The sequence below is a fragment of the Nocardioides sp. W7 genome, from assembly GCF_022919075.1.
In the GTDB taxonomy this organism is placed as follows: Bacteria; Actinomycetota; Actinomycetes; order Propionibacteriales; family Nocardioidaceae; genus Nocardioides.
Genome location: NZ_CP095078.1, coordinates 2,209,984 through 2,661,682, shown reverse-complemented (window position 1 = coordinate 2,661,682; position 451,699 = coordinate 2,209,984). Strand labels below are relative to the sequence as shown.

Below are 451,699 nucleotides of genomic sequence, written 5' to 3'. Positions count from 1 at the left end.
CACCACCAGGCCGGCGACGGTCACCATGAGGGCGACCCCGACCAGCGCGACGATCAGGACGAGGAGGGCGACGGCATCCATGCCCACATCCAATCAGGCGTGCTTCGGCGAGCGACTATCGGTGGAAGTCCATCGACCGCTCCTCGGTCTCCTCCGGCTCCACGGTGGGCATCGCGTCGGCCGCCCGCGTCATCGCGTTTCCGAGCCAGGGCAACACCGGGATGTTCTCGCCGCGATGCGGATACGCGGCGTAGAGCACCACCACGCCCGAGATCACCAGGATCACGAGCATGGTGACGATGAGGTAGAGCACGAGACGTCCTCCCGAGAGTTGTGCAGCCGTCGAGGCCCGATACCCCGGCCCCCACCGTCGCACACGACGCTCGCGCGTCCTCGTTCAGCCGCGCAGGAGGGGCTCGACTGCGGCCCGGATCACGTCGGGCAGGGGGGCGACGGGCCGAGCCGGGTCGGTGTTGTCGACGTACACGTGCACGAACCGGCCCTCGGCGGCCGCCTCGTCGCCGTCGCCCTGGAACAGCCCGATCCGGTAGATGACGCTCGACCGGCCGACCCGGTCGACCACCAGGCCCGTCTCGATGGGCTCGGGGAAGCCGAGCTCGCGGAAGTAGCGGCAGCTCGTCTCCGCGACCACCCCGATCTGCGGGAGGTGCCGCACGTTCGTGCCGGTGGCCTCGAACAGGAAGGCGTTCACGGCGGTGTCGAAGAGCTCGTAGTACGTCGCGTTGTTGAGGTGGCCGTACGCGTCGTCGTCGCGCCACCGGGTCGTCACCGTCCGCCAGGCGACGTAGTCGGCGCGGGTGGGCCGCGTGGTCATGCCGGCTCGACCTCGCGCAGCCGCTGGCTGATCACCGCGGAGACCCCGTCGCCGCGCATCGTCACGCCGTACAGCGCGTCGCCGACCTCCATGGTCCGCTTCTGGTGGGTGATGACGAGCAGCTGGGAGTTCTCGCGCAGCTCCTCGTAGATCTCCAGCAACCGGCCCAGGTTGGTGTCGTCGAGCGCCGCCTCGACCTCGTCGAGGATGTAGAACGGCGAGGGCCGGGCCTTGAACAGCGCGACCAGGAAGCAGACCGCGACCAGCGAGCGCTCACCGCCCGACAGCAGCGAGAGCCGCTTGACCTTCTTGCCGGCCGGCCGCGCCTCGACCTCGATGCCGGTCGTGAGCATGTTGCCGGGATCGGTGAGGACCAGCCGACCCTCGCCGCCCGGGAAGAGCCGGCCGAAGGTCGCGTCGAAGGCGCGCTCCACGTCGGCGTACGCCTCGGTGAAGACCTGCTCGACCCGGCTGTCGACCTCGCGCACGATGTCGAGCAGGTCCTTGCGGGTCTTGCGGAGGTCCTCCAGCTGCTCGGTGAGGAACTTGTGCCGCTCCTCCATCGCCGAGAACTCCTCGAGCGCGAGCGGGTTGACCTTGCCGAGCATCGACAGCGCCCGCTCGGCGCTCCGCAGTCGCTTCTGCTGCTCCTCGCGGAGGTACGGCGCGGGCGGCGGCGGCTCCTCGCCGCTCTCGACCTGCTCCGGGGTGAGCTCGGGTGCGGGCACCGGCTGGTCCGGGCCGTAGTCGGCGACCAGACCGTCGGGGTCCAGGCCGAGCTCGTCGAGCGCACGCTCCTCGAGCTGCTCGATCCGCATCCGCTGCTGGGCACGGGCCATCTCGTCGCGGTGCACCGAGCTGACCAGGTCGTCGTGCTCCTTGCCGAGCTCGCGCAGCCGGGCGCGGACGGTCAGCAGCTCCTGCTCGCGGCCGCTGCGGGCCTGCTCGACTGCCGTGCGGGCCTCGGCGGCGCGGTGCACGGAGACCTCGAGGCGGGCGAGGACCACGGCGACGGCCGTCCCCACCGCCTCGGCGGCGCGGCCCTCGCGGAGCAGCCGCTCGCGGCGCTCGCGGGCGCGGGCCCGGGCCTCGCGCTCGGCCGTGGCCGCGCGGCGCAGCGAGTCGGCCCGGCCGTGCAGGGCCCGGGCCCGCTCCTCGGCGGTGCGCAGCGCGAGCCGGGCGTCCATCTCGGCCTGGCGGGCGGTGCGGGCGGCCTCGACGAGTTGCTCGCGCTCGGTCGTGTCGGGCTCCTCCTCCGGAGCCTCCTCCGCGCTGGTGAGCCGGGCCTCGAGCTCGGCCAGGCCCGCGACGGCCTGCTCGCGGGCCTCCTCGGCCTTCGCGATCGCCTGGGTGAGCCGCTCGGCCTCGCCGCGGGCGGCGCGGGCCTGGGAGCCGTACTGACCCAACTCCTCAGCCACTGCCGCCAGCGTGGCGTCGGACTCGTGCAGTTTGGCCAGCGCGACGTCGGCCCGCTTCTGCGCCTCCAGCCGCTCCGCCTCCAGCCGGCTGATGTCGAAGCCCAGGCGCTCCCCCGTGGCCGTGGCCTCGGTCAGCATGGCCGTGGCCTCGTCGACGGCGGCCTGGATCTCGATCAGGCTCGGCTGGTCGGAGGAGCCGCCCGAGGCGAAGTGGGTGCCGATGACGTCGCCCTCGCGGGTGACCGCGGTCAGGTCCGACGACTCGCGGACCAGGGCGCGGGCGGCGTCGAGGTCGTCGACGACGGCGACCTTGAACAGCAGCCGCGCGAGCGCCGGGCGCAGCGGCTCGGGGCACTCCACGACGTCGACGGCGTACGCCGCGCTCGTGGGCAGTCCTGGCCAGTCCCGGTCGTCGAGCAGCCCGTCCGCCGGACCGCCGCCGAGCAGCATCCCGGCGCGCCCGAGGGCGTCGCCCTTGAGGTGGCCGATAGCGGCGACCGCCGCGTCCGGGCCGGTGACGGCGACGGCGTCCGCCGCCGATCCGAGAGCGGCGGCGACCGCGGTCTCGTAGCCGCTGCGCACGCTCAGCAGGGCGGCCACCGAGCCGAGCAGGCCGGAGATCTCGTCGGTGGCGGCCAGCAGCGCCCCGGCGCCGTCCTTGCGGGCGAGGCCCATCTCCAGCGCGTCCTTGCGGGCGGCCAGGGTCGAGCGGGCGCGGTCGGCCTGCTGGGCCTCGTCGCGGGCCTTGGCCAGCCGCTCCTCGATGTCGTCGAGCAGGCCGACGGCGGCCTCGTGCTCGGCGTCGAGACCCTCCTCGCCGGCGTCGAGCCCGGCGACCTTGGTCTCCAGGGAGGTGAAGTCGCGCTGGGCCCGGTCGGCGCGGGCGACCGCCTCCTCGCGCGCCAGGCCGAGCCGGCCGACCTCCTCGTCCGCGGCGGCCGCGCGGGAGCGCAGGGCGTTGACCTGGCCGTGCAGCCGGGCCAGCCCCTCGCGCCGGTCGGCGGCCGCACGTTGCAGGCCCGCGACCCGGCGCTCCTCCTCGGCCGCCGCGTCCTCGGCGGCCTTGCGCGCCGTGACCGCCTGCTCCAGGCCGGTCCGCTGGGCGTCCACCTCGGCGCCGATCCGCTGCTCCTGGGCCTGGACCTGTTCGGCCTGGGCGTCCAGCTCGTCGGGGTCGCGTCCCGAGGAGACGTCGGCGTCCGCCGTGCCGGCGGCGTTGCGGACCCGTTCGGCGGCCAGCGACTGGGTCCCGCGGAGCCGTTCGCGCAGGCCCGACAGCGCGAACCAGGTGTCCTGCGCACTCGAGAGGGCGGGCAGGTCCTCGCGCAGGGCCGCCTCGAGGGCGCTCTCCCGCTCCCGGGTCTGCTGGGTCTCGGACTCCACGTGCTCGCGCCGCTGGAGCAGGAGCGACTCGTCGGCCATCTCCTGGTCCAGGGCGGTCCGGGCGGTGACCAGGTCGTCGGCGAGCAGCCGGGCCCGCGCGTCGCGGACGTCGGCCTGGACCGTGGCGGCCCGGCGGGCGACCTCGGCCTGCCGGCCGAGGGGCTTGAGTTGGCGCCGGATCTCGGTGAGCAGGTCGCTGAGCCGGGTCAGGTTGCCCTCGGTGGAGTCCAGCTTGCGCAGCGCCTTCTCCTTGCGCTTGCGGTGCTTGAGGACGCCCGCCGCCTCCTCGATGAAGCCGCGCCGGTCCTCGGGCGTGGCGTGCAGGATCTGGTCGAGCTGGCCCTGGCCGACGATGACGTGCATCTCCCGGCCGATGCCGGAGTCCGACAGCAGCTCCTGGACGTCGAGGAGTCGGCAGGTCTGGCCGTTGATGGCGTACTCGGAGCCGCCGCTGCGGAACATCGTGCGGGTGATCGTCACCTCGGCGTACTCGATGGGCAGTGCGCCGTCGGAGTTGTCGATGGTCAGCACCACCTCGGCGCGACCCAGCGGCGGCCGGCCGGAGGTGCCGGCGAAGATGACGTCCTCCATCTTGTCGCCGCGCAGTGACTTGGCCCCCTGCTCGCCCATCACCCAGGCGAGCGCGTCGACGACGTTGGACTTGCCGGAGCCGTTGGGACCGACGATGCAGGTGATGCCGGGCTCGAGCTGGAGCGTCGTCGCGGAGGCGAAGGACTTGAACCCCTTCAGGGTCAGGCTCTTCAGGTACAACGTCGGGCTCCCTCGCCGTGGGCGGTCGGTCGGACACGGAGCGTCGCAACGTCGCAGCGCTGCGCGGGGGAAGCTCAGCGGGCTCACTCTAACGCGCGGGCCCGCCACCACCCGGGAACGGTTTGCCGACCGGCCGCCCGGGTACGCCACGTGCACCCGACGAAGGAGAACCGATGCTGCGCACGATCCTGACCACGTCCGTCTGCGGACTCGCCCTGCTCGCCCCCGGCGCCCTCGTGTCGACCGCCTCCGCGACCGCCGACCAGCCCGCAGCCCGGGCCGCGTCATCGATCACCGGCACCTGGAAGGGCAAGGTCGTCGGCGACGCCGGCTCGGCCGGCGCGTACCCCGCCAAGGTCAAGATCACCAGGAAGAATGGGAAGCTCCGCGCGACGATCGTCTACCCGGGCCACTGCCGGGGCGCCTGGAAGCTGACCGGCAAGAAGCAGGGCTGGACGACGTTCCGCGAGACCATCCGCACCGGACCGTGTGTCGACCCGGTGCAGGTCAAGGTCAAGCGCAGCGGGGCACGACTGAAGGTCGTCTGGCGCGAGCCGCTCACCGGCGACCAGGCGACGATGCTGGCGAAGCGGAAGTAGCCGCCCCCGACCCGAGCGCGACCCGTCACTTTCTCGGCATTTCTTACGGCGTGTCGAAGCAGCATTGACGGTTCGGTCAGCGCCGTACGGCGTCCGCTCAGCGACCCGTCAATCCAGCCGCGACACACCGAGAAAAGGCCCGAGAAAGTGACGGGTCGGCGAGGAAGGGGATGGTGCCGGCGACAGTGACGATGCGCCCGCGCTCAGGCGGGCTGCATCTCCTGCAGTGCCGACGACGTCTCGATCTCCAGCAGGTCGGCGGCGCGGGCCGCGACGAGCTTGTCGTTCTCCTCCGAGAGCTTGAGGACGAGTGCCTCGAGCTCCCCCACACGCGCCCGCAGGCGGGCGTTGTCGGCGCCGAGCCGGGTGGGGGTTCGCAGGTCGCTGTTCAGGTAGCCGATCAGCGCCTTGGCCATGGACTAGCCTTCCGGGTCTGAGGGTGCGGCACGCTCTGGCGGGCCGTCTTCAAGAGTCCCACCACCGGCCGCCTGGGTCAATCTGGGAGCGCGGCGCCTGAGCCTGCGATGGCGACAGCGACGATCAGTGACCAGGTTGAGGAGGCTCGGCTCGGACCGGAGCTTGAGACTGACCGAGCGAGCCGTCTCGAAACCTAGACGGGCACCGAGCGGACCGGTGTCCGCCGCTGCCGCGGGACCGGCTGGCAGACCGGGCAGAAGTACGACGAGCGGTTCATGAACGCCACCCGCCGGATGGGAGCACCGCACCGGTCACAGGGCTCGTTCTCGCGCCCGTAGGCGTGCAGCGACCGATCGAAGTAGCCGGACTCGCCGTTGACGTTGACGTAGAGCGCGTCGAAGGACGTGCCGCCCTGCCCGAGCGCGTCGGCCATCACCTCGCGGGCGTGGTCGAGGAGCTCGCGGACCTGCGCCGCGGTCAGCCGGTCCCCCGGCCGCTCTCCGTGCAGCCGGGCCCGCCAGAGTGCCTCGTCGGCGTAGATGTTGCCGACGCCGGAGACGAGGTTCTGGTCGAGCAGCTGGCGCTTGACCCCGGACTGCCGGCGGCGGACCTTCGCCACGAACGCGTCGTCGTCGAACTCCGGGTCCAGTGGGTCGCGGGCGATGTGGGCGATCTCCGGCGGCAGGTCCGCTCCCCCGGTCGAGACCGACAGCCCGCCGAACATCCGCTGGTCGACGAAGCGCAGCTCCCGCCCTTCGGCCGCCCCGTCGAGGGCGAGGCGGACCCGGAGGTGCCGCTCGTCGGCGGCGCCGGGCGGCTGGACCAGCAGCTGGCCGCTCATGCCGAGGTGGCCGAGCAGGGCGTCGCCGTTGTCCAGCGGCAGCCAGAGGTACTTCCCGCGGCGGCGGGCGGCCTCGATCCGGCGGCCCGCGAGGGCGGCCGCGAAACCGGCGGGCCCGCGCGGATCGCGGCGGACCGGCCGCTCGTGCAGGACGTCGACGCGGGTGATCCTCGCGCCGAGGACGTGGCGCTCGAGGCCCGCCCGCACGACCTCGACCTCGGGGAGCTCAGGCACGGGGCGCCCGGGCCGTCAGTCGGTGGGGGTCGAGGCGGCGGCGCTCTCCGCCGCGCCCTGGGCCGGGTCGGTCACGCCGAGGGACGCGGCGATCTCGCCGTACGCCGTCTCGGCAGCGGCCTGCTCGGCCTCCTTCTTCGACCGGCCCACACCATTGCCGTAGAGCCGGTCGGCGACCCGCACCTGCGCGGTGAAGGTCTTCATGTGGTCGGGCCCCGCGTCCTCGATGACGTACTCGGGGACGCCGAGGGAGTGCTCGGCCGCCAGCTCCTGGAGCGAGGTCTTCCAGTCCAGGCCGGCACCCATCGCGGACGCGGCCTCGATGAGCGGGTCGAAGAGCCGGTGCACGACCTCGGCGGAGACCTCGAAGCCACCACTGAGGTGGACCGCACCGATCACGGCCTCGACGGTGTCGGAGAGGATCGACGCCTTCAACCGGCCGCCGGTCGACTCCTCGCCCCGTCCGAGCTTGACCTGCTCGCCGAGGCCGATCGCCCGCCCCACCCCCGCCAGCGCGCGGGCGTTGACGACCGCGGCCCGCAGCTTCGCGAGCCGGCCCTCGGAGAGGTCGGGGTGGGTGCGGTAGAGCGTCTCGGTCACGACGACGCCGAGCACCGAGTCGCCCAGGAACTCCAGGCGCTCGTTGGTCGGCAGGCCGCCGTTCTCGTAGGCGTACGAGCGGTGGGTGAGAGCACGCTCCAGCAGCTCGGGATCCAGGATCGGATCACCGAGCGCGCTACGGAGCTCTGCGTAGGTGGTCAGCGGATCGGACCGGACGCGTCGGCGGTACTCAGAGGACCTGACGACGGTCGGCGCGCGCGCCGTACTGGCCACACGTGCTGCACGCGCGGTGCGGCAGGTGCTTGGCACCGCAGGCGGGGTTCGCGCAGGTCACCAGCGTCGGGGCGACGGCCTTCCAGGCCGAACGACGGTGACGGGTGTTGCTGCGCGACATCTTCCGCTTCGGGACAGCCACTGTTCTCTCCTCATCCGGGGCCGAGTGTCGGCCCAGTTGCACTACTCGTCGTCGTTCTTCAGTGCTGCCAGTCCGGCCCATCGAGGGTCGACCGGTGCGTCGTGCGTGTGATCGGGATCGTCCGCGAGCCGGGCACCACACTCGATGCACAGTCCGGGACAGTCGTCCTCGCACAGGGGCTGGAACGGCAGTGCAAGCACCACCGCGTCCCGCAGTTGCAGCTCCAGGTCGACCAGGTCGTCCTGCAGCTGGCTGACGTCGTCGTCCTCGTCGTGCGGGGTCTGGTGCTCGGGATAGACGTACAGCTCCTGGAACGTGACCTCGACATCGTCGGAGATCGGCTCCAGGCACCGCACGCACTCACCCTCGAGCCCGGCTCGCGCCGTGCCCGTGATCAGGACCCCTTCCATGACCGCCTCGAGGCGCAGGTCCAACTCGACCGGCGCACCCTCGGGGACATGAAGGACTTCGATGCCTAGATCTGCTGGTGCCGGAACCGTCCGCGTCACCTCACGCTGGGACCCCGGGCGGCGGCCGAGCTCGCGGGTGTCGAGCACGAGCGGCGCTCTCGGGTCCAGGCTGGTCAGGGGATCACTTCCGGGTCCGGGCACATAACAGAACTCAGGAATGCTATCCGGCCGACGGACCACCGACCAAACCAGCGCCGGCCGGTCACTCGCACCGTCACTCCCCCTGCCGCTCGGCCAGCCGGGCCGTGAGCCGGGTGTGGACGAATCCCGGCAGCAGCGACGAGACGTCGCCACCGAAGGAGGCGACCTCCTTGACCAGGCTGGAGGCCAGGAAGGAGTACTCCGGGCTGGTCGGCACGAACACCGTCTCGACATCGGTCAGCGAGGCGTTCATCTGCGCCATCTGCAGCTCGTAGTCGAAGTCGGAGACCGCCCGCAGGCCCTTGACGATGGCGTGGATGTCGCGCTCCTCGCAGAACGTCGTGAGCAGGCCGCCGAAGCCCGCGACGCTGACGTTGGCGAAGCCTGCGCAGGCCTGCTCCAGCATCTCGATGCGCTCCTCGGCGGAGAACAGCCGCCGCTTGGAGGCGTTCACACCGACCGCGACCACGACCTCGTCGAAGAGGGTCGCAGCACGCTCGATGATGTCGAGGTGCCCGTTGGTGACCGGGTCGAAGGACCCGGGGCAGACGGCTCGGCGCACTACGTCACTCCTGCTCGTCGTTCGGGTCACCGGACGGGTCGTCCGGCTGGGCGGCGTGACCGTACCAAAGCACGGTCTCCCCGTAGGCGCGCCGGCGGTCCAGTGCGACGCCGTCCGGCCAGGCCGGCTCGGGGCTGCGCACGGACCGCTCGACGACGACCAGCGCCCCCGGCACCAGCCAGTCGTGGTCCACCAGCGCGGTGAGGTCGGCCGCGACGCTCGCGTCGTCGAGGGGGTACGGCGGGTCGAGGAAGACCACGTCGTACGGGGCGGACGGGCGGCGACCGAGCGCGCTCGCCACGGACGCGGCCACCACCTCGGCGCGCGCGAAGCCCAGGGACCTGGCATTGGCGCTCACCAGGGCCGCCGTGCGGCGGTCGGACTCGACCAGCGTGACCACGCCGGCCCCGCGGGACCACGCCTCCAGGCCGACCGCCCCCGAGCCGGCGTACAGGTCGAGGAAGCGCAGGCCGTCGAGGGTGCCGCACCACGACTCGACCGAGGAGAAGAGGGCCTCGCGGACCCGGTCGCTCGTGGGGCGGGTCGAGGCGCCACTGGGTGTCTGGAGCCGGCGGCCGCCGGCCTGGCCGCCGATGATGCGGGTCATACCCGGAACCTCACGACAGCGCACCTCATGACTTGTCCAGGAACTCGGAGCGGGCGGATGCCTCGAGCCGCGCGACCTCGGCGGCGAGCAGCGGCGCCCCGGCCAGGTCGGGGTCGTCGTCGAGGAGTGCGTTGGCGGCCTCGCGGGCGGCCAGGATGGTCTTCTCGTCGCGCAGCACCCGCAGGCTCTGCAGGCTGGAGCGGAAGCCGGACTGCGAGGCACCCAGGACGTCGCCCTCGCGACGCTGCTCGAGGTCGACGCGGCTCAGCTCGAAGCCGTCGGTGGTCGCGGCGACGGCGTCGAGCCGCTCCCGGGCGGGGGTGCCCGCGTCGGCGCGGCTGACGAGCAGGCAGAGTCCGGGCAGTCCGCCTCGCCCGACCCGCCCGCGGAGCTGGTGGAGCTGGGAGACGCCGAACCGGTCGGCGTCGAGGAGGACCATCGCGGTGGCGTTGGCGACGTCGACGCCGACCTCGATCACGGTCGTGGAGACCAGCACGTCGATCTCGCCCGCGGCGAAGGCGCGCATCGTCTGGTCCTTGACGTCGGCCGCGAGCCGACCATGCAGCACCGCGATCCGCAGACCCTGCAGCGCACCGTCGGCGAGATCGCTCGCCATCTCCTCGACCGCGGCGAGTGCACCCGGCACCACCTTGGCCTTGCCGTCCGCGTCGAGGTCCCCGTCCGACGACTGAGCGTCGCGCTCGCCCGCCTCCTGCTCGTCACCGCTGATCCGCGGGCAGACGACGTAGGCCTGGTGACCCTTGGCGACCTCCTCGCGGACCCGCTCCCAGACCCGGTTGACCCAGGACGGGTGCTCGGCGAGCGGGACGACGTTGGACTGGATCGGGGCCCGCCCGGCCGGCAGCTCGGTGAGCACCGACGTCTCCAGGTCGCCGAAGACGGTCATCGCGACGGTGCGCGGGATCGGGGTCGCGGTCATCACGAGCACGTGCGGCGGGCTGCCGGCCTTGTCGGTGAGCGCGGCCCGCTGCTCGACGCCGAAGCGGTGCTGCTCGTCGACGACCACCAGGCCGAGGTCGGCGAACTGCACCTTGTCCTCGAGGAGCGCGTGGGTGCCGATCACGATGCCGGCCTCGCCGCTCGCGAGCCGGCTCATGGGGGCGGTGCGCTGGGTCTTGGTCATCGAGCCGGTGAGCAGCTCGACCGCCGTCGCCTCCGCGGCGCCGCCCAGCATCCCGCCGGACGCGAGGTCGCCGAGCATCGCCGTGATGGAGCGGTGGTGCTGCTGGGCGAGCACCTCGGTCGGTGCCAGCAGCGCGGCCTGGCCGCCGGAGTCGACGACCCGCAGCATCGCGCGCAGCGCCACCAGGGTCTTGCCGGAGCCGACCTCGCCCTGCAGCAGCCGGTTCATCGGGTGGGCCTGCGCGAGGTCGGCCTCGATCTCGGCCCCCACCACCCGCTGCCCCGCGGTCAGCTCGAACGGCAGCCGCTCGTCGAACGCGGCCAGCAGCCCCCCGCCGCCGGTGCGGGCCTGGGCGCCCTGGGCCCGCAGCGCCCGGCGCCGGCGGCCGAGCACCACCTGGGTGACCAGCGCCTCCTCGAAGCGGTAGCGCCGCTGTGCCGCGCCCACCTGGCCGTAGTCGTCGGGGGCGTGGACCCAGTTCAGGGCGGTGCGGGCCTCGATGAGCTCGTAGCGCTCCCGGACCTCGAGCGGCAGCAGGTCGGGCACGTCGTCGATGACGGTGCGGGCGAAGGTGATCGCGCGCTGGAGGTCCCAGGACTCCACCCCCTTGGTGAGCGGGTAGACCGGGAACAGGGCGGGGATGTCGATCTCGGTCTCGTCCTCGGTGCCGTCCTCGTCGACTCCGAACAGCGTCAGCTGGGGATTGGTGAGCTGCCAGTTGCCCTGGAAGGAGCCGACCTGGCCGACGAAGATCCCCCGCCGCCCGACCGGGAGCCGCTTGGCGTGCCAGCCGGCCGTGCCCTTGTTCTTGGCGAAGAACGACATCCGCAGTGACGGTCCGTCGGTGCTCAGCACGGCGTCGAGGCGGTACGCCGTCTGGCCGGTGCGCCGGTCGCGGTAGGTGTTGATGTCGCTCTTGACGATCTGGCCGACGACGGTGAGCACCTGGCCGACCTCCAGGTCGTCGACCTGGGTCAGCTCGCCCGTCTTCACGTAGCGCCGCGGGAAGTGCCGCAGCAGATCGCCGACCGTCTCCAGGTGCAGGCCCTTGATGACCAGGTCGCGCCTCTTGGTCTCGGCGCCGAAGACGGTGGCGATCGGCGAGTCGAGCGCGATCACTCGACCGACACCAGCAGCGGGTAGCGCTCCTGCCCGCCGTCGTAGACGACCACGTCGACCGCGGGGTGGTGCTCCTCGACGTAGCCAGCGACCCGGGTGGCCAGCGAGCCCTCCGCGTCCTCCTCGCCGGCGACCAGCGTCACCAGCTCGCCGCCGCCGCCGAGCAGCCGGTCGATGACGTCGGTCGCGACGGCGTACTGCTCGGAGCCGACCACCGCGAAGTCACCGGCGACCACGCCGAGGACGTCGCCGACCTCGCAGGGCCCGGCCATCGTCATCGCCTGGCGGGCCGCCACGGTGACCGCGCCGTGACGCGCGTGGCGGGCCGTGGCCGTCATCTCCAGGACGTCGGAGTCGAAGCCGCGGCCCGGCTCGTGGACCGCCATCGCCGCCAGCCCCTGGACCTGCGCCTGGGTCGGGATGACCGCCACCCGCAGGCCGCCGTCGGCGTCGGCCTCGGCGGTCGAGGCGGCGATCTGTGCGACCCGGACGGAGTCGTGGTCGTTGGGCAGCAGCACCACCTCGCTGGCCCCGCAGCCGGTGACCGCCTCCAGGATCTGGCCGGTCGAGGGCCGTCGGCCCGGACCACCGGGCACCACGACCGCCCCGGCCGCCTCGAAGAGACGGGCCAGGCCGGGACCCGCCGCGACCGCGACGATCCGGCGCCCGGCCCTGGTCTCGGGACGAGCGCGCGCCTCGGCGACCTGCTCGGCGAAGTGGGTGACCCGCACCCGGTGCGGGCGACCGGCCTCGATCCCGGCCTCGATCGCGGCGCCCACGTCGTCGACGTGGACGTGGACGTTCCACAGGCCCTCGTCCCCGACCACCACGAGCGAGTCGCCGAGCGCGGCCAGCCGGCTGCGCAGCACGGCCACCTGGTCGTCGTCGGCGTCGAGGAGGTACATCACCTCGTAGGCGGGACCGTCCGGGCTGAGATCGGGCCCCGCGCCCAGCGGCACCGGGATCGTGTGGCGGCCGATGGGGCCGGTCACCGGCACCGGCCGGCGGCCGGTCAGCACGGTCTCGGCGGCGTCGAGGACGACGCTCAGCCCACGACCGCCCGCGTCGACCACCCCGGCCTCGGCCAGCACCGGCAGCTGCTCGGGAGTGCGGGCGAGCGCCTCGCGGGCGGCCTGCGCCGCCGCGGCGAACACGTCGCGGGCCCGCGCCCCGGTGTCCTGGGCGATCGCCGTGGCCGCGTCGGACGCGGCCCGGGAGACCGTCAGGATGGTGCCCTCCACCGGGGTGCCGACCGCGGCGTAGCTGGCGTCGGTGGCCTGCTGGAGCGCCTCGGCCACCACCACGGCGTTGCGCTCGTCGGGTCGGGCCCGGGCCAGGCGGCGCGCGATCGCGCCGAGCATCTCGCTCAGGATCACCCCGGAGTTGCCGCGGGCGCCGAGCAGCGCGCCCCGGCTGAGCCGGGCCAGCGCCGCGGCGAGGTCGGTGCCGGGGTCGGTGTCGGCGACCTCCCGGATCGCGTCCCGGGCGGCGGAGACGGTGAGGTACATGTTCGTGCCGGTGTCGCCGTCGGGCACGGGGTAGACGTTGAGCGCGTCGATCTCCTCGCGCGCACTCGCCAGTGCGTCCGTCGCGATGTCGACGAACCGCAGCACCACCGAGAGCTGCACACCGCCACTGCCGGGGACCTCCATCCGCCGTCCTCTCCTGGCTCGCCTGCCCTGACGGTCGGCACCGCCGACCGGGTGAAGGTTAGTCTCCGACACCGACAGGCGCCGGGGACCGTCGGCTCGATTTTCCCCCGACCCGCGCCGTCGGATACGCTGGCTCGGTTGCCCGCTCGCCGGGCCCCTCATGCTCAAGTCCAATGAGTCCCAACCTCGATCCATCAGGAGTTCACGGTGGCTGCCGTCTGCGACATCTGCGCCAAGAAGCCGGGCTTCGGCAACAACCGACCCTGGTCGCGCAAGATCACGAAGCGTCGCTTCGACCCCAACATCCAGCGCGTTCGGGCGACCGTCAACGGCACGCCCAAGCGCCTCAACGTGTGCACCGGTTGCCTGAAGGCGGGCAAGGTCACCCGCTGACCTCAAGCTTCACCAGAGAGGCCCCCGACCGCACCGGTCGGGGGCCTTTGTGCGTCCAGGGAACTCGTTGGTCGAGTAGCGAGCGCCGGCGGGCGTATCGCGACCCTGGTCCGGGTCTCGATACGCCCGTCGCGTCCTCCTTCGTCGGACGCGGGGCTACTCGACCTGGCGCGTGCCTCCTCGCCCTCGCAGGCTCGGGCGAGGCGCGCTCAGAAGTGCGTCCACCCGGTCGGCCCGTCGTACGCCGCGCCGTCGACGGTGACGCCCTCCCCCACCGAGACGGCACCGATCACCGTCCAGCCGTCGGGGACCGCGCTCCGGTCGGGGAACGTCGCGAGCAGGGCGTGGTCGTCGCCCCCGCCGAGGATGAAGCTCATCGGGTCCGCACCGACCGCCGCGCCGACCGCCTGGAGCGGCTCGGCGATCTCGAACGAGGACGTGTCGACGTCGATCGCCACCCCCGAGTCGGCCGCGAGGTGCCCGGCCTCCGCCAGCAGACCGTCCGAGATGTCGATCATCGACGTCGCCCCGGCCTCGGCCGCCAGCGCGCCCTCCAGGTACGGCGGCGCCGGCCGGCGGTACGCCTCGACCAGCGCGCGCGGCGAGCGGAACCCCCTCCCCAGGACGGCGAGGCCACCGGCGGCCCAGCCCTGGCGGCCCGCCAGGGCGAGCACGTCGCCCGGCCGCGCCCCGGACCGCAACACCGGGGCCTGGGTGCACGCGCCGAGCACGGTGACCGCGATCACCACCTGGTCGGCGCGGGTCAGGTCGCCGCCGACCACGCTCGCGCCCACCAGGCCGCACTCCTCGGCGAAGCCGGCCGCGAAGTCCAGCGCCCACTGCACGGGCAGGTCGGCCGGCGCGGCCAGCCCGACGGTGAGCGAGGCCGCCGTACCGCCCATCGCGTTGATGTCGGAGATGTTCTGGGCCGCCGCCCGGTGGCCCACGTCGGCGGCGCTCGCCCAGTCGCGCCGGAAGTGCCGACCCTCGACCATCAGGTCCGTGGAGACGACCACGTGACCGGTGCGCACGCGCAGCACGGCCGCGTCGTCACCGGGCCCCACGAGCACGTGCTCGCCCTGCGGGAAGAGTCGGACGAACTCGCCGATGAGCCCGAACTCACCGGCGTCGGCCAGGGTCGCGTCGCTGGGGAAAGCCATGTCCCCATCCCACCAGACCACCGTCAGTGGCCGGCTATGGACACCCATGCGGGACCGGGTAGGTTGAGCAGCGGTTAACAGCCCGTCACATGCGGGCGACCCCCGCTCACCCAGGGAGAAGCACGATGGTCGTCCAGGCGTACATCCTGATCCAGACCGATGTCGGCAAGGCTGCCGAGGTCGCGAAGGCGATCGCCCAGGTCAAGGGCGTCACCCTCGCCGAGGACGTCACCGGCCCGTACGACGTGATCGTGCGCGCCGAGGCCCGCAACGTCGACGAGCTCGGCAAGCTGGTGGTCGCGAAGGTGCAGACCCTCGACGGCATCACCCGCACCCTGACCTGCCCGGTCGTCCACATCTGAGTGCCTTCCCAGATGTGACACAGCGCGCCGCACTCCGACGCCCCTGGTCCCGCCGGACCGGGGGCGTCGTCGCGTGCGCGGCGCTGGTGGTCGCGCTGGCGACCGGCTGCGGGCCGGTCGAGCTGGCGACCCCCGACCTCGACGAGGCCGACGCCGCCACCTGCGCCGCGCTCGTCGCCGACCTGCCCGACACCCTCGCGGGCGAGTCGGTCGTCGAGACGGAGCCCGAGGGCGCGCCGGGAGCGGCGTACGGCGACCCGGCGATCGTCGTCTCGTGCGGGGCACCCGAGCCCGAGGACTTCCGCGAGACGGCGGACTGCCTCCTGGTCAACGACGTCGGCTGGTTCGTCCCGCCGGAGCAGGACGCGGACAACGACGCCGACCTGGTGCTGACCTCCGCGGGCTACTCGCCGCGACTGCGGGTCGACGTACCCGCCGAGTACCGGCCCGAGGGCAGTGCCGCCGTACTGGCCGAGCTCGCGTCCGTCGTGTCCGAGCATCTCGAGCTCGTCGAGCGCTGCATCTGAGGTCGGGGTGATGTGGGATCCTCGTCCCATGACCACCTCCAGCCGCACCGAGGAGTTCGCCGGGCCCGTGGCCGTCATCGCCGGAGGCCTCAGCCACGAGCGCGACGTGTCCCTGGCCAGCGGCCGCAATCTGATGCGCGAGCTGCGTGCCCGCGGGGTCGAGGCGCACGTCTACGACTTCGACCGGCAGCTGCTCCACAGCCTCGAGCGGGACAAGGTCGTCGCCGCGTTCCCGGCGCTGCACGGCCAGTTCGGCGAGGACGGCGAGATCCAGACCCTGCTGGAGCTGATCGACCTGCCGTACGTCGGGTCCAGCAGCCGGGCCTGCAAGGTCGCCTGGGACAAGGGCGCCGCCCGCGAGCTGCTGCACCGCGCCGGCATCCCGGTCCCCGACAGCGTGGGGCTGTCCGCGACGACCTTCCGCGACATCGGCGCGACCGCGCTGATGGAGCACGTCATGCACCGCCTCGGCCACCGCGTGGTGGTCAAGCCGGCCCGGGGCGGCAGCGCGCTCGGCGTCACCGGCGTCGACGGGCTCGGCGCCCTGCCGTCAGCGCTGGTGGAGACCTACGCCTACTGCGAGGACGCGCTGGTCGAGCGCTTCTACGACGGCATCGACGTCAGCGTCGTGTGCTACGAGACCGCCGACGGGCTCACCTCGCTGACGCCGATCGCGATCGAGTACGAGAAGGGTCACGAGTTCGACTTCAGCGCCCGCTACACCGCCGAGTTCGTCTCCCTGCTGGCGCCCGACCTGCCCGACGAGCTGATGACCCGGCTCGGGGAGGTCGCCCGGGACGCGCACCGGGTGCTGGGGCTCTCCGACCTGTCCCGGTCCGACTTCATCGTCTCCCCGGACGGCACCTTCGTGCTGCTGGAGACCGCGATCACCCCCGGCACGACCGAGACCTCGGTGCTCCCGTTCGCCTGCACCGCCAGCGGCACCTCGCTCGGCGAGGTCGCCCACGACCTGCTGCTCGCGACGGTCCGGCCCAGCTGAGCGCCGGCGGAAACGGAGACTGAGATGACCGAGCTCATCGACCGCGTCGTCGGAGTGCTGCAGGGCCTGGAGTGGCGGGTCGAGCTCGACGCGGAGCACCCCGGCGGCATGCTCCTGGAGCCCGCGGACGGCGAGGCCCTGTGGCCGTTCGTGGCCCAGGTCGAGCCCGAGGACCAGCAGATCGCCTTCTACAGCCTGCTGCCCGACGAGGTGCCACCGGACCGCCGCGAGGCGGTGGCCACCGTGCTCACGCACGCGAACTACGGGCTCACGATCGGCTCGTTCGAGATCGACGTGACCGACGGCGACGTCCGGTTCCGGACCTCGCTCGACCTGGGGGCGGCCGAGGTCGACGACACCGTCCTCGCTGCCCTGGTCTCGCCCCTGGTCGTCCACAACCTGGCGGCGATGGACCTGTGGATCGACGGCCTGCAGGCCGTGGCCGACGGGGCGGACCCCGACGACCTGCTCGCCTGACGGAGCCCGGGTCAGCGCAGGCCGGTGGGCCGCTCCAGGGCGAGCTGGATCAGCTCGTCGATGAGCTCGGGGTAGGACAGCCCGGTCGCCTCCCACATCTTGGGGTACATCGAGATCGGCGTGAAACCGGGCATGGTGTTGATCTCGTTGACGACGACCTCGCCGTCGGGCGTCACGAAGACGTCGACGCGTGAGAGGCCCTCGGCGCCGATCGCCTCGAAGGCCCGGACCGCGAGGTCGCGCACCGTCGCGCTGACGTCGTCGGGCAGGTCGGCCGGTGCCTCGGTGCGGGCCTGGGAGTCGCTGAGGTACTTGGCGTCGAAGTCGTAGAAGTCCACGGCGTCGTGGTCGACGACGATCTCCCCGGGGACCGAGGCGCGCGGCGCCGCGCCGCGGCGACCGCCGAGGACCGAGCACTCGATCTCGCGCCCCTCGATGCCCTGCTCCACGAGCACCTTGGGGTCGTGGAAGCGGGCCTCCTCGATGGCGTCGACCAGCCCGCTCACGTCGTCCACCCGGGTGATGCCGAGGGACGAGCCCCCACGAGCCGGCTTCACGAACACGGGGAACCGCAGCTCCTGCGCCACCCGGGCGACGACCTCGGCCTGGCGCTGCTCCCAGTCCCGCGGGGGCACGACCACGTAGGGCCCGACGGGGAGGCCGTGGCCGGCGAAGACCAGCTTCATGTAGTGCTTGTCCATCCCGACGGCGGAGGCGAGCACCCCGGCGCCGACGTAGCGCACCCCGGCCAGTTCGAGCAGGCCCTGGACCGTGCCGTCCTCCCCGAAGGGGCCGTGGAGCAGCGGGAACACGACGTCGACCTCGCCCAGGTCGGGCAGGCCGGCGACCTCCTGGCCGGCGTCCGAGGTGACCTCGGCCAGTCCTCCGGAGGTGAGGTCCCACCGGGCGGCGTCGCCGGAGGCGAGGACCCACTGCCCGTCGCGGGTGATGCCGACGGGCAGGACGTCGTACTTGTCCCGGTCGAGGGCCTTCAGCACACCGGCCGCGGTCGCGGTGGAGACACCGTGCTCACCGGATCGGCCGCCGAAGAGGAGGGCGACCCGGATCTTCCGGCTCGGAGGGGCGATCGGGTCGGGAGATGCTTCAGCCACTCGCCCGACCTTACTGAAGAGCGGCCGCCACCTCGTCGAGGCGCGCCCCCCGCGACGCCTTGAGCAGTACGGCGTCGCCGGCGCCGAGGTGGTCGCGGAGCCACGCGACGGCGTCGTCGTTGTCGGCGACGAAGGTGGTCGCGGTGCCGTCTCGACCCTCGGCGCCACGGTGGATGCCGCGCGCGGGCTCGCCGATGACCAGCAGCTGGTCGATGCCCAGCCCGGCGGCGTACTCGCCGACGGCAACGTGCTCGGTCTCGCTGGTCTCCCCCAGCTCCCGCATCTCGCCGAGCACGGCGATCGTGCGCTGCACCGACGCATCGGCACCGATGGCCGCCAGGGCGTCCAGCGCGGCCCGCATGGAGTCGGGGTTGGCGTTGTAGGAGTCGTTGAGGACCGTCACGCCGTTGGCGAGCTCGTGCAGCTCCATCCGCCACTGCGACAGCGTCGTGACGGCGGCCAGCGCCTCGCCGACCTGCGTGGGGGTGAGCCCGAGCGTGAGGGCGGCGGCCGCCGCCGCGGCGGCGTTGAGGGCCTGGTGGGCGCCGACCAGCTGCAGCGTGACGGGCACCGGGCCCTGCGGCGTGGTCAGGACGAACGACGCCCGTCCGAGTCGGTCCAGCCGCAGCTCCTCGACCCGTACGTCGGCCGGCTGGTCCCGGCCGAAGGTGACGACGCGTCCCCGGGTGCGCGACGCCATGGCCGCGACCCGGACGTCGTCCGCGTTGAGGACCGCCGTACCGCCCTCGGCCAGGCTCTCGACGAGCTCTCCCTTGGCGGCCGCGATCGCCTCCCGCGAGCCGAACTCGCCCAGGTGCGCCTGGCCGACGTTGAGGACGACGCCGACGTCGGGGGTCACGAGTCGCGTCAGCTCGGCGATGTGGCCGCGCCCGCGGGCGCCGAGCTCGAGCACCAGGAACCGGGTGTCGGCGCCGATGCCCAGGGCGGTCAGCGGCATCCCCAGCTCGTTGTTGAACGAGCCCCGGGTCACCACGGTGGGACCGACGTGACCGAGCAGGGCACCGAGCAGGTCCTTGGTCGAGGTCTTGCCCTGGGAGCCGGTGATCCCCACGACGGTGAGGTGCCCGGACCGCCGTACCTGCGCGACGGTGTACGCCGCGAGCTGCTGGAGCGCGCGGCGCGGGTCGTCCACCAGCACCGTCGGGAGCTCGGTCGGCCGGCTCCCGAGCACCGCGACGGCGCCGAGCTCGGCCGCCTGGCCCGTGTGCTCGTGACCGTCGGCGTGCTCGCCGACGAACGCGGCGAAGAGGCTGCCGGGCCCGGCCTCGCGGCTGTCGATGACGACCGGCCCGGTGACCGCGACCTCGGCGTCCTCCGGAACCATCCGGCCGTCCACGACGGCGGCGATCTCGGCCAGGGTCAGGACGATCATGGACCCCGACCCTAGTCTGTGGACCATGGTCGACCACCCCAAGCCCTCCACCGTCGCCGTCCACGCCGGCCGGCCGCCCCACGAGGCCGACGAGCCCCTCAACACGCCGATCACGATGGCCTCGACCTTCGTCGGCGGCGGTGAGCGCGAGTACGGCCGGTGGGGCAATCCCACGTGGCAGGCCTTCGAGACCGCCCTGGGCGCACTGGAGGGCGGCCGGGCCCTGGCGTTCTCCTCCGGCCTGGCCGCGGTGTCCGTGGTCCTCGACCTGGTCGGCCAGGGCGCGAAGGTCGTCGCCCCCGCGCACTCCTACAACGGCACGATCGTCCAGCTGGGCGATCTCGAGGCGCGCGGCCGGATCACCACCGAGCTCGTCGACGTGACCGACACGGCCGCCTGCGTGGCCGCGTGCGAGGACGCGGCCCTCGTCGTCCTCGAGTCGCCGACCAACCCCGCCCTGGAGATCGCCGACATCGAGACCATCGCCGCCGCCGCCCACGAGGCCGGCGCGTACGTCGTCGTCGACAACACCTTCGCCACTCCGCTGCTGCAGAAGCCGCTCGAGCTCGGCGCCGACATCGTCGTGCACTCGGCGACCAAGTACCTCTCCGGCCACAGCGACGTGCTGATGGGCGCCCTGGTGACCAACGACGACGACCTGTACGGCGTACTGAAGGGCCGGCGCGACCTGCTCGGCGCCGTACCCGGCACCTTGGAGGCCTGGCTCGCCCTGCGCGGGATGCGCACCCTGCACCTACGGGTCGAGCGGGCGCAGAGCAACGCCACCGAGCTGGCCATCCGGCTCGAGGCCCACCCGGCGGTCTCGCAGGTGCGCTACCCCGGCTTCGGAGGCATCGTCTCCATCGTGATCGCCGGCGGCGCGATGGCCGCCGACCTGCTCACCCACTCCACGGAGCTGTGGGTCTACACGACCAGCCTGGGCGGCGTGGAGTCGACCTTCGAGCGCCGGCGCCGCTGGAAGTCCGAGCCCGTCACCATCCCCGACGCGCTGGTCCGGCTCTCCGTCGGCATCGAGGACGTCGAGGACCTCTGGGCCGATCTCCAGCAGGCACTGGACCGCCTCCCCTGACCACCCTTCCTCGCCGAGTCAGCACGAATGGTGGGCCGAGTCAGCACTACTGGTGCTGACTCGGCGATCAGTCAGTCTCGGCCTTGGTGTCGCGGGCGATGAAGGCGTCCATCATCTCGTTGGCGGTCAGCCGGCCGGCGACGACGTCGTCGACGTGCTGGGCGATCGGGGCGTCGATGCCGGACTGCTCGGCGAGAGCACGCAGCGAGGAGCAGGACTTGGCGCCCTCGGCGACCTGCCGGGTCGAGGCGTAGATGTCCGCCGAGGTCATCCCCTGGCCGAGCTTCTCTCCGAAGGTGCGGTTGCGCGACAGCGGCGAGGAGCAGGTGGCGACCAGGTCGCCCAGGCCGGCGAGGCCCATCAGGGTCAGCGGGTTGGCGCCGAGCTTCATGGCGAGCCGGGCCGTCTCGGCCAGGCCGCGGGTGATGACCGACGCGGTCGTGTTGTCGCCGAAGCCGAGCCCGACCGCCATCCCGACGGCTAGTCCGACGACGTTCTTGTAGGCGCCGCCCAGCTCGCAGCCGAGCACGTCGACCGAGGTGTAGGGGCGGAAGGCCGGCGAGTGGCACCGGGCCTGGAGCATCCGGGCCACGTCCTCGTCCTCGCACGCGACCACCGACGCGGCGGGCTCGCGGCGGGCGATCTCCTTGGCCAGGTTGGGGCCGCTGATGACCGAGATCCGGTCCGGTCCCGCGCCGGTGACCTCGGCGATCACCTCGCTCATCCGCTTCAGGGTGCCGAGCTCGACACCCTTCATCAGCGAGACCATCACCGCGTCGTCGGAGAGGTACGGCGCCCACTCGGTGAGGTTGGCCCGCAGTGACTGTGACGGCACGGCGAGCACGACCACGTCGGCACCCGCGAGCGCCTTCTCCGGGTCGTGGGTGGCCGACACCGTCGGCGGCAGCTGGACCCCGGGCAGGTAGTCGGCGTTCTCGTGCTGGTCGTTGATCGCCGCGCACACCTCTTCGCGGCGGCCCCACATGGTGACCTCGTTGCCACCGTCGGCGAGCACGATCGAGAAGGCGGTGCCCCACGACCCTGCGCCGAGTACGGCGACCTTGCCGGTGCTGGAGAGCGGACTCATGCCGGGGCCCCCGCGGATGCGCGAGCGCGGCGAGTGGTTTCGTGGGGAGAGCTCATCTCGGGTCCTTCCCCGGCTCGGGTGGCTGCGGGCGGTCCGGTTTGCCGATCTCGCGCACCCCGGCCTTGCGCATGTCGAAACGCTCAGTCGGCGCGGTCGCGCCACGGATCTGCTCGACCAGCGAAACCACGGCCGCCATGATCCGCTCGGTCGCCTGCTGGACGACCGGCGGGGTGACCTCGACCGCCAGCAGGTCCTGGAGGTCCACCGGGTCGCCGACGATCATCCGGATCTTCTTGCGCGGGAACAGGTCGGGCTTCTTGGCGTACGGCGCCAGCAGCTCCTGGGCCCCCCACTGACCGATCGGGATCACCGGGCAGCCGGTCGCGAGCGCGATCCGCGCCGCACCGGACTTGCCGGCCATCGGCCAGCCGCCGGGGTCGCGGGTGATGGTGCCCTCGGGGTAGACCACGACGCACTCACCCGCCTGCACGGCGGCGACGGCCGCGTCGTACGCACCGACGGCGTTGACGCTGAGGCGCTCGACGGGGATCTGCCCCGCGGCCTTCATGAAGTAGCGGAGCGCCCGGTTGCGGAAGAGCCCCGACTTGGCGAGGTAGCGCGGCAGCCGGCCGTGGTCCCACACGATGTGGCCGGCGGTGAACGGGTCGACGTGCGAGATGTGGTTCAGCACCAGGATGCAGCCGCCCGAGGCGGGGATCTTCTCGCCACCGATCCACTCGTGCGTGGTGGTGGCCAGCAGTGCGGGCTTGACGATGAGAACGGCCAGCTGCCATGCCCAGCCACGCTTCTGCTGAAGCTTGCGTACCTTCACGTGCCCCCTCGTCCTCTCCACCGGCCCGTCACCGTGACGCACCGCACGCCCGAACGCAGGCTACTCGGTCGGTACCGCACGATCCGGCATCACGACCTGACAGGATCGTCTCGATGTCCCGTCCCTCTTCCGAGCCGACCGTCGAGCACCGCCGGTTCGCGCTGCTCGTGCCCGTGAAGCCCCCGGCCCGCGGGAAGTCCCGGCTGGTCGGCCTGCCGGACGCCGTACGCCGCGACCTCGCCGCCGCGTTCGCGCTCGACACGGTCGCCGCCGCCCTCGCCAGCGCACGCGTCGGCGCAGTGCTGGTCGCGACCGACGACGCGTCCTTCTCGGCGCAGCTCGCCGCCCTCGGCTGCCCGGCGATCCCGGACGGCGTCACCGGTGACCTGAACGCCAGCCTGCGGCAGGCCGCCGCGGAGGCCCGGCGCCGGTGGCCGGACCTGCAACCGGCGGCGCTCTGCGCGGACCTGCCTGCCCTGCGCCCGGCCGACCTCGATGCCGCCCTCGCCCAGGTCGGCGACGAGCCGGCCTTCGTCCCCGACGCGGCCGGGATCGGCACCACCCTCTACACCGCAGCGTGGGACCGCTTCGACCCGCGCTTCGGGCCGGGCTCGCGCGACCTGCACCACGAGCAGGCCTTCGCGATCGCGCTCGACGCGACCACGCTGCGCTGCGACGTCGACGACCTCGACGACCTGCGCGACGCCGTCGCCCTCGGCGTCGGGCCGCGGACCCGCGTCCTCACCGCCCACCTGTGAGGCACGCGGACGGGGCCGCCTCCGGATGGAGGCGGCCCCGTCGGCGTGCGTGGGTCAGGCCTTCTTCGCGGCCGTCTTCTTGGCGGCCGGCGACTTCTTCGCTGCCGAGGACTTCTTCGCTGCGGGTGCCTTCTTGGCCGCCGATGCCTTGCTCAGCGATGCCTTGGTCGGCGGGGACTTCTTGGCCGCCGGTGCCTTCTTCGTGGCTGCCGCCTTCTTGGCCGGCGCGGTGGTCGTCTTCCTCGCCGTCGTGGTCGTGGCTGCGGTGGTCTTGGCCGCGGTCTTCTTGGCCGGGGCCGCCTTCTTCGTCGTGGCCGCCTTCTTCGCGGTGGTGGCCTTCTTCGCGGTGGCCGCCTTCTTCGCCGCGGGCGCGGCCTTCTTGGCGGCCGCCGACTTCTTCGCCGGGGCAGCGGTCTTCGCCGATGCAGCCTTCGTCGGAGTGGTCGCCTTCTTGGCCGCCGCCGCCGGCGCCGCCTTGGCCACGGCCAGGGTCAGCTTCGGCAGCTTCTTGGCGCCCGACACGACCCCCTTCAGCTCGGCGCCGGCCGTGAACTTCGGCACCGCCTTCTTCTTCGCCTTGATCCTCTCGCCGGTCTGCGGGTTTCGGACCCAGCGGGCCTCGCGGACCCTCTTCTCGAACGAGCCGAAGCCGGTGATCGCGACCTTCTCGCCCTTCGCCACCTCGCGGGTGATCGTGTCCAGAACGGACTCGAGCGCGTGGGCCGCGGCCTTCTTGTTCCCTTCGTAACGCGCCGCCAGCGCGTCGATGAGCTGTGACTTGTTCACGGTCTTCCCTTCGGAGGAACTCCTCGAAGCCGAGCCCGTGCTCGACCTTCTCCTTGGCACGCTAGGTATTTGTGGCCTTCCTCACAATCACCACGCCGCCTGTGGACGCAACTTTCTTGCGCGCGCCGCCGACCTCGGCGTCGCACGCGGCGACGAATTCGCTACCGGCGCCTGGGATTCCGACCTAGGTTCGGCCTCATGGACGCCTCGACGGCCGCCTCGCTCGATCGCTGGTGGGCCGAGCTGTTCGGCCTCGAGCCGGACGAGATGTGGGACAGCGTGACCGTCACCCCGCACGGTCGTCTCCAGGGCTATCCCGGGTGGTACGTCGCGTGGCGTGCCGCCGGCGTACACGTCTCGGCGCCCGGTCCGAGCGCCGCCGAGGAGGTGGCCTCGTTCACCGAGCTCTCGCCGCACGAGCTCCAGGACGTGGCGTTCTGGGACGCGTTCGCCCACCAGCACGGGCTCGTCCTGGTCGGCCCCTCGACGCACGCGTACCTCGACCGTGACCCCGGCCCCGACCTCAGTGCTGAGCTGGTGGACGGCCACGGCGTCGCCCTTGTCGGACCTGCCGCCCTCGCCGACCTGCGCGCGCAGGTCACCGAGGAGGAGTGGAGCGAGGCGGGCTTCGACGAGGAGCCCGAGACCTGCTTCGGGCTGCGCCAGGGCGGGGCGCTCGTCGCGGCGGCGAACCTGACCGACTGGGACGGAACCCCGCGCGACGTCGGGGTCCTGGTGAGCCCTGCGGCGCGCGGGCGGGGGCTCGCCGAGGTCGTCGGCCGGCACGCCGCGTCGTGGTCGGTACGACGCCACGGTCTGGCTCGGTGGACGGCCCGCACCACCAACATCGCCTCGGTGCGCACCGCCGAGCGGCTGGGCTTCACGCCGTACGTGACGCAGCTCGCCCTCAGCCCCGTCGGGGACTGAGGGCGAGCTGTTCGAGATGTCGAGCCGGTCTCAGGAGACCGTCGTGACCGGCTTCCAGCTCGGCCGGGTCGCTTCGTACGACGCGATGTCGGCCTCGTTCCCGAGCGTGATGCCGATGTCGTCGAGACCCTCCAGCAGCCGCCAGCGGGTGTAGTCGTCGATGTCGAACGACTCCTCGATCGCATCGATGCCCTCGCCGGCCCGCACGGTGCGCGACTCCAGGTCGACGGTGATCGCGCCACCCGGGTTGTCGTCGAGGAAGTCCCAGAGCTGCTGGACGACCTTCTCGTCGACCTTGGCCGCCACCAGCCCGGCCTTGCCGGAGTTGCCGCGGAAGATGTCGCCGAAGCGCGCCGAGATGACGACCTTGAAGCCGTAGTTCTGCAGCGCCCAGACCGCGTGCTCGCGCGAGGACCCGGTGCCGAAGTCGGGGCCGGCGACGAGCACCGAGCAGCCGTCGTACACCGGGTTGTTGAGCACGAAGGTCGGGTCGTTGCGCCAGGCGGAGAAGAGACCGTCCTCGAAGCCGGTGCGGGTCACCCGCTTGAGGTAGACGGCCGGGATGATCTGGTCGGTGTCGACGTTGCTGCGCTTCAGCGGGACGCCGACGCCGGTGTGGGTCGTGAACTTGTCCATGTCAGCTCCCGTTCAGTTCGTCGCCGCGGCCGGCACGAGGTCGGCCGGCGAGGAGAGGGTGCCGCGGACGGCGGTCGCCGCCGCGACGGGGACGGAGACCAGGTGGGTGCGCCCACCCTTGCCCTGACGGCCCTCGAAGTTGCGGTTGGAGGTCGACGCGCTGCGCTCACCGGGCGCGAGCGTGTCGGGGTTCATGCCGAGGCACATCGAGCAGCCCGCGCCACGCCACTCGGCGCCCGCCTCCTTGAAGATCACGTCGAGGCCCTCGCCCTCGGCCTGCAGCCGCACCCGCGCCGAGCCGGGAACGACGAGCAGGCGGGTGCCCTCGGCGACCTTGTGGCCCTTGATGACCTCGGCCGCGAGGCGCAGGTCCTCGAGACGGCCGTTGGTGCAGGAGCCGATGAAGACGGTGTCGACCCGGACCTCGCGCAGCGGCGTGCCGGCCTTGAGGTCCATGTACTCGAGGGCCCGCTCGGCGGCGATCTGCTCCTGCTCGTCCTCGAAGTCGGAGGGCGCGGGCACGTCGGCGCCGAGGGGTGCACCCTGGCCGGGGTTGGTGCCCCAGGTGACGAAGGGCGTCATCGTCGAGGCGTCGAGCACGATCTCCTCGTCGAAGACGGCGTCCTCGTCGGTGACCAGGGTCTTCCAGTGCGCGACGGCGGCGTCCCAGTCGGCGCCCTTCGGCGCGTGCGGGCGGCCCTCGATGTAGTCGAAGGTCTTCTGGTCGGGCGCGACCATGCCGGCCTTGGCACCCCACTCGATGCTGAGGTTGCACAGCGTCATCCGGCCCTCCATCGAGAGCTCCTCGACGGCCTGGCCGCGGTACTCGACGATGTAGCCCTGGCCGCCGCCGGTGCCGGCGTGGGTGATCAGGGTGAGCGCCATGTCCTTGGCGGTGACGCCCGCCGGCAGGCTGCCGTTGATGGTCACGGCCATCGTCTTGGGCTTGGCCTGCATCAGGGTCTGGGTCGCGAGCACGTGCTCGACCTCGGAGGTGCCGATGCCGTGCGCGATCGAGCCGAAGGCGCCGTGGGTGCTGGTGTGGCTGTCACCGCAGACGATCGTCATGCCCGGCTGGGTCAGGCCGAGCTGGGGACCGATGATGTGCACGATGCCCTGGTCGGCGTCGCCGAGGCGGTGCAGCGGTACGCCGAACTCCGTGGCGTTCTTGCGCAGCGCCTCGATCTGGGTGCGCGATACGGGGTCCGCGATCGGCTTGTCCCAGTCCAGCGTCGGGACGTTGTGGTCCTCGGTCGCGAGCGTGAGCTCGGGATGACGCACCGGCCGCCCGGCGAGCCGGAGGCCGTCGAACGCCTGCGGCGAGGTCACCTCGTGGACGAGGTGGAGGTCGATGTAGAGCAGGTCCGGCTCTCCCGGGGCCGACCGCACGACGTGCTCGTCCCACACCTTCTCCGACAGGGTCCTGCCCATGATCACTCCCTCGTGACGTACCGCTTCCGATGGTGGAAGAGTACGCCGCCAATCCCATGATCTGAGACGTCAATCTCGACATTCGAGACGAAGGTTCGCCGCCCCGGTGCCGGTGCGGGACGCGTCACACCTCTTGCATCCCATGATCCGAGACGGGAGTATTGGCATATGGACAACTCCAGCGGTGTGGGCGTGCTCGACAAGGCAGCACTGGTGCTGACCGCACTCGAGTCCGGGCCGGCCACCCTCGCCGGCCTGGTGGCCGCGACCGGCCTGGCCCGTCCGACCGCGCATCGCCTCGCCGTTGCGCTCGAGCACCACCGGCTGGTCGCCCGCGACATGCAGGGTCGCTTCGTCCTCGGCCCCCGGCTCGCCGAGCTCTCCGCCGCCGCCGGCGAGGACCGACTGCTCGCTACCGCGGGCCCGGTGCTGGCCCGGCTGCGCGACATCACCGGGGAGTCCGCCCAGCTCTGGCGCCGCCAGGGCGAGCACCGCGTGTGCGTCGCCGCGGCCGAGCGCCCCAGCGGACTGCGCGACACCATCCCGGTCGGCTCGCAGCTCACCATGCGCGCCGGCTCGGCCGCGCAGGTGCTGCTGGCCTGGGAGGACCCCGAGCGCATGCACCGCGGCCTGCAGAACGCCGCGTTCTCGGCGGCCGCACTCTCCGGCATCCGCCGCCGCGGCTGGGCCCAGTCCGTCGGCGAGCGCGAGCAGGGCGTCGCCTCGGTGTCGGCACCCGTCCGCTCCCCCAGCGGCAAGATCATCGCCGCGGTCTCGGTCTCCGGCCCGTTGGAGCGGCTGTCCCGGCAGCCCGGGCGGATGCACGCTCCCGCCGTGCTCGCCGCCGCGGAGCGGCTCTCCGAGTCGCTGCGCCGCGCCGCTGCGGAGTAGTCCCCGGACGGAGCCAGCTCAGCCGATCCGGCCCAGCGCGAGGCCGGCCAGCATCAGGCACGAGACCGTCTCGCTGTCGTGGATGGCTCCCGTGCGCACCATGCCCAGGACGTCGTCCCAGGGCACGGTGAGCACCTCGGAGATCCCCTCCTCCGCCTGGCTGCCCCCGCCCTCGTCGGCGAGGCCCTGGGCCAGGAACACCTCGGCCCGGGCGTCCGCGACGCCGTTGAGGGAGAAGACCCGACCGAGGTGGGTCCAGGTGGCCGCCGTACGCCCGGTCTCCTCGCGCAGCTCCCGCCGGGCCGCGACCAGCGGCTCCTGCCCGTCCGAGCCGCCGGCCGGCACCTCGAGCGAGTCCCGGCCGATCGGGTAGCGGAACAGCCGGATGAGCAGCACCTCACCCTCTTCGGTCACCGGGACGATGAACACGGCCGGGTGGCGCACCTCGGTCACGCCGTATACGCCGGTGCTGCCGTCGGGCCGCGTGACCTCGTCCTCGCGCACCCGGATCCAGGCGTTCTCGTAGGCCGTCCGGGTCGCGTGCGTCTGCCAGCCGCTCATGGGCACAGCGTGACAGCCACCCGATCGGCCGACGTCAGAACAGCGCGTCCTGCTCCAGCTCCAGGAGCAGCTGCTTGCGCTCCAGGCCGCCGGCGTACCCGGTGAGGGTGCCGTTGGCGCCGATCACCCGGTGGCACGGGATCACGATCGGGATCGGGTTGCGGCCGTTGGCCAGGCCCACCGCACGCGAGGCGGCGTTGGTCATGCCGAGCCGGTGGGCGACCTGGCCGTACGACGCGGTTTCGCCGTACCCGATCGCGACGAGCTCGGCCCAGACCCGCCGCTGGAAGTCGCTGCCCACGGGCGCGAGCGGGAGGTCGAACTCCTTGAGGTCACGGTCGAAGTAGGCGCGCAGCTGGCGCGCGGTCTCGACCAGCATCGGGTGCGCGTCGTCGCGGTCGCCGCGGACCCGGCCGTCGCCGTCGCGGAAGGGCGAGAACTCGATGGCGGTGATCGCGTCGTGGCGCTCGACGAGCCGGAGCTCGCCGATCGGTGAGTCGATGACGGTCCACATGGTCAGCTCTCCTGAAGGGTGGCGGGGACGGGCGGCATGAGGGTGTTCCACAGGTGCATCAGGGCGTAGGAGCGCCAGGGTCGCCAGCGCTCGCTCGCGGCGACGACCGCGCCCGGGTCGTGGCCCAGCCCGGTCAGGGCGTTGCGCACGCCGACATCGGTCGGCAGGAAGACGTCGGGGTGGGCGAGCGCCCGCATCGCGACGTAGTCGGCCGTCCATGGCCCGACGCCGGGCAGCTCCAGCAGCCGGCGGCGTACGACGTCGCGGTCGGGTCCGCGGTCGAGGGCGACGGCACCGGACGCGAGCGCCGCGCACAGCCCGACCAGGGCCCGACCGCGGGACCGCGGCATGGGCAGGGTCGCCGGGTCGAGCGCGGCCAGGGTGGCGGCGGACGGGAAGAGATGGGTCAGCCCGGGGATGCCGGTGTCGACCGGGGTGCCGTGCTCGGCGACCAGCCGGCCGGTGACGGTGCAGGCGCCGGCCACGCTGACCTGCTGACCGATCACGGTGCGGACCGCGACCTCGTCGCCGTCGACCTGACCAGGGACCCGCAGGCCGGGCGTGGCCCGGGCGAGCGGGCCGACCACCGGGTCGCCGGCGAAGTGGTCGCCTACCGCCACCGGGTCGCAGTCGGCGTCGACCAGGCGGCGCGCGCGCTCCACGGCGGCCGTCGTGTCCCGCAGGTCGGTGAGCGCGAAGGTCGCCGCGACGAAGGCCGTCTCGCCGCTGGTCGTGGCGTCGTCGACGTCGAGTCGGACCGTGCCGGGTCCGTGCGGGAGGTCCAGGGTGCGGGCGTACCAGCCCGGGCCCGCGGCCTCCACGCCCGGGATCAGGTGGTGCGCCAGGAAGTCGAGCAGCGCCCGGCCCGCGAAGGGGGTGCGGACCGCGAGCCGCATCGAGACGGTGCCGGTCGTCGCCCGGGCGCTCCCCCGGCGACCGCGCAGCTCGGTCGGGCTGGCGGAGTAGACCTCGCGGATCGTGTCGTTGAACTGGCGCACGCTGGAGAACCCCGCCGCGAACGCGACATCGGTGTGCGACAGCGCGGTGGTCTCGATCAGGACCCGGGCGGTCTGGGCACGCCGGGCCCGGGCCAGGGCGAGCGGACCCGCGCCGAGCTCGGCGGTGAGGATCCGGCTCAGGTGGCGCGGGGTGTAGCCGACCCGGCCCGCCAACCCGTCCACGCCCTCCCGGTCGACGACGCCGTCGGCGATCAGCCGCATCGCGCGGCCGGCCGCGGTCGCGGAGACGTCCCAGTCGGGGCTGCCGGGCGTCGCGTCCGGGAGGCAGCGCTTGCAGGCGCGGTAGCCGGCCGCCTGGGCCGCGGCCGCGCTCGGGTGGAAGGTCACGTTGGCGTACCCCGGGGTGCGTGCGGGGCAGCTGGGTCGGCAGTAGATGCCGGTCGTGCGGACCGCGGTGTAGAAGACGCCGTCGAAGCGACGGTCGCGCGACTTCACCGCGCGGTAGCACGACTCGGGGTCGAGGTGCCCCGCCGGTGTCGTCCCGCTCGTCGTCATGGCCTCATCCTCCCTCATCCCACCGACACCTTCTGGCGGAAATCGGACACGGGGACCACCGGCCGAGCGGCTCGCCTGTCGCCTGAGAGATTGTCAAGAATGTGTGACGTCGGTGCCGATCCGGCCGATATCCGGGCGGCCGGATGCCACGATGACCCCGTGGCCGACGACGAGCAGCCGCCGGCCGCGCCGGCACCCGCGACCCAGTCCCTCCGGACTCGCCGGCGTCGCCTCTCCCCCGTGCTGACGGTCATTCTCGTCACCCAGCTCGTCGTCGCGATCCTGACGGCCGGCACCGTGTACGTCGTCGTCCGCCAGCTCGACGACGAGCTCGGGCCGGGGCTGGCGATCCCGCACTCGGGGGACGACAAGCCCGAGGCGGACGGCCCGAAGGAGCCGCTGAACATCCTGGTGATGGGCTCCGACGACCGGAGCTGTGCGGGCTGCGGGATCGACGGCGAGAGCGGCGGGGGCGGGTCCGACGTGACGATGCTGCTGCACGTCTCCGCGGACCGGCAGGAGGCGTACGGCGTGAGCCTGCCGCGCGACGCCATCGTCGACCGCCCCGACTGCGTGGACCACGAGGGCGAGGAGATCCCCGGCGAGGACGCGGTCCTGTTCAACACGGCGTTCGCCGTGGGCGGCCCGCTGTGCACCGTCCAGCTGGTGGAGACGCTGACGGGCGTCTTCGTCGACCACTTCATCGTGCTCGACTTCCGGGGCTTCAAGGAGATGGTCGACGCGGTCGACGGGGTGCAGGTGTGCATCCCGAAGGAGGTGCGCGACGAGAAGCACGACATCTTCCTCGACGCGGGCACCCAGGAGCTCACCGGCGCGCAGGCGCTCGACTACGTGCGCGAGCGCTACACCCTGTCCGTCACCGGTGACATCGGCCGGATGAAGCGGCAGCAGGCCTTCGTGGCGTCGATGATCAACAAGCTGCTCTCGGCCAACACGCTGAGCCAGCCCACCAAGGTCCGCAACTTCCTCCAGGCCGTCGTCGGCTCGATCCAGGTCGACGACGAGCTCGACCGGGTCAAGGACCTCGCCGACCTGGCGATGCAGTTCCGCGAGACCGGCCTGAGCGACATCAAGTTCATCACCGTGCCGATCGAGGACTACGCCCTCGACGCGAACCGGCTGCAGTGGACCGCCGACGCCGACCGGCTGTGGCAGCGGATCATCGCCGACGCCCCCTTGGGTCGCGGCTTCAGCGACAGCTCCATCAGCGCCGCGAAGCCGCCCTCCAGCCAGTCGCCCACGCCGACCGCCGGAGCCACCGCCTCGGTCGAGCAGGAGCAGGAGAGGGCCGACGCCCAGGCCGCCGGCCTCTGCGCCTGAGCGCCTGAGGGGAAATGCCGCAGGGCCCTGACCAGCATCTCTGCTGCTCAGGGCCCTGCGGACGGTGTACCCCCGACCGGATTCGAACCGGCGCTAACGCCGTGAGAGGGCGCCGTGCTAGGCCGCTACACAACGGGGGCATGTCGTCTGGATCGGCCCCTAAGAGCCCCTCCGAACGACCTGCGAAACTCTAACCGAGGCTGTCGTTTCGCTCAAAATCGCGGTGTTTCCGACTTCGGAACTGCCGCGATCTCGCTGGGATACTAGGACTCGAACCTAGAATAACTGGACCAGAACCAGTCGTGTTGCCAATTACACCATATCCCAATGGCGCACCTTTTCCGGTGCCGTACGGCTCGTCTCGAACCGAGAAGAAACACTACACGCGAGGTCGCGGCGCCTCCAAAACGGGCGCCTCCGAGCGGGTCCGCAGGCCCGTCGCCCGGGCCACCAGCAGGGTCAGGCCGAGGAACGACAGCGACTGCGTGAGCGTGACGGGGAGGCTCCACCAGGTGCCGCCCGTGGGGTTCAGCACCGTCGCCATCTCGCCGAACGCCAGCGCCACCCCGAAGGCCAGGAAGTTGTTCAGCACGTGCATCGCGATGCCCGCCTCCAGGCCGCCGGTCCAGACGACGAGGAGACCGGCGACCACCCCGAAGGCGAAGCGGTCGAAGAAGACCGGCGGGTCCTGCGCACCGTGGGCGAGCGCGAACAGCAGCGCCGGGCCCAGCACCGCGAGCCAGGGCGAGCGCACCAGCCCGCCGAACGCCTGGGTGAGGTAGCCCCGGAAGACGTACTCCTCCCCCGCGGCCTGCAGCGGGGTCAGCAGCACGATGACGAGCAGGAAGTCGCGGGTCGTGCTGGTGAAGTCGTTGAGGCTCCCGCTGAGCTCGGTGCCGTCGGTCTGGGCCGGCAGCAGCGCGCTGACGACCACGGTCATCAGCAGCGAGACCACGGCGAGGCCGAAGCAGGCCAGCAGCCAGCCCCACCGGATCCGGGGCAGGACCGAGGCCAGCCAGCGCGGCCGCAGGCCGTGCAGCGACCGCATCAGCAGCCAGGTGACCGGGATCATCGCCGCGATCGCGACATTCAGGTACGCCAGCGCCAGCGGGGTGACCTTGTCGGTGTCGAGCATCCGATCCACCGTCGAGGTGACGTCGGCGCCGGAGGCCGCGATGCCGACGGTGAACGTCGCCAGCACTCCGAACGGCACGACCACCACGAAGGCGGCGAGCAGGCCCAGCACCCCCACCACCGGTCGCCACCAGGCCCACGGTCCGAGCCGCTGCAGCCGGTGGTACTCCAGCCGCCCGCCCTCCATCAGCTCGGCTCTCAACTCACCGCGGAGCGCAGCCGCGCGAGGCTCCGCTCGCGACCGAGCAGCTCCATCGACTCGAACAGCGGCGGCGAGATCCGCTTGCCCGTGACGGCCACCCGGACCGGACCGTAGGCGTTGCGCGGCTTGAAGCCGAGCTCGTCGACCAGCTTGGCCTGCAGCGCCTCCTGGAGGGACGCGGTGGACCACTGGGTGAGCGGCTCCACGGCGTCGTACGCCGCCTGCACGACCCGTCGGCCGTCCTCGGTGAGGACCTTGGCGACGTCGGTCTCGTCACGGACGAAGTCGTCCTCGGCGACGAAGAGGAAGCCGAGCATGTCGACGGCCTCGGTGAGCTTGTTGATCCGCTCGCCGACCAGGGGCATGGCCAGCTCGAGCAGCTGGGCGTCGGCGTCGCCGACGGGGTCGCCGACCACGCCCGCCGCCTTCAGGTGCGGGAGCACCCGGTGGGTCAGCTCGTCGAGCGGGAGCAGCCGCAGGTGCGAGGCGTTGATCGCCTCGGCCTTCTTGAGATCGAAGCGCGCCGGGTTGGGGTTGACGTCGCCGATGTCGAAGGCCTCGACCATCTCCGCCAGCGAGAAGACGTCGCGGTCGGCGGCGATCGACCAGCCCAGCAGGGCCAGGTAGTTCAGCAGCCCCTCGGGCAGGAAGCCCTGGTCGCGGTAGGCGAGCGCGTGCGCCTCCGGGTCGCGCTTGGAGAGCTTCTTGTTGCCCTCGCCCAGCACGTAGGGCAGGTGGCCGAACTGCGGCGTCTGCTGGGCGATCCCGAGCTCGGTGAGGGCGGCGTACAGCGCGAGCTGGCGGGGCGTGCTGGAGAGCAGGTCCTCGCCCCGGAGCACGTGGGTGATCTCCATCAGCGCGTCGTCGACCGGGTTGACCAGCGTGTAGAGCGGGTCGCCGTTCGCGCGGCACAGCGCGTAGTCGGGGACGAACTGGGTCTCGAACGTGACCTCGCCGCGGACCAGGTCGGTCCAGGTGATCGACCCGTCGGGCATCCGGAACCGGACGACCGGCTTGCGTCCGTCCGCCACGAACGCGGCGACCTGCTCGTCGGTGAGCTCGCGGCAGAAGCCGTCGTACCCCATCACCTTGGAGCCGGAGGCCTTGCGGCGCGCGTCGACCTCCTCGGTGGTGCAGTAGCAGTCGTAGGTGAACCGCGACTCGCGCAGCCGGGCCAGGGCGTCGGCGTACAACTCACCGCGCTCGCTCTGGAAGTACGGAGCGTGCGGGCCGCCGACCTCGGGGCCCTCGTCCCAGTCCAGGCCGAGCCAGCGCATCAGGTCGATGATCGAGTCGTAGGACTCCTGGGTGGAGCGGGCCTTGTCGGTGTCCTCGATCCGGACCACGAAGGTGCCGCCGTGGTGGCGGGCGAAGGCCCAGTTGAACAGGGCGGTGCGCACGAGGCCGACGTGCGGGCTGCCCGTCGGGGACGGGGCCATGCGGACGCGGACGGTCGGGGCGGTCGGGGCAGTCATGGGGGTCGCTTCTACCTTGCTTTCACGGTGTTCGTGAGGGTGCCGAGGCCGGCGATCGAGATCTCGACCTCGTCGCCGACGTTCATGGGACCGACGCCCTCGGGGGTACCGGTCAGGATGACGTCGCCCGGGAGCAGCGTCATGATGCTCGAGACGTGGGCGACGAGCGCGGGGATGTCGAAGACCATGTCGGCGGTGCTGCCGTCCTGCACGGTCTCGCCGTTGAGGTGGGTCTGGATCCGGACGCCGTCCTTGAAGGTCTGCGGGTCCAGGTCGGTCTCGATCCAGGGACCGAGCGGGCAGAACGAGTCGAAGCCCTTCGCCCGGGTGAAGTGGCCGTCGCGGCGCTGCAGGTCGCGGGCGGTCACGTCGTTGGCGATGGTGTAGCCGTGGATGACGTCGGTGGCCTTCTCGACCGGGACGTCGCGGCAGATCCGGCCGATGACGACCGCCAGCTCGCCCTCGTAGTGCACCTCGCTGCTCTGCGGCGGGTAGAACACCGGGTCGCCCGGGCCGACGACGCTGGTGTTCGGCTTCAGGAACATGATCGGCTCGGACGGGACCTCGTTGCCGAGCTCGGCGGCGTGGGCGGCGTAGTTGCGGCCGATGCCGACGACCTTGCTGCGCGGCAGCACCGGCGCGAGCAGCCGGACGTCCTCGAGCCGGTGCTCGGTGTCGAGCAGCTTGACGCCGACGTACAACGGGTCGCCGGCGAGCGCGACGATGACGCTGTCCTCGCTGGGCTGGCCGTACTCGTCGACCTCCCCGGTCACGACGCCGTACTGGGGGTCCTCACCTGTGGTGAACCTCGCGATGCGCACCCTGTGACCCTAGCGACCTAGGCTCGAGCCTCGTGGAGGTGCTGGAGGAGTCGACCTGGCGCGCGTGCGTCAGCGCACACGCGGAGCGGGTCGACGCGTTCGTCGGACCCCACCTGGCCCGCCGTGGGTCGGGGGTCAAGCACCCGGTGCACGACTTCCTGTTCACCTACTACTCGCAGCGGCCGGCCCAGCTGCGGCGGTGGCACCCGGGGTACGGCGTGCAGCTCGCCGGCGACCCCTCGTCGTACGACGGACTGAAGGGCTATGGGGTCTCGACCGGTCCGACAGGCTCGACCGTGGGAGTCACCTCGTCCCACGTCGTGGCGCAGCGGCCGGTGCTCGAGTCGCTGCACCGACTGCTGAGCGCGACCGCGGCGCGGCCGGCCAACTTCGGCTGCTTCGGGCTGCACGAGTGGGCGATGGTGCACCGGCTCGCCGACGACGAGACCAGGCACGCCGACTGGCCGCTGCGCCTCGGCGGCACCGGCACCGACGAGGTCGTCGAGTCGCACCGGATCGCCTGCTCGCACTTCGACGCCTTCCGGTTCTTCACGCCGTCGGCGGTGTCCCTCAACACGCTCCGCCCGACCGCTGCGGACCGGCCGGAGTTCGAGCAGCCGGCCTGCCTGCACGCCGGGATGGACCTCTACAAGCACGCGTTCCGGCTGACGCCGATGATCTGCTCCGACCTGGTCGCGGACTGCTTCGAGCTGGCCCGCGACATCCGGGTGCTCGACATGCGCGCCTCGCCGTACGACCTGGCCGACCTGGGCTTCGAGCCGATCCCGATCGAGACGGCCGCCGGCAAGGCGACGTACGCCGAGGCGCAGCGCGGCTTCGCCGCGCGGGGTGCGCCGCTGCGGGCCCGGCTGGTCGCGGAGTGCGAGCGACTGCTCGCGGTCTGATCGGCCGGCCGAGCCCCCGAGCAGTGGGGCCTTCGCCCCTCACGACGCGAGGAGGCCGCGCCTAGCGTCGAGGCATGGGACACCCGTGCCGCAGTGCCTGATCCGGCTCGGTGAGCCGTGATCGCTGTGCGAGCCGGGGGCGACCGGCGATTGGGCCGACTCGAAAGGATGGCGCGAACCGATCGAGCATTGGTTCGCGACCGTGGCATCCGCGGTGTTCAAGGCTGTCCCGTTCGTGCACGCCGTCACCGACGACGAGGTGTCGGACTCCGAACCGTCCGAGGTCGAGCAGGGACTGCAAGGACTGTTCAGGCGCAGCCCCGAGGGCGGTCTGGAGGTCGAGCCAGTCCAGACCTGGTCCTGATGGTCGAGATCCTCCGGGAATCCTGGCTCCCCTCCGCGGTCGTGGGTCAATGTCGAGTCGTTTCAGCGCGAAGCCCTCGTCAGACACCGGTGCACAAGAACTCGGGTTCGCCGAGGACGTGCCAGGACTCCACGTCGTCGAGCCCCGAGGTCCCGCCGGGCGTGGTGTCGAACAGCTGGATCCCTAATCTGTACGGCTTGGCGAGGGATCCACCGCCAGATCGTCACGGTCACGGGCTTGGAGACGACGACCCGGTTCCCCCTCTGGTAGGCGACCGCCCCCCGGTACCGCTGGCTGTTCTCGCCCGTGGCGACCTCCTTGCAGGCGACCTTCTTCCTGCCTCGGACCCTGAGCGACTTCACCGGATCCCAGGACGGGTCACCGAAGAGGGTGAGCCGGAACTTCAGCAACGTCACGCGAGTCGCCCGGGCGGGCGACCTGATGGTCGCCGTCAGGGTCAAGCGGTCCCCCTCGTCGACCTGCTTCGCCGACACCTTCAGCACCGGACGCGAGCGCCCGTCTCACGCAGATCTACCGGCGACGGCGAGCCAGCCAGGCGGCGCGCGCGGCGCGCTCGTCGCCGTTCATGCGGGCGAATACTCGCAGGTCGACGCCGGGTGGGCAGTAGCCGACTCGTCGACGTTCCAGGGCCAGGACGTACCACCAAGGAGGGCGCAGGTTCGACTTCCGACGGTTGTGCCCGCGACAGAGAGCCTGGCCTTTGCTCGCGACGGTGGGTCCGCCCTTCGACCAGGGATAGATGTGGTCGACCTCGTTCGCCTCCTTCCGACAGCGTCCCGCCACCAGGAAGATCGGCCCCTCGCATCGGCCGCCGGCGCGGCTCAGGACCGTCTGGCGAGCGGCGAAGCGGAACCCCCGCCAGGGGTCACGACGCTGGAACGGGCGGGGACCTCGACCCGGCAGCGGAGAGGCCGCAGCACGTCCAGGAGCGCGGGCAAGTGTCCGTCACGGGAAGGAGTGTCGCCGCAACGCCCTTGTTGTCGCGGCCGAATCGCAGGAAGAACTCCGGCGGGCGTCAGTCATCGAGACGAGTCGTGCCACCTCGGAAGTACCGCCGGTCTACGTCCGCCGGTGGAACCGCACGCCGCCATCGGCGAGTCGTTCGGTGGAGTAGCTCGGGTCGTGGGCTCGATGGTGGTGGTGGGAGCAGAGCAGCATCCCGTCGGCCAGGTCTGTGCGGCCGCCGGCGGCCCAGGGGGTGCCGGCGTGGTGGGCCTCGCACCAGGGGGCCGGGATCTGGCAGCCCTCGGCGCGGCATTCGCGGTCGGTGAGGGCGAGGGCGCGGCGTTGGGCGCGGGTGAAGAGGCGTTGGGAGCGGCCGAGGTCGAGTACCTCGCCCTTCCCGCCGAGGACGGCGGGGACGATCTGGGCGGTGCAGGCAAGGCGGCGGGCCTCCTCGGCGGTGATCCGGTCGACCGAGTCGCCGGGGGCCGGGTTGCCGAGGGTGGCGGTGCCGAGCTCCGCGCGGAGCGAGTCGAGGCTCATGGTGATGACGAGGGTGGTGGCGTCGCCGCCGTGGATGGGCAGCCGTGTGGGGTCGAGGGTCTCCAGGAGCTGGCAGAACGCGGCCGCGGCCTTGCGTCCGTATGGGACGGGGCGGGCGGTCGGCTCGCCGGATTTCGAGACGGGCCTTCGTCCCTCCTCGACCGGCGTCGGGTCGACGGCGTCGTCGCGGCGGGGGTTGGTGAAGGCGTGCAGGTAGGTCGCGAGCCGGGCGGCGGAGGCGTCCGGGATCAGGCCACTGATCCGCGTGATCCCATCGCCCTGGGCCCGGAGGCCCAACCGCATCCGTTGGTGGGCGGATGCCTCCAGGTTGGCGAGGTGGCGGGCCTCGGCGGCCTCGGCGAGGTCGGGGGCGATGACGTCGAGGATCCGGCGACCCAGGCGGCGCAGCTCGATGGGATCGAAGCGCGCGGCGTAGGCCACCAGCGCGGCCTCGGCCTGGTCGACCACGCAGGCGTCGACCTCGGGCGGGAGCTCGGCGAGGGACGCCGCGATCGCGTGTGCTTGGTCGAGGTTCACCCCACCTTCTCGGACCGCCGCAGCCAGGACCGGGCGGTCGGCCAGTGCCAGGGCGAGGCGGAGGTCGGCGGCGCAGTCACCACGGCGTCGCCTGGTAGAGGCGGCGGCCCAGGCGCCGACGTCCCGGGCGCCCGTGTCCTCGGCCACGTCGCTCGCGTCGGCGGTAACCCGGAGCCGCAGCTCGCCCACCCGGTCCTCGATCGCGGCCAGCTCGACCAGAGCGGCGGCCTTGTCGGGGGTGGTCATGAACGCCGGGTTCACATCGGCCACCGACTTCAGCACATGGTCCAGCTCGCGGGTGGCGACCCGGATCGGGTGGTTCATGCGAGCCTCCGAGAGCTCTCCACAAACGTGCGGGATGATGCGTCCAATTCTAGTCGAACGCACGTTCGATCGCTTGGATCTTCCACAGGCCCTCGCACGTGTCATGTCTCAGGACGTCGGTGACAGTTCTGAATCAAGACATCGGTGACGCTTCTGGTGGTCTTGGTGGTGACACTTCTGCCCTGCAGTGGCCTAATGACGCGCCCCGCGGCGCGATCTCGACGTGCTGCTCCGAGCACGAAATCTCCTCCGAGTCGTTCTAGCGCTACCCAGGCTCGCGAAGGCCGACGGGCCAGCCGCGGTGCTCGCGCCCCGATCGGGCTGGACCACGGGCCGATCAGCGTGCACGACAGGATGCGCGCGCTGGGCCTCGATCTGGCCCGGGCACCGAGGCGATCACCGGCAAGCCGTACCTGCCGACCACCCAGGTCAAGAACGAACGCCCCACCAAACGGTCCCCGACCGGGTCCACCCCGGGCGCGGGGGTGGGAGGCCACGGCAACAGCCCGAGGCGCGACCTCCTGAACACCGTCGGCACCACCGCCCCCACGTACCCTCCTCCCGTGACGCACGAGGGGCACCCGGGGCACGCCGTGCTGCAGCTGCCCGTGCCGGCGCTCGAGCCGTTCGTCCGGGGCCGGCACGAGTTCTACGACCCCGGGTTCGTCTCGGCCGACCCGGCGTTCGTGCACGCGCACATCACCGCGCTCGGGCCGTTCCTGCCCGAGCCGACCCCAGCCGACCGGCACCGGGTGGCGCGGGTGGTGGCGAGCACCCCGCCGTTCGACTTCGTGCTGGGGCAGGTTGCGACCTTCCCCAACGGGATCATCCACCTGGTGCCGGACCCGCTGCGGCCGTTCCAGGAGCTGACGATGCGGCTCTTCGAGGCCTTCCCCGCGTGCCCGCCGTACGCCGGGAGGTACGACGAGGTGCTCCCCCACCTCACCCTCGACCTGCGCTCGGAGGCGGTCAGCGAGGACTCGACCCGGGCGGCGCTTCAGCACCTGCTGCCGGTGCGCTGCCGCGCGGAGCGGCTCGACCTGGCCTGGTGGGAGGACGGCGGCTGCCGGGTGCTGGATTCCTGGCCGCTCGGCGACTCTGTGTGAGGGTGGATCCATGCGACTGCTCTCGGCCCTGCTGGCGCTGCCCCTGCTGCTCGTCCTCTCCCCGGTCGCGCCGGCCGGCGCCGCGCCCGACCCGCGCTGGGAGTTCTTCACCTCCGACCGGACCCGCTACACGTCGCCGTGGTTCGCCGGCTCGCACCGGATCATGATCCCGTTCGGCTGCACACGGGCGCCGTACTACTCACCCGACTCGCGCTGCCGGGACGGGCGCGGCTTCCACCACGGCCTCGACCTCGCGATGCCGTGCGGCACCCGGCTGTTCGCCCGGACCCGACTGCGGGTGGTCGACAACGGCTCGCTGGGGCCGGCATACGGGGCGAACCCGCTCCTGCTGCGCAGCCGCAGCAAGGGCTTCGACGTCGTCATCGGCCATACCCGGCGGGTCCACGTGAAGCGCGGCGACGTCGTACGACGCGGACAGCTGATCGCCCGCGCCTCCGACGACGGCGCTCCCGACGGCTGCCACCTGCACTTCGAGCGGCGGGCGGTCGGAGGCGGGCTGTCGACCGCCGTCGGGCCGAGGGAGCTGCTCGCGCTGGCGCCTCGCCGCTGAGAACGTCAGGCGTTGCCCGAGAGCCCCTGAGTGACGCGGGCCCGGATGCCGTCGACCACGATCCCCAGCCCGAGCGCGAAGTCGGAGGACTCCCGCGGGGCGTCGGCGATCGCGCCGGCGCTGCCGGCCTGCAGGTGGGTCTGCTCGTCGGAGACATGGCCGAAGACGAAGTGCAGCAGGGTGCGCGCGGCGACCGGCACCAGGTCGGCGGGCAGGTCGCCGGAGGCGAGGGCGGCGCTCAGGGCGTCGTACGGCGCCCGCGCACCGAGGCCGAAGGAGTGCACCGTCGCCACCAGCTCGGCGCCGTCGCGGTAGGCCAGCATCGCGTCGCGCAGCCCGCCGCAGACGGCGACGACCTGGACGTCCCACGAGCCGCCACCCGCCGGTCGGACGCCGCGCGCGAGCAGCTCGTCGGCGACGGCCGCGAGCAGCAGCTGCTTGTTGGCGAAGTGGTGGTAGAGCGCGCTCGGCTGCACGCCCAGCTCGGCGCCGAGGCGGCGCATCGACAGGTCGGCCAGGCCGTAGGCGTCGAGGACGGCGATCGCCCGGTCCACGACGTCCCCGCGACTGTTGCGCACGCCACACTCCGTTCCGCGGCCGTTGACGACCGACGGCCCCGACCCTAACCTGAACGCCGTTCACCTGACCACTGTTCAGGTCCGTACGACGAAGGATCTCCGATGACCATGACCGACACCACCGCGCCGGCCGCGACCCGCGCCCGCCTCTCCGCGACCGACCTCGCCCTCGTCGCGGCGTTCGCCGCACTGATCGCCGCCTGCACCCTCGTCGGCGGCATCCCCGTCGGCGGCGCCGGCGTCGAGATCACCCTGCAGACCTTCGCGATCACCCTCACCGGGGCACTTCTCGGAGCCGTGCGCGGCACCCTCACGGTCGCCCTGTACCTCGCCCTCGGTGCCGCGGGGCTGCCGGTCTTCTCGGGGCACTCCGCCGGGCTCGGCGTCTTCACCGGGATCACCGCGGGCTACCTGTGGTCGTTCCTGGCGGTCGCGTTCGTCACCGGGTTGCTGGTCCGGTACGTCGCGCGCGGCCGGCGTACCTCCGCCCTGGTCGTCTTTCTCTGCTGCCTGCCGGGCGTCGCCCTGAACCACCTGTTCGGCACCCTCGGCATGGCCGCCTTCTCCGACGTCCCGTTCCGCACCGCGGCCGCCTGGGACGCGCCGTTCTGGCTGGGCGACATCCTGAAGGCCGCCGTCGTCGGCCTGGTCGCCGCCGAGGTGCACCGCGCCTTCCCACGGCTGCTCGAGCGCCGCTGAGCGTGCCGACCCTCGAGCTCGCCGGAGCCGGCGTCACCGTCCCGACGGTCGCCGGCGACCGGGTCGTCCTCGCCCCGACCACCCTCACGCTGAGCGAGCGACGCATCGGCGTGGTCGGCGCCAACGGATCCGGCAAGTCCACCCTGGCCCGACTGCTCAACGGGCTCGTCACCCCGACCGTCGGCCGGGTCCTGGTCGACGGTCTCGACGTGGCGCGGAAGGGCGCGGAGGTACGCCGTCGCGTGGGTTTCGCGTTCACCGACCCCGCGGCGCAGCTGGTGATGCCCACCTGCGTCGAGGACGTCGAGCTGTCGCTGCGCCGCCACGAGCGGAACGGCGAACGCCGGCGGGAGCTCGCGCTCGCGGTGCTGGAGAGGTACGGCCTGGCCGGCCACGCGCACGACAGCGTGCACAGCCTCTCGGGCGGGCAGAAGCAGCTGCTGGCCCTGGCCGGCGTGCTCGCCTCCGAGCCCGCCGTGCTGGTCGCCGACGAGCCGACCACCCTGCTCGACCTGGCCAACACCCGGCGGGTCGGCGACCTGCTCCTCGGGCTCGACCAGCAGGTCGTGCTGGTCACCCACGACCTGGAGCTGGCCCGCCGCTGCGACCGGGTGCTGGTGGTCGCCGACGGGGCGGTGCGCTTCGACGGTCACCCCGACGCGGCGATCGGCGACTACGTGCGGTCGGCGCTCGCATGAGCAGCAACCTGCTCCTCATCGGCATCCACCAGCCGGGCGACACCGTGCTGCACCGGCTGCCCGTCGGCGTGAAGATGACCGCGCTGGCGGCGTACAGCCTCACCGTCGTGCTGGTGCGCAGCCCGACCTGGTCGTGGGCGTTCCTGGCGCTCGCACTGACCGCCGCCCTGGTCGGCCGGATCCGGATCGGCACCCTCGTCCGCGCGGCCCGGTCGGTGCTGGTGATCGCGACCGTGGTCGCCGGGCTGCAGTGGTGGCTCTACGGCCTGCCCAAGGCGGTCGAGACCTTCGTCGACCTGCTCGCCCTCGCGCTCGCCGCCGTGGTGCTGACCGCGACCACGGCCGTCAACGCGATCCTCGACGCGATCGTGCGCTGGCTCGGTCCGTTCCGGCGGTTCGGGGTCAGCCCCGAGCGGGTCGCGCTCACCTTCAGCCTCGCCCTCCAGGCCCTCCCGGGGACGCTCGCACTCGCCCTCGAGACCCGGGACGCCGCCCGGGCCCGCGGTCTCGGCCGGCACCCGCGCGCGTTCCTCACCCCGTTCGTGATCCGGGTCGTCGCGCGCGCCCACGAGACCGGCGACGCGCTGCAGGCGCGCGGTCTCGGCGACTGACCTCGGCTCTCCGGCTCGCCGGGACGGCGGGACGGCGGGACGGCGGGACGGCGGCTCGCCGAGCCGGCGGTGAGCGATCCACCGTCCGCGGGGCCCGGACGGTGGCTGGCTCACCTCCCCCATGGCGCGTCGTGCGGACACGCCCGGCCGGCGGTGCAGGGTCCACGGTCGGTAGGCGCGAAAAGGTGGACCGGGCACCGCTCACTGGCGACCACCGCGACAGCTACCGCCGCGCCGGGCACACTGGACCAGTGGCCGTCGTCGCATTCATCGCCCTGGTCGGCGGCGCGCTGCTCGCCCTGGTGACCCTGACCGTCACGGGCGCCCGTCGGCGCGGCTCGCACCTGCTCGTGGCCGTCGTCGCCGGGTTGTTCTTCCCGTTCACCTGGGTCGTCTGGCACGTCCACGACCGGGACCGCTACCAGACGTCGCCGTCCCGGTAGTCGCAGGCGATCGGGGCGTCCCGGTCGACGTCCTGTCCGCCGAGCACGTAGACCGAGCCGTCCTCGTCCGGCGTGGGCTCCGGACCGGACGGGCCGAGCACGGACGTCGGGCCGCGCCACGGCTGCCAGCCCCGCGCCTCGTAGAGCGGCACCCCCTCGTCGGACGCGCCGAGCGCGAGCAGGTCGTACGCCGGCGCCAGCGCCTCCAGCGCCGCCATCACCTGGCCGGCGAGCCCGCGGCGGCGCCGGTCGGACCGGACCGCCACCGACTCGACGTACCCGGTCCGCAGTGAGCGGCCGCCCACCAGCATCCGCCGTTGGACCAGCGAACCGTGGGCGACGAGCAGCCCGTCCTCGCGGACCAGGGCGTGCTGACCGCCCAGTCCGTGGTCCCAGTCGTGGTCGTCGAAGTCCACGAAGACGGCGTCGAGCAGCGCCCGGATCTCGGTGAGCTCGTCGGCGCTCAGCTCGGCGGTGTGCCGGGTGCTCACCATCCGGGTGGCCTCCGGTCCGCCCAGGGCGCGGCCGCCTCGACCTGGGCCGAGAGGGAGAGCAGCAGCTCCTCCTCCGCGGGGCGCGCCGCGAGCATCACCCCGACGGGCAGGCCGGCCGGCGTCTGGTGGAGGGGCAGCGAGACGGCCGGCATGCCGGTGACGTTCCAGGCCGAGGTGTACGGCGTGAACCGCTTCTGCGCCTCGAAGTCCGCGGCCGGGTCGGCGTCGTCACGGATCGCGCCGACCGGCAGGGGCGGCGCGGCGAGGGTCGGGGTGAGGACGGCGTCGTACGGCGCGAGCGCGACGAGCGCGTCGGCGGCGAAGCGGCGCATCGCCCCGATCGCCAGACCGAAGTCCGGGGCGCTGACCGCCCGGCCGCGCTCCGAGAGCCACCGGGTGAGCGGGCGGAGCAGGTGCTCGCGCTCGGGCGGGACGACCGACAGCGCGGTCAGCACCGCCCAGCAGGTCTCGAAGACCGGCACCGCCTCGCGCGGCAGCGGTACGGCGACGTCGACGACCTCGTGGCCGAGCGACTCTAGCAGCCGGGAGGCGTCCTCCCAGGCCCGCCGGCACTCCGGGTCGAGCGGGCTGTCGGTGATGACGGGTTCACTGAAGCGAGCGATCCGCAGTCGTCCAGGATCGCGGTCGCAGGCGGCCAGGAAGGTCGTCGAAGGAGGTGGCGCCCAGGCAGGATCCCCCACCCGACGACCGGCGAGTGCGTCCAGCATCGCCGCCGCGTCGCGCACGGTCCGGGCGATCGACCCGGCCGTCGCCAAACCCACCGGGTCCCCGTACATCGGGAACCCCGAGATCCGGCCGCGGCTCGGCTTGAGACCGACCAGCCCGCAGCACGACGCCGGGATCCGGATCGAGCCGCCACCGTCCGACCCCTGGGCCACCGGCACCAGCCCCGCGGCAACGGCCGCTGCGGCGCCGCCCGAGGAGCCGCCGGCCATCCGGGTGCGGTCCCACGGCGTGACCGCGGGCGGCCGACCCTCGGGCTCGGTGTAGCAGGGCGAGCCGAACTCCGGCGTGCTCGTCTTGCCGAGGCTCACCAGGCCCGCTGCCTCGAGGGCCAGGGTGACCCCGTCGCTGAGCTCCGGCACGTGGTCGGCGAAGGCCGCGGAGCCGAACGCCGTGGGCACGCCCGCGGTCAGGTTGAGGTCCTTGATCGCGGTCGGGACACCGTGCAGCGGACTCGCTCCCTCGGGAGCCGGCGCCAGGGCCGCGGCGCGCTCGCGGGCGCGCTCGGCCGTGAGCGTGACGAACGCGCCGACCGAGTCGAGTCGGTCGGCGCGTTCGAGGTAGTGCTCGACGAGCTCGGTCGGCGACACCTCGCGGCGCCGCACCAGCTCGCCCTGCTCCAGCGCGGTCAGGTCGTGGAGATCGCTCACGACCTCGAACCTAGCGGGAGATGACGCTCGGATCAGGCAGCGCTGGAGGGAGCCGCGTCGTAGTCGACGAGCGAGCGCAGCGCGGCCTGCAGCTTGGCCTGCACCTCGGCATCGGCGAGCACGTCGACCTCGACGCCGGGCTGCGAGACGGTGACGTCCTCGAGGACGACGGCGCCGGCGATGTTGGCCGAGCGGTTGGCGTCGGCGTGCGCCCAGCGGCCGCCGTACGGGGTCGGGGTGGTGCCGATGACGGCGAGCGGCTTGGCGACCAGCGCGCCGGCGCCGTACGGGCGGGAGAGCCAGTCGATGGCGTTGTTGAGCACGGCCGGCATGGTGCCGTTGTACTCGGGCGTGACGACGAGGACGCGGTCCGCGCCGGCGACCTGCGCACGGACGCGGGTGGCGGCCTCGGGGGCCTGGCCGCTGTCGAGCTCCTCGTTGTAGAACGGCAGCTGCTCCAGGCCCTCGACGATCTCGAGGACGACGCCCTCGGGCGCGTCGGCGGCGAGCTTCTCGGCCAGCTTGCGGTTCACGGAGTCGGCACGGAGACTGCCGACGAGGACGGCGACGCGGGTATCGGACATGGGTGCTCCTGGTTCTGGTACGGAACGGTCACCAGGCGAAACGGACCGTAGTCCGCTTTCTATTCCCGGTCTAGCCCACCGAAATGGTTCAGCCGCGCGCGGCGCCGCTCCCTAGAGTGGGCCGCGCCATGTTCGAGCCCCGTCTGCTGCCGCTTCTCGACGCTCCTCCGACCGAGCGTCGCGATGCCGCGCGCAACCGCGAGGCGCTGATGTGCGCCGCCGCGGAGCTCGTCGCCCTACACGGGGCGCACGCGGTGACGATGGACGCCGTCGCGGCTCGCGCCGGGGTCGGCAAGGGCACCGTGTTCCGTCGCTTCGAGTCCCGCGAGGGGCTGATGGGCGCACTGCTCGACCAGTCCGAGACCGACTGGCAGGCCTCGGTGATCTCCGGGCCGCCGCCGCTCGGCCCGGGCGCACCCCCGCACGAGCGGCTACTGGCCTTCGGCCGGTCACGGATCGAGATCACGCTCCGGCACGCCGACCTGATCCGGGAGGCCGGCTGGGTCGGCCCACGGTCATACGCGGCGTACTCCTTCACCGCCATGCACGTGCGCTACCTGCTCGCCGAGCTCGGCGTCACCGGCGACCTGCCGCTGCTCGCCACCGCGATCCTGGCGCCGCTGGAGGTGCCGATCCTCGACCAGCAGGTGCGGATCGAGGAGTTCCCGGTCGACCGGGTGTACAACGGCTGGGTCGACCTGGTCGACCGGATCGCCCGCCCGAGTCACCCGGCCTGAGTCACCTCCTCTGAGTCACCCGGCCTCCGTCACTCCCTGGCGCCGCAGGCCGAAGGTCAGCCCGTCCACGAGGGCACCCCAGGACGCCTCGATGACGTTGTGGCCGACCCCGACGGTCACCCACGACGACTCGCCGTCGGTGGTCTCGATCAGCACCCGGGTGATCGCGTCGGTGCCGTGGCCCTGGTCGAGGATCCGGACCTTGTAGTCGATCAGCTCGAACTTCGCGACCTGCGGGAAGGCCTGGCCGATGGCGCCGCGCAGCGCCTGGTCGAGCGCATTGACCGGGCCGTTGCCCTCACCGGTCACGACGTAGCGCACGCCCGCCGCCGTCAGCTTCACCGTGGCCTCGGAGACCGCCTCCTCCCCCGGACCGGCGTGGTTCAGCGTCTCGGTGATCACCCGCCACGACTCGACCTCGAAGTACGACGGCCGCGCGCCCTCGACCTCCTCGACGAGCAGCAGCTCGAACGACGCGTCGGCCGCCTCGAAGGTGTACCCGCGCGACTCCAGCACCTTGACCCGGTCGGTGATCCGGGTGACCAGCTCCCGGTCGCCGGACAGGTCGAAGCCGAGCTCGCGGCCCTTCAGCTCGATCGACGCGCGGCCGGCCATGTCGGAGACCAGCAGCCGCATGTCGTTGCCGACGGCGAGCGGGTCGAGGTGCTGGTAGAGGAACGGGTCGACCTTGATCGCGCTCGCGTGCAGGCCGGCCTTGTGGGCGAACGCCGAGGTGCCGACGTACGGCTGACGACTCGCCGGCGGCACGTTGGTGACCTCGGCGACGGCGTGCGCGATCCGGGTCGACTCGCGCAGCAGGCCCGCGGGGAGCACCTGACGGTCCAGCTTCAGCTCCAGGTTGGCGACGACGGTGACGAGGTCGGCGTTGCCGGTGCGCTCGCCGTACCCGTTGATGCAGCCCTGGACGTGCGAGGCGCCGGCGTCGACCGCGGCGAGCGAGTTGGCGACGGCGCAGCCGCTGTCGTTGTGGGCGTGGATGCCCACCCGGCCGCCGGTCGAGGAGACGACGTCGTGGACGACGTCGGCGACCCACGCCGGCAGCATCCCGCCGTTGGTGTCGCACAGGGCGACGACCTCGGCACCGGCGTCGTGCGCCGTGCGCAGCACCTCGAGGGCGTAGTCGCGGTTGGCGCGGTAGCCGTCGAAGAAGTGCTCGGCGTCGAGGAACACCTGCTGACCCTCGGCCCGCAGGTGGGAGACGGTGTCGCGGACCATCGCGAGGTTCTCCGCGAGCGTGGTCCGCAGGGCGAGCTCGACGTGCCGGTCGTGCGACTTCGCCACCAGCGTCACGACCCCCGCGCCGCTGTCGCGCAGGGCGGCGACCTGCGGGTCGTCGGCCGCGCGTACGCCGGCGCGCCGAGTGGCGCCGAACGCCGCGAGGCGGGCGTGCCGGAGGTCGAGCTCGACCGCGGCGCGGCGGAAGAACTCGGTGTCCTTGGGGTTCGCGCCGGGCCAGCCGCCCTCGATGTAGCCCACCCCCAGGCCGTCGAGCTGCCGGGCGATCGCCAGCTTGTCGGCGACGGAGAGGTTGAGCCCCTCCTGCTGCGCGCCGTCGCGCAGCGTGGTGTCGTAGACGTGGAACGAGCCGTGCAGGTCCATCGTGTGATCTCTCTCGGTGCGGGTGACTCAGCGGATCCGGGCACAAAAAAACCTCTCGGGGTGCGAGAGGTCGGCGCGTCGAGGGTCTCGACGCGCTAGGGAATGATCTCGATACGGTCGCTGCGCGACCTACTCGATCCAAGGACGATGCTGCCGTGCTGCATGGCGCTCATCGTGCCACGACGACGCCGCCTCGGACAGACCGTCTTCGCATCCGGTCGGGCCGCCGGCAGGTCAGCGCAGGTCACCGCAGGTCACGACAGGTCACGGCAGCGGGTTGGTCCAGCCGGCGGGATCGCCCGACGGGCCCCACGCGGTGCCGTCGCCCGCGACCAGGGCGAGCCCGGCCGCGACCAGGCCGACCACCACCAGCGCGACCGCCCAGCGGCGTACGTCGGCGGCGAGCGGGTGCACGACCCGGGCGAGCGGCGAGCGCACCCGCGAGCCACCGGGGCCGGACCACAGCGAGACCGCGAGCACGGTGCCGCAGACGAAGAGGCCCACCGGAACGGTCGCCGCGACCGCGTAGCAGATCAGCCCGCCCGCGACCGCCAGCCCGGCGCTCCACAGCACCAGCATGAGCGTGCCGGGGATCGAGCGGACCAGGTCCCAGGGTGCACCGATCAGGAACTGTGCACCGTCGTACCACCGGCGACCGCGGAGGCGGCGCCGGTTGCCCGCCTTGCTGGCCGCGAGCGAGCCGCTGCGCAGCACCCAGACCAGGAGCAGGACGAGGGTGGTGGCCCACCAGGGGTACGCCGCGGTGCCGGCTCCGACGGCCAGCGCCGTGATCGCGAGCAGCGTGGCCCGCCGGGCGCGCTCGCCGAACGAGGTGGTCGGCTCCAGCTCCGGCTCCCACGGTCGGCCCTGCAGGTCCGGCCGCCAGGCCTCCCCCTGCGGCGATCCGAGCGTCGGCAGCGCCTGGGTGACGTGCTCGGTCTCGCGGCGGGTCGCGGGGGGAAGGTCGTGGTCGTACCCGGGGTCGGCGTCGGGCCACCGGTCGGTCGGGTCGTCGGCGGTCGCCGAGGCCGAGGCGATCGCGAGGGGCAGCGTGAAGACGTCCTCGGCCACCGGCGCCGGGGGCACCGGGCCGCGCGCGCCCGCGCGGGTCGACTGCGGGCGCAGCCAGGCCAGCAGCTGGCCGAGCCGCGGCCGCCGGGTCGGGTCCGGGTCGAGGGCCGACTCGACCACGCCGCGCAGGCCCTCGGGGAGGCCGGTGAGGTCGTGCTCGCCGCGCCGGACCCGGTCCATGATGGCCATCGACGGGCCCCGTCCGAACGGTGCGCGGCCGGTGCCGGCGTACGCGACCGTCGCGGCCCACGAGTGGACGTCGGAGGCGGCTGAGGCGTCCTGGCCGTACAGGATCTCCGGGGCCAGGTAGCCGGGCGTGCCGAGCAGCCAGCCGGTGTGGGTGAGCTTGGGGTCGTCGGCCACCCGGGCCAGGCCGAAGTCGATCAGGATCGGGGTGCGCCCCTCCATCAGCACGTTCGACGGCTTCACGTCGCGGTGCAGCACCCCGACCCCGTGCACCGAGGCCAGGCCCTCCGCCAGGCAGCCGGCGAACCAGAGCAGGTCGCGGCCCTCGATGGGCCCCTCCTCGAGCACGTAGTCGTGCAGCGACAGGCCGGGGACGTAGCGGGTGGCGACGTACGGGACCGGCGCCCACGGGTCGGCGTCGACGATCTCGGCGACCCAGCGGCTGCGGATCCGCTCCAGCGAGGACACCTCGCGGGCCAGCCGCGCCCGGGCCTCGTCGTCGCCGACGATGTGCGGACGGAGCACCTTCAGCGCGACCCGCTCGCCGCCGGGCTTGCGGGCCAGGTGGACGACGCCCATGCCGCCCTCGCCGATCTTGGCCATCAGCGTGTAGTCGCCCACCGACATCCGGGGACCACCGGGGGCCTCGGGGCGCGGCATGCTCGTCACGCAGGCAGGCTACCCGCGCCCGACTCCACTTCGCGGTACGACGAGCGGGCCAGCCGCGATCGAAACCAAGTGGTAAGGCTAGCCTTACCCCTCGTGACCAGCACCGTCTCACCTCCCGCGGCACCGCGGACGTCGTCCCGCGTGCGCCGGGGGTCGGTGCCGGGGCTGCTCGTGCTGCTCGTGCTGCTGGTGCTCGCCGCGCTGCTGAGCCTGGCGATCGGCAGCCGCAGCATCCCGTTCGGCACCGTGGTGGACGTGCTCTTCGACCGGGACGGCTCGGACGCGTCGACGATCGTGCACGGTCTCCGCGTCCCCCGCACGGTCCTCGCCCTCTCGGTCGGCCTGTGCCTCGGCATCGCCGGCGCCCTGATGCAGGGCCACACCCGCAACCCGCTGGCCGAGCCCGGCCTGCTCGGCGTCTCGGCCGGCGCGGCGTTCGCGGTCGTGCTCGGCATCCACGTCTTCTCGGTCGACGACCTCTCCGGCTACGCCTGGTTCTCCCTCGCCGGGGCCGGCATCGCCGCGGCCGCCGTGTTCGCGATCGGGTCCACCCGCGGCGGCCCGAACCCGGTCTCCCTGGTGCTCGCCGGCGCGGCCGTCTCCGCCCTGCTGGCCGCCGGCACCCAGACCATCGTGCTGCGCGACCTGGACACTCTCGACTCCTACCGGTTCTGGGTGGTCGGCTCGGTCGCTGGCCGCGACCTCGACGTGTTCTGGCAGGTGCTGCCGTTCATGCTCGTCGGGCTGCTGCTGGCCGCGATCAGCGCGCCCAGCCTCAACCTGCTCCAGCTCGGCGACGACGTCGCCCGCTCCCTCGGCATGAACCCCTGGGTGCACAAGGTGATGGGGGTCGCTGCGGTGATGCTGCTGGCCGGGGCCGCCACGGCCGCCTGCGGACCGATCGCGTTCCTCGGCCTGGTCGTCCCGCACGTCGCCCGGTACTTCGCCGGCGTCGACTACCGCTGGGTGGTGCCGTACTCCGGCCTGATCGGCGGGCTGTTCCTGCTGCTGGCCGACATCGTCGGCCGCGTCGTCGTACGCCCCGGCGAGCTCCAGGTCGGCATCGTCATGGCTCTCGTGGGCGGTCCGGTCTTCGTGCTGCTGGTCCGGCGGATGCGGCTGGTGCGGCTGTGACGTCGCTGTCCGCGCCGCTCCGCGTCGGCCCACTCTCCTGGCTGGTGCCGGTGCGCGCCGCCGCCGTCACCCTGGTCGGCCTGGCCCTGCTCGGCGTGCTCGTCGTGCTCGACATCTCGATGGGCGACTTCGAGATCCCGCTGGGCGACGTCGTCGCGACGCTGCTCGGCGGCGGCGACGCCGGCCAGCAGTTCATCGTCCGCGAGCTGCGGCTCCCGCAGACCCTGGTCGCGGTCCTGGTCGGCGCGGCGCTCGGGCTGTCCGGCGCGCTCACCCAGACCTTCGCCCGCAACCCGCTGGCCAGCCCCGACATCCTCGGCGTCACCGAGGGGGCGGCGTTCGGCGCCGTCGCCGTGATCGTGCTCTCCGGCACCACCGGGTACGGCGCCGGCCTGGTCACCGGCACCCTCCAGCACCTCGGCCTCCCCGTGGCGGCGTTTCTGGGCGGGCTGCTCACCGCCGCGGTCCTCTACGTGTTCTCCTGGCGCCGCGGGATCGACGGGCAGCGGCTGGTGCTGGTCGGCATCGGCCTCGGCGCCGCCCTCTCCGCCGGCACGTCCTGGCTGCTGGTCCGGGCGCGGATCGAGGACGCGGCCAGCGCCCAGGTCTGGTTGAACGGCTCGCTCAACGGCCGCGGCTGGGACCAGGCCTGGCCGATGATCTGGACCCTCGTGGTCCTGGTGCCGGTCTCGCTGCTCCTGGTCCGGGCGCTGAACACGATGATGCTGGGCGACGACAGCGCCCGCGGCCTCGGCGTACGCCTCCAGGTCACGCAGCTGCTCACGCTGGTCGCGGCCGTCGGCCTGGCGGCGGTGGCCGTCTCCGCGGTCGGCCCGCTGGAGTTCGTCGCGTTCGTCGTCCCGCAGATCGCGCTGCGGCTCACCGGCGGCAGCCGCCCGCCCATGCTCGCCTCGATGGTGCTCGGCGGCTGCCTCGTCGTCGGTGCCGACCTGCTCACCCGCGTGGTGATCCCCTTCGCCATCCCGGCCGGCATCGTGACGGCCGCCATCGGCGCGCCGTACCTCATCTGGCTCCTGCTCCGCGGCAACCGAAAGGTCTCGGCATGACCTCCCCCACCGCCAGCTCCCCGGCCAGCCTGCGTGCCGAGGCCGTCACCGTCGGGTACGGCGAGGCGCCGGTCGTCAGCGACCTCACCCTGGAGATCCCCGACGGCCGGGTCACGACGATCATCGGCCCCAACGGCTGCGGGAAGTCGACGCTGCTGCGGACCCTGGCCCGGCTGCTGAAGCCGACCAGCGGCACGGTGCTGCTCGGCGACCGGCCGATCGGTACGCTGCCGACCCGCGAGATCGCCCGCCGGCTGGCGCTGCTCCCTCAGACCCCGATCGCCCCCGAGGGGCTCCTCGTGCGCGACCTGGTCGGCCGGGGCCGGCACCCCCACCAGCGCTGGTTCAGCCAGTGGTCGCCCGAGGACGAGGCGGTCGTCGAGGCCGCGCTGGAGATGACCGACACCGCGGACCTCCGCGACCGCCCGCTCGAGCAGCTCTCCGGCGGCCAGCGGCAGCGCGCCTGGATCGCGATGACGCTGGCCCAGGACACCGAGCTGCTGCTGCTCGACGAGCCCACGACGTACCTCGACCTCGCCCACCAGGTCGAGGTCCTCGACCTGGTCACCCGTCTCAACCGCGAGCGCGGCCGGACCGTCGCGATGGTGCTGCACGACCTGAACCTCGCCGCCCGCTACAGCGACCACATGCTCGTGATGAAGGACGGCGCGATCGTCGGCCAGGGTCCGCCCGCCGAGCTGATCACCGTCGAGCTGCTGAGCCTCGTCTTCGGCCTCGATGCCGACGTCCTCGCCGACCCCCGCACCGGGCTGCCGATCATCGTGCCGCGCTCGAGCGCGGCGAACGCGGCGGAGCGCACTCCGGCCGCAGACGCCACGCCGCTGCCCTGAGCCCGGCCTCGGTCAGGACGGGAACTCGCGCGGCGCCTCGCCCGTGACGGCGGCCTCGAGCATCGGCGTGAGGTGCTCCAGGACGTAGAGCAGGCTGAGCGGGGTGTCGAAGTAGATCGCGCCGGCGAGCACGTCGTCGGTGTAGACCGCGCGGTTCTCCGCGACCGCGGGCAGGTTGGCGACCGTGCCGAAGCCCAGCAGCTCCTCGAGCTGCTCGGCGGTCTCGGTGCCCCAGACGACCACGTCGGCCTCGAGCAGGTCGACGTTCTCGGCGGAGATCTCGGCCTGCGACCCCACGTCGGGCGCGAACTCCTGCAGTCCGGGCGTGATCGTGAACCCGAGGTCGGTGAGGAAGTCGGTGCTCAGCCCCTCGGGGTAGACGTAGAGCTCCCCGTCGTACGGCGCGCCCTGGGAGAATGTCGCCGTCCTCCCGGCCCACTCGGGATGGGCCGCGGCCACCTCGGCGTACGCGCCCGTGACCTCGTCGACGAGCGCCTGCCCGTCGGCCTCGCGGCCGAGCGCGCGGGAGATCTGGAGCGTCTGGTCCTGCCAGGAGGAGAAGTACTGCGTCGAGCCCTCGACGCTGGGGATCGTCGGCGCGATCTTCGAGAACAGCGCGTAGTCCTTCTTGGTCAGGCCGGCGTTGGTGCCGATGATCAGGTCGGGCTCGAGCGCGGCGACCTTCTCGTACTCGAAGCCGTCGGCGGTGCTGAGCACCTCCGGCTCGACATCGCCGAGCAGGTCGGTGGCCCACGGCCAGGTGGCGTGCGGCTGCTCGCCGTACCACTCGGTCACCGCGACCGGCGTCACCCCGAGCTGGAGCAGGACGTCCTGCTCGGAGACCCCGACGCTCACCACGCGCTGTGGCTCCTCGGCGACGGTGGTCTCGCCGAACTTGTGGGGTACGACGGCGGGGAAGACACCCTGTTCGGCGGCCGGCGGCTCGGACGTGGACGGCTCGGAGGTCGACGGCTCGGCGGCCTGCTCCTCGGTGGAGTCGTTCTCGCTGCCGCACGCGGCGAGGGTGGCGGCCAGCAACAGGCCGAGCACGGGAGCGGCGAGGGACGGGCGACGATGCATGAGGCTACCTCCTATTAGGTAAGCCTCACCTTATCTAATCTCGCCCGTCCCTGGCGGGAGGCTAGACCAGGCGCCGCAGCCAACAGAAGGTGTCCTCGGACCGGCCGAACTGGAGGTCGACCAGCTCCTGGCGGATCCGCTTCCACAGCTCGCCACCGCCCTCGGGGACACCGATCTCGCCGCCGTCCCACTTCAGCGAACCGACCGGCGTCACGACCGCCGCGGTGCCGCAGGCGAAGATCTCGGTGATCTCGCCCGAGGCCACGCCGTCCTTCCACTCCTGGATGGAGAACTTCCGCTCCTCCACGGCATGGCCCATCTTGCCGGCCAGCTCGATGATCGAGGAGCGAGTGATGCCCTCCAGGATGGTGCCGGTCTCGGGCGTGACGATGTGGCCGTCGGCGTACACGAAGTACATGTTCATGCCGCCGAGCTCCTCGACGTACGTGCCCTCCTGGGCGTCGAGGAAGACGACCTGGTCGCAGCCCTGGGCAGTGGCCTGCTGCTGCGCGACCAGCGAGCTGGCGTAGTTGCCGCCGGTCTTCGCGGCACCCATGCCGCCGCGGCCGGCGCGGGTGTAGTCCTCGGTCAGCCACAACGAGACGGGCTTGAGCCCGCCCTTGAAATAGGACCCGGCCGGGCTGGCGATCACCATGAAGGTGACGTGCTGGGACGGACGCACCCCGAGGAACGTCTCCGAGGCGAACATGAACGGCCGCAGGTACAGGCTCTTCTCGCCCTCCGCGTCCGGCACCCAGCGCTGGTCGATCTCGACGAGCGCCTGCACGGCCTGGACGAAGTCCTCGACCTCGAGCACCGGGAGCGCGAGCCGGTGGCTGGAGCGCTCCATCCGGGCGGCGTTCTCCTCGGGCCGGAAGGACCAGATCGAGCCGTCGGCGTGCCGGTAGGCCTTCATCCCCTCGAAGGTCTCCTGCGCATAGTGCAGGACGGCCGTCGCCGGGTCGAGCGAGAGCGGACCGTAGGGCTCGATCCGGGCGTCGTGCCACCCGGCGTCCGGCGTCCACTCGACGGTGAACATGTGGTCGGTGAAGTGCTGCCCGAAGCCGGGGTCGGCCAGGATCTCGCCCAGGCGCTCGTCGCTGACGGGGGCGCTCGAGCGCGTGGTCTGGATCTGCATGGACATCAAATTATCTCTTCCGTCTGAGAAATGGCGAGGAGGCCCGGCGCACTGACGCGCACCGGGCCTCCTGGACGTCGGGGTGCGCGTCAGCCAGTTACTCGAGCGGCGATCGCGTCGCCGATCTCGGAGGTACGACGGGTCGCGCCCGACTCGCGCGCGGCGAGGTCGGCGATGACGGCAGCCTCGATGACGGCGGCGGCCTCGGGGTGGCCGAGGTGGTCGAGCAGCAACGACGTCGACAGGATCGCGGCGGTCGGGTCGGCCTTCTGCTGGCCGGCGATGTCCGGCGCGGAGCCGTGCACGGGCTCGAACATGCTCGGCGCGGTCCGGTCGGGGTTGACGTTGCCGGACGCGGCGAGCCCGATGCCGCCGGTGATGGCGGCGGCGAGGTCGGTGATGATGTCGCCGAAGAGGTTGTCGGTGACGATCACGTCGAAGCGGGCCGGGTCGGTCGTCATGAAGATCATGGCCGCGTCGATGTGCATGTAGTCGGTCGTCACGTCGGGGTACTCCGCGGCGACCTCCTGGAACAGCCGCCACCACACGGAGCCGGCGTTCACGAGGACGTTGGTCTTGTGGACCAGGGTGAGCTTCTTGCGCGGTCGGCGCTGGGCCCGGGCGAAGGCGTCGCGGACGACCCGCTCCACCCCGAAGGCGGTGTTGACGGAGACCTCGGTGGCCACCTCGGCCGGCGTACCGACGCGCAGCGCGCCGCCGTTGCCGGTGTAGGGACCCTCGGTGCCCTCGCGGACGACGACGAAGTCGACCTCGCCCGGGTTCGCCAGGGGGCCGGGGACGCCGGGGAAGATCCGGGACGGGCGCAGGTTGACGTAGTGGTCGAGCTCGAAGCGCAGCTTCAGCAGCAGGCCGCGCTCGAGGATGCCCGGGGGCAGGTTCGGGTCGTTGGGCTTGCCGCCAACCGCCCCGAGCAGGATGACGTCGTGCTCGCGGATCTCGCCGAGCACCGAGTCGGGCAGCACCTCGCCGGTCGCGAGGTAGCGCTCCGCGCCGAGGTCGTAGCGGGTGGGCTCGAACTTCACGCCGGCGGGAGCCGCGACCTCGAGGACCTTGAGGGCCTCCGCGGTCACCTCCTGGCCGATGCCGTCGCCGGGGATGACGGCCAGGTTCACAGTGCCGGTGCTGGTGTTCGAGTCGCTCATGGGGTCAACGCTAGTTGTCGTCGGGACGCTGGCCGCCGTTGTCCCGCAGGTCGAGCGAGCGCTGCAGCGCGGCGGTGACGTTCTCGTGGCTGTGCGGGTTGTCCGGGTGGTGCTGAGCGGGGCCCCAGTCGGGGTACATGTCGTACATCGTGCTGCTCCGTTTCCGTGGGTACGTGCCGGGTTCGTCGTTCCGGCACGCCCGGAACGAAGACACTCCGGGCGGAGCCCCGGCTCGTGGATCGCACGAGAGCGGGTGAACCATGCGGGTGCGGGTCGCGGACGCTGATGGCGTCCACCGCGGAGGAGTCTTCGATCGAGGCGTGCCGGGAACCGGCAACTTCAAGAGGATCGAGAGGCCCGCAACGCCGAACACCGCGGCGAGGTGGCCTCTCTGATTCAGGCCTCGCCGCGGCAGTCGATAAGTACGAAGACGCTCCGCATGGTGAACGAACCCTAACCCTGCTCAGCGGACGTCCGCCACCGCTTTCCGGATTGTGTCCGCGATCCGGGACGGCACTCCCGGAATGAAAGACTCGCGGCCATGAGCGCACCGCCCGAGCTGCCCGATGTCGTGTCCCGAGCGTTCTCCGTCTCCCGCAAGGCGGGCTACGTCTCGTTCTGCCGCAACGAGACCGGACGGCTGCTCGCGACCCTCGCCGCCACCCGCGGGGGGACGATGGCGGAGTTCGGCACCGGTTGCGGCGTCGGCACCGCCTGGCTGCGTTCCGGCGTCCGCGGGGACGGCGCCCGGATCGTCACCGCGGAGCTGGACAGCCAGCTCGCCAGGGCCGCCACCCAGATCTTCGCCGACGACCCGCTGGTCGAGGTGCTCGCCGCCGACTGGTCGACGCTGCTCGACAAGGGCCCGTTCTCCCTGCTGTTCCTCGACTCCGGCGAGCCCACCGAGGTCGGCGTCGACGCGATCGCGGGCCTGGTCGAGCCGGGCGGCATCGTCGTACTCGACGACTTCACGCCGTGCGAGGTCTGGCCCCCGATCGCCTACGGCCGCGTCGACACGCTGCGCGAGCAGTGGCTCACCGACGAGCGCTTCACCGCCGTCGAGGTGCTGGTCGCCTCCGACGCCTCCGCGATCATCGCCACCAAGCGTTGACGCACCTGCGGTGCACACGTTCGGTGCGGAGAGGCCAGGAGCTCGCTTCGCTCGCCGTACTTTCTGTTCCGGTGAACCAGGCTCGCTTCGCTCGCGGTTCACCGGGCTGCTGACGCAGCCCGTCGCCGCAGACCCGGTAGCGACCGCGAGTCAACACCAGTACGCCCGACTCGACGGCCAGTACGCCCGACTCAACCGCCACGAGCCCCGACTCAACCGCCAGGAGCCCCGACTCAACGCAGCGACGGTGACCCCCCACGGCTGCGCGAGCAGCCCGGTGAAACGCGAGCGAAGCGAGCCTGTTTCACCGGAACGGCAAGACAGCGCGAGCGAAGCGAGCTCCTAGCCTCTCCCCGCGCGAGGTGCGAGCGCGCGAAGCGCGCTCACACCTCGCCGGGCGTGGCCCGACGGACCACGACCCGGGTCCAGGCGCCGAGGTAGACCCGCTCGTCGGGCATGACCTCCTGCTTCTGGCCGACCGGCACGGGTGCGGTCGGGAGGCCGCCGACGGCGTCGCCGACGTACGTGCCGTTCGAGGAGCCGAGGTCCTCGACGAACCAGCGGGTGCCGTCGGTGGTCAGCTGGGCGTGCCGGCGGCTGATGCCGTTGTCGGACGACAGGTCGATGTCGGGGTTGATGTTGCGGCTGCGCGAGGCCCGGCCGATCAGGATCGACGTGGTGCGCAGCGGGACGACCAGGGGCAGGCCCGGCGAGGGCAACGGGTCGGTGGACTTCTGGTCGGCGTACCAGTCCGGGTCGATCCAGACCTCGGCCACCCACTCGTCCGCGAGCGGCGGGGCGGTGCTCGTCGAAGCCGCCGCGACGGGCGATACGACGGGGGCGGCGATCGTCGCCGCGGGGTCCTCGGCGGGCGGCGTCAGCGGACGCGGCATCGACCCGGTGGTGAAGTCGTAGCCGCAGGCCTCGCAGAACAGGGCGTTGGCCGGGTTGGCCGCACCGCAGCTCGGGCAGGCACCGTCGGCGGGGTCCGCAGCGCCCGCGGGCGCGTCGACGGACGCCGGCGCCGCGCCCATCGCGAGCCCGCAGACGTCGCAGTAGTCGGTGGCGGCCGACTCGTGGCCGGCGGGGCAGATCACTTCTTGATCCGGGTGGTCTTGGTGGAGGCGGTGTCGAGGGCCATCTCGTCGGCCTTGTCCACGGCGCGCTTGAGCCGGACGGTGCCCTCCTTCTCGTCGTCGATGTCGACGACCTTGCGCAGCTTGGAGGTGGCCTCGCCGTTGCCGGTCTCGGCCGCGAGCTGGACCGCCCGGCCCAGCTTCGTGGTGGCCGTGGCCTCGTCGCCGCTCGCCTTGGCCGCGAGGCCCTCCTGGATCATCGACGCCAGCTCGGTCTGACCCGTGTAGTGGGCGACTTGCTGGTCGATGCGGGCGGTCAGGCCGGAGTCGCCGGACCAGGTCGCCTTGACCAGACCCTGCGCCACCACCTGGTCACCCACGGCCAGCTGGACCCGCGCGGCGAGCTGCTCCTGCCCGATCGCCTTGGCCGCGACCCGGACGGCGACGTGGTAGTCGCGCGACTCGTCGGACCAGGCGCCCGTGGGGTACGCGCCGGTGAGCGGGTTGACCTCGCTGCGCCGGGCGGTGAGGTCCTCGACCGAGGGCGACACCTGCCGCACGAAGAGGACCTGCGAGCCCTGCGGAGCCCAGATCCGCAGCTGCGCGTCGGTGACGCCGCGCGACATGGCGGCGCGCATGATCTCCTCGAACTGCGCCTGCATCTGGTCGGGCTTGGGGATGATGTCGACCGTGCCGAGCAGCGCCTGGGCGATCTGGCGGATCTCCTCGACCTGCCAGTCGGTGCCGGCACCGCGGCAGTCGCACTGGAAGTAGCCGGTGGCGCGCTTGATGGCCGCGGCCAGGGAGCCCGGCTGCTCGCGGTTCTCACCGTCGGTCAGCAGCAGGGCGTGCCGCTGGGTGACCTCCGGGACCGAGGCGAAGATGGTGCCGGCGAGGTCGAGCCAGGTGCTGATGGCCGTGCCGCCCGAGCCGTGGAAGTTCGAGATCGCCTGGCTCGCGGCGGCGCGGGTGCGGGCGTCCATCGGCACCATCCCCGGCCCGGAGGCGACCTGCGGGTAGGCCAGCATCGCGCGGTCGGAGCCGGCGATGACCGCGAAGTAGGTGCCGTCGACGATCTCGGCGAGCGCCGCCTGGGCGGCCTGCTTGGCCGCGGCCATCGTCTGCGGGCCCATCGAGCCGGAGGTGTCGACGATGATGATCTCGCCCGCGGAGCCGCCGCCGGTCTGACCGGCGGTGCCGGCGCCGGAGCAGGTCACCGTGACGATGGCGTTCACGTCCGTGCCGCCGTCGGGAAGGAACTCGTTCTGGTAGACGGCGGCGGTGAACTCAGCCATGGGACTCCCCTTGCTCAGTGGTGTCGTGAGATGTGGTGTCGTGGGTCGGTACGTCGATCGCGTCGCTGGCATTCTCCCCCGGCGCCGGTTCGAACCGCGCCAGGGTTGCGGTGATGTTGTCCTGCCCGCCCCGGGCGTTCGCGAACGCGACCAGGCCGAGCGCGATCTCGTCCGGTGGGGCGCCCCGGTCGCCGCCCGCGGCCGCGAGCTGCGCGGCGAGCGCGTCCGGCTCGGAGGCGTAGTTCCACAGCCCGTCGGAGCAGACCAGCACCCAACCGGGGGTGTCCAGCTCCAGCGTCCCGAGCCGCGGTGCGATCTCGGGGGCGTCCCGGCCCAGCCAGCGGGTGATCGCGTGGGCCTGCGGGCCGCTCTCCGCCTCGGCGCGCGACATCCCGGCCTCGATCTGCATCTGGGCCGCGGAGTCGTCGATGCTGAGCTGGCGTCCCGGGCCGCCGTCGGGCAGCCAGTAGACCCGCGAGTCGCCGATGTTGGCGTGGGCCAGCATGCTGCCCTCGAGCACCGCCACGGCGTACGTCGCCGACGCGGGGTTGGTCGAGGACGGGTCGGTCGTGGCGATCACGGCGGCGTTCGCGGCGACGGCAGCCTCGGTCAGCACCTTCATGACGGCGGCGCTCCGGCTCTCGGGCGTGCCCATCCCCCGCGGGAGGGGCGTGCGCAGCACCTCGCGAGCCGCCCGCGCCCCGGCGAGCGAGCCCACGTCGGAGTCGATGGAGTTGGAGACCCCGTCGAGGACGACGAGCACGGCCCGCTCCCCCGGCGTCTGCGAGGCAAGCAGCGCCATCGCGTCCTCGTTGCGGTGGTGGCGGATGCCGCGATCGCACACCCCCGCCACCCAGGACGCCGGCGCCTCGCGGAAGTGGTCGCGTTCGCTGGGCGCCTTGGTGCCGCACACCTCGCAGTAGCCGTCCGGTCCGACCTTCCCCGCACACGACAGGCAGGTGCGGACCGGGGTCGGCGGCGGCGCTGCCGGGGTGCGGTACGTCGGCGCGCTGATCGGCGCCAGCGCGTCGATCTCGGCCGCGGTCGGTGCCGCGGGCGCCGTACCGCCGAGCGGGGTGCCGCAGCCCTCGCAGAACCGCGCGTCCTCGGCGACAGTGGTCCCGCAGGTGGGACAGGTGGTGGTGCTCACGTCAGCGTCCAGCTCCTTACGGCGTTCGCCTGGTTGACCAGGGTGACCCGGTCCTGGAGCAGTGGCGCCTCGCGCGCCAGCGCCCGGTAGGCCTTCTCCAGGCCGGCCCGCAGGCCGGCCTCGTTGGCGACGTGCTCGCCGACCTTGACCCCGGCCCGGGTGGTGGCTTGCCCGCTCGTCACGACCGAGAGCGCCTCGGTGAGGATCCGCACCGTGTAGCGCTGGCGCGCGGTCGGGTCCATCGAGACCGACTCGATGCTGCGCATCGCCTGGTCGAGCACGGCCAGGTCGGAGCCGCTGCCCGCGAGCAGCACCTCGGCACGCAGCTGCCGGCTCTCGGGGTAGCCGCGGCTGGTCTTCGGGACCATGTCGAGCGCCGCCACCGCACCGGCGGTGTCGCCGCGCTCGGCGCGGACCCGCGACATCCCGAAGGCCGCGGGAGCGACGTACGTCGCATCGGTGGCGGCACAGGTGGCGTAGAGACCCTCGGCGACGTCCGGCAACCCGCCCCGCTCGCAGGCGACCGCCAGCGCGAGCTTGGGCGCGAGCTCACCCGGCACCTGCTGGTAGACCGCGCTGAACGCGGACTGCGCGGCCTGCCAGTCCTCCTGCTGGAGGTAGGCCAGGCCGTCCAGCCACAGCGCGCGCCAGTCCCACGGGTCGGCCGCCAGCAGCGCGGCGGCGTGACCGTGAGCGGCTGCGCCGTCCGCCAGGTCGAGGGCCGCGTGGGCCCGGGCGAGCAGCACCTCGGCGGAGTCCTCGGGAGCCTGCGCCAGGTTGGCCAGCCGCTCGGCCGGGTCACTCGCCCCGATGCTGGCGAGCCAGCCGTGCTGGGAGTCGGTGGTGTCGGGGCGCAGGTCGGGCAGCGCGGTCCAGGACAACGTCGAGGTCGCCGTGGCCGGCGACTCGAAGAGCACCGAGGCGGCCGAGGTGAGCGCGGTGCCCCGGGTGCGGGCGGCGACCACCTCACGGAGCACCCCGATCAGCTGGGCCCGCAGCTCGTCGGCGGAGGCGAACCGGTCGGCCGGGTCGGGCGCGCAGCACTTGGCGATCAGCCAGTAGAGCGAGTCGTGCTGCTGGAACAGCGGCGTCGTCTCCGGCGGCGGCAGCGTGTGCAGGTAGGTGCCCTGGTAGCCCCGGAACTCCATGCACAGCACGACCAGCGTCCGGCCGATCGTGTAGATGTCGGACGCCACGCTCGGCCCGACCTCGGCCACCTCTGGCGCCTGGTAGCCGACGGTGCCGTAGATGGCGGAGTCCTCGTCGTCGATGCGTCGCACGCCGCCGAGGTCGATCAGCTTCACCGCGTCGCCGACCTGGATCAGGTTGTCGGGCTTGAAGTCGCAGTAGACGAGCCCGAGGTCGTGGAGGTACTGGAACGCCGGCAGCACCTCCAGCAGGTAGGCCAGCGCCTGGTCGACCGGCAGCGCGTCGTACACGCCGTTGTGGGCGACCATCCGGGCCTTGAGGATCTGCTTGAGCGACTTGCCGCCGACGTACTCCATGACGATGTAGCCGGCACCCTCGTGGGTGACGAAGTTGTAGATCTCGACGATCAGCGGGTGCTCGACCTGCGCGAGGAACTGCTGCTCGGCGATCGCCGCCGCCAGCGCGTCGGGGTCGCCGGAGTTGAGCAAGCCCTTGAGGACCACCCACCGGTCGGAGACGTTCTTGTCGCGGGCGAGGTAGATCCAGCCGAGACCGCCGTGGGCGATCGCGCCGACGACCTCGTACTGGCCCGCGACCAGGTCGCCCGGGTGCAGCTTCGGGGTGAAGGAGAACTGCTGGCCGCACTGCGGGCAGAACCCCTCGGTGCGACCCGGTCGGCCGTCGACGGTGCGCCCGATCGCGGTGCCGCACTTGGAGCAGGTGCGCTTGTCCTCGGGCACCTGCGGGTCGGGCTGGATCGCCTTGCTCGCGTCGACCGCGGGGGCGGGGGGTACGACGGTGAGGCCCGCGCCCAGCCGGGCCGCCCGCATCCGCTGGGAGCCGGTGCGGGTACGCCGGGTGCTCGACGTGCCGGACGTCTGCGCCAGCCGGGACCCGATCGCCGCCGAGCGGACGCTGGAGGCGGCGGTGGCGACCGACACCTCGCCGCCACCCATCGGCGCGACCTCGCCGGCGACGGCAGGTGCGGTCCCGACCGAGGCCGGCGGCGACCCGCAGACGTCGCAGTAGCCGTCGAGGATCTTGCCCGTGCACCCGGGCTGGGTGCAGGGCGTGCCGTCGGCGGTGGCCGCGACCGACGCGGCCGGCGCTGCGGGCGCGGCCGGCGCAGCGGCGGGCGCCGGGGTCGCGGTGGACGCTCCCCCGGAGTCGGCGGCCATGCCGCACACGTCGCAGTAGCCGTCGAGGATGCTGCCGGTGCAACCCGGCTGCGAGCAGGTCGTGGTGCTCATGCGTTCTCCTTGGTGAGGAGCTGGTCGAGCCAGGTGGAGTAGGTGCCGACGAGCGAGCGGGCGACCGCCATCGGGACCGGCTCGCGGGTCAGGACGTCGCGGGCCTGCCGCTCGCTGGCGGCGAGGTCGGGATGGTCGGCGAGCCCGTGGGCCGCGGCCTTGGCCCGCAGGCCGTCGAGCAGGTCGCCCAGCTGGGTGAGGTCGGCGAGCGCGCCGGCGTACTTCTCCTCGACGAGGGCGAAGGCCTGCTCGACGCGGCGCAGCCTGGCGCCGTGGGCCTCGATCCGCTCGAGGGTGTTGGGGACCGGGCCGAGGGCGGAGACGTCGGGTACGGCGTAGCGGGGGGCCGGGTCGACCTTGCGCACGCACCGGTCGGCCAGGGTGCGCAACGCCGTCTCGCGGGACTCGAGGTCGGCCTGCAGCTCGCGGGTGTCCTCGAGCAGGTCGCGGGCCTCCCGGCGCTTGGCGTTGCCGACGATCAGGTCGCGCTCGAAGGTGGCCGCCTCCTGCTCGAGCGGGCCGAGCAGGCCGCCGACGTCGGCGCCCCGCTGGGCCCGGGCGGTGACGTCCTGGAGCCGGGCCATCAGTCCGGCCAGCCGGTCGACGGAGGCGTCGCGGCCGAGCGCCGGCTCGAGACCGACCTGGTCGCGGAGCCGCTCGAGCTGGGCGCGCACCTCCTTGATCCGGGCCGCGGCGGCGTCGGCCCCGGGCGCGAGCGACAGCGCCGCGCGGAGCTGGCTGACCAGCGCGTCGGATAGCCGGCAGGCCTCGGGCAGGGAGGTGCCGCCGCCCCGAAGACCGGCACTGCCGCCGACGGTCGAGTCGAGCCGACCCCAGACCAGCGCGGTGATCCGTTCGCGCTCCGGCTGGCCGACCCGGCCGCCGTCCCAGGTCGCCCACATCAGCTGCCAGCGGTCCGCGACGGCCTTCCACATCGCCAGCGCGAGCGCCATGTCGGAGGCCACCTCCGCCCCGCGCTGGCCGGCCAGCGCGGCCGCGTCGAGCTCGTCGAGCTCGACCTTCCGGCCGCGCACCCACTCGTCGAGGTCGCTCAGGTACGCCTGCAGCGCCGCCGGCTCCGGTGCGGAGCCGAGCGGGCCGGGTGGGGTGGGGGCGGTGCTCATGCGCGCCTCAGCCGCGCCCGTACAACGGCTGGGGCTGGCTGCCCTTGCCGAGCGCCGGGGCGAGCCACCGGTCGTAGCTGGCCTGCCAGGAGCCGTCCGTGCGCATCCGCTCCAGCACGTCGTTGACGAAGCGGACCAGGTCGACGTTGTCGGCGTTGACCCCGATGCCGTACGGCTCGTCGGTGATCTTCTCCTGCTGCGGGACCACGGCGTACGGGTCCTGGGCGGCCAGCCCGGCGAGCACCGTGTCGTCGCCGGTGATGGCGTCGACCTCGCCGTTCTGGAAGAGCACCAGGCAGCCGGTGTGGTTGATCGCCGCGACCGGCACCACCTCGGGCACCTTCTCGACGATGTTGGTGATCGACGTCGAGCCGGCCGGTGCGCAGACCCGCTGGCCCGCCAGGCTCGCCGGACCGGAGTACGACGCCTCGTCGTCCTTGGCCACCAGCACCTTCTGGCTGGCCGCGTAGTACTGGGCCGAGAACGCGATCTCCTCCCAGCGGTCGCAGTTCATCGTCATGTTGCGCGCGACGATGTCGACGGTGTCGTCCTTGAGGTAGTCGACCCGCTGACCCGCGGTGATCACCTTCAGCTCGATCCGCGTGGGGTCGCCGAACAGCTCCTCGGCGATCCGGGTGGCGATGTCGATGTCGAAGCCCTCGATCGGCTGGCCGGCCTTCAGCGGGTCGCGCGCGCCGAGCAGCCGGGTGTCGCCGGAGACGCCGACGATCAGCCGGCCGCGGTCGCGGATGGCGTCGAGCGCCGGGGTCCGGTCGTCGCCGTCCGGGGCGTAGGAGTCCAGGTAGTCGGTGCACGCCTGCGGCGCGGCCTCGACCAGCTTGACCTCGGGACTCGGCGCGGGCGCCACCTCGGTGGCGTCGTACCCGCAGGCGGCGAGGGCGAGGGCGAGGACGAGGACGGCGCCGACCGCCGACCGGCGGATGGTCCGGGTCGTCATGCGAACTCCCTGCGTCGCTGGGCGATGCCCCAGGTGGCGGCCCCCCAGGCGGCGAGGCCGCCGAGCAGGGTGAGGACGATCAGGATCAGGCCGACCGGGCGGCTGGCGCGCAGGTCGTCGGCGGTGGTGGCGGCCGCGTCGGCGACCACGTCGCTGGAGGCGGCGTCGAAGGCGTCGATGGCGGTGCCGGCGCCGCCCTCGGTGGCCAGCTCGACCGCCGCGGCCCAGTCACCCGCGTCGTCGAGGTCCACCAGCTCCTCGTGCAGGCCGGCGTAGTCGTCCCAGAGCGGCAGGGTGACCTCGTCGGCGCTGTCGGCGACCACCGCGGCCGCGGCCGCCCAGGCGTCGTCGGCGCCCTCACCGGAGCTGCGGGCGATCAGCCGGCGTGCCTCGGCAGCCTTGGCCTGACTGCCGGCGGACCGGGACCCGGCCTCGTCGAAGGCACGCTGGAAGCTGTTGTCGCGGATCTCCTCGTGCCGGCCGTTGACCCAGGCCGAGTAGCCGGCCGTCACCACGGTCAGCGCGGCCACCACGGCCGCGGCGACGACCAGGCCGACGTTGTAGCGGCGGTGGAAGCGGCGCGCGAGCTGCCGGTTGACCCACCACAGCGCCCCGAGCGCCAGCAGGCCGGTGAGCAGGATCGGCAGGGTGTTCTGCCCGTCCATCTCGTCCTCGGCCCGCTCGGTGTTGGCCGTGACCAGGGCGTCGAGCGGGCGGGCCAGGTCACCGTCCGCGGCCAGCGCGGCGCCGGCCAGGCGGAGGTACTCCGCGCCCACCTGGTCGCCCTCGCGGTTGGCCGCGCGGGCCTGGGTGACGTCGTCGGCGTACGCCGAGATCGCGGTGTTCAGCTCGCCCAGGGCCGCCCGGTCGGCCGGCTGGGCCTCGGCGGCGTCGGCCACCAGGACCAGGGCCCGGTCCACGGCGGCGTCGTACGACGCCCGCGAGTCGGGGCTCTCCAGCCCGCCGACGAGGTAGGCGGTCGAGGCCAGCGCGTCGGCGCGGAAGAGCGAGGAGCGGATCTCCTGGACCCGCACCAGCTGCTCGCTCTCGTCGGCGGCCCGGCCGGCCGCCTGCCAGGCCAGCAGCTGCCAGAGCGCGGCGAGCAGGCCGAACAGCACCCCGGCCGCGACCGCGACCAGCAGCCACCGGTTGAGCAGCTTCGGGGTGTCCTCGGCCGGGCTCGGCACGGCGGCCGGCGGGGACGTCGTCACCGCCGGGGCGACGGCGGTCGCGGGGGTCGCGGGTGCGACCTGGACCTGGCTCACGGTGCCTCCTCGGGGGCGGGCGGGGTGCCTGGGTCGGCGGCCGGCCAGTCGACGGGCCCGGTCGGGACCTCCGGGTCCGGCTCGGGCTCGGGCTCGGGCTCGGCGTCGGGGTCGGTGTCGGACTGGAGGTCCTCGACCACCAGCGTCCGCAGCTGCTCCAGGGTCGGCTGCTCGATCTCGCGCAGCCGCCAGGCGTGCCGCCCGATCGCCGCCTCCAGCACGTTGCGGACGTAGCGCGCGTTGCCGAAGGTCGGGCCGCGCTCGACGCCGGCCAGGATCTCGCGGAGCCGGGTCAGGACGGCGTCGTCGACGTCGTACTCGGCGGAGCGGGCCATCACGCCGAAGATGTCGGCGAGCTCGTCGTCGGCGTAGTCGGCGAAGTCGATGGTGGTGCGAAAGCGGCTCGCGAGTCCGGGGTTCTGACCGACGAAGACCTCCATCGGGACGGGGTAGCCGGCGACGATGACCACGAGGTCGTCGCGCTTGTCCTCCATCTCCTTGACCAGGGTGTCGACGGCCTCCTGGCCGTACTGGTCGCCGGCCAGCGCGTAGGCCTCGTCGATGAACAGCACGCCGCCCTCGGCGGACTTCACCACGTCGGCGGTCTTCATCGCGGTCTGGCCGAGGTAGCCGGCCACCAGCTCGGAGCGGTCGACCTCGATCAGCTGGCCCTTCGAGAGCAGGCCGAGCGCGCGGTAGATGCCGGCGACCAGGCGCGCCACCGTCGTCTTGCCGGTGCCGGGGTTGCCGTTGAAGATCATGTGCCGGGTGATGGTCGGCGCCTTCAGCCCGGCCTGCTGGCGCAGACCTTCGACGCGGAGCACGGCCGCCTGGCGGTGGATCTCGGCCTTCACGTCGGCGAGGCCGACCAGGGTGTCGAGCTCGGCGAGCAGCTCCTCGACCGTCTTCGGGTCCTCCTCCGGCTCGGGCTCCTCCTCGACGACCGGCGGGGCCGGCTCGGCGGGGGCGGCCTGGACGGGCTGCTGCACCGGCTGACCCGGCGCCGGTGCGCCCGGCAGGCCGGGCTCGGGCGGGAACTGGAGGCCGGACAGGTCGAGGCCGCCGGCGAGCTTGCGCTGGATGGTGCTGAGCTGGGCGAGCAGGCTCTGCGCGACCTCGTCGCCGACGCCGGGGACGGGCTGCCGCTCGGCTCCCGGCAGCGGGCCGGGAGCGCTCTCCCCGAGCTGGGCTGCAGCGGCCGTGGCCGCGTTGCCGACGGTGCGCGGATTCTCCTCCCCGAGGGAGGACGCGGCGAAGGCGACGTCGGCCAGCGCTCGGGCGTACGACGGCGCGTGCGGCGATCGGGTCAGCTGGAGCTGGCCCATGGTCGGCGTGGGCGCCGAGCGGAACCGGCGGCCCCGCGAGGCGGCGTCCATGAACTCCTCGGCGGAGGACGCCCGGCCGGTCTGGGCCGACCAGTCGACGAACGCTCCCCGGGCGGCCTCGGCCACGGTGGCGGCGAGCGCCTCCCCCTCCGCCCGGGCGGCGCCGGGGTCGATCCCGGCGGTCGTCGCGGCGGCGGCGAGCGTGTCGAGAGCGTCGGAGAGGGTGGGCGAGCTGTCGGTCATGAGGGGGATCCCAGCGTCATGTCGGTGCCGGACGGCGGCCCGAACTTGGCCTGCAGGAACATGCCGTGCGCGACCAGCGCCTGGGCGTCGGCGCGGTTGGCGGCGTCGAGGATCTTCTCCATCGTCGCGGCCAGCAGCTCCAGCTGGTCGATGAGCACCATCAGCGAGGTCTTGTAGCCGTCGATGGGCCGGGTGTCCGCCCAGTCCCGCGGCAGTCGGAGATACCCGCCGACCGCCTCGGGCAGGTAGTTCGTCGCGGTCGCCACGACCGAGTAGCTGTCGGCCGAGCCCGCGCCGAGATGGCGCAGCCGGGGCAGCGTGTCGTTGATGATCCGCGCGATCCGTCGTACTCGAGAGGTGACGACGGGCGGCGCGTTGCCCTCGACGAGCATGGCGTTGACGCGGTTGAGCGAGGCGAGGATGTCCTGCTCCGTCGGCGGTGGGGGTACGACGTGGACCGGCTCCTCCTGGTGGCGGCCGAACCACGCCCTGAGGCCCATCCGGCGCCTCAGCGGGTCGGCAGCGTGGAGAGGTCCAGGGAGCCCGCCGCGTTGCGCGCGTCGTGGGCCTGGACCCGGTCCAGGTAGGCCTTCGACTTGTCGACCTCGGCCCCGAGGACCCCGATCGTCTGAGCCATCGAGTCCAGCGCCTTCAGCTTGAACTCGTCGATGGAGTCCATGGTGGCGTAGATGTTCTGGAAGGCCGCCTGCAGCTGCTCCATGCCGATCGTCGAGGACGCGGCCTGCTCCTGGATGGCCGCGGAGTTCTCGCGGAGCATCTCGGAGGTGCGCTGGATCATCCCGGACGTGGTGGTGTTCAGCGCCGTGATCTGGTCGAGGACCAGCTTCTGGTTGCCGAGGGCCTGGGCGACGATGACGGCGGTGCGCAGGGCCGAGATCGTGGTCGTGGACGCCCGGTCGACCCCCTTGATGAGCTCGATGTTGTTCTTGATGATGATGTCGATCGCGAGGTAGCTCTGGATCGAGACCGCGAGCTGGGTCAGCAGGTCCTGGTGCTTCTGGCGGACGTAGAACAGCACGTCCTGGCTGAGCGCCTTGGCCGCCTCGGGGTCGGAGAGCTCCAGCTCGGCGATCCGGGCCGCGAGCTTCGCGTCGAGCCGCTCGGCGACGTAGACGTACTGGTTGAGCCGGCCCATGGTCGCCCACAGGTTGGCCTTCTCCAGGTTGAGGGCGACGTTGTCCTTGGTCAGCTCGTCCTGGCCGTTGCGCAGGCTGTGCAGGATGCCGTTGAGCTGCGACTGCGCCGACTGGTACTTGCGGAAGTAGTCGGTCACCTTGTCGCCGAAGGGCAGGAAACCGAGCAGCTTCTTGGAGCCGGTCGCCTCGCTCGGGTCGAGGTCCTCGACCGTACGGCGCAGCTCCAGCAGCGTCTTGCCGACCTCGGAGCCCTGGGCGATGCCGCCCTCCTTCAGGGCCCGCACCGGCTGCTCGAGCATCCGGTTGGACGTCTCGGCGGCCTTGCGGATGTCGGCGTCGCCCATGGTGCGCACGCTCTCGGCCTGGGCCGCGAACTCCGGGCTGCCGGCCTGGCTGGTCCCGAGCGCGCTGAGGAAGGACTCGACCTTGGCGTCCAGCTCCGGCAGCACCTCGGCCGAGACCTGGGGTGCCATCTTGGGCGCGGCGGTGGCGGCGACCGGGGCGGGGGCCTCGGGCGCGGTCAGCGTGAGGACGGGCTCCGGCGGCGCCAGCGGCGCGACGGCGGCCGCGCCGGCGTCAGGTTCTCCAGCAGGTGTGGTCATGGGCATCTCCCGGGCGACATCGGTGGCTCCTGCGAGCCGCATGCGCGCAGTCTGACACGTCCCTCAATCTTGGTCTCGATACGCCGGTCGCGAGCTCGTCCCTCGGACGTTCAGGGTCTCGATACGCCGGTCGCGAGCTCGTTCCTCGCTCGCGCGGCTACTCGACCTGGCGCCCGGTCCCCGGCCTTCGCAAGCTCAGGCCGGGGGGCGCTCACTCAGACGTCGGTCGGCATGACGTTCGTGCCGTTCTTCATCCGCTCCCGGAAGCTGCCGGTCGGGAACTCCCGGTCCTTGAGCTTCTCCATGAAGCCACGCAGCGTGCGCTCGCCGTACACCGGGGCGACGTGGTCGACCACGGACCAGTACTTCGCCGCCTCGAGGTAGTACGCGACCGGCTTGAGCTGCTTGCTGACCTTGCCGAGTCGGGTGAGCCGGGCGATCTTCTTGTCCCAGGTCCTCATGGTCACGACCTCCCACTGCGGGTCGCGGCCGGTGACGTCGAACATCATCTCGCCGGCGCCCTTGAGGGTGACGGTGTTGTCGGCGCTCCACGGGCCGCCGACGGGCAGCACCCGGCCGAGGGCGTCCTCGTTGAGGACCTGGTTGACGATGAACTCCGCGAGGTCCTCGCGGGCGATCGGGTTGACCACGCTGTACTCGCCGTGGTCGAAGATCCGGTAGGCGAGGCCGTTCTTGACGTCGCCGAAGGTCGCGGACAGGTAGGGGAAGTACGCCGTCGGGCGCACGATCGTCCACGGCAGCCGGCCGTGGTGCTGGCCCATCAGCTCGCCCTCGACCTGGAGCTTGTAGACCTGCGGGATCAGCTCGGGCCGGTAGGCGCCGAAGTCGCTGATCTGGATGAACTGCCGTACGTCGTGGGCGACGGCCGCCTTGATGCCGTTGACGACCGCCTCGTGGTCGACGACCCGGCACTCCTCGGCGTCGTTGGGGCGACGGCCACTGAGCAGCGAGATCACCACGGCGGTCGGCGCGGCGGCGACCGCGCTCAGCACGTCGGCGGCGATCGTCGGGTCACCGACGACGACCTCGGCATCGGCGTACTCGGCCTCGTTCTTGGTCTCGGCTCTGCGGGCCAGCACGACCGGCCGGTAGCCGCGTCGGGCGAGCTCGGGCACCAGGGCGCGACCGATGTAGCCGGTGCCGCCCAGCACGAGCACCCGCTCGCCGCTGCCCGAGCCCGTGGGGCCGGTGACATAGGTCGTGGACTCGGTCGCGTGCAGGCGGTTGATCAGCTCGTGGCTGTGCTGCTGCGCGGCGGCGACGTCGAGGTTCGTGATCGTGCTGTAGGCCATGAATAGATCATATACACGATCTACTCGGGGAGGCGGACGGTCCAGGCAGGAAGCCAGAGCTGGGTGAGCGGCCCGATCGCGACGGCGTACAGGACGGTGCCGAGGCCGAGGGTCCCGCCGAGCAGCAGGCCGACCACCACGACCGCGACCTCGAGGCCGGTGCGCACCACCCGGAGCGATCCCCCGGTGCGCCGCGCGAGGCCGGTCATCAGGCCGTCGCGCGGGCCGCGGCCGAGCTGGGCGCCGATGTACATGGCGGTGGCGAGCCCGCAGAGCACGATCCCGCCGAGCATCAGCGCGATGCGCAGCGCCAGGGCGTCGGGGCGGTCCAGCAGCCACAGGGTCGCGTCGGCCGAGAGCCCGACGACGAACGCGTTGGCGATGGTGCCGAGACCCGGCCGCTCGCGCAGCGGGATCCACGCGAGCAGCACCACGAAGCTCATCACCACGACGGCCTGGCCGAGGGTCAGCGGCACGTGCCGGATCAGGCCGGAGTGCAGCACGTCCCAGGGCGCGAGACCGAGGTCGCCGCGCACCATCAGCCCGAGCGAGACGCCGTACGCCACCAGGCCGACGGACAGCTGCGGGAGCCGGCGACCGAGTCGACCGGCGCGGAGCTGGGCGATCGGGCCGAGCTCGGCGAGGGTGGGCCGCGCCCGAGGCGCGGTGGTGCTGCTCATGGTCCCAGTCTCGGCCGGATTGGACTGGTCCTGAATAGCCAATCCTGGAAGAGTGGCCTGCATGCCCCCGTCAGTCTCCGCCGCGAGGGTGGCCACCCTCGCCGGCGCCTTCGACCGCAGCCCGGCGTACGCCGGCCTCGCCGACGAGCTCGTCCTGCTCATCGGTGACGGCCGGATCCCGGCCGACGTACGGCTGCCGAGCGAGCGCGAGCTGACCGAGGTGCTCGGCGTCTCGCGCACCACCGTGACCCGGGCGTACGCCGTACTGCGCGACGCCGGGTACGCCGAGGCACGGCAGGGCGCCGGCACGTTCACCCGGGTGCCCGGCGGCCGGGAGCGCGCCCACGACCGGGCCCTGCTCCCCCGGCCCGGCGACCTGGACGCCATCGACCTCAACTGCGCCGCCGCGTCCGCGCCTCCCGGCCTGGTGACGGCGTACGCCGAGGCGGCCGCCCAGCTGCCGGCGTACCTCGGCGGGCACGGCTACTTCCCCGCCGGCCTGCCGGAGCTGCAGGCCGCGATCGCCCGGACGTACGACGACCGCGGGCTGCCGACCGACCCGGCGCAGATCATGGTCACGGCCGGCGCGCTCTCGGCCGCGGCGGTGGTCGCGCGGGCGCTCACCGGCAGCGGCGACCGGGCCCTGGTCGAGTCGCCGGTCTACCCGAACGCGACCGAGGCGATCCGGCTCAGCGGGGCTCGGCTGGTCGAGGCGACCGTCGACCCGGGCGGCTGGGACCTGGCCGCGATCGCGGCGACGCTGCGGCAGTCGGCGCCGACGATGGCCTACCTGATCCCCGACTTCCAGAACCCCACCGGCCACGTGATGAGCGACGCTCAGCGCGAGGAGTACGCCGCCGCGCTGCGGAGCACGCACACCGTCGCGGTGGTCGACGAGGCACACCAGGCACTGGCCCTCGACGGGCAGGAGATGCCACGACCGTTCGCGTCGTACTCCTCGGAGACGGTGACGATCGGGTCGGCGAGCAAGAGCTTCTGGGGCGGCCTGCGACTGGGCTGGATCCGGGCGCCGCACGGCCTGATGGAGCGGCTGACCCGGGCGCGGGTCGCACTCGACCTGGGCGCACCGGTGCTGGAGCAGCTGGTGCTGACCCGGCTGCTCGCCTCCGGGCCAGTGCTGCCCGAGCACCTGATGCGGCTGCGCGAGCAGCGCGACGCCCTAGCCGCGGCGGTGCGCGAGCAGCTGCCCGAGTGGACCTTCCGGCTGCCGACCGGCGGGCTCGCGCTCTGGTGCGAGCTGCCCGCCCCGCACGCGACCGCCCTCACCGCCGAGGCCGAGCGTCGAGGCGTGATCGTCGCCCCGGGGCCGATGTTCGCGGTGGGCGGAGGACTCGACCGCTTCGTCCGGATCCCCTGGACCCGCCCGGCCGCCGAGCTCGAGGAGGCTGTACGCCGGCTGGCCGAGGCGTGGGCGGTCGTCCGCGAGCGTCGTACCCCTGTCGACCGGACTGCCGGTCGGGTGATGGTGGCTTGAGAGAACTGGCGGGATAGTCCGTCACACCAGGGGTCCGATAATCGGAGAACCCGCCCAGGTGTGACGGACTACCCCGCCAGCACGTGCTCAGACCAGGCTGACGGCGCGCACCGAGGTGGCGTCGATGGCGGACTGGATCTCGGTCAGCACGTCGGCCGGGATGGCCGAGTCGACCGACAGGGCGACCAGCGCCTGACCGCCCTTGGCGTCGCGGGCGACCTGCATGCCGGCGATGTTGACCTGTGCGTCGCCGAGGATCTGGCCGACGGTGCCGACCATGCCCGGACGGTCGCTGTAGGTCAGGAACGCCAGGTGGTCGGTGGGCTCGATGTCGACGTCGAAGCCGTTGATCTCGACCAGCCGCTCGCGCTGGTTGATGCCGACCAGGGTGCCGCTGACCGAGACCTGCGAGCCGTCGGCGAGGGTGCCGCGCAGCGTGATCAGGTTGCGGTGGTCGGGGCTCTCGCCCTCGGTGACCAGGCGTACGGCGGTGCCGCGCTCGGCCGCCAGCAGCGGCGCGTTCACGTAGGAGACCTGCTCCTCGACGATGTCGCTGAAGACGCCCTTGAGGGCGGCCAGCTCGAGCACCTTGACGTCGAACTCGGTGATCTCGCCGCGGACCTCGACGTCGAGCTGCTGGGCGACCTCGCCGGCGAGACCGGTGAAGACGCGACCGAGCTTCTCCGTGAGCGGGATGCCGGGACGCACGTCCTCGGCGATCACGCCGCCCTGGACGTTGACCGCGTCGGGGACCAGCTCGCCGGAGAGCGCGAGGCGCACCGACTTGGCGACGGCGATGCCGGCCTTCTCCTGGGCCTCGTCGGTGGAGGCACCGAGGTGGGGGGTGGCGACGACGTTCTCGAGCTCGAAGAGCGGGCTGTCGGTGCACGGCTCCTTGGCGAACACGTCGAGGCCGGCGGCGGCGATCCGACCGGTCTTGAGCGCGTCGTACAGCGCGGCCTCGTCGACGATGCCGCCGCGGGCGGCGTTGACGAGCACCAGCTGCGGCTTGGCCTTGGCCAGCTGCTCGGCGCCGATCAGGCCGATCGTCTCGGGCGTCTTGGGCAGGTGGACCGACATGAAGTCGGACTCCGCGAGCAGGGTGTCGAGGTCGACCAGGCGGACGCCCATCTGCGCGGCGCGACCGGCCTGCACGTAGGGGTCGTACGCGATGACCTTCATGCCGAAGGCGCTCAGCCGCTGCGCGACCAGGACGCCGATCCGGCCGAGACCGACGATGCCGACGGTCTTCTCGTAGAGCTCGATGCCGGTGTACTTCGACCGCTTCCACTCGCCGTTCTTCAGCGCGGCGTGCGCCGGCGAGACGTGGCGGGCGGCGGCGAGCATCAGCGCGACGGCGAGCTCGGCGGCCGAGACGATGTTCGAGGTCGGCGCGTTCACGACCATCACGCCGGACTGGGTCGAGGCCTTGACGTCGACGTTGTCCAGGCCGACGCCGGCGCGGGCGACGACCTTCAGCTTCTTGGCGGCGGCCAGGGCCTCGGCGTCCACCTTGGTGGCGGAGCGGACCAGGATCGCGTCGACGTCCGCGATCGCGGGGATCAGCTCGGCGCGGTCGGCGCCGTTGCAGTTCCGGATCTCGAAGTCCGGGCCGAGCGCCTCGACGGTGGCGGGGCTCAGCTCTTCGGCGATGAGTACGACGGGCTTGCTCACAGCGGATGTCCTTCAACAGGTCGATCGGGAAGTGACGGGAACGCCTCGCCGGCCTCTTGCTGGATCCGGCCGGGGCGATCGTGCACGACGCTGTGCCGATCGCCACACTACCCGAGATATTCGGTGGCACCTGAATCGCCAACGGCCTACCGTGACGGAGTCCTATCGCCTCCCATCGGCAGGTCCCGTTGCTCCTCTGAGGAAGTCCTCACGCCCGGTTCCGAGCGCGTCCGCGCGCACCCGGCGTACCTCTCTCAGACCTCCCAGGAGCACCCGTGCAGTCCGCTGCGATCACCCTGTCCTCCGTCGGCTTCGCCTGGCCCGACGGCACCCCGGTCCTCACCGACCTCGACCTGCTGGTCCCCGCCGGTCGGGCCGGCCTGGTCGGGGTCAACGGCTCCGGCAAGTCGACGCTGCTCCAGCTCGTCGCCGGCGTCCTCTCCCCCACCTCCGGGCACCTCCGGGTGTCCGGCGAGGTCGGCTACCTGCCCCAGGACCTGACCCTCGACGTGGCCCAGCCGGTCGAGGAGTTCCTCGGCGTCGGGGCGGCCCGACGCGCGTTGCGGGCCGTCGAGTCCGGCGACACCGACCCCCACCTGTACGACGTCATCGGCGACGACTGGGACGTCGAGGAGCGGGCGGTCGCCGAGCTCGAGCGGCTCGGGCTGCCCGGCGACCTGCTGGACCGCCGGATCGGCGAGGTGTCCGGCGGCGAGGCCACCCGGCTCGGCCTGGCGCGGCTGCTGATCCGGCGGCCCGACGTACTGCTGCTGGACGAGCCGACCAACAACCTCGACCGCGCCGCGCGCGAGCAGCTGTACGACCTCGTCGAGACCTGGCCCCGCACCCTGCTGGTGGTCAGCCACGATCGGGAGCTGTTGGAGCGGGTGGACCGGATCGGGGACCTGCGTGGCGGGTCGGTGCGGTGGTACGGCGGCGGTTTCTCGTCGTACGCCGCCCAGGTGGCGGCCGAGCAGGGCGCCGCCGAGCAGGCGGTGAGCACCGCGCGGGCCGACCTGCGCAAGCAGCGGTCCGACCGGGTCGAGGCCGAGCGGGTGCTGGCCCAACGGCGGCGACAGGGCCGGCAGGCGCAGCTGGCCGGCGGGATCCCGAAGATCGTCGCGGGCATGAAGCGGAACGCGGCCGAGCAGTCGGCGGCGAAGTACCGCCGGGTGCACGAGGAGCGGCTCGACGCGGCGCAGGACCGGCTCGACGTCGCCGAGTCCCGGCTGCGCGAGGACCGTGAGATCCGCATCGACCTGCCCGGCACCGAGGTGCCGCGCGGGCGGGTGGTGCTGGCCGGCGGCGAGCTGGAGATCAACGGCCCCGACCGGGTGGGGATCGTCGGCCCGAACGGCTCCGGCAAGACCACCCTGCTGAACATGCTGGTCGGGCGGGCCCGGGTGCCGGTCGGCCACCTCTCCCAGCGGCTCGACCTGCTGGACGACGACCTCACCGTCGCCGAGAACGTCGCCGCGCGCGCCCCCGGCGCCGACCGCACCGAGGTCCGGTCGCGGCTGGCGCGGTTTCTGTTCCGTGGCCGGGCCGCGGACAAGCAGGTGGGCGCGCTGTCGGGCGGAGAGCGGTTCCGGGCGACGCTGGCCGCGCTGCTCCTGGCCGACCCGGCGCCGCAGCTGCTGCTGCTCGACGAGCCGACCAACAACCTCGACTTCGCGTCGTACGACGCCCTGGTCTCGGCGCTCGACTCCTACCGCGGCGCGCTGGTGGTCGTGAGCCACGACGCGGGGTTCCTGGAGGAGATCGGCGTGGAGCGGGTGCTCGACCTGGACCCGTCTCAGGACGCGGTGGCGCAGGTGTCCGCGCGTCCGGTCTCGGTCCAGACCGCACAGCAGGTGAGCGAGTAGCGGCCGAGCGCCTCGAGGTGGCCCCGCCACATCTTCACCGCCGGGTGGTGCCGCCAGCCGTAGCCGGGCACGGTCAGGCCGCGAACGACCTGGAGGCACTCGACCCGCTCATTGCCGAGCCGTCTGGCGTCGAGGGCCCGGGCGGACGCCTCGAAGTCGGCGTACGGGAGGAAGGTCTGCACCTGCCCCCCGGTGCCCGATCAGATGCCGAAGTACGGCGCCTCGAGCGGCCAGTCCTCGGAGATCCAGCGCGGCACCAGCTCGTCGAGAGCGGCCTCGACGGGCGACTCGACGTACTCGTCCCGCACCCACCACGAGATCACCGCGTCGGCGTCGGGCCGGTTGGACGGGTCGATGTAGACGCAGCCGATCAACTCGGTCTCGGCGGCGTCGAAGAGTGCGTAGTTGAAGGACTCGTGGGCCTGGATCTCGTCCCAGTGATGCTGCAGGTCCGCGCGGTCCTGCTCGGCGGTCATCGTCTCGGGCGGCCAGCCCCAGGCCTCGCCGTAGATCGACCAGAGCCGCTCGCGCGAACCCATCACGGCCGGCATGTCGAGCTCGGTGTCGTCGGCGTGGATCGGCCGGAGATGGTGGCCGGTCGACAGCTCGACGCGGGTGGGGTGCTGCCAGTCGGTGGGCAGCCAGGCGGTGGTCATAGCGGGATCCTGGCACCGAGAAGTCGGATGCGTCTCGGCCATTTCCCGTGCGAGGCTCCCCGGGTGCACCTCGAGACCGACCGCCTGCTGATCCGCCCCTGGACCCACGACGACGCCGACCGCGTGCTCGACATCCAGAGCCGGATCGAGGTCGTGAAGTGGCTGGGCGACGGCGAGCCGGTGCTGATGAAGGACCTCGACGAGGCGCACCAGCGCGTCGACCGGTACGCCGAGCGATCCGCCCACCCGCCGCTCGGCTTCTGGGCGGTCGAGGTGCGCGCGACCGGCATCGTCGCGGGCTCGGTGCTGCTGGTCACCCTGCCCAACGCCGAGGCCGGCGAGGTCGAGATCGGCTGGCACCTGCACCCGGACTCCTGGGGTCACGGCTACGCGAGCGAGGCCGCCCGCGCGGTGCTGGCGCACGGCTTCGACGCGGGACTGCCGGAGATCCTCGCGGTGTCGCATACCGACAACTACCCGTCGCAGGGCGTGATGCAACGGATCGGGATGAGCGACCGCGGCGTCGTCGAGCGGTGGTACGACGGCCCGTCCGCCCTCTTCGGCATCACCGCCGAGGAGTGGCGGGCCGCTCAGGGCTGATCAGGTCAGCAGGCTGAGCACCCACGTCGCCTGGGCTGATCCCGAGCCGCCGGCTGGCGCGAGTGGCGGGAGCCGGTGCTGGGTGGACCGCAGCTGAGGGCACGGCACCGGGGAGAACGACCGGGGCGCGACTGTAGCCCCGACGGGCGGTGCTGTGCCGCTTGTCGTCAGGACCGCAGGGTGTCGAGCGAGATGGTGCCGAGGTGGTCGCGTCTGAAGACCAGACCGTTCGGGCTTCGCCACACGAAGCTGGTGTCGTCGAGCTTGTCGTAACGCCACCTGGTGTGGGTCTTGGCCCGATGGTGCCGGCGGCAGAGCGGGGCGATGTTGCAGTCACAGGTGGGTCCGCCGCGGGCGGCGGGGTCGATGTGGTCGCAGTCGCACCGACGGGCCGGCTTGCGACACCACGGGAACACACACGAGTGCTGCAGCAGCACCTGGCGTTCGCGGAGCCGGTCCGGGGTCTCGTAGGCGTCCACGTGGACGTGACCAGCCAGGTCGATGACCGGCTTCACGACCACCTGCGTGTCGCCGTTGGCGCACCAGGTCCTTACCTGGTCGGCCGAAACGAACGAACGGGTCTCCTCCACGCGCGCCAGGTGCAGGTCGCTCCCGGCCCCGGCGAGCGCGGCTTCGGAGAGGTGCACGTGCAGGACCACCTGCCGCGGCCGCTTCCGCTGCCGGTCGTCGGGCTCCCCGGTGTTCAACTCCAACGACAGCTGGCGACGGGCCAGGTCGCCGACCGCGATCGAGCGGCGGATGTCGACCGGCACGTCGAGGCCGAGCTGGCCGAGCTCGCGGGCGCGGCGGGCGACGGCGTCCTCCAGGTCGAGGGCGTCGGCCAGATCCAGGGTGCCGTGGACGTCGACGGTGCCGTCGAAGGAGACCTGCTGGGACTCGATGTCGAAGTGCCGCTTCTCGAACGACGCCTCCCACCGCGCCTTCGCCTCGGCCGGGTCGTACGTCACCCGCGCCTCCTCGACCGTCCGGTCGAGCTGGGCGATCGAGACCTTGTGCGCCACCGCGTGCAGGTGCGCGTCCACATAGGCCGCACCCTGCATGGGGAGGTCGACGGTGGACTTCGCGATCCGCCGCGCCTTCCACGCCGGCAGGTCCAGCGCTTGGACCCGGCCGTAGATCCTCGGCAACCGGTGCGCGAGCTCGACCGCATCCCCGAGGTAGATCCGCCCAGCATCGGTAGAGAGTCCCAGCGCAGCGGCGAACTCCAACACACTGAACTCCGCCACCAACGGGGCACCCTCTCCGGCGATGGTGACCGCGTCCTGCGCACCGAAGAAGGTCACCGCAGCCTCGTCGAGAGAGTCGGTGGAGTGCATCGCCGCCCAGGCCACCGCGGACGCCAACAGATTCGCAGCGGCCCGGGCCTCGGCCTGCCGTTCGGCGCGCGCGAACGCGAGCAACGCGGATGCGTCGTCGCAGTCGTGGAGCTCACCGTTGGCCATACCAGTAATGTATTCGAGGCCACCGACAGTCCGGGTGTTCTTCCACAGCGGTGACCACGACGGTCGACCCGAAGCAACCGTAAGCCGACCAGCAGCCGCGACCAGGTACGACGAGTGCTGCGAACGACGAGCCCCTTATTTCATTGAACGTCTTCGAACCAACCTGGTGCCGAGCGGAGACCGCAACCCACCGCCGTACCCGACGCCATATGGAAGCTCACTGGATCTCGACAACGTCAGGCGCTGCGCGCCTTCCTGCTCGATCACCGGTCGGGCGCAGAGCGCCTTCCTGCTCGATCACCGGGTCAGGCGAAGAGCGACTGGCCGACGTACTCCCCCGGGGCCACGCCGGGCGGGACGGCGAAGAGGGCGGAGCCGGTGAACTTGAGGTACTCCATCAGCGCGTCGCTGGTGGACATCGCGTTCTGGATGGGGATGAAGTGCGTGCGGGGGTCGCGGACGTAGGCGATGAAGAACAGGCCGGCGTTCAGCCCGCCGAGGGCGTCGGAGCCGTCGACGAAGTTGTAGCCGCGGCGCAGCATCCGGGCGCCGTCGTGGAGGTCGGGGTGTACGACGCGGACGTGGGCGTCGACGGGGATGGCCGGCCCGTTCGATCCGGGCAGGTCGAAGTCCGGCTGCGTGTGCTCCTTGCCGCCCGAGAGCGGGGCGCCGGTGGCCTTGGTGCGGCCGACGAAGTTCTCCTGGTCGCCGAGGGGCTGGCGGTCCCAGACCTCGATGGTCATGTTGATCCGGCGCGCGACGAGGTAGGAGCCGCCGGCCAGCCAGGCACCTCGCGGGTCGTCACCTGCGCCGACCCACACGTGTTCGGCGAGGGCCGCGGCCTCCGAGGACTTCACGTTGGCGGTGCCGTCCTTGAAGCCGAACAGGTTGCGCGGCGTCTCCTCCCCCACCGACGTGGTCGAGGTGCGGCCGAAGCCGAGCTGTGACCAGCGCACCGCGACCGTGCCGAACCCGATCCGGGCGAGGTTGCGGATGGCGTGCACGGCGACCTGCGGGTCGTCGGCGCAGGCCTGGATGCACAGGTCGCCGTCGGAGCGGGCCGGGTCGAGGTTGTCGGCCGGGAAGTGCGGTAGCCGCTGCAGCGCCTCGGGCAGCCGCTCGGCGATCCCGAACCGGTCCCGCCCGTCGGCGTCGCGGAACAGCGACGGCCCGAAGCCGAACGTGATGGTCAGCCCGCCCGCCGGCAGCCCGATCGCCTCGCCGGTGTCGTCGGGCGGCAGGTTGGTCGCACCCTCGACCGGTCCGATCTCGCCGGCCGGGCCGCCCCGGGTCATCCGCTCGGCCGCCTCGGTCCACGCCTGCAGCAGCTCGACCAGCTCCTCGCGGGAGTCGGTGCGTACGTCGAAGGCCGCGAAGTGCAGCCGGTCCTGGACGGGGGTGTCGATGCCGGCCTGGTGCTCGCCGCGGAAGGGATACACCTTGGCCCGCGCCGGCCCGTCGGCTGAGGGAGCCGCGTCCGACGCGCGGCCGGCCACGAACGCACCGGCCACCCCGGCGGCGGCAGCACCGCCGCCGAGGAGGCCACGACGAGAGAATCGGGTCACGACACCATCATCCGCCTCGCTCAGGAGAGCACCGCAGCGGTCAGCTTCGAGAGCGGCTCGGACAGCGCGTTGACCGCGTCCGAGAGCGCCTTGACCTGCTCGGGGGTCAGGTCGTCGTAGAACACGAACCCGTCGCCGGAGCGCTGCGCGTCGAGGAGCTCCTGGAGCTCGGCGAACCGGGCGTCGAGCTGCTCGGCGAGCTCGGGGTCCTTCTGCTCGACCAGCGGGCGGACGCCCTCGTAGCCGACCTTGGCGCCGTCCACGTTGGCCTGGAAGTCCCACAGGTCGGTGCGCGACCAGTACTCCTCCTCGCCCGTCACCTTGCCGGTGGCGACCTCCTCGAGCAGGCCGCGCGAGCCGTTGGCGATCTGGTCGACGGTGAACTCCAGCTCCTGGATCCGGGTGTCCAGGGTCTCGGTGTTCGCCAGCAGGTCCTGGGCGTACGTCGCCCGCTCCTCGGGCGTCAGCGCCTGGTACTTCTCGGCGCGCGCCGGCCAGAGGTCCTTCTCGATCCTGTGCCAGCCGGTCCACTTCTGACCGGGCTCGAGGTCGGCCTCGCGGGCGTCCATCATCGGGTCGAGGTCGCCGAAGGACTCAGCGACCGTCTCGATCCGCTCCCAGTGGGTGCGCGCCACCGCGTAGAGGGCACGGGCGGCGTCGTCCTCGCCGCCCTCGTACAGCTCGACGAACTCGCGGGTCTTGACCAGCAGCTGGTCGGACTGGTCCTGGACGTAGGCGGCGTAGTTGGTCTGCGCCTGGGTGATCAGCTCCTGCTCGTCGGTGGAGACCTTCACCTCCTCCTCGGAGTCGGTCACCGTGAAGGCGTCGCGGATGCCGTCGCCGGTCATGCCGGGCTTGCAGGCGGTGACGTACTCGCCGGCCGGGGCGTTGACGGTGAGCTTGCGGCTGATGTTCGGGCCGACGTTCTCGACCTCGGCGACGATCCGCAGGCCGTCGTCCCCGAGCAGGTAGAACTCCGTGACCTGGTCACCGGTGTTGGTGACGTCGAAGGTGAGCGTGCCGGCCGGAGCCTCGGTGGCCGAGAGCTCGCAGGCCTCCGCCGAGGAGGCCACCGTCAGCGACCGGGGGTCGTCGGGGTCGCCGCTCGCGCCGTCGGTGTTCTCGGCGCAGGCCGCGAGGGCCGGGATCGCGACCAGCAGGCTGGTCACGAGGATCGCTTTACGCATCGGCTGTTTCTCTCTCGATGGGAGTGGAACGGCGTCGGACGCCGAGGACGAACAGGGTCATGACCGGCACGGCGTACAGGAGCCAGGCCGCGGCCTCCAGCCACGTGGTGGCCGGGGAGAAGTTGAAGACGCCCTTCAGCAGCGCGCCGTACCAGCTGTTGACGTCGACGGTGTCCGAGACGTCGAAGGCCAGGTTGTGCAGACCGGGCAGCACACCGGCCTCCTGCAGGTCGTGGACGCCGTACGCCAGCACCCCGGCGGCCACGATGATCAGGAACGCGCCGGTCCAGGTGAAGAAGCGCGAGAGGTTGATCGAGACCGCGCCGCGGTAGATCAGCCAGGCCAGTACGACGGCCGTCGCGATGCCGAGCCCCGCACCGAGCAGCGGCTCCCAGGTCGGCGGCGCGACCCCGCCCGCGTCGCGGGTGCCGGCGCGGGTCGCGGACCACAGGAAGAGCGCGGTCTCCAGGCCCTCCCGGCCGACGGCGAGCACGGCGACGACGACGAGCGACCAGCGACCGCCCTCGGCGGCGACGTCGATGCGTCCGCGCAGCTCGCCCGAAAGGCTGCGCGCGGCCTGGGCCATCCAGAAGATCATGTAGGTCACGAAGCCGACCGCGACGATCGAGAGCGACCCGCCGATCAGCTCCTGCGCCTCGAAGGTCAGCGTCTGCGGACCGTAGGTCAGCGCCGCTCCGAAGGCGAGGCTCACCGCGACGGCGAGCGCGACCCCCGCCCAGATCCGCGGGAGCAGGTGACGCCGGTCGGTCTTGACCAGGTACGCCACCACGATGCTGACCACCAGGCCGGCCTCGAGGCCCTCGCGGAGGCCGATCAGATAGTTGGCGAGCACGAACCGAGATCGTACGCCGTCCGTTTAGGACTGCCTAACCTTTGTTAGATCGAGCACCCGTCCGGACCGCACGCGTCGGCGTCGCCGCCGACGGTCAGCAACACCGGGTGCGCCTCGGTCCAGGCCCGGTCGAGGACCTGGGCGAAGACCTCGCTGGGCTGGGCGCCGGAGACGCCGAACTTCCGGTCGACCACGAAGAACGGCACCCCGGTGGCGCCGTACGCCCGCGCCTGGGCGATGTCGGCGGCCACCGCGTCGGCGTACTCCTCGGAGGCGAGGACGGCGGCGACCCGGTCGGCGTCCAGGCCTGCGGCCACCGCAGTCGCGGTCAGCACGGCGTGGTCGCCGACGTCCTCGGCCCGGGTGAAGTACGACGTCAGCAGCGCCTCCTTCAGCGTCCGCTGGAGCGGCGGACCGCCGGCCTCGAGCGCGAGGTGGAGGAGCCGGTGCGCGTCGATGGTGTTGGTGTGGACGTTCTCGAAGAGCCGGAGCTCGAGGCCGTCGGCGGCCGCGGTGTCGATGAGCTGCTGCTGCATGTCGCGCATCTCGTCCTCGCTGCGGCCGTACTTGCGCGCGATCACGCCGGTCGTCAGCTCGTGGCCGTGGTGGGGCGCGGTCGGGTCCAGCTCGAAGGACCGGTAGACGACCTCGACGTCGTCACGGTGCTCGAAGTCGGCCAGCGCCCGCTCGAGGCGGCGCTTGCCGACGAAGCACCAGGGACAAACGACGTCGCTCCAGATCTCGATCTGCATGTGGAGGTCAACAGCGGACGGGGGTGTCCCCATTCCCGAGGTTCTCAATATCGTATATTCTCTAGGAACTCGTCCGTCGAAGGGAGCAACGCATGCCGATCCGCCCTGGTGGAGCCGGACTCTCGATCGCCGGAGGCATCCGCGAGTTCGCCCTCGCGTCGCCCACCGCCACGGCCGTCATCGACGGCGACCGCCGCCTGAGCTTCGCCGCGCTCGACGAGCGCGCGAGCCGGCTCGGCCAGCACCTGCTCGGCCGGGGCCTGCGCCCCGGCGACCGGGTCGCCGTACTGCTCGGCAACCGGTTGGAGTACCCCGAGATCGCCGCCGGGATCGCTAAGGCCGGACTCGTGATGGTCCCGCTCAACCCGCGCCTGACGCCCGGCGAGAGCCGCTACATCCTCGAGCACTCGGGCGCCCGCGCCCTGGTCCTCGACGACGCGCTCGCCGCGGTCGCCGGCGACCTCGCCGACCTCGGCCTCGTCGTGCTCGGCATCGGCGGCACCCAGCTCGGCCCCGACTACGACACTCAGCTGGCCCGCGCCGACTCCCGCGACCCCGGCGTCGCGGTCGACGAGCTCGACGCGTTCTGCATCGCCTACACCTCGGGCACGACCGGCCGCCCCAAGGGCGTCGTCATCTCCCACCGCAGCCGGGCGCTGACGTTCTACCTCAGCGCGCTCGAGTGGGGCCTCGGTCCGGGTCGTACGTCCGCGGCGGTCGCGCCGATGTACCACGGCGCGGGCTTCGCCTTCGGCTACGCGCCGGTCTTCGCCGGCGGCACCGTCACCATGCTCCCCCACTGGGACCCCGAGGAGTTCCTCGCGCTGATGGAGCGGGACCGGGTGCAGTCGACGTTCCTGGTGCCGACCCACGCGCAGATGCTGCGCGGGCTCGGCGAGGGGGCGGTCGCGAAGCACGACCTCGGCGCGCTCGACACCCTCTACTTCAACGCGGCCGCGCTGCCGTGGCCGCTGAAGCAGTGGGTGATGAGCGAGTTCCCGGGCCGCGGCATCCACGAGCTCTACGGCTCGACCGAGGCGGGCATCATCACCAACCTCCGCCCGGCCGACCAGGACCGCAAGCCCGGCTCCGTGGGCCACGCCTGGTTCATGACCGAGCTGCGCGTCGTCGACGACGCGGGCAACCCGGTCGCGGCGGGCGAGCCGGGCGAGCTCTTCAGCCGCTCGCCGTTCCTGATGAACGGCTACCACGACAACCCCGAGGCCACCGCCGAGTGCACCACCGAGGACGGCTTCCTCACCTGTGGTGACGTCGTGGTCCGCGACGACGAGGGCTATGTGCACATCGTCGACCGCAAGAAGGACCTGATCATCTCCGGCGGGCTCAACGTCTACCCCCGCGAGATCGAGGACGCGCTGGCCTCACACCCCGCGGTCGCGGACTCCGCGGTCGTCGGCGTACCGAGCGAGGCCTGGGGCGAGGAGGTGTCGGCGTACGTCGTGCTCCGCGACGGCCGATCCCTCGACGACGCCCTCTCCGCCGAGCTGACGAGCCACTGCCGCGACCGACTCGCCGGCTACAAGATCCCCCGCCACTGGGCCGCCATCGGCGCGCTCCCCCGCAACGCGAGCGGGAAGGTCCTCAAGCGCGAGCTGCGCGACGGACCCAGCACCAACTGACCTGCCCCACCCCGTTCACCACCACCATCGGAGGAACACGTGCGACCCCACGTCGAGCTCATCCAGGAAGACGACTACGTCTGGCACGGCGCCGAGCTGCCCGGCGGCGAAGGCCGGGCCAGCGAGCGCCGGCTCTCGGTCGACGAGGAGGACGGCTCCTCCTCGCTGCGCGTGGACTTCCACACCGGCTGGGGCCGCAGCGCCGGCATCCACCACGCCAACACCGAGTACTACGTGCTCGAGGGCGAGATCGACTACGGCGGCCGGAAGATCGGCAAGGGCGGCTACCTCTACGCACCGAAGGGGGTGCCGGTCGACTACCTGAAGGTCGCCGAGGGCACCAAGCTGCTGCACTACCGCGAGTACGGCGACGCCGGCTTCGACGCGGTCGACTCGCTCGGTGGCGCCCAGCGCTGGGCCGACGCCCGCGAGGACCTCATCGTGATCGACTCCGAGGCGATGAAGTGGGACGCCGTCCCCAACCCGGGCCCGATGCCGGGCCTGTTCATCAAGTACCTCCACGTCGACCCGGTCACCGGCTTCTACACCCGGCTGGTGCACGCCCAGGAGGGCTGGTCGGACCACCGCCTCGCGCACCACCCCTGCTACGAGGAGGCGTACACGACCCAGGGCCACATGGAGTACAACTTCGGCACCCTGGACCTCGGCACCTACTTCTTCCGCCCGGCGCGGGTGAAGCACGGCCACTTCACGACGATGGAGGGCGGCGCCACCTGGCTGCTCCGCTCGGACGGCGAGCTGAAGAACTGGTACACGCAGAACGAGTGGGTCCGCTGGGGCGGCGACGGCGTCAACTACACGCCGGAGGGTCTCAACGAGGAGCCGCACCAGCCGACGCGCTGGTCGTCCTCGACCCACGACCTGGCCGAGCCGTGGCGCACCGAGGAGGACATGCGGCAGATGACCGCCTCGTGGCAGTTCCAGATCGACCAGGGCCAGGACAACACCCCGGTCAAGCACCAGGGCACCGGCCTGGACCCCTCGGTCCGCGCGATCATCGCCGCGATGAAGCGGGCCGACGCCGACTCGCTGCAGGGCGGTCACGGCGACGACCACGGTCACTCCCACGACCACGACCACTCGCACGACGATCACTCGCACGACCACGGTCATGACCACAGCCACGACGAGGCCCCGGCCCGCGAGTCGATCAACCTCGACTGGGGCTGGGCCGGCAGGGACGTCGAGCACCCCGACGAGCGCACCGGCGAGCTGGCCCACAACTGGGGCGCCCGCGTCACCTGGAAGAACGGGGACCCGATCCCCGCCCCGATCATCTCCTCGCTGCCCGTCCGCAGTCGCTCGCGCGGCCGCTGGGACGGCGACGGGATGTGATCTGACCCTTGTCGACCCTGCTCAGCACCGCTGCCCTCGCGGCGGCCGAGAACTCCTCGGCCGCCGCGGGGGCCGCCGTCGAGGCCGCCCACGGCCTCAACGGCCACACCGTCGCGATCATCCTGCACGTGCTGCTCTTCACGTACTGGCTCGGCGGTGACCTCGGCGTCTACTACTCCAGCCGGTTCATCATCAAGCCCGAGCTCTCCCCGGAGACCCGGGCGACCGCAGCCAAGATCATGGTCGGCTGCGACATGGCGCCGCGGTTCTCGCTGATCCTGTTCGGGGCCAGCGGGTTGACGCTCATGTACTACGGGCCGCTGGGCGAGGAGTTCTTCCTGACCGGGTGGATGCTGGCCCTGGCCTGGGTCGGCACGCTGGCCTGGGCGGCGGTCTCGCTGGCCGAGGCTCGCGGCGGGAGCACGCACACCCGGCTGTGGCACACCGCGGACCTGTGGGTGCGCTACCTGCTCTCGGCGGTGCTGATCGGCTTCGCGATCTACACGATCGCGGCGAGTGAGCCGTTCGGCGTGGACACCAACCCCCGGTGGTTGGGCGCCAAGCTGCTGGCCTACGGGCTCTGCATCTTCTGCGGCGTGATGATCCGGCGGGCGCTCAAGCCCTTCGGCCCGTCGTTCGGCACGCTGATGACGAGCGGCTCCACTCCCGAGGTCGAGGCGGGCATCGTCGGCTCGATCCGGCGCAGCGAGCCCTGGGTCTACTGCATCTGGGCGATGGTGCTCCTTGCTGCAGTGCTCGGCGTGATCAAGCCGGGGTCGACCGCGTTCTGACCGGCCTCGGGGGTGGACCGGTCCAGAGGTCCGGACGTACGACCGGCTGCTCGTCGGCGGTGTGTCCTAGGCTCGCCGGGATGACTCCGGGGCGGCTCGCGGACCGCGCTCGCCTGCGCGACTGCGCGGTCCGCAACCCCTCCGGCAGGAGGATCCGGATCTTCGAGGTCACGTGAGCACAACCCCGACGAGGAGCGTCGTATGAGCCCGACCCAGCACCCCGCCGACAGCCACGACCTGATCCGGGTGCACGGCGCCCGGGTCAACAACCTGCGTGACGTCAGCGTCGAGCTGCCGAAGCGGCGGCTCACGGTATTCACCGGGGTCTCCGGATCGGGGAAGAGCTCGCTGGTCTTCGGCACCATCGCCGCGGAGTCGCAGCGGCTGATCAACGAGACCTACAGCGCGTTCGTGCAGGGCTTCATGCCGACCCAGGCACGGCCCGAGGTCGATCTGCTGGACGGACTGACCACCGCGATCATCGTGGACCAGGAGCGGATGGGCACCGACCCGCGCTCGACGGTCGGCACCGCGACCGACGCCTACGCGATGCTGCGCATCCTGTTCAGCCGGCTCGGCACGCCGCACATCGGCTCGCCGCAGGCGTTCTCCTTCAACGTCGCGTCGGTGAGCGGCGCCGGCGCGGTGACGATCAACAAGGGCGGCCGGGAGACCAAGGAGCGACGCAGCTTCGAGCTGATCGGCGGCATGTGCCCGCGCTGCGAGGGCCGCGGAGCCGTCAACGACATCGACCTGACGGCGCTGTACGACGAGGAGAAGTCGCTCAACGAGGGTGCCATCACCATCCCGGGCTACAGCATGGACGGCTGGTACGGCCGGATCTACCGCGGTTGCGGCTGGTTCGACCCCGACAAGCCGATCAAGAAGTACAGCAAGAAGCAGCTCGACGACCTCCTCCACAAGGAGGCCACCAAGATCAAGGTCGAGGGCATCAACCTGACCTATCTCGGTCTGGTCCCCCAGATCAAGAAGTCCTTCCTCGCCAAGGACGTCGACGCGCTCCAGCCGCACATCCGCGCGTTCGTCGAGCGCGCGGTCACGTTCTCGACCTGCCCCGACTGCGGCGGCAGCCGGCTCAGCGAGCAGGCGCGCTCGTCGAAGATCCGCGACAGGAACATCGCCGAGCTCTGCTCGATGCAGATCAGCGACCTGGCGACCTGGATCCGCGACCTCGACGAGCCGCCGGTCAAACCGCTGCTCGACGCCCTGGGCGACACCCTCGACTCGTTCGTGGAGATCGGGCTGGGCTACCTCAGCCTCGAGCGGCCCTCCGGCACCCTCTCGGGCGGCGAGGCGCAGCGCACCAAGATGATCCGGCACCTCGGGTCCTCGCTGACCGACGTCACCTACGTCTTCGACGAGCCGACGATCGGCCTGCACCCGCACGACATCCAGCGGATGAACCAGCTGCTGCTGCAGCTGCGCGACAAGGGCAACACGGTGCTCGTCGTCGAGCACAAGCCGGAGACGATCGCGATCGCCGACCACGCCGTCGACCTCGGCCCGCAGGCGGGTTCCGCGGGCGGCCAGGTGGTCTACGAGGGCAGCGTCGAGGGCCTGCGCGCCAGCGACACCCTGACCGGCCGGCACCTCGGCGACCGCACCGCCCTGAAGGAGTCGGTCCGCACCGCCACCGGCGCGCTGGAGGTCCGCGGCGCGAGCACCCACAACCTGCAGCACGTCGACGTCGACCTCCCGCTCGGCGTGCTGGTCGTGGTGACCGGCGTGGCCGGCTCCGGCAAGAGCTCGCTGATCCGCGGCTCGGTGTCCGGGCGCGACGGCGTCGTCTCGATCGACCAGGGCGCGATCCGGGGCTCGCGGCGCAGCAACCCCGCGACGTACACCGGACTGCTGGAGCCGATCCGCAAGGCGTTCGCCAAGGAGAACGGCGTCAAGCCCGCCCTGTTCAGCGCCAACTCCGAGGGCGCCTGCCCGAACTGCAACGGCGCCGGCGTCATCTACAGCGACCTCGGGATCATGGCCGGCACGGCCACCCCGTGCGAGGTCTGCGAGGGCCGGCGCTTCGACGCGTCGGTGCTGGAGTACTCCTACGGCGGCCGGGACATCAGCGAGGTGCTCGCGATGTCGGTCGCCGAGGCGGAGGCTTTCTTCGGCCCGGACGGCGCCGGAAAGCTCCCGGCGGCCCACAAGATCCTGGCCCGGCTCGCCGACGTCGGGCTCGGCTACCTCACCATCGGCCAGCCGCTCACCACGCTGTCGGGCGGCGAGCGGCAGCGCCTCAAGCTCGCCGTGCACCTGGGCGAGAAGGGCGGCGTCTACGTCCTCGACGAGCCCACCACCGGCCTGCACCTCGCCGACGTCGAGAACCTCCTCGGCATGCTCGACCGGCTGGTCGACTCCGGGAAGTCGGTGATCGTCATCGAGCACCACCAGGCCGTGATGGCGCACGCCGACTGGATCGTCGACCTCGGTCCCGGCGCCGGCCACGACGGCGGCCGGGTGGTCTTCGAGGGCACCCCGGCCGACCTGGTCGCGGCGCAGTCGACGCTCACCGGCGAGCATCTGGCGTCGTACGTCGGCCCCTGAGGCGGCCGCCGGCGGTTCGGTGGTCCTGCGCCCGCCCGACCCCGCCGAGCTCCCCCTCAGAGCGCCAGCCCGGCGAACCGCTCCCCGATCCGAAGATGGGTGGCGGCGTCCGGGTGCAGGTCGTCGGGCAGCGGCAACTCGTCGTGGTCGCCCGCGCCGTACAGCTCCTGGCCGTCGAGGTAGCGCAGGTGCGGATCGATGGCCGAGCGCTGGGCGACGATCCGGGCCAGCTCGGCGCGGACCACGCGCAGGGTCAGCTTGCCGGCCGCGACCTCGGCGGGGTCGCCGGTCGCGCGGAAGCCGAGCCGGCCCTGGGCCATCGCGGTGGTGTCGACGGCCGCCGGGCCGGGGGTGTCCTCGTGGATCGGGCAGTACGTCGGCGATACCACCAGCAGCGGCGTGGTCGGGTGGCCCTCGCGGATCGTGTCGAGGAAGCCGTGAACGGCGGCGGTGAAGGCGCGCAGCCGCATCAGGTCGGTGTTCACCAGGTTGATCCCGACCTTGACGCTGACCAGGTCGGCCGGGGTGTCGCGCAGGGTGCGGGCGACGAACGGGTCCAGCAGCGCGCTGCCGCCGAAGCCCAGGTTGACCAGGTCGACGCCGGCCAGCCGCGCGGCCACGGCCGGCCAGGTGCCGGTCGGGGTGGCGGCGTTGGAGCCCTGGCTGATCGAGCTCCCGTGGTGCAGCCAGACCGGCCGCTCGCCGCTGGGCACCGGCGCCACGGGCGCATCCGCACGGAGCGCGACCAGCTCCGTGGTCTCGTCGTGCGGCAACCAGATCTCGACGTCCTTGACCCGCGCGGGGAGGTCGTCGAACCGGAGCGTGCCCGGCTCCCCCGCCAGCAGCTCGAACGAGCCGGTGGCCAGGTCGATCGCCAGGGTGCGGCCGCCGGTCACGGTCCCGCGGCCGAGCGGCTCGCCGTCGACGACCAGGTCGTAGCACCCGTCCGGGCGGGGCGGCGCGCCGGCGTACGCGCGCTTGGTCGGGATGGTGTCGAGCTCGAGGACGGTCGCGGCCGTGCGGAGCACCAGGCGTACGCCGGCCGGCTGCGACTCGGCCATCGTCAGCTGAGCGTCGGCGACCTGCGCGCGGGCCCAGCCCGGCAGCCGGTGCGGGAGCAGGCCGGTCGCGGTCTCCTCCAGCTCGATCGCGCCGCGGATGAGGTCGGGGGTGAGGGGGACGGTGATCATGCGGACCAGCTCCTGAGGGTCGTGTCGAGGGCGAGCAGGATCCGGGTCCAGCTCTCCTGTGCGTCGGGCATGGAGTGCTCGAAGCCCCCGGCGGCCTCGAGACTGGTGAAGCCGTGGAACACGCTGCCGAGCAGCCGGACCGCGTGCGTCTGGTCCACCTCGCTGAGGTCGTAGCCACGCAGCACCGCCCGCGACAGGGCGGCATGCCGGGGACCCGCGCTCGCCGCGGCCGTCTGCGGGTCGAGCCGGTGCCGGGCGGCGTCGTACCGCCCGGGGTGCTCGCGCGCGTAGTCGCGGTAGACGTCGCCGAGGGCCACCAGGGCGTCCCGGCCCGCCCGGCCGGCCAGCGCCGCGTCACCGCGGTCCGCGAGCTCCTCCAGGGCGAGCAGTGCGATCCGGGTGCGCAGGTCCTCGGTGCCCCGGACGTGGGAGTAGAGACTCGCCACCTGCACGCCGAAGCGCCGGGCGACGGCCGACGCCGTCACGTGGGCGAAGCCGACCTCGTCGGCCAGCTCCGCCCCGGCCCGGACCAGCCGGTCCGGGGTCAGTCCTGCGCGTGCCATCCGCACTCCTCTACCTAAACTGTTTAGGCAGAGTACAACAGGCCTTAGGAAATTCTCGAACCCGCAGCCAGTCGGTCGCCGAGCAGCCGACCGAAGACCAGGGCCGGGGTGAGCACCATGCCGGAGCAGAAGCTGTTGCCGCAGGTCGCGCCGGCGCCGATCACCTCGCCGATCGCGAACAGGCCGCCGATGACCGCGCCGTTCTCGTCACGCACGGCGAACGAGTCGTCGATGTCGAGACCGTCGAAGGTCACCACAGCGATGCCCTGGTTGTGCAGCGCGTAGAACGGCGGTACGGCGATCGGCGCGGGCAGGTGCCGGCGACCGAACTCCCCGTCGACCCCTGCCTCGACGGCCCGGTTGTACGCCGCCACGGACCCGACCAGTCCGGCCGGATCGATCCCGGCGAGGGCGGCGAGCTCCTCGAGCGTGTCGGCGGCGTGCACGCCGGGCCGGACGTTCGCGTGCCGGCGCAGCTCCTCCGGACCCCACCCGAGCACGAGCGGGGGCTCGCCGACCCCGGCCCGGGAGACCGCGTCGTCGTCGAAGACCATCCAGAAGACCTGGTCGGGCAGCGCGGTCAGCTCGCGCTCCTTGACGTCGATGGACGGCTCGTCCTCGGCGATCCAGCGCCGGCCGGTGCCGTCGACGTAGATCTCGCGCGGCGGACGCTCCGTGGTCAGCAGCGCCCGCTCGGCCCAGTTGGCCCGGTGCGGACTCTGCGGGTCGCGCATCCCGCCGAAGGTCGGGAGGTAGGTCCCCTCTCCCTGGATCGCGGCGCCCACGCTCGTGCCGAGGTGGATGCCGTCACCGGTCGAGGTCTTCGAGGCGACCGTCACCAGCTCGACGCCGTGCCGCTCGGCGAACAGCTCGCCGTCGGCGCCGTACCCGCCCGTCGCGAGGACCACGGCCGGGGCCCTCACCTCGACCTCGACGCCGTCGCGATACACCTCGATGCCGACCACGCGACCACTCCCGTCGGTGAGCAGGCCGGTGACCGGCGCGCTCGTCCACAGCGTCAGGTCGTGGCCGGCGACGGTGGACTCGACCTCGGCCTGGAGCACCTGGAGGACCGAGAGCCCGCCCTCGATGCCGTAGACCGTGCGCGGGATCTCGTAGGGCTCGTGCCCGTAGACGATCCGCGGGGACTCCGGGTCGAACGGCATCCCGGCCTCGACCAGCCACTCGATCGTCTCGGGCGCGTGCTCGACGACCTGGGCGATCAGGTCCTTGCGGCCGGTGTCGTTGCTGATCCGGTAGATGTCGGCGAGGTGCAGGTCCGGGCTGTCCTCGATGCCCCGCGCCCGCTGGAGGCTGGTCCCCCCGGCGGAGAGGTGCCCGCCACTGAGGTGCAGGGTGCCGCCGATCCGCCGGTCCTTCTCGACCAGCAGCACCCGGGCTCCGCCCCGCGCGGCTCGGCTGGCGCAGGTCAGGCCGGCCGGACCGGCGCCCACCACCACGACGTCATAAGCAGGTTCGACCACCTCTAGATCATATATGATCAAGCCTCTCACCGAGCCTCAGGAGCGCACATGGATCCGCAGCAGAACCCGAGCGACCCGGCGGCCGTGGTGCTCGCCCGCGTCCCCGACGGCGTCCCGACGCCGGCGGACTTCCGCGTCGTACGCCTCCCCCGCTCCCCGCTGGTCGACGGGCAGGTGCGGATCGCGGTCCGCAGCCTCTCGCTCGACCCGTACCAGCGCTCCACCCTCGGCGGCCGGCACCTCGGCGACGCCCCGGTCGGCCCGGGTGACGTCCCGCCGGGCCGCTCGGTCGGCGAGGTCGTCGAGTCGCGGTTCCCGGGGCTCGCGGTCGGACAGCACGTGCTCGCCGAGACCGGTTGGCGGGCCGAGACCGTCGTCGACGGCGCCGCGGCCACTCCGGTGTCGGTGCCGGCGGGCGTGCCGCTCTCCGCGGCCCTCGGGGCGCTCGGCATGCCGGGGCTGACGGCGTACGCCGGCCACGTGCGGCAGCTCCGACCGGTCGCCGGGGAGACCGTCGTCATCGGGTCCGCCACCGGTGGCGTCGGCGCCGTCGCGGGCCAGCTCGCGCGGCTCGCCGGCGCGCGGACCGTCGGGATCGTCGGCTCCGAGGAGAAGGCGAAGCTGGCCGACGGACCCCTGGGCTACGACGCCGTCGTACGACGTGGCCCCGACCTGGCCGACGAGCTCGCCGCGGCCTGCCCGGACGGGATCCACGCCTACCTCCACCTCGGCGACCAGGAGACCCTGGACGTGGTGATGGAGCGGCTCGCGATCGGTGCGCGGGTCTCGCTGTGCGGCCTGATGGACCAGTACAACGGCAGCGCGCCGACGCGGCTGCGCGCCGGCGCCGTGATGGCCGCCCGGGCCGAGGTGGTCGGCATGGTCGTCTTCGACCACGCCGACCTCTCGTCCGAGCACGTCGAGCACGTCGGGGCGCTGCTCGCCTCCGGGGAGCTCGTCACGGTCGAGGACCACTACTCGGGGATCGAGCAGGCCCCGACCGCGTTCGCCCGCCTGATGGGCGGGCAGAACGTCGGCAAGGTCGTCGTCGACATCGAGTCCTGACGAGCGGACCCGCTGCGGCTACAGGCCGTAGCGGGCGAGCTTGTCCTGCTTGCTCCCCAGGAACTTCCGCATCATCCGGCCCGTGGTCAGCCAGGCGATCTCGTCGCCGTTCTTGGAGCTGGCGAGCATCTGGTCCACCAGGTACGGCGCTACGTCGTCCACGTGGTCGACCAGGATGTTGAGCATCTTGCGCTGGCTGGAGACCGACTCGGGGTGGGTCTGCGCCTCGCGCAGCCACCCGTCGGTGATCAGGATGCCGGGCCGGACCTGACCGACCCGCACGGACGTGCCCTCGACCTCCCGCACCAGGGCCCTGGTGAACATGTCGAGACCTCGCTTGGTGGCCGCGTAGACGCCCATGCCGGGACGGATGCTGCCGTCGCTGCCGCCGCCGAGGACGTTGAACACTCGACCCCCGCCCGAGGCCGTCATACCGCGTACGGCGACCTGAGCGCCGTTGATGGTCCCGAGCATGTTCGTGCCGATCATGGTCGCCACCTCCTCGGAGGTGGTCTCGACGATCGTGCGCATCGTGTAGGCGACGCCGGCGTTGTTGATCCACAGGTCGACCGCACCGAACGCCGAGACACCGGCATCCCACAGCGCCTGCACCTGGGCAGGATCGGTCACGTCGGTCACGACGCCCACGGCCTGTGCACCGCCGGTGGCCTCGGGCTGGAGCTTGCCGGTCGCCTCGTCGACGGCGGCCTGACTGCGGCCGGACACGACGACGTGCTGGCCGCGGCGGAGCAGCTCGCGGGCGAGCGCGAAGCCGATGCCCTTGGTGCTGCCGGTGACGACGGCACTCTTCGTGGAGATGGTCATGCGTTCCTCCTGCTGGGACGTCGGACGAGACGGTGCCCCGACCCTTCAGGGAAGGACCGGGGCACCGTCGAGTGGTTCAGCTGGATGTCAGCCGGTCAGCAGTTGGCCTTGACCGCACCGGTCGCAGCGTTGTGCTTCGACTTGGCCGCCTTGGCCGCCTTGGCCGCCTTGGTCGCGGCCTTCTTGGCCTTCTTCAGCTTCGCCTTGGCCTTCTTGGCCTTCGCGCCCTTGGCCTTCTTAACGGCCTTGGTCGCCTTCTTCACCGCGGCCTTGGTGCTCTTGACCTTGGCGTCGGCCTTCTTGACCGCGGCAGCCGTGGTCGTGACGTCACCCTGGGCCTTGACGCAGGCGGCCGACGGGCCCGGCTGCGGCACGGCAGCGACCGTCACCTTGACGACGGTCGAGGTCGACCCGACGTACGAAGCGGGGTCGGTAGGCACGAACTTCGCGGTGTAACTGTGCTCACCGGCGCTCACGCCGGTCAGACCCACAGCGGCGGCACCCGAGGCGACGACCTTCTCGCCGACCTTGACGGCACCCTCGAAGAACTGGACCTGGCCGGCAGCGGTCGGGGTGACCGTCGCCGAGAGGGCAACCTGCGCGGCAGCCGGGGAGGACCCGGTCAGCGCGGTGGCCGTCGCCGCGGCCGGCACTGCGGCCACGGTGACGTCCTGCACCGTCGAGGACGAACCCTCGAACGCCGCGGCGTCCGTGGGCACGAAGTCGGCACGGTAGCTGTGCTGGCCGGCAGCGACGCCGGTCAGGCTCAGCGTGGCGGCACCCTCGGCGACCGCCTGCTCGCCGACCTTGGTCTCACCCTCGAAGAACTCGACGGTGCCGGCAGCGACCGGAGCCACCGTCGCGGCGAGGCTGACCGCACCCGGGGCGGGCGAGGTCGCGACGAGCGTCGTCGCGGTCTCGACGGCGGGCTCGGGGACCACCGTGCAGGTCAGCGGGTTGTCGGAGATCGTGACCGGCACCGCGGGGTTGAACTGGAACCCGGCGCGCATGTTGATCGCCAGCGACTCGATCGACCCGGATGCCAGGTCAGCAGTCCCCACTCGCGTACCACTCAGGTCCGGCATCTCGTACTGCACCGTGTTACCGGCACCACCGCCAGCGATCGGCGCCGGGTAGGTCAGCGCCCCCTCCAGGGCCACCGACTCACCGTTCAGGTCGACGCCCAGGTCGACCTCGAAGCCCGCGACCTTCAGGCCCGTCGGGAACCCGGTGCCCGGCATGTCGCTCAGCGACGCCGTCACCACCGTGCCGGCCGCGGTGGCCTCCGAGACCACCGTGTACGGCAGGTTGAACGAGCCGTTGGTGCACGAGAAGTCCTCGGTCAGCGTGACCGCGCTGGGCTCGGGGACGGCCGTGCAGGTCAGCGGGTTGTCGGAGATCGTGACCGGCACCGCGGGGTTGAACTGGAACCCGGCGCGCATGTTGATCGCCAGCGACTCGATCGACCCGGATGCCAGGTCAGCAGTCCCCACTCGCGTACCACTCAGGTCCGGCATCTCGTACTGCACCGTGTTACCGGCACCACCGCCAGCGATCGGCGCCGGGTAGGTCAGCGCCCCCTCCAGGGCCACCGACTCACCGTTCAGGTCGACGCCCAGGTCGACCTCGAAGCCCGCGACCTTCAGGCCCGTCGGGAACCCGGTGCCCGGCATGTCGCTCAGCGACGCCGTCACCACCGTGCCGGCCGCGGTGGCCTCCGAGACCACCGTGTACGGCAGGTTGAACGAGCCGTTGGTGCACGAGAAGTCCCGGGTGGTCACCAGGGTCGAGCTGGCCGCCCCCGGGGTGCACGTCAGCGGATTGTCGGAGATCGTGACCGGCACCGCGGGGTTGAACTGGAACCCGGCGCGCATGTTGATCGCCAGCGACTCGATCGACCCGGATGCCAGGTCAGCAGTCCCCACTCGCGTACCACTCAGGTCCGGCATCTCGTACTGCACCGTGTTACCGGCACCACCGCCAGCGATCGGCGCCGGGTAGGTCAGCGCCCCCTCCAGGGCCACCGACTCACCGTTCAGGTCGACGCCCAGGTCGACCTCGAAGCCCGCGACCTTCAGGCCCGTCGGGAACCCGGTGCCCGGCATGTCGCTCAGCGACGCCGTCACCACCGTGCCGGCCGCGGTGGCCTCCGAGACCACCGTGTACGGCAGGTTGAACGAGCCGTTGGTGCACGAGAAGTCCCGCGTCAACGTGAGAGCGCTCGGCGCGGCTGAGGCCGGCGAGCCCAACATCGGAATGGACATGGCGCTGGCGACCAGGGCCCCCACGGCCAAGCCCACATACCTGCGTATACGCATTCATCCTCCTCGTGCCGACCCCACCACTACCGGTGTGGTCTACGTCTCATGCGAGAATATACGATATCCACGGGTTCGCCTACGATTTCCGGAAACGATCGTGTTAATTCGCCGTGGACCACGGGCGGAACTCCCGGCAGACGGGCAATCAGCGGGCGCGGGCCAGCACCAGCCGGGCCTGGCGGATCACGGCCTCGTCGACGAACCTGCCGTCGTCGTCCACCGCAACCCCGGCGCCGGCGAACTCCCAGCGCCCGACCAGCGTGCGCGCCGCGTCGACCTCATCGGGGGTCGGCGTGAAGACCTCGTTGGCCACCGCCACCTGCCCCGGGTGGATGCACGCGCGGCCGACGAAGCCGAGCCGGGCGAGCTCGACGGTCGAGGCCCGGAAGGCGTCGAGGTCGCGGAAGTTCGTCGAGACCGGCGCGATCGGCGGCTTGATGCCCGCGGCCGCGGAGGCGAGTACGACGTGCGAGCGGGTGTAGAGCAGCTCCCGCTCGTCCGGGCCGGGGGTGATGCCGACGTCGGCACGCAGGTCGGCCTCGCCGACCTGAAGCCGCTGCACCCGCGGGGCGCGCGCGAGCTCGCCGGCGCGCAGGATCGCCCGGGCGCTCTCCAGCAGCGGCACCACCCCGGCGGTCGAGCCGAGCGAGGCCAGCAGCTTGTCGAGGTCGAACAGCTCGTCGACGGTCTCGGTCTTGGCGACCAGGAACCCCGTCAGCGCCGGGGCACCCGCCATGGCACGCACGTCGGCCTCCCGCATCGGGCCCGGGTTGACCCGCACCCACACCCCGACGTTGTCGAGCACCGGGAGGTCGTGCAGCCAGATCCGGGTCGTCTCGCGCGCCCGGTCCTTGTCCTTGGGAGCGACGGCGTCCTCGAGATCGAGGATGATCTCGTCGGCGCCCCGCTCGAGGATCCGCGCGAGCTTGTCCTCGGCGTTGCCGGGCACGTAGAGCGCCGAGCGGGCCACGAAGTCACGACGGTCAGCCGACACGGGTCTCCCCCTTCAGCAGCGACTTCGCGACGACGGTGCGCAGCACGTCGTTGGTGCCCTCGCCGATGCTCATCAGGATCGAGTCGCGGTAGAGCCGCTCCACCTCGAACTCGGTGGAGTAGCCGTAGCCGCCGTGCACCTTCATCGCGTCGATCGCCGCCTGCAGGGCCACCTCGGAGCAGAAGATCTTCGCCATCCCGGTGGCGCCGTCGGCGCGACCGTCGCGGACGGCGTCCGCCGCCCAGTAGGCCATCAGCCGGGCCGCCTGCACCTGGGTGCCGAGCTCGCCGAGCTTGAGCTGGATCGCCTGGAACTCCGAGATCGGCTGACCGAACGCCTTGCGCTGCTTCGCATAGGCCAGCGCCTCGTCGTGCGCGCGCTGGGCGATGCCGACCGAGCGGGCCGCGATGTTGACCCGGCCCCACTCCAGGGCCGAGAGCACCTGCTGCATGCCGCGACCCTCGACCCCGCCGACCAGCTGCGTGACCGGCACCCGCACGTCGCTCAGCGTGATCTCGCACGACTCGGTGCCCTTGTAGCCCAGCTTGGGGATGTCCTTGGTGACCTCGTAGCCAGGAGTGTCGGCCTCGATCAGCAGCACGCTCATCCCCCGGTGCGCGGGCGAGGCCGACGGGTCGGTCTTGACCAGCACCGGCAGCGGGTCGGCGTACCGGGCGTTGGTGATCCACATCTTCGAACCGTTGACCACGTAGTGATCGCCCTCGAGACGCGCGGTGGTCCGGATGCCCTGCAGATCGGTGCCGGCGTCGGGCTCGGTCAGGCCGATGCCGGTACGCCGCTCGCCGGTGGCCAGACCCGGGAGGTACTTGTCCTTCTGCTCCTCGGTGCCGTGCATGGCGATGAGCCGGCAGGCCAGCGAGTGGCTGCCCAGGATGCCGGCGATGCCCATCCAGCCGCGGGCGATCTCCTCGAAGACCAGCGCGAACGAGACCGGGTCCAGGTCGAGTCCGCCGTACTCCTCGGGCACGGTGATGCCGAAGAGCCCCATCTCCTTCATGCCGTCGACGATCTCCGTCGGGTAGCGGCCGGACTGCTCCCACTCGCGGGCGACCGGGACGATCTCCTTGTCGACGAACTGGCGCAGCAGCGCCTTGAACTCGCGCTGGTCCTCGTCGAGCTTGAAGTCCATCAGTGCTCCTTGGTCGGGTCGGGAGAGGAGGGGGTGAAGTACGGGAGGGCGCGCCCGTCGGGCAGGTCGACCCAGGCGACGCGGACCGGGTCACCGATCCGCCAGCCGCCGTCGCCCGGTGCGGGGGGCTCGAGGCGGGTCAGCACGACCGGCCCCTCGGCCAGCCGCACGCGCGCGATCGTGTACGGCGCCGTCAGCTCCGGACGCGGCGGTCGGTGCACGACCGTGAAGGTGTCGACGACGCCGGTGCCGGCGGCGTCGACCTGGGCCAGGTCCGCCATCGATCCGCAGCCGGTGCACAGGGCACGCGGCGGGTGCTGGACCCGGCCGCAGGCGGTGCAGGACTGCACGGTCAGCCGGTGCTCGGCGGTGGCCGCCCAGTAGGCCGCGCTGTTCTCGTCGGCGGGCGGGACCTCGCCGGGGATCCAGTCGGTGCTCATCGAGCTCATCGGGCCACCCCCAGGACGACCGTCGCGTGCGTGGACAGGATGCCGCCGGTGCCGTGCGCGACCGCGATCTCGGCTCCGGGGACCTGACGCTCCCCGCACTCGCCGCGCAGCTGGCGGACCGCCTCGACGAGCAGCAGCACGCCGTACTGGCCGGGATGGCAGTACGACAGCCCGCCGCCGTTGGTGTTGAGCGGCAGGGCCCCGCCGGGCCGGATCCGGCCGTCGGCGATGAAGTCGAGCGCCTCGCCCACACCACAGAGCCCGAGCGCCTCGACGCTGAGGGCCGCGGTGATGGTGAAGGAGTCGTAGACCTCCGCGACGTCGACGTCGGCCGCGGTGATCCCGGCGCGCGCGTAGGCGTCCTGGACCGCGCCGCGGGCACCCGGGACGGCCAGGTCGGCCACCGCGGTGAAGGAGGTGTTCGTGGTGCGCTCGCCGTAGCCGAGCACCTCGACCGGCCGTTGTCTCAGGTCGCGGGCGCGCTCGGTCGAGGTGAGCACGACCGCTCCCCCGCCGTCGGTGACCAGGCAGCAGTCGGCCGCGGTCAACGGACTGGAGATCATCGTCGAGCCGACGACGTCCTCGACGCTCAGCGAGCCCTTGCCGTAGCGGAACGCCTGCGGGTTCAGCAGCGCCCACTCCCGGGCGGCGATCGCGACCTCGGCGAGCTGCTCGCGGGTGCCGCCGTACCTGTGCAGGTAGGACTGGGCCGCCATCGCGTAGTACGACAGCGGGTAGAGCGGGTCGTAGGGCTCCTCGAACTGCGCCTCGGGGATCCACGCCTCGTGGACACCGCCGAGCCGGCGCGAGCGGGCCGAGCGCTGGTTCGAGGCGAAGGTGATCACCACGGTGCTGCACTGGCCGGCCGCGATCGCCTGGGCGGCCCGGGCCACGAACATCTCGTAGGCGCTGCCGCCGGCGAAGGTCGAGTCCGTCCAGGTCGGCACGATCCCGAAGTAGTCGGCCAGCTGGGTCGCGGAGAAGCGGGAGACGCCGGTGCTCGCGATGCCGTCCACGTCGGCCAGGGTGAGGCCGGCGTCGGCCAGCGCGCGCGTGACGGCCTGGGCCTGCAGGGTCAGGATCGAGGAGTCGGTGACGCCCAGGTCGCACTCGGCGGCCCCGACGATCGCGACGCCGGTGCTCATGACGCGCCCGGACCGTCGGGCCGGCCGAGCAGCACCACGGCGCGGCACGGCGCGGCGGCAGCGCGAGAGTCGGTGCCGTCCTCGGCCACCACGACCACGCTCAGCTCGACACTCACCCGGTCCGCGGCGACCTCGGTCACCGTGCCCTGGCAGCGCAGCGTCTCGCCGGCGAAGACCAGGTTGCGGAAGGTGAACTCCAGCTCGTGCACGAACGACTGCGGGCCGAGCCAGTCCTGGAGCTGCTCGACCAGCAGTGCGCCGTAGACCTGGCCGTCGACGATCGGGCCGGGCAGCTTCTTCTCCGCGACGTACGCCGTGTCGTAGTGCAGCTTGTGCCAGTCCCAGGTGGCGCCGGCGTAGGCGACCATGTCGGTCAGGCCGATGGTCCGCTCCAGCGCCGGCACGGCGTCTCCCACGGCGATGCTCGAGTGGTCGACGAACGTGGTCGGGAACGTCTCGCTCATGCCTTCTTCTCCAGCCCGACGAAGATGATGGTCTCGGCGTTCTCGGCGAGCAGCTCGCCGTCGGCACCGGTGTACGTCGCGGTCGATCCGACGACCAGCATCGCGTTGCCCGACCCGGTGATCTTCTCGGTGACCGAGGTGATCCGCCAGGTCGCGGTGACGACGTCCTCGGGGCGGATCCGGCGGTGGAAGGTGTACTTGTTGCCGCCGCGGACCTGCCGGGTGCCGGGGATGTCGAGGCCCCAGGTGTGGCCGGCGTACCCCTCGTGGTCCATCGGCAGGGCGGCGTACTGGTTCGTCTCGCAGACCAGGGTCAGCGGCGCGGTCACGCCGGCCAGCCCCTGCTCGCGGGCGTACGCCGGGTCGGAGTAGAGCGGGTTCTCGTCACCGATCGCGAGGCCGAAGTACCGACCCGCGGCGGCACCGATCGGCTCCGGGGCGGTGTAGACCCGGGTCCGGCCCTCGAGGGCACGGACCTCGTCGGTGAGCAGGCTCATCGCTGCTCCTCCGGGTAGAGCGCGGTCGGGAAGACCTCGAGCAGGAACTCCGGCCGCAGCAGGCTGTGGCACAGCGCTCCGGTCGAGGCGGGCCACGGCGGACCGAGCAGCCGCTCGCGGACCTCGGCGACCGCCTTGTAGTCCCCGACGGCCGACTCCACGCAGTACTCCGTCGTCTCCAGCAGGTCGGCCGGGCCGAGGCCGGCGTACTCCAGGAGGTGCAGGATCGCGCCGTACGTCGTCTCGGCCTGGGCGCCGAGGTCGTCGGCGTGCAGGGCCTGCTGGGTCTCCATGTCGAGGGCCGCGAAGCCGGACATGAACAGCGTGCGGCCGGCCTTCACGCCCGGCGCGTAGGTCAGCGTGTCGTAGCGCGACCAGCCCGGGTTGACGATCTCCAGCGGGTGCCGCGAGGCGGTGACGTCGATGGCCACGAGCGCACCCGGGACGTGCAGCTGGCTCATCAGGATGCCGCCCGCGCCCGGGTAGACGCCGCCCTCGTTGTCGCCGAGCAGCTCCTTGCGGACCTTGTGGGTGCCGCGGTAGACGGCGCGAGTGTCGGGCGTGGAGTAGTCGTACGTCGTGACCGCGTGGCCCAGGGTCAGCCCGACCTGCTCGAGCAGCACGCCGGCCTTCTCGAGCACGTAGCGGTACTGCGCCCCGAAGTCCCCCGGCGCGACCACGTCGCCGTGCTCGTCGATCGGGGTCACGGTCGGCAGGTAGACGACGCCGTCCTGGCCCTCGGTGATCGAGGAGGCCTGCCAGGTGCCGGCCTCGCGGGCCTCGGAGGCGACCCGCAGCTGCCGGCCGCCGCCCTTGACCGCGTGCAGCTCGATCTCGAGCCACGCCGCGCGGCGCACCAGGCGCTCCACGACGACCGTCCGCACGGTCGGCCGGTCGCCGAGCAGCTCACGGCGTACGCCGGCGGCCTCCTCGTACGCCGGCAGGCCGGCGACGGTGACGTTCTCGCTGACCCGGGTGACGTCCTCGGGGCCGAAGCCCGCACCCTCGAGGATCGCCAGGCACTTGGCGTAGGCGATCCGCGCCTGCTCCTCCATCGAGCCCGACACGGTCATCTTGCCGAGCGCCTCGTCGTGGCGGGCCGAGGTGTGGCCCGAGGTCCAGGCACTGTCACCCTCACTGAGCCCGAGGCAGAAGGTGAACCCCTCGTAGGGGAACCAGCCGAACTCGGCGGGCTTGATGGCGGACAGGGTCATGCGGTGGCCTCCTGGGCGGAAGGGGTCGCCGCGGCCGCGGCGAGGGCGAGGATCTCGGTGAGGTCGGGTACGTCGGCCAGCCAGTGCACGGCGGCGGCGAGCTCGCCCGCGGTGGTGCCGACGTTGCCCTGGAGCTTGGTGAACAGGGCCTCGTCGGAGAGCGGGTTGGTGCCGCCGCCGGGACTGCGCTCCAGGTGTGCGGAGACGGTGCCCCCGTCGGCCAGGGTGAGCACCACGTCGCCGGCGGCGTCGGCAGCGACGACACCGGCGCCGTCGGTGACGTCCCAGGTGATCCGGGCCGCGAGCGCGCTGATCTCGGGGCGGTCCAGGTTGGCCGCTTCGTAGGTGTCGACACCGACCCGGCCGTCGAGCAGGATCGCCGCGACGCTCCACGGCAGGCTGAACTTGGCGGCGTACGGGCTCACCGGGCGGGTCAGGTCGCGGTCGCCCGCGCAGACGACCGAGGCGGAGTCGGGGTGCACCTGCGCGTGCAGGCCCGCGAGCTCGGTGGCGGCGACGCCAGCTTCGACCAGGGCGAGCTGGGCGGCGGCCATGGTGACGTGGGCCAGCTGGCAGGTGGGCCAGGGCTTGATCCCGATCCGGGTGGTCTCCCAGCCCTGCGGGTCGCTGCTGCCCAGGTCGCGCAGGATGACCCCGGTGTCGACGCGCCCGCCGGCCACGGAGGCAGGGGCGAGCGCGTCGTACACGCCGTGCGGTCCGTCGAAGACGGTCTCCGGCCCGGTAGCGCCGACGGCGGCGAGCCGCGCGGCCAGGATGCCGGCCTGCGAGGCGAAGCCCGGATGGAGCTGCTTGGTGCTGGCGCCGGTGGCCAGGAAGGCCAGCAGGCCGCCGGCCTGGCTGCCGGCGATGCCGAGCGCGTTCGTCGTGGTGGCCGCATCCAGGCCCATCAGCCGCGCGGCGACGGCAGCCGAGGAGAACACTCCGGCCACCATCGTGGCGTGCAGGCCACCGGCGTGGAAGCCGTTCGGTGCAGCCGCCGCGACCCGGCACGCGACCTCGTAGCCGACGACGGCGGCGTCGAGGATCTCGCGACCGGTCGCGCCGACCTGCTCCCCCACCGCGAACGCGGCCGGCAGCACCACCGCGGTCGCGTGCACCAGGCCGCCCGCGTGGGTGTCGTCGAAGTCGAGCGCGTGCACCAGGGTCCCGTTGGCCAGGCCAGCGGCGGGTGCCGGGAGCCGGGTCCGCGACCCGAGCACCGTCGCCTCCTCGGGGCCCCCGAGGCCGGTGGCCACGATGACGGCCGGCACCGCGGCACCGGCACGCATCCCGGCGACCGCGTTGCCCAGGCCGTCGAGCAGGTGCCGCAGGGCGGCGTGCTCGACCTCGGCCGGGAGGCTCAGCGGGCCGACGACCCAGCGCGCCAGCTCGGGGGCGATCATCACGCCTCGGTCCCGAAGGCTCCCGCTGCCTTCAGCTCGGCGATCTTCGCGGCGTCGTACCGGGCGACCTCGCGCAGCACCTCGTCGAAGTGCTCGTTGCGCTGCGGGGCCCGCACGTACGTCGGGACCTCGGAGCCGACCCGCACCGGCGAGGCGAGCTGCTGCACCGTGCCGTAGCGCGGGTGCTCGGTCTCGACGATCAGGTTGCGCTCGATCGTGTGCGGCTCCTTCAGGGCGGCCTCCACGTCGTTGATCGGGCCGCACGGGATCGACGCCGGATAGCACTTGGCCAGCCAGTGGTCGACCGTCTCGGTCCGGAAGATCGCCTCCAGGAGACCGGTCAGCTCGGCCTGGTTCTCCTGGCGCAGCGCGAAGGTCGCGAACCTCGAGTCCGGAGAGGCCCACTCGGGGTGGCCGATGACCTCGGCCAACCGCACCCAGAACTTCTCCTTCGCGCAGCCCACGACGAACCAGCCGTCGGATGCCTCGAAGGCCTGGAACGGCACCAGCGAGGGGTGCGCGGAGTGGCTGATGCGCCGGGGCGTGTAGCCGGCGTTCAGGTGCCAGGTCGCCGGGTAGGTCAGCATCGACATCGCGGTGTCGTACAGGCTGACGTCGCAGTCCATGCCGACGCCGTCGCGCCGGGCCGCGTGCAGCCCCGCGAGCAGCGAGAGCGCGGCGACGTACCCGCCGGAGAAGTCGACCAGCGAGAGGCCCGACTTGGTCGGCGGTCCGTCGGGCTCGCCGGTGAGCTCCATCCAGCCGGCCAGGCCCTGGAGCACGTAGTCGTAGCCGGGCTCCTTCTTGCGCGGGCCGGTCATGCCGAACCCGGTGAGCGAGCAGCACACGATCGCCGGGTTCAGGTGCTTGAGCTGGTCGTAGGTGATGCCGATCTTCTCCGGCACGTCGCCGCGCAGGTTGGAGTAGACGGCGTCCGCGTTGCGCACGAGGTCCTCGAAGACCTCCCGGCCGGCGGCGGTCTTGAGGTCGAGCGAGACCGACTTCTTGTTCCGGTTGAAGGTCTCGAAGAAGAGCGAGTCCTCCGCCTCGTTGTACGGCGGCACGTAGCGTCCGACGTCGCCGCCGACGTTCGGGTCCTCGAGCTTGATGACCTCCGCGCCGAGGTCGGCGAGGTGCACGCTGCCGAACGGGCCGGCGCCGTACTGCTCGAGCGAGATGATGCGGACGTCCTGAAGCGGCTTCACGGCCGACCTCCTGTGATGGTCTGGATGAGGTCGATGACCTCGTCCTGGCCGGCCCGGATCTCCGCCGGGCTCAGGCCGTGGGTGGGCGCGGAGAGCTTCACCGCGTCGGCGATGTCGTGGTACGCCGAGAGCTGGTCGAGGACCCGGTCCCGGTCGCCGTTGAGGGTGACCGCGTCGACCAGCTCGGGGCTGACCACCGCGGCGAGGTGCTCGGCACCCTGGCCGCCGCGGAAGGCGTCGACCACCCGCTGCTGGGCCTCGCCGAGGCCGTGGAACTCGAAGAAGTCGGCGTACGTGCGCACGCTGGCGTAGAAGCCGACGTGGCCGCGGACCCGGTCGAGCGCCTTGGCGGGGTCGGCGTCGACCGAGCAGCAGGCCGAGACGACCAGCTCGAGGTCCTCGCGCCGGCGACCCTCGACCTGGGCCAGGCCGGCCTCGATCTCGGGCAGGATCCGCTCGGAGAGGTACGACGGGGAGCACAGCTCGTGGCTGATCCAGCCGTCGGCGACGCGGGCGGCGAGCCGGGTCATCGCCGGACCCATCGCGGCGAGGTAGATCGGGATCTCGGTCCGCTGCACCGGGTACGGACGCTCGTAGCCCCGGATCCGCATCGGCTCGAACTCGCCGACGAGGTCGATCGGCCGCCCGGTGGTGGCGCCGGCGACCAGGTGCCGGATGTTGCGGACCGTCTCGCGCAGGTGGCCGACCGGCTTGCCCCAGCGGGCGTTGTGCCAGTCCTCGTTGAGGCGCTGCACACCGGTGCCGAGCCCGAGGATGAACCGGCCGCCGGACAGCTCGTCGAGGTCGAGCGCCTCCAGGGCGGTCACCATCGGGCTGCGGGTGAAGGCCAGCGTGATCGCGGTGCCGACCTGGGCGGTGGTGGTGGCCTGGGCCAGCGCCGCGGCGCTCACCGTGGCGCTGCGGTGCAGCTCCGGCACCCACACCACCTCGGCGCCGGCCAGCTCGGCGCGGCGGGCGGCGTCGGCCAGCTCGGCCAGCGTCTCCCCCCACGGTGCGAAGGTGATCCGCATCGTCAAGGCCCTCAGCCCTCGACCAGCGGAGTGCCCTCGGCCAGCGGGGTGCCGTCGACCAGGGCCTTCTTGCCCTCGGGGAAGATGCCCTCGAGCTGCTCGGCGCCCTGCTTGTAGACGTAGAACATGCGGCGGAACGAGCAGACCTCGTCGCCGTCCTGGTTCAGGGTGCGGGTCTTGACCGTGACGATGCCGGCGTGCGGGCGCTTGGCCGACTCGCGCTTCTCCAGGACGACCGACTCGCTGTAGAGCGTGTCGCCGGCGAAGACCGGGTGGGTCATCCGGATGTCGTCCCAGCCCAGGTTCGCGAAGGCGTTCTGGGTGAGGTCGGTGACGCTCTGGCCGACCGCGATCGCAACGGTCAGGGTCGAGACGACCAGCGGCTTGCCGAACTCCGACCTGGCGGCGTACTCGCTGTTGAAGTGCATCTGGTTGGTGTTCATCGTCAGCAGCGAGAACGAGATGTTGTCGGCCTCGGTCACCGTGCGTCCGAGCGGGTGCTGGTAGATGTCCCCGATCTCGAAGTCCTCGAAGAATCGTCCCTGCCAGCCGGGCTGCACGCTCACTGTGTTCCTCTCGTCGGGGTCTTGCGGTAGATGGGCGCGCCGACCACCAGGCGCGGCGCCGCGGAGCGCAGCAGCAGGTCGGCGACGACGTCGGGGCGGGTCAGCGGTGCGTCGTGGCCCCCGTCGAGGACGTCGTACGGCGTGCCGCGCGCGTCGAGGCGCGCCCGCGTCGTACCGCACGGGTACGCCGGCGGCGTGTCGGCGAAGAAGACGTGGGTCGCGGGGACCGTCGCCTCCGCGGTGGACGCGCGGTCGAGCGACGGGGCGAACGGCGTGGGCACCAGTCGCTCGTTGAGCCACGCGACGGTGGCCTCGTCGAGGTCGCCGCCCGCGGTCAGCGGGCGCGGCGGGACCAGGGTGCCGCGGGGCGGGAGCAGGGCGTCGTCCGGCGGGACGGGCGCCACGTCGACGGCGCGCTCGCCCGGGTCCGGCACGGCGGCGTCGAGGTAGACCAGGCGGCGCAGCCGGTCCGGGGCGCGCACGGCGACCTCGCGGACCACCACGCCGCCCTGGCTGTGCCCGACGAGCACGACGTCGTCGAGGTCCTCGGTCTCCAGGAGGCCGACGACCTGGTCGACCCAGGTCGCGAGGCCGGTGGCGGTGCCGTCCAGCGTCGGGGTGTGCACGTCGTGGCCGGCGGCGATCAGGCGCGGACGGACCCGACGCCACGACCAACCGCCGCGGAAGGCGCCGTGGACGAGGACGAAGGTGCTCACGACGGCAGGTGTCCGGGCTCGTCGAGGACGACCTCGAGGTATTCGCGCGGGTAGGAGTCGTAGGGCTGCAGGTGCTCGTACATCGCCAGCAGGTGTGCCTGGTAGTCCGGGTGCTGCGTGCACTCCTCGTAGTCGGCGATCGAGTCGAAGTAGCGCAGGTGCGTGAAGTGGGTGCGGTCCTCGACCCCGCGGACCAGTCGCCGGCCGCGGTAGCCGGGGTGCGCCCGGAAGAACCGGCCGAACTCCTCGGAGAGCGAGACGTACGCCGCGGCGTGCTCCTCGCCCGGCCTGGTCCAGGCCTGGCTCACGACGACGATCACGGCCCTCTCCTCCCGAATGCACGCTCGAATACAGTGACAACATAGATCATATATCCGTAACATGGCGGCATGACGAGCAGCACACAGACCAAGACGATCCACGAGTTCCTGGCTGAGGCTCCCGACGTCGACAGCTCCGAGCTGTGGGCGGCGTTCTGGGAGATCCTCAGCGAGGCCAAGGACCGCATCACCGCGGAGCTGCCGGTCCAGGCGCACCCGTCCGGTGCCGACCTGGAGTACTGGGCGACCGAGGACGCCAGCTACGAGGGTTCGCTCAACCCCTACACCGGCGACCCGGACGAGGGGGTCGAGTGGCTGGTCCACTCCTGGATCGGCAACCGCAAGGCCTCGATCCTGGACATGAACCTCCAGGTCTGGCTCGGCCCGCACATCGACGTGCCGCACCTGATCATCGTGTTCGGGACGGTCCCGCAGATCTTCTTCTACAGCGAGCTGACCGCCCGGCGCGACCTGATGACCGACGTCGACTACCTGAACCGCTACTACGACCCGCTCAACGAGTCCTTCCTGAAGCTGCGTGGCGACGACCGGTTCACCTGGTCTGTCAGCCACGGCACCTACATGCGCGCCTACCTGTCCCCGATCGCGCACTCCTACACCGCCGAGCGCACCGAGGACGTCGTCGAGACGCTGCGCGAGGTGGTGCGCGAACGGGTCGACACCTGGCTGGGCTGGGTCCGCGACGCGAAGCCGGTCCCGGTCGAGGAGCGCGCCGCGCTCCGCGAGCGCGACCACCGGGTCCGCACCCTCGGGTACACGATGGACCCGATGAACGAGCTGTCCAAGAAGTTCCTCGGCGCCGAACGGGTCGACGAGCTCGTCGCGACCCGCGCGGGCCTGGGTCAGATCCGAGAGATGGAGAACCACGCATGAGGATCCTGGTGATCGGCGCCGGCCTGGTCGGCACCCTGGCGGGTGCCCGGCTGCGGGAGCTGGGCCACGAGGTGGCCGCGACCACGACCACCCCCGGCAAGGTCGAGGGGCTGCTGGAGAAGTTCGACGAGGTGCTCGTGCTCCGCGGCAGCGACCGCGACGCCGTCCGCGCCGCGCTCGAGGGCCGCGACGCCGTGGTCGTCGCCGCCGGGCCGTCGGCCCAGAGCTCGATGACGCCCGAGGAGCGCGCGGTGACCTACCGCGAGATCCTCGTGGAGACCGCCGAGTCCGTCACCGGAGCGACCACCTCCGGCGACGCGCCGTACCTCGTGGCGCTCTCGTCGACCTCGGTCTACGGCAACGCCCAGGACCACCTGGACGAGATCACCGAGGCGGGCCCGGTCACCGACTCGACCGACCCGAGTCCCACGATGTTCCTGGCGATGGAGAAGGTCTACCTCGAGCGGGCCGGCGACCGGGCCTGCGTCTTCCGCTGCGGCGACATCTTCGGCGCCGGCGACCCGCCCATCGAGGCCAAGGTGGCCATGGCCCACCAGTACCTCGGCGGCTCGGTCCCCTTCAGCGGCGACGCGCTCTTCTACCGCCTCGCCGTCGAGGACGCGGCCGACGCGATCGTGCACGCGCTCGAGAACCGGATCACCGGCCTGCACAACCTCACCCACGCCGAGGTGCCGCCGACCAATGCGGCCATCTTCGACGCCCTCTCCGCGGCCCAGGACCTCCCGGCCCTGACCTACCGCGACGAGATCGCCTCCCCCCAGAAGCCGATCTCGGTGGCCCGGCTCACCGAGAGCGGCTTCGCCACCACTCGGTCGTACGACGCCGTCACCCTGGCGGCCGCGAACCGCTGATCCACCCCCGCACGAAGAAGCCCCCCGCGACCTGGTCGCGGGGGGCTTCTTCGTGTCTGCGTGGATCAGCTCCGCTTGCGGGCCACCTGCGGGACGCAGAGCAGGCCGGCCGCGCCGAGGAGGGTGAGCGCCAGGGCCCACAGCCCCACGACGGGGAGCGAGTCGCCGCCACCGGTCTTCGGCAGCGTGCCCGCACCCGACGAGACGCCACCGGAGGAGGCAGGGGTCGCGGCGGTAGCCGTCGGCTCCTCTTCCTCCTCCTCCTCGGTGGGCTCGCTGCCCACGGTCATCTTCCCCAGCGAGACGGGGCTGGCTGCCGTGCACTCCGCGCCAATGCTCGCCGAGGGGAAGTTGAAGGTGAACTTCGAGACCTTGATCTCCAGCTCGTCGCCGTCGACGCCGACGGTGCCGGTGAGGTCCTTGACCGGGACCTCCACCTTGGCTGCGGCATTGACCTGGTCGGTGCTCTTGAGGGTGACCGCCTTGCCACCCGCCGTGGCGGCGAGCGTGTAGTCCATCGAGCCCTGGATCGGGACCGGGGAGATGGCCGGCAGGTCGCTCATCTTCGCGGTGAGGGTGACGTCGTCACCCTCCTTGGCGCGATAGCCGCTGACCGTGACCTTGGCGTTGTAGTCGAACTTGCTGCCGATCGGGCTGAGCAAACAGGCGAAGGTCGCACTGCCCTTGGCCGGCTTGCCACCCTTCGACCCCGACGGGACCGACGCGCTGGCCGTGGGGCTCGGCGTCGGCGTGGCCGTGGCCGTGGTCGTGGTCGTCGGCGTCGGAGTGGGGGTCGGTGGGGTGCCGCTCACGATCTTCAGCGTCCCGAAAGCAGCACCCGCAGTGGGCAGGCAGAAGCTCTCCATCCCGAAGGCGGGCATCGCGAAGTCGTAATTGGTGACCTCCGCGACCGCGTCGACCGCCGAGGAGGTGAACGTTCCCCGCAGGTCCGGCTGGTCGAAGGCGGCCTTGGGGAGCGCGTTGACCTTGCCGCTCCCGGTCAGGGTCACCACGTCGCTGCCCAGCTTGAGCTTCATCGTGTTGTTGAAGTCGTAGTCGGTCAGCGCCACCGGCACCACGCCGCTCATCTGCGACACCTTCGCGATGACCGTCACCGTCGTCGAGCCGGCGGGACGCACCGCAGAGAGCGTGATGGTGCTGTTCCATGGGAAGTCGGGGAACGGGGCCAGCTTGCAGTTGAACACCGGGCTCCCGACCAGGTCGTCACCAGCCGCGGAGGCGGGGCTGCCGCCCATCGCCGCGATCGAGCCGACGACGACACCGCCGACGGCCAGCAGCGCGGCGAGCGGGTGCCGGAGCCGGGCGAACCGGGCGCGGGAACTCATCGGCCGACCTCCGGACGACGCCGCCCGGGCACCAGGAGCATCACGGCGACGCCCGTGCCGAGCAGCGCGGTCGCGCCGAGCAGCAGCACCGGGACGGAGTCGCCGGCGCCGGTCTTCGGCAGCGTGCCGGTGTCAGCGACCGGCGCGGCCTCCGTCGACGGCGCCACGGACGGCGCGGCCGGCGCGGGGGCCGCGGGCGCCGCCGCCGGAGCCGCACCGAAGGTCATGGTGACCTCCCAGGTGTTGGCCTTCACCGTCGCCGCGTCGGCCGCCGTCGGGAGGGGACCCGCGGCGAGCACGCACTCCTCCGTCGTGCAGTCCACGTTGCCGAACTTCTCCTTCACCACGATGGTGAACTGGGCGACCTTCCCGCCGGCGTCGGCGTCGCGGAAGACCGCGCCGCCCTGCAGGTTGCAGTCGCCCGGGCCGACGTAGCCCTTGCGGCACTGCCCGATCGCGATCCCCTTCAGACCCGGCTTGAAGCCCGACCCCGAGATGGTCACCGACTGACCGTCCTTCAGGTTCTGATGGGCACTGATGTCCAGCGCGGGTGCGGCGAAGCTCGGGGGCGCGGCCATCAGCACCGCGGCCAGGGCCACGAACACCACGACCAGCGAGCGGGGCAGCAGGTTCACTCGTCTCATTGCGACGATCTCCTCAGGGTTGGTCATCGACTCGGAACGGGTTGGATACGGGTCGACAGCGGGTCGGGGGTGGACGAATCTGGACCGGCCGCCAGGTGCAGGCCGGAGCGATGGATCGCCGCCTGGTCGGCGCCGAGGTACGACGTCACGACCGCGGGGTCGTTGCGCACCTCGTCGGGCGTGCCGGTGGCGATGACGCGCCCCAGGTTCATCGCGAGCATCCGGTCGGACAGCCGCGAGAGCAGGGGCAGGTCATGCTCGATGACGACCATCGTGGTGCCGAGCTCGGCACGGATGGCCAGCAGCAGGTCGCCCAGGGCCTCGCTCTCGCTTTGGGCGATGCCCGCCGACGGCTCGTCGAGCAGCAGCACCCGGGGCTGCAGCGTCAGCAGGCAGGCGAGCTCGACCACGCGGCGGGTGCCGGTCGACAGGTCGCCGACGGGGCGGCGGGCGTAGCGGGTCAGGTGCATCCGCTCCAGCACCTCGTCGGCGGCCGCCGCCTTGTCGATCTCCGCCGAGCGGACGCCCAGCGCGGAGGTCCACAGTCGGGTCGGCTCGATCCGCTCCTGGGCGACCATCAGCGTCTCGTGCACGGTGAGGGTCGGGAACAGCGCAGCGTCCTGGAAGGAGCGGACCAGGCCCTCCTGCGCCCGCTCCTCCGGGGTCGCCCCGGTGACGTCGATGCCGTCGAACACGACCCGCCCGCGATCCGTCGCGGTGAATCCCGCGACGATCTCGAAGCAGGTCGTCTTACCCGCGCCGTTGGGACCGATGACCCCGAGGATCTCGCCCTGCTCCACCTGGAAGCTCACGTGGTCGACCGCGACCACCCCGCCGAAGCGCCGGGAGATCCCGTCGACGGTGAGGATGGGACCGGTCGTACGGGCTCCCGGAGCGACCCGCGGAGCGAGGCCCTCCAGGCGCGGGCGCTCGTGCAGGGGCGAGGACACGTGCCCCTCTGCGTCGAGGTCGACGACGCCGTGCCGCTCGCGCAGCGGGTCGAGGCCGTGACGGCGCGCGAGGCCGTCGTACAGCGAGTCACGCATGCGCACCATCACCCCGCCGAGGCCGTCGGGCAGGAAGATGACGACGAGCAGCCAGCCGATGGCCAGCGCGGCCTGGCCGGCCATCCCCATGCCGACGAGCGCCGGCAGGCCGACGATCAGCAGGGCACCGACCAGCGGCCCGAGCGAGACGGTGAGCCCGCCGACGACCGTGAGGGCGACGACGTCGATGCTCGCGTCGGCCGGGAAGGAGTTGACCGTCAGCTGCGACTGGCCGTGGCCCACCACGATGCCGCCGAGCCCGGCGAGCGCCCCGGAGACCGCGTAGAGCTGGATCATCCGCATCCGGTTCGGCACGGTGAACGCCCGAGCGGCGTGCTCGTTGTCGCGCAGGGCCTGGATCATCCGGCCGAAGCCGCCATGACGCAGGTTGTTGGTGACCCACAGCCCCACGCAGAGCATCAGCAGGGCGAAGAGGTAGTAGTCGACGGCGTACTCGAGCGGGTAGTCCCACCAGGTCGGCTTCGCGGGCGCGATGCCGTCGCCGAGGAACAGGTCCTGGCGCAACAGCCAGGTCGAGGTGGCCAGCGCGAAGGCCAGCGTCGACACCGCGAGGGCGAGCCCCTTCAGCTTCATGGCCGGGATGCCGACGAGGGCCGAGGCGGCAGCCGCGGAGAGGACGCCGCACAGCAGGCCGAACAGGAAGTTGCCCGTCGACTCGGCGACGTGCACCGACGCGGCGGCGGCGATGCCGGCGTACGCGAACTGGCCGAGCGAGAGCTGGCCGGACACCCCGGTCAGCAGCCCCACGCTCAGGCCCACGAGCGTGAAGCCCGCGACCAGGGAGAGCACCGACGCCGTGTCGTTGCTGACCAGGTAGGCGACCCCCACCGAGGCCGCGATGCCCACGACCACCGAGACGCGCGGGATCCACCGGATGCTCGGGACCGAGCGGTACGCCGGGGGCAGGGGCGGGAGCACGACGCGGCGCCAGCGGCCCTTGTCCTGACCGGCCCGGCCCAGCTGCGGCTGGCGGAGCAGCGCGACCACGATGATCAGCGCGATGACCACGGTCACCAAGCCGCGGGTGTCGGGATTGGAGAGCAGCACCTGCTCGATCACGCCAATGCCGAGCGAGGCCGCGATGGCGATCGGGATGGACGACATCCGGGCGATCACGGCGCCGGCCAGCCCCTTGAGGAGGAGGTCGGGACCGATGCCCTCCAGGCCGGAGCCGGCGGTCGTCGGGGTCACCAGGATCGCCGAGAAGCAGGCGATCCCGCCGGCGATCGTCCAGGCGAGCGTGGCCATCCAGCGGGCCGGGATGCCTTCGAGCCGGGCGGTGTCGGGGTCGTCGGCGGCGGCCCGGATGCCGATGCCCATCCGGTGGTAGCGCAGGAACCAGGCCAGGCCGGCCAGCAGCACGGGCGCGAGGACCAGCATCGCGACGTACGGCGTGCCGATCGGCAGCGACTGGATCTCGAACGTCGGCAGCATGGTCGGCTTCGGGTAGGTGAAGCCGCTGACGCCGTCGCTGTTGATGATCAGCGACATGACCACGATCAGCTGGGACAGGCCGAGCGTCGCGATCATGCCCACCAGCGCGGGCCGACCCTCGAGCCGTCGTACGACGAGGATCTCGACGAAGCCGGACAGCAGGCCGCCGACCACGATCGCGACCACGAACGAGGCCCAGTACGGCAGCCCCCAGTCAGTGACCATGAGCGCGAGCACCGAGGCACCGAACGCGCCGATCGAGCCGTGAGCGAAGTTCACGAACCGGCTGGACCGGTAGACCAGGACGAGGCCGACGGCGAGCAGGCCGTAGGTCAGGCCGGTGAACAGGCCGATGACCAGCCGGTCGACGCCGAAGTCGAAGCCGCTCATGCCGTCACCGCCGTGTGTCCGCCGAGCATCAGGGTGCGGACCTGCTCGGGATCGGCGGCGAGCGACGCCGCCGACTCCTCGGCGATGATCTCGCCCTTCTCCATCATGTAGACCCGGTGGACGAGCGAGAGCGCGACGTTGACCGACTGCTCGACGAGCAGCACCGCACTTCCCCGCTGGTTGAGCCGACGCACGAGCTCCATGAGGCCGCCGACGACCACCGGAGCGAGGCCGAGCGAGAACTCGTCGATGACGAGCACCTTGGGCTCGTTGACGATCGCCTTGGCCAGCGCCAGCATCTGCCGCTCACCGCCGGAGAGCGTCGAGGCCGGCTGGTCGCGGCGGGCGTGCAACCGGGGGAACACCGTGAGGGCGGCCTCGACCGCCTCCTTGGTCCACTTCCGGCTGCCCGAGGTGTAGCCGTGCATGGCCAGGTTCTCGGTCACGCTCAACGACGGGAACGTCGCCTGGCCGACGACCTGGCACAGGCCGAGACCGACGCGCTTGCGAGTGCCCATCCGGGTCACGTCGACGCCGCCGAGGTGCACGGAGCCCTCGTCGGGGGACAGCAGACCGCCGATGACCTTCAGCAGGGTGCTCTTGCCGACGCCGTTGGGGCCGAGCAGCGCAACCATCTCGCCCTGCTCGACGCTCAGGCCCGCGTCGAAGAGCACCTGCACCGGGCCGTAGGAGGCACGGATGCCGGCGCACGCCAGCGCCGGGGCGCCCGGACCGGACTCACTCATCGAAGGGAACCTCGGGTCCCTCGTAGACGAAGTGGCCCTTGTCGGCGTCGAAGCGCAGCACGCGGTAGGCGCCCACCGCGGCCCGGCCACCGTCGCCCAGGGCGTTGCCCGGGCCCGAGGCGCTCTGGAACGAGGTGCCGTCGCGGTCGAGGATCGTGGCCCAGGTCGCGGCGTTCAGGTCGCCCTCCACGCCGTCGGCGCCCAGCTTCAACAAGCGGGTCGCGTCGCAGTACGGCAGTGCCACGCGCGCCGACTCCCGCGACTCGAAGTTGACGCCGCCGTCCTCGTAGATGCCGAGGCACTCCTTCTCGGTGTCGGTGGAGGGGAACTCCAGCTCCGAGTCGGGCACGTCCTGAGGCGGGTGGAAGCCGATGCCCACCATCCCCTTCATCGTCTCCGGGGGCGCGGTCGTGGGGTTGTTCACGAAGAACGACGGGTTGTCGAAGCTGGAGATGGCGTAGCGCGGGGAGAACCCGTCCTGCGAGCCCGCGACGGTGGCGAAGACCGACGCCATGCGCGAGCCGCCGAGGAACATGAGTCGCTCGATGCCCTTGCTGCGGAAGGTCACGGCCGCCTGCTCCAGGCCCTGGAAGAGCGTGCCGGTGTCGGTGGTGTCGACCCACGCGACCTCCGGGTCGACCTCGGCGTCGCGCAGCAGCGGGACCGCGACGTTCTCGATGCTCTCGCGGTTGACCGGCGAGTCCGCCGCCACGACGCCGACGGTGTCCTGTCCCTCGAAGAATTCCTGCTCCGCCAGCACTCGCACGTAGGTGCGGATGAACGAGTCGTACTCCGGGAAGCTCGCGGTCCAGACGTAGGGCGACTCCTCCTCGAGGTAGTCCTGGCTCATCGCGAACAGCGACGCGTCGATCACCACGGTCTGGCGAGCCGCGTAGCAGGGGCGGGCGTTGACCTGGTACTGGCCGGTCGTCACCACCGCGAAGGCCTTGTCGTCCTGGGTGATCTTGTTGCACAACTGCTCCTCGGCAGCGGGCGAGTCGGTCTCCGCGTCGTAGACTCGGAAGACCGCCTCCATCCTTCTGCCGCCGAGGCCGCCGTTGTCGTTGACCCAGTCCTCGAGCGCCTTGATCTGCTTCTTCTGGTCGCCGACAGCTGCGGTCTCGAATCCGGTCATCTTCTGGACCGCGTCGAGGTCGACGGCGATGAACACCACCTTGACCGAGTCCTCGGTCACCCCCGGCCCGTTACCCGCCGCCACGGCGACGCGGCCGTCGGCACCGGTGTGTCCACCCGGCATCAGCGTCCCGCACCCGGCGAGCGCGACGGCCAGGCCGGCCCCGACCGCTCCGACGCGCAGCAGCGCCGAACGATCGCGGGTCCATCTCCTCGTGGTCTGCACCTGTGACGTCACTCCGCTCGGTCGGGAACTGGCTCGGGAAGATTTCTGAAAGAATATACGATATCAAGACGCGTTCCGGGAGCTCTTGGCGCCGGATCTTTCCCACCACGACTCCGCGGCGTCGAGGTCCACGACCGCGTCCCCGGAGTCGACGGGGGCGGGCGGCTCCGTGGAGAGCACCTCGGTCGCCACCCCTGCGGAGGCCACCGCGACCGTCGCGTCCGGGACCGGGCGCGGCCCGGTGCCGTTGCGATAGGCCCACCAGGCGTCGGCGGCGGCCAGGTCGACGACCGCCTCGCCGTTCTCGGGCACGTCGAGCGCCGCGGCGGGCGTGCGACGCAGGCCCAGACGGCGCTGCACGCCCCAGCCGAGCAGCCCCAGCGCCACCGCGTTGAGGGCGAAGAGACCCCAGGGGTACGTCGACCACTTCAGCGCGAACGCACCGTCGTCGGTGTCGCCCACCTGGCCGACGACCCGGTAGCCGCCGAAGGCCGCCATCGGCAGCTCGAGCGGGACGGTCACCACGCTCTGCTCGCCCGGGTCGAGGTCACCCACCTCGGCATCGACCAGCTGCGGCTCGACGTCGTCGGAGCGGCCCACCGCCACCCGGACCACCGGGTCCGTCACGGTCTGCGCGCCGACATTCTCGACCAGGAAGATCAGGTCCCGGCGCGGCGAGCCGCCGAAGAGCTCCGACAGCGTCGCCTGACCGTCGAGACGCACCTCGGAGACCGCGAGGTCCTCGGTCGCGTCGGGGGTGGGCGCCACCGGGGTGGGGACGACGACGGGGACGTCCTCGGGGAGCGGGATCTCCACCGGCGGGACGACCGCGGTGTCGGTGCCGGTGCCGGCATCGGTGCTCGTGCCGCCCGAGTCCGTGGTCTCGTCGCCCGCGTCGGGGGTCGGGTCGTTCGCGTCGGGGTCCTCGCCCTCGTCGACGGGCGGCTCCTCGACCGGAGCGCCGGCCCCGCCGATGACGCCGGAGATGAGGTAGACCGCGCCGATGTGGCTGCTCGTACGAGCCTGGTCGACGATGACCGACTTGGTCGCCTTGTCGGCCACCTCGAAGTCTGCGGTGAAGCCTCCGGCCGCGGTCACCGCGACGGTGACCGTCGGGTCCGCGGTGGCGGCCGTGGAGCTGCTGGTCCCGGCGTACCCGCGAATGGCGACGGGGCGGGTGGGGTCCCAGCCGGTGCCGGTGAGGGTGACGGTGGTGGAGTCGACGCCGAGCTTCTCGGCGGCGGCGACCAGCTGTACGCCGAGCACCGCGAACGGGGTGCTGACCTCGGTGACGCCGTCGCCGGCGCGCAGGGTGCCGGCACCCACGGGCGCGGTGCCGGGCACCGTGAGGGTCGCGGTCGCCGTGCCGTCGGGCTCGGTCACGACGTCGCCGACCGTCAGGCAGGTCGCGCCCGTCGCGCCCGTCGCGCTCGGGCCGCACAGTCGCAGCGAGGCGGGCGCGGACGAGGCCAGCCCGGCGAGCGCGACGGTGACGACGTCACCCGGGCGGGCGGTGTCGAGGACGGCCTGGTCGGCGACCGAGGTGATCGTGGCCGAGCTCGCAGCGACGGCCGCGAAGTCGGTGGTGAGGTCGGTGGGCTCCGGGACGGTCGCGGGGTTGGTGCCGCCCGGCGTACCGGTCTCCTGCCCGTTGCAGGCGACCCGGAGCGATTCGGCGGGGACGTCGAAGGAGACACCCTCGAGGCCCACGGTGTGCGCGCCCGCGGCCGCGATCGGGATCGCGGCCTCCGCGACCAGGTCCTCGACGGGGTCGCCGGCCTCGACGTCGAACGAGACCTCGACCGGCTCGGCCAGCGGCTGCCCGTCCAGGGAGAAGAGGAACGAGGCCGTGCCCGTGACGTCGTCGGTCGAGGAGATCACCGGCCCGCTGGCGATGGTCGCCGTCGCGGTGCGGGTGCGGCCGACAGCGGTGGCGCCGTCGCTCTCCAGGAGGAACCCGCCGTCGGCCACGGTCGTCCACGGCTCGAGCGCCGTCGAGATGTCGCTGGCCGGAGCCGGGTCGAGGGCCGGTCGATAGGCCCAGCAACCGCCCGCCGGCGACGCGGCCGCCGCAGCCGGGTCGACCACGACCAGGCCGTACGATGCGGCAGCGGCAGCGACCAGCAGCGCCGTGAGAGCGCGTACGACGGACCTCATCCACTACCTCCGCTCGGACGCCGAAAATGGCGATTCTGCGATGATATATTCATTGGGTGGTCAATGTGTGGAGTTCGGTGACGCGATTCACGGCGCGAGCGGTGGCCGAGCTCGCCATCACGGTCGGGATCGTGCTCGCGGTCTTCGTCTTCTACCTGCTGGTGTGGACCAACCACCGGACGGCCGCGGCGCAGGACGACCTGCGCGAGGACTTCCAGGCCCAGCAGGAGTCCGGCCGCGGATCCGCCGCGAAGCCGGCCGCCCCCGGCTCGGGTGAGGGCTTCGGCGTCCTGCACATCCCGGCCCTCGGGGACTGGAGCTGGGTCGTGGTCGAGGGGGTCGACGACGAGGACCTCGCCCGCGGACCGGGGCACTTCCCCGACACCGCCCTTCCCGGCGAGGTGGGCAACTTCGCCGTCGCCGGTCACCGGGCCACGCACGGCGAGCCCTTCGCCGACCTGGACAAGCTCCAGGAGGGTGACCCGATCGTCGTGGAGACCGTCGACGGCTGGCTCGTGTACGACGTGACCTGGGTGCGGATCCTCAGCCCGAGCGCCACCGAGGTGCTCGCGCCCGTCGCCGGCCACCCCGGCGAGAAGGCGAGCCAGCGCACCCTGACCCTGGTGACCTGCCACCCGCGGTGGAGCTCCACGGAGCGCCTCGTGGTCGGCGCCCAGCTCGTCGAGCGGCGCTCGGCCGACGCCGGCCCACCGGCCCAGCTCGGCTGATCGCCTCGCACCGGCCCGGCCCGCCCACTCGCTGGTCGAGTAGTCCGCGAGGAACGAGCGGACGTATCGAGACCACCGACCCGTCTCGCGGCCACTCCCCACGGTGATCAGTCGAAGGCCGGGTCCGGCTCGACAGCGGGAGAGAGCGAGCCGATCAGGACCTGACTCGCACCGGCCCCTGACCCGAGCGTGTCCGACAGCCCCGCCGGTCTCGATACGCTCGCTGGCGCTCGCTACTCGACCACCGAGCACACTCGCCGGACCTGTCGAGCCCGCCCACTCGCTGGTCGAGTAGTCCGCGAGGAACGAGCGGACGTATCGAGACCACCGGCCCGCGGCTACTCCCCCACCGTGATCTTGTCGAAGGGCAGGTGCGGCTCGACGGCCGGGAAGGCCCATGCGAGCAGCACCCAGCAGACCAGGGCGAGGAGCGCCACCGTCTGGACGACCTTCAACCAGGTCGGCCCGGGCAGCAGGCGCCACAGTGCGACGTACACGTGAGCAGCCTAGATCGCCGTCAGTGCTCGCGGAGCAGCGAGCCGAAGCCGTGGAGCTGGTCCTCGATGCCGTTCTCGCGCAGCGCCATCCACCAGGTCGCGGCGTTGATCGCGATGACCGGCTTGTCGAGCCAGCGCTCGGCCTCGTCGGCGAGCTCGGTCATGCACAGGTTGGTGCCGCACTGCACGATCGCGTCGATGTCGGAGTCATTGATCTCGATCAGCGACTCGCGCAGCGTCCGCTCGCTGACCTGGGCGATCTCGACCGCGCTGTTCACGCTGAGTCCCTTGATCTGCCCGACCTCGAAGCCGATCTCGGTGAAGAACTTCCGCACGTTGGCGTCGCCGATCGGGGTGTACGGCGTGACGACGGCGATCTTCTTGGCGCCGTACAGGTTCAGCGCTCGCTCGCAGGCCTCCGCACCGGTCGCGACGCCGAGCCCACCGGAGAGCTCCTTGATCTGCTGGACGAACTGGCGGTTGCCCTCGACGCCGTCCCAGAAGGTCTCGGCGCTCATCCCCATGACCAGGTAGTCGGGCTGCATCGTCATGATGCCCTCGACGCAGTCGGCCATCGCGGCGCGGATCTGCACGAGGAGGTTCTGCATGCCCTCGTCGTCGGCGATCCGACCGTCGCGGATCAGGATCCGGCCGTAGTGCGACGTGACGCCCGGGACCCGCATCGAGTCGAACTCGGGCTGGACGATGGTGTTGGTGCTGGGGGCGATGACGCCGAACTTGCGCCGGTAGCCCAGCCGGTCGATCCCGCTCACGCGGTCACTCCTGTCGTGTCGTCAGCGGCGGCGGTCCTCGTGCTGGCCGGGCCGAGGCGGGTGAAGTGCTCGCGCAGCCACAGGGCGGAGAGCAGGAAGCACAGCTGCACCGCCGAGTTGGTCAGCTGCTCGCCCCACTGGAGCTCGAGGGACTGGTCGGGCTGGGCGGCCAGCGGCGGCAGGCAGTTGGTGCCGACCGTGTAGATCACGAGGAGCACGCCCACCGACGTCTTGCCCGCCTTGAAGGCGGCGACGGCGAGGGTGATGCCCAGCACCGACGCACCCACGGCGGCCGCGATCAGCAGCGGCCAGTTCTCGTAGCTGCCCGAGGAGATGCTCATCCACGCGGCGCCGATGCCGGCGGCGGCGGGGAAGAGGACGTACGGCCACGGGCTGACCTCGCGCCCCTTGACCATGCTCATCGCCGCCCACGCCACGGCCGCGAAGCCGCCGGCGATGCACGGAAACAGCAGGTTCTCCAGGATCGGGTAGTCCCAGCAGCCGCTGGCGACCAGCGTCTTCCAGGTCGCCTTCGCCAGGCCGCCCAGGGTGACCAGCAGACCACCGGCCAGGGCGATGCCGTACGCCCGCGGGATCCGCGCGCGCACGGCGCCCGCCAGGATCACGAAGGCGGCGCCGGCGAGGATCACCGGCACGAAGTCCTCCACCGCGAGCGGCAGGTTGTACTCCGTGCACACGTCGATGGCGCTGGCGGCGATCATCAGGCCACCTCGGCGAAGAGGTCGCGCTTGCGGAACCCGGCGGTCATGAACCGTCGGGCGGCCTTGCCGTTGGTCAACCACTCGACACGGGCGCCGGACTTCTGCGCCGCGAGCACCTTGCCGGCCAGGTACGGGGTGACGGTCTCGACCTTGTCACCCAGGATGTTGAAGATCTTCTTGGCCTTGGCGAAGCCCTCGGGGTCGTGGTCGTAGTCGCCGACCAGCAGGTCCGTGACGACGATGCCCGGGGAGAGGAAGCCGATCTTGACGTCGGTGTCCCGGTGCTCCTTGACCAGGACCTCGGTCAGGTAGCGCAGCGCGCGCTTGGACGCGCCGTACACACCGATCCCCTTCTGGGTGCGGCCGTCGGAGCCGAAGCCCTCCATGTTCCACACCCAGCCGCCACCGGCCTGGGCGGCCAGACCGCGGGCGGCCACCGACGAGCCGTTGAGCGCGCCGGCGACGTTGACCGCGAAGACGTTCGCGACGTCCTGGGGGTCGGTGTCGACGATCGGGGCGTTGGCGCACGAGATGCCGGCGTTGTTGATCCACACGTCGACCCGCCCGAAGGCGGCCACCGCGTGGTCCCACAGGGCCTGGACGGAGGCGCGGTCGGTGACGTCGGTGGCCAGGCCGGTGGCCCGGTCCCCGGCGCCGAGCTCGGCGAGCGCCTTGTCGACGGCCTCGGTGGTCCGGCCGCAGATGACGACGCGCGCGTCGCGCGCGAGGAACTCACGCGCGAGGCCGAGGCCGATCCCCCGGGTGCCGCCGGTGACGACGACGACGCGGCTCGAGGTTGCGGCGGCGCTCATCGCGCCTCCCACGCCAGCGACCCGTGCACGTAGTGCGTGGTCGTGTCGCCCCTGAGGAGCTGCCAGACGACGGCGAGCTCACGGGTGTCGGGGTCGATCAGGAACTCCCGGCCCTTGATCTTCTCGACCCCGGTGTGGTCAGGACCGACGAGGTGCTGGCTGGTGAAGAGCGCCCGGCCGTACGACGTCGCGTTGCCGAAGACCTCCGGGCCCTCGAACATCGTGCGCGCGCCGTCGCGGTAGCGGTCGAAGGTGTAACGACGCTCCAGGCCGCCCTCCCACGTCACCGTCTGGCGCGCCGAGCGCAGCGAGGTCGGGTCGTGCTCGACGCGGACCCGGACCTCACCCGCGTCCGACTGGTCGGCGCCGTTGAGGAACAGGGTCCCGGTCCACGCACCGGCCTCCTTGGTCGGGAGGACCTGCGGCTTGGGGCCGCGCTCCATCTCGAGCGCACGCCAGTCGTCGACGTAGCGCTGCGTCTCGGGGTTGGTCTCGCGGTCCGTGGTGCGCTTGTAGACACCGTTGAACACCGCGCAGACGGCCCAGCCGTCGTGCAGCACCGAGGAGTAGACCTGGGTCTCGCCGTCGGCGAGCACCTGGTTCCAGGTGCGCAGGTCGGCCTGCCAGCCCGGGGAGTAGTAGTGCGCGTCCACGAACAGGCCGTAGGGCTGGCCCGTGCCGTAGAAGTCCGGCCCGGTGTAGACCCGGTTCTCGTCGGAGTCGACGACGCCGAAGTCGAACTGGGCACCCAGCTCGAAGCGGTTGCGCAGCGGCCCGGCACCCGACAGCTTGGAGTCCATCCAGTACCGAGCGCCCTCGGCGGTCACCTCACTGGCGCGGGCGATCGACTCGAAGCCGACGTGGTTCCCCTGGGCGTCGAAGAGCCCCGGGATGCCGTGCCACTCCCCCTCGATCCGCTTCTGCCACGCGCTGGTCTCGACCTCGCTCATGCAGGGAGCTGGTTGTCCACCAGCAGCAGTCGGATCTGCTCGGCGACGGGCTCGGTGAGCAGTCGCGAGATCTGCGCCCAGACCTTGTCGACGTCGGCGTTGAACAGCAGGCCGCGGTTGCGGGCGTCCCGGGCGACCAGGTCGGTGTCCGCGATGTCGGCGGCGACGTCGGCGGGCACCTCGCCCTCGAGGAGGGAGAACCAGTGGTCGAGGTACGACTTCACCGGGGTGTCGAGCTCGGCGAAGGCCTCCTCGGTCGAGCGCGAGGCCAGCATCCACGACGACATCACGGTGAGCTGTCGGGGCTCCAACGCGGCCTTGGTGTACCCGGGGTTGGCCAGCACCGCCTCGTAGGTCTCGGTCAGCGGCCGGTGCGCCCAGTCGTTGTAGACCATGTGGGTGCCGGCGTCGACACGCTGGATCAGGTCCAGGTGGAAGGCGTAGTGCCCGCCCGCGTGCACCGAGTCCAGGGTGAAGTGCGGGACCGGGCTGCCCTCGGGGGTGAAGGCGAACACCATGTGGCTGTCCATCTGGATCTGCGGGACCACGATGCCGACGTACACCGCCTTCGCGATCCGCTCGCCGGTGAAGATCCGCGCCTCGCCGACGCCCATCGGCTCGCCGAAGGCCGACGAGGTCAACGGCAGGTAGGGCGCACCGTCGGGGCCGGTGACCTCGGTGAGGCCCCCGCGCTCGACGAGCGTGTCGAGCGCGCTGTGGCACAGGGCGCCGGGAAGGCTGGTGGTCACATTGCTCATGCCTTGATCTCCTCGATCGTGGACTTGCTGTCGGAAACGGTGTCGGTGCGGGGTGCGTCGCCGCGAACGCTGCGCTCGGAGTTCCCGCGCAGGATCTCCTTGCTGCGGACCTCCTTGAAGTTCCACGCGCTCGCCAGCTCCGGCACCTCCTTGCGGATGGGCGACGGGATCACCCGGGCCTCGACGCGGGCCGGGCCCTCGCCGACGATGGTGTTGCCCTCGACGCTCCACCCGGCGTCGATGAGCTCCTGGCGGCGGCGGCGGTAGAGCACCGCGTTGTAGTCGCTCTTGACGTGCAGCTCGTCGGACAGGTCGAAGGGCAGCAGCTCGGGACGGACGGCGTCCACGATCGTCTGGTCCTCGTAGAGCACCTTGAACACCCGGCGACGTGCGTCGCGGTCGGCCCACTTGCCCTTGAAGAACGTGCGCAGGGCGACGAACTTGACCAGGGTGGTCTCCTCGTCGATCGGCACGTTGACGTCGAAGATCTTCATCTCGCCCATGGGCGTCTTGACGTCCAGCAGGAGCAGGTTGGGCAGCCACCAGGTGGTCGACACCGGGACGGGCGGCCGCTCCGTGAGCGACTTCTGCTTGTTCGGGTTGATGACGCCCCAGATGCCCTTGGACTTGGGCGGGTGCAGCTCGACCGACACCGTGCAGTGCCACTCGGAGCTGTCGATCTTGAACTCGGGGACCTCGGGCTTCTCCTTGTTGCCGAAGACGCCGCCGTGCACGAAGGGCGTGTGCGCGACGTCGACGCCGTTCTCGAGGATCCGCTCGTAGTTCGACTTCCACAGGAACGAGCCGGTGACCGCCCGGTAGGTCTCGGTGTCGTCGATGTCGGACCAGTCCGGGATCGGCGGCCGCTCCTCCTCGGGGAGGTCGCCCATGAAGACCCACACGAACGAGTACTTCTCGAGCACCGGGTAGGAGTCGATGCGCGCCTTGCGCGGGATGCCCTTGTCGGGGTGCGCGGGGATCTTCTGCACCTGGCCGTCGGGCTTGAACTCCCAGCCGTGGTACGGGCACACGATGCAGTCGCCCTTGACCTCGCCACCGGACAGCGCGGCACCGCGGTGGACGCAGAGGTCCGACATCGCGACGACCGAGTTGTCGCTGTTCTTGCGGTAGAGCACGAGCTGCTGGCCGAGAAGCTTGACCTTCTTCGGCTCGCCCGGCTTGATGTCGGTGCTGAACTCAACGGCGTACCAGAAGTTCTTGAACACGGTGTTCTCCTACCTGCGCCGGATGGCGGCGATCTCGGGCTGGGGCTGCTCGGCGAGCTGGTCGAGCTGTGACTTCGCAGAGGGGTTGCTCGTGAGGTGCGCGGCGAAGAACGTCGAGACGACGTCGCCGAGCACCTCGCGGAGACGGTCGTGGTCGGCGTCGGTCGGGGTCTCCAGGAAACCTCGTGCGGTGGACGGGTCCTCCGGGTGCGAGGCCAGCATGTGGCCCGCGCCGGCCAGGTGGACCAGCCAGCACTCCGTCGTCGACGCGACGGCCTCGCGCCAGGTGCGCTCGACCGGGTCGTGCCCGGTGGCACCGGCCTGCTCGCCGTACCGGATGGCGCTGGCGGCGACCACTCCGTCGTCGGTGCCGGCGACGATCATGGTCGGCGCCTCGACCGGGGCCGGCAGCAGCGTGTTCGACGGGTAGCCGATCAGCTGCGAGGCCATCGTGTGGGCGCCGTACGTCACGACCGCCCGCACCTCCGGGAACCACGCGGGACCGGCGGACTGCAGCAGCACGGTGCCGCCGGCCGAGTGCCCGAAGGCGCCGATCCGGTCGAGGTCGAGCAGGCCGGCGAGCGGGCCGGACTCGTTCAGCGCGGCGACCGCGTCGAGCACCGGTCGCAGGGCCGGCGTCGTCGGTCGCTCGCCGTAGTGACTCGGGCCCGCCGCGACGATGTCGACACCCGGGGTCAGCCCGTGCTGGCCGGGGAACAGCTCCCCCACCCAGTCGTAGCCGACACAGACGTTGCCCGCCGCGACCAGCCGGAAGGCGAGCCAGCGGTAGGCGTCGGCCGGACAGTTGACCCCCGGCACCAGCACCACGACGGGGTACGGCGCGCCGGCGTCGTCGGCGGCGAGCGCACCGCTCATCCGCTCGGTGTCGTCGCGTGCCGGCAGCGCCGGGTAGCGCACGGCGACGTGCACCGTGTCGTACGGCGCCTCGGCTCCCGGGACCCGGGTCGCCGTGCGCACGGTGCGGACCAGGACGGCTCCGTTCTCGGACATGGGTGCGTCAGGCCTGCTCGTGAGCGCGCGGGAGCTCGCGGTCGCCGCCCCACAGGGCGCGCACCAGCGTGTTGGTCAGCTCCTTGCCGAAGAACCGGTCGCCCATCTCGTTCGCGGGGTCGCGCTCGGCGACGTTGCGGCGGGTCGCGAGGTCGTCCGCGGCCAGCGCGGCCTGTTCCTCGGCGGGGACCCGCTCGGCCTCGTCGACCCAGGCGAGCCAGCGGTCGAGGTGGTCGGTGGCCAGCTTGGTCACCAGGTCGGTGGTGCGGCTGTCGGTCGTCGCGGTGTAGGCGTGCGCCATCGGCGACAGGCTCGCCCGCACGAAGCCGCTGCGGCTGACGAACGGGTCGAGGAAGTCGTTCTCGTGACGGACCTGCTCCCACTCGGCGTTCAGCGGGCCGTAGTACTTGTCGTAGGAGTCGGTGTCGGTCAGCAGGTTGGAGCGCGGCACGGAGTCGACGAAGATCCACGCCTGCGGGAAGGCGCCGAGCGCGAGGCCGAAGTGCGGCACCTTCACCTGGGGACCGAGCCAGATGGTGAGGTGGATGTTGGCGAAGCCGAGGGTGGCGTTCTCCATGTGGGAGTGCACCATCCAGTCGATCTCGGGACCGGCGTACGCGCGGATCCGGCCGGTGGGGCCGCCGTTCTCGCCGCCGAAGCTCTCCAGCACCTCCGAGGAGGGATCGCGGGTGAGGTCGAACCGCTCCGCCACCCGTGCCTTGAGGCCGTCGACCAGGTCCATCCAGGTCGCGAAGATCTCCGAGATGTCGGTCGTCGGCGCCTCGTCGTAGAACTCCTGCACGGACTTCAGGGTCTGGCTCATCGCGCTCCTCGGGTCCTGCTCAGTGGGTGGTGACGCAAAGTATATATAATCTATGAGGCGGTGTGAAAGCACTTCCGGCATCGGGCTCAGCATCGGTCGAAGTCGGGACCAAAGTCCCGATCTCCGGTCGCGATTCGGTCTCAGCTGGGGTACGCCGCGGCGCCGAGACCGGCCCCGCCCGCCCGGAACGCACCGGGCGCGTGCACCACGCAGGGCTGGGTGTGCTCGAGGACGCCCTCGTCGCCGTACTCCCGTCCCCACCCGGATCGCTTGATTCCTCCGAAGGGGGCGCGCAGCGACATGCCGGTGCGGTTGTGGGTGTTGACGAACGTGAAGCCGGCCTCCAGCCGGGCCGCCACCGCGAAGGCGCGCTCCTCGTCGGCCGACCAGACCGACGCGGCCAGGCCGAGATCACCGGCGTTGGCGAGCGCGATCGCCTCCTCGAGGGAGTCGTAGGCCAGCACGGGGACGGTCGGCCCGAACTGCTCCTCCGCGACCAGCGGGTCGTCGGCGGCGGCGCCGAGCACCAGCGTGGGGCGCAGGAAGTGGCCCCGGGACAGGTCGGCCGTCGGGTCGACGCTCCCGAGCACGAAGGCCTCGGCTCCCCGGGCGCACGCGCCCTCGACGAGCGCCCGGACCCGGGTCGCGGACTCCGCCGTGACGACCGGACCGATGGTGACGCCCTCGCTCAGCGGGTCCCCGAGGCGCAGCACGCGGTCGGCGGCAGACCGGTAGGCCGCGACGAACTCGTCGAGTCGACCGCGCGGGACGAGCAGCCGCTTGACCGCCATGCAGACCTGGCCGGACGTCGCGAACGTCGCCATCACCAGCCGGTCCATCGCGTCCGGGCCGAGGTCCGCGTCGTCGAGCAGCAGCGCGGCGTCGTTGCCGCCGAGCTCCATCAGGGTCGGGGTGAGGGTCTGGCCCGCGAGGGCCGCGATGGCCCGGCCGGCCCGCTCACCACCGGTGAACGCCACCCGGTCGACGCCGGGGTGGCCGACCAGCGCGGTCGCCGTCTCGGCGTCGCCCTGCACGACCTGCACGATGTCCTCGCCGAGCGCGGAGCAGAGCAGCTCCACGACCCGCGCGATCGCGTACGGCGCCAACGGGGACGGCTTCACGACCACGACGTTGCCGGAGACCAGGGCCGGCCCGAGCTTGAGCGCGGCCAGGATGACGGGGGCGTTCCAGGGGGTGATCGCCGCGACCACGCCGTACGGCCGGCGCCGGACGACCAGCCGGCCGGCGTCGTCGTCGATGACCTCGTCGGCGAGCAGCGTCTCGGCCCGGTCGGCCGACCAGCGCAGCACGGTGACGGCGAAGCCGAGCTCGCCGCGACAGTCGGGCAGCACCTTGCCGGTCTCGCGCGCCATCAGCTCCGCGAGCTCGTCGAGCTCGGCGGCGACCAGGTCCGCGCCGGCCCGGACCGCCGCGCAGCGAGCTTCGAGGGCGCTCGCCGCCCAGGCGCGCTGGGCGGTGCGGGCGCGGACGACCGTCGCGTCGACCGCGGCCGGGTCGGCAGCCTCGACGCTGCCGACGAGCTCGTCGGTGCGGGCCGGATTCTCCCGCTCGATCATGGGTCCGCTCACTACGGCGCCTGGACGCCGACCATGTCGACGACCTTGCCGGAACGCAGCGAGTTGATCATCGAGGTGTTGAGCAGGTGCCTGCGCATCCGCTCGCGGTCCGCGGCCAGCTCGCGCAGCTCGTCGTGGTAGGCCTTGATCGCCGCGGGGTCGTCCAGGCGCAGCTTCTCCCAGTTGTCGTGGGTGATCGTCTTGACGTACGACAGGGCCACCTGGCGCCGGGCCTCGCACGCCTCGTCCAGCTGCCCCTCGGTGCCCTCGCCGCGCAGCAGCGCCAGCAGCGCCGTCGTCTCCACGTAGGCGTCGTGGATGCCGCTGTTCATGCCCATCCCGCCGAGCGGGTTGTTGATGTGCGCGGCGTCGCCCATCAGCAGCAGGCGGTCCTTGCGGAACGCGTCGGCGACGCGCTGGTGGACGCGGTAGAGCGTGGTGTGCAGGACGTCCCACTCGCGGCCCAGGTCGGCGACGCCGCCGAGGCGCTCCTGGACCCGGGCCGGGTCGATCTCGACCTCGTCCGGGGTGTTCTGGTCGGTCGGGAAGAGGATCCGCCAGTGCTCCGGGGTGCGCAGCAGCACCAGCCACTCGGTGGGGTCGAAGACGTAGTTGACCGCGGAGATGCCCGGCAGGATCGTGTCCAGGTCCTCGGTGGTCGAGGCGACCAGGAAGCGCTCGGGGTAGGTCATCCCCTCGAAGGTGAACCCGGCGGTCTGCCGCACCTGCGAGTTGGCCCCGTCGGCGCCCAGCACCCAGTCGGCGGTGAAGGTGTCGCCCGCCTCGGTGGTCACCGTGGCCGAGGTGCCGTCGCTCTCGGCCCGCACCACGCGCTGGCCGAAGTGGACGCGCACGTGGTCCATGCCCTGGAGGACCTCGAGGATCACCGGCGTGAGCTTGGACTGCTCCACCTGGACCCGGAACGGGAAGCGGGTGTCGTCGGCGAGGACACCGAGGTCCAGGTCCGCGATCGGTCCGGTCTCGCGATCGCGGTACTGGAACCCGGTCGACACCAGACCCCGCGCCATCAACGGCTCGAGCACGCCGAGCTCGTCCAGCATCTCCAGGCTCGGGGGGTGGAAGGTCGACGCACGCGACTCGGCGGCCAGCGTGTCGCCGGCCTCCAGGACGGTCACGTCGATGCCGGCGCGCGCGAGCATCAGCGCGGCGGTCAGTCCGACCGGGCCGGCGCCCGCGACGAGGACGGTGGTCTGCTGGGTCATGAGGCATCTCCTGCGGCGTACCGCTGCTCGAGGTTCAGGAGGTCGGGCAGCCCGACCAGGGCCGTGAGGTCGTCCCAGCCGAGCCGCTCGACCGGGCCGGCGTCGCCGCCCGCGGCGATCGCGGCGTACACCCGGGCCTGGGCGTGCGCGGCAGCGAGCAGCGCGGACACCGGGTGGATGACGATGCGGACGCCGAGCTCGCGCAGCGCCGCCTGGTCCAGCGGGGGCTCGTCGCCGGCCGCCTCGGACCGGTTGACGACCAGGGGCGGGCAGGCGCCGGTGGCGCGGGTGACGCCCTCGACCACCCGGGCCAGGTCCGGCGTGCTCGCGCCCTCGACGAACACCGCGTCCGCACCCGCCTCGGCGAAGGCCACGCAGCGCTCGGTCGCCGACGCGACGCCCTCGACACCCAGGGCGTCGGTGCGGGCGACCACGACGATCCCGCGAGTGCCGGCGGTTCCCGAGGGGGCCGCCTCGACGGCGGCCCGCACCCGCGAGGCCGCCTCTTCGACGTCTACGACCTGCTTGCCGGCGAGGTGGCCGCAGCGCTTCGGGGCGACCTGATCCTCCAGGTGCAGCCCCGCGATGCCGGCGGCGGCGTACGAACGCGCGGTCGCCCGGGCCTGCAGCGCGTTGCCGTAGCCGGTGTCGGCGTCGGCCAGCAGCGGCAGCCCGGCCAGCGCCGGCGTGACGCTCTGCGCCACCTTGACGATGTCGGCGGCGTGCACGAAGCCGAGGTCGGGCAGGCCGAGCGCGACCGCGGACGCGACTGCGCCCGACAGGTGCGCGCCGGCCACGCCCGCCCGGGCGGCGAGCCGGGCGCTCACCGCGTCGTACACCCCGGGCAGGTGGACCAGGTCCGGACCACGCAGCAGGGCGCGGAGCCGGTCGGAGGGAGCATCCATGGTCACCTGCCGTGCAGGGCGAACCCGCCCTCGACGCCCACGACGCGGGCACCCGTGAAGATCCGGATGGTCTCCACGGTGCCCTCCTCGCCGAGCCCCGAGAGTCCCCAGGCGGGGCGTGGCGTCATCAGGTGCAGGCTCATGATCGTCGAGCCGTTCACCTTGACCTCGCCGGCACGGACCTGGCGCGCGAACGCCATCGCCTGATCGGTGTCGGCGCCGAGGACGTAGCCCTCGAGGCCGTACGGCGTGCCGTTGGCCAGCTCGAGCGCCTCGTCGAGGGTGTTGTAGGCGTGCACCGTCGCGACCGGCCCGAAGATCTCGTGCTGGGCCTCCGCGGCCGGCACCCCGGTGAGCAGGGTCGGCGCGAGGAAGTGACCCTGCTCCGGCACGGAGGTGCTGGTGCAGGTGACTCCCCCGACGGCGACCTTCGCCTCGAGCTCGGCGTGCACCCGGCCCAGGTGCACGGAGTGCACCAGCGGGCCGAGCTCGGTGGCCGGGTCGAGCGGGTCGCCGACCCGCAGGTCCGCGAGCCGGTCGAGGGCGAGGCTGACGATCTCGTCGGCGATCTCGGCGGGGACGACGAGCCGTCCGAGCGCCCGGCACCACTGGCCGTTGAGCGTGGTGAGCAGGTCGACGGCGGCGCGGGCCGCGTCGGCCGGATCCGCGTCCGGCAGCACGACCAGCGGGTTGTTGCCGCCGAGCTCGAGCTGGGTCGCGGTGAAGTCGGCGGCGCAGGCCGCGGCGATCGCGCGACCGCCGGGCAGGCCGCCGGTGAAGGACACGGCCCGCACCCGCGGGTCGCTCACCAGGCTGCCGCCGACGCCCGGACCACCCTGGACGAGCTGGAAGGTGCCCGCGTCGACCCCGGAGCCGAGGCCGGCCTCCGCGAGGACGCCGGCCACGATCCGGGCGAGCTCGGTGGTGGCGTACGGCGCGTACTCGCTGGGCTTGAGGATCGTCGGGCAGCCGGCGGCGAGCGAGCTGGCGATCTTGTGCGCGGCCATCGGGGCCGGCGCGTTCCACGGCACCAGGCACAGGGCCGGTCCGAGCGGCAGCCGATGCACCTCGACGCCGTTCCCCGACATCCCCTGGTGGTGCTCGAGGAGGACGCCGTCGCGCAGCGTCTGCGCCACCAGCCGGAACGCGCCGGGGACGATCATCCCCACGATGGAGGTCTGCGTGACGGGCACGCCGGTGGCGAAGGCCTCGAGCGCCGCGAGGCGCGGCACCTCGCCCTCGAGCGCGTCCGCGACCTGGTCGAGTACGTCGGCCCGGGCGGCAGGCGACATCCGCACCCACGCACCGGACTCGTAGGCGACCTGGGCGGCTGCAGCGACCCGCTCGACGTCCGCGGCCGAGGTGGCCGCCGCAGCGCCGAGCTGGGTGCCGAGGAACGCGTCCTCGAGGATCAGGTCGAGCTGCTCGGCCGGCGCCGACCAGACGCCCGCCACGAGCTGTGCCGGGAGCGGCAGCTCCAGACGGGGCGTGTCGATGCCGTCCTGGGTGCCGTCCTGAGTGGTGGTCAACGCGTCTCCTACTTGGCGGTCTGGGAGGGCTTGGCGAAGCTGTCGCTGGTGGTCAGTCCGGCCCAGCCCTCGTTGTCGACGATCATCTTCGCCAGGTCCAGCTTGCCGCGCTCGGCCGGGAACGCCTGGACGAGACCCATGGCGGTGTCGCGGATGGCGCGGCCGATGGGGTTGCCCATCAGGGCGCCGGAGGTGCCGCACATCTTCAGTGACGCCAGGGCCACGTCGTGGGCGTGCTCGCAGATGGCGCCCTTGGCGAGCTTCCAACTCTGGACGACCTCGTTCTTGGGCAGGATCGGCGGGTCGCTGGCCTCCAGGTCGATCTGGCGACGCAGCCACAGGTGCGCCTCGGCCAGGTGCCGCTCACCGTCGCCGATGATCACCTGGTGCATCGGGCTGGAGGCGATCGGCTTGCCGGTGTCGGCGAACGTCGCGGCCATCACCCGCCCCATCGCGAAGTCCCACACGCCCTGCGCGATGCCGGCGTAGATCGAGGCGATGGCGATCTGGTTGCCGACCCACGAGCCGCGCGACATCGAGGTGGCGCGGGTGAAGGCGCCGGGCACGGCCAGGGAGAGCTCGTCGGGGACGAAGCAGTCCTCCATGATCAGGCCGTTGTTGTCCGAGGCCCGCATGCCCAGGCCGATCCACGGCGAGCGCGGGCGGGCGCCCTCGGCCTCGCGGGGCACCAGGAACAGGGTGAGCGCGTCCATCCCCTCGACGTCCTCGCGGCGTGCGGTGACGAGGTAGTAGTCGGCCGAGCCGGAGAGGCAGCCGAACGACTTCTCGCCGTTCAGCAGCCAGCCGCCCTCGGTCCGGGTCGCGGTCGTGCGGATCAGCACGTTGGCGTTCGAGGCCTTGACCGCCTCGCTGGCGAAGTTGCCGATGGCCTTCTTCTCGGTGCCCATCAGGTGCAGCACCTTCTCGGCGAAGGCGCGCACGACCGGGGCCTCCTCGTCGTCGTACAGCCCTGCCTCGAGCGCGGCCAGCGGCAGCATGCCGCGCGAGGAGGAGGAGCAGTGGAAGAAGAAGGCCAGCGCCGTGGAGCCGCACACGGTGCCGAGGGTGTACGTCGTGGCCGCGAGGTCACGCAGCCCGCCCCCGAGGCCGCCGTACTCCCGCGGTACGACGAGGCCCAGCAGGCCGGCGTCGCCGAGCAGCTTGAGGTGACCCTCGGGCAGCGCCCCGGCCTCGTCGGCCGACTCCGCCGCTGCGGCGATGGCCGGCAGCACCGACTCGACACGGAGAGCACGCTCGCGCTCCGCTTCGGTGAGATCGGGGAGGAGGTACTCGGCGGTCAGCTGTGCCGTCATCCTGCGGCTCCTACTACTGGATCGGTCGTGGCCTGGCCGGCCGCGAGGTCGTGGGCACCGACGGTGACGTCGGAGCGGGTGGCGATGGCGAGCCGGAGGTCGTCGGCGACCCGGCCCAGCTGGCCGCCGTCGGCCGGCGAGTCGACGTCGAGCTCGCCGAGCAGCCGGACGAGGTCCTCGGTCGCGACCGTGCCGTCGAGGCCGGCGAGCGTGGTGTCGAAGTGGTGGACGCCGCTCTTCAGCGCCGTCAGCGCCTTGACCAGGCCGAGCCGGTCACGGTCACCGAGGCAGGCCCGCAGCGGCACCGGCCGGGCCAGCCCGACGGCGTCCTGCAGCACCGCGCGCACCTGGAGCGGGGTCGCGGCGCCGTTGCTGTCGGCCATCCCGATCTCGCGGACCCGGGCGTCCGAGAAGGCGACCACCGCGGCCAGCACGGCCTCGGTGCGGTGCGGTGCGAACGCGTCGTCGAGGACGATGGCGACCCGGTCCGCCACGCCCTCGATGATGCTGAGCGTCTCCTGCACCGCGCCGGGTCGGGCGGCGTCGACGGCGATCTCGACCGCGTCGAGGTCCAGGGCCAGCGCCCGCTCGAGCTGGACACGGGTCGCGACGAGCGCGGTGGCGCCGGCGGCGAGCGGCTCGGGGACGGCGACCGGGTCGCCCACGTGGTCGGTCAGGTCGAGCACCCGGACGCGCACGCCGCTGGCGGCCACGTCCCGGGCGGTCCGGAGCACCCCGTCCTCGGGGTGCTGCTGCCGACGCAGCGCGGCGACCAGGCCGCTGTCCGCGAGCGTGGCGACGTCGGGCAGCACGTCGGCGAACTGACCCCAACCGCGCGAGTGGAACAGCAGCGGCGCCGTACGACGGGCCGCGTGGCCGGCCAGCACCTCGCCGACGAAGATCGTGTGATCGCCACCGGGGTACTCGTGCACGACCCGGCAGTCGAGCCAGCCCAGGGCGGAGTCGAGGAGCGACACCCCCGTGGCCGCGGTGGTCCAGGACTCACCGTCGAAGCGGTCCTCGACCTCGAGGCCGGGCACCATGCCGGCGAACCGGCGGGCCACCTCGGCCTGGTCCTTCGCGAGGACGTTCACGCCGAAGACGCCGCCTCGAGCGATCAGCTCGTGGGAGTACAGGCGCCGGTCGAGGCAGACCGAGATCAGCGGCGGGTCCAGGCTCACGCTCGAGAACGAGCTGGCGGTCATGCCGTGGCGCACTCCGTCCACCAGCGTGGTCACCACCGTGACACCACTCGGCCACTGGGCCATGACGCCACGAAACGTTGCGGGATCAACCATCGCGCACCTCCTCTCGACTAGAGAATATACAATATCGGATAGGTGAATCGCGCAAGCCGATTGGGACAATCCACCTCGGGACGTGCCACGATTGCGCCGGCGTAACGAAACCGTCACGCCGAGCACCTGATGCACCTGGATGTACAAGGAGAACTCGCATGGCGCGTACGCGCACCGGAGCACCGGTCCGCCCGATCGCCCACCTGTCTTTGGTGGACCGGGTCACCGACGAACTGCACCGCGCGATCCTCAACGGTGACATCCGTCCCGGTGCCGCGGTGTCGATCGTCGAGCTCTGCGAGCAGTTCGACGTCAGCCACATCCCGGTGCGCGAGGCCCTGCGCCGACTGGAGAGCGAGGGACTGGTCAGCCTCCGTCCCGGTCGCTCCGCCCTGGTCGCACCGCTCAGCGAGGGCGACCTCGCCGGCATCTACCGGCTGCGCAGGGTGATCGAGGGCGACCTCACGATGCGCGCGATGGAGCAGATGTCCCCCGAGCGGATCGAGGCGGCCCAGGTCGCCCTGGACGAGTACGCCCAGATCGAGCGGGAGCCGGCGGCCCTCGCCGCGGCCCACCACGCCTTCCACGCCGCGATCCTCGACGACGTCACCGGCACCGTCGACCGCCGCGTGCTCGAGATCCTCTGGCACTCGGCCGACCGCTACCTGCACCTCGGCATGGAGAACCTCGACCGGGCCCCGGAGACGACCGAGGCCCGCATCAAGGAGCACCGCGCGCTCCTCGACCTGGCCCGTGACGGCAAGGCCGAGGAGCTCCGGGACGCCTGGGTCGCGCACCTCGAGACCAGCGAGGCGGCCCTGCAGGCCGCGCTCAGCGGCCAGGCCGAGGCCGACGAGGTCGCCGGGGCCTGACCGGCTCGGCGCTCAGCCGCCGACGGGCGCCACGAGCACGCCCGCGAGCCCCCAGGGGCGACCGTCGACCAGGTCGGTCCCCTTGCTCACGAAGCGGTTGACCGCACATGCCGGGCGCAGGGTCGCGACCTGCACCGACGAGGCCGCCAGCACCGGGTCGGGCCGGCTGATGATGCCGGCGAACGGACCCCGGTCGGAGGCCCACAGGGTGAAGTCCGTCGACAGCGGGTAGAGCGCACCGGCGCCGTACTCGCCCCTCCGGCTGGCCACCGCGACGTTGAGCCGGTTCTCGGCGGCGCGCTCCAGCAGCAGCGGGTCGAGGTCGGTGACGGCCTGGGTCGTGAACGGAACCGCGACGACGTCGACGTCCTGGAGCGCCGCGAGCCGGAACGTCTCGGGGTAGAGCGCGTCGTCACCGACGACGAGCGCGAGCCGGCCCCAGGGCAGGTCGGCGACGTCGAGGCCTTCCCCCAGGTCGCTCGCCCAGTCGTGGCGGGCGCACGAGTGCAGCTGCCGCTGACGCAGCACGACCCCGGCCGCCGAGAGCACCAGACCCACGTGGGCGTCACCCTCGGCCACGCTGGTCGCGACGAGCGCGTCGGAGCCCTCGAGCGCCGCGACGACGGCGTCCGGGGTGATCTCGGCGAGCTCGGGGAGCACGACCAGAGCGGCGCCGGTCGCCAGCGCCTCGGTCAGCAGGGTCGCCACGTCCTCGTCGCCCTCCGGGCCGACGACCGCCGTCACCAGCTCCGCGGCGCCGGCCGGGCGCTGTCGCCCGCGCGGGGCGTCGAGGATCGGGCGGTAGAGGTCGGGGCGGCGCGTCGCCATCACGTCGGTGCCGTCGGGGCGGCGCTTGTCGTCGGCCAGGGAGACGTCGATGTCGGCGACCACCACGGCCTCGCCGGTGCGGGGACCGATCGCCACCACGGTGCCGTCGGGCGCCACGATCTGGGCCTCCCCCGCGCCGTGCAGCAGCTCGGCCGGGACGCCCACGCGCTCGGCCACCATGGCGATGCTGTGCGGTGGCACCAGCGGGCCGACCTTGTTGGCGGCCACCACCCAGACCCGGTTCTCGACGGCCCGCACGGGCACGTGCAGCGAGGCCTCGTCGAGGGCGAAGGAGTTGATGCTGTTCAGCAGCAGCTGGGCGCCGCCGACGGCGAGCATCCGCGGCGTCTCGTTGATGACGCCGTCCATGCAGGAGTAGAGGCCGACCCGGCCGACGGCGGTCTCGACGACCGGGGATGCTTCGATCGCCGGGTCGAGGTGGTCGCGCTCGCTGCCCATCAGCACCTGCTTGTCGGTGACGGCGAGGATCGTCCCGTCCGGACCGAACAGCAGGTTGCTCCCCGTGGTCCGGCCGTCCTCGCGGGCCAGGGTGCAGTTGGCCATCAGGTGCAGGGAGTGCTCGGCCGCCTTGGCCGCCAGGGCGGCCACGAACGGACTCTCGAGGGTGAGCGCCATCCGGCGCGCGTGCTCGCGGTCGGCGTACCAGGAGACGTGGTTGCAGAACTCGGGCAGCACCACCACCTGGGCACCCTCGGCCGCCGCCCGGTCGGTCATCCGCAGGGCGGTGTCGAGGTTCTCCTCGACGTCCTCGGTCACGGCGTACTGGACAGCGGCCACACGAACGTTCGACATCATGCTCCTATATATGATCTACGCTAGGCGCCAAGCCTCGCACACCAGACCTTCGAACCCTAGGAGCCGGCCGGATGTCGGAAGCGACCCGTGAGCAGTCTGAGACCGAACCGGCCCTGGTGGAGGTGACGGCGTACGCAGGAAGGCCGCCGGTCTCCATCGACCTGAACAAGGCTGCCCCGTTCGGCTGGTGGGCCGCGATCGTCATCGCGCTCGTCGCCTTCATCGACCGGGTCGAGGTCAACCTGATCGCCGGCGCCCTGCCCCAGATCCAGGACCACTTCGGGTTCAGCGACACCTGGGCCGGCGCGATCCCGACCGCCGCCTCGGTGGCCGGCGCCCTCCTAGTGCTGCCCGCCGGCCGGCTCGCCGACCGCGCCCCCCGCGTGGTGACGATCTCGGTCGTCGTCCTGATCTGGTCCCTCTGCTCCGTCGCGAGCGGCCTGGCGACCAGCTTCATGCTGTTCTTCTTCATCCGGATCGTCATCGGCGGCGCCGGACAGCTCTACAACCCGCCGGCCTCGTCGCTGCTGGCCGACTACTACCCGGCGCGCAGCCGCTCCAAGGCGTACGGCTTCGAGCGCGCGGGCTACTACATGGGCCTGCCCGCGGGGGTCATCCTCGGTGGCGCCATCGCCGATGCGTACGACTGGCGCACGGTCTTCTTCATCGCCGCCGTCCCCGGGCTCCTCGTGGCGCTCCTGGTCCTCACCCTCAAGGACCCGATCCGCGGCCTCGGCGACCGGCTCGAGCAGGCCCGCACCGGCGACACGGAGGCCGCCCAGGGCAAGCACGTCGTCGACACCCGGTCGATCCGGGCCCAGACCGCGGAGCTGCTGCGCATCCCCACCCTGCGCGGCGTGACCGTCGCCCTGGCCATGCTGTCGCTGGGGGTCGCCGGTCTCTTCTACTGGATCCCGACCTTCCTGGTGCGGGTCGAGGGCGTCAGCGAGGCCACCGGCTCCTCGCTCTCCGGCGCCGTCGGCGGCACCGGCATCGTGATCGGCATCGTGCTCGGCTCGAAGTTCGGCGACAAGTACCACGGCCTGAAGAAGGGCTGGCGGATCAACGTCTCGGCCGTCTTCCTCCTCGTGGGTGCGGTCGGCCTCACCGGCACCGTCCTCCTGCCCGGCATCACGGTGCGCAGCGCCATGATCGCGCTGGCCTGCATCGGCTTCGCCGCGGCGATCCCGAACATGACGGCCGCCAACGCGGACGTGCTGCCCGCCAACGGTCGCGGCATGGGCTTCGCCGTGCTCACCTTCCTGGTCACCCTCGGCGGCTCGGCCGGTCCCCTGCTGATCGGCGTCGTCTCGACCCTGCTCGCCGAGACGTTCGACCTGAACAAGGCCGACTCGCTCCAGTACGCGATGCTGGTCCTGCTGCCGCCGCTGTTCATCTGCATCGGCATGGCCGCCAAGATCCGGCACACCTACGACGACGACGCCGCCAAGGCCCTCGCCGGCGGCTGAGTCGGCCCCTGACTACACAGCACAGCGCCCCGCCCGAGGATCTCGGGCGGGGCGCTGCGTCGTACGGCGGGTGTCGCTCAGCTCCAGTGGTGGACGACCGCGCGGCCGGGGCGGGCCGGGACCGGCGTACCGGCGGGGACGAAGGCCCAGTGCCGGTCGGCGGGCCAGAGCACGTCCACGTCGACGGCGAAGGACTGCTCGGGCAGGTCGTCGTGGACCGTGATCGAGCCGACCAGCCCGGCGTGCGCACCGCGCTGCTCCCCCACGGCCAGCGGGGTCACGGTGGCGGTGCCGGCGTCGTCCGCGGAGCCCTCGGCCCAGCCGCCACCGGGGCCGGAGAACCACACCAGGGCGCTGGTGCCGTCGGCGACGAAGGTGGCCGCTCGGGTCGCGCGGGGCTCGACGACCAGGAGGTCACCCGGCCCGACGGCGAGACCGCTCATGCTCAGCTCGCCGGAGAGCAGCACCATCTCCTCGCCCGCCGGCTGGTTGCCGACGGCGTCGCGCCGCCAGCCGTCCGGGAAGCGCACCAGCACGCTGCGGGTGCCCCGCTCTGCGTCGGCGTGCAGCATCACGAGCTTCGCCGGCAGGTCCGAGCCGGCGATGTTGTGCTCGAGCCACTTCAGGTCGGCGGCGTCCAGGTCGAGAACGGTCATGCGGGCTGCTCCTAGCGAGACGAGGGGTGGGTGGTGAGATGGGCGACGACGTCGTCCTCCGAGAGCACGTCGGCGTACTTCGAGTCCAGGTCGAACAGGTTCTGGTCCTGGGTCGCTGAGTCCCGGTCCCCGCACGCGTCGGCGACCACGATCGGCCGGAAGCCGTTCTGCAGCGCGTCGAGGGCCGTGGCCCGCACGCAGCCGCTGGTGGAGAAGCCCAGCACGATCACGGTGTCCACCCGCTGGGCGTTGAGGGTCGCGGCGAGGCTGGTGCCGAAGAAGGACGAGGCGTACTGCTTGCTCACGACGACCTCGCCCTTCCGCGGCGCCGGCGAGTCCGGGAAGGCGGCGTACGGCGAGCCCTCCTCGAAGACGCTCAGCCCGGGGACCTTGACGGCGAACCAGCCCGCGTCGGCACCGCCGGGCGCGAGCTTGACCGTGGTGAAGACGACCGGGTGTCCGGCAGCCCGCGCCGCCTCCACGACCCGGTCGGCGCTGGCGCGCGCGGCCTCGAAGCGGCCCTCCGTGTCGGTCAGCGGGCCGCCCGCGAGGTAGGCCCGAACCACGTCGACGACGACGACCGCCGGCCGCTCGCCGAACCCGATCCGGCCCCGGAAGCCGACGCTCTCGTAGTCATCCGCGCGGTCCATGCTCAGATCACGCCGTCCGCGGCCAGCGCGGCCAGCCGGTCGGCGTCCAGGCCGAGCAGGTCGCCGTACACCTCGTCGTTGTGCTGGCCGAGCTCCGGTCCGGTCCAGCGGACCGAGCCCGGGGTGGCCGACAGCTTCGGGACGACGTTCTGCATCGCGAGCTCGCCGAACTTCGGGTCCGGCACGCGCACGATCGCGTCGCGGGCGATGAAGTGTGGGTCGGCGAGCATGTCCGCGGCCGTGAAGATCCGACCGGCCGGTACGCCGCCCTCGTGGAGCAGGGCGAGCAGCGCGTCGGCGTCGTGCTTGCCGGTCCACACCGAGATGTGGTCGTCGAGCTCCTGCTGGTGCGTGCCACGACCGGAGTGGTCGAAGTAGCGGCTGCCCGCGGCAGCGAGCTCGGGCTCGTCCATCAGGGCGGCGAGCCGGCTGAAGACCGAGTCCTGGTTGGCCGCGATCAGGATCAGCTGGCCGTCGGCGGTCGGGTAGACGTTGCTCGGCGCGACGTTCGGCAGTACGGCGCCGGTGCGCTCGCGCTGGTAGCCCTGCACGTCCCACTCGGTGACGGTGCTCTCCATCATCGCGAGCACGGCCTCGTAGATCGCGCTGTCGACGATCTGGCCGTCTCCCGTGATGTCGCGGTGCCGCAGCGCGGCCAGCGCGCCGATGGTCGCGTGCATCGCGGCCAGCGCGTCCCCGATGGAGATGCCGGTGCGCGAGGGCTGCCGGTCGGGCTCGCCGGTGATGTAGCGCAGGCCGCCCATCGCCTCGCCGATCGAGCCGTAGCCGGCGCGCGAGGAGTACGGGCCGGTCTGGCCGTAGCCGCTGACCCGGACCAGGACCAGGCGCGGGTTGATCTCGCGCAGCCGGTCGTAGCCGAGGTTCCACTTCTCCAGCGTGCCGGGGCGGAAGTTCTCGACGAAGATGTCGGCCTCGCGGATCAGCTCGACCAGCAGCTCCTGGCCGGCGGCCTCGCGCAGGTTGAGGGTCACCGAGCGCTTGTTGCGGCCGACGACCGGCCACCACAGCGAGCTGCCCTCGGCCTTCTCGCGACCCCACTGACGCATCGGGTCACCGACGCCCGGGGGCTCCACCTTGATCACATCGGCACCCATGTCGCCCATCAGCTGGCCGGCGAAGGGACCGGCGAGCAGCTGCCCGGCCTCGATCACGCGGACCCCGGCCAGCGGGCCGCTCGGAACAGTCGTCATACCACGATCGTATATCCGATACGCTTTGCTCGTGAATCAGGTCCAGATCGTCGAGGTGTCCCCGCGCGACGGGTTGCAGAACGAGTCGCGCCTGGTGTCGACCGAGGACAAGGCCACCCTCGTGCGCCGCTGCCTCGACGCCGGGGTACGACGGGTCGAGGTCACCGCCTTCGCGCACCCCGAACGGGTCCCGCAGATGGCCGATGCCGAAGCCGTGCTGGCCGAGGTGCGCGACGACCCGCGGCTGACCTCGATCGGGCTGGTCCTCAACCGGCGCGGCCTGGACCGCGCGATCGCTGCCGGCTGCGACGAGATCACCGCCGTCGTGGTCGTCTCCGACGGCCTGGCCCTGCGCAACCAGGGCGTCGACACCGCGGCCCAGGTGGCCGCCTGGCAGGCCATGGCCGACGACGCCCGCTCCGCCGGCCTGGCCACGACCGTGATCCTCGCTGCGGCGTTCGGCTGCCCCTTCGACGGCGAGGTCTCGACCGAGCGGGTCCTGGAGGTCGCCCGCGGGGTGCTCGACGGGGGGCCCGACGAGCTCGCGATCGCCGACACCATCGGTGTCGGTGTCCCCGCCCAGGTGCGCTCGATCGTCTCCGGCCTGCGCGCCCTCGACGCGCAGATCCCCCTGCGCGCGCACTTCCACAACACCCGCAACACCGGCTACGCCAACGCGCTGGCCGCCGTGGAGTCCGGCGTGAGCGTCCTGGACGCCTCGGCCGGCGGCATCGGCGGCTGCCCGTTCGCCCCCGGCGCCACCGGCAACATCGGCACCGAGGACCTGCTCTACCTGCTGCACCGCTCCGGCTACGCGACCGCACCGGACGGCGGGCGACTGGACGCCGAGTCCCTCGCCGCCACCGGCACCTGGATCAGCGGCGTGCTCGGTCTCCCCCAGGCGCCCGCCCAGCTCGGCCGGGCCGGCCTCTTCCCACGACCCGTCGCGAAATAGCGCCGAGCCGGCGCAAACTCGCGCCGGCTCGACGAATCTCTTCGTGCAGGTGGTGCGGATCAGCAGGAGACGCGGACCTCCGCGGCCTTGCAGGTGTCGTTGCCGCCGCCACCCTTGACCACGTCGCGCCCCGGACCGCCGTCGAGCCGGTCGTCGCCGTCGCGGCCGTTGATCGCGTCGTCCCCGCCGTTGCCGGAGAACCGGTTCGGGCCGTCGTCGCCCCGGATGATGTCGCGAACGCCGCTGCCGCGGACGTACTCGATCGACGCGAGGTCGGACCGACCGCCGGAGACCCGGACCCGGCCGGACTCGCCGGACTGCAGGTCCACGATGGTCTGGCGGCGCCCCACGAGGCTCAGGATGTCGTTCCCCTCGCCACCGTCGACGGTGCCGCTGACGTACTGGCTGCCCGCGCCGCTGGCGAACACCGGCGAGAGGATGTCGTTCCCGGTGCCACCGTTGAGGACGGTCGCGATCGCCGCGACCGGACCCTCCTTGACGGAGCTCGCGGCCTTCAGGGTGTCGTTGCCCGAGCCACCGTTCGCCGTGCCGCCGTAGCGGAGGTCGATCGTGTCGCGGCCCGTGCCGCCCTCGACGACCGCGGCGTACGCCGTGACGTCGTCCTTGCCCGCTCCGGCGTCCACGGTGCCGCGGTAGGCACGGACCGTGTCGCTCCCGGCGCCCGTCGCGATCGTGTCGCCGTCGGTGTCGAACTTCGGCCCGACGCTCGAGACGTAGGTGTCGGCGTCGGCGCTCCCGGTGAAGGTGTCGGCGAAGGCGCTTCCGCGGACCACCCGGATGCCGGTGACCGTCTCGTTGTCACCGCCGTCGACCACGGTGCCGGCGGTGAGGTCGACCGTCACCGCGGCGGTCGACCGCTCGAAGGTGAGCACGGTGCCGGCGAGACCGACGAACGTGTCCTTGCCGGGACCGGCGAAGACGATGGTCGCGCGACCCTTGGCCGTGCCGGCCACGTCCTCCAGGGTGTCATCGCCCGCACCCCCGTCGAGGTCGGCCTTGGTGCCGGAGACGGCGCAGATGAGGTCGTTGCCCTCCTTGCCGTCGACCTTCACGCCGGTGAAGCCGCCGGTGTGGATGACGTCGACGTTCTCGGTGCCCGTCAGTACCTGGTTGTTCGCGGTGGCGACGATCGTTGCCGCCTGCCCCTGGCACTGCTCGCCGACCGCCTGCGCCGGGCTCGCCACGGCGAGCGCGACGCCCGCGAGCGTCAGTCCCGACGTCGCCGCCGCGGCCATGATCGTGCCTCTGTGTCGCTGCGTTCTCATCTGTCCTCCGAGCTGATCGATTTCGATGCGCGGAGGTCCGGATGCCCGGACCGCCGCCCTTTACTCTTCCCCACCGCTCAAGCCGCACGCCTCGTCGGCGGTGGAAGTTCCTGGTGCCTCAGCAGGAGCGGCGCACCTCAGCGCTGCCTCGGTTCCGGCCGGGACCGGTCTTCTGTTCTACCTGCTCTCCAGTCCGATGCCGGCCAGGCGCGATTGGTTCGCGCGGAAAATGCACGAACCGGCGCGGGTGAGCTGCGGTGGGCAACTCGACTCGCGCCGGCTCGGCATGAAGCGGGGTGGATCAGCGGGTGGCGGTGCCCTCGGTGTAGTCCGAGTCGTGGCTCTTGACCCAGGCCATCAGCTTGCGGAGCTCGCGGCCGGTGGTCTCGATCGGGTGCGCCTCGCCCTTCTTGCGGAACTCCGTGAACTCCGGCGAGCCGTTGTCCATGTCGGTGATGAACCGCTCGGCGAAGGCACCGTTCTTGATGTCCTCGAGCACGGCCTCCATGTTCTTCTTCACGTCGGGCGTGATGACCCGCGGGCCGGAGACGTAGTCACCGAACTCGGCGGTGTCGGAGACCGACCAGCGCTGCTTGGCGATGCCGCCCTCGTACATCAGGTCGACGATCAGCTTCAGCTCGTGCAGGCACTCGAAGTAGGCGACCTCGGGCTGGTAGCCCGCCTCGGTGAGCACCTCGAAGCCGTACATGACCAGCTGCGACGCGCCACCGCACAGGACGGCCTGCTCGCCGAACAGGTCGGTCTCGGTCTCCTCGGTGAAGGTGGTCTTGATGCCGCCGGCGCGCAGGCCACCGATGCCCTTGGCGTACGACAGCGCGAGCTGCCAGGCGGTGCCGGAGGCGTCCTTCTCGACGGCGACGAGCACCGGGACGCCGCGGCCGTCGACGTACTCGCGACGGACCAGGTGGCCGGGGCCCTTCGGGGCGACCATGAAGACGTCGACGCCCTCGGGCGGGGTGATGTAGCCGAAACGGATGTTGAAGCCGTGGCCGAAGACCAGAGTGTCGCCCTCCGCGAGGTGGGGCGCGATCTCCTCGGCGTACAGCTTCCGCTGGTGCTGGTCGGGCGCGAGGATGACGATCACGTCGGCCTCCTGCGCGGCCTCGGCCGGCGTCAGCACGCGCAGGCCCTCGGCCTCCGCCTTGGCGCGGCTCTTCGAGCCGGGCTGCAGACCGATGCGCACGTCGACGCCCGAGTCGCGCAGCGACAGCGCGTGGGCGTGGCCCTGGCTGCCGTAGCCGATGACCGCCACGTTCTTGCCCTGGATCAGGGACAGGTCGGCGTCGTCGTCGTAGAACATCTCAGCCACGGTGGGCTTCTCCTTCGTTGGTGGTGGTGCAGGTTGACTGTCTCGTCACCGGGTCTCGGGGCTCGGCGCCGGGGCGCCTCGCGCCTCAACCAGCGGTGGCGGCGGGTGGAGCGGGAATGGCGACCGGGCGCAGGGAGCGCTCGGAGACGGATCGGGAGCCGCGACCGATCGCCACCATGCCGGACTGCACGAGCTCGCGGATCCCGAAGGGCTCGAGCACGCGCAGGAAGTCGGCGAGCTTGGCAGCGTTGCCGGTGATCTGGATGGTGACCGCGTCGGTGGCGACGTCGACCACCTTCGCACGGAACAGCTGGACGGTGTCGAGCACCTGGCCACGGGTCTCGGCGGTGGCCGCGACCTTGACCATCAGCAGCTCGCGGTTGACCGAGGCGGTCGGGTCGAGCTCGACGATCTTGATCACCTCGACCAGCTTGTTGAGCTGCTTGGTGACCTGCTCGAGCGGCGAGCCCTCGACATTGACCACGATGGTCATCCGCGAGATCTCGGGGTGCTCGGTCGGGCCGACCGCCAGCGAGTCGATGTTGAAGCCGCGGCGGCTGAACAGCCCGGCGATCCGGGCCAGGACACCGGGCTTGTCCTCCACGAGGACCGACAGGGTGTGCCTAGTCATCAGAGGTCGTCCTCGTCGAAGTCGGGCGCGAGGTCTCGCGCGTACTTGATCTCGTCGTTGCTGGTGCCGGCGGCGACCATCGGCCACACCATGGCGTCGCGGTGCACGCGGAAGTCGACGACCACCGGGACGTCGTTGATCTCCATGGCCTTCTCGATCGTGGCGTCCACGTCGGCGGGGCTGTCGCAGGACAGGCCCACGCAGCCGTAGGCGTCGGCGAGCTTGACGAAGTCGGGGATCCGGACCGGGCCGCCGTGCCGCTGCAGGTTGGTGTTGGAGTAGCGCTCGTTGTAGAAGAGCGTCTGCCACTGCCGGACCATGCCGAGCGACTCGTTGTTGATGATCGCGACCTTGATCGGGATGTTCTCGATCGCGCAGGTCGCGAGCTCCTGGTTGGTCATCTGGAAGCAGCCGTCGCCGTCGATCGCCCAGACGGTGGTGTCGGGCATCCCGACCTTCGCGCCCATCGCCGCCGGGACGGAGTAGCCCATGGTGCCGAGCCCGCCGGAGTTGAGCCAGGTATTCGGCTTCTCGTAGCCGATGAACTGCGCGGCCCACATCTGGTGCTGGCCGACGCCGGAGGTGTAGATCGAGTCCGGTCCGGCGATCTTGCCGAGCCGCTCGATGACGTACTGCGGCGCGAGCGAGCCGTCGGCCGGCGTCTCGTAGCCGAGGGCGTACTTCTTCTTGACCCCGCTCAGGAACTCGACCCAGGCCTCGTAGTCACCGGTGGTGCCGGCGTCCGCCTCGGCCTTGAGCGCGACGATCAGGTCGCTGATCACCTCGCGGCAGTCACCGACGATCGGGACGTCGGTGTAGCGGTTCTTGCCGATCTCGGCCGGGTCGATGTCGGCGTGGATGACCTTCGCGCCGGGGGCGAAGGAGTCGAGGTTGCCGGTCACCCGGTCGTCGAAGCGAGCGCCCAGGCTGATGATCAGGTCGCTCTTCTGCAGGCCGGCGACCGCGGCGACGGTGCCGTGCATGCCCGGCATGCCGAGGTGCTGCGGGTGACTGTCGGGGAACGCGCCGCGCGCCATCAGGGTGGTCACGACCGGCATGCCGGTGAGCTCGGCGAGGACCCGCAGCTCCCGGTGGGCGCGGGCGCGGATGGTGCCGCCGCCGACGTAGAGGACCGGGCGCCGCGACTCCAGGATCAGCCGGGCCGCCTCGCGGATCTGCTTGGCGTGGGGCCGGGTCACCGGTCGGTAGCCGGGCAGGTGCAGCTCGCGCGGCCAGTCGAACGAGGTCATCGCCTGTAGGGCCGACTTCGCGACGTCGACCAGGACCGGCCCGGGGCGCCCGGTGGAGGCGATGTGGAACGCCTCCGCGATCTTCTGCGGGATCTCGGCCGGGTCGGTGACCAGGAAGTTGTGCTTGGTGATCGGCATCGTGATGCCGCGGATGTCCGCCTCCTGGAAGGCGTCGGTGCCGATCAGGGCGGCGCCGACCTGTCCGGTCACCGCCACCATCGGCACCGAGTCCATGTGGGCGTCGGCCAGCGGCGTGACGAGGTTGGTCGCGCCGGGCCCGGAGGTGGCCATGCAGACCCCGACCTTGCCGGTCGCGGCGGCGTACCCCTGGGCCGCGTGGCCCGCGCCCTGCTCGTGCCGGACGAGGATGTGGCGGATCGTGGAGTCCATCAGGGGGTCGTACGCCGGGAGGATCGCGCCTCCCGGGATGCCGAAGATGTGCTCGGCCCCCGCCGCCTCCAGCGACTTGATCAGGCTCTGTGCGCCCGTGATCTCGCTCATTCCTTGCATTCCTTACCCGTGGTCCCGATGCGGTGCTGTGGCAACAAAAAACCCCTCGGTTGCTGGGCAACGAGGGGTGACGCGCTGGCTGAACAGGTCAGCGGGCGCGTCGCGTGCGTACAAGAAGGTCCTGGCGCATGCGACCACGGTAGCCGGTCGGTCTCGTCGCGTCACCCAGTGTGGCAGTCGTCCCAGGATACGGGATGACCGTCTTGGGATGCGGATGGGCCCCGAGCGCCGGTCAAGGCTCAGCCCTCCCGGCCGAGCCAGGTCGTGATGCAGGCCCGGTTGCCCTGCGCATCCGCGAGCACCCAGTACGCCGGCGCGCGGTCGTCGCTCACCATCGTGCCGCCGGCGGCGACCGCGTCGCGGATCCGCTGCTCGGCGACCTCGGGCGGGACTCGCACGTCGAGGTGGAACCGCTGCTCGACGCCCTCGGACGAGCGAGGCTCGGACTCCTGGAACCACAGCGTGGTCCGACTGCCGTCCGGGTCGACCAGCTCACGGTCGTCGCCCTCGGACGTCTGGTAGCCGAGCAGCGCCGCCCAGAACGGCATGATCTCCGCGCGGTCGTGGGTGTCGAGCGCGAGCTCGGTGACGGAGACCCCGCCGGGGTCGGCCGTCGCGCCCAGTCCCCCGGCCGCCTCGGAGATCTCGCGGGCCAGCCGGACGTCGCGCCGGGTGATGCCGCCGACGTCGTGGCTGGACAGCCGCACCGTCACCAGCGAGTAGGTGAGGTCGACGTCGGGATGGTGGTTCGCCGCCTCGGCGGCCGCCCCGATCGCGTCGACCAGGGCCAGACCCGTGGCGAAGTCACCGGTGCGGAACCGGGCGTGCAGGGCGGCGAACATCACCCGCCAGTCGGCGAGCAGCTCGGCCTCGACGCCGTGTCCGTCCAGGCGCTCCTTGTCGGCATCCGTGGGGGAACTCATGGCAGCACCTTCCGTCCGATGGGACCGGGGTTCCAGGCGATCTCCCAACGGTACCCGTCGGGATCGCCGAAGTAGCCGGTGTAGCCGCCCCACTCGCGCTCCTGGCCGGCGTGCACCGGCTCCGCACCGGCAGCTCGCGCGGTCGCCAGGACGGCGTCGACCTCCTCCCGGGTGGCGACATTGTGGGCGATGGTGAACGGGGCCACGCCCGGGCCCCGGGAGATCGGACCGACCTCGGCCTCGAACGCGGCCTCGGCCCACAGCGAGAGCACCAGCCGCTCGCCCGCCTGGATCATCACCACCTCCCCCGCGACGTCGACGTCGGCGACCCAGCCCAGGCCGTCGCAGTAGAAGGCCCGGCTGGCGTCGAGGTCGCGCACCGCGAGGGTCAGGAAGCTGATCCGCTGGTCCATGAGCCCGACCCTGCCACGGCGCACCCCCAGGCCTCCACGGCCCTTCCCCGCCGGCCCTCCGACGACCTCCCGATGACTGGGGACACGCTGCCCTGCCGGTCGGGACACCGGGCGCCCCAGGCTGCCGACGTCATCGACCCGAGGAGCCACCATGACCAGCGCACCGCCCCTGACCATCCCCCCCTCCCATCACTCCGACCGCGGCCCCGCCGGTCGCGGCTGGGCGATCGTCGGCGCCGTCGCCGGACTCGCGGGGGTGGTCGGCATCCAGGCCTCGCTCTCGATCGACGCCGTCTACAACAAGAAGTACGCCGGTGACGCCGAGCTCATCACCGAGCGCCTGGAGGACTTCGTACCGAACCTCCTGGTCCTGCACGTCGCCATGATGGTCGCGAGCCTGCTGCTGCTCGTCTTCGCAGCCGGGCTGCGCCGCCGGCTCCAGGGCCAGGCCCCGGCCGGCAGCCTGTTGCCGGACGTCGCCGCCGGGGGGCTGCTGCTCACCTCGGTGGCGGCCCTGATGGGGGTCGCCTTCTCGACCGAGATCGTCTTCGGGGTGACGGCGGACGACCCGAAGCTCGACCCGGAGTTCGCCGCCGTCGTCGGGCACTGGATCGGGACGGTGCCGTGGCTGTGGGTCGGGGCGGGGGTCACCGGCATCGCCGTCGCCGTCGCGGCCCTGCGGCACGCGGCCGCGCCCCGCTGGATCGGGTGGGTCGCGGCGGTGCTCGGCGGCCTGACCACGATCGCCGGGCTGTCCCCGCTGCAGTACATGGCCGGCTTCACCGGTCCCGTCCTCGTGCTGCTGCTCGGCGCCGGCTTCGCGCTCGGTGACCGGTCGACCGGCCGCACCCCCTGACCCGCCCGTGACGTCGGGTGCGGTCGCCGCTGTCACGTCCCCCCGGCAGGCGGCCGTCGAGCTCGTCGTCACGGACGGAGGCCGGCCCCGGGCCGCCGCGGCACTCGCCGTGGTCGCCTGGGGCCTGGCCGTGCTCTCGCTTCCTCTCCTGCTGCTCGCGCGACCACCCGTCGACGCGAACCTGCTCTTCTTCGTCGTCGACGTCTCCGTGGCCTGCCTGTACGGCACGGTCGGGGCGGTCGTGCTCGGCCGGCGTACCCACCCGGTCGCGTGGCTGCTCGCGCTGGCCGGCGTGGGCGGCGGGCTGTCCGCCTTCGGCTACGCGTACGACGCGTGGGCGGCCGCGCCCGGCGGGCTGCCGCCGTCCGACGCGGTCGCGACGCTGAGCTGGACCGGGTGGGTGCCCGGGACGCTCGCGCTCTTCCTGGTGGTGCCCTGGTTGGTCCGCGACCACCCGCTCGGTAGAGCCCGGTGGGGAGTCGCCGTCGGGGTGATCCTGTGCCTGGGCTTCCTGCCGGTGTCCACGACCTCGGGTCAGGCCTACGTGCCGATGCTGCTGGCGGTCTCGGGGCACGGCCTGCTCACGGCCGCGGCGGTCGAGCGCCGGCGGCGCACCGGCCCGCTGGAGGAGCGCAACGGGCTGGGCTGGCTGGCGCTGGGGACGGCCGCCCTGGCGGCGTCGTTCCTACTGCTCCTGCCCTGGATCCCGGCTCCGATGTGGGCCGTGCCGACGCTGCACCTCGCCTCCCAGGCGGTCTTCCCGGCCGCGGTGCTGGTCGTGGTGCTGCGCAACCGCCTCTGGGGGTTGGACCTGGTGGTCAGCCGGGCCGTCCTGGTCGGACTGCTCACCACCGTGCTGCTCGCGCTCTACCTGGGCGCGACCGCCCTGGTGACCCAGGTGCTGCCCGGCGAGGAGCCGGCCCGCCTCATCGGGGCCGGCGTGGTCGCCGTGGCCGTGCAGCCGCTCCGGCTGCGGCTGGGCCGCCGGGTCGACCTGCTGGTGCACGGCGAGGCGGCCGACCCCGGCCGGGTGGTCCGCAGGATCGGCTCGCAGCTCACCGACACCGGCACCGTCGAGGACCTGTTGAGCGGGCTCGCCGAGGACGTCGGCCGCTCGATGCGGCTCTCCTCGGTGACCGTGCACACCGACGAGACCGAGCCGGTCCGGTGGGGCGAGCCGGCGGGTCTCCCCACCGTCGTACCGCTGCGGCACCGTGGCGAGCACGTCGGCGATCTCGAGGTCACGGCGACGGCCGGCGAGCAGCTCTCACCCCGCGACCTGCGCAACCTCGACGACCTCGCCTCGGTCGTGGCGGCGGCGGTCGCCGTCGTCGGCTCCGCCGCGGACGTCGAGCGGATGCGCGAGCGACTGTCGCAGGTCCGGCTGGAGGAGCGGCGAGTGATCCGCCGCGAGATCCACGACGGCCTCGGCCCCTCGCTCGCCGGGATCCGGCTCGGTCTGCAGGGAGCGCGCAACCTGCTGACCGACCACCCGGAGGCCGGCCGGGAGCTCCTCGCCCACCTGCAGGGCGAGGTCGACGTCGCCGTCGAGGCGGTCCGCACGCTCTCCCACCACCTGCTCCCCCCGGTCCTCGAGGAGCTCGGGCTGGAGCCGGCGCTCCGCGAGCTCGTGCACCGGTACGACGACTCCCGGCTGAGCGTCTCGCTGGACGCCGGTCCGGTCGGGGGGCTCGCCACGTGGACCGCGGCGACGGCGTACGCCATCGCGAGCGAGGCGCTCACCAACGCCGTGCGGCACGCGAGCGCGACGACCTGCCGGCTGACCCTCCGAATCCTCGAGGACCGGCTGGTCCTGGAGGTGGCCGACAACGGTCGCGGGGTCGCGACCGACGCGGTGCCCGGTGTCGGCACCCGGTCGATGCGCGAACGGGCCACCGAGCAGGGCGGCACGGTGGAGGTCACGGCGCGCCCGGAGGGCGGAACAGCCGTCACGGCCGTGCTGCCACTGGTAGGAACGTCCCCGTGAGCGAGATCCGCGTCGCCGTCGTCGACGACCACCCCGTCTTCCGGCTCGGCATGGCCGGGCTCCTCGACTCGCTGCCTGGGATCAGCGTCGTGGCCCAGGCCGAGTCCGCCGCCGAGGCGATGGAGCGGGTCGACGACCGGGTCGACGTCGTGCTCATGGACCTGCACCTCGGCGACGACTCCGGCATCGAGACCACCCGCGACCTGGTCCGCCGTCGGCCCGACCTGGCGGTGCTGGTGGTGACCATGGACGAGGACGACGAGTCGGTGGTGGCGGCGATCCGGGCCGGCGCGCGCGGCTACCTGCTGAAGAGCTCCTCCCCCGAGCAGGTCGAGCGCGGCATCCGGGCGGTCGCGGAGGGCGAGGCGATCCTCGGCCCGCAGGTCGCCGCCCGGGCGATGGCCAGCCTGATGGCGGGGCGCACCGCCGTACGCCTGCCGTTCCCGGAGCTCTCCGACCGCGAGCGCGAGGTGCTCGACCTGCTGGCCCGCGGCTACGACAACACGACCATCGCGCGCCGGATGGTGCTGAGCCCCAAGACGGTGCGCAACCACGTCTCCAACGTGCTCACCAAGCTGGGCATCCCCGACCGCGCGACCGCGATGATCAAGGCCCGCGAGGAAGGTCTCGGGGGCGACTGAGTGCCCCGCCCGCCTGGGCACGCCGGGTCGGCGTGCCCTAGGTTCCGGGGGTGACGACCGCCACCGCCGCGCGACGCTGGCACCTGGTCACCGGGGTCGTCGCCGTGACCGCGTTGGTGCTGCAGCTGGTGCTCGTCGTGCAGGGCGGCGGGGTGCTCGACGAGCGGAGCGAGCCGGGCCTGGCGGTGCGGCTCGGGCGACTGGTCTCGTACTTCACCATCCAGAGCAACCTGCTCGTCGCCGTCGCCGCGATCACCCTCGCCCGCTACCCGTCGTACGACGGGCGGTGGTGGCGGGCCCTGCGGCTGGCCGGCCTCGTCGGCATCACGGTCACCGGGCTGGTGCACTTCGTGCTGCTGCGGCCGCTGCTCGACCTGACGGGCTGGGACTGGGCGGCCGACAAGCTGCTGCACATGGTGGTGCCGGCGCTGGTGGTCGTCGGCTGGCTGGCCTTCGGCCCGCGGCCGCGGGTCACCCTGACCGAGGTACGCCGGGCGCTCATCTGGCCGCTGCTCTGGCTGGCCTGGACCCTGGCCGTCGGCGCGCTGACCGGCTGGTACCCCTATCCGTTCCTCGACGTCGACGCCGAGGGCTGGCCGCGGGTGCTGGCGGCGGCCGCGATGGTGACCGTGCTGTTCCTCGCGCTGTTCGCGGCGGCGTACCGCATCGATCGGCACTCCCGTCCGGCACCATCCTGGGACTAGCGTGTCGTCATGACCGTCGACCCCTCCGTCCGGCCCAGCGGCACCGGCTGCGTCGAGTGCGACGACGTCGGCGGCTGGTGGGTCCACCTGCGCCGCTGCGCCCGGTGCGGGCACGTCGGCTGCTGCGACTCCTCCCCCGCCCAGCACGCCACCGCCCACTTCCGCGCGACCGGTCACCCGGTGGTGCAGAGCTTCGAGCCGGGCGAGGACTGGTTCTGGGACTACGCCAGGGAGGTCGGGGTGCTCGGCCCCGCCCTCGCCGAGCCCACGTCCCACCCGGAGGACCAGCCGACGCCCGGCCCGGCCGGGCGGGTGCCCGCGGACTGGCGCGACCTCATCCACTAGTCAGCGCAGGGTCTGGGTGAGCTCCTGGCGCTCGCCGTCGAGGACGAGCCGGCCCAGCGCGCCGTTGACCAGCGGCAGGAACGGCTGGACGTGGCCGCACTCGACGTCCAGCACCACCGGCACGCCAAGCCCTCCGAGAGCGTCCGCGACCGCGTCGGCCTGGGTCATCAACGCGGCGTCCGGGGCGCTGGTGCGACCGATGATCACGCCGCTCGCGTGCTCGAACCAGCCGGCGAGCCGGAGCCCGTGCAGCGATCGGCAGATGTCGTAGGCGCCCTGCTCGCAGGCCTCCAGGTAGACCAGCAGACCCTCGTCGGGGTGCGCGCGGCCGTACGACGCGACATCGCCGTACGGCGTCCCGGCCAGGTGGCAGACCGTCTCGATGCAGCCGCCGACCAGGCGCCCGGTCACGTCGACGGGCGCTCCGTCGAGCGAGGACCAGCCGCCCTCCCGGTCGAGGGTCATCGTGCGGACGCCGGGGTCGCCGACGTAGTCGTCCCAGCCCGTGCTGCGGTAGCGCCGGGGGCTGCGCTGGGTGAACGGCCCGGTCGCGGACGCGACGTCGAGCCAGTGCAGCAGGCCGGCCGGCGGGTCGTACGGCGTGTCCATCAGGTTGCTGCCGTGCAGCGTCGCCCAGCCGGTGCGCAGGCTCAGCGGCAGCATCACGGTGGTGAGGTCGCTGAAGCCGACCAGCCAGGTGGGCTCGGCCGCCTCCAGCGCGAACCAGTCGACCTGGTCGAGCAGGTCGATCGCGGTCTCGCCGCCCCAGGGCGGGACCACCGCGCGGATCGCCGGGTCGGTGAGCATCCGGGTCAGCTCCGCCGCGCGCTGCTCCCTCGGGGCGGAGACGACCCGCCCGGCGCCGAGGCAGTCGCCGAGCTGCACGTGGTAGCCGCGTGACTCCAGGAAGGCGACCGCCACGTCGAGCCGGGCCCGCATCCGGTCGTCCACCCCGCTGGACGGGGCGGTGACGCCGATCGTGTCGCCGGGACGGAGCGGTCGGGGGAAGCGCATGGCTCAGCCTGTCAGGGCGTCCAGCATGTCGCGAACCGTTTCCAGCCCCCGTCGTACCTCCGCGAAGGAGGTGGACAGCGGCGACAGCCCGATCCGCAGCCCGTGCGGGTCGCGATAGTCGGGGATCACGTCGCGCTCCCACAGCGCCGCGGTCACCTCGCGCATCAGGGGGTGCTCGAGGGCCACGTGACCGCCGCGCCGGGCGCTCTCGCGGGGGCTCGCGAGGGTGACACCGCGTTCGACCAGCAGCTCCCCGGCGATCTCGACGGCGTAGTCGGTCAACCCGACCGACTTGGCCCGGACCGCTTCGATGCCGGCCTCCTCGAGGAGCGCGAGCATGTCCTGCAGCGCCAGCATGCCGACGATCGGCGGGGTGCCCGACAGCATCCGGCGGATGCCCGGCGCGGGCGCGTACGACGGCCCCATCAGGAACGGGTCGCGGTGGCCCATCCAGCCCTGGATCGGCTGGGCCAGCCGGTCGTGGAGGCGCTTGCGCGCGTAGACGAACGCGGGCGAACCGGGACCGCCGTTGAGGTACTTGTACGTGCAGCCCACCGCCAGGTCGACGTCCCAGTCGTCCAGGTGGACCGGCACCGAGCCCGCCGAATGGCACAGGTCCCACAGGACGAGCGCGCCGGCGTCGTGGGCGATCCGGGTGAGGGCCGGGACGTCCGCGAGGTACGCCGACCGGTAGGCGACGTGGCTGAGCACGACGAGGGCCGTCTGCTCCCCCACGGCCGCGCGCAGCAGCTCTGCGGTGACGCCGGCCGTGGTGTCGACGTCGATCCAGCGGACACTCAGGCCGCACTCGTCGGCCACGCCCTGGGCGACGTACCGGTCGGTCGGGAAGTTGTCGCGGTCGACGACGATCTCGGTGCGGCCCGGCCGCGCCGCCACCGCCGTACGCATCGCCTTGTAGAGCAGCACCGTCGTGGAGTCGCCGACGATCGTCTGGCCGGGCCCGGCCCCGAGGCAGATCCGCCCGAGGTCGTCGCCGATCCGGGCCGGGAGGTCGAGCCAGCCCTCGTCCCAGCCCCGGATCAGCCGCCCGCCCCACTCCTGCTCGACGAACGACTTGAGGCGGTCTCCGGTGACCCGCAGCGGCCGGCCCAGGCTGTTGCCGTCGAAGTAGACCAGTGGGGTCTCGGCCCCCACGAAGCGGTCGCGGTACGCCGCCAGCGGGTCGCCGCGGTCGAGCTCGGTCGGGTCGGTCCTCACCCGGCGAAGGGTAGCGACCGGCGGTCAGCAAGCCTGTGGACAGCCGCTTTACCGGCCCGGGAAGTGTCGGTGGGCCCGGCTGGACTGGATCCATGTCAGCGATCGCCTCGCCTCCGCACCCGGTCACGGGTCTGCTGGTGCGCACCGGCGAGAACCTCGCCGCGATGCGTGACGCCTGGCTGCCGTCGCTGACCGCGGAGGAGACCGGACGAGCGCTGGTCGAGACCGACCGACTGATCTCGCAGCTGACCGAGCTACAGGCCCGCCTCGCCGCGCACGCCGACGCCGTCGACCTCGCCGGACCCACCGGCGCCACCTCCACCGCGAACTGGCTCGCGGTCCAGACCCGCCACCCACGGACCTCGACCCACCGACTGACACGACTCGCCGCAGCCGTCGACCGCGACCTGTACGCACCCGTCCGGCACGCCCTCGCCGACGGCGCCATCAACCCCGACCAGGCCCTCGTCATCACCGACGCCATCGACGCACTGCCCGACACCGTCACCGCGGAGATCCGCGACCGAGCGGTCGCGGTGCTGCTCGAGGAGGCCGCCCATCACGACGCGCGTGACCTGCGCCGCCTCGGGAAACGGATCCTCGACGTCGTCGCCCCCGAGACCGGCGAGGCCCACGAAGCCCAGCTGCTGGCCGCCGAAGAGGCTCGAGCAGCCGCGTCCGCCCGGTTGACCATGACCGAGGACGGACACGGCACCACCCACGGCCGATTCACCATCCCCACCCTGCACGGCGACCTCCTGCGCAAAGCCCTGACCGCGATCGCCGCCCCCAAGCACCAGACCGCCACCCACGGCCCCGGTCAGGGGCGCCGACCCGGGCCCGAGCGGCTCGGCCGCGCACTGTGCGAGCTGCTGGAACGCCTCCCCGCCGATCACCTGCCACAGGCCGGCGGAATGAACGCGACCCTCGTGGTCACCATGACCCTCGACGACCTGAGACGCGACACCGCCGTCGGGCAACTCGACACCGGCCACCGCCTCTCCGCCGGCGCCGTGCGCCGACTCGCATGCGAGGCCGGCATCATCCCCGCCGTCCTCGGCGCCCGGTCCGAGGTCCTCGACCTCGGACGAAAACAGCGACTCTTCAGCAAGGCCCAACGCACCGCCCTGGCCCTGCGCGACCGCGGCTGCACCGCAGACGGCTGCGACTGGCCACCGGCCCTGTGCCACGCCCACCACCACGACCCGTGGAGCCACGGCGGCCCGACCAACCTCGACAACGCCCGGCTCCTCTGCCCACGACACCACACCCGCGCCCACGACCCGACCTGGGAGACCCGACACCTGCCCGGCGGGAAGGTCGCCTTCCACCGGCGGACCTGAGTGAACGGCGCCGAGTGCACAGCGCTGAATGCACGTTGCTGGGCCCGTACTACCTGTCCTCCGGCTGACGGAGGGCGAGCCACGCCTCGAGGTCGTCAAGGGCCCTCCGCGCCATCGGGGTGGCGTGGGCGGTGAAGCCGTGCGGCGACTCGGGGTAGACCCGCAGGTCGAGGTCGACCCCTGCGGCCGACAACCTGGCGGCCATGGCCAGGTTGTCCGCCAGGAGGATGTCGGCGTCTCCGACGATCATCAGGACGGGCGGCAGGCCCGTCAGGTCGGCGTAGATCGGGGAGAGCTCCGGGTGCGTGCGGTCGGACGCGGCCCCCGCGTAGGCCTCGAGGAAGTACTCGTCCGCGATCAGGCGGCCGGCGGGAGTCTGGGCGCTGAGGTCGTAGGTGCCGAACTGCAGCACCGCGGTGTCGACCGCAGGGATCCCCCGCTCACGCAGGCGGAGGAGCGTGGTCACGGCCAGCGTGGCGCCGGCCGAGAACCCGCTGACGGCGATCGCGGTGGTTCCGAAGCGCTCCTCGGCGTTCTCGGCCAGCCACAGCGCCGCGGTCTCGCAGTCGTCGGGTGCAGCAGGCCAGGGGTGCTCGGGCGCCAGGCGATAGTCCACACTCACGACCGCGACGCCGATGGCGTCCGCGAGCTGGCGGTTGCGGAGGTCGCTTCCGGCAGCGGACCCCAGGTAGAAGCCACCACCGTGGATCTCGAGGACGACTCCCGCCGCCGGCCGGTCCACCGGGGCGTGGATGCGCACGGGGACCCGACGTCCCCCGGCGCCGACGGTCTCCTCGACCGCCGGCGGCTGGGACCGGACCGGTGCTGCGAGGCCGGAGCGGACCGCGCGAAGCTCCTCCGGGCTGCGGGGGCCGTGACCGGCCACGCGCTGCGCGTAGAACGCCCGCGACTCCTCGGCGAGTGCCACCAGGCTCGGATCGACCCGGTGCTCGGCATCGATCTTCATCGAGAGCACCGTAGGGCAATCGCGGACGACCCGTCGGTCTGATCAGGGCCGAGCGGACCCGCCCGCCCGTCCCGAGAACAGCTGGCCGACGGCGAGCCCCACCGCGACTCCGATGACGGTCTCCAGACCCCGGTCGACGAGCAGGTCCCGGGCGGGGACGGGCGAGGCGAGGTGCACCATCAGCAGCGCGAGCGGGGTGATCGCCACGAGGGCCAGCGCGTAGTTGCGGCCGACCAGCAGCTCGGCCACGACCTGCAGCGCGACCACGACGAGCACCAGGACCAGCCCCGCCGGCTCGAAGGCGAGCACGACGCCGGCGACGAGCAGGCCCAGGCCGGTGCCGACGACGCGGTGCACGCCCCGGGTCAGCTGGGCGCTGCGGGAGCGGGCGGCGAGCGGCACCACGGCGGAGACCATCGCCCAGTACGGGTGCCCGATCCCGACCCCGGTGGCCAGGGCGCCGGCGGCGAGGACGGCCAGGCCGCTGGGGAGCGCGAGGGTGCGCAACCGGCCCTCGGCCGGACCCAGGTCGGGTACGACGGGGGCCGGTCCCCCGTGCACGCGTCGCCACCACGACCCGGCGTTGCCCACCACCACCGCGAAGGCCGCGGTGGCTCCGGCGACCAGAGCCGCGGTGGCCGCGTCCGCCGGCGAGCTCGGCACCGAGGCGCAGGCGGTGAACGCGAACACCGGGAACAACGCGCCCGGCGGGTGCCACTGCCAGGTGTCGGAGGCGACCGAGGCGCCGGCGGCCACCAGCGCGGCCAGCGGCACGGCGAGCCAGGCGCGGCCGTCGTAGGTCCCGACCAGCACGCCGAGGGTGACCAGGGCCGTGAGGAGCAGGCCGAGCGCGGCCTGCATCCGCAGCCGGGATCCCCCGACCCGGGTGCGACCGTAGAGCGAGGTGAACGCGCCGAACGCGGCGTACGCCGACCAGGCCAGGTGGTCGGTCGCCAGCAGCACCAGCAGCGGGACCAGTACCGACAACCCGGCACGGGCAGCGACCCGGTGCGCGCCGTCATGGGGCCCGAGCCCCAGGAGGGAGGCGGCGAGCCTCACTGGAAGCTGACGAACCGGACGCGCGGTCGGATCGCGTGCACGTCGGCGGGGCCCATCCGGTTGACGTCCTCGTCGTAGAACAGCTTGAAGCCCATCGTGAACTGGCGCGGCTTGGCGACGGCGGTGTACGTCGCCCGCTTCTCCCGGCGGTTCCCGAAGCCGTCGACGTGCTGCACGGACGCGAGGCCGGGGCGGTTCTTGATCCGCTCGATGTCGGGCAGCATGGACGTGCGGAACTGGTGCAGCACGAACAGCTTCTCGGGCAGTCGCTCGCGCCGGACCAGGCCGGCCAGCCAGGCGGAGGTCTTGTTCACCTCGCGGGCGTGGACCCGCCCGACGACCCGACCGGGGACCTGCCCGCTCGGCATCCGCCACTCGGGGTCGAGCGCGAGCCCGACGTACGGGTCGCGCAGGGCCCACTCCCAGCGTTTGGCGACGGTCAGGAAGTCCGAGCGCCCGGGCTGGAGGTCGAGCAGCAGCAGGACCCCGTGCCTGCGGGCCGCGGCGATGTAGCGGCGCACGTCCGCGCGCTCGATGTCGTGGCTGTAGTCGCCGTCGGGGCCGGGCTGGGAGTCGGCGACGGTGACGATCAGCTCGAAGACGGGCTGGACCGGTCGCCCCGGCCGCCGGAAGGCTCGGGCGGTACGGCGTACGGCGGCCGCGGCCCGCTCGGGCGGCCGCTCCCCCAGCACGCCGAGCGCGCCCGTGCCGGCGGTGCCGTAGTGCGCGACCAGGAACCGGCGCCCCTCGAACACCCGGGTCCGGCCGCCCGGCAGCGTGGTCACCGGCTCCGCCCCGGCCTTCTCGGCCGGTTCGGCAGGAGCGGCGGGAGCAGCCGGCTCCTCGACGACCGGCGGCTCAGCGGGTGCAGGAGGCCCGGGAGGCCCGGCCGGCTCCGCCGCTGCCTGCGGCAGCCCGGGCCCGGCGGGCGTGGTCTGGTAGCCCGCGTCCCACGCGACCGCGATCAGGCCGAGCAGCACCAGGAGCAGCAGGAACAGGACCGGTCCCGTGGGCTCCGGACGACCGGGACCCGACGGCGGCGCGGTCACGACTCCTCCCGGCCCGGCACCGGGTCCTGGTCGAAGGCGGGCAGGCCGTCGATGCTGGTCCGGTTCTTCTTGACCCGGTAGGCGACCACGCCGCGGGGGCCGCGGCGCTCCATGTTCGGGGTGAGCAGGTCGCGCTCCTCGTCGAGGGTGAGCAGCGGCAGCGCGTAGCCGCACGAGTCGCTGACCCGCTCCACGTCGACCACGATCACCGCGCGGGCGGCGGGGTTCTCGGGGAAGCGGGCGGCCCAGGCGGCGAACTCGTCGTCGTACACGGTGACCACCCGGCCGCGGCCGTGCAGCCGCACCACGTTGGGCGTCCGCTCGAAGGAGCAGAACATCAGCGTGATCCGGCCGTTCTGCCGCAGGTGGGCGATCGTCTCGGCGCCGCTGGCGGTCAGGTCGAGGTAGGCGACGGTGTGCTCGTCGACGACCGCGAAGGTGTCGGCGAGGCCCTTCGGGGAGACGTTGACGTGGCCCCCGTCGCCGGACGGCGCGGTCGCCACGAAGAAGACCGGCTGCCGCTCGACGAACGCCCGCAGGCGTGCGTCGATCGCGTCGTAGGTCTTCCCCATCCCCCGCGCGCCCTCAGCTGGTGACGGCGCCGTGGGCGGCGGACTGCACGACCTTGGCGTACTTGCCGAGCACACCGCGGGTGTACTTCGGCGGGCGCGGCGTCCAGCCCTCCTGGCGGGCGGCCAGGTCGGCCTCGGAGATCTCGACCTCCAGGCTCCGGTTGAGCACGTCGAGGATGATCGGGTCGCCGTCCTGCACGAACGCGATCGGGCCGCCGTCGGAGGCCTCGGGCGCGATGTGGCCGACGCACAGGCCGGTGGTGCCGCCGGAGAACCGGCCGTCGGTGACGAGCAGGACGTCCTTGCCGAGCCCGGCGCCCTTGATGGCGCCGGTGATGGCCAGCATCTCGCGCATGCCGGGGCCGCCCTTGGGGCCCTCGTAGCGGATGACCACGACGTCGCGGGCCTGGATCTTGCCCGCCTCGAGCGCGTCCATGGCGGCGCGCTCGCCGTCGAAGACCCGGGCGGTGCCGCGGAAGACGGTGTCGTCGAAGCCGGCCGACTTCACGACCGCACCCTCGGGCGCGAGGGTGCCCTTCAGGACGGTGATCCCGCCGGTCGCGTGGATCGGCCGGTCGAGCTTGCGGATCACGTCGTCGTCGAGGGCCGGCGGGGCCAGCGCCTCGAGGTTCTCGGCCATGGTCTTGCCGGTGACGGTCAGGCAGTCACCGTGCATCAGGCCCGCGTCGAGCAGCGCCTTCATCACGACGGGGATGCCGCCGATCTTGTCGACGTCGTTCATGACGTACTTGCCGAACGGCTTCAGGTCGCCCAGGTGCGGGACCTTGTCGCCGACCCGGTTGAAGTCGTCGATGGTCAGGTCGACGTCGGCCTCGCGGGCCATCGCCAGCAGGTGCAGCACGGCGTTGGTCGAGCCGCCCAGCGCCATGACCACGGTGATGGCGTTCTCGAACGCCGGCTTCGTCATGATCTGGCGGGCGGTGATGCCCTGGCGGAGCAGGTTGACCACGGCCTCGCCGGAGCGGTGCGCGAACCCGTCGCGGCGGCGGTCGACCGCCGGCGGCGCGGCCGAGCCGGGCAGGCTCATGCCGATCGCCTCGGCGACGGAGGCCATCGTGTTGGCGGTGTACATGCCGCCACAGGCGCCCTCGCCCGGACAGATGGCCCGCTCGATCCGGTCGACCTCGGCGCGGGTGATCTTCCCGGCCAGGCAGGCGCCGACCGCCTCGAAGGCGTCGATGATCGTGACGTCGTTGCCGTCGACCGAGCCGGGCATCGTCGAGCCGGCGTAGAGGAACACGCTCGACAGGTCGAGTCGCGCGGCGGCCATCAGCATCCCGGGCAGCGACTTGTCGCAGCCGGCCAGCAGCACCGAGCCGTCGAGGCGCTCGGCCATCATCACGGTCTCGACCGAGTCGGCGATGACCTCGCGGGAGACCAGCGAGTAGTGCATGCCCTCGTGGCCCATCGAGATGCCGTCGGAGACGGAGATGGTGCCGAACTCCAGCGGGTAGCCGCCGGCCGCGTGCACGCCGTTCTTGACCGCCTTCGCGAGCCGGTCGAGGGAGAGGTTGCAGGGGGTGATCTCGTTCCAGCTCGAGGCCACGCCGATCTGGGGCTTCTCCCAGTCTTCGTCGCCCATGCCGACGGCACGGAGCATGCCGCGGGCCGCGGCCCGCTCCAGGCCGTCGGTCACGTCCCGGGAACGGGGCTTGAGATCGGGAGTGGTCGGGTGCTGCTCGCTCATGCCCACGAGCCTAATCGCGGCCCGAGCGCGGCGTAGGGCGGTCTCAGGTCCGGCGTCCCCGGCCGGCGTCCTCGGCCGGCTTTGTGCCCGAGTCGGGCTTCGGAGTGGCGGGTCTCTCAACGTCCCTGCGCGTGTGGTCTGGACGCATCGGGGGTCCGACCCCCTAGCGTGGTCTCCGTGGATCCGGTCAAGCCGCTGGCCTGGGGCGATGTCGAGGCAGCCCTGTTCGACCTCGACGGGGTGGTCACCCCGACCGCCGAGGTGCACATGCGCGCCTGGGCGGAGATGTTCAACGCGTTCCTGGAGGCGTACGCCGGTCCGGGCGATCGCACGTCGTACACCGACGCCGACTACTTCGCCCACGTCGACGGCAAGCCGCGGTACGACGGGGTCCGCGACTTCCTCGCCGCCCGCGGCATCGAGCTGCCCGAGGGCACCAGCGACGACCCGGCGAGCGCGGAGACGGTCCGCGGGCTGGGCAACCGGAAGAACGAGGCCTTCAACGAGGTGCTGGCGCGCGACGGCGTGACGGCGTACCCCGGCTCGGTCGCGCTCCTCGACCACCTGCGCGACCTCGGCATGCCGCTGGCCGTCGTCTCCTCCTCGGTCAACGCGCCGGCGGTGCTGGAGGCGGCCGGGCTGCTCGACCGGTTCCGGACGGTCGTGAGCGGCAAGGTGGCCGAGGAGCTGGGCCTGCCCGGCAAGCCGGCCCCTGACACGTTCCAGCACGCCGCCGAGGCTCTCGGCGTCCCCGCCGCCGGGGCGGTCGTGCTCGAGGACGCCGTCTCCGGCGTGCGGGCGGGAGCGGCGGGCGGGTTCGCCGCCGTCGTGGGTGTCGACCGGGGCGCGGGCGAGCAGGTGCTCCGCGACGCCGGAGCGACAGTGGTGGTCCGCGACCTCGCCGAGCTGGTCCCATGAACCCCCGCAAGGTGGGCCCCGACCCGATCGACCGGGGCCGGTTCCCGATCGACCCGTGGCGCCTGGTCGAGACCAGCTACCACCCCGACGACCTGGGCATCACCGAGACCCTGTTCACGGTCGCCAACGGCTACCTCGGAATGCGCGGCAACCCCGAGGAGGGGCGGCCGTCGTACGCCCACGGCACCTTCGTCAACGGCTTCCACGAGACCTGGCCGATCCGGCACGCCGAGGCCGCGTTCGGCTTCGCGCGCACCGGCCAGACCATCGTCAACGTGCCCGACGCGAAGGTCATGAAGATCTACATCGACGACGAGCCGCTGACCTTCGGCACCGCCGACCTGGAGTTCTACGAGCGCTCGCTGGACTTCCGCGACGGGGTGCTGCGCCGCAACCTGGTCTGGCGGACGCCGTCGGGCAAGCGGGTGCGGATCCACTCCACCCGGATGGTCTCGATGACCCAGCGGCACCTGTCGTTCCTGACGCTGGAGATCACCATGCTCACCGGCGACGCCCCGGTGGTCATCTCGTCGCAGATCATCAACCGCCAGGACGGCCGCGACGAGTACCAGGCCCCGGTGACCCCCGCCTCGGCCGCCGTGACGGTCGACCCGCGCAAGGCCGCGGCGTTCGAGGGCCGGGTGCTGCTACCCGGGCTGCACTACTCCCGCGACGACCGGATGCTGCTCGGCTACCGGTGCGCCACGTCCGGGATGACCCTCGCGGTCGCCGCCGACCACGAGCTGATCACGACCGACGAGCACGAGGTCGTGGTCAGGGGCGACGAGGACCTCGCCAAGACGGTGTTCCGGGTCAACGCCACCGAGGGCAGCACCGTCACGCTCTGCAAGACCATCGCCTACCACTCCTCGCGCGGCGTCCCGCTGCGTGAGCTCTCGGACCGGTGCGACCGCACGCTGGACCGCGCCAAGCGCCAGGGGTACCGGCACTACCTGGAGGAGCAGCGCGGCTGGTTCACCCGCTTCTGGGACTCCGCGGACGTCGAGATCGGCCCCCAGGACGGCAGCGCGAACCACAACCTGCACGCCGTCCAGCAGGCGGCGCGCTTCAACCTGTTCTCCCTCGCCCAGGCCAGCGGCCGCACCGACGGCCTCGGCGTCCCCGCGAAGGGGGTGACCGGCTCGGGCTACGAGGGCCACTACTTCTGGGACACCGAGGTCTACGTCATCCCGTTCCTGACCTACACGCTGCCCGAGGTCGCTCGCAACACCCTGCACTTCCGCTCGATGATGCTGCCCGCGGCCCGCACCCGCGCCCGAGAGATGGCCCAGAGCGGGGCGATGTACCCGTGGCGCACGATCAACGGCGAGGAGGCGTCGGCGTACTACGCGGCCGGCTCGGCGCAGGTGCACATCGACGCCGACATCGCCTACGCCCTGGTGAAGTACGTCCGCGCGACCGGCGACCGCGGCTTCATGGTCCGCGAGGGCATCGACATCCTGGTCGAGACCGCACGGATGTGGGCCGACCTCGGCTTCTGGCGCAGCAACGGCGAGCCGAGCTTCCACATCCACGGCGTGACCGGTCCCGACGAGTACACGACCGTCGTCAACAACAACCTGTTCACCAACGTGATGGCCCGCTTCAACCTCGAGCAGGCCGTCGAGGCCGTCGAGTACGTCCGCGAAGCCGATCCGGTCGAGTTCGACCGGATCCGGGCCCGGCTCGACCTCGACGGCGAGGAGGTCGAGGAGTGGCGGCGCTGCGCGGTGGGCATGTCGATCCCGTTCGACGACGGCCTCGGCATCCACCCGCAGGACGACTTCTTCCTCGACCGCGAGGTCTGGGACCTCTCGCAGACCCCGGCCGAGCTGCGACCGCTGCTGCTGCACTTCCACCCGCTGGTGATCTACCGGTTCCAGGTGCTGAAGCAGGCCGACGTGGTGCTCGCCCTGTTCCTCCAGGGCGACCGGTTCACCCAGGAGGAGAAGCGCGCCGACTTCGAGTACTACGACCCGATCACGACCGGCGACTCCACCCTGTCGGCGTGCGTGCAGTCGATCATCTCGGCCGAGGTCGGCCACCACGAGACGGCGCTGCGCTACTTCTACGAGGCGCTGTACGTCGATCTGGCCAACCTGCACGGCAACACCGTCGACGGCATGCACGTCGCCTCGTGCGGTGGCGTGTGGAGCGCGCTGGTCTCGGGCTTCGGCGGGATGCGCGACCACGGCGGCGACCTCTCCTTCGACCCGCGGCTGCCGGTCGGCTGGCCGTCCCTGTGCTACCGGCTCGCCTGGCAGGGGTCGCGGCTGGTCGTCGCGGTCACCGAGGACCAGCTGACGATCACGCTGGCGGAGCCCGCGTGCCCGGACGCCACCGTGACGCTCAGCGTGCGCGGCACGTCGTACGTCCTAAGCGCGGCCGCGCCGCTGGTGGTCGCGCTCGCCGACCAGGGCCCCCGGATGTCCGGGGTCATCAACGACCAGCCGATCACCGGTGGCGTCCGCGCCGACGGCAGCACCATCACCTCCGGCGTGCCCGACCCGATCGTGCACGAGCCCGAGACCGGCGAGCTGCCGGTCTTCCACGAGCAGGCCGCGCCGATCGGCACCCACGTCCCGCAGTGACCGGCGGAGCTCAGACCCGGGCGGCGCGCACCACCATCACGTCCGGCAGGTTGGCCACCAGCGGCCGCCAGGAGTCGCCGTCGTCGGTGGAGCCCCAGACCGCGCCGTTGCGGGCACCGACGTACAGGCCGGCGGCGTCGTGGTCGTCGGTGCACATCGCGTCGCGCATCACCCCGACGTAGAAGTAGTCGGGCAGGCCGGTGCCGAGCTCCTCCCACGACTCCCCCGCGTCGCGCGAGCGCCACACCCGGGCCCGGCCGTCGGTCGGGTAGCGGCCGAAGCCGGCGTTGAGCGGGAAGACGAAGACCGTGTCCGGCTCGTGGGGGTGTACGACGACCGGGAACCCGAAGTCGGCCGGCAGCCCGTCGGCGATCGAGACCCAGGTCGCGGCGTGGTCGTCGGAGCGGTAGACGCCCCCGTGGTTCTGCAGGAACAGCCGCTCGGGCCGGGCCGGGTGGCGGGTGACCTTGTGGACGCACTGGCCGAACTCGGGGTACTGCTGGCCCTCGGGCAGGAACTCGGCCCGGATGCCCTGGTTGCGCGGCGCCCAGGACGCGCCGCCGTCGGCGGTCTGGTAGACCCCGCCGGTCGAGATCGCCACCGTCACCGATGCTGGGTCGGTGGGGTGCGGGAGGATCGTGTGGAAGGCCTGGCCGCCGAAGCCGGCGCCCCACTCCGGGCGGTGGGGGTGCTCCCACAGCGCACGCTCGAGCTCGAAGTGGGCGCCGCCGTCGGCCGAGCGCCAGACCGCGCCGGGCTCGGTGCCGGCGTACACGACGCCGTCCTCGGCGCCGGGCACCAGCTGCCAGACCCGCTCGACGGACGCGTCCGACCCCTCGGGGAAGCGGACCGCGCCGTTGGGCGTCTCGCTCCAGGTCGCTCCCAGGTCGTCGGACCACCGGACCTGCGGGCCCAGCCAGCTCGACGACGCCCCGGCCAGCAGCCGCGGCGACGAGGATCGGGTGTCGACCAGGCAGGAGTAGACCTCCTCCATGTCGTGGTGCGGTCCGGTGAACTCCCAGTCGGTGCGGTCGTCGCCCGCCGTACCGATCCACAGCCCCTTGCGCGTGCCCACCATCAGCACCGTGCCCATCCCTGCCTCCTTCGTCGCTGACCTGACGTCGATAGGTTGACCCGGTGACCGTCCCGAAGTCATCGCCGGTCTGGTTGGTCCTGATCGGGATCCTCTCGGTGCAGTTCGGCGCCGGCATCGCCAAGAGCCTGTTCGACGAGGCCGACCCGACGGCGATCGTCTGGCTGCGGCTGACGGCGAGTGCGCTGATCATGCTCGCGATCGCCCGTCCGGCGCTCCGGGGGAAGACCCGCGAGGACTGGCTGGTCGTGCTGGCGTACGGCGCCAGTCTCGGACTGATGAACTGGGCGATCTACCAGTCCTTCCAGCGGATCCCGCTCGGGCTGGCGGTCACCATCGAGTTCGTCGGCCCGCTGACCCTCGCGGTGCTGGGCTCCCGGCGGGTCCAGGACCTGCTCTGGGTGGGCCTGGCCGCGCTCGGGGTGCTGCTGCTCGGCTTCGAGCGCACCGACCTCGACCCGGTGGGGGTGCTGTACGCGCTGCTGGCCGGCGCCGCGTGGGCGACGTACATCCTGATGAGCGCGCGGACCGGACGCCGCTGGCCCGGCTTCGACGGCCTGGTCGTGGCGAGCGTGGTCGCCATGCTGCTGCTGACGCCGCTCGCCCTGGGCCGGCACGGCGACGAGCTGGGCGACGGGCGGATCCTGCTCCTCGGCGCGCTGGTCGGGCTGCTCAGCTCGGTGATCCCCTACACCTGCGAGCTGGTCGCGCTCCGCTCGATCCGGCCGTCGGTGTTCAGCATCCTGATGAGCCTGGAGCCCGCCGTCGCGGCGCTGGCCGGCATCGTCGTACTGGCGGAGTTCCTGAGCCCGGTCCAGTGGGCGGCGATGGTCTGCGTCGTCGTCGCGAGCGTCGGGGCGACCCGCTCCGGGCAGGTGCTGGCCGAGCCGGCACCGGACTGAGCCGGCCTCCGTTCACGATCTCGTCACGTCACGGTGTCCCGTCCGACGCCCGACTGTCCTACGCTGGGGCCTCCCCCCAGCACCTGATCTCGGAGCTTCCATGTCCGTTGCCGCGCTGTCCGTCTCCGCCGTCACCCCCCTCGCCCAGCTGGTCCACCGGGCCGAGCGCCGCTTCGATCGTTGGTCGGTCGAGTCCCAGCTGCGCGCCCGCCGCAACGCCATGGTCGCCTCGACGGAGCTGGCCCAGCGCCGGGCCGAGCGCCGGGAGGTGGAGGAGTTCCTCGCCCACCGCGACCCTGCGCCCGCCCCTCGCGCGAACGAGACGCGCGCGTCCCGCTGATCGTCCCGCGCCGCCGGCGGCCCTACCATGCGGGCATGCCGTCCTCCGCTGCCCGCGTCGACTCCGGCGCCACCCTGGCATTCAGCGACGTCCTCTCCGACGACGGCACCAGGCTGCGGGCCTGGACCAACGACCCGGACGGCACCATCGAGGGCCCCACGGTCGTCCTCTGCAACGGGCTCGGGACCAGCCCGTGGACCTGGCCGGCGCTGCTGCGCCCCGGCTGCGGCGTCCGGGTCGTCTCCTGGAACCACCGCGGCACCGGGGGCTCGGACCGCCCGGTCGACGTCGACCGGGTCGGCATCGACGAGTTCGTCGAGGACGCGCTCTCGGTGATGGACCACTTCAGCATCGACCGGGCTGTGCTGATGGGCTGGTCGATGGGCGTCAACACGATGTTCGAGGTGGCCGCCGACCACCCCGAGCGGGTCACCGGCCTGTTCGCCGTCGCCGGCGTCCCGGGCGACACGTTCTCGACCATGCTCGGTCCACTGCTGCTCCCCCGGCCCGCCGCCCGGGCGCTCACCGTCGGGCTGGCGCACGGCCTGCGCCTGGGTGGCCGCGCGCTCACCCCGATCGCCGCCCGACTCCCGGTCGGCCGCCGGGCGATCGGGATGCTCTCGCACTCCGGGTTCATGTTGCCGGTCCCCCACCCCGAGCTCGCGGCCGCCGCGGTGCGCGAGTTCCTGACCACGCCGCTGGACTGGTACGCCCACCTCGCACTCCGCTCCTCCGAGCACCCTCGGGTCCCGCTGAGCCGGATCAAGGTGCCCGTCGCGTTCGTGGCGGCGTCGTACGACGTCCTGGCCGGCTCGCGCCACATGCGCACCGCCGCGGCCCGACTCGCCGACGCGACGTACGTCGAGCTGCGCGGGAGCCACTTCATCCAGATGGAGCAGCCCGACCGGGTGCACGCGCTGCTGTTGGACTTCCTCACTAGGGTCGGCTGACATGAGGCGGGCGCGCGCACTGGTCACGACCACCGTGCTCACCGCTGCCCTGCTCACCGGCTGCTCCCAGGACGGGTCCGAGGTCACCTACGACATCGAGGGCACCCCGACCGCAACGCCGACCCCGACGCCCACCTCGGCGGCCCCGAGCCCGACGGTTCCGACCGCGCCGACCACGACCGGGGAGAGCGAGACCGTCTCGAACCGCCCCCCGAAGGTGATCGAGACGATCGCGACCGGGCTGGCGGCCCCGTGGGGGCTGGACTTCCTCCCCGACGGAGACGCGATCGTCACCGAGCGCGACACCCGCCGGGTGCTGCGGATCGGCGGGGCGAAGCCGCACCGGGTCACCGAGCTCGGCACCATCGACGCCGCGGCGCCCCAGGGCGAGGCCGGGCTGCTCGGCGTCGCGGTGTCGCCGACCTTCGCCGAGGACCGGCAGGTCTACCTCTACGTCAGCACCGCCGAGGACAACCGGGTCGTCCGGGCCACCCTGCGGGGCGACCGCCTCGGCGTACCGGAGCCGGTGCTGACAGGGATCCCCAACGGCTTCCGCCACGACGGCGGCCGGCTGGAGTTCGGTCCCAACGGCTTCCTCTACGTCACCACCGGCGAGATCGGCGAACCCGACCGGGCCCAGGACCGCGACGATCTCGGCGGCAAGATCCTGCGGATCACCCCCGACGGTGACCCGGCGCCGGGCAACCCGTTCGACAGCGAGGTCTGGTCCTGGGGGCACCGCAACGTGCAGGGCCTGGCCTTCGTGGGTGACCAGCTGTGGGCCTCGGAGTTCGGCGACCAGACCTTCGACGAGCTCAACCAGATCCGCGCCGGTGCCAACTACGGCTGGCCCGAGGTCGAGGGCACCGGCGGCACCGAGCAGGGCTTCGTCGACCCGCAGGTCACCTGGAGCACCGACGACGCCTCCCCCTCCGGTCTCGCCTACGCCGGCGGCCACCTCTGGCTCGCCGCGCTGCGGGGCGAGCGGCTGTGGCGGGTCAGCCTGGTCGACGGCAAGGCGACCGATCCGCAGGCCTTCTTCGTCGGCGACTACGGCCGGATGCGCACCGTCGTCACCGCGCCCGACGGGCGGCTGTGGCTGACGACGAGCAACCGGGACGGCCGGATCGAGCCGCGACGTGGGGACGACCGGATCCTGGTCATCCGGCCCTGACGCCGTCCCCCGGCGCCTCGACGCGTCCGGTCACCGTCGCCCGCCGCGCGGCCCGACGCAGGGTCGTGAGCACGGCCGGTCCCAGGACGACGACCGCGACCGCGGTGGTGATCGCCCGGCCGGTGTCCCAGCTGCCGGTCGAGGTCAGCAGCGTGTAGACGAGGAACGTCTGCAGGTTGTCCACCACGGGCGCGCCCGGGACGTAGGCCAGCGACCCGGTGTGCCCGGGCACCTGCACGCCGAGCAGGAACGGCCAGCTCGAGAGGTTCATCAGCAGGCCGTAGAGGTACGACGCGACCACGCCGTACGCCGCCAGCATGAGGATCTCGGTCCGCCCGGTGACCCGCCGCGGGAGCAGGCCCGCGCCCAGACCGACCCAGGCCGCGCAGATCATCTGGAACGGCAACCACGGGCCGACGCCGGCGGTCATCAGCCCGGAGGCGAACAGCGACGTGCAGCCCAGGACGTAGCCGAAGCCGGGGCCGAAGACCCGGCCGGCGAGGATCAGCAGGAAGAAGACCAGCTCCACCCCCGCGGTGCCGGCCGAGATGCCGCGGAGCACCGCGTTGACGGCGCAGAGCACCCCGAGGACGGCGAGCACCCGCGGATCCAGCCCGCCCTCGCTGATCTCCGCCAGCACGACGGCGATCACGATCGGCAGCAGGGCGAGGAAGAGGAACGGCGGGTCGACCCGGGTGGTGCCCGGCTCGACCTGCACGAGCAGCGGCCAGCAGAGCATTGCGAGGCCGGCGACCGAGGCGACGACCAGGACGGCGGCCGAACGGCGCGAGAGCGCGATGGCGCCGGTCACGGGAGGCCGTCCAGGGCCGCCAGGGCCGCCACGACCTCGTCGACGCGCAGCCACGGCGCCCCGAGCACCTTGGTGATCTGCGGGGCGAAGGCCGGCGACTCCGAGATCACCCTTCGCACCGGCCCCGCGGAGACGACCTCGCCCTCGGCGAGCACCACCACGTCGTCGGCGGCCTGGGCCACGAACTCCACGTCGTGGGTGGCGACCAGCACCGCGTGCCCGTCGGCGGCGAGGTCGCGCAGGATGCGGGCGAGCACCCGCTTGGCGGCGTAGTCCAGCCCGCGCGTGGGCTCGTCGAGGAGCACCACCCGCGGCCGGGCGGCGAGCACCAGCGACAGTCCGAGCGCGAGGCGCTGCCCCTCGGAGAGGTCGCGCGGGTGCGCGTCGTCCGGGATGCCCGGCACCAGCCGGTCCAGGATCTCGCGGGTCGCCGGGCCGCCCGCGGCGCACTCCTCGGCGACGGTGTCCAGGTAGAGCAGGTCGCCCGCGGTCTGGGGCAGCAGCCCGACCAGCGCGCGCCGGTCCGCGGGCTCCAGCCGGGCCGGGTCCAGCTCGCCGGCCCGGACCGTCCCGCCCTGCCGCCGGCCGCTGCCCTGCAGCGCCCACAGCAGCGAGGACTTCCCGGAGCCGTTGCGACCCATCAGCCCGGTCACCCGGCCGGCCGGCACCTGGACGTCGACCTCGCGGAGCGCGATGGTGCGCCCGTGGACGACGCTCAGTCCGGTCGCCACCAGGCCGGGGGTGACGGCCCGCTCGACCGGCGGGACGGGCTCGGCCAGCGCCGGCAGCTCGCGGGCCCGGCGGCGGGCGTCGCGCACGCTCAGCGGCAGCGGCGACCAGCCGGCGGCCCGACCCAGCTCCACGATGGGGGGTACGACGGGCGAGGTGGCGAGCAGCTCCGCCGGATCACCGACCGCGACCCGGCCGTCGCCGGTCAGCAGGCACATCCGGTCCGCGAACGGGACCACCCGCTCCAGCCGGTGCTCGGCCAGCAGCACCGACACCCCGAGGTCGTGGACCAGCCGGGTCAGGGTCGCGAGCACCTCCTCGGCCGCGGTCGGGTCGAGCGCGGACGTGGGCTCGTCGAGGACCAGGAGCCGCGGGTGCATCGTCAGCACCGCCCCGATCGCGACCCGCTGCTGCTGGCCCCCGGAGAGCGTGCGCAGGTCCCGGTCGCGCAGGCCGGAGATGCCGAGCAGGTCGAGGGTCTCCTCGACCCGGCGCCGCATCGTGTCGGCGGGCAGGCCGAGCTGCTCCATGCCGTAGGCGAGCTCCTCCTCCACCGTGTCGGTCACGAAGCCGGCCGCGGGATCCTGGCCGACGTACCCGATCGCGTGGGCCCGCTCGCGGGGCGGCAGGCGCACGATGCTGACGCCGTCGAGGAGTAGGTCGCCGCCGAGCACGCCGCCGGAGAAGCGCGGGACGAGTCCGGTCACGACGCCGAGCAGGGTCGACTTCCCGACGCCGGTCGGTCCGGAGACGAGCACCAGCTCGCCCTCGTCGACGACCAGGTCGACGCCGTCGAGGACCCGGCGCTCGTCGTACCCGAACGTGATGCCGCGCAGCTCGATCACGCCGCCACCACCCTCGGCGGGGGCGCGATCACCGCGGCGGCGAGGCCGGCCAGGGCGCCGACCAGCGCGAGCCCGGCGACCGTGGGCACCTCGGTCAGCGGCGGGTGCGCGAGCAACGGGCTCTCCCGGCCCACCCACCAGCACGCCGCCCCCGTGGCGAGGCCGGAGAGCGCGACGCCGGTCTCGGGCCAGCGCCAGTGGTCAGGGCGGTACGTCGTCCGATCGGCGCGGCGGCCCGCGCTCCGCAGGCCGGCGGCCGCGAGCAGCACGCCCAGGACGACCATCGGGAGTGCCAGGTAGCGCGGGGCGGTCGTGTCGAGCACGGCGTAGCAGCCGATGCAGAGCCCGCACAGGCCCAGGAGCAGCAGGGCCCCCGTGGTCCGCCGGGCTCCTGGGCTGGCGCCCGAGGTGCGGCCGTAGCCGCGGGTGTCCATGCCCGCCGCCAGCGCGAGCGAGCGCTCCAGGGCGTCCTCGAGCACCGGCACCAGGGTCCGGCGGAGCCGCCCGACCCGGCGCTGGTCACCGGCGCGCAACCGCTGGGCGGCCCGGACCCGCCGGACGCTGTCGGCCAGCTGGGGCAGCACCGTGACCGCGACGACCAGGGCGGTCCCGACCTCGTAGAGCGCCGACGGCACGGATCGCAGCAGCCGCTTCGGGTTGGCCAGCGAGTTGGCGGCGCCGAGGCAGATGACGATGGCCGCGAGCCGCATCCCGTCGTACAGGCCCGCGAGCAGGCTCTCCAGGGTGACCGGGCCGAGCAGGGTGATGCCGCGGACCCAGCCGGGCAGCGGGATCCCCGGCAGGTCGAGGAGCACCGTCTCGCCGTACGACCCGCCGAACACGAGGCGGAACAGCACCCGCACCACGACGATCAGCAGGCCCAGCCACAGGTAGAGCCGGAAGGACCGGCCCCACGGCTGGTCGGAGCGGCGGGCCGCCACGACCAGCGCCGCCACCCCCACCAGGAGCAGCAGCACGAACGGGTTGGTGGTCGTCGAGGCCGCCGTCGCGAGCCCGAGCGCCCACACCCACCAGGCCAGCGGGTGCAGGTCGCGCGGGAGTCGGCCGACCCGGACGGCGGTCGTGGCGGTCACGGACCCGACGAGCCCGCGCTCCGGCGGCGGTGCACGACGACGGCACCGGTCACCCCGAGGACCGCGACGAGCATGGCCAGCACCAGCCAGGTCGGTACGCCGCCGTCCTCGGAGGTCTGCGCGGCCACCGGTGCGACCGGGTCGCGCACCACGTCCGACGGCGACGCCGTCGGGGTGTCGCTCGGCACTCCGGACGTCGTGCCAGCCGCGACGGATGCGCTCTCCGTCGGAGCTGCGGACGCGGACGCGCTCGGGCTGGCGGACGGGGATGCCGTGGACGTCGCCGAGTCGCTGGCCGTGGGCTGCGTCGTCGGCGTCCCGGGCCGGGCGCTCGGCGAGGTGCTCGGCGCCTTCGTGGGCGCCTTGGTGGCCGCCTTGGTGGCCGCCTTGGTGGGCGACTTCGTGGGCTGCTTGGTCGGCGTCTTCGTGGGCGACTTCGTCGGCGCGGGGGCCTGGTGGACGGCGGGTGCCACGCCCGGCGCCGTGGCCGAGCCGCCGCCCTGCTTCCAGGCGAAGGCGACGGAGGAGCCCGCGGGAACCTTCAGCGCGGAGGCGCCGTAGTTCGCGTAGTTCCAGCTGCCGCTCTTGCCGTCGGACCACCACAGGCCCCAGTAGGCGTCGTTCGGCGGCGTGTCCACGCACGGGTCCTGCGCGGGCTTGCCCGACACCCGGCAGACGAACCCCGGCTCGGTCTGGACGTAGGTGAGCGGGAAGCCCGCCGCCGGCAACAGCGCCGATGCCCGCTGGCCGGCACCGTCCGGCACGCAGCTGCCCTGGATCCCGCCGCCGAGCTCCTTGAAGTCGACGAGGACGCTCACCCCCGACGCCGTGCTGCAGGTGGCCGCCGCCGCGGGGGCGGCACCGGTGGCCAGGACCAGACCGGGACCCGCCGCCGCGGTCAGGGCGACCGCGGCGGCGAGCCGGCGTACGAGTCGGAGGTTCATCGGGTGACCGTGATGACCTTGCTGTTCCTGCGGTTCTTGAACTGACCCCGCACGAGCACCTTGGCTCGGCCGACCTTGGTGGCCTTGAACCGCAGGGTCTTCTTGCCCTGGGCGTTCGCCTTGCCCTGGGCGACCTTCACCCCGCGGAACGTGACGACCACGGACTCCCCCTTGGCGAGGCCGCGGACCTTGACGACGACCTTCTTGCCCCGGTGGGCCTTCTTCCCGACGGAGAACAGGACCCTCTTCGCACCGAGTCCGGTGATCGCGACGGCGTCTGTCTCGCCGCCTGCGTCGACGACCGACACGGACGTCTTGCGCGTCCTGGTGGACAGCTTCACCGACGTGCTGGCTGTGCCCGATGCGGGCAGCAGCACCCGGGTGCTCGTGCCGTTGGCGCTCACGCACAGCGTGTCGCCCGGTGCGCCCCGCAGGCCGACGGTCTGGGTCGAGCCGGCCCGGACCAGCTTCGTCGTGGCCGTCACGGCCGTGTCGCCGGCCGCGGCACCGCCCGGCGCCCAGAGCAGCGCGGGCAGCGCCTGGGTCGTGGCCCGGGTCGCGACGCTGGTGTCGACCTGGTCGAGCGCGCCCGACGCGGCGTTGGCGTAGCCGAGGTCGTCCAGCGTCACGGCGCCGGCGTCCTGGGCGGCGTACGGCGCGCAGGAGCCGGCGTTGGCGAGCTGGTGGGCCCGGACCCATCCGGCTGCCTTCGCTGCCGCGGCGGTGTTGCCGGAGACGCCGAGCGCCCAGCCGGCGAGGCCGGTGCTGTTGGCGTTGGCGCCCCACGAGCCGTCGGCCGCCTGCTGCGAGGCGAGCCACGAGGTCGCCTCCGCCAGCTCAGTGGCGGTCTCGCCCTTCTGGCCCTGCAGCATGAGCACGGTCAGCGCGGTGGTGTCGACGCTCGCGACCGGCGCAGCCGCACCGTCGCAGGTCTGGTCGGCGGCGTCCTTGGCCGGGAAGTACTCCTGGACGAAGCCCGCCTCGCACTGCTGGCCGAGCAGGAAGTCCAACGCCTCGTCGGCCTCGTCGGAGCCCGCGAGGTCGAGGGCCGCGACGGCGTACGCCTGGGTCAGCGGGCTGTTGTAGTCGTAGGGGTCCGGGTCGACCAGCCGGCCGACGATGCCGGTGTCCTCGGAGATGTTCCCCTCCAGGGCGGTGACCAGGCCGTCGATGGCGGAGCCGCTGCGCCCCTGGGCGAGCAGGTACGACGCGAGCTTGGCCCGCGACCCACCACCCGTCGCGTAGCTGCCGATGGCGCCCTGGAGCGCGTCCGTCAGCGCGGTGAGCTTCGCCGGCTGGCCGCCGACCGCGTCGAGCGCGTACGCCGCGTCGATCGTCAGGCCGTAGTCGATCGAGCTCTGGGGCGGCGTGTTCTCCGGCCAGATGTACCAGGACTTGATCAGGCCGTCCGGGCCCGGCTGCGAGGCGAGGTACGCGGCGCCGGCGGCCGCCGGCGACCGGTCGGCCCCGGCCGGGGCCGGGACGGGTCCGGCCTGGGCCGCGGGAGCTGAGACGGCGACGATGGCGGAGACCGCCAGGGCGGGGGCGGCCAACAGGCCGACCGCGCGTCGTACGGAGATGTTCATGGTTCCTTCCCGCTGCGACAGCGGGCGGGAAACGGCGGATGCCGGTTCGGCCACCCGCTGCGTTCCTCGACAGCGATGTGATCAGGACGCATCGCGACAGGTGCTCCGGCTCGTCGGGCGGTACGTCGTACCGCCCGACCCACGGTTGCGGGTCAGCGCCGGAATTCGACCGGCTTCCCCTGCTGCGGGCGTTGATGGATGTGTCCGAGCACCATAACTCCGCAGCCCGCGCGGGACGTCATGCGGACGGAGCACCCGCTGGCTCCGTCCGCATGACGTCCGTCACTCAGATCAGGCGAGCTTCTCCAGGATCAGCTCACGCACCCGGGCGGCGTCGGCCTGCCCGCGCATCTCCTTCATCACCGCACCGATCAGCGCACCGGCGGCGGCGACCTTGCCGTCGCGGATCTTGTCGGCGACGTCGGGGTTGGCGGCGATCGCGGCGTCGACAGCGGCACCGAGCGCGCCGTCGTCGGAGACCACGGCCAGCCCGCGGGCGGCGACGATCTCCTCGGGGGTGCCCTCGCCGGCGATCAGGCCGTCGAAGACCTGGCGGGCCAGCTTGTCGTTGAGGGTCCCGGCGTCGACCAGGGCCTGGACGGCGGCCACCTGGACGGGGCTGACCCCGAGGTCGACCACGTCGACGCCCGCGTCGTTGGCCCGGCGGGTCAGCTCGGCGATCCACCACTTGCGGGCGGCCTGTGCGGACGCACCGGCCGTGACCGTCTCCTCGATCGGGACGAGCAGGCCCGAGGCCACCACGTCGCGCATCTCCAGGTCGGTGTAGCCCCAGTCGGCCTGCAGCCGGGCCCGGCGCTCGACCGGGTTCTCGGGCAGGGTGCCGCGCAGCTCGTCGACCCACTCGCGACTCGGCGCCACCGGCACCAGGTCGGGCTCGGGGAAGTAGCGGTAGTCGTCGGCGTCGGACTTGGGGCGGCCGCTGGTGGTCACCCCGGTGTCCTCGTGCCAGTGCCGGGTCTCCTGGAAGATCGCCTCCCCGCGGTCGAGGATCGCGGCGTGCCGCTGCATCTCGTAGCGGACCGCGCGCTCGACCGAGCGGAACGAGTTGACGTTCTTGGTCTCGGTGCGGGTGCCGAGGCTGCCGGTGCCCTTCGGGGCCAGCGACAGGTTGACGTCGGCGCGCAGGTTGCCCTGGTCCATCCGGGCCTCGGAGACGCCGAGCGCGAGGATCAGGTCGCGCAGCTGGCTGACGTAGGCGCGGGCCACGGCCGGTGCCTTCGCCCCGGCGCCCATGATCGGCTTGGTGACGATCTCGATCAGGGGGATGCCGGCCCGGTTGTAGTCGACCAGCGAGTAGTCGGCGCCGTGGATCCGCCCGGTGGCCCCACCGACGTGCAGCGACTTGCCGGTGTCCTCCTCCATGTGGGCGCGCTCGATCTCGACGCGGAACGTCTCGCCGTCGACGTCGACGTCCATCCAGCCCTCGAAGCAGATCGGCTCGTCGTACTGCGAGGTCTGGAAGTTCTTCGGCATGTCCGGGTAGAAGTAGTTCTTCCGCGCGAACCGGCACCACTCGGCGATCTCGCAGTTCAGCGCCAGGCCGATCCGGATCGCCGACTCGACGGCCTTGCGGTTGACGACCGGCATCGCGCCGGGCAGGCCCAGGCAGGTCGGGCAGACCTGGGTGTTCGGCTCGCCGCCGAAGACCGCCGGGCAGCCGCAGAACATCTTGGTGTTGGTGTTCAGCTCGACGTGGACCTCGAGCCCGAGAGCCGGGTCGTACGACGACAGCACGTCGTCGAAGGCGACGAGGGTGTCGGTCATCAGTTTTCTCCGTCCAGGGCGGGGGCCTTGCTCAGCAGGGGCGCGCCCCACTGGGCCTCGAGAGCGGCCTCCAGCGCGGCGCCGACCCGGTAGAGCCGGTCGTCGGCGAGTGCGGGTGCCAGGATCTGGAAGCCGGCCGGGAGGCCGTCCTCGTCCGCGAGGCCGGACGGCAGCGAGATGCCGGGCACGCCCGCGAGGTTGGCCGGGATGGTCGCGAGGTCGTTGAGGTACATCGCGATCGGATCGTCCAGCTTCTCCCCCAGCTTGAACGCGGTCGTCGGCGCCGTCGGCGAGACCAGCACGTCGACCTGCTCGAAGGCCGCCTCGAAGTCGCGCGAGATGAGCGTGCGGACCTTCTGGGCGGTCCCGTAGTAGGCGTCGTAGTAGCCGCTGGACAGCGCGTAGGTGCCGAGGATGACCCGGCGCTTGACCTCGTCGCCGAAGCCCGCGTCCCGGGAGGCCCGCATGACGTCCTCGGCGCTCGGGTTGTCGATGCCCTCGGGCAGCACCCGCAGGCCGTAGCGCATGGCGTCGAACTTGGCGAGGTTGGAGGACGCCTCGCACGGCATGATCAGGTAGTACGTCGCCAGCGCGTGCACGAAGTTCGGGCAGGACACCTCGACGACCTCGGCACCGGCCTCGACCAGCAGGTCGACCGACTCCTGGAAGCGCGCGAGCACCCCGGCCTGGTAGCCGTCGCCCGAGAGCTCGGTGATCACGCCGACCTTCAGGCCGGACAGGTCGCCGGCCGCGCCCTGGCGGGCCGCCGCGACCAGGTCGGGCACCGGCTGGTCGATGCTGGTGGAGTCGCGCGGGTCGTGCCCGCCGATCAGCTCGTGCAGCAGCGCGGAGTCCAGGACGGTGCGGGTGACCGGACCGACCTGGTCGAGGCTGTTGGCCATCGCCACGAGGCCGTAGCGGGAGACCCCGCCGTACGTCGGCTTCACGCCGACCGTGCCGGTGACCGCACCGGGCTGGCGGATCGAGCCGCCGGTGTCGGTGCCGAGGGCCAGCGGCACCTCGAACGCGGCCACCGCGGCCGCGGAGCCGCCGCCGGAGCCGCCCGGGATCCGGGTCAGGTCCCACGGGTTGCGGGTCGGGCCGTAGGCGGAGTGCTCGGTGGAGGAGCCCATCGCGAACTCGTCCATGTTGGTCTTGCCGATGATCGGCAGGCCGGCGGCCTTGAGCCTCGCGACGACGGTGGCGTCGTACGGCGGCACCCAACCCTCGAGGATCTTCGAGCCGCAGGTGGTCGGCAGGCCCTCGGTGGCCAGCACGTCCTTGACCGCGATCGGCACGCCGTCGAGGGCGTGCAGCGGGGCGCCGGCGGCGCGGCGGGCATCGGAGGCCGCGGCCTGCTCGAGCGCACCCTCGGCGTCGACGTGCAGGAACGCGTGCACGTCGCCGTCGACGGCGACGATCCGGTCGAGGGCGGCGCGGGTCAGCGCCACGGAGGTGGTCTCGCCGGCGGCGAGCGCGTCCGCGGCCTCGGCCGCGGTCAGCCGGGTCAGGTCGGCTCCGCCACGGTTCGCTGCGCTCACTGCTCGTCCCCCAGGATCCGCGGGACGGCGAAGCGCTGCTGCTCGGAGGCGGGGGCCCCGGAGAGCGCCTGCTCGGCGGTCAGGCTCGGCACCACCACGTCCTCGCGGAACACGTTGGTGACCGGCAGCGGGTGCGACGTCGGCGGCACGTCGTCCCCGGCGACACCGCTGATCGAGGCGACCGACTCGAGGATGACGGACAGCTGGGGCGCGAGGTGGTCGAGCTCGGCGTCGTCCAGGTCGATCCGGGCGAGCGTCGCCAGATGGGCGACCTCGTCGCGAGAGATCTCAGGCATGGGTTCCATCCTAGGAGAGGACACGGGCAGTCCTGCGCTCGGTCCGCACCCCACTCCCCCGACACGCACGAAGCGCCGCCACCCGAGCGGGTGGCGGCGCTTCGTCGTACGACGGGGTGCGTCAGCAGCGGCGGAGCTTCTTCAGCTTGAGCGTGCCGCCGTCGCCCATCTGCCCCTGGTACTGGAAGGCCTCCAGCCGGTAGCTCCTGTCGTTCTTGCGGATCTTGACCGAGACGGGCTTCGACGTGACGCCCTTGTTGACGATCGGGGTCGAGGCCCGGTCGATCTCCTTCTCGCCCTTCCAGACGATCAGGCCGACGCCGACCTCGGCCTGGCGGCCGTTGACCACGCGGGTGACGACCTTCCAGCTCTTGCCGTTCGGCGTGGACTTCTTGCAGGCCTGCTGCTTCGCGCCGGACCAGGTCTTGATGGTGGTGAACTTCGTCGCCCGCTCGGCGGGCTGGGCCGGCGCCGCCTGGGCGACGGCGGGAACCGCGAGGAGCACGGCGGAGGACACGGTGAGAGCGATGAAACGCCCGATCGACTTCATGAATTGATCGTTTCACCTATCGGTCGGCGTCGTGACTGAAAGTAAAGAACCGAAGGGGTGAAGTCGTCAGCAGGCCCGGACCGCGTTGATGGCGACCTTCTCGCCGCGGCCCACGTGGGAGTTCTCCAGCCCGACGAGGAGGCGGTACGCCGGCTTCCCGCGCGGCACCAGGGCCGATCCCGCCTTGGACACCGAGCCCGCGTCGACCGACCCCGACAACCACAGCTGGCCGGCGGCGCCGTCGGGACGTCGCACCTGCAGCCGGCCGGCGGTCACCCGGTCAGCACCCCGCGCGTCGACGCGGACCCGCACCCGCCACCGGTTGCCGGTGACCGGGGCCTTGCAGAGCTGGACCTTGGCACCGGAGAGGGTGACGGCCGTCTGCCACGCCGGAGCGGCGGTCGCCGGGGCGGCCACGGCGATCGGGACGGCCAGCGCGGCGGGGACGACGGCGGCGGCCAGCGCCACGAGGATCCTGGAGGTCATGCCTGGCATCCTGGCCCCGGCGGCTCGGACGCAAACGCGAGCGCCGGCGTCCGTCCACGTCGAGGCTACGAGTCCTGCGCCTCCTCGGCCGGCGGCGGGCCGTTCTCCAGCAGCGCGGTGAAGCCGGCCTCGTCGAGGACGGTCACGCCGAGCTGCTCGGCCTTGTCGGCCTTGGAGCCGGCGTTCTCGCCGACCACGACGAAGTCGGTCTTCTTGGAGACCGAGCCGGCCGCCTTGCCGCCGCGGGCCAGGATCGCCTCCTTGGCCGAGTCGCGGCTGTAGCCCTCGAGCGAGCCGGTGACCACGATGGTCAGGCCCTCCAGGGTGCGGGGCGTGGACTCGTCGCGCTCGTCGGCCATGGAGACACCCGCAGCGGTCCACTTCTCCACGATCGCGGTGTGCCAGTCGATCTTGAACCACTCGATGACCGCCTCGGCGATCGTCGGGCCGACCCCCTCGGCCGCGGCGAGCTGCTCCTCCGTGGCCGCCTGGATGTCCTTCATCGAGCCGAACTCCTGGGCCAGGGCACGGGCCGCGCTGGGACCGACGTGGCGGATGGAGAGCGCGACCAGCACCCGCCACAGCGGGACGTCCTTGCGGGAGTGGAGGTTGTCGAGGAGCCGCTGGCCGTTGGCCGACAGCACCCGCTCGCCCTCCTCGGTCTTCTTCGCCGCGCGCGTGAAGAGCTCGGTGCGCAGCAGTTGCTCGGCGCTCAGGTCGAAGACGTCGCCCTCGTTGGTGATCACGCCCGCGTCGAGGAGCGCGGTGGCGGCCTCGTAGCCCAGCCCCTCGATGTCGAAGGCGCTGCGCCCGGCGACGAAGTAGACCCGCTCGCGGACCTGGCCGGGGCACTGCTCGTGGTTGGGGCAGCGCAGGTCCTTGTCGCCCTCCTTCTGCTCGGCGAGCGTGGTGCCGCAGGCGGGACACTCGGTCGGCATCACCCACTCCGCCAGACCCTCGGGCCGCAGCGGCAGCACCGGGCCGACCACCTCGGGGATCACGTCGCCGGCCTTGCGCAGGACCACCGTGTCGCCGGGGCGCACGTCCTTGCGCCGCACCTCGTGGGCATTGTGGAGGGTGGCGTTCTCGACCGTCGAGCCGGCGACCCGGGTCGGCTCCATCACGGCGTACGGCGTGACTCGGCCGGTGCGCCCGACGTTGACCTCGATGGCGAGGAGCTTGGCGTTGACCTCCTCGGGCGGGTACTTGAACGCGATCGCCCACCGCGGCGCCCGGCTGGTCGAACCCAGCCGACGCTGGAGCGCGACGTCGTCGACCTTCACCACCACACCGTCGATCTCGTAGGGCACGATCGTGTGTCGCCGCTCGCCGGCGTCGGCGATGAACACCTCGACCTCCTTCAGCGTCGACACCACGCGGACCGCCTCGCTGGTCGGCAGTCCCCAGGTCGCAAGCGCGTCGTAGGCGTGCGACTGCGCCTTCGGCTCGAAGCCACGGCGCTCGCCGATGCCGTGGCAGACCATGCCGAGCGCCCGCGTCGCGGTGACCCGCGGGTCCTTCTGGCGCAGCGAGCCCGCCGCCGCGTTGCGCGGGTTGGCGAAGACCGGCTTGCCGGCGTCGGTCATCGACTCGTTGAGGCGCTCGAAGGCGGCCACCGGGAGGAACACCTCGCCGCGCACCTCGATCAGCTCCGGCACCGGGAACTCCTCGGTGCCCCTCAGCCGGTGCGGCACCGAGTCGATCGTCTTGACGTTGGGCGTGACGTCCTCGCCGGTCGACCCGTCGCCGCGGGTCAGCGCCCGCACCAGCCGACCGTTCTCGTAGAGCAGGTTGATGGCGAGGCCGTCGACCTTCAGCTCGCAGAGCAGCTCCGGCGCCTCGATCCCGTCCCGGCCGAGCCGGGCGTACCACGCCTCGAGCTCCTCAACGGAGAACGCGTTGTCGAGGCTCTCCATCCGGCGCAGGTGGTCGACGGCGGTGAACTCCGTCGAGACCGCGCCGCCGACCTTCTGCGTCGGGGAGTCGGGCGTCCGCAGCTCGGGGAACTCCTCCTCGAGGGCCTCCAGCGCCCGCAACCGCTGGTCGAAGTCGGCGTCCGAGAGCGTCGGTGAGTCCAGGACGTAGTAGCGCCAGCGTGCGTCCTCGATCTCCTCGGCCAGGCGGCGGTGCTGCTCGCGGGCCTCCTCGGTGGCGGGCGTCGGCTCGGTCATGCGCCTATCTTGCCGCCTGCCACCGACGCCCCCTCCGACCACCCGACGTCCCTGCCCGGCGGCCGTTCCGGCGGGTGGTCTAGACCATCGGGGAGATGGCGGGAACATCTCGTGGCACCTTCACTGTTGGCGATGAAACGAAACGGTTTCGTTTCATATGTGTCGACCGTCACAGGAGATCAGATGACCCCGTCCGAGGCGGCCGTCCAGCGGCCCCGCGTCGAGGGCGAGCGCGAGGTGGAGATCCTCGACGCGACCCTGGCGGTGCTCGCCGACGTCGGCTACGACCGGCTCACCATGGACGCCGTCGCCAGCCGGGCCAAGGCCTCCAAGGCGACGCTCTACCGCCGGTGGACCAACAAGGTCAGCCTCGTCATCGACGCCGTGGCGCACTCGAAGGGACCGCACGAACTGCCGGACACCGGCAGCCTCAAGGGCGACCTGCAGAGCATGTTCTGCGGCATGGGCGGCCTGGCCGACCAGGAGGCGGTCGCCACGTTCGGCGCCGTCGTCACCGCACTGACCCGTGACCCGACGTTCGCCGAGGCGTTCCGCCGCGACGTCATCGGCCCCAAGATCGCGGCCTCCCGCCTCGTCTGGGAGCGCGCCGCCGCTCGCGGCGAGCTCAAGGAGGGTCTCGACCTCGACCTCTTCGAGCCGGCCCTGGCCGGCATCGTCATGCACCGCGTCTTCGTCATGGGCGAGGTGCCCGACCCCGACCTGATCACCAGCGTGATCGACCAGATCATCGTGCCCGCAGCGACCCGCTGAGCGGCCGACCCGAACCTTCCGAACACCTCCCCGAAACTCCCAGAGAAGGAACACCTCCATGACCGACCTCGCGACTCCCGAGGCCCCGCCCTCCGGGAAGAAGCTCCACCTGGGCTGGGCCCTCGTGCTCATCTCGATGGCGCAGCTGATGGTGGTGCTCGACGCCTCCATCGCGAACATCGCACTGCCCTTCATCGGCAACGACCTCAACATCGACGACGCCAACCTCACCTGGATCGTCACCGGCTACGCCCTGGCCTTCGGCGGCCTGCTGCTGCTCGGCGGCCGCCTCGGTGACCTCTACGGACGTCGCCGCGTCTTCATGATCGGCCTCATCGTGTTCGCGGTCGCATCCCTGCTCGGTGGCTTCGCCCAGAACGAGGCACTCCTGCTCGCCTCGCGGGGCCTCCAGGGTCTCGGCGCGGCGCTCGCCTCCCCCGCCGCCCTGGCGCTGATCACCACGACGTTCCCGGCCGGACCCGCTCGCAACCGCGCCTTCGCGGTGTACGCCGCGATGTCGGGCGCCGGTGCGGCCGTCGGCCTGATCCTCGGCGGCTGGCTCACCGGTCTCGACCCGGTCCTCGGCCTCGAGGGCTGGCGCCTGACGTTCCTCATCAACGTCCCGATCGGCCTGGTCGCGGCCTTCCTGGCCCCGCGCTTCCTCAACGAGTCGGAGTCCCACCCGGGCGAGCTCGACGTACCCGGCGCGATCGCCGGCACGCTCGGCCTGCTCGGCCTGGTCTACGGCTTCAGCCGCGCCGGCGAGGCGGCGCACGGCTGGAGCGACCCGTGGACCATCGCGTCGCTGGTCGCCGGTGTCGCGCTGCTCGCCGCGTTCGCGTTCATCGAGTCCCGCGTCAAGCACCCGCTGCTGCCGGTCCGGGTCTTCAACAACCGCACCCGGGCCACCAGCTTCCTGGTGATGATGGTCGTGCCGGCCGCGATGTTCGCGATGTTCTACTTCCTGAGCCTGTTCATCCAGCTCGTCGTGGGCTACAGCCCGCTGCACACCGGCTTCGCGTTCCTGCCGTTCTCCCTCGGCATCGTGCTCGGCGCGGGCGTCTCGTCCAACCTCGTCAACCGGATCGACCCGCGCTTCATCGCCGGTGTCGGCACCCTGATGGCGGCCGCCGCGCTCTTCGGCTTCTCCCGCCTCGAGGTCCCGCACGGTACGGCCGACCTGCTGGCCCTGGGCAACGACAGCTACCTCGGCGCCGACGTGAGCTACTGGGCGTCGATCTTCCCGTTCATCGTGCTGATGTCCGTCGGCATGGGCATGGTGTTCGTGCCGCTCACGCTGACCGCGGTGCACCACCTGCGCCCGGAGGACTCCGGCATCGGGTCCGGCGTGCTCAACACGATGCAGCAGGTGGGCGGCGCCCTCGGCCTGGCCATCCTGAGCACGGTCTCGCTGCACTTCGCGAGCGGCACCACGTCCGACCTGACCCGTGACCTGATCGCCCAGGGCAAGTCGCCCGAGGAGGCCGGCGGTCTCGCCTTCATCGGCGCGTTCACGGAGGGTGCGACGGCGGCGTTCCTCGTCGGCGCCGCGCTCATCGCAGTCGGCTCCGCGGCGATCTGGCTGTTCCTCAACGTCAAGCACGAGGAGCTCGCCACGGACGGCCCCGAGGGCGGTGTGCACGTGGGCTGACCCGCCCCCTGCGCACGACTACGACGGCCCGCCCGGTCCCCCCGGGCGGGCCGTCGTACGTTCAGCCGCCACCCGGGGGGACGAAAAGCGCTTGGCGGCAAGCCCGCGCGCGTCCTACGCTGTTCGGTGACGAAACGAAACCGTTTCGTTTCATGAGCGTGAACAGATCCCGGAGTGCAGATGACCCCGTCCGACTCGGCCGTCCTGCGGCCCCGCGTCGAGGGCGACCGTGTGCTGGAGATCCTCGAGGCCACCCTGGTGGTGCTCGCGGACGTCGGCTACGACCGGCTGACCATGGACGCCGTGGCCACCCGGTCCAAGGCGTCGAAGGCCACGCTGTACCGCCGCTGGACCAACAAGCTCAGCCTGGTCATCGACGCACTCGTGCACACCAAGGGCCCGGCGCAGATTCCGGACACCGGCAGCCTCCAGGGCGACCTGGAGGCGGTGTTCTGCGGTGTCGGCGGACTCGCCGACTCCAGCGGCGTCGCCACGTTCGGTGCCATCGTCACCGCCCTCACCCGTGACCCCGAGTTCGCCGCGGCCTTCCGCCGCGACGTGCTCGGCCCCAAGATCGAGGCCTCCCGCGCCATCTGGCAGCGCGCCGCCGCTCGCGGCGAGCTCCGCGAAGGTCTCGACCTCGACCTCTTCGAGCCGGCTCTCGCCGGCATCGTCCTGCACCGCGTCTTCGTGATGGGCGAGGTGCCCGACCCCACCCTCATCAGCCGAGTGATCAGCCAGATCATCGTGCCCGCCGCGACCCGCTGAGCGCCCGATCCGACCGACCTGGCGATCCCGGAAACCAGAGAAGGAAACGACTCCCATGACCGACACCACGCGCGTGGAGGAGGAGCCGACCGCTCCCGGCGCTGGCAGGCACCTGGCCTGGGCACTCGTGCTCATCTCCGTGGCGCAGCTCATGGTCGTGCTCGACGGCACGATCGTGAACATCGCCCTCCCCTACATCCAGCGCGACCTGGACATCTCCAACGCCAACCTGACCTGGGTCGTGACCGGCTACGCGCTGGCCTTCGGCTCGCTGCTGCTGCTCGGCGGCCGCCTCGGTGACCTCTACGGTCGCCGACGGGTCTTCATGGTCGGCCTGATCATCTTCGGCGTCGCCTCACTGCTCGGCGGCCTGGCCACCAACGAGGGCCTGCTGCTCGCCGCTCGGGGCCTGCAGGGCCTCGGCGCCGCCCTCGCCTCCCCCGCGGCCCTGGCGCTGATCACCACGACCTTCCCGGCCGGCCCGTCCCGCAACCGCGCGTTCGCCGTGTACGCCGCCATGTCGGGCGTCGGCGCCGCCGTCGGCCTGCTCCTCGGCGGATGGCTGACCGGTCTCCACGGCGTCTTCGGCCTCGACGTCGAGGGCTGGCGACTGACCCTGCTGATCAACACCCCGATCGGCATCGTGACCGCGCTGCTCGCCCCGCGCTTCCTCGCCGAGTCCGAGTCCCACCCCGGCGAGCTCGACCTGCCCGGCGCCGTCACCGGCACCCTCGGCCTGCTCGGCCTGGTCTACGGCTTCAGCCGGGCCGGCAGCGAGGGCTGGAGCGACCCGCTCACCATCTCCAGCCTGGTGGCCGGCGCGCTGGTGCTGGCGCTGTTCCTGGTGATCGAGAGCCGGGTCGAGCACCCGCTGCTGCCGTCGCGGGTCTTCCTCAACCGCACCCGGGCCGCCAGCTTCGGCGCGATGTTCCTGGCCCCCGCGGCCATGTTCGCGATGTTCTTCTACCTCAGCCAGTACATCCAGACCGTGATGGGCTACAGCCCGCTCAAGGCCGGCGTCGCGTTCCTGCCGTTCTGCATCGGCCTGGTGGCCGCGGCCGGCATCTCCTCGAACCTGATCAACCGGTTCGACCCGCGCTACCTCGCCGGCACCGGCACCATCCTCGCTGCTGCCGGCCTCTTCGGGTTCTCGCGACTGCCGTACGACACCACCTCCCCGGTGGCGCCCGAGACCGGGAACTACGCCACGGACCTGCTGCCGTTCATCCTGCTGATGTCCTTCGGCATGGGGATGACCTTCGTCCCGCTGACCCTGACCGCGGTGCACCACCTGCGCGACCAGGACACCGGCATCGGTTCGGGGGTGCTGAACACCATGCAGCAGGTGGGCGGCGCGCTGGGCCTGGCGGTGCTGGCCACGCTCGCGACCCAGACATTCACCGACCGGGCCAGGGAGCTCGGACCGGAGATGGCCGACCCGACCGTCCAGAGCCAGGTCTTCACCGAGGGCGCGACCAACGCGTTCCTGCTCGGCGCGATCCTGATGCTGGGCGCCTCGGCGATCACCTGGGCCTTCCTCAACGTCAAGCACACCGAGCTGGCGACCGACGGCCCCGAGGGCGGTGTCCACGTGGGCTGACTGGCCTACCCCCCATCGCGCCCACCAGCACGGAGTTGAGTCGGGTCCTCCTGCGTTTGAGTCGGGAATTCCGGATGGCCTCAAGTCCGGACTCAACCGTCGCTGGGCCGGACTGGATGGGGTACGGCGGACGGCAGCACGACGAATCTCTATATGATCTATCGTTTGCGCCGTGACCGACCCGACCCCTGCCCCGCCGATGTCCGGAGCGGGCGTCGGAGCCCACCTGGGCCGCGCCCTCGTCCTGATCTCCGTCGCGCAGCTGATGCTGATCCTGGACGGCACCATCACCAACATCGCGCTGCCGCACATCGCGCGCGACCTCGGCATGACCGGCTCGTCGCTGACCTGGGTGGTGACGATCTACGCGCTGGCCTTCGGCGGCCTGCTGCTGCTCGGCGGCCGCCTGGGCGACCTGCTCGGCCGGCGCCGTACTTTCACCATCGGGCTGGTCGTCTTCGCCGCTGCGTCGATGCTCGGCGGCGCGGCCACCGAGGGCTGGATGCTGCTGGTCGCCCGCGCCGCGCAGGGCCTCGGCGCGGCACTGGCCTCCCCCGCGGCGCTCGCCCTGATCACCACCAACTTCCCCGCCGGCCCGGCGCGCAACAAGGCGATGGGCGTGTTCGCCGCGATGTCCGGCATCGGGGCGGCGACCGGCCTGCTGCTCGGCGGCTTCCTCACCGGGCTGGACAGCATCCTCGGCATGGACATCACCGGCTGGCGGCTCACGCTGTGGATCAACGCACCGATCGGCCTGGTCGCCGCACTGCTCGCCCCGCGCTGGCTCGCCGAGGCGGAGCGCAACCCGAACCGTCTCGACGTCCCCGGCGCCGTGACCGCCACCCTCGGTCTGTTCGGCCTGGTCTTCGGGCTCTCCCGCGGCGGCGAGGCCGAGCACGGCTGGGACGACCCGGGGACGCTGGCCTCGCTCGCGGCCGGCGTGCTGCTCCTGGTCGCGTTCGTCGCGGTCGAGCGCAGGGTCGCCAACCCGCTGCTGCCGCTGGGGATCATCCTCGACCGCACCCGCGGCACCAGCTTCGGCGCGATGATCTTCGCCGCCGCCGCGATGATCTCGATGTTCTACTTCAACGGCCAGTTCGTGCAGCGGATCATGGGCTACGAGCCGCTGCACGCCGGCGTCGCCTTCCTGCCGTTCTCGGCCAGCGTGATGGTCGGCGCCGGGCTCTCCTCGGCCCTGGTCAGCCGGATCGGCGTCCGGGTGATCACCGGCACCGGCACCATGCTGGCCGCTGCGGCCCTCTTCGGCTTCTCCCGGTACGACGTCGACGACTCGCCCGCGGCGGTGCTGCTCAGCCTCGCGCCCGGCGGCGACCCGCTCGGCGCCGACGTCTCCTACGCGACTTCGGTGCTGCCGTTCCTGATCATGATGGGCGTCGGCATGGGCATGACCTTCGTGCCGATGACCCTGACCGCCGTGCACGCCGTGCGCCGTGAGGAGGCCGGGGTCGGCTCCGGCGTCCTCAACACCGTCCAGCAGGTCGGGGGCGCGCTCGGCCTGGCGATCCTGGGGACCGTGTCGCTGCACGCCATCAACGCCCGTACCGACGACGTCGCCGGTCCGCTCCGCGAGGGCCTGGCCGCCGGCGGTGTCGACCCGGACGCCACGGTGCCCGGCGGCGCGCTGAGCTACCTCGACTCCGCCCTCTACACCGCGACCTACACCGAGGGCGCGACCAACGCGTTCCTGGGCTCCGCGCTGCTGATGCTCGTCGCGTCGCTGGTCATCTGGACCTTCATGCGGGTCAGCCCGGCCGAGCTGGCTCCGCCGAAGGACGCCGCGGCGCCGGCACCGGTGGCCTGAGCCGGACCGAACCGAGCCGGCTCAACCGAGGTGGGACGCCGCGGCCCGGACCAGGGCCAGGGCCCGGCGGGCCCACTGCGGCGAGGCCCCGGCCAGCCCGCAGGCCGGGGTGAGCACCAGCCGGCTGCCCACCTCGTCGAGGTCGAGGCCGAGCATGTCGAGCCACCGCAGCACCGACTCGGTGACCTGCGTGTCGGTGAGGGACGACGCCGGGTCGGTGCTCGGCACCACCCCGAGCGCGAGGGTCTCCCCCGCCTCGAGCGCCTCGGCCAGCGGGTCGTGGTCGGCCGCGCCGAGCACCGCCAGGTCGACCGAGAGTCCCCGGGCGCCGGCCCCCCGCAGCAACTGCCACGGCACGTCCGGCGCGCACGAGTGCACCCACGGCTCGGCACCGGCGTCGGTGATCGCGGCGAGGACCCAGCCCAGGGTGTCGGAGACCTCCGGAGGATGCACGGTGCGGTGCCGGCCGAAGCCGGACGCGGTCGGCACCTTGCCGCCCAGCACCGCCGCGATGGCGGGCTCGTCGACCTGCACGATCAGGCGATCGACCTGCGGCAGCCGCCGTCGTACGTCGCGGACGTGGTCGCGCAGCCCCTCCGCGAGGGCCTGGGCCAGCTCGCGCCGGGCACCGTGGTCGGAGAGCACCTTGTCGCCGCGCGGCTTCTCGACGGTCGCGGCGAGCGTCCACGGGCCCGCGACCTGGATCTTGAAGGCGCCTCCCTCGGTGGGCAGCGCGCCCTGCGCCTGCTCCTCGAGCCCGTCGAGGTCCTGCGCGAGCAGGCTGCGGGCGCGCCGGTGGTCGACCCCCGACGCATCGGTGAGCCGCCAGCCGGCGGGCTGCAGGTCGACGCCGAGGGTGCTCAGCACCGCGAGCGCGCGCCCGGTCATCCCCGCGGTCACGCCGCGCCCCGGCAGCTCGGGCAGGTGCGGGAGGTCGGGGAGCTCGCCGAGGACCAGCTTCACCGTCTCGTCGTACGTCTGCTGGTCGGTGCCGGGCATCGACCCGACGCCCGAGGCGATCGTCATGCAGGGACTCGTTCCGTGGTGGTGATGGTGGCGGACCCGACGACGCGGGTGCCGTCGTAGAGGACGGCGGCCTGGCCGGGCGCGATGCCGTACGCCGGGGCGTGCAGCTCCACGGTGAGCTCGTCGCCCGCGACGGTGGTCGTCGCGGGCAGCTCCTCGCCGTGGGCGCGCAGCTGCACGGTGCCCTCGAGCGTGGCGGGGACCGTGCCGCACCAGCGGGGCCTGGTGCCGTGCAGCCGGCGCACGGCCAGCCGCTCGCGAGGTCCGACGGTGACGGTGCCGGAGACCGGCTCGATGTCGAGCACGAACCGCGGCTTACCGTCGGGCGCGGGCCGACCGATCCGCAGCCCCTTGCGCTGGCCGATGGTGAAGGCGTAGGTCCCGTCGTGGCGGCCCAGCTCCTCCCCCGTGACCTCGTCGACGATGGGGCCGTCGTGGTTGGGCGCGCGGTCGCCGAGCTTCTCGCGCAGCCAGCCCGCGTTGTCGCCGTCGGCGACGAAGCAGATGTCGTGGCTGTCCGGCTTGTCGGCGACCAGCAGCCCGCGTCGGGCGGCCTCGAGCCGGACCTGCTCCTTGGGGGTGTCGCCCAGCGGGAACAGCGAGTGCGCGAGCTGCTGCTGGTCGAGCACGCCGAGCACGTACGACTGGTCCTTGCCGTGGTCGACGGCCCGGTGCATCTCGACCAGGCCGTCCGCACCCGTGCGCAGCTGGGCGTAGTGACCGGTCGCGACCGCGTCGAAGCCGAGCGCGAGCGCCCGCTCCAGCACGGCGGCGAACTTGATCTTCTCGTTGCAGCGCAGGCAGGGGTTGGGGGTGCGGCCCGCGGCGTACTCGTCCATGAAGTCCTCGACCACGTCCGCGTGGAACCGCTCGGAGAGGTCCCAGACGTAGAACGGGATGCCGATGACGTCGGCCGCCCGCCGGGCGTCGTTGCTGTCCTCGATGGTGCAGCAGCCGCGGGCACCGGAGCGGTACGACGCGGGGTTGCGCGACAGCGCGAGGTGGATGCCGGTCACGTCATGACCGGCCTCCGCGGCCCGGGCGGCCGCGACGGCGGAGTCGACGCCGCCGGACATGGCAGCGAGGACCCTCATGCCTTCGCTGCCCTCGCCCGTTCGACGCACGGACCGATCGCCTCGACCAGCGCGCTGACGTCGGCCGCGGTCGAGGAGTGACCCAGCGAGAACCGCAGCGAGCTGCGGGCGTCGGCGTCACTGCGGCCCATCGCGAGCAGCACGTGCGAGGCCTGCGGCACGCCGGCGGAGCAGGCCGAGCCGGTCGAGCACTCGATGCCGCGGGCGTCGAGCAGCATCAGCAGCGAGTCGCCCTCGCAGCCGGGGAAGGAGAAGTGGGCGTTGCCGGGCAGCCGGCGCACCGGGTCGCCGTTGAGGACCGCGTCCGGGACGACCGCGAGCACGCCGCGCACCAGGTCGTCGCGCAGGGCCGCGACCCGGGCGGCGTGCTCGGCCTGGTGCTTCACCGCCAGCTCGACGGCCGCCGCGAAGCCGGCGATCGCCGGGGTGTCCAGGGTGCCGCTGCGGATGTCGCGCTCCTGGCCGCCGCCGTGGACGAGCGGGGTCAGGTCGAGCTCACGGCGTACGACGAGAGCGCCCACGCCGTATGGACCACCGACCTTGTGGCCGGTCAGGGTGAGCGCGTCGACACCGGAGCGGGCGAAGTCGACCGGCACGGCACCGACGGCCTGGACCGCGTCGGTGTGCACGGGCACGCCGTGCTGCGCGGCGAGCGCGACGACCTCCTCGATGGGCTGGAGGGTGCCGACCTCGTTGTTGGCCCACATGATCGAGACCATCGAGACCGGGCCGTCGGCCAGCAGCCGCGCGAGCTCGTCGAGGTCGATGCGGCCGGCGGCGTCCACCGCCAGCAGCCGGACCTCGGCCTCGTCGCCCTCCGCGAGCCAGTCCAGCGGGTCGAGGACCGCGTGGTGCTCGATGCTGCTCGAGATCAGCCGCGGTGCAGGGCCGAGCTCGGCGACGCGCGACCAGTGCAGGCCCTTGATCGCGAGGTTGTCCGCCTCGGTGCCACCGGAGGTGAAGACGACCTCGCCGGGGCGGCAGTTCAGGGCCTGGGCGATCGTCTCGCGCGACTCCTCGACCACGCGGCGGGCGTGCCGGCCCGAGGCGTGCAGCGAGCTCGGGTTGCCGACGTCGAGGAGGTGCTTCGTCAGTGTCTCGACCGCCGCGGGCACCATCGGCGTGGTGGCGGCGTGATCGAGGTAGACGGGCCTGGACATGTCGTCTCCCAGGGTACGGCGCTGCGGGTACTCGCCACGCATCCGCTCAGCCCGCGGCCAGCTCGGCGACCAGCGCCCGGTGGTCGGTGCCGTCGATCTCGACGGTCCAGGTGCGGACGGCGGTCCAGCCGTCGTCGACCAGCACGTGGTCGATCTGCACGACCGGGGGCAGCAGACCCTGCAGACCGGACCCGCTCGCCGGCCAGGTGGGCTGCCAGCCGCTGCCGGAGAGCTCGGTGGCGTCGCGGTAGCCGGCGTCGAGCAGTCGACGCATCGGCGCGTGGTCCAGGGTCGCGTTCAGGTCGCCCACCACCAGGTCCGGCTCCAGCTCCTCTGCGGCGGCGAGCAGCGCGGCGTGCTCGGTGCGCCAGCTGTCGATCCGAAGCGGGTACGCCGGGTGCACCACGAACGCGGTCACGTCCCCGATGCGCACCGACCAGGAGCCCATCACCGTGGGTAGGCGGGTCACGTCGCTGATCGGCTCGCGGGCGAAGACCATCGTCCCGCGCTTGTCCCCGGGGTCCGGTTCGCCGGCCCGGTACGGGAACAGCTCGGCCAGACCGGCCCGGTCCATCTCGGCGAGGGTGCCGGTGCTCAGCTCCTGCACCGCCAGGACGTCGATGTCGGCGTCTGCCGCCGCCTCGACCAGGCCCGGTCCGTCGCCGGCGTCACCGAGCACGTTGGCGGTCAGCACCCGGAGCGACGGCTCGGCGTCGGACGCGGCTGAGGTGCCGACGTACCAGGGCGCCACCCAGGCCAGGTGCAGTCCCAGCCCGGCGGCGGCCAGAGCGGCCACGCTCATCGGCCACCGGCGCCGCCCGCGGCGTACGGCGAGGGCGAGGAGGACGACCAGCCCCCCGGCGTACAGCAGCACCCCCGCGGGGGTGAACGCGACGGCCTTCACCGCCAGGGAGAGGTCGCTGCCGGAGAGCCGAGCGATCGTCAGCAACGCCGCGGGGATCAGCAGTACGACGGCGAACGCCCAGAGCACCACTCGCCAACGCACGCCCTGAACCTAACCGGTCCGGGCCAACGCCGTGGCCGCACGACGGCCCGGTGCCGAGCACCCGGCCGTCGGATCGCGTCGATCAGGTCGTCACGTGACCTTGATGCTGCCGATCTTCGACCTCTCACCGGCGTCGAGCGAGCACGGCGAGTTCGTGAGCAGCGGCGCACCGTCCTGGTTGCTCGCGCTGAACCTGAAGGACTTCGGGATCGAGACCGCCTGCGTGGGGCGGGCCGCACTGGGTCAGAGGAGCACCAGGTCGTCGCGGTGCACGATCTCGCGCTCGTACGCCGCGCCGAGCTCGCGCTTGAGGTCCTTGCTGGACCGGCCCACCAGGCTGGGGAGCTCGCTGGCGTCGAAGTTCACCAGTCCGCGCGCGACCGGGACGCCGTCGGGACCGGCGAGGTCGACGGGGTCGCCCGCGTGGAAGTCACCGGTGCAGCCGGTGACCCCGGCGGCCAGCAGCGAGGCGCGCCGCTCGACGACGGCACGCACCGCCCCGGGGTCGAGCAGCACGGTGCCGAGCGGCTCGGTGGCGTGCGCCAGCCACAGCAGGCGGGTGGGCCGCCGCTTGCCGGTGGGGTGGAAGAGCGTGCCGACCGGCTCGCCGGCGACCGCCGCGCCCGCCTGGTCGGCCGAGGTCAGGACAACCGGGATACCGGCTCCCGTGGCGATCCGGGCCGCCTCCACCTTGGTCTCCATGCCGCCCGTGCCGAGGCCGGCGGCGCCGGCGCGACCGATCTTGACCGAGCCGAGGTCCTCCACGCCGTGCACGTCGGTGAGGCGTACGGCGCCCGGGGTCCGCGGGTCGGCGTCGTACAGACCGTCGACGTCGGAGAGCAGCACCAGCAGGTCGGCGTGCACGAGGTGGGCCACCAGCGCGGCCAGCCGGTCGTTGTCGCCGAAGCGGATCTCCGAGGTGGCCACCGTGTCGTTCTCGTTGACGATGGGCAGCACGCCGAGCTCGAGCAGCTTCGCGAAGGTCTGGGAGGCATTGCGGTAGTGCGAGCGCCGGGTGACGTCGTCGAGCGTGAGCAGCACCTGGCCGGCGATCAGGTCGTGGCGGCGCAGCTCCTCGGTGTAGCGGTGCACCAGCAACCCCTGGCCCACCGACGCGGCGGCCTGCTGGGCCGCCAGGCCCCGGGGGCGACGCTGGAGGCCCAGCGGGGCCAGACCTGCGGCAATCGCGCCCGAGGAGACCAGGACGACCTCGGCCCCGCGGCCTCGAGCCGCGGCGAGGACGTCGACCAGTCGCTCGACCCGCGCGGGGTCGATGCCCCCCGCCGCCGAGGTCAGCGAGGAGGAGCCGACCTTCACGACGATGCGTCGCGCGTCGAGCACCTCCCGGCGCAGGCTCACCCGGCGGTCCCGGGGTCGTCCTCCAGCCAGTCCGGGTCGTCGGCGGAGCCGATCTCGTACGACATCGGGCCGATCCCCGAGCTCCTGGCGGACTTGTCGATCCGCCGGGCCACGTCGGCGCGGGTCTCGTTCTCGCCCCGGTCCCCCATGCTCTCCTGGATGTCCCGACGCCGGCCGTGGGCGGGACGCTGCTCCTCGAAGCGCTGGTCCTCGCCGCGTCGGCCGAGCATCTCCGCACCCGCCTCGATGCCGGGCTTGAAGTCGAAGACCACCGAGTTGTCGGGGTGCCCGATCAGCACGGTGTCGCCCTCGACCGCGCCCATCTTGACCAACCGGATCTCGACGCCCATCCGGTTGAGCCGGTCGGCGAGGTACCCGACGGCCTCGTCGTTGCTGAAGTCGGTCTGCCGGACCCAGCGCTCCGGCTTGGTGCCGCGCACCCGCCACCCGTCGGCGTCCTGGGTGACGCTGAAGTCGTCGCCGCCGTCGGCGCTCGGCGGGCGGAGCACGATCCGGGTCGCCTCGACGACCTCCCGCTCGGCCCGCTCCCGGGCCACCAGCTCGGCCATCGCGAAGGTCAGCTCCCGGATGCCCTCCCCCGAGGCGGCCGAGATCGGGAACACCCGGAAGCCGCGATCGCGCAGGTCCGCGGCGGTCATCTCCGCGATGTCGCGCCCGTCGGGCACGTCGATCTTGTTGAGCGCCACCAGGCGCTCGCGGCCCTCGAGGCCGCCGTACTGGGCGAGCTCGTGCTCCATGGCGTCCAGGTCGTCGACGGGGTTGCGGCCCGGCTCGATCGTGGCGGTGTCGACGACGTGCAGCAGTGCCGCGCAGCGCTCGATGTGGCGCAGGAAGTCGTGGCCGAGGCCGCGGCCCTCGCTGGCGCCCTCGATCAGGCCGGGTACGTCGGCGACGGTGAACGTCGTGTCGCCCGCCTTCACGACGCCCAGGTTGGGGACCAGGGTCGTGAACGGGTAGTCGGCGATCTTGGGCCGGGCCCGCGAGATCGCGGCGATCAGGCTGGACTTGCCGGCGCTCGGGTAGCCGACCAGCCCGATGTCGGCGACGACCTTCAGCTCGAGGACGACCTCGATCTCCTCGCCGGGCTCCCCCAGCAGCGCGAAGCCGGGCGCCTTGCGCTTGGACGAGGCCAGCGCGGCGTTGCCGAGGCCGCCGCGGCCACCCTCAGCGATGACCATCTCGGTGCCGGGGCCGACCAGGTCGGCCAGCACCTCGCCGGAGCGGGTCTTCACGACCGTGCCGTCGGGGACGGGCAGCACCAGGTCGGCGCCGTGCGCCCCGTTGCGGTGGGCGCCGGCACCGTGGCCGCCGTTATCCGCGGCGCGCTTCTTGCTGTGGTGGTAGTCGATGAGCGTGGTGACGTCGGAGTCGACGCGCAGGATCACCGATCCGCCGGGACCGCCGTTGCCGCCGTCGGGACCACCCAGCGGCTTGAACTTCTCGCGGTGGACCGAGGCCACGCCGTGGCCACCCCGGCCCGCGCTGATGTGCAGCGTCACCTCGTCGACGAAGGTGGGGACGGCCATGGTGGGTTCCTTGCTCTCAAATGGACGAAGGACGCCCCGGAACGGGACGCCCTTCGGTGCTGCAGGTGGAGGTGAGCGTCAGCTCACGCGCCCGGGACGATGTTGACGACCCGGCGACCGCGACGGGTGCCGAACTCGACAGCACCGGCGATCAGCGCGAACAGCGTGTCGTCGCCGCCGCGGCCGACGCCGCTGCCCGGGTGGAAGTGCGTCCCGCGCTGGCGGACGATGATCTCGCCGGCGTTGACCAGCTGACCGCCGTACCGCTTGACGCCGAGGCGCTGCGAGTTGGAGTCGCGACCGTTCTTGGTGGACGCGGCGCCCTTCTTGTGTGCCATGAGTTCAGTCCTTTGGGGTTGCTGCCCGAGCGGTCGCTCAGAGGGAGATGTCGGTGACCTTGACCTGGGTGTACTTCTGGCGGTGACCCTGGCGCTTCTTGTAGCCGGTCTTGTTCTTGTACTTCTGGATGATGATCTTCGGGCCCTTGGTGGCGCCGAGGATCTCCACGGTCACCGAGGCCTTGTCCAGCGCCTTCGCGTCGGAGGTGACGGTCTCGCCATCGACAGCGAGGACGACGGGAAGCGTCAGCGTCTCGCCCACCCCGGTGGCCACCTTGTCGATCTCGATGACGTCGCCCACGGCAACCTTCTGCTGCTTGGCGCCAGCGCGCACGATCGCGTACACCGCGGTCTCCTTCGTCGTCTTCTGCGTCACTACGGTCTTGGGGTCTGGGGCTCCCGACCACCGCGCACACAGCAACGAGCCTGTGCGTCGGATGGAGGGCCACTCAGAGACGGCGCGCGTGAGCGCACCGAGGTTCAATACTACGGTCCGGGACCGGCCACAGCAATTCGGCGGCCGGCCCCGCACCCCTATCGCTTGCGGGTGCCCCTCTTCTTCACGGGCACGTGCTCGATCGCGGGTCCGTCCTGGTCGTGCTCGTCCTGCTCGTCCACCGGGGCCGGCGTCGGCTCCTCGGTCGGCGGGCCGGCCGGACGGCTGGCCGCGCGACCACGGGTCCGGGTGACGACCTTCGGCGGCTCGGGGGCCGTGGCGACAGGGGCGGGCTCGGCCACCACGGGCTCGGGCGTCGCCTCGACGATGATCGGCTCCACCGGAGCCGTGATCGACTCGGGCTGGCCTGCCGGCCGGTTGGCACTGCGTCGGCGGGTCCGGGTCACGACCTTCGGGGCCTCGGGCTCGGACTTCACCTCGTCCGCGACGAGCTCAGGTGCTGCCTCGGGCTCAGGCGCCGCCTCGGGCTCCGAGTCGGGCAGGACCGGTGCGGTGACCGGCTCGGCCTGGCTCGAGCCGCGGCCGCCGCGACGACCGCGGGTGCGGCTCACGACCTTCGGGGCCTCGGGCTCGGGCTGCACCTCGTCCGCGACGAGCTCAGGCGCTGCGTCGGGCTCGGGCGTCGTCTCGGGCTCGGGGGTCGTCTCGGGCAGGACCGGCGCGGCGACCGGCTCCGTGACCGGCTCGGCCTGGCTCGAGCCGCGGCCGCCGCGACGACCGCGGGTGCGGCTCACGACCTTCGGGGCCTCGGGCTCGACCACGGCCTCCGCCGCCTGCTCGGCGGCCGGCTCGGCGACGGTCTCGTCGGTCAGGTCGTCGAGGTCCGCGCGCTCCTGGCGAGCCATCGCGGCCACGTCCGCCGGCGTCGGCGGCTTGAGCTGCGGGGCGGACGGAGCGCCGCTCCTGCTGTCGCCGTCGGACTCGTCGCCACCGCGGCCACGGCCACGACGGCGGCCGCTGCGGCCACTGCTGCTGGAGCCGGAACCGGAGCCGGAGCCGGATGAGCTCGGGCCGCTGTCGTCGCCGCGGTTGCCGGACTCGACCGGGTGGTCGTGCACGACGACGCCGCGGCCGTGGCAGTGCTCGCAGTTCTCGCCGAACGCCTCGAGAAGGCCGGTGCCGATCCGCTTGCGGGTCATCTGCACCAGGCCGAGCGAGGTGACCTCGGCGACCTGGTGGCGGGTGCGGTCGCGCCCCAGGCACTCGACCAGACGGCGGAGCACCAGGTCGCGGTTGGACTCCAGCACCATGTCGATGAAGTCGACGACGATGATGCCGCCGATGTCGCGCAGCCGGAGCTGGCGGACGACCTCTTCGGCGGCCTCCAGGTTGTTCTTGGTGACCGTCTCCTCGAGGTTGCCGCCGGAGCCGGTGAACTTGCCGGTGTTGACGTCGACGACGGTCATCGCCTCGGTGCGGTCGATGACCAGCGAGCCACCGGACGGCAGCCACACCTTACGGTCCAGCGCCTTGGCGATCTGCTCGTCGATCCGGTGGATCGCGAAGACGTCCTTGCCGTTCTCGCCGGGGGTGAACTTCTCCAGGCGGTCCTGGAGGTCCGGGGCGACCTGCTGGACGTAGGTGCTGACGGTCTCCCAGGCCTCGTCGCCCTGGATGACGAGCTTGCCGAAGTCCTCGGTGAACAGGTCGCGGACCACCTTGAGGGTCAGGTCGGGCTCGCCGTACAGGAGCTGGGGCGCACCGCCCTTGCTCCGCTTCTCGATGTCCTCCCAGCGAGCCTTGAGCACCTCGACGTCGCGGGTCAGCTCGTCCTCGCTGGCCCCTTCGGCCGCGGTGCGGACGATCACGCCGGCGGAGCCCGGGACGATCTCCTTCAGCAGCGTCTTCAGGCGGGTGCGCTCGTTGTCGGGGAGCTTGCGGGAGATGCCGCTGGTGGTGCCGTCGGGCACGTAGACCAGGAACCGTCCGGCCAGGCTGACCTGGCTGGTCAGCCGGGCACCCTTGTGCCCGATCGGGTCCTTGGAGACCTGCACGAGGACCGACTGGCCGGAGGAGAGCACCGACTCGATCTTGCGGGGCTGGCCGTCCTTGTGGCCGAGGGCCGACCAGTTGACCTCGCCGGCGTACAGGACCGCGTTGCGGCCCTTGCCGATGTCGATGAACGCCGCCTCCATGGAGGGCAGGACGTTCTGCACCCGACCGAGGTAGACGTTGCCGATCAGCGAGGTCTGCGACTCGCGGGCCACGTAGTGCTCGACGAGGACCTTGTCCTCGAGGACGCCGATCTGGGTCAGCTCGTCGCGTTGGCGGATCACCATGACCCGGTCGACGGCCTCGCGGCGGGCCAGGAACTCGGCCTCGCTCACGATCGGCGCGCGGCGACGACCGGCCTCGCGGCCCTCGCGGCGGCGCTGCTTCTTGGCCTCGAGGCGGGTCGAGCCGTGCAGCGAGGTGATCTCGTCCTCGGCGTTGCGCGTCTTGCGGACCCGGGTGACGGTGTTCTCCGGGTCGTCGCCGGCCTCGCCCCCGTCGTCGCCCGTGCGGCGACGGCGTCGCCGGCGGCGGGAGCTGCTGCCCTCGCCGGACGAGTCGTCCTGCTCGCCCTCGGACTGGCCGTCGGAGTCGGAGCCCGATTCCTCACCCGTTCCGTCGGTCGAGTCGCCGGAGTCAGCCGAGGACTCGCCGCCGCCGGACTCGCCGACCTTGCGGCGGCGTCGACCGCCACGGCGCCGACGTCGCCGGCCACCGCCGGAGCCGTCGCCTTCGTCGTCGGAGTCCTCGTCGGCGTCCTGCGTGTCGGTCGGCTCGGCGTCAGGCGTCTCCGCGGCGTCCTCGGTGATCTCGTCGGCGGCGACGATCGCGTCGTCGACGAGCTCGTCGGTCTCCTCGAGCGCCTCGGGGGTCTCCTCGACCACGGGCTCCGGGACGGCCTTCTTGGCCGCGGTCTTGCGCGTCCGGCGGGCGCGGGTCGGTGCGACCTCGGGGGCCTGGAACAGGGGGGCGATCCCGGCCGGGGCCGGGGCCGCGGGCTCGGGCTCGGCGACCGGCTCGGCAGCGGGCACCACGGGGTCCGCGGCCACCGGAGCCGGCTCGGGCTCGGCGCTCGGCGCGGCGGCGGCCTTCTTGGTGGTCCGCTTGGCGGCGGTCTTCGTCGCGGCCTTCTTGGCCGGTGCCTTCTTCGCCGCAGCCTTCTTGGCTGTCTTCTTGGCCGCCGGAGCGGCCTCGGCGGCGCCCGGATCGCTCGCGGGATCGCTCGCCGGCTCGGCGGCGGTCTCAGCCGGCGACGCGTCGAGCGGGAGCTCGGCATCGTCCGGGGCCGCGGCGGCCTTCTTGGCCGTCCGCTTGGCCGGCGCCTTCTTGGCGGCGGCCTTCTTGGCGGGCCGCTTCGCCGCGGCCTTCTTGGCGGGCGCCTCGGCCCCAGCCTCAGCGGAGGGGGCCTCGGTGGTGGTGTCGACCTGGATGTCGTCGGGCATGTGCTGCTCCTCGGGCCCGTCCCAGAGCGGGGCGGGTGTCGTGCACCGCGACCCGCGAGCTCAGGGCCGTCGGCGCAAAGCCTGGCGGTGGCGGCGACCCCCTCCGCATGTGCGCCGCCGGGAGCCGATACGTCACCTGCCGCGGTCGCTGGGCCTTGTCCCCTGTCCGGGACGGTGGCGGACCCGCTGTCACCAGGTCTGCCGGGCCGCGTCGCGGTCTGGCGACGACCTGCACCCGCCGTGCCGCCCCCTCTCAGGGACCGGCGAGAACGTCGTCGGATCGGTTCCGGCGGAGGCTTCCGCGCGTCATCGACCGTGGCGAGTATCGCACACAGGTCGTGATTGTCCGCTAACCCGACATCCCCAGCGGGTCGCCGACGGTGCCGTCCGCGCCGAGCGGACCCTGGGCGACCCGGGTCAGCAGGGGTGCCCGGCCGGCGTCCAGACCGGCCGCCGAGCGCAGCCCGGAGAGCACGTCGTCGGGTCGTACGGAGGGGACGCCGTGTCGCAGCACCAGGTCGAGCCGCGCTCCCCCGTCGCGGGGGCCGGCGCCCAGGCGGACCACCGCTGCCCGGCAGTCGAACTCCCGCAGCCCCTTCTTCGTCATCCGCTCGACGTTCACGGACTCCGCGGCGAGGAATGCCTCCACCGCCGCAGCGGCGGCCGCCGGGTCGGCGTCGATGTCGAGCACCCAGTGGCTCGCCTCCAGCAGGTCGCTCAGCGACCCGCCCGGCGACACCGCGACGGTGATCACGTCGAGTCCGTCGGGCAACGCCTCCTCAAGCGCTGCGTGCACGTCAGCGGTGTCGACCACCTGGGCGAGCCCGATCTCGAGGAACTCGGCCTCGCTCGCCGAACCGGTCGGCGCGGCGCCGGCGTACGAGATCCGCGGGTGCGGGTTGAAGCCCGACGAGTAGGCCATCGGCAGCCGGGCGCGGAAGATCGCGCGCTCGAAGGCGCGGCTGAAGTCGCGGTGGCTGGTGAACCGGAGCCGGCCGCGCTTGGCGTACCGGATCCGGAGTCGTTGGACCGGCGGGGCCTGCTGCTCGGGTTGCTCGCGCACCGGCCAACCCTACGGCCCGGAGGCCTGCTTCATCGCCATCGACGGGTACACCGTGCTCACCCGGTGGCCCGCCAGCCAGGCGGTCAGCCGCTCCGCCTCGACCTCGAGCGCGGCCCGGGCGTCGGCGGGCACCTCCTCCAGCAGCCGTACGACGACCACCCCGTCGCCGTCCTGCACCCAGCAGCCCACCACCCGGCCGTCCCACCAGGCGGTGGTGCCGGCGTTGCCGTTGGCGTCGAACAGCTGCGGTCCGTGCTCGCCGAGGTAGAAGTCACGGCCCTTCCACCCCATCACCGTCGGGTCCAGGACCGGCAGCAGCGCCGCCCAGGGCTCGACCTCGACCTCGGGCTCGGCGTCGACGTCGTCGGCCAGCACCCAGCCGGTCGCGCCGCCGTCGAGCGCGACCTCGACGGCGGCGACGTCGACGAGGGCGCAGCGTACGGCGGTCTTGGTCGAGCCGAGCCACCAGACCAGGTCGGCCTCGGTGCCGGGGCCGAAGGTGCGCAGCCAGCGCCGGACCAGCTCGGCGTACCCCTCGGCCTCGGGCAGCGGGTCGGGAACCTCGCCGAGCCAGGCCGCCATCGAGGTCCACTGCGGCCGCGCGGTGCGCCAGTGGGTGGCGTTGCGACCGCGCACGATCCGGCCCTCGACACCCAGCTGCCCGAGGACCCGGGGCGCGACGGGGACCGATTGTCCCCACCGCCCGCTGCCCAGGTCGACCCGACCGGCCAGCTCGGGGATCTGCTCGCGCAGCTCCGCGGCGGAGAGCTCGGCACCGTCGGCGAGCCGGGCCAGGGTCGCAGCCCGGGCCGCGTCGAGCCAGGCCGCGCCGTCCTCGGCCAGACCGCCGGCCTCTGCGTCCTTCGCGAGGCGGGTCCCGAGCGCCCGGGCGACGCGCGCCGAGGCGCTCCCCCACGCCGCCGGCAGCAGGTCGCGCGGGAAGACGAACAGGGTCCGCCGCATCGCGAGCTGCTTGACCAGCGAGCGGTCGTCGTACAGCGCGCGGTCGACGTCGGCGATGCTCAGCCCGTCGACCCGGGCGTGCAGGGACAGGTGGACCGACGGCGCCTCGGTCGCGTGCAGCACCGTCATCGCGCGCGTGGCGGCCAGGACGTCCGGGTGCCGGTGCGCGGGTGCGAGCCCGTGCCGGCGGGCCAGCCGGGCCCGGCGCTCGCTGTCGGGGAGGTGCCGCACGGACCCATCATCACCGGCGGCACGGGCCAGTGGCAGCATCGGGTGGGTGACCCGTCGTACCGCCCCTCTGTTCCTGGTGGGACTGGTCCTCCTCTCCCTCAACCTCCGCCCGGCGGCGGTGAGCATCGGGCCGATCCTCGACGAGCTGCGCGCCGCTCTGGGGATGTCCCCGGCCGCTGCCGGACTGCTGACCTCGCTCCCCGTCCTCGCCTTCGCCTGCTTCGGCGCCCTGGCGCCGGCCGCGGCCCGCCGGATCGGGGTGCACCGGACGACGCTCGTCGCCCTCCTGGCCCTGGTCGGCGGCCTCGCCGGGCGTACGGCGACCTCGAGCGAGCCGGTCTTCCTGGCGCTCTCGGGGCTGGCCCTGGCCGGGATGGCGGTGGCGAACGTGCTGCTGCCCTCCCTGGTCAAGCTGCACTACCCGGACCGGGTCGGCCCGCTCACCGCGCTGTACACCACGGTGCTGTCGGTCGGCCTCACCGCCGCGCTGGTGCTCACCGTGCCGATCACCGACGCCTTCGGCGGCTGGCGCGCCGGGCTCGGCACCTGGGCGGTGCTCGCCCTGCTGGCCGTCCTGCCCTGGATCGGCCTGGCCGCGCGCGACCGAGCGCTCGAGCCGGCCCCGCGGCGGATCGGGTTCGTCGACGTCGGCCGCACCCGGCTCGGTTGGGCGATGGCGTGCTTCTTCGGGCTCCAGTCCCTGCAGGCGTACGCCGTCTTCGGCTGGTTCGCGACCCTGTGGCGCGACAGCGGCTACTCGGCGGCGACCGCCGGGATCCTGGTCGGGCTGCTCGCCGCGACCGCGATCCCGTTCTCGCTGTGGCTGCCCTCGATGCTGGGCCGCAGTCGCGACCCGCGGCCGATGCTGGTGGCGGTGATGGGCTGCTACCCGCTCGGCTACCTGTTGCTCCTCCTGTCGCCGCACGATCTGGCGGTGCCGGCGGCGGTGTTGGTCGGCATCGGCACCGTCACCTTCCCGCTCGTCCTGACCCTGATCGGCCTGCGCTCGCGGACCGCCGAGGGCACCGCGGCCCTCTCCGCCTTCACGCAGGCGACGGGCTACCTGATCGCCGGCATCGGTCCGTTCGGCATCGGCCTGCTGCACGACCTCAGCGGCGGCTGGACGATCCCGCTGCTGGTGCTGACCGCGCTGACCGTGCCCCAACTGGCCGTCGGACTCCGCCTGGCCCGGCCGCGCTACATCGAGGACGAGCTCGCACCGGGGGCCGGGCTCCCGACACCGGCTGCGGTGGGCGGTAGCGTTCACTCGCCCACCCCACGTTCGGAGGACTCGTGACCCAGCCCCCGCAGTACCCCGGCACCCCCGAGCCGCCGGAGGAGCAGGGCGCGACACCGCCTCCGCTGCCGCCGGCCTACGGTGCACCACAGCCGCCGCCCCCGCCGTACGGCGCACCGCAGCAGCCCCCGGCGTACGGCGCACCCCAACAGCCCCCGACGTACGGCGCACCCCAGCAGCCCCCGGCGTACGGCGCACCGCAGCAGCCCCCGCCGTACGGCAACCCGTACGGCGGGTCCGCCTTCCCGACCGGTCCGGCCGGCAACGGCGCGAACCAGCCGTCGAAGGGCCTGGCCATCGCCGCGCTGGTGCTGTCCTTCCTGGCCTGCACCTTCGTCGCCGGCCTGGTCTCGATCGCGCTGGCGATCGTCGTCCTGGTGCGCGGCAAGGACGGCCGCAACCACGGCAAGGGCCTGGCGGTCGCCGCCATCATCGTCAGCATCGTGATGATGGCCGTGTCGGCCCTGGGCATCGTGGGCCTGGTGGTCCTCGCCGAGGAGCAGTCGATCGACAACCTCGAGACCGGGCAGTGCATCAACGCCGACGAGCTCACCGACGCCGACTCCAAGAGCATCGGGCTCATCGACAAGGTCTCCTGCAGCGAGGAGCACGACGGCGAGGTTGTCGCCACCTCCGAGATCACCACCGAGCAGGCCGGGTCCGCCAGCTCCGGCATCGACTGCAGCGCCCTGGTCGACCCCGACCTGCTCGACACCCTGAACCCGGACGGCTTCGCGATCTACGGCCTGACCCAGGACACCTCACCGGAGGTCGGCGACGCCGTCGCCTGCGTCGCGGTCCGCATCGACGGCAGCAAGCTCACGGAGAGGCTGGGCTGAGGCCCCCGCCCCGTCGAGTGACATGAAGTGGCCCCTGGAGATGCTTCTCCGGGGGCCACTTCATGTCACTCGACGGGTGCTGGCCGGCCTCAGACCACGCTGAGCGGCAGCAGCTGCTTGCCGGTGGGGCCGACCTGGATCTCGGTGTTCATCTCCGGGCAGACGCCGCAGTCGTAGCAGGGCGTCCAACGGCAGTCCTCGACGTCGATCGAGTCGGGGTTGACGGCGTCCTCCCAGTCGGCCCAGAGCCAGTCCTTGTCGAGGCCCGAGTCGAGGTGGTCCCAGGGCAGCACCTCGTCGTACGCCCGCTCGCGGGTGGTGTACCAGTCGAGATCGACGCCCGTGCCGGCCAGCGCCTGCTCGGTGGCCGCGATCCAGCGGTCGTAGGAGAAGTGCTCGCTCCAGCCGTCGAAGCGGCCGCCGTCGCGCCAGACCTGCTCGATGACCGCGCCGACCCGCCGGTCCCCGCGCGAGAGCAGTCCCTCGATGATCCCGGGCTTGCCGTCGTGGTAGCGGAACCCGATGGCCCGGCCGTACTTCTTGTCCTCGCGCACCGTGTCGCGCAGCTGCTTGAGCCGCGAGTCGGTGGTCTCGACGTCGAGCTGGGCGGCCCACTGGAACGGCGTGTGCGGCTTGGGCACGAAGCCACCGATGGAGACCGTGCAGCGGATGTCGTTGCGCCCGGAGACCTCGCGGCCCTTGGCGATGACCTTCTTCGCCAGCTCGGCGATCTGCAGCACGTCCTCGTCGGTCTCGGTGGGCAGCCCGACCATGAAGTAGAGCTTCACCTGCCGCCAGCCGTGGGAGTACGCCGTCGCGACGGTGCGGATCAGGTCCTCTTCGGTGACCATCTTGTTGATCACCTTGCGCATCCGCTCCGAGCCGCCCTCGGGCGCGAAGGTCAGGCCGGAGCGCCGGCCGTTGCGGGAGAACTCGTTGGCCAGGGTGATGTTGAAGGCGTCGACCCGGGTCGAGGGCAGCGACAGCGAGACGTTGGAGCCGTCGTAGCGGTCGGCCAGGCCCTTGGCGATCTCGCCGATCTCGGTGTGGTCGGCGCTGGAGAGCGAGAGCAGCCCGACCTCCTCGAAGCCGGACTTGCGAATGCCGTTCTCGACCATGTCGCCGATCGTCTCGATCGAGCGCTCGCGGACCGGGCGGGTGATCATGCCGGCCTGGCAGAACCGGCAGCCGCGCGTGCAGCCGCGGAAGATCTCGACGGAGAACCGCTCATGCACGGTCTCGGCGAGCGGCACCAGCGGCTTGGCGGGGTACGGCCAGGCGTCGAGGTCCATCAGGGTGTGCTTGCGCACCCGGTGTGGGATGCCCGGAACGTTGGGGACGACGGCCTCGATGGAGCCGTCGGCGGCGTACGTCACGTCGTGGAAGCGCGGGACGTAGATGTTGCCGCTGACGGCGAGCCGGCGCAGCAGCTCGTCCCGGGGGGTGGGCATGACGCCGGCGGGTCGACCCTCGGCCTTCCAGTCGCGGACCACCTCGGAGATCGCGAGCACGACCTCCTCGCCGTCGCCGAGGACGGCGGCGTCGAGGAAGACGGCGACCGGCTCGGGGTTGAACGCGGCGTGCCCGCCCGCGAGCACGATCGGGTCCTCGTCGGTGCGGTCGGCGGCATGCAGCGGGATGCCGGCCAGGTCGAGCGCGTTGAGCATGTTGGTGTAGCCGAGCTCGGTGGAGAAGCTCAGGCCGAAGACGTCGAAGGCGCGCACCGGGCGGTGGGCGTCGACCGTGAACTGCGGGATCGGACCCTGCTCGTCGCCCGCGCGCAGGACCGCCTCCATGTCGGGCCACACCGAGTAGGTGCGCTCCGCGACGATCCAGTCCCGCTCGTTGAGCACCTCGTAGAGGATCTGGACGCCCTGGTTGGGCAGGCCGACCTCGTAGGCGTCGGGGTACATCAGCGCCCAGCGGACCGTCTCGCCGGCCGGCGCGCAGTCCCACTCCTTGACGGTCGAGTTCAGCTCGCCGCCGACGTACTGGATCGGCTTCGAGACCGACGGGAGCAGCGGCTCGAGCCGGGGGAAGACGGACTCAGGGGCGGGCATGGAGAGACCTCACAGAAGCGATCGGGGAAGCCGCCATCGTAACGTCCGGAGCGGGGTCGGGCCGCTTTCGCGGCAGGGGGACACCGCCGGCCACTGTCGGCCGAGTAGCCCGTTCGGACTAGCCGACCTAGTCCATTCGGGGGATGTCTCCTAGTCCTTTACCTAACGTTCTCCGGTGCGCCGATAGTTGCCATCGTCACCCGTCGGCACATCGTCCCGGGCGCGACACGATGCAAGGAGACGCATGAGAGTCACACGGATCGCATCTCTGGCCGCGGCGGGCGCGCTCGCCGTGAGCCTCCTGGGCAGCTGGACGCCGGCGAGCGCCGACTCCCATGGGGCCTACGTCATCGGCACCGTCACCGGTGCGGCGGGCCGCCCCCTGCCGGGCGCGTACGTCAACGTCTACTGGTGCGACAAGGTCGACGACGGCGGCCCCGCGGACGCGGAGGGCTGCTACGGCGGCAAGGAGGAGGTCGGCTACCAGGGCTACGTGACCGACCGCCACGGCCGGTACGTCGGCCTGGTCTCCAACAACGTGATCGCCTACCGCAACGGCCCCAGTCGTTCCGGGGCGTGGCTGGTGCAGGCCAGCGCCTACCAGCACGTCTCCAGCGCCTTCGTCCCGGTCACCGTGACCGAGCGGACGAACGTCGCGGCACCGACGCTCGCCGTGGTCCCCGAGGCCGCCGTACCGGCACCGGCCCACACCGCCCTGACCGGCCTGGTCACCGACAGCGCCGGCATCCCCGTCGCCAACGCCACGGTCCTGGCCTACGACGCGGCCGGGCGCCGGATCAAGGATGCGGTGACCTACGCCGACGGCCGTTACTACTTCACGGTCACGGACCCCGCCACCTTCGTGAACATCCACGGCGCCACGGACCCGGCCGCCTACGCCGCGTACAACGTCACCGGGTCGGTCCGCCTGCACGTCGAGGCACCCGGCCGGGTGGCCGAGTGGTCGGGCAACACCCGCGACAAGACCAAGGCGGCCTTCGTCCCGGTCGCGGCCTACGGCTCCGCCGCTCCCGCCTCGGCGCCGACGACCGTCCTGGACACGCAGGGCAGCGTGACCGGCACCGTCAAGCTCCCGAAGGCCGGCCCCAACTGGACGGCCGACGTCACCGTCTTCGACCTCGACGGCAACGTGGCCGCCCGCGGCTACACCGACGCCGCCGGCAGCTTCAGCGTCGACATCGACCCGGGCCACTACTACGTGCGCGCCGAGGGCTCGCGGTACACCGAGGTCCCGGAGAACGCGCCCGACTGCCCGACCTGCTTCCTGGGGGCCGAGTCGTTCGGCTTCGTCGCCGGCTACTACGGCGGCGGCACGTCGCTGGCCACCGCCAAGGCGGTCGCCGTCGGGTCCGGGAAGTCCGTCTCGGTGCGCACCATCACGCTGACCAACGTCCTCCGGGCGGTCAGGAAGCCGGTGGTGAAGGGCAGGCTCGTCCAGGGCAAGCTCGTCGGGAACAAGAAGCTGACGGTCTTCCGGGGCGTCTGGAACCGACGCTCCGGCGTCACCTACAGCTACGCGTGGAAGGTGGGCAAGAAGGTCCTCGGCACCCGGGCCTCGCTCAAGGTCACCAAGAAGGTCCAGAAGCGGATCGGCACGAAGTTGAGCAGGCTGACGGTCACGGTCACCGCCACCGACAAGTACGGCGACCTCGTCTCCGGGTCGTCGACGGTCAAGGTCAAGAGGGCGCTGGCCGCCAGGAACAACAGGTAACGCCGGGCGTCCGCGGCTGCGGACGCCTGTCGTCGGATCGATCACGCCGGCCGGTTCGTCGGGGACCCGCCCCCCGACGGGCCGGCCGGTCGGCGTACTGCCCGGTCGGCTCGGAGGCGACGGGTCGTCCGTAGGGTTCCACCATGAGCACCGCGGCCGTTCGAGGCAGGTTCCAGTGGACGGTGGCCGTCCCGGTCGTGGCGATCGTGCTGCTGGCGGCCACCTGGGTCAACCACGAGAACCCCGCCGTGCTGGCGCTGATCGGGGTGTTCCTGGTCGGCGCGGTGCTCGCCTCGGTCCACCACGCCGAGGTCGTCGCGCACCGGGTCGGCGAGCCCTTCGGGTCGCTGATCCTCGCCGTGGCGGTCACCGTCATCGAGGTCGGGCTGATCGTGATGCTGATGACCAGCGGCGGCGAGGGCACCAGCACCTACGCGCGCGACACGGTCTTCGCGGCCGTGATGATCACCCTCAACGGCATCGTAGGCATCGCGCTGCTCGTCGGCGCGCTGCGGCACCACCTGGTGAGCTTCAACGCCTCGGGCACCGGCTCCGCGCTGTCCACCGTGGTGCTGCTGGCCGGCGTGACGCTGGTGCTGCCGAGCTTCACCACCTCGGCGCACGGGCTGCAGTACTCCGGCTCGCAGCTCGCCTTCGCCGCCGTCGCCTCGCTCGTGCTGTACGGCGCGTTCGTGTTCACCCAGACCGTCCGCCACCGCGACTTCTTCCTGCCGGTCAGCAGCGACGAGTACGGCCGGGTCACCGGCCTGCTCGACGAGGACGCCGACGGCCACGCCGACCCGCCGCCGGCCCGCGAGGCCTGGCTCAGCCTGGGGCTGCTGGTGGTCGCGCTGGTCGCGGTGGTGGGGTTGGCCAAGCTCCTCTCCCCCACCATCGAGGACGGCGTGAAGGGCCTCGGTTTCCCGTACGGCGTCGTCGGCGTCGTGATCGCCCTGCTCGTGCTGGCCCCCGAGTCGATCGCCGCGGTCCGCAACGCCCGTCGGGACCGGGTCCAGATCAGCCTCAACCTCGCCTACGGCTCCGCGATGGCCTCCATCGGCCTGACCATCCCGACCATCGCGATCGCCTCGATCTGGCTCGACGGCCCGCTCGAGCTGGGCCTGCAGCCGACCCATCTGGTGCTGCTCGCGCTCACGGTCGCGGTCTCCATCCTGACCGTCGCCCAGGGTCGCGCCAAGGCGATGCAGGGCGTGGTGCACCTGGTCCTGCTGGCGGCGTTCATCTTCATGTCCGTCCAGCCCTGACCGTCCAGCCACGGGCGCGGTGGCAGACGTCATTCGGACAGAGCCAGCGGTTGCTCCGTCCGGATGACGTCCGGGGAGCCGGTCAGCGCGAGCCGACGAGCCGCACCGGCCGCCGCTCGGCCATCGTGTAGCGGGTGGGCGCGGGGGCGGTGGTGCGCAGGTGGATGTTCTGGAGCAGGCCGACGGCGAGCATGCCGGCGAACATCGAGCTGCCGCCGTACGACACGAAGGGCAGAGGTACGCCGGTGACCGGCATGATGCCCAGGCACATCCCGATGTTCTGAAAGGCCTGGAAGCCGAACCAGCAGGCGATGCCGGCGGCGGCGACCCGGCCGAAGACGTCGTCGGTGCGGCTCGCGATGAGCAGGGCCCGCCACAGGACGATGCCGAGCAGCGCGATCAGCAGGCCGGCGCCGAGCAGGCCGAGCTCCTCGCCGGCGACGGTGAAGATGAAGTCGGTGTGCTGCTCCGGCACGAAGCCCGAGCGCGTCTGGGAGCCGTCGAAGAGCCCCTGCCCGAACAGGCCGCCGCTGCCGATCGCGGTCTTGGCCTGCTCGACGTTGTAGCCCGCGCCCTGCGGGTCGAGGTCGGGGTTGGTGAAGGCCAGGAACCGGTCGACCTGGTAGGCCTTCAGCACCCCGGCGGAGACGGCCGCCACGGCGGCGGTGACCACACCGCCGGCCAGCAGCACCAGCCAACGTCGCGGCGCCCCGGAGACGCCCAGCACGCCGAAGACCGTGGCGCTGAGCACCAGCATGGTGCCGAGGTCGGGCTGCAGGATGATCAGCGTCGCGGGGACGCCGGCGACCACGAGCATCAGCACCACGTCGGTCAGCCCGACCTGCGCCCGCCACTGGCCCACAGCGCGCTCGGCGAGCACCAGGGCCATCCCGATCACGACGGCGAGCTTCGCGAACTCCGCCGGCTGGATCGACAGGCCGCCGAGCATCAGCCACGACTGGGAGCCGTTGATCGTCGTACCCATGGTGAGCACCAGCACCAGGCCGGCGACCGAGGCCAGATAGACCACGGGCGCGACCAGCCGGACCCACCGGTGATCGGCGGCGACCACGACCAGCATCAGCACCAGGCCGATGGCGACGTTGACCACGTGCTTGCGCAGGTACGCCGTCGGGTCGCCGCCGGTGAGGTCGTCGCGGGCCGAGGTGGCCGACCAGACGAGCAGGGTGCCGAGGGTGACCAGGCCGAGGACGGCCAGCATCAGCAGCCAGTCGATGCGCGGTGCGCGGGAGGTGCTCATCACTCGCCCTTCCTCGTCGCGGCCGGCGGCACGATCGAGCCGTCGTCGGTGAACGTCGGCAGCCCGGCCGGCGCGGTGGTGCCGGGGATGGCCGCCTTCCCGGGGACGACCTTGTCGCCGGCGACGCCGTACAGCGCCTCGTAGATCGCGCGGACCGCCTCGCCGTTCGTCCCGGAGCCGGTGCCGCCCTGACTGACCATCATCACGACGACGTAGTCCTCGGAGTAGGAGGCGACCCACGACGTCGACTGCTTGCCGTAGACCTCCGCCGACCCGGTCTTGGACCGGACCTGGACCTCGTCCAGCGGGAAGCCGACCATCTTCCACGACATCGTGCCCTGGCGGGTGACGCCCTGGAGGGCCTCGTCGATGTAGGAGATCACCTTCTCGGGCAGCCCGACCGTGCCGGCCTTCTTCGGCCGGATCTTCTTGATCACCTCGCCGTCGGGGCCGACGACCGCCTTCCCGATCCGCGGCTCGTAGAGCGTGCCGCCGTTGGCGAGGGCGCCGTACGCCCGGGCGAGCTGGAGCGGCGTGACGATCGTGTCGCCCTGGCCGATGGCGAAGTTGACCGCGTCGCCGGCACGGTAGGCGAAGCCCTCGATGCAGAACTCGCGGGCGAACTTGTAGACGAAGTCGCTGGTCTTGCCGTCCTGCGGCTTCCCGGAGATGCCGCAGTAGTAGTCCTTCATGGACTCGTAGTACGCGAGCTTCCACTTCCGGTCGGCGATCCGGCCGGCGGCCTCGCCGGGCAGGTCGAGGCCGGTCTCGGAGCCGAAGCCGAAGTTCTTGGCCTCGCTGACCAGCGGGTCCTTGGCGTTCACGTCGTCGACGTCGGAGCCCAGGCGACGCCAGAAGTCGTAGCCGACCCGGTAGAAGAAGGTGTTGCAGGAGACCTCGAGGGCCTTGTCGAAGCCGATCACGCCGTACGCGCCGGACTCGTAGTTCTTGAAGACGCGGTTGCCGACCTGGAAGCCCGAGGAGCAGGCCAGCCGGGTGTCGGTGGAGTAGCCGTGGGTCAGCGCGCCCGCGGTCATGAACGGCTTCCACGTCGAGCCGGGGGCGAACTGGCCCTGGGTCGCCCGCCCGAGCAGCGGGGTGCCGGCGTCCTCGGAGTAGAGCCGCGCGAGCTGCTTCTTGGAGATGCCGCCCACCCAGACCTCGGGGTCGTACGTCGGCTGGCTGGCCATCGCCACCACCCGGCCGGTCTTCGCCTCCAGCACGACCGCGGCCCCGGAGTCGGCGACGTAGTTGCGCTTGGTGACCGGGTCGCGGGTGGCGCGGGCCCGCGCGATGGTGTCGGCGAGCTGCTGCTCCACGACCCCCTGCACCTTCGCGTCGATCGAGGTGACCAGGGTGTTGCCGGGCTCCGCCTCGACCTCGCTGTCGTCGCCGAGCACCCGGCCCATCGAGTCGACGGCCACCCGCTGGTAGCCGGGCATGCCGCGCAGCCACGCGTCGTACTGCTGCTCGACGCCGGCGCGGCCGACCGTCGAGGCGCCGTTGAGCGAGGCGTCCTCGTCGGACTCCGCCTGGTCGTACTCCTCCTCGGTGATCGGGCTGAGGTAGCCGAGGACGTGAGCCAGGTTGATCCCGAACGGCCGCGGGTAGGAGCGCACGGTCTGCTGCTCGGCCAGCACGGCCGGGAAGTCCTCGGGCTGCTCGAGCACCCGCAGCGCGATGTCCTGCGCGACGTCGGTGGCGACCGGGACCGGTTGGTACGGCGAGCCGTTCCAGCACTCCCCCACGACCGAGCCCTCGTCGCCGCAGTTGACCAGCGCCCGCTCCATCCGGACGGTCCGGACGCCCACGACGTCGGAGAGGCGCTCGAGCAGCTGCTGCTGGCGCTCCTCGCTCATCCGGCCGAGCATCGTGCGGTCGACCGAGACCACCCAGGAGGTGCGGTTGGTGACCAGCGGCCGGCCCTGGGCGTCGACGATCAGCCCGCGCTGCGGCTGCACCACGACCTCGCGGACCGACTGCGACGCCGCCTGGGCGGTGTACTCGTCACCGGTGACGACCTGCAGGTAGTACAGGCGCACGAGCAGGGTCGCGAAGAGCGAGAAGACCAGGGCCTGGACCACCAGCAGCCGGAGCCGGCTGCGGCGCGACCCCTCCGCGGAGGCGGCCATCAGCGAGCCCTCATCGGGCGTAGGCCCGGTCGGGCTCCAGGCGGTGGAACAGCGCGGTCACCAGCGGCAGCACGAGCGGCGTGAGCAGCACGTCCCACACCACGGCGATGCCGATCACCCCGAGCAGCTCACCGACGCCGGCCGAGGTGTCGCGCAGCACCAGCCCCGAGATGGCGAAGACCGAGGTGCCGACGAACGAGCAGGCGGCGACGGTGGCGACCACGGTGGAGGCGGTGGGGCGTACGTCGGGGCGCATCCGCCCGGCGACGTACCCGACGAGGACGAGCGCGAGGGCCCAGCGGCCGGCGATGTGGTCGGCGGGCGGGGCCAGGTCGAGCAGCACGCCGGCGCCGAAGCCGAGCAGCATCGCGAACTGGGTGCCGCGCACCAGCGCGGAGCCGACCACGACCAGCAGGCACAGGTTGGGCACCACGCCCGCCCAGGCCAGGTGCGGGAACAGGGTGACCTGGAGGATCAGCGCGAGCGTGACCGCGCCGAAGGCGACCAGGCCGCGGACGGTGTTCACTTCAAGCTCCCGTCGGCCTCGATCACGGCGCGGTCACTGCCGCTGCCGGAAGGGACGACGACGCCCACGACGTCGAGCGAGCCGAAGTCGACGTACGGCTCGATGACGGCGCGCTGGGAGGAGTCGCGGAGGTTGGAGTAGACGGTGGTGACCTGGCCGACGGGGACGCCGGCGACGTACGGCGCGCCGCCCTCGCTGCCCCAGGTGACGACCGAGTCGCCCTCGGCGGGGACCACGGACTCGTCGACCAGCTCGAGGTCGAGGCGCGCGTCGTCGCCGATCGAGCCGCGGCCGTGCAGGAAGCCGACCTGCATGCTGCGGCCGATCCGGCCGCCGACCACCGAGTCGGCGTCGACGAGGAGCAGCACGGTCGAGGTCGTGCGGGTGACGCGCAGGATCCGGCCGACCAGGCCGTCGTCGTTGAGCACCGTCATGTCGGCGCGCAGCCCGGAGTCCGAGCCGGCGTCGATGGTGACGGTGTCGGAGAACGACTGGGAGGCGCCGAGACCGACCACCCGGGCCGGCACCAGCGCGAAGCCGAGGTCGGACGCGGCGGCCGTGAGGCCGTCGTACTCCTGGAGGCGGTTGCGGTCGTAGTCGGCCCGGTTCGCCTCGGCGCGCAGGCGGGCGTTCTCGGCCTCGAGGTCGGAGATCTCGTCCTGCATTCCGTCGCGGGTGCGGAACCACTCGGGCACCGCGGTGAAGGGTCGCAGCACGCCGGTGGTGCCGCTCTCGACCGGGCCGAGGACCTCCCCGACCACCCGGCGGGCACCCTCCACCGGGGAGTCGTCACCACCGCGGACGTCGAGGGTCATCAGGCTCAGGCAGGCGAGCACCAGCGCGACCACCAGCGACGTCGGCGGTCGACGGCGGTCGCCGTCGAGCCGGTCCGTGCTGCGCCAGCGCTTCTCGGTCGCCATCAGAAACGCCTCGGCTCCGAGACCAGCACCTGCTGGAGCGCCTCGAACTCCTCGACGCAGCGGCCGGCACCCTGGGCGACCGAGGTCAGCGGGTCCTCCGCGATGTGCACGGGCATGCCGGTCTCGTGACGCAGCCGCTCGTCGAGACCGCGCAGCAGGGCGCCGCCGCCGGTCAGCACGATGCCGCGGTCCATGATGTCGCCGGCGAGCTCGGGCGGGGTCTGGTCGAGGGTCGCGCGGACGGCGTCGACGATCGCGTGCAGCGGTTCCTCGAGGGCCTGGCGGACCTCGGCGCTGGAGACCACGACGGTGCGCGGGAGTCCGGAGATCATGTCGCGACCGCGGATCTCGGCCTCGGGCTCGTCGGGCAGCGGGAACGCCGAGCCGAGGGTCATCTTGACCTCCTCGGCGGTGCGCTCGCCGAGCATCAGGGAGTACTCCTTCTTCATCCACGCGACGATCGCCTGGTCCAGGTCGTCGCCGGCCGTGCGGATCGAGAGGCTGGTGACGATGCCCCCGAGGGAGATGACCGCGACCTCGGTGGTGCCGCCGCCGATGTCGACGACCATGTTGCCGGTGGCCTGGTGAACGGGGAGCCCGGCGCCGATCGCGGCGGCCATCGGCTCCTCGATGATGTAGACCCGGCGGGCGCCGGCCTGGTAGCCGGCCTCCTTGACCGCGCGCTGCTCGACGGCGGTGATGCCGCTCGGGACGCAGATGACCATCCGCGGCTTGGCGAAGTAGCGTCGGCGGTGCACCTGCTGGATGAAGTAGCGCAGCATCTGCTCGGTCGCCTCGAAGTCGGCGATCACGCCGTCCTTGAGTGGCCGGATGGCGGCGATGTTGTCGGGCGTGCGGCCGATCATCCGCTTCGCCTCGTGGCCGACCGCGAGGATCTCGCCGGTGCTGTCGTTGAGGGCGACGACGCTGGGCTCGTCGAGCAGCACGCCCTTGCCGCGGACGTACACGAGCGTGTTGGCGGTGCCGAGGTCGACGGCCATGTCGCGGCCGAAGAAGCTGTTCGCCATGCCGGATGCCTCGCAGGGGGTGCGTCGTACGTCGGGGAAGTGAGGCCTTCCCTGCACGTGACGCACCTCGTGCTGGCACGCTCGCGACGGATCGACCCTGCGAGCGAGCCTAGGTTTCAGCGCGGCCGGTTCCGGGACGCCACGCCGAGACCCCTGTGACTCCCGTGACCCGTGTGACTCCCACCGGACCCCAGCTCCGCCGAGTCAGCAGAAGTAGCGGGCCGAGTCAGCACCAGTAGTGCTGACTCGGCACTCGGCTTCAGAGGTGGGGGAACCAGATGGCGATCTCGCGCCGGGCCGACTCCTCGGAGTCCGAGCCGTGCACGAGGTTCTCGCGGTTGGAGAGGGAGAGGTCGCCGCGGATGGTGCCGGGGGCGGCCTTGCGGCCGTCGGTGGCGCCGTTGATCGCACGGACGACCTCGACGGCCGAGTCGCCCTCGAGGACCAGGGCGACGAGCGGGCCGCTGGTCACGAAGTCGCGCAGCGGCGGGTAGAAGTCGCGCTCGACGTGCTCGACGTAGTGCTGGTCGGCCGTCGCGGCGTCGATGAGCCGGTGCTCCATCGCGACGATCGTCAGGCCCTTGGCCTCGAATCGGGAGAGGACCTCTCCCACCAGACCGCGCTTGACGGTGTCGGGCTTGAGCAGGACCAGGGTGCGCTGGGTCATGCCCGGACCCTATCCAGGCGGGTACGACGCCGCGCGCCGGGTCACGTCATCGGGCACCCGGCCGTGCGAGTCCTCCCCCGACACCGGCCCGGCCGAGACGTGGCGCAGCGGGATGTGACCGCCCCACACCCCCGCCTCGACATCGGCCGGCTCGTCGACCGGACCGCCCGCCCGCGCCTTCATCGACGCCTCGTGCAGGGGTACGGCGAGCACCGCGGTCGCGGCGAGCTCCTTGCGGGTGCTGGCCCGGAGCGTGGCCGCCCGGCCCGGGATCATGTGGTCGACGATCAGGTCCAGCGCCCGGGCCCGCTCCGACTCGTCCTCGACGACCCGCGCGGCGCCGATGACGACCGCGGAGCGGTAGTTCATCGAGTGGTGGAACGCCGAGCGGCCCGCCACCAGACCGTCCACCTCGGTGACCGTCACGCAGACCGTGGCACCCACGGCCTGCCGGAGCCAGCCGGCGGCCACCGAGCCGTGGACGTAGAGGCTGCCGCCCTCGTCGGGACCGTCGGGGTCGATCGCGAAGGCGGTGGGGAGCACCAGCGGGTGCTCGCCCACGACCACCCCGACGTGCGCGACCAGGGCGTCGGCGAGGAACCGGTGCAGTTCCTCTCGGTCGGTCACCATCCGGTTGCGGCCGCGGGTCACGGTCGTGCGGTCGGTCGGGGACAGCGGCCTGGTCGGGGTGGTCGTCATGGTCGGGGTGGTCGTCATGGTCCTAGGCTGGTCGAGAAGTGGCCTGCATGCACGGGCCAATCAACAAGCGATTGAACAGGACACTCGTGACCGCCCTCGCCGTCTCCCTGGACCGGGGCGACCCGCGCCCGCTCGGCGCCCAGCTGGCCGACCACATCCGTCGCCGGGTCACCGACGGCCGGCTCGTCGCCGGCGACCGGCTCCCGAGCAGCCGGGCTCTCGCGGCCGACCTGGGCGTCGCCCGGGCCGTCACCGAGCAGGCCTACGGCCAGCTGGTCGCGGAGGGTTGGCTGGAGGGCCGTCACGGCAGCGGCACGTTCGTGTCCGCCGGGAGCCCACTGGCCCGACCGGCACCCGCCCGTCGTACTCCCCCGCCGGCGGACGCCGGCCTGGTCCGCCTCGATGCCGGCACGCCCTGGATCGACCCGCGGTACGCCGCCTCCTGGCGCCGGGCCTGGCGCGACGTGGCGAGCGCCCGCGCGCCACGGGGGTACGACGACCCGCGCGGGCTCCCCGAGCTGCGGGCCGAGCTCGCCGCCCGGCTGGGCCGGACCCGCGGCCTGGACTGCGACCCCGACGAGGTGCTGGTCACCGCGGGCACGACCGACGGCCTGCGGCACCTGCTCGGCGAGCTGCCGCCGGGCGCGGTGGCGGTCGAGGATCCGGGCTACCGGTCGGCGGTCGCCACGGTGCGACTGGCGGGGCGCGAGGTCCGCGACCTGCCTGCCCTCGAGCCGGTGACCGACCTGGCCGGCTGCGCGGCGGCGTACGTCACCCCCGCCCACCAGCACCCGCTCGGCCCGACCATGCCCGGCAGCTCGCGGCTGGGCCTCCTCGACGCCGCCCGCGCGGCCGGGGCGGTGGTGGTCGAGGACGACTACGACTCGGAGTTCCGCTACGACGTCGCACCGGTGCCGGCGCTGGCCAGCCTCGACCGCGACCGGGTCGCCTACCTCGGCACGGCGAGCAAGTCGGTCGCGCCGAGCATGCGGCTGGGCTGGCTGGTCCCGCCGCCCGCCGTCCTCGACGCGGTCGATCGGACCCGCCGGGTCACCCACGACACCGCGTCCTGGCCGGTACAGCGCGCCTTCCTCTCCCTGCTCCGCGACGGGTACGTCGACAAGGTGGTCCGCTCCGCTCGCCGGGTGTACGCCGACCGGGCGGCGCGGGTGGCGGGTGCGTTGGCGCCGTACGCCCTGCCGCGGGGGCCGGTCGCCGGGATGTACGCGACCGTCGAGCTGTCGCCCGACGCGACCCGCCGGGCCTTCGAGGCGGCCCGGAGCGCCGGCTTCGACGTGCCGCTGCTGGCCGACTACTGCCGCAGCGAGGTGCGGCACGGGCTGATCATCGGCTTCGGCGGCTGCACCGACGTCGAGCTGGACGCCGCCCTGGCCGCGCTCGTGCGCGGGCTGGACGCCGACTAGGACGAGGACCGCCGGGCCGTCACGCCGGCCTGCAGCCGCTCCATCAGGGCACGGATCGCCGGCACCCCGTCGGCACCGGACCGGTGCACCATCCCGACGTGCCGCTCGCCGAACGCGCGCGAGCGGCGGACGTCGACCTCGGGGTGGCGGAAGGCGCGCAGGGCCAGGTCGGGGAGCACGGTGACCCCGAGCCCGTGGGCGACCAGGTTCTGCACCACCACGTAGTCGTCGCTCTCGTGCAGCAGGCGGGGCTCGAAGCCGGCCGCCCGGCAGCAGGCCAGCAGGTGCTGCCGACAGCGCTCGCAGCCGGCCACCCACCCCTGCTCGGCGAGCCAGTCGGTGCCGACCCGGGCGGGCGCACTGCCCGCGATGGGGAGCACGAGGTGCATCGGTTCCACGTGCAGCGGAACCCAGGCCAGCGACCCGTCGTCGACGGGCGGCCCGTCGTAGGCGAAGACCAGGGCGACGTCCACCTCGCCTGCGAGCACGGCCGCCCATGCCTCGGGAGGCTCGGTCTCGACGAGCGTCACCTGGACGCCGGCGTGATCTCGGTGCAGCGCCCGCACGGCCGGCGGCACCAGGGTGGCGGCGGCCGAGGGGAAGGCCGCGAGCCGGACGGTGCCGGCGCGCAGGTCGGCCAGTGCCCCGAGCTCCTCCTCGGCGTGGTGCAGCGCGCTGTGGACGACGTCGGCGCGGGCGAGCAGGGCCGTGCCGGCCTCGGTGAGGGTGGTGCCGCGGGTGGTGCGCACCAGCAGCGGGCCGCCGACCTCCCGCTCGAGCTGGCGCAGCTGCTGGCTGACCGCCGACTGGGTCGTGCCGAGGTCGCGGGCGGCGGCGCTCAGCGAGCCGGAGCGGGCGACGGCGCGGAAGAGGAGGACGCGGCGAGGATCCACCGTGCCATTAGACCCACTAATGGGCACTACCGGCAATCGCAGCCTACCTATGAACCGTGGCGCCCTCCATGCTGGACGACATGGACACCCGTATCGAAACCCTGGGCCTGATCGGCGGCATGAGCTGGCACTCGACCGCGACGTACTACCGGCTGATCAACGAGGCGGTCGCGGCCGAGCGGGGCGGGCACGCGTCGGCGAGCATCGCGCTGCAGTCGCTCGACTTCGCCGAGGTGCGCGCCTGCCAGTTGGACGGCGACTGGGACCGAGCCGCCGCCCTTCTCGTCGAGGCCGGGCGCCGGTGCGTGGCGGGTGGCGCGAGCACGGTCGCGATCTGCACCAACCTGATGCACAAGGTGGCACCTCAGGTCGAGGCTGCCCTCGATGTCCCGCTGCTCCACATCGGCGACGCCATCGGCGCCGAGGCGAACCGACGCGACTGGGGCACCCTCGGCATCCTCGGCACCCGCTGGGTGATGGAGGAGGACTTCTACGCCGAGCGGCTGGCCCGGCACGGTGTCGCCACCGTGGTGCCCGCCGCCGCCGACCGGGAGCTGGTGGACACGATCGTCTTCGACGAGCTGACCCGGGGGGTGGTCCGCGACGCGTCGCGGGACGCCTACGTCGACGTGATCCGCGTGCTGGCCGAGCAGGGGGCCGACGCCGTCGTGCTCGCCTGCACCGAGATCGGCCTGCTGGTGAGCCCCGACGACAGCCCGCTGCCCCTCATCGACAGCGCCGAGGTGCACGCCCGGGCGCTGGCCGACGTCGCGCTGGGCCGGCTGGGCGAAGCCGCATCCGTCGGCTGACCTGTCAGTCGGGCGGGTCGACCAGGTGGTCGAAGGCCGCGTACGCCGCGGTCCGCTCCCGCTCGATCTTGCGGCCCAGGAAGTCGGCCGTGCCCCACAGCAGCGCGAAGATGCCGCCGAGCACGAACATCAGCGGGATCGCGAACCCGAGCCCGATCGCGGCGACCTGGACGGCCCAGCCCGCGGCGTACGCCCACTCGCGGCGGAGCATGCCGGCCAGCAGGATGCAGACCACGGCCAGCCCGAGCCCGATCGCCAGGGACGTCCCGACGGCGACGTCGGCGACCTTCACCAGCACCGGCGTGGTCAGCCCGAGGGCGATCGCCTCCAGGCAGAGGATCGCGGCGCACATGCCCCGACGGGGCGAGCGCTCCCGCTCGTTGCTCACGACCGGTTCTCCTGACGACCACCCGGCCGGTGAGCGGGACGACGCAGCAGGGTCCGCGCCTCCCCGGCGGTGACGACGGAGCCGGTGACCAGCACCGCGCCCGAGCCGAGCGGGGAGCCGAAGGCCTCGCCGGCCTCGGCGAGGGTGGCAGCGGCGTGGACCGCGTCCTCCAGCCGTGGCTCCACGCTGACCCGGTCGTCGTCGAAGATCTCGCGGGCGACGGCGGCGAGCTGCTCGGCGGGCATCGCGCGGGAGGTGGAGTTCTGCGTGCAGATGACGTGCGCCAGGTGGGGTTCGAGGGCCGAGAGCAGCCCCTCGGCGTCCTTGTCCTCCATCACCCCGATGACGCCGATCAGCGGCGAGAACGTGAAGGAGTCCTCGATCGCCGCGGCCGACGCGGCCGCGCCGTGCGGGTTGTGGGCCGCGTCGAGCACGACCGTGGGCGAGCGGCGGACGATCTCGAGCCGCGCCGGCGAGGTGACCTCGGCGAACGCCGCCCGCACCAGCTCGTCGTCCAGCTGCTCGTCGCGGGCCGCGAAGGCCTCGACGGCGGCGAGCGCGACCGCGGCGTTCTGGGCCTGGTGGGCACCGTAGAGCGGCAGGAAGACGTCGTCGTACCGACCCCGCAGGCCCTGCAGCGAGACCACCTGACCGCCGACCGCGGGGACCCGGGAGATCACGCCGAACTCCATGCCCTCGCGAGCCACGGTGGCGCCGACCTCCGTCGCCCGCTCCAGCAGCACGGCGGCCACCTCGGGCTCCTGCTGGGCGAGCACGACGAACGAGCCCTCCTTGATGATCCCGGCCTTCTCGACCGCGATCGCGGCGGGCGTGCCACCGAGGTACTTGGCGTGGTCGACGGCGATCGGCAGCACCAGGGCGACCTGGCCGTCGGCGATGTTGGTGGCGTCCCACGAGCCGCCCATCCCGACCTCGACCACGGCGACGTCGACGGGCGCGTCGGCGAACGCGGCGAAGGCCATCCCGACGACCGTCTCGAAGAAGGAGAGCGGGTGCTCCTCGCCCGCGTCGACGAGGTGGGTGTACGGCGCGATGTCGTTGAAGGCGCGCACGAACGCCTCGTCGTCCAGCGGCTCGCCGTCGACCGAGATCCGCTCGCTCATCCGCTCCACGTGCGGGCTGGTGAACCGCCCGGTGCGCAGGTCGAGCGCGCGCAGCAGCGTGTCGATCATCCGCGAGGTGGAGGTCTTGCCGTTGGTGCCCGTCAGGTGGATGACGGGGTAGGACGCCTGCGGGTCACCGAGCATCTCGGTGAACGCGCGGATCCGGTCGAGGGACGGCTCCAGCTTGGTCTCGGGCCAGCGGGACAACAGCGCGTCCTCGACCTCCTCGAAGGTCTGGGCCAGGCGGGGTGCGGGTACGTCGCTCATCTCGTCGCCGAGTCTAGGGTGCGGCACCGTCAGCGCCGGACTCGCCGCGAACGGTCCGCACCGGGGCTGACAGAAACTGAAACAGGTTCTAGGTTGGCGTCATGAGGACCACGGTCGCGATCGTCAACTCCCCCGGGCAGGACTTCACCTTCGAGGAGGTGGAGCTGGAGGGGCCGCGCGCCGACGAGGTGCTGGTGCGCATCGTCGCCACCGGGCTGTGCCACACCGACGTGACGATGAAGGGCATGCTGCCCGCGGAGATGTTCCCCAACGTCTTCGGCCACGAGGGCGCGGGCGTCGTCGAGGCGGTCGGCCCCGACGTCACCGGCATCGAGGTCGGCGACCACGTGGTGCTGAGCTTCCGCTCCTGCCGCGCGTGCCCGTCCTGCGAGGCCGGCCTGGTCGGCTACTGCGACTCCAGCCTGATGATCAACTACATGGGCATGCGGATGGACGGGTCCACGACCTACACCCGCGACGGCTCGCCGGTCTTCGGCTCGTTCTTCGGCCAGTCCTCCTTCTCCCGCCACGCCATCGCGTACGCCGACAACTGCGTGGTGGTCGACCCCGACCTCGACCTGACCCTGGCCGCGCCGTACGGCTGCGGCTTCCAGACCGGCGCCGGCACCGTGCTCAACCTGCTCCAGCCCGATCCGGCCGACAGCCTGGTCGTCTTCGGCGTCGGCGCCGTGGGCCTGGCCGCGATCGCGGCGGCCGCGTCCGAGGGTGTCGGCACCATCGTCGCCGTCGACCTGATGGCCAGCCGGCTGGAGGCCGCGGCCCGGTTCGGGGCGATCGGCGTGAACCCGTCCGAGCTGGGCGAGGTCTCGGTGGTGGACAAGGTCAAGGAGCTGACCGGCGGCGGGGCGACGTACGGCATCGACACCACGGCGGTCCCGGCCGTCGTCAAGCAGGCCCAGCAGTCGCTCGGCCGTCGCGGCACCCTGGTCGCGCTCGGGCTCGGGTCGGAGGAGTACACCCTCGACGCCATCGACCTGCTCCAGAACGGCAAGCGGGTGATGGGCTCGATCGAGGGCGAGTCCGACCCGCAGGAGATGGTGCCGCGGCTGCTCGCGATGAGGGCGGCGGGCACCTTCGACATGGACGGGCTGATCGCGACGTACCCCTTCGAGAAGATCAACGACGCCGTCGCCGACCTGCACGACGGCAAGGTCGTGAAAGCGGTCCTGACCTGGTGACAACCTTCTCGCCACTCCCCCTCGTCGGAAGGGGTGGAGAGGTGGTCGTGGATGCAGCTGTCGTTCGAGGAGTTCGTCGCCGCGCGGTCCGGCGCCCTGTGGCGCAGCGCGTACCTGCTGACCGGTGACCGGCAGAAGGCCGAGGACCTGCTGCAGACCGCGCTGGTCAAGGTCTGGCGGCGCTGGGACTCGATCGTGCGGCGCGAGGCGGCCGAGGCCTACGTGCGGGCGGCGATCGCGACGACGTACACCGACTGGTGGCGCCGGCGCTGGAACGGTGAGGTGCCGACGTCCGCTCTGCCCGACGCCGCCGGGCCCTGCGAGTCGACCGGCGTGGAGGTACGCCGCGACGTGCTCGCCGCCCTCGCCCGGCTGCCCCGAGGCCAGCGAGCGGTCGTGGTGCTCCGGTTCTTCGACGACCTGAGCGAGCAGCAGACCGCCGACGCCCTCGGCGTCAGCGTCGGCACCGTCAAGAGCCAGACCTCGCGCGCGCTCGCCGCGCTGCGCACCTCTCCCCTGTTCCAGATCGACGGAGCCGCGACCGAAGGAGAGCGCCCATGACCGAGACCGACCGCCTGCGCGACCTCCTGGAGCAGACCGCTCCGGGCACCTCCGAACTGTCCCCTGCCGAGCGCGCCCACGCCGTGGCACGCCGCGGCCGCGCCGTCCGCCGCCGCCGCCGTCGGGCCCTGGCCTGCGGCGGAGCTGCCGCCGCGCTGGCCGTGGCCGTCCTCGTCCCGCTCACCTTGAGCGGCGGCGACGACGCTCCCGACGCCGCGGCCCCCCGGCCCGATCCGAGCGCCGTCCCCTGCCCCGCCGGCCCGATCGCCCTCCCCGCCCTTCCGCCCGCGCTCGACGGCGAGATCGTCTCGGCGCGTGCCTGCGAGGCCGTGGACACCCTCTCCGGCTGGTCCGACGAGCCGCTGCTGAGCGAGGCGGCCGAGGCCTTCGTGGCCGACGTGCAGGCGCTGCCGTCGTACTCCCTGCCGGCGCAGTGCGCGTTGATGATGGTCATCCCCGACCCCTGGGTGCTGGTCGTCGAGCGCAGCGGCGGCGAGCCCGCCGTGATCGGCTCGTCGATGCGCTCCTGCTCGTCCGTCCCGATCGACGGCACCGACCGCGGCGCGGGCGAGGTGCTCGCCGCCTTCGCCGGCAACCTCGAGCGGCAGCGCACGGGCACGCCACCCCTGGCCTGCCCCGACGGACGGCGGCTCGCCCAGGGCGCACCGACCTGGAACGCCTCGTTCGACCTGTCCGCGGTCACGGCCGGCATGGTCTGCTATCGGATCGACCCCCTGGGCTCGCGCGAGTACGCCGCGACCGAGGGCAAGCTGGACGTCGAGAGCCTCGCAACGATCCGCGACGACCTGGTCGCCCACATCGGACCGCCACGCGAGGAGACCTACAGCTGCGTCGACACAGGACCGCAGCGGCTGCTGCTCCTCCAGGACGCGGACGGTGACCTGGCCGCCTTCGTCGACGACCAGTGCTCGGGCGACTTCGTCAGCGCGCACGGGACCTGGACTCCCGGCGCGGCAGGCGAGGACGCGATCGCCGACGTCCTCGGCGGCCGCGTCAGCGGATGACCAGGCTGGCGGTGTCAACCACCGGCCGGAAGCCGATCGCGGCGTAGATCCGGTTCGACGTCGGGTTGTCCTGGTCCGTGAACAGGCAGACCCGGTGCCCCTCCGCGCGGAGCCGGGCCGAGACCTGCGCGACCGCCGCGCCCGCGTAGCCGCGTCGCCGGTGCTCGCGGGGCGTGATGACCGGGCCGATGCGGACGACGCCGTACGCCGGGACGTTGTGGTGGGTTAGGTGCACGACCTCGCCGTCCGGGTCCTCCCAGAGCCAGACCAGGCCGGCCTCGACCCGCGACGCGAGCTCGTCCTCGCTCAGCGACTCCGACCCGTGGGGCGGGCCGACCCGGCCGGTCATCTCCGCGGCGAGCACGCCGAAGTCGTTCCACCACGCGGTCGCGAGCGGCACGTCCGCCGCGGTCGCGATCCGGAGCCCGCCTGGGGCATCGTGCGCGACGAGCTCCCCCAGCTCCCAGAGCCGGGTGCGCTCCTGCACCGTCGTCGTGCCGCCGCTCAGCCGGGCGGTCTCCTCGGCGAGCACGCGGGCCGGCACGAGGGCGCCGTTCACCCCGCCGAGCGGCTCGCCCCGCTCGTGCAGCAGCCGGGCCAGCGCGACCGCCGCCTCGTCCGGCATCGGCAGCAGGTACGCCGGGTGCGGCGCGAACGGCGCGGTCCGCATCGCGATCCCGACCACCTGGTCCGCGGCGTCCCGAACGCTCAGCCACCAGCGCGGGTGCGGGCCCGGCAGCACCCCGCGCTCGTCCTCGGCGATCGCCCGCGCGGTCACCGTCGCGACCAGCGTCGTGCGCACCGGGTCGGCGGCGAGCAGCTCCCCCGCGGCGGCCAGGAAGGCGCTCGGATCGGTGGTCAGGTCCAGGCGGAGGACAGCGGCGGACATGGGCCCACGCTAGGCACGGTGACAACCGGTTTTCGCAGGTGAGGGCGGCCAGCCTAGGATTTCGGGTTATGACCGAGACCCAGCAGGACCAGGCCCCCGACACGACCAGCGCACCACGCGCCGTCGTCGTACCGGACAAGCCTGCGCTCGAGGGACTCGAGCAGCGCTGGGTGGAGCGTTGGAAGGCCGACGACACCTACGCCTTCGACCGCACCCAGCCGCGGGAGAACGTCTTCTCGATCGACACGCCGCCGCCGACGGTGAGCGGCAGTCTGCACGTCGGGCACGTCTTCTCCTACACCCATACCGACCTGATCGCCCGCTTCCAGCGGATGCGCGGCAAGACCGTCTTCTACCCCATGGGCTGGGACGACAACGGCCTGCCGACCGAGCGGCGCGTGCAGAACTACTTCGGCGTCCGGTGCGACCCGAGCCTGCCGTACGACGCCGACTTCACCCCGCCCGAGAAGCCCGACCCGAAGCGTCAGGTGCCGATCAGCCGGCCGAACTTCATCGCCCTGTGCGAGCAGCTCGTCGAGCAGGACGAGCAGGTCTTCGAGCAGCTGTGGCGCACCCTCGGCCTGTCGGTCGACTGGAAGCAGCACTACACGACGATCGGCCCGAAGGCGCAGACCGCCAGCCAGCGCGCGTTCCTGCGCAACTTCGCCCGCGGCGAGGCCTACCTCCAGGAGGCACCGACCCTCTGGGACGTCACCTTCCAGACCGCCGTCGCACAGGCCGAGCTGGAGGCACGTGAGTACGCCGGCGCCTACCACCGGGTCGCCTTCCACCAGCCGGACGGCTCCCCGATCCACATCGAGACCACCCGCCCCGAGCTGATCCCGAGCGTCGTGGCCCTGATCGCGCACCCCGACGACGAGCGCTACCAGCCGCTCTTCGGGACCACCGTGACCAGCCCGGTCTTCGGCGTGGAGATCCCGGTCGTGGCACACCCCGCCGCCGAGATGGACAAGGGCGCCGGCATCGCCATGTGCTGCACCTTCGGCGACCTCACCGACGTCACCTGGTGGCGCGAGCTCGATCTGCCCGTGCGCACCCTGATCGGCCGCGACGGCCGGCTCTCCCGCGAGACTCCGGAGTGGCTCGCCCACGAGCCCGCGGCATCGGCGTACGAGGAGCTGAAGGGCAAGACCGCCTTCTCCGCCCGCGAGGCCGTGGTCGCGAAGCTCCGCGAGACCGGCGACCTCGACGGCGAGCCGAAGCCGACCCAGCGGATGACGAACTTCTACGAGAAGGGCGACAAGCCGCTCGAGATCGTCGCCACCCGCCAGTGGTACATCCGCAACGGCGGCCGCGACGCCGGGCTCCGGGGCGAGATGCTCGAGCGCAGCACCGAGATCCAGTGGATCCCCAGCCACATGAAGCACCGCTACGACAACTGGGTCGGCGGCCTCAACGGCGACTGGCTGATCTCGCGCCAGCGGTTCTTCGGCATCCCGTTCCCGGTCTGGTACCCCCTCGACGCCGAGGGCGAGCCCGACTACGACCACCCGCTGCTCCCCCGCGAGGAGCAGCTGCCGATCGACCCGTCGACCGAGGCGCCCGGCGGCTACACCGAGGACCAGCGCGGCAAGCCGGGCGGCTTCATCGGCGACCCCGACGTGATGGACACCTGGGCCACCTCCTCGCTCACCCCGCAGATCGCGGGCGGCTGGGAGTCCGACCCGGACCTGTTCGACCGGGTCTTCCCGATGGACCTGTGCACCCAGGCCCACGACATCATCCGGACCTGGCTGTTCTCCCGCGTCGTCCGCGCGCACTTCGAGAACCAGGCGGCCCCGTGGTCGCACGCCCTGGTCTCCGGCTTCATCCTCGACCCGGACCGCAAGAAGATGTCCAAGTCCAAGGGCAACGTCGTCGTCCCCACCGAGATCCTCGACAAGTTCGGCGCGGACGCCGTCCGCTGGCGCGCCGCCATGGCGCGTCCCGGCCTGGACTCGCCGTTCGACGAGACCCAGATGAAGGTCGGGCGCCGGCTGGCGATGAAGGTCCTCAACGCCTCCAAGTTCGTCCTCGGCGGCGTCGGGGCGAGCGCGCTGAACGCCTTCGAGGTCGCCGCGCCGGTCGACTGCGCGCTGCTCGCGCGGCTTGCGCTGGTCGTCACGAAGGCCACCGAGGCGTTCGAGGCGTACGACTACACCACCGCGCTCGAGACCACCGAGAAGTTCTTCTGGGAGTTCTGCGACGACTACCTCGAGCTGGTCAAGGAGCGCGCGTACGCCACGCCGGATTCGTGGGGAGACGGCGGCACCGACACCGCCTCGGCCAAGGCCACCCTGGCCATCGCGCTCGAGGTCCAGCTGCGCCTGCTCGCGCCGTTCCTGCCGTACGTCACCGAGGAGGTCTGGTCGTGGTGGCAGGAGGGCTCGATCCACCGGGCCCCCTGGCCGACCCCGCTCGACCTCGGCGCCGCCGCAGCCGCCGATCCCAGCACCGTCGACGCCGTCGCGGCTGTGCTCGTCGGCATCCGGGGCGCGAAGTCCCAGGCCAAGGTCTCGATGCGGGCCGAGCTGGCCCGGGTCGAGGTCACCGGGCCGGAGACGCTGGTGCGGGCCGCCGAGCTCGCCGCCGACGACCTGCGCCGGACCGGCAAGATCACCGGCGAGCTGGTGTTCACGAGCACCGGGGACGCCGGTCAGGAGCTCGCCGTCCACGCGGAGCTGGCCGAGGTCACCCCCGAGGGCTGAGCCCTCGGGGTCACGCCCTGGGAGCGACGCTCAGGACCGGCCGCGGCCCCCGTGGCCGCGGCCCTGGTCATGGCGGTCCCGGCCACCGCGGCCCTGGTCGCCGCGGTGCTGGTCGCTACGGCGCTGGTCGCCGCGTCCCTTCGCCCCGTGGTCCCCGCGATCGCGATGGTCGCGCCCGCGGCCCTGGTCCTCGTCGCGCTCGTGGTCGCCGTGACCGCGGCCGCCACGGGTGCCGTCGCGCCCCCCGTCGTCGTGCTTGCCGCTGCCGTTCCCGCCATCGCGGGTCTCGTCGCCGTGGTGGTGGCCCCGCGGTCCGCGGCCGTGACCGTGACCGGACCCGGAGCCGGCGCCCGAGGCGGGCGGCGGGCTTGACGACGGGGCCGGCGGACGGACCGGTGTCGAGGACAGGTTCGGACGCGCGGAGCCCCGCGACGGCTTCGACGCTCTGGCGCGCGACGCCGCGGCCTGGCGGGGGGCCCGCTCGGCGCGCGATCGTGACGCCGGGACGTCCGGGGCCGCCGCAGGGGTGGCGCGGGGTGCCGGAGTGGGGTCGGCCCGGTCGGGCCGGACCGTCTCGAGCACCAGGGTGCTGCCGGCCACGACCGGTGCGGCACCTCGGCCGAGGAGACCGCGGAAGGCCTCGCTGCGCAGGCCGGTCGCGACCACGATCACGCAGGCGATCAGCAGGACTACGAACGCCACGAGCGGACGTCGATGCTCCTTGCTCACTGTCCCTGCGCCTCCCGCCAGATCCCGATGCCGCTGATCGGGCCATTGTGGTCGGCGTACCGTCCAGGACCCCAGTTGTCGGGACCTGGGGTGCCTTTCAGGCGGGGATTGGTCCAGACCAGTGCCCGCGATCAGGCATGAGCCGGGATCACCTCGAACGCCAGCCGGCAGGCCCGGTCGACCTCCTCCAGGTGCTCCGGGGAGCCCCACAGCTGGTGGCGGGCGTTGCCGGCGTCGAGGTAGGCGTCGAGCCGGAAGGCGTCATCGGCCGGCCGCCGCGAGCCCGCCGTGGTGAGCTCGGCCTCGAGCAGGTCGAGCCACTCGCGCTTGAGCCCGCGCACCGCCTCCGCGACGGGACCGGCTCGCCGGCCGTACTCGACCGACGTGGCGGCCAGGAAGCAGCCACCGGGAAAGACCTCCGCCCGGACGTACTCCCGCCACGCCTCGACCAGCCCGCGCAGACGCTCGGCGCCGGGCTCACGACCCCAGGCCGGACGGACGACGGCGTCGACGTAGATCCGACGGGCCTGCCCGACCGCCGCGACCTGCACGGCCTCGCGGCTGCCGAAGACGGTGAGGATGCCGCTCTTGCTGACTCCGGTCCGCTCCGCGAGGGAGCCGAGGGTGATCGCGTCGAGGCCCCCCACCGTCGCCATCATCGCCGCGTCCAGCGCAACCCGGCGCCGGGTCGCGTCCCCGCGCGCCCGCCGACCGTCGGTCCGCTCGTCCACCATGACCCGAACTATACGTCCGACTGGACGTATAGGCCGAGAGCGGCCTACGCTGCCGCCAATACGACCGATCGAACGCATAGTTTGGAGCGCGCATGGGCACCATCGACACCGCCGCCGGAGTCGTCATCCGCAAACGGATCTACCTCGACGACCTGGACGGCTTCGGGATGCTCCACCACGCGGGGTACGCCGTCCTCCTCGACCACGCTGTCCTCGACTTCTGGGTCGACGCGGGCTGGGTCGCCGACCCTGGCGTCTCCGTGCAGGTGATCCGCGCCCTGGAGCTGACCTACCACCTGCCGGTTGTCGGGGTGCAGGACCTCGACGTGCACCTGTGGGTCGACCGGGCCGGCCGCTCGAGCGTGACCTACCGCTTCGAGGTGCTCTCGGTCGACCACACCGTCCGGCACGCCGAGGGCAGTCGGGTCCTGGTCAACCTCGACCCGCAGACGCTGCGGCCCACGCCGCTCACGGACGACATGTGGGAGATCGCCACTCCGCTGCTGGGGCCGGGGCTGGAGCGGCCGCTCTCGCTGGTCGAGTAGCGAGCGACCTTCTCTCGTTGGTCGAGTAGCGAGCGACCTTCTCTCGCTGGTCGAGTAGCGAGCGCCAGCGAGCGTATCGAGACCCCAGGTCTCGATACGCGCCGTCACGACCTCGCCGGCTCGGCCGTGGGCGCTACTCGACCTCCGCCTCTCGACGAGGCCGCTGCCGCGTCCTCGTCAGGCGGACTTCTTCTTGGGCTTGGTCTCGCGCGGGATCAGGGTCGGCGGGACGTTGTCGAGGACCGTCTCGCGGGTGACGATCACCTTGGCGACGTCGCCACGGGAGGGCACGTCGTACATCACGTGGAGGAGGACCTCCTCGATGATCGCGCGCAGACCGCGCGCGCCCGTGCCCCGCTCCATCGCCTGGTCGGCGATGGCGGTGATGGCGTCGTCGGCGAACTCGAGGTCGACGCCGTCGATGTCGAAGAGCTTCTGGTACTGCTTGACCAGCGCGTTGCGAGGCTCGGTGAGGATCTGCACGAGCGCGGCCTGGTCGAGCTTGGTGACGCTGGCGATCAGCGGCAGCCGGCCGATGAACTCGGGGATCAGGCCGAACTTGGTGAGGTCCTCGGGCCGGACCAGCGCGAGCAGGTCCTCGGCCTCCTTCTCGGCCGCCCCGCGAACCTCCGCGGTGAAGCCGAGGGTCTTCTTGCCGACCCGCTGCTCGATGATGTGCTCGAGGCCGGCGAAGGCCCCGCCCACCACGAACAGGATGTTCGTGGTGTCGATCTGGATGAACTCCTGGTGCGGGTGCTTGCGTCCACCCTGGGGCGGCACCGAGGCGGTGGTGCCCTCGATGATCTTCAGCAGCGCCTGCTGGACGCCCTCGCCCGAGACGTCGCGCGTGATCGAGGGGTTCTCCGCCTTGCGGGCCACCTTGTCGATCTCGTCGATGTAGATGATCCCGGTCTCGGCCTTCTTGACGTCGTAGTCGGCGGCCTGGATCAGCTTGAGCAGGATGTTCTCGACGTCCTCACCGACGTAGCCGGCCTCCGTCAGCGCAGTCGCGTCGGCGATCGCGAACGGGACGTTGAGCATCCGCGCGAGCGTCTGGGCGAGATAGGTCTTGCCGCAGCCGGTGGGGCCGATCACGAGGATGTTCGACTTCGCGACCTCGACGACCTCCTCCTTGCTGTGCTTGCCCGCCACCGGCTGGAGGCCGGCCTGCACCCGCTTGTAGTGGTTGTAGACCGCGACCGCGAGGGACTTCTTCGCCTGCTCCTGCCCGATGACGTAGGAGTTGAGGAACTCGAAGATCTCCTTCGGCTTGGGCAGCTCGTCGAGGCTGACCTCGGTGCCCTCGCTGAGCTCTTCCTCGATGATCTCGTTGCACAGGTCGATGCACTCGTCGCAGATGTAGACGCCGGGGCCGGCGATCAGCTTCTTGACCTGCTTCTGGCTCTTCCCGCAGAACGAACACTTCAGCAGGTCGCCACCGTCACCGATACGTGCCACGGCAGGTCATCCTCCACTCGACAAGGTGCATAAAAACTTTTCACGACGGTACCCCGTGCCGGCCCCGTCCGGGGGCCGACACGGAGCAATGCTCAGGACCGGCTCAGCGCCGGCGTGGCCTTGCGCGACTCGACGACCGAGTCGATGAGGCCGTACTCGACGGCACCCGCCGCGGTCAGGATCTTGTCGCGCTCGATGTCGCGGCTGACCTGCTCCAGGTCACGACCGGTGTGGTCGCTGATCATCTTCTCGAGCAGCTCGCGCATCCGGAGGATCTCGTTGGCCTGGATCTCGATGTCCGAGGTCTGGCCGAAGGTGCCCTCGGTGTAGGGCTGGTGGATGAGGATCCGGCTGTTCGGCAGGGCGAGACGCTTGCCGTGGGTGCCGGCGGCCAGCAGGATCGCCGCGGCCGAGGCCGCCTGCCCGATGCACACCGTCTGCACGTCGCACTTGATGAAGTTCATCGTGTCGTAGATCGCCGTCAGCGCCGTGAACGAGCCACCGGGGCTGTTGATGTAGATCTGGATGTCCTGGTCGGGGTTCATCGACTCCAGGCACATCAGCTGGGCGATCACCGCGTTGGCGACGTCGTCGGAGATCGGCGTGCCGAGGTAGATGATGCGGTCCTCGAACAGCTTGCCGTAGGGGTCGATGCGGCGGAAGCCGTACGACGTCCGCTCCTCCCACTGCGGGATGTAGTAGTTGGCGCTGGGGCCGGCCGGGGCCAGGCCGCCGGGGGCGGTGAAGTCAGACATGGATCAGTCCTTCTGCCGGGCGGGCCGGCCCTCGTCTGCGGCGTCGCGGGCGCTCTTGACGACCTGGTCGACCAGGCCGTACTCGAGTGCCTGCTCGGCGGTGAACCAGCGGTCGCGGTCGGCGTCGGCGATGACCTGCTCGATCGGCTGGCCGGTGTGCTCGGCGATCAGGTCGAGCAGCACCTTCTTGATGTGCAGGGACTGCTGGGCCTGGATCTTGATGTCGGAGGCCGAGCCGCCCATGCCCGAGGAGGGCTGGTGCATCATGATCCGCGCGTGCGGCAGGGCGTAGCGCTTGCCCTTGGTGCCGGCGCAGAGCAGGAACTGGCCCATCGAGGCGGCCAGGCCCATGCCGACCGTCGCGACGTCGTTGGGGATGTAGTTCATCGTGTCGTAGATCGCCATGCCGGCGTCCACGGAGCCACCCGGGGAGTTGATGTGGAGGAAGATGTCCGCCTCCGGGTCCTCGGCGGAGAGCAGCAGCAGCTGGGCGCAGATCGCGTTGGCGTTCTGGTCGCGCACCTCCGAGCCCAAGAACACGATCCGCTCACGCAGGAGACGCTGGTAGATGTGGTCGTCGAGGACGTTGAGGCCGCCACCACCCATCCGGTGGTCGAGCGAGTCGCTGGAGTACTGGGTCACGCAGCGACCCTAGCCCGTAGGCCCGACACTTCCACGGACAATCCCGGGCTGTTCGCCAACAGCGGATTTCCCTCACTCAGGCGAGCCACTCTCGCATCGCCCGGTGCACCTCGGGGTGGTTGAGCAGCCCGAAGTGGTCCGTGCGACCGACGTGCAGCACCGTCGCACCGGGGAAGAGCCGCCCGCCCCACCGGTCCCGCCCGTACGCCGACGGCACCCGGACCAGCAGGTCGCCGACGACGTGACCGACCGGGTGGCGCTCGGAGCTCGTGAGCGTCGCCGCCACCAGCCGGTACGACGCGTGCGGCAGCGGCGGCACGTCCTGGGCGAGCCCGGCGACCAGGTCGTGCACGCCGACCGAGCGCCAGTCCAGGATCCGCCCGAACGCCGCGGTCTCGGGCAACCGCCCCAGGCCGCGGGAGCCGTGGCCGATGCCGCGGGCGATCGGCGCGCCCAGGTGCGGCGTACCGAGGGTGACGACGTCGGAGACGAGATCGCTCCATGGGCGGTCCGGAACGCCGGGCTCGGTGGCGACCGCCCCCGCCGCCCGCAGGATCAGTCCGCCCATCGAGTGCCCGACGAGCGCGATGCGGGTGACCTCCTCGGGCCAGGCCGCGACCAGGTCGCGCATCAGGGCCGCGAGCGCGACGCCGTTCTCGCGCAGCGGCAGTCCGGTGTTGGCCCGCAGGAAGACGGGCGTCCAGCCCTGGTCGGCCAGCAGCTCGCCGTACGTCGTGCCGAGCCGCTCGCGCCCCCGGCGCCAGTAGCTCTCGGTCTCGCAGAGGCCGTGCAGGAAGACCACGACCCGTCCGGTCGCCGCGGGGAACGCCGCCGCCAGCTCGTCGCGGTCGAGGGGTACGTCGCGGCCCTGGTGCCGCACGGCCATCCTGATCGCCAGGCGCGGCCGCTCGCGCGCCAGCCGGTCCCCGATCAGCCCGTTGACCGCGGAGCTGACGAACCGGCCGCGCGGCCCGTCCTCGAGACCGGGCCCGACCCCGGTGGCGGCCGCCCGGTCGAGACCGCGCGAGGCGACCCGGAGCCCGGCGCCGACCCCGGCGTACACCGCCGCGGCGGCGCGCTGGCCGGGGTGCCCGCCGAACCGGTCGGCCCAGGCGAGGTGGGTGTCGCGCACGCTGCGCAGGACCAGCTCGTCGGCGACCTCGGAGAGGAGGGAGAGCGCGTCGAGGACCCGCGGGCCGGGGCCCGTGCCCGGCGTCGCGATGGGCGTCGCAGTGGGCGTCGCGGTGGGCATGGGCCGAGCATAGGAGGTCGGTGAACACCTGTACACCGACGGGGAACGGGAACGCCGAAGGCCACCACCCGCGGTCCGGTTTCCCGGACCCGCGGAAGTGGTGGCCTCCCGGTGAAAAGTGCTGACTCAGGCCTCGTCGTCGGCCTTCGCGGCGTCCTCGTCGGTCTCCGACTCGGTCTCGGGCTCGCCGATGGTGCCGTCCGGACGCAGGTTCTTCAGCTCGACCACGTTGCCCGAGGCGTCCTTGACGACCGCGGACTCCACGATCCTCGCCAGCGCCTTCCCGCGCAGGATCTCCTGCACGAGGTCGGGGATGTGGTTGTGCTCGAACATGTGGTTCGCGAACTCCTGCGGGTCCTGACCGGACTGCTGGGCGCGGCGGACCAGGTGCTGGGAGAGCTCGTTCTGGTCGACGCCGAGCTCCTCCTTCTTCGCGACCTCGTCGAGGAGGAACTGCGCGGCGACGGCGTCGCGGACCCGGCGCTCGAGGTCGGCCTCGAACTCCTCGACCGTCTGGCCCTCGTCCTCGAGGTACTTCTCCATGGTGATGCCGGCCATCGCGAGCTGCTGCTCGACGTTCTCGCGGCGGGCGTTGAGCTCGTCGGCGACCATGGTCTCGGGCAGCGGCACCTCGACCTGCTCCAGCAGCGCCTCCAGGACGGCGTCGCGGGCGGCGGCGGCCTGCTCGAGGCGCTTGCCGTTGGCGAGCCGGACCCGGACGTCGTCGGTCAGCTCGGCGACGGTGTCGAACTCGGAGGCCAGCTGGGCGAAGTCGTCGTCGAGCTCCGGGAGCTCCTGCTCCTGGACCTGCGAGATGGAGACGAGCACCTCGACGGGCTCGCCCACCAGGTCGCCGCCCACCAGCTCGGAGGAGAAGGTCTTCTCCTCGCCGGCGGACATGCCGGTCAGCGCCTCGTCGAGGCCGTCGAGCATGCCGCCGCGCCCGACCTGGTAGGACATGCCGGTCACCTCGGCGCCCTCGAGCACCTCGCCGTTCTGGGTGGCCTTGAGGTCGAGCACGACGAAGTCGCCGTCGGCGGCGGGCCGCTCGACGTCGGCCAGGGTCGCGAACCGCTCCTGGAGGGACTTGACCTGCTGGTCGACGTCCTCGTCGGTGACCACGGAGTCCTCGACCTCGGCCGCGAGACCCTCGTAGGCGGGCAGCTCGATGGTCGGCTTCACGTCCACCTCGGCGGTGAACTCCAGCACCTCGTTGTCCTCGAGCTTGGTCACCTCGACCTCGGGCTGCGCGAGCGGCTCGAGGGAGTTGGCCTGCAGCGCCTCGATGTACTTCTTCGGAAGCGCGTCGTTGATGGCCTGGTCCAGCACGGCACCGCGCCCGACCTGGCGGTCGATGACCATCGGGGGCACCTTGCCCCGACGGAAGCCGGGGACGTTGATCTGCTGGGCGATCTGCTTGTACGCCGCGTCGAGGCTCGGCTTGAGCTCCTCGAAGGGCACCTCGACGGTCAGCTTGGCCCGAGTCGGGCTCAAGGTCTCGACGGCGCTCTTCACAGGTTGTCTCCTGTCGTGTGATTCATGTTGTCCACCGGTCGGTGGGGGATGGTTCGTGCGTCGGGGCGACAGGACTCGAACCTGCGATCTCCTGCTCCCAAAGCAGGCGCGCTAGCCACTACGCTACGCCCCGCCAAGTTGCCCGACAGTCGCCTGTCGAGCCGCCTGGAGCGGATGACGGGAATCGAACCCGCGTAGCCAGTTTGGAAGACTGGGGCTCTACCATTGAGCTACATCCGCACACACGGGGGCTGCGCCCCCGCGGACCCCCGCAGCCGTGGTGACGGCCACCGGGAATCGGACAGATCCTGCCACACCGGGCCCTCCGGGCCCCAAACGGCCCGGGTCCCGCGTGGGGCGGTCAGGCCCGGTTGACCACCAGCATCGCCCGGTCGTCGTTGCGCGACCCGAGGGCGTCGACCAGGCGGGCGGCCGCTCCGGTGAAGTCGCCACGCAGCAGGACCTCGGCCTCGCCCAGCATCCGGTCGATGCCGAGGTCGATGTCGCGGCGCGGCTCCTCGACCATCCCGTCGGTGTAGAGCAGTACGGCGTCGCCCTGGCCGAGGGTGCCCCGGGCGCAGCTGAACTGGGCGTTCTCCAGCAGACCCAGGACCGGGCCCTCGGTCTGCAGCACGGACCACCGCCCCGATCCCTTGGCCCGATGGACCGCCGGCGGGTGACCGGCCGTGCGGATCTCGAAGTCCCCGCTCCGCAGGTCGAGGCTGAGATGTACGGCGGTCGCGAACCCCTCCTCCCAGTCCTGGCGGAGCAGGTAGTCGTTGGCCGCGCCCAGGAACTGGTCGGGTGGCAGCGCACCGAGCAGGCCGCCGAACGCGCCGGAGAGCAGCAGCGCACGGGTGCCGGCCTGCTCCCCCTTGCCCGACACGTCGACCACGACGACCTCCAGCCGCTCGCGCGAGGGCTGGGTGGCGACCATGAAGTCACCGGCGAACGGGGTCCCGCCCGCCGAGCGGAGCGCGGACTCGACGTACCAGCCGTTCGGCAGCTCCGGGATGCCGCCCTGGTTGAGGATCCGGTCGCGCAGGTCGACCAGCATCGACTCCCCCATCGCGCCGCCCACGCCGAGGCGGGTGCGGCGGAAGGAGGACAGCAGCACGATGAAGCCCATCAGGAACTGGATCGCCGTCGCACCGACGATCCGCGCGGTGATGTCCTCCTGGTTGAGCAGGGCGACCATCAGCATCAGCATCACCCAGATCACGAACCACTGGAGCTGACGCGGGCCGAGCAGCAGGCTCCCCACCAGCAGCGGCACCATGAGCGAGGTGAACGGGAACGTCGTCGGCGAGAAGGCGACGCCGACGTCGATGAGCACGGTGAGCGCCATCAGGGCCGCGACCAGGCGGTACTCGCGCACCAGCCCGCCGCGGTACGACGAACGCCAGCGCCGGCCCAGCGCCGTGGAACGCGCCGGCCGGTGCTCTTCCTGCGCCGCGTTCATCGTCGGTCCTCGTGGTCGGGTGCGCTCACCCTACTGCCGCGGTCGGTGCCGACGTTGACAACGCGGGCACCAGAACAGGTTGCGTCCGGCCAGCACCTCGGTCCGGACCTCGGTGCCGCACACCAGGCACGGTTGGGTGTGCCGTCGGTAGACGTACACCTCCCCGCCGTGGTCGTCCTTGCGCGGCGCTCGGCCCATCGCCTCCGGGGTGTGCTCGGGCCGGACGGTGTCGATCCGGCCGGTGCGCACCCCCTCGGCCATCAGCTCGACCAGGTCGTCCCACATCGCCTGCCACTGGGCCCGGCGCAGGGTGTTGCCGGGGCGGAACGGATCGACCCGGTGCCGGAACAGCACCTCGGCGCGGTAGACGTTCCCGACACCCGCCAGCACCGCCTGGTCCATGAGCAGGCCGGCGATCGTGACCCGGCTGCGCCGGATCCGCTCCCAGGCCCGGTCCGGGTCCGCGTCGGGGCGGATCGGGTCGGGCCCGGAGCGGGCGACGATCGCGTCGCGCCCGGCGCGCGTCAGCAGCTCACAGGCGGTCGCACCGCGCAGGTCGGCGTACGCGGCTGCTTCGGTGGTCGAGGCCCGCACCAGCCGGAGCCGGACCTGGCCGACCGGGTCGGGGACGTCCTCGACCCCGTCGTGGACGTCGAGCTTGCCGTACAGCCCCAGGTGAATATGGATGAAGCGCTCGCCGGGGAAGGCGACGAACAGGTGCTTGCCCCACGCCTCAGCACTCTCCAGCACCAGGCCGTCCAGCAGCGCGGCCGAGTCGGCGAACCGGCCCTGGGGGCTGCCGACGCGCACGAGGCGGCCGGCGAAGGTGCGGGTGAGCTCGCCCGCGAGGCGGTGGAGGGTGTGCCCCTCAGGCATCGGGTCCGAGACCAGCGGCGGACTCCGGCAACGCGGGCAGCTCGCCCGTCGCCTGGTACGCCGTGAGCTGGTCGATGCGGCGCACGTGCCGCTCGTCGCCGCTGAAGTCGGTGGTGAGGAAGACCTCGACGAACCGGGTCATGTCCTCGAGCGAGTGCATCCGGCCGCCGACCGAGACGACGTTGGCGTCGTTGTGCTGACGGCCCAGGGCGGCGGTCTCCTCCGACCAGGCCAGGGCGCAGCGGATGCCGGCGACCTTGTTGGCGGCGATCTGCTCGCCGTTGCCCGAGCCGCCGATGACGACCCCGAGGCTGTCCTGGTCCGTCGCTCGCTCGCGAGCGACCGCCTCGGCCGCCCGCAGGCAGAACACCGGGTAGTCGTCGAGGGCGTCGTAGACGAAGGGCCCATGGTCGACCGGCTCGTAGCCGTTCTCGGTCAGCCAGTTGAGCAGGTGGTCCTTGAGGTCGAGGCCAGCGTGGTCGGAGCCCAGGTGCACGCGCATGGGGCCATCCTTCCAGGCACTGCTTCTCAGCCGCGGTGCAGGTCGACGAACCCGGCCACCTGGCGCATCAGCGGCTCGGCGGCGGGGAACACCGCGTCGTGGCGCCAGAAGCCGTGCACCTGCCCCAGGTAGCGGGTCGCGGTGACCTCGACCCCGGCCTTGGCGAGCAGCCGGGCGAGGTGCTCCCCCTCGTCGCGGAGCGGGTCGTGCTCGGCGGTGACGACCAGGGTCGGCGGGAGCGTGTGGAGCCGGTCCGACCGCAGCGGGGCGAGGTCGGGGTCGGTCAGGTCGGCGTCGGGGCCGGCGTACTGCTGCCAGTACCAGGCGGCCTCGCGCGGGTCGAAGCCGTCGGCGGCGCTCTCGTAGGACTCGAAGGACGCCGTCGGGTCGAGGAAGGGGTAGATCAGCGCGACCGCGGCGAACCGGCCGGGGTGGCGCAGTGCGGCGACCAGCGCGAGGTTGGCCCCCGCACTGTCGCCGTGGGCGTACGCCGGCCCGCCGAGACCGTGCTCGGCACCGTGCCGGTCGAGCCAGCCGAGGACCGTGTCGACGTCGTCCGGCGCGGCCGGGAACCGGTGCTCGGGCGGGCGGCGGTACTCCACGCTCAGCACGGCGACGCCGCACCGGTTGGCCAGCCGGCGGGCGCTCGGGTCGTGCACCTCGATGTCGTTGAGGACGAACCCGCCACCGTGCAGGTGGACCACGACACCGGGCCGCGCGCCGGCCGGCCGGTAGAGCCGGCACGGCACGCCGTCCGCATCGAGATCACGCACCTCGGCGACGTCCTCGCGTGGTGCGGCGAGCGCCTCGGCGTGAGCGCGCTCGCGCTCCGCGGCGACGTCGTACGACGGGTCGTGGACCGGCAGGTCGCCGGCGGCGTACTCGACCGCCCGGCGGGCCTCGGGAAACAGCATCAGCCCTCGATCAGCCCTTCATCAGCGCTGCATCAGGGCGTCCAGCCCGACAGCCACGGCGGCGGCGACGCGGAAGTCGACCTCGGGGTTCGGGACGTGGACGGTGTACTTGTCGCGGACCGAGCCCTGCCGCTCGACACCGAGGATCGCCTGGCCGTTCGGGTCGACGAAGTCGAAGTGGATCGGCAGGAACGGGATGTCGGTGAAACGGCGGATGATCGCGATCGCCTGGCTGCGCTCCTGGCCGGTGCCGGCGTACCCGGGACCCTCGAGGTGGAAGGTCGAGCGCATCAGGCTCTTGCCGAAGTCCTTGCGGAAGAAGCCGAGCTGCGCGCCGAGCTCGTCGAAGATGTCGTAGCCCGCGTTGAGGTCGACGCGCTTGCGCGCCTTGAAGCTGAAGACGGCGCGCGTCTTGTCCTCGTCGCTGTAGAAGGTGACCTCCTCCTTGAAGGCCATCCGCTTCTGCTGCGCGAAGCCCATCAGCTGCCCGAAGCTCCCGTCGGGGTTGGCCGCGAAGATGCGGTACTGGTTGGTGGTCATGGCGAACTTCTGCTGGACGTAGAAGGTCGGGAGATACATCTCGGCGGGCATGGGCGGAAGCGTAGAGCAGGGTCTTAGCCGCGCCCGCAGCGACGATGAAGCTCGGCGATGTAGCTCAGGGCAAGCACGGGCCCGTCGAACAGCGCGGAGCAGTTGCCTGCGGTGAGCTCGCGGCGCGAGGTCCCGTCGTCGTACCCGTTGTCGCGACAGCTGTCGTAGTAGACGTGCAGGTCGTCGGTCGTCCCGTCGTGGTGCAGGCGTACGGCGAGCGCATCGTCACCGTGCGCGTCCTCCGAGCAGTCGGACCGATCGGGGCCGCCTCCGACGGGAGCCGCCTGGATGGCGGTCAGGAGCGCGTCGGCCTCGGAGCCCTCGACCCGGCGCGAGCCCATGAGCGCCGGCGCGTCGAGGCCGCGGAGCCGGTCGTACTGGCACACGGAGATCGAGTCCACTCGGCCGGCGGGCGTTCCGTTGCACTGGTCTAGCGTGCCGGGAACCGCGCCGTGCGGCAGGATGCGACCCGTGGTCGCGTTCGGGTGGTCGGTGCTGGCGCTGGTGTTCCTCGACGAGCTGCTCGTCATCGCGGCGTTCGGCGTCTGGGGGTGGAGCGTCTCCCCCGGCTGGCTGCTGGTCTGGCTGCTGCCGCTCGTCGCGATGACCGCCTGGTACCTCTTCGCCTCCCCGAAGGCGCCGTACGGCGGACCTGTGGTGCGGCCAGCGGTGAAGGTCGGCGTCTTCGCACTGGCCTCGCTCGCACTCTGGGACGCCGGGCACCCCAGCTGGGCCGCGGGCCTGCTGGTGTTCTCGGTCGTCGTCAACGGGCTCGCGCAGCTGCCCGGCGTGCGGGCCCTGGTGGCCGAGCCGACAGCTCGGTAGGACCTAGCGCGACTCGACGGCGAGCCGGGCACCGAGGGCCGCGAAGGTGCCGGCGAAGACCTTGCGCATCGCGCCGACGACCCGCGGGCGGGTGAGGACCCGGTCGCGCAGGGCGGCGGCCGCGACGGCGTATCCCGCGAAGGTCACGAAGGTCATCGCGACGAAGACGCTGCTCAGGCCGAGCATCCTCGCGAGGGTGCCCGACTCCCCCGCCGGGACGAACTGCGGGAGGAACGCGACGAAGAAGATCGTGAGCTTGGGGTTGAGCAGGTTGAGGGTGATGCCGGAGACGATGACCGTGCGGGCGCTGGTCGGACTCGCCTCGTCGAAGGCGAGCGCGCCGGTGTCGCGCCAGGTGGCGACGGCCATCCAGAGCAGGTAGGCGACGCCGGCGTACTTCACGACCTGGAAGGCGACGCCGCTCGCGTGCAGCAGCGCCGCGAGGCCGGTGATCGCGGCGAGCAGGTGCGGCAGGGTCCCGAGCGTGCAGGCGAAGGCGGCGAGCAGACCGGCGCGGGTGCCGCGGGTCAGGCCGGCGGCGACCGTGTAGAGCGAGCCGGTGCCGGGCGCGAGGCAGATCACCAGCGCAGTCAGCAGGAACGACCAGGTCATCCGGCGACGCTACTGCGGCGCGCTGAGTCCGGCACCCGATTTCGTTCGGGCGCGGTGGCGCTCAGGCCTTCTCGCAGGCGATCCCGTCCTTGTCGCGGTCGCTCTTCTTGTTGGCGTTGTAGAGGGCCTTGCTGCGCTTGAACGTGGTGACCGGCTTCCCCGAGGTCTTGTCGCGCGCACCGGGCTTGCCCACTCCGTGCGAGTAGACGCGGTGCATCGCGTCGCAGTTGGCGAAGACGCGCGGCTTGGCGGCCTCGGCCGCGGTGGACGTCGTCACGATCACGAGCGGGGTGGCAGCGAGGGCCAGTCCGAGGACGGTCGCGACGCTGCGGGACTTGCGGTCGGTGTGCATGGGTCTCCTCCGGGTGGTGAACCTGGAGTGTGCGAGAGAAGCGGGGCCGCCGTCCGGCGATTGCACGGATTGGCACCCAGACGTGGCCGTAGCCCCGACAGGCGGTGCGAGCTGTCGGGGTACGGCGCGGGCGGCTCAGGGAGGTGGAGTGAGCTCGGTGGTGCCGGTGTGGTCGCGTTTGAACAGCAGACCGTTCGGGCTTCGCCACACGAAGGTGGTGTCGTCGAGCTTGTCGTAGCGCCACCTGGTGTGGGTTTTCGCCCGATGGTGCCGGCGGCAGAGCGGCCCGATGTTGCAGTCACAGGTCGGCCCGCCGCGGGCGGCGGGGTCGATGTGGTCGCAGTCGCAGCGTCGGGCCGGCTTGCGGCACCACGGGAACACACACGAGTGCTGCAGCAGCACCTGGCGCTCTTTGAGTCGGTCGGGGGTCTCGTAGGCGTCGACGTGGACGTGATCGGCCAGGTCGATGACGGGCTTCACGATCACCTGGGTGTCGCCGTTGGCGCACCAGGTCTTCACCTGCTCGGCCGACACGAACGAGCGGGTCTCCTCCACGCGCACCAGGTGCAGATCGTCACCGCCAGTGGTGCCGAGGGCGGCCTCGGAGAGATGCACGTGCAGCACCACCTGCCGCGGCCGCTTCCGCTGCGGGTCCTCGGGCTCCTGGGTGTTGAGCTCCAGCGACAGCTGGCGCCGGGCCAGGTCACCGACCGCGATCGAACGGCGAATGTCGACCGGCACATCCAGGCCCAGCTGGCCCAGCTCGCGGGCCCGGCGCGCGACGGCGTCCTCCAGATCGAGGGCATCGGCCAGGTCGAGGGTGCCGTGCACGTCGACGGTGCCGTCGAAGGACACCTGCTGGGAGTCGATGTCGAAGTGCCGCTTCTCGAACGCCGCCTCCCACCGGGCCCGAGCCTCGGCCGGGTCGTACGTCACCCGGGCCTCCTCGACGGTTCGGTCGAGCTGGGCGATCGAGACCTTGTGCGCCACCGTGTGCAGGTGCGCGTCCACGTGGGCCGCACCCTCCATCGGAAGATCGGCCGTGGACTTCGCGATCCGCCGCGCCTTCCACACCGGCAGGTCCAGCGCCTGGACCCGGCCGTAGATCCTCGGGAGCCGGTGCGCGAGCTCGACCGCATCGCCCAGGTAGATCCGCCCGGCGTCGGTCGACAGGCCGAGGGCGGCGGCGAACTCCAACACACTGAACTCCGCAACCAACGGCGCACCGGGACCGGCGATGGCCATCTCCTCGTCCTGGCCGGGCACCCAGATCGCCGCCGCTTCGTGCAGCGACTCGGTCGAGTGCATCGCCGCCCAGGCCACCGCGGAGGCCAACAGGTTCGCCGAGGCCCGGGCCTCGGCCTGCCGCTCGGCGCGCACGAACGCGAGCAACGCGGGTGCGTCGTCGCAGTCGTGGAGCTGATCGTTGGCCATACCAGTAATGTAGTGAAGCCCACCGACAGTCCAGGTCTTTCTTCCACTGCGGTGACCACGACGGTCGACCCGAGCCGACCGTGAGCCAGCAGGCAGCCGCGACCAGGTACGGCGAGCCCAGCGGACGGTGACCTACTTATCTCACTGAGTCTTCGAACCAGCCTGGTGCCGACAAGAGACCGCAACCGACCGCGGTACCTCGACGCCGCACCTCGGCTCACCGGGTTTCGACACGGTTGCTGCGCAACCTGCTCAACCACCGGACAGAGCCCCGCGGGGTGGTGGGCTTTGAGGTGATCCTCGGTGCCTACGCGTCGCTGCTCTCGATGGCGGCGATTGGTTCAGTATCGCTGGTGGCGTAGAGCTTGGCCATGGATCCTTCGGAGAGGTAGCGGCGGTCCCCGGCGATCCACTCGTCGTGCATGTCGATCAGCACCGCGCCTACCAGCCTGATCACCGCCGCGGCGTTGGGGAAGATGCCCACGACCCGGGCGCGGCGCTTGATCTCCTTGTTGACCCGCTCGAGCGGGTTGGTCGACCAGATCTTGCGCCAGTGCTCGCGTGGGAATGCGGTGAAGGCGAGGACCTCGGGCTTCGCGTCGTCCATCAGTGGCCCGAGTTTGGGGAAGCGGGCGGCGAGCTCGTCGCGGGTCTTGTCCCACGCCACGTGGACGTCCTCGGCGGTGGGCTGGGCGAAGATCATCCGGAACGCAGCTGCAACGTAGTCGGCCTGGCCTTTGGGGACGTGGGCCAGGAGGTTGCGGGCGAAGTGGACCCGGCACCGTTGGTGCGCGACGCCCTGGAACGCGCGCTTCAACGCCTTGACGAGGCCGGAGTGTTGATCTGAGATCACCAGCTTCACGCCGGCCAGTCCGCGTTGTTTGAGGCTGAGCAGGAAGCTGCGCCAGAAGACCTCGTCCTCGCTGTCACCAACGTCCAGGCCGAGGATCTCCCGTTCACCGGTTGCGGTGACACCCGTCGCGACGACCACCGCCATCGACACGACCTGGCCACCTTTGCCAGGTGCGTTGCGGACGTGGAGGTAGGTCGCGTCGAGATAGATGTAGGGGAACTCGACGTGGTCCAGGGTGCGGGTGCGGAACGCGCCGACGGTCTCATCCAGGCCGGTGCAGATCCGGGAGACCTCGGACTTGGAGACACCCGTGCCGCCCATCGCTTCGACAAGGTCGTCGACGCTGCGAGTCGAGATCCCGTGGACGTAGGCCTCCATCACCACCGCGTAGAGCGCCTGATCGATCCGACGACGGGGCTCGAGGATGATCGGGAAGAACGAGCCCTTCCGCAGCTTGGGGATCCGCAGCTCGACGTCGCCGGCCTTGGTGGTCAGCACCCGCGGCCGGTGGCCGTTGCGCTCGGTGACACGGTCCTCGGTGCGCTCATAGGGTGCGGCGCCGACGCGTTCGATCGCCTCGAGCTCGATCAGCTCCTGCAACGCGACCCGGACCGAATCACGGATCAGGTCGACGCCATCACCGGCACGGAACGCGTCGAGGAGTTCGGACAGGGCAGACTGGGGCAAGGCCATCGGTGGACCTCTTTCGGTGAGTGCTTGGCCGTACACACCGAAGATCCCGCCGATGGCCGTCTACGTGCTGACGCCCCGCCGCTGGTCCCTCAAACCCCACCACTCCCGGGGACTCTTACAACCACCGAGAGTCGGCGTACCTCGTTACCAGCGGTTGACCACGACGGTCGACCCGAAGGAACCGTAAGCCGAGCAGCAGCCGCGACCAGGTACATCGACCCAAGCGGACGACGAGCCCCTTCTTTCATTGAAAGTCTTCGAACCAGCCTGGTGCAGAAAGGAGACCCCAACCCACTGCGGTACCTCGACGCCGCACCTCGGCTCACCGGGTTTCGACACGGTTGCTGCGGGCGGATTCAAGCGGTGAGTGCATCACCGGGTGGGTTGTTGATGTTGGACAGTAGTGCGTCGAGGGCTTCGGCGGGGGTGGCCCAGTCGAGTCGTTTGCGGGGGCGGTTGTTCATCTGGCGGGCGACTTGGTCGAGGAATCCGGGGCCCCAGAAGGACAGGTCGGTGCCCTTGGGGAAGTACTGGCGCAGCAGGCCGTTGGTGTTCTCGTTGGAGCCGCGTTGCCAGGGTGATCCGGGGTCGCAGAAGTAGATGTCCAGGCCGGTTGCTTCGGCGATCTGGGCGTGGTTGGCCATCTCGCTGCCGCGGTCCCAGGTCAGGGTCTGACGCAGGGTCTGGGGCAGCTTCGCCATCTCGCGACACATGGCTTCCTGGACCGTTTCTGCGGTGTGGTCGCTGGCCAGGTGGAGCAGGATCAGGTAGCCGGTGGCGCGCTCGACGAGGGTCCCGATCGCGGAGGCGTTGGCGGTGCCGAGGATCAGGTCACCTTCCCAGTGGCCCGGCACGGCCCGGTCCTCGACCTCGGGTGGGCGTTCGCTGATGCTGACGATGTCGCGCAGGTTCCCGCTGCGGGCGTTGCGGGCGGTGCGTTGCGCGCGTGGTTTACGCATCGCCCGCCCGGTACGCAGGCACACCGCGAGCTCGCGGCGCAGTGCGCCCCGGCCTTGGACGTAGAGCGCCTGGTAGATCGTCTCGTGGGACACGTGCATCTCCGGGTCATCGGGGAAGTCGCGGCGCAGCCGGTGTGCGATCTGCTCGGGGCTCTGATTCTCGCCCAGCCGCTTGAGGACCTCGGTGCGGAGTCTGGTGCCCTCGGCGAGCTTGAGCGGCCCGGACGGGTGCGCGTCACGGTGACGAGTGTCCGCGGCCGCTTGCGCGGTCGTGGCCCGGTAGCGGCCACCGGTGGTGTTGCGGGTGCGTTCACGCCAGATCGTGGTCCGGCTGAACCCCAGCACGGTGGCAATCTCGGCGTCGGTCTTTCCCGAGGACAGGAGATGAGCGATCTCTTCGCGATCAGCCAGCGTGAGGCGTCGCCCCTGAGGGCGTCGCTCGGCTGGGTCCTCCCGTTCTGAGCGGCGTGGCATCACGCCACCAGATGCTGCAAACCACCGGTATCCGATGGTCCGTGACACGCCAGCCGCAGCCGCAGCGTTTTCTGTCGACAGACCTGCAGCGACATGGCGCCAGAACGCCCTACGGACCTCACGAGCAATAGCAGGACGAGCCATTGAACGAACACCTCGATCAGACCGGGGTGTTGCACTCACGCTTGAACCCGGGGCGCAACCTGCTCAACCACCGAGAGTCGGCGTACCTCGTTACCAGCGGTTGACCGCGACGGTCGACCCGAGCCAGCCGTGAGCCGAGCAGCAGCCGCGACCAGGCGCGACGAGTGCCGCGGACTACGAGCCCCCTTCTTCATTGATGGTCTTCGAACCAGCCTGGTGCCGGACGCAGACCGCCACCCACCGCCATACGGAAGCTCACCGGATCTCGACAACGTCAGGCGCCAGGGCACCTTCCTGCTCGATCACCGGCACGCGATCACGCGAGCCGGGCGAGCTCCTCCTCGATGACCGAGACGTCGAGCTTGGTGAAGATCGGCGTGGGCTTGGCGACGGGGGTGCCGACGACGATGGGGTGCCGCTCCCAGGTGATCGAGGAGTAGTCCCCCGTGATGATCGGGTACGACGGCCCGCCATCGAGGTCGTCGACCTCGTCGATGCGGGGCATCGGGGCGATCTCGCCCGGGCCGCCGAAGGCCTTGTCGACCTCGTTCGCGGCGAACGGGAGGAACGGCGCGAGCACGATGTTCAGGTCGGCGACGGCCTGCGCGACGACGTGCAGGACGGTGCCGAGCCGCTCGGGGTCGTCCTTGATCTTCCACGGCTCGGTGTCGGAGACGTACTTGTTGACCTCCCCGACCGCGCGCATCGCCTCGCCGATCGCCTGCTTCTGGCGGTGCCGGGCGATCAGGTCGCCGACCACCCCGAAGGCCGCCTCGGCCGTCGCGAGCACCGCCTCGTCCTCCGGCGTCAGCTCACCGAGAGGTGGGATCTCGCCGAAGTTCTTGGCGATCAGGTTGGCCGTGCGGTTGACCAGGTTGCCCCAGCCCGCGACCAGCTCGTCGTTGGTGCGTCGGACGAACTCCGCCCAGGTGAAGTCGGAGTCCTGGCTCTCCGGCCCGGCGGAGGCGACGAAGTAGCGGAACGCGTCGGCCTGGTAGCGGCTGAGCAGGTCGCGGACATAGATGACGACCTTCTTGGAGGAGGAGAACTTCTTCCCCTCCATCGTCAGGAACTCCGACGACACGACCTCGGTGGGCAGGTTGAGCTCGCCGTACTCCCGCGGCTTCCCACCGAGCGAGCCCTTCCCCGAGTAGGCCAGCAGCTCGGCCGGCCAGATCTGGCTGTGGAAGGTGATGTTGTCCTTGCCCATGAAGTAGTACGACAGCGCCTCTGGGTCGTTCCACCACTGGCGCCACGCGTCCGGGTCACCGGTGCGCCGGGCCCACTCGATCGAGGCGGAGAGGTAGCCGACGACCGCGTCGAACCAGACGTAGAGCTTCTTGGTCGGCTGCTCGCGCCAGCCGTCGAGGGGTACGGCGATGCCCCAGTCGATGTCACGCGTCATGGCGCGCGGGCGGATCTCCTTGAGGATGTTCTGGCTGAACCGGATGACGTTGGGCCGCCACAGGCCGGTCGCCTCGCGCTCGTCGAGCCACTCCTTCAGCGCGTCGGCCAGGGCCGGCAGGTCGAGGAAGAAGTGCTGGGTCTCGATGAACTCCGGCGTCTCGCCGTTGATCTTCGAGCGCGGGTTCTTCAGGTCGGCCGGGTCGAGCTGGTTGCCGCAGTTGTCGCACTGGTCGCCGCGCGCGCCGTCGTACCCGCAGATCGGACAGGTGCCCTCGATGTAGCGGTCCGGCAGCGTGCGGCCGGTGGACGGCGAGATCGCGCCGTGCGTCGTCTGCTCGACGAAGTAGCCGTTCTCGTAGACGCCGAGGAACAGCTCCTGCACCACCGCGTGGTGGTTGGGGGTGGTGGTGCGGGTGTAGAGGTCGTAGGTGCAGCCGAGCGAGGCGAGGTCCTCGGCGATGACGCGGTGGTTGCGGTCGGCGAGCTCCTGGGGGGTCAGCCCGGCCTCGTCGGCGGCGATCAGGATCGGCGTGCCGTGCTCGTCGGATCCGGAGACCATGAGTACGTCGTGGCCCGCCATCCGCATGTAGCGACTGAAGACGTCGGAGGGCACACCGAAACCGGCCACGTGGCCGATGTGGCGTGGGCCGTTTGCGTACGGCCAGGCGACGGCGGACAGGACGTGGGTCATGGCGACGATCCTAGGGTTGCGGACATGACCCTCATCGCGGAGGACCTGCTCCTGCTGTTGCTGGACGACGAGTCGGGGGCGCTGAACGGCACGTCGTACCCCCAGACCGTCCTCGGCGGCGCACTGCTGATCGAGCTCGCGGCGACCGGCGCCGCCGAGGTCGAGGAGAAGCAGGGCAGGTGGCGCTCGGCCAAGGTGCGCGCCACGGACGCGCCGCCCGAGGACCCCGTGCTGCGCGCGGCGTACGACGTCGTCGCGGAGAAGCCGCGCTCGGCGCAGGACCTGGTCGACCGGCTCGGCAAGGGCGCACGCGACACCCTCGCCGAGCGGCTGGTCGAGCGCGGCCTCCTGGAGCGCCGCGAGAGCAAGATGCTCGGTCTCTTCCCCCGCACCCGCTGGCCCGCGTCCGACACCCGCCACGAGGAGGAGGTACGACGCCGCCTCACCGCGACCCTCGTCCAGGGGGTCGAGCCCGACCAGCGCACGGGCGCCCTGGTGGCTCTGCTGTCGGCGATCGACAAGGCGCACAAGGTCGTCGACCACCGCGGCCTGCCCGCCAAGGAGGTCCGCAAGCGGGCCAAGGCGGTCGCGGAGGGCGCCTGGGCGGCGAAGGCCGTCCGCGACGCGATCAGCGCCTCGACCGCCGCCATCGCCGTCGCCACGACCGCGGCGACGTCGGCGGCCTTCATCAGCTGAAGCGGCTGATCCGACGCTGCGCGAGGCGACGGATCTCGCCGAGCCGGCGGTAGACCCGCTCGCCCGGGCACGCGGTGTCGTTGGTGTCGCGGTGCCCGTCGATCACAGGCAGCCGCACCCGCCGGCCCGCGGCGTACCTGTCGCTGCCGTCGGAGCCGACCACGACCGTGCCGGTGGCCCGGCGGTCGTACCGGTCGAGCTTCCACGCCGCCAGCCGCGCGACCGTCAGGATCGAGCGGTCGGAGACCCGGTTGTCGTCGTGGCTGCCGATGATCGCGATGCCGACCGAGCGGCGGTTGAAGCCGAGCGTGTGCGCGCCCTGCACCAGCTTCGCCGGGCCGCCCGAGCGACCCTCCCAGGCGCGGCCGAACCGGTCGACCAGGAAGTTGTAGCCGAGGTCGAACCAGCCGAGCGTCTGCGTGTGGTACCGGTACATGCCCCGGATCAGCGCGGGCACGTCGGCACGCGAGTAGCCGTTGCCGGTCGCCGTGTGGTGCACGTGCACCTGCCGCAACCGGTTGGTGTAGCGCACCGACCCGTTGAGCATCCGGTCGTCGGCGCCCCAGTCGCCCCGGGAGTGGATGCGCGGGCGCGGCACCCGGTCCGGCTTCGCCCGACCCCGCGCGCGCACCTCGGGAGCGGACTCGGGACGGGCGTCACCCGCCCGGGTGCCCGGGTCGATCAGGACCAGGTCGAGGCCGGTCGGGACCGGGCCCGTGGTGCGCAGCTGGGCCGCGTCCGAGGCACCCACCCAGAGCAGCTCGGAGCCGCGTACGCCGGTCGCCTCGGCGGCGGCCGCCGACGGCCCGTCGGTCATCGGGTCCAGGTGCGTCCACGCGCTCCAGCCGTCGGCGTCGCGGGTGCGGACCTCCGCGGCCGGCGTACCGCTGCCCCGCCAGCTGACGCCGTGACGTGGCCTATGGGTTGGTTACCCGATTGGCTGATGAGTCGAAGGCCTTCTTGGAAGGCTGCGCATCGTGCCTCGTCCCTACCCACCGGAGTTCCGTCAGCGAGCCGTAGCGCTCGTCCGTGCCGGCAAGCAGATCAAGCAGGTCGCCTACGAACTCGGCATCAGCGCCGGGTGCCTGCACAACTGGGTCCGCCAAGACCGCATCGACCGCGGTGAACTCGCCGGGGTCACCACGACCGAGTCCGCTGAGCTCCGTGCCGCCCGCAAGCGGATCCGTGAACTCGAGACAGAGCTGGCCATCATCCGTCAGGCCTCGAAGTTCCTGGCGGAGGAGAAGCCGCACCCAAAAGGGTTCACCCGGTGATCGACCGCCTCGTCGACGCCGGCATCCCGGTCAAGAAGTGCTGTCGGGTGCTGGGCGTCTCCAGTCCCGGCTACTACCGCTACAAGAACCGGGCTACCTCGGCCACGCAGTTGCGGCGTGAATGGCTGACCGGCCTGATCCGCGAGATCCACGTCGCCTCGCGCGGCACCTACGGCTACCGCCGTATCCACGCCGAGCTCACGATGGCGATGAACGTCCAGGTCAGCTCCCGGCTGGTGTCGGTGCTGATGACCCAGGCCGGTATCTGCGGCCTGCCTGGGCCGGCGCGGATCAAGCGGCTCCGGGGTGTCGTGACCAGCGAGGACCTGGTCAACCGGAAGTTCCACCGCCTGGCCCCGAACGAGCTGTGGGTCACCGACATCACCGAGCACCCGACCCGCGAGGGCAAGGTCTTCTGCGCCGCCGTCCTGGACGCCTACAGCCGCCGGATCGTGGGCTGGTCGATCGACACCCGACAAGACACCGCCCTGGTCATCAACGCCCTCGACATGGCCATCCGAAACCGCCGACCCGCACCGGGCGGGATCGTGCACGCCGACCACGGAGTCCAGTTCACCTCATGGGCCTTCGGCGACAAGATCCGGTCCGCGGGCCTGATGCCGTCCTTCGGGTCCGTCGGCGACGGCCTAGACAACGCGATGATGGAATCGTTCTGGTCCTCGATGCAGATCGAGCTGCTGAACCGCAAGAAGTGGAAGACCCGAGTCGAGCTGGCCAACGCGATCTTCGAGTACATCGAGATCTTCTACAACCGCCAACGGCGTCACTCCAGCATCGGCTACCGCACCCCGATCGAGTACGAACTACGCTCCGAAACCACCACCGTCACCGCCTGAGACTCCAGACGCCAACGGGTAACCAAGCCGTAGGGCACGTCACCGACCATCGAGAACGCCTCGACGCGGACCGCGCCGACCTCCTGGGCCGGCGCGACCGCCGGTGCTGACGGCGCTGCCGACGCTGTCGGCGCCGCGATCGGCAGCGACGCCAACAGCGTGGCGAGAGTGGTCAGGGTGACGGAGGTGACGATGCCCGAGTGCCGCATGGCAGCCCATCCTGCGTCACCCGGTCACCCTCGGTCGAACCCTCAGCTGAAGTCGAGGGGCGCGGTGCGGGACCGCTTCAGCTCGAAGAAGTAGGGGTACGACGCCAGCGCGACCGCGCCGTCCCACACCTTGCCCGCGTCGTCGCCGCGCGGGATCGAGGTGAGCACCGGGCCGAAGAACGCCGTGCCCTCGATCGCGATCGTGGGGGTGCCGACCTCGTCGCCGACCTGGTCCATCCCGAGGTGGTGCGACTTCCGGACGGCGTCGTCGTACGACGAGTCGTTCATCGCGTCGGCCAGCGACGCTGGCAGCCCGACCTCGGCGAGGGCCGCCTCGATGGTGGCGCGGTCCAGGGTGCCCCCCTGGTCGTGCTTGCGGGTGCCGAGCGCGGTGTAGAGCGGCGCCAGCGCCTGCTCGCCGTGCGCCTGCTCGGCGGCCATCACGACCCGCACGGGCCCCCAGGCATCCTTCAGCATCTCGCGGTAGTCGTCCGGGATGTCCTTGTCCTGGTTGAGGTAGGCGAGGCTCATCACGTGCCAGGTGACCGAGATGTCGCGCACCTTCTCGACCTCCAGGATCCACCGTGAGGTGATCCAGGCGAACGGGCACAGCGGGTCGAACCAGAAGTCGGCGTTGGTGGTCGTCATGGTCACAGTCAACAACCGGACCGGTGTACTGCTTCCCGGGGTCTCAGGTCAGCAGCTGGAGGCCCAGGCCGAGGAGCGCACAGCAGCCGAGGGTGCGCAGCACCGACCAGCGCAGCCCGAAGACCAGGACGAGCGCCACCGCGGCCACGACCAGCGCCTCCCAGAGGTACGACGACCACACGGGCACCACCAGGCCGAAGTGCTCGAGACCGAGTCGCTCGGTCTCGGCGAAGAGCGTGTGCACGGCGAAGAAGAGCGCCAGGTTGGCGATCACGCCGACGACGGCCGCGGTGACCCCGGTGAGGGCCGCCGCGAGGGACCGATTGCCGCGCAGACGCTCTACGTACGGGGCACCGAGGAAGATGAACAGGAAGCTCGGCACGAAGGTCACCCACACCGTCAGCAGCGACCCGACCACCGCGGCCGCCCACGGGTCGAGGCCGCCGGGGTCGCGGTAGGCGCCGAGGAACGCGACGAACTGCACCACCATGATCAGCGGGCCCGGCGTCGACTCGGCCAGCGCCAGCCCCTTGGCCATCTCGTTGGCCGACAGCCAGCCGTAGCTCTCGACGGCCGCCTGCGCGACGTACGCGAGCACGGCGTACGCGCCGCCGAAGGTCACCAGGGCCAAGCCGCCTAAGAACACGCCCTGGTCGGTGTAGACGCTCTCCCGGCCGGTGAGCACCCACGCGGCCAGCACCGGCGCCACCCAGACCGCCAGGCCGAGCCCGAGCACCAGCACGTTGCGGCGTCGGGTCGGCGTGGCGTGGTGCAGTGCGTCGTCGGGCACCAGGGGCGGCGGGCCGTCGTCGGGCTCGACCGGTCCCTCGAGCGGCGCGTGCCGACCGACCAGCCAGCCGGCGACGCCGGCGCCCAGGACGACCAGCGGGAACGGCACACCGAGCACCGCGATCCCCAGGAACGCCGCGACCGCCAGCACCACGAGGCTCCGGCGCCGCAGCGCCCGGCCGGCGATCCGGACCACGGCCTGCACGACCACGGCGAGGACGGCCGGGGCCAGGCCCAGGAACAGGCCCGTGACGACCACGCTGTCCCCGTGGGCGACGTACATCCAGGAGAGGCCGAGCAGCGCCACCACCCCGGGCAGCACGAACAGCACACCGGCGATCAGCCCGCCGAGCCAGCCGTTGAGGAGCCAGCCGGAGTACACCGCCAGCTGCTGGGCCTCCGGGCCCGGCAGCAGCATGCAGTAGCTGAGCGCGTGCAGGAACCGGCTCTCGCCCAGCCAGCGCCGCTCGTCGACGAGCTCGCGCTGCATGACCGCGATCTGGCCGGCGGGGCCGCCGAAGGTCTGCAGCGAGATCCGGAACCAGGCGCGGGTCGCCTCGCGCAGCGGGACGAGATCCCGGTCCGTGTCCCGCACGCGTCCAGTCTGCCGGAACGGTCAGCTGCTCGGGATCCGGACCCGCCCCTTGCCCTTGACGGGCTTGATCACCGACGTGCCGGTGTAGCGGACCTGGATCGCCTGCACGCCGGGCCGCAGACCGGTGAAGGCCACCCGCGCCTTCCCGTCGACGATGCGGACGACCTCGGACCGGGAACCGATCCGCACGGTCACGCGCCCCTTGAACGGGTCGATACCGGGGGCGCGCAGCCGCACGGTGACGATCGCGCGTCCGGCCTGGCCCTTCGGCACGACCTTCATCGTGGGGCGGGTCGTGACCTTGGAGCCGATCCGGATGGTGCGGCTCAGGCTGCGGAAGCTGCGGCGGACCACGTCGAGCCGCAGCGACACCCGGGAGCCGACGTCGGCGGCGCCGAGCCGGTACGTCGCGCCGGTGGCGCCGGGTATCGGCACGCCGTCGCGCAGCCAGGTGTACGTCGCCGTCGAGTCGGCCGGCTCGAGGGTGCCGGGCGTGACCGTCAGCACGCGCCCGTGGCCGGTCGCCCCCGAGAGCGTGTACGGCGTGACCTCACGGATGGTGCCCGCGAGGATCGGCGTCGTCGGGGCGGTCGCGACCGTCCCGCGGTTGTACGCCGTCGCCCGGGCGGAGACGTTGGCGGTGATCTGCTTGTCGATGTGCGCCTGGGTGAGCGTCAGGGACGGCCCGGTGGCGCCGGGGATGACGACGCCGTCGGCGTACCACTTCACGGCCGTGGTGACGGGAGCCGGACTCCAGGTGCCGAGGGAGACCTGGAGGGTCTCGTCGACCTGCGGGGTGCCGGTGATGGCCGGGGGGACGGGGTTGGCCATGGTGCCCGGGGCCACGGCGGCCGTGCTGGCGACCGCCCGGCCGGGCTGGTAGCCGTTCTTCGTCACGGTGACGGTCACGCTCAACGGCTTGCGGAGCACGTCCGCCGTGGGCGAGTAGGTCTGCGCGGTCGCGCCGGCGATCGGCGTCCCCGCGACCGCCCACTGGTAGCTGTAGGTGCCGGCCGGGTTCCAGGCGCCCTGGTTCGCCGTCAGGGTTGCCCCGATCTGGGGGGTGCCGAGCACGGACGGCGGGCTCGTCGGGGCGAGCACCTTGTCGTTGAAGTGGATGAACCCGCTCGGCCAGCCCCGGCCGCTCTTGGTGATCCGGCGCCAGTGGAAGTCGCCGCCCCAGCTGTCCTCGGAGATCACGATCTCGGTGCTGGAGACGACCTGCTCGACGTAGGCGACGTGGCCGCTGGCCCCCGCGCCCGGCACGTTCGCCTTCCACCAGGCGATCGCACCCACCATCGGCTTGGCGTCGGTGATCCGCGACATCGCCACGCCCCAGTTGCTGGCGTTGCCGTTGCCGTTCCAGGGCCGGCTGTTCGCCATCCCGTTCTTCACCACGCGGTACGCGGCGTAGTTGGTGCAGTTGTGCCCGGCGTACATCTGCCAGTACATCGTCGTGCGGGCCTTGCGGTAGCCCGCGTGCGAGTAGCCGGCGTTCGCGCATCCGGAGTAGCCGGTGCACAGGTACGTCGACGCCGCGGTGGCCGCCGGTGCGGGCAGCACCAGCAGCCCCCCGAGAAGTACGAGGAGACCGATCACGGCGGCGAGGTGGGGCCGCCGTGGCTCCTGTGACTGGTGATGCACGGGAGCACCCTAGTGAAAAAAGTCAAGCGCGACACGCCGAGAACGAACTACAATGATGTAATTTAACCGCCTGTCCACGCGACACGCCGGTGAAACCGGGGAGATTCCGGCAGTTGGCAGCTCCCGATCACGCTGTCCACATGTCGGACACGCCGGCCTCGGAGGCGGCCGCTGCGACCACGCCACGGGCCGGTGGCAGGATGCAGCGCATGCCTGGAACCAACCTCACCCGGGACGAGGCCGCCACCCGCGCCGCCCTCCTGGACGTCACGTCGTACTCCATCGACCTGGACCTCACGACGGGCGACAAAGTCTTCGGATCGACCACGACCATCCGCTTCACCTGCGCCGAGCCCGGCGCCCAGACCTTCGCCGACCTCGTCGACGCGACGATCCACGAGATCACCCTGAACGGCGAGTCGATCGACCCGGCCACGGCGTACGCCGACAGCCGGATCACGCTGACCGGCCTGCGGACCGACAACGAGCTCGTCGTGCGTGCGGACTGCACGTACTCGCACACCGGTGAGGGCCTGCACCACTTCGTCGACCCCGTCGACGACCGGGTCTACCTCTACTCGCAGTTCGAGGTGCCGGACGCGCGTCGCGTCTACACCACCTTCGAGCAGCCCGACCTCAAGGCGCCGTTCACCTTCCACGTGACCGCGCCCTCGCACTGGAAGGTCGTCTCCAACTCCCCCACCCCGGAGCCGACGCCGGTCTCCGACGGGGTCGCGCTGTGGAGCTTCGAGCCGACCAAGCCGATGTCGACGTACATCACGGCGATCGTCGCGGGTGAGTACCACGAGGTCCAGGACGTCTACCACGGCAAGCACGGCGACATCCCGCTCGGCCACTACTGCCGGCAGTCGCTCGTCGAGCACCTCGACGACGACGTGCTGGTCGACCTCACGAAGAAGGGGTTCGCCTTCTTCGAGGAGCAGTTCGACTTCCCCTACCCGTTCGGCAAGTACGACCAGCTCTACGTGCCGGAGTACAACATGGGCGCGATGGAGAACGCCGGCTGCGTGACCGTCCGCGACGAGTACCTCCCCCGCTCGCGCCAGCCGCGCTCGTTCTACGAGTTCCGCACCTCGATGATCCTGCACGAGATGGCGCACATGTGGTTCGGCGACCTGGTGACCATGAAGTGGTGGGACGACCTCTGGCTCAACGAGTCGTTCGCCGAGTGGGCCTGCTACTGGGCCGAGGTCGAGGCGACCGACTTCACCGACGCCTGGACCGGCTTCGCCAACGCGCGCAAGCAGACCGGCTACCGCCAGGACCAGCTGCCCTCCACGCACCCGATCGCGGCCGACAACCACGACCTGCACGCCGTCGAGGTCAACTTCGACATGATCACCTACGCCAAGGGCGCGTCGGTGCTCAAGCAGCTGGTGGCCTGGGTCGGCCTCGAGCCGTTCCTCGCCGGCCTGCGGCAGTACTTCAAGGACCACGCCTACGCGAACGCCGAGTACACCGACCTGCTCGCCGCCCTCGAGAAGGCCTCCGGCCGCGAGCTCGGCGGCTGGGCCACCGAGTGGCTGCAGACCGCGGGCGTCAACACGCTGACGCCGTCCTTCGTGCTCGACTCCGCGGGCACCTACTCCTCCTTCGCCGTCCTGCAGTCCGCCCACCCCGACTGGCCGACCCTGCGCCGGCACCGGATCGGCATCGGTGCCTACGACGAGACCGACGGCCGGCTGGTGCTGCGCGACACCTTCGAGATCGACGTCGACGGCGAGCGCACCGAGGTTCCCGAGCTCGTCGGTGTCAAGCAGCCCGACCTGCTCCTGCTCAACGAGGGCGACCTGACCTACGCCAAGATCCGCCTCGACGAGCGCTCACTCGCCACCGCCATCGGCGGCCTCTCGAAGCTCGACGACTCCCTGGCCCGCGCTCTGGTGTGGGGCGCGACCTGGGACATGACCCGCGACGCCGAGCTGCGGGCGACCGACTTCGTCGAGCTGGTGCTGGCGAACATCGGCCAGGAGACCGACGCGTGGGGCGTGAGCCGGATCCCGACGTACGCGGCACAGACCGTCGCGTCGTACTCCGCTCCGGAGCATCGCGCCGAGCTGACCGCGCGCTGGGAGTCCGGCCTGCGGGAGCTGGCGCTGGCCGCCGAGCCCGGCAGCGACCAGCAGCTGACCTTCGTCCGCAGTTACGCAGCCACCACCCACAGCGACCGGGCGATCACCGACCTCGAGGCGCTCCTCGACGGCTCGTTGGTCCTGGAGGGCCTGGCCGTCGACCAGGACCTGCGCTGGTCGCTGATCACCGGCCTCGCCGCGAACGACCGGGCCGGCTCGCGCATCGACGACGAGCTCGCGCAGGACAACACGATCTCCGGCAAGGAGCACGCCGCCGGCGCCCGGGCAGCGATCCCGACGGCCGAGGCCAAGGCCGAGGCCTGGCGGATCGCCATGGAGGACGCCTCGACGCCCAACGAGACCGCGCTCTCGGTGGTGCTGTCCTTCCAGCGGCCGCGCCAGGACGCCGTACTGGCGCCGTACGTCGAGAAGTACCTGGAGGCGGCCGAGACCGCCTGGGACCAGCTCGGCACCCATCGCGCGGCCAAGGCGCTGGAGTACAGCTTCCCGAAGCCGCTGGCCAGCCTGGAGCTGCTGGACCGGGTCGACGCGTGGCTGGCCTCCTCGCCCGCGCCGGCGGGTGCGAAGCGCTACGTGCAGGAGGGCCGCGCCGACGTGGCCCGCGCGCTGGCCGCGCAGGAGCTCGACGGGCGCCCCTGAACACGCTCGTCGCCGTCGCCCCGGCCTGCTGTCCGGGGCGGCGGCGCCCGGGGGCGACGGTCAGGACTGCTGGGGCTGCTCCGGGCCGGCGTGCAGGGTCTCGGGTGCCCGGGCGTGCTCGGCGAGCAGGTGGATGCCGCGCAGCAGCCCGGTGACGATCTCGCCCTCGGCGAGCTCGGACTGCATCGCGAGCACCGCCAGCTCCACCTCGGCGTCGGAGAGGGTACGACGGACGAAGCCGCCCGTGACGACCTCCAGGACCCGACGGGTCGGGTCGAGCATGATCAGGATGCTGCGCGCCGGCACGACCAGCGAGTTGTGCAGGCTGGTCGCGAACGCCCGCGGGTCGCCCTCCGCGTTCCCGACGAACACCGAGAACTCCAGCCGGCTCTGCTGCTCGGCCTTGCGGATGGCGTCGTCGAGCGCGAAGCGCTCCGACTTGGTGAACGGGTCACCAGCGGGCACTTGCTCCACCCGCCTGGGAGTCAGCACCGTCGGGGGCGGCCAGCTCGGCGGTGCCCCGGCGCGGACCCCCGATCCACTGGTTCTCGACCAGCGGCGCGTTCGGGGCGAGGCGCTCGCCGCGGATCATCGCGGGCACGTAGACCAGCGCCGTGATCAGCAGGCCGAGGGCGAGCGGGATCCCGCCCAGCACCAGCAGGGCGTGGACGGCGCTGACGTCCTCGGGGTTCGACCATCCGTCAGCGACATCGGCGCTCGCCGGGCCGGCCACCGCGAGGAGCGCGGCGGAGCTGCCGAGGAGGAACGTCGTACGACGGACGAGGGCGACGGTGCGGGAAGACACGGGCTGGATGCTCACGAGAGCAGGATATCGGTCACCGCCAGCGAGCACACCGACGGTTCGACCCCGTCCGTGCCCGTGTGAATACTGGGGCGCATGTTTGCGCTCGCCACCACTGACCCCTGTGCGGACAGCGAGCAGGTCTGCAACACGGCCCTCGACTGGACCGGCAACGACACCGCCGCCGAGGTGGCCGACGTACTGATCGGAACGCCGCTCGCCATCGCGGGCCTCGTCCTGCTGGGGCTGTTCATCCGCTGGGTCCTCCACAAGCTCGTCGACCGGCTGGTCCTGCGCGCCGAGGAGGGGGTGCTGCCCAATCGGATGGGCGGTCGGTTCGCCCGCCGCCGCGCCTCGACCGGCGAGGGCTCGATGGCCCGCGAGGTGAACGCCTCGACGCGACGCGTCCAGCGCGCGAAGACCATGGGTGACCTGCTGAAGAGCATCATCACCGGCGTCCTGATCGCGATGTTCGGCACCATGGTGCTCAGCGAGCTGGGCGTGAACATCGCCCCCATCATCGCCAGCGCCGGCATCCTCGGCCTCGCGCTCGGCTTCGGCGCCCAGTCGCTGGTGAAGGACTTTCTGTCCGGCATCTTCATGATCGTGGAGGACCAGTACGGCGTCGGCGACGTGGTCGACGTCGGCGAGGCCGTCGGCACCGTGGAGGCGGTGAGCCTGCGGGTGACCCGCCTGCGCGACCTCAACGGCACGGTCTGGTACGTGCCCAACGGCGAGATCATGCGCGTCGGCAACATGAGCCAGAACTGGTCCCGCGCGGTCGTCGACGTGTCCGTCGGGTACGGCGAGGACCTGGCGCGCGTCCAGCGGGTGCTGTCCGAGATCGCCCACGACCTGTGGAACGACGACGACTTCCGCGGCGTGGTCATCGAGGAGCCCGAGGTCACCGGTGTCGAGCTGCTGGCCGCCGACGCGGTGCACCTGCGGGTGCTCATCAAGACCCTGCCGAACGAGCAGTGGAGCGTCGCCCGCGCCCTGCGTCAGCGGATCAAGGCCCGCTTCGACCACGAGGGCATCGAGATCCCCTTCGCCCAGCGGGTGGTGTGGCACCGCGAGGAGAAGCAGGCCGCCGAGGTGTCCGAGGACTCCCCCGTCACCTGACAGTAGAGGGCCGAGTCAGCACTAGTAGTGCTGACTCGGCCCTCTACTTCTGCTGACTCGGCGTGGGTGGCTCAGGAGGCGAGCGAGGCGGCCAGGGTGATGGTGGTGCCGGCGAGCGCCTGGCTGACCGGGCAGCCCTCCTTGGCGGCCGTCGCGAGCTCGACGAACTTCTCCTCGGTGATGCCCTCGACGGTGCCGACGACCGTGAGCTTGATGCCGGTGATGCCGGTGCCGGGGGTCAGCTCGACCTCGGCGGTGGTCTTCAGCGAGGTGGCCGGGGTGTCGTTCTTGGCCAGACCGTTGGAGAAGGCCATCGAGAAGCACGACGAGTGCGCGGCGGCGATCAGCTCCTCGGGGCTGGTCTTGCCGTTCGCGGCCTCGGCGCGCGAGGGCCACGACACGTCGTACGTGCCGATCCCGGACGACTCGAGCGTGACCTTGCCGGAGCCCTCGAAGAGGGTGCCTTCCCAGTTCGTGGTCGCCTGACGGGTGGTGGGCATCTGCAGATCACTCCTCGTGGATGTGCTGATGAAGCGGTACGCCGCGAGTCTTGCACGCCGCTGTCGGACCCGGTTGTGGTCGTTGCGAGAATGGACGGGTGAGCACCTTCTACGACGAGATCGGCGGCCTCGACACGATCAGTCTCATCGTGTCGACCTTCTACCAGGGCGTCGCGGACGACGAGGTGCTGCGGCCGTTGTACCCCGAGCAGGACCTCGGTCCGGCCGAGGAGCGGTTCCGCGACTTCCTGGTGCAGTACTGGGGCGGGCCCTCGACGTACTCCGAGCAGCGCGGGCACCCGCGGCTGCGGATGCGGCACGCGCCGTTCGCGGTCACCCCGGAGACCAAGGACCACTGGCTGATGCACTTCCGCGCGGGCCTGGACGCTGCCGACCTGACCCCCGAGCAGGACGCGCAGTTCTGGGACTACGTGACGCACGCCGCCCAGTTCATGGTCAACAGCCTGGAGTAGGCCCGGCTCAGGACTCCGTGGCGGCGAAGGCGACCAGCGGTCCGCGCACTGCCGGCTCGGGGACCGTGGGTCGCTGGGTGGAGGGGTCGAAGAAGACCAGCACGACCCGGGCCCGGGCGAGGACGACCGAGCCGTCGCGGATCTCCGACTCGACCACCGTCGAGGTCCGGCCGACGTGGGAGATCCAGGTCCAGGCGTCGTACGGCTCGGGCCGGAAGAGGATCGGCACCCGGTAGTCGACGTCCATCTGCGCGACCACCACCTGTGCGCGGCCGGCGGCGGCCCAGGCGTCGCCCCACAGCCGCGACATCAGGGAGATCCGGGCCTCCTGGAGGAACTCGAAGTACTTCACGTTGTTGACGTGGCCGTAGGCGTCGACGTCGGAGAACCGGACCGCGACCGGGTAGTGCCCCGTCTCGCTGGTGCGCATCGGCGTCGGCTCGGGCCGCGCCACCGGCTCGGTGGGCTCGAGGAAGTCGGCCAGCAACGTCCGCTCGTCCCGGCTCAGGCGCCGCGGCCGCTCCTCGGAGAACACGTACGGCGTGAGCACCGTGTTCGCCCGGACGTAGACCCGCCGTCCCCTCGGGTGCTCGGGGTCGGCGTCGAAGATCTCGTAGGCCATCGTGAACGACGCGGCCCGGATCTCGGTCACCCAGCACTCGATGGTGACCGGACGGAACCGGAACGTCAGCGGGAGGAGGTACTGCACCTCGTGGCGTACGACGACCAGCCCGTCGACCAGCTCCCCGGCCGGACGAGTCGGCCGGTGGGTGCGCAGCATGTCGACGCGGGCCTCTTGGAGGTAGTCGACGTACACGACGTTGTTGACGTGTCCGAGGAGGTCCAGGTCGGCCCACCGCAGGGGGCACTCGTACGTATGGCGCACGCCCCGATGCTGCCAGAGTGCGCGCCGGCGGGGATCAGTGGCTGTGCGCGAGGCCGAAGTAGTGGGTGCCGATGCTCGCACCGCGAGCGACCCGGACCCGACGCTGCGCGACCAGCGCGTCGGCGACGACGGCGACCAGCAGGAGGGCGCTGAGGGCCAGCAGGACCATGAAGGCCACGAGAAGGACGTAGACGATGGTGGGGATCTCGATCATGGGGATCAGCCTTTCTACAGCTGTAGAATCTCTACAGTTGTAGAAACTACGCCGGTCCGGCGTACCGCGCAAGACGGGGCGGTAGTGTCCCGAGCCACATGTCCACCCCCCGCGCCGGAGACCGATGACCGCCCCGCCCGCCGAGCTCAGCCCGCGCCGTCGAGCACTGCTCGACGCTGCACTGCAGGTCCTCGCCGAGCAGGGGCTGCGCGGCCTCACCCACCGGGCCGTCGACCGGCAGGCGAGCCTCCCGGAGGGGTCGTGCTCGGCGTACCTGCGCACCCGCAAGGCGCTGCTCACCGCCCTCACCGAGTACGTCGCCGCGAGCCTCGCCGACGACGTCGACGCGATCGCCTCCGAGCTCGCGGGCCTGCCCCACGACGTCGACACCGCCCGCAAGGTCGGCAGCGTCGCCCAGATGTTCCTCGGCTGGCTGGCGCATCCCGAGATGCTGCTCGCCCGCCAGGAGCTCACCATCGAGGCCACCCGCGACCCCGACCTGGCGGCCGTGCTCGAGACGGCCCGCACCGGCCTCGTCGACGTCGTGGACGGCATCCTCCGGACCCGCGGGAAGGACCACGGCCCGGAGCGGGCCGAGTGGCTGGTCGCCTCCCTCGACGGCATCCTGCTGGCCGCGCTGCTCAAGCCGACGGCCGATCGCGCCGGATTTCTCGCCCGCGCCCTCGAGCAGACCCTGAGCTCCCTGGCGCTCGAGTGACGTTAGGGTGGCCACCCGACAGCGCCGTCCACCCAGGAGTGACCCCATGCCCGAGGCAGTCATCGTTTCCGCCGCCCGCTCGCCGATCGGACGCGCGAACAAGGGGTCGCTGAAGGACCTGCGGCCCGACGACCTGTCCGCGACGATCATCCAGGCCGCGCTCGACAAGATCCCCGGGCTCGACCCGAGCACGATCGACGACCACTACCTCGGCTGCGGTCTGCCGGGCGGCGAGTCCGGCAACAACATGGCCCGCATCGTCAACGTGCTGCTGGGTCTCGACGGCGTCCCGGGCGCGACCATCACCCGCTACTGCTCCTCGTCGGTGCAGACCTCGCGGATGGCCTTCCACGCGATCAAGGCCGGCGAGGGAGACATCTTCATCTCCGCCGGCGTCGAGATGGTCTCCCGCTTCGCCAAGGGCACCTCGGACCACTGGCCCGACACGAAGAACCCGCTCTTCGCCACCGCCGAGGCGCGGACCAAGGCGACCGCGGCGGGCGACGGCAGCACCACCCCCGACTGGCACGACCCCCGCGAGGACGGCGTCCTCCCCGACGCCTACATCGCGATGGGCCAGACGGCCGAGAACGTCGCCAAGCTGCGCGGGCTGTCTCGCCACGAGCTCGACGAGTTCGGCGTCCGCTCCCAGAACCTCGCCGAGAAGGCCATCGCCTCCGGCTTCTGGGAGCGCGAGATCACCCCGGTCACCACCCCCGACGGCACCGTCGTCAGCAAGGACGACGGCCCGCGCGCCGGCGTGACGATCGAGGCCGCCAGCCAGCTCAAGCCGGTCTTCCGCCCCGACGGCGTCGTGACCGCGGCCAACTGCTGCCCGCTCAACGACGGCGCCGCCGCCGTCGTCATCATGTCCGACACGAAGGCCGCCGAGCTCGGGCTGACCCCGCTCGCCCGGATCGTCTCCACCGGCGTCTCGGGCCTCTCCCCCGAGATCATGGGCCTCGGCCCGGTCGAGGCCACCCGGAACGCGCTCAAGTACGCCGGCATGAGCATCGGCGACATCGACCTGGTCGAGATCAACGAGGCGTTCGCCGCCCAGGTGGTGCCGTCCTACCAGGACCTCGGCATCGACCTCGACCGGCTCAACGTCAACGGCGGCGCGATCGCCGTCGGGCACCCGTTCGGCATGACCGGCGCCCGGCTGCAGAACACCATGCTCAACAGCCTCGACTGGCACGACAAGTCCACCGGCCTGATCACCATGTGCGTCGGCGGCGGCCAGGGCATGGCGATGATCCTCGAGCGCGTGTGATCAGTCGCTGAGGTACCCCGCGAACGCCTGGCCCCGGAAGGTGGCCAGGCGTTCTGCTTGGTCGTCCAGCCCGGCAGGCGGGTCGCCGCGCGGCCGATCCGTTACTCGGTCTTGGGCTCGGTCTACCAGTCCGCGGGGACAGCGGGACATAGACTCCCCGGGTGGCAGACGCAGCGGCGAGCTCGGGGACCCGGTGGCTCGATGATCAGGAGCAGCGCTCCTGGCGCGCCTACCTGATGGGCACCACGCTGCTCCTGGACCGCCTCGACGACGACCTGCGCCGCACCTTCGACCTCTCGCTCGTCGAGTACGAGATCCTGGTCCGGCTCTCCGAGCGGGAGGGCCGGATGCGGATGGCGCAGCTCGCCGACGCCCTCGCCCACAGCCGCAGCCGGGTCACCCACACGGTGAGCCGGATGGAGCGCGCGGGCCTGGTGCGCCGTACCAACTCGCCGGAGGACGGCCGCGGGATCATCTGCGGCCTGACGCCGCAGGGCCACGAGCTGCTCGAGCGGGCCGCGCACGTCCACGTGGCCGGAGTCCGGGCCCACCTCGTCGATCTGGTCGCCGACGAGGACTTCGCCGCCCTCGGCCGGGTCATGGACGCCGTGTCGGACAACCTCGTCGCCGGCCACCCCGAGATGGAGCTGAGGTAGGCCGCGCCAGCGGACTACACCTCAGCTCGGTCGAGCGAGCGCCGCGACTGAGGGACGAAGTCGCGACGCGCGTGTCGAGACCCATCCAGCTCTCCGAGCGCATCACCCGGGAGCCGCGACGCGGGTGCCGAGCCCGGCGAGCCGAACGAAGTCGTCGCTCGACCCACCGGGTCTCGTGTCAGTCCCGCGTGAGCCGCCGGTGGGTGACCCGGTGCGGGCGAGCCGCTTCGATGCCGAGCCGCTCGATCTTGTTCTCCTCGTAGGCCGCGAAGTTGCCCTCGAACCAGAACCACTCCGCGGGGTTCTCGTCGGTGCCCTCCCAGGCGAGGATGTGGGTGGCGACCCGGTCGAGGAACCACCGGTCGTGGGAGGTGACCACGGCGCAGCCCGGGAAGTCGAGGATCGCGTCCTCGAGCGACGACAGGGTCTCGACGTCGAGGTCGTTGGTGGGCTCGTCGAGCAGCAGCAGGTTGCCGCCCATCTTCAGGGTCAGCGCCAGGTTGAGGCGGTTGCGCTCTCCACCGGAGAGGACGCCCGCCTTCTTCTGCTGGTCGGGGCCCTTGAAGCCGAACGACGCGACGTAGGCGCGGGAGTTCATCTCGAAGTTGGCGACCTTGATGAAGTCGAGCCCGTCGGAGACGACCTCCCAGACGTTCTTGTTGGGGTCGATGCCGCCACGGCTCTGGTCGACGTACGACAGCTTGACGGTCTGGCCGACGGTGAGCTTGCCGGCGTCGGGCTGCTCACCCCCGGTGATCATCCGGAACAGCGTGGTCTTGCCGACGCCGTTGGGGCCGATGACACCGACGATGCCGGCTCGCGGCAGCGAGAACGACAGGTTCTCCATGAGGGTGCGGTCCTCGAAGCCCTTGGTGAGCTTCTCGGCCTGGAGCACCACGTCACCGAGCCGGGGACCGGCCGGGATGTTGATCTCGGAGGTGTCGATCTTGCGCATCCGGTCGGCCTCGGCCGCCATCTCCTCGTAGCGCGCCAGCCGGGACTTGCTCTTGGTCTGGCGGGCCTTGGCGTTGGAGCGGACCCACTCCAGCTCCTTCTCGAGCATCTTGGCGCGCTTGGCGTCCTTCTGCCCCTCGATCTTGAGCCGGTCGCGCTTGGTCTCGAGGTAGGTCGAGTAGTTGCCCTCGTAGGGGTGGGTCTGGCCGCGGTCGAGCTCGAGGATCCACTCGGCGACGTTGTCGAGGAAGTAACGGTCGTGGGTGATGGCCAGCACGGCACCCGGGTAGCTCTTGAGGTGGCCCTCGAGCCACTGGACCGACTCCGCGTCCAGGTGGTTGGTGGGCTCGTCGAGCAGCAGCAGGTCGGGCTGCTGGAGCAGCAGCTTGCACAGCGCGACCCGACGACGCTCGCCACCGGACAGGTTGTCGACGATCGCGTCCGGCGGCGGACACCGCAGCGCGTCCATCGCCTGGTCCAGTCGACTGTCCAGGTCCCAGACGTTGGCGGCGTCGAGCTCGGTCTGGAGATCGCCGGCCTCGGTCGCGACCTTGTCCTGGTCTGCGTCGGGATCGCCCATCAGCATGTAGAGCTCGTCGAGGCGGGCCATCTTGGCCTTCGTCTCGGCGACCGCCTCCTCGACGTTCTCGAGGACGGTCTTGCCCTCCGTCAGCGGCGGCTCCTGCTGAAGCATCCCGACCGTGGCACCGGGGTCGAGGATCGCATCGCCGTTGTTGGCCTTGTCGAGCCCGGCCATGATCTTGAACAGCGAGGACTTGCCGGTGCCGTTGGGGCCGACCACGCCGATCTTCGCTCCGTGCAGGAACGACAGGGTCACGTTGTCGAGGACGACCTTGTCGCCGTGGGCCTTACGCACATTGCGCAGGGTGAAGACATATTCCGCCATGGTCACCGAGCCTAGTTGCTGTCCGAGGCGATGGCCGGGGCGGGGCCCCGGCCACCCCGCCGCTCAGGCCGCGGTCGCGGCCGGCTCCTCGCGAGCGTCGCCGCCATCGTGCTGCTGGGCCTCAGACGAGACCTCAGACTCGGCACCGGACCGGGCACCGACCGACTCCCCTCGGACGGTCTTGGTGAACCCGCTGACGCCGCGGTTGAGGTCGTGGCCGACGCTGCTCGCCTCGACGACGAGCGTGGTGACCTCGACGCCCGCGTTGTTGATCCACACCTGGGGCTCGAGGCGGCCGTGCACGACGACCGGGTCGCCGCGGTGCAGCGAGTCGCGGCAGTTCTCCCCGAGCACCCGCCAGGCGTTCACGGAGTACCACTGGGTGGGGCCGTTGCTCCAGCTCTCGGTGCGCCGGCTGTAGCGGCGCGGGGTGCAGGCGAGCCGGAAGCTCGCGACCTGGGCGTCGCCGGCCTGCCGGACCTGGACGTCGCCGCCGAGCCAGCCGTGCAATGTCACGAAGGTGTCGGTCATGGGACTCTCCTTTGTCGCAGCCGCCCGTCGCGGCTGTGGGTAGTCCCGAGACTCCGGCGCCGCACCGACAGCCGACGGCGACCGGGCCCAGCCCCTGGGGACAACCCCGCGGGAGAGGCACCTGTGGACGACAGACGGCTCGGGCGGGAGCCGGAAGATCCCCCTACTTCAGCGCCTGATCGAGCCCCGAGCGCAGCGCGCCGTAGGCCGCCAGCTCCTGCTCGACCGGGCGGACGACCAGCTCGGTCGCGACCTCGGAGATCGAGGTCTCCAGACGCTTGCGCACCGTCTCGGCGCGCTCGCGCGCCGCACCGGCGACGGCCCCGCGACAGACCAGGGCGAGCACGATGCCGACCACCAGGCACGCCACCGCAGCGACGAGCGGAACCGACAGGCCGCCGATCTCCGGTGCGGCCGCGGTGACGTCGGCGGCCGCGAGGACCGCCCACACCCCGCAGCCGATCGCCCCGAGCAGGAGCAGCCACTGCAGGACCCGGACGAGACCGACCCAGCCGGGCAGCCGGTTGCCGCCCAGGTCGGTCGCCGCGAGCGCGGAGTCGAGCCGGTCGCCCAGCTCGGGGATGCGCGAGACGGCGACCCGCTGGACCGCGGCCGCCCAGGGCGCACCGAGTCCCTCGGACGCGTCGTCCGCGAACGCGCGGACCTCGGTGTCGACCCGGGCGCGCTGCACGGAGACCGAGGTCGGAGCCACCGTCGAGCGACCGGCGAGCTGGCCCGCCGAGTCGCCGACGTCGAGCTCGAGCTTCTTCAGCGGGTCGCCCCGCAGCCCGGAGATCCAGGACACGGCCGGCCAGCCGGTGGCCCGGGTGGCCCGGATCCGGGTGGAGCGCTCGACGGCGTCGACGATCGTGGGCACGCCGGCGGCCTCGCCGAGCGCCTCCTCGAACGACGCCGTGCGGGCGGCGGGCAGGGTGCGGGGGGCACCGCTGCCGCTCGCCTCGTCGAGGCGGGCGGCGGCCGCCCGGAGGTCGGCCTCGAGGCGCGTCCGGGTCATCTTCTTCTCCGTGACCCGGCGGCCGATCTCGGCCCGCAGCTCGTCCAGACCGATCCCCTCGCGGGCGCTGATCGCGATCACCGGGACCTTCGCGAGACCGTCGTTGTCGAGCAGCCGGCGGACGTCGTCGATCATCGACTGGCGACGCTCCACCGGCACGGAGTCGATGTGGTTGAGCACCACGACCATGACCTCGTCGTGTGTCTTCAACGGCTCGAGGTAGCGGTCGTGGATCGCGGCGTCGGCGTACTTCTGAGGGTCCAGGACCCACACCAGCAGGTCCGCGAGCGCCACCAGACGGTCGACCTCGAGATGGTGGGACACCTCGGTCGAGTCGTGGTCGGGCAGGTCGAGCAGGACCACGCCGTCGAGGCTGTTGTCCTCGCGGCGGGTGTCGAGCATGGAGTCGCGGGTGGTCTGGTGCCGGTCGGGGATGCCGAGCCACTCGAGGAGCTCCCGGGCACCGTCGCTGCCCCACACGCACGCGGTCGCCCACGAGGTGGTCGGGCGGCGTACGCCGACCGCCGACAGCTCCAGGCCGGTCAGCGCGTTGAACGTCGAGGACTTCCCGGAGCCCGTCGCGCCCGCGATGGCGACGACGGTGTGCTCGGCGGACAGCTTCAGCCGTCCGGCGGAGCGCTCGGCCACGCCGCGGGCCTCGGTCACCAGCGCGTCGTCGAGCCGGCCCGACGCAGCGTCGGCCGCCGACTCGAGACCCTCGATCCGGGCGCCGATGTCGGTGCCCCGGGTGACCAGCTGCTTGGCCCCCTCCAGCAAGGACGTCATGTTCTCCAACCCAGGTACGACAGTGGTGGCCTCACCTTAGAGGCTCCGGCCGCGCTGACCGCGGGCGGCGCTCCTCACTCGGCGCCCTCTCCGCTCCGTGCGGCCCGGGCGAAGCGGACGTCGTCGACGCGACGGGCCGCCTGGCGCAGCTGGGCGGCCGCGTCCGGGTTGACCGGGAGAGCGTCGAGCACGGCGGTCCAGCGCTGCCGCTCGACCTCGAGGAGGTCGCCGAGGCGGTACTCCAGGGTGTCGCGGGCCCGGGCCACGAGCTCGGTCGCCGGCCCCGCACCGAAGACGGCCTCGAGGAGCCGGCGTCCGGCCGCCGAGGACGGCTCGGTCGAGGACTGGTCCAGCGCGGTGACCATCAGCGCCACCGCCAGGCCCTGCACGCCGTACGCCAGGAACCGCGCGGTGCGCTGGCCGGCACCCGCGCTCCGGACCAGCTCGGTGACGTCCTGCTGCCACTCGCGCACGGCGCGCTCGGCCGTACGCCGGAGCTCGCGGGAGGCCCGGTCGAGCTCGGGCGATCCGGCCAGCACCCCGGCGCCCGCGGGCCGGTCGCGCCAGCGCGCGGCGATCGCCGCGGCGGTGCTCTCGGACTCCTGCAGGATGAGGTTCTCCAGCCCGGACTCGATCGCGACCATGACCCGCTCGGCCTGCTGGGGCTTGCCCTTGACCGCGTTCACGACGCGCTCGCGCAGCCAGCCGACCTTGTCCTCGAGGCTGCGCAGCAGCTCGCCGGTGCCGACGAAGTCCTCCCACCGGGCCAGCACCTCGCCCTGGAGCAGGGTCCCGTCGCCCGAGCTCGTCGCGAGCGCGGCCGCTGCGTCGTCGTACGCCGTCGCGACGTCCGAGCGGAGGGCGTCGAGCTCGACCACCTGCCCGGCGACCGCGTCGGCCACCGGGTGGGTGTTCCGTGTGATGGAGCGGATGGCCCCCTCCAGCGTCTGGCGGACCACCCCGTCGCGGGCGCCGGGGTCGACGGCGAGGGAGGCCAGCCAGGCGCGGATGTCGGCGACGTGGTCGGCGGGGAGCAGGCCGTCGGCGTCGATGGGTCCCTCGTGGACGATGAACAGCGGCGAGTCCTTCAACCCCCGGCTGGCCAGCATCCGGGCCAGGTGGGTCGAGACCGTCTGGACGGCGTCCGCGGCGGTGCGGTCCAGGACGATGGCGACGGCCGCGGAGCGCTGCGCGGCGGCCTTGAGGTGCTCCCACGGCACCTGGTCGGCGTAGCGGGCCGCGGAGGTGACGAACAGCCACATGTCGGCCGCCGCCAGCAGCTGGGCGGCCAGGACCCGGTTGGGCTCCTCGACCGAGTCGACGTCGGGTGCGTCCAGGATCGCGAGCCCGGGAGGGATGGAGTCGGCGGCCACCAGCTGGAGGGCGTCGTGGTCGTTGGTCGGGTGCTCGACGCGCCGCAGGTCCGGGAGCAGCCGGTCCTGGCCGAACCAGGCGGCGTCGGCGGGGTGGTGGACCAGCACCGGCGACCGGGTGGTCGGCCGGAGCAGGCCCGGCTCGGTGACCCGGCGCCCCACCAGCGAGTTCACGAGGGTCGACTTGCCGGCGCCGGTGGAGCCGCCGACGACGACGAGCAGCGGCGCCTCGACCGTCATCACGCGCGGGATGACGTAGTCCTCCAGCTGGTCGACCAGCTCCGAGCGCGACCCGCGCTGCTCCTCGACCCCGGGCGCGTCGAGCGGCAGCTCGGCGGCCTGCAGCGCCCCGCGCAGACGGACCAGTGCCGTCAACATCTGCGCGCCGCTGCCCGCGGTCTCCTGGGAAGCTGTCATCGGGTGGGTACCACCTGTCCGGGAAAGGCGATGAACGGGCGAACGGCCCCGATCCTCGCGACGTAGTCCTGTCCGCGGACCGCGAAGTCAGGCGGCGCTGTCCCGCGCAGGAAGCGATGGTGCAGGAACCCGAGCTCGATGGCCGCCTGCTGGTAGTCGCGCATGGCGCGCTCGGCGCTCGGGCCGGCGACCTGACGGGCGTGGAGGCGGGCGAGCCGCCGGGCCCGGAGGTCGACGACCCAGCCGATGTCGGTGCCGGGGATCAGGCCCCGTCGCGCGGCGTCGTCGAGGGCGGCCGCGAGCATGCGGCGCTCGGACCGGCGCGCCCACACCGCCAGCCAGGCCAGGCCCGCCAGGGCGGGGAGCATCAGCACGACGTAGACCACGGCGAAGCTGCCGAACCCGAAGATCGTGGCGCCGTTCCAGAGCCCGTGCGTGACCACGGCGACGAGGTATCCGAGCACCGGGGCGAGGAAACGGACCGCGCCGCTGCGTGAGGTCACCGCGATCCCGACCCCGATACCGATGAAGGTGGTGAACAGCGGGTGCGCGAACGGGCTGAACAGGCACCGGATGACGAAGGTCGCGGTGAGCGCCTCGGTGCCGCCGGGGCCGGTGCCGTCGGTCCCGTTGTACGCCGCGGCGAGGTAGAGGATGTTCTCGGTGAAGGCGAACCCGATGCCGACCATGCCGGCGTACACGATCCCGTCGAGCACGCCGTCGAGCTCGGCCCGGCGCCACCAGAGCAGCAGCACCAGGAACGCGCCCTTGCTGAGCTCCTCGGTCACCGGCGCCACCACGGCGAGGCTGGCGTCCTCGCTGAAGCCGGCGACCAGGCCGCCGACACCCTGGATCAGGATCGCGGCGGCGGTGGCGACGAAGCCGCCCCACAGCAGCCCCATCAGCAGCAGCCGACGCGGCTCCGGCTCGTATCGGTCGAGCCAGAGGTAGCAGCAGACCAGGGGTACGACGGGCAGCGCCGCCAGCGCGGTCGCCAGGAGCAACGTCCCCGGTGCGCCCGACAGCGCGATCACCAGCAGCATCACGCCCGCGCCACCGATCACCAGCACGGTCACGAGGACCGTGAAGGCGATGCTGTCTCGACGGGCTCCTGGCACGGGCGCAGCCTAACGTTCGGGCAGGTCGGAGCGCGTGCTGCCCGGCGTACAGTGTCGGGGGTGAGCGACCAGACGACGCCCGAGAGCACCGAGCCGAAGACCGAGTCGCACGACCCGGCCGTCCCGGAGGCCTACTCGCGGTTCATGCGCACCGGCTGGGGCGATCGGGAGCTGGACCTCCCCCGGCAGCCCGTCGCCGACCGCGCGGCCGAGCGCCGCCGTCGGCTCACGGAGGTCTTCCCGGGCGAGCGGCTCGTCCTCCCGGCGGGCACCTACAAGGCCCGGGCCAACGACACCGACTACCGCTTCCGCTCCGACACCGCCCACACCTATCTCTGCGGCAACCAGACGAGCGACGCCGTCCTGGTGCTGACCGACGGGGAGGCGGTGCTCTACGCCCGGCCGCGCTCCTCGCGCGAGACCGACGAGTTCTTCCGCGACCGGCAGTACGGCGAGCTGTGGGCCGGACGCCGGCCCTCGGCGCGCGAGCTCTCCGACTCCCTCGGCATCGAGGTCCGCCACGTGGATCGGCTCGCTGACGACCTCGCCCGCTCCGCGCCCGCGAAGACGCGCGTGCACCGTGGCGTCTCGGACCACGTCGACGGCCTGGTCGCGGCCGACGCCGGGCTCGACGACGACCTCGCGCGCGTCGTCTCCGAGATGCGGCTGATCAAGGACGACTGGGAGGTCGAGCAGCTCCAGCAGGCCTGCGACGTCACCGCGATGGGCTTCGAGGACAGCGTCCGCGAGTGGACCCAGGTGCTCGAGTACGGCGAGCGCTGGATCGAGGGCACCTTCTTCCGCCGCGCGCGGGCGATGGGCAACGACATCGGCTACGACTCGATCGTCGGCGGCGGCTCGCACGCCACGACGCTGCACTGGATCGAGAACTCCGGCGCGATCACGCGGGGCGAGCTGGTGCTCCTCGACATGGGGGTGGAGGGCCACCAGCTCTACACCGCCGACGTCACCCGCACGCTGCCGGTCGACGGCACGTTCACCGACGTGCAGCGCGACCTCTACGACCTGGTCCTCGCCGCCCAGCAGGCGGGCATCGACGCGGTCCGCCCCGACGTACCGTTCGCCGACATCCACCAGGCGTCGATGACCGTGCTGGCGCACGGGCTGGAGGGCATGGGCCTGCTGCCCGTCCCGGCCGAGCAGGCGCTCGACCCCGACAACCGCACCTACGCACGGTGGACGCTGCACGGCACCAGCCACATGCTCGGCATGGACGTCCACGACTGCGGGCGGGCCGCGCCGGACGCGTACGCCAAGGGCACCCTCGCCGCCGGCATGGTGCTGACCGTCGAGCCGGGCCTGTACTTCCAGGAGGACGACCTGCTCGTCCCCGAGGAGCTGCGCGGCATCGGCATCCGGATCGAGGACGACGTGCTCGTCACCGCCGACGGCAGCCGCAACCTCTCGGCCTCGCTCCCCCGCACCTCCGTGGACGTCGAGGACTGGATGGGCCGACACCTGCCCTGACCTGCAGGAACGGGTGTCCCGGCCGGATCGCCCGGGCGAACGGGACAAAATGATCGAGCGCGCGGGACGCGTGCCGTGCCAACCTCCCCGCCGTGAACGCACGACGATTCCTCATCCCCCTCGCCCTGTCCGGACTGCTCGGCACCTCGGTGGCCCTGACGCCCACCCAGGCCGCCCAGTCCGCCCCGGCCGCCCTCCCCTCCCTCGCCGACACCGAGTCCGGCAAGCACGCCGTCACCGGCACCGTCACCGACGGCCAGGGGCGCCCCCTCGAAGGCACCGTGTCGGTGTCCCGCCTGACCGGCTCGTACTGGAGCACCTTCCTCGGCGACCCGATCGCCGACGGGAAGATCGCGCTGGCCCTCGGCCCCGGCCAGTACCGATTCCACTTCGCCGACGCGGCGGACTCGACCCGCTGGGAGTACTACGACAACACCCAGGACTGGAACGCCTCGACGGCCGTGACCGTCACGGACACCGCCGTCGAGCTGAACCCGGTCGTGCTCGAGTCCCCGCCGATGATCACCGGTCGCGTGGTCGACACGGGGGGCCGTCCGGTCGCCGGCGTGGACGTCCGCGCATTCGCCGCGACCGCGCCGCACGGGGGCTACTACAGCACCGTCTCCCGCCCGGACGGCACCTTCCGGTTCTCACCGCCCGCCGGCGCGTGGAAGCTCCAGCTCTCGGACTACCGCGAGCGCTACGCCAGTGAGTGGGCCGACGACTCCGCGAGCCACGCGGCGGGACGCACCGTCGCCTTCGACCGGACCGCCGACGTCTCGGTGGGCGACCTGACGGTGGCGGCCGGCGGCTCGATCGGTGGTCGGGTGACCAGCGACGGCGGGACACCGCTGCGCCGCGTCCTCGTCACGGCGTACGACGCCGACGGGCGCACCGTGTCGAGCGACTACACCGACCGCACCGGCACCTACGTCGTGCCGCGCCTCACCGACGGGCCCTGGAAGCTGCGCTTCGTCGACGACTACAACGAGTACGGCGCCGAGTGGCTCGGCGACGCGACCAGCCCGGAGGCCAGCACCCCGGTGAGCGTGGTCGGCGGAGCCTCCGTCGTGCTCGCGGACACCCTCCTCTCCGGCGGCGTCCGGCCCGCCCCCGCCGGAGCCGACCTGACCGGCGTGGTCCGCGACGAGCAGGGCCGGCCCGCCATGGGCGTCGACGTGCGCGCGTACTCCTTCCTCTCCGACGGCGAACCGCGCAACCAGGCCGAGTGGACGATCACCGACCGCGACGGGCGCTACTACTTCATGTCGCTCGACCGCTCCGGCCCACGGTCCTACAAGATCCAGGTCGAGGACTCGCGCACCCAGGACGTCGAGCTGTCCTTCCAGGACGCCTGGTACGGCGGCGGCACCGGCCGGACGGCGGCGCCGGTCACGGTCACCCCGGGCCAGGTCACGACCGGGGTCGACGTGTCCGTGACGCCCTGGGGCGGCATCCGAGGTGTCGTGACCGACGACGCCGGCCAGCCCCTCGACAACGTCAGCGTCTCCGTGCACGACAGCTCCGGGCGCTACGTCGACGACTACAACACCTACGACGGCGGCCGGTACGAGATCGAGGAGCTGCGGCCCGGGGTCCCCTACCTGCTGAGCTTCACCAGCTGGGACGGCCACGTGTCGGAGTGGTACTCCGACGCGTCGACGCCGGGTGAGGCCCAGCTGGTCACGCCCCGCTCGGGCGAGTACGCCACCGCGAACGTCGTGCTCGACTCGTCGCTGCGGACCCGCACCGCCCCCACGATCGGCGGCACGCCGCTCGTCGGGCAGCAGCTGTCGGCGAACCCCGGCCGGTGGAACGCGTCCGCGGGCGTGACGTTCCGCGTCGAGTGGCTCAGGGGCGGCACGGTGGTCGGCACCGGCCCGTCGTACGTCCTGACCGCGGCGGACGCCGGATCCAGCCTCCAGCTGCGCGTCGCCGCGTCGGCCCCCGACGAGGCCGGCGAGACCGGCGGGTTCACCGGCACGGCGACCTCGGCGCCGACCGGGCTGGTCCAGCATGTCTCCTCCACCCGGCTCACGGCGAAGGCCAAGCGTCGGACCGTGCGGCTCGCGGTCCAGGTCACCGCTCCGGGGGCCACCGGCCCGGTGGTGCTGCGCGACGGCTCGCGGGTCGTCGGCCGGGTCGCGCTGAAGGCGGGCCGGGCGAAGCTGACGCTGAAGAGGCAGAAGCGCGGCGCGCACCGCTACACCGCGTCGTACGCCGGCACCGCGACCGTCGCGGGGAGCACCGCCACGGCGGTCGTGAAGGTGCGCCGCTGAGAGATCAGTCGATCCGGTCCCCCGTCTCGAGGTCGGGATGGGCGTCCAGCCAGGGGCCGGCCACGTCGTCGCGGACCGCGGTCCAGAGCTGGTCGGAGAGCCGGCCGTTCAGGTGGACGACCGACTGCGCCCCCTCCCGACCGAGCCCGGCCACCGGGACGGTCAGGTAGCGGATGTCGGCGCTGCGCAGGTTGCGCAGCGAGGCGCTGAAGCTGAGGATCCCGGCCAGCGACCAGGTCTCGTCGACGGCGACGTGCTCGAGGACCTCGGACACGAAACGGGCCACCTGGTCGGGGTCGGAGCGCATCTCGGCGTGCAGGCCGTCCTGCATCAGGGTGCGCAGCACCGCCTGCTGACGCTGGACCCGGTCCAGGTCGCCACCCGGCAGCCCGTAGCGCTGGCCGACGTAGGCGAGCGCCTGCTCACCGTCGAGGAGGTGCTCGCCCGCCGTCCAGGTGATTCCGCGGACGCTGTCGACCACCGTCTCGGGCACCTGCACCCGGACCCCGCCGACCAGGTCGGTCAGGGCCCGGAAGCCGTCCCAGTCGACGACGGCGACGTGGTCCACCCGGACCCGGGTCAGCGTCTCGACGGTCTCGACGGCGAGCGGCAGCCCACCGAGGGAGTACGCCGCGTTGATCTTCGCCCGGCCGTGCCCGGGCACCGGCACCCAGGAGTCGCGGGGCAGGGAGATCACGTGAGCGGAGCGCCGGTCCGCGGCGACGTGGACCAGCATCATGGTGTCCGAGCGCTGCTCCCCCGCCACCCAGGCGTCCGCCTCGGCAGCCGCACCGGTGGTGGGCACCTCCGAGCGCCGGTCCGTGCCCAGCAGCAGGATGTTGACGGCCTCTCCGGCCGGGCCGGTCGCCCGCACCGGGCGGTTCTCGAGACCGACGAAGGCCGGCTCCGTGTGCCGCACCTCGGGGATCTTCGACTGGGCCCAGACCAGGGTGCCCGAGATGACGACGGCGATCGCCGCCGTGCAGACCAACAGCCCGACCAGCGCCTTGCGGTCGCGGCGCCGGTCGTCGGGCTCCCTGCGTCGCATCCCGCCCCCCGTCCGTCGGCCTCCCTGTCCTTCGGAGACTGCGACGGCGCGACCGGGTCGGGCGGGGATCGGGCGGTCAGTTCCCCGAAAGAGGGCACGCCGGGGCCGACCGGCCCACGGCCGGGGCGGGTGACGGAGGTCGGGTCACGGCGCTATCGGGTGCGCGCGGGCCGGCACGCGCGGAACGCGTGCGTCTCAGCTCAGTTGGGCTTCGTCATCGCGATCTCTCCGCGCCGCGCAGCGCCACGAGCTCCGAGACGGCGGTGCGCGCAATCGGCTCGTGCGGCTTCGGTCGGCCGAGCGGACCCGGCCTGACGACGTGCACCACGCCGGGCAGGTCGAGCCCGGCGAGGCGTGCGTCGTACTCGGGATTCGCCGAGTCGGGCGCCCAGATGTGGTCGAGGCCGTTCGCCTCGAGGAAGGCACGGTAGTGCGCGGCGAGCTCCGGGAACCGCGCGTTGAAGACCGAGTAGTCGGCCCCGTCGACGAGCTCGCCGATCGTGACGTCGTCGGGCAGTCCGTGGAGTTCGCGATACGGGATGCCGTGGTACCGCGCGAGCTCGAGGGTGCGCGAGTCGTACGAGAGCACGACCGCCGGCACGCGCGCGAGGATCGCCGCGATCGCGCCGTGGATGCGGGTGCCGAACGCGAAGGAGAAGTCGCGCAGGTAGTCGACCCAGGTGCGCGCATCGACGAAGAAGCGGATGCGGTCGTCGCGGTAGAGAGGGTGGCCCGAGCCGAGCGGTCCGCGGCCGTCGTAGTCGTCGGGGTCGACGCCCTCGAGCAGCAACCGCAGCCGGTGGTGCTCCTGCGCCACGAACTCCAGGCGCGGGAAGTCGGCGACGCTGCGGTCGACGAGCGACTGCATGCCGTTCGTGTAGGTGAGGTCGATGCGGCTCGACGCGTCGACTCCGCGCGGCTCGATGCCGAAGCCGTCGACGCTCGTGAACAGCGACGGGCAGCCGATCACGTCCACGAGTGGTTGCGAGAACCCGAGCTGCGCGAGGTAACCGGCCGTGCGCTCACCGCGCACGCCGATCGACGTCGAGCGGTCGAGCACGGCTCGCACGAACCGGGTCACCGACGCGTCGAGGTCGGGCCCCGCATCCGGTCGGTCGGCATCGAAACCCATCTGCGCCCCGACGCCGACGACCACGACGGGGATGTGCAGGCGCTCGATGAGGCTGGAGTAGATGTCGAGCTGGGGGGCGAAGCCCGGGCGGAACGCGTTCGCGAACGGCAGCACGAGCCGGTCGAAGCGCTCGTCGATGTAGCCCGCCATCCGCGAGACCCTCTTGATGTTCTGGAGGTTCTGGAGCACGAACCCGTCGGTGACGACCTCCGCGCCCGGCACGCTCACGGTGCGGTGCACCGCCGACGAGAACAGCAGGTTGCCGGCATTCGCACCGAACACGCCCCTCTTCCCGACGGCGAGGCTGCGCTCGGGGCTCAGCACCTGGAAGGGGCTCTTTCCGGCTCGGAGCAGGATGCGCGACATCGACGGGGAGCCTACCCGGGCGCGGGCACGCCGAGATGCCGGCCGACGGTGCGGGCGACAGCTTCGGTGCGGTGTCGGTGCTCCCGGCGCGCTCGGGGGCGTCTCGAACCCGGCGAGCCGTACGGCGGCCTCGACCACCGCTTCGGGGGCCGCGAAACCCTGTGCTCACGAGTGCTGGGGATAACCCGCTTCCGGGGCCGGAAAGTGTCGGTGGGATCGGCTGGACTCGAGTCATGTCAGCGATCGCCTCGCCTCCGCACCCGGTCACGGGCCTGCTGGTGCGCACCGGCGAGAACCTCGCCGCGATGCGTGACGCCTGGTTGCCCTCGCTCTCCGCGGAGGAGACCGGACGGGCGCTGGTCGAGACCGACCGGCTGATCACCCAGCTGACCGAGCTGCAGGCCCGCCTCGCCGCGCACGCCGACGCCGTCGACCTCCCCGGACCCACCGGCGCCACCTCGACCGCGAACTGGCTCGCGGTCCAGACCCGCCACACACGGACCTCGACCCACCGACTGACACGACTCGCCGCAGCCCTCGACCGCGACCTGTACGCACCCGTCCGGATCGCGCTCGCCGACGGCGCCATCAATCCCGACCAGGCCCTCGTCATCGCCGACGCCGTCGACGCGCTGCCCGACGAGGTCTCGGCCGAGGTTCGCGTCCAGGCGATCAGCGTGCTGCTGGAAGAGGCGGCCCACCACGACGCCAACGATCTACGCCGCCTCGGGAAACGGATCCTCGACGTCGTCGCCCCCGAGACCGGCGAGGCCCACGAAGCCGGACTGCTGGCCGCCGAGGAAGCCCGCGCGATGGCCACCACCCGGTTGACCATGACCGACGACGGACACGGCACCACCCACGGCCGGTTCCAGCTCCCCACCCTGCACGGCGACCTCCTGCGCAAAGCCCTGACCGCGATCGCCGCCCCCAAGCACCAGACCGCCACCCACGGCCCCCGACCTGCCGGTCAGGGGCGCCGACCCGGGCCCGAGCGGCTCGGCCGCGCACTGTGCGAGCTGCTGGAACGCCTCCCCGCCGATCACCTGCCACAGGCCGGCGGAATGAACGCGACCCTCGTGGTCACCATGACCCTCGACGACCTGAGACGCGACACCGCCGTCGGGCAACTCGACACCGGCCACCGCCTCTCCGCCGGCGCCGTGCGCCGACTGGCCTGCGAGGCCGGCATCATCCCCACCGTCCTCAACGGCAAGTCCGAGGTCCTCGACCTCGGACGAAAACAGCGTCTCTTCAGCAAGGCCCAGCGGACTGCCCTAACGCTCCGTGACGGCGGGTGCACCGCAGACGGCTGCGACTGGCCACCGGCCCTGTGCCACGCCCACCACCACGACCCCTGGAGCCACAGCGGCCCCACCGACCTCGACAACGCCCGGCTCCTCTGCCCACGACACCACACCCGCGCCCACGACCCGACCTACCAGACCCGACACCTGCCCGGCGGAAAGGTCGCCTTCCACCGGCGGACCTGAGGAGACTCCTACGCCGAGCGGGGGGCGTACATGATGACTGCGACCCCCACCAGGCAGACGAGCGCGCCCACGACGTCGTACCGGTCCGGTCGGAAGCCGTCGAGGACCATCCCCCAGGCGAGCGACCCGGCGACGAACACCCCGCCGTACGCCGCGAGGATCCGGCCGAAGTGGGCGTCCGGCTGCAGGGTCGCCACGAACCCGTACACCCCCAACGCGATGACGCCCGCCCCGATCCACGCCCAGCCGCGGTGCTCGCGCACGCCCTGCCAGACCAGCCAGGCACCGCCGATCTCGGCGACCGCGGCCGCGAGGAACAGGGCGAGCGAGCGCAGCGTGTCCATGGGCGCATCGTCCCAGGTGCCGAGCCCGGCCATGGGAACTGCCCGGGTCGGGTGGTGCCCCCGGCAGGACTCGAACCTGCGACCGGCGGATTAGAAGGCCGCTGCTCTATCCAGCTGAGCTACGGAGGCGGGACGGCAGACAATACAGCCGACCGAACTGCGGAGGGCGTGGGTGCCACCCAGTCGGGCAGCAGCCCCGGCCGCCGTCAGCTGCGGTGTCGCCAGCACGTCCGGTCGGCCGCAGGGACACGGTTCTGGCACGGACCCTTCGACGTCGGCTCGCCGCAACGGTGCACGAGCACCGGTTGCGGCCCCGCGCCGCCGGCTGCATCGCCGAACCCGAGCCGTTCCGGTGCCGGGGTACGCGGCCCAGCCTCGGCGCCGAACGAGAGCAGCGTGAGGATGTCGTCGGCCTGGTAGAGCGGTGACTTGCGGTACTTGCCGGTCGCCGACGAGAGGATGCGGACCTCCTGCAACTGCTGGACCAGCTTCTCCGCCCGGCGCAGCGACAGCTCGAGGTGCTCGGCCAGGAACCTCGCCGAGACGACCGGGTTCTCGATGATGAGGTCGACCGCCCGGTGCAGGGCAGCATCGGAACGCACCCCGGCCGTCGCGGCCCGCCACCGGTCGTGCAGTCCCGTGGCCGCGTCTGCGAAGTGCTCTGCGGCCGCCGTCGCCGACTCCACATAGACCAGGAAGCGAGCGACGTAGTCGTTCAGGGCCGGCGCACGCTCGTTCCCGTCGTACCGGTAGCTGGTCAGCGCACTCACATAACCCGCCACGTCGTTGCGCAACGCCGTGGACAACGCGATCACGCCGCCGTCGATCAACCCGGCACGCTTGAGCACTCCGTGCACGAGCGCCCGGCCCACCCGCCCGTTGCCGTCCTCGAACGGGTGGATGGTCTCGAACTGGGCATGGATGACCGCCGCGAGCACGACCGGTAGGTCGCCAGAGGTGTTCGCGTACGCCAGGAGGTCCTCCATGTACGACTGAACCGTCGACCCCGGAGGGGCCGCGTAGTCCGCATTGAGCTTGTTGGTGCCGCCGATCCACACCTGGTCACGGCGGTACCCCGCTGGCTGCCATGGCAGCAGGTCGTGCTGGATACCCCACAGGTGGCCGTGCTCCCACTGACCCGCGCCCAGGACCGCGACCGCGTCCTTCATGGCAGCGACGTTCCGGACGATCTGGGTGGCGGTCTGCGTGGCGGCCTCGTCGCTGATCTGGGCAACGGCGATGTCGCGTGCGGTCGCACGAATGCCCTCGATCCACGATGACGAGATGGCCTCAGAACGCAGCGTCGTCGAGTACAGCACCGGCAACGGATTCGCCCTCAGTCGACCACCCAGCCTGGCCAGCGCGGTGGAGACCTCGGCCGCGTGCTCGAGCACCTCCGGTACCAAGGTGTTCGCCACTGACGCGAGCCGGTCGGGGTGGTACCGCAGGTAGCTGCCGCCCTGTCGCTCGGCGCGCGTCGTCCCGGCGTAGTCCGGAGGGACCGGCACCCGTTCCCAGTGCGCCATGACTCACCTCCGACCAGATGGGCGAATAGTCATACTACTATTGTTCGCCGATCTACGCCTCGCCGGACGGCGAGGCGTGCCTGGGACTTCGTCCCTCCTCCACCAGCGGAACCCACTGGTCCAGATAAAGACCACCAGATTCATTCAGTAAGTACACTCGTGCGATGACCCGGAGCCCGCGGCCCGACTTCCTCGTCATCGGCGCACCGAAGGCCGGGACGACGGCTCTCCACTCCGCACTGCGACAGCACCCCGAGGTGTTCACGACCACACCGAAGGAGCCGAAGTACTTCCTCTGCGACGACGCCCCGCCCCCGGACTGGCGCGGCCCGGGCGACCGGCACTCGCAGCAGGAGTGGATCTGGCGCTGGGACCAGTACGAGCGGCTCTTCGAGCCCGCCGGCCGCGAGCAGCTGCGCGGGGAGAGCACGCCGTTCTACCTGTGGAGCCGCAGCGCCCACCAGCGGATCGCCGAGCGGCTGCCCGACGTTCGCCTGATCGCCGTGGTGCGCGACCCGATCGACCGCGCCTACAGCAACTGGATGCACCTGTGGTGCGACGGACTGGAGCCGGTCGGCGACTTCGAGGAGGCCTTCGCGCGCCAGCAGGAGCGGATGGCGGACGGCTGGGCGCCGTTCTGGCGCTACGCCGGCCTCGGGCGGTACGGCGAGCAGCTCCAGCACCTCTACCGCTACGTCGATTCCGAGCGGGTCCTGGTGATGCGCTACCGCGAGCTGGTCGACGACCCGCGGGCGGCGGTCGACCGGGCCTGCACCTTCCTCGGCATCACGCCGGGCCTGGTCGACGAGATCCCCCGCGACAACGCCCGGGCGTACGTCGAACCCGGGTGGCGACCGCAGCTGCTCGGACCGGTGGTGCGGGCCGGCGCCCAGCTGGGCCGGTTCGCGCCGCCCCAGGTGTGGCGGCGGGCCAGCGTGCCCCTGGTCGCCGCACTCAGTGGCGGCGACGAGACGCACCGCCCCAAGCTCGCCGCGGAGGCCCGCGAGCGGCTCCTCCCCCACTTCGCCGACGACATCGCCCTGCTGGCCGAGATCACCGGCGAGGACTTCGGCGACTGGCTCTCGCGGGAGAGCCGAGGCTCGTTCCTCCAGCGCCGGCAGGCGGTCAGCGAACCAGCGTGACCAGGTCGTGCGCGCCGTCGGGGCGCGCGGCCTCGACGTAGAAGCGGGTGCGGCCGTCGGGCAGCGGGACGGCGGCGGCGTAGCGGAACGCGCCGTCGGAGTGTGGCGAGACGATCGACCCCACGGCGTCGTCCGGGACCAGGCGCTCGCCGTCCCAGCGCGCCAGCCCGGTGGTCTCGTACCAGTTCGAGGCGGCGTCGGCCCGGCCGTCGTACAGCACCGTCAGCGGGTCTCGGCCGACGACGGCGGTGACCCGGGCGCCTCGGGCGTCCCAGTGCCCCGGCCGGCCCGCGAGCACCTCGCCGCGGTCGGTCCACACCAGCCCGTCGGCGCTCGTCAGGTGGCGCGTGGTCATCCGGTCCTCGTGGCCGGGGTCCTCCAGCGGGTGGCAGCACAGCCACAGGTCCCACCCGCCGTCGGGCGACGGCTCGATGACCGGGTCCTTGACGGCGACCCGGTCGTCGCCCGCGAGCACCACGGCCCGCTCGCCCGTCGGCAGGCCCTCGACCGTCGAGGCGGTGATGCTGTCGACCCACCAGTGCTTGGACCCGGGCGTGGCGCACGAGAGGTAGAGCCGCCAGCCGATGCCCGGCACGGGCACCAGCACCGGCCGCTCGAAGGACTCCGCACCGAACTCCTCGCGGCTCACCTCGGCGACGACCTCGAACGTCTCGCCGTCCAGCGAACGGGCGACCTGGACGGCGACGCCGCGACCGTCGGTCAGCGGCCGCCGGACGCGCCAGGTCAGCCAGAAGACGCCGTCGACGAGGACGGCGCTGGCCGCGCCCGCCCAGTTGCCGGGTCCGGCATCGGGGGCGGGTACGACGACGCGGACGTCGTCGTACGACGGGATCGGCAGCGCCTGGACGGTCATGGGTCCGAGAATAGTCGATCGAGGCGGTCGACTTCGGGGCTCAGGGCTTCCGCACCCGTCGCTCGCTGTCGGGTCGCATCCCGTTATCGATGCCCCACAGCACCGCCTCGGCCCGCCGGCCCACGCCGATCTTGCGGTAGGCCTTGCGGATGTGGGTCTTGACGGTGTTGATCCCGAGGTAGACCTGCCGGGCGATCTCCTCGTTGCTGTAGCCCTGGGTGATCAGCGCCAGCACCTCGGCCTCGCGGTCGGTGAGCCCGTGCTCGCGGCCCGGCCAGGTGCCGAGGCTCTCCTCCGACTCATCGAGGTCCGGAGCGACCTGCTCCCCCGCGTGCACCCGCTCGATCAGGTCGACGAGCTCGTCGGCCGTCACGGACTTCGCGATGTAGCCGGCGACCCCGCTCTCAAAGGCCCGCTTGACGAGCTCGGGCTGCACGTTCCAGCTGAACGCGACCACGCGCTTGGCCAGCCCCCCGCCGATCTCCTCGACGTCGATGCCGTCGGCCTGGACCTGGCCGAAGGTGTCGTAGAGCAGCACGTCGACCGGCGTCACCAGCGGCACCCCGCTGTCGAGCTCGACCACCTCGACCCGGTCGGCGTACGGCGCCAGGGTCGCTGCCACGCCCGCCACCACCACGGCATAGTCGTTCGCGATGGCCACTCGCACGGGACTGCTCATCCCCGGAGAGTAACCCGCCGGGTCGCCTCAACCCGAGCGGCGGGCGCGCTCCTCGTAGGCGACCCGCGCCTCAGGGTCCGCGCTCGCCAGCACGCTGTCGGCCCGGGTCAGTCGGGCCATCGCGTCCTGGACGCGGCGGGGCAGCACCTGGGTCGCCTTGGTCAGCCCCTGGGTCCAGCGCGGCACCCACAGCTCCGCGCGGGGCCGGCGCAGCGCCGACTCGATCACCCGCGCCACGTCGTCGGCGCTCACCGGTCGCACGCCGCGAGCGGCCGGCACCCCGGCCGCCAGCTCCGTGCGGACCACGGTCGGCAGCACCATGGTGACGTCGACGCCGTACGGCGCCAGCTCGGAGCGGATCGCCTCGCTGAAGCCCACGGCGGCGAACTTCGAGGCGGAGTACGTCGCCCCGTCGGCGACGGCGATCCGCCCGACGGCGGAGGCGACGTTGATGAGGTGGCCGTGCCCGCGCTCGACCATGCCGGGCGCGACCGCCTTGGTGCCGTTGATCAGTCCGTGCAGGTTCACGTCGACGATCGCGCGGGCCACCTCCTCGGACTCATCGAGCACCGAGCCGAGCGGCATGATCCCGGCGTTGCTGACCAGCGCGTCGACCGGGCCGAGCGGCGCCACCTCCTCCAGGAACTCCCGCCAGGACGCCGGGTCGGTGACGTCGAGCGCCGCGACCCGCACCAGGTCGCCGTACGCCGCCGCCAGGTCGCGCGCCGGCTCGAGGTCTCGGTCGCCGACGGCGACCCGGGCGCCCTGGCGGGCCAGCCGCTCGACGGTGGCGCGGCCGATGCCGCGGGCCCCGCCGGTGACGATGACGGTCATGGCGCTGAGGTCGCGAGGCGTGGTCACCCGCCGAGCATCATTCAGACAGGAATCCCTGTCAATCTTCTCGACGACCGGTCGCTGTGAGAGGCTCGAGCGCGTGGCAGTGCAGTCGGGGACCTACCGGGGCGTGAGCGCGCAGGAGCGGACCACCGAGCGCCGCGGGCGGCTGCTCGCCGCCACCCTCGAGGTCTGGGCCGCCTCCGGACAGCGGGTCACCATGACCCGGATCTGCGCCGAGGCCGGCTTGACCGAGCGCTACTTCTACGAGAGCTTCCGCAACCTCGAGGACGCTCAGACGGCCGTGCTCGAAGCGATCGCCACCGAGATCGAGGCCGTCACGCAGGCCGCTGCCGACGACGCCGGCGCCGACCCGGCCGCGCGGATCCGCGCCTCGGTCCACGCCTTCGTCGAGCTGGTCGCCGCCGACCCGCGCAAGGGCCGGGTCGCGATCGTCGAGGCCGGCGCGCTGCCGGCGCTGCGCCCTCGTCGTACCGCCCTGCTGCGGCACTTCGCACAGCGGGCCGCCGAGGAGGCCCTCGAGCTGTACGGCGCCGACGGCTGGGGCATCCGCAACGGCCAGGTCGCCGGCCTGCTCTTCGTCGGCGGCGTCGCCGAGCTGCTGACGGCCTGGCTGGAGGGCGTCCTCGACGCCACCACCGACGAGCTCGTCGACGCCGCGACCGCGATGTTCGTCGGGATGCACCGATGAGCACCGCGCCCACCGACCTCCTCGGCACCTGGGCGCTGAGCCGCGAGGTCGACGACCGGCTCGCCGGCGAGACGCGGCAGGTCGACGGCACCGCAACCCTCACGCTCCTCGCGGACGACCACGTCCGCTGGAGCGAGGAGGGCACCATGCGCTGGGCGGACCACGAGGTGCCGGTCGAGCGGACCCTCGACGTGCGCCGTGACGAGGCCGGCACGTGGCTCGTGCACTTCGCCGACGGACGGGTCTTCCACCCCTGGGCGGTCGGCGAGCAGGTCGACCACCCGTGCTCCCCGGACCACTACCGCGGACGGATCGACGTCGCGCCGGACCGGCAGAGCTGGACCGTCACCTGGCACAGCACCGGCCCCGCGAAGGACTACGTGCTGCGCACCCGGCACACCGCGCTCACCGCGCTCATCGATCCGGCCTGACGACCCGGCTGCGGTCCGGCTGGAACCCGTGCTGCACGCCCCAGCCCACAGCCTGGGCCCGACGGGTGACCCCCATCTTCCGGTAGGCCGTGCGGATGTAGGTCTTGACCGAGTTGATGCTGAGGTACGAGCGCTCGGCGATCTCCTGGTTGCTCAGCCCCTGCGTGATCAGGGCGATCACCTCCGCCTCCCGCGCGGTCAGGCCGTGGTCACGACCCGGCCACCGGCCGACGACGTCCTGGACCTGCTCGGCCCCCTCGTGGACGACGAGCTCACCCGCGTGCACCCGCTCCAGCGCGTCGACGATCTCGGCCGCGCTCAGCTCCTTGGAGAGGTACGCCGAGGCGCCCTTGGCCAGCGCGCGCCGGACCAGCGCCGGGTCGGTGTTCCAGCTGAAGACCGCGACCCGCGCCGTACTGTCGCGCACCAGGTCCTCCAGGTCGATCCCGTCGCCCTGGACCTGCCCGAAGGTGTCGTAGAGGATCACGTCGACCTCGCTCACCACTGGCAGGCCGGTGTCGAGCTCGACGACGGCGATCCGGTCGACGTACGGCGCGATCAGCGCGGCGACGCCGGCCACCACGATCTCGTAGTCGTTGACCACGGCCACCCGGACCGGTCGGGGTTGCGACATGCACGGATCCTCACGTGTGGGCGCGCCTCCCCGGACGGACGGACCCGACGCGGTAGGAAGAACCTCGCCCCGCACAGTATGAGTGTGCGGGGCCTTTCGCGTCCCCGCCCGGGTCAGCCGGCGGCGTACGCGTCGATCTCGCCGAGCACCCGCGAGCGGACGTCCTCGGGCGCGAAGGAGACCCGCACGGAGGTGCGGGCGAGCTCCGCGACGCCCGCCTCGTCGAGGCCGAGCAGGTCGGCCGCGACCTCGTACTCCCGGTTCAGTGTCGTCCCGAACATCGGCGGGTCGTCGGAGCCGATCGAGATGGTCACGCCGGCGTCGCGGAACGCCCGGATCGGGTGCTCGGCGAGGGTGGCCACCGCGCGGGTGGCGATGTTCGAGGACGGGCAGACCTCCAGGGGTACGCCGGTCGCGGCCAGGTGGGCCAGCAGCTCCGGGTCCTGCGCGGCGGAGGTGCCGTGCCCGATCCGCTCCGCTCCGAGCAGCCGCAGCGCGTCCCAGATCGTCTGCGGGCCGGTCGTCTCGCCGGCGTGCGGGACGCAGTGCAGCCCGGCCGCCCGGGCGGCGTCGAAGTGCGGCTGGAACTGGGGTCGCGGCACCCCGATCTCCGGGCCGCCCAGGCCGAAGCCGACCAGGCCCTCGGTGGGGTGCCGCAGGGCGTACTCGAGGGTGTGGTCGGCCCCCAGCTGGCCGAACTCGCCCGGGATGTCGTAGATCCAGCGCAGCACCAGCCCGAAGTCGCGCTCCGCGGCGACCCGGGCGTCCTCGAGAGCCTCGGAGTACGCCTCGATCGGCATGCCGCGCGTGTCGTCGTCCGGGCGCACCGAGGTGAACGGCGTGCAGGTCAGCTCGGCGTACCGCAGCTGCTGCTCGGTCGCCATCTCGCGGGCGATCTCGTAGGTGAGGTAGCGGATGTCCTCGGGCGTGCGGACCAGCGCCACCACGGCGAGGTAGACCTCGATGAAGTGGGCGAAGTCGCGGAACTCGTAGAACCGTCGAAGGTCGTCGAGGTCCGCCGGGACGGTGCCGGGATGGCGGGCGGCCAGCTCCTGGACGATCCGCGGCGAGGCGGACCCGACGTGGTGGACGTGCAGCTCGGCCTTCGGGAGGCCGCGGATGAAGTCGCCGATGCTCCTGGTCACCTTCCGCAGCGTGTCAGCCGAGGGCCTCGACCAGCGAATTCGCGATGTCCTCCGTGCTGCCGCTCACCGGCTCGCCGTCGAGGAGCACCGTCGGGGTGCCGCGCACCCCGGCGTCCTGCGCCGCCTGGGTGGCCGAGTCGACCCACTCGCGCTGGGCCAGGTCCTCGATGCCGGGGCGTACGGCGTCCTCCTCGGCACCGGCGTCGACGGCCAGGCTCACCAGGGTGTCGTCGTCGAGGCCGTCCTCGCTCCCGGAGGCCTTGTCGTAGTTCTGGAACAGCAGGTCGTGGTAGCGCTTGGCCACCTCGGGGCCGGCCTCCTCGAGGACGACCTTGAAGGCGTTCGCCGCGCGCATCGAGTAGTCCGTGAGGAAGCTGACCGTGCGGAACTCGACGCGGACGTCGCCGGCCTCCGCGAACCGCGCGAGGTCCTCGCGGGTCCGCTCCTCGAGGTCCGCGCAGTGCACGCAGTGGAAGTCCTCGTAGATGATCACCTCGCGCGGGGCGCCGTCCGGGCCGATGGTGAGGCCGTACTCGGAGCCGGCAGCGGGGGCGGTGACGTCATCGCTGGTGTCGTTCGCGCGCATCCACAGGAACCCGGCGACCAGGGCCACGACGAGCACCCCGACGACGCCGCCCACCATCAGGTTGCGGCGGCGTGCCTCCTCGCGCTGCTGCTCGCGTACGGCGGCGGCCGCGCGCTCGGTTCGGCTCGTCTGGGCACTCTTCTTCGACATCGGGGTCTCGCTTCGGTTCAGCGGGCGGGGGTCAGGGGACGAAACAGCAGGGAGTCCAGGGCCAGGCGGGTGCGGGGCCAGCGGACCAGGTAGAGGGAGACGAGCAGCAGCACGGAGTCGCGGGCGATCTCCCACGGGTACTGCGACGAGGCGTCCGGGTCGTACCCGCCGCCGCCGAAGCAGCCGCAGTCGATCTGCAGCCCGCGGGCCCAGGCGCTCGCGATGCCGATGATGAAGACCACGAACAGCAGCGCCGAGAGCACCGCGGCACCCCGGGTGAGCACGCCGAGGACCAGCGCCACCCCGACGACCACCTCCAGCACCGGCAGCAGGTAGCCCACCGGCTCCACCAGGCTCTCCGGCAGCAGCTCGTAGGCGCGGACCGCCTCGACGCTCTGATAGGAGTCGCCGAGCTTGAGCGCGCCGGCCCAGATCCAGACGCCACCGGTCACCAGTCGTGCCACCAGGCCGAGCCATTCCCTCACGGGCACGAGCGTAGGGCCCGAGCCTGAGCCGGGACTGAGAGGCGAAGGTCCCGAATCGGCATGACCTAGGGTGGCTCCTCGTGAACGAGAGACTGGTCTGGATCGACTGCGAGATGACCGGGCTCGACCTCGGGGCCGACGCCCTGATCGAGGTCGCTGCCCTGGTCACCGACTTCGACCTGAACGTGCTCGGCGAGGGCGTCGACATCATCATCAAGCCGCCTGCCGAGGCGCTCGACCAGATGGGTGACTTCGTGCGCACCATGCACGAGAAGTCCGGGCTGCTGGCCGAGCTGGAGAACGGCGTACCGATGGCCGAGGCCGAGGAGCGCACCCTGGCCTACATCAAGGAGCACTGCCCCGACGGCAGCCGCCCGCCGCTGGCCGGCAACACCGTCGCCACCGACCGGTCCTTCCTGGCCCGCGACATGGCGAGCCTCGAGCAGTTCCTGCACTACCGGATCGTCGACGTCTCCTCCATCAAGGAGCTCTCGCGCCGCTGGTTCCCCCGCGCCTACTTCCAGTCCCCGGCCAAGCGCGGCAACCACCGCGCGCTCGCCGACATCCAGGAGAGCATCGAGGAGCTGCGCTACTACCGCGAGGCCGTCTTCGTCCCCTCCCCGGGGCCCGACAGCGACGCCGCCCGGGCGATCGCGGAGAAGCACGGCGGCTCGCTCACCGGACTCACCGCCCCCGATTCCGCTCCTGGCAGCTGATTCCCCTAGACTTCTCTCCGGTCCCGGCCCCGTCCGGACGACCGTGGTGGGTATAGCTCAGCTGGTAGAGCGCTGCCTTGTGGTGGCAGATGTCGCGGGTTCAAGTCCCGTTACTCACCCCAACAGACCGAGCCCCTGACCTGGATGACAGGTCAGGGGCTCGGTGCATTTCGTCTCAGGAGTCGAAGCCCAGGCCCAGCCGGTCGAGGGTGCGCAGCCACAGGTTGCGGCGGCCGGTGGCGTCCTCGCGGGCCAGCGCCCAGCGGGTCAGGTTGATGCCGATCCAGGCCAGCGGCTCGGGCGGGAACGGCAGCGGACGGCGGCGCACCATCCGCAGCCGGGTGCGCTCGGTCGGGCGGCCGTCGACGAGGTCGAGCAGTACGTCGGCCGCGAACCGGGAGGCGCCGACGCCGAGTCCGGTGAAGCCGGCGGCGTACGCCGTGCGGCCGCGGTGCGCCGTACCGAAGAAGGCGCAGAAGCGGGTGCAGGTGTCGATCACGCCGGCCCAGCGGTGGGTGAAGCGGATCCCGGCGAGCTGGGGGAAGGTCGCGGCGAAGTTGCGCTCCAGCACCGCGAAGGTGGCCTCGCGGTCCTCGTGGCCGGCCTCGATCGAGCGGCCGTAGTGGTAGATCGCGTCGTAGCCGCCCCACAGGATCCGGCGGTCCGGGGTGATCCGGTAGTAGTGGAACTGGTTGCCCGAGTCGGAGATGCCGACCGCCGGGTCCCAGCCGATCGCGGCCAGCTGGGCGTCGGTGAGCGGCTCGGTGGCCAGCACGTAGTCGTAGACCGGGACGGTGGCGTAGCGCAGCCGGCGCAGCGGGCCGGGGAACGCGTTGGTCGCCAGCACCACGCGGCGGGCCCGGACCGTCGCGTCGTCGGTGGTCGCCACGACCCCGCCCCCGGCGGACGTCAGCGTCAGCAGCCGGGTGCCCTCCGCGAGGACCGCGCCCTGCCGCTCGGCCGCGTCGGCCAGTCCCCACGCGAGTCGGGCCGGGTCGACCAGCGCGCACTCGTCGGGGGTGTGCCGGCCGGCGAGGTACGTCGGCGAGTCGACGAGGGCGCGGACCGCGGACTCGTCGAGGAACCCGGACGTGCCCGGCTCGAGGTGCTCGATCTCGTGCGGGCGGGTCGCGACGGCGAGCGAGCCGCCGCGGACGAAGCCGCAGTCGATGTCGTAGCGGCCGACGGTCTCCTGGATCGCGTCGAGGTTGCGCAGGCCGAGCTCGTGCAGGGCGTCGTACTCCTCGGGCCAGCGGGTGCGGCCGTTGCCCTCCCCGTGGGTCAGGCTCGCCTCGCAGAAGCCGCCGTTGCGGCCGGTGGCGTGCTCGGCGATCCGGTCCGCCTCGACCAGCAGCACCCGAGTGCCCGGGTCGCGCTCGACGGCGCGCAGGGCGGTCCAGAGCCCGGTGAAGCCACCGCCGACGACCAGCAGGTCGACCTCGCGCTCCCCCGTCAGCGGTGGACGCGGGGCCGGGCGGAGCGGGGTGTCGAGCCAGAGCGGGAGGGTTGTCGGCACGGGAGGATCCTAGTGACCTCGGCCGATTGTCTGACTATAGTCAGACATATGTCCGACGCCACGTCCGTCCTCCGCCGGTTCAACCGCAGCTACACCCAGCGGATCGGAGCGCTCGACGACTCGTTCCTCGGGCTCGGGCTGCCGCTCGGGACGGCGCGCGTGCTGTTCGAGACCGGCGAGGGCAGCGGCGTCCAGGAGTTGCGCGAGCGGCTCGGGCTGGACTCGGGCTACCTCAGCCGGGTGCTGCGCCGGCTCGAGGACGACGGCCTGGTGACGGTCGCGGCCGACCCGGAGGACCGGCGCCGTCGGCGGGTCACGCCGACGGCGGCGGGTCGTCGTACCCTCCGGACCCTGGACGACCGCTCCGAGGACCTCGCCGCCCGGCTCCTGGAGCCGCTCACCGAGCGCCAGCGCGGCCGGCTGACCGACGCCCTCGCGACCGCCGACCTGCTCGTCCGGGCAGCGACCGTCTCGCTGGACGTCGTCGACCCGGCCACTCCCCCGGGCCGGCTGGCCATGGGCAGCTACTTCGCCGAGCTGGACCGCCGCTTCCCGGGCGGCTTCGACCCGGGCCCCACCGATGACGTGTCGTCGATGACCGCGCCCACCGGGACGTTCGTGCTCGCCGTCAGCGACGGCGCGCCGGTCGCCTGCGGCGGCGTGCAGCGGATCGCCGAGGGGGTCGGCGAGATCAAGCGGATGTGGGTCGACGACGCCTGGCGCGGCGCCGGCCTCGGCGCGCGGATGCTGCGCCGCCTGGAGGCCGAGACGCTCGACCTCGGGTACGACGTCGTACGCCTCGACACCAACCGGTCGCTGACCGAGGCGGTGGCGATGTACGAACGGGCGGGCTACCGCGAGATCGAGCGCTACAACGACAACCCGTACGCCGAGGCGTTCTTCGAGAAGAACCTCGGCCGAGTCAGCACCAGTAGCGCTGACTCGGCCCACGATTCGTGCTGACTCGGCAACGGGGTGAGGCTCAGGTGACGACGGGCAGCCGCACCCGGAACGTCGTCCCCTCGCCGACCGCCGACGTCACCGCCACCGAGCCCCCGTGCTTCTCGACGATCCCGCGGGCGATGGAGAGCCCGAGGCCGCTGCCCTGGATGGCGTTCTTCTGCGCCAGCTCGGAGCGGAAGAAGCGGGTGAACAGGCGGGGCTGCTCGGAGACCGGGATGCCGATGCCGGTGTCGGCGACGCTCAGCTCCGCGAAGTCGCCGAGCACCTCCAGCCCGACCGCGACCGTGCCGTCGTCGGGGGTGAACTTCACGGCGTTGCCGACCAGGTTGACCACCACCCGCTCCATCAGGTCGCGGTCGCCGTGGAAGGGCACCGGCTCCTCGGGCAGGTCCAGGGTCATCTGCAGCCGACGGGACTTCAGCACCGGCGCCACGACGGAGTAGCCGCCCTCGACGGCGGTGCGCAGGTCGAAGGCCCGCTCGGATCCCCCGAGGCCGGTGTCCTGGACCCGCGAGAGTGTCAGCAGGTCGTCGATCAGGCCGAGCAGCCGGTCGCTGTTGCTGGAGACCCGGCGCACCGCATCGCGCTGCGACTGGCTGAGGTCGCCGTACGAGCCGTCCTCGAGCATCTCCAGGTAGCCCAGGATGCTGGTGATCGGGGTCCGCAGCTCGTGGCTGACGCTGGAGACGAACGCGTCCTTGACCGCGTCGACCTCCCGCAGCCGCTCGACGGCCTGCTCGAGTGCGTTCTGGGTCCGCAGCCGCTCGGTGACGTCCTCCGAGGTGCTGACGTAGCCCACGACGTGACCGCGCTCGTCGGCGATCCGCGAGAGCGTCATCGCGTGGCTGCGCTCCTCGCCGTCCTTGCGCAGGAAGCCCATCTCGGTGGCCACCAGGTCGCGGTCCATGATCGCATGGGCGACCTTCTTGAACTCGGCGTCGACGCCCAGCTCGTCGGCCTTGCGGGCGATCGCCTCGTCGGAGTGGAACATCAGCGTGGGCAGTCCCAGCACCTCCTCGCGGGCATAGCCGAGCAGCCGCTCGGCGCCGGGGTTGAACAGGGTGATCCGGCCGAGGTCGTCGGTGCCGATGATCGCGACGCCCTGGGTGCCGTCGACGACGTTGCGCATCCGGTCACGCTCCGCCGCCGCGCTCCGCGCGGTCTCGAGGTGTACGCCGGCGCGCAGCATCAGCGGCACCACGATGACCGCGCAGGTGGCCGCGAAGGCGGCGAGCAGGATGCCGCGAGCGTCGACGGACATGCCGTACTCGGTGGGGACGTCCGCGAACGGTCCCCAGCCGAGGGTGGTCATGCCGATGGCGAAGGCCAGTACGGCGACCATCTGCAGCAGTGCCTCGAAGGGCGCCATCCGGAAGGCGCTCCACGCCAGGATCGGCACCGCGAGGAAGACCAGGGACGGGAAGTCGTGGGGCAGGAAGACCAGCGGCGTGACCACCAGGATCGACGCCCACTGCAGGGCCCGCTCCCCCGGGCCGGCCGACGGGCCGTGGTCGGGGAGCAGGGCGAACAGCGGGATCACGCAGAGCTGGCTGGCCAGGTGGGCCGAACCGAGCGCCAGCGCGACGACGCCCGGGTCGCCCCAGTCGGCCACGGCTGCGGTGAGCGCACCGGCGACGGCCGCGAGCACTCCACCCGCGCCGGAGGCGCCGAGGTAGACCCGCAGGTCGTGGTCGGTGCGCAGGCTCAGTGGTCCGGTCCGGCCACGCGTCAGGATCCACCAGACGAGGGCGGTCTCGGCGGCGATGCCGGCGGCGTACCCGGCCGCCACCTCGACCGGACGGCCCGACAGGATCGTGACGAAGGCGAGCACCAGCACCGCGGCGAGCACCCCCAGCACCTGGCGGCCGCGCGCGAGCAGGGCAGCACCGGTGGCCAGGCCGACCGGCCAGATGCCGATGACCCACCCGTCGTCGGGCGCAGCTCGGACCGCTGTCACCCCGAAGAGACCCACGGCCACGAGCAGCAGGAAAACCCGCGCTCCTGAGGACCGAATCACTGCGCACCCCTCCTGAGCGCGAAACATCGCGTCGATCCAAACACACCCCACCCCAGGGTCCGGCGCTCATTTTCGCGGTTCGCGGCCCTGAATGGATTCACTGGGCTAGTCATCTACCGTGGGTCGGTGAGCAGCGACACGAACACGGACAGCACCAGCAGCCGGCGGGAGTACGACGTCGTCGTGGTCGGAGGCGGCCACAACGGCCTGGTCTCTGCCGCCTACCTCGCCCGAGCCGGGCTGTCCGTGCTCGTCCTGGAGCGGCTCGACCACACCGGCGGGGCGGCGGTCTCCGCGCAGGCGTTCGCGGGCCACGACACCCGGCTCTCGCGCTACTCCTACCTGGTCTCGCTGATGCCAGAGCGGCTGATGGCCGACCTCGGGCTCGACGTCGCCCTGGCCTCGCGCACGACCGCGTCGTACTCCCCCTGGCTCCGCGGCGGCGTCGCCGGCGGCCTGCTGGTGGAGCGGCCGGAGGGCAGGCAGACCCGCGAGTCGTTCCGCGAGCTCACCGGCGACGAGGCCGAGTACGCCGCCTGGACCCGCTTCTACAGCGGGGTCGGTCAGCTGGCCGAGGTCGTCGCGCCGACCCTGCTCGAGCCGCTGCCGACCGAGCGCGCGATCCGCGACCGGGTGGACGCCGAGATCTGGCGCGACGTCGTCGAGCAGCCACTGGGGGCGACGATCGAGCAGCGCTTCCGCGACGACCTGGTCCGCGGCGTGGTCGGCACCGACGCGCTCATCGGCACCTTCGCCTCGCTCCACGACCCGTCGCTGATCCAGAACCGATGCTTCCTCTACCACCTCGTCGGCAACGGCACCGGCGAGTGGCGGGTGCCCGTGGGCGGCATGGGCGCGGTCACCGACGCGCTCGCGAAGGCGGCCGTCGAGGGCGGCGCCGAAGTCCTCACCTCGGCCGGCGTCAGCTCGATCCGCACCTCCCCCGACGGCAACGGCGGAGCCGAGGTGACCTGGCACGGCGGGGGCACCTCGCACACCGTCGGGGCCCGGTTCGTGCTCGCCAACGTCGCGCCCTGGGTGCTCGGCATCCTGCTCGGCGAGCCCGAGGACCCGGCCACCAAGCCGGTCGGCGCCCAGCTGAAGATCAACTTCCTCCTGGACCGGCTGCCCGAGCTGCGCTCCGGCCAGGACCCCGAGGTCGCCTTCGCCGGCACCCTGCACCTGGCGGAGGAGTTCAGCCGGCTGGAGACGGCGTACGCCGAGGCCGCTGCCGGTCGGGTGCCGTCGGTGCTGCCCGGCGAGGTCTACTGCCACTCGCTCACCGACCCCTCGATCCTCGGCCCGTCCGGCGCGGGCCGGCACACGCTGACCTACTTCGGCCTGCACACTCCCGCTCCGCTCTTCGACACCGACCCGGGGGCGGCGAAGAGCGCCGCGGTGACCCGCGCGATCGCCGCGCTCAACGAGCACCTGGTCGAGCCGATCGAGACCTGCGTGGCCCGCGACGCCGACGGCAACCCGTGCATCGAGGCCAAGATCCCCCAGGAGATCGAGGCGGACCTGGCCATGCCCGGCGGCCACATCTTCCACGGCGACCTGGAGTGGCCCTGGGCCCCCAACCGGTCCCGCCTGGAGACCCCCGCCCAGCAGTGGGGCGTGCAGACGAGCCTGGACGCCGTCCTGCTCTGCGGCTCCGGCGCCCGCCGCGGCGGCGCGGTCTCCGGCATCGGCGGGCACAACGCCGCGCAGGCGGTGCTGGGCCTGCGCTGACGCCGGTCGCCTCGATTTTTCCCGACCGCGACTCGCTGGTAGTGTTTCCATCGCTTCACCGGGCGCCATTAGCTCAATTGGCAGAGCAGCTGACTCTTAATCAGCGGGTTCGGGGTTCAAGTCCCTGATGGCGTACCAGATCAGCCCCTGACCAGCGGAAACGCTGGTCAGGGGCTTTGTCGTTCTCGGCCGACTCCGGCCCACTCCTGGTGAGGATCGCCCGACGCCGCGGCCGGCGTCAGCGGCGGACGACGACCGTTCGCTTCTGCGTGCTCCGCGCGACCAGGTAGGTGGTCACAACGGCCGGCGTGGTGAGGGTGGTGGTGAGCTTCGGCACCAGCACGGTCACGCGGGCCCGTTGGCCGGTCCTGACCTGGGCGGCCCTCGCGCCGGCGAGCCGGATCGTGGCCCGGCCGTCGACCAGCTTGACCCGGTAGGGCTTCGTGGCGCCGGCGACCTTGACCGTGATGGTCTGGTTCAGGCGCGCGGTGGGCACGCCGGGGGCGGTGACCCTGACCTGCACCCGACGCTTGGTGAGCCCCTTGACCGACACCGTCGCCTTGACCTTCGTGGTGACGTGCGGGGTCGGGACCACGGGCGTCGGCTTGACGGCGACGCTCTGCGTCGGGGCGGAGGTCCTGGTCTCCGGGACGTGACCGGCGGCGGTGCCGGTCACCGTGACGCTGATCCGGTGGCCCACGTCCGCGTCCGTCACGGCGTACGACGACGCGACCGCGCCGCCGATCGGCTGCCCGTCACGCAGCCACTGGTGGGCCAGGGCCGCGACCGGCGACCAGGCCGGTGTCGACGCGGTGAGCGTGTCACCCGCCATCGGCGCCAGGTTGCTGATCGTCGGCACCGAGACGGTCGTGAAGACGGCCGTCGACGATCCGGTCAACGCGAGCGACCAGACACTGGAGCCCACGGGGCCCGTGACCTGCAGCTTCGCGGTCGAGGACTGCCCCGCCCGGACGGGCGCGAACCGCACCGGCACCTGACAGGTCGCACCGACCGTCAGGGTCGTGCCGAGACACGCCGCCCCGTCGACCCGGAAGTCCTGCGCCGACACGCCGTCCTCGTCGGTCAGCGACACCGCGCTGATCGTGAGCGGCTTGGTGCCCGCGTTGGTGACCGTGACCTGTTGCGCGGCCGAGGTCGCGCCCACCCGCTGCTCGGCGAACGCACCCGCCCCGGTCACCGACGCGCGCACCCCCATCGCTCCCGTGAGGGTGACGACGTCCGTGCGGGCCTTGCGGAGCTGGTCGGCGGCGAGGTCCTTCATCTGGGGCGTCTCCCACTTAGCCGCGGCCTCAGTGCCGGTCATGCCCGGGGGCGCAAGAGGTGCATAGGGGCCGACCGCGCCCTGGTCCATGATCAGCCGCACCTGGGCTCCAGCTTCGAGCTGTGCAGGCATCGCCCCGATGCCCTCCCAGGCGCCCGGGCTCAACCTGTTCTCCTCCACGTCGGGCGGCACCACAGTGGTGAGCTTTTCCGGAGCCGTGGTCGGATTGCCGTCCCAGTACCAGAGCAGCTGCTCGAGCTGGGCCTCTGGCCGTGCGGGCATCGCGTCGGCCGTCAGCAAGAGGTACTCCCCCGCCGCGTTCTTGCGGATCTCGCGGATGGAGTGCCCGCCCAAATCGAGCTCGATCGGCTGCCCGAACGTCGCCGTCGTCCCTTGCCCGAGGGTGAGCTGCTTGATGTTGGTCACCGGCACGATCAGCGCCTTGCCACCAGGTACGCGGCCGGTCAGCGGGCCGCGGAAGCCCAGGTAGAGGGTGTTGCCGTCGGGGGCGAACTCCGAGGCCTCGATGTTGAACTGCGCCGGGCCGTCGGGCGCCTGGCCCACGGCCGTCGCGGCGGCGAACCCGTAGCGACTGCCGTGGGCCTGGTCCCAGGCGATCAGGTCGTCTCGCAGGCCGTTGTACTTGTTGCCCACCGGTGCCAGCTTCGCATCCGCCCCGCTGCCGCTGATCGTCGTCTCGTAGACGACGCTCCGGCTGGCCTGCACCTCGCCCTTCTTGGAGTTGCCGTGGGCGCCCAGCCAGAACACCGAGTCACCGCTGCGCGCGGACGACTCATAGTCATCCTCACCCCCACCCAGCCCGGGGCCGAACACGGCCACCGGCATGCCGGAGACCTCCGCGTCGTACAGCCGGATCTCGTGGGCCTCGTCGTCGGCCACGAACAGGTGCCCGTCGCCGGCCGCGATCGCCGTCGACGCGTCCGACGACATCTGCAGGACCCGGCTGGTGGGCGTGGTCGCACCAGAGGCGTAGTAGTCGAGCGAGTAGGAGTCGGTCGCACCGGTCGTACCGGTGACCGTGAACACCAACGTCACGTTGCCGCGATCGGTCGGCGCGAACGACACGTGCCGAACGCTTCCAGTGCTCGAGACGGTCACCGCACTGGCATCGAGCGGCCGCACCCGCTGCCCCTTCGTGACCGCCGACACCGACACCGTCAACGCAGATGCGTCGACCAGAGTCTGATTGTCAGCACCGAGCTGTCCGACGAACAGGTCGACGCCCGGATCGGTCGGATCGCCGATCACACTCGACTGGGTGTCCTTGACCGCGAAAAAAGGATCGCCGATCGGGGGCTTGGCCAGCGTCCCGATCACGGGCACCTGGGAGCCCGAGCCGGTGACGATGCCCGACTCCGGCGTCCGCAATTTCTCGCCCGTTCCCGCGCACACCCGCTCGACGCTCAGCCGGCGGCCCAGGTCTTCAGGGCGCACCGTGAGGGTGTTGGCGACGTACTCCTCTACCGGCTCACCGCCACTGAACCACTGGTCAATAATCAGGATGTCTCGGCTGCACGGGAACGAATAATCCATCACCTGGCCGACCTTCACGACCGCGTCGATCGTCGGCACAGTCGCGGCCTGCGCCGCCACGGGCGTGAGGGTCAGGCCCAGGAGCCCGACGAGGACGCCTGCCACTGTCGAGGTCTTCACTTGCGCACCTTCACCTTCTGCTGCTTCGAGGCCTTCGGAATCGTGTAGTCGGTGACCAACGTGCTGCTCGTAGCGACCCGGGTGGTCAGCGTGGGCACCGACACCGTCACACGGACCTTCTTGCCGGCCTTGACCTTGCGGGCCTTGCTGCCGGTGAGCTTGACGATGCCCTTGCCGTTGGTCAGCTTGACCAGGTAGGTGCCCTTGACCCCGGACACCTTGACGGTGACCTGCTGGTTCAAGTGGCGCCTGTCCACAGGCTTTGCCGAGACCGCCACTTGCACACGACGCTTCGACAGCGCCTTGACCGACACCGTCGCCTTGGCCGACTTCGTGATGATCGTGCCCGGAGCACCCTGCGCTCCATCAGCGCCGTTCTTGCCGTCGACCCCGTCCTTGCCGTCCTTACCGGGCTCGCCCTTCGGGAGGGCCGTCGAGGTGCCGGTGAGCTCCACTATGCGGGGGGCGCCCGTGAGGTTCGACTCGATGACCAGCTGAGCCTTCGACGTCGTGCTCACCTTCGCGGGGGCGAAGCGCACCGCGATGCGGCACGTGGCGCCGGGACCGGGATCGGTGTAGGCGCAGGTGTTCTGACTGATCAGGAAGTCACTGGCCTGCTCATCGTCGCCGGCCACGTGGACCCGCTTCACCCGTACCCGCTCTGAACCTGTGTTGGTGATCCTGACCACCTGCGGGGCGCCGACGGTGTTGGCGGCCTGGTCCGGGAAGGCTCCAGAGCCGCTCACCGTGGCCGCCCGGCCCAGGTTGCCGGTCAGGGTGAACACGTCGGTGCGGGCCTTGCGCATCAGGATCGGGTTCTTCTTGTTCTCAGCCTTCGGCGAGTCCGAATGGAGAACGTCGTAGCCCTGATCCATGATCAGCCTGACCTGAGAGTTGGCCGTCAGGTCGTCGGGCAGCTCGCCGATGCCCTCCCAGGCGCCGCCGTTATCGGTGTGCATCGGCTCGAGGTCCTTCGTGACCTCAGTCGTCAGCGGGACGGCCGGATCCTCGGCGAAACCGGTCCAGGCGAACAGCGTCTGACTGCTCTGCGGGGTCCACATGCCCGGTGTGCCCGACACGATGAGGTACTGCCCGGCGTCGTTCTTGCGGATCTCGCGGATGTCGTGCCCGTCGAGATCGAGCAGGATCGGCTCGCCGAACTGTGCCACCGCGGCCTTGCCTGACGTCAGAGCCGGCAGGTTCTTCACCGGCACGATCAGCGCCATCTGCCTGCCGTCCTTCTCGACGACCGGCGAACGGAAGCCCAGGTAGAGCTCGCTGCCGTCGGGCGAGAACTCAGCACCTTCGAGGTTGAAGCCGTTGGCCAAATCCGGCTTGACGCCGTCAGCTGCCGCTGCGGCAAGGCCGAGCCGGTCGCCGTGAGCGCGGTCCCAGGCCACGAGGTCCTTGCGCAGGCCCAGGTACGAGCCGGTCCTGGTCAGGCGGGCGTCCCTGCCAGTCCCGGAGACCGTGGTCTCGTACACCGCCTGCCTGCTGCCATGCAGATCCCCATCCTTCTTGTTGCCGTGCGACCCGAACCAGAACATCGTGTCGCCCAGGCGCGCCGACGACTCGAAGTCCACCTCAGCGCCGGGCAGCAACGACTCGGACTCCCACACGGCGTAGCGCGACAGCGAGGGGTCGTAAAGCCCGATCTCACTGCGCTCGTCGTCGGCGACGAACAGGTAGCCGTCACCGGCCGGCAGCGCGGTCGACGAGTCGCCCTGTCCCATCAGAACGCGGCTGGTGGGGGTGGTACGGACGGACGCCCCATACCCGAACAACGCACTCGATGTCTGGCCGTTAGGACCGGTGACCGTGAACTGCATATTGGTGTAGCCGCGACCCACCGGGGCGAAGGCCACCGTGCGCGTGCCTCCCGAGCCGGAGAAGGTGACACCGGAGACCGGCAGCACGCCGGGGGCGTCCGACGTAGCGGTCAGCGTGAGCTTCGAGGGATCCACCCTGTTGCCGGCCGCGTCGGTCTGGCCGACATTGATCGTGATGCCGGGGTTGGTCGGGTCACCGAGCACACCGCTCAGCGCGGTCTGGCTCGGGACGATCGCGGGGGCACCCGGCGTCGTGCCGGTCACCGACGCGGTGGGGGCGGAGACGCCCTCCTGTGAGCCGCATGTCACGCGCACCGTCAGGCGGCTGCCGACGTCGGCCGCAGTGACCTGGTAACGCTCGTCGGTAGCACCTGTGATGTCGATGCCCTCGCGCTGCCACTGGAAAGCCGATTCACATGTGGGCCTGGCGACGCTCTCTGCCGACGCCTTGAGCGTCTGACCGAAGCCAGCAATGCCGGCGATGGTCGGATCAGTTGGTGTCTCGGACAGGAGCACCGTCCAACTGGGTGAGATGTCGATGCTGGTCGCCGACGCGTTCGTCAGGGTCAGCGTCTTCGTGGCCTGGTCGTAGGCTCCCTCGTTCGCGTTGGCCGCGGCGATCGGTAGCACGCGGGAATCCGCGCGAGCCAGCGGCACCTGGATGCCGCCTGGCTGGTAAGCGCCGGCGTAGACCGACTGACCAGTGTTCGCGGGCTTGCTCGTGAACGTGAGGAAGGTCGAGAGATCACTGATCCGGTTGCCGTCGACCTTCAACGCCCCGCCGGTCGTCCCCAGCTTGAGGCTCGAGTATCGGGCGAGGGGCGTGACGTCCTCGATCCGGTTGTCCGACAGGTACAGGTAGGTCGGATTTGTCAGCCTGGAGACTGGGGTCACGTCGGTGATGCGGTTGGCCGACAGGTCGAACCCGGTAACTGACGTGAGCTGCGCCAGCGAGGAGATGTCGGCGATCTGGTTCTGCTCCAACCTCAGAGTCCGTAGAGCGGTCAAGCGGATGAGCAGCGCGACGTCGAAGATCCCGTCGTCGCCCAGCGTGAGGGAGGTGAGCGAGCTGATCGCGGCGATGCTGTCGAGGGTTCCCTGCAGTGCACCGCCCCTGATCTCCAGGCTGGTGAGCCTCAGCCCGGCCAGCGGGCTGGCGTCGGTCAGGTCGCGCCGGCCGGTCACGGTGAGGCTGGTGAGACCGGTGAAGGCCTGGAGGCCGGTCAGCTCGGAGACCGGGTCGGCGCCGGCGTTCAGGGTCCGCACGGTCTGCGCCTCGGCGACGGTGACGTCCCGGCCGGGTTCGCGACCGGCACCGAGCGCGGTGTTGATCGCCCGCTTCAGCGCCGGGTCGGGGAGGGCGACCACGTCGGTGTCGGCCGCGTCGGCGCGCGGTGCGGTCGCCGGGGCGAGGGCGAGGGCGAGGGCGGCCAGCGCCAGCAGGACGACGAGGGCCGTGCTCAGCAGACGGTGGAAGGACGAGTGGGAGGGCATGACGGCGGTCTCCAGGGGCGAGGCAGGGCAGGGCTGACGGACGGAGTGCCCCGCCAGTCCCGTGGGACCGGCGGGGCCTTCCGCAGGGGTGCTACTTGAGCTTGACCGTGACCTTCTTGGTCACCTTCGCGACCGTGTAGGTGGTGGTCGTCACCGTGGCGGGCGTCGCCGTGGTCGTCGCGAAGACCAGCCCCGGGAGGGCGAGGGTCGCCTTGACCTTGGCGCCCTTCTTCAGCAGCTTGGCCTTCCGGCCGGTAGCGATCGTGGCCCTGCCGTTCTTCAGGGTCACCCGGTAGCTGCCCTTGACGCCGGCCAGCTTGAGCGTGGCCTTGGAGTCGAGTCGACTGGCCGGCACGCCCTGGGCGGTGATGATGACCTGCAGCTTCTTGCCCTTGAGCGCCTTGATCTTCACCACGTACGACGACCGCACCGCGTCGGCGACCTGGGCCGGCGCCTTGGCCGCCACTGCCGCGGTCGACTGCGAGGTCACCGAACGCGGCTCGTAGCCCGCAGCGGCCCCGGTCACCCGGACGCTCAGCGCACGCCCCTGGTCGGCAGCGGTCACCGGGTACGACGCAGCGGTAGCCCCGGCGATCGGCTGACCATCACGCAGCCACTGCCACGTGAACGACGCCACCGGCGCCCACGGAGCAACAGTCGCTGTGAGCGTGTCACCCACGGTCGGTGTGCCGCCACCGATCACCGGCACCGAAGTGCCGGCGAACACCAGCCTGGCAACCTTCGCCGTCGCCGCCGACGTCTTCTCGGTAGTCGCGTACCCCTCGGCAGTGCCGGTGGCCTTCACACTCAACGCGTGATCGGCATCAGCAGCCGTCGTTGTGTACGACGCAGAGGTCGCACCCGTGATCGGCGCACCGTCACGCAACCACTGATACGCGAACGCAGCGACCGGCGACCACGCCGCTGTCGACGCCGTCAGCTTGTCGCCGACCTTCGGCGACACGTTGTCGACCGCAGGAACCGGTGAGTTCGTGAACGCACCCGCAGCCACCGCAGCAGTCGCAGTGGACTCAGTCGTGGAACCCTCGAACTGGACAGCGGGCCTGATGCCTCTGACCTGCAGCGATATCTTGCGCCCGGCGTCCGCGGGGGTCACGGCGTAGGAGACCTGCTTGGGTCCGGCACCGCCGACGCCTCCGGCCACCTCATCAGTCGCACCGGTGATCGGCTGACCGTCGCGCAGCCACTGGTACGCATACCCCGGCTCGTAGTTCAGCGCGGCCGGGAAACACGTGTCCCACCCCTGATGCGTCGCGGTGATCGTCTCCCCCACCTTCGGGGTCGACGTGCTCAACACCGCAGCCTTCTTGGACTCCGCACTCCACACGTCACTCGCGACGGCCGTGGTCTCCAGCGTCCAGGTCTTGGTCACGTAGCCGGCCCGGACTGCTGTCACCTGCAGCCGGTACGGCCGCGACGCGACGTCCACCGTGGTGCCGTTGACGGTGTACATCGGGTGACTCGCGCTCGTCGCCCCGGCGATGTTGCCATAGCCGTTGCCATTGAACATCTGCCACTGGTAGCCAACCTGCTCCGGGGCCTGAGTGATGCCCGCGACGCTGGACGTGACGGTGTCGCAGTAGCCCGGGGTGGCGGTCGACAGGGTCGGGGCGCCGGCGAACTCCAGAATCGTGACCGTCACCGTGAACTGTGCACTCGCGACCGAGTCATCGTAGGGGTCGCTTTCACCGGACGAGACATACCGGGCGGTGACCTGATGCGCTGTGCCGGACGGGGAACCCGCCAGGCCGGTGGCCGTCCACTCGGCCTTGCCGCCCGTCACCGTGACCGGACCCGACACATCCGTGCCGCCGACCGCGAACACCACAGTGCCGGTGGCGTCGGTGGCCACCTCGGTGCTGTCGGGCTTGGTGACCGTCGCGGTCAGCTTCGCGGATCCGTTGATGCTGGTCGCGTCACCGGTGGTCGCGACGGTCGGGATGGCCGTCGGCGGCGGGAACTCGTTGACCGCACCGAATGTGCCAACACTGGTCGTCGCCCAGAAACCGGCGCCGGGCACCGTTCGCCCGTAAGTCGTCGTCGCGTGCGCCGTCCACGAGTACGAATCGATCGGAGCCGTCGTCAGATCCGTCGTACCGGGTGCGAAGACCCGCACCGAATCGCCGCCGCCCAGACCGAACTGCCCGGCCACAGCCGGGTCGTCGGTACGAATCGCCCGGTAGCTCATGGCCGGGATCTTGGTGCCGGCCGGCACCGTGATCTTGTGGGTGTCGTCGTTGTCGGCGACCACGAGGCCGCCCAGATCCAAGGCGCTGCTGCCTGGGTTATAGAGCTCGACCCAGTCACCATTGACCGCATCCCCATTCGACTCAACCTCATTGACCCGCAACGCTGCAAGCTTGTCGGGCGCCTCGGAGAAGTTGATCGTCCAGTTCGGGCTCACCGTCACGAACGTCGCCGCCGGATCAGCCGAGGTCAGCATGCCTGTCGCAGGGTCGTAGGTACCAGTACCCGCCGGCGTGATCACCGGAGTGGCAGGCGGGTTGTTGAGAATGTGTGGGCCGCTCTTGAGCGGCACCGTCACGCCGTTCACTGCGTCGTAGGGTCCGACGTAGATCGACTGTCCGCTGGCGGCTGCTGTCGGGCCGAAGTTGAATCCCTTGAGGTTGCGGAAGGCCACCACCGGGGAAAAGTCCCGGATCCTGTTTCCGCTGAGGGTCAACCGGTTGCTCTTCGTATCGTTGAGCTTGTATGAGTCGTCGAACCTCCCGAAGACGGAAACATCCTCAATCCGATTGCGAGGGAGAACAAGATTCCCAACGTTCTTGAAGCCCTCAAGGAAGTTGATGTCCTCAACTGCCGTGTCCTGCAGGGTGAGGCGCACGATAGTGCCCTTCGACGCGGCGACAGCCGAGATGTCCTTCAACCGTGCGGCCTCTTGAATGGTGACATTCGTCAGCTGGGTCAGCTGCAACAGCGCGGAGACGTCCGTCAGTTGGGCGCTGGCGATTTGAAGAATGTTCAGGTTGGTGACGCTCTCGAGTCCGTCCAGGCTGGTGACTGGCAAAGACGTCTGCAGCGACGTAAGACCTCTGAGACTGCCGATCGGCCGCAAGTCGGTAGCAGTGCTCCCTGCGCGCGTAATTGCCAGGGTGGTGACGTTGGTGAACGCCTCCAGCCCGGTGAGCGTGGCGATCGGAGCATCATCGACATACCCGGTGTCGATCGCGGTGACCGTCAGCGCGTCGGCAGGGGTGATGTCCTGATCGGGCGTGCGGCTCGTGCTGGTCGCGGTAGCGATCGCGGCGTTGAGCACCGCCTTGAAGTTCGCGTCCGGGACGACGACCTCGTCGGCGGCCTGCGCGGTGCTGGCGGTGACGGTGAGTCCCAGGAGAGTGAGCGCCACGGCCACGAGAGACACGACCAGGAGGCGAACCCCCCGCATCGGGGGGTGCAAGGCAGACATCAACGATTTTCCTCTGATCGTGGTGGACGAGGCAGCCGTTGGCCCTCGAGACCAGGACCGGCGCGCGCTGATCTCACAGGCGAGTCGCGACCAAGAACCACCGCTCACGTGCCCGGTAGATGAACGCCGAGCAGCCGCCAGGCAGCCGGTCGGTGGATCGCTATATGTCGGGGCCGCACATACCAAGATCCGTCGGTCAGGACCGGTCGCGATACTCCCGCGGGGTCATCCCGGTGTGCCGGCGAAACATCGTGCTCCAGTGGTTGGGCGAGGCCCAGCCGACCTCGGCCATGACCTCGGGGATGCTGCGACTGCGGTCGCCGAGCAGCTCCTGGGCGCGGCGGGCGCGGAGCAGGTTGTGGTGGGCCAGGGGGGTCCGGCCGAGCCCGTCGAGGAACAGCTGCCGCAGGTGGCCGGCCGAGAGACCTGACGCGGCGGCGAGCTCGTCGACCCGCCAGGGGCGGGCGAGATCAGACTCCAGGAGCGCGACGGCCCGCCGCACCTCGGACCGCACCGGACGGGTCGGGCGGAGCGGACGCTGCAGCCCCGCCTCGGGCGGCTCCAGCGCGGGGGCGATCGCGTCGAGGACGGTGAAGAGGATCGCGGCCGCGCGGCCGAACCGGCCCCGCAGCTGTCCCTGGCTCGTGAGCTCGACCAGCTCGTCCAGGCACGGCTCGAGCTCCCGCAGCACCCGCTCCCCGATCCGCGCCCAGCGGAGCCCGTCGGGAGCCGGGCTGTCGTCCTGGCCTTCTGTGTCTGGTGTCTTCGTCGGCGCGGAGGCGCCAGCCGCCCAGGCCACGCTCTGCTCCAGCAACAACCGGTCGACGAAGATGCTGGTGTAGGCGACGCCCTCGGCCCCGGGGACGACCTCCGCGGTCGTCTGCGGCGCCCAAGCGACCAGCTCCCCGCGCCGGACCTGCTGACGGCTGACCCGGCCGACGACCGCCACGCTCCCGCGTCGTACGAACCCGATCTGGACGCGATCGATGAGGGTGTCACGCACCGGCCCGCTCAACTCTCCGCTGACACCCAGGATCGGCGCTTGCCCTTCAAGGGGACAGGCCTCGGCGGCAGTGACGCCCACTGCGCGCACGTGACCACTCCTTGGGTGAAACCCGAGAAACCGTCGACCAACCCTCTGATCTCAGCGTCTGTGCTGCGTGGTTCTGCCCGGCCTCGCGCAACACCGGGCGAACAGCTGGCAACGTTTGGGCGGTCGATCCTCGGATCGACCCAACTCGACCCGCGAATAGCGCGCGGTGCCCGGAACGTACGGCGGTCGGGTGCTGCGCGCTGCGACGCCGGGACCGTCTGCCCGGCCAGGATCGTGGCGGCTGCCGCCGCCGTCGTCGTCGTGCGGCACGGGTGGAATCGTGTCCCGTCGGCGTGTCCGGGTGGCCCCGTTCTGGCCGGTCAGCTCGGCTTGGGATCGGTGCGTTGCAGGACGCCGTAGGCGACGAGCCGTTCGGAGGTCGGGACGAGCCGAGCACACGCGGTGAGGGTGAGGGTCCGCGCGCCGGCCGCGATTGGCGAGGCCAGGTCGGTCGACGATCCCGTGGTGGCTCGGGCGGACGTCGGGTCCGGCTCGAGGACGGAGGTGTCGGCGTCGTCCACGACCAGTGCGTCGCCGTCAGTGGTGAGGCGGTAGGTGTAGATGGCGTCGGCGGTCTCGACCTCGACGACGTCACCAGCCCTCAGGTCGGGCATGTCGCGCAGGGGCTGACCATGGGTGATGCGGTGGCCGGCGACAGCGAAGTTGCCCGCTTGCCCTGGTGCTGCGGTCTGTTCGTAGTGGCCGAGGCCGGCAGCGAGGGTCTCGTCGGTGGTGCCTTCGAGGACGGGGACTTCGTAGTCGTCGCCGAAACGTGGGATCCGGACGACGGCGATGGCGTCGCCGTAGGGGGTGGACGCTTCCGGGTCGCCCCGGTTCCAGGTGTGTTCGAGCTCGTCGCGGACCTCGGCGTGATGGCGTTGGGCGGTCCAGTTGCTCCCGTACAGCTGCCATCCTGCAGCGCCGAGGAGGATGGCGCCGGCGATGAGGAGGGCGGCGCCGGCGTACCGGGCGGCACGGTGGCGGCCGGGTCGGCGAGGTCGCGCCATTCGTCACCACCTCCTTCCGTGCAGCCGCGTGGTCCCGTGCGCGACAGCGCGCTTTGCCTGGTCACCGTGCCGCTGGGTCTCCGGGTGGCGGATCACCCGGAACAGGCGAACCGGCACGCCGCCGCGCGGAATCAGTCTGTCCGCGTGGCGAAGCGCACCGTCGCGTAGCAACGTTCCGGCGCGGCGGCCGGTGAGCGAGGGAGACTCGGGATGGCCACCACGCAGCCAGAGGACCAGGGAAGGCACCTGCCGCCGTACCCGCGCTGGTGGCCGCGTCGGCGAACCCGCCTGGCGAGGAGCACGTGGGTAGCAGCCGGTGCCGTGGCGGTCGGGCTGTCGGTGCTGACGGTGTCGTCGGGACCGGCAGCCGCCGATGGCGGCACCTACCTGGAGGAGTCGTTCACGGGGGCGACCGTGATGCCGGGGTTCCTCGGCTACGGGTCCGCATGCCTGACCGGTGCGGCCGCGGGCGCTCCGGGTCCGGGTGACCACCCGTTGGCCGGGTGCCCGCTGGTGCGGGTCGGTCCGGTGCCACCGGAGAACGCCGCACCGCGCGGGTACCTGCAACTGACGGACGCCTCGAACGACCAGGCCGGCGCCGTCCTCTTCGACGTTCCCATCCCCGCCACCCAGGGCCTGACGGTCACGTTCGAGCAGTGGCAGTACGGCACCACGACACCGACGAGCCCGAGTCAGGCTCCGGCCGACGGCATCGCGTTCTTCCTCACCGACGGGACCACGACCCTGGACGCACCGGGGGCGTTCGGCGGGAGCCTCGGGTACGCGCAGAAGCTCCCGGACGACGATCCGACTCGCGCCTTCATCCCCGGCGTCGACGGTGGCTACCTCGGCATCGGACTCGATGCGCTCGGTAACTACTTCGGTGACTGGGAACGTCGCAGCAACGGCTGCCCATCAGCCGGTCGATCCCCGGCCGGTTCGGGATTGCGGAGGCCCGAACCGGACAAGATCACGGTCCGTGGACCGGGCAACGACATCGTCGGGTACTGCTTCATCACCTCGACCTCGACCAACCTCGACCGGACGACCGGACCGTGGAGCTCGACCCTGCCGTTCTCGCTGCGCAACGATCTGACGGTGCTGCCGCCCGGACCGGCGGCGGCCGAGGCGGAGCTGCACGCGGTGCGCCGAACGGTCACGGTGACAGTCACCCCCGCGCCGAACCCGCAGGTCGGGGTGGCCATCTCCCGCGGCGACGGCACTGCGCAGCAGGTCCTGTCGTTCCCGGCACCGGACCCGGTCCCGGAGTCGTACAAGTTCGGGTTCTCGGCCTCGACCGGCCTCTTCACCGACATCCACCTCGTCCGCAACGTCGTCATCGAGTCGGTCGTCCCCACACCGCTCCTGGAGCTGCAGAAGCGGGTGCTCGACGACGGCCCGTTCCGGGTCGGTGACGTGGTCGACTTCGGCTATACGGCTACCAACACCGGCCTCGCCGCAGTCGACGACCTGAGGGTCGTCGACGACAAGATCGACGAGGTGACGTGTGAGCGGTCGAGGCTCGCGGCACGAACGGATGCTCCGGCGAACACGACCGAGTGCCGCGGCCGGTACCGGGTCCGCGCCGAGGACGTCGACTACGGTCGGGTGGTGAACGTGGCGACCGCGACCGGTGAAGGCGGCGGTGTCACCGCACCGCCGGTCGACGCGACCATCCGGGTCGTCGACGACCCCTCCCCCGATCCCACCGACCCCACCGACCCGACGGGCCCGACGGGCCCGACCGGTGAGCCCACGGCGACCTCGGGACCGTCAGGCACTCCCGCACCGCCGACCACCGGCCCGGACGGCAGAGCGCCCGAGAGCCTTGCCGACACGGGCCTGTCGTCCTGGGTGCCGGCGGCCGGCGTCGGCGGGGTGGTCCTCGTCGCGGCCGGCGGGGTTCTGCTGCTGATCGGGCGACGGCGCCGGCCGGGTCGATGACCGTCCTCGTCGACGCGGCGGGCAGCGTCAACGGGGCCCAGGCGGTGATCAGGATCCACTGAGCCCACGTCGACTGCGGTGCGCGGCGATGATGACGCCGCACGCAGCGACCACGATCAGGACCGCGAAAACGGGACTCATGTCCTTGGACAGGCTCTCCGCCCGCTCGGGGCGAAGTGCCCAGATGGCCATGGGGGCGGCGTAGACGGCGCCCAGCGCGAGGGCCCACCAGCGCAGGGCGCCGCTGCGGAACCGACGCATCACGGCGACGACGATGATCGCGACCGGGATGGCGGCGAAGAAGCTGAACTGGCCGAGGACCATGACGGGAACGGCCCAAGCCGAGATCACGACCTTGCGAGGCACCTCGCCGGATGCGTCTTGCGGCTGTCAACCTCGGGCGTCGATGCCGGGGACTGCGGCCGTGCCGGTGCACGGGTCACGCGTGCTGCGGCCACGACCGAGCCCGGCGCGACGCCGCCACCCGCTGACCGGGACCAGCGCGGCCCGCCGCACGACGAGGCCTGGATGGTGGCAGTGATCCGCACCACAGGGCACCGCTCGGGTGCCCGCAGAGGAGGAACGTTGAGCACACGATCCTGGGCCGCCGTCGCGGCGGCCGCACTCCTGACCACGGGACTGGCCAGCGCCCCGTCGGCGACCGCCGCTCCGGCGACCGCGGCGAGTCGTACCGCCTCCACGCCGGCGACCGTCTCGACGCCGCACGCGAGCCGGTCCGCCCGGCACGGCGAGCTGAGGAAGCCCCGCGGCACGCTGCTGCGCGCGCGCCCCCTCCGCACCGCCGCGGCGCTGCCGAGCGCCCGGGCCACCTACCTGGTGGAGTACGTCTCGGTCGGCGCCCGTGACCAGAAGATCCGCGTCACCGGCACCGTCTCCCTGCCCGAGGGCAAGGCCCCGCGCGGCGGCTGGCGCGTGCTCAGCTGGGCACACGGCACGACCGGCACCGCCGACCCGTGCGCACCGTCGCGCGACACCGTGGACGGTCCCGCCCACGACTACCTCGGTCGTGTCGACCAGACCCTCGACCGGTGGAGCCGCGCCGGCTACGTCGTGGCGAAGACCGACTACGAGGGCTTGGGCACCCCGGGCGACCACCCCTACATCAACGGTCCCAGCGCCGCCCGCACCCTTGCCGACATCGTCGTCGCCGCTCGTCAGCTGAGCAGCCAGGTGGGACGACAGTGGGTGGTCTCGGGCCACAGCCAGGGTGGCCACGCCGCTCTCGCCGCCGCGGCCGGTCCGCGCAGGCACCGTGGCACCGAGCTCCTCGGCGCGGTGTCCCTGGCACCCGGAGGTGTCGGACTGAGCCAGACCGCGCCCTACATCAAGAACAACCTGCCCGGCGCCCAGGCGGCGATCTCGTTCCTCCCGCCGCTGCTGCTCGGGGCCGCGGCCGCGACCGACACCGTCGACGCGGACGCGCTGGTCACCGATGCCGCCCAGCCGCTGCTCGACGCCGGGCGCACCGGCTGCATGGACGCCATCCGGGAGGTCGCCGACACGCTGACCCCGGCACAGGTCTTCGAGCCCGACGCCGACTTCGGCCCGCTGACGGCCTACCTCGACTCCCAGGACGCCGTCCGGCTCATCCCACGCGTGCCGACCTTCGTCGCCGCCGGCACCGCCGACGTCCTCGTGGCGAAGCCGGGGGTCGACTACCTGGTCTCCGTGCTGTGCGGCTCCGCGCCGCCGATCGACTACTCGGTCTACCAGGGCGCCGACCACCGCGCGGTGATCGACGAGTCCTACGCCGAGACTCGGGCGTACGCCGACGCGCTCTTCCGCGGGCGCACGCCGGCCGGGAGCGCCTGCTGACCCGCGCTGAGCCCTGCTGACGGAGTCGGGCGGGCGGCACCCGCCGCCCGCCCGACAGGCACGACCGGTAGGCGCACGACCTTCTCAGTGCGCCCGGTGCGTGCCGAAGGTACGCCGCCAGTACGTCAACGGAGTCGGCTCGCCGCAGGACGCCGCGAGCACGTCGGCCAGCACGAGGGTGTGGTCGCCGGCGGGCACCAGCCGGGCGACCCGGGTGCCGACCCAGCGTGGGCGCCGGCGAGCGCGGGTGATCCGTCCCGCGGCACCCAGTCGAGGTCGCCGAACCGGTCCTCGCGGCGGGAGGCGAAGCGCAGCGCGAGGTCGCGCTGGTGCGCGGCCAGCACGTTGACGCCCAGGTGGCTGCCCGGCGTCAGGAGCGCGAGCAGCCGGGAGGTCTCCTGCAGCGAGACCAGCAGCATCGGCGGGTCCATCGACAGCGAGGTGAAGGCGCTCACGGTGGCCCCGTGCGGTCGGTCGCCGGACGGCCCGGAGAGCGTGGTGACGACCGAGACGGCGGCGGCGACGCTGCCCATCGCGTCGCGGAAGCCCTCCTGCAGGTCGCTCAGCACCGGACCCTCCACCCGCGCCGCGCTCACAGCGCCTTCCCCGGGTTGAGCAGCCCGTGCGGGTCCAGCGCCGCCTTGATCGAGCGCTGGACCTCGATCGAGTCCTCCCCCACCTCGCGCGCCAGCCAGGCGCGCTTGAGCGAGCCGATCCCGTGCTCCCCGGTCACCGTCCCCCCGAGCTCGATCGCGAGGGCGAAGATCGCGTCGGCGGCCTGCTGCACCGCCGGCGGCGGCTCGGCCAGGGCGGGGTCGAACGAGATGATCGGGTGCAGGTTGCCGTCCCCGGCGTGGGCGAAAGTGAAGACGTCGACGCCGGTCCGGCGCGCGATCTCCTCGACTCCCCGGAAGGCGTCCACGAGCCGCGACCGCGGGACGCAGATGTCCTCGATCAGGGCCCGTCCGAACCGCTCGATCGACGGCAGCGCCAGCCGCCGGGCCAGCACCAGGCGCTCCGAGGACTCCTCGTCGAGGCCGCGCTCGGACCAGGTGGACTCCTTCGCGAGCAGCTCGGCGATCGCCGCGATCTCGTCGGCCGCCGCCGGCCCCTCGGCCTGCGCCACGACCAACGCCCGACCCCGGGTGGCGAAGTCGGTGCCCTGCGCCCGGTCCACCACGGACAGGGTGGCGTGGTCGAGCAGCTCGAGCAGGCTGGGCTCCCGGCGGGCGCGGGCGACCGAGACGCAGGCACGAGCGGCGGCCGCGACATCGTCGTACGCCGCCGCCGCGGTGAGCGTGGTCTCGGGCAGCGCCCGGAGCCGCACGGTCGCGCGCACCACGACGCCGAGCGCACCCTCCGACCCGACGAAGAGCGAGGTGAGGTCGAGCCCCGCGACGCCCTTGACGGTACGACGGCCCGTGCTGATCAGCCGGCCGTCGGCGAGCACCACGTCGAGGCCCAGCACGGCGTCGCGGGTGACGCCGTACTTCACGCAGCGCATGCCGCCGGCGTTGGTCGCGACGTTGCCGCCGATGGTCGAGATCGCAGCGCTGGCGGGGTCGGGCGCGTAGCGCAGCCCGTGCTCCCCCGCGGCCCGGTCGAGCTCAGCCGTGATCACGCCCGCCTCGACGACGGCGAGCTCGTCCACGGGGTCGATCTCGAGGATCCGGTCCAGCCCGCTCAGGTCGAGCACGACCGACCCGGTGCCGGCGAGCGCGCCGCCCGCGACGCCCGACCCGGCGCCGCGCGGCACCACCGGCACCCGGTGCCGGTGCGCCACCTCCAGGGTCCGCTGCACGCCGACGACGTCCCGGATCAGGACCAGGACCGCGGGCAGCCCGTCGGGCCGGGCGCCCGAGCGGTCCAGCGCCGCGGCGGCCAGTGCGTCGGGCTCGACCGTCGCGCCGGGCACCTGGTCGAGGAGCTCGGCGACCGCCCGCTCGGTCGCGGTGGGGGCCATCAGCCGCGCACGTCCCGGACGATGGCGGGCAGGTCCGCACCGAGCTTGAGGCTCTCGAGGAACAGGACGACGGTCGCGGCGACCGAGCGGTGCGAGACGTCGTTGAGGACGTCGTGCCGACCGCCGACCACGATCCGGGCGCGGACCTGCTCGGCCTCGCCGATCCACTCGAGCACGGTCTCGGCGCTCGCCACGCTGTCCTCGCTCCCGTGCAGCACCAGCGTCGGCAGGCCGGGTACGGCGAGGTCGCGCAGCTGCGCCGGAAGCTCACGACCGAGGCCGCCCCGCTCGAACGCGGGGTCCTCGGAGATCACCCGGCGGTGCGCGGGACAGGCCGTACGGGCCTCCAGCTCGGCGTCCCAGTCGCCGACCGGAGCGGGCGCCGGGCCCGGCAGTGCGAGGCCCGCGAGCACGACGGCGTCGACATCGCCCTCCCCCGCCAGCACCGTGGCCAGACCCGCGCCCGTGTCCGCCCCGACCAGCACCTTCGGCGCCGGCAGGGTGTCGTCGGCCAGCAGGTCGCGGACGACGTCGCCGGCCGCGGACAGGTCGTCGAGGTCGACGTCGACGACCCGGACCCGGTAGGCGTCGGCCGAGAGCCGCCGGCCGAACCGGGAGTACGCCGTCGGCGACTCGCCCCGACCGACCAGGACGACGAGGGTCCCGCGGGCGGCGACCCCGGGCGGCTCGTCCCAGGCGAGCGCGGGGGACGTGGCGGAGGCGGGGGGAGTCACGGTGGAGGTCACCCTCCCCAGGCTGGCACCCCGCGACGGCGCCGTCCAAGAGCGTTCGTCGAAGCCAACCCATGACGGTTGCTGATCGGTGTGCGAGAACCAGGTGTCCAGACCAACAGCCGGCACGAGCGACGGCCGGGCCGGGCCTGGCCTAGGATCTGAATATGACTAACTCGCTAGACCTTGAGCATTTAAGGACGCTGGTGGCGATCGCCGACTGCGGCGGCTTCAGCAAGGCGGCCGCGGTGCGCCACGTGAGCCAGCCCGCCCTGAGCCACCACGTGCGGCTGCTCGAGAAGGGCCTCAAGCGCAAGCTGTTCGAGAAGGACGGCCGCCAGATGCGCTTCACCCCGGACGGCGAGCGGGTCCTCGCGGAGGCCCGGCACATCATCGAGGTGCACGACGAGTCGATGCGCCGCCTGAAGGTCGCCCGCCGCGACACCATCGTCGTCGGCTCGACCGAGCACGCGGCCGAGCAGGTGCTCCCCGAGATGATGCACGCCCTGCGCGCCGCCTTCCCGGGAGTCACCACCCGGTTCGAGATCGGCCGGTCGACGCAGCTCGCCGACGCCGTCGACAAGGGCACGGTGGACTTCGCGTTCGTGCTGGACCCGCGCGGTCGCGGGTCGGGGTACGACGTGGGCCGGCTGCCGCTGCGGTGGTACTCCTCCCCCACCTGGACGACGCCCGAGCCGGGCGAGCCGTGGTCGCTGGTCGCCTTCGAGGAGCCGTGCGGGCTGCGCGAGCGGGCCCTGGGCGCGCTGGCGAGCGAGGGCCGGCGGGTCGAGGTGTCGGCCCAGTCGACGACGCTCGAGGGGGTGCTCGCCGGCGTGCGTGCGGGGCTCGGCGTCGCCCTGCTGCCCAGCGCGGGCGGCCGCCCGGCCGGGATCGTCGTCCGCCAGGACCTGCCCGCGACCGGCACCACCGGCCTGCGGATGATCGCCCGACGCGGCCTCGACCCCGAGGTCGAGCGGACGGCGCACACTGCTGGGCAGGAGTTCTTCTCGACCCGCCCGCACCTCCACCTGGTCCACCCCCAAGCCACTCCGACCGAGACCATCCCGAACGAGGCCTGAATGACCGTCCTGATCTCCGCCACCGAGCTGGCCGAGCAGCTCGCGCGCACCGACGCGCCCGCCCCCGTCGTCCTCGACGTCCGCTGGAAGCTGGGCGGGCCGCCCGGCCACAGCGAGTACCTCCGCGGCCACGTGCCCGGCGCCGTGTACGTCGACCTGGACACCGAGCTCGCCGCGCACGGCGAGCCGACCGACGGCCGGCACCCGCTGCCCGACGTCGCAGCCCTCCAGGAGTCGGCGCGACGCTGGGGGGTCAGCGGCGACCGCACCGTCGTGGTGTACGACGGCGACGGCAACCTCGCCGCGGCCCGGGCGTGGTGGCTGCTGCGCTGGGCCGGGCTGGCCGACGTACGCCTCCTGGACGGGGCGCTGCCCGCGTGGGTGGCGGCGGGCGGCGCCCTCGCGACCGACGACGTCGTCCCCGGGCCGGGCGACGTACAGCTGCACCCCGGCGCACTGCCGGTGCTCGACGTCGTCGGGGCGGCCGCGTTCCCCCGCTCCGGCGTGCTCCTCGACGCCCGCGCGCCCGAGCGCTACCGGGGCGAGACCGAGCCCATCGACCCGAAGGCGGGTCACGTCCCGGGTGCGGTCAACGCCCCCACGGGCGGCAACCTCGGGCCGGACGGACACTTCCTCCCCGTCGAGGAGCTGCGCACCCGGTTCGCCGCCCTGGGCGTCGCCCACGGCGTGCCCGTGGCGGCGTACTGCGGCTCCGGCGTGACCGCGGCCCACGAGATCGCCGCGCTGGCGATCGCCGGGTACGACGCCGCGCTCTACCCCGGCTCCTGGTCGCAGTGGAGCAACCTCGACCTTCCCGTGGAGACCGGCGAGGCGTCGGCGCTTCGATAACGCCGCACTATCGGTTCCCATGCCGCATTCCTGTTGGACCCGATCGAGCGGACGCCCGTAGCGTCCTGAGCGAGAGGCCGGGCGACGCACGCACCCGCGACGCCCGGCCCTCTCTCGGACCTCAACTATCAGTAACTCAATCGAGTAACCGCTTGTCGGAACAGCTCCGTCACGCGCTCCCGCTGGTGCGCTCCGAGCTCGCCCACCGCGAGGCCACCGGCCGGCGCGGCTCCCTCCAGGACGACCACCCCGGCGCACTCGCCACCGCCGAAAGGACCCCGGCATGACCACCCTCACCGACCGCCCCGAGCACCTCCCGCACGAGCAGCCGGTCCCGGCCGGCGCCGCCCGCGAGGTGGAGTTCATCAGCCTCTCGCACCTCAACCCGTCCACCGAGCTGGAGCCCGTCCCGTCCCGCGGCATCGACCTGCCGTACTTCCGCCGCTATGTCCGCTCCCTCGAGGAGGGCGGGTACGACTACACGCTGCTCCCGTACGGCTCGGCCAGCGCGGACTCGTTCGTGGTCGCTGCCGCGGTCAGCCAGCTCACCGAGCGGCTCCGGCCGATCGTGGCGCTGCGGCCGAACACCACGTTCCCGACCGTGGGCGCCCAGAAGCTCGCCACCCTCGACCAGCTCTCCGAGGGCCGCGCCGTCGTGCACCTGATCTCGGGCGGCAGCGACGCCGAGCAGGCGCGGCAGGGCGACTACCTGCCCAAGGAGAAGCGCTACGCACGCACCTCCGAGTACGTCGACCTGCTCCGACGGTCGTGGACCGAGCCGGCGGCGTTCAGCCACGACGGCGAGTTCTACCGATTCGACGACTTCGGCCCCGGGTTCGCGCCGTACGACTCCACCATCCCGATCTCGATCGGCGGCTCCTCCGACGAGGCCTTCCAGGTGGGCGGCGAGAAGGCCGATGTCTTCTCGTTCTGGGGCGAGCCGCTGGCCGACATCAAGAGCCAGATCGAGCGCGTGCACGGCATCGCCGAGCGGGCCGGCCGCACCGACCGTCCGCGGATCTGGGTGACCTTCCGCCCGATCGTCGCCGAGACCGAGGAGCTGGCCTGGGCCAAGGCCCACGACTACGTCGAGAAGATCGGCCGCACCTTCCAGTCCGGCACCTTCCACAAGAAGTACCTCACCGGCGACCGCCCCCAGAACGTCGGCAGCCAGCGGCTGCTGGACCTCGCTGCGCAGCAGGACGTGTACGACCGCGCCCTGTGGATGCGCACCGCGGCGGCCACCAACGCCGGCGGCGCCTCGACGGCCCTGGTCGGCACGCCCGAGACGGTCGCCGCCGCGATCCTGGACTACGTCGACCTCGGCGCCGACCTGGTCTCGATCCGGGGCTACGACACCCTCAACGACGCGGTCGACTACGGCCGCCACGTGCTGCCGCTCGTGCGCCAGGAGCTCGCCCACCGCCGGGCCACCGGCCAGCGCGGCACCCTGCAGGCCGAGCACCTCGGCGCGTTCGCGACGGCCCGCGGATGAGCGCGCCGACGACCGAGCGCGGGTTCGTCCGTCCCGACCTCTCCGCGGAGGCGCTGGCGGCGGTCACGGCGGAGATCGCGTCGACGGCGGCGCAGTACGACCGCAGCGGCGCCGTACCCACGGCCGGCCTGGAGGCCGCCCATCGGGCGGGCCTGCTGACCGCCACCGTCGCGACCCGGTACGGCGGGCCGGGACTCGGGCCGCGCGACACCGCCCGGATCCTGACCGCGCTCGGCGAGGGCGACGCGTCGGTGGCGCTGCTCGCCGCGAACTCGCTGAGCAGCCACTGGGGCCAGGCCCAGAACGCGCACTGGCCCGAGGAGTTCTACGCCGACGTGCTGCGCCGCTCCGAGACCGGCCCGGCGCTGGTCAACGCGATCCGGGCCGAGCCCGAGCTCGGGGCCCCCGCGCGGGGCGGGCTGCCCCAGACGGTCGCAAGGCGCACCGCCGACGGCTGGTCGCTGCACGGCCACAAGGCGTACGCCACCGGCGGCACCGCGCTGGCCTACCACGTGGTCTGGGCGGTGACCGACGAGCCGACCCCGCGGGTCGGGCACCTGATCGTGCCGGCGGACCGTCCCGGGATCACCTGGATCGAGACCTGGGACCACCTCGGCCTCCGCGCCTCCAACACCCACGACGTGGTCTACGACGACGTCGCCCTGCCGCTGGACGCCTTCGTCGAGATCCCGCTCGTGGACGGCGTCTACCGCGACCCGGCGGCGACCGCCGGCGCGGCCAGCTTCGGCCACCCGGCGCTCTACCTCGGCGTGGCGAAGGCCGCCCGGGCCGCCTTCGTGGACATCGCCCGCACCCGGGTGCCCGCCGCCCTGGGCCGGCCGATCGCCGAGACCGAGCGGATCCAGGCGATCGCCGGCGAGATCGACGCGCAGGTCGTGCAGGCCGAGACCCTGTTGCACGGTGCCCTGCTGAGGGTGGAGGCCGGTGACCCCGGCGTGCTCGCCGACCTCTCGGTCGTCAAGGTGCAGATCGCGCGGTCCGTGGTCGCCGCCGTGCAGACGGCGGTGGCCGCCCTCGGCAACCTCGCCCTCACCCGGCACCACCCGCTGGAGCGCCACCTGCGCGACGTCCTGTGCGTGCGGGTCCACCCGCCGCAGGAGGACACCGCCCTCGCCGCGGCCGGTCGCCGCATCCTCGCCGTCTGATGGGCGTGCGTCGGTACGTCGTCGTCGGCGGCGGCGCGGTGGGCGGCGCCCTGGCGGCCCAGCTGGCACCGGCCGGGCACCCCGTCGTGCTGGTGGCGCGCGGCGAGCACGGCCGGCTGGTCGCCGAGCACGGCCTGCGAGTACGACGCCCCGGCGGCACCGACGTCGTCCGGGTGCCCGTCGCCGCCGGGCCCGACGACCTGCGGCTGCACGTCGACGACGTGCTGCTGCTGGCCGTGAAGGCGCAGGACGCCGAGGCCGCGCTGGCGGCGTGGGCGTGGCAGCCGCTGCACGACGACCGCGGCGCGGTCGTCGGCACCGCCGCCGACCTGCCGATCGTGACCTACCAGAACGGCATGGTCACCGAGGACCTCGCGCTGCGCCGGTGGGAGCGGGTGTACGCCGCGACGATCGGGATCGCGGCCAGCTTCCTGACCCCGGGCGAGATCGTATCGCCGTCGCTGCCGCCGACCGTCGGGCTGATCTGGCTCGGCCGGCACGCGGCACCGCCCGACGAGCTGCAGGAGGCGCTGGTGGCCGATCTGGTCGGCGCGGGCTTCGCGGCATGGTCGGTGCCGGACTCCCGGGCCTGCAAGGCGGCGAAGCTGGCGGCGAACGTCGCCAACGGACTCGACCTGCTCGAGGGCGACGACGACCTGCGGGCCGAGGCCCGGGCCCGGCTCCGGGCCGAGGCGCTCGCGGTCCTGGCGGCCGCCGGGATCGCCGTACCGCCGGGCGGGAAGCTGGATCACCACGGTGTCTCCCTGGCGGTGCTCCCGGTGCCGGGACACGTGCCCGGGCGGCTCTCGACCTGGCAGAGCTTCGCGCGCGGCGCCAGCAGCGAGGTCGACTACCTCAACGGCGAGATCGTGCTGCTCGCCCGCCGGAGCGGGACGACCGCTCCGCTCAGCTCCCGCCTCCAGCAGCTGCTGAGCGCGTCGACCCCGGCGGCCCGGCGCCACCTCGGTGCGCTGCTGGAGACGGAGCCGGCGCCGGCGCCTCATGACGTCGCTGTCTGACCGGCCCTGACCGCGCTGGCCAAGGGGCGTACGTCGATCGCCATCGCGCACCGGATGTCCACCGCCGCCGCGGCCGACCGGGTGCTCGTCCTCGACGAGGGCCGGGTCGTGCAGGACGGCACGCCGACCGAGCTGGCCGGGCAGCCGGGTCCGTACGCCGGGCTGGCCTCCGCCTGGACGGCCTCCGCCTGGACGGGCGCCGCCTCGTAAGAGTGTTCCCTACCGTTCACCTGTCCGTCGGACGGACGTCGCGGACGAGGTCCGATCCGTTCTCCGGGGACCGTGAAGGTCTGGCTCCGGATGCCCATCGGCACCCCGTCACCGCACCCGGAGAGCAACGCGTTGTCCCCTGCCCCGCCCCGACCGGAGAACCGTCACCGCCTTCAGGTGCGGGTCCTGGTCCTCGCCCTGACTGCCGTGCTGACGGCCCTGCCGATTCTGGTCGCCGGCCCCGCCGAGGCGCACCCCTTCGGGCCGCCCCAGCAGGTCGCCGTCGACGCCGACGACGCCCCCGGCACCGTCCGGGTCCGCTGGCGGGTGGGCGGCACCGACGACCTCACCCTGCTCGGTGTCTCGCTCGGGGTGCTCCCCCCGGACCGGGTGATGCTCGACGGCGCTGTGTTCTACGAGGACGCCGACGCGAGCGCCCTCGCCGCGTCGGCGGCGTTCCGCGACTACCTCCTCGAGCACATCGAGGTCGCCGGCGACGGGTCCCCCTGCGCCGGTGACGTGACCGCGGACGAGACCCTGGCCACCGAGGGCGTCGAGGTCAGCTTCGACTGCGCCGAGCCCGTCACGACGGCCGCCGTCAGCGTGACGACACTGACCGACCTGCACCCGGCGTATCGCACGATGGCGACCGGTCCCGCCGGCCAGCGGGCCGTGTACAGCGCCGACCAGCCCGACCACGAGTGGTCGCTCGCCGGGGAGCCGGCCGGCGACGCGGCGACGTCCGGCACCAGCGCCGCCCTCCAGCTCGGCGCGGCGCTCGGCGTCCTGCTGCTGGCGGTCCTGGCCGGACTGGTCTGGTTCCGGCGCCGAGGACGACGGGCATGACGGGTCTCGGCGACCGTCTGCAGGGCCTCGTCGAGGCGCCCGGCTTCGCGCCGGTCGCGCTCGTGGTCGCCTTCGCCGCCGGGGCCGCCCACGCCGTCGGGCCCGGGCACGGCAAGAGCCTCGCCGCGGCGTACATCGTCGGCACCCACGGCAAGGTCCGCGACGCCCTGTGGATGGGTGGGTCGGTCGCGGTGATGCACACCTGCTCGGTCCTGGTCGTCGCCGTGGCCTGGACCTTCTTCTCCCTCTCGGACCTGGTCGAGCTGAAGACGCTCACCACCTCCCTCCAGCTCGTCTCCGGCCTGCTGGTGCTCGGCACCGGTCTCTGGCTGCTGCGCCGCTGGCGCCGGACCGGCGGCCACGGCCACGGTCATGGCCACGGACACAGCCACGGGCACGGGCACGGCCACGGGCACGGCCACGGGCACGGCCACGCGCCGAGCCGACCCGGGCTCGTACTGCTCGGGATCTCCGGCGGTCTGGTGCCGTCGCCGTCCGCGTTCCTCGTGCTCGTCACCGGCCTGTTCACTGGGCGCGCGGCGTTCGCGCTGCTGCTGGTGATCGTCTTCGGGCTCGGCATGGCCGTGGTCCTGGTCGGTGTCGGCCTGCTCGCCCTGGCCGGGAGCACCGCCCTCGTCCGCGGCGGCGAGTCCGTCGCCGCCCTCCGCCTCGCCTCCCGGGTGGCCCCCGCTCTCGCCGCCGGCGGCATCACGCTGCTCGGCGGCGCCATCACGGCGCTGGCCGTGGTGGGCCTCACCACTCACTGAAGAAGCACCTCCGAAGAACCGCTCCCTGAACAGCCACACCGTGCAGGCCCCCATGAAGGAGACACCGAGAGATGAAGCACCAGCTGGTCACGGGCAGGCGGGGCCGCGCGGTCCTCGTCGCGTCCACGGCCGTCCTGGCGATGGTCGCGGGCTCGGGGACGGCGTACGCCGCTCCCGGCCCGGCACCCGCCGCCGCAGCATCCGCAGCAGCCCCGTCAGCAGCAGCGCCGGCCGCCACCGAGGGTGGCGACCCTGTCCTCGACCTGCAGGGCGGCGAGACCCTCGAGGGCGTGTCCGCCCTCGGCGCAGAGGCCACGGTCGAGGGTGACCCGGTCACCGCGCTGACGATCGCCGACGGCTCGGGCAGCGTCGTGAAGACGCTCACCGACGGCTCGGGCGCCTCGAAGTCCCCCGGCACGTCGTACCTCGACCTCGACATGGGCGGCAACGGCACCGGGGCCGAGTTCGGCGACTACTTCACCGTCAACGGGCACGGCGAGGCCGAGGCCGACAAGGCGGACCGCAACTACCTGCCGACGATCGCCGGCGGCGACCACGGCAGCCTGCCGTTCCCCACGAAGTGGCTCCACGACGGCGAGAACACCATCACGGTGCACGCCGACGGTGCGCCGACCTACTACGCCGGGACCAGCTCGCGCCCCAACGTGCCCGCCGGCAACTGGCACGTGAACCCCAACGGCGAGGGCGTCTGGTGCATCAACAAGGACGACTTCACCATCTCCAGCCTGAGCGTGAGCTCGCTGGGCGTGGTGGTCGACGGTGAGGCCAACAACTTCAGCTACACGCTCTCCGACGGCATCTGCGGGGACGGTGGCACCAAGGTCGACAAGGTCGACCTGACCTTCATCGTCAGCGGCGAGCCCGGCTCGACCCACGGGCTGCGGGCCGACCTGGACACCCGGGAGCTGGCGAACGGCGACTACACGCTGACCGCCACCACGGCATCGGGTGCCGACGACAGCGCGGCGTTCAGCATCAACAACTCCCCCGCGGGCGCCCCGCAGCTGCGGCCCTCGGACGGCACCGTCGTGCACGGCGACCAGCCGGTGACCGCCGCGGTGCGGGTCGGCGACGAGGGCACCGTCGCCTCCCTCGAGGTGGACGACGAGCCGGCGCGGAACGCCGAGACCCTGGCCTCGGGCACCGCCACGCTGCGGCTGACCGTCGCCTCCGGCAACTCGATCGAGTCGCGCTACCACAACCGCCTGGAGGTCAACGGCCACCGGGTCTCGCTCGGGGGCGACTACGGCGAGACCGGCTCGGAGCAGGTCGAGGTCGAGCTGCCGAACCGCTACCTGCGGCCCGGCGCCAACACCATCGCGGTGGTGACCGGCGACTACAACGGCACCAGCGGCGGCGCCACCTGCGCCAACCGCGACGACTTCAAGATCTGGCAGGACTCCGTCCAGCTGCTGCTGGGGACCGGCACCGCCACCCTCGGCACCGCCGGCTCCTCCGGCGTCGTCAAGACCGGCACCGCCGACGGCCACCCGACCTGGAACCTCGGCGACGGCACCTGCGGTGCGGCCGCCACCAACATGGTCGACCTGGTGCTGCCCTTCACCGTCGAAGGCGCCCCGACCACCCGCACCATCGACACCCTCGGCAGCGGCGACGCCCACCTGCGGATGTGGGTCGGCGGCAACGGTGCGGACGAGGGCTACGACAACGTGGTCCGCGTCAACGGCATCGAGCTGCCGCTCGGCCTGTGGGCCCAGGAGACCGCCGATCTGGTCCTCCCGAACGAGTACCTGGTGCCGGGCACCAACGTCGTCGAGATCGTGGCCGGCTCCAACCACGGCAGCCTGACCCCCGGCGGGTGCGACAACTACGACGACTTCCTGGTCCGCGACGTCGAGCTGGTTCCCGCCGCCGGCGCGGCCTCCCCGCTGACCCGGTTCGTCGCCGAGAAGACGGTCACGATCGGCTCCTCGACGTACAGCCTCGGCCAGCCGATCACGACCTGGTTCGGCGACGGGAACTGCGGGTCGTCGTTCAACTCCACCTACGACGCGCAGTACCGCTTCGAGCTCACCGCCGAGGACGGTACGGCGCTGCCGCCGCAGGGCCTGCGCGCCGACCTCGACAGCACCGAGCTGGCCGACGGCCGGCACACCGTCACCGCGACCGTCGGCGAGAAGTCCTCGACCCGCCGGTTCACCGTCGACAACAGCGCCCCGGTGGTCACCAGCAGCGTGCCCGCCGCGGGCCAGCGGCTCACCTCCACCGTCGTGCTGGCCATGCAGCTCGAGGACGCCACCGGCGTCGCGAGCAGCAGCATCCAGCTCGACGGCCAGCCGATCACCAACGGCACCGAGATCGGCCACGGTCTGGCGGCCGGGCCGCACGTCCTGAGCGTCGCCACCGTCGACTCGCTCGGCAACGCGGCGACCCGGACCGTCGAGTTCACCTCCGTCTCGATCCCGGAGATCCCCTCCGCGCTCGACTCGACGGTCGAGGGCGAGAGCGCCGAGCTGTCGGCGACCCTCGGCGGCGAGGAGGGGGTGCCGATGACGGCGACCTTCACCCAGGCCGACGTGGTGCTGCCGATGGTGGGCTACCAGGGCACGGCGGCCGAGGTGCCGACCCGGCTCGACGTGGCCGGCGACCCGGTCACCCGGATCCGCTCGCTCCAGCCCTTCGACAGCCGCACCATCGACACCCCGTCGAGCGGCGACGTGGTCTTCCAGCGCTACGACCTCGCGGTCGGCACGGACGCGACCGCGCCGGTGCTGCGCTGGGAGGGTGTCATCGACCCGGCTCGGACCGTGTCGCTGCGCGCCTGGGACACCCGGGACGAGGAGTGGGTGGTGCTCACCAGCGCCCGCGGCCGGACCGACGGCAACACCGTCCTGACCGCCCCGACCCGGCCCGCGTTCCTCGACGACGGCACCGTGCACGTCCTGGTCACCGGCGAGGACCCGTTCGCCGACGACCTGTCGCCGCACGACGCCTCCGCCCAGGACGACAAGGACCGCTTCGAGGACCCGAAGGACTACGACTTCGCCCTCACCCACTTCACCGACACCCAGTACCTCGCCGAGGGCGCCGCGGGCGGCACGTACGACGACTGGGACGGCATCGCCGAGGACTCCGACGTCATGGAGGCCGACGAGCAGGCGATCTGGCAGGCGGCGTACCGCTCCACCACGGAGTGGATCGCGGCGAACGCCGAGGAGCGCAAGATCGCCTACAACGCCCACACCGGCGACGTCATCGAGAACGACTACCACAACCCCGACCTGCGCAACGCGTCCGGTGAGCTGGTGCGGCCCGGGCTCGCCGAGCAGGTCGAGCGGGAGTTCGAGCAGACCTCCGGCTTCCAGAAGATCCTGGACGACGCAGGCGTGGTCAACCAGGTCATCGCGGGCAACCACGACAACCAGCTCGGTGCCGAGACCGGCGCGACCTCGCGGTTCAGCCAGACCTTCGGGCCGGGTCGCTACTACGAGGCGGCGAAGCGGTGGCCGGCCGGCGCGTCGTACCACGCCTGGGACGAGAAGACGGACGCCAGCGGCACCGTCGTCGAGCCCGGCACGGACAGCCAGAACAACTACGTGCTGTTCTCCGCCGGCGGGCTGGACTTCGTCGCCGTCGGGCTCTCCTACGGCGTGTCGAAGGAGGAGGCCGCCTGGGCGAGCTCGGTCTTCCAGCGCTACCACGACCGCAACGGGATCCTGCTCTCGCACGACTACCTGAAGCCGTCGTCGGCGCCCGACGCTCGCGGGGCGGCGTTCTCCGCGCCCGACGGGTCGTTCCTCTACAAGCAGGTCGTCGAGAGGAACGCCAACGTCTTCCTGGTCCTCGCGGGCCACGAGCACGGCGTCGGCACCAACCTGAAGACGAAGGTCAAGGGCGGGGCCACGGTGTTCCACAACGTGGTGGAGCTGCTCGCGGACTACCAGTTCTACACGGTCGGCGCGGGCCAGCTGTTCCCCGACAAGGTCGACGAGAGCGGCAACATCGACGTCGACGGCGACGGCGACGCCGACCACAAGGCGACCGACCGGCTGCAGTTCGGCGCGAGCTTCCTGCGGATGCTGCAGTTCGACGTCGAGCGCGGCGAGATGAGCATCGACACCTACTCGCCGTACCTGGACGACTTCGGCGCCACGGAGTACGACCTCCGCGCCGACGGCAGCCAGACCAAGCCGCGTTACAACGGCTCGGAGGACAACATGGTGCTGCCGGTCGACCTCTCCACCCGGATGACCTCGTTCAGCACCGACTCGGTCGCGGCCTACGTCCCGACCGAGGTGCTCGGCACCGACGAGGTCACGGCTGGCGAGACCGCCACGGCGACGTGGACGGGCCTGGACGCCGGGACGTCGTACGGCTGGATCGTGACGGCGGCGACCGCCGACGGCGGCTCGGCCGTCGCCGAGCCGGCCGTCTTCCGGACCGGTCAGGTCGACGCCACCCTGGTGGCCACCCCGGTCACCGTGGCGTACGGGGCGGTCGCGACCGTCCCGGTCACCGTCTCCGGCGCCCGGGACACCGGCGGCACGGTCACCCTCAGCGAGGGCGGCACGCCGCTGGCGTCGGCGGAGGTCGTGGACGGCGTCGCCTCGGTCCAGGTGCCGGCCGGCACCCGGCCCGGGACGCACACCCTCGCCGTCGACTACAGCGGCAGCGACGCGCTGAAGCCGGCGAGCGGCACCACGACGCTCACGGTCGAGCGTGGTGGCGCCCTGGTGACCGCCGAGGCCGCGCCGGTCACCGTCGGCACCGCCGGCTCGGTCTCGGTGCGGGTCGACGGCGCGGGGCTGCCCACCACGGGCACCGTGACGGTCAGCGAGGGCGGCACCGAGCTCGGCTCGGCCGCGGTGACGTCCGACCTCGCGACGGTCCCGCTGCCGAGCACGCTCGCGGTCGGCAGCCACGACCTCACCGTGTCGTACTCCGGCAACGACGGCCTCGCTGCGACCAGCACGTCGGTGGCCCTGCGCGTCACTGCCCTCCCCCCGCGGGCCTCGACGGTCAGGGCCACGCCGACCGCCCGCAAGGTGACCCGCAACAAGCCGTTCGCCGTGCGGGTCCAGGTCGCCGCCGGGTCGGTCCGGCCGTCCGGCCGGGTCGAGATCCGGTACGGCGGCCGCCGGGTCGGCACCGCCACCGTCAACCGCAACGGCCGCGCCGTGGTCCGGCTGAAGGCGTCGTACCGGCCGGGCCGGCGGACCTTCTCGGTGCACTACCTCGGCAACGCCGACGTCGCCGCGAGCCGCACGACCTTCTCGGTGAAGGTGGTGAAGAAGCCGCGGAGGCGCTGAGCCGCTCGCTGAGCCGATGACGCAGAGGCCCCGCCGGTTCGCCGGTGGGGCCTCTCGCTATCCCTCGTAGGGGATCTCGGTGCGCCAGCCCGACTCGTCCTGGCGGGCCGCGGCGAGCAGCGCCTCGGCGACCCGGTCGGGGGTGAACGGACCCTCGGTCCCGAGGGTGCCGCGGACGGTGACCGAGACGGCGCGGATGCCTTCCTCCTTCAGGGTCGCGTCGAGGCTGTGCACGAGGTTGCGCACCCCGGCCTTCTGCACGCCGAGCGAGGCCGCCCGGTGCCACGGCTGGTCGGCGGCCATGCTGCCGGTGACGGTGACCCGCCCGCCCGCCGACAGGTAGGGGCGAGCGGCCTGCACGGCGGTCAGCAGCGCCCCGACGCCGAGCGCGACGTCGGCCAGCAGCTCGGTCACGGTCAGCTCCAGCGGGTCCTTCTCCCGGAACGCGCTGGGGTTGAAGTGCAGGACGTCGATGTGTCCGAGCCGCTCCGCGACCCGTCGTACGGCGAGGGCCGCCGCCTCGGTGTCGGTCACGTCGACGACCGCCGACTCGACCTCGGCCCCGAGACCGCTGACCTGGTCGGCCAGCTCGACGACCCGCTCACCGTCCGCCCCGAGCAGACCGACCGACCAACCCTCCGCGGCGTACGCCTTCGCCAGCGAACCGCTGACCCCTGGACCTGCCCCGACGACGACCACCACGCGTGCACTCATGCACCCACCGTAGTCAGCGCTTTCCCTTGCCCTTCTTCGCGCCCTTCTTCGCCTTGCCCTTCGCCTTCGCCTTCGCCTTGCCCTTCGCCTTCGCCTTCGCCTTCGCCTTCGCCTTCGCCCGGTCCGCCTTGGTCGACTTCCGGGTCTGCTCCAGGGCTCGGCCGGTCGGTTGCTCCGAGACCGGGGCGAGGACCGCGGCCTGCGGCGTCGCCTCCGCGACGGTCCCGACGGTTGGGGCACTGCTCGGCGTCCCGGTGCCGGCCGCCGGCGGGGACGGGGAGGTACGGGACGGGCGCGCGCCTGCGACCGGGGGCTCCTCGCTCCCGTCGGTGAGACCCACGACCCCCGCGGCGACCAGCAGGAGCGCGAGCACGGCAGCGACGAGCGAGACCGGCAGCCACCACGGCCGCCGCCCGCCGGCCACCAGGTCCTGGGTCGGATCCTCCGGGACGGGGTCGACCACCGCAGCCGGGTCCGCCAGCTGACGTAGCCGCCCGGCGACCTCGGCGCTCGTCGGTCGGTCCCGCGGGTCGGTGGCCGTCATCGCCGCCAGCAGCCTCGGCCACCCGCGAGGCAGCGAGACGGGGATCGCCGGGCCGTGCTCCAGCCGAGCGAGGGCGGTCTCGACCGAGGTGCCCGGGAACGCGCGCGTGCCGGTGACGGCCTCGAGCAGCACCAGGCCAAGTGCGTAGACGTCGACGGCGGTCGTGAGCTCGGCGCCGCGGACCTGCTCGGGAGCCAGGTAGGCCGCGGTCCCGACGGTGTAGCCCGTGCGGGTGTGCCGGACGGTCTCCCCGACCAGCCGGGCGATCCCGAAGTCGGCCAGGCGAGCCCGACCGGACCCGTCGACGAGGACGTTGCCGGGCTTCACGTCGCGGTGCATGACCCCGACGGCGTGGGCCGCGGCCAGCGCGGCGGCGACCTGGCCGCCGACCCCGGCGACCTCCTGCGGGTCGGCCGGCCGGCCGGCCAGGAGCTGCCCCCACGTCTGTCCGACCACCAGCTCCAGGACCAGGTAGGGATGGTCCCCCTCGCCGTCGGCGTCCAGGAGCCGCACGAGGCCCGGGTGCGCGAGGCCGGCCAGAGTCCGCGCCTCCGCCGCGAAGCGGGCCCGGTCGCCGTCGGTGTCCGGCGAGTCGCGCAGCACCTTGACCGCCACGGACCGGCACAGCACCCGGTCCTCGGCCCGGTAGACGTCGGACGTGCCGCCGCTGCCCAGCAGCGCGACCAGCTCGTAGCGTCCGCCCAGCAAGGCTCCGGGACCGATGTTCACCTTGGCCCAGTGCCCGCGGCGGGCCCGTCCCACTCCGCCCACGCACTGCAGACGAAGGGTCGCCGCGGCGCCCGCTCCCGGGCGGGGCAGGACGACGTCAGAGGTAGAGGCCGGTGGCCTCGTCGCCGAGCCGGTCGGCGGCGACGGCGTGCACGTCGCGCTCGCGCATCACGATGTAGGTCTCGCCGTGGACCTCGACCTCGGACTTGTCCTCGGGGTCGAAGAGCACCTGGTCGCCCGCCACGACGGCACGCGCCTGCGGGCCGACCGCGACCACCTTGGACCAGGACAGCCGCCGGGCGCCCATGGCCGCGGTCGCGGGGATCACGATGCCGCCGGTCGACCGGCGCTCGCCGGCGTCGCGGTCGACCTCCACGAGGATGCGGTCGTGCAGCATCTTGATGGGGGTCTTGTCGGTCATGGAGCTACTTGACGACCTTCCGGACGACGACGATCAGCACGACGGCGCCCACGACGCCGCCGACGACCTTGAGGATGTTGTCGGTGCGCGGCTGCCCGGTCGCGGTGTCGACGAAGTGCGCCTTGAGCGTCGCGACCTCGCGGCCCACGATCGTCTTCGGGCTCGAGCGGTAGATCAGCTGGTCGATCGTCGTGGCGAGCCGCTCGCGGGTCTCCTCGATCTCACGCTCGAGGGAGGACGTGTCGTTGTCCTTGCTCACCATCGTCTCCTCGGGTGCCGCTGCTCTGGTCGGGTGGAGGCTATCAACCCGCCGGTGGGACCGGCCGCGTGGTCCGGGGGTCGAAGCCGAACGGCAGCTCCAGCCGGTTGGCCCGCATCAGCGCGTCGTCGGTCAGCACGTCGTACGTCGCCCCGTCGGCCACCACGGTCCCCTCGCTGAGCACCACCGCGCGGGGGCACAGCTCGAGGGCGTACGGCAGGTCGTGGGTGACCATCAGGACGGTCACGTCGAGCGAGCGGAGGATGTCGGCGAGCTCCCGGCGCGAGGCGGGGTCGAGGTTCGACGACGGCTCGTCGAGGACCAGGATCTCCGGCTCCATGGCCAGCACCGTCGCGACGGCGACCCGCCGCCGCTGCCCGAACGAGAGGTGGTGCGGCGGCCGGTCGGCGAAGTCGGCCATCCCGACGAGGTCGAGCGCTGTCATCACCCGGCGCTCCAGCTCGGCCCCCCGCAGCCCCAGGTTGGCCGGCCCGAACGCGACGTCCTGGCGGACCGAGGCCATGAAGAGCTGGTCGTCTGGGTCCTGGAAGACGATGCCGACGCGACGCCGGATCTCCTGCAGGTGGGCCTTCGCCACCGGCAGCCCGCTGACGGCGACCGTGCCGGCGCTCTGCCCCCCGGATCCCGCAGAGAGGATCCCGTTGAGGTGCAGCACCAGCGTGGTCTTGCCCGCACCGTTGGGGCCGAGCAGCGCCACCCGCTCCCCCCGGTGGACGTGCAGGTCCACGCCGAAGAGGGCCTGGTGGCCGTCGGGGTAGGCGTACGCCAGTCCGCGCACCTCGAGCACCGGGGTCGTCATCGGGCCGCTCCGGTCGTAGGCCCATTCGCAGGCCCGGTCGCAGGCCCGGTCGTGGTCAGGGTCTCGGGCAGCCGGCCGGTGTAGCCCCGCGAGACCATCGCGAGGTGGACCCGCTCCCCCCGCTCGTAGCTGCGGATGAAGAGGGCACCGAGGGACCGGGCCAGGGCCGGCCAGTGCCGGGGCGAGCGGGGCTCGCAGCCGCGGGAGCGCATGGAGGTCATCATCCGCCCCATCTCGGCGGTCACGACGTCGAGGTAGCGGATCATGAAGCCCATGATCTGCACCAGCAGCTCCGGCATCCGGAGCCGCTGCAGCCCGGCCAGGACCGCCGTCGGCTCGGTCGTGGCGGCCATGGTCAGCGAGGCGAGCACGCCGAGCGTCCCCTTCGCCAGCAGGCCCCAGGCCGCGAGCAGACCGGGCTCGGAGACGCTCAGCCCGAGGACCTCCGTGCGCGGGCCGGTCGCCACGAACGGCATCAGCACCGCGAAGACGACGAACGGCACCTCGACCACCATCCGCCGGGCGAGGTAGGCCACCGGCACCCGGCTCAGCGCGACGACGCCGAGCAGCACCGCGAGGTAGCCGGCGTACGCGGCGTACCACTCCCGGGGCGTGGCGACCACGACGAGCACGAAGCCCAGCAGAGCCAGCAGCTTCAGGTGGGCGGGTGCCCGGTGGACCGGGCTGTGGCCGTGGAAGTGCAGGCGATGGCCGTGGCCGGCACCCACTAGACCGAGGCCTCGTCCTTCTCGTCGGCCCGGTCGGCCTCGGCGGGAGTGCGGCGCCGCACACCCCAGGCGAGACCGCCCGCGATGCCCAGCACCAGCAGCACGCCGATCGCGCCGGCGAGTCCGCCGCTGACCCGCTCGTTGCCGACGCCCTCGGTCTGGTAGTCGGCGAGGGGGCTGTCGGCGGCCGGCGAGTCCTCGGCCGAGTCGAGGAAGCCGGTCTCGCCGGCGACGTACTCGAGGCCGTCGGGGTGGCTGCTCGCGTAGTAGCTGGCGACCCCGGCGACCAGTAGCGCGACCAGCAGGCCGGTGACGAAGAACGTGCGGGACCTCATGCGGGGACCTTCCGGATCTCGAGCTCGCGCGCTGCCATCAGGCCGCGGGCGCCGTGCACCAGGTCGGGCCGGGCGGCGACGACCGACCCCACGACCAGGGCCGTGATGACGGCCTCGCCGATCCCGATCACGAGGTGCCAGCCGACCATCGCGGCGAGCACCTTGTCGGTCTCGACCGGCGCCTGGCCGCCGACGGCGAAGAGCAGGGTGAACACCAGGGCCGCGACCGGGACGGAGAGCAGCGCCCCGACCGCCGCGGCGGGGGCGATGCTGCCGAGGGTCTTGGGGAGCACCGCCCGCAGCGCCACGAAGACCAGCCATCCGACGCCGAGACCGACCACGCCCATCAGGGTGATGTTCGTGCCGAGGGCGGTGATCCCGCCGTCGGCCATGAAGAGCCCCTGGACCAGCAGGACGACGGAGATGCACAGCACCCCGGTCCACGGTCCGACCAGCACGGCCGCGAGCGCACCTCCCAGGAGGTGTCCACTGGTGCCGGCACCGACCGGGAAGTTGATCATCTGGGCCGCGAACACGAAGGCCGCGACGAGGCCGGCCATCGGCGCCGTACGGTCGTCGAGCTCGGTGCGGGCCTTGCGGAGCGCGACGCCGACGGCCGCGGCCGCGACCACTCCGGTCGCGACCGAGGTGGGCGCATCGAGGAATCCGTCGGGGACGTGCACGCGGTGACTCCTGAGGTCGTGGGTAGATTCGGGCCTACCCGTATTGATCCTGACCCTACGCTATTGCGCATCGCTCGCAACAAGGAGTCGACCGTTGTCCGAGACCGCCCGCCTCACCCCCGGTGACACCGCCCCCGAGTTCACCCTCACCGACGACACCGGCGCCGAGATCGGTCTCTCGGACCTGCTCGGCCGCAAGGTGATCGTGTACTTCTACCCCTCGGCGATGACGCCCGGCTGCACCAAGCAGGCCTGCGACTTCACCGACTCCCTCGACGCGCTCCAGGCGGCCGGCTACGAGGTCCTCGGCATCTCCCCCGACAAGCCCGAGAAGCTCGCGAAGTTCCGCGAGAAGGAGTCCCTGACGATCCGCCTGCTCTCCGACCCCGACCGGTCGGTCATGAAGCAGTACGGCGCCTTCGGCGAGAAGAAGCTCTACGGCAAGGTCGTCGAGGGCGTCATCCGCTCCACCATCGTGGTCGACGAGGACGGCAAGGTCTTCCTCGCCCAGTACAACGTCAAGGCCACCGGTCACGTCGCCAAGCTGCGTCGCGACCTCGCGCTCAACGACGCCTGAGCCGTGGCCGAGCCCCGGGACACCTTCCTCGAGGCCGCCGAGGCCTTCGCCGACCTGGTCGCGCGCCTGCGCGTCGACCTGGGCGGCCCGGGCAGCCCGGGGCTCGGCGACTGGGACCTGCGCGCCCTGGTCGGGCACACCAGTCGCTCGCTGGTCACCGTCTCGACCTATCTCGGCCGAGCCGCCGACGCCGTCGAGGTGCCCAGCGCGGCGGCCTACTTCCTCGCGGTCCGCGAGCTCGCCGCCGGCCCCGAGGTGACCGAGCGCGGCCGCCAGGCCGGCGAGGTGCTCGGTGCCGACCCCGCCGCCGTCGTACGACGGCTCCTGGAGACGGTCGCCGACGACCTGGTCGCCGCGTCCGAGGACCAGCTGCTCACCACCGTCGCCGGCGGCATGCGACTGCGGGACTACCTCCCGACTCGCACCTTCGAGCTCGTGGTGCACGGCTCCGACATCGCCACGGCGACCGGCCTGGACTGGACGCCGCCGGCCGATGCCCTCGCCGAGACGGTCGGCCTGGCCGGCGAGATCGCGCTCGCCTCCGGTGCCGGCCTCGACCTGCTCCGCCAGCTCACCGGCCGCGGCGGAGAGGTCCGGGTCCTCTGATCGACCCGACGCCGCATCACAGCGCCGAGCGCAGCTCCCACAGGACCGGGAAGTACTTCAGCGGCACCCGGGAGCGCAGGTAGGTCGACCCGCTCGACCCGCCGGTGCCGGACTTGTCGCCGATCATCCGCTCGACCATGACGACGTGCCGCGCGCGCCAGCCGGCGGCGAGCTCGTCGTGCTGCAGCAGCGCCTCGGCGAGCGCCCAGACGACGGCGTACTGGGACCGGTCGTGCGCGACCGTCCGCAGCGAGTCGGCCACCTCCTGCTCCGTGGCGCAGGCCAGCCCCTGCGCGGCCAGCACCCGCAGGAACGCGTCCCACAGGGTCGGCTCGGCCAGCCGCCGATCGAGGCGCGCCCGCTCCGCCTCGGTGATCCCCCGGAAGCGCTCCAGGTAGCCGGCGTCCTGCGCGCCCGACAGGAACTCCAGCTCCCGGAACTGCACCGACTGGAAGCCGCTCGCGGGCGCGAGCCGTTGGCGGAACTCCAGGAAGTCCTGCGGGGTCATCGTCTCCAGTACGTCGACCTGCTGGACCAGCGTCCGCTCGATCACGTGCACCCGCTGCAGCAGGTGCTGGGCCCACCACAGCCGATCGCCCGCGAGCATCGCGTCGCGGGCCGCGGTCACCTCGTGCAGCAGCTGCTTGAACCACAGCTCGTAGACCTGGTGGATGGTGATGAACAGCAGCTCGTCGTGGGCCGGCGGGTCCGACTCGAGGTGCTGGGCGTCGAGCAGCTGCGGAAGCCGCAGGTAGCTCCCGTACGTCAGTTGCGCGCCCTGCTCCCCGAAGGAGACGAAGCTCTCGTCGCTCATGCAGAGACCGTAGACCCGGGTCGGCCATGATGTCCGGCATCAGGTTCCGACCCGGGGAAGAAGTGACCATGAGCAGGCGCATCAAGCACGAGCTGACGTACGACGCGCCGCTGGCCGAGGTGGCCGCGATGCTGGTCGACGCCGCGTTCCGCGAGGAGGTCTGCGAGCGCCAGCACGTGCTGCGGCAGAGCGTCACCGTGAACCCCGCCGGATCCGGCACGGAGGTCGTGATCGACCAGGTCCAGGCCGCCGAGGGCATCCCGTCGTTCGCGAAGAAGTTCGTCGGCGACGAGATCAACATCGTCCAGAAGGAGCTCTGGACCGACTCCGAGCGCGCCGACGTCAACGTGTCGATTCCCGGCAAGCCGGGCGACATGAGGGGCACGATCCGACTCGAGGAGAGGGACGGTCGGACCACCGAGACCGTCGCCCTGGAGATCAAGGTCGGCATCCCGCTGATCGGCGGCAAGATCGAGGGCCTGGTGGGCGACCTGCTGCTGAAGGCGCTGCGCAAGGAGAACGAGGTCGGGCGGGACTACCTCTCCCGCTGAGAGTCCTCCTCGGTCCGGTCCTGCCGGCGCCGCACCGCGATCACGATCCCGAGCACGACGAAGGGGCCGAAGGCGAGCGCGATCGTGAGCGCCTGCTCGATGGGGTGCAGGGCCCCCAGGTGGAGCGGGATCGTGGTCATCGCGCTCAGCCCATGTACGGGTAGCGGTAGTCGGTCGGCGGCACGAACGTCTCCTTGATCGAGCGCGGCGAGGTCCAGCGCAGCAGGTTGACCGCCGCGCCGGCCTTGTCGTTGGTGCCCGAGGCCCGGCCGCCGCCGAACGGCTGCTGCCCGACCACCGCGCCGGTCGGCTTGTCGTTCACGTAGAAGTTGCCCGCGGCGAAGCGCAGCTCCGCCTGGGCCCAGGTGATGGCCGCCCGGTCGCGCGCGATCACGGCGCCGGTGAGGGCGTACGGCGAGGCGCTCTCCAGCTGGCGGGTGACCTTCTCGAAGTCGCCGTCGTCGTACACGTGCACGACCAGGATCGGGCCGAAGTACTCGGTCGAGAACATCTCGTCCGACGGGTCGCTGCCCTCGACGACGGTCGGGCGGACGAACCAGCCGACCGAGTCGTCGGTCTGACCACCGGCCAGCACCTCGAGCCCCCGGGTGCCGTGCGCCCGGGCGATCGCCTTCTCGTGCTTGGCGAAGGCGCGGTCGTCGATGACGGCGCCCATGAAGTTCGACAGGTCGGTGACGTCGCCCATCGCGATCGACTCGACCTCGGCGAGGAAGTCGTCCTTCATCCGCTTCCACACCGAGCGGGCGACGTACGCACGTGAGGCGGCCGAGCACTTCTGGCCCTGGAACTCGAACGCGCCGCGGATCAGCGCGGTGCGCACCACGTCCGGGTCGGCCGAGGGGTGGGCGAGCACGAAGTCCTTGCCGCCGGTCTCGCCGACGATCCGCGGGTAGGAGCGGTACGACGCGATGTTCTCGCCGACCGTGCGCCACAGCCGCTGGAAGGTCGGGGTCGACCCCGTGAAGTGGATGCCGGCCAGGTCGGGCGACGCGAGCGTCACCTCGGAGACGTCGATCCCGTCGCCGGGCAGCATGTTGATGACGCCCGGCGGCAGGCCGGCCTCCTCGAGCAGCTGCATGGTCAGCGACGCGGCGAGCTGCTGGGTCGGCGACGGCTTCCAGATGACCGTGTTGCCCATCAGCGCGGGGGCGGTCGGCAGGTTGCCGGCGATCGCCGTGAAGTTGAACGGCGTGATCGCGTAGACGAAGCCCTCGAGCGGGCGGTGGTCGGTGCGGTTCCAGATGCCGGGGCTGTTCGCGATCGGTTGGTCGGTCAGGATCTGGTTGGCGTAGTGGACGTTGAAGCGCCAGAAGTCGATCAGCTCGCAGGCGCTGTCGATCTCGGCCTGGAACGCCGTCTTCGACTGGCCGAGCATGGTGGCGGCGTTGATCCGCTGGCGCCACGGGCCGGCCAGCAGGTCGGCCGCCTTCAGGAGCACCGCGGCGCGCTCGTCGAACGGCAGCGCCCGCCAGTCGGCCGCGGCGGCGGAGGCGGCCTTGACCGCGGCCTTCGCGTCGGCCTGGGTCGAGCCCTTGAACGTGCCCAGCACGTGCTGGTGGTCGTGCGGCTGCACGACCTGGGTCTCGGCGCCGCCACCCGCCTTCCAGCGTCCGCCGACGTAGCCGCGCAGGTTCTGCGGCTTCTTCTCCAGCCGCTCGATCTCGACCAGCAGGGCCTCCCGTTCGGGGCTGCCCGGGGCGTAGGTCAGGTTCGGCTCGTTGGTGGGAGCCGGTGGAAACGTGATGGCGTCCATGCGGCGACTCTCTCACCACGAGCTCGAGCACCCCAAAAAGCCCCGGGAGAGGCCTCAGCCGAAGGCGGAGCCGTCCAGCAGCTGCGGGATCTCCTGGGTCGCGAACCAGGCCAGGTCGTCGTCCGGGCGCGCACCCTCGGTCGGGTCGGCGTGCACGGCGACGACATCGCGCATCGGCACCGCCGCATCGGGGTCGGTCACCTCGGCGACGACCACGATCCGGCGACCCGGTCCGTCCAGCAGCTCGGCCGCGGCCGCACCGGCGGCGACCAGCGCGGCGTACTCGCCCTCCTCGGTCTCGTCGGGCGCGACGAACCGCTCCTCCGACGCCGGCACCTGGCCGGCGCTGGAGTACGACGCGAGCCCGGCCAGCGTGGTCGGCACGTAGACCCGTTGGCTCATGGCTTCGCCGCCGACGGCTTGCGGGTGGTCTTGCGGCGGCCACGCGGCACCCGCGGGCGGGCGCCGGTGACCGTGTCGAGCAGCTCGTCGAGCGCCTCGCGGATGCACTGGCCGAGCACGTCGGCGTCGGGCACCAGGTCCCGGTCGGCGGTGAGGCCGTAGGTGACCTTCCCGTCGTACGACGTCACGCCGACCGCGAGCGCGTGCCCGGGCAGCAGCGGCGGCACGGGGTAGGTCGCGACCATCCGGGCGCCGGCGGCGTACAGCGGCGACTGCGGCCCCGGCACGTTGGTGACGCTCAGCTGGAAGCCGCGGCCGCGCTCGGCGGCGGCGACCCGGGAGCCGATGGCGTGGAAGGTCGACGGGGCGAAGCCGGCGATGCCGGCGAGCCGGTTGGCGGCGACCCCGCGGCCGGTCTCCTGGTGCGACTTGAAGGAGTAAGACACCTGGTGCAGGCGCACGACCGGGCTGGCCTCGCCGATCGGGAGCTCGACGAGGTGCGCGGCGATCTGGCTGCCGAGCGCGGTCGCCTCGAGCTCGCGGTCGATCACCGAGACCGGGACGACGGCTCGGAGCCGGCGCAGCCCGCCGAGCGACCCGGAGCGGGTCATCAGCCAGGCCCGCAGGCCGCCGGTCACCGTGGCCAGGATGACGTCGTTGACGGTGCCGCCGTGGACGTCGCGGATCCGCCGGTAGTCCTGCAGGTCGGTCCAGACGGCCACCACACGACGCTGCTGCGAGAGCTTGCCGGCGAACGGGCCCTCACGCACGGGGCGGCGGCCGGTGAGCCCGTTCACGATCTGCCCCGCCCGCTGGGCGGTGCCGTCGAGGCCACGCAGCACCGAGCTGGTCGTGCTGCGGACCGCGTCGAGACCCGTGGTCGGGTCGCCGAGGGTGTCCCGCACGGCGTCGGCCAGCAGCGCCGTCGGGGAGGGGCGGCGGCGCGGGGTCCACGCATCCCCGCCGAGCTCCTTGGGCTCGGGCGTCAGGTCGAGCAGCACCTGGGCCAGGTCGACGGTGTCGACGCCGTCGACGAGCACCTGGTGGGACTTGTAGAGCAGCGCCACCCGACCCTCGCCGAGACCCTCCACGAAGTAGATCTCCCACAGCGGCCGACCGCGGTCCAGCGGCCGCGAGACGATCCGGGCGACCAGCTCCTGGAGCTGGTCGAGGGTGCCGGGCCGCGGCAGCGCGGACCGGCGTACGTGGTAGCCGATGTCGAAGTGCACGTCGTCGACCCAGACCGGGTTCGCGACCCGGCCGGGCACCGACTGCAGCCGCTGGCGATAGCGCGGCACGAACGAGATCCGGTCGGAGATCAGCTCCACGAGCCGGTCGTGGTCGAAGCCCGACTCCCCCGGATCGAAGATCTCGACCGTTGCGTTGTGCATCGGCGTGGTGGTCGACTCCTCGGCGAGGAGAGCGAGGTCCCGTGGCCGCAGCCGCTCGCTCATCGACCCTGCCTCTCGTCGTGCGTGCCGGGCCCCCGAGACCCTGGCTTGATCTGCATGGGATTCTGACAGACGTGCCCGCACGATGGCGGGCACGTCTGCTGACCGAACGGTGCCGACTGATGAGGATGGGTCCGATGCGTCGACTGATCGCGAGCGTCGCGGTCCTCGCGAGCACGCTGGCCATGACCAGTGCCTGCGGTGACGAGGAAGAGCCGCCCGCCGGCAACGGCGAGCCGGTCTCGATCGAGATCACCTTCGAGGGCGACACCGTGACGCCCCGCGGCGCGGAGGAGACCATCACGCAGGGCTCCGACATCGAGCTCGTCGTCGAGGCCGACAAGCCGGGCGAGCTGCACGTGCACTCCTCCCCGGAGCTGCAGCTGCAGTACGGCGCCGGCACCACGACCATCCCGGTCAAGCTGGCCAGCCAGGCACCGGGCGTGGTCGACATCGAGTCCCACGACCTCGACGTGGTCGTGATCCGGCTCGAGATCCGCTGACGTGCGCCCCGACGGCGCCTCGCTCGCCCACGGCATCGGCGGCGCGCAGGACCTCCCGATCTCGCCCGAGCTCGCGATCGCGGGCGCGGTCGCGGCCCTGACGGTCTCGTTCACCGTCCTCGCCGTCGCCTGGCGCACCCCGCGGTACGACGGCGTCGAGACCGGCCGGCCGGCACCCCCGTGGCTCGACGCCCTGGTCGCCCACCCGGCGTTCCGGATCGGCCTGCGGGTGCTCGGCATGGTGCTGTTCACCTACACGGCGCTGGTCGCGGTGCTGGGTCAGGACCGGGTCACCAACCCGTTCTTCGGCATCTTCTACGTCTGGTGGTGGGTCGGGCTCGTCCCGTTCTCGCTCCTCCTCGGGCCGGTGTGGAAGGCGATCAGCCCGGGCCGCACCATCAACCTGGCCTTCGCGAAGCTCTCCGGGGGCGACCCCGACGTGGGTCTCTTCCGCTATCCCGAGCGGCTCGGGTACTGGCCGGCCGCGGTCGGGCTGTTCGCCTTCGTCTGGCTGGAGCTGGTCTACCCCTACTCCACCGAGCTGGGCCCCGTCCGGCTCTGGTGTGCGGTGTACGTCGCGGCGATGCTGATCGGCGGCGCGCTGTTCGGCAACACCTTCTACGAGCGGGCCGACCCGTTCGAGGTCTACTCCGGCCTGGTCGCCAAGCTGTCGGTCTGGGGCACCCGCGGGGGTCGGCTGGTCATGCGCAGCCCGTTGGCGAACCTCGCCACCGTCGTACCCCGACCGGGCCTGCTCGCCGTGACCGCGGTCCTGTTCGGCAGTACGGCGTTCGACTCCTTCCGCGACTCCACCACCTGGCTGCGCTTCCTCCAGGACCACGACATCATCAACACCAACGGTGCCGTGGGCGCGGACACGGCTGCGACGATCGCCAACAACCTGGCGCTGCTGGCCTTCTGCGTGGGCATCGGACTCGTCTTCGCGGCCGCCACGATGGCGACCGGCGTGGATCCGGCGACCGACCGGCGCCAGCTGCCGAACCGGTTCGCCCACTCGATCGTGCCGATCATCGTGGGCTACATCGTGGCCCACTACCTGACCTACTTCGTCGAGGTCGGACAGCTGACGCTGATCCAGGCCAGCGACCCGTTCGGCAACGGGAGCAACCTCCTCGGCACCGGCAACCTGGAGGTCAACTACTGGCTGTCGTACCACCCGACGCTGCTGGCCAACACCAAGGTCGCCGCCGTCGTCGTCGGCCACGTGCTGGGCGTGATCGCAGCGCACGACCGGGCGATCTCGGTGCTCCCGGCCCGCCACCAGCTCACCGGCCAGCTGCCGCTGCTGTTCGCGATGGTGAGCTTCACCGCCGGAGGGCTCTTCCTGCTCTTCGCCGCCTGAGCCGCCGAACCGGGGAGGCGGCGGGGGCCGGCCCGACCAGTTCGTCGGCGATCGCCGCGACGGCGCGGACCACGGGCGCGTCGCCCTGCGCGACGAGGGTGCTGCCCGTGACCAGCGCCCGGTCCACGGTCGCGCGGTCGTCGGGCACGAAGTGCAGGCCCGCGTGGCGCACGAAGCCGGCCACCATGCCCGCGACGTCGCGCTCGGACCAGCCGAGCGACGGCCGCATCCGATTGACGACGACCCGCACGGGCGTGCCGGGGACCCGGTCGCGCAGCTCGACCAGGCCCCGGGCCAGCCGGGACAGCCCGACCGGGTCGGCGGCACCGACGACGACGAGCTCGTCGGCCAGGTCCAGGGCCTCGAGGGTGAGCTGGTGGCGACTCGGCCGCGGGCCCAGGTCGCCGACGAGGTCGTCCTCCAGGCCCGGGCCGGTGTCGACCACCACCTGTCCCTGGGCACCGACCAGGCCGAGCAACTGCTCGACGACGCCGGGCCGGACCTCCACCCAGCGGTCCGGTCGGGGCAGGCCGGTGACGACGCTCAGGTGCCGGTCGAGGGCCCGCTGGACCGAGACGAGACCCTCCTCCAGCCCACCGGTCGACGCGAGTCGAGCCGCTGCGAGCAGCCCGGAGACCTCGTCGAGGACGCCCAGCTGCTGCGCCACGCTGGCCGAGACGGGGTCCGCGTCGACCAGGGTCGTCCGCAGCCCGCGTCGGGCGAGCTCGGCTGCGAGCCCGGTGGCGATCGTCGTGCGCCCCGGCGCACCCGGCGGACCCCAGACCACCAGCACCCGCCCCGGGGCCGCCGGCGGCTCGGGAGCTGGAGGTCCGATGGGGCCGCCGCGCTCGAGGTCCGGATCGGAGTCGGGCGCGGGCTCGGGCTCGGCGGCCGCGGCGACCTCCCCGGGCAACAGGTCCAGGTCGGCCTCGGCCAGCACGCTGCGGACGCCGATCCGGGTGGCTCGCAGCCGGGCCGACTCGTCGGGCACGCCGGACGGGGCGACGGCGATCGGGGCCACGCCGTGCCGCACCAGGTGGTCGACCGCGGCCCGGTCGAGGCCCGGCGCGTCGAGGGCCAGCACCGCGACGTCGGACTGGCCGACGGACGCGGCCGCGAGCAGGTCGTCGACGTCGACGCACCGCTTGAGGACGACGATGCCGGCGGTGTCGTTGAGCCGACCGATCGCGACCGACTCCCAGGCGGCTCCGGCGGCGACCACGAGCACCACCGTCGGGCCCGACCGCGCGCCCGATCCCGTCAGCACCGCTCACCCCCGCCGAACGACGGTCAGCACGGGGTTCTCGACGGCGCCCAGCTGGTCGAAGTAGCGCTCGACGTCGGCCTCCGCGACCGCCAGCACGAGCTGGCGCCGGCCGCTCGCCGAGAAGCCGGAGGCGACCGGCGGTGCGTCGACGACGGTCGCCTCGTCGAGCAGCAGACCGTCGGCCGGACCAGGGGCGTCCGGGACGCCGGCTCCTCCGGCCCCGCCGGCACTGCCCGGCGCGCTGAGGTAGACGCTGACAACGGACCCGGCGCGCACCGAGGCCGGCACCAGCGCAGGATCGACGGAGACCGGCAGCTCGAGTCGGTCGCGGTCGCCGGCGGCGGCGACCGCACCGCGGGGCAGCAGCTCACCGTCGCCGACACCGCGGGTCAGCTCCAGGTCCGCCGGCAGCTCGTCGTCGACCGTGAAGTAGCCGTCCAGGTCCGCCTCGTCGGCGAAGCGGACCCGACGCGCCACCAGCTCGGACTCGGCCAAGCGGTCCCCGGGGCCGATGTCCGCGGCCACCGCCCAGACCCGCACCGTGTCGTCGGCCGCGCCCAGCAGACGCGCGCCGGCGACGACCGAGACCGCGACGATCGCGACGCCCACCCACAGGCGCGGATCGCGCCATCCCGACGTCGTCGCGCGCACCGCGGGCTCCGCCTGCGGTGCGGTGGGAACTCGCGAACTCCTCGCCACAAGCGCCATCATGCCCACCTGTCCGGACCTGAACACCCGGTTCTCCACAGGGGCTGCTCTCCACAACCAGCGGGTGGTGCCGGGCGCGGCACCGGAGCAGGTGCGACGATGTGCCCATGGCCGCAGCACCCCGATTCCTCACCCTCGCCGACGTCGCCGAGGTGCTCAACACCTCCAGCGCCCAGGTGTATGCGCTCGTGCGCCGCGGCGACCTGCCGGCGATCAAGATCGGCGGCCGCGGCCAGTGGCGGGTGGAGGGCTCGGTGCTCGAGGACTACATCCAGCGGATGTACACCGAGACCGCGCAGTTCGTCGACCAGCACCCGTTCGTCGAGGCCGAGCAGGGGCGAAGCTCCGACGAGATCTGAGGGTCAGGCCCGAGAGCCCGGGTCAGCCGACCTCGGAGTCGAGGGTGACCTCGAAGGCCTGCTCCTCGCCGTCGCGGAGCACGGTGAACTCCAGGGTCTCGCCGGGCTGGTGCGACCGGATCGCCACGATCAGGGCGATCCCGTCGGTGACCCGTGAGCCCTCGACGGCCACGATCACGTCGCCGGCCTTCAGCCCGCTGTCCGCGGCCGGGGTGCCGTCGTTGACCTCGTCGATCTCGGCACCGGAGCCGTCGCCCTGTCCGGTCTGCACCTGCGCGCCGATCAAGGGGTAGCGGGCCTCGCCGGTCTTCAGGATCTGGTCGGCGGTGATCCGCACCTGCTCGATGGGGATGGCGAAGCCGACGCCGATGTTGCCGGACTCGGTGCCGAAGCCGCTGCCGCCGGTGGTCGCGATGGCGGAGTTCACGCCGACGACCTGGCCACGCAGGTTGACCAGCGGTCCCCCGGAGTTGCCGGGGTTGATCGCGGCGTCGGTCTGCACGGCGTTGATGTACGACGATTCGCTGGCCGCGTCACCGGTGGACACGGGGCGCTGCAGCGCGCTGACGATGCCCGCGGTGACGGTGGAGCTCAGGCCGAGCGGGGAGCCGATCGCGACGACCCCCTCGCCGACCAGCAGCGAGCGGGAGGCGCCGAGGGCGGCCGGGGCGAGCGCCTCGGCCTCCTCGGAGTAGAGCACCGCGAGGTCGTAGACCGGGCTGCGACCGACGACGGTCGCGGCGTAGCGGTTGCCCTCGTGGTCGACGATCGCGATCTTGCCGTCGTCCTTGGCCGCGCCGGCGACGACGTGGTTGTTCGTGACGACGTGACCCTGCCTGTCCAGGACGAACCCGGACCCGGTGGCGCCGTTGGCCTGGCCCTCGAACTCCGCGGAGATCTGGACGGTGCTGGGCAACAGCTCCTGGGCGACGGCGGCGATCGAGCCGTCCGCGGCCGGAAGCGGTGGCTTCTCGACGACGTCCACGCCGGCCAGTCCGTCGCGCACGGTGCCCGGTCCGTCGTTGGCGGTCAGCTCGTCGTACGCCACCGCCCCGAACACGCCGCCCACCAGTCCCAGGAGCAGCGCGAGGGCCGCCACCAGGGGCCAGGTCCAGCCGCTGACCCGTCCGCGGGTCGCCGCGTGCCGCGCCGGCGCGACGGGCATCGGCTGGGTACCCGGGGGCGCAAACCCCGGCCACTGGCCGCTGTGGGCCGGGGCGGCCGGAGGCTGGTGCGCGGGCGGGACCCAGGACGGCCCGGCCGACGGAGGGAGGGCGGGCGGGGGCCCCGACGGCGTACGGCCGATCGGCTGGGTGGGATCGCCGTCCGAAGGAGGCTGACCTGCGTCGTTCACGGGACCATCATCACAGTCACCGGAAATCCGTGCCGGCCAGACCGCGCGGCGACCCGGCGCGGCACTACGGGGTGGGCTGCGGGAGTCGCCGCGGCGGCGGCGTGGGCGTCGGGGTCCCGGGGTTCGAGATCGAGGTGACCGGCGGGCGTCGGTCGGGGGTCGGCACGTCGGCCGGGGCGGTGCCGAGCATCAGGAAGCCCATCACCGCGGCACCCACGGCGCCGCCGCCGATGGCGGCCAGCGAGGCGTTGCGACGAGGCCGCGACGTACTGCTCGCACCCATCGTCAGGTAGAAGTCACCCGGGGGCTGGCCCAGCGGCGGCGTGCCGGAGGCGTCGCACGCGGAGCGGCGGCCGGCCGCACCGAGCAGCGAGCCCTTCAACCCGTCGGGGGCGCAGTCGTCGCCGAAGGAGAGCCCGGCCAGCCGGGTCTTGACCCAGCCCTCACGCTCGACGAGGTCGCGGCACAGGTGGCACTGGTGGACGTGCGCCCAGGCCCGCTCGGTCTCTTCGGCGGAGAGCTGACCGTCCAGCAGGGCGCTGGCGCGAGAGCCGAGGTGGCCGATCATGCGCGCTCCGGGAGCACGAACGGCCCCGCGGCGGGACCGGAGTAACGAGCCCGGCCGGCACCGGGGGCCCGGTGCGCGAGCGCGGAGCGGAGCATGGCGCGTCCGCGGTGGATGCGGGACCGCACGGTGCCGAGCTTGGCGTCGAGGATGCCGGCGATCTCCTCGTAGGAGAGGCCCTCGACGTCGCACAGCACGACCGCGGCACGGAAGTCGGGCGGCAGGGTGGCCAGGGCCCGCTCCACGTCGTCGTCGAAGCGCTGGTCGGCGTACGCCGCCTCCGGCGCCGGCGACGAGCTGGTCAGCCGGTCGGCCCGCTCGTCGGAGAGGGCGTCGAAGCGGATCCGCTGCTTGCGGCGGGCCTGGTCGAGGAAGAGGTTCGTGGTGATCCGGTGCAGCCAGCCCTCGAACGTGCCGGGGGTGTAGGTCGACAGTGAGCGGAAGACCCGGACGAAGACCTCCTGGGTGAGGTCCTCGGCGTCGTGGCGGTTGCCGGTCAGCCGATAGGAGAGGCGGTAGACCCGATCGGAGTGCTGCTCGACGATCTCGTCCCACGTGGGGACCTCCGGAGTCTCCTGCTGAGCGTCCACGGGGACCCCTTTCGACCTGAACAACGTCCCGTCCCTCCGCACGCTAGGCCACCTTGCTGAAAGAACCCTGTGATCGGGTCACATCCCTGCCAACGACCGGGCCGGCCGTCGTGTTCCCGGCGGCGTACGCCGCTGTCCGGTCGGGTCGCGATACCTTGAGGGGGTGACGACGCCGATCAACGCCGCGAGCTGGTCCCACTCCGAGGCCTACGTCGCCGAGGACGACGTGCTCACCTCCGCCCGTGCCCGCGCCGACGAGGTCGGCGTCAGCGCCATCGGGTCCGGAGGCGGAGCCGCGCTGCGGTTCCTCGCCTCCGTTCTCGACGCCCGCGCCGTCGTGGAGGTCGGCACCGGCACCGGGGTCTCCGGGCTCTGGCTGCTGCGCGGGATGCGCGCCGACGGCGTCCTGACCACCGTCGACATCGAGGCCGAGCACCAGCGCCTCGCCCGGCAGTCCTTCACCGAGGCCGGCATCCCGAGCCAGCGGGCCCGCACCATCTCGGGCGCGGCCCTCGACGTACTCCCCCGCCTCACCGACGGCCACTACGACATCGTGTTCTGCGACGGCGACAAGCGGGAGTACGGCGCCTACCTGCGCGAGGCGCTGCGGCTGCTCCGGCCCGGCGGCGTGGTGGCCTTCGACAACGCCCTGTGGCACGACCGGGTCGCCGACCCGGCGCGCCGCGACGAGGAGACCGTCGCCATCCGCGAGCTGGGCCGCGAGGTCGCCGCCCACGACGAGCTGGTGCCGGTGCTGCTGCCCGTCGGCGACGGGCTGCTCCTCGCGAAGAAGGAGTGGAACCCCGAGCGCTCGTAGGCCCTCGGCCGGGGCCTAGGCCCTGGCCTGAGCCTCGACCGGGGTGTCGGCCTCGGTCTCGGCCGACCCGGCGACCCGGCGCGGCCACCAGAACCGGTCGCCCAGCAGCATCGCCAGCGCCGGGACGAGCACGGTCCGCACCAGCAGGGTGTCGAGCAGGACGCCGATGCAGATGACGGTGCCGATCTGGGCCAGCACGACCAGCGGCAGCACCCCCAGCACCGCGAACACCGCGGCCAGCAGGATGCCGGCGCTCGTGATCACCCCGCCCGTCGCGGTCAGCCCGCGCAGCATGCCCTCGCGCGACCCGTGCTCGCGGGCCTCCTCGCGCGCCCGGGTGACCAGGAAGATGTTGTAGTCGACGCCGAGCGCCACCAGGAAGAGGAACGCGAAGAGCGGGGTGCTGGTGTCCAGCGCCTCGAAGCCGAGGACCCGGGTGAACAGCCACCACGAAGCACCGAGGCTCGCGGCGTACGTCGCCAGCACGGTCAGCACCAGGAGCAGCGGGGCGACGACGGCGCGCAACAGCAGCAGCAGCGCGCCCAGCACCAGGGCCAGGAGCAGCGGCAGGATCAGCATCCGGTCGCGCTGGGCCGCCTCGGCCTCGTCGATGGCCTCGGCCTCCGCCCCGAGCACGTGGGTGTCGTCCAGGTCGGCGAGACCCTCCCGCAGCCGGAGCACGGTGTCGCGGGCCTCCGTCGAGCCCGACGCGCCCTCGAGGACCGCGTCCAGCTGGGTGACGCCGTTGCCCTCGCCGGTGACCCGCACGGACCCGACGCCGGCCGTCGCCTCGACGCGCTCCAGGACGGTGCCGGCGTCGGCGTTCGTCACGACCCGCGCAGGATCGGTGAGCCCGGCCGGGAAGGACTCGGCGGCCCGCTCCGCGGCGGAGATCGCCTCGGGCTCGTCGAGGAACTGGTCGGCCCGGTCCAGGCCGGTATCGATGCGCAGGGTGCCGAGCGCCAGGACGGCGAGCACCAGGATCGAGCCCGTGACGAACGCGGCCGGCCGCCTGCCCACCTGGACACCGACCCGGTGCCAGAAGCCGCCGGCGTCGACGAGGGCCGTGTCGCCCTCGTGCGGCACCCGGGGCCAGAAGACCCAGCGCCCGAACAGCACGAGCGTCGCGGGCAGCACGACCAGCGCGAAGAACGCGGCCACGACGACGCCGATGGCGCAGGCGAGCCCCAGGCCGCGGGTCGTCGGGGTGAGCGACAGCAGCAGCGTGAGCACCCCGAGGACGACGGTCACGGCGCTGGCGAGCACGGCCTCCGTGGTCCGGCGTACGGCCTGGGCCATGGCGGCGAACCGGTCGGGCGTGGCGCGGAGCTCGTCGCGGTAGCGGGAGATCAGCAGCAGCGAGTAGTCCGTCCCGGCGCCGAAGACCAGCACCGAGAGGATGCCGACCGTGGACTGGTCCCAGGCGACGTCGAGCACCGCCATCGCCTGGGTCGCGAGGACGGCGGCGAGCCGGTCGGCGATGCCCACCACGGTCAGCGGGATCAGCCAGAGCACCGGGCTGCGGTACGTGATCACCAGCAGCAGCGCGACGATCACGACCGTCGACAGGAGCAGCCGGACGTCCGCGCCCTGGAAGACCGCGGAGAGGTCGGCCTGGATGGCGGCCGGTCCACTCACCTGTCCGGTGACGCCCTCGGGCAGGGACTCGTCGAGGGTGTCGCGGAGCTCCTCGACCGCGTCGGAGGCGTCCCCGCCGTCGGCCGTCTTGACCGGCAGCACCGCGACGGCCGCGGTCCCGTCCTCGGCGACCGTGAACTCCACGTCCAGCGGGACGGTCTCGAGAACGGCGGGGTCGAGCCGTCCCTCGTCGGCGGTGACGAGGATGATCGCGGCGGAGGTGTCGGACTCGGGCAGCTCCTCACGCAGCTCCGCGCCGAGGGTGCTGTCCATGCCCTCGGGCAGGTTGTCGAGTGCGGTCTGCTCCCGCTCTCCCTCGCCGAGCAGTCCGAGGACGGCCACTGCGAGGAGGAGCGGCACCAGGGCGACCAGCCATGCGGTCCGGCGTCCGGTGAGACGGGTGGCCCAGTCCTGCACGAGAATCTCCTGGAGATCGAGGAACGCAGTACGATTCGCTAAGAACCTTAGCCACTAATTAGGTGAATCAAAAATGGCTGAACAACCTCAGGTATCCACTGCGGTGCTGCTGCGCACCCTGATCGAGGCCGCGGCCCGCATCCGGCACGTGATCGCCCGACGGGCGGGACTGGGCGAGACCGAGCTGGTCACCCTCGAGCACCTCGCCGACAACTCCGTGGGTCCCGCCGAGCTGGCGCGCCGGCTGACGGTGAGCACTGCCGCCTCCACCGGGATCGTCGACCGGCTGGAGGCTCGCGGGCATGTCGAGCGACGCCCGCACGCCCACGACCGGCGGCGCACCGAGGTGCATCTGACCGATTCCGGTCGGGCCGAGGTCGTGGGCCACCTGATGCCGATGTTCCTGGCGCTGCGCGACCTCGAGACCCAGTTCACCGCCGAGGAGCTCGAAGTCGTCCAGCGCTACCTGCGCGGCGCGACGGCGGCGGTCGAGCGGGTCGAGGACCCGCCCGGCTGACTCAGCGGACCGCGAGGTCCGGGCTCAGAAGTGCGGTGCCGCCAGGAAGCCGTCCCAGCCCTCGGCGATCGCGACCACGTCGAACGGCTCGATCAGCACCGGCGGACTGCCGACCATCCGCGAGCCAGGGACGTCGGCGGCCCCGGCTCGGAACTCCTCCTCGAACGCCGCGCGCGCCTCGTCGGTCGCGAAGACGTAGGTGCCCTCGAACCACTCCCCGTGGCGCACCCGCCAGGTCTTGAACCGGAGCCCGGACATGCCGGTGAAGCGGGCGTGGGAGGTGCCGGCGACGAACGCCGCCAGCTCGTCCTCGACGCCCTCGGGCGCGTCGGCGAGCGACCACCGGATCGAAAGGCCGAGCACGTCAGATCCCGTCCAGCGGCGCGGGGCCGCCAAGCCAGGCGAGCAGGGCACGGGCCCCGAAGCCGGTCGGTCCGGTCGTCCACTCGAACCGCTCGGTCGGCGAGTCGCCCACCGAGGCCACGTCGAGGTGGGCCCACGCGACATCGCCCACGAAGTGCTGGAGGAAGAGCGCGGCCGTGATCGCTCCTGGCCCGCCCCCTGCGTTGTCGGCGTCGGCGACCTTCGAGGCGATCTTCTCCTCGTAGACCGCAGCCAGCGGGAAGCGCCACAGCGGCTCGCCGGCCGCGGCACCCGCTGCCGCGATCCGCTCGGCGAGGGCGTCCCGGTTGGCGAAGAAGCCGCCGACCTGCTGACCGAGCGCCACCTTCATCGCCCCGGTGAGGGTCGCGACGTCGACGACGACCGCGGGGTCGAGGGTCGCGACGGCGTACGCGAGGGCGTCGGCCAGCACGACCCGGCCCTCCGCGTCGGTGTTGGTCACCTCGGTCGTCCGGCCGCCCCAGTGCCGGACCACGTCGCCGGGACGCAGCGCGTTGCCGGAGACGGCGTTCTCGGCCATCGGCACTAGGCCGACCACCCGGACCGGGCAGTCGACGTCGGCGAGCGCGGCCAGCACGGAGAGCACGACGGCGCCACCGGTCATGTCGCGCTTCATGTTCGACATCGCCTCGCCCGGCTTGATCGAGATGCCTCCGGTGTCGAAGGTGATGCCCTTGCCCACCAGCACCACCGTCGGCGTACGCCGCGTGGCGCGGCGCGGGGTGTAGTCGAGCCGGACCAGGCGCGGCGGCGTCGCCGAGGCCTGGCCGACGCCGAGGATGCCCCCGAAGCCCTCCGCGGCGAGCCGATGCTCGTCCCAGACGTCGTAGGCGAGGCCGGCCTCGTCGGCGAGCAGGCGGGCCTGCTCGGCGAGCCAGGCCGGGTTCTTCAGGTTGGACGGCACCGTGGCCAGCTGACGGGCCCGCCAGCCGGCGCCGCCGACCGCGACCGCGCGACGCAGTACGCCGGCGTCACCGTCCGGTCGACCCGCGAGCACGATCCGAGCGACCGGCACCTGCTCCGGTGGGGTCGAGCGCCAGTGGAAGCGGAACGAGCCGAGCATCGCGCCGACCACGAAGGCCTCCAGGCCGGCATCGTCGGCCACGGCCGTCAGGGACGACGCGACCGAGGCGCGGTCGACCGTCGCCCGTGCGAGCGCGGCGCCCGCCCGGCGCAGGTCGTCGGGCCGCTGCCGGCCGACGCCGACGAGCAGCACCAGGCGGAGCGCGGCGTTGTCGGGCCCACCCAGGGCCACCGGCAGCGAGGTGATCTCCCCCGCCGCGCCGGTGGCCCGGTCCTGCTCGAGCAACGCGAGCAGGTCCAGGCCGAGCTGGTCGGCCAGCTGCTCGGCACCGGGGCCGAGCAGCGGACTGCCCCCCTCGCCGTCAGCGGGCAGCACCGGGAGGGCCACCACCTCGACGCCGAGCACCGCATGCGGCAGGACGTCGCTGAGGGCGAAGTCCGGAGGTGAGACCTGGGTAGGGAGATCGAGACGTGCCGGAGAGGTCACCGACCTCAGCCCACGACGTCCTTGAGTGCGTTGCCGAGAGCACCGGCCTCGTCGGCATTGAGCTCGACAACGAGGCGGCCACCACCCTCGAGAGGAACGCGCATCACGATGCCGCGCCCTTCCTTGGTGACCTCAAGCGGACCGTCGCCCGTCCGCGGCTTCATCGCCGCCATCCGGCACCTCTTCCTTCTCTGTCAGAGGCGCTCGGGGCCCCAGGGACCCGCGAACGCCATGTGCAACATCCATTATCCCCTATGGAGGGGGTGGGCCGCGCCACAGACCCGAGGATCCGGTGCGGCAGACTGCGGCCATGACCGATGCTCCCGTCCTCCTCGACATCTCAAACGGTGTCGCCACGATCACTTTGAACCGTCCCGACGCGATGAACAGCCTCGACGTCGCGACGAAGGTGCTGCTGCGCGAGATCGTGCAACAGGTGGCCGACGACTCCGCCGTCCGCTGCGTGGTGCTCACCGGCACCGGACGCGCCTTCTGCACCGGACAGGACCTCAAGGAGCACATCCAGCTGCTGCACAACGGCGGCAGCGACGCGCTCTTCCGCACCGTCGACGAGCACTACAACCCGATCGTCACCGCGCTGGCCGGCATGGCCAAGCCGGTCATCGCCGCCGTGAACGGCGTCGCCGCGGGAGCGGGTGCGAGCCTGGCCTTCGCCTGCGACCTCCGCCTGGTGGCCGACACCGCCGGCTTCAACCTCGCCTTCGCGAACGTCGCGCTCTCCTGCGACACCGGGGCCAGCTACCACCTGCCGCTCCTGGTCGGACAGGCGAAGGCGATCGAGCTGCTGTACTTCCCCCGCACCGTGAAGGCCGACGAGGCACTCTCCCTCGGCCTCGCGACCCGGGTGCTGCCCGCCGACGAGCTGGCCGCGGAGGCGGCGTCCCTGGCCGCCCAGCTGGCCGCCGGGCCGACCGTCGCCCTCGGCGCGATCCGGCAGTCGGTCGCCTACTCCGCCGGCCACACCTTCACCGAGGCGCTGGAGTTCGAGAGCGCGATGATGCAGAAGTCCGGCGCCACCGAGGACCACCAGCGCGCGGTCACGGCCTTCATCGCGAAGGAGAAGCCGGCCTTCGAGGGGCGATGACGCTCAGCGGTTCGGGGACTCCTCGACGGTCCGGTAGCCGCGCCAGGCCCGGAAGACCCGGAGCACCCGCTCCGGGGCGACCTCGCGCATCATCCGGCGGCTGGGGCGGGCGCCGTACTCGACGGTGAGCGCGTTGCCGCGGAACCGGTCGTTGTACCAGCCGGTCATGGTGCCGTGGCAGACCCCGCCGCAGTCGAAGGTGGTGGCCCGCAGGCCGAGGACCTTGGCCACCCGGCGGGCGAAGGCGGAGCGCTTGGTGTCGGTGTCGACGCCGTTCAGCGGCTGGTGGAAGCTGAGGATGTGGTCGGGGCGCACGTCGCGCAGGAACCCCATCATCGCCTCGGTCTCCGGCTCCGAGGCGGGCCCGCTGCCGGACTCGTAGTTCCCGTCGAGGGCGGCCCAGCGGTAGGGATAGTTGCGGTTGAGGTCGACGCCGCGGGCGTTGCGGCGGCTGCCTGCGGCCAGGCCGTCGGGGTTGTACGTCGGCACCACCCACAGGTCGAGGTCGCGGACCGGCTCGCCGTCGACCAGCTCCTGCAGGATCTGGCGCGGCGCGGCCTCGTTGCCGTGCATGGTCGAGATCAGCACGACCGTCGGGACCTTCTTTCCGCGCTTGCCGAGCCGGTAGGCGACGATCGGGCGGCCCTGGACCGAGTGCCCGATCACCCGCTTGCCGACGACCGTGGGCTCCGCGGCCGCGGCCACGGACGGCGCCACGGGGGCGGTGGTCGCGACCAGCGCGAGCGCGGCGAGCAGGATCCCGAGACGACGAGTCATCGGAGCATCACACCACCTGGGTGAGGTAGGCCCAGGTGAACACGCCGACTCCGATCATCATCCCGACGTGGGCGAGGACCGAGAGCCCCGGGCCCTGCGACCAGCTGTCGGTGCGCTCGTCGGCGGCGTGCCGGCCGCGGCTCGGCAGCCAGCGCACCAGGATCAGCAGCCCGGCGAGCGCGACCAGCCACCACAGGCCGATCGCCGCGAGCCCGACCAGGCTGCCGCCGAGCGGGTTGCTCTCGGGGGCGAGCAGGAAGGCCACCCAGAGGACCAGCGCCGAGACCCCGGCACCGGTGTGCAGGTTCAGCAGCGTGCGCCCGACCTCGAGCCGGCCGGCGCCCCGCGTACGGCCGAGCCGCACCCGGGTGAGGACCACGACCACGGCGGCGAGACCGGTGAGCACGTAGACGACGACGGCGGGCGACACGGCGGGCAGTCTGCCCTACGCCTGCTCGGGGCGGCCATCCGCGGCCGGCGGGGCGTTGGTCTCCGCGACGACCGGGGTCGCCGCCACTTCGTCCTCCAGCTCGCCCTCCACCTCGCCCATCGCCTCTCGGGCCGCCTCCTCGCGCTCGGTGGCCAACCGGTCCAGGAGGGCGTCGACCTCCTGCATGCGGTAGCCGCGGAACGCCAGCGGGAACCGGACCCGGCGCAGATCGTCGGCCGTCACCGGACCGTCCGCGGAGACGGTGGCGTCCACGCGGTCGTCGTACGCCTCGGACAGGGGTGCGCCCCGGCCGGCGGCGACCACCGCCACGGCGCCCATCGCGAGGACCACCAGGACGGCGAAGAGCCACATCACCGCCCATCACCCTCTCGGGCCGCGACCATCAGCGCGACGGCCTCGTCGATGTCGTCGGTCACCAGGAGGGCGTCGAGGTCCGACTCCGAGATCCGGCCGTCGGCGAGCACGGTGCCGCGCAGCCAGTCGATCAGGCCGCCCCAGTAGGCCGTGCCGAGCAGCACGATCGGGAAGTGGGTGATCTTCCGGGTCTGCACGAGCGTCATCGCCTCGAAGAGCTCGTCGAGGGTGCCGACGCCGCCGGGCAGCACGATGAAGCCCTGGGTGTACTTCACGAACATGGTCTTGCGGACGAAGAAGTAGCGGAAGTTGATGCCGACGTCGACCCACTCGTTGAGCCCGGACTCGAAGGGCAGCTCGATGCCGAGCCCCACGCTGAGGCCGTCGGCCTCGCAGGCACCCTTGTTGGCCGCCTCCATCGCGCCCGGACCGCCGCCCGTGACGACGGCGAAGCCCGCCTCGACGAGCTTGCGGCCCGCCTCCTCACCCGCGGCGTACGACGGGTGCTCCCGGTCGGTGCGCGCGGACCCGAAGACCGCGACCGCGGGGCCCAGCTCGGCGAGCGTCCCGAAGCCCTCGACGAACTCGGCCTGGATCCGCAGCACCCGCCACGGGTCGGCGTGCACCCAGTCGGAGGGGCCGCGGGAGTCCAGCAGGCGCTGGTCGGTCGTGGTGAAGTCGACCTGGTCGCGCCGCTGCAGGACCGGGCCCTTGCGCTTGTCCCTCACCACCCGGTCACCGTCCTTCCAGCCAGGCTCGGAGCCGGGCCTCGCAGCGCTCGATGTGCTCGACCGGCACGTGCTCCTCCTGCTTGTGGGCCAGCGTCGGGTCGCCCGGGCCGTAGTTGACGGCGGGGATGCCGAGGCCGGTGAAGCGGGCGACGTCGGTCCAGCCGAACTTGGGGTTCACGCCGCCGCCGACCGCCTCCACGAACGCCTTCGCGGCCGGCCGGTCCAGGCCGGGCAGCGCCCCGGGGGCGGAGTCGGTGAGGCGGACGTCGTACCCCTCGAAGAACTCGCGGACGAACTGCTCGGCCTCGGCCTCGCTGCGGTCGGGGGCGAAGCGGAAGTTCACCTCGACCACGCACTCGTCCGGGATCACGTTGCCGGCGACCCCGCCGCCGATCCGGACGGCGTTGAGGCCCTCGTGGTACTCCAGCCCGTCGATCACCGGCCGGCGCGCCTCGTAGGCGTTCAGCCGGGCCAGCACCTCGGCGGCACCGTGGATGGCGTTGACGCCCCGCCAGCTGCGCGCGGAGTGGGCCCGCTCCCCCGTCGTACGGACCTCGACCCGGAGGGTGCCCTGGCAGCCGGCCTCGACCGAGGCGTTGGAGGGCTCCATCAGGATCGCGAAGTCGGCCGTCATCAGGTCGGGGTCGCTCTCGGCGAGGTGCTTGAGCCCGTTGAACTCGGCCTCGATCTCCTCGCCCTCGTAGAGGATGAAGGTGACGTCGCGGACCGGCTCGGGGACGGTCGCCGCGAGCCGGAGGATGACGGCGTCGCCGCCCTTCATGTCGCAGGTGCCCAGGCCGTGCAGGAGGTCGCCCTCGAGCCGGCTCGGCAGGTTGTCGTTGAGGGGGACGGTGTCCAAGTGGCCCGCGATCACGACCCGCTCGCTGCGGCCGAGGTCGGTGCGGGCGACCACGGTGTTGCCGCGACGGGTCACGACCAGGTGCGCCAGCGGGGTCAGCGCGGTCTCGACCGCGTCGGCGATCGCCTGCTCGTTCCTGCTCACCGACTCGATGTCGACCAGCTGGCGGGTCAGGGTCACCGCGTCGGTGGAGAGGTCGAGGGGCGTCATGGACCCATCCAACCAGCCCCACCGGGCGCCGGGACTCGCCTTCCCCCCGAACTGGAACACGTTCTACTCTTCGTCGCATGCGCAACGGCATCGTGCTCTTCACCTCCGACCGCGGCATCACGCCGGCCACCCTCGCCAAGGCGGCCGAGGACCGCGGCTTCGACACGCTCTACGTGCCCGAGCACACCCATATCCCGGTCAAGCGGACCGCGGCGCACCCCGGCACCGGCGACGAGTCGCTGCCCGACGACCGCTACCTGCGCACCCTCGACCCCTGGGTCTCGCTGGCCACCGCGGCCGCGGTGACCACCCGGATCGGACTCTCCACCGCGGTCGCGCTGCCGGTCGAGTCGGACCCGATCACCCTCGCCAAGGCCATCGCGACTCTCGACCACCTCTCCGGCGGCCGGGTCTCGATCGGGGCCGGCTTCGGCTGGAACACCGACGAGCTCACCGACCACCACGTGCCCGCGGGCAAGCGGCGCACCGTGCTCAAGGAGTACGTCGAGGCGATGCGCGCCCTCTGGACGCAGGAGGAGGCGTCGTACGACGGGGAGTTCGTGTCGTTCGGACCGTCCTGGGCCTACCCCAAGCCGGTCCAGGCGCACATCCCGCTGGTGATCGGTGCGGGCGGCGGGCCGAAGACGTTCGCCTGGATCGCCAAGCACGCCGACGGCTGGATGACCACGCCGACCCAGACCGACATCAGCGGCCAGATCGAGGCGCTGAAGAAGGCCTGGGCCGACGCCGGGCGCGACGGCCTGCCCGACATCCGGGTGCTGATCGCCTTCAAGCCCGACCCGAACGACCTCGCCGCCTGGGCCGACGCCGGCGTCTCCGAGCTGATCTGGGGGGTGCCGGACAAGTCCGAGGACGAAGTCGTCGCCTCGTTGGGCCGACTGGCGGGCCGGCTCGGCCTCGACTGACGCCACCCGGCGGTCGAGCAGACGTCATCCGGACGGAGCCAGCGGTAGCTCCCTCCGGATGACGTCCGCTCACGCGGCCGCCGGCCGCCACCCGGCCGCGAGCATCGCGTCCTCGATCTGGGCGTAGAAGGCGTCCGGCTCGAGCCGCAGGCCGAGCAGTGGCAGCCGGAGCACGGCGTCCCCCTGGATCGCGAGGGCGTTCTGGCGCAGCGCGTCCCCCACGACGTTCTCCGCCCAGCTGTGGTGGATGCCGTCGATCTCGACGACGAGGTGCAGGTCCGGCCAGCACAGGTCCAGGTAGTAGCGGTCGGCCCGGTCGCGGCGCAGCACCTGTCGGCTCGGCTCCGGGAGGCCCCGCCGACGCAGCTCCCGACCCACGTCGAGCTCGCCGATGCTGCGGGCACCACCGAGCAGGTCGTTGACGACCTCGTGCAGCAGCAGCCGTCGCCGGTCGCGCCTGACCCGCAGCAGCTCCTCGCCGATCGCCTCGGCACGCTCGAGCCCCTGCTGGACGACGAGGGTGAGCACGTAGGTCGCTTCCTTGTCGGTGCGGGCCCACAGCGCAGCCCGCACGGTCGCCACCGCCACCCGCGTGTGGGGGATCCCGCCGGGAGCCAGGTCGTCCGCCGACCAGCGGCGGGTCTGCCGAATGTCGAAGAGGCGGGTACGGCGCACCCGCACCCCGCGCGGCACCGACACCCGGACCCGGTCGACGCTGAACCGCTCCAGGCCCGACGCCACCAACGAGGAGGCTCCGTCGAGCTGCGCTCGCGGCCCGCCCTGGAAGAGCGCCGCCCAGCGGTTCCCCTCGTCACTGAGCTCGCTGTTGTGGAGGCACACCGACTGATCGCCGATCAGCTGCCAGCGCCGCGCCCGCACCTCCCCGCGCACCTCCCACCGGGTCACCCCGAGGCCGTACACCTGCTTGCGGGACACCACCTGCCCCTGCTCGCGACCGAGCTTGCGCAGGGCGACGAGGCGCGGGTCGTCGTACGGGGTGCGGCGGGGCATGCCGACGACCCTGCGCGAACCGCGGCCCGGCCGCGACCGCTGTCGGGCGATCTGTGGAGAGACGTCGGTGGGACGTCATCCGGACAGAGCCGACGGTGGCTCCGTCCGGATGACGTCCGCCGCTCGCTCAGACGCGGCCGAGGTGCACCAGCAGGCCGTCGACGATCCGCGCGAGGCCGAACTCCAGCTCGCGGGCCGGGTCGGAGGCCGCCTGGTAGGCCTCCCCCGCGGCCGACCCGACCCGGCCGGCCAGCGGGTAGGAGCGGTACTGCATCACCTCGCCGAGTGCCTCGGCGTTCGCCTCCCACCACTCCAGCTCGGTCAGGCCGGACTCCCGCTCCGCACGCTGCACCTCGTGCAGGGCGCGGGCGATGCTCGTCGCGTAGCCACTGAGCAGCGCGACCGTCTGGTCCATCTCGATGTCGTCCAGGCCGACACCCTCGACCGCGGAGAGCTGCCACTCGTAGCGCTCCGAGGCGTGCGGACCCAGCCAGGGCCGCAGCCCGGACACCTCCAGCAGCCACGGGTGGCGGCGGCAGACGTCGTACTGCTGGCGGGCGACGAGCTCCAGCCGACCGCGTAGCTCCACCGGGAGCTCCGGCAGCTCGGCCTCGCCGATCGCCTGGTCGACCATCAGGGCGATCAGCTCGTTGCGACCGGGCACGTAGCTGTAGAGCGTCATCGCCCCCAGCCCGAGATGCTGGGCGAGACCACGCATCGACAGTGCGGCGAGGCCGTCCCGGTCGGCGAGCTCGATCGCTGCGTCGACCACCTGGTCGACGGAGAGCTTCTGCTTGGGACCCCGCCGGGCCGCCTGCTCCGCCGGGACGACGTGCCGCCAGAGCAGGCGCAGGGCGGGGTCGGGATCGGCGGGCATAGGGGGAAGACTACTTCTTCGTACGAAGTACGGAATTAAATGCTAGGCTCCGGCGCTCAACTCCGTACGTCGTACGATATTAGGAGTCGCCCATGCCCACCCTCTCCCCACTCGTCGCCCGCGGACTGCGCAAGCGGTACGGCGACACGCTCGCCCTGGACGGCTTCGACCTGAGCGTCGAAGCCGGGACCGTGCACGCTCTCCTGGGCCCCAACGGCGCCGGCAAGACCACCGCCGTGCGCATCTTCGCCACCCTGGTCGGCTACGACGAGGGTGAGGTGCTCGTCGCGCACGAGAACCTGCGTCACCGGCCCGAAGCGGCGCGCCGGGCGATCGGGCTGGTCGGGCAGTCCTCGGCCCTCGACGAGGTGCTGTTCGGCCGCGAGAACCTCGTCATGTTCGGCCGACTCCACGGCCTGTCCAAGTCGGCCGCCGAGACCCGGGCGACCGAGCTGCTCGCGGACTTCGGCCTCACCGACGCGGCCGACCGGAAGGTGTCGACGTACTCCGGCGGCATGCGGCGCCGCCTCGACATCGCTGCGGCGCTGGTCCGCACACCGCGGGTGCTGTTCCTCGACGAGCCCACCACCGGGCTGGACCCGCGGGGCCGGCACGAGGTCTGGGAGACGGTACGACGCGTGGTCGCCGCTGGCACGACGGTGCTGCTGACGACCCAGTACCTCGACGAGGCCGACCAGCTCGCCGATCGGATCACCGTGCTCGGCGCCGGCCGGGTGATCGCCGAGGGCACCAGCGCGGAGCTGAAGCGCCGGCTGGGCGGCGACCGGGTGACGGTCACGCTCAGCACCGTCGCCGACCTCGAGCGGGCCGCCGTCGCGACCGGCGGCGCCGTCGACCCCGACACCCTGCAGGTGACGGTCGAGGCCGGCCCCGGCGGTGGGGCGGCCACCCTGCTGGACGTCGTCCGTGCCCTCGACCGGGCCGGGATCGGGGTCGACGACGTGCTGCTGCGCCGGCCGACGCTCGACGAGGTCTTCCTGCACCTGACCGCACCGACCGACCACGAGGAGGTGGACCGATGACCGCGGTCCTGCGCCAGAGCTGGGTGATGACCCGGCGCGAGCTGCTGCACTGGGTCCGCGAGCCGTGGACGCCGATCTTCGGGGTCGCGTTCTCGATCATGCTGCTGCTGGTCTTCGGCTACCTCTTCGGCGGCGCGATCGAGCTCCCGGGCGGGGGCGACTACCTGCCCTACCTGCTGCCCGGCATGTTCGCGCTCTCGATGCTCTTCGGCGTCGAGGCGACCATGGGCGCGATCACCAACGACTCGAAGAAGGGCGTGACCGACCGGTTCCGCTCGATGCCGATCAGCAGCCTCGCCGTCCCCCTCGGCCGGGTCGGGGCCGACCTCGCCAACTCGACCCTCCAGCTGGCGGTGCTGATGGTGGGCGGGCTGCTGGTCGGCTGGCGGGTCTCCGGGTCGGCGACCGATGCGCTGCTGGCCGTCGTACTGCTGCTGTGGCTGCGGTTCGCGGTGCTGTGGATCGGGATCTGTCTCGGTCTGACCTTCCGAGGCGAGGGCGCGCTGATGGGCGTGCAGGTGCTGGTGTGGCCGCTCGGGTTCCTCTCGAACCTGTTCGTCGCGCCCGAGACGATGCCCGACTGGCTGGCCTTCCTGGCCCAGTGGAACCCGGTCTCGGCCACCGCCGCCGCCTGCCGCGAGCTGTTCGGCAACCCCAGCGGCATCACCGACGGCGTGCTCGCCGACCACGCCGTGCTCGTCGCGCTCGCCTGGCCCGCCGTACTCACCCTGGTCTTCGTGCCGTTGTCCGCCCAGGCCTACCGCAACCTCTCCCGCTGAAGGCGGGCCGAGTCAGCACCAGTAGTGCTGACTCGGCCCGCTGCTTCTGCTGACTCGGCGGTCAGGCCTTGGTGACGGTGATGGTGGGCTCGCCGTCCGGGCCCGCGACCACGTCGTACCTCGTCGCCAGGGTCTCGGACGTGATCAGCTGCTCGTGCGTGCGGGCGGCGGTCTGGACGGCCTCCGAGCCGGCGACGGTCAGCGCGATCCGGTCGGAGACCTCGAGACCCGCGTCGCGACGGGCCTGCTGGACGGCACGGACCAGGTCGCGGGCCACGCCCTCGGCAGCCAGCTCGGGCGTCACGGCGGTGTCGAGGACGACGAAGCCGCCGCGCGGGAGCATGCCGACCACGGTGCTGTCGTCGGCGGCGCCGGCGACGGTCTCGAGGGTGTACTCCCCCTCTTGCAGCGCCAGGCCGCCGGCGGTCACGGTGCCGTCCTCGGCCACCGACCAGTCACCCGACTTCGAGCCCTTGATCGCGACCTGCACGTCCTTGCCGAGGCGCGGGCCCGCGGCGCGGGCGTTGACGCTCAGCCGCTGCGCGACGCCGTACGACGCCGCCTCGGGCGCGTCGGCGGCCAGCAGCCGGACCTGCTTCACGTTGACCTCGTCGCGGACGATGCCCTCGAAGCCGGCCAGCGCGGCCGGGTCGTCGACGACCACGGTCAGCGTGGCCAGCGGCAGCCGGTTGCGCAGGTTGGCCGCCTTGCGCAGCGCGGACGTCGCCGAGCAGACGTCGCGCACCTGGTCCATCGCCGCCACCAGCGCGTCGTCGGCCGGCAGCTCCTCGGCCGACGGCCAGTCGGTCAGGTGTACCGAGCGACCCCCGGTGAGCCCGCGCCAGACCTCCTCGGTGGTCAGCGGCAGCAGCGGCGCGGTGGTCCGGCAGACCACCTCCAGCACCGTGAAGAGGGTGTCGAAGGCGTCGGTGTTGTCGCCCCAGAACCGGTCGCGCGAGCGCCGGATGTACCAGTTGGTCAGCACGTCGAGGAACGACCGGGTCACGTCGCAGGCGTCGGCGACGGCGTAGTCGTCGAGCGTGCGGGTCATCTCCTCGACGTACTGGCGGCACTTGGCCAGCAGGTAGCGGTCGAGCGGGTCGGTGGAGTCGGTGCGCGAGGACGCGTCGTACCCCTCGCCGGCGGCGTTGGCGTAGAGCTGGAAGAAGTACCAGCTGTTCCACAGCGGCATCAGGACCTGGCGCACCGAGTCGCGGATGCCCTGCTCGGTGACGACCAGGTTGCCGCCGCGCAGGATCGGGCTGGACATCAGGAACCAGCGCATCGCGTCGGCGCCGTCGCGGTCGAAGACCTCGCTGACGTCGGGGTAGTTGCGCAGCGACTTCGACATCTTGTTGCCGTCGGAGCCGAGCACGATGCCGTGGCTGATGCAGGCCTCGAACGCCGGCTTGTCGAACAGCGCGGTCGCCAGGATGTGCAGCGTGTAGAACCAGCCGCGGGTCTGGCCGATGTACTCGACGATGAAGTCGCCCGGGAAGTGCCCCTTCTTCTCGGCCGTGCCGTCGAACCACTCGGCGTTCTCGAACGGGTAGTGCACCTGGGCGTAGGACATCGAACCCGAGTCGAACCACACGTCGAGCACGTCGGCGACCCGGCGCATCGTGGACGCACCCGTGGGGTCGTCGGGGTTCGGGCGGGTCAGCTCGTCGACCCACGGCCGGTGCAGGTCGCGCTCGCCGTCGGCGTTGCGCGGCAGCCGGCCGAAGTCGCGCTCGAGCTCCTCGAAGGAGCCGTAGACGTCGAGGCGGGGGTACGCCGGGTCGTCGCTCTTCCACACCGGCACCGGGGAGCCCCAGAACCGGTTGCGGGTGATCGACCAGTCGCGGGCGTTCTCCAGCCAGCGGCCGAACTGGCCGTCCTGGATGTGGTCGGGCACCCAGCGGATCTGCTGGTTGAGCTCGAGCATCCGCTCCTTGATCGCGGTGACCTCGACGAACCACGACGAGACGCCCTTGTAGATCAGCGGCTCGCGGCAGCGCCAGCAGTGCGGGTAGGAGTGGTCGTAGGTCTCGCGGCGCAGCAGCACGGTGCCGGGGGTGACCGAGCCGGTCTCCGTGCCCTCCTCACCTCGGGAGACCTTCGTGGTGTTGCGCAGGTGCTCGATGATCGGCAGGTTCGCGTCGAAGACCTGCAGGCCCTCGTAGTCGGTGACGGGGAACGTGAACCGCCCGTCCTTGCCGACCGGCATCACGGCCTCGATGCCCTCGCGGTCGGTGACCACCTTGTCGTCCTCACCGAAGGCGCCGGCGGTGTGCACCAGCCCGGTGCCGTCGGTGGTGGTGACGAACTCGGCCGCGACGACGCGGAAGGCGTTCTCGTGACCCAGGTAGTAGGCGAACGGCGGGGTGTAGGTCAGCCCGACCAGCTCGGCACCGAGGTGGCGCGAGACGACCTCGAACTCGCCGTCCTCCCCCGCCAGCTCCCGGGCGTACGACGCCAGCCGCGACTCGGCCAGCAGGTAGCGGGTCCCCTCGTGCGCGACGACCACGTAGTCGATGTCGGCGCCGACCATCACCGCGAGGTTGCTCGGCAGCGTCCACGGCGTGGTCGTCCAGACCAGCAGCTTCACACCCTGGAGCGGGCCGTCGGTGCTGACGTCGTACCCGACGGTCACGGCCGGGTCCTGACGCATCTGGTAGACGTCGTCGTCCATCCGCAGCTCGTGGTTGGACAGCGGCGTCTCGTCGTTCCAGCAGTAGGGCAGCACGCGGAAGCCCTCGTAGACCAGGCCCTTGTCGTGCAGGCCCTTGAAGGCCCAGATGACCGACTCCATGTAGTCGGGGTTCATGGTGCGGTAGTCGTTGTCGAAATCGACCCAGCGGGCCTGGCGGGTGACGTACTCGCGCCACTCCCCGGTGTACTTCATCACCGACTCGCGACAGGCGTCGTTGAACTTGTCGATGCCCATCTCGACGATCTCGTCAGTCGTCTTGATCCCGTTGAGCCGCATCGCCTCCAGCTCGGCCGGCAGCCCGTGGGTGTCCCAGCCGAACCGGCGCTCGACCCGCTTGCCACGCATGGTCTGGTAGCGCGGGACCAGGTCCTTGACGTAGCCGGTGAGCAGGTGGCCGTAGTGCGGCAGGCCGTTGGCGAACGGCGGGCCGTCGTAGAACACGAACTCGTTGGAGCCGTCGGCGCCGGGGTCGCGCTGGTCGATGCTGGCCTGGAAGGTGCCGTCGGCGGCCCAGTAGGCCAGCACCCGCTCCTCGACCTGCGGGAACTTCGGGCTCGAGGGGACGGCGCCCGCGGCGTCGGTGAAGACCTTGGGGTAGGTCATGGGCGGCAGCTCCTGCGGTGTAGTGGTTCGATCACCGCAGGGACGATCCGAGGACCGCGGTACCACCCTGCTTGCCCCTCGCGGAGCCTCTCTGTCGCGGCTGTGACGGGCCACCCGTCCGGTTCTAGTCGCCCGAGGGCTTTCTTCCGGAGGCTCGCCGCTGATGACGGCTCGAACGCCTGTGAGCAAATCGTACGGCGGGGCCGGGGGTCGCCGCCAATCGGATACCGCGTCAGTCGCGCAGGATCTGGCGCAGGTCGATCGGCACCGTGACCCCGGCCAGCTCGACCTCGGCCGTCGGACGGTCGTCGTCCACACGGGCGAGCAGCGTCCACTCCCCGTCGACGTTGCGCCACAGGTCGATCGCCCGGAGGTCGGGATCGACCACCCAGTGCTGCTGGGCGCCGCCCTCGGCGTACTCCATCGACTTGCGGATGGTGTCCTCCGAGCGGGTCGACGGCGACAGCACCTCGACCACGAGGATCGGGGCGGCCCGGACCCAGCCGTCGGCGGGCCGCTCCGCGACCAGCATCAGGTCGGGCAGGCGCACCCGGTTGCACGGGAGGGCGAGGAAGACCCCAGGGACCACCCAACAGTCCGGAAAGAGCGGCGCCAGCAACAAGGTGAGCTGCGTCTGGGCAGTCCCGTGGTCGAACACCGGAGGGGCCACGAGCATCACCACCTCCCCGTCGACCCACTCGGCGCGGGGCCACTCGGGAAGCTCCAGGAACTCCTCCCAGGACATGCGGACCCGACGCAGCGGATCTTCTCGCCTGACCGACACCTGGACTCCTCGTCCGCTCGACACATCGACGCTCCTCGCCATCGTGGGCCCGAGAACAGGACGGCGCCAGCGTCCCAGCGCCCACCGACAGCACCGGGCGCACCGGCCGGTGGCACCTTTGCCTCCCCTTGAGATCGGGTTCGCGCGCCGTTAGCGCGACCGCCCGCAGGGTGGTGGCACACCCACTCACCAGGAGGCACCCGATGTCGACCCGCCGCTCCACCCGCTCCCCCGTCCTGACCGCCCTGCTCGTCGGCCCCCTCACCCTCGGCCTGGTCGCCTGCGGGGACGACGACGGCGACGACCGGGACGACGCCGCCGAGCGCTCGGCGAGCTCCACCGCCGACCCCTCCGGACCGGCCTCCTCCGAGCCGGCATCCGGGCCGGCGGGCGACGACGTCGTGCTCGCCGCAGCCGCGACCGCGGCCGGTGCGGTGCCCGGCGGCGTCCTGTTCACCCTCGACCTCGAGGCCGCGGGCTGGGACGCCGAGGTGGTCGCCGCCGACGGCACCGCCCACGACCTCACGGTCTCGGCCGACGGCGCGAGCGTGACGCGCGACCCGGTGGTCGACGCCGACGACGCCGACGACCTGGCCGAGCGTCAGCAGCTGCTGGCGGACGCGACCGTCGACGTCGCGGGCGCGGTCGAGGCGGCGCGGACCGCCGTACCCTCCGGCACCGTCACCGGGCTCGACCTGGACCTCAGCGCCGGCACCGCCGTGTGGGAGGTCCAGCTCGACGAGGACACCGCGACCGAGCAGACCGTCACCGTCGACGCCGGGACGGGCGAGGTGCTCCGGACCGAGCGCGACGACTGACCCGGGATCGGGCTCACACCCGTGATCGGCGGCTGGGGGTCAGAGCTGCTCCTTCGTCAGGTGCAGGAGCCAGTCCGACCCGCCGCCGGTCCGGATCAGCGCGTAGCGCCGGCCGCCGGAGCCACCGTGCAGCACGAACACGAACCGCCGCTCGGTGCGGTCGACCAGCTCCCACCAGCCGGCGTCGGCGATCTCCTTGTGCTCGTCGGTGTACGACGCGTGCTCCAGGTCGTGGTCGTCGACCGCCACGGCGAGCCGGTCGTGTCGACTGTCGGTCGGGAGCCCCTTGGGGACCGCCCAGGACCGGAGCACCCCGCCCTCCTCCAGGCGCAGATCGAAGTGGTGGCGGGGCCGGTGGTGCTCGTGCAGCACGAAGACCGGTCGCGCGTCCGTCTCGTCGTCGCCCACCCCGACGACCCTAGGCGCCGACCCTCGTAGAGTGGACGCCCGTGACCACCGCTGCCTGGGGCTTCGGCCTGACGACCATCGCCGCCGACGACTCCGTCCTCGACACCTGGTTCCCCGCGCCCGCGCTGGGCGAGAAGCCCGCCGACGTGGCCGCGCCCCCCGAGCTGACCGCGCTGACGGGCCGCGACGAGGCGCGCGACGTGACCCGCGAGGTCCGGCTCGTCGAGATCGCCGACCTGGCCGCGGCGCCCACCTCGACCGAGGAGGCCTGGCTGCGGCTGCACCTGCTGAGCGCGCGCCTGGTCGTGCCCCACGGACTCTCCCTGGACGGTGTCTTCGGCCTGCTCACCAATGTCGTGTGGACCTCGGCCGGACCGTGCGCGGTCGAGGGCTTCGAGCTCACCCGGGCCCGACTGCGGGCCACCGGCCAGCACGTCAGCGTGTACGGCGTCGACAAGTTCCCGCGGATGGTCGACTACGTCGTCCCGTCGGGCGTCCGGATCGCCGACGCCGACCGGGTCCGTCTCGGTGCCCACCTCGCGTCCGGCACCACCGTCATGCACGAGGGCTTCGTGAACTTCAACGCCGGCACCCTCGGCGCCTCGATGGTCGAGGGCCGGATCTCCGGCGGCGTCGTCGTCGGGGACGGCTCCGACGTCGGCGGCGGTGCCTCGATCATGGGCACCCTCTCCGGCGGTGGGAAGCAGGTGATCTCGATCGGCGAGCGCTGCCTGCTCGGCGCCAACTCCGGCCTCGGCATCTCGCTCGGCGACGACTGCGTCGTCGAGGCCGGCACCTACGTCACGGCGGGGACCAAGGTGACCATCACGGACATGGACGGCAAGCCGAAGATCGTCAAGGCGCTGGCACTGTCGGGCGCGAGCAACGTGCTGTTCCGCCGCAACTCGGTCACCGGCGCCATCGAGGCCGTGCCGTGGAAGTCCGAGGGCGTCACGCTCAACGCCGCCCTGCACGCGAACTGAGCGGCGGCCGGCCGGTCAGCGCCGGCCGGCCGGCCGCAGCTGCCCGTCGAGCCAGGCCAGCCGCCGGGTGAGCCAGCCGTCGAGGTCCGCGACGTACGCCGGCCAGCCGTCGTGGAAGACGCCGTCGCTCTCGAGGAACGTCTGGCCGAGCTGCATGCCGGCGCCGCCCTGCAGCCGCGGGGCGAAGTTGCGGGTGGCCGCCGGCGCCAACCGGTCGGCCTGGGCGCGCAGGTAGTCGGGCATCCCGAGCAGGTCGGTGCGGACCTGCTCCCAGCGGTCCTCGACCTGACCGACGAACCACGGGTCCGCGAACATCCGGTTCAGCCAGTGGCCCTCGGGCCCCTGGAGCATCGACACCGCGTCCTGGCCCCAGCGCGGGTACCAGTTGCGCCGCAGGAACCACCCGGTCGGCTCGTCGAGGTCGGAGAAGGTCCGGTTGCCGGCCGAGAAGTCGAAGTCCCAGACCGGGCCCATCGCGAGCCGGCCGCCGTCGTCGCGGTACAGCCAGCAGCTGCCGTGGTAGCCGGAGTCGATGTTCTTCATCAGCTCGTTGACGAGGTACCAGTCGATGAAGGACCGGACGTCGACGTGGGCGCGGTAACCGCTCACGGGGTCGGCGAACTCCGCGGAGTACAGCGCGTCCTCGAAGTCCTGGACGTCCGCGCGGACGCGTTCCAGGTACGGCGCCGCCTGCTCGACGGAGTCGAACTCGGGTTCCTGGAGGTAGATCTGGGCGCCCTGCGCGGTGCGGAAGCGCGGGTTGGTGTCGTCCCAGAAGTCCGCCTCCAGCAGGTAGCCGCCGTTGGCCGCCGCGGCGGCGTCGGCGCCGTCGGGGTCCACGTCGATGTCGACGCGATCGGGTCCGGTCTCGATGCTCTCGCCGAGCTGGTAGACCCCCGCATAGCTGCCGTTGAGCCAGAGCTCGACGTCCGCCAGCCGGGGCGCCCAGGGCATCTCGACCCGGCGCGCGGTCTCGAAGGCCACGTTGTTGCGCAGCAGCGAGCGGTCGAAGAAGTTCGCCAGCAGCACCCAGTCCTTGGCCTTCGGCAGCCCGAGCAGCGAGACCTTCTGGTCGAGCTTGACCTTGTACGGCAGCTTGTCCTGGATCCAGGAGGTGGAGTTGCCCCGGATGCGGAAGCGCGAGCCCTGCACGGTGCCGGGCAGCGCCGAGCCGCGCGGGTCGATGCTGAGCAGACCGTGGCTGTACTGGCTCCGGTCGTCGCCCTCGTCGTGGCCGCCGCTGCCGTTGGTGTCACCGATCAGCATCCCGTCGTCGGTGCTGATCTCGACCCGGGGCAGGCCCTGGAGCAGCACCACCTCGACCGGCGCCGAGGCGACCGGACCGCCTCCCGCCCCGGCCTCCAGGACGGCGCGGTAGCGCTCCCGGCCAGGGCCGCCGGCGCCGGCGTCCCCGCCGGTGGCGGTGAACGTCGCGGACCCGGCCGCGTCGGTCCGGGCGGTCGCCACGGCGGCCCAGGCGCCGCCCGCCTCGCGCTGGAGCACGGCGGTCCGGCCGGGCGCCGCCGGCGCCGACGCCAGGGCGACCTGCAGCTGCCGGTGCTCGGCGACGGACGGCGGCGCGGTGAGGGTCACGGCGGGCACCACCGGGGCGGCGGCGCGGGGCCGCACCGTGACCGGCACGGACACCCAGCGGGTTCGGGGGGCTCGCCCGGCCCGCCCGGCCGAGGCCGGGGCCAGCACCCGGAGCCGTTGCGGGGTCCGGGAGCGCCAGGTGAGGCGGAAGGCGCCGGTCCGGCTGCTGGCTCCCCGGACCCGGGTGCGCCACACACCGTCCCGGCGGACCTGCAGGACGACCCGGCGTGGCGAGGTCGCCGGCACCCGGCCGGAGACCCGGTAGCTGCTCCCGGCCCGCGGCACGGCCGGCCGCAGCTGCAGCCGCCGGCTCGCGGGGGCGCGCTCGGTCGTGGCGGCGTGTCCGGCGCTCGTCGTGGGTCCGGGGGTCGCGGCGGCGTACGTCGCGGGGGTCAGGAGGGAGGCGGTCACCAGCAGCGCCGACAGTCCCGAGACCGACAGACCTGCGGCTCGTGCCCGATGACGTCCCACAGTCGTCGATTAGAACAGCCGGCACCGATCGGCGAGGTTCTTCGACGAGATCCGGGCCGGGCGGCTCTTCACCCCATCCGGATACTGGAGGCATGGGGGCCGGATGAGGATGCGTACCGGCCTGGCGCTGATCGGCGTCGGGCTGCTCGGCGCCGTGGCGATCACGATCGGCGTCGACGCGCTCCGCGACCTGAGCCCGTTCGCGCCCGCCGACGAGTGCACCGCGACGGTCGACGACAGCACCGTCGTCCTCGACCCCGAGCAGGCCGAGAACGCCGCCCTGATCACCGCGATCGCCGTACGCCGCGGCCTCCCGGCCCGGGCGGCGACGATCGCCCTGGCGACGGCGTACCAGGAGTCCAAGCTCGCCAACCTGGAGTACGGCGACGCCGACTCCCTGGGCCTGTTCCAGCAGCGGCCGTCCCAGGGCTGGGGAACCGAGGAGCAGGTGCTGGACCCGGTCTTCGCGACCAACGCCTTCTACGACGCGCTCGCCGAGGTCGACGACTACCGGTCGATGGAGGTCACCGTCGCCGCGCAGACCGTGCAGCGCTCGGCCTTCCCGGATGCGTACGCCGACCACGAGGCGGACGCCCGAGTGCTCGCCTCGGCGCTCACGGGGAACTCCCCCGCCGCGTTCACCTGCCGCTTCGACGGCGACGTCGAGGAGGCCGGTGATCGGCTGCGGGAGAGCGGGCTGGTCCGCCGGGCCGACGCCGTACGACGCGAGGCGCTGGCCGTCTTCGGCGACCTCTCCCTCGGCGGCTTCGAGCCGGGCGGGGTCGCGGGAGGCCACATGGAGGGCTCGACCCACTACGAGGGCCGCGCGGTCGATATCTTCGTGCGGCCGATCAACCAGGCCAACAACGTCCGCGGCTGGGCCATCGCCCACTACCTCGTCGCCCAGGCCGACCGGCTCGGCGTGCAGACCGTCATCTTCGACGCCAAGATCTGGCAGGCCCGACGCTCCGACGACGGCTGGCGCGACTACGACCCGCCGGCGCGCTCGGGCGACCGGGCGATCCTCGAGCACCGCGACCATGTGCACGTCGACGTCTTCGACTGAGGCCTCAACTCCCCGGGAGAGCCACCTCGTAGACCAGCAGGTGCGGCGGCCGCGCCCAGGTCGAGGCCGCGAGCCGCGTCCCGTCGCCCGAGAAGGCCACCGCCTGCACCCATCCCTCGTGACGCTCCTCGTGGACCAGCGTCCCCTCAGGCGTCCACAGACGGAGCCGGCCGTCCTGGCCGCCGGTGGCCAGCAGCTCGCCGGCGGGATGGAGGGCCACGGCGTACCCGTCACCATCGTGGGCCGACCACGACGCGAGCCGTTCCGCCGTCGACACGTCCCACAGCGCCAGCGCCCCCGTCGCAGTGAGTACGGCGAGCCGCCCGCCGTCAGCGTCGAAGGCCAGGTCGCGAGCGACGTACTCGTGCGGCAGCTCGGCGACCAGGTCGCGGGTCTCCCGTTCCCAGACCCGGACGGTGTCGCCGCCGGCGGCGATGAACCGGCTGCCCACGGCGAGCGCCCGCGACTCGGCGTGGCCGGCGAGCAGGACGACCGGAGGGGAGTCCGTCCAGCTCCCGGCCGCGGAGGACCGGAGGGCGACGAGCCGCTCGGACGGCCCGTAGTACGAGTCCTGGACCTGCAGGCCGCGGCTTCGCAGGTAGCGCGTCGCGACGACCAGCTCGCGGCCGTCGGCCGAGGCCGCAGCGGCGGCGACCTCGACCCGTGCGAGGTCGGGTGAGTCTGCGAGCCCGACCTGCGCGGCTTCGCGGAGGACCTGCTCGAGTCCGGGCGGGTCCACCCAGGCGTCGGCCGCCTGGTCGTAGGCGCACGTCCCGGCCCGGACCTCGGGCCCGTCCTCGGACCAGGTCATGCCGAAGAGGGTGCGCGGGGGGTCCGTCCGGGTCCGGTTCACCGCCCGCTCGTCACCGACCTGGATCCGGCGCTCGTCGCCGAGCGCCCAGTGCGCGCCGGAGCGGTCGAGAGCCACCGAGGTGCCATCCAGGCCCTCGAGGTCGACCAGCAGACGCAGACCCGGGTCGGTGCTCATGGCTGTGCCCCTCCCCGGTCGTGGCCGGCCCCAGGATGACAGGGACGTACGGCGGGCTCGCTCACGGCACGATCACCTCGGACTCGCGCACGAAGACGGTGAAGTGGCCGCCGATCTTGCGCTCGACGGCGAGGTAGTCGGTGTCCGGGACGGTCGAGGTCCCCTTGAGGATCCCCCTGGTCCGCCCGAGGACGACCAGCGCCGTGCCGCCGGGAACCGTGCCGACCGGGTCTCCCGACGGCATCGTGTAGGCCCGGACCCCATCCCCGTCCGGGACCCGTCGCCTCAGGGAGACCGGCTCGACCACGACGGTGTTGGTTCCGCTGTGGTCGGGGTCCACGTTCGGGACAGGCCGCACGGGCCCGGAGCCGCCCGTGACCGTCGGGAGCCCACCCAGTCCGGCGTGCGCGAGGACCTGCCGGCGGGTGGCGCCCCGCAGCAGGTCGTCGACGTTGCTCTCCGCCGGGAAGTCGGTGGCGCGGAGGCCGCACACGCTGCGCACGTACCTCTTGGCCTGCTCGGGCGCGCCGGCGCCGAGGGCCACCAGGAAGGTGAGAGCGAGGAGGAACCGGCCCCGCGGTGGCGGGCTCGCGATCGCCGGCGGCGGCGGCGTCATCGGAATCGGCACGGTGCCCAGCGTCGGCGGTGGTGGCGGTGGTGGCGGTGCGGGCGGCGGCGCGGGGACGGGGAGCAACTCCTTGACCTGGGGCGTGAGGCGGACGAGGTCCAGGAGCGCGACCGCTTCCACCGTCGTGAACGTCGAGCCGTCCAGGAAGGCGAGGAACGCGGCCCTCTTGGCCCCGTTCTTGACGAGCCAGAGCTGCAGGAGCACGGCTGGTACGCCGCGCGTGGCCGGGTCGGTCCAGGCAGCGGCGGCGCTCAGTCCCGTCAGCACGGTCTCCAGGCTCGCATCGGGGATCTTGCCGGCGACCTTCGCCACCGAGCAGTGGTCGGCCAGCGTGAGCCCGCCGAGCGCGTGTGCGCTGACCACGAGCGCACTGATCTGGGCGGCGTCGTCGGGCTTGGCGGCGATCAGGCTGAACAGCGTGTGCACGACCTTGGGCTTCCACGCGGTATCGGTGGCGGTCGCGGCGATCCGTCTCCTGACGGCCGCGATCGTGTCCGGCCGGTTCGTCGCCCAGGACTCCAGAGTCGCGCGGAGCACCCCCTGCGGATCGAGCCCGCGCTCGACGTACTCGAGCTTCGAGGCGGTCAGCTGCGGGTCCTCGGCCGATGTCAGGTCGATGCCGCCGCCCGCATCGAGGAGGCCGACCGTCGGGAAGGACCCGTTCGCGCCGAGCACCCGCGCCCGGTGGGCGCCGAGTCTGGTCGTGATGGACGTGGCGAGGCTGGGGTAGTCATGGATCGCCGTCCGGATCTCCTCGGTGGCCACGGTGGGATCGGCGCTGAGCGGAAGGTCGACGCTGTTGGAGGCCGTCAGGCACGCGTTGAGCACGATCCGCGCCGAGTCGTCGTTCCGCAGCACCTTCAGGATGTCGTCGAAGAAGTCCTCGGTGACCATTCGATCGAAGCTCGAGGGTTCGCCGTCGACCCGGATGTGCTCGGGAGGTTCGTCCCCGTGGGCCAGGACATCGAGCCGTTTGTCGCCGGCCATCTCGATCAGCCGTGCGTCGCCGTGGCCGGCCAGCAGGACCTCTTCGACCTTTCCGTCCCTGCCGTCCGCGGCGAACCGCTTCAGCGCGTCGCCGTAGCGCACGAGGAAGGGCTCGCCCTCGACCACCACCGTGACGTGGGTGGTCCGGCTGATCACCGCGGTCAGCGGCGCGTCACGGTGGAACGCTCCGTTGTGGTCGTAGGCGGACTGGAGCACGACGGAGATGGGCAGGGGGTGCGGCAGCGCCTTGTTGGTGGCGAGCTGACGGCGGTTCGCGACGAGTCGGTCGAGCTGGGCGACGGTGAAGCGGTGGTGGTTGCGCACCTCGGGCAGGTCGGTCAGGTAGCCGGCGTACTTGCCCATCCCGCCCTCGCCCCGGAAGGCCAGGAAGGACGTGACCTCGCTGCCGGTCGTCGCGTCGAGCAGCGGTTTGACGGCCGCGACATAGGTCACGAAGTCGGCGACGGCTCCCGCGTCGACCAGGGTCTTCAGCCCGTTCTCCGGTCCCTGCAGCACGCACCGGTACAGGGTGCGTCCATCGATCGTCCTCGCCAGCTCGAGGATGGCGGCGCCCCAGGCGATGGCATCCCCGACCGAGGTCGCCGGGGTCTGGATCCACACGGTCTCCGGGTCCTGGGTCGCGCTCGCTGACCGGCTGTAGGCGCTCAGGGCGGCGTCGACCGTCCCGTTGCCGATCCCCCGCGCGAGGAGGGCCTCGACCGTGAACCGACCGCACGCGGCCAGCACCCGTCCCTCCTCGGCCCGGGCGAGCGCGAGCAGCGACCGCAGGGACTCCTTGTCCCCGACGAGGAGCTCCGAGCTCGCCCAGTCGGCCTGGCCGCGGGCGTAGGCGTCGAACGCGGACAGGGTGAGCTTCCTCAGGTCCTCGTCACTCTGGTACGTCGACGCCACGCGCCGCAGCGTGCTCGGCTGCCGCCGCGCCCCACCGCCGTCCTGCAGCGTGTGCGCGAGCTCGTGGGCCAGGACCCGCTCGCCGCTCGGGGTGTCCGGTGCGAACTCGCCCCGGCCGAAGAAGATGTCACTCCCCGTGGTGAACGCTCGCGCCGAGACGGCTCGGTTGAGCCGGGCGGGCTCGGCCCCGACGTGGACCCGCACGTGGTCGAACGACGCGCCGAAGGCTTCCTCCATCCGGCCGCGCGTCGCCCCCGGAAGCGGCGCGCCGCTCGGCCGGAGGCGTTCGATGTGTTGCGCGGTCTCGGCCGGGACCGGTCCACCCTCCGGCCCCACGACCGCCCCCGAGCCTGGTGGGGCGCCGGTGCGCCGCAGGTGCGCAAGGGCGTCGTCGGCGCGCCGGTCCGCGTCGACCTCGGCCGGGTCTCCGACCGGGCCGACCTCCGGGCCGGCCTCCGGGGCGCTCGGTCCGGCCGGCACCGGGAACGGTGCCGCCGGCGGGTTCTCCTCCGCTGCGGGGCTCGGAGCCACGGCGCGTTCGAGGGAGCGCTCGCGATGGCTCACCTCAACGGCCACGTCATCTCCCGAAGAGAGCCATCCACCCCCGGCGTGGCCGACCGGCCACGATTCTGCCCGAACGCTAGCTCCGAGCGACCCTGCCCTCAGGAGATCGCTGACCTCGGCCGTGCCGGTCTGGACCACGACGACGCCGAGGATGCCCGTGACCGGCTGCCGCGCAAGCTGACGTGCACCTCGACGTGCTCGACCGACCGCTCAGCCCGCGAGCCGCGCGACCGCGGCGTCGACCCGCTCGTCGGTGGCCGTGAACGCCACCCGCACGTGCCGCGCGCCGGCCGCGCCGTAGAACGACCCGGGGGCGACCAGGATGCCGCGGTCGGCCAGGTCCGAGACCGTCTTCCAGCAGTCCTCGTCACGGGTGGACCAGAGGTAGAGCGACGCCTCGGAGTGGTCGACCCGGAAGCCGGCGCCCTCGAGCGCGGTGCGCAGCCGGGCCCGCCGGGCGGCGTACCGCCCGTGCTGCTCGAGCGCGTGGTCGTCGTCGTCGAGCGCGGCCTTCATCGCGACCTGCTGCGGGCCGGGCATCTGCAGGCCGAGGTTCTTGCGCACGGCGAGCAGCTCGCCCACCAGCGCCGGGTCCCCCGCCACGAACGCGCAGCGGTAGCCCGCGAGGTTGGAGCGCTTCGACAGCGAGTGCACCGTGAGGATGCCCTCGTGCGAGCCGCGGCAGATGTCGGGGTGCAGCACCGAGACCGGCGACGCCTCCCAGGCGCACTCCAGGTAGCACTCGTCGGAGACCAGGATCGTGCCGCGTTCGCGGCACCAGTCCACGACCTTGCGCAGGTGGTCGGGCGGCAGCACCCGGCCGGTCGGGTTCGACGGCGAGTTGAGCCACATCAGCGCCGGGACCTCGGGTCCGAACGACGTCAGCGAGTCGGACGCGACCGCGCGGGCACCGGCCAGCGCCGCCCCGACCTCGTAGGTCGGGTAGGCCAGCGCGGGGTAGGCGATCAGGTCACCGGCCCCCAGGCCGAGGTGGACCGCCATCGACCCGATCAGCTCCTTGGAACCGATCACCGGGAGCACCCGGTCCAGGCCCAGCCCGGTGACGCCGTGCCGGCGCTCGAGCCAGTCGATGCAGGCCTGCCGCAGGTCGGCGCGGCCGATCGTGAGCGGGTAGCCCGGCGAGTCGGCCGCCTCGCGCAGCGCGCGCTGCGCCACCTCGGGCGTCGGGTCGACCGGGGTGCCGACCGACAGGTCGACGACCCCGTCCGGGTGGGCGCGGGCCCGCTCGGCGTACGACGTGAGGTGGTCCCAGGGGAAGTCGGGGAGCCGTGCGGAGACGGCCTCCCGAGGCATCCGGCTCAGTGGTCCTGGTTCTGGTTCTGCGGGGGCAGGGCCGCGATCATCGGGTGGTCCTTGTCGATCTCACCCATCTTGGCCGCGCCACCCGGCGAGCCGAGGTCGTCGAAGAAGTGGACGTTGGCGTCGTAGTAGTCCTTGGACTCCTCCGGCACGTCGTCCTCGTAGAAGATCGCCTCGACCGGGCAGACCGGCTCGCAGGCACCACAGTCGACGCACTCGTCGGGGTGGATGTACAGCATCCGCTTGCCCTCGTAGATGCAGTCGACGGGGCACTCGTCGACGCAGGCACGGTCCTTGAGGTCGACACAGGGCTGAGAGATGACGTACGTCACCGGGTCCTCCTGAAACTCTGGTGGGAGCAACTGCTCGTGCCCAGCCTAGTATCCCGGGGTGCGGAACGATGACAGACCTCACCATGTGACCGAGCACATGCTCGGTCCCCATGTCGTGGGTCGACGGATCGTGGTCCGGCGCGTGGTCCGGGGCGAGACCGGTCCCAGCGGCGGGCCGGCGCTCACCGACCTTCTCGGCATCTGCACGGCCTGGTCCGCGACGACCTGCGTGGTGCAGCCGGAGAGCGGTGCCCCGGTCGAGATCGCGCTGGCCGACATCGTCTCCGGCAAGCCGGTGCCGCCGCGGCCCTCGGTCCGGCACCGGGCCTCGCCGGTGGAGGCGCAGACCCGGTCGACGGCGATGTGGGCCGACCTCGAGACCGAGCCCGTCGGTGCCTGGCTGCTGCGACACTCGGCGACCTCGAGGGCCCGCCGCGCCAACTCGGTGCTCGCCTTCGAGCCGTCCGGGATCGACGACGACGACGAGCGCGTCGTCGCCTGGTACGCCGGCCGCACCGGTCGGCCGATCGCGGCCGTGCTGCCGGAATCCCCCGAGGACGCGCTCTTCCGCGGCCACGGGTGGGGCCCCGAGAGCGGCGACGCCGACACCGTCTTCCAGATGGTGGGGGTGGCCCGCGCCCGCCGCGCCCTCCCACCGACCGACTCCGGCCTCGACATCGTGGTCGAGGTGTCGGACGGTCCCGGCGACAGCGCCCACGCCGTCGCCCGGATCGGCGACCGGGCCTCCGGCATTGCGGCCTTCGACCGTGACTGGATCGGCTTCCGATCGATCGAGGTCGCGCCCGAGCACCGCCGCCAGGGTCTCGGCCGACACGTGATGGCCGCCCTGCTGGAGTGGGGCGCCGAGCGCGGCGCGACCACGGCGTACCTCCAGGTGCTGGGCGACAACGAGCCCGCGCTCGCGCTCTACGAGGGGCTCGGGTTCACCGAGCACCACCGCTACCGCTACCTGGCCCCGGCCTGACCTGGCGGGGCTACTCCGTCTTGGGCTGCTTCGGCTTCTTGCAGATGACCGTGTCGCTCGGGATGTAGGTCGTGTGGAAGTTCTCGGTCTTCTCGACGACGTCCGAGCCCGGCTTCAGGAAGTTGCGCTTCACGTCGACGTCGAAGCCGCCGTACCCGGTGTTCGGGACGCAGTCCGGGGTCGTCATGGTGCGGGTGGCGGGCTTGGTGAAGCGGTAGCGGTCGGAGGTGGACGTGGTGATGTCCCAGACCTTCGTCGACCACATGCTCACCGTCACCGTGCCCTGCGAGCGACCCGCGCTACGGATCACCTTCGCGTCGACGAGCACGCCGTACGGCGTGTCGTTGGTGAAGCGCAGGTCGACCGCGCCCCAGGCGACCGTGGCCTCGCGACCCACCGGGTAGCGGTCGATGTAGACCGAGTGCGGCTTGTGCTCCACGTCCTTCAGGCCCGCGAAGAACGCCGCGTTGAAGGTCGTCGTGGCCATCTGGGAGACCCCGCCGCCGAGGTCCTCCTTGAAGATGCCGTTGCTGATGATGGTGCCGGTCGTGAAGCCGTTCTCGACGGTCCGCTCGCCGACGATGTCGTTGAGCGAGAACGTCTCGCCGGGCTTGAGGAGCGTGCCGTCGACCAGCTCGGCCGCGCGGCCGATGTTGGTGTCGCGGTACGACGCCGGCGGGTAGTAGGTCGAGAACGTCGAGACCTTCTCGCGGATCTTCAGCTGACGGGCGTCCTTGGTCGTGAACTCCGGCTCCGCGACGGTCGCCTCGACCTTCGCCTCACGCTGCCCGGACGGCTGGGTGAGCAGCTGCTGGAAGGTCGCCGCGACGGCGGCCGGCTCGTAGCTGACCCCCGGCTTGGCGGGCACCACCTTGGGCTTGCCGTTCCTCAGCACCACCGTCGCGTCGACGGGGGCGCCGTCCTCGGAGATGCCCGCGTCGACCAGCGCCTTCAGCGCCTCCTGGTCGATGGCGGGCACCAGCACCCCGCCCTCGGGCTTGACGCCGAGCACGTCGCCGAAGTCGCGCGGCGCCAGCTGGACCGGCGAGTCGCCGAAGACCAGGGTGACCGGGCCGGAGAGGGCCGGGTTGGCGAAGCTGTCGAGCACGTTCTGGACGTCGGTCTCGTCGATCTCGGGCTGGGCCCGGACCAGGGTCAGCTCGACGCCCGGGTCTTCGGCGAGGTACGCCGCAGTGATGGCCTTCGCCGCCTCGTCGGGGTCGATCGCCTCGCCGGCCTCCGGCTCGATCCGCCGCACCTCCGAGCCGTCGAACTCCAGGCCGCCGTCCTTCGGCAGGGTGCCGACCTCGGAGCCGAGCCGGTCGAGCAGCTTGCTCATCGCGGCGTCGTCGACCTGGACGACCGGGTCGAGGTCCGCGCCGCCGGTGAAGTAGTCCCAGAGCCGCCGCGGCTTCCAGCTGCGACCGCCGCCGGCGGCCTCGACCGAGGCGCTCAGGTCGATCGAGAGCCCGGCCTCGGCCGGGGTGACATCCTCGGTGGCCTTACCGACGGTGACGGCGATCGGCTCCTCGAGACGCTCGGCGAGGCCGTCCTCCAGGGCCCGGACCGCGTCGGCCTCCGTGCGCCCGCCGACGTCGACCCCGGCCACGGTGGTGCCGCGCGGAACCTTGTCGCCGGCGACGGCGTACGCCGCCGCCCAGCCGCCCGCCACGAGCAGGGCGAGCGCGAGCACCACGAGGATGACCGCCCGGCCGCCGGCCCGCTCGCTCTTGTTCTTCACGCGGGTCATCCTAGGTTCCGGCGGGAACCGGGCCCGGCGCCCCCCGCCGAGGGAGGGTGACCAGTCCGGACACCAGGAAGGCCATCGCCGCGGCCAGGAGGACGTAGCCGGCGGCCCCGTCCGCGATCACGTAGTCCCCCTCCGGGCGCGGGACGGTGAGGTAGCCCACCGTCGCGACCCACCCGAGGGCGAACGGCAGCCGCACCCACCAGCCCGGCGGGAGGGCCATCAGCGTCGCCGCCGGCGCCGCGACCGCCAGGACGAGTCCCCACCACAGCTGGTGCAGCGCCACCGACCCGACGGCGGTGACGACGCCGAGCGCGAGGCATCCGGGCAGCACCGCCAACCGGGTGAGGGTCGACACCGTTACAGACCGGCGAACAGGTCGGCCTCGAGACCGTCCTCGCCGACCTCGCCGACCTCGCCCTTGGCGAGCCGGTAGAACTCCACGCCCCAGGCGGTCGCCCCCACGTTGTTGCTCAGCGCGAAGAACGGGCCGTCCATGGTGATCTGGGTGGCGTGCGCCGCCAGGGCCGCCATCTTGGCGTCGACGTGCTCGGTCGCGTCCACGCCCGCGGCGAGGTGCTCGTCGGGGGTGACGAAGTGCGGCAGCGGGCCGTCGGGGTCCATGCCCTCGAAGGACGTCGTGTCGCCCGCCTCGCGCAGCGCGCGCAGGCTCGCGCGCATCCGGCTCTCCGACATCGCGCCCCAGTAGATCTTCGCGACGTCCCAGGCCGCGCCCAGGTCGAGGCGGTACGACGGGACCGCGGCCAGCGAGGCGGCGTACGTCGCGACCCGGTGGGCCTGGATGTGGTCGGGGTGGCCGTAGCCGCCGAATTGGTCGTAGGTGACCAGCACCTGCGGCCGGACCTCGCGGATGATCGCGACCAGGTGGTCGGCCGCCTCGGTGAGGTCGGCGTTGGCGAAGGCGCGGGGGTCGGTCTCGTCGGCGGCGACCGCGTGGCCGTCCTCGTGCCACTTCATCCCGGAGTCGCGATAGGTGCCGAAGCCGCCGAGGAACCGGTGGTCGGTGACGCCGAGCGCCTTCATCGCCGCCTCCAGCTCGACGCGGCGGTGCTCGCCGAGGCCGTCCTCGCGCTCCGCGGCCAGGTGCTCCAGGTCGGGGACCAGGATCTCGCCCATCTCACCCGCCGTGCAGGTCACGAGGGTGACGCCGCGGCCCTCGGCGGCGTACTTGGCCATCGTGGCGCCCTGACCGATCGATTCGTCGTCGGGGTGGGCGTGCACGAGGAGCAGTCGCTGGTCGACGGTCATGTATCGATCCTCAATCCTTGATCCGGCGCGGCTGCGTCGGGAGCTCGAGCGGGCTCGGTGGTTGCCAACCGTTCTCGGGCGCGGACTGTTCCCGGTCCAGCCAGCCGTCGTACTCGTCGACCAGCAGCTCCAGCAGCAGCTCAGGCGCGTCCGAGAGCACCGCCCACGGGTGATCCTCGTCGTCGTCCTCACCCGCGAGCCGCTCGCGGGTCACCCAGGCGTCGTACCCCTCCGAGCGCAGGCGCGCCGTCACCGCCGCGGCGTCGTTCTCGTCGAAGAGGATCGCGCGCAGACCGGTGGCCGGCGCCTGGCGCAGGACGTGCTCCAGCTCGGGGAGGAACGGGCGGTCCGGCTCCAGCCAGTCGACGTCGCCGAGGTCGTCGGGACCGAGCCAGCGGAGCTCGTCGTGCTCGACCGGGTCGGGCTCGCCGCGAGTCAGCCGCGCCGTCGCGACCCGGAGCACGTGGGTGTCGCCGATCGGGCTCGCGCCCTGGAGCCAGGCGGTCACCTCGATGTCACAGCGCAGCTCCTCCGCGATCTCGCGCTCGAGTGCGTCCGCGGGCTGCTCCCCCGCCTCGACCTTGCCCTCCGGGAACTCCCAGCGGCCCGCGAGCTCGGGCGGCGCCGAACGACGGGTCGCGAGTACCTTGCCCCCGCGCACGACCGCGGCACCGACGACCTGCTTCACGGGCGTGAGGCTACGTTGCCCGCATGGACGCGATCCCGGGAGTGCACCTGGTCCGGACGGAAGAGGACCTCACGCCGGTCGGCGACCGGGTCGGACTCTCCGGGGTCCTGGCGTCGCTCGATCGGCGGGCCCGGCGCACGCTCGCTCCAGGCCTCGCCGTACGACGTGCGCTGACCTGGGACGCGGCGGACCGGCGCGACCCGCACTGGTGGCCGCAGGGCATCACCTCCTCCGCCGAGGCGGGGGTACTGCCGGGTCGGCGGATCCTGGTCGTCAGCTGGTACTCCAAGGGCGACCACGGGGCGCGGATCACCTTCCTCGACCTCGACCGCCGCCGCTACCGGCACGTGCTGCTGGTGACCCCGTCACTGGAGCCGGTGCACGTGCACGCCGGCGGACTGGCCTGGCACGGCCCCTATCTGCACGTCGCCGCCACCGGTCGCGGGCTGCACCTGTGCCGGCTCGACGACCTCGCTCGGGTGCCGGGCGGCGTGCACGGACACGAGTACGTGCTTCCGGTCCGGTCCAGCTACCGCGCGCAGACGGCGTCCGGGGTGGAGAAGCTGCGCTACTCCTTCTGCTCCCTCGACACCGACGGTCCCGACGGCCCGGCCCTCGTCGTCGGGGAGTACGGCAACGGCAGCCAGACCCGACGGATCGCCCGCTACCCCCTGGACCCCGCCACCTCGCTGCTCGCCACGGACGAGGCCGGCGCGTCGTACCCGGTCCTGCTCGACGACGGCGCCGTCGTCCGCACCCAGGGCGTCGCCGTCGTCCGCGGCCGGCACTACCTCACCCGCTCGCACGGCCCCTGGATGCCGGGCTCGGTCTACGCCGGCCCGCCCGGCGCACTCCGCCGGCACCGCTGGGCCGCCCCGATGGGCCCCGAGGACCTCACCTGGTCCCCCACCGACGACCTGCTCTGGTCCGTCTCCGAGCACCCCCGCAGGCGCTGGATCTTCGCTATGCCGAGGCGGTACTTCGACGGCTGAGCGATTCGGTGATCGAGCAGGAAGGCGCCCTGCGCCTGACGTTGTCGAGATCCGGTGAGCTTCCGCATGGCGGCGGGTTGCGGTCCCCGTCCGGCACCAGGCTGGTTCGAAGACTTTCAATGAAATAAGGGGCTCATCGTCCGCGGCACTCGTCGTACCTGGTCGCGGCTGCTGGTCGGCTCACGGCTGCTTCGGGTCGACCGTCGTGGTCACCGCTGTGGATGAACGCCGTCGTCTGTCGGTGGGTTTCACTACAATACTGGTATGGCCAACGGTGAGGTTCACGACTGCGACGACGCAGCTGCGTTGCTTGCGTTCGTGCGCGCTGAGCGGCTGACGGAGGCCCGGGCCGCTGCGAATCTGTTGGCCTCGGCGGTGGCGTGGGCGGGGATGCACTCCACCGAAGCCCTGCACGAGGCCGCGGCGATCTGGATGCCCGGGCACGAGGAGGAGATGTCCATCGCCGGTCCCGGTGCGCCGTTGGTCTCGGAGTTCAGCGTGTTGGAGTTCGCCGCCGCCCTCGGTCTCTCGACCGATGCCGGTCGGATCTACCTCGGGGATGCGGTCGAGCTGGCGCACCGGCTCCCGAACCTCTACGGCCGGGTCCAGGCCCTGGACCTGCCGGTGTGGAAGGCCCGGCGGATCGCCAAAGCCACCAGTGACCTGCCGATGGAGGGTGCGGCCTACGTGGACGCGCACCTGCATGTGGTGGCCCACAAGGTCTCGATCGCCCAGCTCGACCGGACGGTCGAGGAAGCCCGGGTGACGTACGACCCCGCCGAAGCTCGGGCCCGGCGGGAGGCGGCGTTCGAGAAGCGACACTTCGACATCGACTCCCAGCAGGTCTCCTTCGACGGCACCGTCGACGTCCACGGCACCCTGGACCTGGCCGACGCCCTCGACCTCGAGGACGCCGTCGCCCGCCGCGCCCGCGAACTCGGCGCCCTGGGACTCGACGTGCCGGTCGACATCCGCCGCTCGATCGCCGTGGGTGACCTGGCCCGGCGCCAGCTGTCGCTGGAGTTGAACGCCGGGGAGCCCGAGGGCCTGCAGCGGAAGCGGCCGCGACAGGTGGTGCTGCACGTGCACCTCTCCGACGCCGCCCTCGGCGCCACCACCGGGAGCGACGACCTGCAGTTGGCCCGGGTCGAGGAGACCCGCTCCTTCGTCTCCGCCGACCAGGTCCGCAGCTGGTGCGCGAACCCCGACACCCAGGTCGTGATCAAGCCGGTCATCGACCTCGACGGCCACGTCCACGTCGACGCCTACGAGACTCCGGATCGGCTCCGCGAACGCCAGGTGCTCTTGCAGCACGCGTGTGTGTTCCCGTGGTGCCGCAAACCTGCCCGACGCTGCGACTGCGACCACATCGACCCCGCCGCCCGCGGCGGACCGACCTGTGACTGCAACATCGCCCCGCTCTGCCGCCGGCACCATCGGGCGAAGACCCACACGCGGTGGCGTTACGACAAGCTCGACGACACCACCTTCGTCTGGCGAAGCCCCAACGGTCTGCTGATGAAACGCGACCACGCCGGCACCATCCCGCTCGACACCCTGCAGCCCTGACCGCCTCGGCCCGTCAGGGCTACAGGCGCGGCTGCATCGCGAGCTGCCGCGACTGGGCGACCAGCCGGCCGGTGGAGTCCCAGACCTCGCAGTCCTCCTCGAACATCCCGCCGGCCAGGTTGCGGGTCTCGTGACGCACCTTCAGCCAGCCGGGCGCCGGCTTGGCCCGCACGTGGGCGCTGAGCTCCAGCGTCGGCGCCCAGCCGGGCATGCCGAGGTTGAACGTGACCGGCGGGAGCGCGTCGAGGACCATCAGGAGCGAGATCGGGTCCGGCTCACGGCCGTCAGCGAGCCGGAACCACGCGCGCATCACCCCGTCACCGCTCGGCTTGCCGACCACCCAGCCGATGTCATCGGGGTGGAAGCGCATGTCGAAGCGGCCCATGATCGGCGCCATCTCCAGCACCGCCGGCGGGGCGTCGCTGCCGCGGGGGCACTCCTCGACCGGCGGCAGGTCGAGCTCGGGAGCGGTGGTGCGGACGTCGTCGCCCAGGCCGTCGAGATCGCCGTACGTCGCCAGCACCGTGATCCGGGCCTGGTCGCCCTGGACCAGGTCGGCCGAGGCTGTCGCGACCCGGCCGCCGTCGCGACGTACGTCGACCGTGACCGTCGCCCGCCCGGGACGAGCGGCCGACAGGTAGTAGGCGCTGACCGCGAGTGGGTCCGGCTTGCCCGGGAGGGAGTTCCGGATCGCGTTCCCGACCAGAGCGAGCAGGTAGCCGCCGTTGAGCCCGCCGCCCACCGACCAGCCCGCGTCGAGGTCGGCGGCGTACCGTCCCCGACCCTCGGGAGTGAGCGCGATCTGGCGGTCGAACTCGGAGGGCGCGTCCATGCGAGGCAAGGTATCGAACGATAACCGGGCGCTCTCCGGCAGGATGCCCCCATGGACCCCCGCGACGGAGACGGCCACCGGCGGCACCCGTCGTGGGTGTACGACGCGGGCGACGAGCCCGACCCGCGCTACACCCTGGCCAACGAGCGCACCTTCCTCGCCTGGGTCCGCACCTGCCTCGGCGTGCTGGCCGGCGCGGTGGCTCTCGAGTCGCTGCAGGTGCCCGAGCAGGACGGCCTGCGGCTGGTCCTGGTGGTGGCACTGCTGCTGTTCGGCGGCCTGACCGCCACGCTGGCGTGGGTCCGCTGGGCCCGGGTCGAGCGCGCGATGCGCACCCGCTCCCCGCTGCCGGCCTTCAGCCTCGGGCTGGTGATGACCGTGGCGCTCGTGGTGCTGTCCCTCCTGCTCGCGGTGACCGTGGCCCTGTAGGAGGCCGTCAGTCCCAGACCAGGGCGTGCTTCTCGAACTCCTCGCCCGTCTGCACCGGCACCACGCAGAACACCAGCCCACCCGGGTCCAGCAGGACGGCCCAGCCGTCGTGCGGCGTCATGACCGTCGCCCCGAGGCCGACCACCCGCTCGACCTCGGCCGGCACGTCGTCGGTCTCGATGTCGAGGTGGACGCGCGCCGGGGTCCCCTCGCCGATGCGCTGCGACTCGAGCGCGACCCCGGCGATCGAGCCGAGCGAGCGGAACGCGTCATCGTCTCCCGTCGGCGGCACGCCCTGGACTCCGGCCCAGAACGCCAGACCCGCCTCCCAGTCCGACGCCGGGTGGTCGACGAGCACGAGGCCGATGCGCGATCGGTGCATGGACCGACGCTACGACGTTCCGCGCCCCATCTCGACCCGCACAGCGCTGCCGACGGGCACCATCGTCCCGACCTCCGGGGTCACCGCGAGCACCTTCTGACCGCCCGATCCGTCCGCGGCGACCCCCACGGCGAGCCCTACCTCCTGCAGGCGCTGGAGGTAGGGAGCCAGGGCTAACGACACACCATCGCCGAGGCGGTACGGCGGAGGCACCGCCACCTGCGTGGGGTCGATGCTCAGGGTGTCGAGCAGCCGGTCGACGGTCGCGGCGTCGGTCGAGGAGTCGACCAGGATCCCGGCCCGCTCGGAGGGGACCCAGACCGCAGCCCGGCACACCTCCGGCTCCCCCTCGTCGCACACCGGTGCCGAGCGAAGCACCGGCACGCCGTCGACCTCCACCTCGTGCAGGTCGTAGCGGACGCTCGAGATCGTGCGCGGGTCCACGTTCGACGGCAGGACGCTCTCGACCCCCGGGCGCCGCGGCACCTGGCAGGCACGGTGAGCGGTCCGGTCGATCACGGTGTCTTCGCGTGGGATGCCGCATCTCGTCACGTTGCGCGCCCACGACATCGGCACCTCGACCGAGACGTGCCCGATCCCGACCCGCTTGGTCGGCGGCCGATCGGAGAGCACCCGGATGCCCGCGAGCAGCTTCTCGAGTGTCGGGATCCCGGTCGACGACTCGAGGACCAACTGCACGCCGTCGTCCGGGAAGCCGACCAGGACCCCGTAGACCGGAACATCGCCGGAGGCGAGCGTCACGAAAGGTGTGCGCCAGGCCGGCACCCCGTCGATCACCAGCTCCTGGCGCGGCGCCGCCGGCACGTGGCCGGGCCAGGCGCGGCCCAGGTCGGTCAGCACCTGGACGCTGTCGACGCCGGCCGGCCGCGGACCGAAGCAGTCGAGCTGGGGATTCGGGCGACCGACGTACACGACGTCCTCCAGCGGCGGGCCGCACGGGCGATCCTCCGCCCAGCCCGCCGGGACCGCGATCTGCACCCGCCCGTACCCGACGTACCGGGTCTCAGCCGGCGTGGGCGCGACCGGGGGCGCGGTGTCCGGGGCCGACGACGGCGCGACGACCGCGACGCCAGCCACCACGACCGCGACGGCCGCTGCCGCTGCGAGCACGACGAGCGGCCGCCGTCGTCGTACGCCGGCGCTGCGCACCATGTCGGCGACCGGGGCCGGACCCACGGACACGGAGTCGGCGCGCGCCTCCAGCTCACGGACGATCCGGCTCTCGAGATCAGTCATCGGTGCCTCCTCGCTCGGCCAGGGCCGGGTCGGCGGCGAGTGCCGCCAGGGCCCGGGACAGCCGGCTCTTCACGGTGCCGGGCGCGACGTCGAGGACGCGCGCCATCTGCCGCTCGTCCAGGTGCAGGTAGTAGCGGAGTACGACGGCCTCGCGCTGCTCCGCGGTGATCCGTGACAGCGACCGGGCGAGCGCGTCGCGGTCGTCGACGGCGCCCGTGCCGTCGGGCTGCACCCGCTCGGGGAACCGGTCCGTCGGCAGCTCGGATCGCGACCGCCGCCGGTGGGTGTCGGCGAGGGTGTTGACCAGCACCCGGTGCACATAGCCGTCGCGGTCCTCGGCGGTCCGCACCCGCGACCAGTGCACGAGGCACCGCACCAGCGCGGACTGCGCGACGTCCTCGGCCTCGTGCGGGTCGCAGCCCAGCAGCACCGCTGCTCGCACCAGCCGGGGCCAGCGCGCGGCGGCGTACTCCGCGAACTCGGCCTCTCTCACCCGCTCACCCACACCCTCCCGACGCAGCGAGCGGCCGGCGGGTTCCCCGGACGACGGAACATTCTCGAAACGAACGTTGCGTACGGTCCGGCCCATGAGTACGACGTTCCAGGCGCTGCAGCCGGGCAGCGGACCCGTGCGGGCGGCGACGTACCTCCGGGCGACGCCGGAGACCGTGCTGTGGGGCCGGCTGCCGAGCCGCGCCGATGCTCCGGCGCTGAGCGTCGAGCCCGGCACCGAGGTCACCTTCGACACGATCAGCCACGAGGGCATCCTGGAGGACCAGGGCCGCGACCCGGAGAAGTTCTTCGCAGGGCACGGCGCGGAGGTGGTGCTGGCGGACGCGATCGCGCTGGCGGCGTCGCCGTACGAGCGGACCTTCGGCGTCGACGGGCCGCACGTCGTCAGCCGACCGGTGCGGGTGATCGGTGCCGAGAAGGGCGACCTGCTGGCGATGACCGTGGTCGAGACGCTGCCGCGGGTGCCGTACGGCGTGATCTCGAACCGGCACGCGAAGGGCGCGCTGGCCGGCGAGTACCCGCTCGAGGGCGACCTCTACAGCGCCTTCGCGACCGTCAGCGGGGACGGCGCCCACGGCCTGCTGCCACTGGTCGAGGGCGGCGAGCGGCGCGTGCGGTTCCCGCTCCGGCCGTTCCTCGGGATCATGGGCGTCGCCGTCGACGCCGACGAGCGGCCGCACTCGGTGCCGCCCGGCCCGCACGGCGGCAACGTCGATCTCAACCTGCTGACCGTCGGCGCGACGCTCTACCTGCCGGTGCAGGTCGCCGGCGCGCTCGCGTACGTCGGCGACCCGCACTTCGCCCAGGGCGACGGCGAGGTGTCGCTGACCGCGATGGAGGCCTCGCTGCGGGCGACGGTGCGCTTCGACGTGGTCCCGCACGAGGACGCCGTACGACGCTTCGGCGACCTCGCGGGCCCGCTCGCCGAGACCTCGGAGCACCTGGTCCCGACCGGGATGGACGAGGACCTCGACGTCGCCGTCCAGAACTGCGTCCGCGCCGCGATCGCGCTGCTCGGCGCCCGCTACGGCATGGACCCCCGGCTGGCCTACGCCTACCTCTCCGCCGCCACCGACTTCGACATCTCGCAGGTCGTGGACGTGGTGAAGGGCGTGCACGCGCGGATCCGGAAGGCGGACTTCACGTGACCGCGACCGGCTCACCTTTGCCGGTACCGGCCGGCCTGGTCGAGGCGTTCCGGGCCTACGAGCAGGCCCTGATGAGCAACGACCTGGCCGCGCTGGACCGGCTCTTCGCACCCGGTCCCACGACGCTGCGCGGCGACGCGAACGGCCTGCTGGTCGGCCACGACATGATCAGCGCGTTCCGCGGCGGGCGCGGCGGCGCTCCCCCGCGCCGGATCGTGCAGACCCACGTGCAGACCATCGACGACGACCACGCGCTCGTCGTCGCGGTCACCGAGCTCGAGCGCGGCGGCCGCGGCCAGCAGACCCAGCTCTGGGCCCGGCTCGCCGACGGCTGGGCGGTCACCGCCGCGCACGTCTCGGTCCCGGCGCCCGCGCTCGACACCCGGATCTGGCGGGTCGTCGGCGACCCCCTCGTGCCCGCCACGGGCTGCGGGGTCCTCGACGGCGAGAGCGTCGCCGTGAAGGACCTGTACGCCGTCGCCGGCCACCGCGTCGGCGCGGGCAACCCCGCCTGGCTGGCCGCAGCGCCCGTCGAGACCGAGTCCGCGGCGGTCGTCGACCGGCTGCTCGACGCCGGCGCCGACGTCCGCGGGATCGCCCGCACCGACGAGTTCGCCTACTCCCTGGCCGGCACCAACGCGCGCTCGGGCGCGCCGCCCAACCCGCGGGCGCCGTACCGGATGAGCGGTGGGTCGACCTCCGGCTCGGCCAGTGCGGTCTCGCTCGGCCAGGCCACGATCGGGCTCGGCACCGACACCGGCGGCTCGATCCGGGTGCCGGCGGCGTACCAGGGCCTCTACGGGATCCGCACCACGCACGACCTGGTCGACACCTCCGGCCTGCTCGCCCTCGCCCCCACCTTCGACGCCGTCGGGTGGCTGACCCGCTCGGCCGAGCTGCTGCGGCGGGTCGGCGAGGTGCTGCTGCCCCCGGGCGGTACGACGACCGCCGGCCGCCGGCTGGTCGGCGTGCCCGCGCTGACCGCGCTCGCCGATCCCGACGTGGCGGCGGCGGTGCGGACCCTGCCCGTGGAGCCAGGACCGGACTGGCCGCTCGGTGAGCTGCCCACCTGGCTGGCGGCGTTCCAGACGTGGCAGGCCTGGGAGGCGTGGCAGGTCCGCGGCGAGTGGCTGACCGGTCGCCTGGACACGCTCGGACCCGACGTCCGCGGTCGGTTCGAGAACGCCGCGACCATCGGCGACGAGCAGGCCGCCGCGGCCCGCGCGACGGTGGTCGCCGCCCGCGACCGGATCCGCGAGCTGGTCGGCGACGACGTACTGGTGCTGCCCTCGGCGTCGTCGGTCGCACCGCGGCTCGGCGCCGACCTCGGGCCGGTGCGCACCGCGACCATGACCCTGACCTGCCTCGCCGGGCTGGGCGGTCTGCCCGCCGTCAGCATCCCGCTCACCGCCACCAGCGGCCTGCCCTGCGGCGTGAGCCTGCTCGCCGCGCCCGGCCGCGACCAGGACCTCCTCGAGCTCGCCACCTGACCCGCCGAGTCAGCACTACTGGTGCTGACTCGGCCCGCCATTACTGCTGACTCGGCGGTTGGTTTTGCTGGACATGGCGCAGGGTCTGGCGGAACGTAACGCCTGTGAAACGGATGTTTCGGGTTCGCGTCACATCCGGGTCCTAGTTTCAGCGGGCGGAGCGGAGTGGTGGAGGGAGTGCGAGTGCAGATCGAGGAGTTCGACGAGCTGGGTGCGGAGGCTGCGGCCGAGGTGCTGCGGCCGTGCGTGGCGATCGAGTCGTGGGTCGAGGCACTCGTCGCCGGCCGGCCGTACGGCGACGCCGCGGCGCTGCACGAGGCCGCGGCCAAGCAGGCGAGCACCTGGACCGACGCGGAGGTGGCCGCCGCGCTGGCCGACCACCCGCGGATCGGCGAGCGGCACCGGGGCAGCGGGACCAGTGCCGCGATGGCGCGCGGGGAGCAGGCCGGCATCGATCCCGACGACGCGGACGTGCAGGAGCGACTGGCGATGAGCAACCGGCGCTACGAGGAACGGTTCGACCGGATCTACCTGGTCCGGGCGGCCGGGCGCAGCGCCGAGGAGATGCTCGCCCTCCTGGAGGAGCGGCTCGGCCACGACGACGCCACCGAGCGCGAGGTGACCCGCGGCCAGCTCGCGGAGATCGCCGTCCTCCGACTGGAGGCGCTGGTCGCATGAGCACCCTGAGCACCCACGTCCTCGACGCGGCGCTCGGCCGCCCGGCGTCCGGGCTGAGCCTGGCCCTGACCGGACCCGACGGCGCCACACTGGCGACCGCGGTCACCGACGGCGACGGCCGCGTCCGCTTCGACGCCGAGGTCGGCAGCGGTCCGCACGCCCTCGTCTTCGAGACCGGCCCGTGGTTCGACGACGCCGAGCGCGACACGTTCTTCCCGACCGTCGAGCTCGCCTTCACCGTCGACGAGGAGCAGCCGCACTTCCACGTGGCGCTGCTGCTGAGCCCGTACTCCTACACCACCTACCGAGGGAGCTGACCCGTTGAGCGGACGCATCGTCCTGGGGCCGAACCAGTACGGCAAGGCCGAGTGCCGGCTCGTGAAGGTCACGCGGGTCTCGACAGGCTCGACCGACGAGCAGCGCCACGTGATCGAGGACCTCAACGTCACCACCCAGCTGCGCGGCGACTTCGAGGCCTGCCACACCGCCGGCGACAACAGCCAGGTCGTCGCGACCGACACCCAGAAGAACACCGTCTACGCGTTCGCCAAGGAGTACGGCGTCCACTCCCCCGAGCGGTTCCTGGTGACGCTGGGCGACCACTTCGTCGGGAGCTTCCCGTGGGTGACGGGCGGCGAGTTCTCCGCCGAGCAGTACGCCTGGGAGCGGATCAACGATCACGACCACTCGTTCGTCCGTTCCGGCCGCGAGACTCGCACCTGCACGGTGACCCTGGACGGCGACGAGACCTCGGTCGTGAGCGGGCTGCGCGACTGCACGATCCTGAAGAGCACCGGCTCGGAGTTCCACGGCTTCCCCCGGGACCGCTACACGACCCTGGCCGAGACCACCGACCGGATCCTCGCCACCAGCCTCACGGCGACCTGGCGCTACACCGGGACCGACCACGACTTCGACGCGCTGTACGCGGGCATCCGCGGCGTACTCCTCCAGACCTTCGCCGACCTGCACTCGCTGGCCCTGCAGCAGACCATCTTCGAGATGGGCAAGGCCGTCCTGGAGCGGTACGACGAGGTCGCGGAGGTCAGCCTGTCGTGCCCCAACAAGCACCACTTCCTCGTCGACCTGGAGCCGTTCGGCCTGGACAACCCGGGCGAGGTGTTCGTCGCCGCCGACCGCCCCTACGGCCTGATCCAGGCCACCGTGCTGCGCGAGGACTCCCCGTGAGGATCGACGCCCTCCGGGCGCAGCGGGTGCTCGTCGGCGACGAGTTCGTGCCGGCCACGGTGACCATCCGGCACGAGACGATCGCGGGGGTGGAGCCGTTCGAGCACGACGTGGACGGGCTGGTGCTGCAGGTGCCCGACACGGCGTACGTCGTCCCCGGCGTCGTCGACACCCACGTGCACATCAACGAGCCGGGCCGCACGGAGTGGGAGGGCTTCGTCTCCGCGACCGAGGCGGCGGCGCTCGGCGGCGCCACCACTCTGGTCGACATGCCGCTGAACTCCATCCCGCCCACCACCACGCTGGAGGGGCTACGGGTCAAGCAGCAGGCGGCCCTGGGCGAGCTGATGGTCGACGTGGGCTTCTGGGGCGGCGCGGTGCCCGGCAACCGGGCCGACCTGCTGCCGCTGTGGGAGGCGGGCGTCTTCGGCTTCAAGTGCTTCCTGGCCCCCAGCGGGGTCGAGGAGTTCCCGCCCCTGGACCCCGCCCAGTTCCGCGACGCGCTCGACGAGATCGCCCGCTTCGACGGGCTGATGATCGTGCACGCCGAGGACGCCCGGGTGCTCGAGGACGCCCCCGCGCCGCCGAGCCGGGCGTACGCCGACTTCGTCCGCTCGCGCCCCGACGAGGCCGAGCTGGCCGCGATCAGGCAGGTGATCGAGGGCGCCCGCGAGACCGGCGCACGGGTGCACGTGCTGCACCTGTCCAGCGCCCGGGCGCTCGACCTGATCGCCGACGCCAGGGCCGAGGGGCTGCGGCTGAGCGTCGAGACCTGCCCGCACTACCTCTGCTTCGCCGCCGAGGACATCCCGGACGCCGCGCCGCAGTTCAAGTGCTGCCCGCCGATCCGCGACGCCGGCAACCGCGAGGAGCTCTGGCAGGCGCTGCGCGCCGGTGTCATCGACACGATCGTCAGCGACCACTCCCCCGCGACCGCCGAGGAGAAGTTCCGCGGTGGCGGTGACCTGCAGCAGGCCTGGGGCGGCGTGTCCGGCCTGCAGGTCGGCTTCAGCGCGGTCGCCCAGGAGGCCCGCCGCCGCAACATCGCGCTGAGCAGCGTCAGCCGCTGGATGTCGCACAACACCGCCGACCTGGTCGGGCTGTCGACCAAGGGCCGGATCGAGGTCGGCGCCGACGCCGACCTCGCCGTCTACGACTCGGGTGTGGACTTCCGCATCGAGGCGACCCGGCTCGCCCACCGCAACCCGATCTCGGCGTACGACGGGCTCCGGTACGGCGGCCGCGTCACCCGGACGGTCGTGCGCGGCAACGCGGTCGACGTCGAGCGCCCCGACCACGCGTGGGGCCGACAGCTGAGGAGAGCCGAATGAGCGTCCATCCCCCGCACCGGCTGCTGATGGGCCCCGGCCCGATCACCGCCGATCCCCGCGTGCTGCGGGCGATGTCGGCCCAGCTGGTCGGCCAGTACGACCCCTGGATGACCGCCACGATGACCGAGACGATGGGGCTCTACCGCGAGGTCTTCCGGACCGCCAACGAGCAGACCCTCCTCGTCGACGGCACCTCCCGGGCCGGCATCGAGGCCGCGCTGGTCTCGCTCGTCGAGCCCGGCGACCGGGTGCTGGTGCCGGTGTTCGGCCGGTTCGGCCACCTGCTGGTCGAGATCGCCGAACGCTGCGGGGCCGAGGTGCACACGATCGAGGTGCCGTGGGGCCAGGTGTTCGCGCCCGAGGCGATCGAGGAGGCCGTCGTCGCCACCCGCCCGAAGGTCCTCGCCGTCGTCCAGGGCGACACGTCCACCACCATGTGCCAGCCGCTCGCCGACCTCGGCGAGATCTGCCGGCGCCACGACGTGCTGCTCTACTGCGACGCCACCGCCTCGCTCGGCGGCAACGACTTCGAGACCGACGCCTGGGGGCTGGACGTCGTCACCGCCGGGCTGCAGAAGTGCCTCGGCGGACCTTCCGGCTCCGCGCCGATCACCATCTCCGAGCGGGCGGTCGCGGTCATCGACGGCCGCAAGCACGTCGAGGCCGGGATCGCCGAGCCCGGGGAGACCGGGGCCGGGGTCCGGATCGCCTCCAACTACCTCGACCTCGCGCAGGTCATGGACTACTGGGGCCCGCGCCGGCTCAACCACCACACCGAGGCCACGACCATGCTGTACGGCGCCCGCGAGTGCGCCCGGCTGCTCGTCGAGGAGGGCCTCGACGCCGCCGTCGCCCGGCACGCGCTGCACGGCCGGGCGATGCTGGAGGGCGTCCGCGGGCTGGGGCTGGCCGTCTTCGGCGACGTCGCGCACAAGATGCACAACGTGGTCGCGGTCGAGATCCCCGCGGGCCTCGGCAGCTCGGGCGGGGACGCCGCCCGGTCGGCGCTGCTGGAGGACTTCGGGATCGAGATCGGCACCTCGTTCGGTCCCCTGCACGGGAAGGTCTGGCGGATCGGCACGATGGGCTACAACGCCCGCAAGGACGCCGTGCTGCTGACCCTCGCCGCTCTCGAGCAGGTGCTGCGCGCGGCCGGCGTACCCCTCACCGCCGGAGGCGGCGTCGGCGCCGCCCGGGAGGTGTACTCCTCGTGACCACCGCCGCGATCGTGCTGGAGCGCTGCACGGCGCTGGACCGGTTCACGTCGATGACCACCGGCCTGGAGCGGGTGCACCTCTCTCCGGAGCACGCCGGTGCCAACGCCCTCGCCGCCGAGTGGATGGCGCAGGCGGGCCTGCGCACCTGGACCGACGCCGCCGGCAACATCTGCGGCCGGCGCGAGGGCCGCGAGCCCGGGCTCCCGGCGCTGCTGCTCGGCTCCCACCTCGACACCGTCCCGGACGCCGGGTCGTACGACGGGATGCTCGGCGTCGTGATGGCCGTCGCGGTGGCCGAGCGGCTGCGCGGCACCGAGCTGCCGTTCGCGCTGGAGGTGATCGGCTTCAGCGACGAGGAGGGCACCCGGTTCGGCAAGGCGCTGCTCGGGAGCCAGGCCGTCGCCGGCACCTGGGACGAGGACTGGTGGGTGCTGCGGGACAAGGACGGCGTGTCCCTGCTCCAGGCGTTCCAGGAGTTCGGCCTGGACCCGCGCCGCATCGGCGACGCGGCGCGTCGGCCCGAGGAGCTGGTCGGCTACCTGGAGGCGCACATCGAGCAGGGGCCCTACCTGGAGGCCGCGGACGCGAGCCTGGGCTACGTCACGACCATCGCGGGCGCGCGCCGGTTCCGGCTGTCGGTGATCGGCGAGGCCCGGCACGCCGGCGGCACGCCGTACCACCGCCGCAAGGACGCGCTCGTCGGCGCCGCCGAGGCGATCACCACGATCGAGCGGATGGCCCGCGCGAGCGAGTGCATCGCCACCGTCGGCCGGATCCAGGTCAGGCCGGGCGCGGTGAACGTGATCCCCGGCCGCGCCGACCTCACCCTCGACCTGCGGGCGGCGACCGACGTCGAGCGGGACGCGATGTGGGGGGCGATGCTCGCCGAGCTGCAGCACCTCTGCGATGCCCGCGGGCTGCGGCTCGACGTCGTCGAGACCCACGTCGCGCCCGCCGCTCCCTGCGCGGCGTGGCTGCAGCGGGCCGTGGTCGCCGGCATCGCCGGCACCGGCGACCCCAGCCCGATGGGGCTGTGGAGCCGGGCCGGGCACGACGCGATGGCGATCGCGGCGATCGCCGACGTCGGGATGCTGTTCGTGCGCTGCTACGACGGGATCAGCCATCACCCCGGCGAGGCGGTCCGCGAGATCGACGTGGCCCGCGGGCTGGACGCCTTCGAGGCGACCGTCCTCGAGGTGGCGGCCACGGTGGGAGCGCCGCGATGAGCCTGCGCATCGACGAGCGGATCGCCGAGCACCGGGCCGCGCTCTCCCCGCAGGAACGCAAGGCCGCCGCGACCCTGCTCGAGCACCTCGACGACCTCGCGACGTACCGCGCCGCCGAGCTCGCAAACCTGGCCGGGGTCTCGAAGGCGACCATGAGCCGACTCTTCCGGCACCTCGGGTACGCCGACTTCGACGAGGTCCGCGAGCACCTCCGGGCGCTGCGGACCGCCGGCGAGCCGCGACGCGTCGACGGCACCCCCGACCTGGCCGCGCACGCCGCCCAGGAGGCCGAGGCGATCCTGCGCGCCCTCCACCAGCCGCAGCTGGCGCAGGCCGTCGAGCTGGTGGCGACCGCGCGACGGGTCACCGTGGTGGGCTGGCGCAACAGCCACCCGGTCGCGCTGCACCTGCGTCAGCAGCTCGCGCACGCGCGCGGCGACGTACGCCTGGCGCCGCTGCCGGGGCAGGTCGTCGGCGAGGAGCTGGCCGACCTGGGCGCCGGGGACGTGGTGGTGGTGATCGGCTTCCGGCGCCGCCCGAGCGGGTTCCCCACCTTCCTGGCCGAGGCGGCCGGCACGGGTGCGGCCGTCGTCCTCCTCGGCGACCCCACCGCCATGCCGCACGCCGCCCAGGCCACGGTCTGGCTCGAGTGCCCCGTGCAGGGCGCGCTGGCCTTCGACAGCTACGCCGCCGCGATGAGCCTGGTCGGCGCGCTCGCCGACGGGGTGCTGTCGCGCTCGGGCCGCGCCGCCCAGGAGCGCGTCTCGGGGATCAGCCGCACCTACGAGCGACTGCGGGAGGTGGAGTGATGGACCTCGGCACCGTCCGGTCCTTCCGCCCGGCCCGCTCGCGCGCCGACCTCGAGCTGGCCGGCGGCGAGGTCGTCGTGGCCGGGGGCACCTGGCTCTTCTCCGAGCCGCAGGTCGGCACCACCGGTCTGGTCGACCTGACGACGCTGGGCTGGGAGCCGTTCGAGCTGCTCGCCGACGGCACCCTGCGGATCGCCGCCACCTGCACGGTCGAGCAGCTCCAGGCCGCCCCGTGGGGGCCGCTCGCCGGCCTCGCCCGCCAGGCGGCCGACGGCCTGCTGATGTCGTTCAAGGTGCAGCGGGTCGCGACCGTCGGCGGCAACCTGTGCCTGGCCCTGCCGGCCGGCGCGATGACCTCGCTGACCGCCGGGCTCGGCGCCGAGGCGGTGATCTGGACCCCGGACGGGGGCGAGCGGCGCGAGCCGGTCAGCGCGTTCGTCCGCGGGGTCGGCACCACGTCGTTGGCGCCCGGTGAGGTGCTGCGGGCGATCGAGGTGCCGCCGGCCGCGCTGGCGGAGCGGGCCGCGCTCCGTCGTACCTCCCTGACGCCGCTGGGGCGCTCCGCCGCGATGGTCGTCGGCAGCGGGCGGACCGTCACCGTCACCGCGTCGACCACCCGCCCGGTGGTCCTCGACGCGCACGACCTCGACGCCGGGCTCGCGGCCGTCGACTGCTGGTACGACGACGCGCACGGCGCCGCCGACTGGCGCGCCGCCGTCACCGGTCTGCTGGCCCACGAGGTCGTCGAGGAGCTGCTCGCATGAGGATCGACGACCGTCCCGTCGAGGCCGTGCCCGCGCCAGGCCAGTGCCTGCGCACCTTCCTGCGGGATCAGGGGGCGCTCGCGGTGAAGAAGGGCTGCGACGCCGGCGACTGCGGCGCCTGCACGGTCCTCGTCGACGGGCAGCCGGTGCACTCGTGCATCTACCCGGCGGTGCGTGCCGTCGACGCGTCCGTGACGACCGCCGCCGGGCTCGGCACCCCCGACGACCTCTCCCCCGTGCAGCGTTCCTTCGTCGAGGCGTGCGGCTTCCAGTGCGGCTTCTGCACCGCCGGGTACGTCGTCACCGCCACGGCCCTGGCCGACGACGAGGGTCACGTGCACACCGACGACCCGGGCCGGGTGTTCAAGGGCAACCTGTGCCGGTGCACGGGCTACCGCTCGATCCGGGACGCGCTCGCGGGGGTCTCGACAGGCTCGACCACCGAGAACGGCTCCGCCGCCGTGGGCGACTCCGTCCGCGCGCCGGCCGGGCCGCGGATCGTGACCGGCCGCGAGCCGTTCACCCTCGACCTCCCGAGCACCGGCGTGCTGCACGTGAAGCTGCTGGCCAGCCCGCACTCGCACGCCCGGATCACCGCGATCGACACCACTGCCGCCGAGGCGCTGCCCGGCGTGCACCTGGTGCTGACCCACCGCGACGCCCCCGACGTCCTCTACTCCACCGCCCGCCACGACAGCCGGCTCGACGACCCCGACGACACCCGCCTCCTCGACGACGTGGTGCGGTTCAAGGGCCAGCGGGTCGCCGCGGTCGTGGCCGAGTCGGTCGCCGTCGCCGAGGAGGCGCTGCGCCTCGTCGAGGTCTCGTACGACGTGCTGCCGGCCGTGCTCGACCCGGAGGCGGCGCGCGCTCCCGGCGCCCCGCTCGTGCACGGCGAGAAGTCCACGCTGCGCAGCCGGATCTCCGAGCCGATGCGCAACGTCGCGGCCCAGACCCACGGCGAGATCGGCGACGTGGCCGCTGGGCTGGGCGCGGCGCACGCGCGGGTGTCCGGCACCTGGCGCACCTCGCGGGTCACCCACGCCGCGCTCGAGACGCACGGTGCGCGCGGCTGGGTCGACGACGACGGCCGGCTGGTGATCCGGACCAGCACCCAGGTGCCGTTCCTGGTCCGCGACGAGCTGGCGCACGTCTTCGATCTCGATCCGGCGCGGGTCCGTGTCCAGGCCGCCCGGGTCGGCGGCGGCTTCGGGGGCAAGCAGGAGCTGATCGTCGAGGACGTCGTGGCACTGGCCGTGCTCCGGCTCGAGTCCGTCGGGATCCGGCGTCCGGTGCAGCTGGAGCTGACCCGCGAGGAGCAGTTCACGCTGGTGCCGAGCCGGCACCCGATGCGGGTCGAGGTCGAGCTGGGCGCCGACGCCGACGGGGTGCTGACCGCGATCCGCCTCGACGTGCTCAGCGACACCGGCGCCTACGGCAACCACGCGGCCGGCGTGCTCTTCCACGGGTGCCACGAGTCGGTCGCGCTCTACCGCTGCGCCAACAAGCGGGTCGACGCGGAGGCGGTCTACACGCACACGGTCCCCGCGGGCGCGTTCCGCGGCTACGGGCTGGGGCAGGTGATCTTCGGGATCGAGTCGGCGCTGGACGACCTGGCCCGCGAGCTCGACCTCTCCCCCGCCGAGCTCCGGCGGCGCAACGCCGTCCGCCCTGGCGACGAGTTCGTCGTCAACGGTCCGGCCGACACCGACCTGCTGCTGGCGGAGGCGTCGTACGGCCTGCCCGAGTGCCTCGACCTGGTCGAGTCCGTGCTCGCCGCCGACCGCTCCCCCGCCCCCGGCCCGGACTGGCAGGTCGGCAGCGGGCTCGCGGCCGCGATGATCGCCACCGTCCCGCCCCGCGGTCACCACGCCACGGCCACGGTCACCGCCGAGCTCGACGGGACGGTCACCATCGGCGTCGGGTCCGCGGAGTTCGGCAACGGGTCGGCGACCGTGCACGTGCAGCTGGTCGCCGACGAGCTCGGTCTCCCGGTCGGTCGGGTACGACTGCGCTCCTCCGACACCGACGCGACGCCGTACGACACCGGCGCCTTCGGATCGACCGGCACCGTCGTCGCCGGCAGCGCGGTCGCCGCGGCCGCGCGCGAGCTGCGGTCGCTGCTCGCCGCCCGGGAGGGCGCCCCGCTCACCGAGCCGCTGGTCGCGCACGGCGAGCACCACGGCTCACCGCGCTCGGTCGCGTTCAACGTGCACGGCTTCCGGGTCGCCGTGCACCCGCCCACCGGCGAGGTCCGGATCCTGGCCTCGGTGCACGCTGCGGACGCCGGGGTGGTGCTGAACCCCGAGCAGCTGCGCGGCCAGGTCGAGGGTGGCGTCGGGCAGGCGATCGGCACCGCGCTGCAGGAGGAGATCCGGCTCGTGGACGGTGAGGTCAGCACGCGGACCTTCCGCAACTACCGGGTGCCCCAGCTCGGCGACCTGCCCCCGACGACCGTGCTGTTCGCGGACACCTACGACGAGCTGGGTCCGCGCGGGGCGAAGTCGATGAGCGAGGCGCCGTACAACCCCGTCGCGCCGGCGCTGGCCAACGCCGTCCGAGACGCCACCGGCGTGCGCCCCCACGAGCTGCCGATGACCCGCGACCGGGTCTGGCGGCTGCTGAGCACCGGCGGAAACGCCCGTTCCACGTCCGTCCCGACCGACCAGGAGCCCCGATGACCAGCAGCAGCTCCGCGGAGGCCGCCGACGCCGACTGGCTGGGGCGCGCCGTCGACCTCGCCGTGCAGAACGTCGCCGACGGCGGTGGGCCGTTCGGGGCGGTCGTCGTCCGCGAGGGCGTCCTGGTCGCGACCGGTCGGAACCGGGTCACCAGCGAGCTCGACCCCACCGCCCACGCCGAGGTTAAGGCCATCCGGGCCGCGTGCACGGCGCTCGGCGACTTCTCCCTGGCCGGATGCATCCTCTACACGTCCTGCGAACCGTGCCCGCTCTGCGTCTCCGCGTCGCTGTGGGCCCGCCTGGACCGGGTCGTGTACGCCGCCGACCGGCACGACGCCGCCCGCGCCGGCTTCGACGACCGGGCCTTCTACGAGCTGTTCGAGCGGGACCGCTCGACCTGGGCGATGCCCGTGGCCGGGCAGCGTCACGATGCGGCCTTCGTCCCCTTCGCCGCGTGGCTCGAGCACTCCGCGCGCACCGACTACTGAGTGCCTGAAACGCGCGTTTTAACGCGGGTGAAACGCGCGACGCAGGGACGCGAAATCCGTGCCTCCTAGCGTCCGGGGCGTCCCCGACGAAGTAGCGCCGTGCTCCGGGGCCGGCACACCCCGCACCAAGAGGAGACCCCACATGTCACTGCCCACTCACCGCTCGCGCGGCCTCCGCGCCTCGGCCACCCTGGCCGCGGCCGTCCTCGTCCTCGCGGGCTGCGGCTCCGACGACGAGAGCAGCTCGGGGAGCGACGACGCCTCCGACAGCCACGGCGACCTGACCCTCCAGCTGTCCTGGGTCAAGAACGCCGAGTTCTCCGGCGAGTTCATGGCCGACACCAAGGGCTACTACGAGGAGGAGGGCTTCGCCAAGGTCACGATGGACCCCGGGCCCGGCGCCATCGAGACCCTCGTCGCCACCGGCGACGCCGACTTCGGTCTCTCCAACGCGGTCTCCACCGCGCAGGTGATCGCCGAGGAGGACGCGCCGCTGAAGGTCATCGGCACCAAGTTCCAGAAGAACCCGTTCACCATCCTGTCGCTGAAGGACGGCGGCGACATCGCCACGCCCGAGGACCTGGTCGGCAAGAAGATCGGCGTCCAGGCCGGCGGCAACGAGACCCTCTTCGACGCGCTGCTCGAGGTCAACGGCATCGACCCGGGCGACGTGACGAAGGTCCCGGTCGAGTACGACCCGGCCCCGCTCATCGACGGCGAGGTCGACGGCTTCCTCGCCTACCTCACCAACGAGTCGATCACCGTGCAGAGCGAGGGCATCGACGTCACCAACCTGCCCTTCGCCGACAACGGCCTGCCGTTCGTCGCCGAGAGCGTCATCACCACCGACCAGATGATCGCCGAGGAGCCGGAGAAGGTGAAGGCCTTCCTGGCCGCCGAGATCCGCGGCTGGCAGGACGCCGTCGCCGACCCCGAGGAGGGTGCGCGGCTCGCCGTCGAGGAGTACGGCGCCGAGCTCGACCTCGACATCACCAAGGAGGTCGAGCAGGCCAACGTGCAGGACGGCCTGATCGTCACCCCGGACGTGGAGGCCAACGGCCTGTTCACGATCACCGACGAGCTGATCGAGCAGAACATGGCCACCCTGGAGGCGGCGGGCATCGACGTCAGCGCCGAGGACCTCTTCGACCTCTCGCTGCTCACCGAGCTGCTGGACGAGCGGCCCGAGCTGACCGAGCTCCCCTGATCCCTGTCGGACCCCGGGCCCGGGCGGCGAGCGCCGCCCGGGCCCCCTCGCCTGAGAGGACAGCCGTGCCTGAACAGCTGACCGCCACCGGTGCCGTCGAGACCACGGGCTCGACCGGCACGGGGGTGCGCATCCAGAACCTCACCAAGAACTTCAGCGTCGGGCGTCGTACCGTCGCCGCGCTCGACGACGCCACGCTCTTCACCGACCAGGGCAGCTTCCTGTCGCTCCTGGGCCCGTCGGGCTGCGGCAAGTCGACGATCCTGCGCATCCTCGCCGGCCTGGAGACGCCGACCTCGGGCTCCGCGCTCGTGGACGGCAAGACCCCGCACGAGCTGCGTCGCGACCACGACCTGGGCATCGCGTTCCAGGACTCCGCCCTGCTGCCGTGGCGCTCGGTCATCTCCAACATCCGGCTGCCGTTCGAGGTCTCCGGCGTCAAGCCCGACGACGCCCTGGTCCGCGAGCTGATCCAGCTCGTCGGCCTGGAGGGGTTCGAGAAGGCGAAGCCCGCCCAGCTGTCCGGCGGCATGCGGCAGCGGGTCTCGATCGCCCGCTCGCTCGTCGTCAAGCCGTCGGTGCTCCTGCTCGACGAGCCCTTCGGCGCGCTGGACGACATGACCCGCCAGCGGCTGAACGTCGAGCTGCTGCGCATCTGGACCGAGAAGCCGGCGACGACGCTGATGGTCACCCACGGCATCTCCGAGGCGATCTTCCTCTCCGACCGGGTCGCGGTGATGAGCCCGCGCCCGGGACGGATCAAGGAGGTCATCGAGGTCGACCTGCCGCGGCCCCGGACGCCGGCGATGATGCGGACGCCGGAGTTCCACGCGCTGCACGACCGCGCCTCCGAGCTGCTGTTCGGCGGGACGTCCGACGCCGCACCCGCCGTCGCGGAGGACTGACCCGTGCTCACCCCCGAGCGCCGTCGATCCCTGCTCACCAGCGCCCTCGGGCTCGTCTCGCTCGTCCTGCTGTGGTGGCTGGTCGCGACCGTCTTCGACCTGCGCATCCCCACCCCGCCCGAGGTGGTGTCGCGGGTCGGCGAGTCCGGCTGGGACTTCTACTCGCACCACTTCGGCATGACCCTGCAGGAGGCCGCCGTCGGGTTCGCCTACGGCACGGTCGCCGCGGTCGTGCTGTCCTCGGTCGTGCTGCTGCTGCCGGTCGTCGAGCCGGTGGTCATGCAGATCGCCGTCATCAGCTACTGCGTCCCTCTCGTGGCGATCGCCCCGGTGCTGTTCATCGTCATCGGCAACCCCGACGAGGGGCAGCGCTCCGGCACCGCCACCGCGCTGGCCGCCCTGTCGGTCTTCTTCACCACCGTCGTCGGCACCGTCCTGGGGCTGCGCTCGGCCGACCGCTCCAGCCTCGACGTCGTGCAGGTCTTCGGCGGCGGGCGGCTGCGCCAGCTGCAGAAGGTCCAGCTGATCGCCGCGGCCCCGCAGCTGCTGGCGGCGCTGCAGATCGCCGCACCGGCGGCGTTCCTCGGCGCGATCCTCGGCGAGTACGTCGGCGGCACCCAGCAGGGCGTCGCGGTGACGCTGAAGATCGCCCAGCAGAACATCGACGTCGCCCAGGCCTGGGCCATCGGCATCGGCTGCGCCCTGGTCGCCGGCTTCTTCTACCTCGTCTTCGGGCTCATCGCCCGGGTCGTCACGCCCTGGTCGAAGGGAGCCGTCGCATGAGCACCCTGCTCTCCCCCGCCGCCGGGCCGGAGGCCCCGGCCGGCCCGGGCCGCGCACTGCTGCGCACCGTCGTACGCCAGGTCGCGACCATGCTCCTGGTCCTGGGCGTCGTCGTCCTGCTGTGGATCGCCGGCCTGCGGCTCTTCGACGTCTCCGAGTACGTCGGCAAGGGTCCCTCCGACGTGTGGACCACGCTCTTCGGCGAGGACGACTCCGCCGAGCTGCGCGGCGAGATCGGCACCCTGCTGCTGGAGACCCTCGGCGACGCGGCGGTCGGCTTCGTCAGCGGCATGCTGGCCGCGATCGCGCTGGCCGCACTGGTCGTGCGGTCCAAGGTCATGGAGAGCACCGTGATGCCGGTGGCGCTGGTCCTCCAGACCGTCCCGCTGATCGCCCTGGCGCCGATCCTGATCCTGGTGGTCGGCCGCGGCTACGCGATCGTCGCGATCATGAGCGCCATCGTCGTGCTCTTCCCGGCCCTGGTGAACATCACCGTCGGCCTGCGCTCGGTGACGCCCCAGATGCGCGACCTGGTGCTGGTCTACGGCGGCTCGCCGTCGACGGTGCTGCGCAAGGTCGCCTTCCCCTCCGCCCTGCCCGCCCTGTTCGCCTCGGTGCGCATCGCCGTCCCCGGGGCGATGACGGGTGCGCTGCTGGCCGAGTGGCTGGCCACCGGCCGCGGCATCGGGTACGCCGTGGTCTCGGCCGCCAACCGGTCCCAGAACAACAAGGTCTGGGCCCTGGTCGTCGTCATCACGCTCGTGTCGCTGCTGCTCTACCTGGTGGCGCAGCTGGTCGAGTCCGTGGTGCTGAGTCGGTTCGCCCAGGTGAGCGCGACCGGCGGTCGCTGAGCTGGAACCGGGCGGCGTCTAGTGCGGCATCGCCACGCTGAGCAGCACGTACGCCGGCTCGGCGCCGAGCACCCGCCAACGCTCCCGGACGCCGTCACCGAAGGTCAGGAAGTCGCGCTCGCCCAGCGTGTACGTCGCACCTCCGTCGATCTCGACCTCGAGGCGACCCGACACGACGTACACGCCGGAGCGGCCGGTGGAGACGAACCACTCGGAGAGCCACTCCGCGGGCTCTACGACGTACTCGACGACCTGCAGGGCGGAGGCGTCGGAGAACAGCAGCGCGCGGCCGGTGGCGGAGTCGGGCCGGTCGGCGACCGGCATCCGCGCCCCCTCGCCGGCCCGCACGAGCGTCGCCGCCTCCGCGCGCGGCGCCGGGAGCAGGTCGCCCGGCGCCACGCCGAGCGCGTCCGCGAGCCGGTAGGTGGTCACCATCGAGGGGGCGCTGGCGCCGCGCTCGACCTGGCTGAGGAAGGGCTGGCTGACGCCGGCCGCCTGGGCCAGGGCCCGCATCGAGAGCTCGCGGGCCTCGCGCAGCTCGCGCACCCGGGCGCCGATGAGCTGGGCCACCTCGGGCTCCATCGAAGGTTCGTCCGCCATTTCACGCTCCTGTAACGCACACAGCATTCAAGATCGGTAGATTGATCGTTGTGACTTATCGTAGATCCCGGTCGGAGGCGAGCCTCCCATGAGCGCGTTCGCGTCGTACTCCACCCCGGTGCCGACCGACCCCGCGGTGGACGCCCTGGTCGCCGCGCTGCCCAAGGTCAGCCTGCACTGCCACCTGATCGGCAGCGTCGCCGCCGGCACCGTCGCCGAGCTCGCCGCGAAGCACGGTGTCCCCCTCGGGCGCTCAGCCGAGGAGCTCTACGACCACCACAGCTACGAGGACCTCGGCGAGTTCCTCCGCGTCCTCGACGTGGTCGGCTCCGTGATCCGCGACGTCGACGACTTCCACCGGGTCACGTACGAGTCCCTGACCGCCGGCGGCGCGGCGCACGGCGTCCTCTACCGCGAGATCCAGCTCAGCCCTCCCGGCCACCCCGATGTGCCGTACCCGCGGATCCTCGAGGGCGTGCTCGCCGGCATCGCCGACGCCCGCGCCGACACCGGCGTCGAGGCACGGGTCGTGGTCGGGATCAACCGCGAGCGCAGCGGCGCCGACGCCGTCGAGCTCGTCGAGCAGGTCGTCGCCCACCGGGTCGACGAGGTGCTCGGGATCGGCCTCGACTACGCCGAGGTCAACGGCCCGCCGGGGCGCTTCGTCGAGGCGTTCCGGCTCGCCGGCCGCGCCGGGCTGCGTCGTACGGCGCACTCCGAGTCCGGCCCGCCGCGTCACATCGAGGTGCTGCTCGACGACCTCGGCTGCGACCGGGTCGACCACGGCTACCACGTCGTCGACGACCCCGCGATCACCGCCCGCTGCGTCGAGGAGCGGGTGCCGTTCAACTGCACGCCCGTCAGCTCCGACATCGGCCGCTACTCCGGCAGCGGCGACGGGACCCACCACCGGATCCGGGAGATGGTCGACGCCGGGCTCGTCGTGACCATCGACTCCGACGACCCGCCGATGTTCGGCACCGACCCCACCCACGACTACCGGGTGCTCGCCCACGCTCTCGGCTACGGCCGGGACCAGCTGGCCGCCATCACCCGCAACGGCGTCGAGGCCAGCTGGCTCGACGACACCGACAAGGCCGCCCTGCTCGCCCGGGTCGACGCGCTCGTGGCCGCGATCCCCGACCCCACCGATGCCCCGACCGAGCCCGAGGAGGCCGTCCGATGAGCTTCACCGTCCCCACCGTCGACCTGACGCCGTACGTCAGCGGCGGCACCGACGAGGAGCGCGCCGCCGCCGCGGCCGCCTTCGACGACGCCGCCCGCACCGTGGGGTTCGTGCAGATCCTCGGGCACGGCATCCCCACCGACGTCACCGACGCCTTCGCCGCCGCGCTCGACGAGTTCTTCGGCCTGCCGCTGGAGGTCAAGAAGGGCTACCGCACGCCCCCGGAGGTCAACCGCGGCTACGCCCCGCCGAAGACCGAGTCGCTCAGCCTCAGCCTGGGCCTGGCGCCCTCCAACCGCATGCACGACTTCTTCGAGGCGTTCAACATCGGGGCGGCCCGCTCGGACTACCCGGAGCTGGACCTGCCGCTGCCCGACTACGCGGAGAACGTCTGGCCGAGCGAGGCGCCGGGCTTCCCGGCCGCGGTCGCGGCGTACTACCACCACGCGGCGCGGGTCGCCCGGGCGATGACGACCATGTTCGCCGAGGCCCTCGACCTGCCCGCCGGCTTCTTCGAGGCCTTCACCGACCACAGCCTCGACGTGCTCCGGATGAACAACTACGCCCTTCCCCCGGGTGAGGTCACCCTCGACGGCGACCTCACCGGCATGGGCGAGCACACCGACTACGGCATCGTCACCGTGCTCTGGGCCGACCAGGTCGCCGGCCTGCAGGTCCTCGGCCGCGACGGCGCCTGGCACGACGTGATGCCCGCCGACGGCGCCCTGCTCATCAACCTCGGCGACCTGATGGCGCGCTGGACCAACGACCGGTGGATGTCCACCCTGCACCGGGTCAAGCCCCCGGTCGTCGACGGCGCCATCCAGCGCCGCCGGAGCGCGGCGTTCTTCCACGACGGCGACGTCGACGCCGTCATCGAGACGATGGCCACCTGCGTCGGCGCCGGCTCGTCGTACCCGCCGATCACGGTGGGCGAGCACATCGCCGCCAAGCTCGCCGGCTCGCGGGCGGGTGTCGCCAACACCGGGGCCGGCTCCGAGCAGCAGCGGGTGCTGGCGGCCGGCGGCGCCTGAGCACCGCTCACGCCGTGGCGAGCCCCTGGGCCGCCGCCGCGAGGTCCTCGACCCCGCGGGCGAGCACCTCGGGCCGGTCGGTGGTGAGGTCGAGGTGGAAGCCGTAGAGCGCGGAGTCGACCAACGTCACGATCCGCGCGACCCGGCGGCGCGGGGCCCCGCAGCGCACCAGGTGCTCCTGCAGGGCGAGCGCCCAGCGCTCGTTGACGGCACGCGCGCTGGACAGGTACGGCTCGCGGCCGATCAGCCCGGTCGCCGCGGCCTGGCAGTAGACGTCGAGGCAGGCCCGCAGCGGCGCCAGCTGGTACGCCGCCCAGAGCGCGACCACGCCCCGTCGTACGTCGCGGGCGGCGGGCAGCGCGTCGACCTCGGCGATGGCCCGCTCGGTGCTCCGGTCGACCACCGCGGAGACAAGCGCGTCCCGGCTCCCGAAGTGGTAGATCAGCATCCGGTCGCTGGTGCCCACCGCCGCGGCCACCGGCCGCAGGGTGAGCCCGATCAGGCCGTGCTCGAGCACGTGGTCGGTGACCCGGTCGAGCAGCTCCTCGCGACGCTCCATGGCCAGAGCGTAGCGAGTGCTACATTTGTAGCGACTGCTACAAGAAGGAAGAAGCCGTGCTCGCCGCCGTCCTGCTCGCCCTCGCGATCATCCTGGAGGTCGCCGCCAGCGCCCTGCTCCCCCGCGCCCAGGGCTTCACCCACCCGGGCTGGACCGCCGTGGTGCTGGTCGGGTACGGCGCCGCCATCTGGCTGCTGACCGTCGTGGTCAAGCACATGCCGGTCTCGGTGGCCTACGCGATCTGGGCCGGAGCCGGCACCGCCCTGGTGGCGATGGTCGGCTGGGCCTTCCTCGGCGAGCCGCTCGGCTGGCTCAAGGCCGCCTCGATCGCGCTGATCGTCGCCGGTGTCATCGGCCTGAACGTCACCGGCGCGCACTGACCCAACGGATCGACCGGCTCAGACCGCCCGCGCCGCCGCGCGGCCCGCCGTACGACCGGAGAACAGGCAGCCGCCGAGGAACGTGCCCTCGAGCGCGTTGTAGCCCATCATCCCGCCGCCGCCGAACCCGTTGACCTCGCCGGCGGCGTACAGACCGGGGAACGGTGTGCCGTCGGCGCGCAGGCACCGCCCGTCCAGGTCGGTCTCCAGGCCGCCGAGGGTCTTGCGGGAGAGGATGTTGAGCCGTACGGCGATCAGCGGCCCGGCCTTCGGGTCCAGGATCTTGTGCGGCGTCGCGACCCGGATCAGCTTGTCGCCGAGGTAGTTGCGCGCCCCGCGCATCGCGGTGACCTGGGCGTCCTTGGTGTAGGCGTTGTCGATCTCCCGGTCCCGCGCCTCGACCAGCGCGCGCAGGGCGGGCTCGGACAGCTCCGGCGCCCCGGGGTCCGCGACCGCGTTCATCCCCCGCACCAGCTCCGTGAGCGTGTCGGCGACGACGAAGTCCTCGCCGTGCTGCTTGAACGCCTCCACCGGGCCCGGTGCGCCCTTCTTCACCCGGGACAGCAGCAGCTTGAGGTCCTTGCCGGTCAGGTCGGGGTTCTGCTCGGAGCCCGAGAGGGCGAACTCCTTCTCGATGATCTTCTGGGTCAGCACGAACCACGAGTAGTCGTGGCCCGTGGTCCGCAGGTGCCGCAACGTGCCGAGGGTGTCGAAGCCCGGGAAGTACGGCGCGGGCAGCCGCTTCCCCGTCGCGTCGAGCCAGAGCGACGAGGGTCCGGGCAGGATCCGGATGCCGTGGTTCGCCCAGATCGGGTCCCAGTTCCGGATCCCCTCGACGTAGTGCCACATCCGGTCGGGGTTGATCACGTTGGCCCCGGCGTCCTGGGTGATGCCGAGCATCCGCCCGTCGACGTGGGCGGGAACGCCCGCCACCATCGTCTTCGGCGGCGTGCCGAGCCGGGACGGCCAGGCCTTGCGGACCAGGTCGTGGTTGCCGCCGATCCCACCGCTCGTGACGATCACCGCGCCGCCGCGGACCTCGAAGTCGGCGACCTCGACCCGCGAGCTCGCCCGACCACGCTCGACCGCGTCCGGCTCCAGCACCCGCCCCCGGACCCCGACGCAGGTGCCGTTCTCGACGATCACCTCGTCGACGCGCCGGCGGAACGCGAAGGTGATCCGCCCGGTGGCGACGTGCTCGCGCACCCGCCGCTCGAACGGCGCCAAGACGCCCGGACCGGTGCCCCACGTGATGTGGAAGCGCGGCACGGAGTTCCCGTGGCCCTCCGCGCGGCCGTCGCCACGCTCGGCCCAGCCGACGACCGGGAAGAACCGGTGTCCCATCTGGTGCAGCCACGCGCGCTTCTCACCGGCGGCGAAGTCGACGTACGCCTCGGCCCACGCACGCGGCCAGCGGTCCTCCTCGCGGTCGAACTGGGCGCTGCCCAGCCAGTCCTGCCAGGCCAGCTCGTGGGAGTCCTTGACCCGCATCCGGCGCTGCTCCGGGGAGTCCACCAGGAAGAGACCGCCCAGTGACCAGAAGGCCTGACCGCCCAGCGACTGCTCGCCCTCCTGGTCGACCAGCACCACCGACCGCCCCGCGTCCGCCGCCTCGGCCGCCGCCACCAGACCGGCCAGTCCTGCACCGACGACCACGACATCGCACTGCACCACAGCATCCACGGCGCGATCCTCGCACGCTCCGCAACCCGCGGGGGTCAGTCCGGCGCCGGGTCCTCGTCGACGTGCCGTAGGGGCAGGACGAACGCGAAGGTGCTTCCGGCACCGGGCGTCGCGCTGACCCAGATCGAGCCGCCCATCAGGGTCACCAGCTGCTTGCAGATCGCCAGGCCGAGCCCGGTGCCGCCGTACCGCCGGCTGACGGTCTGGTCGCCCTGGGTGAACGCCTCGAAGAGCCGGCCCTGCTGTTCCTCGGTCAAGCCGATGCCGGTGTCCTCGATCCGGAACATCACCTTGGTCACCGTCGGCGTCCGCTCGGCGACCTCGACCCTCAGGTGGATGGTCCCCTCGTGGGTGAACTTCACGGCGTTGCTGAGCAGGTTCGTGAGCACCTGCGCGATCCGCTCGGGGTCGCCGGAGAGCGGACGGGTCAGCGCGGGGTCGATGTCGGCCTCGAGCAGCAGGCCCCGCTCCTCGGCCGCGGGCCGGGTCAGGGCGACGATGTCGAGGACGACGGCCCGCAGGTCGAGGGCGACGTCGTAAAGCGTCGCCTTGCCGGCCTCGATCGCGGAGAAGTCCAGGATCTCGTTGACCAGCCGCAGCAGCCGCTGGCCGGAGCGGTGCATGGTGTCGGCCAGCGCGACCTGCTCGACGTCCAGGTCGCTGTCGACCAGCAGCTCGGCCGCGGCGATGACCGCGGTGAGCGGGGTCCGGATCTCGTGGCTGACGTTGGCGAGGAACATCGACTTCGCCTCGCTGGCCTCCTCGGCGCGCAGCCGGGTCGCGTGCAGCTCGCGCTGCATCCGGTTGCGCTCGGTGACGATCTCGGCGATCCCGTAGACCCCGAGCAGCTGGTCGTCGACCACGATCGGGAGGCCGGTCACGCGGAGCTCGACGTCGGCGCCGCCGCGGGTGCGGATCACGGTCTCGAGCTGCTGGGCCTCGCGGCCCAGGATCCGTTCGAAGGCCTCGGCCACCGGACCGAGATGCTCGACCTCGAGGATGTCGGTGAAGCTCATCTCCCGCAGCTGGTCCTCGGTGTAGCCGCTGACCTGCTCCGCGGCCGGGTTGGCTGCGGTGAAGCGGCCCTCGAGGTCGAGGGAGAACACGGCGCTGGGGTGGTACTCGAACAAGGACCGGTAGCGCTCACTGGTCTCGGCGAGGGTCCGCTCGGCTCGGGAGAGCTCCCGGGACTGGCGTGCGGCCCGCAGCTGGCGCGACCAGAGGTACGCCGCCGTGAGGTGCGCCGTGGCGGAGGCACTCACCGCCGCGACGACGCCGAACCGGCGCCCGAGAATGCCGACCATGCCGGTCAGTGTGTCAGCCGCACGCGGGGGCGCGGCTCAGCGCCAGAGATCGCGATGCAGCTGCAGCTCGGTGTGCAGCGCGGGTGGCACCGGGAGACCTCGCTCGACGAGTGCGCCGGTGAAGTCCTCCAGGGCGGCGAGCAGCTCGCGGTGCGCCCGGGCCAGCTCGTCGCGGTGTCCGCGGCCGGTGCGTCGGTCGGCCACCCGCTGCCGGGCCTCATGGAGGCGGCGGTTCAGGTGCGCGAGCGACTCCGGCGTGCCGGTTCGCGACTCTTCGTCGGACGAAGCACCCATCTGCCCCACCTTCCGCTCCTGCCCTCGGCAGCCCGGTCGGGCCACGTCCACCGGAGTGGTGGGCGTCACGTTACCGTCCCGGCGGCAGTTCCGGGCGACCAATCGAGCTCAGGCGGCGCGCCGACGCCGCAGCGGCAGCAGGTGGGTCTTGCCCTCGCGCTGCGCGACCATCAGCGTGGCCTCGCGGTCGTACGACGCCGCCAGCTCGGCGACGTACTCGTCGTGGCCCGAGTCGATGGCCTGGTTGATCGCGCTGACGTAGGAGCCGTGCAGGACGTCGAGGTCCTGCACGAGGGTCCTGGGAGTGGTGGTGTTCATGCTGGTAGAGCGCGCCCGCCGGACGGTTCGTTCCCGTTCTTCCAGCGATGTGACCAAGCGCCCATGGTTGTCGAACCGGCCGGGTCCGGCCAGGATCCTCGAGTGAGGATCACCGGCGCCGTCCTGGACGAGATCGGGCTCCCGCGGCCGTACGCCGCGTCGCGCCCGCTGAAGCTGCGCGAGATCGAGCTCGCCGAGCCCGGGCCCGGGGAGCTGCTCGTCCGCATCGAGGTCGCGGGGCTGTGCCACTCCGACCTCTCGGTGGTCAACGGCGACCGGGTCCGGCCGGTCCCGATGCTGCTCGGCCACGAGGCCGCCGGGCTGGTCGAGGCGGTCGGACCCGGCGGGTCCGACGTCGCGGTCGGCCAGCGGGTGGTGATGACCTTCCTCCCCCGGTGCGGCGACTGCGCGGGGTGTCGCACCGACGGCGTACGCCCCTGCGTCCCCGGCTCCCTCGCCAACGGCGAGGGAGCCCTGCTCGGCGGCGGCACCCGGCTGCGCGGGGAGGCCGGGCCGGTCCTGCACCACCTGGGCGTCTCGGCGTTCGCCACCCACGCGGTCGTGGACCGGCGCTCGGTGGTGCCGGTCGATCCCGACGTGCCGCCGGACGTCGCGGCGCTGCTGGGCTGCGCGGTGCTCACCGGCGGCGGCGCGCTGCTCAACGCCGCGCCTCCGGCCGCCGGTCAGCGGGTCACGGTCGTCGGCCTCGGCGGGGTCGGGATGGCGGCGCTGCTGACGGCACTCGCCCTGGAGGTCGAGGTGGTCGCGGTGGACACCGTCGCGGAGAAGCTCGCCATCGCCTCCCGGCTCGGCGCCGTCCGCACCACCCACCCCGACGAGGCCTCCGGCCCGGGACGGGCGGACCTGCTGGGCGACGTGGTGGTGGAGGCGGCGGGCAGCGCGCGGGCCTTCGAGACCGCCGTCGCGCTCACCGCCCCGGGCGGTAGGACGGTGACGGTCGGCCTGCCCCATCCCGATGCGCGCGCGAGCGTCTCCCCGCTCGGCCTGGTCGCCGAGGGCCGCACGATCGTCGGCAGCTACCTCGGCAGCGCGGTCCCGAGCCGCGACATCCCGCGCTTCGCCGCACTGTGGCGCGCGGGCCGGCTGCCGGTCGAGGAGCTGGTCTCCTCGACCATCGCCCTCGCCGAGATCAACACCGCGCTCGACGTACTGTCCGACGGCGCCGCGCTGCGGCAGCTGGTGCTCTTCCCCTGACGGACGCCGCTCGCGCTGCCGAGTTCGGCGGCCGACCCCGGCCGACCTGGCTAGGGTCGGTCGGGTGAAGGGGATCGTGGGGCAGCTGGCGTTGGTCGTGAGCCAGTGCCCGGCCACCCCGCCGGGGTCGGTGCCGGCAAGGTCCACGGGTGTCTCCGCAGCGAGTGCGCGCGGCGGATCGGTGCTGCTGTGGAGCACGTCGCACCGGCGCATGGGCTGCGTCGTGTCGTACGCCCGCGCCAGCAAATGGTCGCGAGGCTGATGTGCCCTCGTCCATGAGGATGAGACGGCCCGCCGACGCCGTTGACGGCTCGCAGCTGGTGGGTGTGGCGGCCTCGCCGCTGAGAACGACGGGCTTCCAGGTCGCACTCGCGTTGTAGGAGATGCCGTAGGGGGCGATCAGTGCTCCCCATCACGCTCTCGAACGTCGAACGTCACGGTGAGCCTGCGGTCGCCGCCTGTCCCTCGCAGGTGTGCCGCTGCTGCATCCTGCGCGCCGTCACCCCACGAAGGCCGTCCCGAAGATTTCTTCGGCAGGCGCGTAAGGGATCAGCCCGGTCGTGAGTCTTCCCACTGCCGTGTCCTCTCGTGGGCACGGCAGTCCCCCACCCCTAGAGGAAGAGCACGCATGCGTTTCGCTTCGTCACCACCACCCCGTCGTCCGGTGCCGCCCAGAGGTGCCTCGAGGGCGACCCATCTGGCTCTGGCCACCGCGGTCGTCTCCACCGGGCTCAGCGTCCTCGTCGGTGGCTCCAGTGCCATCGCCGCTCCGGCGCCGGACCCGGTCACCTTCACGGCCGGCGTCGGCGCCTACTCGGGCACCGTTCCGGACGGTTCGTGCTTCGTCGACGTCCGGGTGACCGGCGGCGCGGGAGGCCACAACATGGTCGGCGGCGGCGTGAGCCAGCCCGACGCCAACGGAGCGGCGGCGCGGATCAGCACCCGCTTCGCCGTCGTACCCGGTGAGTCGTTCGGCGGCGTCGTGGGCGGCGGCGGCGCGCAGGCCCGCACGGCCGGCAGCAACGGCGGCGGCAACGGTGGCGAGCTCACCGGCTCGAACCAGATCCACCCGGGCGCGGGCGGTGGTGGCTGGACCTCGCTGCAGCTCGACGGTGTCGACGTCGTGGTGGCCGGCGCTGGCGGCGGCTCCGGCGGCGGGCACTCGCTGAACCAGGGCGGCGGCGGCGACGCCGGACTTCCCACCACCCCCGGCGTCACCGCCGGCGCAGGAGGGGTCAACGGTGTCGACGAGCCGGCGGTGAACGTCGTCGGCAGTGGCGCCGGCGGCGGTACGGCCGGTCCCGGAGCGGCAGGCTCCAACAGCGCCGACGGCACGCGGAGCGGTACCCCGGGTGTGGGACGCACCGGCGGCGATGCCGGCTCGGACGACACCCCGGACACCGGCGGCGGCGGTGGCGGCGGCTGGTTCGGCGGCGGCGGCGCTGCCTCGACGGTGGGCAACGGCAACGGCGGTCTCTCCAACGGTGGGGTCACCGGCGCCGGTGGCGGCGGTGGCGCCAGCTTCGTCGCGGCCGACAGCCCGGGCCTACCCGGTTTCGCGGTCTCCGGCCTCAGCTCGGTGGCTGTGGGCGAGCGGGCGACGGCGGGCTCCGGCCAGGACGGCGACGTCGTGCTCGACTTCGTCCCCTGCGACTACGACCTCGCGGTCACCAAGACCGTCGACGACACCACGCCGGCTCCGGGCGACACCGTGACCTGGACGGTCACCGTCACCAACAACGGTCCCGAGCCGATGACCCGCGGTGACCTGCTCACCATCGACGACACCCTGCCCGGGCCCGGCGCCAAGACGGTCACGTCCGTCGACGTCACCGGCGGCACCAATGCCCGCGATCTGGCACGCGGGGCGGTGAGCTGCGGGGTGTCCGACGGCGACGCCATGCCTGCCACGGTCACGTGCTTGCGCCCGTACGCCGACGGCGTGGCCAGCTCTCCCGACTCGGGCGAGCGCGGCCTCGACTCGGGTGAGACGGTGACCATCGTCTACACGCAGGAGATCCCGACGGGCACTCCCGGCGGCACCATCATCGACAACGTCGTGACGGTCACCGACCGCGGCCCGGGCGCGAACAACACCGACAACGACACGGTGACCGTGACCGCCGGACCCCCCGTCGCGACGGACGACGCTCGCAACACCCCGTTCGACACCCCCGTGGACCTCCCGGCGACCGGCAACGACGACCCGAGCGACCCCGGGACTCCCTTGGTCCCCGCGTCCACAGTGTTCACCAGCCCGGCCGCGACCGGGAGCGGCAAGAGCCTCGTGACCACGGAGGGCACCTGGCAGGTCAACCCCGACGGGACGGTCACCTTCTCGCCGGCTCCGGGCTACACCGGCACCACCGCGCCGGTCGAGTACCGGATCACCGACGCCGCGGGCGGCACCGACACCGCCGACCTGGTCGTCACCGTGCGTCCCGGCCCCACGGCCACGCCCGACACCGACTCGACGCCGCAGGACGTCGAGGTGACGGTGGACCCGCTGCCCAACGACACCCCCGGTCTGCTGGCCGATGGTTCGGCCGGTAGCTGGGACGAGACCTCGGTCGTCTTCCCCGCCGGCCCCAACCCGGGCACCGTGACCGACGGCGGCAAGACGCTGACCGTCCCCGGTGAGGGCGTCTACACGATCGACCCCGCCACCGGCGAGATCACCTTCGACCCCGAGCCGCAGTTCACGGGCGTCGCCACCGCGGTGACCTACCAGGTCACGGACTCCCACGGCCACGACGCGACGTCGACGGTGACCATCACGGTGACGCCCATCGTTCCCGTGGCGAACGACGACACGGCCAGCACGGCGTACAACACCCCGGTCACGCTGCCGGCGGTGACCGACGACGATGCCGGTGCTGCCTCGGCGCCGCTGGTGCCGGGTGCGACGGTGTTCACCAGCCCGGACGCGACGAACGGCGGCAAGACCCTGGTCACGCCGGAGGGCACCTGGCAGGTCGAGGGCGACGGTTCGGTGACCTTCACCCCGGCCTCGGGCTACACCGGGACCACGCCCGCCGTGGAGTACGAGATCACCGACGAGAACGGCACCACGGACACGGCCGTGCTGACGGTGACGGTGCGCTCCGGACCGACGGCCGAGCCCGACACCGGGTCGACCCCTCACGACACCACGATCACGGTGCCCCTGCTGCCCAACGACACCCCCGGCCCGCTGGCCGACGGGACTCCGGGTGCCTGGGACCCCTCGACCGTGGTCTTCACCTCCCCGCAGGCCACCGACGGAGGACGCACCCTGCTGGTGCCCGGCGAGGGTCGCTACACCATCGACCCGGCCACGGGTGCGGTCACGTTCGACCCCGAGCCCGGCTTCTCCGGCCAAGCCACGCCGGTGGGCTACCAGGTGACCGACAGCAACGGCAACAGCGTGCAGTCCACGGTGACGATCACCGTCGCTCCCGCCCCGCCCGTCGCTGCCCCGCAGGACGACTACGACCTGGTGCTGGCCAAGCGTGCGGTCGGCGGGACGCTGGTGAAGGTCGGCGACTCGGTGCGCTACGAGCTCACCGTCCGCAACAAGGGCAAGGACGCCGCGCGCGGACCGATCCGGCTGACCGACCCGCTGCCCCGCGGACTCGAGCTCGTCTCGGCCAAGGGCAAGGGCTGGACGTGCAAGACCCGCAAGGCGTCCGACACCGTCACGTGCGTGCTGAAGAAGGGCCTCGCGGGTCGCAAGAAGGCAGCTCCCGTGTTCGTGGTCGCCAAGGCGACCAGGGCCGCCGTGGGTCGCTCCGTGAACGTCGCCAAGGTCAGCGTCGCCGGGGAGTCCGTCCGGTCCAACAACAAGGGCCGGGCCACCATCACCGTGGTTCCCCCCCGGCTGCCGTCCACTGGGTTCCGTCCCACGCCTCGCGGGATGTGATGCGGTGACACACGGACGGCTCCACGGGAACATCCGCGCCGTCCTCGTCCACGGGGTCGTGCTGGGCGTCGCACTCGCGGCGTTCGGCGCGGCCCCGTGGGCCGTGTCGGCTCATGCCGACACGACCCCGGCGAGGGCACATTGCGCTTCGGTCGACCGCGGGTTCAGACCCACCACGCTCGCGATCGGCGGTGTCCGCCGCGCGACCAAGGTCCTCGCCCGTGGGCAGGACAGGCACGGGGTCCCCCTGCCCCCGCCGCTCACCGCACGGGGAAAGTGGCAGCTCGCCTGGGACAAGGCGTCCGGCGTCCGCCCCGGTGACGACCGGGGTGTCGTCCGTCTGACCGCGCACACCTATCCCTACGACACCCCGGCACCGGCACTGGGCAATCTCCTCCTCGACCGTCTGCGCATCGGCGCCCGGCTGAAGGTGTCGGGAGCCGGAGGGAAGCAGGTGTGCTATCGGGTGACCCGGCGCCAACGGGTCCGGGCCGACGCGACGCTCTCGCGCTACTACGACACCATCGGCAAGCACCGCCTGGCCATCCTGGTCTGCTCGGGCAAGCGTCGCGGTCCGGGTGACTGGACCCACCGCACCATCTGGTACGCCGTGCCGGTGCCTGCTGCAGACGAGTGAGCGACGTCCGCGCTGGTCGGCGACATCCGTAGCCCGCCTGTTGATGTGTCGTGGTCACCCGTGGCGTACCGCTGCTCGGCCCTGCTGGGCCGTCGAGGCTCGGCAGGGTCGACCACGTCCCGGCTCTCGGATCCGCACTCGTCACGAGTGTGGATCCGAGACCTGGCACCCTCGGTTCGCCGCTCCGCAGCGGGACGACTCGGGGAGCCTGCACGCTCGCCCACGCGAGTCGCCTAGCGGCTGAGCATCGCCCCCACGTCGACCCACCGGTCGGCGTGAGGCTGGGTCCCACTCGTCTGCCGACGACTCCGCGTTCCGCTCACGCCGCGACGCTGGCAACCGATACATGCCGTGGACCGGCGACGTTCCGCCGTCCAAGCCCTGCCCATCACGAGCCCCGCGTCGCGGGCCAGCGCGGTCGACCTCAGCGTGCCCAGCCAAGGACACGAATCGGGCCCCTGAGCGACGACGCGCAGAGGCCCGATCCGAGGCATCAGCCTGAGATTCTCGCGGACTGTGTGTGGCCTGCCAGTCCCCACACCCCCCGAACTGCGGAAACTCGTCGATTCAGACGTTGTGCGGAAACTTCCACCACGTCGCCCTCACGAGTAGGCGTCGCGCCGGTGGCGGATGGTGATGACGCGCACGACGACCCGATCGTCATGGATCTCGTAGATCACGCGGAACTCACCACGCCGCGCGGAGTAGCGCCCGGCAAGCTCGTCGCGCAGGGGCTTACCGACCCGGTGTGGCTCCTGGGCCAGGACGTCATGGAGAAAGTTCGCACATGCCGTCGCCACCGCTTCCGGCAACACATGAGTCAACGCCCTGCGAGCGGCCGGGGCTAGCTCGATCCGATAGGTCACTCGGGCAGTCTGCCCAGCGAGCGCATCTCCGCTTCGACCTCTTCCAAGGTCGAGACCCGACCGGCCGCGATGTCTGCGTCGGCCTCACGGATCTCGGCCATCGCCTCCGCGTCTCCCAAGATGTCGAGCGTCTCCATGAGCGAGTCATAGTCATCGGCACTCATCAGCACCGCTGCTCGTCGCCCGTTCTTGGTGACCTCCACCCGCTGATGGGTGCGCTCAGCCTCGTCCACCAGCCTCGAGAGGTTGGCACGCACGTCGGCGATAGGCAGCGTCGTCATGTACAGAATTATAGCGCGACTCCGACCAGGTCAGACTCGGCCAGAGTCCAGCCGATTCAGACGTTGAATCGGAACTCCACCACGTCGCCGTCGGCCATGACGTACTCCTTGCCCTCGATGCGCACCTTGCCGAGCTCCTTGGCCTTCGCCATGGAGCCGGCGGCCATCAGGTCGTCGAAGGAGACGATCTCGGCCTTGATGAAGCCCTTCTGGAAGTCGGTGTGGATCACGCCGGCGGCCTCGGGCGCGGTGGCGCCCTTCTTGATCGTCCAGGCGCGGGTCTCCTTGGGACCGGCGGTCAGGTAGGTCTGCAGGCCGAGGGTCGCGAAGCCGACCCGGGCCAGCACCTCCAGGCCGGGCTCGGTGACCCCGGCCTCGGCGAGGAACTCCGCGGCCTCCTCGTCGTCGAGCTCGATCAGCTCGGACTCGAACTTCGCGTCGAGGAAGATCGCCTCGGCCGGCGCGACCAGCTCGCGCATCCGGTCCTTCAGCTCCTCGTCGCCGAGCTCGTCGGCGTCGCAGTTGAAGACGAAGATGAACGGCTTCGCGGTGAGCAGCGAGAGCTCGCGCAGCAGGTCGCGGTCGATCGAGGTGGCGATGATCGGCGTACCGGCCTCGAGGGCCTCCTTCGCCTCCTTCGCGGCCTCCAGGTTCGCGACCAGGTCCTTGACCTTGCGCGACTCCTTCTCCAGGCGGGCGATCGAGCGCTCCACCGTCTCCAGGTCGGCCAGGATCAGCTCGGTCTGGATCGTGGAGATGTCGTTGCCCGGGTTGACCTCCCCGTCGACGTGGGTGACGTCCTCGTCGCGGAAGACCCGGGTCACCTGACAGATCGCCGCCGACTCCCGGATGTGCGAGAGGAACTTGTTGCCCAGCCCCTCGCCCTCCGAGGCGCCGCGGACGATGCCCGCGATGTCGACGAACTCCACCGTCGCCGGCAGGATCTTCGCGCTGCCGAACACCTCGGCGAGCCGCGGCAGCCGGTCGTCCGGCACCCCGACGACCCCGACGTTCGGCTCGATGGTGGCGAACGGGTAGTTCGCCGCGAGGACGTCGTTCTTGGTCAGGGCGTTGAAGAGGGTGGACTTGCCGGCGTTGGGCAGTCCGACGATGCCGATGGTGAGAGCCACGGGCGCCGAGTCTAGGTGCGTACGGCGGGCCGCCCCGAATCAGCGGCGGTCAGGCGCGCGGACGGATCGGTCCACCGCCCGGCTGGACCGACTCCAGCACCTCCACCTCGTCGCCCACCCGGATGGTCACGTCGGCGTTGTCGGGCACCAGGTTGACCCCGAACCAGGTCGCGCCGTCCCATCGCCGGATCCGGGCGAGCGTGGCGATCGGCTCCTTCCCCCGCTCCCCCGTCTCGGGGTCGACAGTCGTGATCACGCAGCGCGCACAGCCCTTGACCGCGCGGAAGACGGCGTCGCCGATCCGGATCCGGCGCCAGTCGTCCTCGGCCCACGCCTCGGCGCCGGCCACGACGACGTTGGGCCGGAAGCGGGTCATCGGCAGCGGAGGGTGCGCGCCCTCCGAACGCTCCGCCACGACGTCGTTGAGGGCGGCGAGGGACGACTCGCTGGCGACCAGGAGCGGGTAGCCGTCGGCGAGCGACACCCGGTCGCCGGGCTCGCTGAACGCCGGGCTCGTCGCACGACGCGTCGGGTCGTCGAGGTGGACCAGCCGGGCCGGCCGGCCGAGCGCCTTGCCGAACCACGCGTCCGCCTCCGGACCGGCGGGGGCGGCCGTGAGCCGCGACCCCCAGAGCGACACGGGGGTCTGGGTGGCCGGGTCCGGGATCGCGACGCCCAGCCGGGGCAGGTCGGGGGCCGTCACGACCAGCCCGTCGCCGGTGAGCGCGGGGTGCACCAGCACCAGCCGGTTCACCTCGCGGACGGTGATCACCTCCCCGGCCTCGTCGACCACCATCCAGCGCCGGTCGCCGGCCAGGCCCCAGGGCTCGACCACGGCCGCGTCGACGGACTCGCCGCGGCAGGACTTGACCGGGAAGCGGTGGATCGAGGACAGGTACGGCATGGGAGGAGGTTAGATCTGCGCTCGCGCACCCGCAGGTGCGGACCCTTACGCGGCGGGGTCGGGCTCGGCTTCGGCAGGGGCGTGGCGAGCTGCTCGACCGGCTGCCGGACGGGCCCGGAAGGTGAGCCACAGGCTGACGACGACGTAGTAGGCGACGTAGGCCAGCGAGAGCACCGTCAGCCAGTCCGGCGCGTCGGGCAGGTGCGCGGTGATGACGCCGAAGGCGACCAGCCACAGGGTCGCGGCGGTCATGTTGAGGTACCACAGGTCCGCGGTGCGGGACGGGTAGACGTACTTCACCGGCACGAAGACCAGCACCGCGAAGACCATCAGCAGCACCACGGTCGGCGCCGTACCGAACCCGAAGACGATGACGTAGAACGCCACGACGTTCCAGTACGACGGGAAGCCCAGGAAGAAGTGGTCCTCGGTCTTCGCGTCGCTGCGGCAGAACTGGTAGCACGAGGCCACCAGCGGGATGCACGCCACGACCCCGCCGGCCGGGCCGTCGGGCAGGTAGCCGTTGGCCCAGAGCAGCACCATCGGCGCGAAGGCGTAGGTGAGGTAGTCGACGATGTTGTCCAGCAGGGCGCCGTCGATCTGGGGCACCACCTCCTTCACCCGGAAGTGCCGGGCCAGGAAGCCGTCGGTCCCGTCGACCACCATCGCGACCAGGAACAGCCACAGGACGGTCTCGATCTCCCCCTCGTAGGAGAAGTGCACCATCAGCAGTGCCAGCACCGACCCGACGGCGGTGTAGGCGTGGACCGACCACGCGGCAAGCTTGTTCAGCACGTTCTCAGGCCCCCTGGACCGTGACGGTGAGCGGCATCCGCCGACTGCGTCGTACGTCGCCACGCAGGACCGAGCGCAGGCCGCGCCCGATCACACGACCCGTGGTGAGGTCCTCGAAGTCGCCGCTGCGGGTGCTCGTCACCAGGTCCAGGATCGGCCGGGCCGCCACGTCCGGGGCCTGACCCCACAGCGCGACCACGACCGGCAGCGCCCGGACCCGCTCCTGCATCCCCGGCATCACCGTGACCTGGCCGAGCAGGTCGGTGCGGACCAGTCCGGGGTCGAAGCCGTGGATGCGCACGCCCTTGCCGGCGATCTCCTGGCGCACCGCCCGGGTGAACATCCGGTTCCAGGCCTTGGAGGAGGCATAGGCGTTCTGCATCGCCACCGGCTTGTCCGAGCCCCTCCCCCACACGTTGACCACGTGCCCGCTGCCCTGCACCAGCATCGCGTGCACGGCCGTGCGGGTGCCGTTGAAGACCCCCCGGACGTTCGCGTCCAGCACCCGCTCGAAGTCGGTCGGGTCCAGCAGGTGCGAAGGCCCGTACGGGCTCCCGGTCCCGGCGTTGTTGACCCAGATGTCCAGGCTGCCCAGTGCCAGCGCGGCGTCGCGCAGGGCCTCGACCTGGAGCAGGTCCGCGACGTCGATGTCGAGACCTTCCGCGCGGATGCCGGCCGCGCGCAGCTCGGCCACCGCCTGGTCGACCCCGTCGCCGGGGAGCGCGCCGATCACGACCGTGGCGCCCGCCGAGCCGAGCAGCTGGGCGGTCGCTCGGCCCAGCCCGCGGCTGCCGCCCGTGACGACGGCGACCTTGCCGGTGAGCGGTGCGTCCATGCTCCGGAACTCCCTGTGGTCATGCTGCGTGTAGTCCGAGGACAGGCAGGCAAGGCTAGCGGCATAGGCTTCCGCGGTGCGCCTCGCGACCTGGAACGTCAACTCCCTCCGCTCCCGGATCGACCGCGTCGAGGCGTTCCTCGACCGCCACCAGGTCGACGTCCTCGCCCTCCAGGAGACCAAGGCCCGCGAGGACCAGCTCCCGCTGATGGGCCTCCAGTCGATGGGGTACGACGTCGCCGCGGCCGGGGTGAGCCAGTGGAACGGCGTCGCGATCGTCAGCCGGGTGGGCCTGGAGGACGTCCAGGTCGGCTTCGAGGGGATGCCCGGCTACGGCGATCCGGTGGCCCCCGAGGCGCGCGCGATCGGGGCGACCTGCGGCGGCGTACGAGTCTGGAGCCTCTACGTCCCCAACGGCCGCAAGCCCGACGACCCGCACTACGTCTACAAGCTCGACTGGCTGGCCCGGCTACGCGACGCCGCACAGGAGTGGACCGGCGGCGACACCGCGCTGGTCGGCGACTGGAACGTCGCCCCACTCGACGAGGACGTCTTCGACGTCAAGCAGTTCGCGAAGTCGACGCACGTGACCCCGCCGGAGCGGGCGGCGTTCCAGCGCTTCCTCGACGACGGGTACGTCGACGTCGTCCGCCCCCACACGCCCGGCCCGGACGTCTACACCTACTGGGACTACTACCGGCAGCGGTTCGAGCGGAACCGCGGGCTGCGGATCGACTTCGTGCTCGGCTCGCCGTCGTTCGCGGGCCGGGTCACCGGCGCGTTCATCGACACCGACGAGCGCGACCCCGCCCAGGGCTCCGGCCCGCCGTCCGACCACGCCCCGGTGATCGTCGACCTGGCCGACTGAGCGATCCGCCCACGCGGTCCGCCGGAGAGTGCTGGAATGGCGGCATGCGCAAGGACCACCGCCGCGAGCTGTACAGCCCTGCGTCGCCCGAGGCCGGGCAACTGCCCGACGCGGTCGGTCCCGACGGTGTCCGCGTGACGCTGCGGGCCGAGCCCGCGATCGACCGGGTGCGCCGCTGGCGGTTCCTGTTCTTCACCCCGCCGGTGCTCACCGACCCCGCGCGGGCGTACGCCGGCTACCGCGTCGCGCCCGGTCTCGTCCAGCGATACCTGCTCCGTGACCGATGGGCCGTCGACGTCGAGGCCGACAACGGCGAGCGGTGCCGGATCCCCGCGAAGGACCGGGCAGCGGCCGTCGACTACGCACGCCAGGTGCACGCCGGCGTCGAGGAGCAGGGCGTCGCGTTCCTGCGGACCTTCGCGCGCTGACCGGCCCGGTCGGTTGGCTGGCGGCGCATCGCATGACGCCCGCCGACACGCTCGCACCCGACTGTCGGTGCCCGCCGCCATGCTGACGCCATGGAGACCCTCACCGCCCTCCTCATCCTGCTCGTCGGGCTCGCCCTGGGCGCGCTGCTCGGCGTGCTGTGGGCGCGCTCGCGGCCGCAGCACGTGCAGGCGATCGGCCAGGGGATGGTCGACCAGGCCGAGGTGATGCAGGGGCTCGACCGGCTCAGCGACCAGCTGGCCGACCTCGACCACCAGCGCTCGAGCTGGCAGGGCCAGCTTCACCAGCAGGTGCAGGACATGCGCCTCTCGACCGAGACCCTGCGCCGCGAGACCCACGCGCTGAGCACCGCGCTGCGCAAGCCGCAGGTGCGGGGGCGCTGGGGCGAGCTGCACCTGCGGCGGGCCGTGGAGCTGGCGGGCCTGGTGGACCGCTGCGACTTCGACGAGCAGGTCCGCCTCGAGGACGGCGCCCTCCGCCCCGATCTCGTCGTCCGGCTGGTCGGCGGGCGCAGCGTGGTGGTCGATGCCAAGGTCCCCCTCGACGCCTACCTGGACGCCACCTCGGCCGACGACGACGAGCGGCCCGCGCACCTCGCGCGCCACGCCCGCCAGCTCCGCACCCACATCGACCAGCTCTCGGCGAAGGGCTACTGGCGCTCGCTGCCCGAGACTCCGGAGTTCGTGGTCCTCTTCCTGCCCGCCGAGTCCTTCCTGGCCGCGGCACTGGAGACCGACGGCTCCCTGATCGAGCACGCCGCGGCCCGCCAGATCGTGCTCGCGACGCCGACCACCCTGATCGCACTGCTGCGCACCGTCGCCCACGGCTGGACCCACGAGGCACTGGCCGACCAGGCTCGCGAGATCCACCGCCTGGGCCGCGACCTGCACACCCGGCTCGGCACCCTCGGGGGCCACCTCGACCTGGTCGGGCGGTCGCTCAACGCGGCGGTGGGTCACTACAACTCCGCGGTGGGCTCCCTGGAGTCGCGGGTGCTCGTCGCGGCCCGCCGGTTCAGCGACCTGGCGGTCACCGACGCCCCGCTCCCCACCCCCCGGGCGGTGGAGCTGCGGGCGGTCGACCGGCGCGCCGCCCCCGACGAGCCCGGCGCCGGCCCTACCGTGGGCTGGGAGAAGGAGGCGCGGTGAGCGGCAAGACGCTCTGGGAGCAGGGCCACGAGCCCGGCCGGCAGATGGTCACGCTCGGAATCGCCGCCGCGCTCACGGTCGTCGCCCTCGACCTGCTGCTCACCGGCCGGGTCAGCGTCCTCTTCGACATCGCGTTCGTCGCCCTCTCGACCGCCCTAGCCCTGTTGGTGCGGCCCCGCGACTTCTTCACCGTCGGCGTGCTGCCGCCGCTGGTGATGGTGGTGGTCTTCACGCTGCTCGCGGCCACCCGTCCGGGCGCCGTCGCGCATCCCGACGACAGCGTCGTCCAGGCCCTCATCTCGGGCCTGTCGAGCCACTCCCTCGCCCTGGTGCTCGGCTACGCGCTGTGCCTGGTCTGCCTCGCGCTGCGACAGCGCGCGCTCGACCAGCACGGTCGCCTGGTCAGGCCTCGAAACGCCCCGGGTCACCTGCACCCCGGCGGATGATCTCCGGGGCCCCGTCCGACCAGTCGATGACGGTGGTCGGCTCGGCCGGGGTCTCCCCCGCCTCGACGACCAGGTCCACCTGGTGGTCCAGCTCCTCCTTGACGTCCCAGCCGAGGGTCCGCGGCTCGTCCTCGCCCGGCAGGATCAGGGTGCTGCTGAGCAGCGGCTCGCCCAGCAGCTCCAGCAGCGCCTGCACGACGGTGTGGTCGGGGATCCGCACCCCCACCGTCTTCTTCTTCGGGTGCAGCAGCCGGCGCGGGACCTCGGGCGTGCCCGGGAGGATGAACGTGTACGGCCCGGGGGTCGCGGCCCGGATCGCCCGGAAGGCCGAGTTGTCGACGTGCACCAGCTGACCGAGCTGGGAGAAGTCCTTGCACATCAGCGTGAAGTGGTGGCGGTCGTCGAGGCCGCGGATCCGCAGGATCCGGTCCCGGCCGTCGCGGTTGCCGAGCCGCGAGCCGAGCGCGTAGCCGGAGTCCGTCGGGTAGGCGATCAGCTGGTCGTCGTTCAGCGCGTCCACGATCTGCGCCAGCAGCCGGGGCTGCGGGTTGTCCGGGTGGACGTCGAGGTACCTGGCCACGTCAGGCCCGGGCCGCCGCGGCGGCGGCCTTCAGGTCGCGACGCAGCTCCTTGGGCAACGAGAAGATGAGGGACTCCTCGGCGCTGTGCACGGCCTTCGCGTCGGGATAGCCCCGTTCGGCGAGGAACGCCAGCACCCCCTCGACGAGCGCCTCCGGGACGCTCGCGCCCGAGGTGACGCTCACGGTCCGGACCCCGTCGAGCCAGGCCTCGTCGATCTCGCTCGCGTCGTCCACGCGGTACGACGACTTCGCCCCGGCCTCCAGGGCGACCTCGACCAGCCGGACGGAGTTGGAGGAGTTGCCCGACCCGACCACGATCACCAGGTCGGCGTCCGGGGAGATCTCCTTGACCGCCAGCTGGCGGTTCTGGGTGGCGTAGCAGATGTCGTCGCTGGGCGGGTCGAGCAGCTCGGGGAAGCGCTCCCGGATCGCGGCGACGGTCTCCAGGGTCTCGTCGACCGAGAGCGTGGTCTGCGAGAGCCAGGCGACCCGGGAGGCGTCGCGCACGACGATGTTCGGGACGTCGGCCGGGCTCTGCACCAGCTGGATGTGGTCGGGTGCCTCGCCGGCGGTGCCCTCGACCTCCTCGTGGCCCGCGTGGCCGATGAGCAGGATGTCGTAGTCGTCCTCTGCGAAGCGCTTCGCCTCGTGGTGCACCTTCGTCACCAGCGGGCAGGTGGCGTCGATGGTCTTCAGGTCGCGCTCGGCGGCCTGGCGGTGCACCTCGGGCGACACGCCGTGGGCGGAGAAGACGACGGTCTCACCGGCCGGCACCTCGTCGAGCTCCTCGACGAAGATCGCGCCCCGCGACTCCAGGTCGGATACGACGTGCTTGTTGTGGACGATCTGCTTGCGGACGTAGACGGGCGAGCCGTAGAGCTCCAGCGCCTGCTCCACGGTCACGACGGCCCGGTCGACACCGGCGCAGTAGCCCCGCGGAGCCGCCAGCAGGACGGCCTTCTCGGCGTCGTCCGGCGACAGGATCGGCGGCATACCCATGTCGGTCGTCATGGCGTCCAGTCTAGATGTGTCCCCACGATCCCCTAATCTCCCCGCATGGCCCTGGAGACCTCACCACAGGCACCGGCCCCGGTCCGGCAGATCGCCAACGCGATCGCCAGCTGGGTCGACCGGCTCGGCGCGGTGTGGGTCGAGGGGCAGGTCGCGCAGATCAGCCGCCGCCCCGGCGTCGGCACGGTGTTCCTGACGCTGCGCGACACGGTCGCCGACATCTCGGTGCCGCTCACCTGCTCGCGCACCTACTTCGACGGCCTCAACCCGCCGCTGGTCGAGGGCGCGAGCGTGGTCGTGCACGCGAAGCCGTCGTACTACGCCAACCGCGGGACGATGTCGCTCTACGCCCGCGAGATTCGGATGGTCGGCCTCGGCGAGCTGCTGGCCCAGCTGGAGCGGCGCCGCCAGCTGCTGGCTGCCGAGGGGCTGTTCTCGGCCGAGCTGAAGCGCCCGCTGCCGTTCCTTCCCGGGTGCATCGGCCTGGTCACGGCGCCCAACTCGGCCGCCGAGCGCGACGTCCTGGAGAACACCCGCCGTCGCTGGCCCGCCGTCCGCTTCGAGGTCGCGTACGCCGCGATGCAGGGCACCCGGTCGGCAGCTGAGGTGATGGAGGCGCTGGAGCGACTGGACCGCCACCCCGACGTGGAGGTGATCGTGATCGCGCGCGGCGGCGGCTCCGTCGAGGACCTGCTGCCGTTCTCCGACGAGGGGCTGGTCCGCGCGGTCGCCCGCACCCGCACCCCCGTGGTGTCGGCGATCGGCCACGAGCCCGACGGCCCGCTGCTCGACCTGGTCGCCGACGTGCGCGCCTCGACACCCACCGACGCGGCGAAGCTGATCGTCCCCGACGTGCTGGACGAGCTCCGCGGCGTCGCCTGGGCGCGCGACCAGGTCCGCGCGGGCCTGCGCCGGATCCTCGACCGCGAGCAGGCCGGCCTCGATTCGCTCCGCTCCCGGCCCGCGCTGGCCGACCCGCGCAACCTCCTCGACGTCCGGCTCGACGAGGTGTACGCCCTGCGCGCCCGGGCCCGCCGCACCCTCGGCCACGCGCTCGACCGGGCCGCCGACGACGTCGGCCACCAGCGTGCCCGGGCCCGGGCCCTCTCGCCGCTCGCCACCCTGCAGCGCGGGTACGCCGTGCTGCAGGACGCCGACGGCCACGTGCTCACCTCGGTCGCCGACGTGGCGGCCGGCGACGCGGTCAGCGTCCGGGTCGCCGACGGCCGGGTGCACGCCACGACCACCACCACCGAGCAGCTGGAGGACCCCCGTGCCTGAATCCGCAGCGTCCGAGCAGAAGCCGTCGTACGAAGAGGCCCGCGAGGAGCTCGTCGACGTGGTCCGCCGGCTCGAGGCCGGCGGCACCACCCTGGAGGAGTCGCTCGCACTGTGGGAGCGCGGCGAGAAGCTCTCCACCTGGTGCCAGGAGTGGCTCGACGGCGCCCGTCAGCGGCTCGACGCAGCTGTCGCGGCCGACGAGGACTGAGCGGCCAGACCCGGACTAGCTCTGGGCGGGAGCGGCCGGGTCGAGCGTCAGCAGCCCGATCAGCGCCTCGAGGTCCGCGGGAGGCGCGGAGCCGTAGACGAGCAGCGACTCCTCGCCGGCGTCGGTGGTGATCGTGGTGGCGTACCCGTGGTCGCCGCCCTCGTCGGAGAACGTCGCCCACTCGGACGCGAGCGCGCTGTCGAGCTCGACCGGGTCACCCTCGGTCGCGTCCGCGTCGATGTGCTCCTCGACCAGGGTGTCGATGTCCTCGTCGCGCTGGCGAAGCCCGACGTACTTGTCGTCGTCGGTGAGCATCGCCAGGCTCCAGCCGGGTCGCTGCCCGCGCTCGATGTCGACGCCGGTGACCATCCAGCCGTCGGGCAGCTCGGGCGGGTAGGCGACCTGCCGTCCTGACTCCTGGAGGGCGACGACGGCGGGCAGGTAGTCGACCGGCTCGGGCTCGATCTCGGGGGTGTCGCGGAAGGTCTCGCGGAAAACCACGACGCCGAGGACCACCACCACCGCCACGATCATCGACCCGATCAGGCCGCCGGTGGTCCGCTGGTAGCGGCCCGGCTTCTCCTCGGACTCGCTCACCGACCCATCCTCACAGGTACTGTCCAGGACTCGGGCGCCGCCCTCCCGGGGTCCGCAGTTGCGGACGATCTCTGTCAATAGGTCCGCAGATGCGGAAGGATGCCGCCGTGATGACGTACCGGATCGCGGAGGCCGCCGAGCTGCTCGGCGTCAGCGACGACACGATGAGGCGCTGGACCGAGGCCGGCCGGGTCGCCTCGACCACCGAGGCCGGCCGCACGGTCATCCCCGGGGCCGACCTCGCCGCGCTCGCCGAGTCGCTCGCCGACCACCCCGACCGCGACGCCACCCGCGCCGCCGCGGTCAGCGCCCGCAACCGGCTGGCCGGGATCGTCACCAAGGTCACCAAGGACACCGTGATGGCGCAGGTCGACCTGATCTGCGGCCCCTACCGGATGGTCTCGCTGATGAGCACCGAGGCCGCCGAGGAGCTCGGCCTCGCGCCCGGCGTACGGGCGATCGCCTCCGTCAAGTCCACCAACGTCGTCGTGGAGCGTCCCTGATGAGGCGGGCCCTGCTCGCCCTGCTCCTGCCGCTCACCGCCTGTGGGGCCGGCGACGGCTCCGATGGCGGGGACGACGTCACCCTGACCGTGTACGCCGCCGCCTCGCTCACCGCGACCTTCGAGCAGCTCGCCGAGGACTTCGAGGCCGAGCACGACGGCGTCGCGGTGGAGCTGAGCTTCGGCGGCTCCGCCGACCTGGTCACCCAGTTGAAGGAGGGCGCGCAGGCCGACGTCTTCGCCTCGGCAGCGACCAAGAACATGGACGATCTGGTCTCCGCCGAGCTGACCGCCGCCGAGCCCCGGGACTTCGCCACCAACGTCCTCGAGATCGCGGTGCCGCCCGGCAACCCGGCCGGCGTGACGTCCTTCCAGGATCTCGCCGGCGACCTCAACCTGGTGGTGTGCGCCCCCGAGGTGCCGTGCGGCGCCGCGGCCCAGCAGGTCGCCGAGGCCGCCGGCGTCACGCTGGCGCCGGTCAGCGAGGAGCAGTCCGTGACCGACGTGCTGGCCAAGGTGACCTCCGGCGAGGCCGACGCCGGCCTCGTCTACATCACCGACGTGATCGCCGCCGGCGGCGACGTGGAGGGCATCGAGTTCCCCGAGGCGGCCGACGTGGTCAACACCTACCCGATCGCCGCGGTCGCCGGCAGCGACGAGGCCGACCTGGCCCAGGAGTTCGTCGACTTCGTGCTCGGCGAGACCGGCCGATCGGTTCTTCAGGCCGCCGGCTTCGGGCAGCCGTAGCGGTGACCAGCCAGCGGCAGGTCGGCGTACCCGCCTGGATCTACCTGCCGGCGCTGCTCGGTGCCGTCCTGGTGCTGCTGCCGCTGGTCGGCATGCTCAGCCGGGTCGACTGGGCGAGCTTCGTCGACCTGGTCACCTCCGACTCCGCCCTGACCGCTCTCGGGCTGAGCCTGCGCACGTCGACGGTGAGCACGCTGCTGTGCGTGCTCGTCGGCGTGCCGATGGCGGTCGTACTGGCCCGCACCTCGTTCAGCGGGCAGGGGGTGTTCCGGTCCCTCGTGCTGCTGCCGATGGTGCTGCCCCCGGTGGTCGGCGGCATCGCGCTGCTCTACACCTTCGGCCGCCGCGGGCTGCTCGGAGCCGAGCTCGACGCCCTCGGCGTCCAGGTCGCGTTCTCGACGATCGCGGTGGTGCTGGCCCAGACCTTCGTGTCCCTGCCGTTCCTGGTCGTCAGCCTGGAGGGCGCCCTGCGCAGCGCCGGCCAGCGCTACGAGGTCGTCGCCGCCTCGCTCGGCGCCTCCCCCACCACGGTCTTCCGTCGGGTCACGCTGCCGCTGGTGCTGCCCGGCCTGATCTCGGGCGCGACCCTCGCCTTCGCCCGCTCTCTCGGCGAGTTCGGGGCCACGATCACCTTCGCCGGCAGCCTGGAGGGCACCACCAGGACGCTGCCGCTGTACATCTACCAGCTCCGGGTCACCGACCCCGACGCCGCCGTGGCCATGTCCCTGGTGCTGGTCGTGGTCGCGGTCGCGGTGATCGGCTTCGCGCGCCCGGGTCGGGGCACGGCATGACCCTGCGCCTCGCAGCGACCGTCACCGAGCGGGGGTACGACGTCGCGATCGACGTCGCCGACGGCGAGACCGTCGCCGTCCTGGGTCCGAACGGCGCGGGCAAGTCAACGACGCTCGACCTGGTCGCCGGCCTGCTCCGCCCGGACGCCGGCACCGTGCACCTCGACGACCGGGAGCTGACCGGCGACCACACCTGGGTCGCACCGCACGAGCGCCGGGTCGCGCTCCTGGCCCAGGAGCCGTTGCTCTTCCCCCACCTCAGCGTCCTCGACAACGTCGCCTTCGGCCCCCGCAGCGCCGGCGCGGGCCGGGCCGCCGCCCGCGAGACGGCACGACACTGGCTCGCCGAGGTCGGGGCCGAGACGCTCGCCGATCGCACCCCGGCCCAGCTCTCGGGCGGCCAGGCCCAGCGGGTCGCCGTCGCCCGCGCGCTGGCCGCCGAGCCGCGCCTGCTGCTGCTCGACGAGCCGATGGCCGCCCTCGACGTCGCCGTGGCCCCCGCCCTGCGGCAGACCCTGCGCCGGGTGCTCGCCGACCGCTCGGCCGTGGTGGTCACCCACGACGCCCTGGACGCCCTGATCCTGGCCGACCGGGTGGTCGTCCTGGAGGACGGCCGGGTCACCGAGGAGGGGACGACCGCCCAGGTGCTGGCCCACCCCCGCAGCGGGTTCGCGGCCCGGATCGCGGGCCTCGACCTGCTCCGCGGCGCCTGGGACGGTGGCGTCCGCACCGAGGACGGCACCCTCGTCCACGGGCTGGTGACCGGGCCGGAGCCGGAGGCCGGCGACCCGGTGGTCGCGGTCTTCCGGCCCGCGGCGGTCTCGGTCTTCCGGGAGCCGCCGGGCGGCAGCCCGCGCAACGCGTTCGCGGTCGAGGTCACCGAGCTGGAGCCGCACGGCGACCAGATCCGGGTCCGGGCGGGCGAGCTCGCGGCCGACGTGACGGCGTACGCAGCCGCCGAGCTCGACCTCACGCCTGGGACGTTCGTCACCTTCAGCGTGAAGGCCAGCGAGGTGGCGGTCTACCGCACCTGAGCACGGGGTCGGAGGGTCGGCGGGGACCGATAGGGTTCGAGCATGACGGAGCCCGAAAGCCTGAGCGTCGCCCCCGAGTCCCCCGACCGCAACCTCGCACTGGAGCTCGTCCGTGTGACCGAGGCCGCGGCCATGGCCGCGGGCCGCTGGGTCGGCAAGGGCGACAAGAACGGCGCCGACGGCGTGGCGGTCAACGCCATGCGCGTGATGATCTCGACCATCGGCATGCGCGGCACCGTCGTCATCGGCGAGGGCGAGAAGGACAACGCCCCGATGCTCTACAACGGCGAGCAGGTCGGCGACGGCACCGGTCCCGAGTGCGACGTCGCGGTCGACCCGATCGACGGCACCACCCTGACCGCCAAGGGCATGAGCAACGCCGTCGCCGTGCTCGCGGTCTCGCCGCGCGGCTCGATGTACGACCCGTCGGCCGTGTTCTACATGGACAAGCTCGCCACCGGCCCGGAGGCGGCGGACGTCGTCGACATCCGGCTGCCCGCCGCGGAGAACGTCCGCCGGGTCGCCAAGGCCAAGGGCGGCAAGCCCGAGGACGTCACCGTGATGCTGCTCGACCGGCCGCGCCACCAGAAGCTCGCCGACGAGATCCGGGCCTCCGGTGCCCGAATCAAGTTCATCGTCGACGGCGACGTCGCCGGCGCCATCTCGGCGGCCCGCCCCGACAGCGGCGTCGACCTGCTCCTCGGGGTCGGCGGCACCCCGGAGGCGATCATCACCGCCTGCGCGATGAAGTGCATGGGCGGCGTCATCCAGGGCCAGCTCTGGCCCCAGGACGACGACGAGCGCCAGCGGGCGCTGGACGCCGGCCACAACCTGGACCCCGACTTCGTGCTGGCCACCGACGACCTGGTCACCGGTGACGACTGCTTCTTCGTCGCGACCGGCATCACCGACGGCGACCTGATGAAGGGCGTCCGCTACGTCGGCGGCGGCGCGACGACCCACTCGCTGGTGATGCGCTCGCGCAGCGGCACGATCCGCTCGATCACCTCCGAGCACCGTCTGCAGAAGCTACGCGCTTACTCCTCGATCGACTTCGAGCACTGAGCTCGGCGTCGCCTGCTCGGCGAGCGCCGCGGCCACACGGTCGATGACCCGCGGGTCCACGGCCATGCCGACGTGGCTCGCGGTCACCTCGACGGGCACGGCGATCGGGTCGACGCAGGCGCGCCAGTCGACGATGCCGTCGCGCCGGCTGTAGATCGCGGTGAACGCGACGGCGTCGGCGAGCGGCTCGCGACTCTCGTCGAAGCTCTGCTGCGCACAGCCGCCGCCCACGCACTCCTCGGACATCAGGCCGGGCAGGCCGGCGCGGCTCAGCCGGACCAGGACGTCGATGCTCGCGGTCAGGGCCAGGTGATGGGCGCCGGGCGCGAGCATCGGGCTGCCCATCGTGACGATGCCCGACACGAGGTCGGGGCGGCGTACGGCGACCCCGCGCGCGAGCATGCCGCCCAGGCTGTGCCCGACGATCTGGACCCGACTGCCCCGGCGCAGCGCGACCGACTCCAGCCGGGCCTCCAGCTGCGCGGCCGCGTCGAGCGTGCAGCCGACGTTGGCGCGGATGTGCGAGCGGTAGGTGCGGAAGCCGCGCTGGCGCAGCGCCGTCGCCATCAGGCTCAGCGACAGGTCGCCGGCGAGGAAGCCGGGCACCAGGACGACCGGGTCCGCAGCACGCTCCGGGGACCGCCCGGCGTACGGCGCGGCGCGGCGGGTCCGCCGATCACCGACGCGTCGCGCGACGTGTCGTCCGGCCTCGCCGACCAGGCTCGCCTCGCGCAGCACCGCGCCGACACCGGGCCTGGCGTAGCCCTCCGGCAACAGGAACGAGGCGAGTGTGTGGGGACTCACACTGCCAGGCTACGGGCGAGTAACGCCGTTTCCTAGGAAATCCACGCATCTGGGTATTTCGCAGCACGCCGGGCTTCAGCAAGACTCTTAGCCATGTCGTCCGCTCCCGACGTCCCCCCGGTGCAGGTCTCCGCCGAGCTCTTCGCTCCCGCGAGCCACGGCGTCGAGCTGTGCTACCAGACCTTCGGCAACCCCGACGACGACCCGCTGCTGCTCGTCATGGGCCTCGGCGGGCCGATGACCTGGTGGGACCCCGAGCTGTGTCGGCTGCTCGCCGCCCGCGGGTTCTTCGTGATCCGCTACGACAACCGCGACACCGGCCGCTCCTCGCGGATGCAGGGACGGGTCAGCCGCGCGACGCTGGTCCGGGCGTTCGCCGGTCTTCGGGTCCGGGCGCCGTACACGATCGCCGACCTGGCCCGCGACGCCATCGGCCTGCTCGACCACCTCGGCATCGACGCGGCCCACGTCGTCGGCGTCTCGATGGGCGGCATGATCGCGCAGACCGTCGCCCTGGACCACCCGACCCGAGTCCGGTCCCTGACCAGCATCATGTCGACGACCGGCAAGCGCAGCGTCGGCTGGCAGCACCCCTCGCTGCTCCCCTCGCTGCTCGGCCGTCGGGGCCTCAGCCGCGAGGAGTACGTCGTCGCCAGCGTGGCGATGGCCCGGCTGATCGGGTCGCCGGCGTACCCCGAGCCCGAGGAGAGCGCCCGCCGACGCGGCGAGGAGACCTTCGAGCGCGGGATCAACCCGGCCGGCGTGCTGCGGCAGATGGTCGCCGTGCTGACCCAGCCCGACCGCGGCCGCCGGCTGCGCGGGCTGAAGGTGCCGACCCTGGTGGTGCACGGCCTCGCCGACAAGATGGTCCACGTCTCCGGCGGTCGCGCGACCGCGGCCGCGATCCCCGGCAGCGAGCTGCTGCTCGTCGACGGGATGGGCCACGACCTGCCGGCCGAGCTGTTCGAGACGTTCACCGCGGCGATCCGGCGAAACGCCGACCGCACCTGACCCCGCCTGCTCTTCTTTCGTTTCGGCGACGTTTCCGCCCCGACCTTGTGGGTTAGTGGACAAACCACGTCGTCAGGGACTAGACCGTGTGACGAAAGCCACACGATTCGGGGAGGGGCTGTATGTCGTCATCCGCATCGCCACCGCGACGGAGAGAGTCCCGGCTACCGCGCCGCGGCCTCGCTGCCGCGGCCGCGCTCATGACCGCGAGCGCACTGCTCGCGGCCTGTTCGTCCGACGACGGGGACACCCCCGAGCTCATCTGGTACACCAACCCCGACAGCGGCGGCCAGGCCAAGGTGGCCGCCAACTGCACCGAGGCCGCTGACGGCGCCTACAAGATCACCACCCAGGTGCTCCCCCAGGACGCCAACCAGCAGCGGATCCAGCTGATCCGGCGCCTCGCGGCCGAGGACCCGGGCATCGACATCATGAGCATCGACCCGCCGTTCACCGCCGAGTTCTCGAACGCCGGCTACCTCGCCGACATCCCCGACGAGCTGCAGGCGACGCTGAGCGAGCAGTCCTTCGAGGGCGCGACCACCGCGGCGACCTGGAACGACGAGCTGGTCGTCGCACCGTTCTGGTCCAACACCCAGGTGCTCTGGTACCGCAAGTCGTTCGCCGAGAAGGTCGGCATCGACATGACCCAGCCGGTGACCTGGGACCAGATCATCGACGCCGCGGCGCAGGGCGGCGGCAAGGTCGCCGTCCAGGCGAACAAGTACGAGGGGTACGTCGTCTGGATCAACGCCCTCATCTCCGGCGCCGGCGGCGACATCGTCAGCGACACCGAGCAGGGCGCCGACGCCAGCATCGACATCGACTCCGAGGCCGGGGCCGCGGCGGCGGCCGTGATCGAGAAGCTGGCCGGCTCGCCGGCGGCGCCCGCCGACCTGTCGGTGGCCCAGGAGGGCCAGGCCGGCGCCACCTTCGGCTCCGACCAGGGCGCGTTCCTCGTCAACTGGACCTACATCTGGACCAACTTCGACGAGGCCCAGCCGGAGGTCAAGGAGGACCTCGGGTTCGCCCGCTACCCGCAGACCGTCGAGGGCGAGGAGTCGCACCCGCCGTACGGCGGCATCGGCGTCGGGGTGAGCGCCTTCTCCCAGCACGAGAAGGAGTCGATGCAGGCGATCGAGTGCATCACCAACGCCGAGAACCAGGGCGTCAACGCCGAGCTGACCGGCAACATGCCGGCCAGCGAGGGCGGCTACGAGTACCCCCCGCTGGCGGAGATCTACCCGCAGGAGCTGCTGGACCTCTTCCAGGAGTCGCTGGACGCCGCCGCGCCGCGCAGCGTGTCGCCGTACTGGAGTGACATCTCCGGCTCTATCCAGAGCACCTGGCACCCGGCGTCGGGTGTCAGCCCCGAGACCCCGGCGGACTCCAAGTCCTTCATGCGCGAGGTCCTGGACCAGAGGAGACTGCTGTGAGCACCACCGTGGCCACGCCGGCTGCCAAGGACCCCCAGCCGGGCAAACCTCCCAAGGCCAGGATGAGCGACCGCGCCAACGCCGAGAACCGGCTGGGTCTCAAGCTCGTCGCGCCGGCCGTCATCATCATGCTGGTCGTCACCGCCTGGCCGATGATCCAGGCGCTGTACCTGTCGACCTTCCGCTACCGGCTGACGTCCCCGGACGACAAGGAGTTCGTCGGCCTCGGCAACTACGGCACCGTGCTGACCGACGGGCTGTTCTGGCAGGACACCTGGAACACCGTGCTGATCATGGTCATCACGGTGTCCGTCGAGCTGGTGATCGGGTTCATCTTCGCCATGGTCATGCACCGCGTGATCTTCGCGCGCGGCGTCATCCGCACCTCGATCCTGATCCCCTACGGCACCATCACCGTGGTCTCGGCCTTCGCCTGGCAGTTCACCTTCAGCATCAACAACGGCTGGGTGAACAGCTGGTTCGAGTGGCTGCCCTGGATCGGCCCGGACACCAACTGGTTCGGCGACCACTGGCCGGCGATGTTCGCGATCATGGTCTCCGAGATCTGGAAGACCACCCCGTTCATGTCGCTGCTGCTCCTCGCCGGCCTCTCGCAGGTCTCCGAGGACATGATCGAGGCGGCCAAGGTCGACGGGGCCACCTGGTGGCAGCGGCTGTGGAAGGTGATCCTGCCGAACATGCGGGCCGCGATCATGGTCGCGGTGCTGTTCCGGGCCCTCGACGCGTTCCGCATCTTCGACAACATCTTCGTGATGACCCGCGGTGCGCAGGACACCGAGTCCTCGTCGTTCCTGACCTACAGACAGGTGATCGAGCAACTCCAGCTGGGCCTCGGCTCGGCGCTCTCGGTGCTGCTGTTCCTCAGCGTGCTGCTGCTCGCGTTCCTGATCGTGAAGCTGTTCCGGGTCGACCTGGCCCAGGCGAGGGGTGAGGGCTGATGAAGAACAAGAACGCCATCGGCACCTGGGGCGGCTTCGTGCTGATCCTGGTGTGGTGCCTGCTCCCCGTGGCCTGGATCATCTCGCTGTCGTTCAAGTCGCCCGACGAGACGGCGGCCGGGAGCCCGCAGTTCCTGCCGCAGGACGCCACCCTGCAGAACTACAAGGACATCCTCGACAACCCCGACTTCCTCGACGCGCTGCGCAACAGCTTCGGCATCTCGCTCATCGCGACCGTGCTGTCGGTGATCTTCGCGACGCTCGCGGCGTACGCCATCGCCCGCCTGGAGTTCAAGGGCAAGCGGCTGGTGCTCTCGCTGGCCCTGGCGATCGCGATGTTCCCGGTCGTCGCGCTGGTCGGGCCGCTGTTCGACATGTGGCGCACCTTCGGCCTGTTCAACACCTGGCTGGGGCTGATCATCCCCTACATGTCCTTCACGCTGCCGCTGGCGATCTGGACGCTGACCGCCTTCTTCCGGGAGATCCCCTGGGAGATGGAGCAAGCGGCCCAGGTCGACGGCGCGACCTCGTGGCAGGCCTTCCGCAAGGTGATCGTCCCGCTCGCCGCACCGGGTGTCTTCACGGCCGCGATCCTGACGTTCTTCTTCGCGTGGAACGAGTTCGTCCTGGCGATCTCCCTGACCTCCACGACCAGCTCGCGCACGGTGCCGGCGCAGCTGTCGTACTTCGTCGGTCCGGACCCGTTCAACCCGCCGTACGGCCAGCTCGCGACCGCCTCGGTCGTGGTCACCGTGCCGATCATCGTCATCGTCCTGCTGTTCCAGCGCAAGATCGTCGCCGGCCTGACCTCCGGCGCAGTGAAGGGATGAGCCCATGGCTGCCATCGAGATGAAGAACATCGTCAAGAAGTACGGCGACGGGTTCCCCGCGGTGAACGACGTCAGCATCGACGTCGCCGACGGGGAGTTCATGATCCTCGTCGGCCCGTCCGGGTGCGGGAAGTCCACCCTGCTGCGGATGATCGTGGGACTGGAGGACATCACCTCCGGCGACATGGTGATCGGCGACCGGCGGGTCAACGACCTCGCGCCGCGCGACCGCAACCTGGCGATGGTCTTCCAGAACTACGCGCTCTACCCGCACCTCACCGTCTACGAGAACATCGCCTTCCCGCTCCGGCTGGCCAACAAGCTCTCGGACTCGGAGATCGACGCCAAGGTCCGCGAGGCCTCGGCGACCCTCGAGCTCGACGAGCACCTCGATCGCAAGCCCGGCAACCTCTCCGGCGGCCAGCGTCAGCGCGTCGCCATGGGCCGCGCGATCGTCCGCGAGGCCGACGCGTTCCTCTTCGACGAGCCGCTGTCGAACCTGGACGCCAAGCTCCGCGGCCAGATGCGCACCGAGATCTCCCGGCTGCAGAAGCGGCTCGGCATCACCACGGTCTACGTCACCCACGACCAGACCGAGGCGATGACGCTGGGCGACCGGGTCGCCGTGCTCAAGCGCGGGGTGCTCCAGCAGCTGGCCTCCCCGCGCGAGCTCTACGAGAACCCCGGCAACCTGTTCGTGGCCGGCTTCATCGGCTCCCCGCCGATGAACTTCCTGCCCGCGGAGGTCGACGGGACGTCGGTGAAGCTGCCGTTCGGCACCGTCCAGCTGCCGGCCGAGAAGGCCGAGAAGGCGGCCGGGCGGGGGCTGCTGATCGCCGGCATCCGGCCCGAGCACTTCGAGGACGCCTCGGTCGTGCAGACGGACACGGCGGGCTCGACGTTCCGGGCCAAGGTCGACGTCGTCGAGTGGCTCGGGAACGAGGCGTACGCCTACCTGCCGTTCGAGGCGCCGACGGAGGTGCAGGAGCAGCTGCGCCAGCTCGAGCGCGACCTGGACGGCGAGTCGCTGCGCACCCAGCTGGTCGTCTCGCTCGACGGCTCGAGCCGGATCGCCGAGGGTGACGACGCCGAGATCTGGGTGAACGCGGCGAAGATGCATCTCTTCGACCCCGCCACCGGCGAGAACCTCACCGTCGACCGGGCGCACGCCGGTCGACTGCTGGACGACGCCATGGCCGACGCCGCCGAGCAGCCGGCCGCCGCCGGCTGAGGCTGAGCGTCAGTCCGATGCCCGGCGGAGGCGCTTGCGCTTCTCGCCGGGCATCGGCTTGCGCACGACCGTGACCGCGCCCATCAGCGCGACGCCGCGCACCCGCACGTGCGGCGACGACGGCCCGAGCTCGGGGGCGACCTTGGCCCGCCCCTCCTCGAAAGCGCCCAGGATGCCGATGCCCTCGACCGTGACCCGGGTCCAGGCGTTGACGATGACGTCGATGCCGCCCATCACGGCGTTGGCATTGATGACCACCTCGGGGGTCGTGAACACCGCCTCGCGCAGGTCGACGTCGATGCCGCCCATCAGCGTGAACGCCGTGTGGCTCGGCGGGACCAGCCAGACGCCCTTGCGGTCGGCACCGCTCAGCACCGCGATGCTCGTGGAGTAGGTCGGGGCGTCGATCGGCGCCGCCGGCGTGAACCCCGGCCGCGGGGCGACCACCATGCCCGGGGGCACGACCGGCTCCGCACCGGGGAGGTCGGCGACCAGCGGCACCAGGTCGGCGTACACCTTGGCGGCGTACGCCGCCTCCAGGCGCTCGTCGAGCTCCTCCAGGTCGATCCGCCCGTCGCCGGCGGCCTGGCGCAGGAACTCGGCCGTCCGGTGCCGGTCGTCGTCGGAGATGCGCTGCTGGTGGGGCTCGGTCACCCCACCAGGGTAGGGCGTGCTCACGCCTCGGTGGCGACCACGAGGACCGGGACCGGGTCGATGACCACCCGGACGCGCGCGCCCACCGCGAGCGCCTGCGCCTCGGCGTTGCCGAGCTGGGCGACCACGAGGGTGCCGTCGTCCAGGGTGGCCGAGACCCGCGAGAGCCCGCCCAGGAAGGCCACGGACAGCACGGTCGCGACTCCGGCGTCGTCAGCGACGAACCCGACCGACTCCGGGCGCACGAGCGCGACGCCGGCCCCCGTCGTCGAGCCCGGGAGGGTGGCGACCGGAGTGCCGAGCACGGCGGCCGAGCGCCCGTCGACCCGAGTGGGGATGCGGTTGCTGAGGCCGACGAACTCGCCGACGAACGCCGTCGCGGGCGAGCTGTAGAGCTCCGCGGGCGTGGCGATCTGGTCGAGCCGGCCGGCGTTCATCACCCCGACCCGGTCGGCCACGGCGAGCGCCTCCTCCTGGTCGTGGGTGACGAACAGCGTGGTCGTCCCGACGTCGAGCTGGATGCGGCGGATCTCGTCGCGCAGCTGCACCCGCACCTTGGCGTCCAGTGCGGAGAGCGGCTCGTCGAGCAGCAGCACCGCGGGCTCGACGGCCAGCGCCCGGGCCAGCGCGACCCGCTGCTGCTGGCCACCCGAGAGCTGGTTCGCGTAGCGGTCGCGGTGCTGGCCCAGGCCGACCAGCTCCAGCATGTCCGCCGCGCGGGTGCGCCGGTCCTTGCGGGAGCGGCCGCGGAGCTTGAGGCCGAAGGCCACGTTGTCGAGGACGGTCAGGTGCGGGAAGAGGCTGTAGGCCTGGAAGACCATCCCCATGTCGCGCTTGTTGGCCGGCACGCCGCTGATGTCCCGGCCTCCGACGGTGATGCTGCCGGCGTCCTGGCGCTCCAGCCCGGCCAGGATCCGCAGGGCGGTGGTCTTGCCGCACCCGGACGGGCCGAGCAGGGCGACCAGCTCCCCCGGCGCCAGCTGCAGGTCCAGCCCGTCGAGTGCGTGCACGTCGCCGTACGTGCGGCGCAGCCCACTCATCGACACGGCCAGGCCGGCATTCGCCTTGTTCTCGGGCACAGTCACTTCTTTCCGGAGGGACGTCGGCGCCGGTCGAGGAGCGACAGGAGCAGCAGCAGGACAGCGGCGAACAGGATCGCGGCCAGGGAGAGGGCCATCGACTGGGGAGCGTCGCTCTTGCCGAGCAGGACGATCACGACCTGCAGGGTCTCGTAGTTCTGCAGGGAGGCGATGGTGTACTCGCCGAGCACCAGCGCCACCGCGATGAAGGCGGCGCTCAGCACCCCGGCCCAGATGTTCGGGGTGATCACCCGGACGATCACGGTGAGCCAGCCGGCGCCGAGCGAGCGGGCGGCCTCGGCGAGCGTGACCGCGTCGATGGACGACAGGGAGGCGTCCAGGGCCCGGTAGGCGTAGGGCAGCACCAGCACGACGTACACGAAGGTCAGCGTCAGCGCGGAGTCGCCGATGAAGTAGTCGACCCAGGCGTAGACGCCCTTCATGCCGACCACGATCACCAGGGCGGGGATGGTGAGCGGGAGCAGGCACAGGAACTCCACGAGGCGCGAGGCCCTCGGGACCCGGAGCCGCACCCAGATCATCGTCGGCACCAGGAGCACCACCATGCCGACGACGGTCAGCACGGCCAGCAGCACCGAGGTCTTGATGGCCTCGGTCAGCGCCGGGTCGTCGAGCAGGGTCCGCCAGGCCTCGCCGGTGCGCTCCCCCGTGCCGGGGACCTTGGTGCTGAAGTCGAGCAGCGCGAGGAGGGGCAGCACGAAGAACGCCGCGAAGGCGAGCAGCAGCACCCCGCGCAGCACCCGCCACGACACCGAGCCCGTCACGAGAGCCACCGAGAGGTGCGCTTGAGGAGCCAGGCGTACAACGTCATCACGACTGCGACCACCACGACCATCTGCAGGGCCAGGGCGTAGCCGAAGTTGGCCTGGCCCAGGACGATCTCGCTGGTGAGTGCCGAGCGGATCAGCAGTGGGGTGATGGGCGCCCCCTGGCTGACCAGCGCCGCCGCCGTGGCGTACGCCGCGAACGCGTTCGCGAACAGCAGCAGGGCCGAGCCCAGGAAGGCCGGGCGCAGCAGCGGCAGGGCCACCTGGAACCAGTACTGGCGGGTGCTGGCGCCGAGGTTCACAGCCGCCTCGCGCCACTGCGGGCGGAGCCCCTCGAGCGCGGGCAGGAAGACGATCACCATCAGCGGGATCTGGAAGTAGGTGTAGACGAGCACCAGCCCCGGCAGCTCGTAGAGCCACGCCGATCCGGAGTCGTCACGGCCGAACGCGTCGGCCAGCAGGTTGGTCACCAGCCCGCCGAAGCCGAGCGTCGCCATCCAGGCGAAGGCCAGGGTGACCCCGCCGAACTGGGCGAGCACCCCGCACACGGCGGTGACGGTACGTCGGATGACGCTGGTCGGCGGCGCGGTCACCACCAGGTAGGCGAGCAGCGCGCCGAGGACCGAGCCCACCGCCGCCGAGGAGAAGGACAGCAGCATGCTCTCGCGCAGCGCGCGCATCGGCGTCTCGTCGGTGAGCGCCCGCACGCGGTCGAGCGAGAAGCCGCCGTCGTCGCTCTGGAACGCGCCGACCACGACGGTGACGGTCGGGACCAGCAGGAAGATGCCGACGAAGACGAGGAAGGGGAGCAACCCGAGGACGGGACCCGGCCGCAGCCGGGTCCCGCGCCCCAGGTTCGCCGGTCTCGTCCCCGAGGCCGGTAGCGGAGCGGTCGTCACCTAGATGACCAATTCCAAGGCCTCGCGGGCTCCGCGACGCTCAGCATCCACGCTGGCGGCGTTGCCGATGCTGGAAAGACGACCAGTCTGACGACGCATCGGCGCCTGGCCAGCGCGGCGCTGAGCGCCGCTCGCCTGCGCGATCCCTTGGAATTGCTCATCTAGCCGATGGCCTTCGCCCAGTTCTCGGCGAGGTAGGCCGCCATCGACTCGGTCTGCTCGTTGGTGGGGATCACCGGGGTGCCCGTCACCTCCGGCAGCGCGTCGTACAGCTCTTGGTCGATGGTGCCCGCCTCGACCATCGCGTCGGCACGCACCGGGCGCGCACCGCCGCCGAGCCAGAGGTTCTGGCCCTCGTCGCTGTAGAGGAACTCCTGCCACAGCCGGGCTGCCGCGGGGTGCGGGGCGTCGGCGTTGATGGCCTGGAAGTAGTAGCCCGCGATCGGGGCGTCCTCCGGGACGAAGACCTTCCAGCTCTCGAGCTTCGCCGACTCGGCGGCGTTGAGGTAGTCCCAGTCGATGACGACCGGGGTCTGGCCCGACTCGATGGTCGCAGCCGTCGGGTCGACCGGCAGGAAGTTGCCGGCGTCCTTGAGCTTGCCGAAGTACTCGACCCCGGGCGCGATGTCGTCGACGGAGCCCCCGTTGGCCACGGACGCCATCACGACGCCGCTGAAGGCCGCGCCGGCCTGCGTCGGGTCGCCGTTGAGCGCGACCTTGCCCTTGAACTCCGAGCCGAGCAGGTCGTCGAGCGAGGTCACGTCGGGCACCTTGGCGGAGTCGTAGCCGACCGACATGAAGCCGCCGTAGTCGTTGACCCAGGTGCCGTCGGGGTCCTTGAACTCGGCTGGGATCTCGTCGAAGGTCTCGACCTGGTACGGCGCGAACATGTCGGTGTTGGCGAGCGCGACGGACTGGCCCAGGTCGAACACGTCGGGCGCGCGGTCACTGCCGGCGAGCTGCTCGGCCGCGTTGATCTCGTCCTGGCTGGCCGCGTCGGGCTGGGCCGAGTTGACCTTGATGTCGTACTTCTTCTCGAAGGCCTCGATGATCGTGCCGTAGTTGGCCCAGTCCGGCGGGAGCGCGATGACGTTGAGCTCGCCCTCCTTCTCGGCCGCCTCGACGAGCGCGTCGAGCCCACCGAGGTCGGCGGCCGACGTGGCCGAGGCGGCGTCGGAGCTGTTCTCGGACCCGGAGTCCTTGTCGTCGTCCGGCGGCGCGCAGGCGGCCAGGGAGACAAGCGTTGCGACCGCGAGGGCCGAGATGAACGAGGTGCGAACCTTCACGTTTTCTCCTGTTTGGTGGGCGCACGAGGATGCGCCGAGCCCACTTTCGAAGGCGGGCATTGCTGTGACGGTATCCCTAGACGTCCTTTCGTGGGTCGTGCGGTGAACACTGCACACGGGGCGTAATCTGAGCCCTCGTGTCCAGCGATGCTGATTTCTTGTACTCCGATCTCCTGCCTCTGGGGAAGGACGACACGCCGTACCGGCTGATCACGGCCGACGGTGTCTCGACCTTCGAGGCCGACGGCCAGACCTTCCTGCGGGTCTCCCCCGAGGCGATCCAGCGACTGACCGCCGAGGCGATGCACGACATCTCCCACTACCTGCGGCCCGCGCACCTGGCGCAGCTGCGGAAGATCATCGACGACCCCGAGGCGTCCGGGAACGACCGCTTCGTCGCGCTCGACCTGCTGAAGAACGTCAACATCTCCGCCGGCGGCGTGCTGCCGATGTGCCAGGACACCGGCACCGCGATCGTGATGGGCAAGAAGTCCGAGGGCGTGCTCACCGGCGTCGACGACGGCGAGGCGATCAGCCGTGGCGTGTACGACGCGTACACGCGGCTCAACCTGCGCTACAGCCAGCTCGCGCCGCTGACGACGTACGACGAGAAGAACACCGGCACCAACCTGCCGGCGCAGATCGAGCTGTACTCCACCCCGGGCGCTCCCGGGAAGGCTCCCGAGTACAAGTTCCTCTTCATGGCCAAGGGCGGCGGCTCGGCCAACAAGTCGTTCCTGTTCCAGGAGACGAAGGCCGTCCTCAACCCGAAGCGGATGCTGGAGTTCCTCGACGAGAAGATCCGCTCGCTCGGCACGGCCGCCTGCCCGCCGTACCACCTGGCGATCGTGATCGGCGGCACCAGCGCGGAGTTCGCGCTGAAGACCGCGAAGTACGCCTCCGCGCACTACCTCGACAACCTGCCGACGTCGGGCTCGATGTCGGCGCACGGCTTCCGCGACCTCGAGCTCGAGGAGGAGGTCTTCAAGCTGACCCAGTCGTTCGGGATCGGCGCGCAGTTCGGCGGCAAGTACTTCTGCCACGACGTCCGCGTGGTCCGGCTCCCCCGCCACGGCGCGTCCTGCCCGGTCGCGATCGCGGTCTCCTGCTCCGCGGACCGCCAGGCGCTCGGCAAGATCACACCCGAGGGCGTCTTCCTCGAGCAGCTGGAGACCGACCCGGCGCAGTACATGCCCGACGCCGGGGTCGCCGAGGACATCGCCGGCGGCGAGGTCGTGCAGATCGACCTCAACCAGCCGATGAGCGAGATCCTCGCCGAGCTGGGCAAGCACCCGGTCAAGACCCGGCTCTCGCTCACCGGCCCGCTCGTCGTCGCGCGCGACATCGCGCACGCGAAGATCAAGGAGCGGCTGGACGCGGGCGAGGAGATGCCGCAGTACCTGAAGGACCACCCGGTCTACTACGCCGGCCCGGCCAAGACCCCCTTGGGCATGGCGTCCGGCTCGTTCGGCCCGACCACGGCCGGGCGGATGGACTCCTACGTCGAGCAGTTCCAGGCCGCGGGCGGCTCGATGGTGATGCTGGCCAAGGGCAACCGGTCGAAGGTCGTCACCGAGGCCTGCCACACGCACGGCGGCTTCTACCTCGGCTCGATCGGCGGCCCGGCCGCGCGACTCGCGCAGGACTGCATCAAGAGCCAGGAGGTCATCGAGTACCCCGAGCTCGGCATGGAGGCGGTCTGGAAGATCGAGGTCGAGGACTTCCCGGCCTTCATCGTCGTCGACCACCAGGGCAACGACTTCTTCACCGACCCCTCCGGCACCGTCACCGTGCCCGTCTCCGGCCTGCGGGTCCGCTCGGCGCAGTAGCTCCGGCTCCCGGGGCGCCGCAACGTCATACGGACCGAGCGCTCTGGCGCTCGGTCCGTATGACGTCCGGATCGGTTGCCGGCTAGACGGTATGACGTGACCCGGTCGCAGTGACGGGGTTGCGGGCCGGGGCCTCACTCACAAGATTCGTGGGTTACCGAGCAGGGGCCGCCTGCTCGGCCTATCCGACATTGTGGGAGGCCCCGGTGTTTACCGAGCGTACGAGCGTTGGGCTCGACGTGCACGCACGATCTGTCGCGGCAGCGGCGATCGATGGCGTCACGGGCGAGCTCGTCCAAGCGAAGCTGACCCCGTCTCATGACCACATCAGGTCCTGGGTCCAGGACCTTCCGGGGCCGGTCGCGGTGGCCTACGAGGCTGGCCCGACGGGATTCGGCCTGTCGCGGGCACTGGCCGCGGCCGGGATCCGGTGCGAGGTCGTCGCTCCGTCGAAACTGCAGCGACCTTCGGGCGATCGGGTCAAGACCGACGCCAAGGACGCGGTGCACCTGGCCCGATTGCTGCGACTCGACGAGTACGTCGCGGTGTCGGTGCCGAGCGTGGGACAGGAGAACGCCCGCGACCTGGTCCGCGCTCGGGAGGACGCTCGCGGTGACCTGATGCGGGCCCGGCACCGGTTGTCGAAACTTCTGCTGCGCCAAGGGATCGTCTACTCCGGCGGTCACGCCTGGACCACCACCCACGACGCCTGGCTACGCCGACAGCGCTTCGATGCGCCCGCGCTGCAGCTGACGTTCGAGTCCGACTACGACGCCGTGCTCGCCGTGAAAGCGCGCCGCGACCGGCTCGATGACGCGATCGCCGTGATGGCGGCGGACTCCGAGTTCACCCCGATCGTGCGCCGACTCGGCTGCCTGCGCGGGGTCAGCACCCTGACCGGGTTCGCGTTGGCCGTTGAGGTCGGTGACTGGCACCGGTTCACCGGCAACACCATCGGCTCGTTCGTCGGTCTGGTGCCGTCGGAGTACTCCTCCGGGGCGAGCCGGGTCCAGGGCTCGATCACCAAGACCGGCAACACCCACCTGCGTCGGCTGCTGGTCGAGGCCGCCTGGCACCACCGGGCCCACTATCGGCCGGGAAAGACCATGCGTGATCGCTGGGAGCTCGCATCACCAGCAGCCCGGGCCCGCGGTGACGCCGGCAACCGGCGGCTGAACGCCCGCTGGGACACCTTCCGGGCCCGTCGCAAGCGGCACGTGGTCGCCAACGTCGCGATCGCCCGCGAGCTGGCCGGCTGGTGCTGGTCCCTGGCCGTCCTCGAGGACTGACCCGAGCCCGGCCAACCCTGACTGCTTCATCGACCAACGTGGTGGAAGCAGCGCGTGGAGCGACCCGCGAAACAGCTATGAGCAGTCCGGACCAGCACAGCTGATCCGGACGACGCTCGGTCCTAGACAAGCGGTCCGCTCCTGCCGAACACCCCGTCCTGCGGTAACCAACCCGCGCATATCAGCCTGACCGCGCGTCGCCAATGACACGCTCACCACCGACGATATCGACGAAGCACGAGGCGCCCGCCCCGAACAACCGGGACGGGCGCCTCCCCCTGCCTCTTGACAGGAAGGCCCTACATATCAGCTGCGGTTCGACTCCACGTTGCTCCGCGGCTTCGCGTTCGGGCCGGCCTCGTCGCCGTCGAGAGCGCCGTCGGCCTCCGGGTTGCCGGCGACCCCCTGGTCGTCGGAGATCGGCGTCTCGGCGTCGGCCGGGTCCATGGAGGCCACCTCGGAGACCTGGCCGGCGGAGTCGTCCTGCTGGTTCTCGCGGTTCTCGGTCATTCCCACCGGTACCCGGAACCCCAGGTCGGACGCGGTCGTTGGAGCAGATGGACCCTGAGGAGGACCCCGATGAAGTGCCCGACCGACGAGACCACGCTGGTGATGAGCGAGCGCAGCGGGATCGAGATCGACTACTGCCCGACGTGTCGAGGGGTGTGGCTGGACCGCGGCGAGCTCGACAAGATCATCGAGCGCTCGCTCGTCCAGCAGCCGGTGGCCGCGCCGGCGCAGACGCCACCTCCGCCGGCCGCCGCGCCGTCGTACGAGCGCTATGAGCGCGAGGACCGCGACCGAGACCGCGACCGGGACCGGGACGACAGGCGCTACCAGCCCCAGCAGCAGGGGTACTACAAGAAGAAGCGCAAGGAGAGCTGGCTCAGCGAGATCTTCGACTGAGCCAGCCCTCCGGGGCGCGGGGCGTCAGCTGTCGGGCTGAGCCTCCGAGCGGACGTTCTCCGCGGCCGTCTGGCCCTCGTCCTTGACGCGACCGACGGACTCGGTCGCCGTGTCCTTGACCTCCTGGGCCGCCCCCGCGGCGCGGTCCTTGAGGTCTTGACCCATCTCCTGCCCGAGCGACTTCGCCTGCTCGATCAGCGGGCCGCCCTTGTCCTGGGCGACGTCGGCCAGGGTCGAGGCGACCTGCGCCTCCTTGGCCGAGGCAGGGATCAGCCCGGCGATGACGACGCCGGCCCCGAAGGCGACCAGGCCGGCCGCGAGCGGACTCCCCTGCACCTGGCCCTGGGCGGCGCCCACGGCACCCTGGGCCCGGTCGGCGACGCCGTGCGCCGCCCCCTGAAGGCCCTCGGCGGCGCCGGAGCCGGTCGAGGCGGCGCCCGTGCGGACGTCGGACGCCTTGCCCATGACCTTGTCGCGCACGCCGAGCACCCGACTTCGGGCTGCCTCCTTGCGCCGGTCCATGATCGCGCTCGGGCTGACTCGGTCCTGGAGTGCGTCGAGGTCCGACGCCATCCGCTGCCGCGTGCCGGCGATCTCAGTGCTCAGCTCTTCTGTGCTTTCGCCCATGCTGCGTCCTCCTTGAGTGTCTGCTGCGTCTTCGGCAGCTGCGGGTTGCTCTTCTTCAGCGCGGTCCGGCCGGTCATCGCGAGGACCGCTGCGGCAATGCCCCACAACGCGGTGACGATCAGCGCCGCGGCCCACAGGGGCAGCGCCTCGTCGAGGGCGAAGACGATGGTGAGGGAGAGGAAGAGCAGGACCATGTACGCCGAGAGCCCGGCGCCGCCGAGCAGCCCGGCACCCTTGCCCGCCTTCGCCACCTCCTCCTTCAGCTCGACCTTCGCGAGGTCCATCTCCTGCTTGATCAGCGTCGAGAGGTCCGTGGCGACGTCGCCGACGATCTCCCCGAGAGACCGTTCGTCGGGCCGGAGACCCGGCTCGCCCAGAGGGTCGCCCAGTGGCTCGCCCAGTGGCCCGCTCCGTGGCTCGGTCATCGCAGGTCCTCGTCGCCACCGAGGCCGCGCCCGCCGTACCCGGCCTCGGGCGTGCTCATCGGCGGCGGCGCCGGGACGACCGGCGGCTGCACGGGCGGATCGGTGCTCAGGCCGGGGGTGAACGCCGGCTCGGCGGGAGTGACGGGCGAGGGCGCGGGGGTCGACGGGGCCGGGGTGACCGGCGTGGGAGCCGCCTCCGCGGCGGCGATGCCGTCAGCAGTACCCCGGGCCAGGCGGCCCACCACGACGCCCGCGACGAGGGCGCCGAGCAGGAAGGTGCCCGGCCGCCGCCGCGCGAACTGCCGGACGTCGTCGAGCAGCTCGCTCGGCTCGCGGTTCTCCAGGTGGGAGGTGAGGGTCCGGACCTGACCCGACACCTGACGGGCCAGGTCGGTGGCGAGCCCGGGCGTGCCCTGGCCGGCCATCGAGTCGAGGTCGTCGCCCAGGGTGTGCAGCGTGCTCGCGAGTCGGTCCTTCTGTGCGGCGGACTGCTCGCTGACCTGGCCCAGGGCGTCGTTGAGGACGCCCCTGACCTGGGTCGTCGCCTCGGAGGCGACGCGCTGCGCCTCCTCCTTGGCCGCGCCGGCGACGTGCTTGCCCTCGTCGGCCGCGGTTCCTGCCGTCTCCTGCGCCCGTTCTCGGGCAGACTGGTCGGTCGTCATCGGGTTCCTCCGTGGGTGAGCGGATGTCTTTCGCGTCCGGTATCCGTGCTCTGGGGCGCCAACCTCACCCTTCAGGAGGACGGGCCCAGCGTCCCGACGTGAGCTCCGACTTGGCAGGCTGTCCCCGTGGAGTACGTCGAGATCGCCCGAGCCGAGTCCGAGCGCGGGGAGCTGGTCCTGCGGGAGCGCCGCGAGGAGGGCGCGCCCGCGGTGCTGGAGCTGCGCGCCAACGGGGTGTTCGTGATGGACACCCTCGAGACCAGCACCGAGCAGGCCCTGGCGACCGCCGCGCTCGCACTCGTCGAGGACCCGCAGGCGGTCGTGGTCGGCGGCCTCGGCCTGGGCTTCACCATGCACGAGGTGCTCGCCGACAGCCGCGTCGCGCGGTGCGCCGTCGTCGAGATCGAGGACGCCCTGGTCGGGTGGCTGCGCGACGGCACCGTCCCGCACGGGCCCGCCCTGCTGGCCGACGAGCGGGTCGCGGTCGTGGTGGCCGACATCGCGGTCGCGATGGCCGAGGCCCGGCCGGCGTCGTACGACCTGGTGCTGCTGGACGTCGACAACGGTCCGGGCTACCTGGTCCACGACACCAACGCGCGGCTCTACCAGAACGACTTCCTGCAGACCGTGCGCGCGGTGCTGCGGCCCGGCGGCGCGATCGTGGTGTGGTCGGCGGCCGAGGCGCCGGAGCTCGGGCAGGCCCTCCTGCAGGTCTTCGGCGCCGCCGAGGCACTGCCGCACGAGGTCCGGCTGCAGGACCGTGACGAGCACTACTGGCTCTACGTCGCGCGGGTACCGTCGGCGACGTGAGCGACGACCAGCAGTTCCGGACCGAGCACGACTCCATGGGCGAGGTCCTCGTCCCGCGCGACGCCCTCTGGCGGGCGCAGACGCAGCGCGCGGTCGAGAACTTCCCGATCAGCGGCACGCCGATCGAGCCGCGCCTGATCCAGGCGCTCGGCACCGTCAAGCAGGCCGCCGCCCAGGCCAACCAGGACCTCGGCGTCCTCGACGCGCCTCAGGCCGAGGCCATCCGCGCCGCCGCCGCCGAGGTCGCGGCCGGCCGGCACGACGCGCAGTTCCCGATCGACGTCTTCCAGACCGGCTCGGGCACCAGCTCGAACATGAACACCAACGAGGTGGTCGCCGGCCTCGCCGCCCGGGCCGGCACCGAGGTGCACCCCAACGACCACGTCAACGCCAGCCAGTCGAGCAACGACACGTTCCCGACCGCGATCCACGTCGCCGCGACGCTC

The 451,699-nt window shown here is 72.3% G+C and carries 432 protein-coding genes, 7 tRNA genes, 1 pseudogene and 1 riboswitch (2 of these 441 running past the window's edge); of the genes and pseudogenes, 161 read left to right on the top strand and 279 right to left on the bottom strand.

Annotation, left to right across the window (positions count from 1 at the left end; genetic code table 11):
- The 4 genes from ftsY to smc all read right to left on the bottom strand — a co-directional run.
- Positions 1-81, bottom strand: partial view of a signal recognition particle-docking protein FtsY gene (gene ftsY, locus MUB56_RS12645; RefSeq protein ID WP_244932242.1) — the start only. 1,095 nt of this gene lie to the left of the window's left edge; the window shows 81 of its 1,176 coding nt (coding positions 1-81); it begins with the start codon at positions 79-81; its stop codon lies beyond the left edge, outside the window.
- A 34-nt stretch (positions 82-115) separates the two neighbouring features.
- Positions 116-313, bottom strand: a complete 198-nt coding sequence (locus MUB56_RS12640; protein WP_244932241.1) for a hypothetical protein — start codon at positions 311-313, stop codon at positions 116-118.
- Between the two features lie 84 nt (positions 314-397).
- Positions 398-835, bottom strand: a complete 438-nt coding sequence (locus MUB56_RS12635) for a thioesterase family protein (protein ID WP_244932240.1) — start codon at positions 833-835, stop codon at positions 398-400.
- Positions 832-4,407: a chromosome segregation protein SMC gene (gene smc, locus MUB56_RS12630; RefSeq protein WP_244932239.1), complete on the bottom strand. Its 3,576-nt coding sequence runs from the start codon at positions 4,405-4,407 to the stop codon at positions 832-834. The genes MUB56_RS12635 and smc overlap by 4 nt, the downstream gene beginning before the upstream one ends.
- 173 nt (positions 4,408-4,580) lie before the next feature.
- Here smc and MUB56_RS12625 point away from each other — a divergent pair, with 173 nt between their 5' ends.
- Entirely contained in the window at positions 4,581-5,006 is a 426-nt protein-coding gene (locus tag MUB56_RS12625) for a hypothetical protein (RefSeq protein ID WP_244932238.1), read from the top strand.
- 203 nt (positions 5,007-5,209) lie between these two features.
- On the opposite strand, the gene MUB56_RS12620 is transcribed toward MUB56_RS12625, so the two are convergent.
- The 9 genes from MUB56_RS12620 to MUB56_RS12580 form a co-directional block, all read right to left on the bottom strand.
- The gene (locus tag MUB56_RS12620) at positions 5,210-5,422 is read right to left on the bottom strand and encodes a hypothetical protein (protein WP_244932237.1); all 213 of its coding nucleotides are present in this window, start codon (positions 5,420-5,422) and stop codon (positions 5,210-5,212) included.
- Between the two features lie 194 nt (positions 5,423-5,616).
- The gene (gene mutM, locus MUB56_RS12615) at positions 5,617-6,498 is read right to left on the bottom strand and encodes a bifunctional DNA-formamidopyrimidine glycosylase/DNA-(apurinic or apyrimidinic site) lyase (RefSeq protein ID WP_244932236.1); all 882 of its coding nucleotides are present in this window, start codon (positions 6,496-6,498) and stop codon (positions 5,617-5,619) included.
- A gap of 15 nt (positions 6,499-6,513) precedes the next feature.
- Positions 6,514-7,260, bottom strand: a complete 747-nt coding sequence (gene rnc, locus MUB56_RS12610) for a ribonuclease III (RefSeq protein ID WP_244932395.1) — start codon at positions 7,258-7,260, stop codon at positions 6,514-6,516.
- 28 nt (positions 7,261-7,288) lie between these two features.
- Positions 7,289-7,474 (bottom strand): 50S ribosomal protein L32, encoded by a 186-nt coding sequence (gene rpmF, locus MUB56_RS12605; protein ID WP_182526167.1) that lies wholly within the window; start codon positions 7,472-7,474, stop codon positions 7,289-7,291.
- A gap of 41 nt (positions 7,475-7,515) precedes the next feature.
- On the bottom strand, positions 7,516-8,061 hold the full coding sequence (locus MUB56_RS12600; protein WP_244932394.1) for a YceD family protein: 546 nt from the start codon (positions 8,059-8,061) through the stop codon (positions 7,516-7,518).
- A 97-nt stretch (positions 8,062-8,158) separates the two neighbouring features.
- Positions 8,159-8,647 carry a pantetheine-phosphate adenylyltransferase gene (gene coaD / locus MUB56_RS12595; protein ID WP_244932235.1) on the bottom strand — a complete coding sequence of 163 codons (489 nt, stop codon included), beginning with the start codon at positions 8,645-8,647 and terminating at the stop codon, positions 8,159-8,161.
- 4 nt (positions 8,648-8,651) lie between these two features.
- A complete protein-coding gene (gene rsmD / locus MUB56_RS12590) occupies positions 8,652-9,254 on the bottom strand; it encodes a 16S rRNA (guanine(966)-N(2))-methyltransferase RsmD (protein ID WP_244932234.1) in 603 nt (200 codons plus the stop codon).
- Between the two features lie 25 nt (positions 9,255-9,279).
- A complete protein-coding gene (locus MUB56_RS12585) occupies positions 9,280-11,517 on the bottom strand; it encodes an ATP-dependent DNA helicase RecG (protein ID WP_244932233.1) in 2,238 nt (745 codons plus the stop codon).
- The gene (locus MUB56_RS12580; RefSeq protein WP_244932232.1) at positions 11,514-13,169 is read right to left on the bottom strand and encodes a DAK2 domain-containing protein; all 1,656 of its coding nucleotides are present in this window, start codon (positions 13,167-13,169) and stop codon (positions 11,514-11,516) included. The genes MUB56_RS12585 and MUB56_RS12580 overlap by 4 nt, the downstream gene beginning before the upstream one ends.
- Positions 13,170-13,376: 207 nt before the next feature.
- On the opposite strand from MUB56_RS12580, the gene rpmB reads away from it, so the two are divergent.
- Positions 13,377-13,562: a 50S ribosomal protein L28 gene (rpmB, locus tag MUB56_RS12575; RefSeq protein ID WP_011756723.1), complete on the top strand. Its 186-nt coding sequence runs from the start codon at positions 13,377-13,379 to the stop codon at positions 13,560-13,562.
- Positions 13,563-13,771: 209 nt separating this feature from the next.
- Here the strand turns inward: rpmB and MUB56_RS12570 are convergent, their stop codons facing one another.
- Positions 13,772-14,722, bottom strand: coding sequence for a thiamine-phosphate kinase (locus MUB56_RS12570; RefSeq protein ID WP_244932231.1), 951 nt, complete (start codon positions 14,720-14,722; stop codon positions 13,772-13,774).
- Positions 14,723-14,847: 125 nt separating this feature from the next.
- Between MUB56_RS12570 and MUB56_RS12565 the strand changes: the two genes are divergently transcribed.
- From MUB56_RS12565 to MUB56_RS12550, 4 genes are read left to right on the top strand one after another with little or no spacing between them, the layout of a single operon-like run.
- Positions 14,848-15,084, top strand: coding sequence for an Lrp/AsnC ligand binding domain-containing protein (locus MUB56_RS12565; protein ID WP_244932230.1), 237 nt, complete (start codon positions 14,848-14,850; stop codon positions 15,082-15,084).
- A 14-nt stretch (positions 15,085-15,098) separates the two neighbouring features.
- A complete protein-coding gene (locus tag MUB56_RS12560; protein ID WP_244932229.1) occupies positions 15,099-15,611 on the top strand; it encodes a DUF3515 domain-containing protein in 513 nt (170 codons plus the stop codon).
- Between the two features lie 28 nt (positions 15,612-15,639).
- Complete coding sequence (locus tag MUB56_RS12555; RefSeq protein WP_244932228.1) at positions 15,640-16,611, top strand: D-alanine--D-alanine ligase; 972 nt, start codon at positions 15,640-15,642, stop codon at positions 16,609-16,611.
- 24 nt (positions 16,612-16,635) lie between these two features.
- Complete coding sequence (locus MUB56_RS12550; RefSeq protein ID WP_244932227.1) at positions 16,636-17,088, top strand: YbjN domain-containing protein; 453 nt, start codon at positions 16,636-16,638, stop codon at positions 17,086-17,088.
- Between the two features lie 11 nt (positions 17,089-17,099).
- Here the strand turns inward: MUB56_RS12550 and MUB56_RS12545 are convergent, their stop codons facing one another.
- Positions 17,100-18,200, bottom strand: a complete 1,101-nt coding sequence (locus tag MUB56_RS12545; protein ID WP_280637404.1) for a D-alanine--D-alanine ligase family protein — start codon at positions 18,198-18,200, stop codon at positions 17,100-17,102.
- A 10-nt stretch (positions 18,201-18,210) separates the two neighbouring features.
- Positions 18,211-19,593 (bottom strand): UDP-N-acetylmuramoyl-tripeptide--D-alanyl-D-alanine ligase, encoded by a 1,383-nt coding sequence (gene murF, locus MUB56_RS12540; RefSeq protein WP_244932226.1) that lies wholly within the window; start codon positions 19,591-19,593, stop codon positions 18,211-18,213.
- A gap of 25 nt (positions 19,594-19,618) precedes the next feature.
- Between murF and MUB56_RS12535 the strand changes: the two genes are divergently transcribed.
- Positions 19,619-20,683 (top strand): aminotransferase class I/II-fold pyridoxal phosphate-dependent enzyme, encoded by a 1,065-nt coding sequence (locus tag MUB56_RS12535; RefSeq protein ID WP_244932225.1) that lies wholly within the window; start codon positions 19,619-19,621, stop codon positions 20,681-20,683.
- A gap of 67 nt (positions 20,684-20,750) precedes the next feature.
- Here the strand turns inward: MUB56_RS12535 and MUB56_RS12530 are convergent, their stop codons facing one another.
- A complete protein-coding gene (locus MUB56_RS12530; protein ID WP_244932224.1) occupies positions 20,751-21,770 on the bottom strand; it encodes an NAD(P)H-dependent glycerol-3-phosphate dehydrogenase in 1,020 nt (339 codons plus the stop codon).
- Positions 21,771-21,822: 52 nt separating this feature from the next.
- Positions 21,823-22,602, bottom strand: a complete 780-nt coding sequence (locus tag MUB56_RS12525; protein WP_244932223.1) for a lysophospholipid acyltransferase family protein — start codon at positions 22,600-22,602, stop codon at positions 21,823-21,825.
- A 113-nt stretch (positions 22,603-22,715) separates the two neighbouring features.
- Between MUB56_RS12525 and cofC the strand changes: the two genes are divergently transcribed.
- A complete protein-coding gene (gene cofC, locus MUB56_RS12520) occupies positions 22,716-23,360 on the top strand; it encodes a 2-phospho-L-lactate guanylyltransferase (RefSeq protein WP_244932222.1) in 645 nt (214 codons plus the stop codon).
- A gap of 54 nt (positions 23,361-23,414) precedes the next feature.
- Here cofC and MUB56_RS12515 read toward each other — a convergent pair whose 3' ends face one another.
- Positions 23,415-24,146 carry an HU family DNA-binding protein gene (locus tag MUB56_RS12515; protein ID WP_244932221.1) on the bottom strand — a complete coding sequence of 244 codons (732 nt, stop codon included), beginning with the start codon at positions 24,144-24,146 and terminating at the stop codon, positions 23,415-23,417.
- Positions 24,147-24,344: 198 nt separating this feature from the next.
- Between MUB56_RS12515 and MUB56_RS12510 the strand changes: the two genes are divergently transcribed.
- Positions 24,345-25,073, top strand: a complete 729-nt coding sequence (locus tag MUB56_RS12510) for a GNAT family N-acetyltransferase (protein WP_244932220.1) — start codon at positions 24,345-24,347, stop codon at positions 25,071-25,073.
- Between the two features lie 30 nt (positions 25,074-25,103).
- Here MUB56_RS12510 and leuD read toward each other — a convergent pair whose 3' ends face one another.
- Positions 25,104-25,709, bottom strand: coding sequence for a 3-isopropylmalate dehydratase small subunit (gene leuD / locus MUB56_RS12505; RefSeq protein ID WP_244932219.1), 606 nt, complete (start codon positions 25,707-25,709; stop codon positions 25,104-25,106).
- A 12-nt stretch (positions 25,710-25,721) separates the two neighbouring features.
- On the bottom strand, positions 25,722-27,140 hold the full coding sequence (gene leuC / locus MUB56_RS12500) for a 3-isopropylmalate dehydratase large subunit (protein WP_244932218.1): 1,419 nt from the start codon (positions 27,138-27,140) through the stop codon (positions 25,722-25,724).
- Positions 27,141-27,308: 168 nt separating this feature from the next.
- Here leuC and MUB56_RS12495 point away from each other — a divergent pair, with 168 nt between their 5' ends.
- Positions 27,309-28,031 carry an IclR family transcriptional regulator gene (locus tag MUB56_RS12495; protein WP_090852934.1) on the top strand — a complete coding sequence of 241 codons (723 nt, stop codon included), beginning with the start codon at positions 27,309-27,311 and terminating at the stop codon, positions 28,029-28,031.
- A gap of 18 nt (positions 28,032-28,049) precedes the next feature.
- Here MUB56_RS12495 and MUB56_RS12490 read toward each other — a convergent pair whose 3' ends face one another.
- The 3 genes from MUB56_RS12490 to MUB56_RS12480 are packed head-to-tail and all read right to left on the bottom strand — an operon-like array spanning position 28,050 to position 30,620.
- Entirely contained in the window at positions 28,050-28,592 is a 543-nt protein-coding gene (locus tag MUB56_RS12490; RefSeq protein ID WP_244932217.1) for an NUDIX hydrolase, read from the bottom strand.
- Between the two features lie 34 nt (positions 28,593-28,626).
- On the bottom strand, positions 28,627-29,106 hold the full coding sequence (locus tag MUB56_RS12485) for a methylated-DNA--[protein]-cysteine S-methyltransferase (RefSeq protein WP_244932216.1): 480 nt from the start codon (positions 29,104-29,106) through the stop codon (positions 28,627-28,629).
- 2 nt (positions 29,107-29,108) lie between these two features.
- Positions 29,109-30,620 (bottom strand): AlkA N-terminal domain-containing protein, encoded by a 1,512-nt coding sequence (locus MUB56_RS12480; protein ID WP_244932215.1) that lies wholly within the window; start codon positions 30,618-30,620, stop codon positions 29,109-29,111.
- A gap of 159 nt (positions 30,621-30,779) precedes the next feature.
- Between MUB56_RS12480 and MUB56_RS12475 the strand changes: the two genes are divergently transcribed.
- A complete protein-coding gene (locus tag MUB56_RS12475; RefSeq protein ID WP_244932214.1) occupies positions 30,780-31,961 on the top strand; it encodes an LCP family protein in 1,182 nt (393 codons plus the stop codon).
- 67 nt (positions 31,962-32,028) lie between these two features.
- Here the strand turns inward: MUB56_RS12475 and MUB56_RS12470 are convergent.
- The 5 genes from MUB56_RS12470 to MUB56_RS12450 all read right to left on the bottom strand — a co-directional run bounded on the left by MUB56_RS12470 (position 32,029) and on the right by MUB56_RS12450 (position 35,593).
- Positions 32,029-32,101, bottom strand: a tRNA-Glu gene (locus MUB56_RS12470).
- 115 nt (positions 32,102-32,216) lie between these two features.
- Positions 32,217-32,288, bottom strand: a tRNA-Gln gene (locus MUB56_RS12465).
- A 52-nt stretch (positions 32,289-32,340) separates the two neighbouring features.
- A complete protein-coding gene (locus MUB56_RS12460; RefSeq protein WP_244932213.1) occupies positions 32,341-33,297 on the bottom strand; it encodes a type II CAAX endopeptidase family protein in 957 nt (318 codons plus the stop codon).
- Entirely contained in the window at positions 33,294-34,772 is a 1,479-nt protein-coding gene (gene gltX / locus MUB56_RS12455; RefSeq protein WP_244932212.1) for a glutamate--tRNA ligase, read from the bottom strand. The genes MUB56_RS12460 and gltX overlap by 4 nt, the downstream gene beginning before the upstream one ends.
- An 11-nt stretch (positions 34,773-34,783) precedes the next feature.
- Positions 34,784-35,593: a fumarylacetoacetate hydrolase family protein gene (locus tag MUB56_RS12450; protein WP_244932211.1), complete on the bottom strand. Its 810-nt coding sequence runs from the start codon at positions 35,591-35,593 to the stop codon at positions 34,784-34,786.
- 32 nt (positions 35,594-35,625) lie between these two features.
- Between MUB56_RS12450 and MUB56_RS12445 the strand changes: the two genes are divergently transcribed.
- Both MUB56_RS12445 and MUB56_RS12440 read left to right on the top strand, forming a co-directional pair.
- The gene (locus MUB56_RS12445; protein WP_244932210.1) at positions 35,626-36,498 is read left to right on the top strand and encodes a 3-methyladenine DNA glycosylase; all 873 of its coding nucleotides are present in this window, start codon (positions 35,626-35,628) and stop codon (positions 36,496-36,498) included.
- Positions 36,499-36,700: 202 nt separating this feature from the next.
- A complete protein-coding gene (locus tag MUB56_RS12440; RefSeq protein WP_244932209.1) occupies positions 36,701-36,862 on the top strand; it encodes a hypothetical protein in 162 nt (53 codons plus the stop codon).
- 1,080 nt (positions 36,863-37,942) lie between these two features.
- Here MUB56_RS12440 and MUB56_RS12435 read toward each other — a convergent pair.
- Positions 37,943-39,229 (bottom strand): HNH endonuclease signature motif containing protein, encoded by a 1,287-nt coding sequence (locus tag MUB56_RS12435; RefSeq protein ID WP_244932208.1) that lies wholly within the window; start codon positions 39,227-39,229, stop codon positions 37,943-37,945.
- A 563-nt stretch (positions 39,230-39,792) separates the two neighbouring features.
- Here MUB56_RS12435 and MUB56_RS12430 point away from each other — a divergent pair.
- Positions 39,793-40,335: a 2'-5' RNA ligase family protein gene (locus MUB56_RS12430; RefSeq protein WP_244932207.1), complete on the top strand. Its 543-nt coding sequence runs from the start codon at positions 39,793-39,795 to the stop codon at positions 40,333-40,335.
- 10 nt (positions 40,336-40,345) lie between these two features.
- On the top strand, positions 40,346-40,906 hold the full coding sequence (locus MUB56_RS12425; protein WP_244932206.1) for a M23 family metallopeptidase: 561 nt from the start codon (positions 40,346-40,348) through the stop codon (positions 40,904-40,906).
- 5 nt (positions 40,907-40,911) lie between these two features.
- Here the strand turns inward: MUB56_RS12425 and MUB56_RS12420 are convergent, their stop codons facing one another.
- The gene (locus MUB56_RS12420; protein ID WP_244932205.1) at positions 40,912-41,484 is read right to left on the bottom strand and encodes a TetR/AcrR family transcriptional regulator C-terminal domain-containing protein; all 573 of its coding nucleotides are present in this window, start codon (positions 41,482-41,484) and stop codon (positions 40,912-40,914) included.
- Positions 41,485-41,586: 102 nt separating this feature from the next.
- On the opposite strand from MUB56_RS12420, the gene MUB56_RS12415 reads away from it, so the two are divergent.
- The 4 genes from MUB56_RS12415 to MUB56_RS12400 all read left to right on the top strand — a co-directional run bounded on the left by MUB56_RS12415 (position 41,587) and on the right by MUB56_RS12400 (position 43,935).
- Positions 41,587-42,183 (top strand): biotin transporter BioY, encoded by a 597-nt coding sequence (locus tag MUB56_RS12415; RefSeq protein WP_244932204.1) that lies wholly within the window; start codon positions 41,587-41,589, stop codon positions 42,181-42,183.
- A 2-nt stretch (positions 42,184-42,185) separates the two neighbouring features.
- Complete coding sequence (locus MUB56_RS12410) at positions 42,186-42,881, top strand: ABC transporter ATP-binding protein (RefSeq protein WP_244932203.1); 696 nt, start codon at positions 42,186-42,188, stop codon at positions 42,879-42,881.
- Complete coding sequence (locus MUB56_RS12405; protein ID WP_244932202.1) at positions 42,878-43,492, top strand: CbiQ family ECF transporter T component; 615 nt, start codon at positions 42,878-42,880, stop codon at positions 43,490-43,492. Before MUB56_RS12410 ends, MUB56_RS12405 begins: the two co-directional genes overlap by 4 nt.
- A gap of 251 nt (positions 43,493-43,743) precedes the next feature.
- Positions 43,744-43,935 carry a hypothetical protein gene (locus tag MUB56_RS12400; RefSeq protein WP_244932201.1) on the top strand — a complete coding sequence of 64 codons (192 nt, stop codon included), beginning with the start codon at positions 43,744-43,746 and terminating at the stop codon, positions 43,933-43,935.
- On the opposite strand, the gene MUB56_RS12395 is transcribed toward MUB56_RS12400, so the two are convergent.
- Genes MUB56_RS12395 through MUB56_RS12385 form a run of 3 tightly spaced genes read right to left on the bottom strand, consistent with a single transcriptional unit; the run spans position 43,911 to position 46,407 of the window.
- Positions 43,911-44,429 (bottom strand): GNAT family N-acetyltransferase, encoded by a 519-nt coding sequence (locus MUB56_RS12395; RefSeq protein ID WP_244932200.1) that lies wholly within the window; start codon positions 44,427-44,429, stop codon positions 43,911-43,913. The genes MUB56_RS12400 and MUB56_RS12395 overlap by 25 nt on opposite strands.
- Positions 44,423-45,823 (bottom strand): amidase, encoded by a 1,401-nt coding sequence (locus MUB56_RS12390; protein WP_244932199.1) that lies wholly within the window; start codon positions 45,821-45,823, stop codon positions 44,423-44,425. The genes MUB56_RS12395 and MUB56_RS12390 overlap by 7 nt, the downstream gene beginning before the upstream one ends.
- A gap of 32 nt (positions 45,824-45,855) precedes the next feature.
- Positions 45,856-46,407, bottom strand: coding sequence for an NAD(P)H-dependent oxidoreductase (locus MUB56_RS12385; RefSeq protein WP_244932198.1), 552 nt, complete (start codon positions 46,405-46,407; stop codon positions 45,856-45,858).
- A 128-nt stretch (positions 46,408-46,535) separates the two neighbouring features.
- On the opposite strand from MUB56_RS12385, the gene MUB56_RS12380 reads away from it, so the two are divergent.
- Positions 46,536-47,144 (top strand): TetR/AcrR family transcriptional regulator, encoded by a 609-nt coding sequence (locus tag MUB56_RS12380; protein ID WP_244932197.1) that lies wholly within the window; start codon positions 46,536-46,538, stop codon positions 47,142-47,144.
- A gap of 15 nt (positions 47,145-47,159) precedes the next feature.
- Here MUB56_RS12380 and cimA read toward each other — a convergent pair whose 3' ends face one another.
- Positions 47,160-48,764 carry a citramalate synthase gene (cimA, locus tag MUB56_RS12375; protein ID WP_244932196.1) on the bottom strand — a complete coding sequence of 535 codons (1,605 nt, stop codon included), beginning with the start codon at positions 48,762-48,764 and terminating at the stop codon, positions 47,160-47,162.
- A 264-nt stretch (positions 48,765-49,028) separates the two neighbouring features.
- A complete protein-coding gene (locus tag MUB56_RS12370; protein ID WP_244932392.1) occupies positions 49,029-50,681 on the bottom strand; it encodes a serine/threonine-protein kinase in 1,653 nt (550 codons plus the stop codon).
- A gap of 102 nt (positions 50,682-50,783) precedes the next feature.
- Here MUB56_RS12370 and MUB56_RS12365 point away from each other — a divergent pair, with 102 nt between their 5' ends.
- From MUB56_RS12365 to MUB56_RS12355, 3 genes are read left to right on the top strand one after another with little or no spacing between them, the layout of a single operon-like run.
- Entirely contained in the window at positions 50,784-51,824 is a 1,041-nt protein-coding gene (locus tag MUB56_RS12365) for an iron ABC transporter permease (RefSeq protein WP_244932195.1), read from the top strand.
- Positions 51,821-52,891, top strand: a complete 1,071-nt coding sequence (locus MUB56_RS12360) for an iron chelate uptake ABC transporter family permease subunit (RefSeq protein ID WP_244932194.1) — start codon at positions 51,821-51,823, stop codon at positions 52,889-52,891. The genes MUB56_RS12365 and MUB56_RS12360 overlap by 4 nt, the downstream gene beginning before the upstream one ends.
- Positions 52,888-53,742 (top strand): ABC transporter ATP-binding protein, encoded by an 855-nt coding sequence (locus tag MUB56_RS12355; protein ID WP_244932193.1) that lies wholly within the window; start codon positions 52,888-52,890, stop codon positions 53,740-53,742. Before MUB56_RS12360 ends, MUB56_RS12355 begins: the two co-directional genes overlap by 4 nt.
- A 12-nt stretch (positions 53,743-53,754) precedes the next feature.
- Here the strand turns inward: MUB56_RS12355 and MUB56_RS12350 are convergent, their stop codons facing one another.
- The 4 genes from MUB56_RS12350 to MUB56_RS12335 all read right to left on the bottom strand — a co-directional run bounded on the left by MUB56_RS12350 (position 53,755) and on the right by MUB56_RS12335 (position 57,271).
- A complete protein-coding gene (locus MUB56_RS12350; RefSeq protein WP_244932192.1) occupies positions 53,755-54,822 on the bottom strand; it encodes an ABC transporter substrate-binding protein in 1,068 nt (355 codons plus the stop codon).
- Between the two features lie 61 nt (positions 54,823-54,883).
- Positions 54,884-55,960 carry a branched-chain amino acid aminotransferase gene (locus MUB56_RS12345; RefSeq protein WP_244932191.1) on the bottom strand — a complete coding sequence of 359 codons (1,077 nt, stop codon included), beginning with the start codon at positions 55,958-55,960 and terminating at the stop codon, positions 54,884-54,886.
- Between the two features lie 89 nt (positions 55,961-56,049).
- On the bottom strand, positions 56,050-57,123 hold the full coding sequence (locus MUB56_RS12340) for a 3-isopropylmalate dehydrogenase (RefSeq protein ID WP_244932190.1): 1,074 nt from the start codon (positions 57,121-57,123) through the stop codon (positions 56,050-56,052).
- A 10-nt stretch (positions 57,124-57,133) separates the two neighbouring features.
- Positions 57,134-57,271, bottom strand: coding sequence for a hypothetical protein (locus tag MUB56_RS12335; RefSeq protein ID WP_244932189.1), 138 nt, complete (start codon positions 57,269-57,271; stop codon positions 57,134-57,136).
- Between the two features lie 393 nt (positions 57,272-57,664).
- On the opposite strand from MUB56_RS12335, the gene MUB56_RS12330 reads away from it, so the two are divergent.
- Entirely contained in the window at positions 57,665-58,234 is a 570-nt protein-coding gene (locus tag MUB56_RS12330; protein ID WP_244932188.1) for a class I SAM-dependent methyltransferase, read from the top strand.
- 383 nt (positions 58,235-58,617) lie between these two features.
- Here MUB56_RS12330 and MUB56_RS12325 read toward each other — a convergent pair whose 3' ends face one another.
- From MUB56_RS12325 to MUB56_RS12270, 12 genes are all read right to left on the bottom strand, one after another.
- Positions 58,618-59,331, bottom strand: a complete 714-nt coding sequence (locus MUB56_RS12325) for an FHA domain-containing protein (protein ID WP_244932187.1) — start codon at positions 59,329-59,331, stop codon at positions 58,618-58,620.
- Entirely contained in the window at positions 59,328-60,605 is a 1,278-nt protein-coding gene (locus tag MUB56_RS12320; RefSeq protein WP_244932186.1) for a VWA domain-containing protein, read from the bottom strand. The genes MUB56_RS12325 and MUB56_RS12320 overlap by 4 nt, the downstream gene beginning before the upstream one ends.
- Complete coding sequence (locus tag MUB56_RS12315) at positions 60,598-61,755, bottom strand: protein phosphatase 2C domain-containing protein (RefSeq protein WP_244932185.1); 1,158 nt, start codon at positions 61,753-61,755, stop codon at positions 60,598-60,600. Before MUB56_RS12315 ends, MUB56_RS12320 begins: the two co-directional genes overlap by 8 nt.
- Positions 61,752-64,154 carry a serine/threonine-protein kinase gene (locus MUB56_RS12310; RefSeq protein ID WP_280637403.1) on the bottom strand — a complete coding sequence of 801 codons (2,403 nt, stop codon included), beginning with the start codon at positions 64,152-64,154 and terminating at the stop codon, positions 61,752-61,754. The genes MUB56_RS12315 and MUB56_RS12310 overlap by 4 nt, the downstream gene beginning before the upstream one ends.
- Entirely contained in the window at positions 64,151-65,278 is a 1,128-nt protein-coding gene (locus tag MUB56_RS12305; RefSeq protein ID WP_244932184.1) for a hypothetical protein, read from the bottom strand. The genes MUB56_RS12310 and MUB56_RS12305 overlap by 4 nt, the downstream gene beginning before the upstream one ends.
- Before the next feature lie 7 nt (positions 65,279-65,285).
- Positions 65,286-66,236, bottom strand: coding sequence for a glutamate ABC transporter substrate-binding protein (locus MUB56_RS12300; RefSeq protein ID WP_244932183.1), 951 nt, complete (start codon positions 66,234-66,236; stop codon positions 65,286-65,288).
- A complete protein-coding gene (locus tag MUB56_RS12295; protein ID WP_244932182.1) occupies positions 66,233-67,501 on the bottom strand; it encodes a hypothetical protein in 1,269 nt (422 codons plus the stop codon). Before MUB56_RS12295 ends, MUB56_RS12300 begins: the two co-directional genes overlap by 4 nt.
- Positions 67,498-69,069 (bottom strand): AAA family ATPase, encoded by a 1,572-nt coding sequence (locus tag MUB56_RS12290; protein ID WP_244932181.1) that lies wholly within the window; start codon positions 69,067-69,069, stop codon positions 67,498-67,500. The genes MUB56_RS12295 and MUB56_RS12290 overlap by 4 nt, the downstream gene beginning before the upstream one ends.
- A complete protein-coding gene (locus MUB56_RS12285) occupies positions 69,066-69,569 on the bottom strand; it encodes a hypothetical protein (protein ID WP_244932180.1) in 504 nt (167 codons plus the stop codon). The genes MUB56_RS12290 and MUB56_RS12285 overlap by 4 nt, the downstream gene beginning before the upstream one ends.
- Positions 69,570-69,577: 8 nt before the next feature.
- A complete protein-coding gene (locus MUB56_RS12280; protein WP_244932179.1) occupies positions 69,578-70,828 on the bottom strand; it encodes a toxic anion resistance protein in 1,251 nt (416 codons plus the stop codon).
- Positions 70,829-71,043: 215 nt separating this feature from the next.
- On the bottom strand, positions 71,044-72,141 hold the full coding sequence (locus MUB56_RS12275) for an NAD(P)H-binding protein (RefSeq protein WP_244932178.1): 1,098 nt from the start codon (positions 72,139-72,141) through the stop codon (positions 71,044-71,046).
- Between the two features lie 20 nt (positions 72,142-72,161).
- Positions 72,162-72,821, bottom strand: a complete 660-nt coding sequence (locus MUB56_RS12270) for a hypothetical protein (RefSeq protein ID WP_244932177.1) — start codon at positions 72,819-72,821, stop codon at positions 72,162-72,164.
- A 61-nt stretch (positions 72,822-72,882) separates the two neighbouring features.
- Here MUB56_RS12270 and MUB56_RS12265 point away from each other — a divergent pair, with 61 nt between their 5' ends.
- Complete coding sequence (locus tag MUB56_RS12265) at positions 72,883-74,316, top strand: PLP-dependent aminotransferase family protein (protein WP_244932176.1); 1,434 nt, start codon at positions 72,883-72,885, stop codon at positions 74,314-74,316.
- An 87-nt stretch (positions 74,317-74,403) separates the two neighbouring features.
- Here MUB56_RS12265 and serA read toward each other — a convergent pair whose 3' ends face one another.
- Positions 74,404-75,990 carry a phosphoglycerate dehydrogenase gene (gene serA, locus MUB56_RS12260; RefSeq protein ID WP_244932175.1) on the bottom strand — a complete coding sequence of 529 codons (1,587 nt, stop codon included), beginning with the start codon at positions 75,988-75,990 and terminating at the stop codon, positions 74,404-74,406.
- 275 nt (positions 75,991-76,265) lie between these two features.
- On the opposite strand from serA, the gene MUB56_RS12255 reads away from it, so the two are divergent.
- Positions 76,266-77,855: an ABC-F family ATP-binding cassette domain-containing protein gene (locus MUB56_RS12255; protein ID WP_244932174.1), complete on the top strand. Its 1,590-nt coding sequence runs from the start codon at positions 76,266-76,268 to the stop codon at positions 77,853-77,855.
- Here the strand turns inward: MUB56_RS12255 and MUB56_RS12250 are convergent.
- Together MUB56_RS12250 and MUB56_RS12245 are read right to left on the bottom strand one after the other, a co-directional pair.
- Complete coding sequence (locus MUB56_RS12250; protein WP_244932173.1) at positions 77,786-78,037, bottom strand: MSMEG_6728 family protein; 252 nt, start codon at positions 78,035-78,037, stop codon at positions 77,786-77,788. The two genes, MUB56_RS12255 and MUB56_RS12250, sit on opposite strands and share 70 nt — an antisense overlap.
- 18 nt (positions 78,038-78,055) lie before the next feature.
- Positions 78,056-78,511: a GNAT family N-acetyltransferase gene (locus MUB56_RS12245; RefSeq protein ID WP_244932172.1), complete on the bottom strand. Its 456-nt coding sequence runs from the start codon at positions 78,509-78,511 to the stop codon at positions 78,056-78,058.
- A gap of 63 nt (positions 78,512-78,574) precedes the next feature.
- Here MUB56_RS12245 and MUB56_RS12240 point away from each other — a divergent pair, with 63 nt between their 5' ends.
- Positions 78,575-79,111: a GNAT family N-acetyltransferase gene (locus MUB56_RS12240; protein ID WP_244932171.1), complete on the top strand. Its 537-nt coding sequence runs from the start codon at positions 78,575-78,577 to the stop codon at positions 79,109-79,111.
- 167 nt (positions 79,112-79,278) lie between these two features.
- On the opposite strand, the gene MUB56_RS12235 is transcribed toward MUB56_RS12240, so the two are convergent.
- The 5 genes from MUB56_RS12235 to MUB56_RS12215 form a co-directional block, all read right to left on the bottom strand.
- A complete protein-coding gene (locus tag MUB56_RS12235; protein ID WP_244932170.1) occupies positions 79,279-80,574 on the bottom strand; it encodes an HNH endonuclease signature motif containing protein in 1,296 nt (431 codons plus the stop codon).
- Between the two features lie 305 nt (positions 80,575-80,879).
- On the bottom strand, positions 80,880-82,139 hold the full coding sequence (gene efeB, locus MUB56_RS12230; protein WP_244932169.1) for an iron uptake transporter deferrochelatase/peroxidase subunit: 1,260 nt from the start codon (positions 82,137-82,139) through the stop codon (positions 80,880-80,882).
- 20 nt (positions 82,140-82,159) lie between these two features.
- Complete coding sequence (gene efeO, locus MUB56_RS12225; RefSeq protein WP_244932168.1) at positions 82,160-83,326, bottom strand: iron uptake system protein EfeO; 1,167 nt, start codon at positions 83,324-83,326, stop codon at positions 82,160-82,162.
- A complete protein-coding gene (gene efeU, locus MUB56_RS12220; RefSeq protein ID WP_244932167.1) occupies positions 83,319-84,179 on the bottom strand; it encodes an iron uptake transporter permease EfeU in 861 nt (286 codons plus the stop codon). The genes efeO and efeU overlap by 8 nt, the downstream gene beginning before the upstream one ends.
- A gap of 44 nt (positions 84,180-84,223) precedes the next feature.
- A complete protein-coding gene (locus tag MUB56_RS12215) occupies positions 84,224-84,931 on the bottom strand; it encodes a DsbA family oxidoreductase (protein WP_244932166.1) in 708 nt (235 codons plus the stop codon).
- A 92-nt stretch (positions 84,932-85,023) separates the two neighbouring features.
- Here MUB56_RS12215 and MUB56_RS12210 point away from each other — a divergent pair, with 92 nt between their 5' ends.
- From MUB56_RS12210 to MUB56_RS12195, 4 genes are all read left to right on the top strand, one after another.
- Positions 85,024-86,571: an AMP-binding protein gene (locus tag MUB56_RS12210; protein ID WP_244932165.1), complete on the top strand. Its 1,548-nt coding sequence runs from the start codon at positions 85,024-85,026 to the stop codon at positions 86,569-86,571.
- A gap of 39 nt (positions 86,572-86,610) precedes the next feature.
- On the top strand, positions 86,611-87,927 hold the full coding sequence (locus MUB56_RS12205; RefSeq protein ID WP_244932164.1) for a DUF4437 domain-containing protein: 1,317 nt from the start codon (positions 86,611-86,613) through the stop codon (positions 87,925-87,927).
- 8 nt (positions 87,928-87,935) lie between these two features.
- Complete coding sequence (locus tag MUB56_RS12200; RefSeq protein ID WP_244932163.1) at positions 87,936-88,718, top strand: hypothetical protein; 783 nt, start codon at positions 87,936-87,938, stop codon at positions 88,716-88,718.
- Between the two features lie 201 nt (positions 88,719-88,919).
- Entirely contained in the window at positions 88,920-91,286 is a 2,367-nt protein-coding gene (locus MUB56_RS12195) for an excinuclease ABC subunit UvrA (protein WP_244932162.1), read from the top strand.
- A gap of 56 nt (positions 91,287-91,342) precedes the next feature.
- On the opposite strand, the gene MUB56_RS12190 is transcribed toward MUB56_RS12195, so the two are convergent.
- From MUB56_RS12190 to MUB56_RS12180, 3 genes are read right to left on the bottom strand one after another with little or no spacing between them, the layout of a single operon-like run.
- Entirely contained in the window at positions 91,343-92,476 is a 1,134-nt protein-coding gene (locus tag MUB56_RS12190; RefSeq protein WP_244932161.1) for an SGNH/GDSL hydrolase family protein, read from the bottom strand.
- Positions 92,473-93,039, bottom strand: a complete 567-nt coding sequence (locus MUB56_RS12185) for a TetR/AcrR family transcriptional regulator (protein WP_244932160.1) — start codon at positions 93,037-93,039, stop codon at positions 92,473-92,475. The genes MUB56_RS12190 and MUB56_RS12185 overlap by 4 nt, the downstream gene beginning before the upstream one ends.
- 44 nt (positions 93,040-93,083) lie before the next feature.
- Positions 93,084-94,523 (bottom strand): FAD-dependent oxidoreductase, encoded by a 1,440-nt coding sequence (locus tag MUB56_RS12180; protein WP_280637402.1) that lies wholly within the window; start codon positions 94,521-94,523, stop codon positions 93,084-93,086.
- 48 nt (positions 94,524-94,571) lie between these two features.
- Here MUB56_RS12180 and MUB56_RS12175 point away from each other — a divergent pair, with 48 nt between their 5' ends.
- Positions 94,572-95,588 (top strand): NADP-dependent oxidoreductase, encoded by a 1,017-nt coding sequence (locus tag MUB56_RS12175; protein WP_244932159.1) that lies wholly within the window; start codon positions 94,572-94,574, stop codon positions 95,586-95,588.
- Between the two features lie 18 nt (positions 95,589-95,606).
- Here MUB56_RS12175 and MUB56_RS12170 read toward each other — a convergent pair whose 3' ends face one another.
- From MUB56_RS12170 to MUB56_RS12100, 15 genes are all read right to left on the bottom strand, one after another.
- Positions 95,607-96,413, bottom strand: a complete 807-nt coding sequence (locus MUB56_RS12170; RefSeq protein ID WP_244932158.1) for an SDR family oxidoreductase — start codon at positions 96,411-96,413, stop codon at positions 95,607-95,609.
- 95 nt (positions 96,414-96,508) lie between these two features.
- Entirely contained in the window at positions 96,509-98,623 is a 2,115-nt protein-coding gene (locus tag MUB56_RS12165) for an Ig-like domain repeat protein (protein ID WP_244932157.1), read from the bottom strand.
- A gap of 256 nt (positions 98,624-98,879) precedes the next feature.
- Positions 98,880-99,728, bottom strand: a complete 849-nt coding sequence (locus MUB56_RS12160; RefSeq protein WP_244932156.1) for a CoA ester lyase — start codon at positions 99,726-99,728, stop codon at positions 98,880-98,882.
- Positions 99,718-100,878, bottom strand: a complete 1,161-nt coding sequence (locus MUB56_RS12155) for an acyl-CoA dehydrogenase family protein (RefSeq protein WP_244932155.1) — start codon at positions 100,876-100,878, stop codon at positions 99,718-99,720. Before MUB56_RS12155 ends, MUB56_RS12160 begins: the two co-directional genes overlap by 11 nt.
- Positions 100,878-101,318 carry a Zn-ribbon domain-containing OB-fold protein gene (locus MUB56_RS12150; protein ID WP_244932154.1) on the bottom strand — a complete coding sequence of 147 codons (441 nt, stop codon included), beginning with the start codon at positions 101,316-101,318 and terminating at the stop codon, positions 100,878-100,880. The genes MUB56_RS12155 and MUB56_RS12150 overlap by 1 nt, the downstream gene beginning before the upstream one ends.
- Before the next feature lie 5 nt (positions 101,319-101,323).
- Positions 101,324-102,472 carry an acetyl-CoA acetyltransferase gene (locus tag MUB56_RS12145; protein WP_244932153.1) on the bottom strand — a complete coding sequence of 383 codons (1,149 nt, stop codon included), beginning with the start codon at positions 102,470-102,472 and terminating at the stop codon, positions 101,324-101,326.
- The gene (locus tag MUB56_RS12140; protein WP_244932152.1) at positions 102,469-102,936 is read right to left on the bottom strand and encodes a MaoC/PaaZ C-terminal domain-containing protein; all 468 of its coding nucleotides are present in this window, start codon (positions 102,934-102,936) and stop codon (positions 102,469-102,471) included. The genes MUB56_RS12145 and MUB56_RS12140 overlap by 4 nt, the downstream gene beginning before the upstream one ends.
- The gene (locus MUB56_RS12135; protein WP_244932151.1) at positions 102,933-103,433 is read right to left on the bottom strand and encodes a MaoC family dehydratase N-terminal domain-containing protein; all 501 of its coding nucleotides are present in this window, start codon (positions 103,431-103,433) and stop codon (positions 102,933-102,935) included. Before MUB56_RS12135 ends, MUB56_RS12140 begins: the two co-directional genes overlap by 4 nt.
- Positions 103,430-104,647: a RidA family protein gene (locus tag MUB56_RS12130; RefSeq protein ID WP_244932150.1), complete on the bottom strand. Its 1,218-nt coding sequence runs from the start codon at positions 104,645-104,647 to the stop codon at positions 103,430-103,432. The genes MUB56_RS12135 and MUB56_RS12130 overlap by 4 nt, the downstream gene beginning before the upstream one ends.
- The gene (locus tag MUB56_RS12125) at positions 104,644-106,050 is read right to left on the bottom strand and encodes an MmgE/PrpD family protein (protein ID WP_244932390.1); all 1,407 of its coding nucleotides are present in this window, start codon (positions 106,048-106,050) and stop codon (positions 104,644-104,646) included. The genes MUB56_RS12130 and MUB56_RS12125 overlap by 4 nt, the downstream gene beginning before the upstream one ends.
- Positions 106,050-107,255, bottom strand: a complete 1,206-nt coding sequence (locus MUB56_RS12120) for a CoA transferase (RefSeq protein WP_244932149.1) — start codon at positions 107,253-107,255, stop codon at positions 106,050-106,052. The genes MUB56_RS12125 and MUB56_RS12120 overlap by 1 nt, the downstream gene beginning before the upstream one ends.
- Positions 107,252-108,286: an LLM class flavin-dependent oxidoreductase gene (locus MUB56_RS12115; protein WP_244932148.1), complete on the bottom strand. Its 1,035-nt coding sequence runs from the start codon at positions 108,284-108,286 to the stop codon at positions 107,252-107,254. The genes MUB56_RS12120 and MUB56_RS12115 overlap by 4 nt, the downstream gene beginning before the upstream one ends.
- An 11-nt stretch (positions 108,287-108,297) precedes the next feature.
- A complete protein-coding gene (locus MUB56_RS12110) occupies positions 108,298-108,852 on the bottom strand; it encodes a MaoC family dehydratase (RefSeq protein WP_244932147.1) in 555 nt (184 codons plus the stop codon).
- Positions 108,849-109,568, bottom strand: a complete 720-nt coding sequence (locus tag MUB56_RS12105) for an alpha/beta hydrolase (RefSeq protein WP_244932146.1) — start codon at positions 109,566-109,568, stop codon at positions 108,849-108,851. The genes MUB56_RS12110 and MUB56_RS12105 overlap by 4 nt, the downstream gene beginning before the upstream one ends.
- Entirely contained in the window at positions 109,565-109,888 is a 324-nt protein-coding gene (locus MUB56_RS12100; RefSeq protein ID WP_244932145.1) for an antibiotic biosynthesis monooxygenase, read from the bottom strand. Before MUB56_RS12100 ends, MUB56_RS12105 begins: the two co-directional genes overlap by 4 nt.
- A gap of 69 nt (positions 109,889-109,957) precedes the next feature.
- On the opposite strand from MUB56_RS12100, the gene MUB56_RS12095 reads away from it, so the two are divergent.
- Both MUB56_RS12095 and MUB56_RS12090 read left to right on the top strand, forming a co-directional pair.
- Positions 109,958-110,782, top strand: coding sequence for a hypothetical protein (locus tag MUB56_RS12095; protein ID WP_244932144.1), 825 nt, complete (start codon positions 109,958-109,960; stop codon positions 110,780-110,782).
- On the top strand, positions 110,779-111,654 hold the full coding sequence (locus MUB56_RS12090; RefSeq protein ID WP_244932143.1) for an NAD(P)-dependent oxidoreductase: 876 nt from the start codon (positions 110,779-110,781) through the stop codon (positions 111,652-111,654). The genes MUB56_RS12095 and MUB56_RS12090 overlap by 4 nt, the downstream gene beginning before the upstream one ends.
- Before the next feature lie 65 nt (positions 111,655-111,719).
- On the opposite strand, the gene MUB56_RS12085 is transcribed toward MUB56_RS12090, so the two are convergent.
- Genes MUB56_RS12085 through MUB56_RS12060 form a run of 6 tightly spaced genes read right to left on the bottom strand, consistent with a single transcriptional unit; the run spans position 111,720 to position 120,798 of the window.
- Complete coding sequence (locus MUB56_RS12085; RefSeq protein WP_244932142.1) at positions 111,720-113,000, bottom strand: hypothetical protein; 1,281 nt, start codon at positions 112,998-113,000, stop codon at positions 111,720-111,722.
- Positions 112,997-113,644 (bottom strand): neocarzinostatin apoprotein domain-containing protein, encoded by a 648-nt coding sequence (locus MUB56_RS12080; RefSeq protein ID WP_244932141.1) that lies wholly within the window; start codon positions 113,642-113,644, stop codon positions 112,997-112,999. Before MUB56_RS12080 ends, MUB56_RS12085 begins: the two co-directional genes overlap by 4 nt.
- Positions 113,645-113,667: 23 nt before the next feature.
- Positions 113,668-116,535, bottom strand: a complete 2,868-nt coding sequence (locus MUB56_RS12075; protein ID WP_244932140.1) for a branched-chain amino acid ABC transporter permease/ATP-binding protein — start codon at positions 116,533-116,535, stop codon at positions 113,668-113,670.
- Positions 116,532-117,281 (bottom strand): ABC transporter ATP-binding protein, encoded by a 750-nt coding sequence (locus tag MUB56_RS12070; protein WP_244932139.1) that lies wholly within the window; start codon positions 117,279-117,281, stop codon positions 116,532-116,534. The genes MUB56_RS12075 and MUB56_RS12070 overlap by 4 nt, the downstream gene beginning before the upstream one ends.
- The gene (locus tag MUB56_RS12065) at positions 117,274-118,653 is read right to left on the bottom strand and encodes a hypothetical protein (protein WP_244932138.1); all 1,380 of its coding nucleotides are present in this window, start codon (positions 118,651-118,653) and stop codon (positions 117,274-117,276) included. Before MUB56_RS12065 ends, MUB56_RS12070 begins: the two co-directional genes overlap by 8 nt.
- 51 nt (positions 118,654-118,704) lie before the next feature.
- Entirely contained in the window at positions 118,705-120,798 is a 2,094-nt protein-coding gene (locus MUB56_RS12060) for a hypothetical protein (RefSeq protein ID WP_244932137.1), read from the bottom strand.
- Between the two features lie 77 nt (positions 120,799-120,875).
- Between MUB56_RS12060 and MUB56_RS12055 the strand changes: the two genes are divergently transcribed.
- The gene (locus tag MUB56_RS12055; RefSeq protein WP_244932136.1) at positions 120,876-121,526 is read left to right on the top strand and encodes a class E sortase; all 651 of its coding nucleotides are present in this window, start codon (positions 120,876-120,878) and stop codon (positions 121,524-121,526) included.
- A 338-nt stretch (positions 121,527-121,864) separates the two neighbouring features.
- On the opposite strand, the gene MUB56_RS12050 is transcribed toward MUB56_RS12055, so the two are convergent.
- The 15 genes from MUB56_RS12050 to MUB56_RS11980 all read right to left on the bottom strand — a co-directional run bounded on the left by MUB56_RS12050 (position 121,865) and on the right by MUB56_RS11980 (position 136,913).
- Positions 121,865-122,023, bottom strand: a complete 159-nt coding sequence (locus MUB56_RS12050) for a hypothetical protein (RefSeq protein WP_244932135.1) — start codon at positions 122,021-122,023, stop codon at positions 121,865-121,867.
- Positions 122,024-122,043: 20 nt separating this feature from the next.
- Entirely contained in the window at positions 122,044-122,796 is a 753-nt protein-coding gene (locus MUB56_RS12045) for a hypothetical protein (protein WP_244932134.1), read from the bottom strand.
- Entirely contained in the window at positions 122,793-123,518 is a 726-nt protein-coding gene (locus tag MUB56_RS12040) for a hypothetical protein (protein ID WP_244932133.1), read from the bottom strand. Before MUB56_RS12040 ends, MUB56_RS12045 begins: the two co-directional genes overlap by 4 nt.
- Positions 123,518-124,330 carry an SDR family NAD(P)-dependent oxidoreductase gene (locus tag MUB56_RS12035; protein ID WP_244932132.1) on the bottom strand — a complete coding sequence of 271 codons (813 nt, stop codon included), beginning with the start codon at positions 124,328-124,330 and terminating at the stop codon, positions 123,518-123,520. The genes MUB56_RS12040 and MUB56_RS12035 overlap by 1 nt, the downstream gene beginning before the upstream one ends.
- Complete coding sequence (locus MUB56_RS12030; RefSeq protein ID WP_244932131.1) at positions 124,327-125,280, bottom strand: hypothetical protein; 954 nt, start codon at positions 125,278-125,280, stop codon at positions 124,327-124,329. Before MUB56_RS12030 ends, MUB56_RS12035 begins: the two co-directional genes overlap by 4 nt.
- Positions 125,277-126,038 carry a hypothetical protein gene (locus tag MUB56_RS12025; RefSeq protein ID WP_244932130.1) on the bottom strand — a complete coding sequence of 254 codons (762 nt, stop codon included), beginning with the start codon at positions 126,036-126,038 and terminating at the stop codon, positions 125,277-125,279. Before MUB56_RS12025 ends, MUB56_RS12030 begins: the two co-directional genes overlap by 4 nt.
- Complete coding sequence (locus MUB56_RS12020) at positions 126,035-127,264, bottom strand: aromatic ring-hydroxylating dioxygenase subunit alpha (RefSeq protein WP_244932129.1); 1,230 nt, start codon at positions 127,262-127,264, stop codon at positions 126,035-126,037. The genes MUB56_RS12025 and MUB56_RS12020 overlap by 4 nt, the downstream gene beginning before the upstream one ends.
- 9 nt (positions 127,265-127,273) lie before the next feature.
- Entirely contained in the window at positions 127,274-128,275 is a 1,002-nt protein-coding gene (locus MUB56_RS12015) for a hypothetical protein (RefSeq protein WP_244932128.1), read from the bottom strand.
- 7 nt (positions 128,276-128,282) lie between these two features.
- Positions 128,283-129,098, bottom strand: coding sequence for a hypothetical protein (locus tag MUB56_RS12010; protein WP_244932127.1), 816 nt, complete (start codon positions 129,096-129,098; stop codon positions 128,283-128,285).
- 140 nt (positions 129,099-129,238) lie between these two features.
- A complete protein-coding gene (locus MUB56_RS12005; RefSeq protein ID WP_244932126.1) occupies positions 129,239-130,675 on the bottom strand; it encodes an aldehyde dehydrogenase family protein in 1,437 nt (478 codons plus the stop codon).
- Positions 130,676-130,686: 11 nt separating this feature from the next.
- A complete protein-coding gene (locus tag MUB56_RS12000; RefSeq protein WP_244932125.1) occupies positions 130,687-131,898 on the bottom strand; it encodes an NAD(P)/FAD-dependent oxidoreductase in 1,212 nt (403 codons plus the stop codon).
- Entirely contained in the window at positions 131,895-132,803 is a 909-nt protein-coding gene (locus MUB56_RS11995) for an isocitrate lyase/PEP mutase family protein (RefSeq protein WP_244932124.1), read from the bottom strand. The genes MUB56_RS12000 and MUB56_RS11995 overlap by 4 nt, the downstream gene beginning before the upstream one ends.
- Before the next feature lie 2 nt (positions 132,804-132,805).
- Positions 132,806-134,332 (bottom strand): aldehyde dehydrogenase family protein, encoded by a 1,527-nt coding sequence (locus MUB56_RS11990; protein ID WP_244932123.1) that lies wholly within the window; start codon positions 134,330-134,332, stop codon positions 132,806-132,808.
- 8 nt (positions 134,333-134,340) lie between these two features.
- Positions 134,341-135,645, bottom strand: coding sequence for an acyl-CoA dehydrogenase family protein (locus MUB56_RS11985; RefSeq protein WP_244932122.1), 1,305 nt, complete (start codon positions 135,643-135,645; stop codon positions 134,341-134,343).
- Complete coding sequence (locus tag MUB56_RS11980) at positions 135,642-136,913, bottom strand: flavin reductase (RefSeq protein WP_244932121.1); 1,272 nt, start codon at positions 136,911-136,913, stop codon at positions 135,642-135,644. The genes MUB56_RS11985 and MUB56_RS11980 overlap by 4 nt, the downstream gene beginning before the upstream one ends.
- Positions 136,914-137,101: 188 nt before the next feature.
- On the opposite strand from MUB56_RS11980, the gene MUB56_RS11975 reads away from it, so the two are divergent.
- Entirely contained in the window at positions 137,102-137,815 is a 714-nt protein-coding gene (locus MUB56_RS11975) for a GntR family transcriptional regulator (RefSeq protein ID WP_244932120.1), read from the top strand.
- Positions 137,816-137,827: 12 nt separating this feature from the next.
- Here the strand turns inward: MUB56_RS11975 and MUB56_RS11970 are convergent, their stop codons facing one another.
- On the bottom strand, positions 137,828-139,456 hold the full coding sequence (locus MUB56_RS11970; RefSeq protein WP_244932119.1) for a carbon-nitrogen hydrolase family protein: 1,629 nt from the start codon (positions 139,454-139,456) through the stop codon (positions 137,828-137,830).
- 74 nt (positions 139,457-139,530) lie between these two features.
- On the opposite strand from MUB56_RS11970, the gene MUB56_RS11965 reads away from it, so the two are divergent.
- Positions 139,531-140,928 carry an MFS transporter gene (locus MUB56_RS11965; protein ID WP_244932118.1) on the top strand — a complete coding sequence of 466 codons (1,398 nt, stop codon included), beginning with the start codon at positions 139,531-139,533 and terminating at the stop codon, positions 140,926-140,928.
- A 77-nt stretch (positions 140,929-141,005) separates the two neighbouring features.
- On the opposite strand, the gene MUB56_RS11960 is transcribed toward MUB56_RS11965, so the two are convergent.
- The 3 genes from MUB56_RS11960 to MUB56_RS11950 are packed head-to-tail and all read right to left on the bottom strand — an operon-like array spanning position 141,006 to position 143,445.
- Positions 141,006-141,584 (bottom strand): hypothetical protein, encoded by a 579-nt coding sequence (locus MUB56_RS11960; protein WP_244932117.1) that lies wholly within the window; start codon positions 141,582-141,584, stop codon positions 141,006-141,008.
- Between the two features lie 11 nt (positions 141,585-141,595).
- The gene (locus tag MUB56_RS11955) at positions 141,596-142,234 is read right to left on the bottom strand and encodes an isochorismatase family protein (protein WP_244932116.1); all 639 of its coding nucleotides are present in this window, start codon (positions 142,232-142,234) and stop codon (positions 141,596-141,598) included.
- A 2-nt stretch (positions 142,235-142,236) separates the two neighbouring features.
- Positions 142,237-143,445 (bottom strand): CoA transferase, encoded by a 1,209-nt coding sequence (locus tag MUB56_RS11950; protein ID WP_244932115.1) that lies wholly within the window; start codon positions 143,443-143,445, stop codon positions 142,237-142,239.
- A 31-nt stretch (positions 143,446-143,476) separates the two neighbouring features.
- Here MUB56_RS11950 and MUB56_RS11945 point away from each other — a divergent pair, with 31 nt between their 5' ends.
- Positions 143,477-144,400 (top strand): hydroxymethylglutaryl-CoA lyase, encoded by a 924-nt coding sequence (locus MUB56_RS11945; RefSeq protein ID WP_244932114.1) that lies wholly within the window; start codon positions 143,477-143,479, stop codon positions 144,398-144,400.
- Between the two features lie 59 nt (positions 144,401-144,459).
- On the opposite strand, the gene MUB56_RS11940 is transcribed toward MUB56_RS11945, so the two are convergent.
- The 6 genes from MUB56_RS11940 to MUB56_RS11915 form a co-directional block, all read right to left on the bottom strand.
- Entirely contained in the window at positions 144,460-145,686 is a 1,227-nt protein-coding gene (locus tag MUB56_RS11940) for a calcium-binding protein (protein ID WP_244932113.1), read from the bottom strand.
- 301 nt (positions 145,687-145,987) lie between these two features.
- Complete coding sequence (ilvC, locus tag MUB56_RS11935) at positions 145,988-147,016, bottom strand: ketol-acid reductoisomerase (protein WP_280637401.1); 1,029 nt, start codon at positions 147,014-147,016, stop codon at positions 145,988-145,990.
- An 85-nt stretch (positions 147,017-147,101) separates the two neighbouring features.
- Positions 147,102-147,647 (bottom strand): acetolactate synthase small subunit, encoded by a 546-nt coding sequence (gene ilvN / locus MUB56_RS11930; protein ID WP_244932112.1) that lies wholly within the window; start codon positions 147,645-147,647, stop codon positions 147,102-147,104.
- Positions 147,647-149,398: an acetolactate synthase large subunit gene (locus MUB56_RS11925; protein WP_244932111.1), complete on the bottom strand. Its 1,752-nt coding sequence runs from the start codon at positions 149,396-149,398 to the stop codon at positions 147,647-147,649. The genes ilvN and MUB56_RS11925 overlap by 1 nt, the downstream gene beginning before the upstream one ends.
- Before the next feature lie 248 nt (positions 149,399-149,646).
- Positions 149,647-150,330: a 4a-hydroxytetrahydrobiopterin dehydratase gene (locus MUB56_RS11920; RefSeq protein ID WP_244932110.1), complete on the bottom strand. Its 684-nt coding sequence runs from the start codon at positions 150,328-150,330 to the stop codon at positions 149,647-149,649.
- Positions 150,327-150,743, bottom strand: coding sequence for a VOC family protein (locus tag MUB56_RS11915; protein ID WP_244932109.1), 417 nt, complete (start codon positions 150,741-150,743; stop codon positions 150,327-150,329). The genes MUB56_RS11920 and MUB56_RS11915 overlap by 4 nt, the downstream gene beginning before the upstream one ends.
- Positions 150,744-150,894: 151 nt before the next feature.
- Between MUB56_RS11915 and MUB56_RS11910 the strand changes: the two genes are divergently transcribed.
- Genes MUB56_RS11910 through MUB56_RS11890 form a run of 5 tightly spaced genes read left to right on the top strand, consistent with a single transcriptional unit; the run spans position 150,895 to position 155,276 of the window.
- A complete protein-coding gene (locus MUB56_RS11910) occupies positions 150,895-151,599 on the top strand; it encodes a hypothetical protein (protein WP_244932108.1) in 705 nt (234 codons plus the stop codon).
- 7 nt (positions 151,600-151,606) lie between these two features.
- Complete coding sequence (locus MUB56_RS11905; RefSeq protein ID WP_244932107.1) at positions 151,607-153,586, top strand: sensor histidine kinase; 1,980 nt, start codon at positions 151,607-151,609, stop codon at positions 153,584-153,586.
- Positions 153,583-154,227 carry a response regulator transcription factor gene (locus MUB56_RS11900; protein ID WP_244932106.1) on the top strand — a complete coding sequence of 215 codons (645 nt, stop codon included), beginning with the start codon at positions 153,583-153,585 and terminating at the stop codon, positions 154,225-154,227. Before MUB56_RS11905 ends, MUB56_RS11900 begins: the two co-directional genes overlap by 4 nt.
- Positions 154,228-154,277: 50 nt before the next feature.
- Entirely contained in the window at positions 154,278-154,931 is a 654-nt protein-coding gene (locus MUB56_RS11895) for a Pr6Pr family membrane protein (protein WP_244932105.1), read from the top strand.
- A gap of 9 nt (positions 154,932-154,940) precedes the next feature.
- Positions 154,941-155,276 carry a UBP-type zinc finger domain-containing protein gene (locus tag MUB56_RS11890; protein WP_244932104.1) on the top strand — a complete coding sequence of 112 codons (336 nt, stop codon included), beginning with the start codon at positions 154,941-154,943 and terminating at the stop codon, positions 155,274-155,276.
- Here MUB56_RS11890 and MUB56_RS11885 read toward each other — a convergent pair whose 3' ends face one another.
- Together MUB56_RS11885 and MUB56_RS11880 are read right to left on the bottom strand one after the other, a co-directional pair.
- Positions 155,277-156,290, bottom strand: coding sequence for a S66 peptidase family protein (locus tag MUB56_RS11885; RefSeq protein WP_244932103.1), 1,014 nt, complete (start codon positions 156,288-156,290; stop codon positions 155,277-155,279).
- A 3-nt stretch (positions 156,291-156,293) separates the two neighbouring features.
- Positions 156,294-157,508: an aminotransferase class V-fold PLP-dependent enzyme gene (locus MUB56_RS11880; RefSeq protein WP_244932102.1), complete on the bottom strand. Its 1,215-nt coding sequence runs from the start codon at positions 157,506-157,508 to the stop codon at positions 156,294-156,296.
- A 92-nt stretch (positions 157,509-157,600) separates the two neighbouring features.
- Here MUB56_RS11880 and MUB56_RS11875 point away from each other — a divergent pair, with 92 nt between their 5' ends.
- Positions 157,601-158,851 (top strand): HNH endonuclease signature motif containing protein, encoded by a 1,251-nt coding sequence (locus MUB56_RS11875; RefSeq protein ID WP_244932101.1) that lies wholly within the window; start codon positions 157,601-157,603, stop codon positions 158,849-158,851.
- 49 nt (positions 158,852-158,900) lie between these two features.
- Here the strand turns inward: MUB56_RS11875 and MUB56_RS11870 are convergent, their stop codons facing one another.
- From MUB56_RS11870 to ilvD, 5 genes are read right to left on the bottom strand one after another with little or no spacing between them, the layout of a single operon-like run.
- Positions 158,901-159,818 (bottom strand): alpha/beta hydrolase, encoded by a 918-nt coding sequence (locus MUB56_RS11870; RefSeq protein WP_244932100.1) that lies wholly within the window; start codon positions 159,816-159,818, stop codon positions 158,901-158,903.
- A gap of 42 nt (positions 159,819-159,860) precedes the next feature.
- On the bottom strand, positions 159,861-160,877 hold the full coding sequence (locus tag MUB56_RS11865; protein ID WP_244932099.1) for an FUSC family protein: 1,017 nt from the start codon (positions 160,875-160,877) through the stop codon (positions 159,861-159,863).
- A complete protein-coding gene (locus MUB56_RS11860) occupies positions 160,874-161,926 on the bottom strand; it encodes a hypothetical protein (RefSeq protein ID WP_244932098.1) in 1,053 nt (350 codons plus the stop codon). The genes MUB56_RS11865 and MUB56_RS11860 overlap by 4 nt, the downstream gene beginning before the upstream one ends.
- Positions 161,923-162,498 (bottom strand): pyridoxamine 5'-phosphate oxidase family protein, encoded by a 576-nt coding sequence (locus tag MUB56_RS11855; protein WP_244932097.1) that lies wholly within the window; start codon positions 162,496-162,498, stop codon positions 161,923-161,925. The genes MUB56_RS11860 and MUB56_RS11855 overlap by 4 nt, the downstream gene beginning before the upstream one ends.
- Positions 162,499-162,511: 13 nt before the next feature.
- A complete protein-coding gene (gene ilvD / locus MUB56_RS11850) occupies positions 162,512-164,206 on the bottom strand; it encodes a dihydroxy-acid dehydratase (RefSeq protein WP_244932096.1) in 1,695 nt (564 codons plus the stop codon).
- Between the two features lie 177 nt (positions 164,207-164,383).
- Between ilvD and MUB56_RS11845 the strand changes: the two genes are divergently transcribed.
- Together MUB56_RS11845 and MUB56_RS11840 are read left to right on the top strand one after the other, a co-directional pair.
- Positions 164,384-165,124: a beta-phosphoglucomutase family hydrolase gene (locus MUB56_RS11845; protein ID WP_244932095.1), complete on the top strand. Its 741-nt coding sequence runs from the start codon at positions 164,384-164,386 to the stop codon at positions 165,122-165,124.
- The gene (locus tag MUB56_RS11840; protein ID WP_244932094.1) at positions 165,121-167,715 is read left to right on the top strand and encodes a glycosyl hydrolase family 65 protein; all 2,595 of its coding nucleotides are present in this window, start codon (positions 165,121-165,123) and stop codon (positions 167,713-167,715) included. The genes MUB56_RS11845 and MUB56_RS11840 overlap by 4 nt, the downstream gene beginning before the upstream one ends.
- 10 nt (positions 167,716-167,725) lie before the next feature.
- On the opposite strand, the gene MUB56_RS11835 is transcribed toward MUB56_RS11840, so the two are convergent.
- Positions 167,726-168,808 carry an exo-alpha-sialidase gene (locus tag MUB56_RS11835; protein ID WP_244932093.1) on the bottom strand — a complete coding sequence of 361 codons (1,083 nt, stop codon included), beginning with the start codon at positions 168,806-168,808 and terminating at the stop codon, positions 167,726-167,728.
- Positions 168,809-168,852: 44 nt separating this feature from the next.
- Between MUB56_RS11835 and MUB56_RS11830 the strand changes: the two genes are divergently transcribed.
- From MUB56_RS11830 to MUB56_RS11815, 4 genes are all read left to right on the top strand, one after another.
- Positions 168,853-169,710 carry an EamA family transporter gene (locus MUB56_RS11830; protein WP_244932092.1) on the top strand — a complete coding sequence of 286 codons (858 nt, stop codon included), beginning with the start codon at positions 168,853-168,855 and terminating at the stop codon, positions 169,708-169,710.
- A 100-nt stretch (positions 169,711-169,810) separates the two neighbouring features.
- Positions 169,811-170,050: a hypothetical protein gene (locus tag MUB56_RS11825; protein WP_244932091.1), complete on the top strand. Its 240-nt coding sequence runs from the start codon at positions 169,811-169,813 to the stop codon at positions 170,048-170,050.
- A 35-nt stretch (positions 170,051-170,085) separates the two neighbouring features.
- Entirely contained in the window at positions 170,086-171,000 is a 915-nt protein-coding gene (locus MUB56_RS11820; RefSeq protein WP_244932090.1) for an alpha/beta hydrolase, read from the top strand.
- A gap of 1 nt (position 171,001) precedes the next feature.
- Complete coding sequence (locus MUB56_RS11815; protein WP_244932089.1) at positions 171,002-172,174, top strand: PQQ-dependent sugar dehydrogenase; 1,173 nt, start codon at positions 171,002-171,004, stop codon at positions 172,172-172,174.
- On the opposite strand, the gene MUB56_RS11810 is transcribed toward MUB56_RS11815, so the two are convergent.
- The 11 genes from MUB56_RS11810 to ligA form a co-directional block, all read right to left on the bottom strand.
- On the bottom strand, positions 172,161-172,985 hold the full coding sequence (locus MUB56_RS11810) for an ECF transporter S component (protein WP_244932088.1): 825 nt from the start codon (positions 172,983-172,985) through the stop codon (positions 172,161-172,163). The genes MUB56_RS11815 and MUB56_RS11810 overlap by 14 nt on opposite strands.
- Positions 172,982-174,559: an ABC transporter ATP-binding protein gene (locus MUB56_RS11805; protein ID WP_244932087.1), complete on the bottom strand. Its 1,578-nt coding sequence runs from the start codon at positions 174,557-174,559 to the stop codon at positions 172,982-172,984. Before MUB56_RS11805 ends, MUB56_RS11810 begins: the two co-directional genes overlap by 4 nt.
- Positions 174,556-175,653: an energy-coupling factor transporter transmembrane component T gene (locus MUB56_RS11800; protein ID WP_244932086.1), complete on the bottom strand. Its 1,098-nt coding sequence runs from the start codon at positions 175,651-175,653 to the stop codon at positions 174,556-174,558. The genes MUB56_RS11805 and MUB56_RS11800 overlap by 4 nt, the downstream gene beginning before the upstream one ends.
- Positions 175,650-176,597 carry a hypothetical protein gene (locus MUB56_RS11795; protein WP_244932085.1) on the bottom strand — a complete coding sequence of 316 codons (948 nt, stop codon included), beginning with the start codon at positions 176,595-176,597 and terminating at the stop codon, positions 175,650-175,652. Before MUB56_RS11795 ends, MUB56_RS11800 begins: the two co-directional genes overlap by 4 nt.
- The gene (locus MUB56_RS11790) at positions 176,594-178,183 is read right to left on the bottom strand and encodes a hypothetical protein (RefSeq protein ID WP_244932084.1); all 1,590 of its coding nucleotides are present in this window, start codon (positions 178,181-178,183) and stop codon (positions 176,594-176,596) included. The genes MUB56_RS11795 and MUB56_RS11790 overlap by 4 nt, the downstream gene beginning before the upstream one ends.
- A gap of 77 nt (positions 178,184-178,260) precedes the next feature.
- Positions 178,261-178,414, bottom strand: a riboswitch (cobalamin riboswitch).
- A gap of 60 nt (positions 178,415-178,474) precedes the next feature.
- Positions 178,475-179,968, bottom strand: coding sequence for an Asp-tRNA(Asn)/Glu-tRNA(Gln) amidotransferase subunit GatB (gene gatB, locus MUB56_RS11785; RefSeq protein WP_244932083.1), 1,494 nt, complete (start codon positions 179,966-179,968; stop codon positions 178,475-178,477).
- Complete coding sequence (gene gatA, locus MUB56_RS11780; RefSeq protein WP_244932082.1) at positions 179,968-181,509, bottom strand: Asp-tRNA(Asn)/Glu-tRNA(Gln) amidotransferase subunit GatA; 1,542 nt, start codon at positions 181,507-181,509, stop codon at positions 179,968-179,970. Before gatA ends, gatB begins: the two co-directional genes overlap by 1 nt.
- Positions 181,506-181,805, bottom strand: a complete 300-nt coding sequence (gene gatC, locus MUB56_RS11775; protein WP_244932081.1) for an Asp-tRNA(Asn)/Glu-tRNA(Gln) amidotransferase subunit GatC — start codon at positions 181,803-181,805, stop codon at positions 181,506-181,508. Before gatC ends, gatA begins: the two co-directional genes overlap by 4 nt.
- A gap of 121 nt (positions 181,806-181,926) precedes the next feature.
- Entirely contained in the window at positions 181,927-182,355 is a 429-nt protein-coding gene (locus MUB56_RS11770) for a hypothetical protein (protein WP_244932080.1), read from the bottom strand.
- 66 nt (positions 182,356-182,421) lie between these two features.
- A complete protein-coding gene (locus MUB56_RS11765; protein ID WP_244932079.1) occupies positions 182,422-182,841 on the bottom strand; it encodes a hypothetical protein in 420 nt (139 codons plus the stop codon).
- Positions 182,842-182,906: 65 nt separating this feature from the next.
- Positions 182,907-185,012, bottom strand: coding sequence for an NAD-dependent DNA ligase LigA (gene ligA, locus MUB56_RS11760; protein ID WP_244932078.1), 2,106 nt, complete (start codon positions 185,010-185,012; stop codon positions 182,907-182,909).
- Positions 185,013-185,195: 183 nt separating this feature from the next.
- Here ligA and MUB56_RS11755 point away from each other — a divergent pair, with 183 nt between their 5' ends.
- The 5 genes from MUB56_RS11755 to MUB56_RS11735 all read left to right on the top strand — a co-directional run bounded on the left by MUB56_RS11755 (position 185,196) and on the right by MUB56_RS11735 (position 191,624).
- On the top strand, positions 185,196-185,783 hold the full coding sequence (locus tag MUB56_RS11755) for a TetR/AcrR family transcriptional regulator (protein ID WP_244932077.1): 588 nt from the start codon (positions 185,196-185,198) through the stop codon (positions 185,781-185,783).
- A 58-nt stretch (positions 185,784-185,841) separates the two neighbouring features.
- The gene (locus tag MUB56_RS11750; protein ID WP_244932076.1) at positions 185,842-187,434 is read left to right on the top strand and encodes an MFS transporter; all 1,593 of its coding nucleotides are present in this window, start codon (positions 185,842-185,844) and stop codon (positions 187,432-187,434) included.
- Between the two features lie 180 nt (positions 187,435-187,614).
- The gene (locus tag MUB56_RS11745; RefSeq protein WP_244932075.1) at positions 187,615-188,202 is read left to right on the top strand and encodes a TetR/AcrR family transcriptional regulator; all 588 of its coding nucleotides are present in this window, start codon (positions 187,615-187,617) and stop codon (positions 188,200-188,202) included.
- 55 nt (positions 188,203-188,257) lie between these two features.
- The gene (locus MUB56_RS11740; RefSeq protein ID WP_244932074.1) at positions 188,258-189,802 is read left to right on the top strand and encodes an MFS transporter; all 1,545 of its coding nucleotides are present in this window, start codon (positions 188,258-188,260) and stop codon (positions 189,800-189,802) included.
- A 172-nt stretch (positions 189,803-189,974) separates the two neighbouring features.
- Positions 189,975-191,624, top strand: a complete 1,650-nt coding sequence (locus MUB56_RS11735; protein ID WP_244932073.1) for an MFS transporter — start codon at positions 189,975-189,977, stop codon at positions 191,622-191,624.
- Positions 191,625-191,645: 21 nt separating this feature from the next.
- Here the strand turns inward: MUB56_RS11735 and MUB56_RS11730 are convergent, their stop codons facing one another.
- The 11 genes from MUB56_RS11730 to MUB56_RS11680 form a co-directional block, all read right to left on the bottom strand.
- On the bottom strand, positions 191,646-192,650 hold the full coding sequence (locus MUB56_RS11730) for a methionine synthase (protein WP_244932072.1): 1,005 nt from the start codon (positions 192,648-192,650) through the stop codon (positions 191,646-191,648).
- Complete coding sequence (gene mnmA, locus MUB56_RS11725) at positions 192,647-193,744, bottom strand: tRNA 2-thiouridine(34) synthase MnmA (RefSeq protein WP_244932071.1); 1,098 nt, start codon at positions 193,742-193,744, stop codon at positions 192,647-192,649. Before mnmA ends, MUB56_RS11730 begins: the two co-directional genes overlap by 4 nt.
- A complete protein-coding gene (locus MUB56_RS11720; protein WP_244932070.1) occupies positions 193,741-194,904 on the bottom strand; it encodes a cysteine desulfurase family protein in 1,164 nt (387 codons plus the stop codon). Before MUB56_RS11720 ends, mnmA begins: the two co-directional genes overlap by 4 nt.
- Positions 194,905-194,950: 46 nt before the next feature.
- Positions 194,951-195,910, bottom strand: a complete 960-nt coding sequence (locus MUB56_RS11715; RefSeq protein ID WP_244932069.1) for an endonuclease/exonuclease/phosphatase family protein — start codon at positions 195,908-195,910, stop codon at positions 194,951-194,953.
- Between the two features lie 243 nt (positions 195,911-196,153).
- A complete protein-coding gene (gene proB, locus MUB56_RS11710; protein WP_244932068.1) occupies positions 196,154-197,269 on the bottom strand; it encodes a glutamate 5-kinase in 1,116 nt (371 codons plus the stop codon).
- On the bottom strand, positions 197,266-198,816 hold the full coding sequence (gene obgE / locus MUB56_RS11705; RefSeq protein WP_244932067.1) for a GTPase ObgE: 1,551 nt from the start codon (positions 198,814-198,816) through the stop codon (positions 197,266-197,268). The genes proB and obgE overlap by 4 nt, the downstream gene beginning before the upstream one ends.
- A gap of 83 nt (positions 198,817-198,899) precedes the next feature.
- On the bottom strand, positions 198,900-199,154 hold the full coding sequence (gene rpmA / locus MUB56_RS11700; RefSeq protein ID WP_244932066.1) for a 50S ribosomal protein L27: 255 nt from the start codon (positions 199,152-199,154) through the stop codon (positions 198,900-198,902).
- Positions 199,155-199,191: 37 nt separating this feature from the next.
- On the bottom strand, positions 199,192-199,500 hold the full coding sequence (rplU, locus tag MUB56_RS11695) for a 50S ribosomal protein L21 (protein ID WP_244932065.1): 309 nt from the start codon (positions 199,498-199,500) through the stop codon (positions 199,192-199,194).
- Positions 199,501-199,688: 188 nt separating this feature from the next.
- Complete coding sequence (locus MUB56_RS11690; RefSeq protein WP_244932064.1) at positions 199,689-203,045, bottom strand: Rne/Rng family ribonuclease; 3,357 nt, start codon at positions 203,043-203,045, stop codon at positions 199,689-199,691.
- 349 nt (positions 203,046-203,394) lie between these two features.
- Positions 203,395-204,108, bottom strand: a complete 714-nt coding sequence (locus MUB56_RS11685; protein ID WP_244932063.1) for a TIGR03936 family radical SAM-associated protein — start codon at positions 204,106-204,108, stop codon at positions 203,395-203,397.
- Between the two features lie 9 nt (positions 204,109-204,117).
- Positions 204,118-205,302, bottom strand: a complete 1,185-nt coding sequence (locus MUB56_RS11680) for a winged helix DNA-binding domain-containing protein (RefSeq protein ID WP_244932062.1) — start codon at positions 205,300-205,302, stop codon at positions 204,118-204,120.
- A 46-nt stretch (positions 205,303-205,348) separates the two neighbouring features.
- Between MUB56_RS11680 and MUB56_RS11675 the strand changes: the two genes are divergently transcribed.
- Together MUB56_RS11675 and MUB56_RS11670 are read left to right on the top strand one after the other, a co-directional pair.
- Positions 205,349-206,599: an MFS transporter gene (locus tag MUB56_RS11675; RefSeq protein ID WP_244932061.1), complete on the top strand. Its 1,251-nt coding sequence runs from the start codon at positions 205,349-205,351 to the stop codon at positions 206,597-206,599.
- Positions 206,596-207,438, top strand: a complete 843-nt coding sequence (locus MUB56_RS11670; RefSeq protein WP_244932060.1) for a DUF4190 domain-containing protein — start codon at positions 206,596-206,598, stop codon at positions 207,436-207,438. Before MUB56_RS11675 ends, MUB56_RS11670 begins: the two co-directional genes overlap by 4 nt.
- Before the next feature lie 89 nt (positions 207,439-207,527).
- Here the strand turns inward: MUB56_RS11670 and MUB56_RS11665 are convergent, their stop codons facing one another.
- Complete coding sequence (locus MUB56_RS11665) at positions 207,528-209,498, bottom strand: TIGR03960 family B12-binding radical SAM protein (protein WP_244932059.1); 1,971 nt, start codon at positions 209,496-209,498, stop codon at positions 207,528-207,530.
- A 244-nt stretch (positions 209,499-209,742) separates the two neighbouring features.
- Here MUB56_RS11665 and MUB56_RS11660 point away from each other — a divergent pair, with 244 nt between their 5' ends.
- On the top strand, positions 209,743-211,230 hold the full coding sequence (locus tag MUB56_RS11660) for a carboxypeptidase-like regulatory domain-containing protein (protein WP_244932058.1): 1,488 nt from the start codon (positions 209,743-209,745) through the stop codon (positions 211,228-211,230).
- A gap of 143 nt (positions 211,231-211,373) precedes the next feature.
- A complete protein-coding gene (locus tag MUB56_RS11655; protein WP_244932057.1) occupies positions 211,374-212,495 on the top strand; it encodes an ionic transporter y4hA in 1,122 nt (373 codons plus the stop codon).
- A gap of 82 nt (positions 212,496-212,577) precedes the next feature.
- On the opposite strand, the gene rodA is transcribed toward MUB56_RS11655, so the two are convergent.
- The 7 genes from rodA to MUB56_RS11620 all read right to left on the bottom strand — a co-directional run bounded on the left by rodA (position 212,578) and on the right by MUB56_RS11620 (position 219,746).
- Entirely contained in the window at positions 212,578-213,756 is a 1,179-nt protein-coding gene (gene rodA, locus MUB56_RS11650) for a rod shape-determining protein RodA (protein WP_244932056.1), read from the bottom strand.
- Complete coding sequence (mrdA, locus tag MUB56_RS11645) at positions 213,756-215,888, bottom strand: penicillin-binding protein 2 (protein ID WP_244932055.1); 2,133 nt, start codon at positions 215,886-215,888, stop codon at positions 213,756-213,758. Before mrdA ends, rodA begins: the two co-directional genes overlap by 1 nt.
- 10 nt (positions 215,889-215,898) lie before the next feature.
- Positions 215,899-216,414 carry a rod shape-determining protein MreD gene (mreD, locus tag MUB56_RS11640; RefSeq protein ID WP_244932054.1) on the bottom strand — a complete coding sequence of 172 codons (516 nt, stop codon included), beginning with the start codon at positions 216,412-216,414 and terminating at the stop codon, positions 215,899-215,901.
- A complete protein-coding gene (gene mreC / locus MUB56_RS11635; protein WP_244932053.1) occupies positions 216,411-217,334 on the bottom strand; it encodes a rod shape-determining protein MreC in 924 nt (307 codons plus the stop codon). Before mreC ends, mreD begins: the two co-directional genes overlap by 4 nt.
- Entirely contained in the window at positions 217,334-218,362 is a 1,029-nt protein-coding gene (locus MUB56_RS11630; RefSeq protein WP_244932388.1) for a rod shape-determining protein, read from the bottom strand. The genes mreC and MUB56_RS11630 overlap by 1 nt, the downstream gene beginning before the upstream one ends.
- Positions 218,363-218,621: 259 nt before the next feature.
- A complete protein-coding gene (gene ndk / locus MUB56_RS11625; RefSeq protein ID WP_244932052.1) occupies positions 218,622-219,029 on the bottom strand; it encodes a nucleoside-diphosphate kinase in 408 nt (135 codons plus the stop codon).
- A 9-nt stretch (positions 219,030-219,038) separates the two neighbouring features.
- On the bottom strand, positions 219,039-219,746 hold the full coding sequence (locus tag MUB56_RS11620; protein ID WP_244932051.1) for a pyridoxamine 5'-phosphate oxidase family protein: 708 nt from the start codon (positions 219,744-219,746) through the stop codon (positions 219,039-219,041).
- A 68-nt stretch (positions 219,747-219,814) separates the two neighbouring features.
- Between MUB56_RS11620 and MUB56_RS11615 the strand changes: the two genes are divergently transcribed.
- Positions 219,815-221,152, top strand: a complete 1,338-nt coding sequence (locus tag MUB56_RS11615; RefSeq protein WP_244932050.1) for a PLP-dependent aminotransferase family protein — start codon at positions 219,815-219,817, stop codon at positions 221,150-221,152.
- On the opposite strand, the gene MUB56_RS11610 is transcribed toward MUB56_RS11615, so the two are convergent.
- Positions 221,149-222,045, bottom strand: a complete 897-nt coding sequence (locus MUB56_RS11610; RefSeq protein WP_244932049.1) for a LysR family transcriptional regulator — start codon at positions 222,043-222,045, stop codon at positions 221,149-221,151. The two genes, MUB56_RS11615 and MUB56_RS11610, sit on opposite strands and share 4 nt — an antisense overlap.
- Before the next feature lie 80 nt (positions 222,046-222,125).
- On the opposite strand from MUB56_RS11610, the gene MUB56_RS11605 reads away from it, so the two are divergent.
- Entirely contained in the window at positions 222,126-222,854 is a 729-nt protein-coding gene (locus tag MUB56_RS11605) for an amino acid racemase (RefSeq protein ID WP_244932048.1), read from the top strand.
- Positions 222,855-222,858: 4 nt separating this feature from the next.
- Here the strand turns inward: MUB56_RS11605 and MUB56_RS11600 are convergent, their stop codons facing one another.
- On the bottom strand, positions 222,859-223,242 hold the full coding sequence (locus MUB56_RS11600) for a DUF4233 domain-containing protein (protein ID WP_244932047.1): 384 nt from the start codon (positions 223,240-223,242) through the stop codon (positions 222,859-222,861).
- The gene (locus tag MUB56_RS11595) at positions 223,239-224,633 is read right to left on the bottom strand and encodes a folylpolyglutamate synthase/dihydrofolate synthase family protein (RefSeq protein WP_244932046.1); all 1,395 of its coding nucleotides are present in this window, start codon (positions 224,631-224,633) and stop codon (positions 223,239-223,241) included. Before MUB56_RS11595 ends, MUB56_RS11600 begins: the two co-directional genes overlap by 4 nt.
- Before the next feature lie 101 nt (positions 224,634-224,734).
- Between MUB56_RS11595 and MUB56_RS11590 the strand changes: the two genes are divergently transcribed.
- The 3 genes from MUB56_RS11590 to MUB56_RS11580 are packed head-to-tail and all read left to right on the top strand — an operon-like array spanning position 224,735 to position 227,418.
- Positions 224,735-225,832 carry an NAD(P)-dependent alcohol dehydrogenase gene (locus MUB56_RS11590; protein WP_244932045.1) on the top strand — a complete coding sequence of 366 codons (1,098 nt, stop codon included), beginning with the start codon at positions 224,735-224,737 and terminating at the stop codon, positions 225,830-225,832.
- 51 nt (positions 225,833-225,883) lie between these two features.
- Entirely contained in the window at positions 225,884-226,393 is a 510-nt protein-coding gene (locus MUB56_RS11585; RefSeq protein ID WP_244932044.1) for a SigE family RNA polymerase sigma factor, read from the top strand.
- On the top strand, positions 226,390-227,418 hold the full coding sequence (locus tag MUB56_RS11580; protein ID WP_244932043.1) for a hypothetical protein: 1,029 nt from the start codon (positions 226,390-226,392) through the stop codon (positions 227,416-227,418). The genes MUB56_RS11585 and MUB56_RS11580 overlap by 4 nt, the downstream gene beginning before the upstream one ends.
- Here the strand turns inward: MUB56_RS11580 and MUB56_RS11575 are convergent.
- Positions 227,408-228,307: a GNAT family N-acetyltransferase gene (locus MUB56_RS11575; RefSeq protein ID WP_244932042.1), complete on the bottom strand. Its 900-nt coding sequence runs from the start codon at positions 228,305-228,307 to the stop codon at positions 227,408-227,410. The genes MUB56_RS11580 and MUB56_RS11575 overlap by 11 nt on opposite strands.
- Positions 228,308-228,375: 68 nt before the next feature.
- Here MUB56_RS11575 and valS point away from each other — a divergent pair, with 68 nt between their 5' ends.
- Both valS and MUB56_RS11565 read left to right on the top strand, forming a co-directional pair.
- Entirely contained in the window at positions 228,376-231,015 is a 2,640-nt protein-coding gene (gene valS / locus MUB56_RS11570; RefSeq protein ID WP_244932041.1) for a valine--tRNA ligase, read from the top strand.
- A 51-nt stretch (positions 231,016-231,066) separates the two neighbouring features.
- Positions 231,067-231,387, top strand: a complete 321-nt coding sequence (locus MUB56_RS11565) for a hypothetical protein (RefSeq protein WP_244932040.1) — start codon at positions 231,067-231,069, stop codon at positions 231,385-231,387.
- 488 nt (positions 231,388-231,875) lie between these two features.
- Here the strand turns inward: MUB56_RS11565 and MUB56_RS11560 are convergent, their stop codons facing one another.
- Positions 231,876-232,478 carry a TetR/AcrR family transcriptional regulator gene (locus MUB56_RS11560; protein WP_244932039.1) on the bottom strand — a complete coding sequence of 201 codons (603 nt, stop codon included), beginning with the start codon at positions 232,476-232,478 and terminating at the stop codon, positions 231,876-231,878.
- A 92-nt stretch (positions 232,479-232,570) separates the two neighbouring features.
- Here MUB56_RS11560 and MUB56_RS11555 point away from each other — a divergent pair, with 92 nt between their 5' ends.
- Positions 232,571-233,023: a hotdog domain-containing protein gene (locus MUB56_RS11555; RefSeq protein ID WP_244932038.1), complete on the top strand. Its 453-nt coding sequence runs from the start codon at positions 232,571-232,573 to the stop codon at positions 233,021-233,023.
- Positions 233,024-233,200: 177 nt separating this feature from the next.
- Here the strand turns inward: MUB56_RS11555 and clpX are convergent, their stop codons facing one another.
- The 13 genes from clpX to MUB56_RS11490 form a co-directional block, all read right to left on the bottom strand.
- On the bottom strand, positions 233,201-234,481 hold the full coding sequence (gene clpX / locus MUB56_RS11550) for an ATP-dependent Clp protease ATP-binding subunit ClpX (protein ID WP_244932037.1): 1,281 nt from the start codon (positions 234,479-234,481) through the stop codon (positions 233,201-233,203).
- A gap of 92 nt (positions 234,482-234,573) precedes the next feature.
- Entirely contained in the window at positions 234,574-235,236 is a 663-nt protein-coding gene (locus MUB56_RS11545; protein WP_244932036.1) for an ATP-dependent Clp protease proteolytic subunit, read from the bottom strand.
- Between the two features lie 3 nt (positions 235,237-235,239).
- Positions 235,240-235,842, bottom strand: coding sequence for an ATP-dependent Clp protease proteolytic subunit (locus MUB56_RS11540; protein ID WP_244932387.1), 603 nt, complete (start codon positions 235,840-235,842; stop codon positions 235,240-235,242).
- Positions 235,843-235,954: 112 nt separating this feature from the next.
- Positions 235,955-237,130 (bottom strand): hypothetical protein, encoded by a 1,176-nt coding sequence (locus MUB56_RS11535; RefSeq protein WP_244932035.1) that lies wholly within the window; start codon positions 237,128-237,130, stop codon positions 235,955-235,957.
- Between the two features lie 126 nt (positions 237,131-237,256).
- Complete coding sequence (tig, locus tag MUB56_RS11530) at positions 237,257-238,645, bottom strand: trigger factor (protein WP_244932034.1); 1,389 nt, start codon at positions 238,643-238,645, stop codon at positions 237,257-237,259.
- Between the two features lie 60 nt (positions 238,646-238,705).
- A tRNA-Pro gene (locus MUB56_RS11525) sits at positions 238,706-238,778 on the bottom strand.
- Positions 238,779-238,811: 33 nt separating this feature from the next.
- Positions 238,812-238,885: transfer RNA gene (locus MUB56_RS11520), tRNA-Gly, on the bottom strand.
- Positions 238,886-239,006: 121 nt separating this feature from the next.
- Entirely contained in the window at positions 239,007-240,107 is a 1,101-nt protein-coding gene (locus MUB56_RS11515) for a PP2C family protein-serine/threonine phosphatase (RefSeq protein ID WP_244932033.1), read from the bottom strand.
- 30 nt (positions 240,108-240,137) lie between these two features.
- Positions 240,138-240,983, bottom strand: a complete 846-nt coding sequence (locus tag MUB56_RS11510; RefSeq protein WP_244932032.1) for a DNA-formamidopyrimidine glycosylase family protein — start codon at positions 240,981-240,983, stop codon at positions 240,138-240,140.
- Positions 240,976-241,485 (bottom strand): ribose-5-phosphate isomerase, encoded by a 510-nt coding sequence (locus MUB56_RS11505; protein WP_244932031.1) that lies wholly within the window; start codon positions 241,483-241,485, stop codon positions 240,976-240,978. The genes MUB56_RS11510 and MUB56_RS11505 overlap by 8 nt, the downstream gene beginning before the upstream one ends.
- A gap of 26 nt (positions 241,486-241,511) precedes the next feature.
- Entirely contained in the window at positions 241,512-242,399 is an 888-nt protein-coding gene (locus MUB56_RS11500; protein WP_244932030.1) for an alpha/beta hydrolase, read from the bottom strand.
- Between the two features lie 21 nt (positions 242,400-242,420).
- The gene (locus tag MUB56_RS11495) at positions 242,421-242,990 is read right to left on the bottom strand and encodes a hypothetical protein (RefSeq protein WP_244932029.1); all 570 of its coding nucleotides are present in this window, start codon (positions 242,988-242,990) and stop codon (positions 242,421-242,423) included.
- Between the two features lie 23 nt (positions 242,991-243,013).
- Positions 243,014-243,391 (bottom strand): hypothetical protein, encoded by a 378-nt coding sequence (locus MUB56_RS11490; protein ID WP_244932028.1) that lies wholly within the window; start codon positions 243,389-243,391, stop codon positions 243,014-243,016.
- 70 nt (positions 243,392-243,461) lie between these two features.
- Here MUB56_RS11490 and MUB56_RS11485 point away from each other — a divergent pair, with 70 nt between their 5' ends.
- On the top strand, positions 243,462-243,815 hold the full coding sequence (locus MUB56_RS11485) for a YrdB family protein (RefSeq protein ID WP_244932027.1): 354 nt from the start codon (positions 243,462-243,464) through the stop codon (positions 243,813-243,815).
- A gap of 3 nt (positions 243,816-243,818) precedes the next feature.
- On the opposite strand, the gene MUB56_RS11480 is transcribed toward MUB56_RS11485, so the two are convergent.
- From MUB56_RS11480 to metG, 6 genes are all read right to left on the bottom strand, one after another.
- Positions 243,819-244,427, bottom strand: a complete 609-nt coding sequence (locus MUB56_RS11480; RefSeq protein ID WP_244932026.1) for a LysE family translocator — start codon at positions 244,425-244,427, stop codon at positions 243,819-243,821.
- 61 nt (positions 244,428-244,488) lie between these two features.
- Positions 244,489-244,779 carry an excalibur calcium-binding domain-containing protein gene (locus tag MUB56_RS11475; protein WP_244932025.1) on the bottom strand — a complete coding sequence of 97 codons (291 nt, stop codon included), beginning with the start codon at positions 244,777-244,779 and terminating at the stop codon, positions 244,489-244,491.
- Between the two features lie 135 nt (positions 244,780-244,914).
- Positions 244,915-246,213, bottom strand: a complete 1,299-nt coding sequence (locus MUB56_RS11470; RefSeq protein WP_244932024.1) for an HNH endonuclease signature motif containing protein — start codon at positions 246,211-246,213, stop codon at positions 244,915-244,917.
- Between the two features lie 307 nt (positions 246,214-246,520).
- Positions 246,521-247,759, bottom strand: coding sequence for an IS256 family transposase (locus MUB56_RS11465; protein WP_244928844.1), 1,239 nt, complete (start codon positions 247,757-247,759; stop codon positions 246,521-246,523).
- 356 nt (positions 247,760-248,115) lie between these two features.
- Positions 248,116-249,336, bottom strand: coding sequence for an IS30 family transposase (locus tag MUB56_RS11460; protein ID WP_244932023.1), 1,221 nt, complete (start codon positions 249,334-249,336; stop codon positions 248,116-248,118).
- A 316-nt stretch (positions 249,337-249,652) separates the two neighbouring features.
- Positions 249,653-251,434, bottom strand: a complete 1,782-nt coding sequence (gene metG / locus MUB56_RS11455; RefSeq protein ID WP_244932022.1) for a methionine--tRNA ligase — start codon at positions 251,432-251,434, stop codon at positions 249,653-249,655.
- 24 nt (positions 251,435-251,458) lie between these two features.
- Between metG and MUB56_RS11450 the strand changes: the two genes are divergently transcribed.
- Positions 251,459-252,130 carry a GPP34 family phosphoprotein gene (locus tag MUB56_RS11450; protein WP_244932021.1) on the top strand — a complete coding sequence of 224 codons (672 nt, stop codon included), beginning with the start codon at positions 251,459-251,461 and terminating at the stop codon, positions 252,128-252,130.
- Here MUB56_RS11450 and MUB56_RS11445 read toward each other — a convergent pair.
- Positions 252,123-252,947: an N-acetylmuramoyl-L-alanine amidase gene (locus MUB56_RS11445; RefSeq protein WP_244932020.1), complete on the bottom strand. Its 825-nt coding sequence runs from the start codon at positions 252,945-252,947 to the stop codon at positions 252,123-252,125. The genes MUB56_RS11450 and MUB56_RS11445 overlap by 8 nt on opposite strands.
- Positions 252,948-253,107: 160 nt before the next feature.
- On the opposite strand from MUB56_RS11445, the pseudogene MUB56_RS11440 reads away from it, so the two are divergent.
- Positions 253,108-254,261, top strand: a pseudogene (locus MUB56_RS11440) (IS3 family transposase).
- Here MUB56_RS11440 and MUB56_RS11435 read toward each other — a convergent pair.
- From MUB56_RS11435 to MUB56_RS11420, 4 genes are read right to left on the bottom strand one after another with little or no spacing between them, the layout of a single operon-like run.
- Positions 254,204-254,470 carry a hypothetical protein gene (locus MUB56_RS11435; protein WP_244932019.1) on the bottom strand — a complete coding sequence of 89 codons (267 nt, stop codon included), beginning with the start codon at positions 254,468-254,470 and terminating at the stop codon, positions 254,204-254,206. The pseudogene MUB56_RS11440 and the gene MUB56_RS11435 sit on opposite strands and share 58 nt — an antisense overlap.
- Positions 254,471-254,512: 42 nt before the next feature.
- A complete protein-coding gene (locus MUB56_RS11430) occupies positions 254,513-255,118 on the bottom strand; it encodes a DsbA family protein (protein ID WP_244932018.1) in 606 nt (201 codons plus the stop codon).
- 43 nt (positions 255,119-255,161) lie between these two features.
- Positions 255,162-256,502, bottom strand: a complete 1,341-nt coding sequence (gene chrA, locus MUB56_RS11425; protein ID WP_244932017.1) for a chromate efflux transporter — start codon at positions 256,500-256,502, stop codon at positions 255,162-255,164.
- Between the two features lie 21 nt (positions 256,503-256,523).
- Positions 256,524-258,146 carry a CHAP domain-containing protein gene (locus tag MUB56_RS11420; protein WP_244932016.1) on the bottom strand — a complete coding sequence of 541 codons (1,623 nt, stop codon included), beginning with the start codon at positions 258,144-258,146 and terminating at the stop codon, positions 256,524-256,526.
- A gap of 209 nt (positions 258,147-258,355) precedes the next feature.
- On the opposite strand from MUB56_RS11420, the gene pepN reads away from it, so the two are divergent.
- On the top strand, positions 258,356-260,899 hold the full coding sequence (gene pepN, locus MUB56_RS11415) for an aminopeptidase N (RefSeq protein ID WP_244932015.1): 2,544 nt from the start codon (positions 258,356-258,358) through the stop codon (positions 260,897-260,899).
- Positions 260,900-260,959: 60 nt separating this feature from the next.
- Here pepN and MUB56_RS11410 read toward each other — a convergent pair whose 3' ends face one another.
- Together MUB56_RS11410 and MUB56_RS11405 are read right to left on the bottom strand one after the other, a co-directional pair.
- Positions 260,960-261,364, bottom strand: coding sequence for a DUF5130 family protein (locus tag MUB56_RS11410; RefSeq protein WP_244932014.1), 405 nt, complete (start codon positions 261,362-261,364; stop codon positions 260,960-260,962).
- Positions 261,351-261,719 (bottom strand): hypothetical protein, encoded by a 369-nt coding sequence (locus tag MUB56_RS11405; protein WP_244932013.1) that lies wholly within the window; start codon positions 261,717-261,719, stop codon positions 261,351-261,353. The genes MUB56_RS11410 and MUB56_RS11405 overlap by 14 nt, the downstream gene beginning before the upstream one ends.
- A 78-nt stretch (positions 261,720-261,797) precedes the next feature.
- On the opposite strand from MUB56_RS11405, the gene MUB56_RS11400 reads away from it, so the two are divergent.
- A complete protein-coding gene (locus tag MUB56_RS11400; protein WP_244932012.1) occupies positions 261,798-262,823 on the top strand; it encodes a mechanosensitive ion channel family protein in 1,026 nt (341 codons plus the stop codon).
- 71 nt (positions 262,824-262,894) lie between these two features.
- On the opposite strand, the gene MUB56_RS11395 is transcribed toward MUB56_RS11400, so the two are convergent.
- Complete coding sequence (locus MUB56_RS11395; protein ID WP_244932011.1) at positions 262,895-263,323, bottom strand: OsmC family peroxiredoxin; 429 nt, start codon at positions 263,321-263,323, stop codon at positions 262,895-262,897.
- A gap of 98 nt (positions 263,324-263,421) precedes the next feature.
- On the opposite strand from MUB56_RS11395, the gene MUB56_RS11390 reads away from it, so the two are divergent.
- On the top strand, positions 263,422-263,796 hold the full coding sequence (locus MUB56_RS11390) for a globin (protein ID WP_244932010.1): 375 nt from the start codon (positions 263,422-263,424) through the stop codon (positions 263,794-263,796).
- A gap of 7 nt (positions 263,797-263,803) precedes the next feature.
- Here MUB56_RS11390 and MUB56_RS11385 read toward each other — a convergent pair whose 3' ends face one another.
- Both MUB56_RS11385 and MUB56_RS11380 read right to left on the bottom strand, forming a co-directional pair.
- On the bottom strand, positions 263,804-264,682 hold the full coding sequence (locus tag MUB56_RS11385; RefSeq protein WP_244932009.1) for a thioesterase family protein: 879 nt from the start codon (positions 264,680-264,682) through the stop codon (positions 263,804-263,806).
- A gap of 34 nt (positions 264,683-264,716) precedes the next feature.
- The gene (locus tag MUB56_RS11380) at positions 264,717-264,896 is read right to left on the bottom strand and encodes a hypothetical protein (protein WP_244932008.1); all 180 of its coding nucleotides are present in this window, start codon (positions 264,894-264,896) and stop codon (positions 264,717-264,719) included.
- A gap of 124 nt (positions 264,897-265,020) precedes the next feature.
- Here MUB56_RS11380 and MUB56_RS11375 point away from each other — a divergent pair, with 124 nt between their 5' ends.
- The 3 genes from MUB56_RS11375 (at position 265,021) to MUB56_RS11365 (ending at position 267,543) form a co-directional block, all read left to right on the top strand.
- A complete protein-coding gene (locus tag MUB56_RS11375) occupies positions 265,021-265,614 on the top strand; it encodes a TetR/AcrR family transcriptional regulator (protein WP_244932007.1) in 594 nt (197 codons plus the stop codon).
- Between the two features lie 46 nt (positions 265,615-265,660).
- The gene (locus MUB56_RS11370; RefSeq protein WP_244932006.1) at positions 265,661-266,887 is read left to right on the top strand and encodes an acetyl-CoA C-acetyltransferase; all 1,227 of its coding nucleotides are present in this window, start codon (positions 265,661-265,663) and stop codon (positions 266,885-266,887) included.
- 161 nt (positions 266,888-267,048) lie between these two features.
- Positions 267,049-267,543 carry a MarR family transcriptional regulator gene (locus MUB56_RS11365; protein WP_348536720.1) on the top strand — a complete coding sequence of 165 codons (495 nt, stop codon included), beginning with the start codon at positions 267,049-267,051 and terminating at the stop codon, positions 267,541-267,543.
- Positions 267,544-267,721: 178 nt separating this feature from the next.
- Here MUB56_RS11365 and ettA read toward each other — a convergent pair whose 3' ends face one another.
- From ettA to MUB56_RS11340, 5 genes are all read right to left on the bottom strand, one after another.
- A complete protein-coding gene (ettA, locus tag MUB56_RS11360; RefSeq protein WP_244932005.1) occupies positions 267,722-269,404 on the bottom strand; it encodes an energy-dependent translational throttle protein EttA in 1,683 nt (560 codons plus the stop codon).
- A gap of 63 nt (positions 269,405-269,467) precedes the next feature.
- Complete coding sequence (locus MUB56_RS11355) at positions 269,468-269,935, bottom strand: single-stranded DNA-binding protein (protein WP_244932004.1); 468 nt, start codon at positions 269,933-269,935, stop codon at positions 269,468-269,470.
- Positions 269,936-270,098: 163 nt separating this feature from the next.
- The gene (locus tag MUB56_RS11350; RefSeq protein WP_244932003.1) at positions 270,099-271,736 is read right to left on the bottom strand and encodes a YfjP family GTPase; all 1,638 of its coding nucleotides are present in this window, start codon (positions 271,734-271,736) and stop codon (positions 270,099-270,101) included.
- 74 nt (positions 271,737-271,810) lie between these two features.
- Entirely contained in the window at positions 271,811-273,526 is a 1,716-nt protein-coding gene (locus MUB56_RS11345; protein ID WP_244932002.1) for a GTPase domain-containing protein, read from the bottom strand.
- Positions 273,523-274,644, bottom strand: a complete 1,122-nt coding sequence (locus MUB56_RS11340) for a PrsW family intramembrane metalloprotease (protein ID WP_244932001.1) — start codon at positions 274,642-274,644, stop codon at positions 273,523-273,525. Before MUB56_RS11340 ends, MUB56_RS11345 begins: the two co-directional genes overlap by 4 nt.
- Before the next feature lie 60 nt (positions 274,645-274,704).
- On the opposite strand from MUB56_RS11340, the gene MUB56_RS11335 reads away from it, so the two are divergent.
- The gene (locus MUB56_RS11335) at positions 274,705-276,132 is read left to right on the top strand and encodes an aminopeptidase P family protein (RefSeq protein WP_244932000.1); all 1,428 of its coding nucleotides are present in this window, start codon (positions 274,705-274,707) and stop codon (positions 276,130-276,132) included.
- A gap of 92 nt (positions 276,133-276,224) precedes the next feature.
- Positions 276,225-278,411 (top strand): carboxypeptidase regulatory-like domain-containing protein, encoded by a 2,187-nt coding sequence (locus tag MUB56_RS11330; protein ID WP_244931999.1) that lies wholly within the window; start codon positions 276,225-276,227, stop codon positions 278,409-278,411.
- A gap of 4 nt (positions 278,412-278,415) precedes the next feature.
- On the opposite strand, the gene MUB56_RS11325 is transcribed toward MUB56_RS11330, so the two are convergent.
- Entirely contained in the window at positions 278,416-279,459 is a 1,044-nt protein-coding gene (locus MUB56_RS11325) for an LCP family protein (RefSeq protein WP_244931998.1), read from the bottom strand.
- Positions 279,460-279,673: 214 nt separating this feature from the next.
- The gene (locus MUB56_RS11320) at positions 279,674-280,957 is read right to left on the bottom strand and encodes a polysaccharide pyruvyl transferase family protein (RefSeq protein ID WP_244931997.1); all 1,284 of its coding nucleotides are present in this window, start codon (positions 280,955-280,957) and stop codon (positions 279,674-279,676) included.
- Positions 280,958-281,190: 233 nt separating this feature from the next.
- Between MUB56_RS11320 and MUB56_RS11315 the strand changes: the two genes are divergently transcribed.
- Positions 281,191-282,450 carry an HNH endonuclease signature motif containing protein gene (locus MUB56_RS11315; RefSeq protein ID WP_244931996.1) on the top strand — a complete coding sequence of 420 codons (1,260 nt, stop codon included), beginning with the start codon at positions 281,191-281,193 and terminating at the stop codon, positions 282,448-282,450.
- Positions 282,451-282,458: 8 nt separating this feature from the next.
- On the opposite strand, the gene MUB56_RS11310 is transcribed toward MUB56_RS11315, so the two are convergent.
- The 3 genes from MUB56_RS11310 to MUB56_RS11300 all read right to left on the bottom strand — a co-directional run bounded on the left by MUB56_RS11310 (position 282,459) and on the right by MUB56_RS11300 (position 284,320).
- Positions 282,459-282,794: a YnfA family protein gene (locus MUB56_RS11310; protein ID WP_244931995.1), complete on the bottom strand. Its 336-nt coding sequence runs from the start codon at positions 282,792-282,794 to the stop codon at positions 282,459-282,461.
- A 52-nt stretch (positions 282,795-282,846) separates the two neighbouring features.
- A tRNA-Arg gene (locus MUB56_RS11305) sits at positions 282,847-282,923 on the bottom strand.
- A 77-nt stretch (positions 282,924-283,000) separates the two neighbouring features.
- Positions 283,001-284,320, bottom strand: a complete 1,320-nt coding sequence (locus MUB56_RS11300; RefSeq protein WP_244931994.1) for a Fic family protein — start codon at positions 284,318-284,320, stop codon at positions 283,001-283,003.
- Positions 284,321-284,484: 164 nt separating this feature from the next.
- Between MUB56_RS11300 and MUB56_RS11295 the strand changes: the two genes are divergently transcribed.
- Positions 284,485-285,462, top strand: coding sequence for a sulfotransferase (locus MUB56_RS11295; protein ID WP_244931993.1), 978 nt, complete (start codon positions 284,485-284,487; stop codon positions 285,460-285,462).
- Here the strand turns inward: MUB56_RS11295 and MUB56_RS11290 are convergent.
- Genes MUB56_RS11290 through MUB56_RS11280 form a run of 3 tightly spaced genes read right to left on the bottom strand, consistent with a single transcriptional unit; the run spans position 285,446 to position 287,876 of the window.
- On the bottom strand, positions 285,446-286,336 hold the full coding sequence (locus MUB56_RS11290) for a hypothetical protein (RefSeq protein WP_244931992.1): 891 nt from the start codon (positions 286,334-286,336) through the stop codon (positions 285,446-285,448). The two genes, MUB56_RS11295 and MUB56_RS11290, sit on opposite strands and share 17 nt — an antisense overlap.
- Before the next feature lie 40 nt (positions 286,337-286,376).
- Positions 286,377-287,015, bottom strand: a complete 639-nt coding sequence (locus MUB56_RS11285) for a response regulator transcription factor (RefSeq protein ID WP_244931991.1) — start codon at positions 287,013-287,015, stop codon at positions 286,377-286,379.
- A gap of 27 nt (positions 287,016-287,042) precedes the next feature.
- On the bottom strand, positions 287,043-287,876 hold the full coding sequence (locus MUB56_RS11280; RefSeq protein WP_244931990.1) for an SDR family oxidoreductase: 834 nt from the start codon (positions 287,874-287,876) through the stop codon (positions 287,043-287,045).
- Between the two features lie 73 nt (positions 287,877-287,949).
- Between MUB56_RS11280 and MUB56_RS11275 the strand changes: the two genes are divergently transcribed.
- Positions 287,950-288,561, top strand: a complete 612-nt coding sequence (locus MUB56_RS11275) for a TetR/AcrR family transcriptional regulator (protein ID WP_244931989.1) — start codon at positions 287,950-287,952, stop codon at positions 288,559-288,561.
- Positions 288,558-288,992: a DUF6314 family protein gene (locus MUB56_RS11270; RefSeq protein WP_244931988.1), complete on the top strand. Its 435-nt coding sequence runs from the start codon at positions 288,558-288,560 to the stop codon at positions 288,990-288,992. Before MUB56_RS11275 ends, MUB56_RS11270 begins: the two co-directional genes overlap by 4 nt.
- On the opposite strand, the gene MUB56_RS11265 is transcribed toward MUB56_RS11270, so the two are convergent.
- From MUB56_RS11265 to MUB56_RS11250, 4 genes are all read right to left on the bottom strand, one after another.
- The gene (locus MUB56_RS11265; RefSeq protein WP_244931987.1) at positions 288,976-289,626 is read right to left on the bottom strand and encodes a response regulator transcription factor; all 651 of its coding nucleotides are present in this window, start codon (positions 289,624-289,626) and stop codon (positions 288,976-288,978) included. The genes MUB56_RS11270 and MUB56_RS11265 overlap by 17 nt on opposite strands.
- Positions 289,627-289,739: 113 nt before the next feature.
- Positions 289,740-290,771, bottom strand: a complete 1,032-nt coding sequence (locus MUB56_RS11260; protein WP_244931986.1) for an adenosine deaminase — start codon at positions 290,769-290,771, stop codon at positions 289,740-289,742.
- A gap of 13 nt (positions 290,772-290,784) precedes the next feature.
- Complete coding sequence (locus MUB56_RS11255) at positions 290,785-291,507, bottom strand: thioredoxin domain-containing protein (protein ID WP_244931985.1); 723 nt, start codon at positions 291,505-291,507, stop codon at positions 290,785-290,787.
- A 17-nt stretch (positions 291,508-291,524) separates the two neighbouring features.
- Entirely contained in the window at positions 291,525-291,992 is a 468-nt protein-coding gene (locus MUB56_RS11250; RefSeq protein WP_244931984.1) for a MauE/DoxX family redox-associated membrane protein, read from the bottom strand.
- An 80-nt stretch (positions 291,993-292,072) separates the two neighbouring features.
- Between MUB56_RS11250 and orn the strand changes: the two genes are divergently transcribed.
- Positions 292,073-292,708: an oligoribonuclease gene (orn, locus tag MUB56_RS11245; RefSeq protein WP_280637400.1), complete on the top strand. Its 636-nt coding sequence runs from the start codon at positions 292,073-292,075 to the stop codon at positions 292,706-292,708.
- A 46-nt stretch (positions 292,709-292,754) separates the two neighbouring features.
- Positions 292,755-292,830: transfer RNA gene (locus tag MUB56_RS11240), tRNA-His, on the top strand.
- A gap of 53 nt (positions 292,831-292,883) precedes the next feature.
- On the opposite strand, the gene MUB56_RS11235 is transcribed toward MUB56_RS11240, so the two are convergent.
- On the bottom strand, positions 292,884-294,224 hold the full coding sequence (locus MUB56_RS11235) for an FAD-dependent oxidoreductase (RefSeq protein WP_244931983.1): 1,341 nt from the start codon (positions 294,222-294,224) through the stop codon (positions 292,884-292,886).
- A gap of 48 nt (positions 294,225-294,272) precedes the next feature.
- Between MUB56_RS11235 and MUB56_RS11230 the strand changes: the two genes are divergently transcribed.
- Entirely contained in the window at positions 294,273-295,187 is a 915-nt protein-coding gene (locus MUB56_RS11230; RefSeq protein ID WP_244931982.1) for a helix-turn-helix domain-containing GNAT family N-acetyltransferase, read from the top strand.
- 19 nt (positions 295,188-295,206) lie between these two features.
- Here the strand turns inward: MUB56_RS11230 and MUB56_RS11225 are convergent, their stop codons facing one another.
- Entirely contained in the window at positions 295,207-297,165 is a 1,959-nt protein-coding gene (locus MUB56_RS11225) for an ATP-binding protein (RefSeq protein ID WP_244931981.1), read from the bottom strand.
- A 165-nt stretch (positions 297,166-297,330) separates the two neighbouring features.
- Between MUB56_RS11225 and MUB56_RS11220 the strand changes: the two genes are divergently transcribed.
- The gene (locus MUB56_RS11220; protein ID WP_244931980.1) at positions 297,331-298,935 is read left to right on the top strand and encodes an NAD(P)/FAD-dependent oxidoreductase; all 1,605 of its coding nucleotides are present in this window, start codon (positions 297,331-297,333) and stop codon (positions 298,933-298,935) included.
- Between the two features lie 62 nt (positions 298,936-298,997).
- Positions 298,998-299,073, top strand: a tRNA-Lys gene (locus MUB56_RS11215).
- 100 nt (positions 299,074-299,173) lie between these two features.
- Here MUB56_RS11215 and MUB56_RS11210 read toward each other — a convergent pair.
- From MUB56_RS11210 to MUB56_RS11190, 5 genes are all read right to left on the bottom strand, one after another.
- Positions 299,174-301,891 (bottom strand): choice-of-anchor D domain-containing protein, encoded by a 2,718-nt coding sequence (locus tag MUB56_RS11210; RefSeq protein ID WP_244931979.1) that lies wholly within the window; start codon positions 301,889-301,891, stop codon positions 299,174-299,176.
- A complete protein-coding gene (locus MUB56_RS11205) occupies positions 301,888-305,214 on the bottom strand; it encodes a hypothetical protein (RefSeq protein WP_244931978.1) in 3,327 nt (1,108 codons plus the stop codon). Before MUB56_RS11205 ends, MUB56_RS11210 begins: the two co-directional genes overlap by 4 nt.
- A gap of 91 nt (positions 305,215-305,305) precedes the next feature.
- Positions 305,306-308,617 carry a lamin tail domain-containing protein gene (locus MUB56_RS11200; protein ID WP_244931977.1) on the bottom strand — a complete coding sequence of 1,104 codons (3,312 nt, stop codon included), beginning with the start codon at positions 308,615-308,617 and terminating at the stop codon, positions 305,306-305,308.
- A 241-nt stretch (positions 308,618-308,858) separates the two neighbouring features.
- Positions 308,859-309,665: an AraC family transcriptional regulator gene (locus tag MUB56_RS11195; protein WP_244931976.1), complete on the bottom strand. Its 807-nt coding sequence runs from the start codon at positions 309,663-309,665 to the stop codon at positions 308,859-308,861.
- A 410-nt stretch (positions 309,666-310,075) separates the two neighbouring features.
- On the bottom strand, positions 310,076-310,762 hold the full coding sequence (locus MUB56_RS11190; RefSeq protein ID WP_244931975.1) for a class E sortase: 687 nt from the start codon (positions 310,760-310,762) through the stop codon (positions 310,076-310,078).
- Between the two features lie 321 nt (positions 310,763-311,083).
- On the opposite strand from MUB56_RS11190, the gene MUB56_RS11185 reads away from it, so the two are divergent.
- Entirely contained in the window at positions 311,084-312,706 is a 1,623-nt protein-coding gene (locus tag MUB56_RS11185; RefSeq protein ID WP_244931974.1) for a hypothetical protein, read from the top strand.
- 48 nt (positions 312,707-312,754) lie between these two features.
- Here MUB56_RS11185 and MUB56_RS11180 read toward each other — a convergent pair whose 3' ends face one another.
- Positions 312,755-313,072, bottom strand: a complete 318-nt coding sequence (locus MUB56_RS11180; RefSeq protein WP_244931973.1) for a hypothetical protein — start codon at positions 313,070-313,072, stop codon at positions 312,755-312,757.
- Between the two features lie 219 nt (positions 313,073-313,291).
- Here MUB56_RS11180 and MUB56_RS11175 point away from each other — a divergent pair, with 219 nt between their 5' ends.
- Positions 313,292-314,542: an alpha/beta hydrolase gene (locus MUB56_RS11175; protein ID WP_244931972.1), complete on the top strand. Its 1,251-nt coding sequence runs from the start codon at positions 313,292-313,294 to the stop codon at positions 314,540-314,542.
- A gap of 125 nt (positions 314,543-314,667) precedes the next feature.
- On the opposite strand, the gene MUB56_RS11170 is transcribed toward MUB56_RS11175, so the two are convergent.
- The 3 genes from MUB56_RS11170 to MUB56_RS11160 are packed head-to-tail and all read right to left on the bottom strand — an operon-like array spanning position 314,668 to position 317,251.
- The gene (locus tag MUB56_RS11170; protein WP_244931971.1) at positions 314,668-315,138 is read right to left on the bottom strand and encodes a flavin reductase family protein; all 471 of its coding nucleotides are present in this window, start codon (positions 315,136-315,138) and stop codon (positions 314,668-314,670) included.
- Positions 315,135-316,505, bottom strand: coding sequence for an FAD-linked oxidase C-terminal domain-containing protein (locus MUB56_RS11165; protein WP_244931970.1), 1,371 nt, complete (start codon positions 316,503-316,505; stop codon positions 315,135-315,137). Before MUB56_RS11165 ends, MUB56_RS11170 begins: the two co-directional genes overlap by 4 nt.
- Positions 316,505-317,251 (bottom strand): lysophospholipase, encoded by a 747-nt coding sequence (locus MUB56_RS11160; protein ID WP_244931969.1) that lies wholly within the window; start codon positions 317,249-317,251, stop codon positions 316,505-316,507. Before MUB56_RS11160 ends, MUB56_RS11165 begins: the two co-directional genes overlap by 1 nt.
- A gap of 152 nt (positions 317,252-317,403) precedes the next feature.
- Here MUB56_RS11160 and MUB56_RS11155 point away from each other — a divergent pair, with 152 nt between their 5' ends.
- From MUB56_RS11155 to MUB56_RS11115, 10 genes are all read left to right on the top strand, one after another.
- Complete coding sequence (locus MUB56_RS11155; protein WP_244931968.1) at positions 317,404-318,315, top strand: LysR family transcriptional regulator; 912 nt, start codon at positions 317,404-317,406, stop codon at positions 318,313-318,315.
- Positions 318,316-319,164, top strand: coding sequence for a sulfurtransferase (locus MUB56_RS11150; RefSeq protein WP_244931967.1), 849 nt, complete (start codon positions 318,316-318,318; stop codon positions 319,162-319,164). It begins immediately after the preceding gene.
- Between the two features lie 152 nt (positions 319,165-319,316).
- Entirely contained in the window at positions 319,317-319,451 is a 135-nt protein-coding gene (locus tag MUB56_RS25910) for a hypothetical protein (RefSeq protein ID WP_280637399.1), read from the top strand.
- Positions 319,448-320,659, top strand: coding sequence for an LLM class flavin-dependent oxidoreductase (locus tag MUB56_RS11145; RefSeq protein WP_244931966.1), 1,212 nt, complete (start codon positions 319,448-319,450; stop codon positions 320,657-320,659). The genes MUB56_RS25910 and MUB56_RS11145 overlap by 4 nt, the downstream gene beginning before the upstream one ends.
- A complete protein-coding gene (locus MUB56_RS11140) occupies positions 320,656-321,825 on the top strand; it encodes an acyl-CoA dehydrogenase family protein (RefSeq protein ID WP_244931965.1) in 1,170 nt (389 codons plus the stop codon). Before MUB56_RS11145 ends, MUB56_RS11140 begins: the two co-directional genes overlap by 4 nt.
- Positions 321,825-322,844: a 2-dehydropantoate 2-reductase N-terminal domain-containing protein gene (locus MUB56_RS11135; RefSeq protein ID WP_244931964.1), complete on the top strand. Its 1,020-nt coding sequence runs from the start codon at positions 321,825-321,827 to the stop codon at positions 322,842-322,844. The genes MUB56_RS11140 and MUB56_RS11135 overlap by 1 nt, the downstream gene beginning before the upstream one ends.
- Before the next feature lie 54 nt (positions 322,845-322,898).
- On the top strand, positions 322,899-323,054 hold the full coding sequence (locus tag MUB56_RS11130) for a hypothetical protein (protein ID WP_244931963.1): 156 nt from the start codon (positions 322,899-322,901) through the stop codon (positions 323,052-323,054).
- A 177-nt stretch (positions 323,055-323,231) separates the two neighbouring features.
- Positions 323,232-323,900: a hypothetical protein gene (locus tag MUB56_RS11125; RefSeq protein ID WP_244931962.1), complete on the top strand. Its 669-nt coding sequence runs from the start codon at positions 323,232-323,234 to the stop codon at positions 323,898-323,900.
- Positions 323,897-324,667 (top strand): cobalt transporter, encoded by a 771-nt coding sequence (locus MUB56_RS11120; RefSeq protein WP_244931961.1) that lies wholly within the window; start codon positions 323,897-323,899, stop codon positions 324,665-324,667. The genes MUB56_RS11125 and MUB56_RS11120 overlap by 4 nt, the downstream gene beginning before the upstream one ends.
- A 71-nt stretch (positions 324,668-324,738) precedes the next feature.
- The gene (locus tag MUB56_RS11115; RefSeq protein WP_244931960.1) at positions 324,739-329,958 is read left to right on the top strand and encodes an Ig-like domain repeat protein; all 5,220 of its coding nucleotides are present in this window, start codon (positions 324,739-324,741) and stop codon (positions 329,956-329,958) included.
- Positions 329,959-330,015: 57 nt separating this feature from the next.
- On the opposite strand, the gene MUB56_RS11110 is transcribed toward MUB56_RS11115, so the two are convergent.
- The 8 genes from MUB56_RS11110 to MUB56_RS11070 are packed head-to-tail and all read right to left on the bottom strand — an operon-like array spanning position 330,016 to position 335,191.
- Positions 330,016-330,672: an SDR family oxidoreductase gene (locus tag MUB56_RS11110; protein ID WP_244931959.1), complete on the bottom strand. Its 657-nt coding sequence runs from the start codon at positions 330,670-330,672 to the stop codon at positions 330,016-330,018.
- 13 nt (positions 330,673-330,685) lie between these two features.
- Entirely contained in the window at positions 330,686-331,987 is a 1,302-nt protein-coding gene (locus tag MUB56_RS11105) for a serine/threonine-protein kinase (RefSeq protein WP_244931958.1), read from the bottom strand.
- Between the two features lie 55 nt (positions 331,988-332,042).
- A complete protein-coding gene (locus tag MUB56_RS11100; protein WP_244931957.1) occupies positions 332,043-332,366 on the bottom strand; it encodes a co-chaperone GroES in 324 nt (107 codons plus the stop codon).
- A 4-nt stretch (positions 332,367-332,370) separates the two neighbouring features.
- Positions 332,371-332,628, bottom strand: a complete 258-nt coding sequence (locus tag MUB56_RS11095) for a DUF3618 domain-containing protein (protein WP_244931956.1) — start codon at positions 332,626-332,628, stop codon at positions 332,371-332,373.
- Positions 332,629-332,668: 40 nt separating this feature from the next.
- Positions 332,669-333,445, bottom strand: coding sequence for an ABC transporter ATP-binding protein (locus tag MUB56_RS11090; RefSeq protein WP_280637398.1), 777 nt, complete (start codon positions 333,443-333,445; stop codon positions 332,669-332,671).
- Entirely contained in the window at positions 333,442-334,173 is a 732-nt protein-coding gene (gene cbiQ, locus MUB56_RS11080; protein WP_280637397.1) for a cobalt ECF transporter T component CbiQ, read from the bottom strand. Before cbiQ ends, MUB56_RS11090 begins: the two co-directional genes overlap by 4 nt.
- On the bottom strand, positions 334,173-334,508 hold the full coding sequence (locus MUB56_RS11075) for a PDGLE domain-containing protein (RefSeq protein WP_244931955.1): 336 nt from the start codon (positions 334,506-334,508) through the stop codon (positions 334,173-334,175). Before MUB56_RS11075 ends, cbiQ begins: the two co-directional genes overlap by 1 nt.
- Positions 334,505-335,191 (bottom strand): energy-coupling factor ABC transporter permease, encoded by a 687-nt coding sequence (locus MUB56_RS11070; protein WP_244931954.1) that lies wholly within the window; start codon positions 335,189-335,191, stop codon positions 334,505-334,507. Before MUB56_RS11070 ends, MUB56_RS11075 begins: the two co-directional genes overlap by 4 nt.
- 94 nt (positions 335,192-335,285) lie before the next feature.
- Here MUB56_RS11070 and bcp point away from each other — a divergent pair, with 94 nt between their 5' ends.
- Together bcp and MUB56_RS11060 are read left to right on the top strand one after the other, a co-directional pair.
- Positions 335,286-335,768 (top strand): thioredoxin-dependent thiol peroxidase, encoded by a 483-nt coding sequence (gene bcp, locus MUB56_RS11065; RefSeq protein WP_244931953.1) that lies wholly within the window; start codon positions 335,286-335,288, stop codon positions 335,766-335,768.
- Between the two features lie 3 nt (positions 335,769-335,771).
- Positions 335,772-336,374 (top strand): maleylpyruvate isomerase N-terminal domain-containing protein, encoded by a 603-nt coding sequence (locus MUB56_RS11060; protein WP_244931952.1) that lies wholly within the window; start codon positions 335,772-335,774, stop codon positions 336,372-336,374.
- 16 nt (positions 336,375-336,390) lie between these two features.
- Here the strand turns inward: MUB56_RS11060 and MUB56_RS11055 are convergent, their stop codons facing one another.
- A complete protein-coding gene (locus MUB56_RS11055; protein WP_244931951.1) occupies positions 336,391-337,188 on the bottom strand; it encodes a tryptophan 2,3-dioxygenase family protein in 798 nt (265 codons plus the stop codon).
- A 68-nt stretch (positions 337,189-337,256) separates the two neighbouring features.
- On the opposite strand from MUB56_RS11055, the gene MUB56_RS11050 reads away from it, so the two are divergent.
- Positions 337,257-337,739: a DUF2505 domain-containing protein gene (locus MUB56_RS11050; RefSeq protein WP_244931950.1), complete on the top strand. Its 483-nt coding sequence runs from the start codon at positions 337,257-337,259 to the stop codon at positions 337,737-337,739.
- Here the strand turns inward: MUB56_RS11050 and MUB56_RS11045 are convergent.
- Genes MUB56_RS11045 through MUB56_RS11030 form a run of 4 tightly spaced genes read right to left on the bottom strand, consistent with a single transcriptional unit; the run spans position 337,724 to position 341,369 of the window.
- A complete protein-coding gene (locus MUB56_RS11045) occupies positions 337,724-337,879 on the bottom strand; it encodes a hypothetical protein (protein ID WP_244931949.1) in 156 nt (51 codons plus the stop codon). The two genes, MUB56_RS11050 and MUB56_RS11045, sit on opposite strands and share 16 nt — an antisense overlap.
- A 5-nt stretch (positions 337,880-337,884) precedes the next feature.
- Positions 337,885-339,513 carry an L-glutamate gamma-semialdehyde dehydrogenase gene (pruA, locus tag MUB56_RS11040; protein WP_244931948.1) on the bottom strand — a complete coding sequence of 543 codons (1,629 nt, stop codon included), beginning with the start codon at positions 339,511-339,513 and terminating at the stop codon, positions 337,885-337,887.
- Between the two features lie 54 nt (positions 339,514-339,567).
- Positions 339,568-339,915: a hypothetical protein gene (locus MUB56_RS11035; protein ID WP_244931947.1), complete on the bottom strand. Its 348-nt coding sequence runs from the start codon at positions 339,913-339,915 to the stop codon at positions 339,568-339,570.
- The gene (locus MUB56_RS11030) at positions 339,912-341,369 is read right to left on the bottom strand and encodes a wax ester/triacylglycerol synthase family O-acyltransferase (protein WP_244931946.1); all 1,458 of its coding nucleotides are present in this window, start codon (positions 341,367-341,369) and stop codon (positions 339,912-339,914) included. The genes MUB56_RS11035 and MUB56_RS11030 overlap by 4 nt, the downstream gene beginning before the upstream one ends.
- 134 nt (positions 341,370-341,503) lie before the next feature.
- On the opposite strand from MUB56_RS11030, the gene MUB56_RS11025 reads away from it, so the two are divergent.
- Both MUB56_RS11025 and MUB56_RS11020 read left to right on the top strand, forming a co-directional pair.
- Entirely contained in the window at positions 341,504-341,869 is a 366-nt protein-coding gene (locus tag MUB56_RS11025) for a hypothetical protein (RefSeq protein ID WP_244931945.1), read from the top strand.
- A gap of 1 nt (position 341,870) precedes the next feature.
- Complete coding sequence (locus MUB56_RS11020; protein ID WP_244931944.1) at positions 341,871-343,232, top strand: hypothetical protein; 1,362 nt, start codon at positions 341,871-341,873, stop codon at positions 343,230-343,232.
- Here MUB56_RS11020 and MUB56_RS11015 read toward each other — a convergent pair.
- Together MUB56_RS11015 and MUB56_RS11010 are read right to left on the bottom strand one after the other, a co-directional pair.
- Positions 343,195-344,499 (bottom strand): hypothetical protein, encoded by a 1,305-nt coding sequence (locus MUB56_RS11015; protein ID WP_244931943.1) that lies wholly within the window; start codon positions 344,497-344,499, stop codon positions 343,195-343,197. The two genes, MUB56_RS11020 and MUB56_RS11015, sit on opposite strands and share 38 nt — an antisense overlap.
- A 3-nt stretch (positions 344,500-344,502) precedes the next feature.
- On the bottom strand, positions 344,503-345,150 hold the full coding sequence (locus MUB56_RS11010) for a hypothetical protein (RefSeq protein ID WP_244931942.1): 648 nt from the start codon (positions 345,148-345,150) through the stop codon (positions 344,503-344,505).
- Positions 345,151-345,314: 164 nt separating this feature from the next.
- On the opposite strand from MUB56_RS11010, the gene MUB56_RS11005 reads away from it, so the two are divergent.
- Entirely contained in the window at positions 345,315-345,566 is a 252-nt protein-coding gene (locus tag MUB56_RS11005; RefSeq protein ID WP_244931941.1) for a helix-turn-helix domain-containing protein, read from the top strand.
- Positions 345,567-345,588: 22 nt separating this feature from the next.
- Here the strand turns inward: MUB56_RS11005 and MUB56_RS11000 are convergent, their stop codons facing one another.
- From MUB56_RS11000 to sigE, 3 genes are all read right to left on the bottom strand, one after another.
- A complete protein-coding gene (locus MUB56_RS11000; RefSeq protein WP_244931940.1) occupies positions 345,589-346,731 on the bottom strand; it encodes a trypsin-like peptidase domain-containing protein in 1,143 nt (380 codons plus the stop codon).
- Positions 346,732-346,984: 253 nt separating this feature from the next.
- A complete protein-coding gene (locus tag MUB56_RS10995; RefSeq protein ID WP_244931939.1) occupies positions 346,985-347,488 on the bottom strand; it encodes a hypothetical protein in 504 nt (167 codons plus the stop codon).
- Positions 347,485-348,075: an RNA polymerase sigma factor SigE gene (sigE, locus tag MUB56_RS10990; protein WP_244931938.1), complete on the bottom strand. Its 591-nt coding sequence runs from the start codon at positions 348,073-348,075 to the stop codon at positions 347,485-347,487. Before sigE ends, MUB56_RS10995 begins: the two co-directional genes overlap by 4 nt.
- A gap of 163 nt (positions 348,076-348,238) precedes the next feature.
- On the opposite strand from sigE, the gene MUB56_RS10985 reads away from it, so the two are divergent.
- On the top strand, positions 348,239-348,892 hold the full coding sequence (locus MUB56_RS10985) for an O-methyltransferase (protein WP_244931937.1): 654 nt from the start codon (positions 348,239-348,241) through the stop codon (positions 348,890-348,892).
- 15 nt (positions 348,893-348,907) lie between these two features.
- Here MUB56_RS10985 and MUB56_RS10980 read toward each other — a convergent pair whose 3' ends face one another.
- Positions 348,908-350,947 (bottom strand): efflux RND transporter permease subunit, encoded by a 2,040-nt coding sequence (locus MUB56_RS10980; protein ID WP_244931936.1) that lies wholly within the window; start codon positions 350,945-350,947, stop codon positions 348,908-348,910.
- A gap of 73 nt (positions 350,948-351,020) precedes the next feature.
- Between MUB56_RS10980 and MUB56_RS10975 the strand changes: the two genes are divergently transcribed.
- Entirely contained in the window at positions 351,021-351,464 is a 444-nt protein-coding gene (locus tag MUB56_RS10975; protein WP_244931935.1) for a MarR family transcriptional regulator, read from the top strand.
- 24 nt (positions 351,465-351,488) lie between these two features.
- On the opposite strand, the gene MUB56_RS10970 is transcribed toward MUB56_RS10975, so the two are convergent.
- Genes MUB56_RS10970 through MUB56_RS10960 form a run of 3 tightly spaced genes read right to left on the bottom strand, consistent with a single transcriptional unit; the run spans position 351,489 to position 353,549 of the window.
- Positions 351,489-351,827, bottom strand: coding sequence for a hypothetical protein (locus MUB56_RS10970; protein ID WP_244931934.1), 339 nt, complete (start codon positions 351,825-351,827; stop codon positions 351,489-351,491).
- A 1-nt stretch (position 351,828) separates the two neighbouring features.
- Positions 351,829-353,376 carry a leucyl aminopeptidase family protein gene (locus tag MUB56_RS10965; protein ID WP_244931933.1) on the bottom strand — a complete coding sequence of 516 codons (1,548 nt, stop codon included), beginning with the start codon at positions 353,374-353,376 and terminating at the stop codon, positions 351,829-351,831.
- A gap of 5 nt (positions 353,377-353,381) precedes the next feature.
- Positions 353,382-353,549 carry a DUF3117 domain-containing protein gene (locus MUB56_RS10960; protein WP_182527156.1) on the bottom strand — a complete coding sequence of 56 codons (168 nt, stop codon included), beginning with the start codon at positions 353,547-353,549 and terminating at the stop codon, positions 353,382-353,384.
- Positions 353,550-353,686: 137 nt separating this feature from the next.
- Here MUB56_RS10960 and MUB56_RS10955 point away from each other — a divergent pair, with 137 nt between their 5' ends.
- Positions 353,687-354,481, top strand: a complete 795-nt coding sequence (locus tag MUB56_RS10955; RefSeq protein ID WP_244931932.1) for an enoyl-CoA hydratase-related protein — start codon at positions 353,687-353,689, stop codon at positions 354,479-354,481.
- A gap of 3 nt (positions 354,482-354,484) precedes the next feature.
- On the opposite strand, the gene MUB56_RS10950 is transcribed toward MUB56_RS10955, so the two are convergent.
- From MUB56_RS10950 to dapE, 5 genes are read right to left on the bottom strand one after another with little or no spacing between them, the layout of a single operon-like run.
- Positions 354,485-355,258, bottom strand: coding sequence for a M14 family zinc carboxypeptidase (locus MUB56_RS10950; RefSeq protein ID WP_244931931.1), 774 nt, complete (start codon positions 355,256-355,258; stop codon positions 354,485-354,487).
- A gap of 7 nt (positions 355,259-355,265) precedes the next feature.
- The gene (locus MUB56_RS10945; RefSeq protein ID WP_244931930.1) at positions 355,266-355,688 is read right to left on the bottom strand and encodes a hypothetical protein; all 423 of its coding nucleotides are present in this window, start codon (positions 355,686-355,688) and stop codon (positions 355,266-355,268) included.
- A 15-nt stretch (positions 355,689-355,703) separates the two neighbouring features.
- Positions 355,704-356,060 carry a DivIVA domain-containing protein gene (locus MUB56_RS10940; protein ID WP_244932383.1) on the bottom strand — a complete coding sequence of 119 codons (357 nt, stop codon included), beginning with the start codon at positions 356,058-356,060 and terminating at the stop codon, positions 355,704-355,706.
- Positions 356,060-356,794 (bottom strand): TIGR00730 family Rossman fold protein, encoded by a 735-nt coding sequence (locus MUB56_RS10935; protein WP_244931929.1) that lies wholly within the window; start codon positions 356,792-356,794, stop codon positions 356,060-356,062. Before MUB56_RS10935 ends, MUB56_RS10940 begins: the two co-directional genes overlap by 1 nt.
- Before the next feature lie 4 nt (positions 356,795-356,798).
- Entirely contained in the window at positions 356,799-357,863 is a 1,065-nt protein-coding gene (gene dapE, locus MUB56_RS10930) for a succinyl-diaminopimelate desuccinylase (protein ID WP_244931928.1), read from the bottom strand.
- A 77-nt stretch (positions 357,864-357,940) separates the two neighbouring features.
- On the opposite strand from dapE, the gene MUB56_RS10925 reads away from it, so the two are divergent.
- Entirely contained in the window at positions 357,941-358,789 is an 849-nt protein-coding gene (locus tag MUB56_RS10925; RefSeq protein WP_244931927.1) for an LLM class F420-dependent oxidoreductase, read from the top strand.
- Positions 358,790-358,858: 69 nt separating this feature from the next.
- Here the strand turns inward: MUB56_RS10925 and MUB56_RS10920 are convergent, their stop codons facing one another.
- Complete coding sequence (locus MUB56_RS10920; protein ID WP_244931926.1) at positions 358,859-359,800, bottom strand: DUF559 domain-containing protein; 942 nt, start codon at positions 359,798-359,800, stop codon at positions 358,859-358,861.
- 127 nt (positions 359,801-359,927) lie between these two features.
- Positions 359,928-360,677, bottom strand: a complete 750-nt coding sequence (locus MUB56_RS10915) for a TetR/AcrR family transcriptional regulator (RefSeq protein WP_244931925.1) — start codon at positions 360,675-360,677, stop codon at positions 359,928-359,930.
- Positions 360,678-360,769: 92 nt separating this feature from the next.
- Between MUB56_RS10915 and MUB56_RS10910 the strand changes: the two genes are divergently transcribed.
- Positions 360,770-361,720, top strand: coding sequence for an ATP-binding cassette domain-containing protein (locus MUB56_RS10910; protein ID WP_244931924.1), 951 nt, complete (start codon positions 360,770-360,772; stop codon positions 361,718-361,720).
- Positions 361,717-362,499, top strand: a complete 783-nt coding sequence (locus MUB56_RS10905; RefSeq protein WP_244931923.1) for an ABC transporter permease — start codon at positions 361,717-361,719, stop codon at positions 362,497-362,499. The genes MUB56_RS10910 and MUB56_RS10905 overlap by 4 nt, the downstream gene beginning before the upstream one ends.
- 61 nt (positions 362,500-362,560) lie before the next feature.
- On the opposite strand, the gene ileS is transcribed toward MUB56_RS10905, so the two are convergent.
- Both ileS and MUB56_RS10895 read right to left on the bottom strand, forming a co-directional pair.
- Positions 362,561-365,797, bottom strand: coding sequence for an isoleucine--tRNA ligase (gene ileS / locus MUB56_RS10900; protein WP_244931922.1), 3,237 nt, complete (start codon positions 365,795-365,797; stop codon positions 362,561-362,563).
- A gap of 232 nt (positions 365,798-366,029) precedes the next feature.
- Positions 366,030-366,581, bottom strand: coding sequence for a Uma2 family endonuclease (locus MUB56_RS10895; protein WP_244931921.1), 552 nt, complete (start codon positions 366,579-366,581; stop codon positions 366,030-366,032).
- A 203-nt stretch (positions 366,582-366,784) separates the two neighbouring features.
- On the opposite strand from MUB56_RS10895, the gene MUB56_RS10890 reads away from it, so the two are divergent.
- The gene (locus tag MUB56_RS10890) at positions 366,785-367,399 is read left to right on the top strand and encodes a PepSY domain-containing protein (protein WP_244931920.1); all 615 of its coding nucleotides are present in this window, start codon (positions 366,785-366,787) and stop codon (positions 367,397-367,399) included.
- Between the two features lie 39 nt (positions 367,400-367,438).
- On the opposite strand, the gene MUB56_RS10885 is transcribed toward MUB56_RS10890, so the two are convergent.
- On the bottom strand, positions 367,439-367,807 hold the full coding sequence (locus tag MUB56_RS10885) for a DNA polymerase ligase N-terminal domain-containing protein (RefSeq protein WP_244931919.1): 369 nt from the start codon (positions 367,805-367,807) through the stop codon (positions 367,439-367,441).
- 41 nt (positions 367,808-367,848) lie between these two features.
- Here MUB56_RS10885 and dapD point away from each other — a divergent pair, with 41 nt between their 5' ends.
- Positions 367,849-368,790: a 2,3,4,5-tetrahydropyridine-2,6-dicarboxylate N-succinyltransferase gene (gene dapD, locus MUB56_RS10880; protein WP_244931918.1), complete on the top strand. Its 942-nt coding sequence runs from the start codon at positions 367,849-367,851 to the stop codon at positions 368,788-368,790.
- Between the two features lie 15 nt (positions 368,791-368,805).
- Here the strand turns inward: dapD and MUB56_RS10875 are convergent, their stop codons facing one another.
- The gene (locus MUB56_RS10875) at positions 368,806-370,794 is read right to left on the bottom strand and encodes a CotH kinase family protein (protein ID WP_244931917.1); all 1,989 of its coding nucleotides are present in this window, start codon (positions 370,792-370,794) and stop codon (positions 368,806-368,808) included.
- A 163-nt stretch (positions 370,795-370,957) separates the two neighbouring features.
- Here MUB56_RS10875 and MUB56_RS10870 point away from each other — a divergent pair, with 163 nt between their 5' ends.
- Complete coding sequence (locus MUB56_RS10870) at positions 370,958-371,920, top strand: hypothetical protein (protein ID WP_244931916.1); 963 nt, start codon at positions 370,958-370,960, stop codon at positions 371,918-371,920.
- A 4-nt stretch (positions 371,921-371,924) separates the two neighbouring features.
- On the opposite strand, the gene MUB56_RS10865 is transcribed toward MUB56_RS10870, so the two are convergent.
- The 4 genes from MUB56_RS10865 to fdxA all read right to left on the bottom strand — a co-directional run bounded on the left by MUB56_RS10865 (position 371,925) and on the right by fdxA (position 377,651).
- On the bottom strand, positions 371,925-372,908 hold the full coding sequence (locus tag MUB56_RS10865; RefSeq protein ID WP_244931915.1) for a hypothetical protein: 984 nt from the start codon (positions 372,906-372,908) through the stop codon (positions 371,925-371,927).
- Between the two features lie 61 nt (positions 372,909-372,969).
- Positions 372,970-376,011, bottom strand: a complete 3,042-nt coding sequence (locus MUB56_RS10860) for a DUF4157 domain-containing protein (RefSeq protein ID WP_280637396.1) — start codon at positions 376,009-376,011, stop codon at positions 372,970-372,972.
- A 198-nt stretch (positions 376,012-376,209) separates the two neighbouring features.
- A complete protein-coding gene (gene dapC, locus MUB56_RS10855) occupies positions 376,210-377,313 on the bottom strand; it encodes a succinyldiaminopimelate transaminase (protein ID WP_244931913.1) in 1,104 nt (367 codons plus the stop codon).
- A 5-nt stretch (positions 377,314-377,318) separates the two neighbouring features.
- The gene (gene fdxA, locus MUB56_RS10850) at positions 377,319-377,651 is read right to left on the bottom strand and encodes a ferredoxin (protein ID WP_244931912.1); all 333 of its coding nucleotides are present in this window, start codon (positions 377,649-377,651) and stop codon (positions 377,319-377,321) included.
- Positions 377,652-377,736: 85 nt separating this feature from the next.
- On the opposite strand from fdxA, the gene MUB56_RS10845 reads away from it, so the two are divergent.
- Positions 377,737-378,636 (top strand): GNAT family N-acetyltransferase, encoded by a 900-nt coding sequence (locus MUB56_RS10845; protein WP_244931911.1) that lies wholly within the window; start codon positions 377,737-377,739, stop codon positions 378,634-378,636.
- A gap of 10 nt (positions 378,637-378,646) precedes the next feature.
- On the opposite strand, the gene MUB56_RS10840 is transcribed toward MUB56_RS10845, so the two are convergent.
- The 4 genes from MUB56_RS10840 to MUB56_RS10825 are packed head-to-tail and all read right to left on the bottom strand — an operon-like array spanning position 378,647 to position 382,340.
- A complete protein-coding gene (locus tag MUB56_RS10840; RefSeq protein WP_244931910.1) occupies positions 378,647-380,377 on the bottom strand; it encodes a VanW family protein in 1,731 nt (576 codons plus the stop codon).
- A gap of 10 nt (positions 380,378-380,387) precedes the next feature.
- Complete coding sequence (locus MUB56_RS10835; protein ID WP_244931909.1) at positions 380,388-380,741, bottom strand: hypothetical protein; 354 nt, start codon at positions 380,739-380,741, stop codon at positions 380,388-380,390.
- 2 nt (positions 380,742-380,743) lie between these two features.
- Complete coding sequence (mshB, locus tag MUB56_RS10830) at positions 380,744-381,652, bottom strand: N-acetyl-1-D-myo-inositol-2-amino-2-deoxy-alpha-D-glucopyranoside deacetylase (RefSeq protein ID WP_244931908.1); 909 nt, start codon at positions 381,650-381,652, stop codon at positions 380,744-380,746.
- Between the two features lie 10 nt (positions 381,653-381,662).
- Positions 381,663-382,340 (bottom strand): (deoxy)nucleoside triphosphate pyrophosphohydrolase, encoded by a 678-nt coding sequence (locus tag MUB56_RS10825; RefSeq protein WP_244931907.1) that lies wholly within the window; start codon positions 382,338-382,340, stop codon positions 381,663-381,665.
- A gap of 23 nt (positions 382,341-382,363) precedes the next feature.
- Between MUB56_RS10825 and MUB56_RS10820 the strand changes: the two genes are divergently transcribed.
- Entirely contained in the window at positions 382,364-383,332 is a 969-nt protein-coding gene (locus MUB56_RS10820; RefSeq protein ID WP_244931906.1) for a hypothetical protein, read from the top strand.
- A gap of 264 nt (positions 383,333-383,596) precedes the next feature.
- A complete protein-coding gene (locus MUB56_RS10815; protein WP_244931905.1) occupies positions 383,597-384,901 on the top strand; it encodes an HNH endonuclease signature motif containing protein in 1,305 nt (434 codons plus the stop codon).
- Between the two features lie 19 nt (positions 384,902-384,920).
- Here the strand turns inward: MUB56_RS10815 and MUB56_RS10810 are convergent, their stop codons facing one another.
- The gene (locus MUB56_RS10810) at positions 384,921-385,733 is read right to left on the bottom strand and encodes a thioesterase family protein (protein ID WP_244931904.1); all 813 of its coding nucleotides are present in this window, start codon (positions 385,731-385,733) and stop codon (positions 384,921-384,923) included.
- A 51-nt stretch (positions 385,734-385,784) separates the two neighbouring features.
- On the opposite strand from MUB56_RS10810, the gene MUB56_RS10805 reads away from it, so the two are divergent.
- Complete coding sequence (locus MUB56_RS10805) at positions 385,785-386,162, top strand: DUF202 domain-containing protein (protein WP_244931903.1); 378 nt, start codon at positions 385,785-385,787, stop codon at positions 386,160-386,162.
- Between the two features lie 7 nt (positions 386,163-386,169).
- Here MUB56_RS10805 and MUB56_RS10800 read toward each other — a convergent pair whose 3' ends face one another.
- From MUB56_RS10800 to MUB56_RS10790, 3 genes are read right to left on the bottom strand one after another with little or no spacing between them, the layout of a single operon-like run.
- Positions 386,170-386,544 carry a VOC family protein gene (locus MUB56_RS10800; protein WP_244931902.1) on the bottom strand — a complete coding sequence of 125 codons (375 nt, stop codon included), beginning with the start codon at positions 386,542-386,544 and terminating at the stop codon, positions 386,170-386,172.
- A gap of 9 nt (positions 386,545-386,553) precedes the next feature.
- Positions 386,554-387,801, bottom strand: coding sequence for a hypothetical protein (locus MUB56_RS10795; protein WP_244931901.1), 1,248 nt, complete (start codon positions 387,799-387,801; stop codon positions 386,554-386,556).
- Positions 387,794-388,294, bottom strand: coding sequence for a SigE family RNA polymerase sigma factor (locus tag MUB56_RS10790; protein ID WP_244931900.1), 501 nt, complete (start codon positions 388,292-388,294; stop codon positions 387,794-387,796). The genes MUB56_RS10795 and MUB56_RS10790 overlap by 8 nt, the downstream gene beginning before the upstream one ends.
- A 94-nt stretch (positions 388,295-388,388) precedes the next feature.
- On the opposite strand from MUB56_RS10790, the gene MUB56_RS10785 reads away from it, so the two are divergent.
- From MUB56_RS10785 to MUB56_RS10710, 16 genes are all read left to right on the top strand, one after another.
- Positions 388,389-389,462 carry an acetamidase/formamidase family protein gene (locus tag MUB56_RS10785; RefSeq protein ID WP_244931899.1) on the top strand — a complete coding sequence of 358 codons (1,074 nt, stop codon included), beginning with the start codon at positions 388,389-388,391 and terminating at the stop codon, positions 389,460-389,462.
- Positions 389,459-390,952 (top strand): AtzH-like domain-containing protein, encoded by a 1,494-nt coding sequence (locus MUB56_RS10780; protein WP_244931898.1) that lies wholly within the window; start codon positions 389,459-389,461, stop codon positions 390,950-390,952. The genes MUB56_RS10785 and MUB56_RS10780 overlap by 4 nt, the downstream gene beginning before the upstream one ends.
- Before the next feature lie 177 nt (positions 390,953-391,129).
- Positions 391,130-391,630 (top strand): 2-oxo-4-hydroxy-4-carboxy-5-ureidoimidazoline decarboxylase, encoded by a 501-nt coding sequence (gene uraD, locus MUB56_RS10775; protein WP_244931897.1) that lies wholly within the window; start codon positions 391,130-391,132, stop codon positions 391,628-391,630.
- Positions 391,627-391,947: a hydroxyisourate hydrolase gene (uraH, locus tag MUB56_RS10770; RefSeq protein WP_244931896.1), complete on the top strand. Its 321-nt coding sequence runs from the start codon at positions 391,627-391,629 to the stop codon at positions 391,945-391,947. The genes uraD and uraH overlap by 4 nt, the downstream gene beginning before the upstream one ends.
- 4 nt (positions 391,948-391,951) lie before the next feature.
- A complete protein-coding gene (pucL, locus tag MUB56_RS10765) occupies positions 391,952-392,818 on the top strand; it encodes a factor-independent urate hydroxylase (protein WP_244931895.1) in 867 nt (288 codons plus the stop codon).
- Positions 392,815-394,149, top strand: coding sequence for an allantoinase AllB (gene allB / locus MUB56_RS10760; protein WP_244931894.1), 1,335 nt, complete (start codon positions 392,815-392,817; stop codon positions 394,147-394,149). Before pucL ends, allB begins: the two co-directional genes overlap by 4 nt.
- Positions 394,146-395,363, top strand: coding sequence for an alanine--glyoxylate aminotransferase family protein (locus tag MUB56_RS10755; protein WP_244931893.1), 1,218 nt, complete (start codon positions 394,146-394,148; stop codon positions 395,361-395,363). The genes allB and MUB56_RS10755 overlap by 4 nt, the downstream gene beginning before the upstream one ends.
- A complete protein-coding gene (locus MUB56_RS10750; RefSeq protein WP_244931892.1) occupies positions 395,360-396,592 on the top strand; it encodes an allantoate amidohydrolase in 1,233 nt (410 codons plus the stop codon). The genes MUB56_RS10755 and MUB56_RS10750 overlap by 4 nt, the downstream gene beginning before the upstream one ends.
- On the top strand, positions 396,589-397,401 hold the full coding sequence (locus tag MUB56_RS10745; RefSeq protein ID WP_244931891.1) for a MurR/RpiR family transcriptional regulator: 813 nt from the start codon (positions 396,589-396,591) through the stop codon (positions 397,399-397,401). Before MUB56_RS10750 ends, MUB56_RS10745 begins: the two co-directional genes overlap by 4 nt.
- Positions 397,401-398,165, top strand: coding sequence for an FAD binding domain-containing protein (locus MUB56_RS10740; protein WP_244931890.1), 765 nt, complete (start codon positions 397,401-397,403; stop codon positions 398,163-398,165). Before MUB56_RS10745 ends, MUB56_RS10740 begins: the two co-directional genes overlap by 1 nt.
- A complete protein-coding gene (locus MUB56_RS10735; RefSeq protein WP_244931889.1) occupies positions 398,162-400,846 on the top strand; it encodes a molybdopterin cofactor-binding domain-containing protein in 2,685 nt (894 codons plus the stop codon). Before MUB56_RS10740 ends, MUB56_RS10735 begins: the two co-directional genes overlap by 4 nt.
- Positions 400,843-401,334, top strand: a complete 492-nt coding sequence (locus MUB56_RS10730; protein WP_280637395.1) for a nucleoside deaminase — start codon at positions 400,843-400,845, stop codon at positions 401,332-401,334. Before MUB56_RS10735 ends, MUB56_RS10730 begins: the two co-directional genes overlap by 4 nt.
- A 142-nt stretch (positions 401,335-401,476) precedes the next feature.
- Complete coding sequence (locus tag MUB56_RS10725) at positions 401,477-402,541, top strand: ABC transporter substrate-binding protein (RefSeq protein WP_244931888.1); 1,065 nt, start codon at positions 401,477-401,479, stop codon at positions 402,539-402,541.
- A 65-nt stretch (positions 402,542-402,606) separates the two neighbouring features.
- A complete protein-coding gene (locus MUB56_RS10720) occupies positions 402,607-403,446 on the top strand; it encodes an ABC transporter ATP-binding protein (RefSeq protein WP_244931887.1) in 840 nt (279 codons plus the stop codon).
- Positions 403,447-403,449: 3 nt separating this feature from the next.
- Positions 403,450-404,229 (top strand): ABC transporter permease subunit, encoded by a 780-nt coding sequence (locus MUB56_RS10715; protein WP_244931886.1) that lies wholly within the window; start codon positions 403,450-403,452, stop codon positions 404,227-404,229.
- Positions 404,226-405,080, top strand: a complete 855-nt coding sequence (locus MUB56_RS10710) for an ABC transporter permease subunit (protein ID WP_244931885.1) — start codon at positions 404,226-404,228, stop codon at positions 405,078-405,080. The genes MUB56_RS10715 and MUB56_RS10710 overlap by 4 nt, the downstream gene beginning before the upstream one ends.
- 18 nt (positions 405,081-405,098) lie before the next feature.
- Here the strand turns inward: MUB56_RS10710 and MUB56_RS10705 are convergent, their stop codons facing one another.
- A complete protein-coding gene (locus tag MUB56_RS10705) occupies positions 405,099-405,680 on the bottom strand; it encodes an XRE family transcriptional regulator (protein ID WP_244931884.1) in 582 nt (193 codons plus the stop codon).
- An 88-nt stretch (positions 405,681-405,768) separates the two neighbouring features.
- Here MUB56_RS10705 and add point away from each other — a divergent pair, with 88 nt between their 5' ends.
- Together add and MUB56_RS10695 are read left to right on the top strand one after the other, a co-directional pair.
- A complete protein-coding gene (gene add / locus MUB56_RS10700; protein ID WP_244931883.1) occupies positions 405,769-406,866 on the top strand; it encodes an adenosine deaminase in 1,098 nt (365 codons plus the stop codon).
- On the top strand, positions 406,863-407,900 hold the full coding sequence (locus MUB56_RS10695) for a 2-oxoglutarate and iron-dependent oxygenase domain-containing protein (RefSeq protein WP_244931882.1): 1,038 nt from the start codon (positions 406,863-406,865) through the stop codon (positions 407,898-407,900). The genes add and MUB56_RS10695 overlap by 4 nt, the downstream gene beginning before the upstream one ends.
- A gap of 7 nt (positions 407,901-407,907) precedes the next feature.
- Here the strand turns inward: MUB56_RS10695 and MUB56_RS10690 are convergent, their stop codons facing one another.
- Positions 407,908-408,459: a TetR/AcrR family transcriptional regulator gene (locus MUB56_RS10690; protein WP_244931881.1), complete on the bottom strand. Its 552-nt coding sequence runs from the start codon at positions 408,457-408,459 to the stop codon at positions 407,908-407,910.
- A 56-nt stretch (positions 408,460-408,515) separates the two neighbouring features.
- Between MUB56_RS10690 and MUB56_RS10685 the strand changes: the two genes are divergently transcribed.
- Positions 408,516-408,839: a multidrug efflux SMR transporter gene (locus tag MUB56_RS10685; RefSeq protein ID WP_244931880.1), complete on the top strand. Its 324-nt coding sequence runs from the start codon at positions 408,516-408,518 to the stop codon at positions 408,837-408,839.
- Positions 408,840-408,857: 18 nt separating this feature from the next.
- Here the strand turns inward: MUB56_RS10685 and MUB56_RS10680 are convergent, their stop codons facing one another.
- The 4 genes from MUB56_RS10680 to MUB56_RS10665 all read right to left on the bottom strand — a co-directional run bounded on the left by MUB56_RS10680 (position 408,858) and on the right by MUB56_RS10665 (position 412,438).
- Entirely contained in the window at positions 408,858-410,522 is a 1,665-nt protein-coding gene (locus MUB56_RS10680; RefSeq protein ID WP_244931879.1) for an FAD-binding dehydrogenase, read from the bottom strand.
- A 35-nt stretch (positions 410,523-410,557) separates the two neighbouring features.
- A complete protein-coding gene (locus MUB56_RS10675; protein WP_244931878.1) occupies positions 410,558-411,826 on the bottom strand; it encodes an ATP-binding protein in 1,269 nt (422 codons plus the stop codon).
- A 36-nt stretch (positions 411,827-411,862) separates the two neighbouring features.
- Entirely contained in the window at positions 411,863-412,120 is a 258-nt protein-coding gene (locus MUB56_RS10670) for a hypothetical protein (RefSeq protein ID WP_244931877.1), read from the bottom strand.
- A 108-nt stretch (positions 412,121-412,228) separates the two neighbouring features.
- Positions 412,229-412,438: a hypothetical protein gene (locus tag MUB56_RS10665; RefSeq protein ID WP_244931876.1), complete on the bottom strand. Its 210-nt coding sequence runs from the start codon at positions 412,436-412,438 to the stop codon at positions 412,229-412,231.
- A 102-nt stretch (positions 412,439-412,540) separates the two neighbouring features.
- Between MUB56_RS10665 and MUB56_RS10660 the strand changes: the two genes are divergently transcribed.
- The 3 genes from MUB56_RS10660 to MUB56_RS10650 all read left to right on the top strand — a co-directional run bounded on the left by MUB56_RS10660 (position 412,541) and on the right by MUB56_RS10650 (position 418,191).
- On the top strand, positions 412,541-413,653 hold the full coding sequence (locus MUB56_RS10660; RefSeq protein WP_244931875.1) for an alcohol dehydrogenase catalytic domain-containing protein: 1,113 nt from the start codon (positions 412,541-412,543) through the stop codon (positions 413,651-413,653).
- Positions 413,654-414,317: 664 nt separating this feature from the next.
- On the top strand, positions 414,318-417,554 hold the full coding sequence (locus tag MUB56_RS10655) for an Ig-like domain-containing protein (protein ID WP_244931874.1): 3,237 nt from the start codon (positions 414,318-414,320) through the stop codon (positions 417,552-417,554).
- Positions 417,555-417,558: 4 nt separating this feature from the next.
- Positions 417,559-418,191 carry a class F sortase gene (locus tag MUB56_RS10650; protein WP_244931873.1) on the top strand — a complete coding sequence of 211 codons (633 nt, stop codon included), beginning with the start codon at positions 417,559-417,561 and terminating at the stop codon, positions 418,189-418,191.
- A gap of 602 nt (positions 418,192-418,793) precedes the next feature.
- Here MUB56_RS10650 and MUB56_RS10645 read toward each other — a convergent pair.
- From MUB56_RS10645 to MUB56_RS10620, 6 genes are read right to left on the bottom strand one after another with little or no spacing between them, the layout of a single operon-like run.
- The gene (locus tag MUB56_RS10645; RefSeq protein ID WP_244931872.1) at positions 418,794-419,057 is read right to left on the bottom strand and encodes a type II toxin-antitoxin system RelE/ParE family toxin; all 264 of its coding nucleotides are present in this window, start codon (positions 419,055-419,057) and stop codon (positions 418,794-418,796) included.
- Complete coding sequence (locus tag MUB56_RS10640) at positions 419,054-419,338, bottom strand: type II toxin-antitoxin system Phd/YefM family antitoxin (RefSeq protein WP_244931871.1); 285 nt, start codon at positions 419,336-419,338, stop codon at positions 419,054-419,056. Before MUB56_RS10640 ends, MUB56_RS10645 begins: the two co-directional genes overlap by 4 nt.
- A gap of 56 nt (positions 419,339-419,394) precedes the next feature.
- Positions 419,395-420,468: a redox-regulated ATPase YchF gene (gene ychF, locus MUB56_RS10635; protein ID WP_244931870.1), complete on the bottom strand. Its 1,074-nt coding sequence runs from the start codon at positions 420,466-420,468 to the stop codon at positions 419,395-419,397.
- A gap of 49 nt (positions 420,469-420,517) precedes the next feature.
- Positions 420,518-421,372: an MOSC N-terminal beta barrel domain-containing protein gene (locus MUB56_RS10630; RefSeq protein ID WP_244931869.1), complete on the bottom strand. Its 855-nt coding sequence runs from the start codon at positions 421,370-421,372 to the stop codon at positions 420,518-420,520.
- A gap of 45 nt (positions 421,373-421,417) precedes the next feature.
- Positions 421,418-422,167: a CDP-alcohol phosphatidyltransferase family protein gene (locus MUB56_RS10625; RefSeq protein ID WP_244931868.1), complete on the bottom strand. Its 750-nt coding sequence runs from the start codon at positions 422,165-422,167 to the stop codon at positions 421,418-421,420.
- Positions 422,168-422,171: 4 nt separating this feature from the next.
- The gene (locus MUB56_RS10620; RefSeq protein WP_244931867.1) at positions 422,172-423,002 is read right to left on the bottom strand and encodes an SDR family oxidoreductase; all 831 of its coding nucleotides are present in this window, start codon (positions 423,000-423,002) and stop codon (positions 422,172-422,174) included.
- Positions 423,003-423,078: 76 nt separating this feature from the next.
- Here MUB56_RS10620 and MUB56_RS10615 point away from each other — a divergent pair, with 76 nt between their 5' ends.
- The 4 genes from MUB56_RS10615 to MUB56_RS10600 all read left to right on the top strand — a co-directional run bounded on the left by MUB56_RS10615 (position 423,079) and on the right by MUB56_RS10600 (position 425,911).
- Positions 423,079-423,870, top strand: coding sequence for an exodeoxyribonuclease III (locus tag MUB56_RS10615; RefSeq protein ID WP_244931866.1), 792 nt, complete (start codon positions 423,079-423,081; stop codon positions 423,868-423,870).
- Positions 423,871-423,914: 44 nt separating this feature from the next.
- A complete protein-coding gene (locus MUB56_RS10610) occupies positions 423,915-424,298 on the top strand; it encodes a hypothetical protein (RefSeq protein ID WP_244931865.1) in 384 nt (127 codons plus the stop codon).
- A gap of 90 nt (positions 424,299-424,388) precedes the next feature.
- Positions 424,389-425,465 carry a DNA recombination protein RmuC gene (locus MUB56_RS10605; RefSeq protein WP_244931864.1) on the top strand — a complete coding sequence of 359 codons (1,077 nt, stop codon included), beginning with the start codon at positions 424,389-424,391 and terminating at the stop codon, positions 425,463-425,465.
- Positions 425,462-425,911: a DUF6542 domain-containing protein gene (locus tag MUB56_RS10600; protein ID WP_244931863.1), complete on the top strand. Its 450-nt coding sequence runs from the start codon at positions 425,462-425,464 to the stop codon at positions 425,909-425,911. Before MUB56_RS10605 ends, MUB56_RS10600 begins: the two co-directional genes overlap by 4 nt.
- On the opposite strand, the gene MUB56_RS10595 is transcribed toward MUB56_RS10600, so the two are convergent.
- Both MUB56_RS10595 and MUB56_RS10590 read right to left on the bottom strand, forming a co-directional pair.
- Positions 425,868-426,491 carry an L-threonylcarbamoyladenylate synthase gene (locus MUB56_RS10595; protein WP_244931862.1) on the bottom strand — a complete coding sequence of 208 codons (624 nt, stop codon included), beginning with the start codon at positions 426,489-426,491 and terminating at the stop codon, positions 425,868-425,870. The two genes, MUB56_RS10600 and MUB56_RS10595, sit on opposite strands and share 44 nt — an antisense overlap.
- Before the next feature lies 1 nt (position 426,492).
- The gene (locus tag MUB56_RS10590) at positions 426,493-427,503 is read right to left on the bottom strand and encodes a 4-hydroxy-3-methylbut-2-enyl diphosphate reductase (protein WP_244931861.1); all 1,011 of its coding nucleotides are present in this window, start codon (positions 427,501-427,503) and stop codon (positions 426,493-426,495) included.
- Between the two features lie 45 nt (positions 427,504-427,548).
- Between MUB56_RS10590 and xseA the strand changes: the two genes are divergently transcribed.
- A complete protein-coding gene (xseA, locus tag MUB56_RS10585; RefSeq protein ID WP_244931860.1) occupies positions 427,549-428,784 on the top strand; it encodes an exodeoxyribonuclease VII large subunit in 1,236 nt (411 codons plus the stop codon).
- Entirely contained in the window at positions 428,777-428,992 is a 216-nt protein-coding gene (locus MUB56_RS10580) for an exodeoxyribonuclease VII small subunit (RefSeq protein WP_244931859.1), read from the top strand. The genes xseA and MUB56_RS10580 overlap by 8 nt, the downstream gene beginning before the upstream one ends.
- A gap of 15 nt (positions 428,993-429,007) precedes the next feature.
- Here MUB56_RS10580 and MUB56_RS10575 read toward each other — a convergent pair whose 3' ends face one another.
- Entirely contained in the window at positions 429,008-429,589 is a 582-nt protein-coding gene (locus MUB56_RS10575; protein ID WP_244931858.1) for a DUF4245 family protein, read from the bottom strand.
- A 107-nt stretch (positions 429,590-429,696) separates the two neighbouring features.
- On the opposite strand from MUB56_RS10575, the gene MUB56_RS10570 reads away from it, so the two are divergent.
- Genes MUB56_RS10570 through glpX form a run of 5 tightly spaced genes read left to right on the top strand, consistent with a single transcriptional unit; the run spans position 429,697 to position 433,728 of the window.
- Positions 429,697-430,092, top strand: a complete 396-nt coding sequence (locus MUB56_RS10570; protein ID WP_348536725.1) for a helix-turn-helix transcriptional regulator — start codon at positions 429,697-429,699, stop codon at positions 430,090-430,092.
- Positions 430,092-430,838 carry a molybdate ABC transporter substrate-binding protein gene (gene modA / locus MUB56_RS10565; RefSeq protein ID WP_244931856.1) on the top strand — a complete coding sequence of 249 codons (747 nt, stop codon included), beginning with the start codon at positions 430,092-430,094 and terminating at the stop codon, positions 430,836-430,838. Before MUB56_RS10570 ends, modA begins: the two co-directional genes overlap by 1 nt.
- Before the next feature lie 2 nt (positions 430,839-430,840).
- Entirely contained in the window at positions 430,841-431,629 is a 789-nt protein-coding gene (locus tag MUB56_RS10560) for an ABC transporter permease (protein ID WP_244931855.1), read from the top strand.
- A complete protein-coding gene (locus MUB56_RS10555; protein WP_244931854.1) occupies positions 431,626-432,663 on the top strand; it encodes an ATP-binding cassette domain-containing protein in 1,038 nt (345 codons plus the stop codon). The genes MUB56_RS10560 and MUB56_RS10555 overlap by 4 nt, the downstream gene beginning before the upstream one ends.
- A gap of 42 nt (positions 432,664-432,705) precedes the next feature.
- Positions 432,706-433,728 (top strand): class II fructose-bisphosphatase, encoded by a 1,023-nt coding sequence (gene glpX, locus MUB56_RS10550; RefSeq protein WP_244931853.1) that lies wholly within the window; start codon positions 432,706-432,708, stop codon positions 433,726-433,728.
- On the opposite strand, the gene MUB56_RS10545 is transcribed toward glpX, so the two are convergent.
- Positions 433,693-434,532 (bottom strand): alpha/beta fold hydrolase, encoded by an 840-nt coding sequence (locus MUB56_RS10545; protein ID WP_244931852.1) that lies wholly within the window; start codon positions 434,530-434,532, stop codon positions 433,693-433,695. The genes glpX and MUB56_RS10545 overlap by 36 nt on opposite strands.
- Positions 434,533-434,625: 93 nt before the next feature.
- Here MUB56_RS10545 and MUB56_RS10540 point away from each other — a divergent pair, with 93 nt between their 5' ends.
- The 5 genes from MUB56_RS10540 to ugpC all read left to right on the top strand — a co-directional run bounded on the left by MUB56_RS10540 (position 434,626) and on the right by ugpC (position 439,999).
- Positions 434,626-435,543, top strand: coding sequence for an alpha/beta fold hydrolase (locus tag MUB56_RS10540; protein WP_244931851.1), 918 nt, complete (start codon positions 434,626-434,628; stop codon positions 435,541-435,543).
- 200 nt (positions 435,544-435,743) lie between these two features.
- Positions 435,744-436,979 (top strand): extracellular solute-binding protein, encoded by a 1,236-nt coding sequence (locus tag MUB56_RS10535; protein ID WP_244931850.1) that lies wholly within the window; start codon positions 435,744-435,746, stop codon positions 436,977-436,979.
- A complete protein-coding gene (locus MUB56_RS10530) occupies positions 436,976-437,938 on the top strand; it encodes a sugar ABC transporter permease (RefSeq protein ID WP_244931849.1) in 963 nt (320 codons plus the stop codon). The genes MUB56_RS10535 and MUB56_RS10530 overlap by 4 nt, the downstream gene beginning before the upstream one ends.
- A complete protein-coding gene (locus MUB56_RS10525; RefSeq protein WP_244931848.1) occupies positions 437,938-438,768 on the top strand; it encodes a carbohydrate ABC transporter permease in 831 nt (276 codons plus the stop codon). Before MUB56_RS10530 ends, MUB56_RS10525 begins: the two co-directional genes overlap by 1 nt.
- A gap of 4 nt (positions 438,769-438,772) precedes the next feature.
- Positions 438,773-439,999, top strand: coding sequence for a sn-glycerol-3-phosphate ABC transporter ATP-binding protein UgpC (gene ugpC, locus MUB56_RS10520; RefSeq protein ID WP_244931847.1), 1,227 nt, complete (start codon positions 438,773-438,775; stop codon positions 439,997-439,999).
- Positions 440,000-440,008: 9 nt separating this feature from the next.
- On the opposite strand, the gene MUB56_RS10515 is transcribed toward ugpC, so the two are convergent.
- The 5 genes from MUB56_RS10515 to MUB56_RS10495 form a co-directional block, all read right to left on the bottom strand.
- A complete protein-coding gene (locus MUB56_RS10515) occupies positions 440,009-440,653 on the bottom strand; it encodes a DUF1707 domain-containing protein (protein WP_244931846.1) in 645 nt (214 codons plus the stop codon).
- A gap of 20 nt (positions 440,654-440,673) precedes the next feature.
- The gene (locus MUB56_RS10510; RefSeq protein WP_244931845.1) at positions 440,674-441,732 is read right to left on the bottom strand and encodes an ABC transporter ATP-binding protein; all 1,059 of its coding nucleotides are present in this window, start codon (positions 441,730-441,732) and stop codon (positions 440,674-440,676) included.
- A 2-nt stretch (positions 441,733-441,734) separates the two neighbouring features.
- Positions 441,735-442,517: an ABC transporter permease subunit gene (locus tag MUB56_RS10505; RefSeq protein ID WP_244931844.1), complete on the bottom strand. Its 783-nt coding sequence runs from the start codon at positions 442,515-442,517 to the stop codon at positions 441,735-441,737.
- A complete protein-coding gene (locus MUB56_RS10500; protein ID WP_244931843.1) occupies positions 442,514-443,332 on the bottom strand; it encodes an ABC transporter permease subunit in 819 nt (272 codons plus the stop codon). The genes MUB56_RS10505 and MUB56_RS10500 overlap by 4 nt, the downstream gene beginning before the upstream one ends.
- A gap of 248 nt (positions 443,333-443,580) precedes the next feature.
- Complete coding sequence (locus tag MUB56_RS10495; protein ID WP_244931842.1) at positions 443,581-444,705, bottom strand: extracellular solute-binding protein; 1,125 nt, start codon at positions 444,703-444,705, stop codon at positions 443,581-443,583.
- Positions 444,706-444,842: 137 nt separating this feature from the next.
- On the opposite strand from MUB56_RS10495, the gene MUB56_RS10490 reads away from it, so the two are divergent.
- Positions 444,843-446,534: a fumarate hydratase gene (locus MUB56_RS10490; protein WP_280637394.1), complete on the top strand. Its 1,692-nt coding sequence runs from the start codon at positions 444,843-444,845 to the stop codon at positions 446,532-446,534.
- A 239-nt stretch (positions 446,535-446,773) separates the two neighbouring features.
- Entirely contained in the window at positions 446,774-447,823 is a 1,050-nt protein-coding gene (locus MUB56_RS10485; RefSeq protein WP_244927952.1) for an IS110 family transposase, read from the top strand.
- Positions 447,824-448,129: 306 nt separating this feature from the next.
- Here the strand turns inward: MUB56_RS10485 and MUB56_RS10480 are convergent, their stop codons facing one another.
- Positions 448,130-448,333: a hypothetical protein gene (locus MUB56_RS10480; RefSeq protein ID WP_244931840.1), complete on the bottom strand. Its 204-nt coding sequence runs from the start codon at positions 448,331-448,333 to the stop codon at positions 448,130-448,132.
- A 69-nt stretch (positions 448,334-448,402) separates the two neighbouring features.
- Between MUB56_RS10480 and MUB56_RS10475 the strand changes: the two genes are divergently transcribed.
- On the top strand, positions 448,403-448,729 hold the full coding sequence (locus MUB56_RS10475; protein ID WP_244931839.1) for a zf-TFIIB domain-containing protein: 327 nt from the start codon (positions 448,403-448,405) through the stop codon (positions 448,727-448,729).
- A 24-nt stretch (positions 448,730-448,753) separates the two neighbouring features.
- On the opposite strand, the gene MUB56_RS10470 is transcribed toward MUB56_RS10475, so the two are convergent.
- The 3 genes from MUB56_RS10470 to MUB56_RS10460 are packed head-to-tail and all read right to left on the bottom strand — an operon-like array spanning position 448,754 to position 450,443.
- Positions 448,754-449,356 (bottom strand): DUF3618 domain-containing protein, encoded by a 603-nt coding sequence (locus MUB56_RS10470; protein ID WP_244931838.1) that lies wholly within the window; start codon positions 449,354-449,356, stop codon positions 448,754-448,756.
- The gene (locus tag MUB56_RS10465) at positions 449,332-449,781 is read right to left on the bottom strand and encodes a phage holin family protein (RefSeq protein WP_244931837.1); all 450 of its coding nucleotides are present in this window, start codon (positions 449,779-449,781) and stop codon (positions 449,332-449,334) included. The genes MUB56_RS10470 and MUB56_RS10465 overlap by 25 nt, the downstream gene beginning before the upstream one ends.
- Complete coding sequence (locus tag MUB56_RS10460; RefSeq protein WP_244931836.1) at positions 449,778-450,443, bottom strand: hypothetical protein; 666 nt, start codon at positions 450,441-450,443, stop codon at positions 449,778-449,780. The genes MUB56_RS10465 and MUB56_RS10460 overlap by 4 nt, the downstream gene beginning before the upstream one ends.
- A gap of 126 nt (positions 450,444-450,569) precedes the next feature.
- Between MUB56_RS10460 and MUB56_RS10455 the strand changes: the two genes are divergently transcribed.
- Both MUB56_RS10455 and MUB56_RS10450 read left to right on the top strand, forming a co-directional pair.
- Positions 450,570-451,253 (top strand): hypothetical protein, encoded by a 684-nt coding sequence (locus tag MUB56_RS10455; protein ID WP_244931835.1) that lies wholly within the window; start codon positions 450,570-450,572, stop codon positions 451,251-451,253.
- Positions 451,250-451,699: the 5' end (the start) of a class II fumarate hydratase gene (locus MUB56_RS10450; protein ID WP_244931834.1), read on the top strand. The gene runs 942 nt beyond the window's last position; 450 of the gene's 1,392 nt are visible here — the first part of the coding sequence; it begins with the start codon at positions 451,250-451,252; its stop codon lies beyond the right edge, outside the window. Before MUB56_RS10455 ends, MUB56_RS10450 begins: the two co-directional genes overlap by 4 nt.

Excerpts from the sequence above, each read along its gene's own strand:
- MUB56_RS11495 (WP_244932029.1), bottom strand. The coding sequence starts at position 242,990 with ATGCCCGCCGAGATGTATCTCCCGACCTTCTACGTCCAGCAGAAGTTC.
- MUB56_RS11920 (WP_244932110.1), bottom strand. The coding sequence starts at position 150,330 with ATGAGTTCCCCCACGGATGCCGACAAGGAGCGCCTGGACGGACACGGC.
- MUB56_RS12015 (WP_244932128.1), bottom strand. The coding sequence starts at position 128,275 with ATGTCCGAGAACGGAGCCGTCCTGGTCCGCACCGTGCGCACGGCGACC.
- MUB56_RS11820 (WP_244932090.1), top strand. The coding sequence starts at position 170,086 with ATGCCGTCCTCCGCTGCCCGCGTCGACTCCGGCGCCACCCTGGCATTC.
- MUB56_RS12380 (WP_244932197.1), top strand. The coding sequence starts at position 46,536 with ATGTTCGAGCCCCGTCTGCTGCCGCTTCTCGACGCTCCTCCGACCGAG.
- MUB56_RS11130 (WP_244931963.1), top strand. The coding sequence starts at position 322,899 with ATGTCCACCGCCGCCGCGGCCGACCGGGTGCTCGTCCTCGACGAGGGC.
- MUB56_RS10805 (WP_244931903.1), top strand. The coding sequence starts at position 385,785 with ATGGACCCCCGCGACGGAGACGGCCACCGGCGGCACCCGTCGTGGGTG.
- MUB56_RS11445 (WP_244932020.1), bottom strand. The coding sequence starts at position 252,947 with ATGACCGACGGGCCGTCGGCGGCCGCCGCCGAGGCGACCGGCGTACGC.
- pruA (WP_244931948.1), bottom strand. The coding sequence starts at position 339,513 with ATGGACGCCATCACGTTTCCACCGGCTCCCACCAACGAGCCGAACCTG.
- MUB56_RS12355 (WP_244932193.1), top strand. The coding sequence starts at position 52,888 with ATGACCTCCCCCACCGCCAGCTCCCCGGCCAGCCTGCGTGCCGAGGCC.
- cofC (WP_244932222.1), top strand. The coding sequence starts at position 22,716 with ATGTCCCGTCCCTCTTCCGAGCCGACCGTCGAGCACCGCCGGTTCGCG.
- gatC (WP_244932081.1), bottom strand. The coding sequence starts at position 181,805 with ATGCCTGAGATCTCTCGCGACGAGGTCGCCCATCTGGCGACGCTCGCC.
- MUB56_RS11400 (WP_244932012.1), top strand. The coding sequence starts at position 261,798 with ATGTTTGCGCTCGCCACCACTGACCCCTGTGCGGACAGCGAGCAGGTC.
- MUB56_RS11985 (WP_244932122.1), bottom strand. The coding sequence starts at position 135,645 with ATGACGGCACAGCTGACCGCCGAGTACCTCCTCCCCGATCTCACCGAA.
- MUB56_RS11960 (WP_244932117.1), bottom strand. The coding sequence starts at position 141,584 with ATGACCGTTCTCGACCTGGACGCCGCCGACCTGAAGTGGCTCGAGCAC.
- rsmD (WP_244932234.1), bottom strand. The coding sequence starts at position 9,254 with ATGACCCGCATCATCGGCGGCCAGGCCGGCGGCCGCCGGCTCCAGACA.
- valS (WP_244932041.1), top strand. The coding sequence starts at position 228,376 with ATGACCGAGACCCAGCAGGACCAGGCCCCCGACACGACCAGCGCACCA.
- modA (WP_244931856.1), top strand. The coding sequence starts at position 430,092 with ATGAGGCGGGCCCTGCTCGCCCTGCTCCTGCCGCTCACCGCCTGTGGG.
- MUB56_RS10710 (WP_244931885.1), top strand. The coding sequence starts at position 404,226 with ATGAGCACCCTGCTCTCCCCCGCCGCCGGGCCGGAGGCCCCGGCCGGC.
- MUB56_RS11150 (WP_244931967.1), top strand. The coding sequence starts at position 318,316 with ATGACCGTCCTGATCTCCGCCACCGAGCTGGCCGAGCAGCTCGCGCGC.
- MUB56_RS11035 (WP_244931947.1), bottom strand. The coding sequence starts at position 339,915 with ATGAGCCAACGGGTCTACGTGCCGACCACGCTGGCCGGGCTCGCGTCG.
- MUB56_RS12425 (WP_244932206.1), top strand. The coding sequence starts at position 40,346 with ATGCGACTGCTCTCGGCCCTGCTGGCGCTGCCCCTGCTGCTCGTCCTC.
- MUB56_RS12060 (WP_244932137.1), bottom strand. The coding sequence starts at position 120,798 with ATGAGGTCCGTCGTACGCGCTCTCACGGCGCTGCTGGTCGCTGCCGCT.
- MUB56_RS11655 (WP_244932057.1), top strand. The coding sequence starts at position 211,374 with ATGAGCACCGCGGCCGTTCGAGGCAGGTTCCAGTGGACGGTGGCCGTC.
- MUB56_RS11835 (WP_244932093.1), bottom strand. The coding sequence starts at position 168,808 with ATGGGCACGGTGCTGATGGTGGGCACGCGCAAGGGGCTGTGGATCGGT.
- MUB56_RS12330 (WP_244932188.1), top strand. The coding sequence starts at position 57,665 with ATGAGCGCACCGCCCGAGCTGCCCGATGTCGTGTCCCGAGCGTTCTCC.
- MUB56_RS10730 (WP_280637395.1), top strand. The coding sequence starts at position 400,843 with ATGACCAGCAGCAGCTCCGCGGAGGCCGCCGACGCCGACTGGCTGGGG.
- MUB56_RS11955 (WP_244932116.1), bottom strand. The coding sequence starts at position 142,234 with ATGGACCGCGCGGATGACTACGAGAGCGTCGGCTTCCGGGGCCGGATC.
- MUB56_RS11720 (WP_244932070.1), bottom strand. The coding sequence starts at position 194,904 with ATGTCCAGGCCCGTCTACCTCGATCACGCCGCCACCACGCCGATGGTG.
- MUB56_RS11595 (WP_244932046.1), bottom strand. The coding sequence starts at position 224,633 with ATGAGCGACGTACCCGCACCCCGCCTGGCCCAGACCTTCGAGGAGGTC.
- MUB56_RS11660 (WP_244932058.1), top strand. The coding sequence starts at position 209,743 with ATGAGAGTCACACGGATCGCATCTCTGGCCGCGGCGGGCGCGCTCGCC.
- MUB56_RS11120 (WP_244931961.1), top strand. The coding sequence starts at position 323,897 with ATGACGGGTCTCGGCGACCGTCTGCAGGGCCTCGTCGAGGCGCCCGGC.
- MUB56_RS12125 (WP_244932390.1), bottom strand. The coding sequence starts at position 106,050 with ATGATCGCCCCCGAGCTGGCGCGCTGGGTCGTCGGCCCGCTGAGCCTC.
- MUB56_RS12620 (WP_244932237.1), bottom strand. The coding sequence starts at position 5,422 with ATGGCCAAGGCGCTGATCGGCTACCTGAACAGCGACCTGCGAACCCCC.
- MUB56_RS11510 (WP_244932032.1), bottom strand. The coding sequence starts at position 240,983 with ATGCCTGAGGGGCACACCCTCCACCGCCTCGCGGGCGAGCTCACCCGC.
- MUB56_RS10745 (WP_244931891.1), top strand. The coding sequence starts at position 396,589 with ATGAGCCTGCGCATCGACGAGCGGATCGCCGAGCACCGGGCCGCGCTC.
- MUB56_RS11480 (WP_244932026.1), bottom strand. The coding sequence starts at position 244,427 with ATGACCTGGTCGTTCCTGCTGACTGCGCTGGTGATCTGCCTCGCGCCC.
- MUB56_RS11005 (WP_244931941.1), top strand. The coding sequence starts at position 345,315 with ATGGCCGCAGCACCCCGATTCCTCACCCTCGCCGACGTCGCCGAGGTG.
- MUB56_RS10610 (WP_244931865.1), top strand. The coding sequence starts at position 423,915 with ATGCGCAAGGACCACCGCCGCGAGCTGTACAGCCCTGCGTCGCCCGAG.
- ileS (WP_244931922.1), bottom strand. The coding sequence starts at position 365,797 with ATGACCTACCCCAAGGTCTTCACCGACGCCGCGGGCGCCGTCCCCTCG.
- MUB56_RS12005 (WP_244932126.1), bottom strand. The coding sequence starts at position 130,675 with ATGATCGAGCGGGAGAATCCGGCCCGCACCGACGAGCTCGTCGGCAGC.
- MUB56_RS11500 (WP_244932030.1), bottom strand. The coding sequence starts at position 242,399 with ATGCTGTTTCCCGAGGCCCGCCGGGCGGTCGAGTACGCCGCCGGCGAC.
- MUB56_RS11755 (WP_244932077.1), top strand. The coding sequence starts at position 185,196 with ATGACCCCGTCCGAGGCGGCCGTCCAGCGGCCCCGCGTCGAGGGCGAG.
- MUB56_RS11430 (WP_244932018.1), bottom strand. The coding sequence starts at position 255,118 with ATGACGACCACCAACGCCGACTTCTGGTTCGACCCGCTGTGCCCGTTC.
- MUB56_RS11815 (WP_244932089.1), top strand. The coding sequence starts at position 171,002 with ATGAGGCGGGCGCGCGCACTGGTCACGACCACCGTGCTCACCGCTGCC.
- rpmA (WP_244932066.1), bottom strand. The coding sequence starts at position 199,154 with ATGGCACACAAGAAGGGCGCCGCGTCCACCAAGAACGGTCGCGACTCC.
- MUB56_RS12305 (WP_244932184.1), bottom strand. The coding sequence starts at position 65,278 with ATGAGCACCGCCCCCACCCCACCCGGCCCGCTCGGCTCCGCACCGGAG.
- MUB56_RS12070 (WP_244932139.1), bottom strand. The coding sequence starts at position 117,281 with ATGAGTGAGTCCGGTCCGGGCGCCCCGGCGCTGGCGTGCGCCGGCATC.
- MUB56_RS11690 (WP_244932064.1), bottom strand. The coding sequence starts at position 203,045 with ATGCCCGACGACATCCAGGTCGACACCACCACCGAGGCCCCCTCCGCT.
- MUB56_RS11300 (WP_244931994.1), bottom strand. The coding sequence starts at position 284,320 with ATGGCGCACTGGGAACGGGTGCCGGTCCCTCCGGACTACGCCGGGACG.
- MUB56_RS12090 (WP_244932143.1), top strand. The coding sequence starts at position 110,779 with ATGAGGATCCTGGTGATCGGCGCCGGCCTGGTCGGCACCCTGGCGGGT.
- MUB56_RS11345 (WP_244932002.1), bottom strand. The coding sequence starts at position 273,526 with ATGACAGCTTCCCAGGAGACCGCGGGCAGCGGCGCGCAGATGTTGACG.
- MUB56_RS12210 (WP_244932165.1), top strand. The coding sequence starts at position 85,024 with ATGCCGATCCGCCCTGGTGGAGCCGGACTCTCGATCGCCGGAGGCATC.
- MUB56_RS12025 (WP_244932130.1), bottom strand. The coding sequence starts at position 126,038 with ATGAGCAATGTGACCACCAGCCTTCCCGGCGCCCTGTGCCACAGCGCG.
- efeO (WP_244932168.1), bottom strand. The coding sequence starts at position 83,326 with ATGCGTAAAGCGATCCTCGTGACCAGCCTGCTGGTCGCGATCCCGGCC.
- MUB56_RS12385 (WP_244932198.1), bottom strand. The coding sequence starts at position 46,407 with ATGTCCGATACCCGCGTCGCCGTCCTCGTCGGCAGTCTCCGTGCCGAC.
- dapC (WP_244931913.1), bottom strand. The coding sequence starts at position 377,313 with ATGCCTCGGGAGGCCGTCTCCGCACGGCTCCCCGACTTCCCCTGGGAC.
- mreC (WP_244932053.1), bottom strand. The coding sequence starts at position 217,334 with ATGGCGACCGAGAAGCGCTGGCGCAGCACGGACCGGCTCGACGGCGAC.
- MUB56_RS10470 (WP_244931838.1), bottom strand. The coding sequence starts at position 449,356 with ATGGGCGAAAGCACAGAAGAGCTGAGCACTGAGATCGCCGGCACGCGG.
- MUB56_RS11435 (WP_244932019.1), bottom strand. The coding sequence starts at position 254,470 with ATGCGGCACTCGGGCATCGTCACCTCCGTCACCCTGACCACTCTCGCC.
- MUB56_RS12275 (WP_244932178.1), bottom strand. The coding sequence starts at position 72,141 with ATGGCCTACAGCACGATCACGAACCTCGACGTCGCCGCCGCGCAGCAG.
- MUB56_RS11205 (WP_244931978.1), bottom strand. The coding sequence starts at position 305,214 with ATGCCCTCCCACTCGTCCTTCCACCGTCTGCTGAGCACGGCCCTCGTC.
- MUB56_RS11310 (WP_244931995.1), bottom strand. The coding sequence starts at position 282,794 with ATGGACACGCTGCGCTCGCTCGCCCTGTTCCTCGCGGCCGCGGTCGCC.
- murF (WP_244932226.1), bottom strand. The coding sequence starts at position 19,593 with ATGATCGTCCTGACCCTGGCCGAGATCGCCGCCGTCGTGGACGGCCGG.
- MUB56_RS10910 (WP_244931924.1), top strand. The coding sequence starts at position 360,770 with ATGCCCACCCTCTCCCCACTCGTCGCCCGCGGACTGCGCAAGCGGTAC.
- MUB56_RS12290 (WP_244932181.1), bottom strand. The coding sequence starts at position 69,069 with ATGACCGACAGCTCGCCCACCCTCTCCGACGCTCTCGACACGCTCGCC.
- ilvN (WP_244932112.1), bottom strand. The coding sequence starts at position 147,647 with ATGACTAGGCACACCCTGTCGGTCCTCGTGGAGGACAAGCCCGGTGTC.
- MUB56_RS11075 (WP_244931955.1), bottom strand. The coding sequence starts at position 334,508 with ATGAGGTCCCGCACGTTCTTCGTCACCGGCCTGCTGGTCGCGCTACTG.
- MUB56_RS11590 (WP_244932045.1), top strand. The coding sequence starts at position 224,735 with ATGAGGACCACGGTCGCGATCGTCAACTCCCCCGGGCAGGACTTCACC.
- MUB56_RS10525 (WP_244931848.1), top strand. The coding sequence starts at position 437,938 with ATGAAGAACAAGAACGCCATCGGCACCTGGGGCGGCTTCGTGCTGATC.
- MUB56_RS11535 (WP_244932035.1), bottom strand. The coding sequence starts at position 237,130 with ATGCCCACCGCGACGCCCACTGCGACGCCCATCGCGACGCCGGGCACG.
- ettA (WP_244932005.1), bottom strand. The coding sequence starts at position 269,404 with ATGGCGGAATATGTCTTCACCCTGCGCAATGTGCGTAAGGCCCACGGC.
- MUB56_RS10975 (WP_244931935.1), top strand. The coding sequence starts at position 351,021 with ATGGCTGAACAACCTCAGGTATCCACTGCGGTGCTGCTGCGCACCCTG.
- MUB56_RS12130 (WP_244932150.1), bottom strand. The coding sequence starts at position 104,647 with ATGACCCTGTCCGCCATCAAGCCCGCCGAGTTCGGCTGGTTCCCCTAC.
- MUB56_RS11545 (WP_244932036.1), bottom strand. The coding sequence starts at position 235,236 with ATGTCTGACTTCACCGCCCCCGGCGGCCTGGCCCCGGCCGGCCCCAGC.
- MUB56_RS10665 (WP_244931876.1), bottom strand. The coding sequence starts at position 412,438 with ATGAACACCACCACTCCCAGGACCCTCGTGCAGGACCTCGACGTCCTG.
- MUB56_RS10670 (WP_244931877.1), bottom strand. The coding sequence starts at position 412,120 with ATGGGTGCTTCGTCCGACGAAGAGTCGCGAACCGGCACGCCGGAGTCG.
- MUB56_RS12570 (WP_244932231.1), bottom strand. The coding sequence starts at position 14,722 with ATGGCTTTCCCCAGCGACGCGACCCTGGCCGACGCCGGTGAGTTCGGG.
- MUB56_RS11325 (WP_244931998.1), bottom strand. The coding sequence starts at position 279,459 with ATGCGACGCAGGGAGCCCGACGACCGGCGCCGCGACCGCAAGGCGCTG.
- MUB56_RS12185 (WP_244932160.1), bottom strand. The coding sequence starts at position 93,039 with ATGGCACGCGCAGGACTGACCCCGGACCGGCTGGTCCGGGCCGGGGCG.
- mrdA (WP_244932055.1), bottom strand. The coding sequence starts at position 215,888 with ATGGCCGCCTCCGCGGAGGGGTCGCGCCGCAGCCGGCTCCGGCTGCTG.
- MUB56_RS12195 (WP_244932162.1), top strand. The coding sequence starts at position 88,920 with ATGAGCCCGACCCAGCACCCCGCCGACAGCCACGACCTGATCCGGGTG.
- MUB56_RS12335 (WP_244932189.1), bottom strand. The coding sequence starts at position 57,271 with ATGTACGACATGTACCCCGACTGGGGCCCCGCTCAGCACCACCCGGAC.
- MUB56_RS12085 (WP_244932142.1), bottom strand. The coding sequence starts at position 113,000 with ATGAGTTCCCGCGCCCGGTTCGCCCGGCTCCGGCACCCGCTCGCCGCG.
- MUB56_RS12490 (WP_244932217.1), bottom strand. The coding sequence starts at position 28,592 with ATGAGCGGCTGGCAGACGCACGCGACCCGGACGGCCTACGAGAACGCC.
- MUB56_RS11145 (WP_244931966.1), top strand. The coding sequence starts at position 319,448 with ATGACCACCCTCACCGACCGCCCCGAGCACCTCCCGCACGAGCAGCCG.
- MUB56_RS12480 (WP_244932215.1), bottom strand. The coding sequence starts at position 30,620 with ATGACGACGAGCGGGACGACACCGGCGGGGCACCTCGACCCCGAGTCG.
- MUB56_RS10705 (WP_244931884.1), bottom strand. The coding sequence starts at position 405,680 with ATGGCGGACGAACCTTCGATGGAGCCCGAGGTGGCCCAGCTCATCGGC.
- MUB56_RS12565 (WP_244932230.1), top strand. The coding sequence starts at position 14,848 with ATGGTCGTCCAGGCGTACATCCTGATCCAGACCGATGTCGGCAAGGCT.
- MUB56_RS11470 (WP_244932024.1), bottom strand. The coding sequence starts at position 246,213 with ATGGCCAACGATCAGCTCCACGACTGCGACGACGCACCCGCGTTGCTC.
- MUB56_RS12635 (WP_244932240.1), bottom strand. The coding sequence starts at position 835 with ATGACCACGCGGCCCACCCGCGCCGACTACGTCGCCTGGCGGACGGTG.
- MUB56_RS11285 (WP_244931991.1), bottom strand. The coding sequence starts at position 287,015 with ATGAGCAGTCCCGTGCGAGTGGCCATCGCGAACGACTATGCCGTGGTG.
- MUB56_RS10960 (WP_182527156.1), bottom strand. The coding sequence starts at position 353,549 with ATGGCGGCGATGAAGCCGCGGACGGGCGACGGTCCGCTTGAGGTCACC.
- MUB56_RS12075 (WP_244932140.1), bottom strand. The coding sequence starts at position 116,535 with ATGAGCGGCTTCGACTTCGGCGTCGACCGGCTGGTCATCGGCCTGTTC.
- MUB56_RS11190 (WP_244931975.1), bottom strand. The coding sequence starts at position 310,762 with ATGGCGCGACCTCGCCGACCCGGCCGCCACCGTGCCGCCCGGTACGCC.
- obgE (WP_244932067.1), bottom strand. The coding sequence starts at position 198,816 with ATGGCCGTCCCCACCTTCGTCGACGAGGTGACGCTGCACATCAGCGCG.
- MUB56_RS11375 (WP_244932007.1), top strand. The coding sequence starts at position 265,021 with ATGACCGCCCCGCCCGCCGAGCTCAGCCCGCGCCGTCGAGCACTGCTC.
- MUB56_RS11090 (WP_280637398.1), bottom strand. The coding sequence starts at position 333,445 with ATGACGACCCCGGTGCTCGAGGTGCGCGGACTGGCGTACGCCTACCCC.
- MUB56_RS12190 (WP_244932161.1), bottom strand. The coding sequence starts at position 92,476 with ATGATCACCGTCCCCCTCACCCCCGACCTCATCCGCGGCGCGATCGAG.
- MUB56_RS12235 (WP_244932170.1), bottom strand. The coding sequence starts at position 80,574 with ATGGCCAACGGTGAGCTCCACGACTGCGACGACGCATCCGCGTTGCTC.
- MUB56_RS10800 (WP_244931902.1), bottom strand. The coding sequence starts at position 386,544 with ATGCACCGATCGCGCATCGGCCTCGTGCTCGTCGACCACCCGGCGTCG.
- MUB56_RS10535 (WP_244931850.1), top strand. The coding sequence starts at position 435,744 with ATGACCGCGAGCGCACTGCTCGCGGCCTGTTCGTCCGACGACGGGGAC.
- metG (WP_244932022.1), bottom strand. The coding sequence starts at position 251,434 with ATGACCCACGTCCTGTCCGCCGTCGCCTGGCCGTACGCAAACGGCCCA.
- MUB56_RS12030 (WP_244932131.1), bottom strand. The coding sequence starts at position 125,280 with ATGAGCGAGGTCGAGACCAGCGCGTGGCAGAAGCGGATCGAGGGGGAG.
- MUB56_RS11605 (WP_244932048.1), top strand. The coding sequence starts at position 222,126 with ATGGACACCCGTATCGAAACCCTGGGCCTGATCGGCGGCATGAGCTGG.
- MUB56_RS12270 (WP_244932177.1), bottom strand. The coding sequence starts at position 72,821 with ATGAGCAGCACCACCGCGCCTCGGGCGCGGCCCACCCTCGCCGAGCTC.
- MUB56_RS12580 (WP_244932232.1), bottom strand. The coding sequence starts at position 13,169 with ATGGAGGTCCCCGGCAGTGGCGGTGTGCAGCTCTCGGTGGTGCTGCGG.
- MUB56_RS10870 (WP_244931916.1), top strand. The coding sequence starts at position 370,958 with ATGAGGATGCGTACCGGCCTGGCGCTGATCGGCGTCGGGCTGCTCGGC.
- MUB56_RS12530 (WP_244932224.1), bottom strand. The coding sequence starts at position 21,770 with ATGAGTCCGCTCTCCAGCACCGGCAAGGTCGCCGTACTCGGCGCAGGG.
- MUB56_RS11450 (WP_244932021.1), top strand. The coding sequence starts at position 251,459 with ATGACCCTCATCGCGGAGGACCTGCTCCTGCTGTTGCTGGACGACGAG.
- MUB56_RS11515 (WP_244932033.1), bottom strand. The coding sequence starts at position 240,107 with ATGAACGCGGCGCAGGAAGAGCACCGGCCGGCGCGTTCCACGGCGCTG.
- MUB56_RS12395 (WP_244932200.1), bottom strand. The coding sequence starts at position 44,429 with ATGGTGAGCACCCGGCACACCGCCGAGCTGAGCGCCGACGAGCTCACC.
- ugpC (WP_244931847.1), top strand. The coding sequence starts at position 438,773 with ATGGCTGCCATCGAGATGAAGAACATCGTCAAGAAGTACGGCGACGGG.
- ilvD (WP_244932096.1), bottom strand. The coding sequence starts at position 164,206 with ATGAGCGAGCAGCACCCGACCACTCCCGATCTCAAGCCCCGTTCCCGG.
- MUB56_RS10905 (WP_244931923.1), top strand. The coding sequence starts at position 361,717 with ATGACCGCGGTCCTGCGCCAGAGCTGGGTGATGACCCGGCGCGAGCTG.
- MUB56_RS12510 (WP_244932220.1), top strand. The coding sequence starts at position 24,345 with ATGGACGCCTCGACGGCCGCCTCGCTCGATCGCTGGTGGGCCGAGCTG.
- MUB56_RS11255 (WP_244931985.1), bottom strand. The coding sequence starts at position 291,507 with ATGTCGAAGAAGAGTGCCCAGACGAGCCGAACCGAGCGCGCGGCCGCC.
- ndk (WP_244932052.1), bottom strand. The coding sequence starts at position 219,029 with ATGACCCAGCGCACCCTGGTCCTGCTCAAGCCCGACACCGTCAAGCGC.
- MUB56_RS11355 (WP_244932004.1), bottom strand. The coding sequence starts at position 269,935 with ATGACCGACACCTTCGTGACATTGCACGGCTGGCTCGGCGGCGACGTC.
- MUB56_RS10640 (WP_244931871.1), bottom strand. The coding sequence starts at position 419,338 with ATGACGACGCTGCCTATCGCCGACGTGCGTGCCAACCTCTCGAGGCTG.
- MUB56_RS11395 (WP_244932011.1), bottom strand. The coding sequence starts at position 263,323 with ATGCCCACCACCCGTCAGGCGACCACGAACTGGGAAGGCACCCTCTTC.
- MUB56_RS12320 (WP_244932186.1), bottom strand. The coding sequence starts at position 60,605 with ATGGCTGAGTTCACCGCCGCCGTCTACCAGAACGAGTTCCTTCCCGAC.
- MUB56_RS12095 (WP_244932144.1), top strand. The coding sequence starts at position 109,958 with ATGACGAGCAGCACACAGACCAAGACGATCCACGAGTTCCTGGCTGAG.
- MUB56_RS10725 (WP_244931888.1), top strand. The coding sequence starts at position 401,477 with ATGTCACTGCCCACTCACCGCTCGCGCGGCCTCCGCGCCTCGGCCACC.
- MUB56_RS11795 (WP_244932085.1), bottom strand. The coding sequence starts at position 176,597 with ATGAACCTCCGACTCGTACGCCGGCTCGCCGCCGCGGTCGCCCTGACC.
- MUB56_RS11840 (WP_244932094.1), top strand. The coding sequence starts at position 165,121 with ATGAACCCCCGCAAGGTGGGCCCCGACCCGATCGACCGGGGCCGGTTC.
- MUB56_RS10950 (WP_244931931.1), bottom strand. The coding sequence starts at position 355,258 with ATGACTCGTCGTCTCGGGATCCTGCTCGCCGCGCTCGCGCTGGTCGCG.
- MUB56_RS11165 (WP_244931970.1), bottom strand. The coding sequence starts at position 316,505 with ATGGCCCCCACCGCGACCGAGCGGGCGGTCGCCGAGCTCCTCGACCAG.
- MUB56_RS10740 (WP_244931890.1), top strand. The coding sequence starts at position 397,401 with ATGGACCTCGGCACCGTCCGGTCCTTCCGCCCGGCCCGCTCGCGCGCC.
- MUB56_RS11290 (WP_244931992.1), bottom strand. The coding sequence starts at position 286,336 with ATGACCGTCCAGGCGCTGCCGATCCCGTCGTACGACGACGTCCGCGTC.
- MUB56_RS11030 (WP_244931946.1), bottom strand. The coding sequence starts at position 341,369 with ATGAGCGAGCGGCTGCGGCCACGGGACCTCGCTCTCCTCGCCGAGGAG.
- MUB56_RS12535 (WP_244932225.1), top strand. The coding sequence starts at position 19,619 with ATGGTCGACCACCCCAAGCCCTCCACCGTCGCCGTCCACGCCGGCCGG.
- MUB56_RS12035 (WP_244932132.1), bottom strand. The coding sequence starts at position 124,330 with ATGAGCGCCGCCGCAACCTCGAGCCGCGTCGTCGTCGTCACCGGCGGC.
- MUB56_RS12155 (WP_244932155.1), bottom strand. The coding sequence starts at position 100,878 with ATGGACTTCAAGCTCGACGAGGACCAGCGCGAGTTCAAGGCGCTGCTG.
- MUB56_RS11295 (WP_244931993.1), top strand. The coding sequence starts at position 284,485 with ATGACCCGGAGCCCGCGGCCCGACTTCCTCGTCATCGGCGCACCGAAG.
- MUB56_RS11100 (WP_244931957.1), bottom strand. The coding sequence starts at position 332,366 with ATGACCGACAAGACCCCCATCAAGATGCTGCACGACCGCATCCTCGTG.
- MUB56_RS10735 (WP_244931889.1), top strand. The coding sequence starts at position 398,162 with ATGAGGATCGACGACCGTCCCGTCGAGGCCGTGCCCGCGCCAGGCCAG.
- MUB56_RS11585 (WP_244932044.1), top strand. The coding sequence starts at position 225,884 with ATGCAGCTGTCGTTCGAGGAGTTCGTCGCCGCGCGGTCCGGCGCCCTG.
- xseA (WP_244931860.1), top strand. The coding sequence starts at position 427,549 with ATGGCCCTGGAGACCTCACCACAGGCACCGGCCCCGGTCCGGCAGATC.
- MUB56_RS11970 (WP_244932119.1), bottom strand. The coding sequence starts at position 139,456 with ATGTCGAACGTTCGTGTGGCCGCTGTCCAGTACGCCGTGACCGAGGAC.
- MUB56_RS11855 (WP_244932097.1), bottom strand. The coding sequence starts at position 162,498 with ATGGGGAAGACCTACGACGCGATCGACGCACGCCTGCGGGCGTTCGTC.
- pepN (WP_244932015.1), top strand. The coding sequence starts at position 258,356 with ATGCCTGGAACCAACCTCACCCGGGACGAGGCCGCCACCCGCGCCGCC.
- MUB56_RS12370 (WP_244932392.1), bottom strand. The coding sequence starts at position 50,681 with ATGCCGCGCCCCGAGGCCCCCGGTGGTCCCCGGATGTCGGTGGGCGAC.
- MUB56_RS12495 (WP_090852934.1), top strand. The coding sequence starts at position 27,309 with ATGGACAACTCCAGCGGTGTGGGCGTGCTCGACAAGGCAGCACTGGTG.
- MUB56_RS11825 (WP_244932091.1), top strand. The coding sequence starts at position 169,811 with ATGTCCGTTGCCGCGCTGTCCGTCTCCGCCGTCACCCCCCTCGCCCAG.
- MUB56_RS12135 (WP_244932151.1), bottom strand. The coding sequence starts at position 103,433 with ATGAGCCTGCTCACCGACGAGGTCCGTGCCCTCGAGGGCCGGACCCGG.
- MUB56_RS12140 (WP_244932152.1), bottom strand. The coding sequence starts at position 102,936 with ATGAGCGAGACGTTCCCGACCACGTTCGTCGACCACTCGAGCATCGCC.
- MUB56_RS11140 (WP_244931965.1), top strand. The coding sequence starts at position 320,656 with ATGAGCGCGCCGACGACCGAGCGCGGGTTCGTCCGTCCCGACCTCTCC.
- MUB56_RS12350 (WP_244932192.1), bottom strand. The coding sequence starts at position 54,822 with ATGCATCGTCGCCCGTCCCTCGCCGCTCCCGTGCTCGGCCTGTTGCTG.
- MUB56_RS10955 (WP_244931932.1), top strand. The coding sequence starts at position 353,687 with ATGACCGATGCTCCCGTCCTCCTCGACATCTCAAACGGTGTCGCCACG.
- dapE (WP_244931928.1), bottom strand. The coding sequence starts at position 357,863 with ATGACGCCCCTCGACCTCTCCACCGACGCGGTGACCCTGACCCGCCAG.
- MUB56_RS12310 (WP_280637403.1), bottom strand. The coding sequence starts at position 64,154 with ATGAGCACCACGACCTGCTCGCAGCCGGGTTGCACCGGCAGCATCCTC.
- MUB56_RS12150 (WP_244932154.1), bottom strand. The coding sequence starts at position 101,318 with ATGAGCACCGACTGGATCCCCGGCGAGGTCCCGCCCGCCGACGAGAAC.
- MUB56_RS11560 (WP_244932039.1), bottom strand. The coding sequence starts at position 232,478 with ATGGTGGACGAGCGGACCGACGGTCGGCGGGCGCGCGGGGACGCGACC.
- MUB56_RS11890 (WP_244932104.1), top strand. The coding sequence starts at position 154,941 with ATGACCGTCGACCCCTCCGTCCGGCCCAGCGGCACCGGCTGCGTCGAG.
- MUB56_RS11730 (WP_244932072.1), bottom strand. The coding sequence starts at position 192,650 with ATGACGATCGCCTCGGGCGTCGGGTCGATGCCCGGCACCGACCAGCAG.
- cimA (WP_244932196.1), bottom strand. The coding sequence starts at position 48,764 with ATGGACCTGCACGGCTCGTTCCACGTCTACGACACCACGCTGCGCGAC.
- MUB56_RS11770 (WP_244932080.1), bottom strand. The coding sequence starts at position 182,355 with ATGAAGTCGATCGGGCGTTTCATCGCTCTCACCGTGTCCTCCGCCGTG.
- MUB56_RS12345 (WP_244932191.1), bottom strand. The coding sequence starts at position 55,960 with ATGCAGATCCAGACCACGCGCTCGAGCGCCCCCGTCAGCGACGAGCGC.
- MUB56_RS10995 (WP_244931939.1), bottom strand. The coding sequence starts at position 347,488 with ATGATCGGCCACCTCGGCTCTCGCGCCAGCGCCCTGCTGGACGGTCAG.
- MUB56_RS11465 (WP_244928844.1), bottom strand. The coding sequence starts at position 247,759 with ATGGCCTTGCCCCAGTCTGCCCTGTCCGAACTCCTCGACGCGTTCCGT.
- MUB56_RS11750 (WP_244932076.1), top strand. The coding sequence starts at position 185,842 with ATGACCGACCTCGCGACTCCCGAGGCCCCGCCCTCCGGGAAGAAGCTC.
- MUB56_RS10630 (WP_244931869.1), bottom strand. The coding sequence starts at position 421,372 with ATGCCGTACCTGTCCTCGATCCACCGCTTCCCGGTCAAGTCCTGCCGC.
- MUB56_RS12170 (WP_244932158.1), bottom strand. The coding sequence starts at position 96,413 with ATGACCATCTCCACGAAGAGTGCCGTCGTCACCGGCAGCACCAAGGGC.
- MUB56_RS11630 (WP_244932388.1), bottom strand. The coding sequence starts at position 218,362 with ATGGCGAACAGCTTCTTCGGCCGCGACATGGCCGTCGACCTCGGCACC.
- MUB56_RS11115 (WP_244931960.1), top strand. The coding sequence starts at position 324,739 with ATGAAGCACCAGCTGGTCACGGGCAGGCGGGGCCGCGCGGTCCTCGTC.
- MUB56_RS11580 (WP_244932043.1), top strand. The coding sequence starts at position 226,390 with ATGACCGAGACCGACCGCCTGCGCGACCTCCTGGAGCAGACCGCTCCG.
- MUB56_RS10475 (WP_244931839.1), top strand. The coding sequence starts at position 448,403 with ATGAAGTGCCCGACCGACGAGACCACGCTGGTGATGAGCGAGCGCAGC.
- MUB56_RS11575 (WP_244932042.1), bottom strand. The coding sequence starts at position 228,307 with ATGTCCGCCGCTGTCCTCCGCCTGGACCTGACCACCGATCCGAGCGCC.
- MUB56_RS11910 (WP_244932108.1), top strand. The coding sequence starts at position 150,895 with ATGACCAGCGCACCGCCCCTGACCATCCCCCCCTCCCATCACTCCGAC.
- MUB56_RS11460 (WP_244932023.1), bottom strand. The coding sequence starts at position 249,336 with ATGGCTCGTCCTGCTATTGCTCGTGAGGTCCGTAGGGCGTTCTGGCGC.
- MUB56_RS11980 (WP_244932121.1), bottom strand. The coding sequence starts at position 136,913 with ATGGCCCAGTGGCCGAGTGGTGTCACGGTGGTGACCACGCTGGTGGAC.
- MUB56_RS12010 (WP_244932127.1), bottom strand. The coding sequence starts at position 129,098 with ATGAGCCAGACCCTGAAGTCCGTGCAGGAGTTCTACGACGAGGCGCCG.
- MUB56_RS11765 (WP_244932079.1), bottom strand. The coding sequence starts at position 182,841 with ATGACCTCCAGGATCCTCGTGGCGCTGGCCGCCGCCGTCGTCCCCGCC.
- MUB56_RS10690 (WP_244931881.1), bottom strand. The coding sequence starts at position 408,459 with ATGGAGCGTCGCGAGGAGCTGCTCGACCGGGTCACCGACCACGTGCTC.
- MUB56_RS11475 (WP_244932025.1), bottom strand. The coding sequence starts at position 244,779 with ATGCACACCGACCGCAAGTCCCGCAGCGTCGCGACCGTCCTCGGACTG.
- MUB56_RS11505 (WP_244932031.1), bottom strand. The coding sequence starts at position 241,485 with ATGCGCGTGCACCTGGGCTCCGACCACGCTGGCCTCGACCTCAAGGAC.
- MUB56_RS10865 (WP_244931915.1), bottom strand. The coding sequence starts at position 372,908 with ATGAGCACCGACCCGGGTCTGCGTCTGCTGGTCGACCTCGAGGGCCTG.
- MUB56_RS10620 (WP_244931867.1), bottom strand. The coding sequence starts at position 423,002 with ATGGACGCACCGCTCACCGGCAAGGTCGCCGTCGTCACGGGCGGCAGC.
- MUB56_RS11370 (WP_244932006.1), top strand. The coding sequence starts at position 265,661 with ATGCCCGAGGCAGTCATCGTTTCCGCCGCCCGCTCGCCGATCGGACGC.
- MUB56_RS10925 (WP_244931927.1), top strand. The coding sequence starts at position 357,941 with ATGCGCAACGGCATCGTGCTCTTCACCTCCGACCGCGGCATCACGCCG.
- MUB56_RS11950 (WP_244932115.1), bottom strand. The coding sequence starts at position 143,445 with ATGACGACTGTTCCGAGCGGCCCGCTGGCCGGGGTCCGCGTGATCGAG.
- MUB56_RS10695 (WP_244931882.1), top strand. The coding sequence starts at position 406,863 with ATGAGCTTCACCGTCCCCACCGTCGACCTGACGCCGTACGTCAGCGGC.
- MUB56_RS11155 (WP_244931968.1), top strand. The coding sequence starts at position 317,404 with ATGACTAACTCGCTAGACCTTGAGCATTTAAGGACGCTGGTGGCGATC.
- gltX (WP_244932212.1), bottom strand. The coding sequence starts at position 34,772 with ATGACTGCCCCGACCGCCCCGACCGTCCGCGTCCGCATGGCCCCGTCC.
- MUB56_RS12340 (WP_244932190.1), bottom strand. The coding sequence starts at position 57,123 with ATGAGCGACTCGAACACCAGCACCGGCACTGTGAACCTGGCCGTCATC.
- MUB56_RS11745 (WP_244932075.1), top strand. The coding sequence starts at position 187,615 with ATGACCCCGTCCGACTCGGCCGTCCTGCGGCCCCGCGTCGAGGGCGAC.
- MUB56_RS11995 (WP_244932124.1), bottom strand. The coding sequence starts at position 132,803 with ATGGATGCTCCCTCCGACCGGCTCCGCGCCCTGCTGCGTGGTCCGGAC.
- MUB56_RS11350 (WP_244932003.1), bottom strand. The coding sequence starts at position 271,736 with ATGACGTCCTTGCTGGAGGGGGCCAAGCAGCTGGTCACCCGGGGCACC.
- uraH (WP_244931896.1), top strand. The coding sequence starts at position 391,627 with ATGAGCACCCTGAGCACCCACGTCCTCGACGCGGCGCTCGGCCGCCCG.
- MUB56_RS10795 (WP_244931901.1), bottom strand. The coding sequence starts at position 387,801 with ATGACTGATCTCGAGAGCCGGATCGTCCGTGAGCTGGAGGCGCGCGCC.
- MUB56_RS10890 (WP_244931920.1), top strand. The coding sequence starts at position 366,785 with ATGTCGACCCGCCGCTCCACCCGCTCCCCCGTCCTGACCGCCCTGCTC.
- MUB56_RS11870 (WP_244932100.1), bottom strand. The coding sequence starts at position 159,818 with ATGAAGATCGATGCCGAGCACCGGGTCGATCCGAGCCTGGTGGCACTC.
- MUB56_RS11665 (WP_244932059.1), bottom strand. The coding sequence starts at position 209,498 with ATGCCCGCCCCTGAGTCCGTCTTCCCCCGGCTCGAGCCGCTGCTCCCG.
- MUB56_RS10755 (WP_244931893.1), top strand. The coding sequence starts at position 394,146 with ATGAGCGTCCATCCCCCGCACCGGCTGCTGATGGGCCCCGGCCCGATC.
- MUB56_RS12550 (WP_244932227.1), top strand. The coding sequence starts at position 16,636 with ATGACCGAGCTCATCGACCGCGTCGTCGGAGTGCTGCAGGGCCTGGAG.
- MUB56_RS12000 (WP_244932125.1), bottom strand. The coding sequence starts at position 131,898 with ATGACCCAGCAGACCACCGTCCTCGTCGCGGGCGCCGGCCCGGTCGGA.
- glpX (WP_244931853.1), top strand. The coding sequence starts at position 432,706 with ATGACGGAGCCCGAAAGCCTGAGCGTCGCCCCCGAGTCCCCCGACCGC.
- MUB56_RS11790 (WP_244932084.1), bottom strand. The coding sequence starts at position 178,183 with ATGAACATCTCCGTACGACGCGCGGTCGGCCTGTTGGCCGCCCCCGCC.
- MUB56_RS11135 (WP_244931964.1), top strand. The coding sequence starts at position 321,825 with ATGGGCGTGCGTCGGTACGTCGTCGTCGGCGGCGGCGCGGTGGGCGGC.
- MUB56_RS10785 (WP_244931899.1), top strand. The coding sequence starts at position 388,389 with ATGAGTACGACGTTCCAGGCGCTGCAGCCGGGCAGCGGACCCGTGCGG.
- MUB56_RS12080 (WP_244932141.1), bottom strand. The coding sequence starts at position 113,644 with ATGAGACGAGTGAACCTGCTGCCCCGCTCGCTGGTCGTGGTGTTCGTG.
- MUB56_RS12145 (WP_244932153.1), bottom strand. The coding sequence starts at position 102,472 with ATGAGCACCGGCGTCGCGATCGTCGGGGCCGCCGAGTGCGACCTGGGC.
- MUB56_RS12485 (WP_244932216.1), bottom strand. The coding sequence starts at position 29,106 with ATGTGGACCGTCATCGACTCACCGATCGGCGAGCTCCGGCTCGTCGAG.
- MUB56_RS12265 (WP_244932176.1), top strand. The coding sequence starts at position 72,883 with ATGCCCCCGTCAGTCTCCGCCGCGAGGGTGGCCACCCTCGCCGGCGCC.
- MUB56_RS12245 (WP_244932172.1), bottom strand. The coding sequence starts at position 78,511 with ATGACCACCGCCTGGCTGCCCACCGACTGGCAGCACCCCACCCGCGTC.
- MUB56_RS11110 (WP_244931959.1), bottom strand. The coding sequence starts at position 330,672 with ATGAGTGCACGCGTGGTGGTCGTCGTCGGGGCAGGTCCAGGGGTCAGC.
- MUB56_RS11095 (WP_244931956.1), bottom strand. The coding sequence starts at position 332,628 with ATGGTGAGCAAGGACAACGACACGTCCTCCCTCGAGCGTGAGATCGAG.
- MUB56_RS11540 (WP_244932387.1), bottom strand. The coding sequence starts at position 235,842 with ATGGGTGGTGGCGGCCTCAACGTCCTCGACGACCACATCTACCAGCGT.
- MUB56_RS11055 (WP_244931951.1), bottom strand. The coding sequence starts at position 337,188 with ATGAGCGACGAGAGCTTCGTCTCCTTCGGGGAGCAGGGCGCGCAACTG.
- MUB56_RS11380 (WP_244932008.1), bottom strand. The coding sequence starts at position 264,896 with ATGATCGAGATCCCCACCATCGTCTACGTCCTTCTCGTGGCCTTCATG.
- leuD (WP_244932219.1), bottom strand. The coding sequence starts at position 25,709 with ATGGACAAGTTCACGACCCACACCGGCGTCGGCGTCCCGCTGAAGCGC.
- MUB56_RS10810 (WP_244931904.1), bottom strand. The coding sequence starts at position 385,733 with ATGGACGCGCCCTCCGAGTTCGACCGCCAGATCGCGCTCACTCCCGAG.
- MUB56_RS11320 (WP_244931997.1), bottom strand. The coding sequence starts at position 280,957 with ATGTCGCGCATCCTGCTCCGAGCCGGAAAGAGCCCCTTCCAGGTGCTG.
- gatB (WP_244932083.1), bottom strand. The coding sequence starts at position 179,968 with ATGACCGACACCCTCGTCGCCTTCGACGACGTGCTGTCGTCGTACGAC.
- MUB56_RS10605 (WP_244931864.1), top strand. The coding sequence starts at position 424,389 with ATGGAGACCCTCACCGCCCTCCTCATCCTGCTCGTCGGGCTCGCCCTG.
- MUB56_RS10920 (WP_244931926.1), bottom strand. The coding sequence starts at position 359,800 with ATGCCCCGCCGCACCCCGTACGACGACCCGCGCCTCGTCGCCCTGCGC.
- MUB56_RS11875 (WP_244932101.1), top strand. The coding sequence starts at position 157,601 with ATGTCAGCGATCGCCTCGCCTCCGCACCCGGTCACGGGTCTGCTGGTG.
- MUB56_RS11315 (WP_244931996.1), top strand. The coding sequence starts at position 281,191 with ATGTCAGCGATCGCCTCGCCTCCGCACCCGGTCACGGGCCTGCTGGTG.
- leuC (WP_244932218.1), bottom strand. The coding sequence starts at position 27,140 with ATGGGCAGGACCCTGTCGGAGAAGGTGTGGGACGAGCACGTCGTGCGG.
- MUB56_RS11265 (WP_244931987.1), bottom strand. The coding sequence starts at position 289,626 with ATGTCGCAACCCCGACCGGTCCGGGTGGCCGTGGTCAACGACTACGAG.
- MUB56_RS11620 (WP_244932051.1), bottom strand. The coding sequence starts at position 219,746 with ATGACGACCACCCCGACCATGACGACCACCCCGACCAGGCCGCTGTCC.
- MUB56_RS10555 (WP_244931854.1), top strand. The coding sequence starts at position 431,626 with ATGACCCTGCGCCTCGCAGCGACCGTCACCGAGCGGGGGTACGACGTC.
- MUB56_RS10540 (WP_244931851.1), top strand. The coding sequence starts at position 434,626 with ATGTCGTCCGCTCCCGACGTCCCCCCGGTGCAGGTCTCCGCCGAGCTC.
- MUB56_RS12555 (WP_244932228.1), top strand. The coding sequence starts at position 15,640 with ATGACCACCTCCAGCCGCACCGAGGAGTTCGCCGGGCCCGTGGCCGTC.
- MUB56_RS10915 (WP_244931925.1), bottom strand. The coding sequence starts at position 360,677 with ATGCCCGCCGATCCCGACCCCGCCCTGCGCCTGCTCTGGCGGCACGTC.
- MUB56_RS12115 (WP_244932148.1), bottom strand. The coding sequence starts at position 108,286 with ATGCGGATCACCTTCGCACCGTGGGGGGAGACGCTGGCCGAGCTGGCC.
- MUB56_RS12625 (WP_244932238.1), top strand. The coding sequence starts at position 4,581 with ATGCTGCGCACGATCCTGACCACGTCCGTCTGCGGACTCGCCCTGCTC.
- MUB56_RS11025 (WP_244931945.1), top strand. The coding sequence starts at position 341,504 with ATGCGTCGACTGATCGCGAGCGTCGCGGTCCTCGCGAGCACGCTGGCC.
- MUB56_RS10590 (WP_244931861.1), bottom strand. The coding sequence starts at position 427,503 with ATGACGACCGACATGGGTATGCCGCCGATCCTGTCGCCGGACGACGCC.
- MUB56_RS11050 (WP_244931950.1), top strand. The coding sequence starts at position 337,257 with ATGAGCAGGCGCATCAAGCACGAGCTGACGTACGACGCGCCGCTGGCC.
- MUB56_RS12405 (WP_244932202.1), top strand. The coding sequence starts at position 42,878 with ATGAGCAGCAACCTGCTCCTCATCGGCATCCACCAGCCGGGCGACACC.
- MUB56_RS12300 (WP_244932183.1), bottom strand. The coding sequence starts at position 66,236 with ATGACGACCCGGACCATCCGCCGGTCGGCGGTCGGCGCCGTCCTCGTC.
- MUB56_RS10815 (WP_244931905.1), top strand. The coding sequence starts at position 383,597 with ATGGCCAACGGTGAGGTTCACGACTGCGACGACGCAGCTGCGTTGCTT.
- MUB56_RS12215 (WP_244932166.1), bottom strand. The coding sequence starts at position 84,931 with ATGCAGATCGAGATCTGGAGCGACGTCGTTTGTCCCTGGTGCTTCGTC.
- MUB56_RS11555 (WP_244932038.1), top strand. The coding sequence starts at position 232,571 with ATGGGCACCATCGACACCGCCGCCGGAGTCGTCATCCGCAAACGGATC.
- MUB56_RS11270 (WP_244931988.1), top strand. The coding sequence starts at position 288,558 with ATGAGCACCGCGCCCACCGACCTCCTCGGCACCTGGGCGCTGAGCCGC.
- MUB56_RS12175 (WP_244932159.1), top strand. The coding sequence starts at position 94,572 with ATGGATCCGCAGCAGAACCCGAGCGACCCGGCGGCCGTGGTGCTCGCC.
- MUB56_RS10480 (WP_244931840.1), bottom strand. The coding sequence starts at position 448,333 with ATGACCGAGAACCGCGAGAACCAGCAGGACGACTCCGCCGGCCAGGTC.
- MUB56_RS10465 (WP_244931837.1), bottom strand. The coding sequence starts at position 449,781 with ATGACCGAGCCACGGAGCGGGCCACTGGGCGAGCCACTGGGCGACCCT.
- MUB56_RS12435 (WP_244932208.1), bottom strand. The coding sequence starts at position 39,229 with ATGAACCACCCGATCCGGGTCGCCACCCGCGAGCTGGACCATGTGCTG.
- MUB56_RS10820 (WP_244931906.1), top strand. The coding sequence starts at position 382,364 with ATGGACGCGATCCCGGGAGTGCACCTGGTCCGGACGGAAGAGGACCTC.
- MUB56_RS11045 (WP_244931949.1), bottom strand. The coding sequence starts at position 337,879 with ATGACCACGATCCCGCTCCACCTGGGGGCCCTGCACCCCATCGAGCAG.
- MUB56_RS10460 (WP_244931836.1), bottom strand. The coding sequence starts at position 450,443 with ATGACGACCGACCAGTCTGCCCGAGAACGGGCGCAGGAGACGGCAGGA.
- ligA (WP_244932078.1), bottom strand. The coding sequence starts at position 185,012 with ATGACCGAGCCGACGCCCGCCACCGAGGAGGCCCGCGAGCAGCACCGC.
- MUB56_RS12040 (WP_244932133.1), bottom strand. The coding sequence starts at position 123,518 with ATGATCGCCGCCAGCGCCATCGACGTGTGCACGGAGTACAACCTGCCG.
- MUB56_RS11915 (WP_244932109.1), bottom strand. The coding sequence starts at position 150,743 with ATGGACCAGCGGATCAGCTTCCTGACCCTCGCGGTGCGCGACCTCGAC.
- MUB56_RS11940 (WP_244932113.1), bottom strand. The coding sequence starts at position 145,686 with ATGAGAACGCAGCGACACAGAGGCACGATCATGGCCGCGGCGGCGACG.
- mnmA (WP_244932071.1), bottom strand. The coding sequence starts at position 193,744 with ATGAGGGTCCTCGCTGCCATGTCCGGCGGCGTCGACTCCGCCGTCGCG.
- rodA (WP_244932056.1), bottom strand. The coding sequence starts at position 213,756 with ATGAGCACCTCCCGCGCACCGCGCATCGACTGGCTGCTGATGCTGGCC.
- MUB56_RS11965 (WP_244932118.1), top strand. The coding sequence starts at position 139,531 with ATGTCGGAAGCGACCCGTGAGCAGTCTGAGACCGAACCGGCCCTGGTG.
- MUB56_RS11230 (WP_244931982.1), top strand. The coding sequence starts at position 294,273 with ATGTCCGACGCCACGTCCGTCCTCCGCCGGTTCAACCGCAGCTACACC.
- MUB56_RS11885 (WP_244932103.1), bottom strand. The coding sequence starts at position 156,290 with ATGCGCTTCCCCCGACCGCTCCGTCCCGGCGACACGATCGGCGTCACC.
- MUB56_RS11975 (WP_244932120.1), top strand. The coding sequence starts at position 137,102 with ATGGCGCGTACGCGCACCGGAGCACCGGTCCGCCCGATCGCCCACCTG.
- MUB56_RS10675 (WP_244931878.1), bottom strand. The coding sequence starts at position 411,826 with ATGGTCGGCATTCTCGGGCGCCGGTTCGGCGTCGTCGCGGCGGTGAGT.
- add (WP_244931883.1), top strand. The coding sequence starts at position 405,769 with ATGAGCGCGTTCGCGTCGTACTCCACCCCGGTGCCGACCGACCCCGCG.
- MUB56_RS10940 (WP_244932383.1), bottom strand. The coding sequence starts at position 356,060 with ATGTGGCTCTTCGCCGTCCTGGTGGTCCTCGCGATGGGCGCCGTGGCG.
- MUB56_RS12280 (WP_244932179.1), bottom strand. The coding sequence starts at position 70,828 with ATGACCACACCTGCTGGAGAACCTGACGCCGGCGCGGCCGCCGTCGCG.
- MUB56_RS12415 (WP_244932204.1), top strand. The coding sequence starts at position 41,587 with ATGACCATGACCGACACCACCGCGCCGGCCGCGACCCGCGCCCGCCTC.
- MUB56_RS11740 (WP_244932074.1), top strand. The coding sequence starts at position 188,258 with ATGACCGACACCACGCGCGTGGAGGAGGAGCCGACCGCTCCCGGCGCT.
- mshB (WP_244931908.1), bottom strand. The coding sequence starts at position 381,652 with ATGACCGTCGACCAGCGACTGCTCCTCGTGCACGCCCACCCCGACGAC.
- MUB56_RS11000 (WP_244931940.1), bottom strand. The coding sequence starts at position 346,731 with ATGCCCGTCGCGCCGGCGCGGCACGCGGCGACCCGCGGACGGGTCAGC.
- MUB56_RS11925 (WP_244932111.1), bottom strand. The coding sequence starts at position 149,398 with ATGAGCGAGATCACGGGCGCACAGAGCCTGATCAAGTCGCTGGAGGCG.
- MUB56_RS12285 (WP_244932180.1), bottom strand. The coding sequence starts at position 69,569 with ATGGGCCTCAGGGCGTGGTTCGGCCGCCACCAGGAGGAGCCGGTCCAC.